At 37.1% G+C, this 461,373-nt stretch carries 414 protein-coding genes, 6 tRNA genes and 1 pseudogene (2 of these 421 running past the window's edge); 214 read left to right on the plus strand and 207 right to left on the minus strand.

Features of this window, described 5'->3' with window-relative positions; all coding sequences use genetic code 11:
* The 4 genes from CH354_RS01535 to fliE all read left to right on the plus strand — a co-directional run.
* A protein-coding gene (locus CH354_RS01535; protein ID WP_100726235.1) for a sterol desaturase family protein crosses the window boundary here: on the plus strand, positions 1-684 show its 3' portion. It extends 186 nt beyond the left edge of the window; only the last 684 of its 870 coding nucleotides appear in the window; the start codon falls outside the window, past its left edge; the stop codon is at positions 682-684.
* Between the two features lie 257 nt (positions 685-941).
* Positions 942-1,373, plus strand: coding sequence for a flagellar basal body rod protein FlgB (gene flgB, locus CH354_RS01540; protein WP_100718381.1), 432 nt, complete (start codon positions 942-944; stop codon positions 1,371-1,373).
* A gap of 10 nt (positions 1,374-1,383) precedes the next feature.
* Entirely contained in the window at positions 1,384-1,845 is a 462-nt protein-coding gene (flgC, locus tag CH354_RS01545) for a flagellar basal body rod protein FlgC (protein ID WP_012387770.1), read from the plus strand.
* A gap of 77 nt (positions 1,846-1,922) precedes the next feature.
* Positions 1,923-2,306, plus strand: a complete 384-nt coding sequence (gene fliE / locus CH354_RS01550) for a flagellar hook-basal body complex protein FliE (protein WP_265396692.1) — start codon at positions 1,923-1,925, stop codon at positions 2,304-2,306.
* 38 nt (positions 2,307-2,344) lie between these two features.
* On the opposite strand, the gene CH354_RS18405 is transcribed toward fliE, so the two are convergent.
* The 5 genes from CH354_RS18405 to CH354_RS01575 are packed head-to-tail and all read right to left on the minus strand — an operon-like array spanning position 2,345 to position 7,855.
* The gene (locus tag CH354_RS18405; protein ID WP_243395916.1) at positions 2,345-2,803 is read right to left on the minus strand and encodes a DUF4430 domain-containing protein; all 459 of its coding nucleotides are present in this window, start codon (positions 2,801-2,803) and stop codon (positions 2,345-2,347) included.
* Complete coding sequence (locus CH354_RS01560; protein ID WP_100726233.1) at positions 2,800-3,729, minus strand: MBL fold metallo-hydrolase; 930 nt, start codon at positions 3,727-3,729, stop codon at positions 2,800-2,802. Before CH354_RS01560 ends, CH354_RS18405 begins: the two co-directional genes overlap by 4 nt.
* A gap of 59 nt (positions 3,730-3,788) precedes the next feature.
* The gene (locus CH354_RS01565) at positions 3,789-5,393 is read right to left on the minus strand and encodes a glycerol-3-phosphate dehydrogenase/oxidase (RefSeq protein ID WP_100726232.1); all 1,605 of its coding nucleotides are present in this window, start codon (positions 5,391-5,393) and stop codon (positions 3,789-3,791) included.
* The gene (locus CH354_RS01570; RefSeq protein WP_100726231.1) at positions 5,390-6,238 is read right to left on the minus strand and encodes an aminoglycoside phosphotransferase family protein; all 849 of its coding nucleotides are present in this window, start codon (positions 6,236-6,238) and stop codon (positions 5,390-5,392) included. The genes CH354_RS01565 and CH354_RS01570 overlap by 4 nt, the downstream gene beginning before the upstream one ends.
* An 18-nt stretch (positions 6,239-6,256) precedes the next feature.
* The gene (locus CH354_RS01575; protein ID WP_100726445.1) at positions 6,257-7,855 is read right to left on the minus strand and encodes a xylulokinase; all 1,599 of its coding nucleotides are present in this window, start codon (positions 7,853-7,855) and stop codon (positions 6,257-6,259) included.
* A gap of 249 nt (positions 7,856-8,104) precedes the next feature.
* Between CH354_RS01575 and CH354_RS01580 the strand changes: the two genes are divergently transcribed.
* On the plus strand, positions 8,105-9,310 hold the full coding sequence (locus CH354_RS01580; RefSeq protein ID WP_100726230.1) for an MFS transporter: 1,206 nt from the start codon (positions 8,105-8,107) through the stop codon (positions 9,308-9,310).
* Here the strand turns inward: CH354_RS01580 and CH354_RS01585 are convergent.
* Complete coding sequence (locus CH354_RS01585; RefSeq protein WP_100718418.1) at positions 9,307-9,960, minus strand: TetR/AcrR family transcriptional regulator; 654 nt, start codon at positions 9,958-9,960, stop codon at positions 9,307-9,309. The genes CH354_RS01580 and CH354_RS01585 overlap by 4 nt on opposite strands.
* Positions 9,961-10,124: 164 nt before the next feature.
* Between CH354_RS01585 and CH354_RS01590 the strand changes: the two genes are divergently transcribed.
* Positions 10,125-11,591, plus strand: coding sequence for an aspartate aminotransferase family protein (locus CH354_RS01590; protein WP_100718369.1), 1,467 nt, complete (start codon positions 10,125-10,127; stop codon positions 11,589-11,591).
* Between the two features lie 43 nt (positions 11,592-11,634).
* Here CH354_RS01590 and CH354_RS01595 read toward each other — a convergent pair whose 3' ends face one another.
* Complete coding sequence (locus CH354_RS01595; protein ID WP_100718368.1) at positions 11,635-11,958, minus strand: type II toxin-antitoxin system PemK/MazF family toxin; 324 nt, start codon at positions 11,956-11,958, stop codon at positions 11,635-11,637.
* Positions 11,952-12,200, minus strand: coding sequence for an AbrB/MazE/SpoVT family DNA-binding domain-containing protein (locus tag CH354_RS01600; RefSeq protein ID WP_100718367.1), 249 nt, complete (start codon positions 12,198-12,200; stop codon positions 11,952-11,954). Before CH354_RS01600 ends, CH354_RS01595 begins: the two co-directional genes overlap by 7 nt.
* A gap of 147 nt (positions 12,201-12,347) precedes the next feature.
* On the opposite strand from CH354_RS01600, the gene fliF reads away from it, so the two are divergent.
* On the plus strand, positions 12,348-14,048 hold the full coding sequence (gene fliF, locus CH354_RS01605) for a flagellar basal-body MS-ring/collar protein FliF (protein WP_100726229.1): 1,701 nt from the start codon (positions 12,348-12,350) through the stop codon (positions 14,046-14,048).
* Between the two features lie 26 nt (positions 14,049-14,074).
* Here the strand turns inward: fliF and CH354_RS01610 are convergent, their stop codons facing one another.
* Entirely contained in the window at positions 14,075-16,636 is a 2,562-nt protein-coding gene (locus CH354_RS01610) for an adenylate/guanylate cyclase domain-containing protein (RefSeq protein WP_100728466.1), read from the minus strand.
* A 77-nt stretch (positions 16,637-16,713) separates the two neighbouring features.
* Between CH354_RS01610 and CH354_RS01615 the strand changes: the two genes are divergently transcribed.
* Positions 16,714-17,610 (plus strand): alpha/beta fold hydrolase, encoded by an 897-nt coding sequence (locus CH354_RS01615; protein ID WP_100726227.1) that lies wholly within the window; start codon positions 16,714-16,716, stop codon positions 17,608-17,610.
* 78 nt (positions 17,611-17,688) lie between these two features.
* Here CH354_RS01615 and CH354_RS01620 read toward each other — a convergent pair whose 3' ends face one another.
* The 4 genes from CH354_RS01620 to dapA are packed head-to-tail and all read right to left on the minus strand — an operon-like array spanning position 17,689 to position 21,244.
* The gene (locus tag CH354_RS01620; RefSeq protein WP_100715580.1) at positions 17,689-18,735 is read right to left on the minus strand and encodes a CdaR family protein; all 1,047 of its coding nucleotides are present in this window, start codon (positions 18,733-18,735) and stop codon (positions 17,689-17,691) included.
* Positions 18,732-19,562: a diadenylate cyclase CdaA gene (gene cdaA, locus CH354_RS01625; RefSeq protein ID WP_100726226.1), complete on the minus strand. Its 831-nt coding sequence runs from the start codon at positions 19,560-19,562 to the stop codon at positions 18,732-18,734. Before cdaA ends, CH354_RS01620 begins: the two co-directional genes overlap by 4 nt.
* 1 nt (position 19,563) lies before the next feature.
* Entirely contained in the window at positions 19,564-20,367 is an 804-nt protein-coding gene (dapB, locus tag CH354_RS01630) for a 4-hydroxy-tetrahydrodipicolinate reductase (protein ID WP_100715582.1), read from the minus strand.
* On the minus strand, positions 20,360-21,244 hold the full coding sequence (dapA, locus tag CH354_RS01635; RefSeq protein WP_100715583.1) for a 4-hydroxy-tetrahydrodipicolinate synthase: 885 nt from the start codon (positions 21,242-21,244) through the stop codon (positions 20,360-20,362). The genes dapB and dapA overlap by 8 nt, the downstream gene beginning before the upstream one ends.
* 131 nt (positions 21,245-21,375) lie before the next feature.
* Between dapA and CH354_RS01640 the strand changes: the two genes are divergently transcribed.
* Together CH354_RS01640 and CH354_RS01645 are read left to right on the plus strand one after the other, a co-directional pair.
* Complete coding sequence (locus tag CH354_RS01640) at positions 21,376-22,383, plus strand: MraY family glycosyltransferase (protein WP_338092373.1); 1,008 nt, start codon at positions 21,376-21,378, stop codon at positions 22,381-22,383.
* 27 nt (positions 22,384-22,410) lie between these two features.
* Entirely contained in the window at positions 22,411-23,394 is a 984-nt protein-coding gene (locus CH354_RS01645; protein ID WP_100726224.1) for a DUF368 domain-containing protein, read from the plus strand.
* On the opposite strand, the gene CH354_RS01650 is transcribed toward CH354_RS01645, so the two are convergent.
* Genes CH354_RS01650 through CH354_RS01660 form a run of 3 tightly spaced genes read right to left on the minus strand, consistent with a single transcriptional unit; the run spans position 23,360 to position 27,446 of the window.
* Positions 23,360-24,883 carry an aromatic amino acid ammonia-lyase gene (locus CH354_RS01650; RefSeq protein WP_100726223.1) on the minus strand — a complete coding sequence of 508 codons (1,524 nt, stop codon included), beginning with the start codon at positions 24,881-24,883 and terminating at the stop codon, positions 23,360-23,362. The two genes, CH354_RS01645 and CH354_RS01650, sit on opposite strands and share 35 nt — an antisense overlap.
* Before the next feature lie 45 nt (positions 24,884-24,928).
* Positions 24,929-26,392 (minus strand): sodium:proton antiporter, encoded by a 1,464-nt coding sequence (locus CH354_RS01655; protein ID WP_420843810.1) that lies wholly within the window; start codon positions 26,390-26,392, stop codon positions 24,929-24,931.
* A 58-nt stretch (positions 26,393-26,450) separates the two neighbouring features.
* A complete protein-coding gene (locus CH354_RS01660) occupies positions 26,451-27,446 on the minus strand; it encodes an MBL fold metallo-hydrolase (protein ID WP_239671062.1) in 996 nt (331 codons plus the stop codon).
* Between CH354_RS01660 and CH354_RS01665 the strand changes: the two genes are divergently transcribed.
* From CH354_RS01665 to CH354_RS01685, 5 genes are all read left to right on the plus strand, one after another.
* A complete protein-coding gene (locus tag CH354_RS01665; protein ID WP_243395917.1) occupies positions 27,437-27,976 on the plus strand; it encodes a hypothetical protein in 540 nt (179 codons plus the stop codon). The genes CH354_RS01660 and CH354_RS01665 overlap by 10 nt on opposite strands.
* Before the next feature lie 28 nt (positions 27,977-28,004).
* Positions 28,005-28,781 carry a YdcF family protein gene (locus tag CH354_RS01670; RefSeq protein WP_100728753.1) on the plus strand — a complete coding sequence of 259 codons (777 nt, stop codon included), beginning with the start codon at positions 28,005-28,007 and terminating at the stop codon, positions 28,779-28,781.
* A gap of 100 nt (positions 28,782-28,881) precedes the next feature.
* A complete protein-coding gene (locus CH354_RS01675; RefSeq protein WP_100728754.1) occupies positions 28,882-29,274 on the plus strand; it encodes a cytochrome c maturation protein CcmE domain-containing protein in 393 nt (130 codons plus the stop codon).
* Positions 29,271-31,478, plus strand: a complete 2,208-nt coding sequence (locus CH354_RS01680; RefSeq protein WP_100728755.1) for a heme lyase CcmF/NrfE family subunit — start codon at positions 29,271-29,273, stop codon at positions 31,476-31,478. Before CH354_RS01675 ends, CH354_RS01680 begins: the two co-directional genes overlap by 4 nt.
* A 77-nt stretch (positions 31,479-31,555) precedes the next feature.
* Positions 31,556-32,122, plus strand: coding sequence for a cytochrome c-type biogenesis protein CcmH (locus CH354_RS01685; RefSeq protein ID WP_100715801.1), 567 nt, complete (start codon positions 31,556-31,558; stop codon positions 32,120-32,122).
* Between the two features lie 65 nt (positions 32,123-32,187).
* On the opposite strand, the gene CH354_RS01690 is transcribed toward CH354_RS01685, so the two are convergent.
* Positions 32,188-33,360: an aminotransferase class I/II-fold pyridoxal phosphate-dependent enzyme gene (locus CH354_RS01690; RefSeq protein WP_100728757.1), complete on the minus strand. Its 1,173-nt coding sequence runs from the start codon at positions 33,358-33,360 to the stop codon at positions 32,188-32,190.
* 74 nt (positions 33,361-33,434) lie between these two features.
* Here CH354_RS01690 and CH354_RS01695 point away from each other — a divergent pair, with 74 nt between their 5' ends.
* Entirely contained in the window at positions 33,435-34,190 is a 756-nt protein-coding gene (locus CH354_RS01695; protein WP_100726218.1) for an SIR2 family NAD-dependent protein deacylase, read from the plus strand.
* A gap of 13 nt (positions 34,191-34,203) precedes the next feature.
* Positions 34,204-34,560 (plus strand): DMT family protein, encoded by a 357-nt coding sequence (locus CH354_RS01700; RefSeq protein WP_100715592.1) that lies wholly within the window; start codon positions 34,204-34,206, stop codon positions 34,558-34,560.
* Here the strand turns inward: CH354_RS01700 and CH354_RS01705 are convergent.
* From CH354_RS01705 to CH354_RS01720, 4 genes are all read right to left on the minus strand, one after another.
* On the minus strand, positions 34,546-35,223 hold the full coding sequence (locus CH354_RS01705; protein WP_100715593.1) for a phosphopantothenoylcysteine decarboxylase domain-containing protein: 678 nt from the start codon (positions 35,221-35,223) through the stop codon (positions 34,546-34,548). The genes CH354_RS01700 and CH354_RS01705 overlap by 15 nt on opposite strands.
* On the minus strand, positions 35,220-35,750 hold the full coding sequence (locus CH354_RS01710) for a phosphopantothenoylcysteine decarboxylase (RefSeq protein WP_100726217.1): 531 nt from the start codon (positions 35,748-35,750) through the stop codon (positions 35,220-35,222). Before CH354_RS01710 ends, CH354_RS01705 begins: the two co-directional genes overlap by 4 nt.
* Positions 35,751-37,121, minus strand: a complete 1,371-nt coding sequence (locus CH354_RS01715; RefSeq protein WP_100726216.1) for a hemolysin family protein — start codon at positions 37,119-37,121, stop codon at positions 35,751-35,753.
* A gap of 205 nt (positions 37,122-37,326) precedes the next feature.
* Positions 37,327-39,939, minus strand: a complete 2,613-nt coding sequence (locus tag CH354_RS01720; protein WP_100726215.1) for a tol-pal system YbgF family protein — start codon at positions 39,937-39,939, stop codon at positions 37,327-37,329.
* 53 nt (positions 39,940-39,992) lie between these two features.
* Between CH354_RS01720 and CH354_RS01725 the strand changes: the two genes are divergently transcribed.
* The 3 genes from CH354_RS01725 to CH354_RS01735 are packed head-to-tail and all read left to right on the plus strand — an operon-like array spanning position 39,993 to position 47,165.
* Positions 39,993-43,487 carry a PAS domain-containing hybrid sensor histidine kinase/response regulator gene (locus CH354_RS01725; protein WP_100766263.1) on the plus strand — a complete coding sequence of 1,165 codons (3,495 nt, stop codon included), beginning with the start codon at positions 39,993-39,995 and terminating at the stop codon, positions 43,485-43,487.
* Positions 43,488-43,527: 40 nt separating this feature from the next.
* Complete coding sequence (locus CH354_RS01730) at positions 43,528-45,408, plus strand: ABC-F family ATP-binding cassette domain-containing protein (protein WP_100726442.1); 1,881 nt, start codon at positions 43,528-43,530, stop codon at positions 45,406-45,408.
* Positions 45,405-47,165: a PP2C family protein-serine/threonine phosphatase gene (locus CH354_RS01735; RefSeq protein WP_100726213.1), complete on the plus strand. Its 1,761-nt coding sequence runs from the start codon at positions 45,405-45,407 to the stop codon at positions 47,163-47,165. The genes CH354_RS01730 and CH354_RS01735 overlap by 4 nt, the downstream gene beginning before the upstream one ends.
* Before the next feature lie 18 nt (positions 47,166-47,183).
* Here CH354_RS01735 and CH354_RS18410 read toward each other — a convergent pair whose 3' ends face one another.
* From CH354_RS18410 to CH354_RS01755, 4 genes are all read right to left on the minus strand, one after another.
* Positions 47,184-47,753: a hypothetical protein gene (locus tag CH354_RS18410; RefSeq protein WP_243395918.1), complete on the minus strand. Its 570-nt coding sequence runs from the start codon at positions 47,751-47,753 to the stop codon at positions 47,184-47,186.
* Positions 47,754-48,443: a hypothetical protein gene (locus tag CH354_RS01745; protein WP_100726212.1), complete on the minus strand. Its 690-nt coding sequence runs from the start codon at positions 48,441-48,443 to the stop codon at positions 47,754-47,756.
* Positions 48,444-48,450: 7 nt separating this feature from the next.
* On the minus strand, positions 48,451-48,903 hold the full coding sequence (locus CH354_RS18305; RefSeq protein ID WP_243395919.1) for a hypothetical protein: 453 nt from the start codon (positions 48,901-48,903) through the stop codon (positions 48,451-48,453).
* A 110-nt stretch (positions 48,904-49,013) separates the two neighbouring features.
* Positions 49,014-49,367 (minus strand): hypothetical protein, encoded by a 354-nt coding sequence (locus CH354_RS01755; RefSeq protein WP_100766264.1) that lies wholly within the window; start codon positions 49,365-49,367, stop codon positions 49,014-49,016.
* Between the two features lie 412 nt (positions 49,368-49,779).
* Between CH354_RS01755 and ilvC the strand changes: the two genes are divergently transcribed.
* The 3 genes from ilvC to CH354_RS01775 all read left to right on the plus strand — a co-directional run bounded on the left by ilvC (position 49,780) and on the right by CH354_RS01775 (position 52,692).
* Entirely contained in the window at positions 49,780-50,781 is a 1,002-nt protein-coding gene (gene ilvC / locus CH354_RS01760) for a ketol-acid reductoisomerase (RefSeq protein ID WP_100715601.1), read from the plus strand.
* Between the two features lie 48 nt (positions 50,782-50,829).
* On the plus strand, positions 50,830-52,149 hold the full coding sequence (locus tag CH354_RS01765) for a thiolase family protein (RefSeq protein WP_100715602.1): 1,320 nt from the start codon (positions 50,830-50,832) through the stop codon (positions 52,147-52,149).
* A 348-nt stretch (positions 52,150-52,497) separates the two neighbouring features.
* On the plus strand, positions 52,498-52,692 hold the full coding sequence (locus CH354_RS01775) for a DUF2283 domain-containing protein (protein ID WP_100715604.1): 195 nt from the start codon (positions 52,498-52,500) through the stop codon (positions 52,690-52,692).
* Between the two features lie 478 nt (positions 52,693-53,170).
* Here CH354_RS01775 and CH354_RS01780 read toward each other — a convergent pair whose 3' ends face one another.
* On the minus strand, positions 53,171-54,019 hold the full coding sequence (locus tag CH354_RS01780; protein WP_100766265.1) for a hypothetical protein: 849 nt from the start codon (positions 54,017-54,019) through the stop codon (positions 53,171-53,173).
* A 109-nt stretch (positions 54,020-54,128) separates the two neighbouring features.
* Between CH354_RS01780 and CH354_RS01785 the strand changes: the two genes are divergently transcribed.
* Positions 54,129-54,992 carry an SH3 domain-containing protein gene (locus CH354_RS01785; RefSeq protein WP_243395920.1) on the plus strand — a complete coding sequence of 288 codons (864 nt, stop codon included), beginning with the start codon at positions 54,129-54,131 and terminating at the stop codon, positions 54,990-54,992.
* 6 nt (positions 54,993-54,998) lie between these two features.
* Positions 54,999-56,255 (plus strand): phospholipase C/P1 nuclease family protein, encoded by a 1,257-nt coding sequence (locus CH354_RS01790; protein WP_100766266.1) that lies wholly within the window; start codon positions 54,999-55,001, stop codon positions 56,253-56,255.
* Here the strand turns inward: CH354_RS01790 and CH354_RS01795 are convergent.
* From CH354_RS01795 to CH354_RS01805, 3 genes are all read right to left on the minus strand, one after another.
* On the minus strand, positions 56,252-56,632 hold the full coding sequence (locus CH354_RS01795) for a DUF2237 family protein (RefSeq protein ID WP_100726207.1): 381 nt from the start codon (positions 56,630-56,632) through the stop codon (positions 56,252-56,254). The two genes, CH354_RS01790 and CH354_RS01795, sit on opposite strands and share 4 nt — an antisense overlap.
* Positions 56,633-56,788: 156 nt before the next feature.
* Complete coding sequence (locus CH354_RS01800) at positions 56,789-57,991, minus strand: M23 family metallopeptidase (protein ID WP_100766267.1); 1,203 nt, start codon at positions 57,989-57,991, stop codon at positions 56,789-56,791.
* The gene (locus CH354_RS01805; RefSeq protein ID WP_100726205.1) at positions 57,988-59,193 is read right to left on the minus strand and encodes a M23 family metallopeptidase; all 1,206 of its coding nucleotides are present in this window, start codon (positions 59,191-59,193) and stop codon (positions 57,988-57,990) included. Before CH354_RS01805 ends, CH354_RS01800 begins: the two co-directional genes overlap by 4 nt.
* 100 nt (positions 59,194-59,293) lie before the next feature.
* Here CH354_RS01805 and CH354_RS01810 point away from each other — a divergent pair, with 100 nt between their 5' ends.
* Complete coding sequence (locus CH354_RS01810; RefSeq protein ID WP_100726204.1) at positions 59,294-60,031, plus strand: glutathione S-transferase N-terminal domain-containing protein; 738 nt, start codon at positions 59,294-59,296, stop codon at positions 60,029-60,031.
* Here CH354_RS01810 and cutA read toward each other — a convergent pair.
* Complete coding sequence (gene cutA / locus CH354_RS01815; RefSeq protein ID WP_100726203.1) at positions 60,001-60,324, minus strand: divalent-cation tolerance protein CutA; 324 nt, start codon at positions 60,322-60,324, stop codon at positions 60,001-60,003. The genes CH354_RS01810 and cutA overlap by 31 nt on opposite strands.
* Before the next feature lie 51 nt (positions 60,325-60,375).
* Between cutA and CH354_RS01820 the strand changes: the two genes are divergently transcribed.
* Entirely contained in the window at positions 60,376-61,164 is a 789-nt protein-coding gene (locus tag CH354_RS01820) for an NADase-type glycan-binding domain-containing protein (RefSeq protein ID WP_100715611.1), read from the plus strand.
* Here the strand turns inward: CH354_RS01820 and CH354_RS01825 are convergent.
* A complete protein-coding gene (locus CH354_RS01825; RefSeq protein ID WP_165780318.1) occupies positions 61,161-62,234 on the minus strand; it encodes a hypothetical protein in 1,074 nt (357 codons plus the stop codon). The genes CH354_RS01820 and CH354_RS01825 overlap by 4 nt on opposite strands.
* Before the next feature lie 99 nt (positions 62,235-62,333).
* Positions 62,334-63,428: a DegT/DnrJ/EryC1/StrS family aminotransferase gene (locus CH354_RS01830; protein ID WP_100715612.1), complete on the minus strand. Its 1,095-nt coding sequence runs from the start codon at positions 63,426-63,428 to the stop codon at positions 62,334-62,336.
* A gap of 133 nt (positions 63,429-63,561) precedes the next feature.
* On the opposite strand from CH354_RS01830, the gene CH354_RS01835 reads away from it, so the two are divergent.
* From CH354_RS01835 to CH354_RS01845, 3 genes are read left to right on the plus strand one after another with little or no spacing between them, the layout of a single operon-like run.
* Complete coding sequence (locus CH354_RS01835) at positions 63,562-64,836, plus strand: valine--pyruvate transaminase (protein WP_100726202.1); 1,275 nt, start codon at positions 63,562-63,564, stop codon at positions 64,834-64,836.
* On the plus strand, positions 64,833-67,151 hold the full coding sequence (locus tag CH354_RS01840; protein ID WP_100726201.1) for a hypothetical protein: 2,319 nt from the start codon (positions 64,833-64,835) through the stop codon (positions 67,149-67,151). The genes CH354_RS01835 and CH354_RS01840 overlap by 4 nt, the downstream gene beginning before the upstream one ends.
* Positions 67,152-67,199: 48 nt before the next feature.
* Positions 67,200-69,467 (plus strand): arginine/lysine/ornithine decarboxylase, encoded by a 2,268-nt coding sequence (locus CH354_RS01845; RefSeq protein ID WP_100715807.1) that lies wholly within the window; start codon positions 67,200-67,202, stop codon positions 69,465-69,467.
* Between the two features lie 138 nt (positions 69,468-69,605).
* On the opposite strand, the gene CH354_RS01850 is transcribed toward CH354_RS01845, so the two are convergent.
* Positions 69,606-70,247 carry a hypothetical protein gene (locus tag CH354_RS01850; RefSeq protein ID WP_100715615.1) on the minus strand — a complete coding sequence of 214 codons (642 nt, stop codon included), beginning with the start codon at positions 70,245-70,247 and terminating at the stop codon, positions 69,606-69,608.
* On the opposite strand from CH354_RS01850, the gene CH354_RS01855 reads away from it, so the two are divergent.
* Positions 70,246-71,280 carry a calcium/sodium antiporter gene (locus CH354_RS01855; RefSeq protein ID WP_100715616.1) on the plus strand — a complete coding sequence of 345 codons (1,035 nt, stop codon included), beginning with the start codon at positions 70,246-70,248 and terminating at the stop codon, positions 71,278-71,280. The genes CH354_RS01850 and CH354_RS01855 overlap by 2 nt on opposite strands.
* Here the strand turns inward: CH354_RS01855 and dprA are convergent.
* Both dprA and CH354_RS01865 read right to left on the minus strand, forming a co-directional pair.
* Positions 71,270-72,154 carry a DNA-processing protein DprA gene (dprA, locus tag CH354_RS01860; protein ID WP_243395922.1) on the minus strand — a complete coding sequence of 295 codons (885 nt, stop codon included), beginning with the start codon at positions 72,152-72,154 and terminating at the stop codon, positions 71,270-71,272. The two genes, CH354_RS01855 and dprA, sit on opposite strands and share 11 nt — an antisense overlap.
* Before the next feature lie 53 nt (positions 72,155-72,207).
* Positions 72,208-73,122, minus strand: coding sequence for a tetratricopeptide repeat protein (locus CH354_RS01865; RefSeq protein ID WP_100726199.1), 915 nt, complete (start codon positions 73,120-73,122; stop codon positions 72,208-72,210).
* A 50-nt stretch (positions 73,123-73,172) separates the two neighbouring features.
* On the opposite strand from CH354_RS01865, the gene CH354_RS01870 reads away from it, so the two are divergent.
* Genes CH354_RS01870 through CH354_RS01880 form a run of 3 tightly spaced genes read left to right on the plus strand, consistent with a single transcriptional unit; the run spans position 73,173 to position 75,713 of the window.
* Positions 73,173-73,601, plus strand: a complete 429-nt coding sequence (locus tag CH354_RS01870) for a GNAT family N-acetyltransferase (protein WP_100715619.1) — start codon at positions 73,173-73,175, stop codon at positions 73,599-73,601.
* Positions 73,598-74,371, plus strand: a complete 774-nt coding sequence (locus tag CH354_RS01875; RefSeq protein ID WP_100715620.1) for an SDR family NAD(P)-dependent oxidoreductase — start codon at positions 73,598-73,600, stop codon at positions 74,369-74,371. The genes CH354_RS01870 and CH354_RS01875 overlap by 4 nt, the downstream gene beginning before the upstream one ends.
* Position 74,372: 1 nt before the next feature.
* Positions 74,373-75,713: a DUF445 family protein gene (locus tag CH354_RS01880; RefSeq protein ID WP_100715621.1), complete on the plus strand. Its 1,341-nt coding sequence runs from the start codon at positions 74,373-74,375 to the stop codon at positions 75,711-75,713.
* Here the strand turns inward: CH354_RS01880 and CH354_RS01885 are convergent.
* A complete protein-coding gene (locus CH354_RS01885; RefSeq protein WP_100726198.1) occupies positions 75,701-77,752 on the minus strand; it encodes an Lnb N-terminal periplasmic domain-containing protein in 2,052 nt (683 codons plus the stop codon). The genes CH354_RS01880 and CH354_RS01885 overlap by 13 nt on opposite strands.
* A 540-nt stretch (positions 77,753-78,292) precedes the next feature.
* Here CH354_RS01885 and CH354_RS01895 point away from each other — a divergent pair.
* On the plus strand, positions 78,293-79,231 hold the full coding sequence (locus CH354_RS01895) for an outer membrane protein assembly factor BamD (RefSeq protein WP_100726196.1): 939 nt from the start codon (positions 78,293-78,295) through the stop codon (positions 79,229-79,231).
* A gap of 44 nt (positions 79,232-79,275) precedes the next feature.
* Here the strand turns inward: CH354_RS01895 and CH354_RS01900 are convergent, their stop codons facing one another.
* The 4 genes from CH354_RS01900 to CH354_RS01920 form a co-directional block, all read right to left on the minus strand.
* Positions 79,276-80,085: an Lp29 family lipoprotein gene (locus CH354_RS01900; protein ID WP_100726195.1), complete on the minus strand. Its 810-nt coding sequence runs from the start codon at positions 80,083-80,085 to the stop codon at positions 79,276-79,278.
* A gap of 426 nt (positions 80,086-80,511) precedes the next feature.
* Positions 80,512-82,389, minus strand: coding sequence for a serine hydrolase domain-containing protein (locus CH354_RS01910; protein WP_100726193.1), 1,878 nt, complete (start codon positions 82,387-82,389; stop codon positions 80,512-80,514).
* Between the two features lie 167 nt (positions 82,390-82,556).
* Positions 82,557-84,683: a toprim domain-containing protein gene (locus CH354_RS01915; RefSeq protein WP_100715628.1), complete on the minus strand. Its 2,127-nt coding sequence runs from the start codon at positions 84,681-84,683 to the stop codon at positions 82,557-82,559.
* Between the two features lie 6 nt (positions 84,684-84,689).
* Positions 84,690-86,060: a DNA gyrase subunit A gene (locus tag CH354_RS01920; RefSeq protein ID WP_100715629.1), complete on the minus strand. Its 1,371-nt coding sequence runs from the start codon at positions 86,058-86,060 to the stop codon at positions 84,690-84,692.
* Positions 86,061-86,140: 80 nt separating this feature from the next.
* Between CH354_RS01920 and CH354_RS01925 the strand changes: the two genes are divergently transcribed.
* The 11 genes from CH354_RS01925 to CH354_RS01975 all read left to right on the plus strand — a co-directional run bounded on the left by CH354_RS01925 (position 86,141) and on the right by CH354_RS01975 (position 99,419).
* Positions 86,141-87,013 carry a hypothetical protein gene (locus tag CH354_RS01925; RefSeq protein WP_100726192.1) on the plus strand — a complete coding sequence of 291 codons (873 nt, stop codon included), beginning with the start codon at positions 86,141-86,143 and terminating at the stop codon, positions 87,011-87,013.
* A complete protein-coding gene (gene gltX, locus CH354_RS01930) occupies positions 87,010-88,563 on the plus strand; it encodes a glutamate--tRNA ligase (protein ID WP_100715631.1) in 1,554 nt (517 codons plus the stop codon). The genes CH354_RS01925 and gltX overlap by 4 nt, the downstream gene beginning before the upstream one ends.
* Positions 88,564-88,656: 93 nt before the next feature.
* A complete protein-coding gene (locus tag CH354_RS01935) occupies positions 88,657-89,259 on the plus strand; it encodes an ATP-binding protein (protein WP_238760516.1) in 603 nt (200 codons plus the stop codon).
* A gap of 1 nt (position 89,260) precedes the next feature.
* Complete coding sequence (locus CH354_RS01940; RefSeq protein WP_100726191.1) at positions 89,261-90,367, plus strand: glycosyltransferase; 1,107 nt, start codon at positions 89,261-89,263, stop codon at positions 90,365-90,367.
* Complete coding sequence (gene polA, locus CH354_RS01945; protein ID WP_100726190.1) at positions 90,364-93,195, plus strand: DNA polymerase I; 2,832 nt, start codon at positions 90,364-90,366, stop codon at positions 93,193-93,195. The genes CH354_RS01940 and polA overlap by 4 nt, the downstream gene beginning before the upstream one ends.
* Positions 93,182-94,912: a glycosyltransferase family protein gene (locus CH354_RS01950; protein ID WP_100726189.1), complete on the plus strand. Its 1,731-nt coding sequence runs from the start codon at positions 93,182-93,184 to the stop codon at positions 94,910-94,912. Before polA ends, CH354_RS01950 begins: the two co-directional genes overlap by 14 nt.
* Before the next feature lie 191 nt (positions 94,913-95,103).
* Positions 95,104-95,880, plus strand: coding sequence for a GNAT family N-acetyltransferase (locus tag CH354_RS01955; RefSeq protein WP_100715635.1), 777 nt, complete (start codon positions 95,104-95,106; stop codon positions 95,878-95,880).
* On the plus strand, positions 95,877-97,007 hold the full coding sequence (locus CH354_RS01960; RefSeq protein ID WP_100726188.1) for a hypothetical protein: 1,131 nt from the start codon (positions 95,877-95,879) through the stop codon (positions 97,005-97,007). The genes CH354_RS01955 and CH354_RS01960 overlap by 4 nt, the downstream gene beginning before the upstream one ends.
* Before the next feature lie 80 nt (positions 97,008-97,087).
* On the plus strand, positions 97,088-97,768 hold the full coding sequence (locus tag CH354_RS01965; RefSeq protein ID WP_100726187.1) for a biliverdin-producing heme oxygenase: 681 nt from the start codon (positions 97,088-97,090) through the stop codon (positions 97,766-97,768).
* 3 nt (positions 97,769-97,771) lie between these two features.
* Positions 97,772-99,025 (plus strand): MFS transporter, encoded by a 1,254-nt coding sequence (locus CH354_RS01970; protein ID WP_100715638.1) that lies wholly within the window; start codon positions 97,772-97,774, stop codon positions 99,023-99,025.
* A gap of 31 nt (positions 99,026-99,056) precedes the next feature.
* On the plus strand, positions 99,057-99,419 hold the full coding sequence (locus CH354_RS01975) for an LIC13410 family lipoprotein (protein ID WP_100726186.1): 363 nt from the start codon (positions 99,057-99,059) through the stop codon (positions 99,417-99,419).
* 5 nt (positions 99,420-99,424) lie between these two features.
* On the opposite strand, the gene CH354_RS01980 is transcribed toward CH354_RS01975, so the two are convergent.
* The gene (locus CH354_RS01980; protein ID WP_100726185.1) at positions 99,425-100,192 is read right to left on the minus strand and encodes an LIC13411 family adhesin; all 768 of its coding nucleotides are present in this window, start codon (positions 100,190-100,192) and stop codon (positions 99,425-99,427) included.
* A 195-nt stretch (positions 100,193-100,387) separates the two neighbouring features.
* On the opposite strand from CH354_RS01980, the gene CH354_RS01985 reads away from it, so the two are divergent.
* The 4 genes from CH354_RS01985 (at position 100,388) to CH354_RS02000 (ending at position 104,670) form a co-directional block, all read left to right on the plus strand.
* Complete coding sequence (locus CH354_RS01985) at positions 100,388-101,248, plus strand: helix-turn-helix transcriptional regulator (protein WP_243395923.1); 861 nt, start codon at positions 100,388-100,390, stop codon at positions 101,246-101,248.
* The gene (locus tag CH354_RS01990; RefSeq protein WP_165780932.1) at positions 101,217-102,746 is read left to right on the plus strand and encodes a DUF2779 domain-containing protein; all 1,530 of its coding nucleotides are present in this window, start codon (positions 101,217-101,219) and stop codon (positions 102,744-102,746) included. The genes CH354_RS01985 and CH354_RS01990 overlap by 32 nt, the downstream gene beginning before the upstream one ends.
* Positions 102,746-103,792, plus strand: a complete 1,047-nt coding sequence (locus CH354_RS01995) for an alpha/beta hydrolase (RefSeq protein ID WP_100715642.1) — start codon at positions 102,746-102,748, stop codon at positions 103,790-103,792. Before CH354_RS01990 ends, CH354_RS01995 begins: the two co-directional genes overlap by 1 nt.
* Positions 103,793-103,860: 68 nt before the next feature.
* Positions 103,861-104,670 (plus strand): LIC13212 family protein, encoded by an 810-nt coding sequence (locus tag CH354_RS02000; RefSeq protein ID WP_100715643.1) that lies wholly within the window; start codon positions 103,861-103,863, stop codon positions 104,668-104,670.
* Positions 104,671-104,692: 22 nt separating this feature from the next.
* Here the strand turns inward: CH354_RS02000 and CH354_RS02005 are convergent, their stop codons facing one another.
* Positions 104,693-104,920 (minus strand): hypothetical protein, encoded by a 228-nt coding sequence (locus tag CH354_RS02005; protein WP_015677408.1) that lies wholly within the window; start codon positions 104,918-104,920, stop codon positions 104,693-104,695.
* Positions 104,917-106,272 (minus strand): MFS transporter, encoded by a 1,356-nt coding sequence (locus CH354_RS02010; RefSeq protein ID WP_100726437.1) that lies wholly within the window; start codon positions 106,270-106,272, stop codon positions 104,917-104,919. Before CH354_RS02010 ends, CH354_RS02005 begins: the two co-directional genes overlap by 4 nt.
* 111 nt (positions 106,273-106,383) lie before the next feature.
* On the opposite strand from CH354_RS02010, the gene CH354_RS02015 reads away from it, so the two are divergent.
* The 4 genes from CH354_RS02015 to lpxD all read left to right on the plus strand — a co-directional run bounded on the left by CH354_RS02015 (position 106,384) and on the right by lpxD (position 108,890).
* The gene (locus CH354_RS02015) at positions 106,384-106,581 is read left to right on the plus strand and encodes a (2Fe-2S)-binding protein (RefSeq protein ID WP_265355909.1); all 198 of its coding nucleotides are present in this window, start codon (positions 106,384-106,386) and stop codon (positions 106,579-106,581) included.
* Entirely contained in the window at positions 106,578-107,219 is a 642-nt protein-coding gene (locus tag CH354_RS02020) for a RibD family protein (protein WP_100715644.1), read from the plus strand. The genes CH354_RS02015 and CH354_RS02020 overlap by 4 nt, the downstream gene beginning before the upstream one ends.
* Before the next feature lie 81 nt (positions 107,220-107,300).
* Positions 107,301-107,738 (plus strand): DoxX family protein, encoded by a 438-nt coding sequence (locus CH354_RS02025; RefSeq protein WP_100715645.1) that lies wholly within the window; start codon positions 107,301-107,303, stop codon positions 107,736-107,738.
* Between the two features lie 93 nt (positions 107,739-107,831).
* Positions 107,832-108,890: a UDP-3-O-(3-hydroxymyristoyl)glucosamine N-acyltransferase gene (gene lpxD / locus CH354_RS02030; RefSeq protein ID WP_100726181.1), complete on the plus strand. Its 1,059-nt coding sequence runs from the start codon at positions 107,832-107,834 to the stop codon at positions 108,888-108,890.
* Positions 108,891-108,966: 76 nt separating this feature from the next.
* Here lpxD and CH354_RS02035 read toward each other — a convergent pair whose 3' ends face one another.
* The 3 genes from CH354_RS02035 to mazG all read right to left on the minus strand — a co-directional run bounded on the left by CH354_RS02035 (position 108,967) and on the right by mazG (position 110,668).
* Positions 108,967-109,362, minus strand: a complete 396-nt coding sequence (locus CH354_RS02035) for a hypothetical protein (protein WP_100726180.1) — start codon at positions 109,360-109,362, stop codon at positions 108,967-108,969.
* 74 nt (positions 109,363-109,436) lie between these two features.
* Entirely contained in the window at positions 109,437-109,829 is a 393-nt protein-coding gene (locus tag CH354_RS02040; RefSeq protein WP_100726179.1) for an LIC_13241 domain-containing protein, read from the minus strand.
* On the minus strand, positions 109,826-110,668 hold the full coding sequence (gene mazG / locus CH354_RS02045; RefSeq protein WP_100726436.1) for a nucleoside triphosphate pyrophosphohydrolase: 843 nt from the start codon (positions 110,666-110,668) through the stop codon (positions 109,826-109,828). The genes CH354_RS02040 and mazG overlap by 4 nt, the downstream gene beginning before the upstream one ends.
* An 84-nt stretch (positions 110,669-110,752) precedes the next feature.
* Here mazG and CH354_RS02050 point away from each other — a divergent pair, with 84 nt between their 5' ends.
* Positions 110,753-111,265 carry a DUF6580 family putative transport protein gene (locus tag CH354_RS02050; protein WP_100726435.1) on the plus strand — a complete coding sequence of 171 codons (513 nt, stop codon included), beginning with the start codon at positions 110,753-110,755 and terminating at the stop codon, positions 111,263-111,265.
* Between the two features lies 1 nt (position 111,266).
* Here the strand turns inward: CH354_RS02050 and CH354_RS02055 are convergent, their stop codons facing one another.
* Genes CH354_RS02055 through CH354_RS02070 form a run of 4 tightly spaced genes read right to left on the minus strand, consistent with a single transcriptional unit; the run spans position 111,267 to position 116,200 of the window.
* The gene (locus CH354_RS02055; protein WP_100726178.1) at positions 111,267-112,220 is read right to left on the minus strand and encodes an alpha-L-glutamate ligase-like protein; all 954 of its coding nucleotides are present in this window, start codon (positions 112,218-112,220) and stop codon (positions 111,267-111,269) included.
* Complete coding sequence (locus tag CH354_RS02060) at positions 112,217-113,803, minus strand: 7TM domain-containing protein (protein ID WP_100728996.1); 1,587 nt, start codon at positions 113,801-113,803, stop codon at positions 112,217-112,219. Before CH354_RS02060 ends, CH354_RS02055 begins: the two co-directional genes overlap by 4 nt.
* 1 nt (position 113,804) lies before the next feature.
* Positions 113,805-114,389, minus strand: coding sequence for an ATP-dependent zinc protease family protein (locus CH354_RS02065; RefSeq protein WP_100726176.1), 585 nt, complete (start codon positions 114,387-114,389; stop codon positions 113,805-113,807).
* Complete coding sequence (locus CH354_RS02070; protein WP_100726175.1) at positions 114,386-116,200, minus strand: chloride channel protein; 1,815 nt, start codon at positions 116,198-116,200, stop codon at positions 114,386-114,388. The genes CH354_RS02065 and CH354_RS02070 overlap by 4 nt, the downstream gene beginning before the upstream one ends.
* Before the next feature lie 88 nt (positions 116,201-116,288).
* On the opposite strand from CH354_RS02070, the gene CH354_RS02075 reads away from it, so the two are divergent.
* Together CH354_RS02075 and CH354_RS02080 are read left to right on the plus strand one after the other, a co-directional pair.
* On the plus strand, positions 116,289-117,002 hold the full coding sequence (locus tag CH354_RS02075) for an LIC10920 family plasminogen-binding lipoprotein (RefSeq protein WP_100715653.1): 714 nt from the start codon (positions 116,289-116,291) through the stop codon (positions 117,000-117,002).
* A gap of 17 nt (positions 117,003-117,019) precedes the next feature.
* Positions 117,020-119,206, plus strand: coding sequence for an ATP-binding protein (locus CH354_RS02080; RefSeq protein WP_100726174.1), 2,187 nt, complete (start codon positions 117,020-117,022; stop codon positions 119,204-119,206).
* 8 nt (positions 119,207-119,214) lie between these two features.
* Here CH354_RS02080 and CH354_RS02085 read toward each other — a convergent pair whose 3' ends face one another.
* The 4 genes from CH354_RS02085 to CH354_RS02100 are packed head-to-tail and all read right to left on the minus strand — an operon-like array spanning position 119,215 to position 122,325.
* A complete protein-coding gene (locus CH354_RS02085; RefSeq protein WP_100726173.1) occupies positions 119,215-120,168 on the minus strand; it encodes a polyprenyl synthetase family protein in 954 nt (317 codons plus the stop codon).
* A 3-nt stretch (positions 120,169-120,171) separates the two neighbouring features.
* A complete protein-coding gene (locus CH354_RS02090; protein WP_100715656.1) occupies positions 120,172-121,065 on the minus strand; it encodes a transglutaminase-like domain-containing protein in 894 nt (297 codons plus the stop codon).
* Positions 121,066-121,113: 48 nt separating this feature from the next.
* Entirely contained in the window at positions 121,114-121,926 is an 813-nt protein-coding gene (locus CH354_RS02095; protein ID WP_100715657.1) for a transketolase, read from the minus strand.
* A 9-nt stretch (positions 121,927-121,935) separates the two neighbouring features.
* Complete coding sequence (locus tag CH354_RS02100) at positions 121,936-122,325, minus strand: hypothetical protein (RefSeq protein WP_100726172.1); 390 nt, start codon at positions 122,323-122,325, stop codon at positions 121,936-121,938.
* An 84-nt stretch (positions 122,326-122,409) separates the two neighbouring features.
* On the opposite strand from CH354_RS02100, the gene CH354_RS02105 reads away from it, so the two are divergent.
* A tRNA-Thr gene (locus tag CH354_RS02105) sits at positions 122,410-122,484 on the plus strand.
* Positions 122,485-122,496: 12 nt separating this feature from the next.
* A tRNA-Tyr gene (locus CH354_RS02110) sits at positions 122,497-122,578 on the plus strand.
* 208 nt (positions 122,579-122,786) lie between these two features.
* Here the strand turns inward: CH354_RS02110 and CH354_RS02115 are convergent.
* Genes CH354_RS02115 through CH354_RS02135 form a run of 5 tightly spaced genes read right to left on the minus strand, consistent with a single transcriptional unit; the run spans position 122,787 to position 128,264 of the window.
* Entirely contained in the window at positions 122,787-123,257 is a 471-nt protein-coding gene (locus CH354_RS02115) for a hypothetical protein (RefSeq protein ID WP_338092374.1), read from the minus strand.
* Complete coding sequence (locus tag CH354_RS02120; RefSeq protein ID WP_243395924.1) at positions 123,254-124,243, minus strand: hypothetical protein; 990 nt, start codon at positions 124,241-124,243, stop codon at positions 123,254-123,256. The genes CH354_RS02115 and CH354_RS02120 overlap by 4 nt, the downstream gene beginning before the upstream one ends.
* Positions 124,244-126,847 carry a transglycosylase domain-containing protein gene (locus CH354_RS02125; RefSeq protein ID WP_100726171.1) on the minus strand — a complete coding sequence of 868 codons (2,604 nt, stop codon included), beginning with the start codon at positions 126,845-126,847 and terminating at the stop codon, positions 124,244-124,246.
* Between the two features lie 15 nt (positions 126,848-126,862).
* The gene (locus tag CH354_RS02130; protein ID WP_243395925.1) at positions 126,863-127,738 is read right to left on the minus strand and encodes a ChaN family lipoprotein; all 876 of its coding nucleotides are present in this window, start codon (positions 127,736-127,738) and stop codon (positions 126,863-126,865) included.
* Complete coding sequence (locus CH354_RS02135; protein ID WP_100726170.1) at positions 127,722-128,264, minus strand: glutathione peroxidase; 543 nt, start codon at positions 128,262-128,264, stop codon at positions 127,722-127,724. Before CH354_RS02135 ends, CH354_RS02130 begins: the two co-directional genes overlap by 17 nt.
* A gap of 27 nt (positions 128,265-128,291) precedes the next feature.
* On the opposite strand from CH354_RS02135, the gene CH354_RS02140 reads away from it, so the two are divergent.
* The 9 genes from CH354_RS02140 (at position 128,292) to CH354_RS02180 (ending at position 141,166) form a co-directional block, all read left to right on the plus strand.
* A complete protein-coding gene (locus CH354_RS02140) occupies positions 128,292-129,158 on the plus strand; it encodes a nucleoside phosphorylase-I family protein (protein WP_100726169.1) in 867 nt (288 codons plus the stop codon).
* Positions 129,151-130,149 carry an SPL family radical SAM protein gene (locus tag CH354_RS02145; protein ID WP_100726168.1) on the plus strand — a complete coding sequence of 333 codons (999 nt, stop codon included), beginning with the start codon at positions 129,151-129,153 and terminating at the stop codon, positions 130,147-130,149. Before CH354_RS02140 ends, CH354_RS02145 begins: the two co-directional genes overlap by 8 nt.
* A gap of 49 nt (positions 130,150-130,198) precedes the next feature.
* Complete coding sequence (locus CH354_RS02150) at positions 130,199-133,936, plus strand: adenylate/guanylate cyclase domain-containing protein (protein WP_100726167.1); 3,738 nt, start codon at positions 130,199-130,201, stop codon at positions 133,934-133,936.
* The gene (locus CH354_RS02155; protein ID WP_100728338.1) at positions 133,933-136,020 is read left to right on the plus strand and encodes an adenylate/guanylate cyclase domain-containing protein; all 2,088 of its coding nucleotides are present in this window, start codon (positions 133,933-133,935) and stop codon (positions 136,018-136,020) included. Before CH354_RS02150 ends, CH354_RS02155 begins: the two co-directional genes overlap by 4 nt.
* Positions 136,021-136,157: 137 nt before the next feature.
* The gene (locus CH354_RS02160) at positions 136,158-136,676 is read left to right on the plus strand and encodes a helix-turn-helix transcriptional regulator (RefSeq protein ID WP_100726165.1); all 519 of its coding nucleotides are present in this window, start codon (positions 136,158-136,160) and stop codon (positions 136,674-136,676) included.
* A gap of 51 nt (positions 136,677-136,727) precedes the next feature.
* Positions 136,728-138,293, plus strand: a complete 1,566-nt coding sequence (locus tag CH354_RS02165) for a peptidoglycan DD-metalloendopeptidase family protein (RefSeq protein WP_100726164.1) — start codon at positions 136,728-136,730, stop codon at positions 138,291-138,293.
* A complete protein-coding gene (locus tag CH354_RS02170; RefSeq protein ID WP_100728339.1) occupies positions 138,290-140,224 on the plus strand; it encodes an ankyrin repeat domain-containing protein in 1,935 nt (644 codons plus the stop codon). Before CH354_RS02165 ends, CH354_RS02170 begins: the two co-directional genes overlap by 4 nt.
* Entirely contained in the window at positions 140,224-140,658 is a 435-nt protein-coding gene (locus tag CH354_RS02175) for a Crp/Fnr family transcriptional regulator (RefSeq protein WP_100715671.1), read from the plus strand. The genes CH354_RS02170 and CH354_RS02175 overlap by 1 nt, the downstream gene beginning before the upstream one ends.
* Positions 140,648-141,166: a Crp/Fnr family transcriptional regulator gene (locus CH354_RS02180; RefSeq protein WP_100726162.1), complete on the plus strand. Its 519-nt coding sequence runs from the start codon at positions 140,648-140,650 to the stop codon at positions 141,164-141,166. The genes CH354_RS02175 and CH354_RS02180 overlap by 11 nt, the downstream gene beginning before the upstream one ends.
* 1 nt (position 141,167) lies before the next feature.
* Here CH354_RS02180 and CH354_RS02185 read toward each other — a convergent pair whose 3' ends face one another.
* From CH354_RS02185 to CH354_RS02245, 13 genes are all read right to left on the minus strand, one after another.
* On the minus strand, positions 141,168-141,875 hold the full coding sequence (locus tag CH354_RS02185) for an SDR family oxidoreductase (RefSeq protein ID WP_100728340.1): 708 nt from the start codon (positions 141,873-141,875) through the stop codon (positions 141,168-141,170).
* Positions 141,872-142,792, minus strand: coding sequence for a CE1 family esterase (locus tag CH354_RS02190; RefSeq protein ID WP_100728341.1), 921 nt, complete (start codon positions 142,790-142,792; stop codon positions 141,872-141,874). The genes CH354_RS02185 and CH354_RS02190 overlap by 4 nt, the downstream gene beginning before the upstream one ends.
* The gene (locus tag CH354_RS02195; RefSeq protein WP_100715818.1) at positions 142,789-143,313 is read right to left on the minus strand and encodes a hypothetical protein; all 525 of its coding nucleotides are present in this window, start codon (positions 143,311-143,313) and stop codon (positions 142,789-142,791) included. Before CH354_RS02195 ends, CH354_RS02190 begins: the two co-directional genes overlap by 4 nt.
* Entirely contained in the window at positions 143,303-143,914 is a 612-nt protein-coding gene (locus tag CH354_RS02200; RefSeq protein ID WP_100728342.1) for a hypothetical protein, read from the minus strand. The genes CH354_RS02195 and CH354_RS02200 overlap by 11 nt, the downstream gene beginning before the upstream one ends.
* Positions 143,915-143,916: 2 nt before the next feature.
* On the minus strand, positions 143,917-145,026 hold the full coding sequence (locus CH354_RS02205; RefSeq protein WP_100728343.1) for a DNA alkylation repair protein: 1,110 nt from the start codon (positions 145,024-145,026) through the stop codon (positions 143,917-143,919).
* A gap of 63 nt (positions 145,027-145,089) precedes the next feature.
* Positions 145,090-147,213, minus strand: coding sequence for an ABC transporter substrate-binding protein (locus CH354_RS02210; RefSeq protein ID WP_243395926.1), 2,124 nt, complete (start codon positions 147,211-147,213; stop codon positions 145,090-145,092).
* A 91-nt stretch (positions 147,214-147,304) separates the two neighbouring features.
* Positions 147,305-147,853, minus strand: coding sequence for a PadR family transcriptional regulator (locus CH354_RS02215; RefSeq protein ID WP_100726157.1), 549 nt, complete (start codon positions 147,851-147,853; stop codon positions 147,305-147,307).
* A complete protein-coding gene (locus tag CH354_RS02220; protein ID WP_100726156.1) occupies positions 147,850-148,758 on the minus strand; it encodes an alpha/beta fold hydrolase in 909 nt (302 codons plus the stop codon). The genes CH354_RS02215 and CH354_RS02220 overlap by 4 nt, the downstream gene beginning before the upstream one ends.
* Before the next feature lies 1 nt (position 148,759).
* A complete protein-coding gene (locus tag CH354_RS02225) occupies positions 148,760-149,350 on the minus strand; it encodes an NAD(P)H-dependent oxidoreductase (RefSeq protein ID WP_100726155.1) in 591 nt (196 codons plus the stop codon).
* 245 nt (positions 149,351-149,595) lie between these two features.
* The gene (locus CH354_RS02230; protein ID WP_100726154.1) at positions 149,596-150,639 is read right to left on the minus strand and encodes a DUF1554 domain-containing protein; all 1,044 of its coding nucleotides are present in this window, start codon (positions 150,637-150,639) and stop codon (positions 149,596-149,598) included.
* A gap of 176 nt (positions 150,640-150,815) precedes the next feature.
* The gene (locus CH354_RS02235) at positions 150,816-151,352 is read right to left on the minus strand and encodes an NADPH-dependent FMN reductase (protein ID WP_100726153.1); all 537 of its coding nucleotides are present in this window, start codon (positions 151,350-151,352) and stop codon (positions 150,816-150,818) included.
* A 3-nt stretch (positions 151,353-151,355) separates the two neighbouring features.
* On the minus strand, positions 151,356-153,785 hold the full coding sequence (locus CH354_RS02240; protein ID WP_100726152.1) for an LA_1737 family protein: 2,430 nt from the start codon (positions 153,783-153,785) through the stop codon (positions 151,356-151,358).
* Positions 153,786-153,787: 2 nt separating this feature from the next.
* On the minus strand, positions 153,788-154,636 hold the full coding sequence (locus CH354_RS02245) for a hypothetical protein (protein ID WP_165780316.1): 849 nt from the start codon (positions 154,634-154,636) through the stop codon (positions 153,788-153,790).
* A gap of 229 nt (positions 154,637-154,865) precedes the next feature.
* Here CH354_RS02245 and CH354_RS02250 point away from each other — a divergent pair, with 229 nt between their 5' ends.
* Both CH354_RS02250 and CH354_RS02255 read left to right on the plus strand, forming a co-directional pair.
* A complete protein-coding gene (locus tag CH354_RS02250) occupies positions 154,866-155,816 on the plus strand; it encodes a tRNA dihydrouridine synthase (RefSeq protein WP_100726151.1) in 951 nt (316 codons plus the stop codon).
* Between the two features lie 38 nt (positions 155,817-155,854).
* The gene (locus CH354_RS02255; protein ID WP_100726430.1) at positions 155,855-156,349 is read left to right on the plus strand and encodes a DUF2721 domain-containing protein; all 495 of its coding nucleotides are present in this window, start codon (positions 155,855-155,857) and stop codon (positions 156,347-156,349) included.
* Positions 156,350-156,552: 203 nt separating this feature from the next.
* On the opposite strand, the gene CH354_RS02260 is transcribed toward CH354_RS02255, so the two are convergent.
* Both CH354_RS02260 and CH354_RS02265 read right to left on the minus strand, forming a co-directional pair.
* Positions 156,553-157,053, minus strand: a complete 501-nt coding sequence (locus CH354_RS02260; RefSeq protein WP_100726150.1) for a hypothetical protein — start codon at positions 157,051-157,053, stop codon at positions 156,553-156,555.
* Positions 157,050-157,661 (minus strand): hypothetical protein, encoded by a 612-nt coding sequence (locus tag CH354_RS02265; RefSeq protein ID WP_100728346.1) that lies wholly within the window; start codon positions 157,659-157,661, stop codon positions 157,050-157,052. Before CH354_RS02265 ends, CH354_RS02260 begins: the two co-directional genes overlap by 4 nt.
* Positions 157,662-158,203: 542 nt before the next feature.
* Between CH354_RS02265 and CH354_RS02275 the strand changes: the two genes are divergently transcribed.
* The 3 genes from CH354_RS02275 to CH354_RS02285 are packed head-to-tail and all read left to right on the plus strand — an operon-like array spanning position 158,204 to position 161,235.
* Positions 158,204-159,514: a 3-hydroxyacyl-CoA dehydrogenase NAD-binding domain-containing protein gene (locus tag CH354_RS02275; protein ID WP_100715693.1), complete on the plus strand. Its 1,311-nt coding sequence runs from the start codon at positions 158,204-158,206 to the stop codon at positions 159,512-159,514.
* Positions 159,515-159,527: 13 nt separating this feature from the next.
* Entirely contained in the window at positions 159,528-160,793 is a 1,266-nt protein-coding gene (locus CH354_RS02280) for an acetyl-CoA acetyltransferase (RefSeq protein ID WP_100726147.1), read from the plus strand.
* 40 nt (positions 160,794-160,833) lie between these two features.
* Positions 160,834-161,235, plus strand: coding sequence for a hypothetical protein (locus tag CH354_RS02285; RefSeq protein ID WP_243395927.1), 402 nt, complete (start codon positions 160,834-160,836; stop codon positions 161,233-161,235).
* A 41-nt stretch (positions 161,236-161,276) separates the two neighbouring features.
* Here CH354_RS02285 and CH354_RS02290 read toward each other — a convergent pair whose 3' ends face one another.
* Positions 161,277-162,968: a methyl-accepting chemotaxis protein gene (locus CH354_RS02290; protein WP_100726145.1), complete on the minus strand. Its 1,692-nt coding sequence runs from the start codon at positions 162,966-162,968 to the stop codon at positions 161,277-161,279.
* A gap of 154 nt (positions 162,969-163,122) precedes the next feature.
* Here CH354_RS02290 and CH354_RS02295 point away from each other — a divergent pair, with 154 nt between their 5' ends.
* From CH354_RS02295 to CH354_RS02315, 5 genes are all read left to right on the plus strand, one after another.
* Positions 163,123-165,414, plus strand: a complete 2,292-nt coding sequence (locus tag CH354_RS02295; RefSeq protein WP_100726144.1) for a SpoIIE family protein phosphatase — start codon at positions 163,123-163,125, stop codon at positions 165,412-165,414.
* 43 nt (positions 165,415-165,457) lie between these two features.
* Entirely contained in the window at positions 165,458-167,257 is a 1,800-nt protein-coding gene (locus tag CH354_RS02300) for a SpoIIE family protein phosphatase (protein WP_100726143.1), read from the plus strand.
* Between the two features lie 102 nt (positions 167,258-167,359).
* The gene (locus CH354_RS02305; RefSeq protein WP_100726142.1) at positions 167,360-168,745 is read left to right on the plus strand and encodes an MFS transporter; all 1,386 of its coding nucleotides are present in this window, start codon (positions 167,360-167,362) and stop codon (positions 168,743-168,745) included.
* A 16-nt stretch (positions 168,746-168,761) separates the two neighbouring features.
* Positions 168,762-170,327, plus strand: coding sequence for an adenylate/guanylate cyclase domain-containing protein (locus CH354_RS02310; RefSeq protein WP_100726141.1), 1,566 nt, complete (start codon positions 168,762-168,764; stop codon positions 170,325-170,327).
* A gap of 25 nt (positions 170,328-170,352) precedes the next feature.
* Positions 170,353-170,664 (plus strand): hypothetical protein, encoded by a 312-nt coding sequence (locus CH354_RS02315; protein ID WP_243395928.1) that lies wholly within the window; start codon positions 170,353-170,355, stop codon positions 170,662-170,664.
* Positions 170,665-170,674: 10 nt separating this feature from the next.
* On the opposite strand, the gene CH354_RS02320 is transcribed toward CH354_RS02315, so the two are convergent.
* A complete protein-coding gene (locus tag CH354_RS02320; RefSeq protein ID WP_100715701.1) occupies positions 170,675-171,160 on the minus strand; it encodes a DUF4468 domain-containing protein in 486 nt (161 codons plus the stop codon).
* Between the two features lie 261 nt (positions 171,161-171,421).
* Here CH354_RS02320 and CH354_RS02325 point away from each other — a divergent pair, with 261 nt between their 5' ends.
* Together CH354_RS02325 and CH354_RS02330 are read left to right on the plus strand one after the other, a co-directional pair.
* A complete protein-coding gene (locus CH354_RS02325) occupies positions 171,422-171,712 on the plus strand; it encodes a hypothetical protein (protein WP_100726429.1) in 291 nt (96 codons plus the stop codon).
* 1 nt (position 171,713) lies between these two features.
* The gene (locus tag CH354_RS02330; protein WP_100726140.1) at positions 171,714-172,436 is read left to right on the plus strand and encodes a lysophospholipid acyltransferase family protein; all 723 of its coding nucleotides are present in this window, start codon (positions 171,714-171,716) and stop codon (positions 172,434-172,436) included.
* 10 nt (positions 172,437-172,446) lie between these two features.
* Here the strand turns inward: CH354_RS02330 and dapF are convergent, their stop codons facing one another.
* Positions 172,447-173,289, minus strand: coding sequence for a diaminopimelate epimerase (gene dapF, locus CH354_RS02335; protein ID WP_100726139.1), 843 nt, complete (start codon positions 173,287-173,289; stop codon positions 172,447-172,449).
* Between the two features lie 110 nt (positions 173,290-173,399).
* Between dapF and CH354_RS02340 the strand changes: the two genes are divergently transcribed.
* The gene (locus CH354_RS02340; protein ID WP_100726138.1) at positions 173,400-174,251 is read left to right on the plus strand and encodes a class I SAM-dependent methyltransferase; all 852 of its coding nucleotides are present in this window, start codon (positions 173,400-173,402) and stop codon (positions 174,249-174,251) included.
* Here CH354_RS02340 and CH354_RS02345 read toward each other — a convergent pair.
* Positions 174,225-175,061, minus strand: coding sequence for an HAD family hydrolase (locus CH354_RS02345; protein WP_100715707.1), 837 nt, complete (start codon positions 175,059-175,061; stop codon positions 174,225-174,227). The two genes, CH354_RS02340 and CH354_RS02345, sit on opposite strands and share 27 nt — an antisense overlap.
* A gap of 94 nt (positions 175,062-175,155) precedes the next feature.
* On the opposite strand from CH354_RS02345, the gene CH354_RS02350 reads away from it, so the two are divergent.
* Positions 175,156-175,371 carry a hypothetical protein gene (locus tag CH354_RS02350; protein WP_100726137.1) on the plus strand — a complete coding sequence of 72 codons (216 nt, stop codon included), beginning with the start codon at positions 175,156-175,158 and terminating at the stop codon, positions 175,369-175,371.
* On the opposite strand, the gene CH354_RS02355 is transcribed toward CH354_RS02350, so the two are convergent.
* Both CH354_RS02355 and fliD read right to left on the minus strand, forming a co-directional pair.
* On the minus strand, positions 175,368-176,330 hold the full coding sequence (locus CH354_RS02355) for a hypothetical protein (RefSeq protein WP_100726136.1): 963 nt from the start codon (positions 176,328-176,330) through the stop codon (positions 175,368-175,370). The two genes, CH354_RS02350 and CH354_RS02355, sit on opposite strands and share 4 nt — an antisense overlap.
* Positions 176,327-178,249, minus strand: a complete 1,923-nt coding sequence (gene fliD / locus CH354_RS02360; RefSeq protein ID WP_100726135.1) for a flagellar filament capping protein FliD — start codon at positions 178,247-178,249, stop codon at positions 176,327-176,329. The genes CH354_RS02355 and fliD overlap by 4 nt, the downstream gene beginning before the upstream one ends.
* Before the next feature lie 91 nt (positions 178,250-178,340).
* Between fliD and ppk1 the strand changes: the two genes are divergently transcribed.
* The 8 genes from ppk1 (at position 178,341) to CH354_RS02400 (ending at position 189,508) form a co-directional block, all read left to right on the plus strand.
* On the plus strand, positions 178,341-180,419 hold the full coding sequence (ppk1, locus tag CH354_RS02365) for a polyphosphate kinase 1 (RefSeq protein WP_238760475.1): 2,079 nt from the start codon (positions 178,341-178,343) through the stop codon (positions 180,417-180,419).
* Between the two features lie 10 nt (positions 180,420-180,429).
* A complete protein-coding gene (locus CH354_RS02370) occupies positions 180,430-181,842 on the plus strand; it encodes an FAD-binding oxidoreductase (protein WP_100726133.1) in 1,413 nt (470 codons plus the stop codon).
* Between the two features lie 110 nt (positions 181,843-181,952).
* A complete protein-coding gene (locus CH354_RS02375) occupies positions 181,953-182,294 on the plus strand; it encodes a hypothetical protein (protein ID WP_100715713.1) in 342 nt (113 codons plus the stop codon).
* Positions 182,295-182,550: 256 nt separating this feature from the next.
* Positions 182,551-182,928 (plus strand): hypothetical protein, encoded by a 378-nt coding sequence (locus CH354_RS02380; RefSeq protein ID WP_100715714.1) that lies wholly within the window; start codon positions 182,551-182,553, stop codon positions 182,926-182,928.
* Positions 182,929-183,025: 97 nt separating this feature from the next.
* A complete protein-coding gene (locus CH354_RS02385; protein WP_100715715.1) occupies positions 183,026-184,444 on the plus strand; it encodes a TolC family protein in 1,419 nt (472 codons plus the stop codon).
* 1 nt (position 184,445) lies between these two features.
* The gene (locus CH354_RS02390; protein ID WP_100726132.1) at positions 184,446-185,453 is read left to right on the plus strand and encodes an efflux RND transporter periplasmic adaptor subunit; all 1,008 of its coding nucleotides are present in this window, start codon (positions 184,446-184,448) and stop codon (positions 185,451-185,453) included.
* Between the two features lies 1 nt (position 185,454).
* Positions 185,455-186,204 (plus strand): hypothetical protein, encoded by a 750-nt coding sequence (locus CH354_RS02395; protein ID WP_100726131.1) that lies wholly within the window; start codon positions 185,455-185,457, stop codon positions 186,202-186,204.
* Positions 186,197-189,508 carry an efflux RND transporter permease subunit gene (locus tag CH354_RS02400; protein ID WP_100726130.1) on the plus strand — a complete coding sequence of 1,104 codons (3,312 nt, stop codon included), beginning with the start codon at positions 186,197-186,199 and terminating at the stop codon, positions 189,506-189,508. Before CH354_RS02395 ends, CH354_RS02400 begins: the two co-directional genes overlap by 8 nt.
* A gap of 71 nt (positions 189,509-189,579) precedes the next feature.
* Here CH354_RS02400 and CH354_RS02405 read toward each other — a convergent pair whose 3' ends face one another.
* The 3 genes from CH354_RS02405 to CH354_RS02415 are packed head-to-tail and all read right to left on the minus strand — an operon-like array spanning position 189,580 to position 192,176.
* Positions 189,580-190,842, minus strand: a complete 1,263-nt coding sequence (locus tag CH354_RS02405; protein WP_100766269.1) for a porin — start codon at positions 190,840-190,842, stop codon at positions 189,580-189,582.
* Positions 190,843-190,875: 33 nt separating this feature from the next.
* Positions 190,876-191,277 (minus strand): hypothetical protein, encoded by a 402-nt coding sequence (locus CH354_RS02410; RefSeq protein ID WP_100715719.1) that lies wholly within the window; start codon positions 191,275-191,277, stop codon positions 190,876-190,878.
* 20 nt (positions 191,278-191,297) lie between these two features.
* Positions 191,298-192,176, minus strand: coding sequence for a ferritin-like domain-containing protein (locus CH354_RS02415; protein ID WP_100715720.1), 879 nt, complete (start codon positions 192,174-192,176; stop codon positions 191,298-191,300).
* Between the two features lie 64 nt (positions 192,177-192,240).
* Here CH354_RS02415 and CH354_RS02420 point away from each other — a divergent pair, with 64 nt between their 5' ends.
* The gene (locus tag CH354_RS02420) at positions 192,241-192,579 is read left to right on the plus strand and encodes an MGMT family protein (RefSeq protein ID WP_100715721.1); all 339 of its coding nucleotides are present in this window, start codon (positions 192,241-192,243) and stop codon (positions 192,577-192,579) included.
* Between the two features lies 1 nt (position 192,580).
* The gene (thiD, locus tag CH354_RS02425) at positions 192,581-193,381 is read left to right on the plus strand and encodes a bifunctional hydroxymethylpyrimidine kinase/phosphomethylpyrimidine kinase (protein WP_100766270.1); all 801 of its coding nucleotides are present in this window, start codon (positions 192,581-192,583) and stop codon (positions 193,379-193,381) included.
* Between the two features lie 16 nt (positions 193,382-193,397).
* On the opposite strand, the gene CH354_RS02430 is transcribed toward thiD, so the two are convergent.
* A complete protein-coding gene (locus CH354_RS02430) occupies positions 193,398-195,461 on the minus strand; it encodes a sigma-54-dependent Fis family transcriptional regulator (RefSeq protein ID WP_165780327.1) in 2,064 nt (687 codons plus the stop codon).
* Between the two features lie 302 nt (positions 195,462-195,763).
* On the opposite strand from CH354_RS02430, the gene CH354_RS02435 reads away from it, so the two are divergent.
* The 4 genes from CH354_RS02435 to yihA are packed head-to-tail and all read left to right on the plus strand — an operon-like array spanning position 195,764 to position 199,636.
* On the plus strand, positions 195,764-197,692 hold the full coding sequence (locus CH354_RS02435; protein WP_100766271.1) for a SpoIIE family protein phosphatase: 1,929 nt from the start codon (positions 195,764-195,766) through the stop codon (positions 197,690-197,692).
* The gene (locus tag CH354_RS18495) at positions 197,689-198,006 is read left to right on the plus strand and encodes a tRNA lysidine(34) synthetase (protein WP_100766272.1); all 318 of its coding nucleotides are present in this window, start codon (positions 197,689-197,691) and stop codon (positions 198,004-198,006) included. The genes CH354_RS02435 and CH354_RS18495 overlap by 4 nt, the downstream gene beginning before the upstream one ends.
* A 50-nt stretch (positions 198,007-198,056) precedes the next feature.
* Positions 198,057-198,989 carry a tRNA lysidine(34) synthetase gene (locus CH354_RS02445; RefSeq protein WP_276328277.1) on the plus strand — a complete coding sequence of 311 codons (933 nt, stop codon included), beginning with the start codon at positions 198,057-198,059 and terminating at the stop codon, positions 198,987-198,989.
* Positions 198,990-198,994: 5 nt separating this feature from the next.
* Complete coding sequence (yihA, locus tag CH354_RS02450; protein WP_100766274.1) at positions 198,995-199,636, plus strand: ribosome biogenesis GTP-binding protein YihA/YsxC; 642 nt, start codon at positions 198,995-198,997, stop codon at positions 199,634-199,636.
* Here the strand turns inward: yihA and CH354_RS02455 are convergent.
* From CH354_RS02455 to CH354_RS02475, 5 genes are all read right to left on the minus strand, one after another.
* Positions 199,606-200,325, minus strand: a complete 720-nt coding sequence (locus tag CH354_RS02455; protein ID WP_100726124.1) for a hypothetical protein — start codon at positions 200,323-200,325, stop codon at positions 199,606-199,608. The genes yihA and CH354_RS02455 overlap by 31 nt on opposite strands.
* Positions 200,326-200,445: 120 nt before the next feature.
* On the minus strand, positions 200,446-201,129 hold the full coding sequence (lsa25, locus tag CH354_RS02460) for a surface adhesin Lsa25 (protein ID WP_100715729.1): 684 nt from the start codon (positions 201,127-201,129) through the stop codon (positions 200,446-200,448).
* Between the two features lie 16 nt (positions 201,130-201,145).
* A complete protein-coding gene (gene omp85 / locus CH354_RS02465) occupies positions 201,146-202,633 on the minus strand; it encodes an Omp85 family outer membrane protein (RefSeq protein WP_100726123.1) in 1,488 nt (495 codons plus the stop codon).
* A gap of 72 nt (positions 202,634-202,705) precedes the next feature.
* On the minus strand, positions 202,706-203,215 hold the full coding sequence (locus CH354_RS02470) for an acyl-CoA carboxylase biotin carboxyl carrier protein subunit (protein WP_100715731.1): 510 nt from the start codon (positions 203,213-203,215) through the stop codon (positions 202,706-202,708).
* A 9-nt stretch (positions 203,216-203,224) separates the two neighbouring features.
* Positions 203,225-204,661, minus strand: a complete 1,437-nt coding sequence (locus CH354_RS02475; RefSeq protein WP_100726427.1) for an acetyl-CoA carboxylase biotin carboxylase subunit — start codon at positions 204,659-204,661, stop codon at positions 203,225-203,227.
* Positions 204,662-204,755: 94 nt separating this feature from the next.
* On the opposite strand from CH354_RS02475, the gene CH354_RS02480 reads away from it, so the two are divergent.
* Positions 204,756-206,753: an LTA synthase family protein gene (locus CH354_RS02480; protein ID WP_100726122.1), complete on the plus strand. Its 1,998-nt coding sequence runs from the start codon at positions 204,756-204,758 to the stop codon at positions 206,751-206,753.
* Here CH354_RS02480 and CH354_RS02485 read toward each other — a convergent pair.
* Entirely contained in the window at positions 206,733-207,047 is a 315-nt protein-coding gene (locus CH354_RS02485; protein ID WP_100726428.1) for a 7(1) septoil knot domain-containing protein, read from the minus strand. The genes CH354_RS02480 and CH354_RS02485 overlap by 21 nt on opposite strands.
* Before the next feature lie 64 nt (positions 207,048-207,111).
* Here CH354_RS02485 and CH354_RS18265 point away from each other — a divergent pair, with 64 nt between their 5' ends.
* The gene (locus tag CH354_RS18265) at positions 207,112-209,466 is read left to right on the plus strand and encodes a phosphatase domain-containing putative toxin (protein ID WP_125172384.1); all 2,355 of its coding nucleotides are present in this window, start codon (positions 207,112-207,114) and stop codon (positions 209,464-209,466) included.
* Here the strand turns inward: CH354_RS18265 and CH354_RS02500 are convergent.
* Entirely contained in the window at positions 209,463-210,266 is an 804-nt protein-coding gene (locus tag CH354_RS02500; protein ID WP_100726121.1) for a lysophospholipid acyltransferase family protein, read from the minus strand. The genes CH354_RS18265 and CH354_RS02500 overlap by 4 nt on opposite strands.
* Positions 210,267-210,363: 97 nt before the next feature.
* Complete coding sequence (locus tag CH354_RS02505) at positions 210,364-211,467, minus strand: LIC11274 family protein (protein ID WP_243395931.1); 1,104 nt, start codon at positions 211,465-211,467, stop codon at positions 210,364-210,366.
* A gap of 151 nt (positions 211,468-211,618) precedes the next feature.
* Here CH354_RS02505 and CH354_RS02510 point away from each other — a divergent pair, with 151 nt between their 5' ends.
* The 8 genes from CH354_RS02510 to CH354_RS02545 all read left to right on the plus strand — a co-directional run bounded on the left by CH354_RS02510 (position 211,619) and on the right by CH354_RS02545 (position 220,796).
* Positions 211,619-212,497 carry a DUF2225 domain-containing protein gene (locus CH354_RS02510; RefSeq protein WP_100726119.1) on the plus strand — a complete coding sequence of 293 codons (879 nt, stop codon included), beginning with the start codon at positions 211,619-211,621 and terminating at the stop codon, positions 212,495-212,497.
* 4 nt (positions 212,498-212,501) lie between these two features.
* Positions 212,502-213,296, plus strand: coding sequence for a tRNA pseudouridine(38-40) synthase TruA (gene truA / locus CH354_RS02515; protein WP_100715736.1), 795 nt, complete (start codon positions 212,502-212,504; stop codon positions 213,294-213,296).
* Entirely contained in the window at positions 213,268-213,906 is a 639-nt protein-coding gene (locus tag CH354_RS02520; RefSeq protein ID WP_100715737.1) for a hypothetical protein, read from the plus strand. The genes truA and CH354_RS02520 overlap by 29 nt, the downstream gene beginning before the upstream one ends.
* Positions 213,906-215,213 (plus strand): LIC11270 family surface protein, encoded by a 1,308-nt coding sequence (locus CH354_RS02525; protein ID WP_100726118.1) that lies wholly within the window; start codon positions 213,906-213,908, stop codon positions 215,211-215,213. Before CH354_RS02520 ends, CH354_RS02525 begins: the two co-directional genes overlap by 1 nt.
* 77 nt (positions 215,214-215,290) lie before the next feature.
* Entirely contained in the window at positions 215,291-217,144 is a 1,854-nt protein-coding gene (locus CH354_RS02530) for an adenylate/guanylate cyclase domain-containing protein (RefSeq protein WP_100726117.1), read from the plus strand.
* The gene (locus tag CH354_RS02535; protein ID WP_100726116.1) at positions 217,141-219,042 is read left to right on the plus strand and encodes a FecR domain-containing protein; all 1,902 of its coding nucleotides are present in this window, start codon (positions 217,141-217,143) and stop codon (positions 219,040-219,042) included. The genes CH354_RS02530 and CH354_RS02535 overlap by 4 nt, the downstream gene beginning before the upstream one ends.
* A complete protein-coding gene (locus CH354_RS02540) occupies positions 219,039-220,148 on the plus strand; it encodes a hypothetical protein (RefSeq protein ID WP_100726115.1) in 1,110 nt (369 codons plus the stop codon). The genes CH354_RS02535 and CH354_RS02540 overlap by 4 nt, the downstream gene beginning before the upstream one ends.
* Positions 220,149-220,199: 51 nt before the next feature.
* Positions 220,200-220,796, plus strand: a complete 597-nt coding sequence (locus CH354_RS02545) for a hypothetical protein (protein ID WP_100726425.1) — start codon at positions 220,200-220,202, stop codon at positions 220,794-220,796.
* Here the strand turns inward: CH354_RS02545 and CH354_RS02550 are convergent.
* The 3 genes from CH354_RS02550 to CH354_RS02560 are packed head-to-tail and all read right to left on the minus strand — an operon-like array spanning position 220,769 to position 223,856.
* Positions 220,769-221,866 carry a DUF1574 domain-containing protein gene (locus CH354_RS02550; protein WP_100726114.1) on the minus strand — a complete coding sequence of 366 codons (1,098 nt, stop codon included), beginning with the start codon at positions 221,864-221,866 and terminating at the stop codon, positions 220,769-220,771. The genes CH354_RS02545 and CH354_RS02550 overlap by 28 nt on opposite strands.
* A gap of 9 nt (positions 221,867-221,875) precedes the next feature.
* A complete protein-coding gene (locus CH354_RS02555) occupies positions 221,876-223,354 on the minus strand; it encodes an MBOAT family O-acyltransferase (protein WP_100715743.1) in 1,479 nt (492 codons plus the stop codon).
* A gap of 1 nt (position 223,355) precedes the next feature.
* Positions 223,356-223,856 (minus strand): NYN domain-containing protein, encoded by a 501-nt coding sequence (locus CH354_RS02560; protein ID WP_265373234.1) that lies wholly within the window; start codon positions 223,854-223,856, stop codon positions 223,356-223,358.
* 51 nt (positions 223,857-223,907) lie between these two features.
* Between CH354_RS02560 and CH354_RS02565 the strand changes: the two genes are divergently transcribed.
* Both CH354_RS02565 and CH354_RS02570 read left to right on the plus strand, forming a co-directional pair.
* On the plus strand, positions 223,908-224,660 hold the full coding sequence (locus tag CH354_RS02565; protein WP_100715745.1) for an SDR family NAD(P)-dependent oxidoreductase: 753 nt from the start codon (positions 223,908-223,910) through the stop codon (positions 224,658-224,660).
* A gap of 1 nt (position 224,661) precedes the next feature.
* Positions 224,662-226,101, plus strand: coding sequence for an FAD-binding oxidoreductase (locus tag CH354_RS02570; protein WP_100715746.1), 1,440 nt, complete (start codon positions 224,662-224,664; stop codon positions 226,099-226,101).
* 48 nt (positions 226,102-226,149) lie between these two features.
* On the opposite strand, the gene CH354_RS02575 is transcribed toward CH354_RS02570, so the two are convergent.
* From CH354_RS02575 to CH354_RS02605, 7 genes are all read right to left on the minus strand, one after another.
* Entirely contained in the window at positions 226,150-227,286 is a 1,137-nt protein-coding gene (locus CH354_RS02575; RefSeq protein WP_100715747.1) for an LptF/LptG family permease, read from the minus strand.
* On the minus strand, positions 227,283-228,566 hold the full coding sequence (locus tag CH354_RS02580) for a PP2C family protein-serine/threonine phosphatase (RefSeq protein ID WP_100726112.1): 1,284 nt from the start codon (positions 228,564-228,566) through the stop codon (positions 227,283-227,285). The genes CH354_RS02575 and CH354_RS02580 overlap by 4 nt, the downstream gene beginning before the upstream one ends.
* Positions 228,563-228,988: an acyl-CoA thioesterase gene (locus CH354_RS02585; RefSeq protein ID WP_100715749.1), complete on the minus strand. Its 426-nt coding sequence runs from the start codon at positions 228,986-228,988 to the stop codon at positions 228,563-228,565. The genes CH354_RS02580 and CH354_RS02585 overlap by 4 nt, the downstream gene beginning before the upstream one ends.
* Before the next feature lie 5 nt (positions 228,989-228,993).
* Positions 228,994-231,066 carry a penicillin-binding protein 1C gene (gene pbpC, locus CH354_RS02590; protein ID WP_322113206.1) on the minus strand — a complete coding sequence of 691 codons (2,073 nt, stop codon included), beginning with the start codon at positions 231,064-231,066 and terminating at the stop codon, positions 228,994-228,996.
* A 141-nt stretch (positions 231,067-231,207) separates the two neighbouring features.
* The gene (locus CH354_RS02595; protein ID WP_100726111.1) at positions 231,208-231,822 is read right to left on the minus strand and encodes an RsmD family RNA methyltransferase; all 615 of its coding nucleotides are present in this window, start codon (positions 231,820-231,822) and stop codon (positions 231,208-231,210) included.
* Positions 231,823-232,302, minus strand: a complete 480-nt coding sequence (locus CH354_RS02600; protein WP_238760442.1) for a tol-pal system YbgF family protein — start codon at positions 232,300-232,302, stop codon at positions 231,823-231,825.
* Positions 232,303-232,351: 49 nt separating this feature from the next.
* Positions 232,352-232,531, minus strand: coding sequence for a hypothetical protein (locus tag CH354_RS02605; protein WP_100715752.1), 180 nt, complete (start codon positions 232,529-232,531; stop codon positions 232,352-232,354).
* A 70-nt stretch (positions 232,532-232,601) separates the two neighbouring features.
* Between CH354_RS02605 and CH354_RS02610 the strand changes: the two genes are divergently transcribed.
* From CH354_RS02610 to CH354_RS02630, 5 genes are all read left to right on the plus strand, one after another.
* Positions 232,602-233,618 (plus strand): hypothetical protein, encoded by a 1,017-nt coding sequence (locus CH354_RS02610; RefSeq protein ID WP_243395934.1) that lies wholly within the window; start codon positions 232,602-232,604, stop codon positions 233,616-233,618.
* Positions 233,615-233,998, plus strand: coding sequence for a hypothetical protein (locus CH354_RS02615; protein WP_100726108.1), 384 nt, complete (start codon positions 233,615-233,617; stop codon positions 233,996-233,998). Before CH354_RS02610 ends, CH354_RS02615 begins: the two co-directional genes overlap by 4 nt.
* Positions 233,982-234,395: a SufE family protein gene (locus CH354_RS02620; RefSeq protein WP_100715754.1), complete on the plus strand. Its 414-nt coding sequence runs from the start codon at positions 233,982-233,984 to the stop codon at positions 234,393-234,395. The genes CH354_RS02615 and CH354_RS02620 overlap by 17 nt, the downstream gene beginning before the upstream one ends.
* Before the next feature lie 73 nt (positions 234,396-234,468).
* Positions 234,469-235,650, plus strand: a complete 1,182-nt coding sequence (locus tag CH354_RS02625) for a serine hydrolase domain-containing protein (RefSeq protein WP_100726107.1) — start codon at positions 234,469-234,471, stop codon at positions 235,648-235,650.
* A gap of 4 nt (positions 235,651-235,654) precedes the next feature.
* Positions 235,655-235,966, plus strand: a complete 312-nt coding sequence (locus CH354_RS02630; RefSeq protein ID WP_100726106.1) for a hypothetical protein — start codon at positions 235,655-235,657, stop codon at positions 235,964-235,966.
* A gap of 3 nt (positions 235,967-235,969) precedes the next feature.
* On the opposite strand, the gene CH354_RS02635 is transcribed toward CH354_RS02630, so the two are convergent.
* From CH354_RS02635 to CH354_RS02645, 3 genes are read right to left on the minus strand one after another with little or no spacing between them, the layout of a single operon-like run.
* Complete coding sequence (locus tag CH354_RS02635; protein ID WP_100726105.1) at positions 235,970-236,887, minus strand: energy transducer TonB; 918 nt, start codon at positions 236,885-236,887, stop codon at positions 235,970-235,972.
* On the minus strand, positions 236,868-237,872 hold the full coding sequence (gene ruvB, locus CH354_RS02640; protein WP_207762655.1) for a Holliday junction branch migration DNA helicase RuvB: 1,005 nt from the start codon (positions 237,870-237,872) through the stop codon (positions 236,868-236,870). The genes CH354_RS02635 and ruvB overlap by 20 nt, the downstream gene beginning before the upstream one ends.
* Positions 237,873-237,894: 22 nt before the next feature.
* Positions 237,895-239,043, minus strand: a complete 1,149-nt coding sequence (locus tag CH354_RS02645; RefSeq protein WP_207762650.1) for a trypsin-like peptidase domain-containing protein — start codon at positions 239,041-239,043, stop codon at positions 237,895-237,897.
* Positions 239,044-239,166: 123 nt separating this feature from the next.
* On the opposite strand from CH354_RS02645, the gene CH354_RS02650 reads away from it, so the two are divergent.
* Complete coding sequence (locus tag CH354_RS02650) at positions 239,167-239,724, plus strand: DJ-1 family glyoxalase III (protein WP_100715760.1); 558 nt, start codon at positions 239,167-239,169, stop codon at positions 239,722-239,724.
* Here CH354_RS02650 and CH354_RS02655 read toward each other — a convergent pair.
* The 8 genes from CH354_RS02655 to rpsT form a co-directional block, all read right to left on the minus strand.
* Entirely contained in the window at positions 239,721-240,080 is a 360-nt protein-coding gene (locus tag CH354_RS02655) for an STAS domain-containing protein (RefSeq protein WP_100715761.1), read from the minus strand. The genes CH354_RS02650 and CH354_RS02655 overlap by 4 nt on opposite strands.
* Positions 240,081-240,124: 44 nt before the next feature.
* The gene (locus tag CH354_RS02660; RefSeq protein ID WP_100726104.1) at positions 240,125-241,726 is read right to left on the minus strand and encodes a carboxyl transferase domain-containing protein; all 1,602 of its coding nucleotides are present in this window, start codon (positions 241,724-241,726) and stop codon (positions 240,125-240,127) included.
* A 1-nt stretch (position 241,727) separates the two neighbouring features.
* Positions 241,728-242,633, minus strand: a complete 906-nt coding sequence (locus tag CH354_RS02665; RefSeq protein ID WP_100726103.1) for an alpha/beta fold hydrolase — start codon at positions 242,631-242,633, stop codon at positions 241,728-241,730.
* A gap of 3 nt (positions 242,634-242,636) precedes the next feature.
* A complete protein-coding gene (locus CH354_RS02670; protein ID WP_100715764.1) occupies positions 242,637-243,668 on the minus strand; it encodes a GlmU family protein in 1,032 nt (343 codons plus the stop codon).
* A 3-nt stretch (positions 243,669-243,671) separates the two neighbouring features.
* Positions 243,672-245,507, minus strand: coding sequence for a glutamine--fructose-6-phosphate transaminase (isomerizing) (gene glmS, locus CH354_RS02675; protein WP_100726102.1), 1,836 nt, complete (start codon positions 245,505-245,507; stop codon positions 243,672-243,674).
* Positions 245,492-246,868, minus strand: a complete 1,377-nt coding sequence (glmM, locus tag CH354_RS02680) for a phosphoglucosamine mutase (RefSeq protein WP_100726101.1) — start codon at positions 246,866-246,868, stop codon at positions 245,492-245,494. Before glmM ends, glmS begins: the two co-directional genes overlap by 16 nt.
* A 105-nt stretch (positions 246,869-246,973) precedes the next feature.
* A tRNA-Val gene (locus CH354_RS02685) sits at positions 246,974-247,046 on the minus strand.
* Between the two features lie 104 nt (positions 247,047-247,150).
* On the minus strand, positions 247,151-247,426 hold the full coding sequence (gene rpsT, locus CH354_RS02690; protein WP_100715767.1) for a 30S ribosomal protein S20: 276 nt from the start codon (positions 247,424-247,426) through the stop codon (positions 247,151-247,153).
* Positions 247,427-247,546: 120 nt separating this feature from the next.
* On the opposite strand from rpsT, the gene CH354_RS02695 reads away from it, so the two are divergent.
* The 6 genes from CH354_RS02695 (at position 247,547) to CH354_RS02720 (ending at position 256,727) form a co-directional block, all read left to right on the plus strand.
* Positions 247,547-247,831, plus strand: a complete 285-nt coding sequence (locus CH354_RS02695; RefSeq protein WP_100715768.1) for a hypothetical protein — start codon at positions 247,547-247,549, stop codon at positions 247,829-247,831.
* Positions 247,828-248,967 carry an LIC_10450 family protein gene (locus CH354_RS02700; protein ID WP_100726100.1) on the plus strand — a complete coding sequence of 380 codons (1,140 nt, stop codon included), beginning with the start codon at positions 247,828-247,830 and terminating at the stop codon, positions 248,965-248,967. Before CH354_RS02695 ends, CH354_RS02700 begins: the two co-directional genes overlap by 4 nt.
* Positions 248,964-249,758, plus strand: a complete 795-nt coding sequence (locus CH354_RS02705; RefSeq protein WP_100715770.1) for a hypothetical protein — start codon at positions 248,964-248,966, stop codon at positions 249,756-249,758. The genes CH354_RS02700 and CH354_RS02705 overlap by 4 nt, the downstream gene beginning before the upstream one ends.
* A gap of 15 nt (positions 249,759-249,773) precedes the next feature.
* Positions 249,774-251,300, plus strand: a complete 1,527-nt coding sequence (locus CH354_RS02710; protein WP_100726099.1) for a thiolase family protein — start codon at positions 249,774-249,776, stop codon at positions 251,298-251,300.
* Between the two features lie 308 nt (positions 251,301-251,608).
* Positions 251,609-254,656, plus strand: coding sequence for a PAS domain-containing sensor histidine kinase (locus tag CH354_RS02715; RefSeq protein WP_100726098.1), 3,048 nt, complete (start codon positions 251,609-251,611; stop codon positions 254,654-254,656).
* Between the two features lie 76 nt (positions 254,657-254,732).
* Complete coding sequence (locus CH354_RS02720; protein WP_100726097.1) at positions 254,733-256,727, plus strand: methyl-accepting chemotaxis protein; 1,995 nt, start codon at positions 254,733-254,735, stop codon at positions 256,725-256,727.
* Between the two features lie 35 nt (positions 256,728-256,762).
* Here CH354_RS02720 and pheS read toward each other — a convergent pair whose 3' ends face one another.
* The 7 genes from pheS to CH354_RS02755 are packed head-to-tail and all read right to left on the minus strand — an operon-like array spanning position 256,763 to position 264,394.
* A complete protein-coding gene (pheS, locus tag CH354_RS02725) occupies positions 256,763-257,788 on the minus strand; it encodes a phenylalanine--tRNA ligase subunit alpha (RefSeq protein WP_100715772.1) in 1,026 nt (341 codons plus the stop codon).
* Positions 257,785-259,179, minus strand: a complete 1,395-nt coding sequence (locus CH354_RS02730; RefSeq protein ID WP_100726096.1) for a UDP-N-acetylmuramate--L-alanine ligase — start codon at positions 259,177-259,179, stop codon at positions 257,785-257,787. Before CH354_RS02730 ends, pheS begins: the two co-directional genes overlap by 4 nt.
* On the minus strand, positions 259,176-259,790 hold the full coding sequence (locus tag CH354_RS02735) for a hypothetical protein (RefSeq protein ID WP_100726095.1): 615 nt from the start codon (positions 259,788-259,790) through the stop codon (positions 259,176-259,178). The genes CH354_RS02730 and CH354_RS02735 overlap by 4 nt, the downstream gene beginning before the upstream one ends.
* A 1-nt stretch (position 259,791) precedes the next feature.
* A complete protein-coding gene (locus CH354_RS02740; protein ID WP_100726094.1) occupies positions 259,792-260,865 on the minus strand; it encodes a hypothetical protein in 1,074 nt (357 codons plus the stop codon).
* A complete protein-coding gene (locus tag CH354_RS02745) occupies positions 260,862-262,733 on the minus strand; it encodes a motility-associated ABC transporter substrate-binding family protein (protein ID WP_100726093.1) in 1,872 nt (623 codons plus the stop codon). The genes CH354_RS02740 and CH354_RS02745 overlap by 4 nt, the downstream gene beginning before the upstream one ends.
* 3 nt (positions 262,734-262,736) lie before the next feature.
* Positions 262,737-263,468 (minus strand): ABC transporter permease, encoded by a 732-nt coding sequence (locus CH354_RS02750; protein ID WP_100715777.1) that lies wholly within the window; start codon positions 263,466-263,468, stop codon positions 262,737-262,739.
* On the minus strand, positions 263,465-264,394 hold the full coding sequence (locus CH354_RS02755) for an ABC transporter ATP-binding protein (protein ID WP_100726092.1): 930 nt from the start codon (positions 264,392-264,394) through the stop codon (positions 263,465-263,467). The genes CH354_RS02750 and CH354_RS02755 overlap by 4 nt, the downstream gene beginning before the upstream one ends.
* A gap of 32 nt (positions 264,395-264,426) precedes the next feature.
* On the opposite strand from CH354_RS02755, the gene CH354_RS02760 reads away from it, so the two are divergent.
* Both CH354_RS02760 and CH354_RS02765 read left to right on the plus strand, forming a co-directional pair.
* Complete coding sequence (locus tag CH354_RS02760) at positions 264,427-265,941, plus strand: PAS domain-containing sensor histidine kinase (protein ID WP_100726091.1); 1,515 nt, start codon at positions 264,427-264,429, stop codon at positions 265,939-265,941.
* Complete coding sequence (locus CH354_RS02765; RefSeq protein WP_100726090.1) at positions 265,938-266,333, plus strand: response regulator; 396 nt, start codon at positions 265,938-265,940, stop codon at positions 266,331-266,333. Before CH354_RS02760 ends, CH354_RS02765 begins: the two co-directional genes overlap by 4 nt.
* Before the next feature lie 9 nt (positions 266,334-266,342).
* Here CH354_RS02765 and CH354_RS02770 read toward each other — a convergent pair whose 3' ends face one another.
* Positions 266,343-267,344, minus strand: a complete 1,002-nt coding sequence (locus CH354_RS02770) for an adenosine kinase (RefSeq protein ID WP_165780315.1) — start codon at positions 267,342-267,344, stop codon at positions 266,343-266,345.
* A gap of 83 nt (positions 267,345-267,427) precedes the next feature.
* Here CH354_RS02770 and CH354_RS02775 point away from each other — a divergent pair, with 83 nt between their 5' ends.
* Genes CH354_RS02775 through CH354_RS02795 form a run of 5 tightly spaced genes read left to right on the plus strand, consistent with a single transcriptional unit; the run spans position 267,428 to position 274,840 of the window.
* A complete protein-coding gene (locus CH354_RS02775) occupies positions 267,428-269,506 on the plus strand; it encodes a TonB-dependent receptor plug domain-containing protein (protein ID WP_100726089.1) in 2,079 nt (692 codons plus the stop codon).
* Positions 269,506-270,705: a hypothetical protein gene (locus CH354_RS02780; RefSeq protein WP_243395937.1), complete on the plus strand. Its 1,200-nt coding sequence runs from the start codon at positions 269,506-269,508 to the stop codon at positions 270,703-270,705. Before CH354_RS02775 ends, CH354_RS02780 begins: the two co-directional genes overlap by 1 nt.
* 35 nt (positions 270,706-270,740) lie before the next feature.
* The gene (gene gpmI, locus CH354_RS02785) at positions 270,741-272,393 is read left to right on the plus strand and encodes a 2,3-bisphosphoglycerate-independent phosphoglycerate mutase (protein ID WP_100726088.1); all 1,653 of its coding nucleotides are present in this window, start codon (positions 270,741-270,743) and stop codon (positions 272,391-272,393) included.
* A 15-nt stretch (positions 272,394-272,408) separates the two neighbouring features.
* On the plus strand, positions 272,409-274,457 hold the full coding sequence (locus tag CH354_RS02790) for a serine hydrolase domain-containing protein (protein WP_100726087.1): 2,049 nt from the start codon (positions 272,409-272,411) through the stop codon (positions 274,455-274,457).
* A 44-nt stretch (positions 274,458-274,501) separates the two neighbouring features.
* A complete protein-coding gene (locus tag CH354_RS02795; RefSeq protein WP_100715784.1) occupies positions 274,502-274,840 on the plus strand; it encodes an STAS domain-containing protein in 339 nt (112 codons plus the stop codon).
* A 38-nt stretch (positions 274,841-274,878) separates the two neighbouring features.
* On the opposite strand, the gene CH354_RS02800 is transcribed toward CH354_RS02795, so the two are convergent.
* Entirely contained in the window at positions 274,879-277,275 is a 2,397-nt protein-coding gene (locus CH354_RS02800; protein ID WP_100726086.1) for a SpoIIE family protein phosphatase, read from the minus strand.
* Positions 277,276-277,359: 84 nt separating this feature from the next.
* On the opposite strand from CH354_RS02800, the gene pgsB reads away from it, so the two are divergent.
* The 5 genes from pgsB to CH354_RS02825 are packed head-to-tail and all read left to right on the plus strand — an operon-like array spanning position 277,360 to position 280,941.
* A complete protein-coding gene (pgsB, locus tag CH354_RS02805; protein ID WP_100726085.1) occupies positions 277,360-278,556 on the plus strand; it encodes a poly-gamma-glutamate synthase PgsB in 1,197 nt (398 codons plus the stop codon).
* Positions 278,549-279,013 (plus strand): poly-gamma-glutamate biosynthesis protein PgsC, encoded by a 465-nt coding sequence (pgsC, locus tag CH354_RS02810; RefSeq protein WP_100715787.1) that lies wholly within the window; start codon positions 278,549-278,551, stop codon positions 279,011-279,013. Before pgsB ends, pgsC begins: the two co-directional genes overlap by 8 nt.
* A complete protein-coding gene (gene pgsW / locus CH354_RS02815; RefSeq protein ID WP_100726421.1) occupies positions 279,013-280,143 on the plus strand; it encodes a poly-gamma-glutamate system protein in 1,131 nt (376 codons plus the stop codon). The genes pgsC and pgsW overlap by 1 nt, the downstream gene beginning before the upstream one ends.
* Before the next feature lie 6 nt (positions 280,144-280,149).
* Positions 280,150-280,338 carry a hypothetical protein gene (locus CH354_RS02820; protein ID WP_100726084.1) on the plus strand — a complete coding sequence of 63 codons (189 nt, stop codon included), beginning with the start codon at positions 280,150-280,152 and terminating at the stop codon, positions 280,336-280,338.
* A gap of 51 nt (positions 280,339-280,389) precedes the next feature.
* Positions 280,390-280,941, plus strand: a complete 552-nt coding sequence (locus CH354_RS02825; protein ID WP_420843815.1) for an LIC_12238 family plasminogen-binding lipoprotein — start codon at positions 280,390-280,392, stop codon at positions 280,939-280,941.
* Here the strand turns inward: CH354_RS02825 and CH354_RS02830 are convergent.
* Positions 280,925-282,916, minus strand: coding sequence for a tetratricopeptide repeat protein (locus CH354_RS02830; protein WP_100726082.1), 1,992 nt, complete (start codon positions 282,914-282,916; stop codon positions 280,925-280,927). The two genes, CH354_RS02825 and CH354_RS02830, sit on opposite strands and share 17 nt — an antisense overlap.
* A 167-nt stretch (positions 282,917-283,083) precedes the next feature.
* Between CH354_RS02830 and CH354_RS02835 the strand changes: the two genes are divergently transcribed.
* Positions 283,084-283,752: a hypothetical protein gene (locus tag CH354_RS02835; RefSeq protein ID WP_100715791.1), complete on the plus strand. Its 669-nt coding sequence runs from the start codon at positions 283,084-283,086 to the stop codon at positions 283,750-283,752.
* 169 nt (positions 283,753-283,921) lie between these two features.
* A complete protein-coding gene (locus tag CH354_RS02840; RefSeq protein ID WP_243395939.1) occupies positions 283,922-285,952 on the plus strand; it encodes an ATP-binding protein in 2,031 nt (676 codons plus the stop codon).
* A gap of 43 nt (positions 285,953-285,995) precedes the next feature.
* On the opposite strand, the gene CH354_RS02845 is transcribed toward CH354_RS02840, so the two are convergent.
* The 9 genes from CH354_RS02845 to CH354_RS02885 form a co-directional block, all read right to left on the minus strand.
* Positions 285,996-286,316 carry a hypothetical protein gene (locus CH354_RS02845; RefSeq protein ID WP_100715793.1) on the minus strand — a complete coding sequence of 107 codons (321 nt, stop codon included), beginning with the start codon at positions 286,314-286,316 and terminating at the stop codon, positions 285,996-285,998.
* Positions 286,313-288,088 carry a methyl-accepting chemotaxis protein gene (locus CH354_RS02850; RefSeq protein WP_100726080.1) on the minus strand — a complete coding sequence of 592 codons (1,776 nt, stop codon included), beginning with the start codon at positions 288,086-288,088 and terminating at the stop codon, positions 286,313-286,315. The genes CH354_RS02845 and CH354_RS02850 overlap by 4 nt, the downstream gene beginning before the upstream one ends.
* Positions 288,089-288,259: 171 nt before the next feature.
* Entirely contained in the window at positions 288,260-288,976 is a 717-nt protein-coding gene (locus tag CH354_RS02855) for a phosphate signaling complex PhoU family protein (RefSeq protein WP_207762649.1), read from the minus strand.
* Positions 288,977-289,001: 25 nt separating this feature from the next.
* Positions 289,002-289,478, minus strand: a complete 477-nt coding sequence (locus CH354_RS02860) for a chemotaxis protein CheW (RefSeq protein ID WP_100726079.1) — start codon at positions 289,476-289,478, stop codon at positions 289,002-289,004.
* A gap of 20 nt (positions 289,479-289,498) precedes the next feature.
* Positions 289,499-290,236 carry a hypothetical protein gene (locus CH354_RS02865; protein WP_100715796.1) on the minus strand — a complete coding sequence of 246 codons (738 nt, stop codon included), beginning with the start codon at positions 290,234-290,236 and terminating at the stop codon, positions 289,499-289,501.
* A gap of 171 nt (positions 290,237-290,407) precedes the next feature.
* Positions 290,408-291,478: a mannose-1-phosphate guanylyltransferase gene (locus tag CH354_RS02870; RefSeq protein WP_100715797.1), complete on the minus strand. Its 1,071-nt coding sequence runs from the start codon at positions 291,476-291,478 to the stop codon at positions 290,408-290,410.
* A gap of 52 nt (positions 291,479-291,530) precedes the next feature.
* Complete coding sequence (gene hfq, locus CH354_RS02875) at positions 291,531-291,782, minus strand: RNA chaperone Hfq (RefSeq protein ID WP_015676555.1); 252 nt, start codon at positions 291,780-291,782, stop codon at positions 291,531-291,533.
* A gap of 21 nt (positions 291,783-291,803) precedes the next feature.
* Complete coding sequence (gene miaA / locus CH354_RS02880) at positions 291,804-292,694, minus strand: tRNA (adenosine(37)-N6)-dimethylallyltransferase MiaA (RefSeq protein ID WP_100726078.1); 891 nt, start codon at positions 292,692-292,694, stop codon at positions 291,804-291,806.
* The gene (locus CH354_RS02885; RefSeq protein ID WP_100715834.1) at positions 292,691-293,197 is read right to left on the minus strand and encodes an FYDLN acid domain-containing protein; all 507 of its coding nucleotides are present in this window, start codon (positions 293,195-293,197) and stop codon (positions 292,691-292,693) included. The genes miaA and CH354_RS02885 overlap by 4 nt, the downstream gene beginning before the upstream one ends.
* Positions 293,198-293,301: 104 nt before the next feature.
* Between CH354_RS02885 and CH354_RS02890 the strand changes: the two genes are divergently transcribed.
* Positions 293,302-294,081, plus strand: coding sequence for a pyridoxine 5'-phosphate synthase (locus CH354_RS02890; protein WP_100726077.1), 780 nt, complete (start codon positions 293,302-293,304; stop codon positions 294,079-294,081).
* On the opposite strand, the gene CH354_RS02895 is transcribed toward CH354_RS02890, so the two are convergent.
* Positions 294,050-295,075: a tetratricopeptide repeat protein gene (locus CH354_RS02895; RefSeq protein WP_100718508.1), complete on the minus strand. Its 1,026-nt coding sequence runs from the start codon at positions 295,073-295,075 to the stop codon at positions 294,050-294,052. The genes CH354_RS02890 and CH354_RS02895 overlap by 32 nt on opposite strands.
* Before the next feature lie 91 nt (positions 295,076-295,166).
* On the opposite strand from CH354_RS02895, the gene CH354_RS02900 reads away from it, so the two are divergent.
* The gene (locus tag CH354_RS02900; protein ID WP_100726076.1) at positions 295,167-297,008 is read left to right on the plus strand and encodes a S41 family peptidase; all 1,842 of its coding nucleotides are present in this window, start codon (positions 295,167-295,169) and stop codon (positions 297,006-297,008) included.
* 57 nt (positions 297,009-297,065) lie between these two features.
* A complete protein-coding gene (gene nadB, locus CH354_RS02905) occupies positions 297,066-298,667 on the plus strand; it encodes an L-aspartate oxidase (RefSeq protein WP_100718506.1) in 1,602 nt (533 codons plus the stop codon).
* Between the two features lie 136 nt (positions 298,668-298,803).
* Here nadB and CH354_RS02910 read toward each other — a convergent pair whose 3' ends face one another.
* Positions 298,804-299,019 carry a hypothetical protein gene (locus CH354_RS02910; protein ID WP_100718513.1) on the minus strand — a complete coding sequence of 72 codons (216 nt, stop codon included), beginning with the start codon at positions 299,017-299,019 and terminating at the stop codon, positions 298,804-298,806.
* 294 nt (positions 299,020-299,313) lie between these two features.
* On the opposite strand from CH354_RS02910, the gene CH354_RS02915 reads away from it, so the two are divergent.
* The 3 genes from CH354_RS02915 to CH354_RS02925 all read left to right on the plus strand — a co-directional run bounded on the left by CH354_RS02915 (position 299,314) and on the right by CH354_RS02925 (position 301,870).
* Positions 299,314-300,408: a tyrosine-type recombinase/integrase gene (locus CH354_RS02915; protein WP_100718505.1), complete on the plus strand. Its 1,095-nt coding sequence runs from the start codon at positions 299,314-299,316 to the stop codon at positions 300,406-300,408.
* A gap of 162 nt (positions 300,409-300,570) precedes the next feature.
* The gene (locus CH354_RS02920) at positions 300,571-301,464 is read left to right on the plus strand and encodes a hypothetical protein (protein WP_100726075.1); all 894 of its coding nucleotides are present in this window, start codon (positions 300,571-300,573) and stop codon (positions 301,462-301,464) included.
* Positions 301,454-301,870: a DUF1801 domain-containing protein gene (locus CH354_RS02925; protein WP_100726074.1), complete on the plus strand. Its 417-nt coding sequence runs from the start codon at positions 301,454-301,456 to the stop codon at positions 301,868-301,870. The genes CH354_RS02920 and CH354_RS02925 overlap by 11 nt, the downstream gene beginning before the upstream one ends.
* A 163-nt stretch (positions 301,871-302,033) precedes the next feature.
* Here the strand turns inward: CH354_RS02925 and CH354_RS02930 are convergent, their stop codons facing one another.
* The 12 genes and pseudogenes from CH354_RS02930 to sppA all read right to left on the minus strand — a co-directional run.
* On the minus strand, positions 302,034-302,330 hold the full coding sequence (locus CH354_RS02930; RefSeq protein ID WP_100718502.1) for a DUF805 domain-containing protein: 297 nt from the start codon (positions 302,328-302,330) through the stop codon (positions 302,034-302,036).
* Positions 302,331-302,433: 103 nt separating this feature from the next.
* On the minus strand, positions 302,434-304,590 hold the full coding sequence (locus CH354_RS02935) for an ABC transporter substrate-binding protein (RefSeq protein WP_100726073.1): 2,157 nt from the start codon (positions 304,588-304,590) through the stop codon (positions 302,434-302,436).
* An 82-nt stretch (positions 304,591-304,672) separates the two neighbouring features.
* Positions 304,673-305,317, minus strand: coding sequence for a DUF2306 domain-containing protein (locus CH354_RS02940; protein WP_100726072.1), 645 nt, complete (start codon positions 305,315-305,317; stop codon positions 304,673-304,675).
* 185 nt (positions 305,318-305,502) lie between these two features.
* On the minus strand, positions 305,503-307,554 hold the full coding sequence (locus CH354_RS02945; protein WP_100726071.1) for a methyl-accepting chemotaxis protein: 2,052 nt from the start codon (positions 307,552-307,554) through the stop codon (positions 305,503-305,505).
* A gap of 292 nt (positions 307,555-307,846) precedes the next feature.
* Complete coding sequence (locus CH354_RS02950; RefSeq protein ID WP_125172382.1) at positions 307,847-308,848, minus strand: DUF5018 domain-containing protein; 1,002 nt, start codon at positions 308,846-308,848, stop codon at positions 307,847-307,849.
* Positions 308,849-309,715: 867 nt separating this feature from the next.
* Positions 309,716-309,787: transfer RNA gene (locus CH354_RS02960), tRNA-His, on the minus strand.
* Positions 309,788-309,805: 18 nt separating this feature from the next.
* Positions 309,806-309,879 (minus strand) — tRNA-Arg (locus CH354_RS02965).
* Between the two features lie 17 nt (positions 309,880-309,896).
* Positions 309,897-309,968, minus strand: a tRNA-Pro gene (locus CH354_RS02970).
* Between the two features lie 59 nt (positions 309,969-310,027).
* Entirely contained in the window at positions 310,028-310,699 is a 672-nt protein-coding gene (locus CH354_RS02975) for a tetratricopeptide repeat protein (protein WP_100726068.1), read from the minus strand.
* Positions 310,700-310,704: 5 nt separating this feature from the next.
* Positions 310,705-311,445, minus strand: coding sequence for a 5'/3'-nucleotidase SurE (gene surE, locus CH354_RS02980; RefSeq protein WP_100726067.1), 741 nt, complete (start codon positions 311,443-311,445; stop codon positions 310,705-310,707).
* A complete protein-coding gene (locus tag CH354_RS02985; RefSeq protein ID WP_100718495.1) occupies positions 311,446-312,054 on the minus strand; it encodes a hypothetical protein in 609 nt (202 codons plus the stop codon). It abuts the gene before it with no gap.
* Positions 312,055-312,172: 118 nt separating this feature from the next.
* A pseudogene (sppA, locus tag CH354_RS02990) lies at positions 312,173-312,968 on the minus strand (signal peptide peptidase SppA); the annotation flags it as partial.
* 222 nt (positions 312,969-313,190) lie between these two features.
* On the opposite strand from sppA, the gene CH354_RS02995 reads away from it, so the two are divergent.
* Both CH354_RS02995 and CH354_RS03000 read left to right on the plus strand, forming a co-directional pair.
* Positions 313,191-313,706, plus strand: coding sequence for an LIC10415 family protein (locus CH354_RS02995; RefSeq protein ID WP_100726065.1), 516 nt, complete (start codon positions 313,191-313,193; stop codon positions 313,704-313,706).
* Positions 313,707-315,077, plus strand: a complete 1,371-nt coding sequence (locus tag CH354_RS03000; RefSeq protein WP_100726064.1) for an APC family permease — start codon at positions 313,707-313,709, stop codon at positions 315,075-315,077.
* Between the two features lie 25 nt (positions 315,078-315,102).
* Here CH354_RS03000 and CH354_RS03005 read toward each other — a convergent pair whose 3' ends face one another.
* Together CH354_RS03005 and CH354_RS03010 are read right to left on the minus strand one after the other, a co-directional pair.
* Entirely contained in the window at positions 315,103-316,575 is a 1,473-nt protein-coding gene (locus tag CH354_RS03005) for a potassium/proton antiporter (RefSeq protein ID WP_100726063.1), read from the minus strand.
* 28 nt (positions 316,576-316,603) lie between these two features.
* On the minus strand, positions 316,604-316,999 hold the full coding sequence (locus tag CH354_RS03010; RefSeq protein WP_100726062.1) for a hypothetical protein: 396 nt from the start codon (positions 316,997-316,999) through the stop codon (positions 316,604-316,606).
* Between the two features lie 78 nt (positions 317,000-317,077).
* Between CH354_RS03010 and bcp the strand changes: the two genes are divergently transcribed.
* From bcp to CH354_RS03050, 8 genes are all read left to right on the plus strand, one after another.
* Positions 317,078-317,551 carry a thioredoxin-dependent thiol peroxidase gene (gene bcp / locus CH354_RS03015; RefSeq protein WP_100726419.1) on the plus strand — a complete coding sequence of 158 codons (474 nt, stop codon included), beginning with the start codon at positions 317,078-317,080 and terminating at the stop codon, positions 317,549-317,551.
* Positions 317,548-319,032, plus strand: a complete 1,485-nt coding sequence (locus CH354_RS03020; RefSeq protein WP_100726061.1) for a leucyl aminopeptidase — start codon at positions 317,548-317,550, stop codon at positions 319,030-319,032. Before bcp ends, CH354_RS03020 begins: the two co-directional genes overlap by 4 nt.
* A 419-nt stretch (positions 319,033-319,451) precedes the next feature.
* Positions 319,452-320,708 carry a sensor histidine kinase gene (locus tag CH354_RS03025; RefSeq protein ID WP_243395940.1) on the plus strand — a complete coding sequence of 419 codons (1,257 nt, stop codon included), beginning with the start codon at positions 319,452-319,454 and terminating at the stop codon, positions 320,706-320,708.
* A gap of 51 nt (positions 320,709-320,759) precedes the next feature.
* Positions 320,760-321,290: a chemotaxis protein CheW gene (locus tag CH354_RS03030; protein ID WP_100726059.1), complete on the plus strand. Its 531-nt coding sequence runs from the start codon at positions 320,760-320,762 to the stop codon at positions 321,288-321,290.
* Positions 321,291-321,302: 12 nt separating this feature from the next.
* Positions 321,303-322,835: a methyl-accepting chemotaxis protein gene (locus tag CH354_RS18520; protein WP_100726058.1), complete on the plus strand. Its 1,533-nt coding sequence runs from the start codon at positions 321,303-321,305 to the stop codon at positions 322,833-322,835.
* Between the two features lie 8 nt (positions 322,836-322,843).
* A complete protein-coding gene (locus CH354_RS03040; RefSeq protein WP_100726057.1) occupies positions 322,844-324,700 on the plus strand; it encodes a chemotaxis protein CheA in 1,857 nt (618 codons plus the stop codon).
* Positions 324,697-325,728 carry a protein-glutamate methylesterase/protein-glutamine glutaminase gene (locus tag CH354_RS03045; protein WP_100726056.1) on the plus strand — a complete coding sequence of 344 codons (1,032 nt, stop codon included), beginning with the start codon at positions 324,697-324,699 and terminating at the stop codon, positions 325,726-325,728. The genes CH354_RS03040 and CH354_RS03045 overlap by 4 nt, the downstream gene beginning before the upstream one ends.
* A 13-nt stretch (positions 325,729-325,741) precedes the next feature.
* Positions 325,742-326,110, plus strand: coding sequence for a response regulator (locus CH354_RS03050; protein ID WP_100726055.1), 369 nt, complete (start codon positions 325,742-325,744; stop codon positions 326,108-326,110).
* Here the strand turns inward: CH354_RS03050 and CH354_RS03055 are convergent.
* The 4 genes from CH354_RS03055 to CH354_RS03070 all read right to left on the minus strand — a co-directional run bounded on the left by CH354_RS03055 (position 326,100) and on the right by CH354_RS03070 (position 332,293).
* Positions 326,100-326,684, minus strand: a complete 585-nt coding sequence (locus tag CH354_RS03055) for a chemotaxis protein CheD (RefSeq protein WP_100726054.1) — start codon at positions 326,682-326,684, stop codon at positions 326,100-326,102. The genes CH354_RS03050 and CH354_RS03055 overlap by 11 nt on opposite strands.
* 158 nt (positions 326,685-326,842) lie before the next feature.
* Positions 326,843-328,054 carry an MFS transporter gene (locus CH354_RS03060; RefSeq protein WP_100726053.1) on the minus strand — a complete coding sequence of 404 codons (1,212 nt, stop codon included), beginning with the start codon at positions 328,052-328,054 and terminating at the stop codon, positions 326,843-326,845.
* Positions 328,055-328,124: 70 nt separating this feature from the next.
* On the minus strand, positions 328,125-330,695 hold the full coding sequence (locus CH354_RS03065; protein WP_100726052.1) for a SpoIIE family protein phosphatase: 2,571 nt from the start codon (positions 330,693-330,695) through the stop codon (positions 328,125-328,127).
* Positions 330,692-332,293: a Ppx/GppA phosphatase family protein gene (locus CH354_RS03070; RefSeq protein ID WP_100726051.1), complete on the minus strand. Its 1,602-nt coding sequence runs from the start codon at positions 332,291-332,293 to the stop codon at positions 330,692-330,694. The genes CH354_RS03065 and CH354_RS03070 overlap by 4 nt, the downstream gene beginning before the upstream one ends.
* 143 nt (positions 332,294-332,436) lie before the next feature.
* Between CH354_RS03070 and CH354_RS03075 the strand changes: the two genes are divergently transcribed.
* Positions 332,437-333,459, plus strand: a complete 1,023-nt coding sequence (locus CH354_RS03075) for a rod shape-determining protein (RefSeq protein WP_002972591.1) — start codon at positions 332,437-332,439, stop codon at positions 333,457-333,459.
* Between the two features lie 201 nt (positions 333,460-333,660).
* On the opposite strand, the gene CH354_RS03080 is transcribed toward CH354_RS03075, so the two are convergent.
* Positions 333,661-334,446: a hypothetical protein gene (locus tag CH354_RS03080; RefSeq protein ID WP_100766275.1), complete on the minus strand. Its 786-nt coding sequence runs from the start codon at positions 334,444-334,446 to the stop codon at positions 333,661-333,663.
* 706 nt (positions 334,447-335,152) lie between these two features.
* On the opposite strand from CH354_RS03080, the gene CH354_RS03085 reads away from it, so the two are divergent.
* The 4 genes from CH354_RS03085 to CH354_RS03105 all read left to right on the plus strand — a co-directional run bounded on the left by CH354_RS03085 (position 335,153) and on the right by CH354_RS03105 (position 342,399).
* A complete protein-coding gene (locus tag CH354_RS03085; RefSeq protein WP_100726049.1) occupies positions 335,153-337,432 on the plus strand; it encodes a cyclic nucleotide-binding domain-containing protein in 2,280 nt (759 codons plus the stop codon).
* A gap of 682 nt (positions 337,433-338,114) precedes the next feature.
* Positions 338,115-339,140: a lactonase family protein gene (locus tag CH354_RS03095; RefSeq protein ID WP_125172380.1), complete on the plus strand. Its 1,026-nt coding sequence runs from the start codon at positions 338,115-338,117 to the stop codon at positions 339,138-339,140.
* Positions 339,141-339,430: 290 nt separating this feature from the next.
* Complete coding sequence (locus CH354_RS03100; protein WP_100728591.1) at positions 339,431-341,587, plus strand: ATP-binding protein; 2,157 nt, start codon at positions 339,431-339,433, stop codon at positions 341,585-341,587.
* A 134-nt stretch (positions 341,588-341,721) separates the two neighbouring features.
* Positions 341,722-342,399: a hypothetical protein gene (locus CH354_RS03105; RefSeq protein WP_125172378.1), complete on the plus strand. Its 678-nt coding sequence runs from the start codon at positions 341,722-341,724 to the stop codon at positions 342,397-342,399.
* A 26-nt stretch (positions 342,400-342,425) separates the two neighbouring features.
* On the opposite strand, the gene CH354_RS03110 is transcribed toward CH354_RS03105, so the two are convergent.
* From CH354_RS03110 to CH354_RS03120, 3 genes are all read right to left on the minus strand, one after another.
* Positions 342,426-342,902, minus strand: a complete 477-nt coding sequence (locus CH354_RS03110) for a MarR family winged helix-turn-helix transcriptional regulator (RefSeq protein WP_100726044.1) — start codon at positions 342,900-342,902, stop codon at positions 342,426-342,428.
* Positions 342,880-343,302 (minus strand): SRPBCC family protein, encoded by a 423-nt coding sequence (locus CH354_RS03115; RefSeq protein ID WP_100726043.1) that lies wholly within the window; start codon positions 343,300-343,302, stop codon positions 342,880-342,882. The genes CH354_RS03110 and CH354_RS03115 overlap by 23 nt, the downstream gene beginning before the upstream one ends.
* Before the next feature lie 389 nt (positions 343,303-343,691).
* Positions 343,692-345,008 (minus strand): ATP-binding protein, encoded by a 1,317-nt coding sequence (locus CH354_RS03120; RefSeq protein ID WP_100726042.1) that lies wholly within the window; start codon positions 345,006-345,008, stop codon positions 343,692-343,694.
* Positions 345,009-345,375: 367 nt separating this feature from the next.
* Here CH354_RS03120 and CH354_RS03130 point away from each other — a divergent pair, with 367 nt between their 5' ends.
* The 7 genes from CH354_RS03130 to CH354_RS03160 all read left to right on the plus strand — a co-directional run bounded on the left by CH354_RS03130 (position 345,376) and on the right by CH354_RS03160 (position 353,816).
* Positions 345,376-346,143, plus strand: a complete 768-nt coding sequence (locus CH354_RS03130) for a hypothetical protein (protein ID WP_100726040.1) — start codon at positions 345,376-345,378, stop codon at positions 346,141-346,143.
* A gap of 289 nt (positions 346,144-346,432) precedes the next feature.
* Positions 346,433-347,224, plus strand: coding sequence for a response regulator (locus tag CH354_RS18310; protein ID WP_100726039.1), 792 nt, complete (start codon positions 346,433-346,435; stop codon positions 347,222-347,224).
* Between the two features lie 114 nt (positions 347,225-347,338).
* Positions 347,339-348,154 carry an arylamine N-acetyltransferase family protein gene (locus CH354_RS03140; RefSeq protein ID WP_100726038.1) on the plus strand — a complete coding sequence of 272 codons (816 nt, stop codon included), beginning with the start codon at positions 347,339-347,341 and terminating at the stop codon, positions 348,152-348,154.
* Between the two features lie 94 nt (positions 348,155-348,248).
* Positions 348,249-350,855, plus strand: coding sequence for an FAD-binding protein (locus CH354_RS03145; protein ID WP_100726418.1), 2,607 nt, complete (start codon positions 348,249-348,251; stop codon positions 350,853-350,855).
* The gene (locus CH354_RS03150; protein WP_100726037.1) at positions 350,852-351,934 is read left to right on the plus strand and encodes a hypothetical protein; all 1,083 of its coding nucleotides are present in this window, start codon (positions 350,852-350,854) and stop codon (positions 351,932-351,934) included. The genes CH354_RS03145 and CH354_RS03150 overlap by 4 nt, the downstream gene beginning before the upstream one ends.
* A gap of 23 nt (positions 351,935-351,957) precedes the next feature.
* Positions 351,958-352,950: an alpha/beta fold hydrolase gene (locus tag CH354_RS03155; RefSeq protein WP_100766276.1), complete on the plus strand. Its 993-nt coding sequence runs from the start codon at positions 351,958-351,960 to the stop codon at positions 352,948-352,950.
* A 62-nt stretch (positions 352,951-353,012) separates the two neighbouring features.
* Positions 353,013-353,816: an SH3 domain-containing protein gene (locus tag CH354_RS03160; protein WP_100718473.1), complete on the plus strand. Its 804-nt coding sequence runs from the start codon at positions 353,013-353,015 to the stop codon at positions 353,814-353,816.
* A 5-nt stretch (positions 353,817-353,821) separates the two neighbouring features.
* On the opposite strand, the gene CH354_RS03165 is transcribed toward CH354_RS03160, so the two are convergent.
* The 4 genes from CH354_RS03165 to CH354_RS03180 all read right to left on the minus strand — a co-directional run bounded on the left by CH354_RS03165 (position 353,822) and on the right by CH354_RS03180 (position 356,622).
* Entirely contained in the window at positions 353,822-354,217 is a 396-nt protein-coding gene (locus tag CH354_RS03165; protein WP_100726035.1) for a hypothetical protein, read from the minus strand.
* Positions 354,214-354,678: an ankyrin repeat domain-containing protein gene (locus CH354_RS03170; RefSeq protein WP_100726034.1), complete on the minus strand. Its 465-nt coding sequence runs from the start codon at positions 354,676-354,678 to the stop codon at positions 354,214-354,216. The genes CH354_RS03165 and CH354_RS03170 overlap by 4 nt, the downstream gene beginning before the upstream one ends.
* 125 nt (positions 354,679-354,803) lie before the next feature.
* A complete protein-coding gene (locus CH354_RS03175) occupies positions 354,804-355,310 on the minus strand; it encodes an HXXEE domain-containing protein (protein WP_100726033.1) in 507 nt (168 codons plus the stop codon).
* Between the two features lie 28 nt (positions 355,311-355,338).
* Positions 355,339-356,622: a lactonase family protein gene (locus CH354_RS03180; RefSeq protein WP_100726032.1), complete on the minus strand. Its 1,284-nt coding sequence runs from the start codon at positions 356,620-356,622 to the stop codon at positions 355,339-355,341.
* Between the two features lie 359 nt (positions 356,623-356,981).
* Here CH354_RS03180 and CH354_RS03185 point away from each other — a divergent pair, with 359 nt between their 5' ends.
* From CH354_RS03185 to CH354_RS03225, 9 genes are all read left to right on the plus strand, one after another.
* Entirely contained in the window at positions 356,982-358,079 is a 1,098-nt protein-coding gene (locus tag CH354_RS03185) for an alpha/beta hydrolase (RefSeq protein ID WP_243395941.1), read from the plus strand.
* A gap of 215 nt (positions 358,080-358,294) precedes the next feature.
* On the plus strand, positions 358,295-359,155 hold the full coding sequence (locus tag CH354_RS03190; protein ID WP_207762648.1) for a WD40/YVTN/BNR-like repeat-containing protein: 861 nt from the start codon (positions 358,295-358,297) through the stop codon (positions 359,153-359,155).
* A gap of 165 nt (positions 359,156-359,320) precedes the next feature.
* A complete protein-coding gene (locus CH354_RS03195) occupies positions 359,321-360,445 on the plus strand; it encodes a WG repeat-containing protein (protein ID WP_100726031.1) in 1,125 nt (374 codons plus the stop codon).
* Positions 360,446-360,540: 95 nt separating this feature from the next.
* Complete coding sequence (locus tag CH354_RS03200) at positions 360,541-361,056, plus strand: hypothetical protein (RefSeq protein WP_238760372.1); 516 nt, start codon at positions 360,541-360,543, stop codon at positions 361,054-361,056.
* 60 nt (positions 361,057-361,116) lie between these two features.
* On the plus strand, positions 361,117-361,551 hold the full coding sequence (locus CH354_RS03205) for a DUF3995 domain-containing protein (protein ID WP_100726029.1): 435 nt from the start codon (positions 361,117-361,119) through the stop codon (positions 361,549-361,551).
* A 180-nt stretch (positions 361,552-361,731) separates the two neighbouring features.
* Positions 361,732-362,295, plus strand: a complete 564-nt coding sequence (locus CH354_RS03210; protein WP_100726028.1) for a dihydrofolate reductase family protein — start codon at positions 361,732-361,734, stop codon at positions 362,293-362,295.
* 3 nt (positions 362,296-362,298) lie between these two features.
* The gene (locus CH354_RS03215) at positions 362,299-362,661 is read left to right on the plus strand and encodes a DUF2200 domain-containing protein (RefSeq protein WP_100718462.1); all 363 of its coding nucleotides are present in this window, start codon (positions 362,299-362,301) and stop codon (positions 362,659-362,661) included.
* A gap of 21 nt (positions 362,662-362,682) precedes the next feature.
* Positions 362,683-363,570, plus strand: coding sequence for a hypothetical protein (locus CH354_RS03220; RefSeq protein ID WP_100726027.1), 888 nt, complete (start codon positions 362,683-362,685; stop codon positions 363,568-363,570).
* A 26-nt stretch (positions 363,571-363,596) separates the two neighbouring features.
* Positions 363,597-364,601: a hypothetical protein gene (locus CH354_RS03225; protein ID WP_243395942.1), complete on the plus strand. Its 1,005-nt coding sequence runs from the start codon at positions 363,597-363,599 to the stop codon at positions 364,599-364,601.
* Between the two features lie 104 nt (positions 364,602-364,705).
* Here the strand turns inward: CH354_RS03225 and CH354_RS03230 are convergent, their stop codons facing one another.
* Positions 364,706-366,061, minus strand: coding sequence for a beta-propeller fold lactonase family protein (locus CH354_RS03230; protein WP_243395943.1), 1,356 nt, complete (start codon positions 366,059-366,061; stop codon positions 364,706-364,708).
* 242 nt (positions 366,062-366,303) lie between these two features.
* On the opposite strand from CH354_RS03230, the gene CH354_RS03235 reads away from it, so the two are divergent.
* Positions 366,304-366,840, plus strand: a complete 537-nt coding sequence (locus CH354_RS03235) for a DUF4256 domain-containing protein (protein WP_100726025.1) — start codon at positions 366,304-366,306, stop codon at positions 366,838-366,840.
* Here the strand turns inward: CH354_RS03235 and CH354_RS03240 are convergent.
* The 4 genes from CH354_RS03240 to CH354_RS03260 form a co-directional block, all read right to left on the minus strand.
* Positions 366,830-369,568 (minus strand): CHASE domain-containing protein, encoded by a 2,739-nt coding sequence (locus CH354_RS03240; protein WP_100766364.1) that lies wholly within the window; start codon positions 369,566-369,568, stop codon positions 366,830-366,832. The two genes, CH354_RS03235 and CH354_RS03240, sit on opposite strands and share 11 nt — an antisense overlap.
* 513 nt (positions 369,569-370,081) lie before the next feature.
* Positions 370,082-371,413, minus strand: a complete 1,332-nt coding sequence (gene creD / locus CH354_RS03250; protein WP_100726022.1) for a cell envelope integrity protein CreD — start codon at positions 371,411-371,413, stop codon at positions 370,082-370,084.
* Positions 371,414-371,491: 78 nt separating this feature from the next.
* Positions 371,492-372,928 carry a two-component system sensor histidine kinase CreC gene (gene creC, locus CH354_RS03255; protein ID WP_100726021.1) on the minus strand — a complete coding sequence of 479 codons (1,437 nt, stop codon included), beginning with the start codon at positions 372,926-372,928 and terminating at the stop codon, positions 371,492-371,494.
* A gap of 4 nt (positions 372,929-372,932) precedes the next feature.
* The gene (locus CH354_RS03260; protein WP_100766278.1) at positions 372,933-373,610 is read right to left on the minus strand and encodes a response regulator; all 678 of its coding nucleotides are present in this window, start codon (positions 373,608-373,610) and stop codon (positions 372,933-372,935) included.
* A 265-nt stretch (positions 373,611-373,875) separates the two neighbouring features.
* Between CH354_RS03260 and CH354_RS03265 the strand changes: the two genes are divergently transcribed.
* Complete coding sequence (locus CH354_RS03265; RefSeq protein WP_100726019.1) at positions 373,876-374,307, plus strand: hypothetical protein; 432 nt, start codon at positions 373,876-373,878, stop codon at positions 374,305-374,307.
* 9 nt (positions 374,308-374,316) lie between these two features.
* Here CH354_RS03265 and CH354_RS03270 read toward each other — a convergent pair whose 3' ends face one another.
* Positions 374,317-375,192 carry a DUF4349 domain-containing protein gene (locus tag CH354_RS03270; RefSeq protein ID WP_207762646.1) on the minus strand — a complete coding sequence of 292 codons (876 nt, stop codon included), beginning with the start codon at positions 375,190-375,192 and terminating at the stop codon, positions 374,317-374,319.
* 118 nt (positions 375,193-375,310) lie between these two features.
* Complete coding sequence (locus CH354_RS03275) at positions 375,311-376,567, minus strand: U32 family peptidase C-terminal domain-containing protein (protein ID WP_100726018.1); 1,257 nt, start codon at positions 376,565-376,567, stop codon at positions 375,311-375,313.
* A 200-nt stretch (positions 376,568-376,767) separates the two neighbouring features.
* Here CH354_RS03275 and CH354_RS03280 point away from each other — a divergent pair, with 200 nt between their 5' ends.
* From CH354_RS03280 to CH354_RS03300, 5 genes are read left to right on the plus strand one after another with little or no spacing between them, the layout of a single operon-like run.
* Positions 376,768-377,193 carry a hypothetical protein gene (locus tag CH354_RS03280; RefSeq protein WP_243395944.1) on the plus strand — a complete coding sequence of 142 codons (426 nt, stop codon included), beginning with the start codon at positions 376,768-376,770 and terminating at the stop codon, positions 377,191-377,193.
* A gap of 47 nt (positions 377,194-377,240) precedes the next feature.
* Positions 377,241-378,638: an OmpP1/FadL family transporter gene (locus tag CH354_RS03285; RefSeq protein ID WP_100726016.1), complete on the plus strand. Its 1,398-nt coding sequence runs from the start codon at positions 377,241-377,243 to the stop codon at positions 378,636-378,638.
* Between the two features lie 10 nt (positions 378,639-378,648).
* On the plus strand, positions 378,649-379,131 hold the full coding sequence (locus CH354_RS03290; RefSeq protein ID WP_100726015.1) for a hypothetical protein: 483 nt from the start codon (positions 378,649-378,651) through the stop codon (positions 379,129-379,131).
* Positions 379,132-379,147: 16 nt separating this feature from the next.
* Entirely contained in the window at positions 379,148-379,567 is a 420-nt protein-coding gene (locus CH354_RS03295; RefSeq protein WP_100726014.1) for a hypothetical protein, read from the plus strand.
* Positions 379,568-379,570: 3 nt separating this feature from the next.
* Entirely contained in the window at positions 379,571-379,981 is a 411-nt protein-coding gene (locus CH354_RS03300; protein ID WP_100726013.1) for a heme-copper oxidase family protein, read from the plus strand.
* Between the two features lie 6 nt (positions 379,982-379,987).
* On the opposite strand, the gene CH354_RS03305 is transcribed toward CH354_RS03300, so the two are convergent.
* The gene (locus tag CH354_RS03305; protein WP_100726012.1) at positions 379,988-380,425 is read right to left on the minus strand and encodes a bacteriohemerythrin; all 438 of its coding nucleotides are present in this window, start codon (positions 380,423-380,425) and stop codon (positions 379,988-379,990) included.
* Between the two features lie 194 nt (positions 380,426-380,619).
* On the opposite strand from CH354_RS03305, the gene CH354_RS03310 reads away from it, so the two are divergent.
* The 11 genes from CH354_RS03310 to CH354_RS03360 all read left to right on the plus strand — a co-directional run bounded on the left by CH354_RS03310 (position 380,620) and on the right by CH354_RS03360 (position 390,442).
* Positions 380,620-381,183, plus strand: a complete 564-nt coding sequence (locus CH354_RS03310; RefSeq protein WP_243395945.1) for a fasciclin domain-containing protein — start codon at positions 380,620-380,622, stop codon at positions 381,181-381,183.
* 82 nt (positions 381,184-381,265) lie between these two features.
* Entirely contained in the window at positions 381,266-381,673 is a 408-nt protein-coding gene (locus tag CH354_RS03315) for a c-type cytochrome (protein WP_100726415.1), read from the plus strand.
* 8 nt (positions 381,674-381,681) lie between these two features.
* A complete protein-coding gene (gene nosZ / locus CH354_RS03320) occupies positions 381,682-383,601 on the plus strand; it encodes a Sec-dependent nitrous-oxide reductase (protein ID WP_100726010.1) in 1,920 nt (639 codons plus the stop codon).
* Between the two features lie 5 nt (positions 383,602-383,606).
* Entirely contained in the window at positions 383,607-384,218 is a 612-nt protein-coding gene (locus tag CH354_RS03325) for a hypothetical protein (RefSeq protein WP_100726009.1), read from the plus strand.
* Entirely contained in the window at positions 384,208-384,594 is a 387-nt protein-coding gene (locus CH354_RS03330) for a nitrous oxide reductase accessory protein NosL (RefSeq protein ID WP_100726008.1), read from the plus strand. The genes CH354_RS03325 and CH354_RS03330 overlap by 11 nt, the downstream gene beginning before the upstream one ends.
* The gene (locus CH354_RS03335; protein ID WP_100726007.1) at positions 384,572-385,873 is read left to right on the plus strand and encodes a nitrous oxide reductase family maturation protein NosD; all 1,302 of its coding nucleotides are present in this window, start codon (positions 384,572-384,574) and stop codon (positions 385,871-385,873) included. The genes CH354_RS03330 and CH354_RS03335 overlap by 23 nt, the downstream gene beginning before the upstream one ends.
* Entirely contained in the window at positions 385,870-386,577 is a 708-nt protein-coding gene (locus CH354_RS03340) for an ABC transporter ATP-binding protein (protein ID WP_100726006.1), read from the plus strand. The genes CH354_RS03335 and CH354_RS03340 overlap by 4 nt, the downstream gene beginning before the upstream one ends.
* The gene (locus tag CH354_RS03345) at positions 386,574-387,359 is read left to right on the plus strand and encodes an ABC transporter permease subunit (protein WP_100726005.1); all 786 of its coding nucleotides are present in this window, start codon (positions 386,574-386,576) and stop codon (positions 387,357-387,359) included. Before CH354_RS03340 ends, CH354_RS03345 begins: the two co-directional genes overlap by 4 nt.
* A 90-nt stretch (positions 387,360-387,449) precedes the next feature.
* Positions 387,450-387,863, plus strand: a complete 414-nt coding sequence (locus CH354_RS18525) for an LIC_11090 family protein (RefSeq protein WP_100726004.1) — start codon at positions 387,450-387,452, stop codon at positions 387,861-387,863.
* 104 nt (positions 387,864-387,967) lie between these two features.
* On the plus strand, positions 387,968-388,753 hold the full coding sequence (locus CH354_RS03355; RefSeq protein ID WP_100726003.1) for a hypothetical protein: 786 nt from the start codon (positions 387,968-387,970) through the stop codon (positions 388,751-388,753).
* A 78-nt stretch (positions 388,754-388,831) separates the two neighbouring features.
* The gene (locus CH354_RS03360) at positions 388,832-390,442 is read left to right on the plus strand and encodes a copper chaperone PCu(A)C domain-containing protein (RefSeq protein ID WP_100726002.1); all 1,611 of its coding nucleotides are present in this window, start codon (positions 388,832-388,834) and stop codon (positions 390,440-390,442) included.
* 147 nt (positions 390,443-390,589) lie between these two features.
* Here the strand turns inward: CH354_RS03360 and CH354_RS03365 are convergent, their stop codons facing one another.
* Entirely contained in the window at positions 390,590-391,516 is a 927-nt protein-coding gene (locus CH354_RS03365) for an ankyrin repeat domain-containing protein (RefSeq protein ID WP_100726001.1), read from the minus strand.
* A gap of 233 nt (positions 391,517-391,749) precedes the next feature.
* Here CH354_RS03365 and CH354_RS03370 point away from each other — a divergent pair, with 233 nt between their 5' ends.
* From CH354_RS03370 to CH354_RS03415, 10 genes are all read left to right on the plus strand, one after another.
* Positions 391,750-392,400, plus strand: coding sequence for a GNAT family N-acetyltransferase (locus CH354_RS03370; RefSeq protein ID WP_243395946.1), 651 nt, complete (start codon positions 391,750-391,752; stop codon positions 392,398-392,400).
* A 256-nt stretch (positions 392,401-392,656) separates the two neighbouring features.
* Positions 392,657-392,956, plus strand: coding sequence for a PadR family transcriptional regulator (locus tag CH354_RS03375; protein ID WP_100726000.1), 300 nt, complete (start codon positions 392,657-392,659; stop codon positions 392,954-392,956).
* Between the two features lie 27 nt (positions 392,957-392,983).
* Positions 392,984-394,156 carry a chromate efflux transporter gene (chrA, locus tag CH354_RS03380; RefSeq protein WP_100725999.1) on the plus strand — a complete coding sequence of 391 codons (1,173 nt, stop codon included), beginning with the start codon at positions 392,984-392,986 and terminating at the stop codon, positions 394,154-394,156.
* Positions 394,157-394,239: 83 nt separating this feature from the next.
* The gene (locus tag CH354_RS03385; protein ID WP_100725998.1) at positions 394,240-394,737 is read left to right on the plus strand and encodes a DinB family protein; all 498 of its coding nucleotides are present in this window, start codon (positions 394,240-394,242) and stop codon (positions 394,735-394,737) included.
* A gap of 1 nt (position 394,738) precedes the next feature.
* Positions 394,739-395,155, plus strand: coding sequence for a hypothetical protein (locus CH354_RS03390; RefSeq protein WP_100725997.1), 417 nt, complete (start codon positions 394,739-394,741; stop codon positions 395,153-395,155).
* On the plus strand, positions 395,136-395,585 hold the full coding sequence (locus CH354_RS03395) for a GNAT family N-acetyltransferase (RefSeq protein ID WP_100725996.1): 450 nt from the start codon (positions 395,136-395,138) through the stop codon (positions 395,583-395,585). The genes CH354_RS03390 and CH354_RS03395 overlap by 20 nt, the downstream gene beginning before the upstream one ends.
* Positions 395,586-395,613: 28 nt before the next feature.
* On the plus strand, positions 395,614-396,225 hold the full coding sequence (locus CH354_RS03400; RefSeq protein WP_100725995.1) for an FMN-binding negative transcriptional regulator: 612 nt from the start codon (positions 395,614-395,616) through the stop codon (positions 396,223-396,225).
* Positions 396,226-396,296: 71 nt separating this feature from the next.
* On the plus strand, positions 396,297-397,859 hold the full coding sequence (locus CH354_RS03405; RefSeq protein WP_100725994.1) for an NAD(P)/FAD-dependent oxidoreductase: 1,563 nt from the start codon (positions 396,297-396,299) through the stop codon (positions 397,857-397,859).
* Between the two features lie 49 nt (positions 397,860-397,908).
* Entirely contained in the window at positions 397,909-398,484 is a 576-nt protein-coding gene (locus CH354_RS03410) for an LBF_2127 family putative lipoprotein (RefSeq protein WP_100726413.1), read from the plus strand.
* Between the two features lie 29 nt (positions 398,485-398,513).
* Positions 398,514-398,816, plus strand: coding sequence for a hypothetical protein (locus tag CH354_RS03415; RefSeq protein ID WP_420843817.1), 303 nt, complete (start codon positions 398,514-398,516; stop codon positions 398,814-398,816).
* Here the strand turns inward: CH354_RS03415 and CH354_RS03420 are convergent.
* The 6 genes from CH354_RS03420 to CH354_RS03445 are packed head-to-tail and all read right to left on the minus strand — an operon-like array spanning position 398,813 to position 410,184.
* Positions 398,813-400,126, minus strand: coding sequence for a TolC family protein (locus CH354_RS03420; RefSeq protein ID WP_100725992.1), 1,314 nt, complete (start codon positions 400,124-400,126; stop codon positions 398,813-398,815). The genes CH354_RS03415 and CH354_RS03420 overlap by 4 nt on opposite strands.
* A gap of 53 nt (positions 400,127-400,179) precedes the next feature.
* Positions 400,180-403,245, minus strand: a complete 3,066-nt coding sequence (locus CH354_RS03425) for an ATP-binding cassette domain-containing protein (protein ID WP_100728668.1) — start codon at positions 403,243-403,245, stop codon at positions 400,180-400,182.
* 2 nt (positions 403,246-403,247) lie between these two features.
* The gene (locus tag CH354_RS03430; RefSeq protein WP_100725405.1) at positions 403,248-404,351 is read right to left on the minus strand and encodes a beta-barrel domain-containing protein; all 1,104 of its coding nucleotides are present in this window, start codon (positions 404,349-404,351) and stop codon (positions 403,248-403,250) included.
* The gene (locus CH354_RS03435; protein WP_100725406.1) at positions 404,344-407,409 is read right to left on the minus strand and encodes a peptidase domain-containing ABC transporter; all 3,066 of its coding nucleotides are present in this window, start codon (positions 407,407-407,409) and stop codon (positions 404,344-404,346) included. The genes CH354_RS03430 and CH354_RS03435 overlap by 8 nt, the downstream gene beginning before the upstream one ends.
* The gene (locus CH354_RS03440; RefSeq protein WP_100725407.1) at positions 407,410-408,996 is read right to left on the minus strand and encodes a nucleotidyl transferase family protein; all 1,587 of its coding nucleotides are present in this window, start codon (positions 408,994-408,996) and stop codon (positions 407,410-407,412) included.
* A 6-nt stretch (positions 408,997-409,002) separates the two neighbouring features.
* On the minus strand, positions 409,003-410,184 hold the full coding sequence (locus CH354_RS03445) for an acetyl-CoA C-acetyltransferase (protein WP_100725408.1): 1,182 nt from the start codon (positions 410,182-410,184) through the stop codon (positions 409,003-409,005).
* 89 nt (positions 410,185-410,273) lie between these two features.
* Here CH354_RS03445 and CH354_RS03450 point away from each other — a divergent pair, with 89 nt between their 5' ends.
* The gene (locus tag CH354_RS03450; protein WP_100725409.1) at positions 410,274-411,671 is read left to right on the plus strand and encodes a DUF6938 domain-containing protein; all 1,398 of its coding nucleotides are present in this window, start codon (positions 410,274-410,276) and stop codon (positions 411,669-411,671) included.
* 4 nt (positions 411,672-411,675) lie between these two features.
* Here CH354_RS03450 and CH354_RS03455 read toward each other — a convergent pair whose 3' ends face one another.
* Complete coding sequence (locus CH354_RS03455; protein WP_238760340.1) at positions 411,676-412,029, minus strand: Hpt domain-containing protein; 354 nt, start codon at positions 412,027-412,029, stop codon at positions 411,676-411,678.
* 99 nt (positions 412,030-412,128) lie between these two features.
* Between CH354_RS03455 and lpxA the strand changes: the two genes are divergently transcribed.
* Positions 412,129-412,935: an acyl-ACP--UDP-N-acetylglucosamine O-acyltransferase gene (gene lpxA, locus CH354_RS03460; RefSeq protein WP_100725411.1), complete on the plus strand. Its 807-nt coding sequence runs from the start codon at positions 412,129-412,131 to the stop codon at positions 412,933-412,935.
* On the plus strand, positions 412,932-413,900 hold the full coding sequence (gene galE, locus CH354_RS03465; protein WP_100725412.1) for a UDP-glucose 4-epimerase GalE: 969 nt from the start codon (positions 412,932-412,934) through the stop codon (positions 413,898-413,900). Before lpxA ends, galE begins: the two co-directional genes overlap by 4 nt.
* On the opposite strand, the gene CH354_RS03470 is transcribed toward galE, so the two are convergent.
* Genes CH354_RS03470 through CH354_RS03490 form a run of 5 tightly spaced genes read right to left on the minus strand, consistent with a single transcriptional unit; the run spans position 413,895 to position 418,863 of the window.
* Positions 413,895-414,683, minus strand: a complete 789-nt coding sequence (locus tag CH354_RS03470; protein WP_207762621.1) for a M15 family metallopeptidase — start codon at positions 414,681-414,683, stop codon at positions 413,895-413,897. The genes galE and CH354_RS03470 overlap by 6 nt on opposite strands.
* A 26-nt stretch (positions 414,684-414,709) precedes the next feature.
* Complete coding sequence (gene recG / locus CH354_RS03475) at positions 414,710-416,770, minus strand: ATP-dependent DNA helicase RecG (protein WP_100725414.1); 2,061 nt, start codon at positions 416,768-416,770, stop codon at positions 414,710-414,712.
* 5 nt (positions 416,771-416,775) lie between these two features.
* Positions 416,776-417,177: a hypothetical protein gene (locus CH354_RS03480; protein ID WP_100725415.1), complete on the minus strand. Its 402-nt coding sequence runs from the start codon at positions 417,175-417,177 to the stop codon at positions 416,776-416,778.
* Positions 417,178-418,182 (minus strand): metallophosphoesterase family protein, encoded by a 1,005-nt coding sequence (locus tag CH354_RS03485; RefSeq protein ID WP_100725416.1) that lies wholly within the window; start codon positions 418,180-418,182, stop codon positions 417,178-417,180.
* The gene (locus CH354_RS03490; RefSeq protein WP_100725417.1) at positions 418,183-418,863 is read right to left on the minus strand and encodes a hypothetical protein; all 681 of its coding nucleotides are present in this window, start codon (positions 418,861-418,863) and stop codon (positions 418,183-418,185) included. It lies immediately after the preceding gene.
* A 56-nt stretch (positions 418,864-418,919) separates the two neighbouring features.
* Here CH354_RS03490 and CH354_RS03495 point away from each other — a divergent pair, with 56 nt between their 5' ends.
* Positions 418,920-419,921, plus strand: coding sequence for an NAD(P)H-dependent glycerol-3-phosphate dehydrogenase (locus CH354_RS03495; RefSeq protein WP_100725418.1), 1,002 nt, complete (start codon positions 418,920-418,922; stop codon positions 419,919-419,921).
* Here CH354_RS03495 and CH354_RS03500 read toward each other — a convergent pair.
* The 9 genes from CH354_RS03500 to CH354_RS03540 form a co-directional block, all read right to left on the minus strand.
* Complete coding sequence (locus tag CH354_RS03500; protein ID WP_100725928.1) at positions 419,918-420,322, minus strand: MAPEG family protein; 405 nt, start codon at positions 420,320-420,322, stop codon at positions 419,918-419,920. The genes CH354_RS03495 and CH354_RS03500 overlap by 4 nt on opposite strands.
* A 100-nt stretch (positions 420,323-420,422) precedes the next feature.
* Entirely contained in the window at positions 420,423-421,241 is an 819-nt protein-coding gene (locus tag CH354_RS03505) for an alpha/beta fold hydrolase (RefSeq protein ID WP_100725419.1), read from the minus strand.
* Between the two features lie 32 nt (positions 421,242-421,273).
* Positions 421,274-422,029, minus strand: a complete 756-nt coding sequence (gene map, locus CH354_RS03510) for a type I methionyl aminopeptidase (protein ID WP_100725420.1) — start codon at positions 422,027-422,029, stop codon at positions 421,274-421,276.
* Positions 422,030-423,004, minus strand: a complete 975-nt coding sequence (gene arsS, locus CH354_RS03515; RefSeq protein ID WP_100725421.1) for an arsenosugar biosynthesis radical SAM (seleno)protein ArsS — start codon at positions 423,002-423,004, stop codon at positions 422,030-422,032. It lies immediately after the preceding gene.
* Between the two features lie 3 nt (positions 423,005-423,007).
* Positions 423,008-423,346, minus strand: a complete 339-nt coding sequence (locus CH354_RS03520; protein ID WP_100725422.1) for an arsenosugar biosynthesis-associated peroxidase-like protein — start codon at positions 423,344-423,346, stop codon at positions 423,008-423,010.
* Positions 423,347-423,492: 146 nt separating this feature from the next.
* The gene (locus tag CH354_RS03525; RefSeq protein ID WP_100725423.1) at positions 423,493-424,344 is read right to left on the minus strand and encodes a hypothetical protein; all 852 of its coding nucleotides are present in this window, start codon (positions 424,342-424,344) and stop codon (positions 423,493-423,495) included.
* Positions 424,341-425,117 carry an enoyl-CoA hydratase/isomerase family protein gene (locus CH354_RS03530; protein WP_100725424.1) on the minus strand — a complete coding sequence of 259 codons (777 nt, stop codon included), beginning with the start codon at positions 425,115-425,117 and terminating at the stop codon, positions 424,341-424,343. Before CH354_RS03530 ends, CH354_RS03525 begins: the two co-directional genes overlap by 4 nt.
* 1 nt (position 425,118) lies before the next feature.
* A complete protein-coding gene (locus tag CH354_RS03535) occupies positions 425,119-427,167 on the minus strand; it encodes an AMP-dependent synthetase/ligase (RefSeq protein WP_100766279.1) in 2,049 nt (682 codons plus the stop codon).
* Positions 427,168-427,235: 68 nt separating this feature from the next.
* A complete protein-coding gene (locus tag CH354_RS03540; RefSeq protein ID WP_238760335.1) occupies positions 427,236-427,448 on the minus strand; it encodes a hypothetical protein in 213 nt (70 codons plus the stop codon).
* Positions 427,449-427,614: 166 nt separating this feature from the next.
* On the opposite strand from CH354_RS03540, the gene CH354_RS03545 reads away from it, so the two are divergent.
* Entirely contained in the window at positions 427,615-427,845 is a 231-nt protein-coding gene (locus tag CH354_RS03545; protein ID WP_100725929.1) for a hypothetical protein, read from the plus strand.
* A gap of 181 nt (positions 427,846-428,026) precedes the next feature.
* Positions 428,027-429,598, plus strand: coding sequence for a MutS-related protein (locus tag CH354_RS03550; RefSeq protein ID WP_243395948.1), 1,572 nt, complete (start codon positions 428,027-428,029; stop codon positions 429,596-429,598).
* 56 nt (positions 429,599-429,654) lie between these two features.
* Here CH354_RS03550 and CH354_RS03555 read toward each other — a convergent pair whose 3' ends face one another.
* Genes CH354_RS03555 through CH354_RS03585 form a run of 7 tightly spaced genes read right to left on the minus strand, consistent with a single transcriptional unit; the run spans position 429,655 to position 438,793 of the window.
* Positions 429,655-431,772 (minus strand): AsmA family protein, encoded by a 2,118-nt coding sequence (locus CH354_RS03555; protein ID WP_100766281.1) that lies wholly within the window; start codon positions 431,770-431,772, stop codon positions 429,655-429,657.
* Positions 431,773-431,779: 7 nt separating this feature from the next.
* Positions 431,780-432,736 carry an ABC transporter ATP-binding protein gene (locus CH354_RS03560; protein WP_100719689.1) on the minus strand — a complete coding sequence of 319 codons (957 nt, stop codon included), beginning with the start codon at positions 432,734-432,736 and terminating at the stop codon, positions 431,780-431,782.
* Positions 432,729-433,718, minus strand: a complete 990-nt coding sequence (locus CH354_RS03565; RefSeq protein WP_100766282.1) for an ABC transporter ATP-binding protein — start codon at positions 433,716-433,718, stop codon at positions 432,729-432,731. The genes CH354_RS03560 and CH354_RS03565 overlap by 8 nt, the downstream gene beginning before the upstream one ends.
* Positions 433,715-434,764: an ABC transporter permease gene (locus tag CH354_RS03570; protein WP_100719684.1), complete on the minus strand. Its 1,050-nt coding sequence runs from the start codon at positions 434,762-434,764 to the stop codon at positions 433,715-433,717. The genes CH354_RS03565 and CH354_RS03570 overlap by 4 nt, the downstream gene beginning before the upstream one ends.
* A complete protein-coding gene (locus CH354_RS03575; RefSeq protein WP_100719683.1) occupies positions 434,761-435,771 on the minus strand; it encodes an ABC transporter permease subunit in 1,011 nt (336 codons plus the stop codon). The genes CH354_RS03570 and CH354_RS03575 overlap by 4 nt, the downstream gene beginning before the upstream one ends.
* Positions 435,772-435,774: 3 nt before the next feature.
* On the minus strand, positions 435,775-436,821 hold the full coding sequence (locus CH354_RS03580; protein WP_100725429.1) for a lipocalin-like domain-containing protein: 1,047 nt from the start codon (positions 436,819-436,821) through the stop codon (positions 435,775-435,777).
* On the minus strand, positions 436,808-438,793 hold the full coding sequence (locus CH354_RS03585; RefSeq protein ID WP_100725430.1) for a SpoIIE family protein phosphatase: 1,986 nt from the start codon (positions 438,791-438,793) through the stop codon (positions 436,808-436,810). Before CH354_RS03585 ends, CH354_RS03580 begins: the two co-directional genes overlap by 14 nt.
* 137 nt (positions 438,794-438,930) lie before the next feature.
* Here CH354_RS03585 and CH354_RS03590 point away from each other — a divergent pair, with 137 nt between their 5' ends.
* A complete protein-coding gene (locus CH354_RS03590) occupies positions 438,931-439,386 on the plus strand; it encodes a hypothetical protein (RefSeq protein ID WP_100725431.1) in 456 nt (151 codons plus the stop codon).
* On the opposite strand, the gene ispF is transcribed toward CH354_RS03590, so the two are convergent.
* Genes ispF through CH354_RS03605 form a run of 3 tightly spaced genes read right to left on the minus strand, consistent with a single transcriptional unit; the run spans position 439,383 to position 441,385 of the window.
* Positions 439,383-439,877, minus strand: a complete 495-nt coding sequence (gene ispF / locus CH354_RS03595; protein WP_100725432.1) for a 2-C-methyl-D-erythritol 2,4-cyclodiphosphate synthase — start codon at positions 439,875-439,877, stop codon at positions 439,383-439,385. The genes CH354_RS03590 and ispF overlap by 4 nt on opposite strands.
* Position 439,878: 1 nt before the next feature.
* Positions 439,879-440,865 carry a quinolinate synthase NadA gene (gene nadA, locus CH354_RS03600; RefSeq protein WP_100725433.1) on the minus strand — a complete coding sequence of 329 codons (987 nt, stop codon included), beginning with the start codon at positions 440,863-440,865 and terminating at the stop codon, positions 439,879-439,881.
* 19 nt (positions 440,866-440,884) lie between these two features.
* The gene (locus CH354_RS03605; RefSeq protein ID WP_372487255.1) at positions 440,885-441,385 is read right to left on the minus strand and encodes a hypothetical protein; all 501 of its coding nucleotides are present in this window, start codon (positions 441,383-441,385) and stop codon (positions 440,885-440,887) included.
* Here CH354_RS03605 and CH354_RS03610 point away from each other — a divergent pair.
* The 3 genes from CH354_RS03610 to CH354_RS03620 are packed head-to-tail and all read left to right on the plus strand — an operon-like array spanning position 441,360 to position 444,155.
* Positions 441,360-442,118: a hypothetical protein gene (locus CH354_RS03610; protein WP_100725434.1), complete on the plus strand. Its 759-nt coding sequence runs from the start codon at positions 441,360-441,362 to the stop codon at positions 442,116-442,118. The genes CH354_RS03605 and CH354_RS03610 overlap by 26 nt on opposite strands.
* A gap of 35 nt (positions 442,119-442,153) precedes the next feature.
* Positions 442,154-442,732, plus strand: coding sequence for a penicillin-binding protein activator LpoB (locus CH354_RS03615; RefSeq protein ID WP_100719688.1), 579 nt, complete (start codon positions 442,154-442,156; stop codon positions 442,730-442,732).
* Positions 442,733-442,748: 16 nt separating this feature from the next.
* Positions 442,749-444,155 (plus strand): COG3014 family protein, encoded by a 1,407-nt coding sequence (locus tag CH354_RS03620; protein ID WP_100725435.1) that lies wholly within the window; start codon positions 442,749-442,751, stop codon positions 444,153-444,155.
* 16 nt (positions 444,156-444,171) lie between these two features.
* Here the strand turns inward: CH354_RS03620 and ftsZ are convergent, their stop codons facing one another.
* The 7 genes from ftsZ to CH354_RS03655 all read right to left on the minus strand — a co-directional run bounded on the left by ftsZ (position 444,172) and on the right by CH354_RS03655 (position 452,790).
* On the minus strand, positions 444,172-445,362 hold the full coding sequence (gene ftsZ, locus CH354_RS03625; RefSeq protein ID WP_100725436.1) for a cell division protein FtsZ: 1,191 nt from the start codon (positions 445,360-445,362) through the stop codon (positions 444,172-444,174).
* Positions 445,363-445,372: 10 nt separating this feature from the next.
* A complete protein-coding gene (ftsA, locus tag CH354_RS03630; RefSeq protein ID WP_100725437.1) occupies positions 445,373-446,611 on the minus strand; it encodes a cell division protein FtsA in 1,239 nt (412 codons plus the stop codon).
* A 1-nt stretch (position 446,612) separates the two neighbouring features.
* Complete coding sequence (locus tag CH354_RS03635; protein ID WP_100725438.1) at positions 446,613-447,344, minus strand: cell division protein FtsQ/DivIB; 732 nt, start codon at positions 447,342-447,344, stop codon at positions 446,613-446,615.
* A 113-nt stretch (positions 447,345-447,457) separates the two neighbouring features.
* Positions 447,458-447,823: an LIC_10421 family protein gene (locus CH354_RS03640; RefSeq protein WP_100725439.1), complete on the minus strand. Its 366-nt coding sequence runs from the start codon at positions 447,821-447,823 to the stop codon at positions 447,458-447,460.
* Between the two features lie 377 nt (positions 447,824-448,200).
* A complete protein-coding gene (locus tag CH354_RS03645; protein WP_100719670.1) occupies positions 448,201-449,907 on the minus strand; it encodes a caspase family protein in 1,707 nt (568 codons plus the stop codon).
* Between the two features lie 71 nt (positions 449,908-449,978).
* Positions 449,979-451,244, minus strand: a complete 1,266-nt coding sequence (locus CH354_RS03650; protein WP_100725440.1) for a DUF1574 family protein — start codon at positions 451,242-451,244, stop codon at positions 449,979-449,981.
* Complete coding sequence (locus CH354_RS03655; RefSeq protein ID WP_100725441.1) at positions 451,234-452,790, minus strand: MBOAT family O-acyltransferase; 1,557 nt, start codon at positions 452,788-452,790, stop codon at positions 451,234-451,236. Before CH354_RS03655 ends, CH354_RS03650 begins: the two co-directional genes overlap by 11 nt.
* Positions 452,791-452,903: 113 nt before the next feature.
* Between CH354_RS03655 and CH354_RS03660 the strand changes: the two genes are divergently transcribed.
* The 5 genes from CH354_RS03660 to CH354_RS03680 form a co-directional block, all read left to right on the plus strand.
* A complete protein-coding gene (locus CH354_RS03660; RefSeq protein ID WP_100725442.1) occupies positions 452,904-454,757 on the plus strand; it encodes a RecQ family ATP-dependent DNA helicase in 1,854 nt (617 codons plus the stop codon).
* A 150-nt stretch (positions 454,758-454,907) separates the two neighbouring features.
* On the plus strand, positions 454,908-456,155 hold the full coding sequence (locus CH354_RS03665) for an amidohydrolase family protein (protein WP_207762633.1): 1,248 nt from the start codon (positions 454,908-454,910) through the stop codon (positions 456,153-456,155).
* Positions 456,145-458,229 carry a sensor domain-containing protein gene (locus CH354_RS03670; RefSeq protein ID WP_100725444.1) on the plus strand — a complete coding sequence of 695 codons (2,085 nt, stop codon included), beginning with the start codon at positions 456,145-456,147 and terminating at the stop codon, positions 458,227-458,229. The genes CH354_RS03665 and CH354_RS03670 overlap by 11 nt, the downstream gene beginning before the upstream one ends.
* A gap of 42 nt (positions 458,230-458,271) precedes the next feature.
* Complete coding sequence (gene pheT / locus CH354_RS03675; protein WP_100725445.1) at positions 458,272-460,671, plus strand: phenylalanine--tRNA ligase subunit beta; 2,400 nt, start codon at positions 458,272-458,274, stop codon at positions 460,669-460,671.
* A gap of 47 nt (positions 460,672-460,718) precedes the next feature.
* On the plus strand, positions 460,719-461,373 hold the 5' portion of the coding sequence (locus CH354_RS03680) for a 7TM diverse intracellular signaling domain-containing protein (protein ID WP_100725446.1). Its footprint extends 1,307 nt past the window's final position; 655 of the gene's 1,962 nt are visible here — the first part of the coding sequence; it begins with the start codon at positions 460,719-460,721; the stop codon falls past the right edge of the window.

The raw sequence follows: 461,373 nt of genomic DNA on the forward strand, positions 1-461,373 counted from the left end.
AAAGTTTGGAAAGAGTTTCGCCAATCTGCTGTCACTCTCATTGTTTTCACAATGGTGGCTGTGACAAACATCACAATGATGAAAGCAAAAATAGTTCCTAGTGGTGTTTACTTTGGTTCTGTTTCAGGGGTTTGGGAAATCAGTTATCTTTTTATCAGTTTTTTCTTCATCACAGTTTGGCATGAAACTTGGTTCTATTGGATGCATAGATTTGCCCATTTGAAAAAAGTGTACCCACATGTTCACTCCGAACACCACCAATCGGTGAATCCGTCACCGCTTGCCGCGTATCGTTTCCAAGCAACGGAAGCATTTTTAGAAGCAATTTATATTGTCCCTTTTGTGATGTTTGTGCCTGTTCATTTTTATGTTGTACTGTTCCACACTTTTTATGCGATGATCCTCAATATTTGGTGGCATCTAGGGTATGAATTTTTTCCCAAAGGTTGGGCTTCACACCCCATCACAAAATGGATCAATAGTTCTACTCATCACAACCTCCACCACCAAAAGTTCCATGGAAATTACTCATTGTATTTTAATGTTTGGGACCGAGTGATGGGAACTAACTTTCCTTACTACGAAGAGTATTACGAACAAGTGGTAGGTGAGAGGGAAAAGAAAAAGCGTGAAATCAAACAACAAGGGAAAATCAAAACGGAATCAGGGCTAGTAACCTCCTAACTTCGATTCCTGTAACATGTCCTTCCCAATTCTGCGGCAGGGATCGAGCGAAAATCCCTCCCCAAAACGATTGTAAGAATCAATTCTTTGGAATTAAACCTTGGGGAGGATTGCAGGGAGAGCCCGACCCATCCAACTTCTGATTTTGGTTTTAGAATTCCATTGGGGCCGCCCCAAAAAAATCATCGAAACGTGACATAAAAGTCTTTAGGAGGAAGGAAAACCGTCCGAAAGGGAAAGTAGAGAGGAAGAGAAATATGTTTGAAGCAACACATTTCATGAAAACTCAAGACCTTTTGGAACGAGGGCTTGGCGCGGCGACACAAAGACGAAAGGTGATCTCCGATAACATTGCCAATGCGGATGTTCCTAATTTCAAACGATCTGAAGTAGTGTTTGAATCCATGTTAAAACGTGCGATTGAATCGGAAAAAATTGAAAAAGACAAAGCAGTTCCAACGAAAATCACAAACGACCGTCATATAGAATTTTTTAAACCCCTCGACTACCGTGATGCCAAACCAAAAACCAATTTGGATTACCTCACGACAATGAGACCAGATGGAAACAATGTGGACATCGAAAAGGAAGTGGTTGAGTCCAACCAAAACCAAATGAGCTATAATATCATGATTGATCGGTTAAACCAAAACAACCGTTTGCTTAACATTGTGATGAGAACCAATTAAGGAGTAAACGATGGGTATGTTTGATTCGATTAATATTTCTGCCACGGGTCTTTCCGCACAAAGACTCCGAATGGATGTGATTTCCAATAACATTGCTAACTCAACAACAACGAGAAATACCAATGGAGATGGACCTTTCCGACGTGACCGTGTCATCCTAACACCGATTAACCTCCGCACCCAATGGAAAAGCCCAGTGTATCCATTTGGGGTTGCACCTGGCGAAGGGAAAGGGGTCAAGGTGATGAAAATCGAGAAGGACATGAGCCCTCTTCGTTTGACCTACGACCCCACTCACCCTGATGCCATCCAAACAGGACCGAAAAAAGGGTATGTGGAACTTCCCAACATCAACATCGTCACAGAGATGACGGATATGATCTCTGCTTCCCGTTCTTACGAGGCCAATGTCCAACTCATCAATGGTTCCAAAGCCATGATGAACAAAGCGATGGAAATCGGCCGGGCGTAAGTTTCGGTCGGTTTTTGAACTCTTTTTTATATGAGACATAATTTTTTACTTTAGGTTTCCTGACGTTTACCGATGATTTGAAAGAGGAATCACCCATGTCCATTGACCGCATTACTTCATTCTCCTCTCAATCTTACAAACCACATTCCCTTCTCCCCCAAGGAGACAAGGTGGGAATCCTTCGTTCGGATGAACGCCATTACGGTAAAACCAATGAAGCTAAATCTCCTGATGAAGTGGCTGGCACATTTGCAGATGCTTTGAAAAAAGCGTTTGAACAAGTGAATGACCAACAAGTGGAAGCAGACGAACTCACTCAAAAAATTGTGTTTGATCCAAACTCAGTAGAACTCCATGACGTGATGATCGCAGCAGAAAAAGCAAGGATCTCTCTTACCTTTGCTAAAACCATGTCAGATGGATTTGTAAGAGCTTACAGAGAACTCACAACATTAAGATAATGTAAACAATTGATAACCAGTGTTTGTTGTCCTATCCGTCAATTGATAGGACGACCAAACACTCGTTCGACGGTTTCAAATCGGATTTGGATTTGGTCGTTTGGTCCTACTTTAACCCCTTTTTTCATCTGAACGGAATCAATTCGTTCTCCATTCACATACACCACCCAACCTGCATCCCAAGAATTTCGGATTCCATTCACTTCCATAATTTCTTCCGTTCGATTGGTAGAGATAAACCTCATTGCAGGATCTTCGTTTTTGGACAATTCGGCAAGAAGGAATAGTAAATCCTTTCGATCAAATAAAGACGATGGTATGGACTTGGTTTCTTCAAAGTCTTTTGACAAAAACTGAATTTGGATTTCTGGTTCTTTTGGTTTATGAGAGGAACGAGTGAGTTTACAATTTACAATTGTGAAAAAAAACAATCCCAGAAATACACTGAGATGAATCGTATATAAAAATTGTTTTGTCATTTTTTTAAAATGGTTCACTTCTTTTCATTTCTCTCAAAAACATACACCAAGCCTTGTGCATTTAAGTTCACATCCAAACGCAAAAGGGACCAATCTTTCTCAGTGAGAATCACTGCATTCCGATTGGCCAAATTCTTTATCATTAACTCCACTTGTTTTTCCATAAAGGAAAGCCGATTCTCTTTTGGCACCTGTTTGAGTTCGAGGATGGCATTCTGGCAGAGATGTAATCCAATTTTTAAATCTTCTGCACATTGTTTTAGATTTTGGATAACTCCAAAATGAGTCAAATAACAAACGCTAGCCCCTGTTCCTAAAATTAAATCAATGGAATGGATGGCTTCTTTGGCATCAAAGTCTGTTGGAGTTGTAGTAGGAAAAATAAATGATTTTCCATTTTCCAAGTGGGGGTATGAAATTCCAAACGAATCTCCCGTAAAAACACCATTTAGTTTTTTGTCATAAATACAGAAGTGGTGGTTTGCATGACCCTTGGTGTAAATGAATTCAAAACTATGGCCCTTCCAATCCAAAAACTCTCCATCTTCCATCACACGCACTCTTTCTTTGGGAATGGGTTTGATCTCTCCATAGAGTTTTTGAAAATTCTCTTTTCCATACACCGCGGTTGCACTTTTGATGAGAAGACTTGGGTCGATCAAATGTTTGGCAGTTTTTGGATGCGCAAGTAACACTGCATTGGGACAAGATTCGAGTAAGGCCCAAGCCCCACCTGCATGGTCTAAATGGACATGTGTGACAATAATATAATCTAAGTTTGATGGACTTACATTTTGATTGTCCATCACAGAAAGAATTTTTGGAATCGCATGGGTTGTATTGGTTTCAACAACGATCCCATGCCCTTCTTCTTCGATGAGATAAGCAGAAGCAACTTGTTTTAAATCAGCGTATTCCGTATCAATGGTGATAAAAGTGCCCATAGTCATACAGTATGGTCAATAGAACCACTTTGTCAGCTTAAATTCTATGTTCTAACCACTCAAACGGGCAATCGTAACCTGTCTTGGATCCATTTTGTTTCTTCTTCGATTTGTGACTTTGACCAACTCCATTCCTTTGCGACAACTTGTAAAATTTTCTCTATTGATTCCTTGGGAAGGAGACCAAGTGTACCAAGGCCTGTACGTCGTAAAAAAATGTCAGATACTGTTTTTGCCATTTCATATCGAACTGCATACACAACTTCTGCGAGGATCTCACCATCTTCGTTTAATACTGTGCCTAAATTTGGATCCACTTTCCCAATGGATAAAATTGTTTCGTATTCTAAACCATAGTGACGAATGAGGTAATCGATCGTTTGAGGCAAATATCCTTTGTGTTTTTCTTTTGCTTCTGCAATAAAAGCTTCTATATCGAGGATATGACTCCCATATAAATGTTGTTTGGCGGATATACTTTTACCTGATTGTTTTTTTATTTTTTTCTGGATGGATCGAAAGATCGTTTCGGCAAACTGACGGCTTGTTGTGTATTTACCTCCCGCTGCTGTGATGAGTCCATCAATTCCATCTCTAACATGGTCATATAATTCTGATTTCCGTGAGGCAGAATAGGTATCATCACCTGACTCGGCAAGTGGTCGTAACCCACCATAAGCAAATAAAACATCTTCTAGTTTCAGTTTATCCTTTAGGTGAGATGTTTGGTTGATATAGTCGATAAATTCCAATATACTTTCTTTTGTGAGTTTCCAATCTTCCACCTTACCAAAGTAAGACTTTTCAGTTGGCCCAATCATAGAATGGCCTCGCCATGGAGCAAAACTAAAATGACCTTTGTCACCCACAAACAAGGTCATGATAGGTGTAACTTGTTTTGTGATGAGGTAAATTCCTTCCGATCGTTGTTTCGGAAAACTTGTTTCAGTTTTTTTTGATTTTGCCAAAACATCTTGTGTCCATGGCCCTGAAGCATTGACAGTGACTTGGGAACGAATCGTAACTTCCTTTTTAGAAAATAAGTCTACAGCAGTCACACCCACAACTCGATTCCCATCCCATAATAACTCTTTCACTTCTGAATAATTGGATATTTTTCCGCCATACAAAACGGCAGATTTCAAAAAACTAAGAGTCAGTCGTTCTGGGCTTAGACAAATGGCATCGTAGAAATAAGCGGCGTCTTCATACTCACCTAAATTATGTTTGCGTAGATCGTTTCGTTTGAGGTATTTATGATTTGGTATTTTTTTAGATTTATCCCAAGTCCAAGTTTTATCAAACGACAAAAGGTCATACACAAACAAACCAAGCCTTGCAATGATCCCAGGTTTTGGAAGGATCATCGGATACGGATATACTAAGTTAGGTGCTATGTTTGATAAGTTCCTTCGTTCCTTTAATGCTTCTCTGACGAGTCCTATTTCAAATTGTTTTAAATACCGAAGGCCACCATGGATGAGTTTTCCAGTTGCAGCGGAAGTGGCACCGCCAAAATCTTTTTTTTCTAACAAACAAACACTATACCCACGACTTGCCACTTCATAAGCGAGTGTCGCCCCCGTAATGCCACCACCGATAATGGTAACATCAAAGGACTCTCCATCATAGGTTTCGATGAATCGATTTAAGTTCAGAGTCAAAGTTTTCCTCCTCTTTCGAGCCAAGTTTTAATTTGTCGTTTTAGATTTTCCCTTTCACTTTCAATGTCCCAAAGTCCAAGTCGCAACAAAAGGGAAGATAACCTCCAACGATTGAGATCCGAATCAGTAATGCCACTTAGGTGTTTGTATGCCTTAAGATACCCACTTAAGATAAACTTTCGGATGAGAGTGTAAAAAAGTATTTTGAGTTTGGGAGTTCCAGGCCATAACTCTGCATCTGTGAAGAGAAGTTGTGTGAAGGAAACGTCAGCACAAGGATTCCCTTTTGCCGCCGTCATCCAATCAATGACAATACGATCCTTATCCTTTACGATGACATTTTCAGGATGGAAATCCAAATGGAGGACGGAATTCCCTTCAGGCAAGTTTTTGATGTATTCACGAATGGTTTTCTTTTCCTCTTCACTCAGAAACTCCAACGGTTTTCCCACCAAACATTCGTTTAAGATCTCTTTGATATCTTTTAGTTTTTGAGTTTTGGTTTGGTGCATTTGAAAGTGTATGTTTGCAAGAGTGTTTGCAATGTGAAAGAGTTCGATTGGATTTTTGTCAGGCAATTTTGTGAGAGAAATCCCTTCCAAACGGTCAAAGATGATTCCCAAACGTTCTCCTACTTTTACCTTTCCATAACATTGCATCTTTGTCGCATGCAAACGATACACTTCTAGAGTGTTTTCATATTCAGCTTCTATTTCTTTTGGGTTTGCCGATGGGAAAAAAAGTTTTAATACTTGGTTGTTTGGTAATGCGTATAAATCCGCTGACCTACCAATCGCAAAAGGAACACCTAATTTGTTTATGTTTTGTTCTATAGAAGAGTTCACTTGAAAACCTGCTTTGAATTAAGAATTGAGAATCGCAAAATGTTTTTGATTTGTTTTGTACAAATTTTTAAAAACAGAAAAGTTTTTATCATACACTGGTTTCACCTTTGGATTGGGAACCCAAGTTTTGTCGACTGGGATCATTTTTTTGATGTCTTCGTATGTTTGGATTTTCCCTAGGCCCAAAGCGACAATGGCAGCCGCACCAATGGCCCCTACGTTTTCCGGATGTACAACACGTTCAATGGTTTTTCCTGTAATGTCAGCTAACATTTGACAGATGAAATTAGAACGAGCCACTCCTCCCACAAATCGAATGGTTTTTGAAGTTGGCACTTTTTGATTGGAAAGTTCCAAAATCCATCGTTTGTGGAACAAAATCCCTTCTATGACTGCACGGATTAAAATCCGTTTTCCTGTATGCAAACTGATATTAAAAAAGATCCCACGTGCTTTTGGATCTTCAAAAGGACATCGGTTTCCATGTAACCAAGGCGTAAAAATCACACCTTGTGATCCAGGTTCTGTATCCTTAATCGAATCAAACATAAACTCAAATAAACTCTCATACACAGCATCAGGGCCATCTGTGATTTTCTTTTTTTCTAAGTACAAATCAATTTCATCCAATGCCAAATGGTCTTTTACCCATTGTAAACACTTGCCCGATGTTTCTTGTTCCCCAAAATAATTATAATACCCTTCCCGACTGCCCACAATGGATGCAATCCTCGCGTTGATATCCACAGTCCTCTTTTTGGTAACAGTGCCAATCCAACCAGATGTCCCCGCATAAATATGAGTGTCTCCTTCAGAAACGGCCCCTGCTCCTACTCCAATGAGAGACGCATCCCCTCCACCACCAAACACGGGTGTACCGGTCTTTAGTCCTAAAAACTTTGCCGCTTCTTCTGTGAGTCCTCCTACTTTTTCTTCGGCATTGATGAGTTTAGGTAAATGTTCTCTTCTAACACCAAATAACTTACATAGGAGAGGACTCCAGTTTCCTTTTCCTTTTCTCGAATTGTATAAAAAGGTAGCAAAGGCAGAATCCTTTGTCATGACTGCTTGGTTTGTGCACTTAGCGATCAAATATTCTTTGACATCGAACCACCATCTCACCTTACTAAAGTTATCTGGTTCGTTTTTTTCCACCCATTTGTATTTCCAAATGGGATCTTTTACACTCGCGGCCACAGCTCCTGTAATCCAAAGGGAGACCAACAGTTTGAAGGCATTAATACCTTCAATTTTAAATCCATAGTCAATACCGGCCTTCATTTCTTTTGTGGCCCTTTGGTCCATATAACTCATTGCATTTCGGACAGGGCGAAACACTTCATCCACAAGCACAAGGCCTTGCATCTGAGAACAAAAGGAAATCCCTTGGATCGTTTCATTGGATACATTCGCTTCGCTTAATACAAGTTCTGTGGTGGAACGCATGGCCTGCCAAAAGTCCTCTGGATTTTGTTCGGCACCCCCATTTGGCAAGAGTTGGATCGGGTATTCCTTTGTGGCAGACGCAATCAGGGTGAGTGTGGAAGTCATCTGGAAGAGACAGGTTTTCACACCTGTGGTGCCAATGTCATAGGCTAAAATACAGTCTGAATCCATGGAATCTCCTTCGCTTCGGGTGCCACTGCCCCAGTTTTCACCAATTTTGGGTTCACTTACCCTTTTTTCGGTGTTTTTCTGCCCAAAGGACAAAAAAGTGAGTGATCACTCACAAGGATTTAGTAGGATCAGCTCCGTTGGCAATCGATTTTTCATCCCCCCTGTTCTTTTCTGAATGGTGAAACCAGATCGGGGGCGCTTTGAGGTTTGGATCTTCGTATTACCATCGGGATAAAGGGAGTGAGTCGTATGAGCCAAATGCCAGTAAAAGTGTATGGATACCGTTGGGTGGTTTTATTTGCCTACATCGTGATCACAGCGACCATTTGTTTGCAATGGTTGTCATTCGCTCCCATTGCCAGAGAAGCCAAAGAATTTTATATGGTTTCCCCTCTCCAAATTGATCTTTTGTCTTTGGTGTTTTTAGCTGTTTTTGTCTTCATTGCGATCCCGGCTTCCTATGTGATTGATACCTATGGAATCAAAATGGGAGTTGGGTTTGGAGCCATCCTAACGGGTGTTTGCGGGTTACTCAAAGGGATGTATGCAGAGGATTATACAATCGTCCTCATTTGCCAATTGGGTCTTGCCATTGCCCAACCATTCCTACTGAATGCCGTCACCAAAATCAGTGTGTTGTGGTTTCCCATCCACGAACGTGCTACCTCTGTTGCCTTAGGAACACTCGCACAGTTTCTCGGAATCATCCTTGTGATGATCCTCACCCCCATCCTCTTACACAGTGGAAAGACAATCCCACAAGTGATGGTGTTGTATGGTTTTGTTTCCATGGGAAGTGCCATTCTTTTTTTACTCCTTGTAAGAGAAAAACCACCCACTTCACCAAGTACCCACGGCGAAGACCATGAACTCTCCTTTTTTGATGGGATTCGTTTTTTATGGAAACAAGCGGACATGAAAAAAATCCTATTTTTGTTTCTGATTGGTCTTGGTGTGTTTAATGCCGTGAGTACTTGCATTGATCAGATTTGTGAAATCAAAGGATTGAATACAGAAGAGTCGGGACTTGTGGGTGGTGTGATGCTCATCGCAGGGATTATTGGTGGGATTTTCATCCCTCCCCTCTCCGACAAATTCCAAAAACGAAAACTATTTTTAGTCATCGCAATGGTTGGATTTTTACTTGGACTTACTGTTTTTGTTTTGTTCCAAGGTTTTATCCCCTTACTCATTGGGTCGGTAGTGATTGGATTTTTTTTACTGGGGATTGGGGCACCCATTGGATTCCAATACTGTGCTGAAATTACATCCCCTGCCCCAGAGTCCACCTCACAAGGGTTACTTCTCCTTGTGGGCCAAGTCTCAGGAATTGTATTTATCTTAGGGCTAAATTTTTTTGGAATGGTATCGTTTTTATATGTATTACTTGCGTTAACAGTAGTAACACTTGCACTTGTCTTCCAATTGAAAGAAAGTCCGTTTATGGAACCCTAACCGCCTAAGGCACGTCTGATGAATTTCATGACAGCTTTGACAACTGCTTCATCATCCTCAAATACACCGTCTCCCAAATAAATTTTCATCCGTTCTTTGTAATACACAGTGGCATAGGAAAACTGTAAGGTCATAAAAAGGTTATCGAGTAAAAAGGCAGAGAGGTTACTATCCACATCACTGGCAATGGTTCCTTCTTTTTTAGCGGAACTGATCATATCGATATAACATTTTGCGGATAAGGATTCAAGCTCACCTGACAGGCGTGTGATGAGTTCATAATTACTTTCCGTTGTCATTTCATTGTAGAGACGAATGATATCTTGGTTCATCCGAGAATGGTTTTGGATGATCCTTACAATCTTTTCGACCTTGCCAAAAAAATCCAAATCCAATGACAAAACAGTTTCTAAGGTTTTTTCCAATTGGTTGATCCCATAGTCGACGACAGTTAGGAAAAAATCCTCTTTGGTTTCGAAGTATTTGTATAGGGAACCTACACTGATCCCCGCTTTTTGGGCGATGGTATTGGTATTGGCGCTTGTGAAACCACGGTTGGCAAATTCAGAAATGGCGATTGATAAAATTCGATTCCGTTTTTCTTCCGAAATCCGTTCGAAACTTTCATTGAAGTGTTTTGTATCAGCCATATGCATCTTCCTTCCTATTACTGAAAAAAGGCTGGATTTCTCAAGGAAATTGATCGCAATTCCAAAAGAATCCGAGAAACTTTCTAAATTTTCGATTTCCTTCTTGACAATGAGTGATGACTCACTCATTGTCAAGTAAAAGAACGCGGACGAGGAAACATCGTATGGCCACAGGCTTTTCCATCAATGAATACCCCAATGTAGACCAAGTTTACAAAGATTTGCGGAAATTAATTTCCCTACCGATCCGTTCCATTCGCAAAAACGAAATGGAAAACATCATCCAAAACTACTTTGAAAAAAAATGTAACAAGTCCAAAGCCATGATCACAAAGGCTTCGGAATACATTCCAGGTGGTGTCCAACACAACTTATCATTCAATTTCCCGTTTCCTCTTGTGTTTACGAAAGCGGCAGGTGCTTACCTCTATGATTTGGATGGAAACAAATACATCGACTTTTTACAAGCAGGTGGACCCACAGTTCTCGGTAGTAACCCCACAAGTGTTCGTAAAAAAGTAATCGAACTATTGGATTCCACGGGGCCTGTCACAGGGCTTTTCCATGAATACGAATACAAACTCGCTGAAAAAATTGTCGAACTTGTTCCTTCTGTGGAAATGTTTCGTATGTTAGGTTCTGGGACAGAAGCGTGTATGGCTTCGATCCGTGTGGCAAGGCTTGCGACTAAAAAGAAAAACATTGTAAAGATGGGTGGAGCTTACCATGGATGGAGTGACCAACTTGCTTATGGCCTTCGGATCCCTGGCACAAGGCATTTTGAAGCGAATGGTGTACCAAGGTCCATCTTCAAATACACTCAAGAATTTTATCCGAACGATTTGAACTCACTCGAATCAGTCCTCAAACGAAATCGATTTTTTGGTGGAACCGCAGCTGTTCTCATTGAACCCGTTGGTCCAGAAAGTGGCACAAGACCTCTTGATCTCAATTTTAACAAAGGTGTGCGAGAACTTTGTAACAAATACGGAGCCCTGCTTATCTTTGATGAAGTGGTAACTGCATTTCGAATTGGTCTTAGCGGTGCACAAGGGTATTTTGGCGTGGACCCAGATCTCACTGTGTTTGGGAAAGTGGTTGCTGGTGGTTATCCTTCTGCTGGTGGACTTGGTGGGAAAAAAGAATACATGAAATATGTATCTGCTGGATTACAAACGGGCACCAAAAAGGCGTTAATCGGTGGAACGATGGCGGCAAACCCACTCAGTTCTCTTGCCGGTTACTTCACGTTATGTGAAATGGAAAAAACCAACGCGTGTGAAAAATCAGGGAGAGCTGGTGATCGCCTCACAAAGGGATTACAAAAACTCATTCAAAAATACAACCTTCCCTTTGTTGCCTTCAACCAAGGTTCGATTTGCCATCTGGAAACCGTTGGTACGATGTTACTCGATATTGATATCAAGAAATTTTGGACCATTAAAAAAACAATCGCGGAAGCCCACAAACGAAAACACGCCATGGAAGAAATGGGAGCTGCGTATATGTCAGAAGGCCTTGTGACTCTTGCGGGGAGTCGGTTGTATACAAGTGCTGCTGATACAGACGCGGTGATAGATGATGCACTCAAACGGTTTGACCGAGTGTTCCAAAAAGTGGAAGGGGTATAGGGGAAATCTTTCGATTGGAATTTAATTTTATCCAGAAGGTTTATCAATCGACTAACATTTCTTTAATGACTTTTTTAATTTTCTGATTTGTTTTTGGATCGGACGCACCTAGTTTTTGTATCAATCTAGATCGATCTACTGTTCGTATCTGATCCAAAACAATCGAACCTTTTTTGCCTTGGAAGGTGATGGGAACTCTCGTTGGGTAATTTCGAATCAAGGTAGTCATTGGTGCAATCATCACAGTACGGATGAATTGGTTCATCTCATTGGGAGAAATGACAATACAGGGTCTTGATTTTTGGATCTCGTGCCCTATGGTTGGATCTAAATTGACTAAATAAATATCATACTGTGTGATCACCATTCCCAGTCCTCAGCCTCTAAGTCGAGGTCATCAGGCAGGACCAATGAATCATCATTTTGTTTTGCCATCTCTTGGAATTGGGTCGCCCAAGTTTTCCTTGGTCTCTCTTTACCAGGAGAGATGATGATTTTTTCCCCATCGATTTTCAAATCCACTGTATCATCAATATGACATTCCTCTAAAACTGCCTTCGGAATCCGAATCCCCCTGGAATTTCCAATCTGAATCACAGCTACTCTCATATGTAATTACATTGTAATCACAAACAAAACCAACCGTCAAACAAAACTACGACTCACCCCCTCAATTCCCACCTTCCCCCCGAAAAGTACTTGTACATTTTGGGGAATTCATGGCATTATGTCTCAAATCTCTACGAGGCCCGAACTATGCCTGAACCACTGCAAAAGATCATTGATAATCTAAAAGAGTTATTCAACAAACTCGACAAAACCAAAAAAATGATTTTGGCTGGGGTACTTGCAGTTGTGGTGGTGGCCATCATCATCCTCTCCAATGTTTCCTCTCAAAGGAACCGAGTGGTTCTCTTCAAAGACTTGGATTCCAAAGACTTCTCAGAAGTTACAAAAAAATTAGATGCCCTTGGGTATTCGTATGGTTCGAGTGAGACCAGTGTCATCACAGTGGATCCGGAACAAAGGCAAGAAATTGTAACCAAACTTGCACAAGAGAATTTGATCCCAGCGGGAGTTACCGGTTGGGAACTCTTTGATATTGAAAAATTCACTGAAACACAATTTGACAAAGACATCAAAAAGTACAGAGCGTTAAAGGGTGCGATTGAGAAGTCGCTTAACACCTTACGCCCCATCGAAAAAGCAGATGTCAACATTGCCATCCCAGAAGGGGATTTGTTTGAATCAAACTCTTACCCCGTCAAAGCGAGTGTGATTTTACACTTCCGACCAGGAGTAGAAGGAATTAGCAAAAAAGAAATCAAAGGGATTGTGAACTTAGTGGCAAGAGCTGTTCCTAAACTCAAACCAGAAAACGTAAGTGTTGCCGATCCCGATGGAAAAATCATTTCTGATTTTGAAGAAGACTTAGAAAAAGAAAGATTAGAATTAAGAATTGTCCAAGAAAAACTCAGAATCGAAGAAGAAGAACGTGTCAAACGTCTCATCGACATCCGAAATACCTTACGTTGGTACTTAGGTGGAGAAGACAGAGTGGACATCACTCGTTTTGAATATTCTTTCAACTGGGACCAAGAATCCTTAACGGAAAACGAAGTATTACCAGTTGTTGCGGAAGAAGATAACCCTGACACACCATATAACGAACGTAAGCTTGTTGATGGTTATTCCTTAAAAGTATCATCCAAGGAAACAAAAGAATCCTTTAAAGGAAGAGGATTTACTCCAGATGGACCTGCTGGTACAGAACCAAACCTTCCTCCTGGATACAAAGATACCGACTACCAAAAGGCTGAGTATTCCAAAGACGAAAACATCAATAACTACGAATTTAACAAACGGGTCAAAGACATCAAACGCCAACCTTGGAAAATTGAAAAGATTGGTTTGTCTGTGGTTGTGGATGGAGTTTGGGAACGTAAAGAACGTGAAGATGGAATGGGTTATGATCGTAAGTACATTCCAGTTGCGGAACAAGACTTAAAACTCATTCGTAAAAACTTGGAAGCCGCCATTGGGTACACAAGGTCACGTGGTGATCAAATCAGTGTCATCACCATTCCAAAAGATCGAACAGAACAATTCCGCGCTGAAGATGAAGAATTCCAAAGACAACGTGCCATCCGAAATATGGTGATTGCATCCCTTGTCATTCTCATCTTACTCATCCTTGCCATCTTAGTATACCGTGCGATCAAAAAAGAAATCGCAAGAAGAAGAAGACTCAGAGAAGAAGAACTTGCTGCACAACAACAAATGATGAGAGAAGCAGCTCTCCGTGTGATGGACGAAGGGGGAGCGGAAGTCGAACTCTCTCTCGACGAAAAACTCAGACGAGAACTTCTCGAAAACGCAATCAACTTGGCAAAAGAAAAACCAGAAGATGTTGCGCAGTTGTTACGCACTTGGCTTGCAGAAGAGGAACAAACGTAAGTTAACTGATACTTACTATTTATCAGTTAAGATTCTTTTTTCCAACGGATGTTGGCACCACGAGAAATCCGAGAATACACTTCTCGGAAGTATTGGTTAGGTGCCTTTCCATCTGGGTCTTGCGAATAACGAGGCCTTAGGCGGTGGACAAAATACATATCCAAATCCCCTTTATTTTTCCCATGGACTTTGCCACGATACTCAGTGACAAAAAAATATTTCACTAATTCATATGTTTCCTTAGACACATTGATTTTCCCTGTCTCACCACCTGATTCCATTCGAGAGGCAGTGTTCACAGTATCACCCCAGATATCATACGCAAACTTAAACCGACCCACTACCCCCGCAACAACAGGGCCAGTGTGAATCCCCAATCGTAACTCCCAAAAGGGAAGGTTTAGTGCCGTTTTGATTTCCTTTAATTGGTTCATAAAACTTTGGATCTCGAGTGCCGCCAAACAAGCGTCAATGGCACTTGTTCGATTTTCCACAGGTAAACCACCAGCACACATATAACTGTCCCCAATGGTTTTTAATTTTTCCAAATTATTACGAAGGATAATCTCATCAAACTGAGTGAAACAAGCATCCAGTTCTTCGATGAGACTTTGTTCATCCATTCCTTCTGCTACTTTGGTAAATCCTTTGAAGTCTGTGAATAAGACAGTAGCGTTCTCAAAACGAACTGGATTCACACTCCCCTTTGTTTTGAGTTCTTGAGCCACTTTGTATGGTAAGATATTGAGTAAAAGTTTTTCGGATTCTTCTCGTGCTTCCTCTGCTTTGTCTTGTGCAATGAGGGCCTTTTCTCTTTCTTCATCTGCTTTTTGTTTTTCTAAATCTAACAAAAAATAACTGATATCAAGTTCTTCAGCAAGAGGTCTTGACATGATGTATACCACAAGATAATTGAATAGAACCAGTGGCAAAACAATCATTGTGAGATGGAAAGCAGATTCCCCCACTCCGTATTGTTCTCGTATCAAAGGGAAATACAAAATAGCAGCAATGGCCATTGTGATGAGTCCAAGGTTTGCCAAACGTTGGCTTAATTGGATGGTTCTTCCTTCTAATGACAATGCACCATGCCGAAGCACTGCATAACCGAGTAAAAATGCTGGAATGAATTGAAAATCGGCAATGGGATAAATAGGAATTCCGTGACTTGGAAGTAAAGCTGCTAACAGTAACAAAGCCGACAACAAAAAAGATCCAATGATCCACTTGGAGGCAAAGTTGATATACCCTTTGTTCCGAAGGAAGGTAATCAAAACCAATACTAACGCAATGGCTCCATTAGCACCAACAAGAAGTTCTGCGGGACCTCCATGATGCACTCTTGACCAAGGGTAATCATAATACCCTACAAACAAATAAGGAGAAGGAGCTAAGATCGCCGCGATTATACATAGTAAATCGATCCATTTTAACCAACCAGGTGACTTTTGGCCAATCGCTTCAAAAACGAGTCGCACCATAATACTCGGTGCAAACGCAAATGCCACAAAGGTCATCTGCGAAATTCGAAGTTGTACAACATAGGATATGTTTAATTTTAATGGTACTGACTGGATTACATAAAAACCGGTGAGAATGAGAGCAAAGGCACAAAGTTGGTTGATCCTAGCTGATGGATTTGCCCCCGCAACGATGATTGATAAAAAAACAGCACCAAACACAGAAATGACGGGAGGAATCCCCCAAGGGTACCATTTTGCTGATTCATACGCATTTGGTGAAAGCCCAAAGGAAACTCCAAAGGAAATAAAAATCAAAACAAAAGAAAGTAAGGCAAATAGAAAATAGAACATCCCATTCTTTTGGAATAAAAGTTCATTCACATCAAAAAAATCGGAACGGAACACTCCATAGGCGACGAGTAACATTGGAATGAATAAAAAGAACCCACCAGGATACACTTTGAAACCCAAGATACTCGGAGCATTTAAAGTTGTGAGTAAAAATAATAAATTAACGCCGTGAAATAATGTTAAATGGTAATGTTTTCGAATGTAATGGTAATGTTTGATAAACGATGGAAGGATGAGTAAAAAGTATCCCAAAGGTGCAAGGATCCCCCAAGGTCTTACAAATGCACTTCCACGAGGATACTTTCCGAATGGAAATTCAAAGACGGTAGTTTCAAAACCTTTTCCTAAAATGACTCCTACGTACAATACAAAACTTGCAAACCAACAAACATAAGAATAGTATAACAAGAGTTTACTTTGTTTCCCCGTCATGTGAAAGGCTAGGTAAAAGGCGGTGGGAGCTAGAGGGGCAACAAAAAAATACAATAAATCATTCCACAAAACTAGTGTTTCTACATCTTGGATCCAAGCTCTTGTGGTTAATACAAGGCCGACACATCCAAAACTGATAAACGATATAGTCAGATTGAGATGAAAATAACGATTGTCTTCTTTTGATTTACGAAACTTTTGAAACGCAAAATAACTAAGAAATAAACCGACAACAAATGTCAAAATTCCAGGAGCACCATATGGAATTTGGTACCAAAAATATTCCCAATTGGAGATGACTCCCTCCGGTTTTACAAAATAAATTAGAGAATATGAATCCATCCTATATAAGATCGGCTATGAATTATTGAGAAAAGAGTCATTTCTTCTATTTGACTCACTTCTCGAATTGTTGTGCTATGTCGGATATGTTAGATCTTAATTTCCCAAAAAAGAACGCTACAGAATGGCTGGCCTCAGGTAAATTTTTTGAATATAAAAAATTCCAAATCTTCTATATCCAAGAAGGAAGAGGTCAAAACTTAATCTTGTTACATGGTTTCCCAACTTCTTCATGGGATTATTCCAAAATTTACAATGGATTAACAAGATACTTTAATACCATTGCAATCGATTTTTTAGGTTTCGGTTATTCTTCAAAACCAATCAAACACGAATATACGTTAGTCGAACAAACGGATATCATCGAATCCTTTATTGAGAAAAATGCACTCAAACGTGTTAAATTTGTTTTCCATGACTATGCAGTGAGTGTAGGCCAAGAAATCCTTGCTCGTCACTTAGAATCAAAAGAACGTAAGTATGAAATAGATGGTGCAGTGTTTTTTAACGGTGGTTTATTCCCACATTTGCATAGACCTACTTTCAAACAAAAGCTACTCGCCACTCCAATCTTAGGTGCAATTCTTGCGAAGTTTTATGATGAAAAAAAATTCGGTGTAGCTTTCAGTGATGTTTTTGGCAAAAACACAAAACCAACAGAGAAAGAAATCTCCGTCCTATGGAAACTCATCACCTATCCAAATAAAGTGCTTATCCCTCATAAACTATTAAAGTACATCAAAGAAAGACGATACCATGGCGAACGTTGGAAAAATGCTCTATTACAAACAGAAGTTCCACTTTTATTTATCAATGGAGGAGAAGACCCTGTCAGCGGTAGTCATTTAGCAGACGAAATTGACAAACTTCCCATAAAACATAAAAAACTGATTCGTTGGCCAAATATTGGGCACTACCCAATGTGGGAAAACCCAGACGAAAGTTTTAAAGAAATTTATGAATTTCTAAAATAACGAATACAACCTAATAGTTGTTAGTTTAAATTCCCTTCGATATCTAAAAATCGCTTCTTATAATCAAATGAGTGGTCTTTAGGATCGATCGGAAGGATGTGGGGTGATCCCTTCCATTCCCGTTCCATCATCAATATTATCAGGTTCGAGATTTTGTTCTTTGACTTTGTATCGAATTTCGATTTTTTCAGGACTGATCTGTAATATTTCGATCCCTTTTAAATCCTTGTTTTTGATGATCCTAACCTTTGCTACCTGTGGTTGTAACTCAGGGACAATTTTATTTTTAATCGGATCAAAGATATAATTACAAGGAACTTGAGCCGTAATGCCCGTTAGGATTTGGGCTGAACGAATTGGTTTTAAGGAAAAATAACGAATTGCAACTTGTTCTTCTGAAAGTTCTGCATCTAGTTTTGGATCTAACCCAGAACAAACGATGGGAATTCCTGCGGCAGTTTGTTCTCCTGTTTTATACGAAAGGGGAATGATATTTACATTCACCGTTACATCACGAGAACCAAGGACATTCACACCCTTTGGTAATTCTGGGATTTTTACCGTTTTTGCAAATGGTTCCTTTCGATCTACAAGTGAAATTTCTGGCAGAACTACTTTATTAATTTTTTCAAGGTCTTGAGGTTTACCACTGAGTGTGATTTTTTGAGGACTTAATATTTGAGTCAACTTTTCAAAGTTAGCAGGTGGATTCCCTTCAAATACAACTTCAATTGGAACCACCTTAAGTCCTCTGGATTCTATCTCTACAGGAACCGTTTTTTTGAGCTTTGTTACCTTGACACCACTCGGTACACCAACAATTTTTTTGATTGGAACTTCTGTGACACCTAATTGGACATCTTCAGGATCAATCACAGCCTTCATAAATTGAGAATAATAGTTCACTACATCTTTTAATCCTTCCACTCGAACTGGAATGGTTTTTTCTGGGTTTTTTGAATAACTCAAATTACCAGATAACTTTGGATAGTCGATGGGAACATTCACTGTTTTGATCAAAACTTTGGAGTTTTGTAAATTTACATAAAAGATACTAGCAATGATAAGTGAAATGAGTTTTGCTTTCCAATTGCGAACCATTTTCCCAAATAATTTCAAAATCATATGATGACACCGGAATCTTTATCTTTCGATTTTCTTTGTGATTCGTCTTTTGATTTTTTATTTCCTGACATCAGACCACTGACAAGAGCCTTTAACTCCAAGGGTTTCACTGGATGGATCATTTCCCCTTCATAACAAATAGTGATATCTCCTGTTTCTTCAGAAGTCACGATGATGATCGAATCCGTTTCTTCCGAAAGTCCAAGAGCAGATCTATGCCTTGCACCCAATGTGGAAATTTCGACAGAACTACTCATAGGCAAATAAGAGGCAGCACAAACAATTCGGTTTTGTTCAATGATGACAGCACCATCATGGAGTGGTGAATTCTTAAAGAAGATGGTTTGTAAAATTTCAGAGGTTACAATGGAATCCATTGGGACCGCATTTTCTGATATATCTTTAAGACTAATGTCTTTTACAAGTACAATGATAGAGCCAATTTTTTCTTGAGACATGGCCCTAACGGCTTCGACAATTGGATCCAAATCAAATGTAGGTTTTAAAAAGAATAAACGAAGGAGTCGAATCCTTGCTAAGTCACCTGTTAAACGTCGTAACTCAGGTTGTAAAAGAACAATGATGGCAAAAACAAGTGCTGGCCGAATATTGGTTAAGATCCATTCAAGTAACTCAAAACCCAAATATTCAGCTAAACTTCCTGAGATCCAAATGATCCCCACTCCAAATAAAAGTTGAATCCCTCTTGTTCTACGTAAAGTTGTGTAGGTTTTGTAAATTAAAAATGCGACGATGAGTACATCTAAACTAATGGAGATATAATTTTTACTCCATGGAATGATGTATAATCCTCGAAAAAAATCCAATTTATATTCCTAAAACATCAAACATATTGTACAAACCTTTCGATTTGCCATACAAAAATTCAGCAGCTTTCACAGCCCCACTAGCAAATGTTTTACGATCTTGGGCACGGTGGGTAATCTCAATCCGTTCTTCTGGACTAAAAAAATAAACAGTGTGTTCCCCAACGACTTCGCCAGCACGCATCGTATGCATTGCGATTTCTTTTTGGTCACGTTCTGGGTACATACCATGACGACCATAAATCACATTTTCTTCATTTCGTTTACTTGCTTCTAATAAAACTTCTTTTAAATACATCGCTGTACCAGACGGAGCATCTTTTTTATGCCTATGGTGGATGTCTAAAACTTCGATATCAAAATCTTCGTGTAAAACTTTTGCTGCAATTTCAGTCAGTTTAAAGAGTAAATTCACACCAACAGACATATTGGGAGAAAATACAATTGGGATGGTTTCAGAAGCCGATTTGATTAGAGTTTTATCAGAATCAGTAAGACCAGTCGTTCCGATCACCAATGGTTTATGGTTCTTTAATGCTGTATTGAGAATGGATTCAAAACCAGTGTGGGTACTAAAATCAATTAACACATCAGAATCTTCGTTTGCTTTTTGTAAGTCGGAAGATAATAGAATTCCAGTTTCTTTGATCCCTGCATGGTTTCCAGAATCAAAACCAGCATAAATTGCACCCTCTCTCACAACAGCAGCGCTTAATACTGATTTTTTGGAAATAGATAAGACTTGGATGATGGCTTTCCCCATCCTACCACCAGCACCAATCACACCAACTTTGATTTTAGACAATGCCTTCCTCTTTTAATTGGAATACGATTTTTTTAAATGACTCGGCTGCATGCCCTTCTGACAACGAAGTCATTGGCAATCTGAGTTCATTACTGCAATAACCAAACCAACTCATAGCGGCTTTGATTGGAATTGGATTTGTTTCGATAAAAGCATTCACAAATACGGGGAGTAGTTTGTAGTAAATTTTTTTGGAAGCTTCCAGATCACCACGAAGGTATAAGGATACCATATCCACACATGCACGTGGGAATAAATTAGAAACTACAGATACAACTCCTCTTCCACCGATGGACAGAACTGGAAGAGTTAAGTTGTCATCACCAGATAACAAATCAAAGTCGGGTGGACAAAGCGAAATCACCTTTGCCATTTGTCCAAGGTCCCCTGTTGCTTCTTTGATAGCTGCAATTTTAGGGTGAGCTGCCAAACGACTGACAGTTTCTGGTAAAAGATTTACATTGGTTCTGCCTGGAATGTTGTACAACATCACAGGTTTGGATGATACATTTGCAATAGCGGTAAAGTGTTGGAACATCCCTTCTTGCGTTGGTTTGTTGTAGTATGGATTCACAGAAAGGATTCCGTCCACTCCATCGGCACAGGCAGACTCTGTGAGCTCAATTGCCTCTTTTGTAGAGTTGGAACCAGTACCCGCGATCACTTGGATTTTGCCAGCTACGATCTGCACCGTTTTTTGGATGAGTTCCTTATGTTCTTCGTAGGATAACGTTGGAGATTCTCCCGTTGTCCCACAAGGAACCACACCAGCGACTCCGGATCGGATCTGGTTTTCTAGGATTTTAAAGTATTGATCGTAATCGATTTTCCCCTGGCGGAAAGGGGTGATGACCGCAGTATAAACGCCCTGAAACATAAATTAAACATCGAAGAGGGACTGATTTTTGCAATAAAAAACTGCCAAAAGACCCCGATCTGAGAAACTTTGCGAAAATGGTTCCTTTTTTTCCCATTTCCTTCCTCATTCTGGGCATATTGAGCCTGATTTTGCACACATTTTATGTGGTTTCCCGTTTTGGAGTGAAAGATGTGCCAAATGAACGGAGTTTGCATGACACGGTCACAAAAAAATCGGGTGGAATGTTTTTTATCCCTGTTTTTCTCCTTTCAACGTTCCTCTTTTTACTGACCCCATCAGAATCGATAGGAATTGATCCTTTTTTCATTCTAAACGAACCTTTGGATCTTTATCTTTTGTTAGCTGGTGTTTTTGTATTTTCAATTCTAGGATTTGTAGACGATTTATACCATTTAACACCGAAACTCCGACTCTTTGTCGAATTAGGAATTGTTTTTTTCTGTTTATGGGGTATACAACCTAATGTAAGTTTTTTGGGATTTGAATTGATTCCGAGTTTTATACAAATAGTTTTTCTCACAATCTTCTTGGTATTTGGAATCAACTTAGTTAATTTTATGGATGGAATGGATTGGTATTTGGTGACCACATTCGCCATTTGTTTTATTTCACTAGGTTTTATCTTACCAAATTTTTACACCAAACCAAACTTAGGATACAGTCTGTACGCAGTACTCTTTGTCTCCATGTTTGGGTTTATCTTTTACAATTTCCCAAAAGCTAAATTATTCATGGGGGATAGTGGGTCCCTGGCACTGGGATTTTTTGGATTGGTTCTCCCCTTACTTTACCAAAACAATTCAGATGGTATCCTTTGGGATGTTAGCGACTATTTTTATCTTTTTCCTTTTTTTTGGATTGATGGTGTCACAATCCTCATCAAACGATTCTTTCAGAAAAAACACCTATTCCAAGCACATCGAGAACATTTGTACCAAAAACTCACCGAAACTAAATTAGGTAAAATTGGTTCTCTCGTCGTATTTTCCCTTTTGAATGTAATGGTGGTTTGTTTCCAATTTTTACTAAGAGAATTTGGTTTTGGGAAAATTACCATTTTCCTTATTTTATTTGTGATTTCGATTTTATGTTATGGTATTGTCTGGTTTTCAGTGACTAGAAAAAACCTTGCCTAAAGTTTGTAAAAATTCATCCTTTCCGATATGCCTCTTACAAAAAAAGAAATTCTCTTTTGCATTCTCAATGGGTTTCTCATTGGAATTGCCAATTTAATCCCTGGTGTATCTGGTGGAACCTTTGCTCTTATCCTGGGTTTGTATGATAGACTCATCACTGCTATCACTTCCTTAAATTTGGAAACCATCAAAGTTTCCCTTTCCTTACTTGTAGGCTTTTGGAAAGAAGATGTGCGAAACCGTTTTGCATTAGAAATGAAACGAATCGATTTTTGGTTTTTGGTATTCCTTGGTTTTGGTCTTTTACTTTCCGTGATCTCTGGAGCAAAAGTCATCCAATACTTATTACAAAACCACCCACAAGCAACTCTTGCCCTTTTTATTGGCCTCATCATTCCGTCACTAGTTGTCCCTTACAATCTCATTGAAAAACATAGTGTTGTTGTTTGGTTATGTTTAGTCCCCGGAATTTTACTCACTATCGTTCCTAGCTTTTTTATGGGAGAAAACTCTGGATCTGAAAATCCAATCTTTGCATTTGTTACTGGTGTGATTGCTATCTCTGCGATGATCCTTCCCGGAATTTCCGGATCATACATCATGCTCGTATTAGGTGAATACCAAATCGTCATCGGTAAACTTTCTACCATATTAGATCCAGGTTCGATTTTGTTTTTAGCTGCTTTTGGGATTGGATGTTTACTTGGACTTTTGATTTTCACTCATATCGTAAAATGGTTATTTGTGAAATACAAATCACATACGATGACATTTTTACTTGGCCTCATCCTCGGTTCCTTTTTTATCCTTTGGCCATTTAAGGATTATGCAAATGGACAGACAATTGTAGGTAGATCAGGTGAAGTGAAACGTGATATCCAGATTGCCACTGCCAAAAATATACTCCCAAAAGATTTTGAAGAAGCACAAATCCCACTCGCCTCTCTCGTGTTTGGTTTGGTATTAGGTTTAGGACTCAATCGATTGGAGTCGCTACAAGAGAAGAAGTAGTATTTCGGATTCGTTCCACCAAAGTCTGGATTTCAAACTCCAGACTTCTGTCTTTTTCCATCGTATTCATACCAGAAAACAATTGAAAATCTTTTACTAATTCTTTCCGTTTTGCAAATAAAGATGTTTGGTATACCGCATAACCAAAGATAGCAAGAAGTTTGGTTGCACTCAAAACTGTCCTACGATTCCGTAAAACAGAAATCGCTCCCATGGGAACAATATCTTGGTTATTACCATTGGTTGGGATTGATTGGATCGAACCTGGCATACTATCTCTTCGTACTTCTGCTGTTAGATGAGCTGACATGAGTCCTAGTCCAGACAATCCAGCATAGGTCCCAGGTTTCGCAGACAACATCAAAGGGAATTCATCGTTTTCTTTTGGTTCCATCAAATAGTTTAAAAATCGATCAACCCATGTAAACCAAACTGCCATTGCATTTTGAAGCCGGTCAGCTGCAAAACTCACCTGGGAGGCATAAAAACCTCCTCCTTCGGCAAATCGATACTTTGTTTGATCCTCAAGAGAAGTAGGTATCAAAACAGGATTATCAGACAATGAATTTAATTCTTGTTCTACGATGATTTTTATCGATTCCAATTCATCCCAAATGGAACCTAAAATTTGTGGGATACATCGAACAGAATAAATGTCTTGGATTCGTTTTCCTTCCACTTTCAATTTTGGATTTTTGGACACAATGGGATGGAGTAAACTTGCTATGAACTTCGGGCCAACAAATTGTTTGTGTTTGTGGTATTCTGGATGGAAGGCATCAGGGAAAACAGAATGGTAATGAAATAGGTTTTGTAAAAGTTCAATGGTAAGCAAAAACAAATTCCGAAATTCCATCACTTGGTAACCAAGTAGGGCTGTTGTAAAACTTGTTCCATTGGTCAGTGAGATAGCTTCTTTGGGATGAGGGGTCCAAGGAAGGCCCTTGATGTTTGATTGTTTCCCATTGGATTTTGTGGGTCCTAACTCGTTTCCTTTACCAGTGAATCCAGATTCACCGAGGAGAGCCAAAGGAATATAACTGAGAGGAATTAAATCTCCCGAAGCAGATAAAGAACCCCTTTCCGGAATGATGGGAATACAATCCAATTCGAGAAGTTCGTTTAAAATTTCTAAGGTTTCATACCGAATCCCTGAACCACCGAGTGACAAACTAAAGAGCCTTGCGGCAACCACAACCCTTGCCTCTTTGTGGCTTAAATGAGAATGAGGAGTTCCATGACTAGTTAACACTGGTTCTACTGTTAAATGATAGATCAGTGATTTTTGAATGATATCTAATTCATCATTGGAAGTGAATGCATGGGGACCAAAGCCTGTGTGAATTCCATAAATGAGTTTCTCTTTGGAAGAGGATAAGATTGATTCGAGTGTTTTACGTTCTGTTTCTAATCTTACTTTCCTTTCCGAAAGATGTGAAAACGAACCAGAGTGAGATAAAGAATATAAATCAGATAAATGGAGAAACATGAAATGATGGAACACCAGGGAAATTTTCCCTGGTGTTGTTACAACTTAGACGAAGAAAATAAAAGTGAGGAGGATAAAAACAGGAACTAAAATTCCCATTGAATATGCTAAATACCCACCAAAGGAAGGCATCTTCACTTTGTTTTCTTCTGCAACTGATTTCACCATAAAGTTTGGAGCGTTACCAATGTACGTATTCGCACCCATAAACACAGCACCGACAGAGATTGCTTTTAAAATCTCTTCTGCTTGGACATTTCCTATGAATTGGCCAAGGGTGAGAGGAGCAGATCCTGCTGGTGTGAGAAGACCCGATGCAAGCGATCCAAACGTTAAATAAGTAGGAGCATTGTCTAACACCGAAGAAAAGGCACCTGTTGCCCAGAAAAATTGCCAATTTTCAGTGATTCCAAGTTCTTTTCCATGTGCTTCCAGTAATACAAGAGCTGGGATCATGGTGATGAAAATTCCAATGAAGAGATAGGCAACTTCTTGGATCGGGTGAAGCGTAAAGTTATTAAACTTTCGATTCTCTTCTTTTGAAGTGAACATAGAAAGACCAATGAGTGCAATGAGCACCGCTTCACGAATGAATCCAAGTGTTGGAGTTTCGTTGATTTGAGGAATGTAGTTACTGTTTAAAAAAGCAACTGCTAAGATCACTCCGAGTAACCAAATGAAGTTAACTTGCCCACCGATGGAAAATGGAGTTGCGAGTTTATCATCACGTTTGAGATCTTTTTTGGTTTCTTTTTTATAAGCCATTGTATCCCAAACAAAGTAAACAGTGAGTAGAATCGCAACAGCTACTAACATCTCGGGCAACAACTTAAATGTCCAAGTGAATGGAACTCCTTTGAGGTATCCCAAAAACAGTGGAGGATCGCCCAGTGGAGTTAAGGAACCACCAATATTGGAAACAAGGAAAATAAAAAATACTACCGTATGGACAACATGTTTTCTTTCGCTATTTGTTTTTAACAAAGGGCGGATGAGTAACATCGATGCTCCCGTTGTTCCAATAAAAGACGCAAGAGCCGCACCAATTAAGAGATACAAAGTGTTGTTCAGCGGAGTTGCATGGATATCACCTTTAATCACAATTCCACCGGAGATATAAAACAAGGAACCGAGTAAAATGATAAAGGGGATATAATCAAAGAATACAGTGTGTACGATGTTATGGCTATATCCATAAACAAGTAATACAACAAAAGAAATTGCTCCTAGCCCAACTGCTAAAATGAGTTTGTTGTTATTATCTTCCCACCAATGCGCTGTTTTGTGAGAGGCAACCGGCAAAATCGCAATGGAAAGGAGAATTGCCACGAAAGGTAAGACTGTCCAATACGGGAGTTCTTCGTGAACGGATTCACCATGAGAGGAATGCCCAGTTTCCTCTTGTGTTGTTGTCTCGGTTGGAACCGGAGTTGGTTCTTCGGCAAATATCCCGGAAGTTGTCACAGACAAACATACCAGGAAAACCATCAATGTGAGAAGCTTCTTCAACGTGCTCACCATCCTATTTTTTTTAGGACAGCATACCCGAAAGAGAAATCGCTTGGAACTAAAAAAAGCGAGATTCTCCAATTTTTAAAGGAACAAATGCCGATTCGGAGATCCCCGATTGTTTCATTGCCTCTTTTGTGCGGGGCACAGGAGAATCAAGAGGTTCGTCCGATAAAACAAAGGTCATATAATGCATGGGAACTAGGTATTTAGCCTTTAGGTCTAAAAAACTGAGGACTGCTTGGTTCGGATCGATATGGACTGGTTCCATAAGCCATCTCGGCTCTGTGGCACCAATGGGTAAAATCGCAATGTCAATGGGTCCAAAATGGTTGGCGATTTCTTTAAAATGAGTGTAATACCCAGTATCACCTGCAAAATAAACTTTTTCTTTGGCACCAACGACCATAAAACTACCCCATAAAGTTTCATCACGGTCAAATAAACTTCTGCCACTAAAGTGTTGTGTCGGAGTGAAGGTGAGTTTTAGCGAACGAAATGTGACTTCTTCCCACCAATCCATTTCTTTTACATGTTTCAATCCTGCACCTAACAATAGTTTTCGATTCCCAAGTCCAGTGAGAACCAAAGGATGGAATGTTTCTTCTAAGGTTTTTAAAGTGGGGATGTCAGTATGATCATAATGATTGTGAGATAAAATGATGATATCGATTTTAGGTAAATTTGTAATCGAGATTCCAGGTGGAGTGTATCGTTTTGGTCCGGCAAAACTGAGTGGAGAACATCTTTCACTCCAGATAGGATCTGTGAGGATATTCACTCCATCAATTTGGACAAGAGTGGTTGCATGTCCTACCCAAGTCACAGAAAGTTTGGATTGATTCTTTTGTAAGAGACTTCCATCATTTTTTACGATGGGAAATTCTGGATAGGATTTTGCGTCCAAACTGTACGGTAAAAAAAATCGATCCCATTGCCAGGCAAAAACATCCCAAAAACCTTTCCGTTTGAAATTTGGATTTGGGTTCTGGTATCCAGATTCGGCATGGTGTGTTTTTAGGATTTTGGAATCAGCAAGGATGTTTGCCGACAATCCAATTGACAGAAGAAGGGAGATTATGGTTTTCCATTTCACGAATTTTAGACGGTTCGGAAGCAAAAATGGAAAGTCTGATTTTTCGATTGCCTTTTTCTGAATCCAAAGCAGAATCTCATGGTACAATGTATCGATTTGACGAAACAAAAAATTTGTTCATCGCCTATGCAAAATGGAGAGATGCGGTCGATCGTACGGAAGGAAACGAAACTGTTTTTGGTTCCAATGCCGAAATTTCAGAAATTGCTAGGGATCTCAGGGAAGATGCTGAGTTCGAATTACGAATCCTTATTCAAGATTTAAAAAAACAAAACCCAGCAGCAATCAAAGAATGGGTAGAGCTCACCAAACAGTTCTTAAATGAACCTGAAATGGGAGTTTCAGAAGAACAGATGCAATTGCGAAAACAAATCGCAAGGGATTGGAAATATTCTCGTTCCCCACTTGGTGTTTCTGTTCGTTACCCACACCCTTCTCAGTATTGGGGCAGTGGGATAGGAGTTCTTGGGCCAGATTTGGACTGGTAAAACTGCTCGTGTTTTGAATCCTTAGATTATGGATTCCTTATTCTTCATTTTCTCAAAAGTCCTCACTGTATTTCTTTACCCCTTACCTGTTTTTTTCCTCTTTTGTTTGTATCTTTTATTTCGCATCAAACCCAAAAAAACGAAGTTTCTTTTTTTTCTAGTCTGTTTGTTTTTATACCTCACTTCCAGTTCTTATATTGCCAATTCACTTGTGTCTAGTTTGGAAAAAGATTACCTTCCCATTTCAATCCAGGATACTCCCAATGCGGATGTAGCTATTGTTCTCGGTGGAATGATCCAAACCATTTCTTCCGTAAAAGCAAGGCCAGAACTCACAGATTCTGCTGACCGAATTACAGATGCCGTTCGTCTTTACAAAGCTGGCAAAGTCAAAAAAATCCTTTTTACTGGCGGGTCTGGTTTATTATTGTCTGACGAATTCAGAGAAGCCACTTTAGCCAAATCGTTGTTAATTGATTTAGGTGTAAAAGAATCTGACATCATCTTAGAAAGCAATTCGAGAAATACATATGAAAATGCAGTCGAAACGAAAAAAATCGTAGAGAAATTAAATTTTAAAACCTATATCCTTGTCACATCAGCCTTTCATATGAAACGTGCATCCGGTTGTTTTCAAAAACAAAATTTACATGTGTTCCTCTTCCCTACCGATTATAGATCATTTCAAATGGATTCGGGTGCATTCGAATTATTTTTACCATCAGCTGGTTATCTTGATACTACCACATTTGCGATCAAGGAATGGGTTGGGTATTATGTTTACCGTGCCAAATCCTACCTGTAAATTAGGTTTTCTGAATGATTCGTTGTAACCTTTTTGTTTGACCGAAACTACCAATCAGAGAGCTTAGAGGAAAGACGTGATTTCGTCTAAAGAATGGACTATGAATCGTAAGTTTTTAACCCTTTTATTCCTCATTGCAATCTCTCTTGGAGGCATTGCTTATTTTTCCTCACAAGAAACATCGTATCTTCTCCTCGATGCTTCTGAACTTGCTGCCAATCCAACCAAATACTCGGAACAAAACTTACGAGTCAGGGGATTTGTTCGCGCAGGGAGTTTGGTCCGCGAAGGAAAAAAAGCGAAATTTGATTTGGAACTCAACGACCAAATCATTCCTGTTTTTTTTACAGGCGAAACTCTTTTGCCAGATGCGTTTAAAGAAGGAGCAAGGGCACGTGTGGATGGGAAATTAGAAAAGGGAGTCCTAGTTGCAAGTCATGTCGAAGCAAAATGTGCTTCCAAATATGAAGCAGGGTATGCAGAGGAAAAATGAATAATTTAGGAACCATCTTACTTTCTGCCTCTCTTGCCATATTAATTTTTTCAGCCATCCAAACCATTTACGGAATCATTTCAAAAGAACGAAAAGCTGTGGAACTTGGCCGTTTGGCACTCATGACAAATCCATTTGTCATTGTTTTGACCTTTGTAGTTTTACTCACACAACTTGTACGATCAGACTATAGCAACTATTATGTGGTGATGCATTCCAGCGAACACCTTCCTTTATTTTATAAAATGACTTCGATTTGGTCTGGGTCATCAGGAAGTTTACTGTTTTGGAATTTGATTTTAAATGTTTTCACCTTCATCGTGTTATGGCAAACAAGGAAGTCTATCGAAGACCGAATCCCCATGATGAATCTCATCCTTGCGGTTTTATCTGGTTTTTTTAGTTTCCTTGCGGTGTTTTATGGAGATGCCCAACCTTTCCGCGAATTTGTTCCCGAAGCGGCTGCAGGAAGAGGACTGAATCCACTACTCCAACACTGGGCCATGATCATCCACCCGCCGATTCTTTACATTGGTTATGTGAGTATCTCCATTCCATTTGCGATTGCGATGTCAGCTCTTGTCTCAGGTCAACTTTCAGAAGATTGGATGAAGTTCATTCGCAAATGGACTTTGTTCTCTTGGTTTTTTCTCGGAACAGGGATTTTACTCGGATCCAAATGGGCCTACGAAGAGTTAGGTTGGGGTGGGTATTGGGCCTGGGATCCTGTCGAAAACGCATCGTTAATGCCATGGTTACTCACAAGTGCCTTTGTCCATTCTGTAGTCATCCAAGAACGTCGTGGAATGTTAAAGTTTTGGAATATGTTACTTGTCATCCTTGCCTTCCACTTTAGTTTACTTGGCACTTGGATCACACGTTCAGGTGTTCTCGAAGGACCTCATAGTTTTTCCAAATCGACAATCGGGACTCCTTTCATTGTTTATATCATAGCGAGTTTTTTATTTTTTACTGGGTTTGTGATTTACCGAAGGAAAAATCTCACACCGGAACGAAACTTAGAAGCCATCACATCCAAAGAAGGAAGTTTTTTATTAAACAACTTTCTTTTGGTGCTTTCGACCGCAGCTATTTTGTTAGGTGTTTTTTCCCCACTTCTTTATGGAAAAGAATTTAAGGCTCCATGGTTTAATTCTTGGGGTGTTCCTGCAGGAATCTTTTTATTATTACTCATGGGTTCGGCACCACTGCTTGCTTGGCGAAAAGGTGCTGGAGCCGTATTTTTTTCTACCTTACTCAAACCTTTTCTTTTTGGAATTTTGGGTGGTGGTCTCTACATCCTATTTTATTCACAAAACTTTACAAAACCAGATTCCAAATATGGAGATGTTTTAGCAGAAGTGTATTCTGTTCTCACAGTGGGAATAGGTGTTTTTACCATTGCAGGAATTATCCAAGAATACTACCGAGGAATCAAAGCGAGACGTGAGGAACACAAAGATGAATCTTTGTTACGAGCTGGGGTAAACTTACTTCTGAAAAACAAAAGAAGGTATGGTGGGTATTTAGTGCACTTTTCTCTTGTTCTTATTTTTATTGGTTATGCTGGGAATGCCTTTAAAATCAATACATCTGTTCGATTCTTTTATGAACTCCAACCACCTACTTCAGAAGAAATCATCTACCAATCCATAGACAAAGCAATGATAGGTGGATACCAAATTGAAGCAAACACACTCAAAATCAAACCAGTCCTCATCTCTGGACTTGGCGGGGAACCTAACATTCAAAATGTGATCGTTTCCCAAGAAGCTAGTTACGGAATTTATCGTGGATTGGAAAAAATTGCGACACTTGATACAGAACGCAGGTTTTATCCACAGATTTCTCACCTAACGGGTGATTTCGAAACTCATATTCCAACAAGTGAACCAGCCATTCATTCTATGGCAAAAGAAGATTTTTACATCCAACTAGGTGCCATCGAAACTTCAGATCTAAAATCAGAAAACCCTGACTTACCACTCATGTTCATGCAATATTACTTCACACCAGGAAGTGAAACAGACAAACTCAAACTTTTCCTCAATTTCCCGAGGCAAATTGTAGCAAACTTAGAAGTTTGGATTAACCCACTGGTAAAATTGATTTGGATTGGATCCTTACTCTATTTTATGTCTGGAATCTTTTTGTTACTCCCCATTGGCGAAAGGAAAAAACAAAACAAAGGAAATCTAACATGAAACGGCTCGAATCTCAAAAATCATTTCGATTGCCTATGTTCAAAAAAAACATTCGTTCCTTTTCGCTAGGTGAACTAATGCGTGGATTTGTATATATACTGTTATTTTTGGGAATCACAAGTAATGTATTCTCTCAAAAAACAACCACAAACTTAAAGGAAGAAACGCAAATCCAAACCTTCCTTAAGGTCACAGAAAAAATCCGATGTATCTGTTTGCCAAGCCTTCCCATCCAATCATGTTCCTTTAACATGTGTGCTGCGTCCAGTTATCTCAAAAGTTTTATTGAAAATCGAATCAAAGAAGGAATGGCAGAAGGAGAAATCATATCCAAAATGGAAAACGGATTTGGTACTTCTGTATTAAATGACCCCATTGTCATCATGTTCCAAGAAAATGGAAACCAAGGTATGGTAGATTCAATCGTCTATGGTTTTGGACCTAAAATCTTAGCTAAACCTGATGATACATGGATCAATGCCACTTTACTTGGATTAGGTGTTCTTGGATTATTTGGGATCTATCGTTATGGAACTAAAAAATCACGAGAAAAAACGAATTCTTCCCAAGTAAATTCCCAAACACCGTCAACTTCCACTACAGAAGCCATCAAAGAAAAAATTCGCAAATTTGAAGAGTCTTAGGGGATTCTGAAAGTGGCTAGTATAGATTCGGACAAGGAAAACTTTCGAAGGCATACCCATCTCAATTAGGCAAAGGATACAGATCCAGATCCATACTCCTTCCGAATTTGGACCAAAGCAGAAACCAAGGAATTTATATCCTCCCTTGTTAACTTTGCATTCAAACTGATCCGTAATCTAGGAGTGGGAACTGTCGGTGGGCGGATGGCACGAACGTCGAGACCCATCTCTTGTAACCGTTTCCCATATGCCATTGCTTCGGCTTCAGAATGAAGGAGTAAAGGGATAATATGGGATTCTGTACTTGTAATCGCAAAACCATTGGTTACTAAAGATTGTTTTAATTCCCTAGTTAACTCAAGTAAATGAAACCTCTCAGATTCCATAGATCGTAATAAGTGTAAGGCATACATTGCTAATTTAGAAATAATAGGAAGTGGTGCCGTTGAAAATATAAAAGGTCGCATGACATTGACTAAATGGTCTCTTCCCAATTGTTTTGTTACAATGATCCCACCTTCTAGTCCAAACGATTTACCTAATGTATACACTCGGTAATCAATCAATTGAATGTCTTCGTGAGACAAATCCCGAAACAAAATACCCTTTCCTTCATTGCCATACACTCCGAGTGCATGTGCCTCATCTACAACGAGGACAAAACCATATTGTTTTTTTAATGTGAGTAGTTTGGGGAAATTGGGACTATCTCCATCCATACTAAAGAGGGATTCCGTGACAACGATGCGTTTGTATTTTTGGTTCGGGTCTTCGGCATTTGCTTTGTCTAGTAACGTTTGCAAATGTTGTAAATCCAAGTGGTTGTAGTATTTTTTTTTGGCACCAGAAATCCGTATCCCATCCAAAATGGATGCATGGTTCAAACGGTCTGTGAACACATAACAATTTGACGCAGCAATGGAATCGATGAGACCAAAATTAGCAACAAAACCATTGGCCACTAGTAAGGCGGCTTCTCCGTTCACAAAGTTTGCAAATTCCGTTTCGAACATATTCATGGAATCATAATTTCCACGCACAAGCCGTGAAGCGGTCGAACCAAAGGGATACAAATCTGTTAATGAGCGATAGTATTCCAACATACGAGAGTTAGTTGCTAAACCCATATAATCATTGGAACAAAAATCAATTCCCTGGTAAGTTTTGGTCTCGCGGAATAATTGTTTTTCCTTGATGGAATCAATTTTTTCTTTAATTTCTTCCCAATGATGGCTCACATTCACCAGATTTTCTGGGCTAAAATTTTTTCCGATTTAATTTTTATAAGAATTTGTTAGAATGAACCAAAGAAATGGATTTATTACCACAAGAATCTTTGGAAACAATTCTGAGAGCGAAGAGTATCATCTTTCTGACAGGGGCTGGAATCTCAAATGAAAGTGGAATCCCAACGTTTCGTGGGGAAGGAGGACTTTGGAAAAACTTTCGAGCTGAGGATTTAGCCACTCCTGGTGCTTTCGAAAATAATCCAGAACTCGTTTGGGAATGGTACGATTGGCGGAGGAATATTTGTAAAAATGCAAATCCAAATCCTGGCCACATAACAATTGCCAAATGGCAAAAAAAATCAAGTTCTGTTTCCCTCATCACTCAAAACGTAGACGGACTTCACCCTCGTTCAGGAAGTGAATCCATCATAGAACTTCATGGAAACATTTTTCGCGCCAGGTGTACAAATTGTTCGGCAAAATTCGACCTGGAAGAAGATGGGTTGGACCATCCTGGACTTAAATATTGCAAACATTGTGAATCTTTACTTCGGCCCGACATTGTTTGGTTTGGAGAAGAGTATGACCAAACACTTCTTACAAAAAGTTGGGAACTTTGTAAACAAGCACAGGTTGTTTTTGTGATTGGAACAAGTGCCAATGTATCTGTCCCCGCCCAATTGGCACTCACAGCCATTCGGAATGGAGCAATCGGGATTGAAATCAATCCGGCTGAAACAAATCTTACACCTTCCATGAAACACCACTTTGGTGGAAAATCGGGAGAAGTATTACCTAAAATTTGGAATGAAGTATTTCCTAACGAACCACTAAACTAAAGGATCCTTAACTATGCTAACAGTTGTTTTACTTGTTTTATCCAATATCTTCATGACTTTTGCCTGGTATGGCCATTTAAAATATGCAAAATCTAACCAAATGTTTTATGTGATTTTGTTTTCATGGGGCATTGCATTTTTTGAATATGTGCTAATGGTGCCTGCCAATCGAATCGGGTATACGGTTTATAAATATGAAGGTTTCCAATTAAAAATCATCCAAGAGATCATCACAATCTTTGTGTTTATCCTTTTTGCCACTTTGTTTTTAGGTGAAAAAATCAAGTGGAACTATATTGTTAGTTTTGGATTGATCTTACTTGCTGGATTTTTTGCGTTTGGATTTGGTAACAATTCAAACAGTCACTAAAAATTGAACGAGAGACTTTGCCAATTCCTCTTTTGGCAAAGGTCCAATCTCTTTCACAAGTCCACTGGGACCAAAGATACGTAAAATCGATTCTACTTCCCCAAATCCTTTTCCATGTCCAACTACATTTCCAACGATGTAATGTAGTCCTTTGCGGGTAAGTTTTTCTCTAGCATGTTTTTCCAAATCATTTGTTTCCGCAGCAAATCCAACACGGATCGAATTTTTGATATGGTTTTCTTTGGTGTACTCATCCACTTGTTTTAGAACATCTGGATTTTCTTCTAATTCGAGTAACAATCCCTTACTCCCTTCAGAACTTCTTTCTTTTTTGATTTTATGTTCTGCTGTCATGATGGGACGAAAATCTGCGGGAGCCGCTGCCATCACAAGTAAAGTATCATCCAACATTTGAGATAAAACAGTATCTCTCAGTTGCATCGTTGTTTCGACTTCTAAGTTTTGTTTCGCCCCTGGAACATTGGCATACCGTTCCAAGGTATTCCCATGGATATAAATCACATCCACCGGGTATAACAAAAAACACTTTGCAATTTCGTATCCCATTTTCCCAGATGAAGCGTTGGAAATATAACGAACTGGATCAATCCACTCTCGTGTGGGACCGGATGTAATGACAACACGTTTGAATTTTAAATTCATGAATTTTTTTTATGAAGCGCGATGATCTCTTCCATAATGGATTCGACAGTTGCTAATTTGCCATACCCTTCATCACCACAAACCACAATGCCTTTGTCTGGAGATACAATGTGTACACCATCAGCTTCTAATATTTTTAAATTCCTTTGGACTGCAGGATGAAGGTACATCCCAGGATTCATGGAAGGTGCAACGAGCACAGGTGAAGTACAAGCAAGGTAAGTGGATGTTACTAAATCATCAGCAATTCCATTCGCCATTTTTCCAATGATGTTTGCGGAAGCTGGTACAACTGCAAAAACTGATGCAATGTTTTTGATTTCAATATGCGCCATCCCTGTATCAAATTCATCAACTCGAACAGGTTTGCTAGTAAGTGCTTCAAATGTAATTTTACCCACAAACTTTGTGGCATTAGCCGTCATAATCACACGCACAGGGTATCCGTTTTTAGTTAGTCCTCTTACCAAATCACAAGCTTTATAAGATGCGATGGAACCCGAAACTGCGATGATGATTTCTTTCATTTACCGATCCTCGTAGGACAATTCCCGTTCCATTTCGGAATCGTGGTCTTCTTCTAATTTCGGTGTGAAGAGGATGGAAATGATTTTGTTTCCTTCCATTTTTTTCACTTTGAGGCTACCTTTTTTAATTTGAACGATACTACCTTCTTTGGGCATATCTTCATTTTTTTCCATAAAGTAACCAGCGATGGTTCGAACCTCTTCCATATCAGATGGTTCTTCCCCTTCTAGGATATCAGTTAAACTAGAAAGTTCGGTTTCTCCATCAAGAGTAATGGTTTTGGTTTTTTTATTTTTGGAGGTTACGTCCACTTCATCGGTGTCAGTTTCATCCCGAATTTCACCAAAAAATTCTTCAATAATATCTTCTAACGTGAGTAAACCGGAGACTCCACCATATTCATCAATCACGATCGCCATATGTTGTTTTTTCTCACGGAGTTTTGTCATCACTCGTTCGATCGACATCGATTCAGGAACTTTGACAAAATCCTTTTCCATGATGACTGTGATTTTTTCTTTTTTGCCTTTGGCCGAAAGATGGGCCGCTTGCCATTTTAGAAATTTTTGGACGTGGACAATCCCAACAATTTTATCGAGTGTTTGGTTGTAAACGGGGTATCTCGAAAAACTATGTTCAGCTATGAGGGGAAGTAGTTTGTCAATCGTTGATTCTTGTGGAATTCCAATGATAGAAAGACGATGTGTCATTACATCCTTCGCTGTATGCTCGGAAAAATCAAAGGTCTTTTGGATGAGTTGCATTTCTGCATTGTCAATACGACCTTGTTTTCTTTGTTCCTCGATGATGATCATGAGTTCTTCAGCAGAATGGACATATTTATCACCTGTTCGTTGTAAACGGAACAAAGTGAGAATCCCACCAGCCAATCGGTTCATGACAAACGTTACAGGAAAAAACAAATAATAAAAAAGCCACATGGGAGCAGAAACACCGAGGGCAATTGCTTCGGTATTCTGGATTGCCAATGTTTTAGGAACTAACTCTCCTAAGATGACATGAAGGAGAGTGATGAGTGTGAAGGATACACCAATGGAGATACTGTGGATGGTAACCAGATCCAATTCAATATGAAACATGTGTAGGAATCCAGAGACAACACTCGCAAATAAGGCCTCACCGATCCAACCAAGGAGTAAACTGGCGATGGTAATCCCGACTTGGCAAACCGATAACATATCATCGATTTTGGAGACCGCTTTTTTGGTGATATGGGACATGGCCCGGTTTTCTTTGACAAGCTCCTCTAGACGAGAGGGGCGGATTGATACCATCGCAAACTCTGCGGCGACGAAGAAACCATTGACAAAGACAAGGAGGAAGATGAGAAAGATGCCGATTATTTCCATAGAAACTCGAACACCACTAAAGTTTTAAGATCAGGGTCCATTGTATAATGAGGAACAGAATTAAGTATTTTGGACCGATCTTCTAGTGTCGCCTACAATTTGCGGAGATTTTCCAGGAAATCACATGGGAAACCCAAATCAATTGCTACCTTCGCCCATAACCCATTTCAGAGTTTTGCAATCTGTAAGTACTTTTATGTCACATTCATTGAGCCGTAGAATAGACCCAAACCCCATCCTCTTTATAAGCGGTTTGTTCCGTTAGGCTTTGTAATGAGATTTGGTCGAGGACAGGTAGTGTTGGCAGGTAACCGATTTTTTTTGTGCCAGAACGAAACCAAAAATGTAACCACTCTTGGTGGAGACCAGGGTCGTTCCAAGATTTCCCTAATACTCGTTCGGTGTAGACGATCATTTTCGGAACCGTTCGGTAATCGATCCGCCGGTACAATTTGAGTAACGAAATCTCCTCTGTGGAACCATTTTCCGATCGGCATGACCAACTGAGGACTGGACCTAAATTGGCAACATTGGAATTTGTTGGAAAATCCCATATGTGCAAACGTTCTTTGTCTTTTAAAATCCTCGAACCTTCAAAATAAGCTGTGTCTACAAGTGTGATTCCTTTTCCATCCAGAGAACGCATGTTTGTCGGGCATTTCCAAGAATATAAATTGAGAGGTTTTTGAGTGTCTGTATTGGGGTATAAACTAAAGAAAAAGACAAATGACTGCTCTTTCATTTCTTTTTTAAGAGAACGAAACAATCCCATCCCAGAATCATTCAGGTAAATTTGGATTTTATCATGGTCTTTATTTGCAGAAACAAGTTCTCTCACAACATCTAAAATATCAGAAGCATCGGGCCTTTGTGTTCGTACCATTTTCCAATTCAATTGGTTTCGTTTGGAATCTTTTGGATTGAATGTGAAAACATAAAACTCATCTTTATAGGGGAGGAGGAAAACTGTAGGAAGTTTTACTGATTCAAGTGAACGTGTATTTTCTTCTTCATTTTTCCTCTGGATCAAATTTTCAGTTTCCCTACTCTCAGCATAAGTGGAATCAAAAAACTTAGATTCTCTTGCTGTGGAAAATCCAGATAAAAATTTAAACTGTTGGTTCACATATGGAATTTGGAATAAAGAATGAGGGCTCCCCTTTGTATTCCGTTGTGTTTTGACAGAATTGTATTTAAACAATGTATCAAAAAGTCCCCATACATCATTATCATCACGTAAATGGCTGAGAGCATATTCAAAAAACAAATCAGTCGAAAAAGCAAGTGGCCTATAATTACGTATGTAATATAGATCTTCGTATGGATGGTTTAACAAATAATCACTGAGTCCATCTCTGATGTTTCCGTTCACAGGACCTTTTTTTCCAGAAGCGGTATGAGCAAAAATAAATCCAAAATTACGTAAAAACTCAGCAGCATAAAATGCATTTTCTTCATCTAGAATCCCACGGCTTTTTGTGAGTTCAATGGTTGATTTACGATATTCCTTGCGATAGATCTGATTATAACCTTGCAAAATGGTAGCCGCATATTCTAATCGTCTCCATTTTTTTTCCTGAGCCATATAAATGATCTCATCTGTCATTCGAGATGACAACTCAGGGTTTTGGTCCATCAACATTTGTGAAATACGCAGTTTGGGCCAAATGTCGGCTTCTGTTAACTTTTCTGGATCTTTGATTTTTTGTAATGCTTTTAGAGCCGATTCTGCACCGTTCACTTTGTACAACGAAACGGAAATCAAATCTTTTACTTCAGCCAAACTCATTGGTTCGTTTAAAAAAGGATGATGAATGTCCGAAGACCAATTGTTAAGATCTAATTTTATATAATAATCCAAGGATTTTTTATAATCTTTTTGGAAATAGGCAAGTGCACCTAACTTCACATAAATACGGTTGAGGATGGATGTTTTTTTACCACGAGCTGATTTCAAAAAATTCTGATATGATTCTTCAGCTCCGTTATAATCCCCCGATAAAATTTGGAAAAAAGCCAACCTTTCCATGGAGTTTTCGTTATAAGCACCATCAGTGATTCGCTCCAAGTCCATGATCATTCTCTGAAAATGAATCCCTTCTCTCACAAATCCTAAAAAAGACAATTTGGCAGGTAGGTCTTCATCAATCCGATCAAGGAGTGGAATCCACTCTAAATTGGTATCCTCAAAAAATGGTGAACTCACTCGCATGATGTTCACAAAATGTTTATGCATATCCTTATCTTTTCCCGTAGGAAGATCGATATAGTATTGCAAACGGAAAACTCTGCAAAGAGAATAGTATGGCTTTGTTTTTTGACAATCCATTCGAACCATAGTTTTTTTCTCATCTTCTCCTGTTTGGAAAAGATTCGTTCGCATATTCTTTGCTAAATTACGGAAATAGGTATTTGGTTCTTTTTGGATGTATGAATCTAATGTTTTGATGGCTTGGACTTCGTCACCTTGTGAATGTTTCCACAATGAAGTGAGTAAAAAATCAGCAAACGAATACTCTCCTTTTTTTGTCCTTAAGTCATATAAAATATTCGCAATTCCAACCTTGTCTTTTTTCCTCAGGTAGTATTCACCGAGCATAAGATAAAAATCAATCTCCTGATTGGTTGTGAGAGATTCAGGGGATTTGAATCGAAAATCATCGCGAATGGTAAGTTGTTCTTTTCCTTGGATGAATAATTTTCCTTGGGCACCAGACACAATCCAGCCATGATTTCTCTGATTTTGTGCGTATATAGTAGTATGAGAAATCAGGATGATGAAACTGAAAAAAATAGAAAGTGACAGTCGACTCTTCATCGTATCTTTGATTCTCTAGGACCAAGGGATTTGGTCAAGTGACATAAAGGGAAATGGCAGAAAGTTTCGATTACCAAACGATTGTAGAAAGTTTTGACGAATTCATCCTCATCATGGATGGAAATTTAGAAATCCAATTCTCCCAAACATCTCCCAATCTTTACCTCCCCCAAGATTCCATTGGTGTTGGAAAACACCTAAAAGAACTCCCGATAATCCCAAGGGATGGGCTAATTTTATCCAATTTATGCCAAGAAACTTTGAGCCGAAGGATTCCCTTTCAGTTTTTTACCTCACTTCTTGGGAACCAATATCGAATCTTAGGAAGGTTTCTAGAAACCAAATCGGGGCCTTGTGTGATTTTACGTGGAGAACCAAATTTTAATATCGAAGGTGTGATTTTAGATAGCGGACCCTATGTCATTTTTCGATATAAATTTGATTCTGAATTTTTGATCACCTATGTATCACCCAATGTTTCACTTAACTTAGGTTATCAAACCGGAGATTTTAAAAAAGGAAATTTAAAAATCCAAGATTTGGTTCATCCGGAAGACAAAAAACAAATTGATATCGAAGAAAAAGAATACATCAAAAGTAAACAAAGAACCTACCAAAGAGAATTTCGTTTCAAAAAACCGGATGGAAACTACATCTATTTATCTGAATATAGTGTTGTCAGTTATTACGACTCTTACCCTACTGAAAAAATTTCTTACCTAACGGACATTAGCGAACAAAAGGAAAAAGAATTAGAAATCAAAAACCAAAGAGATGAATTAAAACGAATCCGAGTTTTGTTTGAAGAAACAAATGCAGCCGCCAATGTGGGCTCTTGGGAAGTAGACTTAATTCACAATACCATTTTCTGGGCCAAAGAAACCAAACGGATCCATGAAGTAGATGAAAATTATTCACCCAGTTTAGAAAATGCATTTCACTTTTACCCGATTGAATCGGAACAAATCGCTTTACGAAAAGCATTTGAAGATACCATTCAAAATGGATCTTCTTATGAACTGACATTACAGATTAAAACCAATAAGGGAAAACTCAAATGGGTAAGAACCATCGGCCATGGAGTTTTTGAAAATGGGAAATGTATTCGTGTGTATGGAAGTTTCCAAGACATCACAAATAGTGTTAACTTAGACAAACAAAAAGAAGAAGCATTGTCTAAATTAGAAACAATTTTAGATGCTACCACACATGTGACAATTATTGGTACCGATGTGAATGGAACGATTACCCATTTCAACAAAGGTGCTGAATACCATTTGCAATATTCCGCCGAAGAAATGATCGGGAAAAATACACCTTCCCTATTACACAAAGAGGAGGAGGTTTTATTTCGTGCAGAATCCCTCTCACAAGAGTTTGGTGTTCCCATCTCAGGATTTGAAACCTTTGTCCACAAAGCACGATTAGGTGCTTTTGATTCACATGAATGGACCTATATACGAAAAGATGGCACCGAATTCCCTGTCCAATTGGTGATCACAGCAAGTAAAAACCCAAAAGGAGAGATCACGGGATTTTTAGGAATTGGAATCGATATCTCAGCCCAAAAAGCCACCGAAGAAGCGTTACGTGAAAGTGAAAGGAGATGGCAGTTTGCACTGGAAGGTTCTGGTGATGGAATTTGGGATTGGAACGCAGAAACTGATCAAGTTTATTTTTCTAACCAATGGAAAGCGATGTTAGGTTTTTCAGAATCAGAAATTGGAACTGATATATCGGAATGGGAAAAACGAGTTCACCCAGAAGATTTAAACCAATGTTTAGAAGCATTGGAGAAACACTATCGAGGTGATACCAATGTGTATATGAGTGAACATCGGATGTTATGCAAAGATGGAACTTATAAATGGATCCTTGACAGAGGGAAAGTCATCGAACGCACTGAAGATGGCAAACCTTTACGTGTGATTGGAACACATACAGACATCACTCATAGAAAGATATTAGAACAAGATTTGATCATTGCACGGGAAAAAGCAGAAAAAGCTTCCATTGCCAAATCCAATTTTTTGGCAAATATGAGCCATGAAATTCGTACTCCACTCAATGGAGTCATTGGTTTTGCAGACTTACTAATGCGAACCGACTTAAACCAAGTCCAAAGAAAGTATATGGAAACTGTGCATTTGTCTGCACTTTCACTACTTGATTTGATCAACGACATCCTTGATTTTTCTAAAATAGAATCAGGTAAAATGGAACTCTATAAAGAAAGAGTCAATATTTTTGATCTATTACACCAAATTGCTGAAATCGTTAAACACAAAGCATACGAAAAAGGTTTAGAACTCATTTTAAATATTTCTCCAAAAGTTCCGAGGAATGTGTTTGTTGATTCACTTCGACTACGGCAAATCCTTTTGAATTTGATTGGCAATGCTCTTAAGTTCACACTCAAAGGTGAAATCCAAATTAAATTAACAGCAAATCCAGTGAATCAAAATGAATTCGAATTTTTATTTGAAGTGATTGATACTGGGATTGGGATCAGCAAGGAAAACCAAAACAAAATATTTGAAGTATTTGCTCAGGCTGATAGTTCCACTACACGGCAGTTTGGTGGGACTGGGTTAGGTCTTTCTATTTCCTCAAAATTACTACAATTATTCGGAAGTAAAATCGAATTAGAATCCGAAGTGAACAAAGGTTCCCGATTTTATTTTAAATTCATAACAATTGCTGATAACGAAAGAAACATTGAACCTAACTTGGAATCAATCAGAAGAGTTATGGTTGTAGATGATAATGAAACCAATCTTTCTGTAATTAGAGAAATGTTGGCTTATAAAAATATTGAAACGATCACATTCAATTCACCCAAATTAGCACTCAAACATTTCCAAGAGGGGAATGAATATGATATTGTCATATCGGATTACAATATGCCAGAGATGAATGGGTTGGATTTTATATCTTCACTCAAATCACACGCGCTCAAATCAAAGTCAAAATTACCAAGTTTTACAATTCATTCCTCCTCCAATGAAGAATCCTTATATGAAAAAGGGAAAGAAATTGGAGTTGGTGTCATTTTATTAAAACCAATCCAAACCAATATTTTATATGAGAGTTTATACGACTTAGTTTCAGGAAGGCATTCGAAAAAAAGTACGAATCAAAAGGAAACGTTCAAACCAATTGTTACCAATGAAAAAACAAAGGTGATGATCGTAGAAGACAATCCTGTGAATATGATGTTAACCAAAACAATTGTATTAAAAATTTTACAATCTGCCATTATCATTGAAGCAACCAACGGTTTGGAAGCAGTGGAACATTTTAAAAAAACAGAACCCGATCTAATCCTTATGGATATCCAAATGCCAGAGATGAATGGTTATGATGCCACCAGAGAAATTAGGAAACTACAGATTGGTCAAAATGTTCCCATCATTGCACTGACTGCCGGTACTCTGTCAGATGAAGAAAACCGATGTTTGGAAAGCGGAATGAATGATTATATATCCAAACCTGTTGTTCTGACAACGATTGCCGATAAATTGAAACACTGGCTTTTGAAAAATTAGAGCTTGAATACGATTGTCCGATTGGCCCTTGTTCCATCTCATGGACATTGTGCTAGTTTCTGTATCTAAACTTTCCAAAACCATCGGCGAAAAAAAACTTTTTTCAAACCTTGACTTCTCCATTAGCGAAGGCGAAAAACTTGCCATTGTCGGAATCAATGGATCTGGTAAGTCCACCCTTCTCCGTGCCATCTTAGGAAAGGAAGAAACTGATTCTGGTCAGATCATCAAAAATAATAATCTTAAAATTTCGATTTTAGACCAAAACCCCGTTTTTGATTCCAATGAAACCATCCTCGACCATATCTATAAAGGGGAAAACAAACTAGTCAAAACCATTCGTAAGTATGAAGACATTTGTGAACGAATGGGTGAAGGGGAAGAAGGACTAGACGATGAATTTACAAACGTTTCTCAAGAAATGGACAGATTATCAGCTTGGGATTATGAAGGGCAAATCAAATCCATATTACGTGAATTAGGTGTTGAAAAGTTAGAAAGAAAAATGTCTGAGTTATCCGGTGGAATGCTCAAAAAAGTTGAACTTGCTAAGTCACTCATTGATGAAAGTAATTTACTCATCTTAGATGAACCAACAAACCATTTAGATGTAAAATCCATTTTATGGTTAGAAGATTACCTTGCGAATTTAGACAAAGCCATCTTACTGATCACCCACGACCGTTATTTTTTAGATCGTATTGTAAACAAAATTTTGGAACTCGATCGAGGTAATTATTTTCTGTATGAAGGAAACTATTCCATTTATTTAGAACGAAAAGTGGAAAGAGAAGAAACACTTCAAAAACAAGAAGATAAAATCAAACAGTTTCTAAAACAAGAAGTAAAGTGGCTCAAACGCCAACCAAAAGCACGCACTACCAAACAAAAGGCAAGGATTGACCGAGCAAACGAATTACAAGGCAGAGAAAAACGAGAAATCCAAAAGGACTTGGAACTGAGTGTCGCTGCAAAACGCCAAGGGAAAACGATTTTAGAGATCCATAATCTAAAAAAATCAATTGGCGAAAGAGTGTTAATCAATGATTTTACTTATACTTTTAAAGCCAAAGAAAGGCTTGGAATCATTGGTCCCAATGGAATCGGGAAATCTACCCTTCTAAATCTGATGGCAGGCCGACTGACACCCGATAGTGGATACCTAAAACCAGGCCTCAACACAAAAGTTGGTTATTTTGACCAAACGAGTTCAGAACTTCCATTGGAACGAAATGTATTGGAATACATCAAAGATGTTGCAGGTGAGATGATCGAAACAGAGTCCGGGGAAAAAATTTCAGCATCAAAGATGTTAGAACGATTTCTCTTTGATGGTAAGTTACAATACACTCCCATCGCCAAACTCTCTGGAGGTGAAAGACGTCGACTTTTTCTTGTTCAAATTTTGATGACGGGTCCAAACTTTTTAATCTTAGATGAACCAACCAATGATCTCGACATCCAAACACTTTCTGTTTTGGAATCATTTTTAGATGAATTTCCTGGAACCGTTGTGATCGTTTCCCATGATCGATACTTTCTCGATCGGACAGCCGAAAGTTTGCTAATCTTTCGCAAAGAAGGAAAACTAGACCATTACATTGGAACCTTCTCTTCCTTTTTAGAAGTAGATTCATTAGAGATCGAAAACGAACCAAGTTCTTCTAAAGAAAGTACGATACCAAAAACCATAGTTACCAATGAAGAAAAACCAAAAAAATCAAAACAAGACCAAAAGAAAATTCAATCCTTAGAGAAAGAAATTGCTTCCTTAGAAGAGAAAAAAACCAAATTGGAAACAAATTTGAGTACATTCGCAAATGATCATATGGAATTGAGTAAAATAACCCAAGAAATCCAAACGATTGAAGCGGAAATTCTTTACAAAATGGAGGAATGGGAAAAATTTCATAACGAATGAAAACGGTCCATACGACAAGAATTCTGCTTTGGACACCCATCATCCTGATTGGATATTTCATTTCAGCACAAATTGGATTTAATATTGCCTTTCTCAATAGCCAAGTTTCTCCTGTGTGGCCACCAGAAGGTGTTGCACTTTCATCCCTTCTACTCCTTGGCCCTGCTGCTTTACCTGGAATTTACTTAGGTGCTACCCTTGCTAACTTCTATAATAACCCTCATTTTCAAACAGCGTTTATTATAGGAATTGGAAACACACTCAGTAGTTATGTCAATTACCGTATCATCAAACGAGTGACTGAAAAAACAGATCCACTTTATTCCACAAAAGACTTAATTTATTTCCTAAGCATAGGAACATTTCCTGGATCTTTTCTTAGTGCTGTGATGGGTGTTACCAGTTTATGGTATTGGGATTTTTTATCTTCTGAATTGTACTTCAATGTATTTTTCACTTGGTTTTCTGGTGAGATGTTGGGTTTTCTCATTGTTGCCCCATTACTCTATGTTTGGTTTTATCCCAAAACAAAATTAAACTTGGAACTTTCCAAACAATTAGAACTTTTTTTATGGCTCATCATTGTCTACATTTCTGGTTCGATTGCTTTCAGTGATGAATGGCCACTTTTGTTTGTGCCGATACCTTTTGTCATTGTAACAAGCATCCGATTTCGCCAATTCGGTGCGACCCTTTCAACAGTTGTGCTTTCTTATATAGCCGTCACACTCACCATAGAAGGGAAAGGAGTATTTGCAAGAAGAGACGCCAGTGGACTATCCATCAATGATTCACTCATTTTTCTTGATGCTTTTTTGTTTTGTATCAGTGGGATTGCCTACTTTCTTGTGACAGCTACAAGAGAACGAGAACGAGCCCAAGAAACTTCCTTAAAGTCCTTACAAGTATTAAATGAACTGAAAGAAAAAGCCAATGAAGAATTGGAACTTAAGGTATTGGAACGGACTGCTGTTATTGAAGAACAAAGAATCGAAATTGAAAAACAATTGGATATGGCAAAAAGGATCCAAGAATCTCTGTTCCCTCAGAAAGAAATTATACCAAATGGAGTCGAAATCGAATTCAAAAACATCCCAATGATGAAAGTGGGAGGTGATTTGTATGATATCGTATGGAGACCCGAAAAACAAGAACTAGGTGTTTTTATCTGTGATGTATCTGGTCATGGGATCCCTGCTGCACTGCTCAGTGCACTAGTCAAAACCTCCCTAGAAAAATGGAAGGAAGATCCAAGCGACTTAAAAGAAAATCTAGAATCCATCCGTAACCAAATCATGCCAAACTTACGGGAACATTTTGTCACAGCAAGTTTACTTCATTTGCAAACAGACACTGGTGTTTTGACTTTTGCACGTGCTGGGCATTTCCCTCTTTTTATCATTCGGAAATCGGGAGCCCTTGTGAGTTTAAAACCGATGGGAAGAATTATCACACCAATATTTGACATCCTTGCTGAAGAAGAAAAATTTCAGTTAGAAAAGGGTGATTTGATTGTGATGTTAACAGATGGACTCACTGAAGCAAGAGAGCCATCCACATTGCAAATGTTTGGTGAGGATAAACTCCTCAGGTTAGTGACAGACCTGAGAAACAAACCATTACTTACGATTCGTGATGAAGTTTTCCAATCCGTCATCCATCTCTCAGGTGGGATTCGTGCCATCCAAGATGATTTAACCCTTGGACTCATTCGTTATACTGGGATTAACGAAGAAAAGGTTATGGTTGGATTATAAATTGATTCTTTTGGCAAATCATTGCTGATTCCCTGGTGGTTCCAAAAATTCTTCGATACAGGGAAGTAGAATCTCCGTTCTTTCATTTTCACTCATAGGACCCAATTCTCCCCCTTTATTGTATCTGCCAACGGATTTGGTATAATCGGAGTAGTTGATAATAGATGCAATTTCGATTAGTTCAATGAACTTACCGTCAATTTGTCTGATATAGGCACTACAAGAGATGTAGGATCCGAGAAAGGTTTTCTGTTTTCGAAAGAACATCATTTTATAAACAACTCCATACGGGGTGTGGACTAGTAATTGATTCGGAAATTGTTTCTTTTTTGTATACATCCAATCATGGATGTCCATACCCTTCGGAAGGGAAACGGGATTTTTGGGATACACCCTTCGTTCTGGAGGAAGTAAACTCGCACAACTGACCAAAAAAAATGTGGAGATACAAATCAAAAGACCAAGAGGACCAATTCTAAATCGGCCCAATCTCTGTCTCATTTGTTTTCTTATTTTCAATTGAGCCATTTTAGAATCCATTTCTCTTAATATTCCCCTTACAAATTCGTATTTATGGTTTACTTTCATTTAAGGCACACTCTTCGTCTCTTTTGCCAGTTCGTCCGGCAGATTTAAATAAATCTCATCAATGGCTTCCTGGAAACCTTGTAAGTACAAAGCAGAAACAAGACTGGGCTCATTTGTTAAATTCCCATTATCCCGCATTTGAAAAAGAAAGGGAAATGGAATATACCAAGGGCTTAAATAACTAGTTCCAGAAACTGAGCTTACTTTTTCCGACAATAAGCTGTTCTTATAAAATAACTTTACCTTAACTTCCTGGATGAATTTTTGTTTGCAAGGGATAATACAATGAGTTATCAATTGAAGTACTTGGCTAAACCGTCCTTCCTCCCAATCACTGCGGGGATGACTTGCGGTGACAAAAAAAACATAGTCCGTTTTTACGTCTGTTAGTTGAAAATTATCATCGTCAATGTTATGAATGTAAATTTCCTTCCAATGATAACGAGACTGGCCAATTTCTTTTTGTTTTTTGGGAAAGTATTCACTCCAAGGCATTCCAAACATTGGATTGATTTCAACAAAACGTTTATGACCTTTCTGAAAAAATACTCGGTTCTGGTTTAAGATAGTAATGGACTCACCTACTTTGTTTCTTTCCAATTCTTTTGGAAATGGTTTTATTTGGTGGTCTAAATTTGCAAAGGCACATTGAGTTAAACATAAGATACTACAGATTAAGAAATATTTCACAGACAGATCATTCCTTGGACTGGGGAGGGATTAAAAATTCTTCGATGCAAGGCAAAAGGATATCAGTCCTTTCTTTTTCATTCATAGGACCCAAATCTCCACTTTTCCGCATATACGCTTTTGAATAATCCGCATAGTTTACGATAGAGATCATATTATATATTTCTAATTTTCTTGGCTCGATCGATTTCACCAATGCCGAACAAGCAACATAAGAACCCAAAGAAGTATGTTCTTTTCGATAGTAAGTGATTTTATATTCTGAATCACTGATAACCAGAGTCTTTAGTCGATTCGGATACTGTTTAGTTTTTACATCTATCCAATCATGAATGTCCATATCCTTTGGCAAAGTGACTGGATTATTCGCATACAGCCGCCTCTCAGTTGGGAGTAAACTCGCACAACTGATCGTTATAAATACCAATATGGGAAGTATATAGATGTGGCGAATTCCCATTCTGGAAAAAATTGTGATTCGGTGAAGAGTCCTTGGTCTCTTAGGACAAATTGTACGGTAATTCAAATTGAAATCCGAAACTGGTCTCGAAGAGATTGATTTGACCAAGTTTATCCCCTTCCATTGTGAGGACGGCCACCGTGATGGTAACGATCAGAGGGACCATGTGGTGCATTATGACCGCCACTTTGGTGAGGAGGGTGAAAACTAGGACCTCCTCCTGGGTGTGAAAAACCATTTCTTGGGTGGTGGTGATTACCAGCTCCGTTGTGATTTGGAGAGTGGTGAAGGTCTCGACCTCGTCCTTCATGACCACCCCGTGCTAAAAACTCACCGGAATCACTAGTCTCAAGACAACCACCTGCAAAAATGGTGAGTCCACTCACCAAAAACAAAGAATAGATAAACCTAACTAGTCTTTGCTGGTAAAGTCTTTCAATTGATACAAAATTGATTTGATTCATCATGGATCAATTATAAGAGCGAGGTACTCATTTACCAATGGAGGGTTTCCGCATTTGCGGGTTTCACCTACGTAAACTCTATGGGATTGGGATCGAAATGGAAATGACTGATACGAATGAAGACTAGTCGTTTCCGACTGTTCTGGAACTGACGAATAAAAGCTTTGGAAGTTTGGAGTACAGTTCGAAAGACACTAGAAGGTTACTATCCAAGTGTAAAACAAGGCACAAAGATATTATGTCACCTTGCGCCCTTGATGCGGAGGAGGCGTTAGCCGTCCGAAGGACCGAAGCGAACGCGGAAGTCCGTAGCGAGCAAGGAAAGGCGCCCTAATTCGTTCTTGTTTCCCTCGTTATAGTTCAAAATGATGGAAAAATCAGTTAAATTTTCCGCAGGAAGTGTGCCCCATCCATGGCAAATATCTATTACGACGACAGTTGCGATCTCAATCTCCTTAAAGGTAAAACCATTGCAGTGATTGGCTACGGAAGCCAAGGTCACGCCCAAGCTCAAAACATGAAAGATTCTGGTTTGAAAGTCATTATTGGACTTCGCGATGGATCTAAATCAGTGAAAGAAGCAAAAGAAGCTGGTTTTGAAGTTTATAATGTTGCGGAAGCTGCAAAAAAAGCAGACATCATCCAAATCCTTGCTCCGGATACCATCCAAGCTGACATGTATAAAGCGGACATTGAGCCAAACCTGAGTGAAGGAAAGGCTCTTGTTTTTTCTCACGGCTTTAACATTCACTACGATCTCATCACTCCTCCTAAAAACGTAGACGTGTATATGGTAGCTCCGAAAGGACCAGGACACCTCGTTCGCCGTGTTTACACAGAAGGTGGTGGAGTTCCTTGTCTCATTGCAATTCACCAAGATGCAACAGGACAAGCAAAAGCTCGTGCACTCGCTCACGCAAGTGGAGTCGGTGGAGGAAGAGCTGGAATTTTAGAAACATCTTTCCGTGAAGAAACAGAAACAGACCTTTTTGGTGAACAAGCTGTTCTTTGTGGTGGTGTAGCAAACCTCATTATGAGTGGTTTCGAAACACTTACTGAAGCAGGATACGATCCAGAAATCGCTTACTTCGAATGTTTACATGAAGTGAAACTCATCACTGACCTTATCTATGAAGGTGGACTTGCACGTATGCGTTTTTCCATCTCTGATACAGCAGAGTATGGTGATTACATCAGCGGACCACGTGTGATTGATGCGGGTGTCAAAGCTCGTATGAAAGATGTTCTAACAGACATCCAAAAAGACAAGGGAGCAGCGTTTGCAAAACGTTGGATGGCTGATACAAAAGCTGGATACCCTGAATACAAAAAACTCAAAGAAAAAAATGCGGCTCACCCAATTGAAGCTGTAGGATCAAAACTACGCTCCATGATGAAGTGGCTTGCAAAGTAATTGTTTAGGTAACGAAAGTTAGAAGAAAGAAAGGAAGAAGGATTTTATATGAAAGTAACACAAAAGATTGTACTCGCAGCACCTGCACGAACTCCTTTTGCACAAATTGGTAAGGCGCTCGCACAGTATCCAGGCCACCACTTAGGTAAAATAGTGGGTGAAGAAGTAATGAAACGCAGTGGCCTTAAGCCAACTGACATTGACGGTGTGATCGTGGGAGAGGGTTTTGCAAATGCACCAAACTCTGCTCGTGTGATTGCCAACCTAATGAACCTACCTTTGGAAATCCCTTGTTTAACAGTGGCAAACAACTGTGTATCTGGACTCGAAGCAGTTGCAGAAGCATCTCGCCGAATTATGTTAGGTGAAGGGGAAGTTTTCCTCGTGATTGGGGAAGAATCTCAAACTTCTATGCCATTCGTAGTGAAAAATGCTCGCCTTAACAAAAAAACAAACAGCTTAGATTCACTTGTAAAACTCCTTCCAAACGACCTTCCTGAAGGTGTAGAACTTCGTGATACATTAGAAGATGGTCTTGGTGATGGCGAAACATCATACGGAATGCAAGTAACTGCAGAAATCCTTGCACAAAACTATGCACTTCCACGGGAAACACAAGACAAAGTAGCTTACGAATCTTTCAAAAGAGCTTTCGAAGCAACACAAGAAGGTCGTTACAAACCATATATCATGGAAGTAAAAGACGATGAAGGAAACCCACTCCAAGCAGATGAAGCGGTTCTCCTTCGTGAAGGTCTTGTGAAAAACCCAACTCGTATGGGTCGTGCCATGTTAATGTTTGATAACCCAGCAATGAAATTTGATGCATGGAAAGAAAAATACGGTAAAGATTTGAAAAAATCTCATGGCCCTACTGTTTCCATCTTCAATGCAAGCCCACGTTCCGATGGAGCTGCGGGAATCATCGTCGCTTCTGAAGCAGCTGCAAAAAGACTCGGTCTTAAAGCAGAAGCACTTGTAACAGGTTTCAAAATGAAAGGTGTTGCACCTAACCTTATGGGTCTTGGACAAGCGGAAGCAACTCTTGGCTTACTCGAAGAAGTTGGTGAAAAAGTGGAGAACATCGATGTGATCGAAATCCATGAAGCATTCGCGGCAACAGCAGTAGCAGCCCTTGAAGAAATCAAAATCAGAACTGGCTTTGATTGGGAAAAGAACTTTGATGCAAAGAAAATCAATCCTAATGGTGGATCGATTGCCATCGGACACCCGTTTGGTGCGACAGGTGTGAGATTACTTCACAACGCCATCATGGACTTCCATGAAAACAAAGATGCAAAAAAGGTTCTTGTGACTGCTTGTGCACACGGTGGAATCGCAGGATCAATGATCGTTGAAAGACCATAATTCGAATCTAAGATTCGATTACGTTCGTTCGAAAGATCGAAGGAAAAAGCCAAGGGAAACCTTGGCTTTTTTTTTGTACATTCCAGAACCAAAACATATGGTTCAATACCTTCGAAAGTAGGTGGAATTTACGACTTACTTTCTGAATGAAGTTTTAAGAAAGCGCCCTGAAATTCAAATCATTTGGGTAATTGAGACATTTCATTTTCCAGATTTTATAGAAATCCAATTAGATGGACGAATCAGGTTATGGAAATGGATTGACCGAACAAAAAAATACCTTAGAGTCATAGTCCTAGAGGATGGACTCACAATCCACAATGCTTTTTTCGATAGAGGTTTTAAACCATGAAGGTCACGCATTACCAGGAAACAGATTCAATCTATATCGACTTAGCAAAAAAAACTGCTTTTGAAACGAAAGAAATCACAAAAGATATCAATATTGATTTGGATGAAGAGGGCAATCTAGTAGGAATTGATATCCATGGTAATGCATCTAAATTTGTTGATCTATCCGGTATTGCATTAGAAAAATGCTAGGGATTTAGATTCTATTGATCCAGCACTTAAAAACGCTTCATTATGAACATTGCCGATGAATGCAAAAATGGTTTGTTCCCGAAGTATCAAACGATCCAATTATCAATCAATCCGTTCTAGAAGCCTTGTGGAACGAAATTCATACCATATATTCAGAACCTAATCGATTATATCACAACTCGGACCTTCTTTATCAATTGCTAAGTGAACTAACCGAGGTATCCCATTTACTTCAAAATCTTAAAATAGTTTTTTATTAATCTATAACCATGTTTAGTATATGATCCAAAATCAAAAACAAATGAAAAGCCGACAGAATTGCCTCTGCGAGATTCATGTAATGCAAAAGAATGAACTTTTTGTAAAAGAATTTTCGAATTTGGAGATGGGGTTTGTGAAAGGGGAAGAGCTGTGATAGAGAGGACGTATTGGGTGGCGGGTGGTTAACCCCACCCAATTCAGGGCGGGGATACTAAATTCACACCTTCCCCCCAAACCTCTCAAGCATCGGCACAACCCCATCTCGCGACTGTCTCGCCGTATCGTAACCCGGAAATATCTTATATAATTTTAAATAAAATTGTTTTTCGATGCGTTTGGTACCACCGCTCGTACGTTCCAAAATATCTTTTGTGTAAAAATGAAATTCAAAAAACCCAATTTTAAATTTTCCCTCTACGCTAAGTCTGCCACCTAACCTCAAACGGAACGGTGTTTCCGTGTTGATACTTGGAAATATAGGAAATCCATCTTCAAAATCTGATTTTGTGATCTGAATGGTCTCTTTCATTTCCATTTCCAAAAAATCTTTCTGATTTGGCAATTGGCACAGAACTTTTCCTTCACGACGAAATTCTATCTGGTAGGACAAATATTCTTTATTCTCAACATCTATAGGAAAAATATCAATTCGAAGGTGGTGATCTAATATTTCAGTCGAATGGGTAACGATATTTCCTTCTCTCTGCCCAATCACAATGATTCGTTTTCCTTCATTTGGGATAGAATACTTGTAGATCATTCCCGGTTCCGGTAAATCTTTTCCAGTTACGATTCGTTCATGATGAACTGGAGTTTGTGTGATCGTATGGACATCGATGATATTTGGATCTTCCAGCTGACTCTCAATGGAATCTTTATCAGCGGATTTTAAATTTTGTTTCAATTTAAAAAGTTCAGAGGATTTAAATTTCGCCAATGCAAGTTTCTGCATGACAACAATTAGTAGAAGTACGGCAACAAACAAAACCAAAGCAAATACCCATATCTCATAAGTGATCATTTTCTCTTCTATGATTCGAATTTGTTCTAATGAATATGGTTTCATATAAGTTCTTTTTATGTTTTATTTTTTCTAAAAAACAATCTTACTTTGAATATCGACTTCTTTGTTTCAGAAAAATACCCTTTGTTAGGAAAAGAGATCGACTCTAGTTATGGACTTCCCTATTTTTTACACTATGTCGGGTATTGTATTTTTCTTATCTCTTCTTTTAACTAGTCTTATTTCACCAATTCTCTCACAAAATCATTGGGATGACTATATCGCTGAAAAAAACATTAAATCCACCTACTACATATTTGGTGACAATGTAAACTTGAGAGAATCAGATCATCTCAATGGTAAAGTAATCCGAAAACTGTCCCTAGGAAGTGAGATTAAGATTCTGACAAAAACGAACCAAATCCTAGAACAGAATTCATTGAAAGAATACTGGTATAAAGTGCAAGTTGGTGACGACACAGGTTATATTTGGGGAGGTCTCATCTCAGATTATTCATTTCCTTTGAACGAAATGATTGTCCTATGTAAAAATCTTGGAACAAAAACAAAAAAATTGGAATTAAAGATCATCCAAGGATCGAAAATCCTAAGCCAAGGAAGTTTTGAAGTTGGACCTTTGAGTAATGAATCATGGGACCATACGATATACAATCCAAGTCTTTTTTCACCTAGCCCGCATACAATATTTGCTATCAAATTTTTAATCTTTTCAGAAATTGAGTATGGTTATTCAAATGAACAAGTATTCACTTTGAATCGAGAAGTGAAAATTATACCGCAGTTTTCGTGGAATCCAGGTTCTTGTGATCCACCAGCATGTGCGGAAACATGGTTAGTTTTCCCAAAAGAAATCTTACCAGAAGATAAAAAAATGAATCGGAAACTCATTAAGGGAAAAGAAAATACAATCATTGAACTTATGCATAGTTTCGATTTAGATGAGACAAACCAACATGATTTTTACCAATCTGAATATGTATGGAATGGATCTCAGTTTCAGAAAAAGGAAAAATAAACACCAATGAAAAAACAAATCATCTACAGCATTCTTATCTTATTTTCCATTCCATGTTTTGCTTGGAATAATCATGCAGGTATTACCTATCTTATATTAAAAGATCATTGGAAAAATCAAAATGTTCCCAATGTCAAAGTAGAATCCTTAAAAACATTTTTAACAAAAGAAAAAGATTCAATCCAAGAAACATTATCCCTTTCAGAAGACTGGGCCCTCAATCGTTTACCTCATTTATCGAAAACAAAGGATGAATTGAAGTTTTCGCCTAACACAAAGGAAATGGATATTGTTACCAAATTTTACCATGCACTTCGCGTGAATCCCAAACATAAAGCTAGTTTATACATCCAATCAGTTCCGAAAAAAAACGGGAAAAACCTACCTTTGGACGAACTCACAACACTGAATGAAAAGGGTAAACTCGTAAACGAAACGTTTCTCTCTCTCAATGAAGGACAGATGGTTGGTGCAGATGAAGTGATTGTTTCTGCAACTGATGAACCTGATTATGATTTGGACTTGTATCTATTCGAAGATAATGCAAGTGATGTGGGTAAGATATATGGTTTCGGTTACCAACCATTTGGAAATCCTGCTGTTGAGTTTTCATCCCAAGCACCTTTCCATATGGGTTTCTTTTATGAACCAAAAATCATTTTTACTTTAGCTGGATTCTTAAAACGTACATATCCTGAACTTAGAATCCATCAATTTACAGAATTATCAAAATTAGCGTTTAGAAAAGGACATCCCTATTGGGGTTATCGATTTGCAGGTTGGGCATTACATTACATTCAAGATCTAACACAACCATATCACTCGTCTGTATTGCCAAGAGTGAGTGCTTCCAAACAAATTGGAGTACAATTAGTTTCAATCGTTGGTTACCAAACTCCAAAAGACAACATGATTCAATTTGTATCTGGTCGACACACTTTGATTGAAGAATACCAATATTATCTCATTAAGAATGTAATCGCTGCCAAAAATTGGAAACATCCAGTTGTAACGTCGATTATGAATTTTGGAGCGAATGACTTAACAGAATGGAAAAGTTTGGATGATCTCCGGGTGAATGTTTGTAAGGAGGCTTATGATGCAGGGGAACCAACTGACGAACAATTGGAAAACCTAAACATTCCTAAGTACGAAACTTTGTATGATGAAAACCATCCGATTCATACAATCTTAGCAACTCTTCTTAGAAATACTTCCAAACACACGAGAGCCTATTTGGATTCACTGAATGTGAAACGTTAATCAATCGGTTCTACAGCAAATCTTTCCAGAAGTTCCAGTGGAATGATTTCTAATGCTCGTTTGTGAGTTGACTCTAAAAAAACTTTAGGAGCTACTCCGTTTCGATACGCCTCGAGCCACCTTGAGGCACATAAACACCACCGTTCCCCTGGTTTCACACCAGGAAATGCATATTCAGGCCAGGGAGTGATGAGATCATTTCCTGATTCTTTTTGCGATTGTAAAAAGTCTTCAGTTGCTAATACACATACCGTATGAGAACCAAAGTCCTCATCGGAAGTATTACAACACCCGTCCCTAAAAAATCCAGTCAAAGGATCTGTAGAACAAGGTAAAAGAGGTCCGCCGAGTACATTGAGAGATTCATCCATTTTGATACCAAATGTATAGGAATCTATAGAAGACAGTTGAGGAAAGTTGTTTCTCTACCCAAGATCTGAAAAAAGAAGGGGGTTTGCACCCCCACAGTACGACCAAAAGGTCTTGGAAAGCCCAAAGCCATACTACTATACATACATTTACTTGTCAAACGATTATGCACTTACTTGAAAGAAAAATACTTTTTTTTCGACACCATTCACTTTCACAACCATCTTCCATTTTCCAATAAAATTAGGGTGTTTTGGGATTTCGAAATAACGAAATTCAACCCCTCCTTCATTTTGTGAGAACCATTTCAAATAATATGGTTCGACTTTATCACTTTCGATTGTCAGTAAAAATTCTATTTGATTTCGAGTTGGTTTTAAAAATTCCAATTGTAATGCATAACGGTCACCCAACCGGAAATTTGTATCATTACATTGAGTTAACAATTCCTTTCCATTGGACTTACATAACAAAATATCTTCTTCGAATAGATCCGTTTTTGGTGGGTCAATCCCTTGTCTAGGTTTCCAATATAGATAAAAAGGAGATAACATCTCGTGATCGTTATATTGGGTTCGAAAATATGTGGGAAGTGTTGTAATTTGAGAATCTTTAGTTGGTTTATGCACTTCAAAATGTAAATGGGGACCTTGCGAATAACCTGTGTTACCCGAGTAACCAATTAATTGTCCTTCTTCCACTTGGTCTCCAACATTTACAATCACTCCGTCCTTCTTTAAATGAGCATAGTTACCGATTGTCCCATCCTCATGTTGGATCATTACATAATTTGCTTTAGATAATAAATCTCTTCTAACTCCTCCTTCTGAATACTTTTTCACAAGAGAGACAACAATTCCTTTTCTTGCTGCATGAATTGGAGTGCCAATAGGCAAAGAAAAATCTAACGAATACTTTAAATATCCCGAATGAGTGAATCCTCCGTTGTATCCTTGTCCAATTCTGGCACGAATCCCACTTGGGAATGGTAAGGAATAAGAATACGCATCATCATGTTTAGCATCCCAATCTCCCATATTTACGGTGATAGAATAGGAATAAAAGAATGATTTTGTCACATCTTCAATCCTTAGGTTTGTCACAAAAACTGGATCTCCACCTCGAAGGACAAAAAATTTAGGGAACACTTGATCTGAACTCATATTTTTGAGAGATATATTGATTGTTACTGACTTTATAGCGGCAAGGTTCGGATCTTTATTTTTTAAATACAGTTCGTATCCATTTTCGATAGGAACAAGGATTGTACATGTATTCTCAACAATACAAGATTCCTCACCAACAATTTCTGGCACAGCAAAGATCGGTAAGGTGATCAAACAGAAGAATAATATAAAATTTTTCACTTTAAACTCGTTACTTGGAATTCAATTTTCTTTTGGGTAATATGGTTCACTGATACAGTGAGGTTCCATTCACCATCCAAAGGTTCCTGGAAATCTTGGATGGGAATCATAAAAGAAGTCCACCAATCTTCTTTTTTAGAATCCCAAGTATATTCGTAAAGTATGTTACTATCTTTTTTACGCAAATACAATTGAAATGTATAAAGATCGGGTCTTAAAATTGGAAGTGTTATTAGTATCGGTTTCAGTTTCGAAAATACGTTTTGGTTACAAAGACTAACTTCGTTTACCTCAGAATTTTCACATAAATAAATCCCTTCGGGGTCAACTAACTTCTTTTCAAGAGGGAATCCGGATTCTCGTCGCCAAACAAGATCTCCCTCCGAAAGGATTTCTCCTTCCGATATCTGGGTTCTAAATTTTGTAGGAATTGTTTTTTTTCTCAATGTTTTTGTTGGTTGGTATACTTCAAAATGTAGATGTGGACCCTCACTATAACCTGTACTCCCCGCATAACCAAGGAAGGTTCCTGTATCTACATTTTGTCCACGTTTTACTACCACACCCATATATCGTAAATGAGCATATTCTGCTATTGTTCCATCATCGTGAAGAATCTTTACAAAATTTGCAGATTGTTTGTATTTTGGATCAAATCCACCTTCACTATTTTTTTCTTCGGTATCAATTACAATTCCAGGTCTTGCTGCCAAAATCATATCATCTTCTTTGAGTCCAAAATCAATAGAATACCGATTATCTCCCGAATGGCTTTTTTTCCCATGATATGCTTGGAAAACCCTAACCTTTAGTTTCGAGTCAAAGGGAAGTTCATAAATATAACTCGAATTATGTGCTACATGGTAATTTCCCAATATCCACTTATAATGTATTTTATATGAAAACTTTTTTCGCCGATGAATCGTTTTTAAATGGAATAATTTAATTCTCTTTTTCCCTTTCAAAATTGTGACAAGTGGCAAAGGGACCGAACTTTTCATGTTTTTGTATAAAGCATTCACAGAAATTGATGTTTCCGTAACATTGGTTGCAATCTTATTTTGGAAAAAAACATCAACACCATTTCGATTCGGTTCAAATTCTACGCATACACGATTCATAGAACAATAGGAAAGTGGTTCATTGGCAAATAACAATCCTAAGGGTAACAAAACCGCTATTGAAAATAAACCGAATCTCATAAGGATGGAATCAAATTATAGAAAAGAACAGTTTCGACAATCTATTTTCCGAGATAAAAACATAGTTGCATAAAGAATTATTTTTTATGAAAGTCGACAGATGAGTGCAAAGCTTTATACATTTCCAATCTCTCACTTCTCCGAAAAAGCAAGATGGGGCCTCGACTTAGCTAACTATCCTTATTTGTTAAACCCTTTAATTCCTGGCCAACATATCCAAACCTTAAAACCAATAGTGAGTGATTTGTATGTTCCCGTTTTAGAAACTGATTCTGAAATTGTCCAAGGTTCGGGACAAATTTTAGATTTAATAGAAGAAAAAGCCTTCGGTTCTAAATCTTCCGAAGAAGAAAAACAAATGGAAGAATCAATCGATACAAAAATCGGAAAAAGCCTTCAAACTCTCTTATACCATTTTATTTTAGATTATCCAGAAATTGTTGGGAAACTTTTTTTACTCAAACCAGCACAACTTTCAGATACTGTTCCACCACCCGAACATTTTGAATTGATAGCCTTGTCGCTAAAACGAAGGTATAAAATTACTCCTAAAAACATCGATGCCGTAAAACTTGCCTTAGATGAATGTGCAAAAGAACTGATCGAAGTTTATAAAACAAAAAAGTTTTTTAATGGAAAATCATTTGGCAGGGTTGACTTAACCATTGCTAGTTTGATGGGAATGCTCGTAGAACCGAAAGAGTCCCCTGCTTATCCATGGTTTACTTCAGTCACAATGCCAGATTCATACCTCCAATGGAAAAAAGACCTTGGATACGATTTTTTGTTTGATAAAATTAAGGAATTTTACAAAGAATTTCGGATCCAGTCCAAATAATCTGGATTCCCTTTCAGAATAGGCCAACAAACAATGCAGGGTGTTTCATAAGAATGTAAATCTCTTATCCTCTGCATGAGTGGTATTGATTTTTCCATGGTGGTTTTCAATAAACAAACTACTTCGGTTGATTCCTCTAATTGTTCATTCCAGACATAAATCGATTCCATTTGATCAATTAGATTTGCACAAGCTGCGAGTTTTTCTGTTACGAGAATCTTTGCCGTCTCTTTTGCTTCCACTTTAGAGGGAAAAGTGGTATAAACTGTTACATATTCAATTTCAATTTCCATAAATAATATTTCCTACTTGCCCATTCTATCCAATACTTATGATTTTGCTTTATGAATCTCCGTAATTTCAAATCCACATTACTCATCCTGAGCATTTGTCTCCCACTATTTTCCGAATCATTAAATCCACCTGTTATCACATCCACAAGCCAACTCCAACCCAAAACCAAAAAGTACATCCCGGTATTTGCCATGGATGGAAAACTAAAAACTAGCTGGGTAGAAGGAGCGGAGGGAGAAGGATTAGGCGAATCTCTCCAATTCAAATACAAAACTCCAATCAATTTTAGATCACTTTCCATTTACAATGGGTTTGGTGATCCCAAACTATGGGCAGCCAACAATAGAATCAAAAAATTAAAAGTTACGACGGAAAGTGGAATTGAAGAAGTGGTTACCCTAAAAGATTCACTTTCAAGACAAGTGGTAGAATTCAAAAACGAAATCCGAGCCAAAGAAATTTCCTTAACAATCCAAGAAGTATACAAGGGAACCAACGCAGAAAACACAGCCATTGCAGAAGTGATGTTTGATTCGGAACAAGCTGGCTCTGCATTAGTTCCACCGAAAAATACTTGGGCAATTGGAAAATGGAAAACTAAATCCAACATTGCAAGGATCCAACTTCATAATGACGGAACTTGTGAAATGGGATATGAAACTGCAAAGATGTTATGTACTTGGACCGAAAAAGGGGACAAAGTCATTGTTAGTTTAGAAGCAACTTTACCTCTAACAAATACAGATATTTTGGAAATCAAACGTAGAGGAAATGCAACTGACCCAGTGATTGAAATCAATGGTAAACATGAATTTGTCCTCAACAGGGATGAAGTTTAAATAGTCTCGCTAAAACTTCCTTCAGTCCATGTAGACCAAATGGATTCAACCACAGTAGATTCTTTATCTGCTGTGGTTTCAAAATACAATACAGCATTTTGGTAGGCTTTCCCGGTTAAATCCCGAACTGGTGTGAGTAGAACCAAATCACAATTTAAATCAGTTTCTAATTTCTTTAGCAATTCCCATTCCTTAAGTTTTCCTTGTTTTGGATATGGTAACACTAGTAGTCCACTGATTGTTTCGGATTTCACATTTCTTTTTTTGCGAACTTCCCATAAAATGCGACCTATCGAATAACGAAAATTAAACTCTGAGACAGGTTGCACAACGGTATTACTAGAGTCTCTATACAAAAAACCATCAATTGCACAAGGCCCTGCATATTCACTAGGGATAAGATTTTTTAAGTCTTTGACAAGATCATATACCTTTGGAAGGAACAAGGCTTCATATCCACTATGACTGCCACCAATACGAATCCCTCTAAATCCACCATCATGATCAATCCACATGTTTGTTGCTGTGAGATAAAAAAACTCACTCTCTTTCACATCCCAAAGTGTAGAAAAATCAAAAAAACGTGACTCTCCCACCCAATCTTCACATACAATCGGAAAACCAAACAATCGTTTGTTTATTTGGGAAAGTTTCCATGAATCAGAAGGTGTTTTGAAGATGATATGATTTCGGCCTGCAAGTCCAAACTCACTCTTTAAAACCACAGGTAATTTTGCCTCTTCCAAATCAGCAAACAGATGTTCTTCGGATGATATCAATTTGGCAGGAAGTGGCGAGTGGTTTTTGCGAAAGTCAAGTTGAGTCACTTTAGAATTGAGATACCTAACCATTTCCAATTGAATCGGATCGACTACAAGTTCTCCATCTTCCCAAACATGACGCCTACCCCATTCAACAAGTGTTACCTCTTGTAACAAAGAGCCAACTAACGATGGGATGCCTGGAGTGAAACCTTTTTCCTTCCAATGCGAATACAATTCATCAGAGGGAAGTTCTTCAACAAGGACATAATCCTCTTCGTTTGTGATGGGGAAAAACAATTTCTCCAAACAACGATTCCTCCTCTTAAGCGAGGAATCTAAATTGAGTGGAGGTGAATGGAGTTTATACTCAAATAATGAGTCTAAGTAGTATAACTTTGGCACCAATCAATAGATACGTCGGATGGCAGTCGCAATCCTCTGTACATTATCTTTTGTTAAGTTAGGATAAATCGGGATACAATGACCTCTTTGGAATAACCTTTCTGCATTTGGGTATTCTAAGTGGTTTTCTTCCAAAACACGATGAAGTGGTTCTTCTACTGTCCTTTGAGTTCCAATATGAATTGATTTGAAGTATCTTTGGATTTCTTCATAATTTTGTCCAGAAACAACAATCGGAAACCTTTGGAATGTATCTTCATTTGGATTTTGGAAAAAAGTTTCGAGCCTTGAGTTTTGAACTGCTTGCAAATACGCAGATGCAATTTTTTTCTTACGTTCTAAAATCACACCAAGTTTTGACAACTGTTCAATTCCAAGAGCTGCTTGGTAATCCACCAAATTATAATCATATTTTGGTTCACCAAAGTTACGTTTTGCGGATGTTCCAGACTTATAAGATTTCACAACATTCGCCAATTGACTTTCAGCAGTGATGATCATGGCACCATTACCTGTTGTGATGATGTTCTCAGCACTGAGTCCACAGATAGCGATTTTAGTTTGTTTTCCAACTGTGATGGTTTCGGAAGTGGCACCAATTGCTTCGGTAAAGTCTTCAATCACTTCCAAGCCTTCGATGGAATAATCAGTGATTCGTATGAGGGAACCAAAACTGTGATCAAACAAAGCAAACTTTGCACCCGATTCATTTTTTTTACGTAAAAATTCTTCAGGGCATGGGTGAAAAGAATTTCGTTTTAAATCCACAATCACTGGTTTTGCTTGGATTAAAAAAATCGCATCCAAAGCAGAGATTGGTGAATAACTCGATAACAAAACTGAATCACCCGCTTTTACACCTAATGCAAGTAAAGCGAGATGATAAGCAGAAGTTAAGGAATTTGAGGAAATGGCGTATTTGATTTTGAACGTATGGCAAAATGTTTTTTCAAATCGTTCTACAATTTCACCTGTGGAAAGATGTTCTTCCACGAGACATTCTAAAACACCTTTCAGATCTTCTCTCGAAAGGGTAGGTTTGAAGAATTCGATGTTTTTTTCTTTTCGAATCGGTCTTTGTATTGTTTCGGTGCTCATCCAACAGCACTCCTCTTTATTATGTCACTTAAATACTCGATTTACGAATTATGTCACTTCATTTTTCGAAATGCGAACATAATTTTAGAAAATCATAGGAAAATTGGTTCTGAGTAGACAAAGTTCCCAAAATATGACCGAAACCATGGACCAAATTTACTCTTTATGGGCCGATCGATTGCGAAAGAACCAAGGGATCCGATCCCTGATGGAAGACTTAGGCCAGGCCACTGGTGACCCAAATGAAATCCTCCTGGGTGGAGGTAACCCCGCTCCTATCCCAGAAGCCGAGGCGATTTTCGAAGAAACATTTGGTAAATTGGCAAAAGACCCCATCCTTCGTTCCCTTCTCGGTGATTACCAAGCACCCATTGGAAATGACTCCTTTCGTGAATTGGCTGCAGAGTATTTGTCACCACTCCTCCAATCGAAATTGAAAAAAGAGAACATTGCATTTTTTAACGGTAGCCAAAATGCCTATTCCTTCCTTCTAAACCTCCATTCAGGTCCTATGGCAGATGGGAGTTTTAAAAAAATACTATTACCAGTGGTTCCAGAATACATTGGTTATGCGGACCAGTCCATTGCCGAGAATGTGTTTTTGGCAAAACCACCAAATGTAGTTTCCACTGGGAAAAACCGTTTCCGTTATGAGTTAAACCAATCCACTTTTGATCTAACGGGTGTCGGTGTATTGGCAATTTCAAGGCCAACCAATCCTACAGGAAATGTGTTACCTCTGGAACACTTGGAATGGATGGAAAAAAGTACCACAAAACATAACATTCCCATTCTCATTGACCTTGCGTATGGAAATCCATTTCCAAATTTAATCGGCAAGGAATCACCTATCCAATACAAAGAAGGACGAACTTTATCCCTAAGTTTTTCCAAAATCGGATTACCTGGGGTCAGGTTTGGAATTGTTGTTTCAGATGAAGAGACGATTAATACCCTCTCCTCCTTCGCTGCTGTGTCAAACCTTGCTGTTGGAAATTTGGGAGTGTATATGATGCAGATCCTTTTCCAAGAAAATGTATTACCCAAGTTATCAGAAAACATCTTACGTCCGTTTTATGAAGCAAAAGCAAAACTCGCACTCAATCTGTTCACAGAGGCATTTGAAAAAATGGGAGTTGCGTATGAAATCCATGATCCAATGGGAGGTTTTTTCCTCTGGATTCGATTTCCATCACTCTCCATTTCCAATCATGAATTGTATCACCTTTGTAAAGATAAACGGCTCTTCATTGTTTCAGGACATTATTTCTTTCCAGGATTAAACACTGATTTTTCGCATACGAAAGAATGCATACGTTTGACATATTGCCGTAAGGAAGAAGAATTAGCCAGGGGAGCCCAAATCCTTGCAGAAATTGTGGCCTCTCACCAGGCGAAATCCAAATGAGTGAAGATAGTATCGATTTATCAGACACAGTCTTAGAGAATCCCTCATCCAAAGAGGAAAGTTCTTCTGAGAGACCTTCTGCTCAATCTTATATATTTTTGTCTGATTCTGTTGGTAGCCTAACACCCACAGCACGTTGTATCCTAGATGAATTGAAAGACTGGCACAAACGTGTAGAAAAACATGGGAGTAAAGAAAAACACGCATCTTACCTCATGACAGTGGACAAACTTCCAGAGGCTCTTGGGAAATATACAAACCTAGGAGCACAAGGAAGATCGGAAAACGCCATCCACCATGCACTCCGCCAAATTTTAGATATCGACCACCGTGGCCAAAACAGGGCTGCTTATGCATACCCATATCTCATTCGTACGGGAAGTAAAATCTCTTCCAAAATTGCCCTCATTGCACCACAAAACGAAAACAAGACGGACACCCAACCTTACAGACAAGCTTGTTTTCGATTTTCACAAGAACTCATCAAAGTACTATTAGAAAACCGAGCTAAAAAAGGAAGGAATTGGGACGAAGAGAATCCTGGTTCTCTTCTTTTACAAAAAAACAAAGATGGGAATACTTGGCTTTATCCAAAGTTAGGTTCTCTCGAAGCAGAGATATCCTCACTGGTTCGCAAAGGATTTGGAAACTTACCCTATATCCCGATGCCAGATTTTTTACAAGACTTCACACTCTTTGCAAGAGAACAAAACTTGGCACTTCCTATCTTAACGGATTATCATATTGTCATCGATGAACTGAATATTTTACCAGATGGAAGTTTCAAACGATTACCAGAAGTAGTAAACCAAATCCTAGCACACTTAAATGGATTGGAACATTTTGCTAAAGAACAACTTACAAAACTGGCAAAAGATGCAAAATACGAATCGTTTTTAGCACAATTTAATGAATACATTTCTGTTCCAAAATTTTCTTCTTTAGAAGCAAAGATGAACCCGGAAGAAGAAGTGAAAAAGTTTTTATCAATCATCGAAAACTTTCCTGTACCTGCAGAAAAAAACAACCGTGCACTTTCCATCAAAGAAACGATCGATCTCAGCATTAAAATCTTAAAACGTCTCGCTGAAGAAAAAGGATCTGTTTTAACCAGAAAAGATGATAGTATATATGGAACTGTCAAAAATGCAGTCATCAGTAAAATTCCGGAACATACAAAAAATCATAATACACTACTTCGTATCAACTTCGAAGAAGAAGTAGCAAATGCTGGGATCACGGATCCAGCTAAAGTGTCCGAATACATCAAACGATTAAAAGACGATGTATTTTCCGAACATTCCTACTACGAAGAAAAAACTCCGGATGGTCGTTCGGTTTATTATGTTGTTGACCATGGGTATATGGCAGCAGTCATCCACAAACTTGCGTTTGAAGGGAGAACTAACCCGGAATACAAAAAACAATTGGGTTATGCTAAAATCATCAATCATAAACTTTCTAATCCCAAACATCCAGGACTCAATAGCAAACTCAAACCCGAGTTAATTGCAAAACTCAATGCAGATGTCAAAAATATGGAAGTGGAAGAATTGGAAAAAGAAAGGTCCAATGAAATCCGATCACGTTTTAATGTAATCCCAGGGATTTTAACCTTCGTTGTGAGTACGATGATTTTTATCACAGGAGCGTATTACTTACGTTCAGCAATGCCAATCTTTTTTGGTGTTCCTTTTTCTGTGGTTCTTGGATTTTTAGCAGCGATTTATTTTAGAGAAAAAACGACAGAAGAAATCCGAGAAGACATTAAAAATTCAGGGAAGTTTTCAGGTGTGGGTGACTGGGGTAAACCAAGTTATTCTTCCGGTTCCTCAACAAGTTATGAAGAAGAACAGGAGACGAGCAAAAAAGAAGAAAAACTTTCTCACATTTACAAAGCTGCCGACAATTTTGTTTTTCCAAAACGATTTAATAAAATCACTGACAAAGTGTTAGATCCAAAATCGTTACGATCCCGCATCTACGAAAATTTGGACAATATCAAACGGAACAATATGACTCTCGCCAAAGAAAAAGATGAGGATAAAGTTGCTTCCACTGTTGAATATGCAGTATTACAATCCGTTTCCACGATCCTAATTCCCGATGAAGTGGCGGTGAGAGACCTTCCAAACACAATTCTCATCAACCGAAATGATATGAAATCTGCGCTTTTCCGAAGCCAATTGGCAGATTTTTACCGCGAAGAGATGAACAAAAAGAAGTTCGATAAAAAATTAGTCAAATACTACACCTATCTCATCAATACAGTTGAGATGGAGTATTACAAATACCTTCCGAAAAAACGAGTTTAGAACCTAAAATCATTTGATTCTCTGTGGGACATACCTCCTATGGAGTTGATGTATCAAAACGGTATCGTACAATTTCCTATCATCATCATTGATGAAGATTTTCGTTCCGAAAATGCCAGTGGTCTTGGCATTCGAGCTATTGCAAAGGCCTTAGAAGGCGAAGGAATCGAAGTTTTGGGTGTGACCAGTTATGGAGACCTCACGAGTTTTGTACAACAACAAAGCCGGGCTTGTGGATTCATTCTCTCCATTGATGATGAAGAGTTCACGCCTGAAACAGAAGGGGAAGTGCCAGATGCACTACGCCAACTCAAAGACTTTGTGACCCAAGTGCGTCATAGAAACGCAGACATCCCTCTTTTTTTATATGGCGAAACGAGAACAAGTCGCCACATTCCCAATAGCATATTAAAAGAACTCCATGGTTTCATCCATATGTTTGAAGACACACCGGAGTTTATGGCACGCGCCATCCACAGAGAAGTAAAATCGTATTTAGATAGCCTTCCTCCTCCTTTTTTCCGAGCACTCACTCAATATGCACATGATGGAAGTTATAGTTGGCACTGCCCTGGTCACTCTGGTGGTGTTGCGTTTTTAAAAAGTCCAGTAGGTCAAATGTTCCATCAGTTTTTTGGTGAGAACATGTTACGAGCTGACGTATGTAATGCGGTAGATGAACTCGGACAACTTTTGGATCACACTGGTCCCATTTCCGCCAGTGAAAGGAATGCTGCACGGATTTTCCAATGTGATAGTTTGTACTTTGTGACAAACGGAACATCCACTTCAAACAAAATCGTTTGGCATAGTACTGTGGCACCTGGAGACGTTGTGATTGTTGACCGTAACTGCCACAAAAGTATCTTACATGCGATCACCATGACGGGAGCCATTCCTGTTTTCCTGATGCCTACACGAAACCATTTTGGAATCATCGGCCCTATTCCCAAATCTGAATTCACATGGGAAAACATCAAAAAGAAGATCGCCGAACACCCGTTTGCTAAACATGTCAAAGGGAATCCAAGAATTCTAACCATTACTCAAAGTACTTACGATGGAATTTTGTATAATGTGGAAGACATCAAGTCCGAGTTAGATGGAAAAATTTCTACTCTTCATTTTGATGAAGCTTGGTTACCTCATGCTGCGTTCCATCGATTTTATACAGGTATGCATGCGATAGGATCTGACAGACCACGTCCAAAAGAAAGTATGATCTTTGCAACACAGTCCACTCACAAACTTCTCGCGGGACTCTCACAAGCAAGCCAGATCCTTGTCCAAAATAGTGAAAAGGAAACCTTAGATCGAAACTTATTCAATGAAGCATTTTTGATGCATACAAGTACAAGTCCACAATATGCCATCATTGCCTCTTGTGATGTTGCCGCGGCGATGATGGAATCACCTGGTGGAAATGCCCTTGTGGAAGAATCCATCGAAGAGGCGTTAGACTTCAGACGTGCGATGCGCAAAGTGGATTTGGAACTAGAAGAAGACTGGTGGTTTAGTGTTTGGGGTCCAGAAGCCCTTGCCGAAGAAGGTGCAGGCGAACGAGATGAATGGATCCTCAAAGCAAATGATCGTTGGCATGGGTTTGGCGACATTGCTGAAGGATTTAATATGCTCGATCCGATCAAAGCAACTGTCATCACACCTGGTATGAGTGTGGAAGGTGAATTTGCTGATTGGGGAATCCCTGCTCTCATTCTTACCAAGTACCTCGCTGAACACGGGATCATCGTAGAAAAAACAGGGCTTTATAGTTTTTTCATCATGTTTACTATCGGTATTACAAAAGGCCGTTGGAATACAATGGTCACTGAATTACAACAGTTCAAAGATGATTATGATTCCAATCAACCTTTGTGGAGAGTGATGCCAAAGTTTACAGCAGCACATCCCAAATACGATCGTATTGGTTTACGTGACCTTTGCCAATCCATGCACGAAGTCTACAGAGCCAATAACATCTCTCACCTAACAACAGAGATGTATTTGAGTCCGATGATCCCAGCGATGAAACCATCAGAAGCGTTTGCGAAAATGGCACACCGCGACATCGAACGAGTTCCCATCGATGAATTGGAAGGAAGGATCACTTCCGTGTTACTCACTCCATATCCACCAGGGATTCCACTCCTCATCCCAGGAGAAAAATTTAACTCTACGATCATTCGTTACTTACAGTTTGCTCGAGAGTTTAACACAAAATTCCCTGGGTTCGAAACGGACATCCATGGTCTTGTAGAAGAAAAATCAGAATCAGGAATTTTGACATACTTCGTTGACTGTGTGATTGAGTCTTAAGTCGATAAAACCAAAGAAACAAAATCTCTTAAAAAATCTCTCGTGCAGTGTATGCTGCACGAAAGATTTATCTTTGAACGTTGTACCTTCGATTCAGAATATTTCATTCAAAATGATATGATTGTTTTTTTTGATGGGTTATTCCCATTCAATCATTCGTACAACATCTTTCAAACAATCTTCCCTAGTGGACTGGTCCCCTTTTGCAGACGGGAGACCTGAATACCATTTGCCATCAGGGAATTTTAAATCGACCCAATAAGTAAAGAGAGTTGTTTCTCCATTATTGTTTTTGATTTCGATGTTCAAAAGTTTTAAATCCGAAACTCCTGTTTCTTTATAAAAGGTTTCTCCATTTTTGGTTCGGATGCGGATCTTTTTGGGCAGGACTTCGTAAGTGGTTCCTTTTTTTTCTTCGCGTTTTGATTTGAGTTCCCAAGAATCAATTTTAATCGAATCAAGTTCTGCTATTGTTAATTTCTTTTTGTATAAAATCCCATCTTTTGTATGTTCGAAAAAAATCGACTGACTACCGCTAGTTGATTCTCCTCGAACCGTTCGCCCATCACAAAGGGTTAGGTTTAAAACCTTTGGTTCACCAGAATCTTTTTCACCACGGGCATTTCTTGGTTCTTTCGTTTCTTCATTTGGTATAGAAGGCAGACTAGGTTCTTTTGGCATTCGTGGTTCTCCGAAGGTCGGTGAAAAAAAACCGAGGGTTCCGAGCCAAAGAAAGAGTCGCAGTCGAAGTAAGTAGTCCATATTCTGACCTTTATCCATGGATGCATTTCTGACTGCAACTTTTCAAACCCTTCCCTTACCATTCCTTATCCTTGTCATCATTGGCTCTATCCTTGTCCTTGGAAAAGCTGCTGATGTTTTGGTTGATGAAGCCGTTTCCCTCTCCACAAGATGGGGAGTACCGAAGATGATCATTGGTGCAACGATTGTCAGCTTAGGAACCACTCTTCCCGAAGTATCTGTTTCTGTACTCGCAGCTCTCGAAGGGAATCCAGGCATTGCTCTGGGAAATGCGGTGGGATCAATTATCTGCGATACAGGACTCATCCTCGGGATTGCGATTCTCATCTCCCCACCTGACATCGACAAGCGCCTTGTCAACCGCCAAGGTTGGATCCAAGTTCTCAGTGGATTTTTACTTGTGTTTGCGGCCTTACCATGGTCAAACCTGACATCCATTTTCACAACTGGTGGACGAATTGACCAAGGAACAGGGATTGTCTTTTTAATTTTGCTCGGTGTTTATGTTTACCTAAGCATTCGTTGGTCAAGGTCCAAACCAGGGGAACTCGAAGCAGGTCTCGATGACACAACTGAATATGATGAGTCTCCCTTTTGGATTGTTTTTTTAAAACTCGTGGTAGCGATCACACTTGTGATTTTATCCTCGAAAGTGCTCATCCCTTCTGTACAAGAAACAGCGATTCGTTTGTCAATTCCTGAATCCATCATTGGGGCAACTCTTGTAGCCTTTGGAACCAGTTTGCCTGAACTTGTCACTGCCATCCAAGCCTCAAGGCGTGGACACTCTGAACTTGCTGTGGGTAATATCATTGGCGCCGATATCTTAAACGTTCTCTTTGTATCCGGTGCAGCAGCTGCTGTTACAAAAAATGGTCTCGAAGCACCCGTAAGTTTTTTCAGTTTTTATTTTCCGTCGATGCTCATTGTTCTCGTTTTATTCCGTTTGGGAATTGTATTCTCAAAAGATAAAATCAAACGTCCGTTTGGTGTATTTTTACTAGTGATCTATGTAATCGCAACAATCGCTGGGTTTATCTTTAAAGGTTAAATTGAAAATCCAACACCTCCTCTTCCTTTTTCTGAAGGAAGGAGGTGTTTTTTAGTTTTTGCCACTCTTCGTAAGAATAAATGTTTCGTTCGAGTGTTTCCGTTTTTATCATTTGACTTTCCCTACACAAGGTACTTGCACCTTGTCGTAACAACATTTTACCCCCTTCGTTATCAAATTGTTTTGGGTGATCAAAGACAAAAATTTCCCTGTTTTGTTCCATGGCACTCATCGCTGTGGAAATAGTGCCCGATTTTTTCCCTGACTCCATGATGAAAACCTTTTTGCAAAGTCCAGAAATCACACGATTTCGTTTCGGAAATGTCCACTTTGCGGGTTCTGTATGTAGGAGAAATTCTGAAATTAACAGTTGTTTGGGGTCATTTTTAATTCGTTTGTACAAATCACGGTTCCCTGGTGGGTATTCGATTCCCAGTGTGGTGCCAAGGATTCCAATAACAGGAATTCCAAATTCAAGTGCAGAAACAAAAGCCTGTCTGTCAATCCCGAGGGCCATTCCAGAGACAATGGCAATGTTTTCTTTTTCTGAAAAAGAACTTACAAGTGCTTTTGTTGCTGATAACGAAACGGGAGAAGATTTACGAGTGCCCACAATGGCAACAAGGTCTTTCTGCAAAAGAGTTAGGTCACCCATACCCACAATCACAAGTGGGGGATCATAAATTTCTTTTAGAAGTTTTGGATAATAGGGATCATAATAGGAAATTAATTTCCAACGAGGGTCTTTGTTTTGTTCCCATACTTTACATTCGGATAACCAAAATTTCCAGTCTTCTTCTTTAAAAAAAATGGGTAAGGCTTGGAATAAAGGTAAAAATTCATTATAATTACGCCAAACCTTTGTTTTACGCAAAAAAGAAAGAACTTTCGGATGCCCCAAAATGGAAAGTACCACATGGGATTAGGTCAGTTAGATTTGTTTTGGGCCCCAAGAACACTTAAATTCTTTAAAACATTTTGATAGGAAGAGTTTTCTTCCAAAGGTTCACGGATACTACCGTTCCCCTTCATTTCTTCTAAAATGGATTTGATGCGAACATATTCATCATAAGCGAGAGAAGACTTTCCAATTTGGTATAAAAAATTAGCCTTCGCAAATCGTGTGGGAACATTATAAGGTTCTTTTCGTAATATTTGGTCTAACAAAGAAAAAGCGGAATCCAATTCATCATAACCGCTTGCCAGTTTTCCATTCCAACTTTCGTCCTTTAAAGAAGAATCAAAATAGATCAGAGCTAATTGGAATGGGAAACGAGTATCGTCTTTGTCTAATTTTGCCAATTGTTTGAATAAACTTATGGCACGACTCCTTCGTGTAGGTTCCCACCCCATATCTTTTGATGCATTTGCATAAGCAACAGCCGTCTCATATAACAACTGTTTATCTAATTTTCCTGACTGGATGGCCTTTTCAAAAAAAGGTAATGCTGATTCGTAGGAATGGATTTCAAATCCACCTTGTTTTGCATTGGGAATGGATTCTGTAACGGCTTCCTCATAATATCGCACTCCTACATCTGCGGAACCTGCACGCATATAGGCGCGGGCAATTTTCCAAGAGAGTGCAGCCGACTGGTTGGACTTTTGGACCAATTTCCGGATCCGTTTGTCCATTTCTTCAATTTCGGCTTCTTCCAAAGCCAATTTTTCTTTCCAATTGACGATGTCTTTTTCGGTGGTTTCACCGCCAATTCGTTTGCGGTACCGGGATTCTGTTAGGGATTTTAAGTAATCACAATGGGTAAAAAAGAGAAGCAAACCCAAAACAACACCCAACTTGAGTGTGAAAACCATTGAAAACCGGTTGTTTTTTATGCCCATCGGTTCGATTTTAGTTTCTTTCTTTTGGATGAAAAGAAAAAAATGTGATTATGTCTCTTAGTTTTCAAAGGTTGGGTGAAGTCCATTTGCCAGAGATCCTTACTTGGGAAACTCTATGTTTTCCAGGTGAAGAATGGACAGATAAAATGATCCAAACCCATCTGGAATTCCATGCCGCATTTGGCATAGGGGACCAAAATATACAATGTTATGCGTTAGTTTGTGAGACACCTTGGGAAATAGAAATTTTCCGAATCGCAACACTACCCAACTTTAGAAAGTTAGGCCTAGCAAAACAATTGTTAGAAAAACTATTTAAGGAATTTCCAAAAAAGGAATTTTTCTTAGAAGTGAAAGAATCAAACGAACCAGCAATCAAACTTTATTTGTCTGTTGGTTTTGTTGAACTTGAGAGACGTAAAAAATACTACCCGGACGGATCAACTGCCGTTCTAATGAAGAGGAATCCCATCGAATGAAAAATGCATATGTAACAGGCGCATCGCAAGGTATCGGAAAAGAATTTGTTAGAGCTCTCGGCAAAGATTATAATGTTTTTTTAATCTCTAGGACGGAAGCGGACTTAAAAAAAGTTATCTTAGAATTAGAACCAAAGTCTAGAGGAATGTTGAAGTATATTGCCTTAGACCTTACTAAAAAGAAAGATGTGGAAGAACTATCAAGTATCATAGAAAAAGATAAAGATGCAGAATTATTAGTGAACAATGCAGGATTTGGAACTGTTGGTGAGTTTGCAACCCTTCCTCTTGATAAAGAATTAGATGAAGTGAGTTTAAATGTAAAAACTCTTGTTCACCTTTCACACACCGCACTGAACCGTTTCAAAAAAAACAAAAAAGGTTATTTAATCAACGTTGCATCTATCGCGGGTTATCTGCCAGCACCTGGCAGTGCTATTTATGCGGCAACAAAAGCCTTTGTTAAATCTTTTACTGAATCTATTCACGAAGAAGCCAAAAACTACGGCATTCATGTACAAGCACTTTGCCCGGGACTCACTCATTCTGACTTCCACCAACGTGCAGGGATCAGTAAGTCCAAATACCCATCGTTTATGTGGCAAAATGCAGATGAAGTCGTCGAAGAGTCGTTAAGTGCACTCAAATATAACCAAGCAGTTTGTATCACAGGAAGTTTTAACCAAGGTGCGATCACCGTATCAGAACTCATTCCTCGAGGTTTTTTAAGAAAACTCAGTGGTAGATATTTAAAATTAGAAGAGGAATAAGATGGATGTTGCTAAGTTAGATACTTGGTATCGAAGACTCCTCGTACTATTTTCTATTATTTGTGGTGGGTTTCAAATATACTACGAAGGGAATATTTGGATCAATGCAATCTTTGTTGTGCTTATGGCGGGAATGGTTGGTTATTACACCAACTTCCTTGCGATCAAAATGTTATTCCAACCAAAACATGGTAAGGTGCTTGGTTGGTCTGGGCTTGTCCCCAAAAACAAATCAAAAATTGCAAAGTCTTTAGGGGAGAGTATCCAAAGTAATTTACTCCATCCCGACATCATCATTGCATATATCTATGAAAGGAATTTAGTCGAAACGGGAATCCAAAAAATTGTCAAAGAAATTGACGAAGCCATCCACAACGACGAAATCCGTACTCTACTTGTAACCAAAATCATTTCCATGTTAAAGGAACGTGGGCCTGAAATTTTAGAAGTGATCTTCGATTTTTCAGAAGAAACCATGAAAAAAATGGCAGAACGTCCTGAAGAAGTACAAAAACTTTGGGAATACACAAGAAACCGCCTAACATATTACCTAACAGAAGAAACCAACCGTGAAGAGTTAGGAAAACAACTCCGAGTCATTTTATTAGAAGAGATGCCGAAACTCGCGAACCTTTTAAACGAAGGACTCGAAGAATATTTAAAAACACGAAGCACCCTAGGAAAAATTGGAATTGGTGTGAAAAAAATATTTTCGTTTAACGAAGATGCGATCCGCGAACTTTTGGAACGATTTGTCAAAGACCCCGAAACATCCGATCAATTTATGAAGATGATGGATGATATGATGGCTGGTTTACAAGAAAGACTTAATTCCAAGGAAACACAAGAATTCATCACAGGCAAAATATCCAATTGGTTAGAGGCTAGTGGTGATTACGCCAGACAAAACCTATTGCCGTCGGGTATTGAACGTTTACAATCATATCTGGATGATCCTAACAACTGGGAAGAGATCGAAAAAAACTTTTTCCGTGCAGTAGATTGGGTAAAAAAACGCCTTCTCGAGTTTATGAATAGTGAAGAAGGAAAAGCGTATCTCAAAACCAATATTGAAAAATTTGTTCATAATATCAATGTTACAGCACTTGTGGAAGAAAGAGTGATGGCACTTGATACAGATGATTTGGAAAAAATGATTCTGGACAATACCGGCGGGAATTTGGTCGTAATACAATTCTTAGGCGGAATTTTGGGAATGATTGCGGGACTCATCCAAGTTCACATTTATTTTGCAGTACCTGTGGGGGCTCTAGTTCTCATCACGTATTTGGCACATTACAGAAACCAAAAAAAATTCGAAGAACCAGCTCAAAATAAATAATGGAAGGAACCAGATACTTCTTGGTAGTTTGGTTCCTTTTTCATTTCCACTCGAAATTCTGATTCTTGTGACCATAAATACCGTAAGGTTACACTTGATCCAATTTGGTTTTTGTTGGTTTGGTTTCCATAATGTTGGAAAAAAAATCCACCTAACAATTTCCAGTTCCCCCACTCTTTTTGGTAAATGGTTTGGGCATTGGGACCATACCTTCCCCCTTGTTCAAAGCCAGGGTGGAATTGTGACTTAAAACCTAGTAAAAAAGAAATAGCCCCTAACCGATCTTTGGTTTTCGAAAATTCATCGGCAAATGTCCAACCTGTGGCAAGATCCAAATTGGCGACTTGTTTACGTTCCCATTCTGTTTCCGCTCTTCCATTCCTAATTTCCCACCATTGATTTTGTTTGCCTTTGAAAAGAGTGGTTTGGATTCCAAAGTCAAATAAATAAGACCAATGTTTGGATATGGAATTGTAAGGGCTCAATGAAACCAATCGAACCAATGTTAAGGAAGTAAGTTCTATTTTTTTTCCTTCAAACTGACGAATGTTTCCATCCAAAAACACCAACTCACCGTTTGGTGGAGAACCCTTACTCACATTGAGTAAATCATGGTATGCAAATCGGTATTTCCATTCCAAAAATGGTCCAAAATTAGAGGACCCACCACCAAGAACAATCCTTGATTTTGGGTGTGCCAATTCAGGTGGAGACGGAATCACTCTATCGTTCCATGGTTCTGTTAGGTTTGGAAATTTTGAACGAAACTCTAATGTTTTTTGTTCATTGGATTTTTGGATCTCATTTGGCTTTGGAGATTGGAAACTTTGGTAACGGGAGGCCAACAAAAAAGCATCGAGTACAAGTGATTGGCGGATTCCTTTCTCTTTATTCTCTAAGAAGAGTAAATCAAAGGTTTCTTTCCCATTTGTGTCTAACAAATGATAGAAAGCTTTTTTTTCTTCCGGTTCCATTTGTCCAACAAGGAATGTGATCTCCGAATACAACGATGGTCGGTATTTTGTTTCTACCACCAATCCTTCTCTTTGGGAATACAGTTTAATGGTATCAACGGGACTCACAACACCACCTAATTTTGATTTTAGATGGAGTTCTGGTCTTATGACATCCAACCATTCTACAAGGAATGTCCCACAGTTGGCATTCAAAAAATAATAATCAAATTCTGCACGTGACAATTCCCATAGATGAGAAACAAGGAGTTCCAACTCATCTTTGTTTAACGACAATCGGTATTCCCATAAATCGCGACTTTCGAGGTCATTGTATTCATTCACTTTTAAATAATAGGGGAACAAAGAAAACTTCGCTTTGAATCCACCAAACAATCCATGATAGGCATACCGAATCGGATCTAAATTTGGTGTTTCGGCGGAAACATTCACCGCATAATCCAAAATTTCGGATCCATTCTCTTCATTTGACTTTTGGTTGAACTTGAGCATTGTATGCCCAAAAACAGAAGCAGGTGACATGAGATAATAGGAAGCAAACACTATGGATACCGAATCAGCACCGATTGATTCTTTCCAAACTTCATACCTCTCACAACGAATTCCACTTCGTTTCAAAAAATCAACACCAAACGTTTGTTTAATGAAATGATGCCTTGTTGGGTACGAACAGACGGGATGGATAAGTCCTTCTGGAATGGGCCCTTCTACAAAAAAACTCCGAAGGGTTGCTTCCAATTCTTTTTTGGGATTGGTTCTCCCTTCGGAAGATAAAAAAAAGCGAGAATTTACGATTTTACTTTGGTAGTTATCTTTTCCCTTCGTTTCGTAATGGACAAGCCGTAGCCACTTAGGATCCAAATCAGTTCGCCTAACACTCGCTTCATCCAACATGGATTGTAGTAAAATTTGTTCAGATTCTCGTTTCGGAAGAAAACCACCCCATTCTTTGGTTTTATCTACATCCAGGAGAAGGAGAGAACTGGGTTCCCCGAGAAGGGAAAATGGTGCAAAACAAAAATGCAATGCCAAAAGAAAGGCCCACCCAATTTTTGTTTTTTGCATTCGCACAAGCCAGAATTCTCCTTCCTCTCAAAATGAAAAAATGCTTTTTCCTTCCGTCACCTCCCATAGAAAATTGGAAACCCTAATGACGAAGTCCACATTCAAAATGACGGAGAGCTCAAAAATAGAAATTACTTTCCCAAAGAAACTCAAGATTTTGTCCCATTTATTACGACAAAATTCCAGCCTAGCAAACGTTTATTTTGGTGAATTCAATTTGAAACTGGCAGAGAGGTCTTTCCATCGAATGCAAACTTGCGTCTTGGATAAACTTTGATTGGAATGATTCTCAATTGGCAATTCTTGTCACATACGATCTTAAATATATGCGATAAAACAAATTTGTAATCAATGGGCGTAAGGCGACAAAATGAGCCAAACTTTTGCTAGTCTAGGAAGCTAATCTCTTGTTAATGCAAGTAAAATAATTTCATTTTCAATTTTTATAAAACGATTCATGTTTAAAATCTTTTGCAATCTTTAAAATTTTATTTGATTCATTTTGATAGATAAGCTGAAATCGACGTCCAGGAGATATTTATGAGAAGAAAAATCGCTCTACTTGCCTTCGTTTTTTCTTTTTTGATTGTGAATTGTGCATCACCAACAATCAAAGAAATTAACGATTCAGCAGTAGCCATCGCAAAAGAAGCAAAAGAATTAAAAGCAAATGGTAAAACTGAAGAAGCTATCCGCGTAATCAGTGTGATTGATGTTTTACATCCTGATGATCCGATCATCGCTGAAATTAAAAGTGGAGCATCTGCTGAACAAATTGAATCAGTGACTCCTACAGTTTTGTTAGGTTATAACAAAGCTCTCCGTGCAAAAGTGCAACCAACAACAACTGAAAAAGTACTTTGGTACATCCCAGATAGAATTTTCGATTTTATTGACCAATTTGAAGTATGGATTCACGTAGGTCCACAAATTGGAGTTGGTGGTCACTTAACAAGAGCAATTCAAGCAGAAGCATATACTGGAGCTACAATTGCTTTAGGTGGTGGTCAAAAGAAAATGTTAGGTTTCAAATCAGAAGCTAATACAGAAATTGGTGTTGGACCAATCGTTGCAGCAGGAGTTTTCGGTGCGAAAGTAGGAACTGGTGGACTCGCTTACAATGCGGACGCTCTTTGGTTCCATAAACCATCAGAAGCAATTTACCAAACTTATCGCGATTATTGGGGTTTGGGTGCTCACTTTGGATTAATCTATTTTGGAGCAGAAGCTGAATACCATCCTCTTGAAATCTATGATTTCTTAGCAGGTATCATCCTTTATGACCCAATGAATGACGATTTTGCAACTTCAAGAAGATTACAATACACTTCCAGACAAACAGGACTGATTCGAAATTTCTCGAAGAGTGTAGGTAGTTTAGAAGAAGAGGATATTGCAATGTATAAAAAAGAATATCCGAAACTGAATGTTGGAAGCACAGGAACTCAAGAAACGACTCCTGCTCCAAAAAAGAAGTAATTAAGATTACGAATTTACAGTTAGCTGATTAACTCAGCTAACTGTCACTTTCTCAAAGTTAGCTGATAAAGTAACTCCCTCTCAAATTCTTCCACGTGAATTTTGTAAGCATTTTCAGGAGGAACTCCTGCCTGACTAAAAAAAGTTTGGAATCCTTCGTTTGGAATCATCCACAAAGCAGATATAATTGTGTAAGGACGATTATAATAAAAACTGTTTTGGTATTTTAGGTTTTTATCAAATACAACATAGAATGTTTCCGCTTTAGAAACTTCATAAATGGGAATCAAACCCATTGTAATAATTCCAAAAAAACCAGTGACTGCATTAATGCCAGCCTTTGTTCTTTCGTGGTAGTAAGGTAAGTGAATGGCCATAATGATATAATCAGCATCAAATTTTTTAATTACGAATTTATCTTTTTTACTTTTTGCTGGTACCAAAATTTTTTCTAATTCTACTTTCCCTGTGGCTTCCGTTTTTGATAAGTATTCAATCACAAATCTTTTTAGATCTAAGTCATTTACAGGTATGGTTTTATCAGCCTTTTGTGTATCAATGTATTGCCCATGTTTAAAAAATTTGTAAGTAGCTGTAGTATAGTCAACTTCTGCAAACTGAGCATCTTTAAGTAGAGTCGATTCTGATTTGGATATTTTATAAGTATGAAATCCAAAGAGTAAAATTTTAGGATTCTTTTTTTTGGCAACTAATTCGTTCCAATGATCATCTGCTGTTTTCAGATTGTCTGTACGAATCGTATAACTGGATTCGTACACATAACGACTACAATTGAAAAAAAGAAGGAAAACGGAGGTAATGGAGAGGAGATTGATTCTAACAGTTGAAATCATAAAATTCTAATTGACAAACAATCTTAAATTGAAATGAAAAATCAACAAACTTCTCAATATTTTGAAGTCTTCTAAAAAATTTCTTTCAAAAAATGCGTTCTTTATCAATTCTAATCAAAATGTACCAGATCATATGACAACTGTTCAATGTAATTGCAAAAATTTAAAATCTAAAAAGTTGCACAATACGTTTCTCAAGATAATTTCAATTGTTTACCTTTGTTTTTTTCTTCAAATATGCAAATTGCCTGATATTGCAAAAGAAGATCAAAAAGAAAAGGATTTAAAAAGTCTTTGTACCATTACCCAATTGGATTATTATACATCATGCCAGTCTACAGGAGTTGGCAAACCATCCAGATGTTCTGATCTCTACATGCAATGCACTTATCTTTGTGGCTTTGCAAACAAGTTCGGTTGTGGATTCTAATCCTTTTCATATTCCCCACCAGAGTATTGGAGAATGGGTTTTCCTCCTTTACTCCCAATGGTGAGTTTCTCACCCAAATTACGCCCGTACCCTAAGATTCGAAGTGTGTTGTCACCTTCCCATTGGCAAGGGACCTGGACAGTGTTTTCCATTCCACCTAATGCATAATAAATTGTCAAGAGAGGGAATCCTCGTTTGTCCTTTTCCAGTTTGAGTTTGGGAATGATGGCATAAGGTTCTTTTGTAATGAAAGTCCCAAAATATTGTGAATCTGGATAACGGTTGTCAGGTGTAAATTTGACACCAATTCCTGCGACACCCTTGGGAAGGTCTTTGGAATATAAGGTGAAAATTGGATTTCCTTCCCATGTTTCAAATTCAACACGCAATTCGGTAATACTTGGATCGTTAATTTTGATGAGACCAAATAATACTCGTAAGTCGATTCCGTAACGATTTTCCTTTTCAATGAGACCTACATCAAATCCCATCAAACTGAGAGTTGGCGGATTTCCTTTTTTGTATTCATGGATTCCCATAGGAGAAATATAAAACCCTTCTTCCCCCAGAAAAGCTCCATTTTTGCCTAACAGAGGTGGGAGACTTGGTTCTGGTTGTATTCCCATTTTTTCTTCCCACAATACTTTCATCACTTCCGTATTGGTACTTTTGAGTTTTCCCGTTTGTATACCAAGAGTATTCCCAGCGACAAAGGAAACAATTTCCGTATTAGGATCATATACTAAGTCAGCAAAAAAAGGTGGAAGAGAACCCGAATGCCCATAAAACCAAACTGTTTTTCCATCTGCTTGGTAACTTGATTTCATCACAGGTAATCCCAGTTTCATTTCAAAATTGGAAACAGGGCCAATTTGAGTTTTGTGAAACTCATCAAAGCTAACAGAAGTTAAGAGTCCTTTGTTTTCCTTACTTTGGAAAAATGCTTTCATAAAAAGACCCATATCGTTTGCGGTTGTGGAGATGGATCCTGCAGTCAAATCTCGTATGACAGGCCGAATGGTTCTCGTTTTCCAAAAAATCCCAGAATAACCCGTAATGAGTTCTGATCCCTCTAAATTTTCCATTAGGGTTGTATGTTTCATTCCCGCTTTTTCGAATAAATGGACACGAAAGTAGGATTCTATTGATTCACCTGACGCCCGTTCAATGATATTTCCAAGTAAACCAAAACTTAAATTGGAATAGGAATGGATTTTTCCAGGTTCATTTCGTTCCAGGCCTGCGAGTGCTTTTGGTAAAGAACGAAAGGATTTGTAAATCTCATCTTCTTTTGTATCAGGAGAAAGGAAAAAACCTTTCGCCAAATCAGAAGGTAATCCAGATTGGTGGGTGAGTAAATCACGAATGGTGATCTCTCGATACCCTTCCTGTTTCGGTTTTACCAAATTCAATTCAGGTAAAAACTTAGATGCAGGATCATCTAACTTCAGTTTACCGGATTCTTGCAATTGTAAGATGGCAATGCCTGTAAATAGTTTTGTGATACTTCCAATTTTAAATCGTTCGATTTTGGCTTCGGAACTCACCCCAATCTGAGATTGGTAAACCTCTCCATCTCCCATCATTACCATATAGGTGAGTGATTTGATTCCGGAAGGTGCTTGTGTTTCCCATTTTGTTTGGATATCGGTCTTTGTTTTTTCTTTGTTTTGGAAATACGAATTATCTTTCGATTCCCCATTCGATTGGCATTGGAATAGAAGGAAAAAAAGAAACACAAAAAGGATACGGAAGGGAAAGTATAAATCATGTATTGGAATTTGGATTTGAGAGGGATAAGAAGGAGTTATTTCTTGAATTTGGTTTTCTCTCATTTGTACGGAATGAATCTTTTTTTCTTTCTTCGATTTCATACCTCAAGGAAAAAATGAAAGGAAAATGGAACAAGCTTATAAAAAACAAAACTCCCCAAACCTATGGAATGGGGAGTGATCGCTATGCCAAATGGAAAGAACTACAATTTGTCCTTCACACATGGTCCGTGTTTGTTGGTATGATTCTAACGAATCGAACCCTTCTCTTAGTCTTGGATCACACTCATGGAGTATTCAGAAATTGCTTCACGGCGTTTTTCTGCATAATCTTTGTGGAACCATAAGTCTTGTGTTGTCTTAGCAGATTTTTTATTACCAATTGTAATTGTTGTCATACAATGATCTACAGCATACTTCATGGCTTCTTTTCCTGTTTCCCCAAGACCCTTGTTTCGTTTTTTACGAGTGATCTCAGCACCTTGTTTATTGACTCTTGCAACTAACTTATCATAGTCGGAGTCATCAATACAGAAAACAGTTTCTTTTTTACCATCTTTCCACTTTACATCCACCTCATAGAGTGGTGCTGCAGAAATATTGATAAAACCTAAATCAAACAGTTCAGGCCAATATTCATAAAAGAAAGACAACATCAAAGAACGAATCGCATACCCATCAAAATCGGCATCAGTGATGATACTGATTTTATCGTAATTCAATTCATCGATGGATTTTACTTTTTGGTCGAGAGGAAGTCCCACGATTGCGACGATGTTTTTCATCTCTTCGTTTTGTAATGCTTTGGCAAGTGACATCCCTTTACAGTTCAGTGGTTTTCCCCTAAGTGGGAATAAACCATGTAATTTTGGATTCCTAGCTGGGCGTAACCCCGCAATCGCAGAGTCCCCTTCTGCCACAAACAAAATTCGGCCTGGATCGTTTGGTTTGCCTGTTGGAGGCATAAGCTTAGGGATGTTGTTCCGAGACGCCTTACGGAGGCCTTTCTGCGCATCCTCGAGCTGTTTCATCTGGGTTCTACGTTCCATCACCATCTTAATTTCTTCGATGAGGCCAGTTTTTTTCAAAAGTTTGTCCAAATGTTTGTCTACGGACTTTCGAATGTCTTCATTCAAATCGTTAATGAGGTAAGATTTATCTTGGGATTTAAAACGAGGGTTGAGAATCCGAAGGTTCACATACATATGAAAACAACTTCGCACATCATTGCGTGTACACTGTGTATTGAGTTTTTTCTCTAAACTGACAATTTGCGATTTTTTACGAATCTCATCACAAAGTCTGTTTTCTAAGTATTCAATCGCAGATCCACCTTGTGGGCAAAAAATAGAGTTCACCCAAGTGAGAGTTTTGTTTTGTCCCACAACAACATAGGTATCCATGTGGATTTGTGAAGCAGAAGTTTTGTCTGCATAATCCAATTTGTAGTACACCATTTCGGAGTTACTAAAGATCTCATCAAAACCTTTTTTGAACTTGTATTTCTCTTTCCCAGTTTTGTGAATAAAAACAACTTCAAGTCCAGGATTTGACATCGCAATGTCTTGGAGGTATTGTTTCACCAAATTGATGTTAAAAGAAGTATCAAGGTTGTTGAAGTAAGCTGGATTGAGTTCAAACTCAACAGTTGTTCCGTGGTCTTCTTTTTTTGCTGTTTCCACAACCGCAGTCATCCCTGTTTTGTCACAAGGTGCTTTTAGTTGTTTGATTTGGTCAGCTGATAATAATGGGCAATCAACAAATGTTCCGTGTTCATCATAGTATAAATGAACACGTTCTGTATCTTCTTTGGAAAGTTTAAAACTGCGGATGACTTTTTTTACATCATCGTGGATGCTAAACATTTTTTTGTAAGCTTTTCCACCATTGATTGTTTTCACTCGAAAGAAAGAGGAAACCATCCTTACAAGTGAAATCCCCACACCATTTTGTCCGGCAACATGATCTTCTTTCACTTTATCGTCAAAGTTTTCCCCATACATCAAATGGAGGTAAACTCCTTCGGCATTGTCTGCAGGGATTCCTCGACCATTGTCTTGGATCGTAACACGTTTACGATCGGTTGACAATTGGATGATGAGTTTGTTCATCTTGTCTTTTTCTGGAATCGTTTTGTCGTTTAAGTTCTTTCTGTATTCATCCACACAGTTCATACATGCTTCATCCAAACATTTCAGTTTGGCTGGGATGTCGGAAAGTTCTTCGTGGACAATATCATACTTACCAGCGTTATCTTTGGTAAAAAAATGTTGTTCAAATGTGGAAAGGGAGTTTTGCCCAAGCCACATTCCCGTACGCATACGAACGTGTTCTACGTTCGATAATTTCTTAAAATTTCGCGAATTTCCTGAGGTTTTTTCAGTTTTTTGAGCCATAATTATCTATTTCGGATCCCATTTTTTCTTCAGTTCATCCAACTCATCAGTCATAAAACCTGTGAGTTTTTTATCATCTTTTTGCAAAGCCGTATACTCAGTGTATTTGGTTTTTGCTTCTACAATGGCTTCTTCACATTTACGAACTTCTTCCAAAGTCATACGGTAAACGGGAATCGAAGACAACCATTCAAAGTAAACGAATTTGGCAGCTTTTAACTTTTCTTCGAATTCTTTTTTCGATTTAATGCCTGTTACTTTTTCGTTCCATTTTTCTTTGATGAAACGAATGAGTTCAGAGTTACGATCAATTTTTTCTTTTTCTAACCCAGCAAGGCGTTTGAATCTGCGGATCAGATGGGTTTTTCGGAAATCACAGAAACGTTTGATGATTTCTTCAGGAACAAAATTACGAAGTTTACCTTCATGTGTGATGACATTAATTGTTAGAACTTCATTGTTTTCTTTGGAGAAAAGTTCTTTGATTTCTTTCTCGGAAGGTTCTTCCCCTTTTTTAGCAACAAGTTCGATTTTAAATGTTTGGCTGGAATGATCAATGTAGTCCTTTAACCAATTGTCTTTCTTTTCGATCAAATCATCTAAGTAGTTCACAACCTTTTCTCGGTTCCAATTCATGGGAGAATCTACCAAAAACAATTTCCCATCTTCTTTTTTGAAACCAAATGTCGTAGACATGACAGTGCTACCATTGTCATTTTTGGACATTTTTACTTCTCCACCGTACCCTTTGTACCATGGAGTGATCTTTTTAGGTTTTCCTGTTTTTAAATAGGTTACTTGAGAATCAATAACGTCACTGAGTTTGTGTGCAGGTATAAAACAACGAAATCCCGTTGCAATCCCTTGGATGTTATTTAAGAGAACAACAGGAACCTTTCCCACAAAATGAATCGGTTCATCTTCTGTTTCATCGTAATTTTTGACATAATCAATGTCAGGTAAACTTTCAAAAAATCCTAAGTCTTTGGCAAAGTCAGAAAGTTTGACTTCTGTATAACGAGGAGATGCAATTGCATTGGGATCAAGAACGTCACCAAAGGTTCCTTCTCCGTGCACTAATGGATAGTTGTTTGCAAACGCAAAGTCTTGTGCCATTTGGGAGAGAGCATCTTGGATCGATCTGTCACCATGAGGGTGGTATCCCATCGCAAGACCAGCTACTTTTACTGTTTTGGTATGACGGTTTCTCGCATCGGAGTTCCACATCGCCCAAAGAATTCGTCGTTGAACAGGCTTTAGGCCATCAATTTCTTGTGGAATGGCTCTCGAATCGCATACATAGCGGGAGTATTTCCTTTGGTCATCGTTAACTTGGTCTTCAAAGGGGCGTTTCGGATACTGTTCTTCGTTCTTCATGGTTCCAAATGACACAGGGGTGCGATGAATTGACTTGTCAAGCGGTTTTCCCTTTTTAGACTGGCGATACGCACCTATCTATGTCCCCACAAACTCAAGAATACTCCCGTTTTCATTGGCTAATCTGGTTCTTGATTTTTTTTTCTGGGTGGAGTTGCCAAAGCATCAATTCTCTGCTTTCGAGAGATCCTAAATCCGAAATTCCTGCTTCCGTTTTATTCCTCAAATCACCTCGGAAAATGAGTTCTACTTTCTTCAAAGATGGGTCTTCTCATTACCGTTGTATCCAGTGGGAACCAGGCAAATCCAGTGGATATGCTGAGAAAATTGAGTTCAGTTTCATTGCTTACGACACAAATTTTTCAAATCAAATCAATGCTGAATTTGGGAATGATATTGTTGAATCATACAAACTCATTTGGAATCGCAAAGTAGGAAAATTCCAACGAGATAAACTTGAGAAAAAAATTGTCTTTGTTTATAAGGAATCTTTTTTTAAAGAAGTGAAGGCAAATACAATCGAAGTACTTCTCGAAAACCAAATCGCCTATAAAGAAAATAAGTTTGTCATCGATGAGATGGAAGTGTTTGAACTCAGTGGTGACACAGGAATCCTTTTAGAAGAAGGAAATCGTTCTGAAATTGGGGGAGAAAATCGTTGGTCTCACAATCTCGGTTCCAATCAATTTTTTACATCTTCCAGTACATACACTAAAATCAACAACCAAACGATTGTTACCGAACATACATCTACAAATTACGACTACCACCAACTCAGTTATGAATGGAATGAAACAGAACCAGACAAACTTTTTTTCAAACCCATTTATAAAGAAAACAATCTGCAATTATTTTTTGTTCCTCCCTATACCAATGGTCTCACTACCAAAACCAAGGAACCATTTGGATACAAACGAATGGGAGATTTTTTACTCAAAGAGGAAATGAAATGACAGAAGTTCGTACCCGTTTTGCCCCATCCCCTTCCGGCTTTCTCCACGTTGGAGGAGCAAGGACTGCTCTATTTAATTATTTATATGCAAAGGCAAAAAAAGGAAAATTTTTACTTAGGATCGAAGACACAGACCAAGACAGATCCACAGAAGCATCCTTCAAAATCATCTTAGAATCTCTCAAATGGCTAGGTATGGAATGGGACGAAGGTCCAGGAGTTGGTGGACCTAACGGGCCTTATACCCAATCAGAACGAATTCATATCTACAAAGAATACACAGACAAACTCATCAAAGAAAAAAAAGCTTACCGATGTTTTTGTACAGCAGATGAACTTGAGGGCAAAAAAAAACAAGCAGATGCCATGGGAATTCCTTACATCTACGATGGAAAATGTTCTGATTTAAGTGACGAAGAAATACATTCACAACTAGAGAAAAAAACTCCCTTCACAGTTCGTTTCAAAACCCCTCACAAAATTGTGATCGTAGATGATATGATCCAAGGCAAAGTAAAGTTTGAATCCAAACTGATTGGTGATTTTATCATCGTAAAATCAGATGGATTCCCTTCGTATAACTATGCTGTGGTGATTGATGATGCGCTTATGAAAATCACACATGTGATCCGAGGTGTGGGCCATCTTTCCAATACACCAAGACAAATTTTAATTTTTGAAGCCTTTGGTTTCCCTCTCCCACGGTTTGCACATGCCAGTGAAATTGTTGGAACTGATGGTAAAAAACTTTCCAAACGAGCTGGTGCTACATCTGTCCTTGCGTTCCGTGACTTAGGTTACTCAAGTGAAACCATGCGAAATTACATGGCTCTCCTGGGATGGACTTCTCCCGATGGAAAAGAATACATGAGTGATGAAGAATTGTGTTCTGTCTTTGATGTGGAACGATGTTCGAAATCTCCTGCCACCTTTGATGTATTTAAAAAACTGAAAGAAGAAGAAAAAGAAACCGTCGACTTCAATAAACTTTCCTTACTTGGTCTTGCTGAATACCTAAACCCAAAATCAAAACTCAATTGGATGTCGAATAAATACATCCGCGATGCCAAAATTGAAACTCTTGGTAAAGCACTCGAACCATTTTTAAAAGACTGCCAAATCCCTGATGCGTATAAGTCAGGTGAGAACCCACAACTCCTTTCCATCTTGGATTCCGTTCGTGTGTATTTGGACAGACTCATCCAAGCTCCGCCTTACATCGAAGAATTCTTTTTAGAGAATGTGAGTTTCGAAAATGACGAAGCCAAACAATTGGTGACAGAAGGCAAAGGAACAGAAGTCGTCACTCACTTTTACCAAATGGTCAAAGGAAGTTCCCTCACCACTCCTGATGCGTACAAAGAAATCATGGCAAAAGTTGGTGAAGTGACAGGTGAAAAAGGAAGGACTCTTTTTATGCCAATTCGTGCCATCACTACTGGTAAATCACATGGATTGGAACTTCCCATCCTCTTTAGCCTACTGGGACAAGAGAAGATGGTCAAACGAATGGAACAATTGGCAGGTTCCTTAGGTATTTCACTTAGGTAAATTTTTTACTCAGACGTTCCGTTTTCGGGTATTTTTGACTTTTTTTCTCACTTCGTATCGTGTAATATGAAAAGAGAGAGGAAAAGGCGGCCATTGACAGCACCATCTGAAGTGATTCCCTATCTGTTAAGCCCTTCGCCAGGTTCATACGCCATGTTCCTGCCTCCCGATATGTCTTCTGTCAAACAATTCCGCTGTGAATTAAGACGAACGTTAGAAGACAATGGGTTCAGCTCTGACAACATCATGCAAATTGAACTCGCTGCAGACGAAGCATTGACCAATGCTGTTGCTGCCAATGTCTCTTGTGATTGTGATGAGACCATCATCTGCCGTTGGCGGATTGATTCTGCAAAGTTCACTTTGTACATATTGGATTATGGATCAGGTTTATCAGGTGAGTCACCTGTTCCAGACAATGACAAGGAACTTTTACGTTCCAACCAATCACAATGTTTTTCAACCTTCCTCGATCACATCAAAAACCACCAAAGCAAAAAACCAGAAACCCTTCCTTATAATGGTTCCGGCCAAAAACATAAGAACATGGGAAAAGGATTGAAAATAATCAATGCCATGATGGACTCCGTTAAAGTAATGTTTCACGGAGAAGGAATGGTAGACGAAGCACCTGCTGGATTCAAAGTTATGGGATCCATCGTCGCTCTCGAATACGACCGTTCCAAACACTTATAATTTGATCCTACATATCAACACTTCTCGCGAATGGCGCGGTGGAGAACAACAGCTTTATTATCTCGTTCAAGGTTTGGCAAATTACAAAATCCCACAAATGGTAGTGGGCCAACCAGGTTCACCACTCGAAACTAAATGCAAAGACAACGGATACGAGTTTGTTCCCATTGAGATGCGCGGAGAATGGGATAGAAAAGCATATAAGAATATTCGATCTCTCTGTTTATCTAAAAATATCAAACTAATTCATACTCATACTGCACACGCACATACTTTAGCATTACTTGCTAAACGAAATCATCTCAATATCCCTCTCATCGTATCAAGGAGAGTGGACTTCAAACCAAAAACCAGCTTTTTCTCTAAATGGAAATACCAACACCCAGCTAACGATTACTATCTTCCAGTTTCTCAAAAAATTAAAGAAGTAATGATCAGTAGCAAAATTGCGCCTGAACGGATCATCACTGTATATTCGGGAATTGACCTCAAACGATTTTCAAAACCCACAGCACATGAATATTTACGCGAAGAGTTTCATATTCCCAAAAAAGCGGTGATCATTGGAAATGTGGCAGCCCTTGTTGACCACAAAGACCAAGAAACCTTAATTCATGCCATCTCCAAGATGAAATCAAATCTTGATTTTCGACTTTTGATTGTCGGTGAAGGTAAGTTAGAAAAAAAACTAAAAACACTTACCGATAGTTTAAACTTAAATGACAAAATCATTTTCACTGGATACAGAAAAGATATTCCCGCCTTACTTTCCTTATTCGATATATTTACATTGACATCTAAAGAAGAAGGACTTGGGACTGCAGTACTCGATGCAATGGCATGTAGTTTACCAATTGTCGCAACCAATGGTGGTGGAATTGGAGAAATGTTAGATCATAACGAAGGTGCCTTTGTTTGCCCTGTGGGAGATTCTGATGTAATTGCCCAAGGCCTCGACAAACTTGTTTCTTCAGAAGACCTAAGGGAACAATTCGGAAACTTTAACAAAACCTCTGTTAAACGTTTTTCCGTCACAAAAACGATCGATAAAACTAAATTAATTTATTATTCCTTTTTAGGTGATTCCTTATACGGAGAAGGCAAATGAGTGGGAGATTATTAATCATTGATGGGCATGCACTTGCCTTTCGGGCTTATTTTGCATTTGCCGCTTCAAATCTTACCAATTCCAAAACTGGATTACCCAGTGGTGCCATTTTTGGTTTTTGGAGGATGCTTTTTAAACTGCTTCAAGATGAACATGTTACCCATATTGCCTTTACCTTTGATCCAGGCACAAGGTTAGAAAGAAACGACCTTTATGAAGATTACAAAGCGCATAGAAAACCTATGCCTGAAGATCTAAAACCTCAAATCCAAAAAATATATGAAATGTTACAAGCATTGGAATTCCCAATGTATAAAATCAATGGCATTGAAGCAGATGATATTATAGGATCTCTTTGCAAAAAGTTTGGAAAGGAATTTGAAGAAATAGTCATCCTTTCAAGTGATAAAGATTTATACCAAGTATTAGACAAAAACATACACATGTTACGTGGGAAACGAGGTGTATCTGAGTTTGAAAAAATTGATCCCAAGTGGGTGAAGGCAAATATCGGAATCACAAAAGAACAAGTTCCTGATTATATGGGACTTCTTGGTGATGCTTCGGACAATATTCCTGGCGTAAAAGGGATTGGAGAAAAGGGTGCCGCAAAACTCATCCAAGAATTTGGAGATTTAGAAACCATTTACAAAAAAATTGATAAGGTCAAAAATAAATCTCTGATCGATAAACTCATTGCTGAAAAAGAAAATGCATTTTTGTCCAGGAAACTGGCAACCATTGTAACCAATCTCAAACTAGACATTAAAAAGTCGGATCTAAAATTACCAAACTACCATGATCCCAAAAAAGTTCAGTATTTTAAGGATGAAGGTTACAATGTCCTACATCGTGATTTAGCAAAACAAGCAGGGATTCCCATTGCCAGTGATGGTGACACAAAAGAAGAATCTCCTGCTGCCAAAAAATCATCGAAAGGAAAAAAAGAATCGATCACAGAAGTGTCTACAGATGGATCTAAAAAAGGAAAAACTTCTGTTGCCTCTACTACAGTTGTCGCCAAAAAATCTTATAAACGAATCCAAACCATTGATGAATTAAAAAAAATCATCTCAAAACTGAATTCGAAAAAACCTTTATCCATCGATACAGAGACAACCTCACAGGATCCGATGATGGCAGAAATACTTGGTATTTCTTTTTCGGAAGAACCAGGTGTTGCCTATTACATTGCCTTCTCTCATTCCGAATCGATTTACAGCCACCTTCTCCCTTCAGCAGAAGAAACACTTAAGATCCTTAAACCAATGTTAGAGGATGAAAAGTGGAAAAAAGTGGGCCAAAACATTAAATACGATCTCCTCGTATTTAAGAATTATGGAATTGAATTAAAGGGCATTTATTTTGATACAATGCTTGCTTCCTATCTCTTAAATCCGGGAGAAAGACGCCATAATATGGATGATATGGCTGTTGATTACCTCAACTACAAAACCATCACTTACGAAGAGTTAGTTGGGACAGGAAAGAAAAAACAAAATCTCTACGATATTGATCCAGACAAAGTTTCTGAATATGCATGTGAAGATGCAGACATCACATTACAACTTCATAATGCCCTTTCACCAAAAATGGAAGAAAACATACATAAAAAACTGTTTTATGAAATGGAGATGCCAGTACTACTCACATTAGCCGATATGGAATTTGAAGGAATTGCCGTAGACAAAAAATACTTCGAATCATTGTCTGTGACCTTTGATACCAAAATCAAAGAACACGAAAAAAACATTCATTTTTATGCAGGTAGACAATTCAATGTTAACTCTACCAAAGAACTGCAAACAGTTTTGTTTGAAGATCTACGACTCCCTGCTGAGAAAAAAACGCAAACTGGTTATTCTACTGACCATTCAGTTTTGGAATCATTACAAGGCACCCATCCCATCATCGATGATCTATTAGCGATTCGAAAATTTTCCAAATTAAAATCCACTTATACAGATACATTACCAACACTTGTGAATCCCAAAACCAATCGGATCCACACAAGTTATAACCAAACCATTGCAGCAACAGGACGACTCTCATCTACCAATCCAAACTTACAAAACATCCCCATTAAAGACGAAGAAGGAAGATTGTTACGAAAAGGGTTTATTGCGAAAAAAGGTTTTGAAATCCTTTCCCTTGACTATAGTCAAATTGAACTTAGGATCATGGCTCATTTCTCAAATGATCCCAATATGATTGATGCTTACAAATCTGGAGCTGACATTCACAAACGCACGGCTGCAGGTATTTTTGGTGTCTCGGAAGACCAAGTAACTCCCGATATGCGAAACAAAGCAAAAGTGGTGAACTTTTCTGTGATTTATGGTGTTACCTCTTTTGGTTTGTCCAATAATTTAAGAATCAGCAGAAAAGAAGCAAAAGAGTTTATTGAGAAATATTTTGCCGCATACAAAGGTGTCGCCACTTATATGGAAGAGATCGTTGAGTTCTGCAAAGAAAATGGATATGTAGAAACCCTACTTGGACGAAGGCGTTACCTTCCCGATATCCATTCTTCACATAAAATGGTAAGTGAAGGTGCTAAACGAGTTGCCATCAACTCTCCTATTCAAGGTACATCTGCCGATATGATCAAATTGGCAATGATTCGGATCCATGAAAAAATAAAAAAGGAATCGTTTCGATCCAAACTATTGTTACAAGTACATGATGAACTCGTGTTTGAAGTCGATCCGAAAGAAAAAAAAGAATTTTACCAAATGGCAAAAGAAGAAATGGAATCCGCAATGAAACTCAAAGTTCCCATTGTTGCGCAAGGCAAGTTTGGTGGAAATTGGGATGAAGCACATTAGGCCGATCCTTGGCCTAGTTTTCTTTTTTGTCTTATATCTTTGGAACTTTCCAATTGTATTCGAATCCAATGAACTTCTCGGAAGATTTGATTGGGACTTATATACTTTCCATGTTGAGTTTTTACGAAAATCTTTTTTAGACTTTGGTAGTTTTCCACTCTGGAATCCTTATTACGGAGCAGGGTTTCCCGTTTGGGAAAATCCTTCTAGCAAATTGGGGAGTTTCACCCATCTTCTTACCATTCTATTTCCAAGCCTAATTGCTTTAAAATTCAGTTTCGTATTGTATTTTGTACTCGCAGCGGGATTCAATTACCATTCCTTCCAACTATATAACAAATCTTCGAAACTCATCACTATTCTCTTTGTTTGTTTCTTTCAATTCTCAGGTTATTTTTTTCAAAAATTCTATGCTGGCCATATGAACCAAATCCAAGGTTTGTTTTTGCCTGCATTTATTTTTTATTTTTTATACACCATTCAAAACAAAAGTAAATGGATTGTTTTCCTTGTTATCTTAATCGCCTACATTTTGTTATCTGAAGGTGCAATTTATACAATCACACAAATTACATTTTTATTATTTTTTTTAAGTGGTTGGGAGATTTACCATTCAACCAATCCAAAAGAAACATTCATCCGATTTTTGAAAATTGTAATCTTGGTTCTTATTGTTCTTTCCTTCAAATGGATACCAATGTTTTTATTTGTCCACCATGTCGGAAGGTATTTTGTCCCTGATTTATTCCCACTATCCATATCTGATTTATATCCCATCTTCTTTGGGACTTCCCAACACCCTCTTCTTTCCCAATCCTTATCACAAATGCAATACCGTTATTGGGAATACGGAAACTATCTTGGCCAAATTCCATTCTACTTAATACCACTTCTATTTTTCACCAAACGAAGGTATTACTTTGTATTAGGGTTACTTGGTATTACAATTTGGATTATGTTAGGTAAAACTTCGGTCTTTTCCCCTGCAGGCCTTCTAGAACAGTTACCTATCTACTCCCAGGAACGAGTGTATCCCAGATGGAGTCTCAGTGTTGTTTTTTTGTATGGTTGGAGTTTGGTAATGTGTTTCGATACAATTTTGGAGATGATTCGTCCAAAATTCAAATCCTATGTTTCCATTTCACTACTACTCTTATTATTCCTTCACACACTCGATGTGCGAAAAATGAATACCAAATATTTAAATGAAATTTTTATCTTACAACCTCCTTCCGAATCCATTCATAACGAGGAAAGTTATCCCATCACAATCAGTTCTATTCCTGATTATGGTTCTGACTCTCGGATGTTACAAGCATTGAGAGCTAATGTATCCATAAATGACATTTACGAAAACCTTACCTTTTATTTTTCCAATGAAACCATTGACTCGAGGAACTACCATGGAGAGTTTTTTTTAAGTCCATCACTACAATCCGTCAAACCGACAAATTGGAAACCAGACAGTTTTACCTTTGGCCCACTCCCGAAAGGACAAATCCTTGTGATCAACCAGAAATTCCATCCTGGTTTTACAGTTACCAATACAGAGATCAAAACATGTTCATGGAACGGGTATTTGGCGGTTCCAATCCAAACCCATTCTGAATCCTTAAAAATAGAGTATTCATTACTAAATTCCTTCAGACTTTACAATGCAAATAAAGAATCACAAAACTGTTCAGTCTTGTTTCCCCGTTTTTTCGAATCCATTTAGAATTAAATTTCTTTACTTTATTTAGAAAGAGATCCATTCTCTTAGATTGTCTACTTTTAGTATAAAGTATGTCACCGATTTGTAATGAATTCATTTCCTCATTCTTTCCTGGAATTTCATTGGAATGTCACAAATTCGTAACGGAGAACCTTTAGTGTAATATGAAGATAAACAAGAGGAAAACAAATCCTATGAAACCAAATACTATCAGTAAAACAGAACGAATTTTAGAAGTTCGTTTAGCAGAAAACCAACTCGAAATTGAAAGAGCACTTGCGTTACGTTATGAAGTGTTTAACCTAGAAATGGGAGAAGGTCTGCCACAATCTTCTGCTACCAGAAAAGATCGTGATGAGTATGACTTATACTGCCACCACTTAATCGTAATCGATAAATCAACAGAAGATAAAAAAATTGTTGGAACCTATCGTATCCTCACGCGTCAAAATGCTAAAAACGGAATCGGTTTTTATAGCGAAAACGAATTTGATATCACATCCATTTACAACCTTCCAGATGAAATTGCAGAAGTAGGACGTTCATGTGTTCACCCTGAATACAGAGATGGTTCCGTAATTTCTTTATTATGGCAAGGCCTTGCAGAATTCATGAACAAACATAATGTTCGTTATCTCATGGGTTGTGGATCCATCCACTCCACTGATGCATCGGTTGCTTCACAATCGTATGGATTTTTAAAAGCCAAAGATGCAATTGCACCAGAAGAATTTCGTGTGTATCCAAACCCTGATTACGTTCTTCCAGGTTTTGATGCAAATTTTCATGTGGAAGATCCTAAATCAATCTCCAAAAATATCCCTCCACTTTTGAAAGGATACCTCCGAGTGGGTGCTAAAATCTGTGGAATTCCTGCACTGGATTCTGTTTTTGGTACTACAGACGTGTTCATTCTTTTCGACCGCAAGGAAATTACGGAGAGATATGCGAAACACTATATGAATGCATGAGCCAAAACCAGGAAATTGATTACCAGCACCCAACAAAACAAGACCAAATTCGATTTTTCGTTTTTACCTTCGTTTTAGTGATTGGGATCACAGCTGGTTATTTCCTGGGCATTCCTCGGTATTATCTCGGATGGTTTTCCTTTGCGATTGCATCGTTCTCTGTGGCAGGTAATGATGCAGTCCAAACCATCGGGACCTTTATCGAAAGTAAAAAGTCAGTCCATTGGCTCCATAAGATCCTCGTATTCGGTGGTCTTTTATTTTTTGTGCACTTACTTGCATGGTTTTTCCATGGCGGAGAAATCCATTTTCACAGATTGGATTCCATCCCCGAAACAAAAGAATTCAATTTACTCCAACTCCTAGCACCTGTTTTACTCGTTGTCATCACAAGGCTTAGAGCACCCGTATCCACAACATTTCTCGTCTTAGGTTTGTTTGGTGGCAAAAGCATCGACCAAATGTTAACCAAATCTTTCTTTGGCTATGGTCTTGCCTTCCTCGTTGCCATAGTGGTTTGGGCCATTCTTGTCAAAGTTGACCCACATGAATACCATGAGGTTCACACTCCTGACCCCGTTTCCGAAAGGCGATGGTCACGTTTGCAATGGTTGTCCACGATGTACCTTTGGGTGGCATGGCTGTTCCAAGACACAGCCAATATCGCAGTTTTCCTTCCTAGACAATTGGGACTCTTTGAATTCCTTGTTGCTGTTTTCATTTTGATCTTTGCCCTTCTTGTCATCATCCGAACCAATGGTGGCACCATCCAACAAGTGGTTTCCGAAAAATCCGACATCCAATGGGCAAAGGCCGCGACAATTGTAGATTTGGTGTATGGAAGTTTGTTATTTTTTTTCCAAGCGATTAGTAATATCCCAATGTCCACCACTTGGGCCTTCCTAGGACTCCTTGCTGGGCGTGAGATCATTTTAAATGTTATCACCTACAAGGACCTGCCATACCTGGATACCTTCCGTAAAGTGGGAAAAGACGTAGTCCTTGCCACCATCGGGATTGTTGTTTCGATCCTGATTTTTTTCCTCTCCTATTTCCTCTACCCCGAACAAAGAAAGTCCACCCCACTCGAATTCTGGAATTCGACAAATCAGGAAGACTCCCTATAATTCTCTTTGACAGTTCCCTCAATTGTCAGGGAAGTGTCATATATGAGATTGATTCTCACACACAGAGATAAGGAGTCATTATGTCAGTTGCAATGATGTTACGAGAGGGGACGGCACAAAAACACGAGGAAACGGAAAAAGTACCTTACATCCGTGCGATTTTCCGAGGGGGATTGGACGCACAAACCTACACCTACCAATTGGAAAGTTTACACGCAGTGTACCAAGTCATGGAAGACCTCTACCGCCAAAACAAAGACAATCCCATCCTTTCTAAACTGTATTTCCCTAGTTTGTTTCGCGAAAAAACATTGGCAGAAGATATTGCCACATTCCAAAAGAAATTTGGAACAAAACTCAGAGGGGAAGTTTCCAAAGCGACTCAAAACTACATCGATCATATTCGCAAAATTGCAAATTCCAAACCTGAACTTTTAGTAGCACAAGCTTACGTGCGTTATTTGGGAGATTTATCTGGTGGTCAGGCTATTAAAAAAGTAGTGGCAAAAACCTTTGGTCTAGAAGGTAATGAAGGAACTGCTTTTTATGAATTTCCAGAGATCGAAGATCTAATGGCATTTAAAGGAATTTATCGCCAAAATTTGGATACTTTGCCTTTGAATGATTCGCAAAAAACAGAACTACTAGAAGAAGCAAAAACTACGTTTGATTTGAATAAATTTTTGTTTTTGGAACTTGATTCCGATCTGAAACAAAATATTGGAATGGAACGTTACCAAACTCTTCTACCAGCAGGTTAATTTTTGGGATTCCCGTATACACTCGTAACTTTAGTTTTTTTATCGATGTTGCCGGTCACAATGATTGTGCCCGTTGTCAAAGATATCGTAAAAGATCGTTTGCTCGGATCCAACTGGGAAGTTGCCTATTTTACAAGTATACCCATGTTAGGATCTTTTTTGTTTGCTCCAGTTGCGGGAATCATTTCTGATCGTTTCAAAAACAGAAAATACTTCATCAGTTTATTCTGTTTTTTGGACGCTGGATTGTTTTATCTTTTAACAGTCGTTACAGATATGGGATTATTTTTGTTCCTTCGTTTTTTGGAAGGAGCATCCCACATTTTTATCATTGGATTACTTTTAAGTTCTGCTGCTGACCAGGAGAATGATCCCAAAAACAAACGTTATTATGGCAAAGGAATTCTTATGGGGATCACAGGTATGTTTTTATCCCTTGGTGGAGCCTTTGGTATGCCTCTTGGAATTTTAGGTAGGAGTAATCCTCTATTACCTTTTTATGTTGGATCTGGTATTTTAGTTTTTGTTGGAATCATGAGTTTATTCATGTTAAAAGACAAAGGAATTCATAAAGTAAAAGATTTTAAGTTAAATGATTTAAAATTGGCTATTTTAGAAAACCCATTCTTATTTGTTCCTTTTTTATTTAATTTTATCGATCGTTTTACTGTTGGATTTATTATATCATCATTTAACATCCATTTGAGGGAAACATTAGCATTCCACCCAGGTATGTTGGGAGTGTTTTTGGGACTTGTCCTTTTCCCAATGAGTTTATTGTCCTATCCGTCAGCATTATTGTCTCGCAAAACGGGCGTTTTACCACTCGTTTTAGTTGGTTCTACTATCTACGGTGTGTTTTTAGGATTATCGGGAACAACCAATGATTATTGGTTTTTGTTTATTTTTTTGCTCATCTGTGGGGTTGGAGCAGGTGTGATGTTTGTTCCCTCTATGATGCTTGCAAGTAAGATGTCAAAACCTGGACTCACGGCCACCACTATGTCGGCATTTACTGGTGTGGGTTCTCTTGGATTTATGTTAGGTCCCATAGTTTCTGTGCAAATGCAGTCCGTTTTTAATTCCCTCTTACCCCAAGAATACAGTTTTTCTGCCCTTTCCTTCTTTTTTGGATTTTTAGAGATTGGACTTGTTTTTATGACAATTCCATTTTTTAAAAAGATTTTGAGTAAAATCAACCGAATCGATGAAGAAAGAGAAAAGATTACACTTGCCAATCCTGATCCAATCTTGTAGAATTTTTCCGAATCCATTTTAGGAAAGGTTTATGTTCAAACGATTATTGATCCTTAGTACACTTACATCCGTGTTATTCCTTGTTGCTTGTTCCTCAGGAAACAAAGTACAAGCAGGAAGCACAAAAGTTCACCCACACACTGCACTTCGCAAACTTGAAATTGATATGATCAAAGTAGGTGATGGATTGGTGAAAACAGAAGCAGTCCTTGGTAAACCAACTGAAAAATCAATTGATCCAAGTGGAACTGTCATGACTTGGTACTTTGCTGAAGATCGAGATGTTCCAGACCAGTACTACACTCTCAAAGAAAAACCAGAAACTGTAGAGAAGTTTTTAAAGTTAACATTTGATCCTAAAAACAAAATCACTGCCAAAGACTTCAAACTATAATTGAATTAAGGTCCTTCCGATTCTTCTTCGTTTTCTTGGTCGGTAGGGGCTGGGAATGGAAAACCAGGGAAACTTGGTTTTTCCTTTCCTTCCACATCATCATCTAACAAATCAACGGTGGTAAATCCTAACAAAAAATCAAACGCTTCGGCAATATTAAATCCAACCCTTGCTCCTCCATACACACCACCTACTACTTCGACGTTCCATGAATAACCGGGAGGGTAACCAAATGGTTTTAAATCTTCTTTGGGAAGGTAAATTAAAAATTCTTTCTGGCCAGTGCTTGCAACTATGTCTTTTGTAAGTTCTCGTCTGAAGTGTTCTTTTTTTCTGGCCTTTCTATCTTTGACTGGATCGTAAAAATAAGAATAATATCTCATTTTATAACTTTTTAAATTGGACCTTTCATCATTCGTGAGAGGAATACCTTTTTTATCCACAAGCCAATTGCCTTTTGCATCAAGGACGGGTGAACCAGAATGGAAACTTTCTCCACCTAAGATACCAAAGACGAGTTGTTGGGAATGATACCCCCCTATTTCTCCACCTCTGATTCCAACACCACGACCTAAATCACGTTTTCCCATTTCTGATTCACCACCCTGGAAAACAAATCCAATCGGAAGAGGCCCTACTTTAACAGCTGCTCCATACATCGGAGTCTCAGCTCCTACTGTGACTATATCTTTTAGATCATTTTTACGATTTTTCCAATAGGTAGCACAGTTGACTGTTAATACGAGGCAAATGATTGGGCCGATGAAACGCATTCTTTTCCAATTTTTTTCATTTTCTACTTTTCGGAATCAAAAAAACAAACTTTTTGGGAAGATATGGCTTCTTTTGAAGATTTTCCCATGATTGAAGTAAAAAAAATGAACGAAACAGAGGTTCGCCTTTTCAGTTTGTTGTTCAACCTTTTACGCGAACCCAAAGGAATTAGTTTCCAGAAATTTCGCAACATCATGCCACGTTTTTATAAAAACGAAGACATCGAATCGGATCGTAAAAAATTATACCGTGACCTAAACCAATTAAAGAGCCTTGGATTTAATATCAAAGTGGCTCAATATGGATACCAATCTGAAGACTTTTTTCCTTATTACATTGAAAAAGAATCGATTGATCGTTCCTTAAAATTTTCCAAAGAAGAATTAGAATATTTATCCAAAGTTTTATTTAGTTCCGAGTTATCAAAAGAACTCATTAGTTTGTCTCAAAAACTATTTTCTCATCATTTGGATTTAATTCCCAATCTAACAAAACAAATTGTTCCTATTGATTCTGAAGAAAATTCTGTTGATACAACCAATACAGAAAAAATCCTACAAGCGATCAAAGACAAACGAGCAATCACCATTGTATATGGCTATGACGAAAAAGAAAGAACCATTGAACCATATAGATTGATTCGAAAAAACACAACAGACTTTTATGTGTTAGCCTATGACCGAGGTAAAAAATCCCTACGTCGTTTTATACTTCCCAGAATCACAGTGAAAAAAGAAACCAAAGAAGAGTTTTTTTCGAATTTGAAAATCTCGAAGGAAGATTTAAATTTTCATCCTCTTTCTCTAAAAGTTCATCCAGAGACAGAAATCAATTTTACGATCCAAGAAAATTATGAAGATAGATGGATGTCTTTTTTGGAAGGAACAGAATACGAAAAAATTGAAAACAAATACAAAGTGATAACAACAAATCAAAATGCTTTGTTCCAATTTTTTGTCATTTTACCTGAAGCATTGGTTGAATGTAGTGCCGAATGGAAAACTTCATTTGCCAAGTATGTAAATGAATGGGAAAATTTATACCAACTCGTTTGATAACCCTTTGACTCCCATTACAAAATCCTTATACTTACAAGCTCTTAAATGTCAAAATGCATTCCATTTGATCCGTGAAGGAGTCATACAAAAACCAAATACGGCATCCTTTGGTGGATATTTGGAATGGGGAGATTTTCTTTCCTTGTGCAAAGGATTATTCCCAGACACACCAACTGTAGAAAAGTCGACTAACAGAGAAGAGTCGATTGAGATATCGGCAAATTATTTAAAACAAAATATTTCACATTTTGGATCACAACTCCGATTCCAAAACTTTGTTGGCAGTGTCGAATTGATGGAATACGATAAGGAAAGGGATGGTTGGATCCTTTGGGATTTTCGTCCGATTGGTTCCATCAAACAAGACATCCTTCGGTCTTTTTTCTTTTACCAAAAATTGGTGGAAGGATTAGGATACCGTGTCCTTGGATTTAAACTCATTCGTATCCAAACTAAATTTGTGTACAAAGGGGGAGAAATACCGTCTGAAGATTATTTACTCATTGATGATGTAACTCCCCGAATGGAATCAGGGTTTGGTGTGAGAGAAGAAGAATGGAATCTATTTTTACAAACCATTCAAACGGGAAACGAAGGAAATTTTCCTTATTCATTTCTAGAGAACAAACCAAGTTGCCGTTCCTTAAAGACATGTTTGTCACCATCCCACTGCGCCAAAGGAAAAGAGGCCGCGAAGGAAATTTTTGATTACCGTGATAGTTCTGAGTTGGCAAAACAATGGTTTCAATCAGGGTACAGTTCGTACGAATCCGTCCCTGATTCAGAACTTTCTCCCATCCAAAAAATCCAAAAAGAGTCACATCGTTCAGGAACGGTTCATTTTGATACTGTGGCACTTTCACAATACCTATCTAATGTGACAAAATCTGTTGCCTTCCTTGATTTTGAATCCATCAATCCCTATCTACCAATTTACCCAGAGACAAAACCCTTCCAACACATCCCGTACTTATATTCCCTTCACATTTGGGACCAGGAAACGGATACTTTAACGCACAAAACGTACTTACATGATGATTTGGGAAGTGATCCTAGAAAGAATGTGATGGAACATCTACAAAATGACCTTCCAAAAGGCATTACCATCTTCTCGTTTAATGATTTTTTTGAAAAATTGATCATCCAAGAATCCGCATCCGTCTTTCCAGAATACTTAGAATTTTGGGATTCAATCAAATCGATGTTTATCGACCTAGCTTTGCCTTTTAAAAAACTTTGGATTTACCATCCTGGGCAAAATGGGAAGGCATCTCTCAAGGAAATCCTACCTTGTTTTAGTGACGAGAGCCATTTTGGACTTACAATCCGTGAAGGACAAGATGCCAATTACCAATATTTGAGATTGATAAAAAAGCAGGTGACAGCCGAAGAAAAAAAACGTGTTTTGGAGGATTTGATAGCTTACTGCAAATTAGATAGTTATGGTTTGTTTTTAATCTATAGAATGTTACAAGAAAGATTATCGGTTATTTAATGTTAGGTATCAAAAAATCAGTCGCACAGTTTGTCTTTTCCCTACCAGAGAATTGGATATCCACTCTCACACGAAAAAACAACACAAACGAAACCAATGTTTTGGACCCACGTTGTGCACTGGCATGTAACATTGCAAAGTACCTTCCTAAAATGGAACAAATGAGTCCCGAAAAAGCGAGAAAACACTACAGGGACCAAATGAAATTGTTTGAAGAAGCGGAATTCCCTATCGCTCATATCGAAGACAAACTCATCCCAACACCAAGTGCTTCTTTTATTCCCATCCGTGTGTACAATGCAAATCCACAAAAGAGAAACTTACCAACTGTTCTTTTTTTCCATGGTGGTGGACTCACAATCGGCAATTTGGAGACACATGATTCGTTTTGTCGCAAATTGTCCCATTACACAAAAAGTATTGTCATTGCTGTGGACTACAGGTTAGCACCCGAACACCCATATCCCGCTGCCCATGAAGATGCATGGCTTGCGTACCAATATGTCCGAAATTCTGCCTATATTTTCGGAGGCTCTCCTAAGGCCATTGCGGTCTGTGGTGACAGTGCAGGAGCCCTTCTTGCCACTACCCTTTGTTTACGTGCCAAAAAAAACAATGTGCAAGCACCCATTTACCAAGCATTACTCTACCCCATGCTTGATACTTCCAAAGAATCTGATACCTATGAACTCTTTGGTGAAAATTATGTCTTAACAAGATCTCTCATGCGATGGTTCATCCAAAATTATCTCCCCCAAACCAAGGACAGACTTCTCGTTCAGAATTCACCTGTTTTGGCGGAAACGAAAGAGTTAAAAGGTCTCCCTCCTACCTACATTGGCATTGCCGGTTTTGATCCTTTGCGAGAAGAGGCCGAAACCTATGCCAAACACCTCCAAACAGCAGGTGTCAAAGTGGAAGAAAGGCATTTTCCTTCCCTAGTGCATGGTTACATCCAGTTATCAGGCCTTATCCCCAAGGCAAAAGAAGCAGAAGATGACCTATTCCAGGCCTTATTGCGATTTTTTTCCCAAATAAAAATCTAACTCACTTCCATTCAAGAATCGACACAGAAAGATTCGATACTATAAAGGACAACATCTAGAGGTATGTCATGATGCTACGATTTTCCATTCTTCTCTGTTACTTTTTAGGAATGACTGCAGTTTTTGCAGAAAAACCAGCTTCCGCCACATTAAAGGAAAGGGAGTCCCAAAAACAAATCGACCTACAAAGGAAAAATGGTTTTGGGGACAACGAAATTGATACGTTACATGCAAGTATCATCGAAAACCTTCGTAAGATGAAAAAATTACAGGAGTTAGGTGTCGATAAAACAGCAGCCCAATACTTAGCACAAACTCCACAAGAACACAAAGAGTTATATAAAAAAGACAAAGATGGAAAACCGTATTTGGAAATCAAACTTCCACAAGGGCAATCCTACATCGATTGGCCTACTGTATTTTTATATGATGGCATTGCTTATATTTATCCCAAAGAGGATTTTAGTGACTTAGACAAAATCATTTTAGCATTCCGAAGAGTGAATGCAGATGGAACCATCCATGTCAAAGAAATGCGACGCCTCATAAACCCATCTCCAAGATCAGAAAGCCCAGAAAAAGATGAAAAAGGAGAAGCAAAATTAGATACCAACTCTGATATTCGATTGGAGTACTTTCGTTCTTTGACTTCTGATACCATTTGGCCAAATGATCCTGTACAAACTTCAGAAGCTGACATCGCGATGGTGTTAAACGACGAAAAAGATCCTCTTCCTTATGAGAAACAAAAACATATCATGATGTCTTATAAAAAGATGTTACGTAAAATTGCGAAACAAACTGCTTTTAAATTACGTAGTATTGAGTTGGATCAAAAACAAATGATCACAAAAATTTTGGATTATAATACTAACTAAATAAAGATCTAAGAACAAAACCTCAAGATTGTTGTTTTTCCCTTCGACTCATGAGGAGCTGCGAAATCGTTTGCTCCTCAGTCACATACTTCCTTTTTAAATAAGACAAAGCATTATTGATAAAACGAGGGACTTTTTTCTCGGCATCTAACAAATCCATTTTCGTTAACATCAATTCGTCGATGGTAGCGAGAGCCAAATTTCTTTGGCTCTGGTGTAATTCAAAATCGTCCTCGTCTTCTACAATCATGTTTCTTCTTGGAAACGGTTGGCCGCTTCAACTCCCCTCTCTTCATTTACAAATAAGTTAATGAGTAGTGATAAAAAGTAAAAGAAAGCAACAACCAGGAAGGCATTTCGTAAACTTACCAAGGTTTGGATGTAACCGAATAAAAAGAGCCCGAGTGCTGCTGCAATTTTTCCCGAAAGTCCCCACATCCCAAAAAACTCTCCTGATTTTGATTCTGGACTAAAAATACCAACAAGTGCCCTGGATGCCGATTGTGTGGACCCAAGCCCCATTCCCGCAAGAGAGGAAATAAAAACAAACACCCACTGAACAGTCCAATTTTTACCAAGGATACCATTTGCAAATGTTGTGAGATCATGAACGTAATAAATTAATCCGCAAGTCACGAGCCACAAAACAAGAGTAAGGTTAAAGGTTTTTTTAGCACCTATACTATCTTGGATCACACCAAATGCAAGTGCTCCAATTGCAGCAGAAATTTGAATGAAGATAAACATTGCTTGTTTGTGTTCTGCTTGGATATGAATTTCTTGGGATCCATAAATGAAGGCAAAAGAAATGACAATCGCAAGTGCAGCCATTGTAAAAAATAAGGAAACAAGATAGATCATCAAATCTTTGAAGTGAGTTGCATCCTTTAAGGTTTGGATCACTCGGTCTTTTCCAATTTTAAAATAATTTACCTTATGTGATACTCCAAGTGGGAGATGTGGTTCTTTTAAGAATAAAAATGTAGGAATCGCTGCGATTAAGAAAAAAATTGCAGTGTAAGGACCCACTAACTTTAGGTTATCGAAATTATCTAAGGTATAATCACCAAGAGTGGTGGCTAGGGCAACGGATCCAATTCCACCGAAGTAACCGATCCCCCATGCGTATCCCGAAATTTTTCCCAGATCCTCTTTGGATCCAAGGAAGGGTAAAAAACTGGATGCAAAATTTTCACCTGAAGCAAAGAAAAAATTGGAGAAAGCCACAAGCACCATTCCTAGCCAAATCATTCCTGGTTCTACATAATAGAGTAAAAAAGTGGCGACTACACAACCAATGTAACTAAAGAATAAGAATAATTTTTTCTTTGAACTATAGTCTGTGATGGCACCAAAGATGGGTCCTGTTGCAACTACAAATAAATAAGATGCTGCCAGAGCCCATGCCCAGAGAGTATTCCCGAGACGGAACGGATTGTCCGATCCAACTTCTGCTGGTACAACGAGTCTTGTGAAAATTTCACAATAAACGACACTGATAATGACTGTGGTATAAGATGAGTTCGCAAAATCAAACATACACCATCCGAAAATTTCACGGTTTTTTTTCTTTTTGGCTTCCGGGTTTTTGTCTAGGGACATAGAGGGTTTCAGAATTTTCCTTGGTTGAAAGTAATTAAAGAGTTTCCCTCCCTTTCGTAAATCTGTCAAATGATTAGTTCAGGTATGGATCCTTTCGATTTAAATTCCCTAATGAGACCAAAACGGGTCTGTTTATGTCGAATGGTAACGGAGGAAGATTTAGTCCGTGCCATCCATGCGGGTGCCGTAACCATGGAACAAATTAGAGAAACAACAAGAGCCTCTACCGGCTGCGGGACCTGTTCAATGCAGGTCTACCACATCCTCCAGCGCGAATTGCAGAATCTCTCTCGGAGGAAAATTTCATGAAATTATCGATTAATATGGCAATGACCTTGGATGGAAAGGTTGTTCGCCCCGATGGCCGATGGTATGGCCTCACTTCCAGTGAAGACAAAACCCAAATGGACGTTTACCGCTCCCAATCCGATGCAGTCCTCATTGGAAAAAACTCCATCATTAATGACAACCCGATCGTAAAAATCCGCGCAGTTCCCAATGCCTTAAACCCACGGCCTGTCATCCTTGTCCGAAAAGGAACCCTTCCACCAGACAAACATGTCTTCGAGGAATCTGACCACATCCCACTCATCATCTGCACAAAATCCAATTTAAAAGAAATCAAAACAAGTTTAGAGAACAAAGCAGAGATCTTTGCTTTGGATTCTGATGACATTGACCCGAAAAAAGTGACCGGGATCCTGAAACGAAAAGGATACAAAAACGTCCTCCTCGAAGGAGGCCCTAAACTCAATTTTTCCTTTTTGGAAGCTGATCTTGTGGACCGCATTTATATCACAGTAGTGCCTTATATCATTGGAAAAACAGGCCTTGCTGGAATTGCCGATAGGACCTCCGAACTTCCAGGTTTTGACAAACAGAATTGGACCCTAAAACAACATTTTGCCAAAGGAAACGAGATCTTTCTCGTGTACGAAAAAACTTGAGAAAAATTCTAAATTTTAGATTGACCCATTTCCCTATCATTAAGTAGTTTGATATTAAACTATTTAGCAATAAGAGGTTCTATGTTTTACAAATTGCTCGCAACCAACAAAGACATCACTCTCACGATCCTTCGTGTGACACTCGGTCTCGTCATTTTCCCACACGGAGCTCAAAAAGTTCTCGGATCATTCGGTGGATACGGATTCGAAGGAACCATGGGATTTTTCGGAAGTTTAGGAATCCCTTACATTTTTGGAGTACTTGCCATCGTTGCAGAATTTTTTGGCGCAATTGGACTCATCCTTGGACTTTTCACTCGCCTTGCAGCGTTTGGAATTGCATCCACTATGGTTGTAGCAGCAGTGCTTGTACACTTACCAAATGGTTTTTTTGTGAACAATAATGGTTACGGTTATGAGTACCATATCCTTGCAGTGGGTCTTGCGATTCCATTAATCATCAAAGGTGCTGGATCGTTCTCTTTAGATGACGTAATTGCACACAAAATTGAAGGATAATCTCATCCTTGTTGGTTAAAACTACTTAATAGTGTTAGCCAAACTTTAACCTCTCTGATTCCTTGTCTTAAATCCAATGATAAGGAATCGGAGATGACTCAAATCAATCTAACTACACTCCAAACACTTCTTCCAGAAGCAAAATTTTTAAATTCCGAAACCCTCTCTGCTGTTAACTTCACTGGTCTCACATCGTTGACACTTGCAGGTACAACTGATATTTCTTTTGTAGCTTCCAAAACATTTGTCAATGAAGCAAAAACTTCAAAAGCCTCCTTACTTATCGTATCATCTGAAACCGCAGACTCTCTAAGTGATAAAGCCTTGGTCGTTGTCCCAAAGGTAGAACTCGCAACTGCAAAGATCATTCGCTTATTTTTTCCAGAAAAACAACCTTCAGGAAAACGAAGTACAAACATAGCCATTGATCCTAGTGCGAAAGTGGGATCCAATACCGACATTGGACATTTTGTAACCATTGGAAAAGACAGTGTGATTGGGAACGACTGTATCATCGAAGACGGTGTCAAAATTGGAGATCGAGTTCACATTGGTGATGGTGCAAGGATTGGTAAAAATTGTGTTTTCTTTGATGATACCATCGTTGGAAAACGATTCATTGTATTTGGAAATTCCACTTTTGGTGGGGATGGATTTGGTTTTGTTTTTGCCGAAGGAAAACACAATAAAATTCCACAAGTGGGACGTGTTGTCATTGGTGATGATGTAGAAGTTGGAAGTAATTGTACAATCGATAGAGGTGCCCTAACAGATACAACCATCGGGAATGGATGTAAGTTTGATAATATGGTTCACGTTGCTCACAATTGTAAGGTGGGGGATCACGTGATCATCGCTGGCCAATCTGGCCTTGCAGGGAGTGTCACTTTAGGAAACAATGTGATCATTGGTGGAGCATGTGCCATTAGTGACCATTTAACACTGGTAGATGGTACTATCATCGCAGGTGGATCAAGTTTACGAACTTCACCAAAAACAAAAGATGTGTATGTGGGTTGGGATTTAGGACTTACTTACCCAGAATTCCAAAAATACCGAGTGAATATCAAAAACATTGTGAACCTAAACAAATGGCTCAAACGAATTGAGAATATTGAAAAAAAAGTGGGGATGGACGTTAAAGAATCTTAAAACTTTGTCCAATTCTTTCCAATAAAAACATCACAGCTTACGTGGTAGGCTGTGAATTAAAACTCTTAAAAGGATTTCATTGAGTACCAAGAGGTTTCTTGTAATATTTTGCCTTCCCATAATAAACTTCTGGAAACTTGCTGTCAGTTAATTTATAAGAATAACCATCAGCGAAAATTTCTGTAATGTGTAAGTAACTTCTTGAACTATATATCTTTTTCACAAAATCTGCATTTAAAAGTTCGTCTTTAACTTCCAATACTTTATACTCGGCAACACAAGGAGAAATCCACTTAACAGAAGACTTGATGAATTTATCTGGATACACTCGATAACTCACCTCTTCCCATTCATTTCTCACAACAATCAATTCACCTAAATCGACACTATAGGAGAAAATACCTTTGTGAAAAATATCACATTTTTTTTTACCAATTGATGCGTATACATCATCTGAAAAGTTCAATTGCATTGTTATCAAAAAGAAAATTATCAATCGTTTCATTGAGTATATGAGCATAACTTACTACACCATATCTTCTAGATTTAAGATACCGAATCCAAATACAATTGCACTCGGGATTTGACATCATCAATGATGGAAGGATGAGGGAACGATACAGAATTCCCTTCGGGATCGGCCCATTGGAACTCTGCTCCTTCTTTTTTGAGAAGGCTTAGGTAAAAAATGGGTGCTGGGTTACGACGGTTCCCCTCGATTCCACCTAACCTGAGTGTAATGGATCCCATATCAGAGACAACCCATTCAAAGATCTCACCTTCAATTTTGGTTTTCCACCGAATGGGGAATAAAAGTTCAGAATTTGGATCAAAATTTGTTTGGTGGTCTGAAATTGGAAAGTTTTCAGATAACCACTTATAGGCGATGATTGATAGTTCTTTTAATATCGGTAAATCGTTTAGACCAATGGAATTCATATATTTCTCAATTGCAATTTTGCTTGGTCCCAAAATCGATCAAGTTCCTCCAGAGAATAATCCTTTAAATTTTTGCCTGATTGTTCCACTAGACCTTCTAAGGTGCGAAACCTAGACTCAAATTTTTCATTGGCACGGCGAAGGCAAGTTTCTGGATCGATGGAGAGTTTTCGAGATAAATTGACGAGTAAAAAGAAAAGGTCACCTAACTCGTCTTCAATGTTTGGATCATATTTTAATTTTTTAGATTGGAGTGAACCTTGTTTTTGGAGTTCTACATCTAACTCACCAATTTCTTCTTGGAATTTTTGAAACACACCTGAAACAGTTGGCCAATCAAATCCATGTTTGGTGACTTTTGATTGGATTTTTTCTGATCGTTGGATGGCAGGGAGTGCTTTCGGAATTCCTGCAAGGATACTTCTGTCGGAACTATCGATTCCTTTATTCTCTTTTTCTTTTTGTTTTAATAGGTCCCATTGGGTAAGAACTTCTTCACCCGAACCAATTCTTTCTTTGTTTCCATAGACGTGAGGGTGGCGGTATACCAATTTTTGAAAGACATCATTTGCCACATCATCAAATGAAAACGCCCCTCGTTCCATTGCAAGTTGGCTATGGAAGGTGATTTGGAATAGTAAGTCTCCTAACTCCTCTCGTAAATGGGCATCATCACCACGTTCAATGGTATCAACCACTTCATACGTTTCTTCGAGTAAATGGGGGATGACTGAAGTATGGGTTTGTTCTTTGTCCCAAGGACAACCTTCTGGGCTACGAAGGTCACTGGTAAGTTTGAGTAGATTTTGGATCGGTGAATCAGAATTGGGAGGGTTCACTCTTTGTATTTTTTCCCGATCAACCAAGGAAGCAAACGCAAATTTTATCTTGCGAAAGCCCCCCCCCTTTACGAGTCTATCCCTATGTTCCAATCTCGAGTTTCTGTTGCCATCCTGATGGTGATTGCCACTGTCCTAAGTCGTATTTTACCGCACCCTCCCAATTTTACGCCTGTTTTGGCTGTTTCTCTTTTTTCTGGTGCCTATTTGACTGACAGAAAGTTAGCCCTAGTGGTTCCCATCCTTGCGATGTTTGTATCTGATTTATACCTCGGATTCCATGACCTAATGCCAGTTGTTTACGGATTTATGGTTCTTTCTGTTCTGTTTGGTAAACAAATCAAAACTTCAGTTTCAAAAGCATTTGGGTATACTTTGATTGGTTCCGTTGTTTTCTTTGTTGTGACAAACTTGGCTGTTTGGGCAACAAGTGGGATGTACAGTTTGAATGTTTCTGGTCTCAGAGAATGTTTTGTAATGGCGATTCCATTTTTCCAAAACTCAATTATGGGTGATTTCGTGTATTCAGGAATTCTGTTTGGAGCAATGGCTCTTCTCAATCGCACAGTTTTCCAAACAGCAAAACAAACAGCTTAGTTCATTTAAACTCATCCAAGATTCGGTGGACACGGTCCTTTGGTCCATCCGCCGAATTTCGAATCCTTTCCACTAATTTTAATCTCCCAACAAGTCCCTCTCGGTTTGCAATTTGTATCCCAAGCCCAGGTCGTGCATTCATTTCTAATAATAATGGACCCCTTGTTTCATCGAGAACAATGTCCACACCCAAATAACCAAGTCCAGACATATCATAACACCTAGAAGACATCTCTAATATAGAAATCCAATGAGGGATGACTCGTCCACTTAATGTCTGTTTTGTGTCTGGATGGATTTCAATGAGTTTGTCATTACATACTGAATGTGTTAGAGTTCCATTAACTAAGTTTACTCCAACACCTAATGCACCCTGGTGTAAATTTGCTCTACCGCCAGACTCCTTTGTTGGCAAACGTAACATTGCCATCACTGGGTAACCCAAATATACAATGACACGGATATCAGGTATCCCTCGAAACGAAATCTCTTGGAAGAATGGATGGCATTCCAAACGTTCCTGTAAAATACATGTATCTGAATTTCCATCAAGTGAATACAATCCAGATAAAATTCCAGAGATATGATGGTTTAATTCCTTTTCTTGTAAAAACTTTCCATCCGATTTCTGGTATATAATTTTCCCTCGTTCCGATGTTTCAGAAGAAGTGATGACTAAAATTCCATTGCCCATTCCACCATTTGCTGGTTTTACCACAAATCCAGGATGGTCTTTGACTAAGTCTTTCGTTTTTTGAATTCCACCAAAAGTATCAATGACTCCATAATGTTTGGGCATGGGAACATGAAACTGTCTCGTGAGTTCAGCTGTTTTCCATTTATCGTCCACCAGTGGATAAAACTCACGCGGATTGTTTGGTAAAATGAATTCACCGATCCTTCGATTAATTCCAAGAATTCCTGCAGATTCAAATTTTTGGAAAATGGAAATCATGATTTAAAAATTTCCCTAAACCGAAAGAGTTCGGAAATACGATACCCTTTGTATAAACCAAGTAAAATTTGAATCGCAATGACAATAAGAAGTAACTCTGGATGGGTAAAAAACAAAATCTGCAAAGACCCAAAGAAAAAAATCATATAACTGATAAGTGCGATGACCAAAGTCCCAAGTAAAGTTACCATTGTATGCATCACTCCTTCTTCTATGATCATAATTGAAAACCTTTCAACAAATATCGTAGTGATCACAATCGGGAATAAGGTAACACTCATTTGGTTAAAAATTGAAATTTCCTCATTGATAATGGAAAAAAGTATCAATGTAAGAACAGTAACTGTGAGTAATATAGACAATCTAGGCACTGCAAGTAAGTAAAACTTGTCGAGTGCAAACCTTTCAAAGAAACCAAGGGCAATCATCAATAGAAAAAACCCAATCCCAAACCATAGATTTGTTTCATAAAAGAACATAGCAAGTAAGATAGGAGTAAAAATTCCAAATGTGGGAATTCCAATCATATTCCTTGCGATTGACAAGACAAGTGCTCCAATTGGAATTAAAATCACCAACCGAAACAAGTTTTGTAAAGGTGTTGGTAAACTATATAGAGAGTAATATCTTAAAAAACTATTACTAGAAGCTATCTCTTCACTATATTCTTTAAAATTATATCGATTTACATTTGATTTGGTAATATACGCCGTATAACGAAATGTAACTGGATCTTCGCCTAAATTTCTTTTTTCTTCCACTGATTTCCAAAGAGGAAGGTAACCTGTTACTGAACTTGCAAAGATACTTTTATATGTGGATACAAAATACCATTTCCCATGGAACCTTACTTCATTCCAAAATGTGATTTTGTTTTTGTTGTCTTTTTCGGTTTGTTTGCTCAGGTCAAAACCTGCAACCGTTCTAGCTTGTATGCCTCTCATTCTGCAAAGTAATGAAAACAGTAATGCTTGTGTATACGCATTCCCACTATTCAATCGAATGGTGTCAGACAACGAGATATCTTTATAGGAATTGATAATTTCTTCTGAGATAAAATAATAGATTTGTTTTGCGGAAGCGACGTTATCTTTATCATACGGATGAATTTGTTCATATAATTTTTTTGCTAAAGAAAGTTCATCTGTGGAAAATTGTTTTAACGAAAGATAATAAGGTTCTTTTGTTACTGTTTTTTTAGGAGGAGTTGGGATTTCAGGTTCAGGATCTTTATTCTCATAGGGCAACATTTTGATTTTCGCATAATAACCTATAGGAGAATTCCAATCTTCCCCTTCCCAGATTCCCAAATGTCCATACTGTTTTTTTTGTACTCTGAAATCCAAATCATCGGTTTTGGTATTCGATTTTAAAACCTTTGCTTGTACAAATTGTTTTGGGATAGGAAATACAACTTCAGAGATGGCAACATTTTCCTTGGGAGAAATAACAACTTGTAAATTGACTGTATCATCAACTGCTACTGGCAAAAGAGATAAATCAGCAACATTTAACTTATACAAAATAGAAATTATGGGTAAGATAATTAGAATAAAAATTGTGATGTAGGTTTTACGATCCAAGTTAATCCCCTAATTGGTGTGATAAAGACACATCCACTAAAAATTTACCACGTAAAAAATTCCTACCAATCAATATCGGATAATTAAGATTTGTGCGATCATTTAAGTTGATCATGGTTTCTTCTTTGTATTTTCCAATTTTAATGACTTCACTAATCATAATCCGTTTTTCAGAAACTCCAGATGTACTAGTCACTTTTGCTTCCTTTACAAACTTACTTTTTAAACGAATTGGTTTTTCATTTACAAAAGTATCAAATAAGATGTAGGTTTCACCATTCTCAACCACTCTTTCAATATTCACAGCATTGATGGAACAAGAGAGAGCACCAGTATCAATTCTTGCCCTAAGTTTCAATTTCCAGTTTGGGAACTCAACCCATTCCACTCTTCCCACAATTGGTTTTAAATATTGAGGAGGAATCACAATTGGTTTCACATGTTGGTCTGGTTTTTTTTCAACCACCTGCCCAGAACCAAAACAATTCAAAAACAAGCTTATCAAAACAAAATTAATACAAATCAAACAAAAATTAGATGTGAATTTTAGAATTTTATGATGAAAGGAATTTTTAGAAATACTCATACAGCTTTTGATTTTTTATTTTTATTTTTCACTTCATTTTGATAGGCATTGAATAAATCAATATAACGTAAATAACCCAGACATCTATTTTCTTCAACTATAGCAAGTTTGTCGACATCATATTCTAATAAGATACGAAGTGCTTTCCCTAACGTATCTTTTTGACACACTGGAGGCACATCTTGTACAATTTCTCCGCAAGTGATTAAATTTTTAAGCTCTGCTTCATATTCTGGAAGGATTCTATTTTTTCGAAGGGAGACAATTCCCTTATATTCTTCGTTGGATCCTAATAGTATAAAATCACTTGCTTGGATACCAGGAGCATTGGATTGCAATTGTGTTAAGGATAAATGTTCCGAAACCATCGCATACTTTCTGAATTCTGTAAAATGATCCTGGATGCGTATCCGATCCATGATATCTTGGTTCATATCCCAATGGTGGGAAGGAGATAAAAACCTGTTTTTAATTTGATTCCGATAGATAGAAATTTTATGAGATAAAACCACTGCAATCATAGCAACGATCATCAGTGCAGGGAGCAAAGCATAACTGCCAATCATATCACATACCATGATCATTCCTGCAATTGGAGCTCTTGCAACACCTGCAAAAAATGAACCCATACCTACGAGTAAAAATGGGAACACGATGATATTCAGCTCAGGAAATAAAACACTCGCCATTGTTCCCACAAAGGCACCTAACATACCACCTATGGCAAATGAAGGCCCAAGTAACCCTCCTGAACTCCCTGATCCTACAGTTAAGGAGGTGGAAAAAACTTTAAAGATGGCAACAGCGAGTAAAAAAAACGGTCCTGAAAAACCAAAACTTGTTGAGGTTAACACTTCTCCATTGATCATCCTTTGGATGAGTCCAAATCCAGATCCTAACACTTCCGGGAATAATAAGGCAATACATCCCACAATGAGTCCACCAAACGCAGGTTTTAAGAAAATTGGTAAAGGGAGTTTGGAAAAAATATCCTGTACCCAATGGTATACCTTAACAAAAAAATAACCTACCACATAACACAAAAGTCCAAGAACTATGTATAAGGGAATATGACGGTAATCATTTAAACTATATTCTTTAACAGAAAAGATTGAACCACTTCCCGCAATACTCGTGTATGTAAGATAAGCAGTTACGGATGACAAAATGCAAGGGACAAGTGAATCACTTTCGATATCTTCCTGGTAAACCATCTCAACAGCTGTGATGGCACCACCTAACGGAGCACGAAAGATGGCTCCCAGTCCACCAGCAGTTCCAGCTAACATCAATGTTCGCCTTGCTCTGGCACCTGCACCCAAAAGATTAGCTAAACTCGATCCAAAACCAGCCCCAATCTGAGCAGTTGGTCCTTCTTTCCCCCCTGAACCACCTGAGCCTAACGTGAGTATGGTGGCTAGTGCTTTATAAAAAGGAACTTTGGTGCTAATTTTTCCCTCATTAAAATGAAAAGCATGGATGAGTGAATCTGTCCCTCCTCCTTGTGCCTCTTGGCAGAAAAAACTAGTAATGATTCCAACAAGGAGGCCACCAATGGCAGGCAAAAAAAGGATCCAAAGAGGGGAAAGTTCCCCTACTTTGTCGACGGAGTGGAAATGCAAATCTCCTGCAGGTGTCCCTGGGTCATACCCAATCAAATTCCCAAAGGTAAAGGATTCTGTCCAGGTGAGTGCCGAATTGAATCCGTAAGCTCCAAAACCTGAAAGTAAGCCAATGAAGAGGGAATAGACATAAATCGAACGTGGTCCCTGGATCGAAAACACAGAACTTAGACCGATGGGAATCCTCATATGCCAACCTTAGAATTTCCACCAATTTTCCCAAGGAAATTCTGAATCCTCTTGACCCAATTCGGAATTCCTGGGACGATTGGATGGTATGCTCCGACTGATCTCAATTCTATTGGTTCTTGTTCCTTTTTTTTGGGGATGCCTCAAAAATGATAATAATGCAGCTCTCAGCATCTTAGATGATAGTACCCCTGCTTTATACCCATTCAATGGAGAAGTTGACACGAGTGTAACAACAAGTTGTGGACAAGCCTCTCCAGCCACTGCAACAACAGGAACGACAACTGGGACAACCACGGGAACCACTGGTTCAACAGGAACAAGCACGAATAACACTCGTTTCTCTGTGATTTCTCAGTTAATTTTTAAAACCAAAGAAACTTTGAACATCAGATTTCAATACGACAGTACTCAAATCCAAGGGAACATCGACCCCCAACAAGGATTTATCCTTGCCGGTGGATTATTTGGAAAAACAGTCCAAGGAACACAAGGGACAGTGAAGTGGTTTAACCAAGGGATCAACATTGATACTTCCATCCAAAACGTTCAGCAAATATCTTTTTTTAATATTGAAATTCGTCTCAATGGAACTTATTCGACATCCTCAACAAACACTGCTACCATTTTACTCCAATGTTATACAACTGATGGTGTAAACTGTACTTCTGTCACAACTACTTCTAGATGTTTTACTTCTGATAACAAAACTTGTATTGTTCAAAACACAAGTGGAGACGCAAAATCAGTGATCATATCTGGAACCATTAAATGTAACGCTCCTAATATCGTTCCACAATAAATAAACTACACGCTGGTTTGTTTCGTTTTGTACTAAGTTTTTTATGTTTTCCTTTTCTGCTTTTTGCAGAAGGGGAATATCATTTGATCCATCTTGGAACTAGTCCCAATACCCCTTCCATCAATCAATGTTTATCACAATCCATTTACTACTTTGGATTCACCAAAGAAAGCCATTATTACGAAATCCAATTAGAAGCAGATCCAACACGTTACATTCATTTTGAGAATGGGATGTTATCAGAGATTGATTGTGAGATTTATCAAAATAACAAAAAAATAAAAGAATTCCAAACTGGTTTGTTTCGAAAAAAACTACCAGAGGTATCCTATACGGGAGGATTTTTATTCCCAGCGAAAGAAAAGGGATTATATCGATTTCGAATCCAATCAGATGATACCCATCGAATCAATTTTCATATTCGAAAAGAATCAGAGTTATTTCAATATACAAAGTCTTTATCCTTATGGCAAGGACTGTATCTTGGACTTTGTATCCTATTGTGTTTGTTTACTGCAGCACAATATGTTTTACTCAGAGAAAAAATCTCACTACTATTAACATTTGCGATATCAACAATCCTATTCACGAATGTATTGCGATCTGGATTATTTTATGAATATGGATTCAGCAATCAAGAATGGTTTTTTCGTTATGTTCCGGGACTATTGTCATTAAGTCCAATTGGTTTTGTTTTATTCCTAAGAGAATTCTTACACATAAAAAAGGAACATCCTAATTTTGATAAATATGTAAAACTTTACCTATATTTAATGTTGGCTTCTATCTTCTTGTCAATCATAGACCTTCAACTCTACTTTCGCTTTATTTATACCAACAGTTTTATGTTATCAACTACAACTTTTGGATATTCGATCTACTGCTTGTTTAAAAAAAAGGAACATGCCAATGTTCTATTTTTTGCCTTCCTTGTTAGGCAGATTAGCACGATACTCCTAATTTTCACAAACACTGGTTATCTTCCTTCTTTCCCTTTTTTAAGTTCAGCAAATGAAATTGGTGCGGCAATTCAAATGACTATCTTTACGATAGTTGTATCAAAGTTTCAAATTCAAACCAGGATCATCAAAGAACAGACAGTAACAAAAGTAAACGAAGAACTAGAGTTTATGGTTTCGGAAAGAACAAAAGAACTTCAATTACAAAAAGAAAAATTAGAATCTACAATCTTACAATTAAGCCAAACCGAAAACCAGTTAGCATTATCAGAAAAAATGACCGAACTTGGGAAACTTGTAGCGGGTGTTGCTCACGAAATCAATAACCCACTGAGTGCCATCAAAGCTTCAATCGAAACCCTAATGGAATCCAAACAGAACGAAACAAGCCAACTCGGATCCAAGGAAAACATTTATGACAGTTTATCAACAACAGAAATCAATACATTAAAACAACTTTTCCGATACCAATCCGACTTTGGTTTATTGGCTAGTTATACAGAACGTAAGGAAAAAAAATCTGATCTTAAAAAAATACTAAAAGAGAATGATTTGGATTACGACGAAGCAACATTAGAAAAGTTTTTAGATGTCGGAATCACAAAACTTGAAGAAAACCAAATTTTATTATTAAAAAAAGGAAAAGAAAAACTTACCGATCTAATTTTAGATGAAAAAAACTTTAGGCTCCATTTATCTATTATTCAAATTGCAGTCGACCGTTCCTCAAAAATCATCTTAGCTCTCAAAAACTTTTCAAGAATCACACATTCAGAACATCGGAAAATTTTCACTCTACTCGAAAACATTGAAACAGTGATAACCATTTACCAATACCGGATGAGGAGTAAAGTTTCTTTAAAAAAAATATTTTTAACAGATGCAACTCTACTTGGATGGCCTGAGGATCTAATGCGTGTTTGGACAAACTTGATATTAAATGCATTAGAAGCCATGAAACAGAAAGGCAATCTTACGATTAGTTCTGAAAAAAATGGGAAACATGTTGAAGTGAAAGTTATCGATAACGGACCAGGGATACCAATCGAAATTCAAAAAAAGATATTTGAACCTTTTTTTACCACCAAACAACAAGGGGAAGGAACGGGAATGGGTCTTGGTATCACTAAATCCATCATTGAAAAACACAATGGATCTATTTCCTTAGAATCAGAACCTGGCAGGACATGTTTTTCTATTTTACTTCCTGCGATCGAACTGATAGATCCGAATGAAACAGAATGAAATTTTGATTAAGTAAGTCGATTCAATTGTTCGATGAAAAGTTCCCTTTCTTCTGTTTTAGGGAATTGATTTAAAAAGAGTAATAAGTCATTTTTTTCTAATTCTAATTCTTTATGAAGAATGTTTGGAATATTTTTTGAATTCATTAAGTTTAGGATGGTTTTCTCATCATTTTCATCTCGAAACTCTTTTTGAAACATTCGATTCAATTTAGATTTTTCTATGATGTTAAGTTTTGATCGTAACAATAAAACTGGATACGTAAAAAGTCCGTTTTTAAAGTCTTTTAAATACTCTTTTCCACTTGTTTTTGAATCTTCAAAATAATCGAGACAATCATCTTTTTTTTGGAATAACTTTCCTAGCCTAACACCAAATTGGCGATACTGTTTTCGCTCTGATTTTGTTTTGTGAGCTAAGATAGCAGCAGACTCAGTGCAAACACCAAACAAAGAAGCTGTTTTTCCATAAATGATTTGGTCATAAATCTTAAGAGTGATTTTAGGATTTTTTTCCCATTCCATTTGCAAAAGTTCGCTCACAGATAAATCGCGAAGCACTTGGGAAAAAATTTCCATGAGTTCTGGATTTCCGAGAGAATTGAGTCGGCTAATTCCACATGCTAATAAATAATCACCTGCAAGGATGGCAGTTTTGTTTCCAAAATTTGCACCAATCGTAGGTTTCCCCCGCCGGATTGGGGCATTATCCACAACATCATCATGAAGTAAACTGGCAGCATGGATGAGTTCGGCAACACTTCCCACATCCAACCAACTAACATCCTTTACTTCTAAAAATTGGCAAAAGAGATAATGAGCAAAAGGTCGAATCCTTTTCCCACCAGAAGTAATTACCTGTTTTTTTATTTTTTTGAGGATAGGAATGTCTTCGTGAATGATATTATCTATATTTTTATCAAATTTAGATAATATAGACTGGATATTGACTTTAGACTTCATCCGTTATTCAACATGTGTGGATCGACTTTCAAGAATTTGAAGATAATCCTTAATCATATTTTCCATTTCTTTGGTCTGATTGTCTCTATAAATATGGAGTAAATTTCGACACATTCGTTTGATCATAGAAAGTGTAGATGCCTTTGTGAAATATTTTGGAGAATTGGAATAACCATTCGCTTCCAAAAATTTCTCACAGGTAAATTTATCTAATAAGACCCCGCCATGGAATGGATCGATGTAAGTGAAATAACCATCTGATTCATATTGTAATAGAAAATGTAATGGTAAATTGGTGCCGTATAAAGGTAAACCAAGTCGTTGTGCGACAAGAAGGTATACAACAGACAATGAAATTGGAATTCCCAATCGACTTTTGATTACCTGGAATAAATAGGAATTTCCAGGATCATTATAATTTTGGATATTTCCAACAAAACCTTCTTCTTGGAACATCACCTGACAAAGGATTTGTACTTTGAGTTCATCCGTTAGATAACCTGAATGATCATCATATAACTCAGATATACGAAGAGCGATTCGATCTAATTCATGTTTGATTTCTGCATAATTTTGATCAGGAAAACCAATACTTGAAAGTTGAACAACCATCTCCTCTAAATCTTTATAATGATTTGTATTCCCACGTAACGTGAGTTTGAAGAAAGAATGCCTTAATCGATGGCGCAAAATTTCTGATTTTAGATTCCTCGCTTGGACACGAAGATAAGGATCTTTCACTTCGTCCAAGGCAGATTCTAATTGGATTTGCCAAGGAATACGTGAAGCGATCAGTTTTAAGATAAAACGTTTTTTTTCTGCAGGAGCTACTTCCCAATCATACAATAAACGAGTGATATCATCCGGGTAAAAATCAGGAAAGGAGTTTTGTCCCATGCAAAAACTATCTTGATGTAAATGAAAAAGTCAATCGAAACAAAAAGATTAAGCTAATTCTGCAAGAGCTTGTGCTTCTTGTTCTTTATTTGGTGGGGTACCATGCCACTTAGGATTGTTTTCCATATAAGAAACACCTTTGCCTAAAATGGTTCTAAACACGATGAGTGTTGGTCCACCAGTATGTTGTTTTGCTTTCGCAAATGCAGAGAAAATTTCTTCCATATTATGTCCGTCTGCATTGATCACATTCCAACCAAACATTTCAAATTTTTTATCCAATGGTTCTAACTTCATTACTTCTTCTGTGTTACCATCAATTTGAATATAGTTACGATCCATAAAGGCAATGAGGTTATCTGTTTTAAAATGAACTGCAGATTGAGCTGCTTCCCAAGTCATTCCTTCACCACATTCACCATCAGAAATACATGTATAAATTTTATATGTCTCTTTCTTTAACTTTGCACCAAGTGCAAGCCCAACAGAAACGGAAAGACCTTGTCCAAGGGAACCAGAACTAGATTCAATACCCTTCATATAACGAGTGGAAGGGTGTCCTTGTAAATAAGAGTTGATATTTCGGAATGTCAAAAGGTCTTCCACTGGGAAGTATCCTGAAAGTCCCATTGCTGCATAACGAACTGCACATACGTGCCCATTGGATAATATCAATCGATCTCGTTCGGACCATTCTGGATTTTTAGGGTCGTGGTTGAGTATTGAAGTGTAAAGGGCCGCGTAGATATCAGCAAGTCCGAGTGGTCCACCTGGGTGACCAGAATTAGCTGCCGTAACCATTTTGATTACTTGGATTCGGATATCATTTGCAAATTTCTTTGCGACTTCAATTTTTTCCATGAACATTCCTTAAAGCGGTTTTGATTGAAATAAAAACAGACCGGAGATATAAACAATCGTGTACAAAGGCAAAAAGATGTAATGCAATTTTACATGTAAATTTCGATTTCTTTTCCATCCTGTGAAACCCATGATTAACATCAAAACAAGGCTGATGGCCGCAAAAAAACGATGGGTATGAATGATAAAATCAGGTGCAGTTGGATAAATCTGAAACTCGGATATACCACCTAACAGATATTTGATACACAATAAATAAACCGCAGCAATTAAATTGGAACCAATCCCAACCAAATTTGCGATTCGATGTTTTGTAATGTCTACTTTCCTGAAAAAATAACCAGTATAAAATCCTAAAATGGATAGGGTCATGAAAGAATTCACAAAAAACAGTGCCATCTAGGGTCATTCTGTGAGAATCCACCGCCACTCAAAGAATTTTTATTTGACCTTAACAGCTTTTCACAAAAATTGGATATGCATGCCGCCTTAGCTCAGTGGTAGAGCAGCTGTTTTGTAAACAGCCGGTCGGAGGTTCAAATCCCTCAGGCGGCTCCATGCAACTTCTTCGGGTAGGTACTCAAGTGGCCAACGAGGGCAGACTGTAAATCTGCTGGTTTTACCTTCGAAGGTTCGAATCCTTCCCTGCCCAAACTAAGTTCTGTACCACAGAAAGAAAACCCCCAACTAACAACTAATTGAAGGATTCGAATAGAACCCGAGCGACTTCGACCCCGCGAAGCTTTCATAAAAAGCTGAGGCGAAGTTGTTTGTCGTTAGACAAACAAGGGGGGATGGAGAAGTTTCCGCATGGATGCGGAAAAGCGAGTGGTGACGGGCCCGAATGGAAAAATATTCCCTTAAGGAATCACCCAACTCGAAATTTTCGTTCGGTAAAAATAATAAGCCCCATCTTTTTTCTTTTGCACTTGAACCCCGAATTGACCTCGTTTGGAACGAACCAGTGATATAAAAACAAAAGGCTCACTTCCTTCCCAAACAACTGTAGGAAAAACTTGTTTGCCAATTGGATCATAAAAAGCCCATTGTGTTTCAGTTGGATCGGATATCTCTTCCGTAAAAAAAGATTCCAATAACACCTCTCCTTCCTGAACAGAAACACAATTCAATTGGTTTCCTATTGGATTTCTTCCATACACTTGGATGGGATTTTGTTTACAAAAACGTATCTGGCTCCTAACACCTGTTTGAAATTCTAACTTTAGAATTTCGTCAGGAGTGACAAGGAAATTAGAAAATACAGGTAGGCATACAAAAAGCAAAATAGATACAGTGCTGATACGAAAAATTTTCTCTTTCAATTGGTTCACAAACTATCCTTTGGATACAATACATTTAGAAATTCATTCCCTTCACGTTCAGCGAGGATACGAATGCTTGCGTAAATTGGTCTAGTTGATTGTGAACCATTGGGAGAACAATGATAATGAAGTAGAGTTTCTATCTCATCAAATGGAGATACAAAAAATTTAAATGTAGAACACATTTCTTTGGTCTTCCCTTGCATCACGAGTGATTTACTCGCTTCTAAATCAGCTCTGGGTTTTGCAAAAAAACTCCCACTCATCCGAAAATAACGAGCAGATAACTCGTGTTCATTGGAATGTCGGTAATGGACTCCCATTAAATATAAAATATCAGATTTTTCTTGGTCAGATCGTTCTTTATCTGAATCGGTTAAAACTTTTTTTAAAAATTCTTTTCCCTGTTCTGTATCTAATTTTAATTCCGATATTCCGATGAATAATGGAGTTAGGAACATACTAGGATTTTCTTCGTATAGAGATAGAATCACTTTGTATTGTTTGCGTTTTAACAAGAGTATGGAGGAAAATTCATATAATTTAGGCAAACTTAGTTGTTTCAAATGCTCTCGCAATTCGTTAGAATTCTCTCCATTTGCCTTTGAAGCCAATACATAAGTGGAAGATAATTCTGAAACACTGATTGGTTTATAAATTTCTGCGAGTTGGTTCCAAATCCATGACCTATCTTTTGAAGGAATATGAGAGGGGAAACGACTTCCTAAAAATAAAGCATCTAATAACTTTGAATGTTTTTTATAGAGAAAGAATAAACGAGAAACAACTGCTTTTTGTAATTTTCCACTAGGTTTTTGACTGAGTGCTTTCTCATATAAAGGAATCGCAAACAAAGTATTTGTTTGTTCCATTTCATAAGCTTGTTCGTATGCACTATTTGCTAAAAGGGGAAATAATATCCCAGATACTGAATAACTACCAACATACAATACAAAGGCGAATACTAAACTTTGAAATTTCAACAATTGGTACAATTAATACAATCCTTTCATTAAATCCTTATGATCCGAGGAAGTAGATTTGTGATCTTCCGTACAAGGACCTTCCGGTGGATAATCAGACAAATACAATTCTTGAGTATTCGGACAAGTGGGTGATGCCTGTTTTCCCGATAATGTACAAATTTTATAAGGTTTTGCATAAACTGGCAAACTAAATTGTGTTTTAGGTAAAATACTTTTTTTATCAATTGTGGCAAGGATCTCACCCCAAAGTGGAGCCGCCACTGCTCCACCTAGACCACTTGGACCCATTCCAAATTTTGGATTATCATAACCAACCCAAACAGCAAGAGATAAATCAGGTCTTGCTCCTACAAACCAAGCATCCTTATAATCGTTTGTGGTACCAGTTTTACCGATTAGATCTCCCGTATAACCGCCGTTTCTTACACCACTTGCTCTACCACTATCCCGCAACAATGAGATCATCACTTCAGCAGTATCAGGTCGTATCACTTGTCTCTCTTCAGGTAATTTTAATTTAAACTCATCACTTCCTCCTACTTCGTAGAGGACATTCCCTTTGGAATTTTTGATCCTTTGGATTAAATAAGGTCGTTTGATGGTACCTTGGTTCACAAAACTTGTAAACGCAGAAGCCATCTCCAATGGTGAAATCTCAAGAGTACCGAGAGCCAAGGAAAGATCTCCGCGAAACCTATTTTTTTTCTCTGTTTCATTTGGAAAAAAGAATTTGGTAAAATACTTTTCAATCCCAGAACTACCAAGTCTTTCCGCCACTTGTACTGCAGCTGTATTTTTGGATTTAACAAGTGCAGTGCGAAGTGAAATTTCTCCATCAAAACTTCCCCCTAAATTTTCGGGAGCCCATTCTTTTCCTCCACCCCCGCGGTAATACAAAGGTGCATCTAAGATTCGCATTCCTGCATGAATGGAACCTGAATCAATTGCAGAAGCATATAACACTGCTTTAATGGAACTACCAGTTTGCCTTCGCATCTGGGTAACTCGATTGAACTGGTTCGAAGAATTAAACTCATCACCACCATGTAAGAATAAAACCTGTCCAGTGTTAGGTTGAATTCCAACAATTGCCGCTTGGATAACAGTTTGGTCCTTATCCCCCTCTAAATGGTCAGGATTCCATACCATCTCATTCAAAATTGATATTTCTTCCATCTTTTGGCGAAATGCAAGGTCGAGTGGTGATTCAGGTTTTAAACGAACTCGTCTTTTCTGAATTTTTCCTGAACGTTTATTTTTGGCTAAGTATTCCCTTACGATAGGACCAATCAATTCTTGGGCATTCCGATCGAGTGTTGTTTCAACTGTATATCCGCCACTTTCATAAATATTTTTTTCACCTTCAATTGAAGACAAAATGGCACGCACATGTTCCGTCACATAAGGAGCAATGTCATGACGAGAGCCAAATACAGTTTCATTTGGAGACCTCGTGGATAAATTATGATAAAAACTAACAAATTTATCTCGATCCAAATTGGGATAAATGCCACGATTCCTAAACATATTCAGAATGGCTCGAACACGCGTATAGGAATCTTCAGGATTTTTTAATGGTGAATACTTATTAGGTGCTGAAGGAAGTGAAGCAAGTAATACCATCTCCTCTTTGGATAATTCCATTGGATTTTTTTGGAAATAAAATTTAATTCCTTCTCCAAATCCAAAGGCACCATGCCCTAAATATACATGGTTCATATAGGTTTCGAGAATTTGTTCTTTTGTTAATACAGATTCTAATGCAAACGCAAGTTGTGCTTCTCTCCACTTACGGTTCAAACTTTTGCGTCTGTCATCTAAAATGATCCTTGCTAACTGTTGCGTGATAGTGGATGCACCTTGTTTATAACTTAGATTGATAATGTTTTTAAAAAAAGCTCGTAAGATAGCTGAATAATCAATCCCTCCATGGAAAAAAAACTTTTGATCTTCTATATTTAATAAGATAGAAATCATATCTTCGGGATAATCTTGCAAACTTAGAGTAGAAGTACGTTTTTGGAAAATTTCACTGACAACTTGTCCATTTCGATCCAAGATTTTAGTTGGAATATTTTTTGACAAAGTTTCCAAATACATAGGAACTTCTTTTTTAGTTACAAGGACACCTGCCACAAAATAAGAAAAACTAACAATGAATAAAAACAAAAGGATCGATGTGACTGTAAAGGCGACACGTAAATAAGAAAACGAAGATGGATTTTTACGTGTGTTAGTACTTTTTCGATTCAAACGTAATGGATTGTTACTAAATTTTACATTTTCTTTTTTTGGTTCTTTTTCCCAAACAACTCTCTTTTCGAAAAAAGGTTTTGGTTTTCCACTGGGAGTTTTTCTGGGTGAAGAATCTTGAATTGAATCAGAGATACTGGGAACTGGAATTTTAAAACTTTGGTAGTCTTGTTTGAGATCCTCTTTTGGACTTGGAAGGATTTGAACAATTTCAAATCGATAATCGACAAAATTTAATACAACTTTTTCTGCACAATGAGCGCACGTTAGTTGGAACTTACCTTCTTTTGGAATGGGTTCTGGCAAACGAGATGCTTTTTGGCAATGAGGACAAAGGTATTTGGGAGAAAGTGCCGACATAGGTTCTCCCTATTCTTATCGGTCATTTGTTAAAATTACAAAATCAGCGATTTTCACAAAATCTGAATCCTCTTCTTTTCCCTTGGGAAACCCGGATAAAACCAACACAGAATGGCCCATTTCTCGTAACCTAAACACAACTCCACCATTCCGATCGGAATGAAAACGACCGTTCAAATGGACTACTTTTTTGCCAGATTTATGGATTTCAGCGGAAATTGCCTCCGCCATACCCTGGTCCCAGGTGGCTTGGCCAAGTATCATGAATTGGGGATTGGTTTTGTGTTGGTTTGTATGTTCGATCCCGCCAAAAAGATCAGTTAACCTTTGTTTGTAATCTTTGGTGAGATATTTTTCTAAGGTGTAGGCTTGGGGTAGAAAAGTCATCGCAGTAGGTGAAAAATCTCGGTATGCCAAAAGGCCTTTTTTGGAAATCAAATTTACATACCTTCTTGGGGGATTTGCTGCGATCACCTTACATTGATTTTCTTTTGTTATATTGACAAGAGGCAAATAATCCGTTTTGAAATTTTTCCAATGAACGATGGATGTTAAAAATTGAGATTCCGAGATGGTTCCGTTGAGGTATTCATCCACAATGAATTGTTGGTCTTTCTCTAACATTTCTAGTGATAAGCTGAACACATCTGAAGCATATAATTTACGTAAGAACCCTTCGTAAAACCGATGTAATTCGTGATTATCGTGTTCTTCGCCGAGTACAATCACATCATATTGTTTTGTTTCCTTGATGATGTCATCCATGGAAACTAATTCAGAAGTTTTGGTTCGAATGATGTTTAGGTTGTTAGGAATTGTTTGCCCAAACAACCCAAACACAAAAACCGAAAATAAAAAGAAACAGGATGTTTTCTTATAAAATACTTTCAATGGCTGCTTTCAATTCAACACTTTCAGGTTTTGTGGAAGATGGAAATCGATTCACAACATTTCCATTTTTATCGATGAGAAACTTTTCGAAGTTCCATTTTACGTCACCTTTTTCCTTCGCATTCTCAGTTAAAAATTGGTACACTGGATCTTTGTCAGTTCCTAAAACTTTTGTTTTTTTCATTAGATCAAAACTGACTCCGAAATTAAGCTTACAAAATTCTGCAATTTGAGCTTCCGTTCCTGGTTCTTGTCCACCAAAGTCATTGGATGGAAAACCGATCACTTTTAAACCTTTATCTTTGTAGGCGAGATGGAGTTTTTCCAATCCTTCATATTGTGGCGTATAACCACATTTAGATGCAACATTGACAACTAAAACAGGATGGCCTTTATACTCTCCGAGAGAAATTTCCTTTCCTTGGATGGTAACAGATTTTAAATTATGAAATGACATTTTTTTTCCTCCAGCAAACAGATTCAATCCAACAAATAGAAAAATAGCAAACAAAACTTTTCTTTGCATTAAGACCCCCTCCTCCAATTTTAGACTATGCCATCATTGTTTTTTGCAGTTCTTTCGGAAGCAAAACCTTGGATCCAAAAAACAAAAGCAAAACCAGTCCACCACTCTGGTAAATTCCGAATCTACAAAAATGATTCCATGTACATCATCATTTCAGGCGTTGGAAAAATTGCAATGGCACTTGCCGTTTCTGAGTTTGCACACCTTTTGCCAAAAGAAGAAAGAGACCATATGAAAGTATGGAATTTGGGAATTGTTGGTTCCAATCAATTAAATTGGAAGGTTGGTGACTTCTTTTGGATTCATAAAGTCACTGACTATGCTACCGGGAAGGACTATTATCCAGAAAGGATGACAAAATCTGTATTTGGAATGGAAACAAATCTCACAACATTTGATCGTCCCATTGCCAAAATCAAAACAGATAATCAGTTCCAAGTCTTAAACGAAAAGGATTTAGAATCGGTATCACTTGTTGATATGGAAGGTGTTGGGTTTTTTGAAGCGGCATCCCTTTATTTTCCACTGGAAAACATATCGATTGGGAAAGTGATCTCAGACCACTTAGAAGGGAATTTTTGCAAACCAGAAACTGTGGAATCCATATTGGCAAATCTGCTGGAACCATTATTCCTTGAATGGACTAACCCTCTCCCTTGGGTAACGGAAGATCCATTTGAAACAAGAATTTGGCCAGAAATATGGAAAGAAGTGAAAGAGCTTCGCCTTACAGAAACGATGAAACATGATCTTAAAAAATCTTTACGATTTTATTTTTTACGTTATCCAAATACAAAGATACCCATGCCCAACTTAGAAATTGTTCCCAAAATCAAATCGAAAACAGAAGTGAAATCATTTGTAGAGGAATGGAAAAAACAACTTCATGTTTAAATCATTTTCACATATTTATATTGAGGAAACAGTCGCCGATCACTTTCGGACCAAGGAAATCCTATCCAAATTTCCCAATGCGATCCAAATTCCAATTCGCCACTACAAAGACAGTTTTAATCGAAATTCACAAAACTTTCGAATCCAAAAACAATCTCCAAAACTGGTGTTAGCTGAAAAAAAAGAACATTTTTTATATCCAGGAAGTGATTTTTCACCTAATTTTTCCCATAAATATTTTTATTACAATACATTAGCACTCAATTGTATTTACGATTGTGAGTATTGTTACTTACAAGGAATGTTTCCTTCCGCAAATCTTGTGTTATTCGTAAATTGGGAAGATTTTTTTACGGAAACAAAAAAGTTCTTAGACAATCATGGTTCTTTGTATTTGGCACTTTCGTATGACACTGATTTGTTGGCTTTGGAATCATTTTTCCCCGCAACAAAAAGTTGGATCCAATTTGCCTCAACGGAACCAAATTTGACCTTGGAAATCCGAACAAAATCTACCAATTTCCAATCCATTGCCCATCTAACACCAAACCCTAACATCATCCTTGCATGGACAATCAGCCCACAAATTGTCATCGATACGATAGAACATGGAACTCCCTCTTTACAAGCTAGGATCAAAACAATACAAAAAACAATCGAGGCCGGATGGAAAGTAAGAGTTTGTATTGATCCCGTCCTTCGTATCCCTGATTGGAAAATCCATTACCAATCGTTAGCCGAATTATTAGGGAAAGAACTAAATCCAAAAGGCATCACGGAACTCAGTGTGGGAGGTTTTCGTATGAATCTCGATTTTTTAAAACAGATCACAGACAAACGAAAGGACTCTTCCATTTTATTTCATCCATTTGAAAAAAAAGACAAAATTGTTTCGTATTCAAAAGAAGAGACGGAAGAGATCTTACATGTAATAATTCCTTCGTTTGAGAAACATTTTGATCCATCCCAAATAAATCTGAGTTATCCTTAAATTTTTCCTTTCCATTTCCTTTCGTTCTCATAGGCTGTGTAGCCTAACTATGAAGAAAACGTTTCATTTGGTTGTATCATTCTGCCTTCTCTTTTCCATTTTTTCCTGTGCAGAAGTCAATCGGAACAAACCAATTGCTGAGAAAGGGAAAATCGACTTATCTTCATGGGATTTCCTCCGTGATGGAAACATCAACTTGGACGGAGAATGGGAATTTTATTGGAAAGAGACGTTAAGTGGCATTCAAATTGAAAAAGAACTAGGTAAAGAACCAAAGTTCATCTACCAAGTGGTTCCATCGAATTGGAAAGGTGTGGATTGGTTTGGAGAAACACTTGGTGGGTATGGATATGCGACATATAAACTAAAAGTAATTTTCCCAGAAAACACACCTACTTTAGCCTTTCATAATTTGGATCTCTCCTCTGCGTACCGAATGTACATCAATGGGAAATTGGTGGTCGAACAAGGTAGTTTTGGAATCAATCCAAACTATTTTGAACCTTCCTACAAATCCATCTTGGTGGATCTCGAACCAGTTTCTGGCGAAACAGAAATTGTTTATGAAATATCCAATTTCCATTATTCGAAGGGTGGATTTTGGGAAAGTATGGAAATTGGCGAAAGACGTAAGTTATATGACAAAGTCAATCGCAGTTACCAAATCACTTCCTTCTTAGCGGGAAGTATTTTCCTCTGGGCATTGTATCACCTAGGTTTGTTTCTCATGCGCAGGCAAGATAAAGCTAGTTTGTTTATTGCACTATTTAGTTTACTCATTGTTATGCGCCTTCTCACAATTGGTGAGAGAAATATTTTGGACATCATACCATCTCTCCCGATGTCTGCTCTCATTCGATTGGAATTTGCAACAATTTACATATCAACCATAGTTTTTGCATACTTCTATCGATTGGTATTCCCGAATACCGTGGGGCAAAGGACAATGTATGTTCTCTACACCCTCATCACTCCTTTTTTAGTTTCTTTGTTTTTACCTGTCTCTGTATTTACTTCACAAATCCATTATTTCCAAATTTTCCTCATACTTGTTTGTGTTCGTATCACCATTGCTATTATCATGGCCTATCGTTCTGATACGGTTGGAGCAGGATTATCACTCATTGGTTTTAGTTTTGTTTTTGGGACTGTTGTCCACGACATCTTATACCAAAACAATATCATCAATACAATGAATATCACTCCTTTTGGGTTTTTAGGTTTTATTTTGTTCCAAGGATATATTCTATCTTATGGATTCACAAGAGCTTATTTATCGATCGAAAAATTAAAAGAAAGTTTAGAAATTTCAAACAAAGAACTCAATATCCTAAAAGAGGGATTGGAAGATATCGTTGTCGAAAGGACAAAAGAATTAGAAGTTTCAAAAGCAAATATCGAAAGGCTCAATGAATTTGCAAAAACTCTCAACACATCTCTGGAGTTAGATAGTATCCTAAACAAAGCTTTCGATTATTTGAAAGAAGAAGTATTTTGCGATTCGATGATTCTATTACTTGTTGATTCTGAAAACAGTAAACTCCAATACCACAAAGCTTTAGTTTCTTCCACATCCGAATTACAACTTGAATCAAAATTTCGCGGAGTCAGTTTCCCTTTAGACCCAAGTGCTGGATTGTTTTACCATGTTTATAAACGGAATCGTCCCTTTCGATTTGCAAAAGTATGGGAATCTCGTTTAAATGAATCCAATCAAAAATTCATCCAATTGATTGGGAAAAATCCAGGAATGATCATTCCATTAAGTTCACAAGGGAAAGTCATCGCGATGTTAGCGATTTTCAGTGAACACAAGGGATCAAGTTTTTCTAAAGCCCAATTACAATTGGTCGAAAATACTGCTGAAAACATCGCAACTGCAGTAACAAATTCCATTCTTGTGGAAGAAATGAACCGAGAGAAGTTCATTGCGGATAACGCTCGTTTGCAAATGGAAGATGCCAAAAACGAAGTTGTCAAACTCAATGAATTCACCAAAAAAATAAACTCTGAATCTAGTTTGTCTCAAATTATAGATGAGATGTTTGACTATATACTAAAGAGTTTCGAAATTGAAGCTACACTCATACAACTAATTGATCCTAAAAAAAAGGAATTGTATACATACAAAACTACCATTCCTACATATGCAACTGAAGAACAGTTACATTTCGCAAAATCCTTTCGCGTTCCATTAAATGAAAGAGGAGGGATCATTTATAAAACGTATTTACGAAAAAAAACATTATTTGTTCCTAAACCTCCCAAAACATACGAATCAGAGTTAGATGAACAAATTTTTTCAAAGTTAAGCTTATCTTCCTTTATTGCAGTACCACTGGTTGTGCAAAACGAAGTGATTGGAATTGCCTATTTTACTTCGTACCAAAAACCAATGGAAGTCACTCGCGAAGTGCTCAGACGAATCTCTGGTTTTTGTGATCAAATCGCTGGTGCAATTCAAAATTCATTATTACTCCAATTAACCGAAGAAGAACGAAAAAAATCGGAAAGAGCAAAAGCAGAAATTCAAAAAATGAATGAGTTTGCAAAAACGATAAACTCTCAAAACAATTTAGAAAATATTCTCGCCGAAATTTTTGGGTTCATTCGCAAAAACTATAAAATTGAAAACTGTGTCTTGTATTTTCTCGACAAAGAATTCAATGAGTTTCGTTATTTAAACCATTCCGGCTTTGACTTGTTAAATGATGAAAACGTGAATTTTTTTAAGACCCTAAGATTCCCACTCAAAGAGGAAAGTGGATTCGTTTATAAATGTTACCTACGAAAAAGACATTTTTACATGAAACATGTTCCTAAATCAATGCCTTATCAAATTGATAAACAGATTACTGAAAAATCAGGAATGAAAGGTTTTTTAATTTCTCCTTTAGTGAATAACGATGAAGTTGTGGCTATGGCTATGTATGGAATCAATGATGAAACTATACATTTTACCAGTGAAGAAGTAAATTCCATCGTAGGTGTTTCGGAACACATTGCAAGTGCCATCAACAATCACTTTTTACTCAAAAAAATTGAAGAAGAAAAACAAAGATCCGATTCTCTTTTACTCAACATTCTCCCCAAAAACGTAGCAGAAGAACTGCAAAAGAAAGGGCGAGTGAATCCCGTTGAATTTGAAAATGTAACATTACTCATGACCAGTTTTCCTGGTTTCTCTCAAATTACAGGACAACTCACACCAGAAGAATTAATTGAAGGCCTTGATTTGTATTTCTCTCGATTTGATGAGATCATCAAAACAAAGGGAATGGAAAAATTAAGGATGACTGGTGATATGTATTTAGCTGCTGGAGGTTTGCCTGTTGGAAACTTCACTCATGCAGTTGATGCCTGCCTTGCTGCCTTACAAATTAAAAATGAAGTGATTCGTATGATGGAAGATTTTAAAGACATTCCATTCAAACCGAATGGAATTACCATTGCAATTCACTCAGGGCCTGTTGTTGCGGGAGTGATTGGAAAATCAAAATTCAATTATGATGTTTGGGGGAAAACGGTCACACAAACACAAGCCATCAGACGTGGTGGAGTTGGTGTTTCAATTAACATCTCCCAAGAAACAATGGATAAAGTGAAACGATTGTTCCACATCGACAACCAAAGAATGATCAATACTTACGAAGGGGAACAATTCCCTATTTACGAATTGTTAGCATTAAAATCGGATTTAGCAGACGATTCAGGAATCCTTCCCAATGATAAATTTGAAAGGTTATATACCCAACAAAAACGGGGAGCAAAAATCCTAATCAAATGATCAATGTTATCTATCTGATTGGTTTTTTATTTTTAGGAATTCTTTATGGAATCACTAAATTATACAAAAAAAATGAAGAAAACCAAAATACCGTTACCGTCTTAAAATCTAAAATTCAATTACTGAATGAAGAATTAGAACAAAAAGAAAAAGAACTACTCTCAACAAAAACGCAGTCAGAAGAATTTTCGAACAAACTTGTTGATTCATATGGTCAATTATCTGACCTCGATGGTCTCTTAAGAGAAATCAACTCAGCAACTGATTTAAAAGATGTACTGAGAATCCTTGGTTTTTATATCAGAGAAAAATTCAAAGTACCACATTATCTTTTATACGTTTATAAAAAAGAATTAGATGCCTTAGAGTTTTTTCACAGTAACTTTCCAGAAGAACTTTCAGAGTCAGTAAAATTAGAGATCATGGGAAGGACAATCCCTGTTTCCGATTCCTATGTGACTAAGTATGCACACGCGTATGTTCGAAAAAGAAAACGAAGTTTTTATATAGAAGACTTTGAAACTTATAAAACAGAAGGTGTGGAACTTGAGAACAAAAAATCAGCAAATTTAAAATCCCTTCTCATTGTCCCACTTTACTTACGCAATAAATTCATCGGAACATTGGATTTATTAGATTACTCAGGCATATTTTTATTAAATGAACAACAACTCAACCAAATCAAAATCATAGCAGATTACATTGCAGGTACAATTGAAACTGGTTATCTTCTTGATGAGTTAAAAACAGTTAACAGCAAAATCCAAGAAGAAAAAGAGAATATAGAATCCAATCGTTTGAAACTGGAAAACCTTCACAAATTCAATCGGAAAATCAATTCCTATTCTGAAATTGAAGATATCACAAGAGAAGTTTTTAGTTATTTAAAAGCGAATCACCGTGTTGAATTAGGTTTTATCTTATTAGTAGATCCAAAATCCAATTCATTAGTCCCTCTTATGGAAGGTGCTGAAGTATTTAACAAAGGATTACTGGTTACAAATTTTTTAAGAACATTCCGTCCGAAATTGATTCCATCTATCGGTTCCCTCTATCGTTCTTTTCAAAAACAAAAACCAATTTATCTCAAAAAATCATCACGATGGAAAGAATTAACCCCAATTGATACTTCAATTGTTGAAAGTTTTAAATTAGAAATTTTTGGACACGTGCCTCTTGTTGTCCAAGGCCAAACCATTGGGATTGTTTGTGTCACTCGCCTAACAAAAGAAAATCCTTGGACACAAATTGAATTCCAAGAAATCATTTCATTTTGTGAACAAGTTGCGGGTGCAATTCATAATGCAAATTTACGCCGAGATTTGGAAAAAGAGAGAGAAAAAACAATCCACTTCATTCGTAACATTCTTCCTGGTGATTTAGCGGATGAACTCATTGAACGCGGAGAGGTTGTTCCTATGGAATACGAATCCGTTAGTATATTATTCACTGATTTCAAAAACTTCACAAAAGCAGCTGAATCATTGTCACCAGAAGATCTGATTGAACAATTAGATGGATGTTTTTCGCAATTTGATGATATAGCTGTAAGGCACAATTTTGAAAAATTAAAAACAATTGGGGATTCGTATATGGCTGCTGGTGGTATTCCTCAAGGGAATTTCACCCACCCCGTAGATGCCTGTTTGTTTGCCATGGAAATCAAATCATTTATGACACAAATTCGATCCTTCAAACAAATGTTAGGACAAGATTTCTGGGAAATTCGAATTGGTATCCACACTGGTCCTGTGGTTGCAGGTGTTGTGGGAAAATCAAAATTTGCATATGATGTTTGGGGAGATGCAGTGAACACTGCAAGCAGGATGGAAAGCTCAGGTGATGCTGGTGAAATCAATTTGTCAGAAACTACTTATGATAAAGTAAAACGATTTTTTGAATGTGAATACCGAGGTAAAGTCAAAGCCAAAAACAAAGGGGAAATGGGGATGTATTTCTTAAAACGTTTACGTCCTGAATTTTCAAGAGATCAGGAAGGGATGGTTCCCAACCAAATCTTTTTAGATTTATATAAAAATTTGCAAATCGGTGCAAAAATCATCTACCGCCAAACTGGTTCTTGATTAGATTTTTCTCCATTTCATATCAATAGCATCGCATACATTTTTAAGATTTCCAATAGAGGAAAACCGCAAATGTGGAAATTACCTATGAAACATACTTGATTCTACATTAGAGAAGTTTGAAATTGAATCATTAGATGGAAACTCGCACCATACGTATCCTTTTTTTGGTTTTTTATGTGATTTCATTAATTGTGTGGATCATTGAAGAAATATACACACTGACAAAACCACCTGAATACTTCGACCGATTTCGAGTCATCATCGCAACCATAGAATCATTCATTGCCATCTCTTCCTTCCTTGTTGTTTTTATTTTATACAAAGAACTCAAGAAAGAAGCTGTCGAAAACAAACAGGCAAAAACACAAATCCATGACTTAAAAAGGACCAATCGAATTTTAAAAAATCCTGAAATTGGATTTTGGGCAGAAGCAAAAGCCCAAATGTTGGAATGGAATTTAACAGATGCAGAAACTGAGATTGCTATTCTTTTGTTAAGAGGTTTTTCCCAAAAACAAATTGCTGCTGTCAGAAAAAAAAGTCTGAGGACCATCGAAAACCAAACTGCGTCTATCTACGAAAAATCTTCTATGAGGGGGAAACTGGAATTTATTTCTTTTTTCCTGACTCCTCTTTTACCTGAAGAAGACTGAACAAAAAACCTTGACCAAAGTGATTCTTTTTGGTTATTTTAAGTTTGTTTTATGAAAAATCGAAACGTAATTTTATTCACATTCGTATTTGTATTATGTAACATTTCACTTTGGTCCCAATCACAATTAGAAGACCGTGACAAACAAAGACAGTCTGGGTTAATCAAAACCAATCAAAAAAAACAGGAGGAAATTCTGCAAAAGTATAACGACTTTGTTTCAAAAGTACAAAGCAGATTCCCTGGCCTTAAAATTTCCTCTTCTCCCATCGACTTAAAATTAGCAGAAGGAATATCTGATCATAATAATGCACCGGGAGCCACTGATAAAAAATCCAAATCGATTAGTGCCATTGCATCTGATCATTTTTATTTACAACTAGAACCAAATAAACAACCTAATGCACGTTCGCAAATAAAGGTAAAAAAAGGGGATCCCCTCGAAGTTGTTTTGGTTTTAAAACAAGATGTAACAGAAAAAAAAGAAGGTTCTCATTGGGTTTTGGTGCGAACAAAATCAAAACAAGAAGGATATACCACCCAAGACTTTCTACAACCAATAAAACCAGCTGTAAAATCCAGAAATACGGAAGGACTTTCTTTAGATGTATCTGCTATACCTTCCAGAATCACTCCCGAACCAGCTAGCCTAGGTTATACGGACTCGAAAAAAGGAAAAGAGATGTGGGTAAACGCTAGCTCCTTAAATATGAGAGGAGAACCCGATGTGAACGGTTATGTAATCGCAAGGTTACCAAAAGGAATCAAAGTCACCGTTCAAAGTTCCACTTCAAATGAAGAAACGATCGACGGAATTTCTTCAAACTGGCACCAAGTCTCTTCTGCTTATGGCAATGGCTGGGTGTTTGGTGGATACTTAAGTAACTCAGAAGTTGTCTCTTACGAAGTACAACCAGGCGAAATATCTTTTCCGCAGGAGAATCCAGACGATTTAAAAATTGGAGATAAACGTTTTGTTAGATCCACAAATTTACGAATGAGAGATGAACCAAACGAATACGGCTCTGTAGTTACTTCGATCCCTGGAGATGAAAAACTAAAAATTTTAGATGCCAAAAAGGAAATCGAAACCATAGGTGGAGTTCGATCAAAATGGATTTATGTCAATTGGAATGATGAGTGGGAAGGTTGGGTATTTGGGGGATTTGTTTCAAAAGAACGTGGTCCTCTCGTTGATACTGATGATATCTCAAAATACTTTCAGATTCCAGTAGATAACGACCGCTATGTGTCATCTAGTTTCGGAACACGTGTAGATCCAGTAACTGGCAAAATTGGAGCCTTCCACTCAGGAATCGATTTACCCGCTCCAGTGGGAACACCTATCAAGGCGGTGAGTGATGGAAAAGTATGGCGAACAATTACAACTAGCGGTGGTTATGGGGTATTAACGATTATTAGCCATAAAAATAACATCTACACCTATTATGCTCACCAGAGTGACCGACAAGTAAAAGAAGGTGACACAGTCCGCTCTGGCGACATCATTGGTCTCGTAGGAAACACTGGCAAATCTACAGGTCCTCATCTCCATTTTGAAGTTAGGAAAGGCCCAGACCAACAAGCATTGGATCCAGGAGCATATTTACCCAAATGAAATCTAAATTAAATCTTATTTTCTTTATTCTGATCCTATCGTTTCAACCTTACCTTTTTGCGGAAGAACCTTTATCAACTCCGACAGAAGTTTCACCTAGTTTCGATATGGTGCAAATTCTACTAAAGGGAAATCAAAAGGAATTTGAAAACGCAGTGACAAATGGTGGAGACATCAACGCTTCAGACGATTCTGGAAAATCACTTCTCATCTTAGCAGTTGAAAAAAATCGAACAAAACAATTTGAGTTTTTATTAAACCAGGGTGCTGATTTAAACAAACGTGATCTTTCCGGCAAAACATTATTACATTATGTTGTCACATCCAAATTCACCAACCAAATCAAAACATTAGTTGAGAAAGGTGCAGATTTAAATGCTTATGATGCTGATGGAAACACAGCGTTACACGTTGCTATCTTAAAATCAAACTTAGCTGTACAGAAGTTACTTGTAGAAAGTAAAGCAGATGTGAATCTCAGAAACAATCCAAGAAAATCACCCATTTATTTAGCCTTTGAAAAAGGCAAAATAGATTCTATTAACTTTCTTTTACAAAATGGTGCTGATATCAATCTACCGGATCTAACTGGTCGTACACCCATCTTTGTTGCAATTGAACAAAGAAACATCAAACTACTAACGCTCGCATTAGATGCAAATGCAAACCCTAACTCAGAAGATACAAAGTCTATTCGGCCCATCGTATTTGCGATTGAAAAAGGTTTCACTGCGGGAGTAGAAACTTTATTAAACCGAGGAGCAGATGTCCAATCCAAAACACCTGAAGGTGAATCTTTATTATTCTATTCTGTTGAAAAAAGAAACCTAGTTGTTACAAATCTATTAATCAAAAAAGGACTCAATGTTGATTCCAAAAACACCAATGGAAAAACATTGTTTGAAATCGCATTAACTAAAAACGATTCAAATTTATTAAAACTGGTGTTAGACGCGGGCGCAAACCCAAACCAAACATTATCAACTAATAAAAACCCGCTGGAAGAGGCCATTGAAAGTTCAAAATGGGCTATTGCAGAGTTATTGATCGAAAAAAATGCAGAGATTCAATCACCCAATCTTTCCGGTTACTTACCTATCCATTTAGCCTCAAGAAAACCTGGAATTAAAATCGTAGACCTTCTCTTAAAAAAGGGAGTTCCCGTTGATATCATAAATGCAAAAACAAATGAAACTGCATTGTCACTCGCACTAGACAACAAACAATTAAACATTGCAAAACTCCTATTATCAAAGAAGGCAAACCCAAATCATCAATTGAAAGATGGAGCTGGGTTAATCTTTTCAACTATAGAAAGAAAAGATGCTGAATCATTTAAACTATTGGTATCCAATGGTGCAAATTTATTAACACTAAATGATGAAGACGAAAATCTAATCACAACAGTTTGTAAATTAGAGATAGATAAAAAAGAACAAAAGTTTGTTGATGAAACTCTTAAGTTATTGATTAGCAAGGGTGTGAACCCAAATGCAAAAAACAAACGAGGGTTAAGTGCTCTTCATATAGCACTCAATCGAAATCGAATCGAAACCATGTCAACATTGTTGACCATGGGTGCAGATCCTAACCTAACAGACAATAATGGATATTCTATATTACACAAGGCGATTCAAAAGTTTTTAAATGCAAAAGATACGAATCAAATTGAATTATATAAAAAATTAGTACTATTCCTAGTAGAAAGACGTGCGAACCTCAACCAACAGGATAAATTAGGGAAAACTATACTTTCCGAACTGGCAATTCAATTTGATCCTGGTAAAAGTGATCCTATTTTGGAATTGGCAAAAGTGTTGGTTCTAAATGGCGGTGATCCGAAGCTAAATGATAAAAATGGTAAGTCTGCATTAGATTATGCTGATGAGAAAAAAATTCCAGAACTCTTAGAAATTTATCGCGGTCTTTAATGTCCATTCCTAAAAAAGATAATCGTATCAACATATTCGACTTCGTTAATACAGTCCCAACAAAGACATTCAAACGAGGTGAGATCATCGTAAGAGAAGGTGATCCATCAAATGAGAAAATGTATTTTATTTTAAGTGGCACTTTATCAGTAGGAATGGGTGCACCTGACCAAGGAAATTTTCATGAAGTGAGAAAACTTTCTACAGGAGAGTTTTTTGGAGAGATTGCACTTATCTCTGCTCACCCAAGAGCGATGACAGTATTTATAGAATCGGATCGTGCACAACTAGGTATCTTAGATAAACAAAATTTGATTCGAATTGCAAATTCAAATCCAATGTTTGTATACGCACTATTGCAGACTTATGTAGAACGACTCATTGAAGCCGAACAAAAGTTAAAAGATCTTACCGAGGCGAGTGATGGGACTTAAAGAATCTCTAGCAAAACTTAGTATGATCAATATCAAAAGAGGAGAAGTCCTTTTTAAGGAAGGAGTTCCTTCGAATGGAGCTATGTTCTTTTTGTTTGAAGGTCAGTTAGACATTTATAAACAAATTGAAGGTAAACACACCAAACTAAGAAGTATATTACCTGGTGAATTTTTCGGTGAAATGGCTATCATCAACAATAGCCCAAGAGCGGCATCAATTGTAGTGGTCTCTGAATCGGCAAAACTTGGTATCATCAATCGAACTACTTTTGTGCAAATGAGTCAGGAAAGCCCTGAGTTTTTATTTTTGTTACTGAAAAAAGTAATCGAAAGATTATATGAAACTGATGGAAAAATTAGAGCAATCAAAAGGAAACAAGATGAAGACTCAATGATTTCCAAAGTTGTACCCACTGTCTCCAATTCTGATTCAGATTCGAATGGAGAGAACCAAGGGGTAGTACCTTTAGAAACATTCACAGATGATGTACAATCAATTGGTGAATGATTTATAAATTGAATTTTTTTCTTTTGATTTTAAATATTTCTGGCCTAACAACAATTTCAGGAACTACAAATCCAGATTGATCCAAGATTAAATGTTTAACCACATTAGCAATTTGGTCTGGTAACAAATATGACTTTGGATCTTGATCTGGTTCTATATTCAAATGATTATAAAAATCTGTTTTAGTGATATCAGGTATCACTAAGTGTACCTTAACTGAGTATTTTCGAAGTTCATCAAATAATAACCGAGCATATTGGTGAATTCCAGCCTTTAGTGAACCATAAACATTTCCCCATGGAGATATTTCATTTCCCGAAATCGAACCAATAAAGATAATTCTACCCTCATTTTTTTTCAAAATACGCGTGAGAGAACTTGTTAAAATCATAGAGGAAGTCAGATGAACTTGCACCATTTCTGATATTTTTTCAGGAGATAATTCTTCCATGGGTGCAAAGTATGCAATTCCAGCATTATTGATTAACAATGAAATACGATCTTTATCAGGAATCAAATTTAGGATCTTGGGAATCGAATTTGGATCACTTAAATCTCCTTTCAGTAAATGAAAATCTTCGTATAACTCTTGGCTTTTTTCTGGATTCCTACAAATTCCATACACGATAAAATCCATTCCAAGCAAGACTTTTGAGATAGCGAATCCAATGCCTCGTGATGCTCCTGTTACGACTGCAACCTTTTTCATTTTAAACTATCCATGAATTCCCATACCAACAAAGAGGCATCAATTACCTTTGTCGTTTTTCCTTGATTGATAAATGGAATCATTGTTGTTTCTCCTGGCCAACTATGGCCAAGACCATTCAATTGAATCAATTCAACAATTTTGTTATTTGAACATTTTGAAAACCTTTCAAAATGAATCTGAATATTGTTTCCATCTTCCACAAAATCCTTAGTCGTTTTGGTAACTGTATCTTCGCAACGATTCCATTCCCTCCATCTAAAGATGCTATCTGTAACCGAAAGAATTTCTTTACCATCTTTTACATAACCTCCATTAAAAGGAACCAATGGATCTTCAGTGCCAGCCATAATGGCAACAGAGACAGGCACTGTGTTATGTTTTTGTTTTGATTTTAATAATGCCACGGAAATTTGAGCAGCCACACTCATCACCCCTCTCCATAGTTCCGATTTTTCAATCGCTAATCTTTGGGCCATAAAGCCACCATTGGAATGACCAACCAAATACACATAACGTTCGTCAACTGAACCCTCTGCAATCATACGTTTTACAATCGATTCGATAAATAAAACATCGTTGATTGAAGCCTCATCGGCAGGTGAGTTACCTCTTCCATCAGCCCAACTCCTCTTATATCCATCAGGAAATACGACAATAAATCCTTTTAAATCCGCAACCTCGTTTAACTTAGTTTGTTTCATCATCGTAACCCCAGTTCCGAATCTACCATGAAGTGCAACTAACATCGGTATGGGCAACCCATTCCAATTTTTTGGATAATGTACTGTGTATGTGCGTTTTACTCCATTCAATTGGAAATAATCATTTTTTTCATTGGGTTTTAATTTATAAAAGTAACCCATACAAGAAAATAATGTAATCAGACAAAAAATCCCTACTTTAAATTTTTTCATTGAGTCATCTCCAATTTGGTTACCTCAAGAAGTTGTTCTTTGTAAATTCTGTTTGGCCAATTGGTAATCATCAAAATTACCACAGGAATCCCTCTCCACTGGTCCATACCAACGGAATATTCATTTTCAAAAAGTATTTCATCTGATCGCGAATAACGGAATGTTAGTGATTGTTCTGTCCGAATATGGGATGGAAAAATACCACCTGAAAAAAATGTAAGAAGAAACTGCACTTTATGCAAAAATGGATATTGATACTTCGGGTCTTTTTTTTGTAATATCACTTCCAACGAGGATGAAGCAGACTGATCCTCGATTAACCCTTGTTTCTTGATATAATCAAAAATAATTTCTTTTTCCGATTCATATCGATAGAATCCTGTAAAAGTGAGTCTGATTCTCTTTTCTTCTATTTTAAGTTTGTTACGATTTTTGGAAGTGACAGGATCGGGAAAAGCAGCACAGTTTAAAAAGAACAAAACAGGCATTAAAACTAGAATTTTTTTCAGATCAAAGGTCATGTTTTGCATCTCCTAAAAACTCCAAAACTTTCTCCGTTAAAATAGATTTCCACTGATCTCTGTCATCTACCCACATGAATAAAATCGATACCCAACCAAATACACGATAGGACTCCATTGGGTATCGATATTCTCTCTCTATTTTCCCATTTTTTTTGAGTCGAAATAAAAGATAATCATCATCGCGATCAATATCAGGAACAACAAAGAATGTGCTAACTGCTAAAAAACGGTTCACTAAATACAATAAAAATCGATCCTGTTTCCGTTCCGCTAAATACGAAACTGGCTCAGTTGATTCTCCCAAAAAAAATTTAAACTTAGGACTTGACTCTAATATGATTTGTAGATGTAAATCTGCTTTCGTTTGATCATAATACCGAACAGAAGAAAATTTGCCTGATTTTTCTAAAGCTGATAAAATGTAAGTTACACGCCTTCTATCAAGCTCTTCATCCCATCCGATTAATTCATAACTCAAAGATCGACTGTGTATTTCTTCGTTTAGTTCAATTTTTCGTCGTTCGCTTGAATAAAAAACCGAACACGAAATACATAAATTGAAAATTAAAAAAAATACTTTTAGCTTTATATTTTTCATTTTTATTTACCATTTAACAATTCAAATTGAGCAGTTTTACATTCACTCCCATTCATAACAATTGTGATGCTATGTTTTCCTGGATAATACACTCTTGTTGTGATAGGTTTAAAAGAATGTTTTTTATTAATTTCAATTTTTTCTTTTGATTTTAATAATTTTTCACCTAACTGGAAAACTTTGTTTCCAAGTCTGCCATTTGCCAACAAAAAACCAATTTTATATTCTATCCTAATCTTTATGTTTTTAGTGGAGGGATTCAAAAAACTTAGATGAAACTCTAACGAATCTCCAATTTTAATTTTATTTTTCGTTAAAGTTAATTTAAAATCTTCGGGTTTCCACTTGGTATCATATTGAAAATATGATAATGCTCTGACATCCGCTTTTTTGAGTAATCCGCGTAATGCATGTTTCAAATTCTTATCTAAAATTTCTGAAACACCAAACTTATTTTTACAAAATTCTAGCACAAGATCAGGTTGAAGTTTTGAAATATCATTCAGATGATTGGATACACTTCTTCGGACAATTTCATTTTCATCATTCCATAAGTTTTCTAAAATACTCAGATGAATTTCCGGTTGCCTTTTGATTGCAGGAACTCCAATGCCCCAAGGTAAAATAGGCCTACTTCCTTCACTTGCCAATCTTCTAACAAATGGTTCTTTGTGGTTTGACCATTCCTCCATTTGTCTTACTGTTTTTTCAAAAAAATTGATATAATAAAATCGAATGGCAAACTCTGCACTTGAAAATACAGTCGTCTTTTCTAATATTCGCATAGAAGTTTCAAAATCCTGAATTCCAGATTTAACTACAATATCATTCAGAAAAATATATGGGAAATTAAAATCACTAACACCTTGTTTTCTTAATAATTTAATTAATGCCATAAGTTTTGGCTCAATTTTAACCAAGGGATCGTTCCAAAAGAACAAAAATGTATCCGCGATACGATTGATCCTTTCCTTTAGTTCATAATTTTTCCAAGGAGATTCCATGAGTTTTTTTTGAAAATCGGAAGCTTTAATCTTTGGATCGATTTGGGAAACGACAAAACTTAAATTTTGAATCCAATGAGATGAATAAATTTCTTTTAATGGTTCCATTGTTAATGCATTACTATCAATTGAATTTTATTTTTGTAAGAACCAAACAAATACTTACGATACTTAAGGATTAACTTTTGGTAACCATACGGAAAAACATGCACCTTGACTACTGGGTTCCAGTTCAATTTTTCCACCCATTTGTATGATCATTTTTTTACAAATGTCAAGTCCTAGTCCCATTCCTTCGCCATTTGGTTTGGTCGTAAAAAATGGATCAAAAATCTTATCTTTAATATTCTCTGGAACTCCAACACCAGAATCAATGATAGAGACTTTGATCCAATTTTGATCAGTATTTATCTTAATTTCTAATGTGCCGTTAAAAGACATGGCATGTAAAGCGTTATTAATTAGATTAATCCAAACTTGATTAAGTTTATCACGATTTCCCTTACATTTAAGTTCAGATCCATAACTTTTAACTACCGTTATCTTACTTAAGTTGTAATGATAAAGTGACAATATAGTTTCAATCTCAGTTTCTAAATCGATCACCGATTCGTTGCTAGTTGTTTCTTTTTCTGATACTAGGTAATTTTTCAAAGCACGGATAACGTGAGTTGCCTTTTCGGAAGCTACTGAAATAATTTGATTACATCGATATGCTGAATTGATACTCGCCACTGAACGAAGAATGTCCATTGATCGTTCACTTTCTAATATATATTCAATCTGATCCAACTTTCGGAACAGACCCGTTTCAATCACTAGTTGTATAAGATCGCCATACAACTCCATTTTTTCCAACTGAGAAAACTTTGAATGTAACTCTTTCCTTAATGACCTTTCCGATTTACCTTCCAAATATACTTGATTATCTAAACTTTCTTTTAGAACGATTTGGTAACGCTTAGTATCTTCTTCATTAAAATTGATAATCGTTGAGATTACAATTTGCAACTTATTCTTTAGAAAATCATAAAGTGATAAGTTAGATGAAACAATGGCTCCCAAAGGAGTATTTAATTCATGAGCCATTCCTGCTGCTAACTGGCCCAAAACAGCCAATTTTTCAGATGCAAGTAATCGATCTTGTGCATCGGTAAGTTCTTTTAATGTATTTACCAAACTTTGATTTAAAATTTGTAAACTTTCATTCGATTTTCTTAATTCTTCTGTTCTTTGTATAACTTGATTTTTTAAATTTTCTGAGTATTGTTTATTTAGCCTTCTCCATTGAATTAACCAAATAACTCCTACTCCTACTAAAACGATAAAAAAAGTATAATAAAGCCAATCATAATTTGTAGGAGGATTCGGATCATACAAAAACCCTTTTAAACTTATGTTCCTGGGCAACATTCCAAGTTCGTAATATATATCATTGATATGTTTCCATCTACCTGGATTCATATAGCCCATTTCAACAAGCACAGGTTGTATCAATGGAGTCATTTGCTGAGCTTCAAATAATAGGCGTTCTTTCGGATTTTTTTTGGAATATTTATTATAAATGAGATCAGCAATTTCTTCTTGGTGACTCATCGCATATTGCCAACCACGTAGTGTTGCTTCGCGAAAAGCTTTCACTCTATTTGGAAATTTTTCTACTTCATCTTCGCTTGTAAAAAAGTTATCTCCATAAAAATCAATCCCTGCCAATCTTGGAGAATAAGCAATGACTTGGAATCCAGCTTTTTTAAAATCAAAAGCCTGTGTAGTTGCATATCCCGAATAAGCATCAACTCGACCTTCAATTAAATCTCTTGGGTTAAAACGATGTTCCAATAATTGAAGATCTGATGTATTAATTCCTTCTTTCTTCAGGTAGGCAACAATTTCCTCCATCCAAGGAGTTAACATAACTCGTTTTCCAACTAAATCATGAATGCTCTGAACATTTGATGACTTTTTAAAAAACAAAACAGATGGAGAATGTTGGAAAATAACTCCTAATACAACAATAGGTTTTCCCATATGTCGGTGTAATAATAATTCATTACTTCCGACACCATATTGTCCTGTTGTTCGTACAACTTTTTCGTGAATACCACGTATCCCAACTGTACTTTCTATAAGTTCTACATCTAAACCAACGTCTTTGTAAAAACCTTTTTCATAGGCAGCATAATAACCAGCAAACTGAAACTGATGAAACCATTTGAGATGCAGGGTTACCTTATCTAAGGCAAATAGTGTTTGGAAAGGTAATATAAAAAATAAAATGAATAAGACATAGTTCATTCTGCGACAAATCGAAGTCGTTTCCATTCTATTAATGTTTTATTGATTTAGCAGTGCAAATCAATGAAATAACATATTAATTCGATTATTTTTAAACTTTTTCTTGGATTTTTCCCTTTACCTTTTGTATCCAATCTAAATTTAACAAAGCCTGTTTCTCCGCATATTCCAAAGTTAAATTCCAATACTCAGTATCAGGGTGTTTTTCCCATTCTGTTTTTAGTTCTTTTTGAAATACTTTTAATGATTTTAAATCTTCCTTTTGTTTTCTGATTTCACCTTCCAGTTGTTCCATAAGTAACTTGGGATTCATATGCCTACCAAAGAATACTTTAAATAACAATTCATTCCTTTTGTTTGTTTGAATCGGAGATTGGTCCATCCACTTTCGAAATTCCTCTAAACCAGGACGTGTAACCTTAAATACTTTTTTTTTCTTTCCATTTGAATCCGTTTTTTCCCACTCTTTAATGAATCCATCTTTTTCTAATTTGGATAATGTAGGATATATTTGTCCGAAACTTTCACTCCAAAAGAAACTAATCGTAGATTCGATATACTTTCGAATCTCATACCCATTCATTTCACATTGGGATAATATTCCTAAAAGTGCATATTGTGTTTTACTTTCTCTTTTCATTTTTCCCGTAGTTTGTTACGTATATTGATTTCTTTATGAAATAACATCAATGCAGAGATTACTTCTTTTGGTGTTTCCACCTGAGGCCAATGGCCAATTTTACTAGATAAAAAGTATACAGAAGCAAATGGATATTCTTTTTTAAATCGTTTCGCCATATGGATTCCAGAATTAGGATCTATTGGTCCGCATATATAACAAAATGGAATTTTGGTATTTTTAAGTGTTTTGATCCATTTGTCTTGGTATTTAACTTTATCAAAGACCAAACGACCTATTAAATATGCTATATCTTTTCCTTGTTTGTAATTTAAAATATTCCAATATTCATTTAATAATTCTGTATTTGGACCAGTTTCGGGTCCAAACATTTTTTTCAAAGAATTCTCAATCGAATTTCTTTTTATTTTTTTACTTAAATACTTACCGATAAAATTCGGCGTTTGAGATAATAACCTTTGGATCATTCTTGGTTGATACACATCAGTAAACAAACCACCATTCATAAACGCAACAGATAGAATTTCAAAATCCAAACTATCTATATTTCCCAACATTTCTTCAACGACACTTACGGCCAAATCATGTGCTAATATTCTTATCTTTTTAATTTTTAATTTATTTAATAGAGTTTTGATCGTTTCAACATAATCTTCAAAGGAATAGGTATGATTTTTTGGTTTATCGGAGAATCCCATACCTAAGAAATCGATAAATACCAATCGGTATTGTTTAGATAAATCTTCTATAACCCAATTCCAATCATAACTGTTAAATGGATATCCATGTAACAAAAGTAATGGTTCACCATCTCCTAATGTTCCATAGAATATGGAGTTACCGTTGTAATCATAAAAATTTCCAAATTCTTTCAGAGCAGAAGCATTAATAAACTTTCCTTTCATCCTACGCTCCCATCGCACCTAACTTTTCTGTTTTTATTATAAACTGATTTAACTTTTCCAAATTTCTAAATCTAATTTGATCAAAATAAGTAACTTTCACTTGCTTAAATCCACAAAACTTTAAAGTTCCTTGTTTTAGTAACTGAACTCCAGGACTTCGATTGAACCATTTGTAATACCAAGTTGGTGCATCCATTGTAATTATGATTCTAGCAGTTTTTCCTTTCAGTAATTGTTTGGGGAGTGGAGAACGTTTTTGATAAGAAAAGGCAAAACCTGGTAAAAACACTCTATCTATCCACGCTTTTAATATTGCTGGCATACTTGCCCACCAACTTGGGTAAACAAATACAAGATGATCTGCATTCTGTATCAATGATTGGCTCATCAAAATGTCGGGTTCTAACTCCTGTTTGAACGTTTTATCATACCCAAATTTTAGATTATAATCGAAATTTAGTTCATTTAACTTTAAGAATTGAATTTCAAATCCAGCACTTTTGGCAGATCGGAAATAGGAATCAGCGAGTTTTGCACAATATGAATTAGGATTCGGATGCCCCAATATGATCAAAATCTTTTTGTTTTGCATAATTATATCTACCAGATATAATTATCAGCTATATCTATTAGATATAAAAAGTCAATTTATTTTTCTAGTTTCGTTTGGATTCTTTTGGAAAATTTCGAAATAACTGGATTCGAAAAAATCCATATGATTTCGCGGTCTCTTCCGAATATGTATGATGGTTTAGTTAATCATTAAAAAATCAATCATACTCAATGATGGTGATGGAGTCCTATTACAACATACTAGGAAGTGATGATAATTTATAACTATTGTTCCACGCAATAATGTACAAGTGCACTTCCACAACTAAATGAATTAAAACCTAGTGCTGAGGACGTATTGCTCCCAGTATCTCCGCCGTATCCAGATACCCCAGAGACTGTCCAACCCGTGCAGGAGTTTGCGTTATTTGTCCAGTCAGGATTTAATCCAGTCCAAGCAGTTGAGCTAGTTCCTGATATAGCAAATGTTAAATTAAAAGTAAATAAAGATGCAGCTGTCGTAGTACCTATTAAATCAGTTCGATTCAATCGATAATAGGAAGCATATGGCTTTAAAACCCAATCAATTTGACTATCTCCGATATTTGCGCTTATGGATGCCCTTCTCAACAAAAAACTACTGTCACCCATCATTGCTTTACATATTTTACCAACAGGACAATTGACATTCGCCTGACATAAACTATCTGCTCCAGAGATTCCACCTAAAGCTCCTATTTGACCAACTGTCGTCGGAAAAATAATTTTATCATTATCAGAAACCTCAATTTGGATCATTCTTTCTTCAAGACGAAATGACGAATCATTAGAACTTGGTACTAATCTTACAGATACTGCTCGTGTGCCATTAATGATTGTATCATTCATAGCAGTGAGTGTTAGATTTTGGGAAAGGCTCCAATTTGATTTTGTGAATGTAAAAAATGTTTGGGAAGGTGTTACATAGGAACCATTGCTAACAATAACTTGAACATTTACATTTTCCTTAGGTTCACTACCTAAATACAATTGAACTGTAGAGGAAGTTCCAATGGAGACGTTACCACCTGCTTCGGTTAAGGCTAAAATTTGGCTTGTTACATTTAATCCAGGTTGGTTTACGATTGTAAAATCCGGATAACATGGGTGACGTTTTTCGCCAATAGAAGCAGCTAAGATAGAAGTTTCAAAATAAGATTTTGATTTTGTATCACATGCATTATTAAAGGTTTCATTTTCACAAGATAACAATGAAAGCAGTAAGAGTGTTGAGAAGAAGATTTGATTTTTTTTTTGAAAAATGAACAAATTCCATTTTGATTCAATCATAATAAGCAACCAGTATCAGGTCAACTTTTAGCTTCAGTATTTGATTGTAATTCAAAATCTGAATCTAAGTATTAATCATGTGATAGCCGACTAACTTCTAACATATGAAATTATTTATTTTTTCAATCATGTCAGTATAATAATTACATAATATAGATATTTTGTAGGTGAGAACACTATTGAAGTGATTCTAAAAATCTTTCCATTAAGTTTTTAATTGTAATTTCAGTTTGTTCATCCTGAATTTGTCCCTCTATTGATACTTTACCTTTTACTCCTGAAATGAGCAAATTTGTATCATCCATTAATTTGGCACCGATCGTTTTTAATACCAAAAGTAATGATTCATGCGCCTTTTGACCAACTGACGCAGCAGTAATGACAGCGACTGGTTTATCAGTAAACACAACAGAAGCTACTGCCCATTCTAATGCATTTTTCAGGACACCAGGTATACTAAAAACATATTCAGGCGAACAGATTAGAATTCCATCTGCACGTTTGACTTCACCCAAAAAATCTTTTATGATGTCAGGAGTGCCCTCTTCCGATATTCCAGAATCGAAAAATGGAAAATTGACAATTTTATCGTAAATGATCATATCACAAACTGGTTCATAAATAGCTTTTAGAGTATTTAGTATTTTTCTGTTATACGATGTTGCACTGATTCCACCTGATATCGCTAAAAGGATTGGTTTTTTGTTATTCATAATTTAAATACTGATCCCCAGAATTTTTTTTGATCCATCAGGTTCTTTGGAATAAGAAAATAACTTTAGAATAGAGAATTTTTCATACCCATTCTCTTCCGTTTGGTATTCCCAAAGCCAACCCCAAAGGCTTCCCCTTTTCACAAACCCTCTCTCCAATTCTGTTTTTTCCTGGTATACTACACCTAACAATATATATGTTGCATATTGTTTATCTGATTTTGTTTCATTATGATAATAGCCAATTCCAAGAAACCCTAATTCTGTCATTTCTTCATTTGATTTGGAAACATAATATAAAAAAGGACCATACATTTTTGATGTTTCCTCTTCCGAGTCTACTGTTCTGATGAGAGGGAAAAAATTAATTATCTTTTTTGAATCTGTTTGATCGTAGCCTAACCAAAGCAATGTAAGACGATCGATTTTCTTATTTCTTCTTTGGAAACTAAATAAATAATCCCAGAGACCCCGCAATCGGTAAACAGAAGTAATGTTTTCCGATTCCAATAGATACAAGAGATTATAATAATGTCCTTCCTTTTTGTGCTGATAATAATTGAGTAAGGTAAAGGTAGTAAATTCTCCATCACCCCAATGATTAAAAGACAATGGAATGATCGAAAAACTTGAATCCGAATAATAAAATGGAAAAAACAAAAGATGTGATAATTTTTCCTTTTTTTCAGAGGGATCCACTTCAATTTTATCTTTAGTTGGAATGGGAGAGTTATATTCATATTCCCAATCAATCAACCATAATAAATTTGTTCTAGTACTAGAAGTTTCCTGATTTCGATAGAAAAATGGTGTGATCCATAATGTCGTGTTAGATTCTTTATTTGTATATTGATAAGAATGATAGGAAATCCATACGGGCCATATCAAAAATTCCTTAGAATCATAGTTCTTATTACTAATTTTTTTATAATTTGAAAAGAGAGTATAAGTATTACTTTTGGAACTTACATCTGTCATTGTCTGGTTGTGCAAATAAAAAGGTAAAACACGATGCCCAGAATCAATATCAGAATTGTATATGTTTACAATTGGCCAAAAAAATGATTTTTCAATCCGATGATTTTGTTGGTATTCCTCTTGGATATAACCATTCAAAAGATAGGATTGGATTTCCGATGACTTATCCTTTTGTTTTCCATACAATGGAAATACAATTTTGTATTCTAAATCATCTGAAACATAACTTAGCCAAATTGGAAAAAATGGAGGGAGTAAAACGACTCTGTCTTCAGAAGCTTCATCCCAAGTAAACCAAGCAAAAGGTAATAAACGAATGTGTTTTCGCGTGTCTGCTACTTCATAAGAAAAGATACCAAATAAAAGTTGGTAACCAGTAAACTGATCACTATTCTCTCGGTTAAATTCCCTTTTTTTTCTTATCTCTGGATTTGAAGAAATGACCTCATTTCGTTTAAGAGAATTTCCTTTGATCATTCGAGTTCGTTTCGAAATTCCAATTAAATTATAGAATAATCCAAAATCATAATCCAAATATAAATTCCCTTCATTTGTTACCAAGTTAACACTTGTATCGTGAACCTTTGTATACCAGAATAAATTGATATGATAATCGTCTTCCTTGTCTTTTAGATTTAAGTAAATAGGAAAAATGAAATCGAACTCTTTTTTAGGCGAAACATAACTTCCCAAAAATGGGAACAAAACAAATAATCTTTCTTCTTTCGATTGATCTTTAGAATAATACAAAGGACCCAACCAATACTCATGATAACTCGCATGATAATTTTGATAATAGAGTAAGAGTGGGAAAAACAAATAATTCTCTTTTGAATAATAAACCAAAGGAGTAAATGAAACTTCACTTAATCCTCGTTTATTACTTGTTTCAAAATGAAACAAAGTGAAGAGCCTGTAATAATGCAAATCATCTTCACCTAACTCTTCCTTATTTTTGTAAAAAATGAATGGCAATACTGGAAAACCAAAAGTATTCTGATTTTCCATTCTTTTCTGATAAAAAAAAGGAATGGCGATTAAATGTGAGTTATTGGCATTATTTCCCCAAAAAACAAAAGGATAGATGGATTTGTGAAGAGAATCATTTTCTCTTGTTACATTATAGTTTAAGACACGTTTATATTCACGATTATCGATTTTGCTTTGGAGGTGATCATAAAATGGAAAAAATGTTTTTGATTTCGAAAGTGGATAATCGTAATAACGATAGATTCCCATTGCTTTTACCGAGTAATGATCCTTCCAATCCTCGATGTCATATATAATATTACTTGCCTTGTATTTTTTACTCCTTTCACTCCCATAAATTTGAACCTCTCTTTCACTTTCTAAATCTGGCCATGATTTCGCAGTGATTGGAAAAACCAGAAAGAAAATGAGACATGGAAGGAGATGGTTCAATTGTAATGTATATACATCAAGTTTTTGATTCATTTTTATTTAATTCTATTTCGGACGGGTAAAGAAATTGTTTTTTTCAATTTTTTGGGTAAGTATTCAATCATCGTAACAGAACTTGGATTCAAACTCATTTGCTTATAATTGTAATCTAATTGAGAAATTAAAATTGGTTTGGATGTAGGATACATTTGCCCTATTTGTTTTTTTCCTTCTCGGTCATACAATGGGATCACAGATTTTGATATAGACCTGTATGGTAAATAGGTTAAAATTGATTTGAGTCTATTGTTTTCATCATAAAGATAGTCATTGTATGCTAAAACGATTTCTTGGTTCGAAATGACAACTCCTTCCAAAATATCTTCTGTAAACTCATAAGTTCCTTTCCCTAAACCAACGATAAAGGCAGTCCCAGTGGAAGCCACATAGGCAATACCAAAAGCTGCCAATGAGGCAACACCTGCTGAAGCATACACTGGCATATATACCGGTGAATTGTCGGATGCTCTTCTGATATCATAGGTTGATCTATAATAAGGCCAAAAACGAAAATTTCTTGAGACACTACTTGCATAATAAATCGGATAATGGATGTATTCTTCAGGCTTCAAATTGATCGATCTGTCATCAATGAGAATAGCAATGGTTCGCAGGATCTTACCTGTTTCTTTCCCTTTTAAAATCGCATGGTATTGTTTTCCATCTTTTACTGGACGTTTGATTTCCGTAAATACTGGAATCAAATATTCATCAAGCTCTAACAAATCTGTATACACAGGCACATCTAAAGATTGGGCTAAATTTTCTTTAGGAATCGTTACTTCTTTCGTAAAACAACCATTCAGTGATAAGAATAATACGGGTATCAAAATCCAATTTTTCATAAGGCGAAACAAAATATACTCAGTTCCCTTGAACGAATACAATCAAAATTTGTTAGTTGCATAAAGTTTTCTCGAAAAGAACTAAAGGGTTTCATGCGTGATTAAACTTCTTTTACAAATCCCGACAGTTTTGACATTACTAACTAAAATTAACTTCCATTTTCTACGAAATTAAGAATGATTAGCCGTGCCCTAGTGAGAAAAGTGGCAGGATAGGAACTTTTTTCTTTTGCGTATTCTACTTGCTCCAATGGAAGGACTTCTTGATTTTCGTTTACGCGATAATTTAACACGCGTAGGTGGATATGACGAATGTGTCAGCGAATTCATCCGAGTAAATGATACACTCCTCCCTTCTCATCGGTTTTACCGCTATGTTCCAGAACTATACCAAAATTCACGTACAAAATCAGGTATCCCCGTTAAGGTCCAATTATTAGGATCAGATATCAATTGTATGGCAGAAAACGCCAGTAAGGTGGCATCACTTGGAGCTTATGGAATCGATATCAATTTTGGTTGCCCTGCTCCAACGGTAAATCGAAACCGAGGTGGAGCAGCTCTACTCAAAGAACCAAACTTAATGTATTCGATCGTAAAAGCAGTTAGAAATGTTGTACCAAAAGAAATTCCTGTCACTGCAAAAATGAGATTGGGTTATGACACCACCGAACATGCGCTTGTTTGCGCAAAAGCATTGGAAGAAGGTGGGGCAAAAGAAATAGTTGTGCATGCCAGGACAAAAGTTGACGGATACAAACCACCTGCGTATTGGGAATGGATTTCTAAAATAACTGAACATATAAAAATTCCAGTTGTTGCCAATGGAGAAATTTGGAGCGTAACAGACGCTATCAGATGCCAAAGAATTTCAGGATGTAAGGATATTATGATTGGAAGAGGTGCTGTTGCAAATCCTGCTCTTGCTTTGATGATTAAAGGAATCCAAAAGAATCGTTTTGAATGGTTCGAAATTAAAAATTTATTACTGAACTATTGGAATTCAATGGAAATGGGTATCGATGGAATTAGCAAAACTGGTAGAATCAAACAATGGTTAAAATACCTTTCCAGAGAGTATGAGGAAGCAAGTTTTGATTTCCAAAAAGTGAAACAACTTTCGAAACCCAACGAATTGGAATCTATTTACTTTTCTGACTTATTTTCAATCAGAAAATGATAGCAATATCCATCTCAATTTTGTATGAAGTTATCTATATGTTTGAATCTTTTTCCAATTCCGAAATCCTATCAGGTATGATCACACCAGCTGTCCTTGTGTCTGCTTGTGCGAGTTTGATTTTTTCTACAGCGAATCGGCTTGGTAGAATTTTTGATCGTGTGAATCTTTTGAAATCAGAAGTAGAACTTTTACTCGAGGGAAAACGAAGTTTTCATGAACAAAGAATGGTGTATATGAGACACCAACTGTCTGTACAAAAAAAACGCGCAGTTCTCATCCAACGATCGATGGCATTTTTATACTTAGCAACATCTTTATTTATCATTTCCAGTTTGGCTCTTGCGTTTACACTTGCTTTTGCAAAAGAGCTCAATTGGATTCCCACTGTGGTTGCTCTTTCTGGTGGGATCTGTTTGTTTTTTGCCAGTGCACTTCTTTTTTACGAAAGCCGATACAACCTAACCTTCATTAACAGGCAAATTGAATTTACTGAGTTTTTGGAAAGAGGAATCCAAGAAAAATTGAAATAACGAGTTTAAAAACAAAGCCCAAAAAGAGTTTTTGATTTTCCTTTTGGGCGCCTCGAAATCTTTCGAACATGTAGAATCAATCGATGAACGACCGCGTTATCCGCTCCAATCTTTCGCAAAAGCGAAAGGATTTCCGCTACTACCGCTGGCGCATGGATTGGATATTTAATTTAGATTCAAAAATTTGATACATCAATATGGGTTCAAAATTTTTGTTTGGAAATGTCCTCTAAAAATTGTTCTAAGCAGCGAGCAGTAGCTTTAATGGTAGCATACCCCACTCGCTGATTTCCACTAAACTTTTCGATTGTAGTCGCAGTTTCATCAGCTGAATAGGTATTTGAAAAAATTTCCTTTTTATCCTTCAGGAGAATAAAAGTCAAACTTAGCTTATGTTTAGCGTTGAAACCATTAAACTCTTGCACTTCTTCTTTTTCATTATTCAAAACACGAAGCTGAAGATCGCCATTAAAATTTACAATCGATTTGAATAAGTCTGATTCAATCAGTCCCTTTCTCAAGACGGCTCGCGTTGAAATTTGAGAACTACCCTTACTAAAACTATCGGTCGTGATCCCAGGCTCAATGACTTCCAATGTCATATTGAACCTTCCATTTTTTGAATTTTTATATTGTATTCGTGGAAGTTCTGCACAATAGACAAAATGCAATAGAAGCGAAATAGATATTAATTTTTTTTTCATTTGATGAATCCTTTTGATTTCCAATCATTCAATGCATTGTTTAGAATATTTTCAAGGGCCTTATTTTCTGGATCTTGAATAAAATATAGTGGTGAAATTGGTATTAGTAACCAACCTGCATACCCATTAGCATTGATTTTCTCTTGTTTCGATGTTAGGCGTACGTTTTTAGAATCGTATAGTGAAATTTTGATATCGTAATCTAAATTTACATTAAAAGGAATAATCATGAAAGTTAAAGCAGACAATACAAATAAAACTGAGGAGCTTTGATCGTTTATATCGGACTCATAATACATCACATAGTCATATGCTTCTTTTTCATCAGTTATGACTTTTTTAAACAAATTTGATTCGTTTAGTTTTTCAACTAAATCTTTTTGAAGCCAATTCAATTGTCTGTAATCTGTACTATATTTCCCATTTTTCAGTTGGTCACCATAATACTTAACAAGAATGATTTTTTTGTCTTTGAATTCGGGCTTAGGTGTTTTTTCAATTAGCGGATTTTCATATTTCACAAAGGCGATACAATTATGAAAGGTTCCAAAGCTAATAGCTGAAATCAGTATGACTAGTTTATACGATAGTTTTTCTTTCCAATTCATTGAACAATAGGGCAGTAAAACATAAGTTAGGTCAAATAATTTATTTGGTTAACAAAGATTATTCCTGATTCAAATCGTTTGAAATAGGCAAGATGGTAAGAATTTTGGATCTTTCCCTACCAAGAAGTCACTCGTTTCAAAACCTGCGTCATATCTCGTTCCGATCCTTTCGGCATCCAAGCACTCCCCCGCACCAGGGATCCGTAGGGCTTGGTCATCGGAAGGCAAGCTTTCCGAAGACGGGAGCGAATGCGGACCCCGAAGTGAGCCCGCACGGGTGCCCAACTGTCCCAACTATGAACTTTTGGAAATTAAAATTGGGGGTTTTTAGAATGAGCGTGTAAGGATTGGCAAGCCGTGGTAAAGAGGACACATTGGGTGGCGGGTCTAGTTCCCCACCCTCAAATCGGGCGGGGAAAGTGTACCCCGCGCCCAACTCCCCACCGCCCCCATTTTGTAACAAATCTGACAAAAAAAAACGATTTTCCTGTCACCTCTGCTTTCTAGAACGGTAAGTAAAAATTAGATTCGGAAATTCCTTCATGAGAGAAATCAAAACTGTCACGATTTTAGGTGCCAACGGAGCCATGGGTTCTGGAAGTGCAGGCGTTATTGCTGCCTTCGGTGGCGCTAAAGTCCATATGCTCGCTAGAGATGTAGAAAAAGCAAAACAGGGTATCGAAGCCGCTGTCGCATCCGTCAAAACGGATACCATTCGCGCACGAATGATCCCTGGTTCCTACGATGCGGATCTGGAAAAAGCAGTCGCAGAGTCAGATTGGGTATTCGAACTCGTGGCGGAAAGTTACGAAGTCAAAGAACCGATCAACACTCGTATCGCAAAAGCGCGCCGTCCGGGAACCATCGTTTCCACTGTGTCTTCTGGACTTTCCATTGGTCGTTTGGCAAAAGCTTACGATGAAGATGGTCAAAAACACTACTACGGAACGCATTTTTTTAACCCTCCTTATAAAATGATCCTTTGTGAACTCGTAACTCACTCTGGAAATGACAAAAAAGTTACACAAGCGTTAGGTGAATACTTAGAAAAAGTACTCGGCCGTGCTGTGGTTTATACAAACGACACACCTGCATTTGCTGGAAACCGAATTGGATTTCAGTTGATGAACGAAGTAGCTCACTTTGCAGAAAAGTATGCTGACAAAGGTGGAATCGCCCTTATGGACGAAATCATGTCTGGTTACACTGGACGTGCAATGGGCCCACTGGCAACTGCTGACTTCGTTGGACTTGATGTTCACAAAGCCATCGTTGACAACATCTACGACAATACAAAAGACGAAGCTCACGAAACATTTAAACTTCCTGGTTACTTCCAAAAGTTAATCGATGCTGGCAAACTCGGTATGAAATCTGGCGGTGGTCTCACTAAAGTTGTGAAACACGCTGACGGAAAACGTGAGAAGTTTGTTTACAATATCAAAACTGGTGAGTACGATCCGTACCCAAAATTTGATATTCCTTTTATCAAAGAAGCTCGCCAAAAAATCAAAGACTCCGATTACAAAGGTGCTATGGACATCGTGAAAAATGCATCTGGTTTCGAAGCAGAAATCGCACGTTACTTCATTTCACGTTACATCAGTTATTCGCTCTCTCTCGTAGGAGAAGTAGTGGATACAAAAGAAAACACTGATGGAGCAATGGGTTTTGGTTTTAACTGGGTTCCTGCGTCTGCATTTGTTGATTTCCTTGGTGGACCAAAAGAAACAATTAAGATGATGGAGCAGTCTAAAATACCAGTTCCAAAACTTTTAAAAGACGCAAAAGAAGGCAAAAAGTTCTACGAACTTGGCGAGAAACTAGACGCAAGGTCTCTTTTCAAAGGTTAATTAGGAGTATCATATGAGTGAAAAAGTATTTGTACTAGGCGGGGAACAAACCGACTTCCAAAGAAATTGGACAAAAGAAGGAAAAACCTTCATGTCCATGATGCGTGAAGTATTAGATGATGCTCTTGAAAAAGTTGGCATTAGTTATGATGAAATCAAACGATTGAACAAAGAAAACCGTGTGGCTGTTTTTGTTGGAAACTTTGATGCAGAACAGTATGCAAACCAAGGACATTTGGGTGCTTTCCTTACAGAAGTAAACCCTGCTCTTTATGGTGTTCCTGGTGCTCGTTACGAAGCAGCTTGTGCTTCTGGATCGGTTGCACTTGATGCAGCGATCACACATATCCGTGCTGAAGACTACGATCTAGCGATTGTTCTTGGTGTGGAAGTGATGAAAACTGTTTCTTCTTCTGTGGGTGGTGACTTCCTTGGAACTGCTGCTTATTACGAAAAAGAAGCGAAGGGAGTTCAATTTCCTTTCCCTAAACTTTTCGGAAAATTAGCTGACGTAATCCTTGAGCGTTACGAACTGAAAGAAGAACGTTTTATGGATGCTCTTGCTGAAATTTCTCGTATCAACTACGCAAACGCAAAACGTAACCCCAAAGCACAAACTCGCACATGGTTCATGAACAAGGAACATGCGATGGCTCGTGGTGGTGATAACAATATGGCTGTCGGTGGAAGACTTTGTATCACTGACTGTTCACAAGTAACAGATGGTGCTGCTGTAACCATCCTTGCTTCAAAAGATTACACGAAAGAATACGCTAAAAAAACTGGCCGTAAAATTGATGACATCCCTCGAGTCAAAGGATGGGGTCACCGAGTGGCACCAATTACATTTGAAGCAAAAAAACAGGAATCTGTTGGGGACAAATACATCCTTCCATGGACTCGCCAAACAGTAAAAGATGCTTACAAACGTGCTGACCTAGATGTAAAAAACATCGATGTGTTTGAAACACATGACTGTTTTACTTCTTCTGAGTATGCTGCGATTTCTGCTTTTGGAATCTCAGAACCAGGAAAAGAACACATCGCGATCGAAGAAGGAACCATTGACTTTGGTGGTAAAAAACCAATCAATCCATCTGGTGGACTGATCGGTGTGGGTCACCCAGTTGGCGCATCTGGTGTTCGTATGATGCTCGACCTCTACAAACAAGTCACAAACACAGCTGGTGACTACCAAGTAAAAGGGGCTAAGAATGGTCTGATGCTCAATATTGGTGGATCAGCAACAACGAACTTCGTGTTCATCTTAGGGAAGTAAACTTGTGAATTCGCTGAATACAGAAAAATGGAATCGGATTTTGGTCCGGTTCCTCCTTGCCTTTTCGTTTTGGGAAGCAGTGTCGATCCCCGTTCGTATGTTGTTTTTTGCAAAGTTTTACTTTGATCCAACATTAAAATCGATATTTATCCCTATCACGGATGTTTTCTGGCTTGGACCTGTTTTCAGCGATTTGTTATTCACACTATCCTTTGGATTCCTTTATGCACTGATGAAAGAATCTTTACCACAAGGACTTGTCGGTGGATTTTTAGTAGGAATCTTAGTAGCCATCATTGGATTTGTATCGCCAATGTTATGGACATTATCTCTTACAAACTTTGTGCCAACGCAACTCGTATGGGTTTGGGTGGCTTACTACTCAATCTTTACGATATCGACTGCTGTCATTTATTCAGTGGGTTGGAACACAGAAGACTAATGCATCGATGAACCCAAAGGAAACTTTGGGTTTTTTATTTTCTAAAATTTAAATCGAAAGGCAACCGAATCCAATCTGTCCGCCACTTTATCTAAATTGTAAATGGATTCTTCAATTGCTGCAACTGTCTGTTTCTGTTCATGAGCAGCTGCTGATAATTCTTCCACGATAGAAGATGTATGAGTCAATTGGTTTTGGATCTTCTCTATATTAAAAAGAACACTTGTGGATTTTTCTTGTGTCCCTTCTGTGGATCCATTGATTTTTTCGGAACTAAGTTTTGTGCCCTCAGAGTTGGATAGAATTTTTCCCATCTCAGCTTGCACTGTTTCAAATTCATTGGATCCTAATTCCACTTCACTTAAACCTTCTTCAATATCTGTTACAGTTTGCAAAATTTTAGAAGTGAGCTCACTGATAAATAATGAGATTTCTTTTGCCGATTTTTTTGATTGTTCCGCAAGAAGTCCTACTTCACCGGCAACCACTGCAAAACCTTTTCCTGCATCACCTGCTCTTGCAGATTCGATTGATGCATTTAAGGAAAGTAAGTTGGTTTTTTCTGAAATGGCAGCAATAGTTTCTGTGATCTTTCGGATGACTTTTGTTTTCTCACCAAGGTCTTTGATTGATTCAGAAGTTTTAAAAATCTGATGTTTTGCTTTTAAAAATTGGGACATAGCCTTGTCGGAACGATTTTTTCCTTCCATAGCAATGTGATGTGCATTGGTTGATTCAAATTTAACTGCCATTGCTTCCGATCGAATGCTTTGGATCAAATGGTTGAGAGCATCCATTTGGTGGAAGATACTTTCAGAACTCTCTTTTGTCACATTACTGGATTCAGATAATGATTGCATGGCAAAAGATAACTCTTGGAAAGCAACATGGATATGTTCTACTGCTTTTGTGAGTCCTTTGATTTGGGTTTTTACAATTTCAGCATTTCCAATGAGTTGCGAAATCATCCCACGGAATTCAAACTGTGTTTTTTTAATTAGATTCAATACTTCAGAGTAACTACCACCGTTATCTGTATAAACATCAAACTTCAAATTACCTTTGTACAAGTTTTTTAAATATTCGATTACTCTTAAAAAAGAATTTTTGTTTTTTTGTATTTTAAAATATCCTAATATAAAACTCAAAGAAAAAACAAGAACCCCAACTCCAAAACACCATGGGTTATGAATGGATGGAATGTTTATAAAATAGGAAGAACCAAAGAATAGTAATAAAACCAAACTAATGAAGGATTGAATGAAATAAACTAATTCACTAGAAATGGCAGACAATTTCCCAAACCGTAGTGACTCGTTCGTTTGTCCATGATTCAACTTTGCATACAAGACTTCAGCTTTTTGGATTTGTTCTTTCGTCGCTTTTGTACGAACCGACATATATCCGATGTGTTTTCCGTCTTCGTAAACAGGAGAAACATTGGCATCGACCCAGTAATAATCACCATTTTTACAGCGATTTTTAACGAGTCCTACCCATGAATTCTGGGATTTAACCGTCTCCCATAAATCACGAAAGGCTTCCCCAGGCATATCGGGATGTCGAATGAGATTATGAGGTTGGCCGATGAGTTCTTCTTGCGTATATCCACTAATCTTAAAGAAGTCTTCGTTCACATATGTGATGATTCCTTTTAAATCTGTCTTGGAAGTAATCTTTGTTCCTTCTTGGAATTCTACTTCATGTTGAGTGACTGGTAAATTTTTGCGCACGGATGATGGATCCAGTTTTAGGGAGATGGAGAAAGGATTTAGGTAAAGACCTTATTTAGCAAGCAAAATAGAATCAAACTAAGAATGATTCTTCTGCAATGACTTGACAATTCCCATTTTTTATTAAAATCTCCTACGATATTCTAAATCCTTCATGTTTAAAACTATATTTTTACCTCTTACTATCCGTTTAGAAGCGTTCACACATTTGGTCCCTGTTCCATTTGCGATCTATATGGCTTCCATCACACAAGAATATAGCATAAACGAATGGCTGTTATTTTTAGTTTTATGCATTACCAGTGGAACCTTAATGGTATTAGGAGGGTGCTTATGGAGATACCTCACACTTAAAAAATTATCCAACCAATTTGAATCTCTCCAATTCGAAAAAAACAAAGAAACTTATACAATTGGATCTAATTCAAAAGCAAAAGAACTTAAACTGTTTTTATACCGATATCCTTTTTATGAAGGATTTATCATCATCATTCGCTGGTTTGTTGGTGTAGGGCTTATTTTCTTTTCTACACCCTTTTTTGATTTATACCGACCTACTTTATGGACAACGTTTATCCTTTATATGGTGATGATTCCACCCATTTCCTTCGTTGCCTATTACTTCATCACAGAAAATGCTTTCCGAAATTTATTTAAACTTCCACTCATCCGTCCCATTGCGATCGAACCTAATGAAATCCCAAAATTTGATTATTTCAAAAGGATTCTAATTTCATTTTTTGCCCTTGCTGCGTTACCTGTTACAGTTCTTGGATACATGTTAATCTCAAGTGCAAACGGAAATTTAAATGTCCAAAACCCATCACTACAAGTTTTGATTATTGGTATCATATTTATATTTCCTTTAGTTTTTGTTGCCTATTTGGTAGCAAAAGCCGTCAGACAGGGATTAGGTGAAACTAGCCACATCCTAGATGAACTTTCCAAAGGAAATTTTTCAGTTGTTTCTATGCCTTCTTCTGGAGATGATTTTGGACAACAGTCATTCCACTTAAACCGTGTCATACAACAACTGAACACAATGTATACTGAAATTTTTACTTTAAATGTTGGATTAGAAAGTAAAGTCAAAGAAAGAACAATGGAATTAGAAAACTCTTTGGAGGAAGTGAAAAAACTGAAGTTCCAACAGGACGGAGATTATTTTTTGACACATTTGCTTCTAAAACCACTTGGGAAAAATCAAGTGAGTAGTGAACTTGTGAGCATTGATTTTCTCTTAAAACAAAAAAAGAAATTCGAATTCAAAGGTAAAGAATATGAGATTGGTGGTGATCTAAACATTGCCCATAATGTCATTCTACAAGGAAAAAAATTCTCTGTCTTTGTAAACTCTGATGCAATGGGAAAATCGATGCAAGGTGCAGGAGGTGCCCTTGTACTCGGAGCTGTTTTCCAATCAATCATTGAAAGAACCTATTTATCTTCCGCCACATTCAACCAATCACCAGAACGATGGTTAAAAAATGCCTTCATTGAAATGCACAAAATCTTTGAAGGATTTGATGGAAGTATGTTGGTATCTCTTGTAATTGGGCTGATTGAAGAAGAAACAGGATTTTTATATTTTATCAATGCAGAACACCCATGGCTCATCTTATACCGAGATGAAAAAGCAAGTTTTTTGGAAAATGAACTGAGTTACCGAAAATTAGGAACCAAAGGTCTCAATTCTGGAATTTTTATCAAAACCTTTCGGTTATTACCTGGAGATAAAATCATCAGTGGATCCGATGGAAGGGATGATTTATTACTCTTTAATGAACAAAACGAATCCAACCAAAGACAAATCAACCAAGACGAAAATTTAATTTTATCCTACGTTGAACAGGGTAAAGGTGAATTAGAACCAATTTTTAAAGTATTAACCAAAAATGGTGAGATCACTGACGATTTATCGCTCATTAGAGTTTATTATAAGGGAAATTTAGATACAGTTTCGAATACAGATGTATCAAAATCATATCAGACAGCAAAAAAACTAGTGGAAGTTGGGAATATTGATGCGGCTATTGATTCCCTTCAAAAACAGATTCTATCACAACCAATCACCAACAAACGATTTCACAAATTACTCGCAAAACTTCACTTCAAACGAAAAGATTATATTGAAGCCACCGAACATGCGCAGGTGTATTTAGAAAGTCACCCGTATGATCTTAGTTTTATGGAATTAAGTTCAATTTTACTTCGGAAAGCGGGAAGGTTAGACCAAGCAATCGAAATCGCCGAGCGGATCCGACTCAGAGAACCAAAAGCTGCCAAAAATACATTTCATCTGATTCGATTGTATTTGGAAAAAGAAAACCAAATTCGGGCGAAAGAAATCTTAACGGAATGGGAAACCCAGTTCCCAACCGAACAGGAACGAACAAAAAAATGGAAACAAATCTTACGATTAAAATTTCCGAATATCTTGATTTAATTTTTATGATATAGTATCGTCCTTGGTGACAGTTTCCACTAAAATGAATAGAAACAGGAAAACATTATTCTGGGATCTCACCATAAAACTGGAGGCATTCACACATACGGTTCCTGTACCATTTGCCGTTTATTATGCGATCATCACACAAAAGATGGAGCCAAACCATTGGAAAATCTTCATTGCGTTATGTCTCGTGTTTGCCACTGGGATTGGCCTCTTAGGAACTTTTGTTCGACACTTACTCTTAAAATACCTATTTGCCAAAATCGAAAAAATGAAACCAATTTCCGATTCTTCCATTCCACTCACTTTGGAGGAGAAGGAATATGCCAAATCGGTTAAAATCCTCCTTTTTCGTTACCCTCTGATTGAAGCTATCATCATCGTAATACGCTGGTTATCTGGTGTGATTCCAATCAGTTTATTGTTTTTTTATTTAGTAGAATATACACCATCGGTAGCTAGATCAGCGATCTTTACGTTTGTCATGATTGCTCCAATTTCCTTTGTTACTTATTATTTTATCAGTGAAAGTGCAATTCGAAACCTGTTCGACTTACCTCAGTTTAAAAATGTAGAACTCCAAGAGAGAGACATTCCTAAATTTAATTATTTCACAAGAATCCTTGTGGCATTTTTTAGTTTGGCCGCCCTTCCCTTTGTGATTTTTTCTTATATTTTATATTCCTTGGCAACTGGTGAAATTGCAGTCAAAGATCCAATGATTCCCATAGTGACTGTTTCCTTTATATTCATCATCCCTCTAATCGTTTGTTCCTATGTAGTCGCAAAATCAGTGAATGAGGGTTTGAATGAAACAAGTCGTTCGCTCGGGGAACTTGCCAAAGGAAATTTTGATGTCATTGTTACTCCAAAATCCAGTGATGATTTCGCAAAACAAGCGTTCTATTTAAATTCTGTCATTGGCACCCTTAAAAATATGTATGCTGAGATTCGAAATCTAAACGAAGGATTAGAAGAAAAAGTTACACTTCGTACTGATGAATTAAACCAATCCTTAATTGATATTAGCAAATTAAAGGTGCAACAAGATGGTGATTATTACTTAATTTACCAATTATTAAATCCATTTACCATCCAGGATACGAAAAGCAAACAGTTTTTGGTGAATCATTTCCTTCGCCAAAAAAAGTCTTTTGAATTTAAAAATCAGAAATATGAAATTGGTGGGGATATTAATATCTCTCACACAATTTATCTAAACGAACAAAAATACCTTTTGTTTGTAAATGCTGATGCAATGGGAAAATCCATGCAAGGTGCTGGCGGAGCACTGGTATTTGGATCTGTATTCCAATCCATCGTTCAACGAACAAAAACAGATCCTGGTTTTAAAAACCAAAGTCCTGAAGACTGGCTAAGGTCCAATTTACAAGAACTGCAATTGATTTTTGAGACCTTTGATGGAACGATGTTAGTTTCCTTAAGTATGGGTCTCATCGAAGAAAAAACAGGAAAATTGTTTTTTCTGAATGCAGAACACCCCATGATCGTACTACTGCGAAATGGTAAAGCCAACTTTTTATATCCCATTGTATCCTATCGCAAACTAGGCACACTAGGAGCCCTCCCCATAAAAGAGGTCAATGAATTCCAACTCCAACCCAATGACGTACTATTCATTGGATCAGATGGAAAAGATGACCTTCTCACCAAAAATGATGAAGGAGAGTGGGAAGTTCTCTCAGAAGATGAAATTTTTTTAGAAATTGTGGAAAACACAAAAGGAAAATTAGAATCCATTATTAGTGAAATTGATTCGATTGGCCAAGTCATTGATGACATTTCTATCATTCGAATCTCTTATGAAACAGAATGAACAAGTTTGAAAAAGATTAAAAAAGCATTCTCCTTTTGTTTCTAAAAGCCAATTTATTTCCCAAAAAACGTGGTTTCGACCGTCAAATACTTGGAAACATGAATGAACCATTCTAAACTAAAACTTCCCATTAAAATGGGATATGGGTTTGCAGAGACTGGCATAACAGCCGTTCAACTTTTTACTCAAATTTATCTTCTCAAATACTATACAGAGATTGTAGGACTCAATTCCAGTTTAGCAGGAATTGCATTGTCAATTTCAGTGATTTGGGATGCAATTAGTGACCCACTCATGGGCCGGATTTCTGACCATACCATCACTCGTTTTGGAAGACGAAGACCTTATATCTTCATTGGTGGAATTTTATTATCCATATCAGTTCTTTTACTTTTTTCGCCCCCATCCATTTCTTCCCAACTGGGTAAATTTTCATATTTACTCAGTGTTTATCTTTTAGTAAATACAGCGATGACAATTATCTCAGTTCCTCATATTGCACTTGGTGGAGAACTAAGTTTTGAACGAAACGAACGAACTTCTGTGTTTGGTTGGAGGTTATTCTTTAGTAACATTGGAATGTTAATTGGAATGATTGTACCAGCTGCCATCTTACAATCTCTAGGTGATGAAAGTGCCAAGGAAAACATCATCACCTCACGGACTGTAGCTGGGGAAATAGTTTCTCTCGTAATCCTTGTATCTTCAGTCATCACCTTTTTAGTGACAAAGGGAAAAGATACAATCCAATCTGACAAAACGAAACAACTCCCATTCTTTATGTCATTTGGTTCTGTCTTAAAAAACAAAATGTTTCTCATATTATTATTTGCTTTTGTGATAGCAACGATTGGAAGAACGTTTAACTCCGCAATTGCCTTGTACTATTATGAATACCGATTGGGCCTAAAGGAATCCCAGGTAGTCATCAATATCTTATTGCCTTTTTTTCTTGTACTCATGTTATCCATTGGTTTTTGGGTTTGGATCTCCAAAAGGATAGGGAAAAAAATCCCTGCATTTTTCGGTGTATTTGGACTAGGCCTTCTAACGGTAATTGTGTATCCCTTATTCCCTTATGGAGAACTAAGGCCCCCTCTCATCGCAGCTTTTTTTGGAGGGATCTTTGCTGGATCCATTCTCATTATGGATTCCATCCTAACAGATGTTGTCGACTATGATGAATACAAAACGGGTGAAAAACGGGAAGGCCTCTATTTTGGACTTTGGAAGATGGGTGTAAAATTTTCCCAAGCCTTTGGAATCGCACTCACGGGTTTTTTACTCGATTTCATTGGTTTTCAAAATGGACTTACCGAACAATCAAGTGAAGTAGGATTTCGCCTTGCTATGATTTTTGGTCCAGGAGTTGGTTTTTTCTTTATCTTGGGTTCGATTGTTTTTTTATTTTTTCCCCTTACAGATGCAAAACACATCCAAGTACAAAGAATCCTAACAAAAAGAACATTGAAAAAGATCCATCGGTAAGTTATATTAGAAACTCATGGAAACAAAACAGAGACTTCAATTCCTTGCCTTTCTTTTGATTTATTTTATAGTTCCTTTTTCAGCCTGTTTATTTACATTACTTTTTGCAAATTACACTAGTAATGTTTTTTTACCAGAAAGGTTTTTAGTCTTGTTTGAAGCGACACAAACAACACAAGACTTCACCTTACTTGCGTTAACATGGGCTCCATTTCCTATCATCACTGTCATTTTGTTTTTTTATAGCCTTCCCGTTTCAAACTACCTATTCAAACGAAATAAATGTAATTATTTATCGGAAGAAAGAGCACGCCATCGAATTGTACACTCTCCTCTCATCATCAGTTTGTTTGGATTTACTGGATGGGAATTGTCCACATTTTTATCGGTATATCGAATCGATACTTTGTTTCCATCCTCACCCCCTCAAAGTATCATTACTGTTACTATTTTGTTTGCATTTTGGGGACTCTTTGCATTTGCATTTTCTTATGCAACAACCAACTATTTAAATCGAAAATTAATCATCCCTTGTGTGTTTCCAGAAGGTGGTCTTGGAAAATATGCCAAAGGAAAACAGTTTTCGATTGTCACAAAACAAATTATCTTTTGGACCGCTTCTACTTTATTCCCAATCATTTTGTTGGTCTTTGGATTGTTACAACGAACAAACCATAATATATTCCAATTACATGAGTTAGTTCATACAGATGTTTTGTTTGAAGTGATCGCAATCATGTTATTTTTTTCTTTTGTTTTCTCTGTCACATTTGCCATCAGCCTACAACACCCACTCAACCAAATAGAAGAGGCAACGGAACTCATCAAAGAACAAAAATTTGATACAAGAGTTACGATTTTTAGTTCTGACGAACTTGGACTTTTAGGAGACGCTGTCAATGAAATGGCAGAAGGACTAGCGGAAAGAGAAAGGATCAAAGATACATTTGGTAGAATTGTTGACCCTCGTGTAAGGGATTATCTGCTTTCCAACGAACATAGTCTTGGTGGTAAAGTTGTTGATGCCACAATATTATTTTCCGATTTAAGAGACTTTACAAAACTTTCCGAAAAAAGAACTCCTGAAGAAGTATTATATATCTTAAATCGATATTTCCAAGAAATGAGTAATGCGATCGAAGTCCACGGGGGATTTATCAATAAATTCATAGGAGATGCGATCCTTGCCGTATTTGGAACACCTATGCCCATGGTAGACCACGCGGATCGTGCCTTTCAAACCGCATTGGAGATGCAAAGGAATTTGGATATACTCAACCAACAATTTTTGAAGGAAGGTTTAACAGAACTCAAAATGGGAATCGGTATTCATACTGGAAGTTTGCTTGTGGGAAACATAGGTTCTACCAATCGAATGGAATTTACAGTGATCGGAGATACAGTGAATACCGCATCTCGAGTGGAAGGACTTTGTAAAGGGTTACAAAAAAACCTTCTCATCACAGAGAATACTGCAAACCTCATTTCACCATCCATTCGTTCCCAACTGCAACTTGAGGGGGAATATGAACTCAAAGGAAGAGAATCAAAGGAAAAAATTTATTCTTATCCCATCACATAAGTTAGTGTAAAATCGGAATTTAGAGTTGAATCGTTTTGGAAATGAAGTCAGAATGGTGAATATGAAATTTGCGTTTGGGATCGTTTTGATGGGTTTTGTGTTCTCTTCCTGTAACGAGATCAAATTGGTAAATTCTCAAGATGTGCTTGATTTGCTAAAAGATGATGGAAGATCCAATGCCAATTCTGCATCGAACTCTTCTTCCTCCTCAACCAATTCTTCCCTTCCCAATGGAAACTCTCAAAACTTAAACTACTATGGTCTAACAGACTCACCCACGGGAACCAATACCTATGGTTCCACGGGTTCCACTGTAGGAAATCCTCTCGGTTACTAATCCCTATTTTTTATTTGATAAACTCAAAGAAGTCATCAAGCAGTGGTCGGAAACAGGACCGAATGGTTACCTTCGCCACCTTCTCATTTTTTGGACCATAATTGAGTATGATATCATTCGGATCGCGGATGAAGGAAAAGATTTTATTGATCTGCATCTCTGCATGACCGTCTTTTACCTTCACAATGTATTCAAATTCATGTTCATTGGCATCTACTTCCCCGATCCCATAAGGAACGTAACACTTGATGAGACCAATCCCACGAAGTTCCCCCAAGTCTTGGTTTTCAAACTCGATTTTGGAAAGTTCTGGGTCTAATTTGTATTCCAACCACTGTTTTGCTTTCAGAAAACTTCTCGTTTTTTGGTAGGACTTGTTGTCCCTTGCATCTTCAGTTGTACGCAATTTGGCAGAAACAATCCAAAGTTTCAAACACATAGAGTTTTGGAACAATAGGAAAAAAGAGAATAATAACAAGACTCGTTTTGGCATCATCTCTAAGCTTCTTTCCCCTCACTCGGTTCGCAAAACAAATCTTCACATAAATTGAAAATTTTCTCCTTATTCGGTTGGACCGGAAATGGAATTACGTTTCTCGGCAATGGGGATGTGTTCTGGTTTGTTTTTTTGATCTTATGTCTCTTCGACTCGATTCTATCTCTCACCTTATTATTTTCGGAATTGGCCTCCCTCATTCTAGAGTGCCCAAATAAAAATTGGATTGAATTTGTTAGGGCATCACTTTCAATCTTGAACATGCCCGATTTTGATCGTATTGATCTAATGAATTATGCCATGTATGGAAATGATTTTGATCCCCAATGGGATGAAATCCGCGCCTTTATTAAGTCCAATGCTTCTGCCCAAAAAGAATTGGAGGAAATCAAACGTACCGTGCCAAGCCCCCATCTTGGGAAAAGACGGATGCCAAATGCTCCTACCAGTGACCCAAGAGAGATGAGTGGCGAAAATCCAAATGCCGAGCCGAGAAAACCAAGCAGTGGGAATGCCTCAAAATCTTGGTGGCAAAAAATTTTAGGAGATTGAAATGGAAAATACCGTAGACCAAGTCAAAAAAAACGTCGAGAACATCAAAAAGTTTGTCACTCCGTTTTTTAATTTGGCTGTGAACACAACGGTTTACGGATACCATAATATTGTCCCAACAGGCAAACTCATCCTCACATGCAATCATAGAAGTGATATGGATCCGTTTGTGATTGGTTCTGTGTTCCCAAGGTTTATCTCTTGGATCGCGGCCGAGTATACCACAAGGATTCCTCTCTTCAAAGACTTCGTTGAAAAAACAGGAACCATTCCCATGGCCATTGATGGAAACATTTCCATGGCAAGTATCAAAAAGGTACAACAGGTCTTCAAAAATGGAGATGTGCTTGGGATTTTTCCAGAAGGTCATGATTACATGGTGCAGAATGATTTTTCTGCTCCCCTTGCCAAATTCCACTCTGGGTTTGCTGCGTTTAGTTTGCGGAACAAAGTGGACATCCTTCCTTCCGTCATCATCCCCGAAGAGGAGACCATTACTGATTACCCAATCCCACCACTTGTGCGTGCCTTTATGGGAATGCCCAAAGAAGTTTGTGACATCAAACGCAGGGTTGTGTATAAAAAGATCAATGTGGTGTTTGGTGAAGTGATCAAGTATGAAAACTATGCCCACCTCCCGCTTGACAAAGGTATGTTGGCCGTTTCTGAAGAAACGAAACGGCGTATGGGTGAATTACAAAAAGTAGACTATTTGAAGAAATAAAATCTAGTTCTTAGATTTCAACTTCTCCCGAAAATACTTCTTTGGCAGGACCTGTCATCATCACAGATCCGTTTTCTTTCCATTCCACATGGAGAGTTCCACCTCTTAGGTCAATGCGTACAGATCGTCCTGTCTTGCCATTGAGAATGGAAGCAACTGTCACAGCACACGCCCCTGTTCCGCAGGCCAGAGTTTCTCCCGTTCCCCTTTCCCAAGTCCTTTGGTAAAGATGGTCTTTTCCTCGGACTGATACAAATTCCACATTCACACGTCTTGGAAAGAGTGGATGGTTTTCAATGATGGGACCAATTTCTCTCACAGGGAAGGAATCCGCATCATCCACATAAATCACACAATGTGGGTTACCCATACTAACAGCAGTAAAACGATATTTTTTCCCTTGGACTTCGATCTCTTGGTTGATCACAGGTTCTTCCCCTGACCAGACAATTGGCACAAGAGAAGGTTTGAGAATGGGTTCGCCCATATCCACAGTCACCATTTCCACTTTTCCATTGGATCCGGTTTTTAAATCTAAAGTGAGAACCCCTTTTCCTGTTTCAATGGTAGGTTTTTGGTTTTTAGTAAGACCATGGTCATATACAAATTTACCAACACAACGGACTCCGTTCCCACACATTTCAGAAGAACTTCCATCGGAATTGTACATGTCCATTTGAAATTCGCCAGAGTTAGAATTGCGGATGAAAATCACTCCATCTCCACCGATCCCAAAATTGCGGTCGGATAGTTTTTGGATTTGTTCTGGTGTGAGTCGGATGTCGTTTTTCGTAGCATCAATGTATACGTAGTCGTTTCCGATCCCTTCCATTTTGGTGAAGTTGATTTTCATCTGTTCCTCTCTTATCACCCAATGATTTTTTGGTCAGTGTCCTTGGCAAGTTCTATCAAGGATTTTTAGTTTGACCCTTGTTCCAGAGGATTAGACTGACAGAATCGAACATGAAATCTTGTATCCTTTGCCAATCAACCGAGTCCAAAGCTGTTTTTAATGAAAATGGAACTCCCATTTTGGAATGCCAAAATTGTGGCCATGTCTATTCTTCTTATGAACAAGAAGAACACTACGAAGGGTATTGGGACGGCGCAGAACAAACGTATGATTTGGAATGGTGGGACAATGCCCACAGAGCCGTATATGCTGACTTTATCAAAACGTATCTAAAAGAATCCAAAGGAAATCTTTTGGATGTGGGTTGTGGGTTGGGATTTTTTGTGAGAGCAGTCCTGACAGAAAAACCAGGTTGGACTGCCGTTGGGTATGAGATTTCCAAACAAGCTGTCAAGTTTGCGAACGAACAAAATGGCATGAAGACTGTGTATGCAGGACTTGTACAAGATTCGAAACTTCCAAAAGAAAGTTTTGATATCATCACATTATGGGATGTGATAGAACACATTCCAAAACCACACTCACTTCTCACTTATTTACATGGACTCCTCAAACCAGGTGGAGTTTTATTTTTACAAACACCAAACTTCCCAATCCAATTAACAAAAGCCAATCTGAAGGTGAAGTTAAAAGGAATGAAAGAAGGTGTCCATTACTTAGAAGCAAAGGACCATGTGAACAATTATAAAATGTCGACGCTCGCTGAACTTGGCAAACAATGTGGATTCACAAAACCTGAATACAAAGTTCTTATGCCAATCCTTTCTGTATCAGGTAGTAAAAGTAAAATCGCTGTGTATGTAAAGTTAGCGTATTATTATTTCACCAAACTCGTGTTTACACTCAGTTTCAAAACCATCAACTGGAACAATACTTTATTTTTGACTTTGAAGAAGCCATGATCTAGCAAACGTTAACCCAGTTACGATATTGGATGCCCGCCAAATTGAAATTGGATGGGCATTCGTATCTAGATCTGCCTGATTTGTTTTGGGCTTGGCGTTCCGATCCTTCTGAATGGCAGAGATTTCGTCTACACTCAAACCATTCACCTCATCTCCCTCTCCCCACATCTCTGGAATATGGATGCCTGCGATTCCGTGAGAGTTTGCCCCCAAGATATCATCTTCCCAACTATCTCCCAAAATGATACAGTCCTTTGGATTATCGCCCGCTTTCCTGATTACATATTGAAAGAACTCTTTCGTGGGTTTTTCAAAACCCACCTCTTCGGACGTGATGAGTGTGAAACGAAACTCGTCTGGCAAAAACCCTTGGATCTTAAGTAACTGCGTACGAAGGGTTTCATTCGTTGTAAGAAAAACTGGAAACTCTTTCGAAAGAGAAACCAACAAGGGAAATAAGGATTTTAGATAGCTCTCTTTCTTTTTTTCTTCTGCATAGTAGGATAGAAAATGGTAATAATACCGTTCTTCCATCCAAAGCACATCCTGGATGTCTTGGGTTTGAAAACCATTCTTATGAGTAGATCGCTGTGTCTCCCATAACATCTTAAAACATAACAATCGCAAACGATTCGAACTATGGTGTTTGAGTTGAGACTTAACCTGATTCCTAGCAACTTCGTACAACTCCAAGAAATTGTCACCTAATCCTCGTTTTCCCCAGTCCTTTGCACAGTTTTCAATTGCATATGCATACGCTTCTTTGGATGGAAGGATTGTATTATCTAAATCTAAAAATAATGCCATATCTGAATGTTAAAACGAAAATATTCGATTCTGTCAACGGTTTGAGAAGGATTTATGGCTTGTCATGTTGTGAAAGATTGCAGAAGATCGTTGGATGATTTCGTTGTCTTCCATCCTCGCCACTTTGTTCCTTTTACTTGGTTCTATTTTATTTGGATATGGACTCATCACCAATGGTGATCCCATGTATACAAAATCCTTAGGTTGGAATCTCAATTTGATTTGGGGGACTGTTGTATTTTGTGTCGGGATCTTATTTGGATTGGGGAATTGGCTTTCCAACCAAATCCCCCAAAAAGAAAAAAACTAAACGGTTACTTTCTCTAACACTAAGGATAGAAATGGTACTAACGATTCTAAAATTTCAGGAAGTTCGTATTCCAGAATATCACCCGCATATACGATATCATTTTTTTCCATCGCAGAAGCAATGTTCGAAAGAGTAGTATTCAATTGGCCGACTAAATCAGAAAGTTTTTTATCCTCAAACGACAATTCTTGCCAATTTAACTCTGTATGACGAGTTTGGATGGAAACAAGTGCCGACATAAGACCCGTTAAACGACCAACCGCATCATTTAAGATTTCTGATGCTAAATGATCTTTTCCCGATTGAAAGTTTTCATTCACTAACATAAAGTCTTTGATCACTTTGTCTTTTTGGTCTACAAATTTAGAAATGATTTCGATCAGTTCGGATTCATCCAATCGCATCACGGCAAGTCTTGTGCTTAAGTCCATCAAAAACAATTTTACATCACGAAGGTCTTCTAAAAATGATTCGATCGCCTTTGTGGAATCTAGAGCAAGTGAACCGCTGTGTAAGGATTCAAGGATTTCTTCTACGTTTTTTCCTTTTCCCATCGGTTGGATGAGGTTTAGATTGAGGTTGAGCAGTTTTGTTGTTGTGCGAATCATAGAAATGATCCATGGGATACCTTCTTTCAAATCCTCAGCTTCTTTTTCAGTTAAGGAATCACGACCCACAAGAGTAGAACCCACTTTGTCTACGTAATTATCTACTTCGACTAAGCTATCCTCAATAACATCCAATTCTTCACCAACATATAAATCCAATCGTTCTGTATCTTCAATACCAACAGAGTCAAGGTCTGACCTATTTAATTCTTTTCCATTCACTGTAAAATGGCGTAAGTATTTACCATTTGATTCGATCCATTTTTGAATTTGATCGAACACTTGGCCGAGGTTGGTTTCTCCATCCAATTTAGTATCTAATTGTTGTTCATTGATATAAATATTCATCATTCTCCACCGTTCCCTCTAAACATATTATTCTGTAAATAGTTCCCAACTGATTTGTTTTTTCCTACACCTTGTTCCATGTAGAGAAATCTTTGTTTTAATTTGGCTTCAAAACTGATTAGATGGGATTCATGTTCTTTGATTTTTTTATTATTTCCAGCAACACTTTCTTCTAAGAGTTTTACCTTACTTGTCACAATACCAGAAGCATATTGGTTATAAGGTTTTAGAATTTCGAGTAGTCGAATCCCAACTCCCTCTTCCATCTTCGCATCATTATTCGGATCAGATGCAAACAAATCTCTAACTCCATCTGGATTTTCAGATAATACAGCTATGAGTTTTTCTTGGTCAATTTGTAACAAACCATCTTGGATTTTTTCCCAGTTGGATCCAACAGCACCTGTCGAAATCCCAATGTCAGTCAATACACGAAATCCATTTTCTTTCGTAGCAGGATAATACGAGTTAGCTGTTGTTTTCAAAGAAGCAATTAATCGTAAAATTGAGTTTTCACCAGCAAGAAGCCCAGATTTGGATTTATTATCCCAAAAATCCCTGGAAATATCAGCTGCTTTAGAATCATCACTTTCTTTTTTATCAGAAATTTTTCCATTTTTTTCAACCGAAGTCACTTCTTTGGAGAACTTCATGAGATCATTATAAGCATCTACCCATTCTTTGATCAGAGCAGAACCTTTGGCATGATCTACATGGATTTTTAAAGTCACAGGTTCTTCTGTCACCTTATGCACATTAAACGAGATCCCTTCTAATACATCTGCGATTCCATCGTTGGTTTCACGAGTGATCTCAACACCATCAATTTTGATTTTGAGATCTTTTGCTTCTTGTAATACTTTTAAAGGTTCGGCAGTTCCAGGCGCTTGCGGAGTCACAAGTGTAACCGATTTGATTTGGATCGGAGTTGTCGCCGCATTCGAAACAATGATCCCTGTGAGGTTTTTATCACTCGCAAAATCACCTGCTTGGAAAATATACTTGAATTCAGTTTTGTTAATCGGAAGGAATTTGTTACGCACACTTCCTTCTTTCTCAAAACTCATCCCCATCTCCATCACAGCAGGCGCTTCTCCGATCACTTCCACTTCCAAGTAAGCACGTTCCTTGATTTCGGTAACCGCAATGGGAATTGTATAGGCAGTGTCTGGTTTTAGAAAAATTCCTTCTTCTGTTTGTGCGATTTTTTCAGTTTCTAATTCTGATTTTTTAAATTTTGATAGGTCCCAAACCTTGGCCTTCGTTCCATCCAGAGAAAGCAATTGTTTTGTATCTTCGGAAGCAGCTTTGTTTTCGCCAACAAGTCCAGCGAGTTTCAATATTCCATTGGGATCAGAAAACTGAAGTTCGTTTTTTTTGCCTGTTTTAACGGATGTTAAAGTAATAATAGATGAGTCTTTATCAATTTTGATAACGGATGTTTCGACAAGGCTACCAGCCATATTCTTAATGGCACTCGTTAGATCAGATAGACCTCCACCCGGGAATGTCACTGTCTCTTTCGATTTACCAGAATACACGGTAAAACTTCCTTCGGGAAGTCGAATGTCTGTATCAATTTCAACACCAGATAACTGGTGTTTACTTGCCATTTCAATGATTTCAAGTGCGCGATTTCCCGACTTGGCAGCACGGGATGCTTCCCCTGTGATCACTCCTTCCACAGAAGAGGACACGGATTTGGTAGCAAATGGAGCTGTAAACGAAACAAGGGCTCTGGTTTTGGTTTGTAAGTTGGTCGTTAGATTTTTGACCTCTCCCCAAATCTGAATCTGCATTTTGGCATATTCATTTTCGGTCTCCCATCGTTTGATGGGCCGGCGTTCCAATTCGACCAATTTTTTAACGATATCGTTTGTGTTTTGCCCGGTCATCAGACCCGGCATGGTGTATGCTGGCATATCGTCCCAAATCCCTCTGAATCTAGTGTCGTCGAATTCTACAAAAGGATTAGGAATTTACAGAATTTTTTCCTTCCCAAATCCTAGAATTATGACTGCTAACCCTACAGAAAAAATAGAAATGGGGAACCAAAATATCTTTTTCGACCGCGAACTTTCCTGGATCGACTTCAATTACCGTGTACTCGAAGAATCCTTTGATAAAGAAAATCCACTCCTCGAACGCCTTAAATTTTTATGCATCACTGAATCCAATTTGGATGAGTTTTTTATGGTGCGTGTGGCGGGCCTTCTCAATTTGAAAAATGCGGGAATCGAAGAAAAAAGCCTCAATGGAAAAAGAACTTCAGAAACCATCGCAGAACTTTATTCGAAAGTTGGTCAATTCGTTAAAAAACAATACGAATCTCTTGATGACATCTTAGTAGAATTAAAACAAAACAAAATTGTGGTCGTACAAGATCCAAGTGAACTTGCAGGTGATGACATTCAGTTTGTGAAAAATTATTACAAACGCGAAGTATCATCCATTCTCACTCCACTTGCGATTGATCCTTCTCACCCTTTTCCCCATATTCTCAATCGAACTTTGAATCTTGGGATCACATTGTATTCAGACGATGACAAAAACAAAATAAAGGAATTGTTTGCAATTGTTCAGGTGCCAAGTGTTTTACCTCGCTTTTTGCAATTGCCTCCAAATAATGAGTCCGATACCAGAAGGTATTTCCCTCTCGAAGAGATCATTAAACTCCATTTAGGTGACTTGTTTTATGGGATGAATGTAAAACAAATTCATACCTTTAAAATTGTAAGAGATGCAGATATCTCAATCAATGAAGAACAAAACATTGGTGACCTTCTCACCACTATGAAAAACGAATTAAAAAACAGAATGTGGGGTGATGCTGTTCGTTTGGATGTCCACTCTGGTGCAGGTCATATCAAAGAGTTACTCCGTGGTTTGTTGGAACTCGAAGAGTACCAAGTAATGGAGATCCCCACCTTACTCAGTTTAAACGATATGATGTTTTTCCAAAGTTTGGAAAAAACAAGCCATTTAAAGTATTCCTATCCAGTTCCAAAATCCGGTTTTGCAGCCAAAAAAAGTGAATCGATTTTTTCAGAAATTCGAAAAAACGATCACTTACTCCATCACCCGTATGAAAGTTTTAAATCGATAGAAGACATGTTAAAGATTGCAAGCCAAGACCCAAAAGTTCTTGCGATCAAAATGACATTGTACCGAACTTCAGGAGATTCTCCCATTATACAATACTTAGGTGAAGCAGCCGAGAATGGAAAACAGGTAACCGTACTTGTGGAACTAAAAGCTCGATTTGATGAAGAAAGGAACATCCGTTGGGCAAAAAAATTAGAAGACAGTGGTGTTCATGTTGTTTATGGAGTCGTGGGTCTTAAAATCCATTGTAAGATGTTACTCATTGTTCGTAGAGAAGAAGACAAACTAAACCGTTATGTCCATCTGGGAACAGGGAATTATAACTCAACAACTGCAAGGTATTATACTGATATTAGTTTGTTCACAGCAAATCCTGAGATCACAGAAGATGTGGCCATTCTCTTTAACACAATCACAAGTTCAGGCAAAATGCCTAGGCTCTCTAAAATTTATGCGGCACCGACATTTCTCAAGGAAGAGTTTTTACGACTCATCCAAAGAGAAACTGACAACGCAAAATCAGGAAAACAAGCTCGTGTCATTTTCAAAATGAACTCACTTGTTGACCCAGATGTGATTTTGAAACTTTATGAAGCATCCCAAGCAGGTGTCAAAATCGATTTGATTATCAGAGGAATTTGTTGTTTACGACCAGGAATTCCAGGTGTTTCCGATCGTATAAATGTTCGTTCGATTGTTGGTAGGTATTTGGAACATTCCAGAATTTATAGTTTTGAAAATGGTGGGAAACCAGAAGTGTACTTAGCTTCTGCAGATTGTATGCCAAGAAACTTCCTTCGCCGGATTGAAGTGATGTTTCCAATCTTACAAGATAAACATAAAAAACGAATCGCAAAAATACTAGAATTACTCCTCAGGGACAATACACAAGCGCGAGTATTGGAATCAGACGGAAGTTATACGAGACTCACACCAGGAGATGATGATCCTGCTGTGAATTCACAAATTGATATGGTAGATATCTAAAGGAACCAAAATGGATTTTACAAAAACAAAAACAGAACTAGGAAAACTCATTGGAGAAAAAAAAGTCATCCAAAAAAACGATGGAACCATGGATGATGCTTTATTCGATTCTTATGGAACCGATCGCACAAAAGTATACCCTCCAAATTACCAAGTTTTAGTCTTTCCTGAATCTACAGAAGATGTGGCATCTATTGTTTCGTATGCTTACCAAAATGGAATCTCCATTGTCCCATCTGGTGGAAGGACTGGTTATGCTGGTGGTGCAGTTGCAAAAGACGGAGAAATTGTCATATCAATGTCCAAAATGAACCAGGTGATGGACTTTGATCCATTTCTTGGCACCTTACACATCCAAGCTGGGATGATCACAAAAAATCTTCACAAAGAAGCTGAAGAAAGAGGCTTTTATTTCCCAGTTGATTTTGCAGCGACTGGATCAAGCCATATCGGCGGAAACATTGCAACAAACGCTGGTGGTGTTCGAGTTGTACGGTATGGACTCATCCGAGATTGGATCTTAGGACTAACTGTTGTTACTGGCAAAGGGGAAGTATTTCGTTTTAACGGAGAAATATTAAAAAACAATACTGGATATGATCTAAAACATTTATTCATTGGTTCGGAAGGAACTCTTGGTATCATCACAGAAGCAGTTGTCAAACTCACCAAACCTCCTAAAGACATTCGTGTGATTTTTTTGGCAGTCCCAGAATACAAAAACATCTTAGAGATTTTCAAAGAAACTCATAACTTCGATTTACCTTTGTTAGCGTTTGAATTTTTAACTGATTACTGTTTGGATAAAGTAAAAGAACACTTAGGTGTTCCAGACCCATTCCAGGCACCTAGCAAGTATTATGTGCTAATGGAATTCGAAGTCAATAATGAAACCGATGAAGAAAAACTCTATTCCATTTTAGAATCCATCACGGAAAAAGAACTCATCACTGATGGTTCCATTGCCCAAAACTCAAGGCAAAACGAAACCTTTTGGAAGTATAGAGAAGGGATTTCGGAATCACTTTCTCTTGCGTATACGGTTCACAAAAATGATATCTCCCTCCCACTCCGAAATATGGAGGCATTTTTAGGAGAAATGACTGCCCTTCTTTCCCAAAAATACCAGGGATTTTCCATTGCCCTTTTTGGTCATATTGGAGATGGGAACCTTCACCTAAACATAGTGAAACCAAAAGACCTCTCGGATGAAGAATTCTTCAAACAATGCAAACAAGTGGACCCTGAGATGTTCCAACTCATCCAAAAATTCAAAGGATCCATCTCTGCTGAACATGGTATTGGTCTCCTCAAAAAAGATTATTTGGGATTTTCACGTTCCCAAGGGGAATTGGACACCATGAAGGCAATCAAATTGGCTTTTGACCCCAAAGGGATTTTGAACCCTGGGAAAGTGCTCTAAACAGAGACAAACCACTTCGAATGGATATTTTTTTTGGTCGTTCTGCTTATTTGGTAAGCAATGGCCAAAAAAATGCTAGATTTTAATCAGAGATGGTCTAAACTGTAACTATGTTCAGAAAGATTACAAAAATCGTGGGAGTCACTCTCCTAACAATCTCTCTGGGCAGTGCATTCCTTTCGGAAGAAAATGTTTTGGTACGCACTCGCGGGGCAAAATCCAGCCGAGTGACAGGGAAATCCCAACTTTCGGGATCTCACTTCCTTGTGAGCCAAAATACAACTTCAGAAGAAGGGACTGGCACAAAAGATTTAGAAGACATCCTCACTTGGAATGGAAAGGGAATCACTGGATTTTGGGCCTTCGCAGTCACCCAAGATGCATCTGAATCCACTCAATGGAATTCAAAGCTCCTTTCCTACCAATATCTAAATTTACCTCCACCCGTATAACTCCTCTCTACCGCTTTAACCTGTGTCCCGTTAGGGGCACAGGATGTTTTTATTATTCCATTAGAATTGTTTCTCATTTGCCAAAACTCAACCGACTGTACCAGAGTGGTTTCGCGCTCTGGGCAGTCTTTTTTTTGCATTCTTTTTCGTCCCATCCACTAACGATTGCGCAGAATGTGAAATCCATTGCACATTCATTAGAATCACCTCCCATTTTAAGATTGAGTACAGAGTTCGATAGGAATACGTGGACATTATGACGGGGAACTGGTCAAACAAACTGATTGCATTGCTACTTGTGGCAACCGTAGGTTTCCCATTTGATAGCACATCAGACGCTGTTTCCCAATATTTTGAAGCAAACCTCCAACACATCAAAAAATCCTATGCCAATGCCTTGGAAACGCCTGAGGACACAGCGATTGACTTACCTCAGATCACTTCGATTGATGATAATGCAACACTCAGTCGCACAAGAGCTGACTTTTTAGATTTTATCAATGATTATAAGAATTATGATCTCTCAGATGATTTAATCATTTCTTACTTTGACTTACTTTCTATCGGGAAATTGATTCCCAACTTACTTTCTTCTCTACTTCTCAACATTCCTCCCCCTATTTCTCTCGCTTAAACCTTATTCGGCACTTACGAATCCGGAAGTAGACCACCTAACAAGTAAGGTATACCTGTATTCGTTGCACTCAAGAATTTTAAAAATTTGGTAACTTATGAACGTTTATTACAAAATCGGCATCTACCTTTCGCTTCTCTTTGTGACATCCATTCTTTCAGAAGAAATGAAAGTCGCACAAGCAAGTGAGGCTCTCAGGAGACAACTAACGGATGAAAACCCAAGGACTTCCCTTGGATCTAGTTTGTACCCAGATGACCAAAAATATACCAGAGACATTGATTTAGAAACCGCTGAATCCTTGTTATGGAAAAACAACTTACTCCTCATCGCATCACGTTTCCAAATCGATGTTAAAAAAGCTGGAATTTTACAAGCAGGGTTATATGCAAACCCTAACATTGCTATTGACCAAAGTATTTATGCGGAACCTACTCAAAGGTATTTTGATACAACTCGTTCGGGTCAATCTGTTGTCCAAGTACAACAAGTATTTTTGCTAGGTGGAAAAATTGATAAACGAGTAAAAGTCGCAGAACTCAATGCGAAAATTTCTGAACAAGAATTTTATGACTTAACAAGAGCACTCATTACAAAACTCAGAAGGACTTTTTATACAATTTATTTCTATAAGAAGGCTGTGGTTTTTTATGACCAAAGTATTGCTTCCATCGAAAAAACAGTAGAGTCTTCCGAACTTGCTTACAAACGAAGGGCTCTGTTACAAGCAGAACACTTACGCCTTAAAGCATTATTATTCTTTCTGAAAAAAGAGAGAGAAGACTTAGCAATTAAAGTCTACGAAAGAGAAGCTGAATTAAAAGTACTACTCAATGATGATATGTATCGAGATGCTAGGGTTGAATTTTCTCCTAAAATCAATGAAAAACAATTAGATTCCATTGTACCAAATAATGTAAAACTCGAAGATTTAGTTGAGATTGCTCGTGAGAATCGACCTGACCTTAAAAAAGCATTACAAACATTACGTTATGAAGAAGCAAATCTAGAACTCCAATACGCAAATGCAATTCCTGATTTATCCTTTGGTCCTGTATATAACAGAGGTGGAACAGCATTTCAAAATTATTGGGGGGTAACTGCACAGTTAACAGTTCCATTATTTGATCGTAACCAAGGGAATATCCAAGCAGCAGAAAAAGCAATTTTAGTCCGTAAACAAGAACTAAAGAACAATATCTTAGAAGTGGAAAACGAAGTAGCGGTTGCTTACCAATCGGCTCGTATCAAAGACGCTTTATACAAACGATTCATCGATGCTTATATCAAGGATTACGGGAGTTTATCTTTGGATATGATTATGAGTTATGAAAAGAAATACATCACGATCCTAGAGTTCGCAGACTTCTTTGAAACATACCGATCAAGTGTTGTTGAGATGTTAAAACTCCAAACTGATCGTATGGAAGCCATTGAAAATGTAAATTATGCAGTGGGAAAAGGAATCTTCATCCCCAAGTCCGAAAACCAAACTTATCCAAAATCTGAGGAATAAAATGTTAGTTACCTTAAAATCGTTAAATCAAAAAGCAAAAATCCTCCTGATTTCTGGAGTTGTATTAATTGTTATCGCTGTTTTGTTTTTGGTGTTTTCCAAAAGTGCAAAACCTGCTCACAAACATCCTGAAAAAGCTGAAGTATTTGATGATGGATTGCGAATTGAATTTAAACCCAATAGCCCAGGCCTTGAGATCGTTAGATCAACAGTCATTGGTGGTGGTGGAGAGTTTGTAAGTTTAGAAGCACCTGCAAGGCTAATTGCTTCCACTTCTCCTTCAGTGAGTAATGGAGCAAGAATCATTCTCTTCGAATCAGCAGAGTTAAACGATTTGTATGTTGGTTATGTCCATGCAAAAAACAAACTCCACAGGTCCAATAAAAACCTAAATCGTATTAAGGATATGTTTGTTCACCGAGTTGCTACAGAAAAAGACTTGGTAGAATCTGAAACTGATGCTGGAAACGATGCAGCGGAACTTGCAGAATTCGAAGGAAAACTTCGTGCGCAAGGATTAAATCCAAGTGAGTTAAGTACTGCAGGAAGTTTAAAGGCATGGATCATTACGGATGTTCCTGAATCTCAAATTTCTACCTTAAAAAAAGGAAGAAAGGTAAAAGTGGTTTTTGCCTCCTTCCCTGACGAAGAGTTTATTGGAACAGCAGAAGCCATTGGGGATAACGTAGACCCATTAACTAGAACTGCAAAAATGCGTATCATCGTAGTGAACGAAAAATACAGATTAAAACCAGGTATGTTTGGTGTTGTAAAATTCCCTGAACAAACTGGTGGAGATAGTGTTGTATTACCTTATACAGCAATCGTAACTGTTGAAGGTAAAAACTACGTGTTTGTCGAAGAAAAACCATTAACATTCAAAAGACGTGAAGTTGTTTTGGGAATCTCAACAAAAGAACGAGTGAATATTATCGAAGGACTTTCTCCTGGTGAAAAAGTAGCGATTCAAGGTTCCATATTGTTAAAAGGTCTCAGTTTTGGTTTCTAAGATGAAGCATATAATCCTCAGTCTTTTATTTCTTTCTGTACTAGGAACTAATTTATATTCTCAATCTTCTCCTTATCCAAAAGATAAAAATGGGAATGAAATCAAACCGGAATGGACTCCTTCTAAACCCAATGAATCTGCATTTGGTGACGATGAAAAATTGGATCAAAATAGTTTAGATGAAAAACGATTACCTAAATCGACTAATTTTTGGGTTTATGGTGCCTCGATTGGTTCTCCTGCGAGTATAAATTTTAATTTAGGTTATTACTGGAAAGACATCGTATTACGAGGGTCTGGTGGTGTATGGGGACCACAATGGAAAGGTGGCCAAATCGATTTAGGTTATACCTTCTGGAAAACACCTGTAATCACTCACAGTATCTCAATTGTAGGTGGTTATTTTGAAGTAAATCCATTTGCTCCCGAAGTGGGCCGTGGTGGTCAATCCTCATACCCAACAGGAGTCAATATTCCTGGATACAATAGAAGAGATCCAACACAGGAAGATTTGCTCATTCGTTCCTATATTAACTCCATCGATTCCAATGTGGCTACGTATCTCGAATACGAAAGTAGAGAGAGACAAAGAGTTCATTTAACTCAAAGATATATTGGAGTTACCTACGACTTTTTACTTGGAAACTTCTTCCTACAGTTAGGTGGAGGAGTTGGACAAGGCGATTATAGAAACCCTCAGCTTTTGCTACAAATGGGTTACCTCTTCAATACGAGGGAGTATCATGATTAAAGATTTTATTGAAACAGCACTTAAAAATCGAATTACCACAATTATTGCAGCAATTGTTGCTGTATTATTTGGAATTTGGGCATGGATAGACATTCGTAAAGAAGCATATTCCGACATCGCTGACACACAAGTTCGATTGATTGCTAAATTTCCTGGGAAAGCAGCAGTAGAAGTTGAAGAAAGGGTAACTCTTCCCATAGAACGCGTATTAAACGCTATCCCGAAGGTTGCGGTGCGACGTTCAAGAACGATCAATGGTCTCGTTGTATTCCAATTTGTTTTTGAAGATGGAACTGATGATTATTTTGCACGTATGAGACTTATGGAACGTGTCGCGGATGCTGACATTCCAGAAGATGTACACCCTGCATTAGGACCCATGAGTTCACCTGTGGGTGAAATTTATCGATATGTTTTAGAATCTTCCGAGAATCACACCCCAATGGAATTACGAACCATCCAAGATTGGATTGTGATGCCAAAAATGTTACAAATTCCTGGGATTGCGGATGTTGTTACGTTCGGTGGATTACCCAAACAATATCATGTTGTAACGTCACCTGACAAACTGATTCGTTTTAAATTAACAATCGGTGATGTGATCAAAGCTATTCAAGAGAATAACTTAAATACTGGAGGGAATTTACTCCTCCAAGGGGAACAAGGTTTTCCTATCCGTTCTCTTGGAGCCATTCGGGATCCTAAACACATTGAAAACATCGTAGTAAAAACTGTGAATGGAGTTCCTGTTTTTATCCGTGATTTGGGTTCGGTCGAAATTTCTCATCCGATTCCAAGTGGGGTTTTGGGTTATACAGTCCAAAACGAAGAAGAAGGTTTAATTGATGTTGACTCATCTGTCCAAGGTTTGGTGGCGATGAGACGATGGGGTGATCCCAATGAGATGGGTGAACGTATCCGTGAAAAAGTCAAAGAAATCAATGAAAACTACCTTCCGAAAGGAGTTCAACTTCGTAACACTTATGACAGAACAGATCTAGTAAATTATACTCTTCGAACAATTGGAAAAACATTGGTTGAAGGTGTTGTTGTCGTAAGTTTAGTTTTAATTTTCTTTATCGGAAGTGTTAGGGCAAGTCTTGTCGTTGTTGCAACAATTCCATTTGCGATGTTGTTTGCATTTTTACTCATGAACATGTCTGGAATTCCGGCAAGTTTACTTTCGTTAGGTGCAATTGACTTTGGTATTATCGTTGATGGTGCCGTCATCATGGTGGAAAATATCATGCGACGTTATCGTGATGCCACACCTGAAGAAAAATCACATGGAATCCTCGCATTTACAAGAGATGCTGCATCTGAAGTTGGAACAGAAATTCTATTTTCTATCTTAATCATCATCTTAGCATATCTTCCAATATTCTCGTTTGAACGAATCGAAGGTCGATTATTCAAACCAATGGCGTTTACGATTTCCTTTGCGATATTAGGAGCACTCATCTTCGCAATGGCAGTGATCCCTGTGATCATGTCGATCATCTATAAACATTATTTTGAATCGGCAAATCCAGGACCAATCGAATGGCACAATCCATTTTATGATTGGATCGAAGGAAAATACAAAAACCTCATTGAATTCATTGTCAATCGTTCGAAAAAAGCAGTTCGTTATACTTTCAGTGTTGTGACCATCTTCTTAGCCATTGGTATGTTTACCTTGGGAACGGAATTTTTACCAGAAATGGACGAAGGTGGATTTAACATTCGTATCTTTTTTCCAGTAGGGATTTCACTTCCAGAAGCTCGCAAGTTTATGCCAAAGATCAGACAAACGATCTATAAAAATGAACAAGTCAGCGTAGTCATTTCCCAGTTAGGTAGGAATGATGATGGAACAGATCCACTTCCACCAAACCGACTGGAAGTATTGATTGGTTTAAAAGACTATAATAAGTGGAAAGAAAAGATCACCAAACAAGAATTATTACTCAGAATGAAAAATGATCTGGAAGCCACTTTACCAGGTGCAAGGATCAGTTTTTCGCAACCGATTATGGACAACTTGTCCGAAGCAATCATGGGTACAATTGCCGACCTTGCAGTGTTTGTTTCAGGAAATGATTTAAAAATCATGCGTGGGATCGGTAATGAAGTTTTAAAAGAAATCAAAGAAATGAAAGGTGCCAGTGAATATGGTATCGAACAAGAAGCGGAAAGTCCTCAGTTAACAATCAATATCAATCGCGAAGCTGCTGCACGTTTTGGTATCAATGTAATCGATATCCAACAAATGATTGAAGCTGCGATTGGGATGCAAAGAATCAGCACTTTGTATGAAGGTCCTTCCGACATTCCGCCAAAAACTCCTGCACGTTTTGGTATTGTTGTTCGATTTTCAAAAGATTACCGTGCATCAAAACAAGCGATTGAGAATATGCCAATCATCTCTCCCAAAGGAGAAAGGATCCCATTATCACAGTTAGCAGATATTGAAGTGATTGATGGACCAACAATGATCTTCAGACAAGAAGGCCGCCGGGTTGTTACGGTTAGAACAAACATTCGAGGTCGAGACCAAGGTGGATTTGTTTCTGAACTCCAAAAACGTGTTAAGAAAAAAATCAAACTACCAGACGGTTACGAAATCCGATTTGGGGGACAATACGAAAACCTTTCAAGGGTAGGGAAAAAATTAGCAATTGTCATCCCCATTACAATCCTCATCATATTCGGAGTATTGTATTTGTTGTATCGTAACTTAAAGTATGTTTATGTTGCACTTGCATGTATTCCTCTTTCCTTACTTGGAGGAATTTATGCATTATTACTTCGAGGGTATTACTTCAACGTATCAGGTGGAGTTGGTTTTATTTCACTCTTTGGAATTGCAACCATGGCAGGGGTATTATTCGTTTCAAGAACCAACCATCTACTCATAGAAGAACCAGATATCTCAACGAAGGCAGCAGTTAAAAAAGCTGCAGTCATTCAGTTACGTCCAATGCTTATGACCATGTTACTTGCGTTACTCGGATTAATTCCTGCAACTTTGGGAACAGGAGTAGGATCAGACGTACAAAGACCATTGGCAACGGTGATTGTAGGTGGATTATTTTCCGCTATGTGCCTCGTTTTAACCATCCTACCTTCGCTTTACTTAGTTGTAGTTGGGGAAAGAAAACCAGATGCAAAAGAATTAGAAGAAATGAGTCACAAAAAACACATTCCATTTCTAGATTTTGTGAACGAACTGAGTGAAGAACCTTTAGAAGAAGATGATGACGATAATGATTCTCCTTCCAAGAAGAAGAAAAAACCCTCTAAAAAACGGAAAAAGACTTAAATAGAACTTATCATAAAAAAGTAAGTAGAGTGTAGAACTAACCTCTGGAAACAATTTCCAGAGGTTTTTTTTTATATCCTAACTGTTGCCGCGACCACAAACAATCGCTCTACTCTAGTCCTTTTGTTATTATCTGTTTCAAAAACAGGATCCATCGATTCTCTTTGGATGGCTTCGAAACGTAAAAGTCCAGGTAACCAATTTAATAAATCAAAAGTGATCGTATATCCATTAGTTAAAAAACCATTTCTGGTATATGTTGGTGCTAACACTTGTTTTGGATCATAAAATCGTTCTAAACGTAAACTAAGCCTAAAAATATCTTCATACCGAAAACTTGTCCAAAAAGTGCCGTGATACCATTGGTTATAAACTCTAGACTCCCTGCTGATATACATTGGCAAAACAGGATTGATTTCTTTCCACCATGGTTCATAGGATAAAGATTCTTTTGTCTTTTGTGCTCCAATGTCCCCAGACATAGCAAATGACAACCAATCTAAAACTTTCCATTCTACAATTGTATTATTGTATAACCTGGTTTGTTTTCGTTCATAGTCTGGTGCTTCATTTCCTACAAATTGATTCGCTGTTAGAATCAAATTGGGAGTAAATTGGTATTTAAATTGAGTTCCTACAGATTTATCTTTGTTTTGATCGGTAATGTTTTGCCATCCATTCATCACATGAAATTGGAATTGGAATTTTTCACTAAACTTAGTTGTTACTCTGACTCCTGAAGAGTAATAAGGAACATAGTCGAGTGCCATTGCTCTCGTATAATTCCAGTTATCTGAAGAAATCCAAGATTCATGCCCTATGTGACCGAAGTAAATTCCAGCATCTAACCAAGTGTTTTTAGTTAACTTAAAACCAACGTATGCTTCTTGGATGTGTTTAACTGCATTTTGATTCGAACTTAATTCTCGGTTACTTTCTGCAGCGTAATTTGTATTCACTGAGGTCCCAAATTGTAATGCAATTCTACCTCGGATTTTTTCTTCCTGCCACTTTGCATCGACAAAACCTAAATTGATATTAAACTCATCATTCCTTACCGCTTGTGTTGTATAAGCTCGTTCTTTAGACCGAGGATGATTCGCGTTATGCGAATAATAAGTATCAACAAAGGCACCAAATTTTAAACTTTTGGGTAATACAATATGATTGTCTTGATTTTGATTGGCTGAATCGTTTTGATTCTTTTGAACAATTTGATTTGTATCTTTGTTTGGATTTGTTTCATTCGTGTCCTCAGCAAATAAATTTCCTGAAAAGAGGAAAATAAAGGCAAGAATGGAAAGTAATGAAAGAAATTGATTCCGTGTTGGCATGTAAATCCGCCCATCACGAGCGGAGTTTAAAACTTATTTCTTAAGAAGTTCTTTGATCTCTTTTGGAAATGGTAGTAACTCTTCAGGAACTTGGATTAACTTTTTACGATAATTCTTTTTGTACTCTTTCTTAAACTTTGTATGGCAAGATTTACAAGTTTCATCTGGTTTTCCAACAGCAAGTTTAGAATCGATGATTTCTTTCCATTCTGCTTTTTGGTCTTCTGGAGCCATGTCTGGAACTTTTGCGAGAATTTTGTTGAGATAATCAGCATTATCCTTTTTGTCATACAACTTCGTCGCTGGTTTTGTATACTCTTCCATAAAATCATGGAGATTCATCTCTGTGACTGACTTTGCTTTTTTTTCAGCATTTAGTACAAACCCGAAAGAAACAAAACCCATCAAGATACTCAAAAGTAATTTTAATTTCATATCTACCTTCTTGCGAAATTCTAAAGTCGATTGGAAAGAGAATCAAGTCTGTTTTTACGCATCAGTTCTGATCCAAGACCAAATTTTTTGACTGATTCGAAATTGACCCGGCCAGTGTATTCATCCTCATAATGGGACAAATGGTTCACAAAATTTTGGTCCAAACCTGCCAGGTATCGTGTTTCTGGAAAAAACAAATATCCTTTTGCTCGTCTTGGAGTGAATGGAAATTGAATGAGAGTCAGGTAATGTTCCCAAGAGTTTTTTTCGGGAGGAATTGATTTTTCAAAAGCACGCACTCCTCTTTTGACGTGTTTCACTTCATCTTCGAAAATGATGAGCATAATTTCGGCAGTTTTTACATCTCCAAAATAGGAGAATACTTTTGCATATATTTGCGAATAATCTAAGTTAGCTCCTTCAAAAGACAAAGACATAACTGCTGAAAATGACTCTATTGTTTGAAACTGTTCCAACTGTTTCCAAAAAATATAATTTAAAGGGATATCTCCAAATTGAACACCAAAATCATTCATCCTGTTGATGTACAATTTTAAATGCGTTTGTTCCTCTTCGATTGTTTTGACCCAACCATTTCGGATCGATTTGGGAGCATTTGGAAATGCTAAGATTGCCCAAGCAAACAGTTCAATTGCCATAAGTTCATGGTTTGCGAAATGATGGAGAGTAAGTCCTTTATTGGATTCTAAATTCAAATGTTCAAGTCTTGGAATTTTCACTTTTTTATCAGAAAACTGAATCAGCTGATTCCTTCCAGGTTTTTGAATGCGAAGAGGTATTTCTTCAAACTCCTCTTCCCAATGTTTTGAAGGAGGAAGTAATTTATCTTCCAAATTTGGAGCAAGTAACAGATGTTTTGCGTATTCGGAAAGTTTCATACATTGATACCAAGAAAATGGATTTACAAAAATCCAAATTCAATGATAGATAAATCCAAATTCAATGACCACTTCCAATTCGAAAAGTCCTAATTTTTACGAATCCGTTTACAATATCGTAAAAAAAATCCCAAAAGGAAAAGTGACTACGTATGGACACATCGCGTTATTACTAGGTAACCCAAGAGCCGCCAGAGCCGTTGGCTACGCATTAAATTCACTCAAAAAAGATAGGGAGTCCAAAATCCCATGGCAAAGAGTGATCAATCGCCAAGGGAGGATTTCGTTTAAAGGAGATAGTTTTCGAGCCGATTTACAAAAAAAAATCTTACAAACAGAAGGTGTTTTCTTTGATTTAGGTGGTGATCAATTGGATTTTGGCAAGTACGGATGGTTTCCATAAAATGAAAAAAGATTTCCCAATCACACTCACAATTGCTGGTTCGGATTCGGGTGGTGGCGCAGGAGTCCAAGCCGATCTCAAAACCTTTTCATCCTTAGCGACATTTGGAACCACCGTATTTACTTGTTTAACAGCTCAAAATCCTGATGGTGTTACAGGGATTTATGAAATCTCTCCTGATTTTGTTTCTTCACAACTACAAGCTGTTTCCAATTATTTCCCAATCAAATCAGCCAAAACAGGAATGTTATATTCTAAAGACATCATTAAAGTCGTTGCGACATTCTTTTATGAGAATCCAGACATACAATTGGTTTTGGATCCTGTCATGGTGGCAACGAGTGGTGCCAAACTATTAAAGGATGATGCAATCCAATCTCTCATCGAGGATTTAATTCCATTATCGAAGGTAATCACACCCAACCTCGACGAAGCTTCTCTTTTGTTAGGTGAGACAATCAACCAATATGATCAATTAGTGCCAATGGCTAAAAAATTATACCAAAAATTCAATGTGCCTATTTTGTTAAAAGGTGGTCATTTGCCAAAGGCTAGTGAAGCAACTGATGTTTTATTTGATGGAAACTCTGTTTACGAATTTTCAAAAACTTATCTTAAAGACAAACATACTCATGGAACTGGTTGCACTTATTCGGCAGCGATCACTGCCTTCCTGGCTCATGGTAAAAATTTAGCAGAGGCTGTTGGTTCTGCGAAAGAATACTTACACTTAACACTGGAAGATGATATTGTGACAGGTCCCATCCATCATTTAAATCATTTCCCAGAACCAACAAATTAATCGACTCAATATCATTTTAATACTCGATATTGAGTTCTTTAATTTTTTTATCCAATGTGTTACGATTAATGCCTAAAAATTTTGCTACTCTCGTTTTGGTGTAACGAAACTTTTTCATTGCATATTGGATCAAACGAGATTCAACTTCACTCACTACAATTTCCATTGCTCGTCCATCCAATCCATCAAGTTGTCCTGAAGTCAATCGACCAGATCCTAAATCCAGTGGTTCCATTCCAGAAACTGATTCAACGTGATTTGTATTGGATACTTCTACTGTACTTTCAGGCAACTCTTCCATATTCGATAGAATGTCAGAAAAATCTTCTTCATTCAATATCTCGTCTTGCGCAAGTACGACAGCACGTTCGATTACGTTTTCTAATTCTCTCACATTACCAGGCCATCTGTATTTAAGTAATAATCTGGATGCTTCTCTTGAGATTCCTTTGATCGCTTTATTATTATCTTTTGTGTATTTTTCTAAAAAGTGATTCATTAGAAGTGGAATGTCTTCTACTCGATCACGAAGTGGTGGAGTATTAATTTTAACAACATTCAATCGGTAAAACAAATCCGCTCTGAATTTTTTTTCAGCAACTAACTGTTCTAATTCGGCATTTGTTGCCGCAATGATCCTTACATCTACTTTTTTTGCTTTTGTAGACCCAATCGCTTCAATCTCACGTTCCTGTAAAACACGCAGTAACTTCGATTGTAAATTTAAATCCATTTCACCTATTTCGTCTAAGAAAATTGTACCTGTATCGGCGAGTTCAAACTTTCCTTTTTTATCAGTCACAGCTCCTGTAAAGGATCCCTTTTTGTGACCAAACAATTCACTTTCTAGTAGATTTTCAGGTATTGCTGCACAATTGATTTTGATAAATGGATTTTCTGAACGAGAACTATTGTAATGAATCGCATTTGCTATCATTTCTTTTCCAGTTCCAGATTCTCCAGTAATGAGAACAGAAGCCCTTGAATCAGCAACTAGTTGGATTTTTTCAAACATCTTTTCCATACTCGCAGCTTTTCCAATGAGTGATCCAAATTTATATTTATTTTTGAGTTCTCTCTTTAATTGGATATTCTCTCGAGAGATTTCCTTTTTAGCTTCTTCCACAAGATTTTGAATTTTAATCGATTGCGAAATGATTGATGCAACAACTTGTAAAAAATCTAAAAAAGATTTTAAATCAGTATGTTTATTTTGTACAATAAAAGCATTCACTACCCCAAGCGTGGTTTGTTCACTTAATATAGGTGCGCACAATAAACTTACGTTATGTGGATCATGTTTAAAATGAGACAAATAACCAACTCGATTTAAAAAATCAGGATGTGATGCAACCGATTCAATGATGATTGGTTCTCCTGACTCATATACTTTTCCCGTGATTCCTTCACCAGGTTGGTAGGTGCCTTTTTCAATTTCTTCGGGAGATAATCCAGATGCAGCAACAATGCGTAGTAATGCTTCTTCTTTATTGAATAGGACAATACTACCCTTCTCCAAACGAAGTGATTTTTCCATAGTCACCATAATGGAATCAAACACTTCATTTTGGTCGAGTGTGGAACTGACAACTTTAGAAATTTCGATGAGGGTTGCTTGGATTTTGGTTCGTTGTTCTAAGGAACGAATGGTTTGTAAGTTTTTAAAGATCTGACCCGCTTGGTTTGCAAGGACACTCACAATCTCCAACATATCTGGTGTAAACGCATTCAATCGATTGGAATCGAGTGAGATCACTCCAATGATATCGTCTTCAACAATCATAGGAGCCACAAGTTCTGATTTAATTTCCTCTTTGACCTGAATGTAATCTGGATCTTTGGAAACATCGTTTACCAATTTTGCCTTTCCAGTGGAAGCAGCCATCCCCGTAATCCCTTGGCCAATCTTCAATTTGGTCTCCCTGAGTAATTGTTGGTTCATACCACGAGAGGTAACAGCATCAAGGACACTCTGCTTTTCATCGATGAGCATCAGTGACCCCGATTCTACCCCACAAATTTGAATGCAACGGTCCAAAATGAGTTCCAGTAGACCGTCAGGGTCCTGGGTGGAATTCATTGCCGTGGCTACTTCGTGGATGGATTGGATCGGATTGAATTTTTTCGCGCTCATAGGTTTTGCTCTTTGTTATTACGGATTGCTGGAAAGGAACACAGATTCAATTTGCTTATTTTCTCATCACAATGTACGGTAAGCAAACAATTAATCGATTTTTTCAACATTTCACTTGCCTTCCTTTCGATTTCAGCAGAAAAAACAACATTTGCTTATAGATTAAGCACAAATCGTACCAGGTTTCTTGGAACGACACGAAATTCTTGTAGCAGACGAAAAAAGAAATCGGATACCCTGGCACTGTGATGAACGAGGAATCGGATTTTGAAAGGATCTGTCTGTTATGCGCCGAACCTCGTGTTCCCAGTGGACTCACCCAAAAAGGCCGTTTTTTTTGCCAAACATGCCAAAGGGAATGGATCTTAGAGAAAAGGAAAATCCCTCGTGTTGGTAAAAATGTTCTCAATTCAGAAGAAAAAACAGAATTCCTTTTAGAAAACCTATCCCTCTTTAATTCTTCACTGGGTTTAGAAGACCTAATGTTTCGATTCAGTGAGCTGATTGCAGATCGTTTAAAAAAAGATAAAATTGCAATATTTATCACAAACCTAGAGTTAGGTGAGATTAAATTAGCTCATTATTACTCTAAACAAAAATACTTACAAAGAGCAATTAAACGTTTTACCCTTGATTATGATTTAAGTTACGGAATCCTTGTGGAAGCTATGGCGAATCGTGAGCCATGTTTTTATAAGTTTAGTGACCAGACTCATCCTTTTTATTCCTTTTATTCAAAACTTACAGGAACAAAGTCCCAATTAGTATTACCAATCTTATATGCAAATATTGCTGTGGGGATGATTACAATTGATTACGAAGAAGAGGACCCTACCGAATACATCGAAGACGAAGAAATCCTTAAAATTGTAGTCGGACAATTTGCGGTATCTCTAAGAAATTCTCTTTTATTCTCCAAATCAAAAAATCAGTCAAATCATTTCAGAAGTTTGCACACAGCGGCTCTTACACTTAGCCAACTCTATTTAAACAATCATAATGAAATGATACGAATGATCCTACTCACTTTGTCTGGGATTGTAGACTCCTCTATTTCCTGTTTAATTGAATACCCAATTGATAGCGCTAAAGCTAAGGTATTTAAAGTGTATCGAGATTTGGATAATTATGAATTAAAAACTCATACAGAATCTATTGAATCAAAAGAATTAACTTCAATTTTACAAACAAAAGAGATTATGACAACTGATCCCTCTAAAATTCCAATCTTAAAAACATTAGGAATCATTGGGAAAGAATCAATGATTGTTCCAGTCAAATTAGAAAATGGAACCATCTGTATTTTCATATTAGCAAAACAAGATAGTAGATTTCCAAATGAAGAGATCGAAGCTTTAAATGCATTTGTTTCCCTTGCTCGAATCACAATGGAAAATTCCAACTTGTACCAAAACCTTTCAAACAAAGAAAGATTGGAAAAAGAAATTGAAATTGCAAAAGAAATCCAAAGTAATCTTTTACCCAGAAATACTCCTGAAGCGGAAGGTTTTTCCTTTGGTGGATTCATGGTTCCTGCTCGTGGAATTGGTGGTGATTATTACGATTTTATCCTTTCACCGAATCGAAATGAATTATTTGTCTGTATCGGAGATGTGAGTGGTAAAGGTGTAGCTGCCGGACTTGTGATGGCTACTGTCAGAACCATATTACATTCGCTTGTGAGAGTCAAAGATTCACCTTGGGAAATTCTAAACGACATTAACAATTATCTGTATTCTAGTTATAAGGAAGCCATTACACCTCGATTTATGAGTATGATTTTGATTCGTTGGAATTTAGTGACCGATGAAGTTGATGTGTCTGGTGCAGGTCATGGAAATTTTTACCATTACCAAGTGAACCAAAAGTCTTTACAATCTATTGAAACAGGTGGAGTCATTTTGGGAATTAGTCCCGATATATCAAAATTCAAAAATGAATCTAAATTACAATTCCATGCAGGAGATACAATTTTACTTTTTACAGATGGGGTAACGGAAGCTCTCAATGCCTCGGAAAAACAATACGGTGAACCAAGTCTAGAAAAAAGTTTCCTTTCGAATATAGAATTAGAACCAAAAAAGATTCTAGAGAATATCTATTTGGATCTAAAAGAATTTGTCAAAGAACAGGAACAACACGATGATATCACTATGGTGGCTGTGAGAAAAATATGAACTTTGCAATTCCAGTCTCCATCTCTGCCCATTTTGAATCAATGCTCAAACGAATGGGCAACAATCTACCAAATCATTGGGTTTCAAACAAAACTAAATTTTTACTTTCCTATTCCGGAGGAAAAGACTCCAGTATCCTTCTTTTATTTCTTAAATACCTAAAAGACAAATACAAAATCGAAACTCCACATTTGTTTTATCTCTCACATGGAATCAGAGAAATCGAAAAAGAAGAGTCTGAAATGCAAATTTATCTAGAAAACTTTGGTTTCCCCGTTTCGTTTGTAAAAAAAAAATTCCAAAACTCGCTTTAAAACTAAAAAAAGGGCTCGAAGAAACTGGTAGATTAGTCCGTTACCATGAACTGAAAAAAATTACGAGAACAAATCCATCTGTGATTCTAACAGGTCACCACTGCAAAGATTATACGGAATCTATATTCTTACACCTAACAAGAGGAGGTGGAAAAAAATCGTTTTATACACTTCCTCCCTTTGATGGCGAACGTTTTTTACCTTTAGTATTCTTAGAAGACCATGAATTAAAGGATCTATATGAATATATAAAAACTCAATTGCGAATTTTTGAAGATGAATCAAATTCAGATCCCGTTTACAAACGAAATCGAATCCGAATGGAATTATTACCCATTTTAGAACGAGAGAAATGGAATTTTTATAAAACATATTGGAATTTCCATGATCGAACCCAACTCAATATCCAATTTGATGGTTTCACGAGTCCAAACCAAACGATATCACCCAAAATGTTTCGGATTCCTCATGAAACATGGATGAGTTTAAATTTATCAGCTAAAAAAGAATTAATCGACTTTCATTTAAAACTGATGGGAATGTACCCACTTTATAAATCTGGATTTGAGAATTTCCACCTTCAATCTGAAGGAGAAAGAGCATTTTTAGAAAACAAAAATTGTTATTTATACAAATCAAAGTTTGGTGATCTTTTTATCATTGATAAAAAGTCTTCCGCATTTAAAAAAGCAATCTCTTATCGTGAAGGGAACCAACTTACAATTGAATGGAATCAAAACCAATTTAGAATCAAAGACCCTGAAGAAAGGTATTCACTTGGATCATGGCATCATGGTCAAAAAATTCAAATTCGTTCAGGAAACAAGGAAATTTCAGAATGTATGCGGGAGAATGGTATTCCATTTTTCCTTAGAACTTTTATTCCCATCCTTTATTTTGAGAATGAACCGATTCAAATTTTATTTTCGCTCTTCTCCAAAAACGAAAAGAATTATCCCAAACGAATCTATTTGGAAAGGTGATCTAGATGCACAAATATTCCAAAGAAATTCCTTTTCCTGAAACCAAATTTTTCACTTCAATTGCCAAATTGGAAGAAAAGGAAGATTTAGATTCGGTTCAATCCATTGCGTTTATGGGAAGATCCAACTCTGGGAAATCTAGTTTGCTCAATGCATTATCGAATCATAGAGGTCTTGCAAAAGTATCAAAAACTCCTGGAAAAACAAAACTAATCAACATTTTCAGAACCAAAGTTGGCTTTAATTTAATCGACTTACCAGGATTTGGTTATTCAAAAGCATCTCACAAAGAACATAAAGATATGATGAATCTTTTAGAAGGATTTCTCAATTCATGGAAACTACTTAAAGTTTTATTTATACTATGTGATTCTCAAAGGGAGTTTCCAGAAGAAGAGTTGTCTACAATCGAAGTAGCAATGGAAAAAAAAATTAAACCCGTTGTGATCAGAACTAAGATTGATAAATTAAACCAAAGTGGACAACACAAAGTACGTACAGAAATGGAAGATGCAATGAATGAGATAGGAGTTCCGTTTCGCGTATTTTATATTTCTGCAACTACGGGAAGAGGAATAGGAGAATTACGAGAATTTATATTAGAAACTCTTGGAATTCAAACAAAGGTATCCAAAGTGGAACCGTAATTTGAATCCATTTTATAATTAAGCATTCCAAATACATTGGAGGCCATCATCTTACGAAAATCAGTAAGTAATGCAAAGGTTTCTTTTAATTGTTCTTTGATTCGAAGCAAGCGGACCTCTTCTTCCAATCGTTTTTTTTCAGATTCCAATTCTTTTTGACGTTCTGTCGAAGTGATATCAGAAGTTTTTTTACTCTTTTCAGATTCTAATCGAGTTTCCAAATCTTTGATTTTTGATTCTAAGTTTTTTTCATAACTTCGTTTTTGGATTTCTTTAGGATTATTTCGATCAACTTGTTCAGAAGATTTTTCTTTTGCCTTTTTCTCTTCTTCAGCTTTTTGTTGGAACAAATCTTGTATCGATTTCCCATCTGAATAGGGTTGTAAACTTGGATCGTCTTCTTGTTTGGAATTTGGTTTTGTCACTGCATGTGTTTCACCACTGACTGCAACCATTCGACCATCTCGAAGTTCATAATTGATTTTGACTTGAACGGATTGAATTTCTCTTCCTTCTCGGAAGGCTTCATTCTTAAATTCTTGGGCGTGGCCTAATTCATGCGAAATGACATGTAAGGCAGACATTGTTTCAGGGGCACTTTCTAATTGTCCATGACCGACATAGTTCACCCTTCGATCTCTTTGGAGATCTACATTCATACGGCTGAATGTGGATTCTTCTATTCTCATGAAAACCTAACCACCTAATGGGTACTTCGGTCTGAATGGATAAAAGTTTAGTATGAAATTGATTTTTTGAAAAGTAAAAACTCTCCTAAAATTAGGAGAGTTTTTGATTGGTTTGAGAAATTAAGGACCTTGTCTCACACAACGGACATAATTCCTTTGTGTTTTTACGACAGACCGTTGGACTCCATAGGATTGACGGTCAAACGAAATTGCAAACGCCGTTTCACCTGGTAAATCGTCTTGGTTAGACCAAGCAGTCCAATAATCTTCCTCTTGGGTAGATGGAAAAAACTGCAATGTTGCCGCACGTCCAGGAATCACCAATCTTTGGTATTCAATGGGTGTTGGAACTCGCCAAGTTTGCCCTAAAAAGTGATTATTTTGGCATGCAGCATACAACTCACTTGTTCCCTGGATACTGATGGATGAAAATCCTTGGATGACTTGTGGGAAGTTGATGGAATTACAAGCATGAGTTTTGGAATCACAAAACGCAACTTGGATTGCACCAGCACGACTGGAATCATAAGGATTGTAAATGGATCCTTGAGGAGCCCCCAAACAATCGTTAAATCCCGATCGGTAAACTTGTCCGTGTGAACATTTTTGCCAAACTAAATTGGAAATTGCATCGGTCACGGTTCCATTACCATTATCACGCAAACTCTGATTTGCCAAGAGGCCTGCGAAAAGTTGGTTGGTTTCTTCTGGACTTAATCCAAAGACATCGTCTACAGGTTTCATTTCGCAGTTGATGAATAAAGAAATTGCCAAAAGAGCAAAACAGTAATGAAGTTTTTTCATAATCTTAATGTGCTCCCTAAAATATGTGATTAAAGTTAATAAAGGTCTGTCTATCTTCATTTGAAATCGCATGATCAAAGTAGATAACTGTTGCTTGGTTCCAAGGAATTCTTAAACCAATACCTCTTGAGTGTTTGTAGTTCTTTAAGTTGGCATCTTGAGTTCGATCCCAAACTCGCCCTACGTCATAAAACGGAACCAACTGGAAATCAAAGTGTTGCCCACCAAATTCAGCTTCAGCAAATTTCCATCTGATCTCAAAGTTTGCATATGCCATTGTTTGGCCAACAAAACGATCTTGTTTGTAACCACGGATAGTTGTTCTACCACCAAGACCTGATTGGTTGACTTCCGTTCCCCACATGTTACGGTATTCGTAAAATGGTGCGTCTCCGTTTGTTTGGATCATTGCACCACGTGCAGCTAATACAAATTTCTCTAGAAGTTCAGGAGGTTTATTCGTAAACCAAGTAACTGGGCTTAAGAAAACACGACCGGAAACTAAGTTTTTGTTAAACTCGTAATTCGAGCCAATTGCTTTTGTGGAACGTTCGTGAGTGTATTCTAAAAACAAACCTCTGTTTGGATCTGGTTCAAAATCTCGTGTGTCATAAACAATACCGGCACGAATGGTATTAGTATAACCACCGTTTATACCCAATACTTTTCCATCTTTAGCATCGCGTGTTAGTTTTGTTTCCCCTTGCGGAGTTGTGATGGTACGATCGATGTCTAATAGTCCGAGGATTCCATCAGCAGGTCCGAGGTATGCATTGTTATTTGTACCATCAAATCTTCGGATGATTTGTTTTGATAAACGAACGCCTGTTACTGTTCTAAGTGTTCCACCAAAGAACGAGTATTCTCCTGATGTACTAAAGTTAGGATTCTCAATGTCATATCGGTTGTATTTATTATCGCTGACAATTGGAGATTCACCAACTCCAGCATCCCCTGGTCTTCTATAACTTAGATTATCCTCGTAATCAGCAAAAGGCGCATTCCTACGGATCCTTCCATTTGGATCGTTTCTTTCTAAGTACGAAAGAGGTTGGAGTGTACCTTCCCCAATGCCAAAATATAAGGAGTTTGGATTTCTTTCATATACTGCATCCGCACGTAACCGCCATTTGGTGTCAAATATATAGGGTGCATCTAAACTTAACTGGTGGTAAGGAGCACTTTTTGTCGTATTAAAATACTGAGCAAAAATCCTCACACGGTAAGGTGTGTATTCAAACATGGGAGAAGTTCGATTCCCATTGTAAAAATACAAAACACGAGCACCGTACCCAATCCCTACGTTCGGATCGGAGTTGATGAGAGGGAGTCCAGTGAAGTAACCCCCTTCTTTTTTATTCTTAAAATCACGCTCACTCAATCTCTTCTTTTCAGAGATTTCGAACGGAAGGTCGGTTCGCGGTGCTCTCTCCTGTGCAAAAACACTCGATACCATGGAAAAAAATAACAGAAGTATAAAACTTCTCAAAATAGAATTGTACATTCTCTACCTATTCGCCAAAGAAACTGCCTTATGGTGGGAAATTTGCAAAATATGTCAAATAGATTCGGAAATTTATGTTTTTTCCACTTCGATTCTGTGTAAAATTAGTAGTACCTCATCTTGTTGGACAAGTTCCCCTTGTTGTTTCCGGATTTCTTCCACTCGACAAGGGTAAGGAGCTTTGATGGCATTTTCCATTTTCATGGCTTCCAAAATTAACAGCGTTTCCCCTAAACCGTGTTCGCTTCCCACTGCAGTAGAGATTTGCACTACTTTTCCTGGCATCGGGCTTTTGATCTCAGGGGAAGTTTGGCCAGAAACTTCATAAGAACGTTCTGCTAATTTTGCATTCCAAGATTCCCCTTTCCAATGGAAAAAAATTTCATTTCGAATCTTGAGAAATTTAAGTAAGGAACCGTCTTTCATCTGTACAGTGACTAAATTTTGGTCCTGGGGTTTGATACCTTCTATCAGAGAATCGGATTCAATGGTATAGGTTTGGTTTTCCAAACGTACACGAATGCGATTGCCACTCACATGTACCGATGTTGGTTTCGATTTAGTTTCAAATAAAAAATCCATTCTGCTACCTTATGCGTTCCAAGGATCTACGTTCTGTTTTGATGAGAAAAAAAGACCCGCTAACGCAAATTTGAGTTCTTCTTTTGTATTCTCTTTTAAGAGTTCCACTTCATGGTCTGCGATGTAATGAGTGGAAACCTTTCCTTGGAAAAATTCTTTTGTTGATACTAATTTTTGCAAAAACTGCAAATTCGTTTTGGGGCCAAATACAATCGTCTCAGATAAACATTCAATTAATCGCTGAATGGCTGTTTCACGATCTTCTCCCCAGACAATTAGTTTTGCGATCATGGGGTCATAATACATTGTGATTTCTGATCCCGTTACCACTCCTGAATCGATCCTTAAGTCTTCTCTTGTAGGAAAGGACAAATGATGGATTTTTCCGATTGAAGGTAAAAAACCTTCTTTGGGGTCTTCTGCGTAAATTCGCACTTCGACCGCATGTCCTTTTTGGGGAGGTGTTTGGAGAATCGGAAGTGGTTCTCCTTGGCATACTCGAATTTGCCATTCTACTAAATCAAGTCCCGTTGTCATTTCTGTGACAGGGTGTTCCACTTGTAAACGAGTGTTCATTTCTAAAAAATAAAACTCACCACTCTCACCTAATATGAATTCTACGGTGCCTGCACCTTCATATTGAACAGCTTTGCCTGCCATGACAGCTGCCTCTGCCATTTTAGATTTTAAAGAGGATGGAAAATTGGGAGCTGGTGTTTCTTCGACAACCTTTTGGTGCCTTCTTTGTAAGGAACAATCCCTTTCGTGAAGGTGGATGATGTTGCCTTGGGTATCACCAAAAATTTGGAACTCAACATGCCTTGGATTCACAATGTATTTTTCTAATAAGATACGATCATCACCAAAAGCTGACATCGCTTCTCGTTTCGCAGATAAAATGCCTGATTCTAACTCTTCTGGTGAATTGATACGTCGCATACCCTTTCCACCACCACCAGCACTCGCCTTTGCCATGACAGGGTATCCAATTTTATCAGCTTCCTTTTTGAAAACAGACATCTCTTGGGATTGACCTTCATAACCTGGCACAACTGGAACTCCACTTTTAGCAACTAATATGCGTGAGCCGATCTTGTCACCCATGGCTTCAATCGAGTGGGGTTTAGGTCCGATGAATCGAATTCCGTGTTGTTCTAATTTTTTAGCAAAGTCTGTATTTTCGGATAAAAATCCATAACCAGGATGGACTGCATCGGCACCAGTTGCCAAACAAGCTTCGATCACTTTGTCCACATTTAAGTAAGAAGAACGCGCATCTGTTCCGCCTAAAGGGTAGGCTTCGTCGGCGCTTAAAACGAACAAACTTTGAGAATCGGGATCAGAATAAACAGCAACTGTTTTGATCCCAATTTTTTTTGCAGTGCGTATGACTCGTACAGCAATTTCACCACGATTGGCGATGAGTATTTTTTGGATCGGCTTCATGTGAGTAGGATCAAAACTAAAGAATAGCGAAAATAAATCAACAGAAAGATCGTAAGTGAATTGACCATCCCAATCATTCACAAATTCTTTTTTTATGCTGAAGTTGTTTTTGAAACCTAGATTTTCAGACCGTATTTTTTTAACATATGTAGGCTTTGGATTTTTAACTCTTTTCTTTCATCGAATTCTATTTTTTTATGTATATTCCTACCGTTTAGAAAAATTCGATTATCTCTTAATTTTCAAAGCATTTCTCATCGGGTTTCGATTCGATCTTGTGACAGTCTCTATCTTGTTAGTTGGATTTTACATTTTATCGATTTGGGATTTTGCATCAAAATTTAAATTTTACAAAAATCTGTGGCTCGTAACACCACTCATCCTTTACCCATTTGGAGTATTACATCTTTTTGCTGATTTATTATATTTTGAAAATGCAAACAAACACATTGGTTATGAAGCCATCGTATTTTTGGGAGATTTAGATGTATTAGTTTCCTCTGCCTTTTCAGAGGCTCCTTTCAAAATTTTCTCATTTTTATTTTTCATAGGTGCTTATGTATATGGAATACGTTTTTGGTTTCTAAAAAAGAAGATAGGTACCCTAGGAAATGAATCTGAACCTAAGGGTTACTCAATTGCAAAGGTAGTTTTCTGGCTTTTATTCTTCTTTCTTGGTTTACGTGGTGGACCACAAGAATCACCTCTCCGGGCAAGTGAAGCAATCATTTCTGACGATGCCCTCATCAATCAGATTGCATTAAATGGAATTTATACCACCATCAATGATTTTAAAAGCCAATCCATTCCTAAACATCTCAAAATGAGTGATGCAGAAATGCTTTCGATCGTAAAAGAGGAAGTTCAGTTTGAAGGTTCTGAGTTTGTGAATGATCCAAACTTTCCCTTATTAAGAAAACTAAATGAAATTCCTGGGAAAAAACCAACCAATGTAGTGCTTGTGATCCAAGAATCATGGACAGGAAAATTTGTTTGGCCAATGTCGGATGGTATTTTTTTAGGAAAGGAAGTCACACCGTATTACAATCAATTGGCGAAAAAAGGTCACAGTTTTAAACGTTTTTATGCCAATGGGGGAAGGACAAGTAATGCATTATTATCTGTATTAACAAGTATCCCAGACAGACCAGGACTGACAGCAATTCGAACACCACAAATCCTAAGTAACTTTTCTGCCTTAGGGAATATTTTCTCAGAGTTAGGATACGAAACTAGTTTTATCACAGGTGATGATTTGAAGTTTGATAGTTTGGTAACCATTTTACCCCATTTTGGTTTTAAAACTTTAATCGGCAAAGAAGACTTTCGTAAAGAAGGATATAAAATTGGTGCATGGGGGTATGATGATGAACATCTTTATACCAAAGCACTGGAAACAATGGATGAATATGAAAAAAGGAATCAACCTTTTGTGATGACGATCCTTACCATGACAACCCATTATCCTTATAAAGTACCAGACAAAAAATATGAAATTTTTGATACGAATGTTACAGACTATGATTATCTAAATACCTATCATTATTCTGATGCTGCCTTAGCAATTTTTATGAAGGAAATGCAGAAACGAAAATACTTTGAGGATACCTTATTCGTATTTGTTGGCGACCATACCCACCATCGGTATTTATCTTATTTTGAGGATCGGATGGTTCCATTTTTAATATATGCACCAAAATACATTAAACCAAAGTTAGATGAAAGGATTTCTTCCCAATTAGATGTATTACCTACAATTTTAGGTGCCATTGGTAAAAAAACGTATTTTGCAGGATTTGGTAAAAATTTACTCGCACCTAATGTAAAATCAGGTAGTACATACTTTGCTTATGGAAGCGCTTGTGGTTGGATCGATGAAGAAAAGATCCTTTACCAAAGTGTTGATGGAGACACACAATTTATATTTCAAATGGTGCCTCCATATGCAGAGGATCCAATCTGTAACCCAAACCGAACAAATTGTACGGCACAAACATTAAAAGCAAAAGCCTTCTTTAATTTGTCATTGGAGTTAATGAATCGGAATTCAATTTATCCATTGGAAGGCAGTCTACGGTACTCCAGGAAATGAATCCACATACTTCACTTTAAAGTCAGGAAAACTTGTTACAATTTGGACTTTAAAATCAGGAAAGGATGTAACTTCTTGCCACTGCCCGCAGTCTGAAGGAAAACTAGTTACTTTTTTTACTTTGAGGTCAGGGAAGGAATCAACCACTTGCACCTTAAAGTCTGGGAAACTTGTCACAAACTGCACTTTGCCCGCTAATTTTTTTCCTTTGAATGTACAATCGGATCCAACTTCACCTGCAGTCATTCCAAAAGTCATGACAACACCTAGTAAAAATACCAAAACAAGTTTCATAGTCCCTCCAAAATTTGAGAAATAAATTCTCGATTTATTTTTAAAGATGTCAATTCTTTTGTTCATGAATTCAGAATCGGCAATATTATTTACCCAATGTTTACAAAATGATTTTACTTCTCTTTTGGATAAATATGATCCACTTCCCAATTCATTACACGTTGGGTATGCTGAAGCCAATCGTTTATTAGGTGAAATGGTGGAAGACGGTCCTGTTTTTTCCCTTATGGACTGGGCATATGAATCAAATCCAAAACAACTAAAGATAATCCATATACGTGATTGGCATGATCCAAATGCAAAATCACAAGAAGACCATTTAGTCCAGTTTGGTTACCATTGTCTAAAGGATACAAAAGGAGCCGAATTTGTATTTCAAAATTGGATCGAATCTGATCCCAATCGTGCAGAAATTATCAATGCTTCTGGCTTAAATGACTTTGTAGATACGAATTTAGAATCTGTTTTACAACCATACAAAGGGAAACCTTTAAAAGTGGGTATCACAGGTGTTTGGACAGAAGCAAAAGTAACCTTTTTATGTTATGACTTAAAAACAAGATACCCAGAATTTGATATTGCTGTTTGTTCTGCACTTACTGCTAGTTCCTCTTTATCAATGCATTTTATCGCGTTAGACCAACTCAAACAAATCTTAGGTGTGAAAGTGTATTCTTCCATTGGTGCGTTTACTGAATTTTTAACAGGAGAACAACCAAATTTACAAAAACGTATTTCAACCAATGCAAGAATCTCAAGTGATAAACTAAAATTGGATCCTAAATATCCAATTTCGGATTTAGACAAACAAATCCTTCTCTACCTATTCCGTGATTGTAAAGATGTTGAATTCAAAACTTTGGATGGAGGATTTTCAGGCAATGTAGTTTTAAAATCCAAATCCATAGACCACTTAGGACATGCTCAAGTACCTTGTGTAGTCAAAATTGGAAACCGTGATTTGATTGCAAAAGAAAGAACTTCCTTTGAAAGGATCCAAGAAGTTTTAGGAAACAATGCTCCTTCAATAGTTGATTTTTGTGAATTAAATGATCGTGGAGCAATCAAATACCGATATGCTGCCATGTTAGATGGGAATGTAAGGACATTCCAAAAACTTTATGGATTAATGCCTGATGGCACTGGTCTGGATCGAATCATTGATATTGTCTTTGGTGAACAACTTGGCCGATTGTTTGAAGCAACTTCCGCAGAAAAACTAAATTTGCTCGAATATTATGATTTCCAATCTAAGTATGCAAAATCTGTACGAACTAGAGTTGAATCTTTATTAGGTGGTCCACAGACAGCAGATACAATATCCATATTCCCAGGGTATGAGGTTTTAAATCCTTGTTCCTTTTATGAAAAAGACCTTTCTTCTCTTAAAGAATACAATGCGATCACACACAATACTTCCTATGTCCATGGTGACCTAAATGGAGCAAACATCATCATCGATGCCCAAGACAATGTTTGGATGATTGATTTTTTTCACACCCACAGAGGGCATATTCTCAGAGATTTGCTAAAATTAGAAAACGATGTATTGTATATTTTTTGTAAAATCGAATCTGAATCTGAATGGAAGGAAGCGATTGTTCTCACAAATATTTTACATAACCAAGAAGATTTAGGAATCCCACTTTCCTTTGATCCTCCCAAAGAACTTTCCAATGAAAAACTTCGAAAAGCTTATCGAGTGATCGCCAAACTCAGATCTTATTATCCAAAACTTGTCAAACTAGACAGAGATCCATACCAAATGCATGTAGGTGCATTACGATATGCGATGCACACTCTCTCCTTCGATGAATGTAATGATTGGCAAAAAAAATGGGCTTTGTATGTGGGCGGACAACTCATTCATAAAATAAAATCGTACATCCAAAAATCAAAGGTATTACGCATTGATTATTTATCACCAATCAAGAATCAAAATGAAACCATTACTAAAATTGGTCTTACCATTTTACCAGGAAGAAAAGACCGCGGAAGAGTGTTGTTAGATGATTTACAAACCATAAAAGAAGAAGGTATCACACAAGTTCTCAGTCTCATTACAGAACAAGAATACAATCAATACGGAGTGAATGAACTAAAAACTGAAATTCCCAAATTCGGAATCGAACAAAAACAAATTTCAATCTTAGACCAAAAGGTTCCTAGTATGGAACAGATGAAAGATATTGTGAATTGGATGGATAGGATCCTTTCCCAAGATCAAAAAGTGTTAATCCATTGTGTTGGTGGTCTTGGGCGTTCTGGAACCGTTGCAAGTGCTTATTTAATCTGGAAATATAAAATGGATTCTGAATCTGCGATTCAAAAGGTGAGAGAATCGAGAAGTGAACGTGCAGTAGAATCACACGAACAAATCCGATTCCTAAAAGAGTGGGAAAAATTTTACAAGGATTAAGTAGATCGGAGTTTGTTTCGTTCTGCTTCTAACATTCCATCTAACTCAAGTTTTTTGGAATGCATCAATTGATAAAGGTGATCTTGGAATGATTCCCAACTAGAAAAATCACTTGGATGATGGATGCCAAGTCCCAAATAACCGACAACATTTCCTTTTTGGTATTCTTGGTATGTGGTAACACCCGATTTGATTGCCACAAAGACTGGAATTTTTTGGTCAAAAGCAATTTTCACCATCCCCTTTTTTAAGGGTTGGATTTCTTCACTATATGTGTTTTTCCCTTCTGGATAAACGATATAAGAAGTTGTTTTTAATCCTTCGATTAGATTTTTCACAGAAACGGCTATGGACATTGCCTTTGAGTTATCAAATACTTGGGAACCCATGGCAGTCATCCACCAATAAGCAAACCATGCTTTTTTAATCACTTGGTTAGCTAAAAATGGTTTTCTGATCACATAACAATCGTAAGGAAAATCCATCTCGTTTACGTGATTCAAAAAAATCATATGTCCTTTTTCAGGAACTGTAAATTGATTGAAGACTATTACATTTGTTTTTGTAATTTTTTTGACATCTTCGGCCCAAATTTTAGTGCCTTCTAAAAATTCCTTTATTCTCTTTTCTTTGTTCCCTGAAATTGCATGATACAAACCACGAATTAAGTATGGACTCGCTTTTCCGAATACTAACAGAGTGATCCGTAAGTATACCTTCATCACCAAACGCCCGTAGTGAACGCTTAGTCCGTGTAAGTTTTTTTCAATTAAGTTATCTACAACTGGAATTTTCGCCATAGCAACAATTAGACAAAAGAGTGGTTTCTATGGATATAAAAAAGCCCAAGAAATTTCTTGGGCTCATGCATTCGGAAACAGTGTTAGATATTGTTTCTTATTGTTGCGGAGAGGTAGTGCTTCCTTGGGCTGGTTTCGCAGGCACATTCAGAGCTTTTTTACGTTCTTGGTCGTATTTCATGAACACCATATTATTGGAATCCAACTCATAGACACGACCTCTTACATCTGCATGGTCCACACGGTATTCTTCCGGCACTCTTACATCAAACATCGCTTGGAGTCGATTGTCATATTTGATATAAGGGTTTTTTGTGAAATCATAAGTTACTCCATCAATTTTAACTGGTTGGCCTTCTACAGTTGCACCCGTTTCATCTTTGGATGCTTCTGTTTTTGCTTGTGAGTTATTGAGGTAATAGTTATCATAAGGGTATTTTAATTTATAGATATTGATCGCATTGGCTTTCGAATCACGAGCCAAGTTGATCGCACCAAAATACATATCAATTCGATACTTTCTATGTGTTGGTTGCAGTTTTTGGTGTTTCTCAAGATTTTTTTCCACCTTTAACGCATTGGCTCTTGCTTCTTTTGCAAGTCCTAAGTGTTTGTAACCAAGTTCCATATTTTTTTCAATATCGTATTTATTGTAACTATAATGTGCTTCTTTTGGATCGTACATCCTTCTTTGGTAAGGTGCTTCACGTGGAAGATCCATCACATCTTGGCGGAAGTAAGATCCTTTTCCATACTCAATGGAAATATCAAGCAGTGCTTTGTCCATTGGGTTGTTTGGATTTTTGCGTTCCATTGCCGTTTTCATCATTTCTTCAGCACGGAGGATGTACAACTGGGAAAGTTCTTCTGTCATTTTTTCAATTCCCAATTGGCATTCTAGGAACCTTTGGTAGGCAGAGGAAAAATTACCTTCAAAATGGTATTGTAACCCTTCTTGGTAAATGCGTTTGGCTTCTAAGTATTTTTTCATACGGAAGCCTTCTTTTCCTTCTGGAGCATTGAGCTCTGTTGGTTTTCCTTCCGCATCTTCACCACGAAAGTTTTTGACGATTGGCTCAAGCTCACGGAGGTAAGTCAAAAGCTCGATACGTTTTTGATAGGATTTACTAGAGACTGATTCTGCAAACATAGGTGCTTGCATCACGAGGCTCATCATGAGAATAAGAAGGGATTGTTTCATTGCTCTGCCATTCATTCCGTTTCCGTACTTTCCTTCGTTAGAAGAATCTTACAAGTAATTTCAGGGTGTCCCCTGTGAGTATTATCGGAGATTTATGATATTGGATTGACAGATTGTATTTTAAAATTGAGCCTTTTCCTAGATTTTTCCTATGTCCCAAGCCGCCGCCCAGTCAAAAAAAGTATCTTTTCGTGCCAAAGAGTCTACAGCTTGTCCGATTTGTGATGAAAATCACCAAAAGGAGCAGATGTTCCAGGGGGGAGGAAGGCTCATCGCTGGGAAATTAGCCCAAGATTTACGCCGTTTGTATGAAAAAAATAAAAAATTTGGTCGTGTGAGTCCTCTGGATTATGTCATGACTGTCTGTCCTCGTTGCCTCTATTCTTCCTTTCCCAAAGATTGGAACGCACTAAACCCAGCAGACAACGAAGCCATTCGAATGGCAACTGACGCTCGCCGTAGTTTTATCGAAAAAATCCTTGGATCTCTTGATTTCACACAGGACCGCCAAATTGTGTTAGGTGCCGCATCCTATTTACTTGGTATGGATTGTTACCAATTACGAGGTGTGAGTGTTGCCCCTACTCCTAAAAAAGCAGTTTGTGCGATACGGGCCGCTTGGTATTTTTCTGACTTACATGATGAATTTCCAAATTTAGGGTATGACAAAATCAGAGACTTACTCTACCAAAAAGCTGCTGTGATTTATGGTTACACATTAGAACTCATGCAGAATGGAAATGAACCTGTTGACCAAGCGGCAGGTATGCTTGGACCTGATACAGATAACAACTGGGGATTTGACGGTGTTATTTATCTAAATGCTTTCCTTACAAAAAAATTCAAGGACCAAATGGCTCCCAAACCAGAAGACCAGGTTTTACTTCTATCCCGTGCTAAAAGAACACTTGCTAGGTTGTACGGTTCAGGAAAAGCAAGTAAAGGAAAACCAGGCCCAATTGTCGAAATGACACGCGAATTGTACGACGAATACAATGCGATTCTAGAAGAAATGGGAGGCGAGAAGTAAGGGTTTGCCCAATTACGCACTTCTTGTCGAATATGATGGCACCTATTTTTATGGGTGGCAAAAACAAAAAGACCTACCTACCGTCCAGTTTTCGATCGAATCTGCACTTGAGATCATCTTAAGAAGGAATCCCGCTTCACGTCTGTCAGTTGCTGGAAGAACAGATACTGGTGTACACGCGCTTGGTATGGTTTGTAATTTTAAAACAGAATTTCCAATTCCCAATTTTCACAAATTATTAGTTTCACTCAATGCTTTAACTCCAAAAGCTGTTTCGATTAAAAATGTTGTCGAAGTACCACCCGAATTCCATGCAAGGTTCAGTTGTACGGGCCGAGAGTATATATATAAATTATACTATAGTAAATATGAAAGTAGTTTCATAGAAGGCCGTGCGTATTGGGTGAAACACCATATTGATTGGGATTTGGTCCAAAAACAATTAGATGTCTTAGTAGGCGAAAAAGATTTCCGATCCCTGGCAAAAGCAAAATCGATGTCCGGGAAACGATCCATCCGGGAGATTTTGGCCATCAATTTGGAACAATTGACTCCCGATTGGTACCAAATCCGGATCCGGGCCAACGGATTTATGCACAATATGGTGCGAATTACGGTTGGAACTTTACTGGACATCGGAAAGGGACGTTGGGAATCTAGATCCATAGACTCCATATTGGAAGAAAAGAACCGTTCGCGAGCAGGGATGACTCTCCCGCCGGATGGACTCTATTTTGTCCGTGCGTATTACGAAGATCATCCGGAAATTCATGAATTGTACAAAATCTCTCTTCCTTAGTATCCTTTTATCACTCACTCTTTTTTCTGGACTGCTCTCCGCTCAAACCCTAGAAGAGTACAACAAACGCCGGTATGAGATCGGTGGTTGGGTGGGAGCGGCAAACCCAATGCCTGGAACACCAACTGTCCGTGTCCTTGAAACGACACTTGGTGGTGGATTTTATGCAAGAATGCCATGGCCATGGATCTTTTACACCGAAGTGGGTGGTTCTTATGCGGTATTTTTATCCCGCTCGGAAAGAGCACTTACAGCAATGCCTTTATATGCTGCCCTTGCCTATAAAATCCCACTTGAACTTCCCATTCAATTTTTTCTAAAAGGTGGTGGTGGTTCGTCTTACGTTGTGGCACGTCCTGCCGATACGGCTCGTTGGAACCCAACCGCCTTTGCTGGGTTAGAAGCTAGTTTTATTGCTGGTCGTAGAATTCGAATTGGGGTACGATTGGATTATTATAAGATTTTTGAAACCCAAATGGACATTCCCAACCAATACCGTTATCCTTTAGCAAGCCCATATGATGATCCACGTTTACAAAATCCTTCGAATTATACCCTACAAAACGTTGATTTTTTCTATTTTGGTCTAACAGTAGGAGTATTGTTCTAATGAAATCTAAATTCCTACATGCTTGTTTTTTGATTCTTGCAGTATCCATACTAATTGACTGCAAAACCAAACTTGATTTAGGTGATGAGACCAAACTTCCTGTTATTTCAACACTCTTCAATAATAGAATGTTACTCCTCCTAAAAGGTACGTATGCCACAGACAATCCACTCGATTGGACTGAGTTGAATAACGGAACTGGAGATTTGTATGTTGATTCCCAAGGAGAAGGTCTCGATCCAACGATGACTTTAACCAGTGTTCCCAAAGCTGGTAATTTACCCATCTTCTTGGACATAGGGGAAGTTAGAATTTCCAGTAAGTACTTAAAAGGTTTAAATGAATTAACACAAATTAGAGATACGGTAGACTCAAATAAATTTTGGGATTACATTGCCCCCAACCGACAAGTATTTTGTACCATCACTTACTCATTTGATAACAACACTTGTACAGAAAGTAACGGTATTCTGAAGGCAAATGATTTTTTCAATGGGATTGGTGCCCAATTTCCTTCAAATGATCCTTCATCCGAAACTCTGAGTTGGGAACAAGCATATTCATCTGGCCAACCTTGGTTAGGAAGAGAATACTATTATGCTGCTATCTATTTTAGATCACTTGTGACTGGTTTTGCATTAGATGCGGGAATTCCAGTGAGAGGAAGATTCGATAATAGAACAATTGTGAATGGATTAAATATTGTTCCAAGAAATAATTACGTAGCTGGTACAACCACTGCCGAAAAAAGTAATATCGTTCCAAAATTATTCCCTGCATTGTTCACTCAATTGCCAACACAATCGGTTCAGTCAGATATGAGGATTCGTGATGGATTTGATCCATATATTTTAGAAGTCAGAGTTAACTTAAAAGAAAACTTGATGTTACATTCTTACACATCAAGTAGATCAACGACTGTTACATATGTTGGAGTGAGTGATATTTTTTCCGATCACAAAGGTGAAGGTGATGCTGGTGGAAATATATTAACTAGAGCAAGAGTCATTTACCCAGAAGTTGCTTCTAGTTTAACGATCAGTGGTGGAGGGAATTCTCTTTTACATTATTATGGGATTTTCCGTTTCCAAGAAACAGAATACCTCAATGTATTACCTCTTGCTGCAACTCCCGCAAAACAAAATGCAAAGATCAAATACTTAAATCCAGGAACCTATAAGGTTGTCTGTTTGGGAGATTTGTCAAAAAGAGACGGATATCCTGATACGGTTGTAAGAGAAACCGCTTTTACGATTCCTGATTATCCATTCCGACAGACATATGATGTTGCTTTGTCCTGCCCTTAGGAAAAAAATAGTTTCTTACTTCAATTTTACTTTTTCTCCCTAGAGTTTTCGAATGAATTGGTAAAAGTACCAATGTCATGAAAACGATTTTGATCAAACTAAGAGACTTTTTCGGGAATGAATCAAATACACCTGGCGAATTCCAATTCCCGATTCGTTACAAACTGCTGTTAATCACTTCGATTGTACTTTTGATTTCGATGTCTGGAGTGATTTTTCTTGCTTCTTATTTTTTTCGCAAAGATAGTGAAGTAAGAGTAAAAGAAAACAATATCAAAATCAATGAAATCCTTTCCTTAAAAGTAAAATCTGACTTACACTCTATCAAACAAGATGTACACATTACAGCTTCAGCTGTATTAAGAAGTACACAATCAGCAAATAGCATTGCAAAAGAACTTTTTGAAGAAGATCAAAACTTTGTATTTATTGGTGCATTTGATTCTAGTTTTAATCCAAAATTTGAAGTCGTAAATGATCAATTTTTAGAAAAGTATGATTATCAAAAGACGGAAGTCAAAAGTATCATCAAAAACATCCAACCTAAACTGAGAAAATCATTTAGCGGAACAACTCTTATATGGAACATCAGTCCATTTTTTCGCAATCCCATCTTATGTATTAGTTTTCCTTTATCAGAAACCAAAGACACACATACCATTCTCGTTACATTAGTGAAGTTGGATAGTTTATTGGATGCATTTCAAACTTCTGGTCCTGTTGAAACTTTTTTAGTCAGTGAAGATGGAAGTGTTCTTGCTCACCCTGATGCAAAAGTAGTTCTTTCTGGTATCAATCTAAATGATTTGCCGATTGTAGATCGAATGAAAAAGTCAACGGTAGATAATGGACAATTTCGTTATGAAAACAAAGATGGAGAGTCTTACCTTGCAGCCTTTAAAAAATTAGGATTTGGTGGGGTTGGTGTAATCTCACAAGTTCGTGAATCAAAAATATTCGAAGAAGTAAATAATATCCAAAAACGTAACGTATACTTACTCATTGTTTCATTATCTCTCTCTTTTATTGTTGTTTATATCTTTGCAAAATCACTCTCCACTCCCATTCTAAAATTGGTAGATGCCTCCGAAGAAATTAGAAATGGCAATTACCATATCACTCTACATGCGACAACTCATGACGAAATTGGAACTCTCACAAAATCATTCGTTAGCATGGGTCGTGGATTAGAAGAAAGAGAAAAATTAAAAGATTCATTCGGGCGATTCGTTAACCAAGATATTGCCGAACTTGCCGCCAAAGGGAAGTTATCGATTGGTGGTAAAAAAAAGTATTGCACCATCTTTTTTTCCGATATCCGCAGTTTTACTGCTATCTCCGAAAAACTACAACCAGAAGAAGTGGTTGAGTTCTTAAACCAATACATGACAGAAATGGTTAAATGTGTTCAGGAAACGGGTGGCACAGTAGATAAATTTATTGGTGATGCAATCATGGCAACTTGGGGAGCCCTTCGTGATCACAAGGATCATGCAATTGCTTCTGTCGAAGCAGCTTTACGAATGCGTGACAAATTAATTGAGTTTAATCAAAATAGAGGTTCCGCGAAAAAACCGATCATTAAAATTGGATGTGGCATTAACACAGGATATGTGATCGCTGGTCAAATCGGAAGTTCCGACAAAATGGAATACACTGTCATTGGAGATTCAGTGAACCTTGCTTCCAGAGTTGAGTCATTTAACAAAGAAACTCATACCGATATTCTAATTACAGAATCCACCTACCATGAAGTAAAATCAGAGTTTAATGTGGTCAGTATGGGAGAAATTGAATTTAAAGGGAAATCCAAAGCCCAAAAAGTGTATGCAGTTTTGGGTAAAAAATCAGATGTGAATGCTCCTAAAAATTTGGTTGAGTTACAAAAATTAGTAGGAATTGAAGTCACTTCCAAAAAGGGAAAAAAATGAATTTAGACAAACGAGATTCATTTGTTCTACTGAGCCTAACAAGTATCGCATTATTTTTTAGCGTATTATTTTACTTAGATCTGAATCGGAAAATTGATATTGGTGATCGTGAAGTTGTAGGTACTATTTTTTTTAAAAACAATATAGTCCAACGTAAATTTGAAGATGAAGTCATTTGGGAAAAACTGGAAAACAATAGTCCACTCATCAATAAAGATACCATCCGTTCGGAAGCATTTTCTGATGCCATCATACGTTTAAAAGATGGAACGGAGATCAACATTGATGAAAATTCAATGTTTAACTTAGATTTAACGGGTGAAGACCCAAACTTAGAATTTTCAGAAGGCTCTTTACAAGTAAAAAAGAATGATTCCAACGCGAATCAAATTAAAATCACTAGTTCAGGTAACGAAATCAATGTCGATTCTGGAAATGTCAAAATTGAAAGAGCAAAAGACCAAGAGTTAAGCCTTTTTGTGGAAAAAGGCAAAACGACTGTCAAACAAAACGGTAAAGCCTTAGAAGTAGAACAAGGCAAAAAAGCAGAATTTAAAAAAAGTGGAATTGAGATCAAAAAAATTCCAGTCGTACTCATCTCACCTCCTTCCCAAAAATTATTTTACGCAGAACCTGATGAAGTGAATGTATCTTTCACTTGGAAAATGGAATCAGGTTATGATTCGCCGATTTTAGAAATCTCAAGATCTCCCAATTTTAAACTTAGGTTTTTTTCGGAACCAGTTCCTGACGACAAATCTGTTGTTAGCTTAAAGGAAGGAACATTTTATTGGCGAATCAAAGTCAAAAATCAAAAATCAAACAGTATAGAAGCAAGTGAAACAAATAAACTTTTTGTTTCAAAATTAGAATCGTTTGTGGGAGAATCACCGAATCATGGAATGGTAATTCCCTTTGTACAATTATATCCTTTGGTAACTGTCTCTTGGACAAAATTGACAACCGCAAATTCTTATCTCTTTTTTCTATCTGATAACAATAGTTTTCAAAATCCAATCAAACGTATGGAAACTTCTGCGAATCAAATTTCATTCGATGATTTAAAGGAAGGAACATATTATTGGAAGGTAATTGCAAAATCTTCGTTTCCTGATACCAAAGACCGAGAAACAAAAGTTTATTCCTTCTCCATTAAAAAACAAAACACAATCCCAGCACCCAAATGGCAAAGACCAAATCCAGGTGCTGAAATTAGTTTAGAAGAAATTAAATTAAACCAAGCCATCTTAATTTGGGAAGGGAATGCAGAAATTCAATCTTATCATGTTAAAATTGCAAAGGATTCCAAACTTTCGAATGTAGTGATTGATACCGAAACAAAATCGAATTTTTTAGTTCCCAATTGGAATCAACTTGGGTTGGGGCAATTATTTGTTACCATCACTGGTAAAACAAAGGAAGGAAAGGAAACAGAACCATCCGCTATCCTTAGTTTTACGATCATAGACAAAAAGAAAAAACAAGAAGTGATTGTAAATAGTGAAGAAAATAAAAATCAATCTTCGCAAGAAACAAAATTAGAAATTCTTTCACCAAATGGATCTGTTGTCCAAATGAAAGGAAAATCGAGTTTAGATTTCCATTGGAAGTTGAGTGGTATCACTGCTGACAAATTTGATTTGGTATTGTACCAACATTTCCCTGATAAAAAAATTGCAATTTATAAAACTAGCACAAAAGAACCCCATTACCAACTAAAAGATTTAAGCGTATTGGATGAAGGGAGTTTTTCATGGGATTTAAGTGTTTATAAAAATGGAAACTTTGTTTTGTCTCGCAAAGGAAATTTCATTTTGGCATTGGACCAATTAAAATCACTAAAGCCAACTGATATTGAATTTATCTCTCCGAAAAGACTCTATAAAGAAAAAAAATGATTCGATATAACTTCAAAATATTTGTTATACTTTTTTTGTTTGTTTCCTCTTTGTTATCACAAGAAGGAACGAAACTCATTGCTTGGAAACCCATCGCCGATGCAAATGGATACCAAATTCAAATTAAAGACAAATCAGGAAAGTTGATCCTGGATAAAAAAATCGATACCGCTTATCATTCGATAGAAGAGTTACCTTCTGGAATTTACATGGTACGCACTGCTCCTCTCAATTTGTTCAAAAAACCTGCTGTTTGGTCAGTATGGAAAGATCTTGAGATCATCATTTCGGAACCTCCTCAAATTGTGAAAGAAGTTGAAAAACCAATCATACTTCCAAAAACCGAATCCAAAAAAGAAAAAACAATCTCTCCGATTACAATTGAAGGAGAACATTTCTTAGAAGCCACAAAGGTGGATTTAAGTAAAAAAGACGACCAACTACCAATAGTTAGTAAAGAAGTTAAGTCATCCGAACGAATTGAATTAAAAGTTGATACAACAGAAGCAAAAACTGGTCCTTATGATTTAACTGTCACTAATCCTTACCAAAAACCCAAAGTAGTGAAAAATTTTGTGCAAGTGGAAGTTCCTAAATCGGAAACAAAACAAGAAAACCTTGAAGAAATCAAAAAGAACGAAAGAGTGAAAACTGTTCCAGAATCTACAATTCAAGTTTCAAATATCCAAACAAACAATGGTAACAATTCAAACACTCAGAAACAAAAAGTAATTCTTCCAAAGGGAAAACCATTTCGAGATTTTTCGTATGAAGAAATGATGTTGTTTTTAGAATCAGATGTTGCAGTGAATTGTAAAAACACAAAAATACCAGCATTCACTTTAAGCGAATGTCACAAAACATACGTTATATTAAATTTTTCAAGTGAAGACAATCAATCTGTTTTTGAATTTTACAAATTAGTTAGCGAAAACGAAACCAATCGAATCAGCGCCTACCGATACTTTTCAAGTCATTGTAATCCAAAATTCAGACCTGCCATCGAAAGGATGGAACTCCAATGGAAAAATAGAACCAATTTGGATCCAGAAGAACGCCAATCACTGGCGGAAGAATTGCCAAAATTTCGTTCTTGTTCGAGATAAAATAGATATCTTTTGCTTGTAATGAATTTATTTTTTAGTCCAATGAAGGTAATGAGATATTCGTTTTATCTACTCCTCGGAATTTGTTTTTTAAGTTTGCAAACTTTACATTCCGAACCTTCAGTCCTAAGCCAAAATGTGAAGGAAATAACCACTCGCATCCAAGACCTAGCACTCTACCCCACCCTTTCGAAAAAAAGGCTTTATGGTGCGGTTGCAAAAGGTGGCGCAATTCGATTTGATCTGAAAGCCGGAGAATCTTCCCCTCAATCCATTGGAATCGGTGTAGCAACTGATGGTAAATTGAAAGAATGGGTATTAACAGTTTATTCTGGAAATGGACAAAATGAAAATTCGACAATCTTACGTAAGGAGAGAATCGAAGGAGAGTCCCAGTGGGTATTTGAATTACTCGCTCCACCGGATGAAATCACCATCGAAATCCAAAATGCCAATTCAGAAACACCAGTGGCAGTCGTAGAGATCATTCATGGTTATTATTATGGTTATTCTGTTGATAAGGAAAATCACAACAAACCACAATCCCAAAATCCTACAAAACCCAACCCAACAGAACCGGAAAAACTCTCTCCGAATGACATTCAGAATCGTACTGAATTTTACCGAGCTCCCATCACCAAAGATTGATTTAGGTTTCTAAAAATATAGTCAGTGTAATCATTATAACACGATGGTGACATGTGACCTGCATCGCTAAACTCGTTGCAGGTGTATGTAGGATCATCATTCATATTCCAAAATGGTATACCATTTTGTTTGTGATACTCCACGATACGCGGATACCAATCTTCATAAACAGTTCCCACTTTATTTTCTGCTACTGATACTTTTAAATGCCTTATATGATCCATATAGGGCAAAGATAACCTAACCCAAATGACTGCAGATGGAACATTCAATTGTTTTGCTAATTGTAAGGATTGGTCTGTGAAACTAAGTATATTCTCAGAAAATCGAAATGGAACTAGATAAGAATGAAAATCACCAATTGCTGATTTTTTTAATAATTCTGGTGGAAGGACTGCCTGGTGTGTCCCTGGAGTCATTGCGGATCCCTTCCCCTTTTTCAAATTTGCCATAAGGTTATTACGCAAACTTCTATAAGGATATAATAAGGTGTCTTTATTTTTGGCTCTTGTGATGATAACTTCCAATTTAGGACGGTATTGATATGCACGGAACATACGTTTTGCGATTAGAGTTGATATATCATCTGTTGAAAATCTGGAAAAATGTTTTAATACAAATGAAACATTTAGGCCATTGGTTAAGGTTTCATCTACCTTTAAAGTGGCAGTAGAGTTAAACATTTCTACAGAATGATCGAATAAAAAGAAGTCCGGTTTTACTTCATCTTTTGCAAACTGCTCCATCCATTGTAAAACATAATCTGGTTTCCCACCAGGAACAGAAAAATTAAACATTACCCAACCAGGGTACTTTTTATGAATGTATTCGTTATCAAAAAGTAGAGCTCTTGAATTTCCAAAATAAACAATTACTTTGTCTCTATCTTTAAGTTTAAGGTATTCTTTTAAGTCTTCGTATAATTCGTTTTTTTGGATGTAATTGATATCTGATAAAGATTTTGAAAAATAAGTATGAACATTTTCTAAAACCAGTAATTTATCTAAACAAAACGTTAAAAAAACAACTAAAAATGGGACTAACAAATATCGATTTCGTATTAAATCCACAGTTTCCCCCTAAAAGCGATAATAGATAAACTCGCCACCATCTTGTGATAATGTGGCTAACAAAAAGATTGTAATGATACCAAGTGTTGGAACCAACCAAACATCATGTTTACGAATTTTTTCCCAAAATTCAGGAAAGTATTGTAGATGATGAAAAAACAATACAGCAAACGAAGTATAGAATATACGTTCCAAGTTTTCAATATGTAAGTATTTAAAAGAAGAACCTTCACCTAATAAAGAAGTAGCAGAAACTAACCAATGATTGGAACTGCCATCTAACAATCGCTCTAGACTATGAGAAAAATGTGTGAAAATTCCATAAAAATGATCCAGCATATTTGTTGCATTGTTGGAACGAAACATAAGCCCTGAAATGGAAAATAAAACAAAAACAATCATTGCTTTCAGAACGATTAAAACTTTGTTTTTTTCAGGAGTTAATTTGAGACCTAATTTCCCTTCTAAAAATCGTTCACCGGCTAAAATTACACCCCAATAGAATCCCCAACAGATAAAGGTATAATCAGCACCATGCCAAAACCCACCCAATGTCATAATGATAATTAAATTGAGATATGTTCTGAGTTCACCTTTCTTTGATCCACCTAACGGGAAATAAATATAATCACGTAACCAAAAAGAAAGTGTGATATGCCATCTTTTCCATAACTCCCGCCCTGATGTTGAGAAAAAAGGTGCTTTAAAGTTTTCAGGAGTTTCGAATCCTAAGTACAATGCAACTGACCTCGCCATATCGGTAAGACCTGAAAAGTCACTGAATACCTGGATGGAATAACAAATTCCTGCAATGAACAATGAAAAAGAATCATAATCTGACGGAGAATTAAATACAGGTGAAATTGTAAGAGACATTGGATCAGCAACTAACACTTTTTTAACGAGACCGGACATCATCAAATACGATGCTCGATACATCTTTTCTTTGCTAGGTGTGAGTTTGTCTAAATTTGGAAAAAAATCTGACATACGCATGATTGGTCCTGCAATTAACACAGGAAAAAATGCGACAAACAAGAAGTAGTCTTCCACTTTCACAGTGGGAAGATTGGGATTTCGATATGTGTCAACTGCTGCTGCAATGACTTGGAAGGTATAAAAACTGATCGCAAGTGGAAGAGCAATGTGGATTAGGTTTGGAACTTGTTGGAAAAAAGGATAACTTGTTAGGTCAGCTAGAACCTTACTAAAGAAGTAAACGTATTTAAAAAAACCTAAATTGATCAAGTTGAGAGAAACTGTGAGACCCACCCAAAACCGAGTCGGAGTCGATTGGATCTTACGATACAGAAGGTAATTGATCGTTATGACAACGAGGAAGTGAACCGTGAGTGCCAAAGAAAAATATGCATAAAAGCAAATCCCGGCAAAAAGAAGAAAACCCTTACGATATTCTTTGGGGATGGCCCAATAAAAAAGGTAAACGAAAGAAAAGAAGATTAAAAATGGTATTGAATTGAACAACATATCAAGGAAGGAATTGTCTCTCCCAGTAATCGCTTTCCGAACTAGGTGTCAATCCTTCTTTCAGGTGGTTAAATTCAGTTTCATCCACCTCTGTTTCCCGTTTGACCCATTCCGCATAAAACTCTTCAGAAGTTTTACGTTTTGCCCGTAACCTTCTTGCATAACTCAAAATCTCTTTGTCTGATGTTACCACCAAACATTGAGAAGGTACTTGACAATAGTTTAAATACCCAATGATGAGTTCGTCCGCTTTTTTTTCATGACTATAATGAATGGAAAAACCTTCCCACTCCTCAGAATAACATTCTGAAAGTAACTCCTTCTTTCCGTCAAAGAAGACAAGAACTTTGCGTAGGCCCAGGTCTGGAAAATGGCGTTTTAAATGAACGAGTAAACCAATCCTTGCATCTTGGAGGCGGTATTCCCCCAAACAAAATGCCAGGTCGGGAAATTTATACATCAAATTCATCCCGTCGATCAGGATTCTCTCATTTACGGGCACAACCCTATTGAAACCACTTGCCAGATTCGATTAAACCAAAAAAACGTAAACATGGGGAAAAAAATAATCGTCGTCGGTGCCTCGAGTGGGATCGGAAAAGCCATTGCTGAACAAGAATTGAACGCTGGGTCCTCCGTGGTCCTTTTAGCGAGAAGGGAAAAATCCCTAGAGTCCATTGCCAAAAAAGCCAATTCTTCCAAAGAGAAACGAGCCTTCCCTTTGGTCTTTGATGTGACTAAATTTCAAACTGCAGAAAAAACCTTCCAAAAAGCAGTCTCGCTCCTTGGTGGTGTGGACGAAGTGTATTTTGCCTCTGGTGTGATGCCGGAGATTGGTAAGGAAGAATACAACGTGGCAAAAGACTTGGAAATGTTAAATGTGAACCTTCTAGGAGCTGTTGCCTTTTTAAATCCTGTTGCTACTTTTTTTACCAAACAAAAATCGGGAAAGATTATTGGAATCTCTTCCATTGCAGGGGAAAGAGGAAGAAAGGGAAATCCTGTTTATAACACTTCCAAAGCAGGCCTCAATACTTATTTAGAAGCACTTCGAAATCGTCTATCAGAAGTAAATGTCCAAGTAACAACGATTAAACCAGGGTTTGTCAAAACAGAAATGACAGATGGTTTAGTTTTACCTGAAAAAGGTTTACTCAAGGCAATTACTGCGGATGAAGCAGCAGAAAAAATTCGTGCCATCGTTGCGAGTGGCAAAGACGAAGCTTTTGTTCCTGGTATTTGGGCTCTTGTTGCTCTTATCATTCGAAACATTCCCAACTTTATTTTCAAAAAACTGAGTATCTAATATGGTTACAAAAAAAACAAAATCCATCCCTAATATAAAAGTCCCAATGAAAGAAAAGGTGGAAGCATGGGGAATGAGTTCATTTTCCATGTCACCTGTCTTTCGACCAGAAACCGAAGAAGAGATCAAAGAACTTTTTATTTGGGCAAATCAAACAGGCACCAAAGTAGCGTTACGTGGTGGTGGATGTAGTTACGGTGATGCTTCAACCAATACGGATGGAATTGTTTTAGATTTAACTCGTTTTAATAAAGTATTAGATTTTAACTTAAAATCGGGTGTCATGACCGTTCAATCTGGAGCTCGTATCAAAGACCTTTGGGAAACAGGGATCGAAAATGGATTTTGGCCACCTGTTGTTTCTGGAACAATGATGCCAACACTCGGTGGTGCCCTTTCCATGAACATTCATGGAAAAAATAATTTTAAAGTGGGAACCATTGGCGAACACATCAAAGAATTTACCTTTTTAACAGCAAAAGGTGATATCCTAGAATGTTCTCCTAAAAAAAATTCGGATCTATTTTATTCTGCAATTTCCGGCTTTGGAATGTTAGGTTGTTTTTTGACAGTTCAAATCAAAATGAAACCGATTTATTCAGGTAAGATGAAAATTGATCCAGTGTATGTGCGAAACTTCGATGAACTATTTGCCTATTTTGAAGAACACTACAAAACCGCAGATTATTTGGTAGGTTGGATTGATGCATTTGCTTCTGGAAAATCTTTAGGCCGTGGCCAAATCCATAAAGCAACCAATTTAAAAGCGGGAGAAGACCCAGATTTTCCTGGGAATTGTTTGTTAGAAAGACAACACCTTCCTTCCCGTTTGTTCTATGTGATTCCTAAAAAATGGATGTGGATCCTTATGCGCCCATTCAGTTTTAATTTTGGAATGCGCATGATTAATTTAGCAAAATGTATCGCAAGTATTTTGGTAAACAACAAAGCGTATTACCAAGGTCATGCGGAGTACGCTTTTTTACTAGACTATGTTCCGAATTGGAAATTTGTCTATAAACCTGGATCGATGATCCAATACCAAGTGTTCATTCCCAAAGAAAACGCAAAACAAGCGTTCAGTGAAATATTCACAAAATGCCAAGAACGTGGTATTGTGAATTACCTATCCGTTTTCAAAAAACACAAACCAGATCCATTCCTTCTCACACATGCTGTAGATGGATTTTCAATGGCGATGGATTTCCCTGTCACAAAAGGGAATCGTGAAAAACTTTGGTCTCTCTGTTATGAACTCGATGAGATTGTCTTAAAACACAAAGGGAGATTCTATTTTGCAAAAGATTCAACTCTCCGCAAACGTGTGATGGAGTCATATTTTCCAAAAGACAATTTAAAAAAGTTTTATTCTTTAAAGAAAAAGTATGACCCAAAAGGAATTTTACAAACTGATTTGTACAAACGAGTGTTTTTAAGTTAAACTACGAATGGAAGTAGTGTTTGTTTCCAAACTCACACTACTTCTAATTTAAATGTTCATCCTTCGGTAAAGAAAATAAGCTGCGTAAGTGAAAATAACAGGTGTGATCCACATCCCAATCCAAATCGGCAATGCCCCATTTTCTGCTAACGTTTTAGCAGTTGAATTTAGAATATAATATAACAACACTACTGCAATTGTAAGTCCAAGGCTTGCAACACCTGCCGAACGTTTGGTGATCGCACCAGCAAGTGCACCAAGTGTTACAACCACAAAGGACATAAGCGGCATCGCAAATGCCATATGTTGTTGTACAATCACATTCCGAAAAGGAATCCCTTTTGTAATTCGAGATTCAATTTCGTCTGCAAGTTCAAAAAAATTCATTTCCTCTGGATTTCGAACTGGTTTAGAAAAGTAAGCTAAGTCTTCTGGAAAATCATATGTTTTTTCTGCATATTTGGTTCTTGATACCAATTCTAAATTTTCATTGAATCTAACTTCTTCTGCGTCATACAAAACCCAACTATGTGGATTTGGAATGAATTTTGCTTTTTGGGATGAGACTGTATAGGTTGGAAATCCATCAGGAGTGATTTCAATATAATTAAATCCTCCCTTCACTGTACTTTCCTTTTCATCAATCCAATATACGTAATAAAATCCTTTTTTACCTTTGATATGCAATTGGTAGACAAAATCGATCAATCGATTGGAACCTTTTGCCATAATGCTAAATTCAATTTGAGCTTTTTTATTTGCGGGAATCACAACCGTTTGCCCAAACAATGTCATAATAAGCCACATGGCGATTCCAAAAAATAAAATTGGTGTGATGATTCGAATGAAGGATACACCTGCTACCATCATTGCCACAAGTTCTTTGTTTACGCTAAATTGGCCTATGACAAAACAAACGGAAAACATGAGTGCAGGTGCAACTACTTGATCCACCATTGATGGTAAAGAATACAAAACATGTAAGTATACATGGGACTGATTCACTTTTGAAGAAACTAAATACTTCATCACATCTGTGAATTTATAAATGACAATCATCGACGTTAACATGATCAGTGTGCCAATGAAAGTTTTGAAAAAATCAAAAAATAAATATCTGTCGAGAGTTCGAAAAGGAATAAACTCTCGTTTGAACCAGAGAAACGGTGTTAAAATAAGGTTCATTGTATTTCCAATAATAACATACTCATATCATCCGAAATTCGTTTTGCAGAAAATGACATTGAGTCTTCATAAATAGCATTTAAAAATTCATCACCTTTTTTGTCAGAATGATTTTTGATGGAATCAAACAAATGTTCTTCACCATAAATCTCACCTGATTCGTCAAATACCTCCAAAATTCCATCGGAATACAACAAAATCCTGTCTCCGGATCCAAGTGTGATTTGGTAGTTTTTTAAGCTTGGTTTGAGAAAGGAAACAATCAGTGTTCCTAGTCCTTCTAAAAACTTTGGTCCATTTTCTTTTTGGATATGAATGATCGGTGGATGACCTGCAATCGAATATTTGATTTCTTTTGTTTCTAAATCGACAAACAGTACACAGGCACTAATATGATTGTTTGGTACTAAACTTTGTAGATCATCATGAATGGCTTTCAAACATTCTGATGGTTGGATTTGGTTCCCATGAATTTTAAATGCCAAAACAGCCATCGCTGACACCATCGCAGATGCAATTCCATGCCCCGATACATCAGCAAAAAATAATGCCATTTTACCATCTTCTCTTTCAAAGTAACTGATCGCATCACCACCCACTTGGTCAAAGGAACGAAAAAAAGAATAAAATTTAATCCCCTTTTTTTTGGGCCACTCGGTTGTAACTAAGTTTGATTGGGTTTCATTTGCTAATTCCAATTCACTTAACATTCTGTCCTGGAATTTTTTAAGTTGGGATTCTGAGCTTCTTAATTTTTCAACTGAACTAAGTCGTATATTGAGTGTTAGGTATGAAACTAAGGCAGGTGTTATGATTGCAGATAAATATAAAGATAGGTCTACTTGGTGATCCTTTGTATAAATTCCAACCAATATCCCAAAGGAAGTAACAGTCCCCAAATAGGATACAAGGGAACGTCTATCCACAAAACTCACACCAATACAAGAGAGAACCAAAATCATTCCGATCAAATAACCGATGTATAAAGAATTCCAATACAATAAGATTAAGGAATGAGCACTCATTGTATAAAAAAATACTAACATAATGGATTGGATATTTTTTCGTACCCAACTTACAAAATAGGTAGCAACAAAAAATGATATCGTAATGGAGGCATGGATCACACGAATCCACTTAGGGTCATATAATCCTAATTCCTCTACGGGAGCAAAGATACCAAAACCGATAAAACTAGAAAATACAATTAGACAGATCCTAGAGATTTTTAGAACCTCATCATCTAATTTGAATCGATCTTGTATTGATTGTAACATCATACCAAATTAGAATTTCCAAATTTTGTTTTGAAATGTTCCGGTAATGCGGAAGGTTTTTGTATTGTGAAATCAAACCATACAAAGGATGCGTTCCCAGTTAAAACACATTCATTTTCTTCATTCCACATGGAACAAATCACTGAGAATGCTCGGGATGAAATAGCACTTACTTCAAGAGTGATTTCCAAAGTGGCAGGGAATACAACTTGTTTTCGATAATCCATATCCAAATGGGTGAGTACTGGACCTGCTTTTACAGGTTTTAATGGAGAATCCCATAATCCTTCTTTTGTAAAGTAGTCAGCCCTAGCAGACTCAAAGTAACGAACGTAGGTGACATTGTTGACATGGCCAAAAGCATCCATCTCTCCCCAGACCACTTGTTGCGTGAATTTATGTTTGTACTTAGATGGTTTTGACATGAATGTTACCGAACTTCAAATAAAGATAAGGATACAACCTTTTGATCTTTGTCTTTGATTTCCAATCGATACTCTCCTTTTTTTGGCTCCCAGAGATATGGTTCTTTTGCATACGCAAGAAAGACATCGTTTAAATGATAAGAATACGAAACATCGTAGGAACTGATTGTAAAGAGGATTTTTTGCCGACCATTCGGAATATCAGGATCCAATGCAAAAATACTCCCACTCACAGGTGTCAAAATTCGAAATGATTTTGTTTTCTCAATTTGATGTTCATTAGACGAAAAAATTTCAAGATTCAGCTCCATCTCTGACGCATTGGTTTCTTCGATAGGATGTAATTTTGAACTGAGTGATTCATGTAGTAAATCCATCGTTTCTCGCCAAACAGGTGCTGCACCAGTGATACCAGAAACATCTAACATTGGACTTCCAGTGGGATTTCCAACCCATACTCCTACAGTATAATGTTCTGAATATCCAATACACCAATTATCTCGCATATCTTGGCTTGTACCGGTTTTTACCGCCGTAAAATAAGAGGTGGATAAAAAATTATCCCACCCAAATCCGAGAGACCTTGCCTCTCTGTCTGATAAAATTTCAGAAATCATATAACTTACCCTTTCAGAAAAAATTCTTTTTTGGATTCGGTTAGTTGCATCTTTTTTCCATTGGATTTGAGAATAAATACCTGCATTTGCAAACATTCGATATGCATTGGTAAGTTCTAATAAACTAATGTCTGCTGCACCCAATGCAAGAGATGGACCATAAAACTCAGGGTATTGTAATCCTTGGATTCCAAGATTTTCTAAAAGGGATACAAATTCATTTACATCTAAAAAAGACAAAGCTCGAATCGCAGGAATATTTAATGATGATGCCAAACTTTCCCTGACGGTCACGTTTCCTTTATATGATTTGTCATAATTCAGAGGTCTATAAATACCTTGGTAAACAGGAATTCCTATGGGAGAATCAGATAAAATAGAATTGGGGGTGAGTTTTTTTTGTTCGAAATTAAGTGCATACACAAACGGCTTTAAGGTGGATCCTACTTGCCGTTTAGTACGTATTAAATCCAATTGAGAAACGGAACTTTCTTTCCCAATGTTTGGCACATAAACAATTACATTTCCCGTTTTGTTTTCTAAAACAATTACAGCACCATCTTTTACATTTCTATTTTCTAATGTTTTAATATTCCTTCTCAGGATTTCTTCAATTTTCTTTTGGTAAACAAAGGATAAAGAGGTTTCAATTTTTTGAATTTGCAATTGATTGTATTCACCTAGTTCGAACACAGATTTTGCATAAAGAGGGACATGGGAAGGTTGTTGTGGGTAATCTAAATTACGAAACAAACTCTCCCTAACAAAACGGGAAAGTTCCTCACAATCAGAAGTTTTCCCATCTCGTTCCCACTTAAGAGCACAAACTCGCTTAGATACTTTTTCAATGGGACTTTGTGGAGAACGAATTAATGCTGCAAGTAAATAGGCTTCATTCGGAGTGATCGATGAAACCGATTTTCGAAACAATCCTTTAGAAGCGGAAGCAATTCCTTTTAGTTCCCCACGAAAATAAATCAAATTTAGGTAAGCAGTTACGATTTCTTTTTTGTTCCAAATTGATTCTAATTCTATCACACGATTGATTTGTTTGAGTTTTTGGAAAATTGATTTCCTTTGGTTTTTCCTTGGTTGTAACTCTGGATCAAGAAGAGTAACAAGTTGCATTGATATGGTGGATGCCCCACGTATGGTAGAACCTCTTAACCCAGCAAAAAGGGAAGATAGGATTGCATTTCCGTCAACTCCACCATGTTCAAAAAATCGTTTATCTTCCGCATGGATGACCGAATCGATTAAAAATTTCGGGAATTCTTCATACTCTACCCACTCTTCTGATCGAAAATCTTTTCTAATGCGAAGGCGTTGGATGAGTTCATTTTTTCGATCATACAAACTGATGTCAGATGGTACGTAACTAGCTTTTACTTCCTGATACGTTGGAAGTGCCGATACAATCGTAGGGAATAAGAAAAATAGGATAACAAAGTATAGTCGTATCTGATTCTTTTGTTGGGAAAAAAAACTGAAAAATAACTTTATACGTAAGAATAGACCAACACAATCAAAATTTGCCGAGGCCACTTGGTGAAAATATGAGATCAATGTTTCCAATTCCACCCAACCATTTTCAACAAAAGATTACTCTTCCAAATTTTCCATGGATTCATAACCTGTTTCGATGATGAAATGACTTCCATACTCTCTGATTTTGTAAGGAACATTGACCCAAATGTTTTTTGTGGATTGGTGTTCAGGAATTTGACAAAGAATCAAAAATGGTTTATTTGTCGAAAGACAAAATTGGTATAAGTCTTCCAACATTTCTTTCATTCGCTTTGGTGTTTCCGACCAATAGGTGTAAGGTGGATCTAAGTAAAAAATATATGCTGATTCTTCTCCCAATTCCCACTTTAATGCATGTTTAGTGGCGTCCTTTCGAAACAATTGGACATTCGCTAGTCCACGAAATAAAGTATGTAAATTTCGAAATCTTGTTTGGTCTAATTCATATGTAAGAAGTCGTTTGACAGAAAGGCTATATGCCTCCGCCGAGATTTGCCCACTACCAGCAAAATAATCACAAAATAAAACTGATTCAAAACTAAGTCCCCAGGATAATAACCGTGAATCCATAAGGGAAAAAATTGCTTTTTTAACGAGGCTATTGGTAAAGTTAAGATGACCTGATACATCAGGTGGTGATGGTATTTCTTTTCCTTTCCACTTACCTTGTGAAACACGTAGACCTTTCATTTATTTTCCAACTGTTTTGATCTCTTCCAATTGGAGCAAAATATGTTTGGAAGGAGAGTTTGATTCAATTTCTGAAAAGACCTTCTTGGCTTCGGATTCGTTTTTTAAATCCATCAAACCAAGTCCATATAACAAAAGTGCATCATTGTATTTGGGACTTTGTTTTCCATTTTTTTGAAAATCCTTTCCCCATTCTATGAGTAAATCAGACTCTCCAAATACCAATGCTCTTTCCATAAACAAATAAACTGCATTCCAGTAATGTGGCGACAATCTAAAGTTAGGTGAATTTTCCTTACTTAAATTGGATTTGAGTTTTGACCAGTTTTCTTCTGTCGAAACATAGAGAAAAAAGATCCGCGGATCTTTTTCCGATTCTCGTCCATTTAAGTACTGGAGCGATTGTTTAGATACGAGAGAATAATTTCCTTTTTTGAATTCTGAATACAGAGTCGAAAATGAAGAAGAGTCGCTCCACAAAATGGACGGAACGACCAAAATACAAAAAAGAGAATGCGTAAAAGTCAATTTAAAGTTCGGTGATATTGGCTGATCCACACATTGGGCAGATCAATTCCCATGAATCGAGGTATTCATCCTCACCTTCGGCTTCCCAACGATGGTCACAGTCCTCACAAGCATACGTTACAACGTCTTCGTTTAGGCTTTCTGCATCGAATTCGTCATCATCTAAAAAATCATCTTCCATACCCTTCTCACTAAATCACAAAGAAAAAGCCGTGTCAAGTGGGGAGGGCAAAAAAAAATGGGAACAAACGATGGCGATTTACTCCCGGTACGAACCACATAGAAAGAAGAAATCAAAGGCACCGCTATTTTTATTGGTTTTAGCGCTTGGCCTCTCCGCTTTAGGGTTTGCCTATAGAAAAGAAATTTATTTTCTTTTTGCCAAAGACCAAAGTGTCAGAGCAGAAAAAACCAAAGAAAAAACAATCGAACTCTGGAAATCAGGGAATCTCAAAGAAAAAGAGATAGAAGACTTCCAGACCATTGCGACCAACTACTCTGAAAAAGACCCAACCGATCCTGTTGCATTTCATTTGATCGCAAGGAGTTTGTTTTGGAATTTAAATCGATTGGGAATCCAATTTGACCACGACAGTTTGATCTTACATTTAGGATCTCCATTTCGTGAATTCATAGGAAGTTCCGTTCTCGCCGAATCCACATTAGACTCTATCTTTTGGAACGCAAGGACTGCAGAATCTTATTCCTCCTCTCCCTTTACTGATTGGGAAAATAACCGCGTATTATTGTTCCTCGGAGAAACTCATCGTGGTGTAAAACGACCTCAAGTTTTAGTAGGAGAATATGGAAACATCGATCGTTCTAAATTATCTCCCGAACTACAAACTGTTTACATTTGGTTACTAACCTTTAATACGATGTTGGCTGGCGATGCAAATGGTCTCGATCATCTAATCACCATCACAAAAGATCCGAATTTTAAATTAGGAATTCAATTTTCTCCTAGAGAAGAAAACTTCTTACGAGGTCTTGGAAAGTATTATAAAAAGGATTATGTGGGAGCTTTATCTTTACTCAGACAGGCAAAAACCAATAATCCAGATACGATCACCGAAACTTCCATCATCACAGAAGCAACCATCTTCCACTTGCAAAATTTATCGCAGAAAGGAATTGATTTGTTGGAAGAGTTTTACCTTGCCACGGGCAAAAAAAATACAGAAATCCCAATCTTAATTTCCCAATTCATCAAAGAAAAACCAGGCCTGAAAACAAAACTTGATCTAAGTTTGGATAAAAAAGAATGAGATACAATGCATCCAGCTTACACTTGCTTGTTGTGATTTTAAGTTTCATCACAAGTATTGGTTGTGGACTTTTTTACAAAGGAGTCCCAAAACCTGGTGAATTTTGTTATGTACTTTCAAAACCACCTGAATGTTTGTTTGTCAATTTTGAAGAGAAAAAACTCATCTGGGAAAATGTTGAATATTCTTTGGAAGAAAAACTTCGAATGGATTATTTCTTTCATAAAAACGAAGATTTATTTGAACTAACTGTTGCTACAGTCAATAGAGTCGAAATTAAAAATTTATCTCGTTCTGGTTTTAATCAGTTCTACATGAGAAAAAAAGAAAAATTCACTGATATCCCAAAAGGAAGTTCTAATGATGAAACAAAACATTGAAGAAATCCAAAAAGAAATCATCTCTGAGTTTTCGGAACTGACTGATTGGGAAGAAAAATTCCAATACCTAATCGAGTTAGGTGAGGAATTACCAAAGTTTCCTGATGAAAAAAGAACAGAAGAATATTTAGTACCGGGATGCCAATCTCGGGTTTGGGTCGCACCAAGACTTACTGACGGGAAATTGGAGTTTGATGCAGATAGTGATACAGCACTTACGAAAGGACTCATTGCCATTCTCATACGAGTATTTTCAGGACAAAGTCCAGAAGATATAGCGAAAGCGTCACTTGGATTTATAGAAGAAGTTGGTCTTGCAAAGTTTTTATCGATCTCAAGACGGAATGGCCTTTTTTCTATGGTACAAAAACTAAAGGGGTATGCAGAAAAAGCATAACACTTCACTTTTTTCCTTTGCAAACTAGTTTTATCTGCTTAGAATTCTCTTTCGAATGAACGTTAGGACTTCTATGAAACAAATTCTGATTCTATTCTTTGTTCTTTTTACAATCCAATGTAGTAAAGACCTTTCTCCCTTCGGTGGAGAAGTAAATGTATCTCCACTCCCCAAACGTATCAAACCTGAATGGCCAAATCCAAACTGGAAAATTGTCACTCCAGAATCAGTCGGTGTTTCTTCCGCAAAACTCAAATTAGTTGAAGAGTATGCATTTGCACGAACTGGTGATGAAAAAGATAGAAAAGGTAGAAGAACTGATGCAGTTGTCATTCTTCGTAATGGAAAACTCATTTATGAAAAATATGCACGTAATTTTAAGGAAGACAAACTTCACCTAACTTGGTCAGTTTCTAAAAGTATTTTACAAACAATGTATGGAATTGCAGTCAAAGATGGACTGATCAAATTAGATGACCCTGGTTATTATCATTATGAACCACTGAGTAGAGATGAAGCACACAAAAAGATCACCATTCGTCATCTATTGAATATGTCCTCAGGTCTCGCTGCTGAAGAAGGTTATGAAAGTGGTCCACTCAAATCTTCTGTGATTGCTATGTTGTATACAAGGGGCCGACAAGATATGGGGAATTTTTGTGCCAACCTGCCTCTTCGCGCAGAACCGGGAACACAAGTATATTACTCAAGTTGTGATACCAATATCCTTTCTGCGATTTTAAAGAAAGTCTATGGCAAAGAAGAATATGATAAACTTCCTTTTGAAAAAATATTCAAACCACTTGGTATTTCAAATGTAACGTTTGAGAGAGATGCTTCCGGAACATATGTAGGTTCTTCGTATCTTTATATGACAGCACGGGATCTCGCGAAAATTGGATATCTGTATTTAAACGATGGTGTTTGGAATGGAGAAAGATTTTTACCCGAAGGTTGGTTAACATTCACTAGGACACCGTCACCAGGTTATAAAACAACTCCCTATTCTGATGATTTATCGCAGGATAATTACACAGCACATTGGTATGCAAATACAGGAGTTCCTGATCGAGGTATCCATGAACCATGGCCAGATGCTCCTAAAGATACCTTCGCCGCTCTTGGTCATTGGGGACAAATGATGTATGTGATTCCGAGTTTAGACCTCGTTGTTGTTCGGTTTGGTGATGACCGCGAAAAAGCGTTTATCAAAAATGAATTTTTAAAATTGATCAAGGAATCAGTGATTCGGTAATCTTATGAAACGTAAAATTTCAATTTTCTTAGCTTTATTCTTTTTAATCGTTTTGTTTTGGTCACAATGGAATTGGAAACATCTATCGAGTTTTCCTTCTATCATTTCCAGTTTTTACTCAAAAGAATACTGTAGTTGTTACTTTGTGATGGAGTTATCAGAAGAACAGTGCCATGATTTCGCAAGGCAGTGGGTTCCCATCAGTGAATTCAAATTAGATAAAGAAAATCAATCTGTAACTGTAAAAGGTCTGGGTAGAACCAATACGGCAAAATTCCAATCCAAAGAATATGGTTGTACCTTACTGAATGAATAACCCTTATCGGTAATAACGCATTCCAGGGAAAATAAAATTGATGCCAAAGATTAAACCTTTGGCCTTCACTTCTTCTGGGACAGGGCCAAAGTTTTGACCTCGTATCGAATCCATACAGGCTTGGTCGACAACAACTTGTCCTTGAGAAGAAACCAGACGAACATCCAAAACTTGTCCTTGTTCACTTAACATAAACAATACTTTGGTTTCTCCTTCCTTAATTCCTTCTCTGGCAACAATTCCCGCCATATCGCGATATGCAAAATTCCCACCACCGGGAGGGGCAAAGGATTCTTCTATCCGCTTTAACATATTTTTGAAATAATAATAACCTGCTAATTGTTTGGTGGGAATTGTAAGAGCTTTTGCTCCATCCCAACGAAACAAGAAGTCTTGTTGGAAACGATAATTAAATGGAATTTTTGTCATTTGACCAGCGTTTGCAACTTGGTTTGGTCGTTCCTCTGAATTGGAATTGGTTTTTGGGTCTGCTTTAAAAATACCAAATTCAAACAGTTCATCTTCTTTGGATTCTTCTGATTTGGGTTGGGTTTTACTTGGAGTGGAAGTGGCACTTCCCATAATGAATTCTCGGAATTGTGTTAATGTATGGAACCCTTGTTTCTCAGTGATCCCTCCACCACCCGCCGAATCCTTGTTAGACAATGCTTTGTATTCATCTTTTTTATCTGGATTGATGAACTGTTGCTCCACTAATACTTCGTATATTTTTTCTTGTTCTTTTGGGCTTAGGTTTTCGGCAGTTTGTTCTTCTGCCCACATTTTCCACAACATATTCCTTGTGATGAGGTGAGCCAAAAAAAAGGAAGCAAGTAAGATCACAAACGTGAATGCAAAAAAGAGACGTTTTTCCCCTTCTTCTTTTTCGGGTAATCGGAAATCAAAAGAGAGTGGGGCCATTTTCACGATTTTCTCCCGTATTTCCAATATAAGGAAGTCCTAAATGTTCGTAAGCTTTTTTCGTAGCCACTCGACCTTGCGGAGTGCGGTCGATGAGACCCACTCGCACGAGAAAGGGTTCATAAGTATCTTCGATGGTTCTTTCTTCTTCCCCTAAGACAACAGCAATTGGTTTGATTCCGACAGGTCCACCTCCATAACGAGAAATGAGAATGTCGAGGATTTGCCTGTCCACGGCATCAAGTCCCAAATGGTCCACACCCATACGATCAAATGCATAACGACAAGTCTTCAAGCTAACGGATGTTTCATTGTTGACTTCTGCAAAATCTCGCACTCGTTTTAAGAGATGGTTCGCAATCCTTGGAGTTTTTCGACTGCGTTTTCCCACTTCCATCGCCACACCTTCTCCGAGGTTCACTCCGAGTAATTTTGCAGAACGATCGACGATGATTTGCATTTCTTCATCGGTATAAAAATCAAGTTTGAGGTGGATACCAAACCTTGATTTTAAAGGATCACTGACAAGCCCAGACCTTGTTGTGGCACCCACTAAGGTAAATGGTTGGAGTTGGATTTGTAAGGCATTGGCAGTGACACCTTCGCCCACAACCAAATCCACAAAAAAGTTCTCCATGGCAGGGTATAAAAGTTCTTCCTGTTTTTTGATAAAACCATGGATTTCATCGATGAAAAGGACTTCGTTTGTTTTGAGTAAGGTAAGAAACCGAACCAAATCAGCACCCTTTGAAATGGCAGGAGCCGAGGTGGGTGTGAAGGCAACAGCCAGTTCATTTGCGATGATATTGGCGAGGGTTGTTTTCCCAAGGCCCGGAGGACCCGAAATGAGAACATGGTCGAGTGGGCTCTTTCGTTTGCGAGCTGCCTCAACATAAACCGATAGATTGGCCAGAACCTCTTTTTGTCCAATGAACTCAGACAGTTTTGTGGGGCGAAGGTTTGGTTCCTCTTCGCCCGCTTGCATCCAATCTTCTCGTAAACTCACCTCAATTGGGTTTCTTCTCTGGAGTGATGGAAGTCAAGATTTCATTTTTATTTCGAATGATTTTTAATTCAATTCGTTTGCCGATCGGCGACGCCAAAACGAAACTCACCAACTCTTCTGGGGAGCGGACTGGTTTTCCATCAAAACTGATGATGACATCATGTAATGTGAGTCCTGCTTTATCCGCTGGGGATCCCTTTACAATTTGGCGGATGATGGCACCTTTATTGTCTTTTAATTGGAATTGGCGGATGTCTTCATCTCCAATATTGTCAACACCTGCTCCAATCCAAGCTCTGGTGACCTTTCCATTGGTTTTGATTTCCTCTGCCACACGTCGCGCTTCATTGATGGGAATCGCAAATCCAATTCCTTCTGATCCGCCAGATTGGCTCACAATCATACGATTGATCCCCACAACTTCTCCACGGATATTGAGGAGTGGACCTCCACTATTCCCTTGGTTGATCGCAGCATCCGTTTGGATGTAGGAAAGTCCAGAAGTATCAAGTCCTCCGCGTTGGATGGCAGATACCACACCCACAGTAAAGGATTGTTCGAGTCCAAGTGGCGCACCTATGGCTATCGCCCAGTTCCCCACTTTCACTTTGCTGGAATCGCCAATTAGACTGGGAGTGAGACTTCCTTTTGGTGCACTGATTTTTAAAATCGCAATGTCAGCTGTAGAATCGGAACCAATCAATTTTGCTTCGAATTCTTTTTTGTTTTTTAACCTAACAGTGAATTTATCCATGTTTTGGATCACATGGTGGTTTGTCATAATGTATCCGTCTTCGTTTAACACAATGCCAGAACCAAGGCCTGAAAGTTTTTGTTGGCGTGAACTCCTTCTTGGATCTTGTCTGCCAAAAAAATATTCAAACGGATGGAGTGGAACATTCACAGTTCCTTCCGTTGCAATGGAAACAACACTCGGAGAAACTCGATCAAACACTTCTTGGAATGCATCTTCTAATGCAACTGCTTGGGTTTGAGCTGGTGATAATTTTTCTCCACCATCTGCTTTGAGTTGTAACGGGTTCTCGTTTGAATTGCCACACGTTAAGATGGGAGACAAAAATGTCCCCAGTAATAAAAAGCTAAACGCGATGGCGATATATCGTAAAGGATTCGTTTTTTTCTCAGTCATAGACAATGAACACTCTCTCCTATTCTATCAGACCCCAGAAATGGGGGGAAAGTTCCCATTTCTTGGAATCGTTTTTTCATAAAAAAACTTGAACATTTTGTAACAAGCCAAACTAGTCATTGTATGGCAACTCAGGTTTTAATTCCTCTCTGTTCTGGTTTTGAAGAAATGGAAGCAATCATTTTGATTGATGTCCTACGTCGAGGAAATGTAAACGTTGTCTCCATTAGTAAATCAAAAGAGCCAGTGGTTGCATCACGACATACGATTCACTTGGCAGACAAAACATTTTCAGAAATCAATCCAAAAGATTTTGATGCCATCGTTCTACCGGGAGGTCTTAACGGCACAAAGAACCTTATGGCCGAACCTGAAATCGAATCTCTATTACAATCCTTCCACCAATCGAAAAAAACAATTGGTGCCATCTGTGCAGCACCTGCCGTTTTAAGAAAATTTCAAATTCTGTCGGGAGAAAATCCATACACATCTTTTCCCTCAACTGAGGATTTGGTGGTGGGAGCAGGTGGAAAGTATACGGGCAAACGAATTGAATCCTATCACCACATCCATACGAGTGTAGGGCCAGGTTCTGCTTTTGAATTTGCTTTGTATCTTTTAGAATTATTCGAAGGGAAAGAGGTGATGGAAAAGGTAAAACAAGGTTTGTTATTACCCTAGTCCGTATGCGTGTTACGTTCCTTGATCATGGAAGTGACTGCCATTTCTTCTGTTTCAAATACTTCCAAGTGACTTTCCATTCCAGTCATCTTAAAAACTTTTGCAACGGATCCATGAACACTACAAACTTTTAAATTGCCATGGTATTTTTTTAATTTGTACATAGCGGTTACGAGTGTTCCAATTCCAGAACTATCCATAAAGGGGACCTTTTCCAAATTCACAACAATCTCGTATTGGTGTTTGCGCATTTTGTCATCTAGAATGTCTTTTAATTCTTTTGCATTGTACAAATCGACTTCACCTTCAATGGTGATGACAACTACCTGATTGGAAGACGTTTCGTGAATGACCATTTGATGTACGTTGGCTCCTTAAAAAGAAATGAAAAGGAAAAAAATTACATTCTAAAGACACCGAATGGTTTTCTTTCTTCTTTTCTTCTACTGAGGACGGACAATGCCCTTCCCAAAATTTTGCGAGTGTCTGCAGGGTCGATGATTCCATCATCCCATAACCTTGCTGAACTGTATACCGCAGAGGATTTTTTTTCATAATCATCTAAAATTGGTTTTTTGAAGGTGGATTCTTCTTCTGGAAGGATGGTTTCACCCGCTGCTTCTTTTTGGTCTTTTTTAACAGTCCATAAAACGTTGGCCGCTTGTTCACCACCCATCACAGAAATACGTGCATTGGGCCACATCCATAAAAATTCAGGAGCAAAGGCACGACCACACATTCCGTAATTCCCTGCACCATACGAACCACCTGTAACAATCGTTAACTTGGGAACTGTTGTTGTTGAAACAGCATTGACCATCTTTGCACCATCACGCGCAATCCCATTGTTTTCATATTTTTTTCCTACCATAAAACCAGTAATGTTTTGGAGGAATAATAATGGGATCCTTCGTTGGTCACAAAGTTCAATGAAATGAGATGCTTTCAGTGCAGATTCAGAAAATAATACTCCATGATTGGCAATGATTCCAACTGGGTATCCATAAATTTCAGCAAACCCTGTTACGATAGTGGTTGCATATAGTTTTTTAAATTCATGAAACCGTGAACCATCCACCAAACGAGCAATGATTTCTCTTGGATCATATGATTTCCTAGAATCACGTTCTATGATCCCATAAATTTCTTCAGAAGGGTATAGTGGCTCTTCTGTTTCTTTCGATTCGGTTAGAGTTTTTGCATTTAAATTTTTAATGATGGATCGAGTAATTTCTAATGCATGATAATCATCCTCTGCATAATGATCGGTCACACCCGATATACGGCAATGAACATCAGCACCACCTAATTCTTCTCCCGTCACTACTTCACCAGTTGCTGCTTTCACAAGTGGAGGACCACCCAAAAAAATAGTCCCATTCCCTTTTACAATGACAGACTCGTCTGACATTGCAGGAATATAAGCACCACCAGCCGTACATGAACCCATAACAACTGCTATCTGGGATATACCTTTCGCACTCATTCTCGCTTGGTTAAAAAATATTTTTCCAAAATGATCTTTGTCGGGGAACACTTCATCCTGCATTGGCAAAAATGCACCACCAGAATCTACTAAGTAAATACATGGCAAGGAATTGTTTTCTGCGATCTCTTGTGCTCTTACATGTTTTTTGACTGTTAAGGGATAATATGTTCCCCCTTTGACGGTTGCATCATTGGCAACAATCATACAATCTACACCTTCTACTTTTCCAATTCCTGTGATAATTCCAGCAGATGGAACTGGATCGGGGTAAACACCTTCTGCGGCAAGGCCACAAATTTCCATAAACTCAGTATCTGCATCGATCAATTCATTAATTCGTTCACGAGCAGTGAGTTTACCTCTTGATTTATGTTTCTCAAGGGCTTTTTTACCACCACCTAACTTCACTTGTTCGATAATTTTTCGTATTGGTACGAGGGATTCTAAATAAGTAGTTCGATTTGATATAAAATCAGACGAAAGGGGATTAATTTTTGAGATCAGTCTTTCCATATTAGTCCTTATTGTTTTTGTTAAAATGGAATGTTTTGGTTTTTTTATGAGAAAAACTATCTACAAAGTAATGAAGTTTTTCAAAAACTACTGTCGGGCATTCTTCCATAGCTAGATGTTTACAAGGCAAAAACACTAAACTACTGGTTCTTAGAGTTTCTTTCATGTATTCTGTTTGGTTTGGAGAAATACGAAAATCTTCTTCCCCAATGTAAATTTGCCGTAATCCAACAAATTGTTTAGCACCTTCTTCAATCTCACGAAGAGCGTGAGTGGACCTGTCTACATTCCGAATGAATTCTAGTGTGTTTTTGCGGTTTTTTCCTTCGAATAACAAGTGATACATGGTTTTCTCCCATTCACTTGTGAAATGATGGCTTTTTTTTACGAGAAACCATTTATAAAAAAATCGAAGTAGAGGTGGGCGAAACAAAAAAGAAAAAATTTCACCAATGATTGGTAATCGTAGAAAATGTAAGGGAAAATAAAATTTAAATTTAGGTAAGTTCATAAACCCACCCAAAATGGATAATGACTTATACTGGTTTGTCTGATCTTTAAATGCAAAACACATAATTGGCAATGCATAATCAAAAGCAACAACATGGACCTTTTTATCACCCACAACTTTTTCTAAAAAAGGAGATAAATAATGAGCTTGTAATCGATGTGACAATGGACCATCAGGGCGACTACTAAATCCAGTTCCTAAAAAATCCAAAGCTAAAACTCGGTAATGAGTTGATAACAATTCGATCAGTTTACGATAGTTATAGGAAGTGGTCAAAAAACCAGGCAATAGAAGAATGATTTCATCCCCTTTTCCTTCATCTAAATAAAAAAAACTTAAACCATCAATCTCAACAGATTTTCCGGAATTGATATGTGACTGTAAACTAGGTGTCATGTTTCACTCCGTACATTTTCCATATAGTTTTCTCAGATAAAAATCTTCGAAATCAAATAAATTGATACTTCTTCGAGCCATTATTTTTTTTGTATCGAATAAAAACTCTTCAAGACGATAACGACCACCTGGTTTGATCCAAGTAAACGGAGGAACATACCCCTGGATCCTTGATTCAACGATATTACTAGCAACATCGAAAACTGTTCCTGTGTTAGACATCACCCCAATCGCTAACTTCGTAAATGGACCAATGATAGAACCAAATTTGATAGTTCCAGTGTTAACAACCGAATCACCTATCTTTAGTTTTACGATCCCATAATTATTCTTTAAGTCACTTGTTGTTGATAAGGCTCCTAAGTTGACCCAGTTCGAAACAAAACTATGACCCAAAAAACCTTCATGGTGTTTGTTGGTATAATCCAAAATAATAGAATTTTCCACTTCCCCACCAATACGACATTGGTTCCCGACGAGAGTTCCTCCAGTGATTCGTGCATTGTCAATCTGGCTATTTTTGCCAACATACAATGGTCCTTCTAAAAAACTAAAAGAGGAAATTTTGACTCCATCTTCGATGAGAATTGGCCCATGCGTTGTATCAAAAACAACTCCAGGATAAACGGTGGCACCTGCATGGATGTATAAATGTTTGTCTTTTCCTACAATATGAAATCCAGATTGTTTTGCTTTGTATTTTTGCCTGAATCGTTTCCATTCCTTTTCGATTGTAAGTGTATCTTCGATGATAGATGTGACTGTTCCAAGTAGTTCCCAAGGCAAAAAAGAATCTGCGCTGTAAATAGAATCATACGAATCTAAGTTAGCTGGTATAACATGAGGATAACGATTAAAAATTAAAGTTTCAAAATCTTCGTTGGGCCCTTTATAATAAATTTTGGCACCAGGGTATTTTCTTTCTAACTTTTCAAGAAGTGTCATACCTCCCAAATTCCATTCAAAAAAGGAATGGAACCTGGAAAGTGGTTCTAGTGAAGGATTGCGTTTGGAATCATCTAACAGGAGATTCACAGTTTACTCCACAGTTACAGATTTTGCTAAATTCCTAGGTTGGTCCACATTACATCCCCTAAGGATTGCTATGTGGTAAGATAATAGTTGTAATGGAATTACTGCAAGCAATGGAACTAATGCATCCGCAGTTTTCGGAATTTCGAAAGTAAAATCTGCCATTCCTTTGATTTCTGTATCACCTTCCGTAACAACTGCAATGACTTTTCCTTTTCTTGCTTTTACTTCTTGGATATTGGAGATCACTTTTTCATAAGAGCTATCTTTAGTGGCAATGAAAACGACAGGCATATCCTCATCAATCAGTGCAATTGGGCCATGTTTCATTTCTGCTGCAGGATACCCTTCCGCATGGATATAAGAAATTTCTTTCAACTTTAAAGCACCTTCCAAAGCAACTGGGAAGTTAAATCCACGTCCCAAATAAAGAAAGTTAGATGCTCTGTAAAAATGTTCAGAAATACTTCGTATCTCTTCGTCTTTGGTTAAAATTTTGGCTACTTTATCAGGGATGGAATCAAGCTCTAATAAAAGGGTTTGGTAATCAGACAAAGAAATTGAACCTTTTTTTAATCCTAAATACAAAGCCATCATTGTTAGGATCGAAACTTGAGATGTAAATGCTTTGGTGGAAGCAACACCGATTTCAGGACCTGCATGTAAATAAGCACCTGCGTGTGATGCCCTTGCAATCGATGAACCAACAACATTACAAACACCGAAGATCAGAGCACCTCTTGATTTGGCTAGTTCAATCGCTGCAAGTGTATCTGCTGTTTCTCCAGACTGAGATACAGCAATCACTACATCTCTTTCTGTTACAATTGGATTTCTATAACGAAACTCTGATGCATATTCTACTTCTGTTGGAATCCGTGCTAGGTCTTCAAATAGATATTCTCCAATGAGCCCTGCATGCCAAGATGTTCCACAACCAACCAATATCAATCGATCCGCATTTAAAAATCGATTTAAGTATTGGTCAATTCCACTTAAGAACAAATGGTGTTCGCGAGAAACCAATCGCCCGCGCATTGCATCTTTGATTGATTTTGGTTGTTCAAAAATTTCTTTGAGCATGAAGTGAGGGTATCCACCCTTTTCAATGTCTTCTAAATCTAATTCTAATTTTTGAATGAAAGGAGTTTTAGTTACGTTTTCTAAGTTTTTAACAACTAAACTTCCATCTTTAATGATGGCCATTTCTTGGTCGTTGAGATAAGTAACATTGTTTGTGTATTCAATGATGGGAGTTGCATCGGAAGCTACAAAGTATTCATCTTCTCCGATACCAATGACCAAGGGTGATCCTTTTCTTGCCGCAATCATACTCCTTTCATTGTCTTTGGAAAGTACAACAATTGCATAGGCACCAACAACTTCATTTAAAGCCAGACGAACTGCTTCCTCGATGCTACATTGGTTTTGTTTTTTGATTTCTTCGATTAGATGGATGAGGACTTCAGAATCAGTATCGGATTTAAAAATGTGACCGTTACTTTCGAGTTCCTTTTTGATTGATCCATAATTTTCAATTATCCCATTATGAATGATGGCCAACTTACCATCTGAACTCGTATGTGGATGCGCATTACGATCATTAGGTTCCCCATGTGTCGCCCAACGAGTGTGTCCAATTCCGAGGCTTGCTTCTAATTTTCGATTCCCGATTTCAGTTTCTAAGTCGGCAACCTTTCCTTTTTTTTTGACGATTTCTAATCCGCCATTTAAAAGAGCAACTCCGGCACTATCATAACCTCTGTACTCTAATCGTTTAAGACCTTTGATGATGACAGGTAATGCCTGTCTTTTTCCTAAATAACCTACGATTCCACACATTGTTTTACCCTCTTTAAGGTATATTCCAAATCGGACTTGGATTTTGTTTCTGTTATCACTCGAAAGATTGGTTCCGTATTGGAAGGTCGGATATGGATCCAAGAATCGGAAACATACATCCACAATCCATCTTTATCGGAAATGAGTTTGGGAGAAAACTCAGATTGAAATTTTTCATATAAAGTTTCTAAAGACATTCCCTTTGCCAATGGGAAGGACTGTTTGTCCATATATAAATTCGGCAACTCGTCCATAAGTGCATCAATGGACTTCCCAGTTTCTGCCATAATGTTTAGGATATGAGCAATTCCAGATAATGTATCTCGACCAAATGATGGAATATTCGGATCAATGATTCCACCATTCCCTTCTCCACCAAACACTGCTTTGGTTTTAATCATTTCTTCTACAACATTGGCTTCGCCTACTTTACTTCGGATCACTTCCGCGCCGAACCGAGAGCTTACTTCTTCATTTAAAAAAGAAGTCGAAAGATTTACCACTACCTTTGATTTCTTTTTGTTTGATGAGAGAACATTCATAAGGGCAAGAGGTAGAGTGTATTCTTCGGAAATAGCTCCTCGTTTTGGAGTGAATAAAACCAATCTGTCAGCATCTGGATCGAGAGCAAAACCAATATCTGCTTTGGATTTTTTGAAACTTGGTTCGACTGTTTTTAATGCTGCCGCTGTAGGCTCTGGAGGGCGAGGAAAAGTTCCATCTGGTTTACAATTATGTGAGATGACTTTACAACCTAACATTTGTAAAAATTTGGGAACTACATAAGACCCTGCCCCTCCCACTGCATCCACAAATACTGTGAACTTTTTCTTTTTGATTTTGTTTACATTCACTCGCTTTAGTACAGAGGATAAATGTAAGTCGATATAATCTTCACCAGAATCAATAGTACCTTTTGGAGAAATTTGTTCTTTGGTATAACTTCCTGATTGCAGGATCGAAAGTAATTTTTGATTTTCTTCTGCTGAAAAGAAAAACCCTTTTTTGGAAATAAATTTAAAGGCATTCCATTCCATTGGATTGTGAGAAGCAGAAATCATGATCCCACCATTTGCTTTTGCTAAATTGACAACAGCTTTGGTTGTGGGTGTAGGAACAAGACCTAAGGTTAATACAGAACTTCCAGAAGCTAACAAAGCAGAGGTGAGAAGAGATTCTAAATAAGGGCCACTTGGTCGTGAGTCCCTTCCAATCACTACAGTTCCACCATTCATGATGGTTGCAAAGGATTTTGAAAAAGCGAGTGCTTCCTCCAATCCAAAACCTTGTCCAATTTTTCCCCGAACACCGGAGATCGAAATCATAAGGGAGGACAGATCATACTCTTTTGTAAAACGCATACAATACTATCAAGGCTCGTGGATTCGCACTGTAAGTCTATCTTTTTGCTTTGTCAGATGTGTCTGTGGTGTGGAAATAAAAAGTAGAGTGTGAGGTAAACGGTTTGGGCGATGACAGGATTGAACTGCCGACCCGCTGCTTGTAAGGCAGCTGCTCTCCCAGCTGAGCTAATCGCCCGTTGTTATGACCAGTAAACTAGGTATTCGAATTCTGTAAATGAGAAATAGAAATAAAAAAGGCCACACGGTGGTGGCCTCATTCCAAGGTGCTAAGAGCGAATGTTAGGCGGCTTTTGCCTCAATTGAATTGATGCGAAGTGCCATACGAGATTTTTTACGATCTGCATTTTTCTTATGGATGAGTTTTGTTTTCGCTGCACGGTCCAATTTGGAAGAAAGTTTTGAAAAAACAGACAATGCTTCCGTTTTGTCGCCAGATTTAATGGCTTTGATGAGAAGGCGTGCGTAAGTGCGTAATTCACTACGGTCTTCCCCATTTCGCTCTTTTCTACGAGCGGTTCTACGGATGTCTTTTTTAGATGATTTTAAATTAGCCAAGGAATGTCCCCTATGAGGAATTTTTACTTATCTTTTGAGTACCACTCTGACGGTCAAGGCGAAAGAGAAAAAAATGAGAACCAAATCCCCAGATTCGAACCTCCCTCCTAAGAGGGTTGTATGTTTTCTGCACTGATCTGGATTGATTCCGAACTCTACAAGATATTGAAAGAACGCCACTTAGACCTTGGCCTTGTCATAAAAATGGCTATCTTATCCTTAAAGTTAGAGGGTTTGGAACCTGGGGTCTTTCCGAGAGGTGAGATGGGGCATTATGAGAGGTTGGAATTATCTCGGTATGATTTTTTTACATTAAGTATGATTTCTAGGGAGAAGGAAGTTGACCCGAACGTGTTACTCTCATATGCTTTCACAGAAGCTTTGTTGGAAATTTTACGATTGTGACTCCTGAAAAATCAAAATATCATTATATAAAAATTGATTCGATTTCAGATATCGATCCACTTAAATTATCCATTTCACAAATCCAACAACGTTATATTGACAAAGATAACAATCGTTATGCTCTGAGATTCAACAAAGAAATCCGTAGGATTGAGATCTTAAAATTAGTTGGGAATCATTTTGAACTTGTCCCTCACCACCAATCAACAAATCCCAAAGGAGAAGGTACTCCAAACGAGACAAAATCTGGTAACCAAACTCCACCTCCCCCACCCATCATATCAGAGGACCTAAGGGCAAATCCAATTTTAGGGAAATTAATTTCCACACCAGACCCAAAACCAACCACACCTGAAAAAACATCCAAACCAATTGAGATTTCCAAAGAAAAACTTTCTCCGGTCGTTGAAGAAAACCTGATGCGTGAGGATGTGGATTTGGATATCTTTGATGGGGAAGAACCTCCTAAACCAGAAGAAACTCTCTCTCACGAAGGCCTCTTAAATACACCCGAACCTCCTAAACCTGAGGAAGAGATTGACCACACTCAAATCAATGCAAACACCAGACTCGAAGAAGGGTCAGGGGAAAAAACAGCGCAACAACGTATTGATGATTTTTTAAAAATCATCGCAACTTACAGAGAAAGAATCACTGCCATCATTCGTAACTTACAATCCTCTCGTATTTTTGAGCTCACCGGGGATCCTTCCGAAAATAAAAATATTGTAGGGAATTTTTCCAGAGAAATGGAAGCAACGGTTTTTGAAGCCATCGATAAAATGATCGATTTGCATAAAGAAATGACCTCTTATCCTCGTCCAATTACCTATTACATTTCCAAAGCACCTGTGGAAAAACGGGAAGAGATGAAGTTAATCGAATCGGATAAAGAAAAATTAAACAACCTTCACTTGTTTGAAATGCAAAGGCATACAGATGCGATCATCAAAGATCTTAAAAAATTGAGTTTGCAGTTATTGAATATATTGAATCTCAAAAATGAAATTCAAGTCAAACAATTACAATATGCAAACCAATTGATGTTTGTGGATGCAAAGAACGCGTCTCTTTATTTTGCACAGGATTTGGACAAAACCATTTTGGAAATTGAACACTGGAAACAATCGAAATGAAAGAACTGTCAGAAGCAGAAACAAAAGCCATATTAGAAAAAATACGATCAGAATATAGAGAACATGGAAAACTCAATCCCAAAGCATTTGACCAAACTGGGTTTGAACAACGATACTTACAAGTATTGAAACTTCGTGGAAACATTTCAAAATTTCTCACAGAAGAAGTTACCTTTTTAGAACAACTTAAATCAAAATTCCAAGAACTTGCTGCTAAAAAAGAAGCTGCAAAAGCCCAGACACTTAACCGCATTATGGATGAGTCGATTGAGAAATTGGCCAATTATAAAAAGGTAGACTTCCATCCTTTGGCAAAAGTAGAAACTCGTTATTTTTACGGTGCTATGTTGGATTTTACAGAAATCGAACTACCTGTCCTTGTTTATATCTTTAAGGGAACTCCAGAATATACACATTTACAAGATGCTGTTTTACAAGTGGAACGAATTGGACTTACACGCCGAGGACTTCCATCCATGAAAATGCAAGAGTTCATGAAGACCTTGTTAGATGCGAATGGAAATGCGATCGTTATCGAAAAAGCATCCCAAAATCTATTAAAAGACGGATGTATCGCACTTAAGAATATCATTGTGGCTGTGCAAGATCTGACTGCCAAAAACAGAATCAATCCAGATATGATCGTCCAAGTGAATGAAAAAGAATACCCAAATTCTTTTAATGCATACAACGGCAAAAAGTTTGGAGAAAGTTTGAACCGTATCACTGAACGATGCAAACAAATCATACAAGATTTTCGAATGAATGCGTTGATGAATATTGAAGGATGATTCAAATGTGGCTTCATGGACCCTATTTTACTTGGTGTCAGCGACACAATTGAATCAGAATTTGATGCGGAAGTTTATAAAAACCTAACCCCCCTCGAGAAATACCATTCTTTACTTTTTAACTCAGTAGACAAACTGTTTGGATTCTTAGGAACCGACAGAGAAAAACTCAAACCCTATCTGACTGATTTTGTTTCTGTTGAAGCGCAGTCTCTCGGCAGGGAAGGGTATGGGTTTACCATCAAAGATGCCAATGATATGGGATTTGGTGGCCTTGCTTGCCATACGGTTGACCTTGGTGGTGCCAGTGTGGGAGGTGCGCTCCAACAGGCCCATACCATTGTGAAAGCCAATCCTTATGCTGTGGTTCTAGTCGCAGCTGCTGATATTCCAAAGTCCGTTTTCAAACAAGTATCCGACCTCAAACGTCTGACAGCAACCGTTTGTCATAAGGATTGGGAAATGCCGTATGGTGCCACACTCATTGGTCTCTATTCACTGTTATGTGAACGAATGATGTTTGATACTGGTGTGACAAGTGAAGACTTGGAAGAAATTACCAAACACTTTCGCACGTTAGCAGAAACCAATCCTCGTGCCTTCCAATACCAAAAACCATTGGTGGAAAAACAACTAAAGAAACCACTTTCGGGTGTTTATAGCACACCTATGATCGCCATCGTCACTGACCATGGATTCGCAACCCTCATTACTTCCGAGGCCATGAAACAGAAGTTAATCGACAATAAAGTGATAAAGGCCGATGCCAAACACATCTTTGTGATTGGATCGGGTCACAGTGCCCATGCGGAATACCTCATCCAAAAAAAGGATTTAAAAAGCCCAGCGGGCCTTGCTTGTGAGAGAGCTGTTGCTTCGGGTGGCATAAGTCGCTCTGAAATTGAATATGCGTGGATATATGATTGTTTTACAGGGATGATCATCCATGAGGCCTCTTTGTATTTTGGAGTTTCACCCAAAGAAACAGCCACAGCACTCCGCAAAGGAAAGATCTTCAATGGATCAAAAGAGATCCCTATCAATTTAAGTGGCGGGATATTGAATTACCAAGCGGCGATGGCGATCTCAGGCGCAACAGGACTTGTAGACATTGCCAGTCAATATGGACTTGCCGTAGATCCCATTCCTTATGTATTGAGCGAACCACCTAAGGTAAGTTTACTGGGAGGAAACGGTGGAATCGATAGCATCAACTCAGTGATCCTTTTTTCCAAAGACAAAATGGAGAAAACACCAAAAGAACCAATGCATTTAAAACCATTGGAAGTCAATGTTCCAAGTCCCAAGGAAAAGGAACAAGCGACGATTCTTTCTGCGACGACGATTTACTTCAATCCTGGAGGAGAAAAAAAACCACCGTATCTCATTGTTTGTTCTACCAAAGAGAATGGAGAAATGGTTCTCACCAATCTTTTTGACAAAGAAGGAAAAGAGATCGTATCCAAAGAGGGATTAGAACTTGGCAAAACCAAAGTAGAATTCCAAAGGATCGATGGAAAAATCCAGGCGGTAGTGGTGTAAATTTAAGAAAACATTCTAGTTAGGTTTTCTGATTGTAATTTAAAACTTTTACATTTAGGCGCCTAACAAATTCATTTGAAAATCTTTTTTATATTGTGACTAATTTTATAGGTTCAATGATTAATTCACAAAGCCATTACACAGACCTGGTACATCCCCTAAGCCAATCGAATTTGTAATCATCAATAATTTACTTTTATGGGACAAGACAAGCCCCTTATTCAGCTGGAATTAAATTAAATTTAGAATTGTTATAATTTCTTCTTGTATTAAATGCAAAATATTTAACATACATAGTCGAGATTTTTATGAATGTTGATGAAATTACAAGTCTCGAAGAAGCTAAACTTCTTATTAAAGAACTAAAGAATAAAACAATCTCAGAAGATTTTAATGCGTATAAAACTTTTTTTGAGCAAGATAAAGATGCCATAGCATTATTTAATATCGACACTGGCGAATTCTTGGACTGTAATATGAGCGCTGTATTTTTGCTCGGCTACCCAAGAGATGAATTCAGAAATGTAACGATAAAACAGATAAGCCCGCTTTACCAACCTAATGGTATCTTATCAGAAGAATTGGCGAAGTATTATATCAATGAAGGATTCAAACATGGATATACCGAATTTGATTGGGTTCATCTAACAAAAAACGGAGATGAAATTCATTGCGAAATTCAACTATCCAATTACAAAGCGCAAAATGGATTAAGATTTGCAAAGGCTGTACTGTTAAAAAAAAGTGACACAGAAATTCTACGTGCAAAATTAAAAGAAAAGGAAAAACTTTTAGAAAAAATAACGAATACTCTTCCAAGTATCATTTTTATCCATTCACTTATTTCAAACGAAATTTTCGTTATAAACGAAAAATTAGATCAGCTACTTGAAATCAATACTGAAAATAAACTTACAATCGAATTTCTTCGCAACAATGTCATACACCCAGATGATTTGAATAAAATTAGAAACCATAGAAAAAAGTTGGTAAATGCAAAATTTAACCAAGTTTTTGAATTAGACATTCGTGTATTGAATAGAAGCAAAGAGGTCATCTGGCTTCGAATTTGGGAAACTGTTTTTTCATTTACGAATGAAAATTTACCAATGGAGATTTTAGGAGTAGCACAGGACATAACAAACATTAAATCAGCAAAGTTAGAATTAAAAAAAAGAAATGACCTAGCTGATGAAATCCGAAGAATCACAAAATCTGGAATTTGGGAATGGGACGTCTTAAATGATTCCATGTACTGGACACAAGACTTATATACTTTAGTAGATAAAAATCAATTTTCTTACCCTGCGACAAAATCAAACTTTCTAAACCTCTTCTCAGTAGATGATCAGATTGTTTTGGAAGCTCACCTAAGAAGCACTATCTTAACATCTAAACCATTTGAAATTGAAGTTGAAGTTAAAACATCAAATAACTTTTGGGCAAAAATAACAGGCAAAGCAATTTCAAAAGGAAAAAAGACTCTCAAAATCATTGGGAGCGTTGAAAATATTGAAGATGAACGAAAACAAAGAATTAGATTATTAGAAGATGAAGCAAGGTTTCAAAAAGTAGCAGATCAAACTGGCTTGATAATCTATGATTATGAAGTAGATTCAGGTAAAATTATTTGGAATGGAGCGATTCAAAAAGTACTTGGCTTTACAAAAGAAGAATTCAATCAGCTTAATATAGACGGTTGGGCAAATCTGATTCACGAAGATGATCGTCAAAGTATATTGCATGATTTAGACATTGCAATTCAGAATAGATCCAGCTTTAGAGCAAAATATAGAATTCAAAAAAAAGACTTATCCTATATTTCAGTCGAAGAAAGAGGAGCATTTTTAAAAAATGAATTAGACGATCCAGCAAGATTGGTTGGAGTTTTGGAAGATGTTTCTTTTAAAATTGAATTTCAGAATATATTAAAGGCCAACGAAGAACGATTTAGAAATTTTTACAATTTTTCAAGCGAAGCAATCATAGTCTTAGAGAAGGAAAAAATTATAGATGTAAACCTTGCGTTCCATAAACTACTAGGCTACAAAAAAATTGAATATTTGAATTTAATGACATTATTCGAAGATCCTTTATGGGAAGGTCTAGGATTAAAACCTGATACTTTTTCAACAGGCGCATTTCGATCAGATGGCAAGTTAATTCCAGTGCAAATCAGATTTAAGGAATTAGACGGAAATCGATCCATCCTTTCAATTCTAGATTTAACTTCGATAAAGGAGGCTGAAGTCTTAAGACAAGCACTTAACGAAATCCATTTAAAAAACGAATTTATAATAAAACAGAAAATGGAATTGGAGCATGCCTTTGAAGCGCTAAAAGAAACACAAGCTCAGTTAATTTTAAAAGAAAAACTTGCATCATTAGGCCAACTGATTGCAGGCATTGCACACGAAATCAACAACCCACTTGGAGCCATTAAATCTTCTAGCGATTTAATTCTTTCCCATATCAACATTCAATTAGAGAATCAAGAAGCAATTTTAGAATTCTTGAAAATGAAAAATCCAATTGTATTACAAAATTATTATCATTGGATAAGATCTACTATCAATAACAACAAAGACTTACACGGTAAGGAATCAAGAGCATTAAAGAGAAAAATTGCTAGCGAGTTAAATGAATTAGGTTGTACTGATTCAATTGAAATTGCCGAAGAAGTAGTTGATATGGGAATTCAAGATACCATACATAATTTAAAAGCTCTAATTCACGAAAAAGATTTTATAAAATTATTTAGGTATGGAATTGACTATATCAAAGTATCTAGATATATCAATTTGATTTCAGAATCTATACAAAGAGTGACGAAAATTCTTTATGCATTAAAAAGCTTTACCCACTCAGATTTATCTGGTAACAAATCAAAAATAGACATCATTCAAAATATTGAAACCGTATTAACATTATACAATAATCAATTAAGAAATGCAATCTCAGTCGTAAGAAATTACGAGACACCACTTCCATTATTTTCATGTTATCCGGATGACTTAATTCAAATATGGACGAACTTGATATTTAATTCGATCCAAGCAATGGACTATAGAGGAATTCTAACCGTTTCTGTTAAACAGATCAAGAATGAAAAAAATAACAACTTAATCAAGATATGTATTGAAGACACAGGAAAAGGAATTCCAGAAGAATTACTTGATAAAATCTTTGAGCCATTCTTTACAACGAAGGACCAAGGGGAAGGAAGTGGACTCGGACTTGATATTGTAAAAAAAGTCTTAAAAAAGCATAACGGACAATACGAAATTGAATCCAAACCAGGAAACACTCGATTCCATATTCTATTGCCAATTGATCCTGATGTTGATATGATTTGATTTGTATTTAGCAGAATGAGAAGTAGAAATTGAAAGTTTATGAAAGAGATGAGTAACGAAAATCCAGTGGAAAAATATGAAACTAACAAGCCTTAAAACAGTAATTCTTTCAACGAGTATAACAATTATTCTCATCCTAGTGATTGGTATTTCATCCTTTTCCTACTTTTTAGGGAAATCTTACATTATAAATGCAAATATCGGAGAAATGCAAAATATTGGAAAATTATCTGGCTTACATGTGGAGACATTTTTTAAAAATCAATTTACTCTTGCAGAGTTTACTGCGACGAATCCAGAATTTGGATTGAGACTTGTAAAGAGAGATACCGTTTATTTAAATTCTATTTTGTCAAATCTCTTCAATAAGTATAGGGTTTATGAGAATGTCTTCGTATCCACACCGGAAGAAAACCCTTTGATTATATCAGATGCAACTGGTCAGGCAAAAAATTTCCGTTGGGGGAAAGTAGGATTTGATGAAAATATAATTCAAACATTAAAAGGGAATCCGCACCTAAGCAAAGTAGGAAGATCTCCAGTAACTCAGGAACCAGTTGCACTTTTGACTTATCCGATTCGCTTAGAGAAAGAAATTGTCGGGATTCTCTCTTTTTCGATTTCTTTAAATCATCTAACGGATCAAGTAGTAAAGAGTATAAAAATAGGGAATGAAGGATTTATAGTTATTATTGATCGAGAAGGACAAGTGATCGGCCATCCAAACAAATCATTTATTCTAAATTTTGAATTAAATAAATTAGATTGGGGACAAACGTTACTTAAATTAGAGTCAGGTGATTCATTCGAATACTTTTTTGAAACGGAAAAAATCGCAAGTATCTATAATGTACAAGGATTTGATTTTCGAATCGCAACAATTGCTTCAAAAAATGAAATCTTAAAAGTAGTAAATTCGATGTTATTTAATATTATAATATTTTCTACTCTCATATTGGCCGTCTCAGTATTCCTTCTTTCTTGGCTTATGAACAAAAGACTTCATCCAATTATAGAATTGAGAGATTTATTTAATAAACTTTCGAAAGGCGATCTCACTAACTCTGTTGTTATAAAATATAAAGATGAAATTGGTGAATTAAGTCAAGATACTAACTCATTTTTACTTAGTCTTAGAAAAATTGTTTCAGAAATTCAGAATATGGCTCAAGAACTTGCCTCAAGTTCAGGTCAATTGGCTGCAAGTTCGGATAACTTTTCAGAAGGAGCGCAATCAACAGCAGCATCTACGGAAGAATTATCTGCAACCGTTGAAGAAATGTCAGCTAATATGGAAAATATTGGAAGTTCAATTGGTATACAGAATCAGAATATCTATCAGTTTCAACTTAAAATAGAGGAGTTATCCACAAGCGTTGATCGCGTTGCGAAAGACATTGATACTGCAATCTCACAAATGAGCTCAATTACTACTCAAGCCAGAGAAGGCGAAAAATCATTGGATGGAATGAATCTGATGATCCAAAATATTCTAAAGTCATCTGATGAAATGAATTCTATTATCGCTTTAATCAATGAAATATCAGAACAAACACAATTACTTGCGTTAAATGCAGCAATTGAAGCTGCTAGAGCTGGTGAAGCAGGAAGGGGTTTCGCTGTAGTAGCTGATGAGATTTCAAAACTTTCAACGAAAACTGCATCTTCAATCAAATCAATTTATGAAATGGTAAGTAAAAATTCAAATGAACTCAAAGGTGGTGCCTTAAGTATAAAGTCTTCAACTACTATTATTCAAGATATCATAAGGAGTATTGGTGGTGTCTCTCAATCCATGGACAAACTTCAAACAACATTGAGTTCCCAAAATGAGATCAATCGCTCTGTTTCTGAAAATACGATTATTGTAAAAAAAGAATCGGATCAAATCAAACTAGCGGCCGATGAACAAAGAAGTGCAGTCAGAGAGATAACAAACGTTATCTCCCAAATTAGCAATCATTCGGTCAATACGGCAGCTGGTTCGGAAGAAATATCTTCCTCTGCAAAAAATCTTATGAATACAGCAGAAAAACTAAAAGTAATCAGCGATCAATTTAAACTCGAATAATCACCATTTGCTTTGTTCGTTTCGAAACTTCCTATCTAAAACTGTTTTAAAAATCGTAAATTCCCGGATTGGAAATAACGGATGTCATGGATGCCATACCGCATCATCACCAATCGGTCAAGTCCCAGTCCAAAGGCAAACCCAGTCCATTTTTTGGAATCAAGGCCAGCGGCTTCTAACACATTTGGATGCACAAGCCCACAAGGAAGTAACTCAAGCCATCCCGATTGTTTGCAAACACTACAACCGTCTCCATTACAAACAAGACAATTGATATCGAGTTCAAATCCTGGTTCCACAAACGGAAAGTATCCTGGGCGGAGTCTTGTTTTGATTTCCTTTCGGAACACACGAGAGAGAAGTGTCTCCATCGTATAAATCAAATGAGCAACCGAAATGTTTTCCCCTACCACCATTCCTTCCACTTGGTAGAAGGTATTTTCATGAGAAGCGTCCACTTCTTCATACCGAAACACACGGCCAGGAGCGATGATGCGAAAAGGGGGTTTTAGTTTTCGTAAGGCTCGCACTTGGATGGCGGACGTATGAGTTCGAAGTAAATTGCCATCTACCGTATAGAATGTATCTTGCATATCACGTGCAGGGTGGTCGTCAGTAAAGTTTAAGGCAGCAAAATTGTTTTCATCTGTCTCGACTTCTGGTCCATCCATTACAGAAAAACCCATGGAAGTGAAGATGTCTTCAATTTCATATTGGATTTGGGAAATGGGATGTAAACTCCCTCTTTCCTTTTTCGGAAGTGGGCGGAGTGTATCAAAAAATTCCTTTCCCAATTGGTTTTCATAAAAACTTTCTTTGAGGGAAATTCGTTTGCTTTCGACAAAGGATTCGAGACGTGTTTGTGCTTCGTTTGCTTCTTTTCCAACTGTCTTTTTTTCTTCTACAGAAAGAGAGGCAAGGCCCTTGAGGACAGAGGTAAGTTTTCCTTTTTTGCCGAGAAACTGATTCTTAAATGCATCTAACTCTTGTTCATTGGTAGCCGAACTTAATACAGTTTCGGCCTCTTTGACGAGTGATGCGATTTCTTGGGATAGGCTCATATTGATTCTCGTGATTCTATAATGGATTTTAGTTCAGAATATATTCCGCCAAACGCACCATTGGACATGGCAAGGATGATGAGTTTGTCTTTTTTGTATTTGGGTAAGATCTTTTTTAAAAGTGAAGGAATGTCTTTCGGTGCCTGTGCGTAGATGGAATCTTTTTTGGTATTGGTTTTGATGTCCTTTACCAACTTTTTCACATTGAGGCGGAGAGACTTACTCACTTTGTCCACTTGGTAAACTTCGGTGACAATACTCACATCACTTCCTTTAAAACATTTGGCAAAATCCTCTTGGAACACATTTCTGTGTGAGGTAGCACTTCTTGGTTCAAATAGAGAGATGATTTTGTAACCAGGATAGGCTTCTTTGTGGGCTTTGATGGTTTCTTGGATGGCAACAGGGTGGTGGGCAAAGTCTTCCACAAGTAAACTGGTATCAGAAACATATAAGTTTTCTTGTCTACGTTTGACACCTGGAAAGGACTCCACTGCTTCTAAAATTTCTTTTCGTTTTTGCGGAGCAATTTCCAAACAAACACGTACTGCCACTTCCACATTGCGATAGTTATGTGATCCAATTAAAGATGGTTTTAATTTGGATTTGGTTCGGATCTCTGTTAAAATTCCTTTTTCATATTTAAAAATGGAATTTTTGTCACCTAACTCAAAAGTTTCGACAGGTGCATGTTGGTAATCTTTTGTAATTTCATTTAAATTTTTAGATCCTTTCCAATAAAAAACCTTTCCACGACTAGGCACTAAGTTTAACAACCGTTTGAACATCACTTTAATCGCATCCAAATTGGCAAAAATATCAGCATGATCAAAGTCAAGTGCGTTCATTACAAGGTAATAAGGCCGATAGTGCAAAAACTTGGAACTCTTATCGAAGAAAGCAGAATCATATTCATCCCCTTCAATGACAAAATAATCTCCATCTCCCAGAGCAAATCCAGGGAATCCATCTTTACGAATTCCACCTACAAAGAGGCCAGGTTTCAGACCAATGGATTCTAAAATCCAATGGGTAAGAAAGGTGGTAGTGGTTTTGCCATGAGTCCCAGAAATCACGATTGGTTTTTTCCCTTTCAGAAAAAAATGCCCGATGGCTTCTGCCATACTCATGTATTCGATCCCTGTGTTTAAAACTTCTTCTACTTCAGGATTCCCACGTGAGATAGCATTTCCGATGATGACTAGGTCTGCCCCTTTCACATTCTCTTTACGATAACCAGACTTAGGCGAAAGACCCCACTCCTCTAATTTGTCTGACATTGGTGGGTATAGGTTTTGGTCTGAACCAGAAACATCATGACCTTGTTGTTTGAGCATATATGCTAAATTGCCCATGGCAATTCCGCCGATTCCGACCAAAAATATCTTCAAAAGAGTACCGTCCTAATGAGGTTATAAAGGAATAAAGGAACCGAAAGTAGAACCAAAAAGAATAAAACTACTTTCATTAAAAAAAACAAAAAATCAAAAGAACTCCAAGTCCTTCGAATGGATAAATAATAATAAGACAAATGTAAAGAATATAGGAAACCAACAGCTAACATAAACAAGGGGATAGGTGCGGGAAAAATCCAAAAGATTGATGTCGCAGTAAAAGCCAAAAAAGAAATGATAAAGACATGTGGTTCAGGTCCATCCCAATCTTTTGTACGATCTCGCATTTGGTGGTACATCCGAAAACTATCCACAAGCCTAATCACAAAATAGAATCCGAGGTAAAAAAAGAAAACCGTTCCTACCCCTTGGGTATAAGTGAGTTTTGTTTCCTCTTCCACAAACGAAACTTTAAAAATCAAAATTTGGATGCAGTTGCCTAGAAACTTTGCAAACGGTGCCAGTAACATCAATTGCAAATGAGCAAACCAAAGGTCACGTCCGCCCAGATCTGCTTTGTGGTAATACGATTCAAAAGCAGACATTGGGGAATAAAACAAATCACGGATGAGTTGCATCCGTTGTGTGATGGTTGAAACTTTTTGCACCTTATTGGATTTTCTGGTTGGGACGCTCGTATCGGGAAGCACTTTTCACTTTCATGACTGCATTCACTAAATTTTGGAAGGATTCTTCTTTCATCCAAGTGACTGACTCATCGAAATAGGGAGGAAACTGCCTTTGGACTGGCCGCCACTTTCCTTGTTCGGATTCCCAAACAGGGAAAAGCGACAATCGGATTTTGTTCCCGCCAGAAATGGTTATCTCTAGAACAGCTTCTGGGTTTGTTGTTTCCGTCAAACTCGGAAATTTCGGAGCCCCTACTTCGTCAGGATAAAATTCTACCTTTAAACCTTTGACTACAGACTCCCATTGGTTACCCACATCTGGAGGTAATACAATCCTTTCCCCAGTGGTGCGACTCCATTCATTTACAAATACATTGTATTGGTTTTTTTTGGCTCTGTTTTCGACTTGGACCGTGATCCCTTGCCCAATGAATTTGAGTTCTTGGATATAACCTTCACTCATGGTAACATACATTTTTTCTCTAAAATTCGAAACGGGAGTTCTGAATTTTTCGATGATGTACTGATAAGGTGCAATGATCTCATCGTTAACTAAAACTGCAATCCGTCCTTCTTCAGCACCGATCTTTTTTCCGAATAACAACTGTTTACTAGGATGAAATTTAATCTCTGCTCCATTTTCTTCGGACAATGACAAAGAAGGAGAAAACTCTCCCAAACAGTAAGTCTTTTTGACTTCTTCTGTTGAGGATTCAATTAGTTTTGTTTTGAGAACACTGAGTTCGGAAAAACTATTTTTCACATTGTAATTCCCTTCATATGCAACATTGTTTCCATTCACAAGAGTTGTGACTGTATACAAAGCTGGTTCATTCCACCCACGTGAAATCTTTCGAAACACCATTGGGAATTCGGCAAAACTAGGAACTAAGTTTCCACACCAATCGGACTTGGGAGGATTGTATTGGATTGATTTCCAATCTTCTTTCCAATAATTGGTTTCAGAAATATTTTCTGGACGATCCTCCATCAAATAAAATAGGAGGAACAATCCAATAAATGCAACTAGAACTAAACTAATTTTTTGTTTCATACTTCTATTAAAGAATGTTTACGCCTTGTGTAGACAAAGTAAGACCCAACTGCCAATATAAATCCGGGGAAAAGGAATACTCCAATGACCCAAGCAACTAACTTTTGATTGTCGGACAATGTAATGGTATCCACTTCTTCCTTTTTTAATGGAATTTCAGCGACAATATTATCTTGGAATAAACCAGTGATGGAAACTGTTGAAAATTGAGAGTTCATTACATACGGAATGAATTGATCCGTAAGCCAACTCGTTCCTGTGTGTAAAATGATCTTTCCTGACTTTTCCCCAGTCAGTGACATGGGTGACAATACTACCGAAAGGATTTTACTTTCTTTCTTTTCGTTTGCATCCATTTTACCATTTTTGTTTAGGTCTTGGTAGGCATCATATCCAGATTCAAGTAAGGTAGCCGATTTCCAAACAAAAGGAGTTGGTGCATTTGGTTCAGATTCCAAATAACCACTGTAAGGAAACAAGATCCCCATATCTTTTTTTTGTAAAAGTTCTGTGATTGGATTTTCAGGGAAACGTTTTGCAACGATAAATCCAGGTTTTTCTTCCCTTTCAATTATTGGAGAAACGTTAAACTTTAAACCAGCAGATTGTAATAACCAACCAAAATCTTCACTGCCTTTTGGTTCCATGGTGATCAGAATTTTTCCATTTTTTTCTAAAACATATTTGGTGATTTCATCTCTTGCCTCTTTCGAAAAGGGAACCGTTGGTCCAAGGATCACAAGCATATCTGCATCTTCTGGAAGTTTGGAAGGCCAACCTTGTGCAAATCCCAGTTCCGCTACTTTAAAATTTAAGAACTGTAAAGCAGATACAAATCGATTTACCTGTTCATTTGGAAGTGCTCGAAAAGCCATTCCATATCGTTCCCCATTGGCAACAGTGAAATAAACTTTTTTTTGTTCGGTAGTAACATTTAGAAGAGCACCAACTAACTTACGTTCTAAGTCTTCCAAATCTTTTGGTTCTTTAGCAATCACCCTTTCTTCTGCAAAAGGAATGGCAGAAGTTAATACTGATTGTTTTTTAGAACGAACAAAAATGGTTCCATTGGAAACTTGCCCAAATTCTTTGAGTAAATCAATTTCCACATCCGCATTGATGAATTGGACTGTAATGTGAGAATTTTCGGACTTTATCTGATCGAGTAAGATCTCAATGTCTGGTCTTACGCGTGTTAAGGCAAATGCTGCTAGTTTATCCCCATTGGCTGGCCCATCGGCTTCAAGAGGCCTTGGGTAAAAGGCAGTGATTGTGACATCTTGAGTGATTGGTTTGATAAGGTTTCTTGAAATTTGGGAAAGAGAAAACTTCCCTTGGCTACTCAAATCAAAGTTATAATTCCGTTTGATCGCAAAATAATTCACTGCTACAAGAATTGGTAATACAAACAAAAATCCTAATACCGCATTTTGTAATAAGGAACTTTTGGATTTTGCTAAATTACTTTGTGCTTCCAGTGATGATTTGCCAATCTCCAGAAGGATGATTTGTAAGAGGAAAACCAAAGAAAAAAGAACCACACATAACAGAAGGAATTCTCTTACTTTTGGAATGGCGCTTACTTCTTCATTAAAACCTACAACAGGTTTTAAATCCAAAAAATCACGTAATACAGATAACAAAAAGGCAGCGATTCCAAATACAGCAGCGATGTATCTGTTTTGATCTTCTTTTCTGATCCCTTTCGAAAAAGCACGAACGATGGTGTCTGATGCCAAAAATAAAAATACCACACCTAAAAAGATGATTTTTCGTTTTGGATCCACTACCATCCCATCAAACAAGAAATAGGCGAAAAGAGAAACTAAGCTTACAAACGGTAAAACTCTATCAGCTGATAATAACATGATCTAACCTCTCCATCTCCTGGATTCCAGGACCTTTACGGTTAAGTATAAAAATAAGAATGTTCCACTTAAGAAAAATACAATCCCCGTCAAAGGCAAAACACCTTTGGCAAATGCAGCGAAGTGGGAAAATATATGCAAATGGAATAAAACCTTTCTTGTAGTTGCTTGGAACAAATGTGAAAAATAACCCACTACCCAAAGTGTCAAAATGATGAGCACTGAGATGAGAAGTGAGATCATTTGGTTTTTGCCAAGGCTGGAACCAAACATTCCAATCGCGAAAGTAAAAACTCCAAGTAAAAATACTCCCACACTTCCGGATGCCACCATATAAAACGGTGCCTTCCAAAACGCATAAAGTAAAAGAGGAAAAAGTCCATTGATGAAAACTGTAATGATACCACAAACAGTCACACCAAACATAAATTTACCGAAGACAATTTCTAGATCCGTAATGGGAGAGGTAAACAGTAACTCAAGAGTTCCTTTGTTTTTTTCTTCCACGATGGATCCCATAGAAATGATCACCATGGCAATCAGGATAGTTGTCATAAATGAAATAAACGTGATATAAGTCGCAATTTCATAATTGGCAGTTCCATTAAAATTGAGAATCATCACAAATAATGCATTCAAAAAAGCAGTTCCACCTAACACAAGTGGAGCCATGTATGTTCCAAAAAATAATCTTAATTCTTTTTTATAGATCCAAACAGCCGTTTGCCAGTTCATATTTTCTCCATAAAAATCTGTTCGAGTGATACTTCTTGTTTTTTTAAGGATTCAATTTGAATCCCAAGAGACAATGCTTTGGAAAACAAAGATTCTTTGAATTGTTTTGGATTTGTTGTGCGTACCATAAACAATTCTTCCTCTTTACCTGTTCCCATTTCGGAAACAGTGTCTGCATCGGATAATACTGATTTCATAAATGAAATTAACTCATCTTTTGGTTTGCCAGAAAGTCCCACTTCCCAACCCGCAAGTCGGTTCATCTCTTCCTCTAATCTTGTCAGAGAAAGTTCTTGTTTTAAGGTCCCTTTGTGGAGGAACAAAAACTTATCACAAGTTTTATATATCTCAGTGAGAATATGACTCGAAATGAGAACTGTGTGATTGCCAGCTAAACTTCGGATGAGACTTCTAATTTCCACAATTTGTTTGGGATCAAGACCAGAGATAGGTTCATCCATGATGACAATTTCAGGATCCCCAAGGATCGCTTGTGCAATCCCCACACGTTTGCGGTAACCAAGAGATAAGGTTCCAATCAGTTTATCTTTCACATGACCTAGGTTTGTTTTTTCAATCACCTTCTCGATTTCTAAAGGTAATTTCGATTCTTCAATTTTTTTGATCCTACCTACAAATTGGAGGTATTCGGATATTGTCATATCCTCATAAAGAGGTGGAGTTTCTGGTAAATAACCAATCTTTTGTTTTGCTTCCAATGGATAGTCAAAGATAGACTTACCATCAATGGAGGCATCCCCCGCACTTGGGATCAAATACCCAGTGAGGATACGAATTGTTGTGGTTTTCCCCGCGCCATTCAAACCGAGGAGACCCACAATCTCACCTTTCTCTAATTTAAAATTAAGCCCTGAGATGGCTCGTTTTTCGCCGTAAAATTTGGATAAATTGCTGACTTGTATCATAACTTTGGTTTAGTTTTCGTATACCTGCACCTATGAATGAATTTCTAGAAAAAATCAAAAGCTTTTTCAAGGATGAAGAGAGCTTTTTTGATGCAAAGCAACTTCTAGGCCAAAATTGGCACAATTTTGTCCCACAATACTTTGACAAAATCCTAGAAACACGTACGAATTCGGTGTTTGTCTTAGACAGAGAAGGAAATTATACCTATGTCAATGCCAAAGGGGAAGAAATGGCAGGCAAATCCGCTGAAGAAATGTTAGGGCAGAATATTTGGAATTTATTTCCAGTGTTAAAAACCCTCGAATTCGGAACTCATCTCCAGGAAGCGATTGAAGAAAAAAAAACCTTTCGCTCAGAAGAAACATACTTTGATGGAATGGGTTGGTATGATATGCAAGTTTTCCCACAAGAAAATTTCACAATCATCATCGCCACAGAAGTCACACACGCCAAAAATGCAAAAGATGAATTTAGCCAAATCATCACAAAAAACAAAACCATTTTAAATGCCCTACCAGACTCCTTGTATGGGATCCATCGGAATGGAAAAACGATTAATCATAAAGAATTCCCACATTTTACAGGTTGGGATTGTAAGGACAAAGAAACAAACCTTCGTTATTCGGACATAAGCGAAATTTTCCCTGAAAATATATTAGAGGAAATTCGTTCCATATTGGAACAAGTTATTGATTTAGGAGAAACCAAAACAGTTGAATATTCCCTTCCCGATTCTGATGGACAAAAATGTTTTGAAGCGCGATTTACCAAAACCGGAGATGTTGACGCACTTGCCATCATTCGTAATATCACGGAACGAAAAAAAGCAGAAGCATTAAAAAATGAATTTATCAGTTTGGTAAGTCATGAACTGAGAACTCCACTTACTTCCATCAAAGGATCAATTGATTTGTTACTTGCGGGAGTTGCTGGAGAAGTTTCCAACCAAACCAAGTCCTTACTCAATATCTGTAGGAAAAACACACAAAGACTCGTTCGTTTTGTAACGGATTTACTAGATATAGAAGCCTTAGACTCAGGGAATATCAATTTTAAATTCAGAACATATTCATTAAAAGAAATCTTACAAACTTCTGTTGATGGTATGCGCACATTTGCCGAACAATACCATGTTTTATTAAACTTCGATTCTAATTTCCCACAAACAACTGTTTATGTAGACGAAGATCGGTTAAATCACTGCATCACCAATTTGATTTCCAATGCCGTTAAATACACACCTAAGTTTTCGGAAGTGACTATCTCAGTTCAATCAGATGACACAAAGGCAAAAATTCTCATCAAAGACAATGGACCCGGAATCGATCCCAATTTTGCACCCAGATTATTTCATAGGTTTGCACAAGGTGCACCTCCAAAAGACAAACTCGTTGGTGGATCTGGACTTGGATTATCGATTACAAAAGGTTTTGTTGAAGCCATGAAAGGAAACATTTATTTTTTATCAGATGATACTGGGACAGTTTTCACGATTGAATTACCCATTGTAAAACCAGGACAAATTCCTGCAGGATTTGGGCAATGAATCTTCCTAATTTAAAACATGTACTAATCGTAGAAGATGAAGAAGATATAGTTGAAATTCTTAGAATTGCATTGGCATTTAACTCAAGTTATGAAGTGAGTTTTGCAAAAACTGGTCCAGAAGGTTTACAAAAAGCCATTATCCTACAACCAGATTTAATTTTACTTGATGTACTTATGCCTGGAATGAATGGAATGGAACTGATTGAAGAATTAAAAATTTTTCCAGAAACAAAAGAGATTCCCGTTGCGTTTATCACATCACGTGTGTTAAAGAATGAGATTTTAGAATACCAAAAAAGAGGGGGCATTGGTGTGATTGAAAAACCCTTCGCCCCTCTTGAAATTGCAGATAAAATCCATACCTTATGGATGGACTTTCACAAAAAATAAATCGAATCCTTATTTGTCTTGGAACCCTGTTAAAATTTCATCTTGTCGGCCCATGAGCCTTACAGATAACCTTGGTCCTACTTCACATACAATTCGCGAAGCAACATAATTGCCCCATCTTGCTGATTTTTGTGCTGAATAACCTTGTGTGAGTCCATACAAAACTCCCGCAGCAAAAGCATCCCCTGCGCCCGTTGTATCAATCGGTTTGACAGGAAATCCTGGAACCAATGTGATTTTCCCATTTTCTGCTACGTAAGCTCCCTCTTTTCCTGCGGTCATAAACACCAAAGGACAAAGTGTGGAGATAAATTTGACGGCTTCTTCTGGAGTTTTTGCTCCACTCAAAGCGAGCCCTTCTTCAGAATTACAAAAAACTACATCAACATATTCTTTTGTTAGGTGGATAAATTCATCACGAGAACGATTTACACAAAATGGATCACTATAAGTGAAGGAAACTTTGATATTGTTTTCTTTTGCAAGTTTCATCGTGAGTTCACTTGCTTTTTTTGTAGAATCCCCATCCCACAAATAACCTTCTACATAAACATACTTACTTTTTTTTAAGTTTTCTACATCGATGTCATTCGGTCCAAGAGAAGTCGAAATGGCTAGGTTTGTAAGCATTGTTCTTTCTGCATCTGGAGTGGTGAGGACAACACAAGTGCCAGTGTGACCGTTTTTGTCAGGAGTAGTTTCAAATAAAACTCCAGCATCTTCCATATCTTTTTTATAAAACTCACCGTAAGTATCGTGAGTGACTTTGCCAGTGTAACAACAAGTCCCACCTGAATTGGCGATCGCAATCATCGTGTTGGCAGCACTTCCACCAGAGCGAAGTTCCTTTTTCTCATTATGGAGGTCGGCAAGAATTTGACCTTGTCTAGTTTCGTCAACTAAGGTCATCACTCCTTTTGTGATATTTTGTTTTTCTAAAAAGTTTGGGTCGATGAATGCAATGATATCTACCAGGGCGTTTCCTACGCCGAATACGTCGTAATGTCTCATGGGTACAATGCTTTTTTCCTTTAGGGAATTGACACTCAATTTTCCTATTCCAGTTTGGCTAAGTACCGAGAAAAAACGGCTTCATGATTTCCAAATTCAATTTATTTTTGCTCGTTTGTTTGTTCCTCGGACCAAATTTTCTATTTTCTCAATCTTCTCCTTCTAAAGAACCAGAAACAGTAGAAATCAAAGCGAATGTAGAATCCTCCTCTAAAAATACAAATTTTAGCAAAAACCCAACTGGCTTTCAAAAAGAAATCAATCTCGAATCATCAAACACTCGCTACATGAGTCTTCCTGATATTCTGAATCGAGAAGCGGGAGTTAGAGTTCGTCAATATGGTGGTCTTGGTTCCTACTCTACACTTTCCTTACGAGGTACAAACCCCAATCAATCAAAAGTGTATTGGAATGGAGTTCCTATCAACAACTCGTTAGGTGGTGAAATCAACCTTGCAGATTTACCTTTTGATAATTTGGAAAAAATTGAAATCTACAAATCAGGAACACCAGCTGGGTTTTCTGGATCAGCCATTGGTGGTAGCATCAATTTAGTTTCCAAAACTAAAATTGATAAACCTATCACTCGTGTGAATTTGATGGGAGGTAGTTTTAAAACTGCCAAGGCAACTGTAACCCATATGGACCAATTCTCAAGTGGTTCTTATTTTATCCAGGCACTACAGGAAACTTCGGACCAAAACTTTGCTTACCTAAACAACAAAGGAACTGTTTTATTCAATACCTATGATGATACCATCGATGAAAGGAGAAATGCACAGTTTCGGAAAACTGGCTTCACTGGTAATGTATCATTTGAAGTTGGTAAAACAAAAATTAATTTTTTAAATGATTATATCCACAGAAAACAAGGGTTACCTGGTCCTGGCAATCGGCAAACCACTTCTGTTGGTAGAGTTTTTAGTAAATTATCTTCAGCAGTTACAACAGAAACCAATGAATTTTTATTAACAAATTTGACATTGGAAACCAAAACTTATGGGAATTTTGCAAAAGATGATTTGTTTGATCCAAAATCAGAATTTAGTTTTGGAACACCTGATGCGTTCACAAAAACCAACCAATATGGATTTCAAATCTCTCCCACTTTGTACTTGTTAGATTATTATCAAGTTTTACGAACATCGATCCAAACAGAACAAGAGTTTTTTACACGATACGAAAAACGAGCAAATCACGAAACAGAACGTAAGGAACCGAAAAAAAGAAGGGATACCCAAAGTTTCACCTTCCAAGATGAAATCCGACTTTTTTCGAACCGATTGTTTTTAGTCCCACAAGTACGTTTTGAACGATACACCGATCGTTTTGGAAAAGATGAAACAAGTATACGAAACCAACTTCTTGATCCTACTTCTGATGTTTTTTATGTCAGACAAAACTTCACTAATCCAAGTTTCGGAATCAAATTGATTTTGATTAAAAAAGAGAATTTAGAATTTGGATCACTTGCAAATATCAGCAAGGACTTCAGGATTCCCAGCTTTTTAGAGTTATTCGGTGAAAGAGGAAGTATTGTAGGAAATACAAAACTGAGACCTGAACAAAGTCGAAATGGTGATTTTGGATTTTACCTAAATTCAAAAATTGATTCCAATTGGAAAATTCAGTCCGATATCTCCTATTTTCAAAAACGAATTTACGATATGATTTTATTTTTACCAAACTCTCAATTTACGTTACGCCCAGAAAACGTCGACCAAGCTTTCATACGAGGTGTTGAAACAAACCAAAACATCATCTGGAAAAAAGGAATAAAGTTTAACTTAAATTATACTTACCAAGATGCAAAAAATTACTCCGAATCACCTGCGTTAAATGGTAAATACCTTCCACTTCGTTCCAAAAGCCAAGGGAGTGCCTTACTCGCTTTTTTTAATGAAAAATCGGAATTGGGAATTGAATACCAATACATTGGGGCAAATTTCCGAGACAGAACCAATGAATATTTGGGTTATTTACCAGCACGTCAATTTTGGAATCTCTATATCCAGTATTCACCTTACAAAAACAAGGAGACTGGAAATGAATTGATTTTAAGTTTTGAAGTTAGAAACCTTACAGACAAACGTGTAGAAGATTTGGTTGGTTATCCTTTACCAGGTCGCAGTTATTATGTGACAGGGAGTTATCGATTCTAATGAAAATGCAAAGTTCATCCGGATATTGGAAACATTTACTTAACATACCTTTTACACTCCTCCTATTTTCCCATTGTAGCCAGTTAGAAATTGAAAAACCAAGTTTATTTCAATTTTTATTTTTATCTGCATCCCCTACTTCTGTTGGAGTTGTCACTTCCGATTTTGCCAGTGGAGGAAGGTTCAAAACTTTTGAGCCAAATTCGTTTACCACGTTTCCAACTTCGATCCCTATTCATTCTGATGCAGTTGGCAGATACACAAATGACCGAGTTTTTATTGTCAATCGATTGAATCGCGACTCCATCCAAGTTTTAAATCCTCAATTTGGATTTCTCACCGAACAAGAGTTTAGTGCTGGTCAAGGGAAAAATCCTCAAGATATATCAGTTTGGAATGATAAATATTTTATCAGTTTGTACAATGCTGATGAACTTGTGATTTATAACCGCTCCTCTGGAATCAAAATCGGAAGTGTATCATTTACATCTCTTCGTGAAACTTTTTCCACATCAGGAATTCCAGATAGTTCCGTAGAAGCTTCCTATATGATCCAAGATGGTTCGAGTTTGTTTGTTTTACTACAACGACTTGATCGAAATGATGTCTCTGGATACCTTCCTCCTAACTCCGATTCTTATTTAGTAGAAGTGGATATGGATTTAAATCAAATCAAAGCAGTGTATACACTTCCCTATCGAAATCCAAGTTCCAAAATCCAAAAAGTTTTTTTATTTGGGGAACCCCATTTGGTATTTTCATGCGTAGGAAGAGTTGGTTTCATTTCACAAATTGATGCTGGTATCATTGCATTCCGATTGAGTACACGCCAGTTCCATCCCAATCGTTTGTTTTCGGAACAAACAGCTGGTGGTGATATCCTTTCGTTTCAGATTAAAAATGATGAGTATGGTTATGCCTCGGTTTTAGATGCAGGATTTAACAAAACCATCCAAGTCTTTCGTCCACGCACTGGTGAAAAAATTGGAACACTATTACAAATCCCAGGAAATATTGGGATTAGTTTATCAGGTTTGTTACTCACAAACGAAGGGAAACTACTTGTGGGTTCCACGGATTTTACAAAACCAGGGATTTATGTTTATGACACAAACATTGGAAATGTTTTGTTAAACCCGATTCCTAGTTCCGTGGAGTTAACTCCTTTCGACATCTTCCAGTTGCAAAATCTTCCCTAATTTTCAAAATGGAAAAAGACAGGGGAATCTAATTTATGTTAACTCTAAAGAAACATCCACAAGGTGCATTGACCAAACAAGTTTTACTCATCGTACTCGATGGAGTGGGTTACACAGAAAAAGGATTTGAAAATGGAAATGCCGTTGCAAAGGCAAATATGCCAGTTTTAAAAGGACTTTGGAAAAACCATCCAACTGTATTACTAAAAGCACACGGGACAGCCGTTGGTATGCCAAGTGACGAAGATATGGGAAACTCAGAAGTCGGTCATAATGTGCTTGGTTCAGGACGTATATTTGACCAAGGGGCAAAACTTGTTTCTTTATCCATTGAGAATGGAAGTTTGTTCAATGGACCTGTTTGGAATAAAATTGTTTCCAATTGTTTGGATCATCAATCCACATTTCACTTGATCGGACTTTTTTCTGATGGCAACGTTCATAGCCATATAGATCACTTAAAAGCACTCATCGACAATGCGATCAAACAAAATATAAAGAAAATAAGATTACATATTTTATTAGATGGAAGAGACGTTCCCGAAAAATCAGCGTTAGACTACCTTATCCCATTCGAAACATATTTGGATTCCCATAGAAAATCTGGCATTGACATATTAATTGCATCTGGTGGTGGTCGGATGGAGTTAACTATGGACAGATATGATGCAGACTGGTCCATGATTGAAAGAGGATGGAAACACCATGTGGAAGGTGAAGGTAGGATTTTCTCTTCTGCAAAAGAAGCGATCGAAACTTTCCGCAGTGAAAATCCTTCTGTGATCGACCAATACCTTCCTGGATTTGTGATTGGTGATGGAAGTGGTAACCCTGTTGGAAAAATTTTAGACAATGACTCTGTTGTATTTTTTAACTTCAGAGGTGATAGAGCCATAGAAATTTCAAGGGCATTTACAGAAGAAAATTTACCACTTCTCAACCGCAAACGATATCCAAAAGTAGAATTTGCAGGTATGATGCAATATGATGGTGATCTATTTATCCCCAAACAATACTTAGTTGCTCCACCGACAATCGACCGCACGATGGGTGAATACTTTGCCAATGAAGGGATAGCACAATACGCATTATCCGAAACACAAAAGTTTGGCCACGTAACTTTTTTTTGGAATGGGAACCGTTCTGGTTACTTCAATCAAAACTTAGAAACATATGAAGAAGTAAAATCAGATATCATCCCTTTTGACCAAAAACCTGAAATGAAAGCAAAAGAGATCACTGACAATTTGGTTCTTGCTCTAACATCACATAAATTTCCATTCCTAAGAGTGAATTATGCCAATGGAGATATGGTGGGGCATACTGGAAATATGGATGCAACAATCAAAGGATTGGAATACTTAGATGTTTGTTTGGATCGAATCAAAAAAATTTGTGATGAAACAAATACGGTTTTGTGTATCACTGCCGATCATGGTAACGCTGACGAAATGTACCAATTAGACAAAAAAGGAAATGCTCAAACTGCAAAAGATGGTAAACCTGTTCCCAAAACAAGTCACACCCTCAATCCAGTACAGTTTGTACTGTATGATCCGAAAGGTAAAATCCAACTCGAATCAAATTTAAAGGAAGCAGGTCTTGCAAACGTAGCCGCCACCATGATGGATTTATTAGGTTTTGAGGCTCCAGAAGGTTACCACCCAAGTCTAATTCATAGAAATTAATTTTCCCTAATTCCTATGATGTTTCGAGTCTTTACCTATCTTTTGTTCAGTGTATTTGTATGGAACTGTTCAGAAGATGGGATTGGATCTTTCTCCGAAGAAACCAAAGAAAAAATCCGTAAAAAAATCAAACAAGAAGGGTTCCAAGGTGTAGTCCTTATCTCTCAGGATGATACAGTATTATTCCGTGAAACCATATATTCTGGAAAACGCAGGAAACGTTCACAACTCTTCCAAAAACATGCTTTTCCGTTAGGTGAATCTTCCAAATTATTCACTGCATATTTAATCCATCGATTGGCAGAAGAAAAAAAAATATCCATTGTTGATCCCATACAAAAACACCTTAAATGGTTTCCAAATCCTAAAATCACAATTGAACATTTGTTACGTCATACATCTGGCCTTCCAAAAATTATTGAGTTTATGCCTAATTTTGACTCTGAAAGATCAAACTTAAAACGAGATGATATCAAAAGATCATTTTTAGAATCAAACTTCAAACCAAACTTTGCACCAGGTGAATATTGGAAGTACAGTCGATTGGATTATTTATTTTTGGCCTATCTCATCGAGTTTGTAACCAATCAACCTTATGCAAGTGTTGTGAAAAAAGAAATTTTTGAACCTTTGGAAATGAAACATTCTCAAGTGGATCCAAACGATCTACTCCTTGGCAACAGTGGTATCTTAAGTACCCCAGAAGATTTAAAAATTTTTTCAGAAGCGATACGTACAACCAAAGGAATTTCCAAAGAAGCAAAAGAATCAATCATCAAAAGAACTGTTCTTACAGATGCCATATCAGAAGATCCAATCGCTTTTGGAGAAGGAGTTTATGTTGGAGACTATTTTTACTGGGCATATGGGAAAAAAAATGGAGTTTCCAATTTCATTTACCACGATTTAAAGAGTAGAATTTTTATCACCATCGTAAGTCCTTACGGAGTTAGTAAAGGTGATTTATCTTCTATTAAGTCCACCTTAACAGAAATTATATTCAGTGCAAAAAAATTAAATCTCAGAAAAAAGACAAACTCTCCAAACGAATTGTACATTGAAGATTTTATGAAAGAAGAGAAAGTTCCATCTCTAGGCATTGCTGTATTTAAAAATTATAACTTACAGTGGAAAAAGATGTATGGAACAAAAACACAACAAACACTATTTCGCGCTGGTTCTTTGTCCAAAACGATGACAGCAACTGCAACATTACGATTAGTAGAATCGGGACAGTTAGATTTATATTCCAATTGGATTAACAAACTAAAACAGTACAAAGTGTCCGTTCCGAAGGGTAAAAAAAGGAGTGTCGTTAACTTAGATTTACTCTTATCGCATACGAGTGGTTTAACTGAAAAAGGGAATTGGGATCATCCAGTTAATTCAGGTAAAAAACACCTTAAAGATTTAAAGGATACCAATGTTTCCAAAGGAAACGGACTCAAACTATATTATAAACCTGGAACAAAGTCTCGTTATTCGGGTGGTGGGTATAGTATTGTCCAAGAAATTTTAACAGAGCGAACTGGAGAACCATTTCCCACTTTGATGGAGGAATATGTATTCAATCCATTACATATGAAACGAAGTACGTTCCGTCAAAATCTAACGGAAAAAGATGATAGATGTGATGGTTACGATGAACTCGGAAAGATTTTACCTGAAAAAAAATTCGTAACCCCAGAACTTTCATCTGGTGGATTATGGACAACCCCAGAGGACATTGGAACTCTTTTTAACGAAGTGGCAAAAGCCAAACAAGGGCGTTCTGAATTTTTAACTAAAGAATCTGCTGAATACCTACTTTCACCTAAAATGAGTGCGGCAAGTTTAACCGTACATGCACTTGTCGCTCATGGATTTTTTCTCAATCGGACTGGAAAAACAGAGTATTTTTTCCATGGAGGCCATACAAAGGGACATAAGTCTTTGGCCATTTTTAACGCTGAAAAGGGGTATGGAGTGGTCATCATGACCAATTCAGAAAATGGTTCCAAACTGATCTGGCGGATTTTACGGACCATTTCTGTGGATGAAAAATGGGATAAGTTTGTGAATTAAACTATTGACCAAATTTTTAAATTGGCTATTCTCTAAGCGATTCGATGGAATATACAGAATCTAAATCTAACGGAATTGTAGTCCTTAAATTGTTTGGCAACTTAGATATGTTAAATGCCGGCATTCTCAAAGAAAGGATCAAAGAATCTGCGTCCCAATCCGAACATCGATTTATCTTTGATTTGGAAGGAGTCAGTTTTATCGATTCCTCTGGATTTGGACTCATCATGTCTCTCAATGACAAACTCACCGAATTAGGGGGTGGATTAAGAATCGTAAACGTTTCCAAAACCATCCGTCAAATTTTTAGAATCTCAAAAATTTCATCCGTGATCCAAATCTTCGAATCCACAGAAGAAGCAATCGAGTCCTTTCACTCTTAATTGTTTCTCAAATTTTCTTCGTTTAACAAACTCTAACCTCACGTGACAGAAGTTGTTACCATTTTTTTCCAAAAGTTTTTTAGTTTTAAAACTTTGGGATTTTCTGGTGCCATTTCCTGTAATGCAAGTAAAACTTCTTTAGATCGTTCGATGTCTCTTCTATGCATCAATATTTCAGCTAACAAAAGCAAGTTGTTAAAATTCTTCGGATCTCGATACCTGAGTCGCTCAGCATAGTCTGTCGCAAGTACAAAATCTCTTTTTTGTTTATGTGCATAAGCAATATAAAATAAAAAGTCTGTATCACCTGGATTTAGTTGTAGATATCGATTTGCTAGAACAATCGCTTTTTCATAATCCTTAGATTTCATATAGAGTTTGGACAATTCTCTCAAACAATATAAATCATCTGGTTCTGATTCCAAGGCAAGTTCTAAAGCAAAAATAGCATTATTCCATTCACCATCTCTGTAGGATTGTATTCCTTCACCTAACATTTTGTAGTATGTATTGTTCTTTGTAGATTCTTTTGCAGCATATGCAACTTCTTCTAAAAAGGATATTCTCATCAGACTCAAGTCATCAGTTAATTCACCGAATAACATCATCACACGGCAAATCTCTTTTAAGTCTCCTGCACCTTCTGTGACATGACGAAGGAAAACTGTTTCATCATCGTTAATCATACGGTTTCCACCAGAATGACCCACAAACAAATCATCACGGCCATCGGATCCCAAAATCAATACGTCACCTGGACGTAATGGATAAATTTGAATGACTACTTCATCACCACTCATTTCGGTAAAACCAATCTTACGCAACGAATGTTCGTTTTCCAAGAAACTTGCTACACCATCACGGTATAAAACAATCCAAGGGTGTTCTGCATTGATGTAGTACAATGTACCTGTTTCTTCGTCCACCAAACCTAAAATAGCGGAAAGTAACATATGCCCATCAAAACTAATGAACACATTATGTACTTCTTGGAAACATTCCTTTAACCAACGTTCGGGGTGTCTGTCCTGCATGTACCTTAGTTTCTGAGTACGAGTGATAATGGATTTGAATACTGTTCCCATAACCAAAGCACCACCAGCACCTTGTATGGATTTCCCCATAGCATCTGCATTTAAGAATACAGTGTATTTTTTCCCCATGAGATAAATAGAATCAGAAACAGATAAGTCTCCACCAATCTCGGATTGTTTATTACGAAATTGGAACTGTTTCATTTGCCTTTCAAAAATTTGAATCGAAACAGTTTCTGATTTTGCAAATGATCCCTTTAGTGGTTTGATGAGTAGTGATGTTAAAAAATAATCTCCATCTTGTTTTTCCTGCATCTTTTGCATTTCAGATAAAGTATCATTCAGTTCTCTAGTGCGCTGGTTTACCATCTCTTCTAAATGATTTTGGTGTTCTGCTAACTCCTCTTTCATTTCAACAAAAACTCGCCCCATCTGCCCTATTTCATCACTTCTATGGGTTGGCAAAGTTTCAGGTTTCCATTGGTCTAAATCAACCATCGCAGAAGTCAAGAGTTTGATTGCTTCCACCATATCTCGAGAAAATAAAAAGGAAATCAAAAAGATTACGCCACATAACACTAGAGAAGCGACAACGAAAAAGGACCAAATTTTCCAAGTTTTAGATTCTACCTCGTTCTCATCAATCATCACATGAAAAACGAGTTGTTTGATTTTTTGTGAACTTCCTACGTATGGAATTTTTACTAAGTAATAAGGTTTATTTTGGAAATGAAATCTTTGTTCTTCTAAAAGTAAGTCTGGATTTTCATTCATCACCATTCGGATCATATCTGATCCTACTGTTTTCACCTTTCCTTCCTGAAAAATTGCTAGATGAATTCGATTGTCTTTTGAAATTGTTTTTGTAAAATTATCATCAACCACTTGGCCAATGAGAATTGTACCTCGACCAAAAAGTGGTGCCGCCAAACGAAATCCAAGTCCACTATGACCATCTTCCAAGGCTGCTGTCGCTTGGCCATTCAGAGCATTTTGTATAATGGGTTGGTTTTTTTTATCATCTCCAAAATCTTTTGGCCTATGAACACGAAATACTACTTTTCCTTGGCTATCACCTAGCTCAAAAATGGAAAGACCATACCGTTTTAAAATTTGTTGTAAATAAGGAAGTTCTCTTTGTAAAACTTGACGATCATTAAGTCCTCGTTCCAAAATCTCCCTTGTTCTTGCATTAAAGGTAATTTCTTCCAATAATAACCTGAGTTTTTCTTCTTTAAACTCTAACTCTCGCTGAAAGTTTCGTGATAAATCTTCCGCTCTTTGTGTTTGTGGGATATTTTTGACTGATTGTAAAAGGTAGGCGAAACTCGTTGTGAGAGCAATTACAAGAAGAATTTGACTCACACTCAATATTAATAAGAATTTGTAACGTATGCTCATAGAAAACTACGTGCATCTTCGCAAATTTACGTTACAATCAAATGACATTCCTTTGAAGGAAATGTATCATCTGGAATTTTTAATATGAAACCAAATGCCACCTTATTTTTTCTCATTATTTTGGTTTTAGTAATTTATTATACTATTGAGGTTATCTTACATAATCTGACTTTAAAAAAATTCAAACATAGAATCCATGTCAACGGAACAAGGGGAAAATCAAGCGTAACAAGACTTATACGAGCTGGTCTCTCATCCTCAGGACATTCTGTTTTTGCAAAAACGACAGGAACACTTGCTCGTATGATATTCCCGGATGGTTCCGAAAAATCCATTACAAGATTTGGGAAACCATCCATATTGGAACAAATCAAAATTCTAAAAAAAGCAAAATCATCTGGAGCCGATATAGTTGTTTTGGAATGTATGGCTTTGGAACCTCGATACCAGTGGGCAAGTGAAGGTCAAATATTACATTCTGACATAGGAGTGATCACAAACATTCGAGAAGATCACTTGGAAATTATGGGACCTAATTTAATTGATGTCGCAAAAACATTGTTGTCTGCAAGCCCAATCAATGGGACACTATTTGTGGGTCCAAACGATTTTGAAAAAGAAGTCCTAGACGTTTGTTTGGACCGAAACACAAAAGCAATCATCCTATCGAAAGAAGAAATTGAAACTGTTACTGATGAAGAAATCTTAAAGTTTCCATATTGGGAACACAAAGAGAATGTATATCTCGCTCTTAAAGTTTGTGAATTATTAGGAGTGGAACGAAATGATGCCTTAAATGCAATGTGGAAAGTAAATCCAGATCCAGGAGCTCTTTCCGTATTACCAATTCACTTTTTTGGAAAAGAGTTTATCTACGCAAATGCAATGGCAGCCAATGATCCTAGTAGCACAAAACTCATCTGGAATTCAATTTTGCAAAGGTATCCAAATATTAAAAAACGATTCATATTATTCCATACAAGAGAAGATCGTCCAGAAAGAACCATACAACTCACAAAAGAGTTTGCCAATTGGGAAGGTTATGATGCCATTATTTTAATAGGTTCATCTACGACATTTGCGTTTCAATGTTTAAAATCATATTCGAATACGGAAGTTCCTATTTATGTATGGGAACACTTAAGTTTAGATGGAATATTTGAATCATTACTTTCAATACTTCCAAAACAATCATTGGTATTTGGAATGGGGAATATAGTGGGACTTGGAATGAATTTGTCTTTATACTTTAAGAATAGGTCAGAACAAACATATGAATGAAATTCTCCCTTTGTCGATTGGACTTAGTTTGGTGATTAGTCTGGTTTTTTCAGAATTGTTTGGTATTTTAGGTACGGGACTCGTTGTGCCAGGATACCTTGCATTATCTCTCACACATCCCAAAAATATCGCGCTCACTTTCCTCATCGCATTTTTATCATTTATCTGCGTTGAACTTCTCTCAAAATTTTTAATGATCTTTGGCAAAAGAAAGATAGTCTTCATCTTGTTATTTGGATACTTTTTTGGTTATTTATTAAATTATCAAATTTTACCAGACATTGATTTATTATATTTATCAGAAGTAAGGGGAATCGGATTCATCATTCCTGGACTCATTGCTGTTTGGTACGAAAGACAAGGAGTATTGGAAACGACTTCCGTATTGATTTTAGCGGCTATCTTTGTGAAAATTCTTTTAATTTTTCTTTTAGGAAATGAATTAGAAAATTTATGATTACAAAAGTTTATTGGTCACCTTGGCAACATTCACGTGTCGCTTTATTTTTACTGGCCGTCCTTGGTGTAATGGGATTACTATTAATCGAAACTTGTAAGGTAAAAAAAGAGCAACCATACTTCAAAAAAAAATTACATGCTGCTAAATTAGCTGAACGTGGATTCCAGATCCTAAAACCCGAACTTTTAAAACATAAAAAACCTGATTATAGAGAGTTTGATCCAACTAACTCTGGTTTAATAGGCGAATTTTTAACTCCAGTGACAAGTAACAGTGGTTCTTTACAGGCAAAACAAACTTCAGTAAACCCAAACTTTGCCGCAGTAATGGTTCAATTCCTTAAAAAAGCTAAAGTAGAGGAAGGTGACACAGTAGCTGTTGCTATCTCTGGATCATTCCCTGCACTGAACATTTGTTTGTTTGCTGCATTAGATACATTAAAACTAAAACCAATCATTGTATCTAGTGCTTCAGCATCTCAATTTGGAGCGAACCATCCTCAGATGTTATGGCTTGATATGGAAAATGAATTAGAATCTTCTGGTATATTTTCGTTTCGTTCTAGTTATGCATCATTAGGTGGAATCCAAGACAAAGCAGCAGGCACTTCAAAAGAAGGGAAAGAAATGCTTTTACGCGCACTCAAACGAAATAAAGTTAAATTATTAGATCCAATCCACTTTGAAGACTCAATTGAAAAAAGAATGAAATACTATGATGAGTTATCACAAGGAAAACCCATCAAACTTTTTATCAATGTAGGTGGAGGTACAACGATTTTAGGAACAAGTTTGGGCAAACAAGTTTTTAAAAATGGATTGATCACTGATTTACCAGAAGAAGTACATATTCCCAATTCTGTGATTAAGTCGTTTTTAGAACGGGAGATCCCTGTTATCAATTTCATTCAAATTGAATCTTTAGCGCGAAAATTCGGACTTCCTTTAACTCCAAAAAAAGTTCCAAAACCAGGAGAAGGAAAAGTATTTTATTCAGAAGAATACAATCCAATATTGTATGTTTCTGTTTTCCTTTTTTTGCTCGTTGGATTGTATGGAGTAACAAGACTCGGTTGGGGTGAAAATGAAGAAGATCGTTACCTTCCGATCACACTCCGTTCTAGGTGATTCCATATGGCAAAAATCATTGTACTATCGATTTTACTTTTTTTCATTTTACGTTGGGTGAGTCGCATTTTGATCTTACCTGCAAAAATTGCGGAAGAACTTGGGAAAAACCAAAGGGAAACATTCCAAAATAGGCCCAAAGCCCCCCAATCCAATGAAAAAGACATCTCAGACCGTGGAAAAATAATCGAATAACTTCCAATTTCAGACGAGAAAATTTCCAATTTGGACGAAATTCTAAATAAGATGAGACAGAATTCGTCGGCAAAATTTGCCCATTTTTTCCAAACGAATCTCCTAAAAAACACCACTCGATTTCTAACCACATTATCTTTGTTAGTTTTTATCCAATGTGGTGTTCCCAAAGGTGAATTTGGTTGGACAACTACCAAAATGGAAGAAATGGACATTCTGGAACAACACATCCAAACCATCACTGACTATAAAATGATGAGGGATGATCTTATTTTTTCTCCAACTGATACCATTCATTATGTTTACCAATTTTCAAGGAATCCTGGACTCGAGACAGATTTCCATATTTCACTCAATCGTTATGAATTGGATTTTGTGGAAATTGATATTAAAAAGAAACGAGTAGAACCAGATAGTCTAGCGATACGGGATGAATTTTCTTTACTAAGAACTGGCGAATACCTAATTAAAATCGTTCATGAAGGTGACACCGTTGACGAAGTAAAATTTAGAGTTTTGCCTGATGAAGGATATACACAGGAAAATCTAGAACAAGAATTAGCTGGCGATCAAACCGATGAAATCATTAAATACTCTCGTTAATTGGTGGCTCTATATTTCCCGTTTCTAATATTTTTTTAATTCTTTCCAATTCTTTTAATGCAACACGGATATCTGTTTCCCCACCTTCTTTGATTACGAATTCGTAATACTCTTGGGCTTTTTTATAATCACGGTTTTCCTCTGCAAGAACTCCTAATCGAAATAAGATTTTAATAAGAGGAATTTTATTCCGTTTCGTTTCTAAAACACGAATCACAGCTTCTTGGTCTTCGATTTTTAAATCCATTAATCTATATTGGGATAAAGCATCATCAAGAGTTGTGACCATTAAATCTTTTTTCAAAGTTTGTTTTTTCTCAATTAATTCTAAGCGTTCTTTTTCTGCTACGATGAGTTTCTCATCGATTTTTTTCCACTGCATGAGTGCAATGTTCAGTTTGTTTTGTTCTAATTCGAATCTTTTGAGTTTTTTATCTTTTTTACTGAGATAAAAATATGCAATGGATTCCATTTCTGGAAGACCTGTATCCTGGGCCAAGGATGGATTCCAATCTTTACTATTTTTCTCTAACCAATAGGTTAAAAAACTGGCACCTCTTTCAGGATCTCCAATCTTATGATTGAAAAATACACCAATTTCATAGGAAACTCTTGTTTTTTCAGGTGTATCTGGACTTAATTTAAAAAATGTTTCATAATAATTTCCGGCTAAAATATTTCTTTTTAAATCAGCATTAATCGTTGCTAAACGCAAATTGGCTTTTATTATTTTTTCTTTTTCTTCATCACTTGGATTAGGATTTTTCAAATACTCGGTTAAAGCCTTTTCATAAAAATCAGCAGCTTTTTCTTTTTTCCCATCTTGCCTATATTGTTCGGCGATGTCATTTAATACATTGGGGTTTTCATTCCATATGCGATAAGCTCTTTCTAAAATTAACTCATAAGCAAAAAAATCAGTATTTCTTTTATAATCAAATAGAACGTATATTCCTTTTCCTGCTGTTCCTAATTTATTTACAATTTTGAGTCTTTCTTTGTTATCATCTTCAAGTTTTTTAACAACATTGGCAAAGGCATAAAGATCATTAGACTCGATTTGTTTTCGTTTGTTTAGATAAGCCAAATACCTTTTATTATAAGAATCTTCATAATTTGATTTTGCTTTTTTTCTGGATTCTTCAATCAAACGAACTTCATCATTCCAAAGTTTTCTTTGAGATACCAATTCAGATAACTGTTTTCCTTCTCGAATCCAATTGCTTTCTTTTAGATGAATGTCATCCTTTGCTTTTTTTAATTTTTGTTCTGCTTGGATCCACTCCGTGTACAATCTTTCGTGTTCTTTGGCAGAACTTTCATCATATCCAAGCACATCTTCTTTTTGCCATTCGCCCATACGGAAACCTTCTTCGGTCATCTCTAGTGGATGGTAACGAAAGGCCGCGATGTAATGTCTTAGAGCAGGTGCAAACTTTTCAGATTCTACATAAAGTTTTGCAAGTTTGGTATGCAAATAATACAAAAGTGGTGAGTCACGAACAATAAAGGTTTCAGAATGTTTGTGTGTACTTTGCCAAAGTAATAACCGAATGTCATTCATCTCTGTGCGAGAATTATAAACATTACCTTTTTCACGATCTTCCCAAATTCGTTTTTCTTCAATGAATTGGCTATAATATCGTTTTAAGAGACCTTCCGCCTCACGGATCTTAGTTTCCAAATTTTTGGGACCTGTTTCCTGTCCTGGATCCACAGGTAAATCAGCACCAGGTATGACAGGAACATCAGGTGCATTCGGATCCACAGGTTTTGGCTCATCTCGAAGGGCGATCCCAGAATCTTCATCGATGTTGATTCTTTTTTCAGTGTCGAGAGATTTGACTTCCTCCATGGAAATCACCTGGAGTGGGGAAAGATACAAACCTGAGAGTGGATTCCTGCGGTCTTCCTCCCCTGCCCAAATTGAAAATTGTAAAATGAAAAAAAGGAACCAAATGCACAACTTGGACATATTTCTTTTTGAAACCTGATTGTCCGAGAGAGAAAACTCCAATTGTGATTCCTACCTGTAGTCAATTATCGGCGAAATTTCAATTTTCCCAATACAAAAGGTGTTGTATTCTTTTGCCAGATGGCGTTCACTAAAAAACAAATCCAAACCCAATCAACAAAAATCACATGTCAAAAAATATAGTCGAAAGGTATCTCGTTCTCAAAAATAAATATCGGAATTATGATACAAAATATGCCTTAAAACGGATGCAAGCTTTTCGACTTGCGACTCAAGAACTTTCCAGAAAAGGTTATGAAGTTGCTCTTGAACTACTCGGTTCCATCAATTTTGGGATTGTTGATCCAACTTCCGATGTGGACTGCATACTATTACTCGAATGTGACTTGCACAAAGACCAAGGTTCATGTCCCCACCATTGCAACAACCTAACTTTCGTTAAAGCTGAAATTTCAAAATTTGTTACAAAACGACTAGCACCTGAATCGTTTAATATTGATTATTTAGATTCTATCAATTTAAAATATGTAGAAGAAAAAATTAGAACAGAAACTGTTCTGGGTGATGAGACACTTTATTGTCTGTTATTCTATCGTAATATTGGAAGACCTGTCAATCGCCCGCTTTTTATTCCTTTTTGTGATCAGTTAGAAGAAAATCATGATTTTGTCAAAGAAATCATTCCTTGGGCTTCAGAAGCTTTGGAAGGGTATCTAAATACCAACCAACATCGTATGTCTTTTAATAAGTACAATGAGAGAATCCGCGCAAGAGGCCTAAGCCTTCCAGAAGGATTACAACAAGAATTACAAGCCTATATGGAAGGTGAGTCTTAGAACTGACATATTTAGTAGAAACAACAATTACTATGTCCGAACATGATACAAAGATTCAGAACTCCAGTTATCCATTTTGTCTCATCACAAAATTTAGTTTTGATTTGAATATTATTCTTTACTACTTTTGTTTTTTGACTAGAGTATCGCCATGTTGGATGCAAGTTGGATGCCGAAAAGGAGACTGTTTCCTTACCTACTTACCAATTTTAGTTTATTTATTTTTGTCTCTATAGCCTTCGCATTTTATACAGCAAGCGAACGAAACATAGATGCTGCAGAAGAAAATCGATATAAATCCTTACAAATTGCCAACGAACTGAGGCAATCTTCCGACCAACTAACAAACCTAGTTCGTTTGTATGCAATCCAGAAAAAACCTAAATACAAAGACTACTTCCAACGAATTTTAGAAATTCGAAATGGTGAAAAACCTAGACCAAAGGGTTACGATTATGCCTATTGGGATTTAGTCATTGCAGATGAATTACCTCCTCCACCGGAAGAAGGGGAACAGATCAGTATCTATGATGCAATGAAACAAGCCGATTTTAAGGAATCAGATTATTCATTACTCTCCTTATCAAAAGAAAAATCGGACCAACTTACCAAAATCGAATTTGAATCTATGTCTTTGATTGAAGAAGAATTAAAAACAGGAAGGTCCAACCCAAAAGCAATCAGGATCTTATTTGATGATCATTATTTGAAGTGCAAAGCAGAAATTATGAAACCAATTAATGATTTATATATCCAACTCGACGAGAGGACTTCACAAGCAATCTTAGATGCAAAAGAAAAAGTTTTTTTCTTACGTACTGTCTTAATCCTCTCTGGTATAATTTTTGGGATTACTTTATATTTAACCCATAGATCATTAGTGTCTATTATGGGGGGAAGTGTAGATGAAGTTTTTCGCCGAATTTCATTACTTGGTGAAGGGAAATTTACAGGAGAAATTCAGACTACAAATAACAAAAATTCAATCTTAAACAGCTTAAATATCACACAAAAAAGATTACAAGAGTTATATGAAGAAAAAGAAATGGCAAGTCATGCAAAATCAGAATTTTTAGCATCTATGAGTCATGAAATCAGGACTCCTCTGAATGGAGTCATTGGTATCACTCAAATTTTATTTAATACCAATTTAGATTCGGAACAAAAAAACTATCTAAAAACCATTGTCGACGCAGGAAAAGCTCTCTTAAATATTTTAAACGATATTTTAGATTTCTCTAAGATTGATGCTGGGAAATTAAAAATCGAAAATATACCTTTCCATTTACCAAATTTAATCAAAGAAATTTTCGATTTATTTGTGATCGAATCCCAAGCAAAACAGTTAGAATTTTCTTATCAAATTGATCCCAAAGTTCCCGAAATGATCATATCAGATCCAAGCAGGATTCGTCAGATTTTGTTCAATCTCATTGGAAATGCGATCAAATTTACTGAAACTGGATACGTCATCCTTCATGTCGAAATCAAAGACCAAATGATTCTATTTGAAATTAAGGATTCTGGAATTGGAATTTCTTCAGAGAAACTCTCCTCTTTGTTTCAAAAATTTTCACAACTGGATGCTTCCACCTCACGAAAGTATGGTGGGACAGGACTTGGTTTGGCTATTTCAGAAAGATTGGTAAAGTTATTGGATGGAAAAATTGGTGTCAAGAGTGTTGAGGGTGTCGGTAGCACGTTTTGGTGTATGATTCCTCTCTCCACACCGAGGGAAACAGTTACCAATCCAATTCTAAATCGTGAGGATACGGAAGATAAATTCACAGTTCAAAATATTTCTGAAAATTTTTCCAACCAATCATTTTTGGTAGTGGAAGACAATGTACTCAACCAAAAAGTCATTGGTGGCCTGTTAAAAAAACAAAACATCAATTATGATTTAGCTGAGAATGGGAAAATAGCCGTTGAAATGTGCCAAAAGAAACACTATGACTTAATTCTAATGGACTGTGAAATGCCAATCATGGACGGCTTTGAAGCCACTACCAAAATTAGGGAAATGGAAAAAAATAAAGAACAAAAATCAGTCATCATTGCTGTCACTGCACACGTGTTAAATGAACATAAACAAAGGTGTTCAGAAGTAGGGATGGATGGTTTTATCAGCAAACCATTTTATATCGATGATTTATTGCAGACATATAAGAAAGTGTTAAATAACAAACGAGTCAAATAAAAATGATTTGAATGAACTTATATATTTAATTATTTCAAATTTATTATTTTTGCTTAGTCACGTGATCCAAATTACCATCCCCATACGTATGTAAAACTTGTGAAACAATCACTTGGTATCCCTCATACCATTTGTGATACTGTGACTTAGCTGATTTGTGATCAGAAAAATCTTTTAATGCTTTTAATCCATTTTCAGTTTGGAAATAATACACGACTGCTAACGTACCTTTTTCCTCATTTGACCACTGGTCTCTTCCTAAATACTCAGGGTGTTTTATGACAAAACTTTCTATAGATTGGTCTAAGGAGTCAAACTCATGGTCGGAAGATTTTTGTTTGAAAATAAAGGTAGCAGAAATCATAATTTAAACATAGATAATTCCTGATTCAATTCGACAATGAGAGAATTTAATTCTGCTGAAGATTTTGCTGTTTTTTCTGACATCATCGATAACTTTGCTGTGTCATTTGCCAAGTGATGGACAGAGGTTCCCATTTCTTCATTTACTTTCTTTTGTTCTTCGGTAGCAAAGGAAACAGAAGTGGATCTGTTGACTATATTTTCAGATTGTTTTCTAATTTCCTCAACTTCGGTTATTTGTTCTAAATTTGCTTGGTTCACTCTATCGATATTGTTGATAATCTCGATGACACTCTCTGATAAATATTGAAATGTTTCACTTGCTGATTTAACTGATGAAACTGACATATGTGTGGAAATAGAAACTCTTTTGATGAGTTCTGAAATTGTTTTTGTGGAGGAAGCAGTTCTCTCTGCCAATTTACCTACTTCCGATGCAACAACAGCAAATCCTCTTCCTGCGTCACCTGCCCGAGCTGCTTCAATGGAAGCATTTAATGCAAGTAAGTTGACTTGTTCCGAAATATCTTTAATGATTTCTAATATTTTTCCAATTTCCAAAGCATTTTTATCTACTTCTTCGATAGATTGGATCGCACTAGAAATTGATTTTCCACTTTTAATCACTTCTGCTTCGACTGAATCTGCTTTTGATTTAGCATGGAGTGATATTTCTTTCACACTTGATGAAATGGTAAATAGATGTTCGATGGATTCATTTGTGGCAGCAGTTAATTTTTTTTGTTCTAGTGCATCAGAATAAATACCATTGATAGAAGAACCATTCTCTTCTAATGCTGCTGCTACCTCTTCCAAAGATGCTGCTTGTACTTGTGAATGTTCTGCTGAATCACTGGATAATCCTTCAAGTGTTTTTGCTTCTTTCTGAATTTTGGTAGAATGTTTGGTAATGGATGTTAATAATCGATTGAGTTTGATTTTTGCTTCTTCCAAATAAAGAGAGATCACACCAATTTCATTTCTAGTTTGGTTGATGAGAAGATCTGATCGCAAATCTCCTTCCGCAAACAATTTTAAAATATTGGATACATCCCTAATGGTTGCAGAAGTATTCCCTGTCAGTTTCCATAAAACAAAAAACAAGACAGAAATCATTAAAAGAATGAAAGCACTTAATCCCAAACAGATCAATTCCAACTGCTGATCACTTACGAAGTTCCGAAACTGAGAGTAAATATAAAACGAAAACAGAAAGTATTCGATTACAAATGTTGAAAAAATTGGAAAAAGCAAATTCGCAAACAAACTAAGTGGTTTTAATCGTAATTCATTATATACATCGTACATCTTTTTCTCAACATAAATGTAGAAGAAGGATGAAATCGCCATTGCCAGTAATACACCAAGCAGGGAAAAAAACAGAACTTCCCCGTACGTTTTGACCAAACCAAAATGAAACGATAATACCATCGTGAGAATAGGTCCACCAACATTGGTGGATAGGATATTAAGAGCTCCATTTTTAGAATGGCTCCGAATGAGTGTGAGTTCTTTATCTGTATAGATGATTCCTTCCGGACGATTCATTTGTTTTTTGAAACTTCTATCTTTGAAAAAGAAAATGATGGCGTGCGCACCAATAATGGGTGGGGCCAAGTAGAGTAAAATTTTCAAAATGGATTCAAAATTTCCCAAACCAAAGATAAGTAACATTCCAGCAAAAAAAAGAAAAGGATCTAGATTGGTAATGAGTAAGTAAGGCAGGAAAAAACTTTTTGGTTTTGGTTGGGGAACATACTCTTTTGGTTTCATTGGCAGTGAATTCTATATCAAAACGATTTTCCTTTGTCAAATGAAATTAAAGTTTCATTCACATTCCATAATGATTCTATATTCGGAAATATTCTAAATAAGAAACATTCCAATCGTACAGTTTGTGCGTAAACATGGACAATTGTTTGGAATTGATAGGAAGGAAAAGGTTTAAGGGTAAGAGGAGGACTTTGATTTGACGTTTTCTAAATGGCGGATGTCTTTTCCTGTATTCAACCTGACAAGTTCTTCTGCCACATTCACTGCATAGTCACCTAATCTTTCTAAGGCGAGAATAATCCTATACACGTCAGCAAATTCTTGTTTTTCCATATCAGGTACGGCTCGGTACTTTTGAAAGGCTTGGTCACAAAGGTCGTTGAGTTCATCTTCCAGGGAATTTACACTTCCCATAAACCTTTCTTTTTCTTCTACTAAAGATTCGATCGCCATTCCCGCAAGAGTTGTGACCCTCGATAGAATCAAAGTCATTGGTTCTTCATTTTTAAAGAGACCTTTACGGATGGTTTTATGACGAAACACATCCGCACAGTTGACCACTTGGTCTCCCATACGTTCCATGTTCCGAGTGATCCGTATGGCCGAAAGAGCAAATCGCAAAGGATCTTTTTTTAATACGATGTCATTGTCCACATCCCCCATCCCAAGAATGTTACGGTTACTCACTGCTTCCAATATGGCATTTTGGGAAAGGTTATCGTTTTCCTTTTCTAAATCATCAATGAGGTCATCACGTTCTACAATTTTCTCAGCTTGAGCATAGTCATCTGATTCGAGAGCTTCACTGAGTAGGATCACTTGCTCCAAAACAAGTTCCGCCATGGAATATAAGTTTTTACGTAAGTAATAAAATTTAGAGATGATCATGTGAATTTCATACTGCTTACTTCCGTTAGACGGTAGCTAGTTCTGTTATCTCTTCTACTGTGAGAATTTTTTCGATATCGATTAGGATGATGAACCGGTTGTCTTTTTTTCCAACACCTGTGATGTAACGAGACGAGATCCCTTTTACAGAAGGAGGTGGTGGATCCACTTGGTTGGCTGGAAAATGTACTACATGGGACACTTTGTCCACAATCACACCTATTGATTTGCCAGACACATTGATGACAATGGCACGGTCAGCGGACTCTGTTACATTTTTGATGTTCAATCGTTTGGCAAGGTCAATCATCCTTACCACTTTGCCTCGGATGTCCATGATCCCTGCAAAGTAACTTTTGGATTGTGGAACGCGGATTAAATTTGTGATCTTAACAATTTCTTCAACAATTGTGATGGGGATGGCATACTCTTCATCTCCCAAATTGAAAATGATGTATTGCTCATGGATGAATTGGTTTGCTTGGGATGTTTCTTTGGCCATATCAATTTCTACTACTACGTCTAAAAATAGACGTAGCCGTTGTAGAAAAAATATGAACCGAAACTGAGAAATGACAACACTTTTGTCATTAGGACAGAACGTTTTCTCACAAGAAAATCGAGTAGGCCCGCGATCATCCCTAAGACTGCTAAACTGAGTCCTAATACGACATAATCATAATAAACATAATAGACCAAACATCCAAATCCAATGCCAAGACAGACATCCTGTAAATCTCCCCAGACCCTGCGTTTGAAACGTGTCCAGAGCGATCCTCGTGCTTCTCTTGCCTCTCTCCGTTCCCTTCTCCAACGTTGGAACCGGGTCTCACGGACAATGCCAAATATGGAATCATACCGAGTGGAGGGGAATAATGCCGATTCCAATGGCCCACGAGAGGTCCTGGTTTTTTCCGAAACCTCTGGTTGGAAAGGAGGGTAAATTTCATACGCTCCGCCAATGCTTACAAGCATATCCTTATCAGGAAGTGCACTGAAGTATTCACGGAATGGCCATATCTTTCGAAAGACGGGGTAAGCACGCCCAGAAGTAATATCCTTCTCTGTTTGTACGGTACCGTTTTTCACAGTGGCTCCGTACATACGTCCCTTCTCTTCTTTGATTTCGACAGTTAACCGAACGAGTCGTTCGTGAAAGTTGAACTCAGCCTCCAGGACATCCCCGAGAGGTGTTTCCATGGTAAATGCTCGGATGAAACCGGGGGTGCGGGGTTTCTGTTTCCTCCAGACTTGTTTCATAACAAATCTATCGGAGGAAAAAGAAAGTCACTGAAGAAAGATTATTTCTTCTTTTTGTGTCTGTTGGCTCTGCGTTTTTTCTTACGTTTGTGGGTTGCGATTTTTCTACGCTTTCTCTTTTTTCCGGAAGGCATTCCTTCCTCCTTATATCAAGCCTGTTCTGTCAAATTTCTAGTCGAGGTACTTTTGTAAAACTTTATTTTTCCTCATATTGGATAACATCGCTTTGATATCACCCACACCTTCACGTGAAGTTATGAGGAGTACATCTGGTTCTTCCACAACAATCAGATCTTTCACACCAAGAAATGTGATGAGCTCTTTTTGAACGGAGGAAATATTCCCTGATGCTTTGTGGTAATGTACTTCTTTACCTTGGTGGTGGTTTTTCTCTTTGTCCCCTGGCAAAATCCGTTCAAGAGACATCCAAGATCCTACATCGTCCCAATTGAAAGTAGCTTCCACCATTCGGATACGATTGGATTTTTCCATGATCGCAGTGTCGATGGCTTCGGAAGGTAACATTTGGAATGCGGTTTTTAAATCCCCAAAATTCTTAAATGGAAACCCATTTTTTAAAGGACCAAGGATATGGGGAGCATGGCGTTCCAGTTCCGACAATATGGTTTCCGTGCGGAAAAGAAAGATCCCTGGGTTCCAATAAAAATTCTTCTTTTTGATGTATTTGAGTGCAGTTTTGAAATCAGGTTTTTCAAAGAAGGCTTTTACCGTATAACCTACATCAGTTGGTTTTCCAGTGCTAATGTATCCATATCCAACTTCAGGTCGGTTTGGTTTAACCCCAAGTAAAACCATACCATTTTCAGTTTCGAACAAGGCTTGTTCGATGGTTTTTGTGAACTCTTTGACAGGATCAATAAACGCATCCGCAGAGAGAACGATGAGATTGGGATTTCCGTATTTTTTTTGGAAGTACAATGCAGAAAGAGCGATGATGGGAGCTGTGTTTTTTCCTTCTGGTTCGATGATAAAATTTCCAGATGGGAATTTTGGATCTTTTTTAAGAATTTCTGCCTTCAGAGTTGCATTGGTCCCAATGTAAATGCGATCCAATGATGTGATGGTAAGGGCTCTGTCGATTGTCTCTTTGAGAAGGGTTTTGTTCGAATAAACTTTCTGGAGCTGTTTGGGGGAATTGGTGCGGGAACGAGGCCAAAACCTCTCCCCTTTCCCTCCTGCCATAATCAAAACAACAGGGGTTTCTTTTGGTAATTTTGCCATAGGGTTTGGAACCAGAATTTAGAAAGGGAAAGAGAGGAAAACTAGAAAAGAGTTATGCCCCACCTGCTTCTTTCGGAGTTTCCTCGCTGTGAAGTTTGATCGGTTTTGCAGGGATGATGGTCGAAATGGCATGTTTGTAGACCAAATTCTGTTTGTTTTCATTTTCTAAAATGATGGTGAAATTGTCAAAACTGACAACTTTTCCTTTTAAAGGAACTCCATTTAACAAGTAGATGGTGAGATCAATTTTCTCTTTTCTTGCTGTGTTTAAAAGTTGGTCTTGGATGTTATTTTTTGCCGACATTGGAAATCCCGAGTGTTCTCTCTATCTTTGTTCTATATTTGTATACAATTGGACAGCGGCATCAAAAGAAATGGGCGAAAGGAATGATTCTTTTTTGAACCAAGTAATTTGCCTTTTTGCATAATTTCTGTGACTTTGCGCCAACTGTTCAATGAATGTATTAATGTCTATCGTTCCATTTAGGAATGCAAGCGCAAAATTGTAACCCAAGGTTCGTAACCCCGGACAGTTTGGTCCATACTTCGAAATGACTTCTTTCGTTTCCTCTAACATACCACTAACGATCTGATTCACTCGTGTATTGATGCGGTTGTAGAGAATGTCTCTTGGCCAATCCAACCAATGCCCAATCAATTTCACTTCTGGATGGTCTTGTAAATACCCACCTACAGTTTGTTTTGATACCTCTGACCACAAAACTCCTGTGAGTACAACTTCCAGAGCACGTTTGATACGGTATCCATCTTGTGAAGAAAGACTTTCCAAGGCTCTCGGGTCTTTTGTTTGGAGCATAGTCCTTGCCTCTTCCAAAGGTAGGTCCAAAACATAATCCTTGGTATCTTTCGGTACATTTGGTACGGGAAACATCCCTAAGAGAAAAGCGCGGAGATAAAATCCTGTCCCACCAATGAGGATGGGAATTTTCCCTCTGCTTTGGATATCGGAAATGGCTTCTCTTGCAAGCAGGGAAAACTGATTGGCATTGATGGATTCGTTTGCATTCAAAAAACCAACAAGCCAGTGGCGGATATGGGAAAATTCTTCGGGAGTGGGTGCCGTTGTGCCTACCGGTAAATCCCGGTAGACTTGGCGAGAGTCAAAAGAAACAATTTCGAAACGTTTTGGGTCAAGGGCTTGGGTAAGAGAGGTTTTTCCGGAACCGGTAGGTCCACCAAGGATGGGAAGGATCACTCCTCTTCCTCGGCAACGACCTCCTCTTCTTCGGTCTCTTCCAATTCCTCAGTTTCTTCTAAGAGTTCATCATCTTCAATGACTGGTTCTTCCTCTTCTTCCACTTCGTATTCCGAACTGCGAATGGCAGCCATACGGGATTTGATCGCTGGTTTTGCCAACTGGTCAGCTCCACATTTCGGACATTTTTTTTCAGGTTTATTCAAATCATAAAACTTCGTTCCACAGGAGTAACAGTTAAACTTCTTTCCGAGAGGGTTGTTCGGATCAATTTTCACAGCAGGAGCTTTGGCTTGTGGTGCCGGTTTGTCCTTGGTTGCTGTGGCTGTTTTAGGCGCAGGTACGACCTTTGCCTTCGTAGCAGGGGCTTTGGACCCGACTACGGCCTTTTTTTTATCTTCCTTCGGGGAAGAGGACTTGGCGTCCTTATTCGGTTTTTCTTTGGCAACCGCTTTCTTTTTGGGCGGCGGTGCTTGTTTCTTTGCTGCTTTTTTTGCGACCATAAACGTACTTTTGACAGTTTTGGAAATCCCTTCTCTGGGACAACCTTTTTGAAATTGGACGGTTTTCTCCTGGATGAAAATTAAAGGAAAGTTTTTTTTTTCCTATGACCCAATTAAGTGTCAATGTCAACAAGATCGCCACTCTCCGCAATTCTAGGGGAGGATCCATTCCAAATGTTCTGAAATTGTCAGAAATCATATTAGATTCTGGTGCCCATGGGATTACAGTTCACCCTCGATCTGATGAAAGGCATATCACCAAACAAGATGTATTCGAATTAAAGGAATTTTTGGAATCCTACAATCAAAAAATAACTAAATTAGGAATTTCTAAAAAAGAATACAATATTGAAGGAGAACCAAGTGAACGCTTTTTGGAGCTTGTCCTTAAGGCAAAACCAGACCAAGCCACTCTTGTTCCCGTAAAACCAGGCGAAATCACATCGGATCATGGTTTTGATTTTAGAGATCCCAATACCTTTTCGACTCTAAAACCGATCGTAGAGGCATTCAGAAAAGAAGGGATCCGAGTCTCTCTTTTTATGGAAACTGATTTTACTTTTTATGACCAGGTCACTCTTCTCGGTGCCGAACGGATTGAACTGTATACAGGTCCATATGCCCACGCATTTGATACAGATGTAGAGAAAGGCATTCAAATTTTTGAATCCTATCAAAAGGCCGCAATTGAAGCAAACAAACGAGGATTAGGTGTAAATGCTGGACATGACCTCGATACAAAAAATTTACAAGTATTTGCAAAACTACCGTTTCTTGCTGAGGTTTCGATTGGGCATCGACTCATGGCCCAAAGTTTGGTAGATGGTTTAGGGTTTACAGTAAAAGAATATCTTAAAGTTCTTTCGCAAGGAAACGAATCTTAACGTAACTCGGGTCTTGTTCGAGCAATAATTTTGCAGCTCGTTCTAAGGCGGTTGCCATCATCGCTTCCGATTTACCCTTTGTTTTGGAGACTCTGACTTCGGTCAGAAACTGTTTAAAAGCTTCTTTTGCCTGAGCTTCGTTCCCGGAAAGAGAAGTTAGTTTTACCTTACGCCAGGCTTCCGTCATCGGAGAGGGGCGAATGGAACCAGTAACAAGAGAAGGATTCCCATCAGCATTGGATGAGACAGTTGCAGAAACTGCCCCTTGTGTTCCACCCACCATTTCCTTTCCCAATTCCCCTCGGTGGTAAGAAGATGTATCCCAAATTTTGGTAAATGGATCCGACTTCATTTGGTCCGCATACAATCTTTCTTTATAGGATACATTGGGATTACGGATTTGTTTTTGGAGAGAAATTTGTTCGTTTGGTTCTAATTTTTGGAAACAAGTCGAAAAACTACCACGTTTTAATGACTCTTTGGTGAATACACCCCGTTCGATCAAAAATTGAAAGGTGGAAATGTTCGGGGATTTTTCCTCTTTGCATTGTTTCTCCAATTCAGAAAGAGAAGCGAGGACTTCCCCATCATACGAATGGGCTTTTAAATCCGCTAAGTTTCCCGATTTTTCAGCGGATAATCGTAACATGTTTTTATAAAGAGTGTCGTTTGGATTTTTTTCTAAAGCCTTTCGAAAACCGGCATAACTTTCATTGTAATTGCCACGTTGGTATTCCAAAAGTCCCCACATGTAACATAAATATCCATCGTCAGTATCTTTCGTTCGGCAAACATATCTTAGTCGAGACATTGCATCTTCTTTTGCGGAAGGGTTTTCCCAAACATCAAGTAATACCTCTTCCAAAAAAAGTAGGGTTTCCAAACTATAAGGATCACGATTTGGGTTCTTTTCTGGCTCGGAGGAACAAAACCAGAGAGAAAGGGCAAAAATCAGGACAACGAATGAGCGCATGTCACCGTCTATGTTATGCATGTGTCCTGGATTTGTCCCAATTTTTTTTGTCTTGCCTAGGCTGGAAATTCGGAAATTCTTAGGATAATCTATCCACGAAACGAGAGATCCCTTGAAACGATTTGTTTATCTACTATCCTTTTTCACCCTTCTAAGTTTTGCTTTACCAGTTGGTTTTATTTCCTGCGAACCAGAAGCGAAAAAAGCACAAAACCGCGAGACCAATTTCACGTATGTCGACTTTGAAACTGTCATTCGGACAGTAGACAAACTGTACATAGACAAACATATCAATGTAAATCGTGCTTATACCGATGCCGCAAGTTTTGCTTTTTTAAGTTTACCTCACCCTCTTTACATTTACCCAGAAAGTTATTTCAAAGAAAGAGAGAAATATGATGATAAGGAAGACCTCTGGCCAGGGACTACTTTCAAAATCTCTCCATCTGACAAGTTTGTCGTATTTGATCCTGATTACACCCAAGTGGAAAAAATCCAAAAAGAGAAACGGAAAAAAAATGAAAACCGTAAGTTATCTGATGCAGAACTCAAAAAACTGATCGAAAAAGAAAAACTGAAAAAATCAGTGATCTCTGCTCGTTGGGAAGAAATTAATTTTTCAAGAAAGGATTTTGATCGGGTTGTCACTTACATCCAAGACAATTTGGATAAATACAAAACGCCTGTACTAAAAGGACTCGTGGAACTTGACGGTGAACTTCCTGATGAAGAGGAAGAAGACAAAAAAGAATTCCGCATGGAACAAGTGTTTGTTGCCGCTGCGAATGGTTATTTAAACTCTCTTGATCCACATTCCAATGTCTTTTTGGAAGAAGTTTGGGAAGAATCCATGTCCAAAATCAGTGATGGATCTTTTGAAGGGATTGGTGCCATCCTCTCTGGTGGTGGAAGTCGTGAGGTGATTGTTGAAAATCCATTGGAAGGAAGTCCTGCACTCAAAGCTGGGATCCGCAGTGGAGACAATATTGTTGCCGTTGATGGTAAACTCATCAAAAACTTGTCTCTTGATAAAGTAGTTAAAAAAATCAAAGGACCAAAAGCAACAAAAGTTGTACTTACCATCTCTCGGAAAGGGAATACAGGAAAAATAGATATCGAAGTGATTCGTGATAAAATCACAATCAAAAACGTAACGTATCACTTAGTAAAAGAAAATCCACAAGTTGCTTATATCAAACTTACTGGATTTGTAAAACCTGGAAACGGGGAACCACCAATTGATACACAAATTGCAGAAGCTTTAGCAGAAATGGAAAAAACTGCCAAAGAGAATGGCAAACCGTTAAAAGCTGTGATTTTAGACCTAAGAGGAAACTCAGGTGGATTTTTGGATTTAGCTGTGGATATCGCTGATATGTTCATCGAAAAAGGACTGATTGTTTCTACAAAAACTCCTGGAAGAAGTGATGATGAAAAATATGCAAAAATCAAAGACATCACAAAACTTCCGCTAGCTGTTCTTATGAATTCAAAATCAGCATCTGCTTCTGAAATTGTGGCAAGTGCGATTCAACACCATGGACGTGGTATTTTACTTGGTGAAAGGACATTCGGAAAGGCAACTGTTCAAACATTAAAAAAATTGGACAACAATCCAAATTACCTTTTGAAAATCACAAATGCTAGGTATTATTCTCCTTCCGGAAAAACCATCCAAGTAGTTGGAGTTTCACCTGACATTGAAGTTTCAGAAGAACCAGATGGAACCTTCCCTTTCCGGTACAGAGAAGAGGATATGTGGAACCACTTACCTCTCATTCCACATGAAGGCGTTGTGAAATCAAAATTCAATTTGAATGCGATTAAGGATTATGCCAAAAAAAATGGCAAAGCTGATACGTATTTGAAAGAACACGCAAACGATGCGATCAAACCTGATTATATGTTAATTAGAAGTTTGGACTTTATCGAAGGGATGTTGAATACGAAATAAATGATTCTAGATTTTAGGATCATTTATTTTTGAAACTTATCATGAATTGGATGCAATGTGACTCGAATTAAATCAGATTTTCTGATCATAGGAAGCGGAGTGAGTGGTCTCTTTACCGCGTTAAAATTAGCTCCGCTTGGTTCGGTTGTTGTTGTTACAAAAAAAGCAGACTACGAATCAAATACCAACTATGCGCAAGGTGGGATTGCATCTGTTTTTGATGATAAGGACAAATTCGAAGAACACATCAAAGACACTTTAGAATCGGGAGCAGGATTATGTGATCTTGAAGCGGTTCGTGTTTTGGTAGAAGAAGGTCCAACCCGAGTCAAAGAACTATTGGACTTGGGTGTTCCTTTCACAAGAAACCAAACGGGTGAATTGGATTTAGCGCGAGAAGGTGGACATAGCAAAAATAGGATCATCCACTCTCTTGACAGAACAGGTAGTGCCGTTGAACAATCGTTACTTGATCATGTTCATGCAAACCAAAACATTCGAATTCTAGAAAACCATGCATGTGTAGACTTAATCACCAAACACCATTTAAAAAATAAAGAAAATTTACCATTACGATGTTATGGAGCCTACATTGTAGATACAGAAACTGGTGAAGTATTTCCAGTGCTTGCGAAAAAAACAATTTTAGCAACTGGTGGTGCTGGCCAAGTGTATTTGCACACAACTAATCCAAACATTGCCACTGGTGATGGTGTAGCCAGTGCTTACAGAGCTGGTGCCATTGTCAAAAATATGGAATTTTACCAATTCCATCCTACTTCGCTTTTCCATGAACAGGGAAATAGTTTTTTAATTTCAGAAGCAGTCAGAGGCCATGGTGGTATCTTACGCGAGATAGGTGGCAGGCCATTCATGAAAGACTATCATGAAATGGGAGAATTAGCACCTAGAGATATAGTGGCACGGGCAATTGATGATACGATGAAAAAAAGAGGGGAACCACATGTACTCCTTGATATCACTCATAGACCTGCCAATGACATCATAAGCCATTTTCCCTCTATTTATGAACGATGTAAAAAACTAGGGATTGATATCACAACCGATCCAATTCCAGTTGTTCCCGCTGCACATTATATGTGTGGTGGTGTCGCAACAGATCTCTTAGGACGAACTAACATTGCAGACTTATATGCTTGTGGTGAAACAACGTGTACGGGTGTCCATGGTGGTAACCGTTTAGCTTCCAATAGTTTATTGGAATGTTTGGTATTTTCCCATCGGATTGCAAATGATATCAAATTAGAAGGGAAACTAGAGTATTCTGCGGAAACCGATTTGATTCCTGATTGGAACAAAGAAGGAACAACGAACACGGAAGAATGGGTATTAATTTCCCATGACTTAATCGAAATTAAAACCATCATGAGTAATTATGTTGGAATTGTTAGATCTGATATGAGATTAGAACGTGCCCTTCGTCGATTAAAACTGATCTCACAAGAAGTAAAAGATTATTACAATCGAACGACTGTTTCTTTGGGTCTACTAGAACTTCGAAATTTAGTAAAAGTTGCCGAACTCATTGTGAGATCCGCGTTATTACGTAAGGAAAGCCGGGGTCTTCATTATAGTACGGATTACCCGGAAGACCGAACTCCTTCTAGGCAAGACACAATCCTTTCCCATCAATTATAAAATCCCTGCGCCAGGGACCGAAGCGGAAATCCTTTCTCAATTTGAGAAAGATTGCAGCGTAGGGCCCGGTCCATATTGTATTTTGTTTTTTTCTGGAATTGATTGGAGGCGCCCAAATAACAAGAGTTATCCGGAATTAACCTCTTAATCCTAAAATTGTATACACAATTCCTAAAACGACGGGTAAGATAGAGTAACTAAAAACATGAATGAAGTATCCTCTTTTTTCGCCCCATTTTTGTTTCATCGGTTCTAGTTTCCAAAAAAATCCTGGTTTATAAAGACGTAAAATATAGGTAGTGATACCATAAATGATAAAAAAGATGCCTAATCCGACTGTGACTAAATTCATATAACTCCCAAAGATTTCAGTTTGTGCTATAGCATGAACTTTCCAAGAAAAAAAAAATCCTTAATTTAATTTTCATTTGTCTGTTGCCCGTGGACGTGATAGAGGGAAGTTATTGGGTGGCGGGTCTAGAACCCCACCCTAGTAAGGGCGGGGATACTAGATTCGCAAACGCCCCTCAAGAACCATCCCCAATCACCAAAATTTTCTCACTGAACAACAAAAATCGAAAGGATCTCAGGACCAAAATAGTAAGCCCTCACCTATTCCATTGAAACAAACTAAGTTAGGTGTTCTATGATCAAACTCAAATACAAATCAAATGATAAACGATTCCATCTATATTTTCCGTATTCGGAATTGTACATCAAAATCGCAAAATCGATTCCAAAGGCAATGTACCACCCGGAAGATAAGAGTTGGTCCTATCCTAATGAAGTTTCATCCATTAAACGCGTGTTATTTGAATTTTCTGAATATGATATTCGATATCTAGCGAATGAGATCCCCAAACAATGTGGGATTTTGGAAGATTTTTTTCGTTCGGCCAGGGAAAGGAATTTTTCATTCTTCACAACCAAAACATATTATTCACATCTATACAGACTGTTGCTTTTTACAGAGAAATTACCAATGAATATTGTATCGAAGGATATAGAAAATTATTTGGACTTTCAAGTAAAAGAAAAATCATTACGTTCTGCTTCCATCCGAAGTGCAAGACAAGCATTCATTTTCTATTTTCGGGAAGTCCGTAAGCAGATGAAAAATCTTAAATTTCCAAAAATGAAAATCGATAACAAATTACCTGAAGTTTTATCAGCGGAAGAAACTAGAGCTATATTCAATGCACTTCCGAACTTAAAACATAAAATACTACTCCTCATTAGTTACTCAGCTGGATTACGAGTAGGTGAAGTGATCCATTTACAATTAAAAGATATCGATTTAGAAAGGAACATGATCCGTATCACCCAGGGAAAAGGCAAAAAAGATAGATACACAATTCTTGCCAATTCCCTCATTCTCGAGCTTAAAGAATACTTACAGGTAAGAGAATACAATTTGCTTTTAAAATATAGTTTTAATGAGGTAAAAAATATAACTTGGTTATTTCCGGGTGCTGGGAAAAGACCCCTTCACATCAGAACGGCTGAATCCATTTTTAACCAAGCAGCCGCTAAAGCAAAGATCACCAAAAAAGTCACCTTTCATAGTTTGCGGCATGCATTTGCGACACATCTGTTGGAACTCGGAACGGATCTAAGAATGATCCAAACTCTACTCGGACACTCAAGTGTCCGAACCACACAAATATACACCAAAGTTGCAAGGAGTCGATTGGAAAATATCAAAAGCCCTCTTGACCAAATGCCAAAACCAAAAACTTAAAAAAAACTCACCTTTCCTGCTTTTAACATCACTTCACTTCACCATTCATTTCCTTCCTACAATTGAACTTTAAATCCAAATTGGATCTCGGATTTCGTTGACGGATCCCAAATCTTCCTTTAAAATCAAATCCTTAGTCAGTTACTAAAAAGGGAACTCACAATGAAACGTCTTTCTTATCTAGTTTTATTCACAATATTTTTATCCCATGTTTTTTTACAGGCACAAGTAAAACCTCAATTGGAAAACGAATGGGCAGTCGCAAAAAATTTAGGACCGATCATTGATGGAACATCTGTTCGCTGGAGCTTTTTAGCAATAGTAAAAACTGATGTCATTGATTCTGTACGTGGTTTTGAAAGGAATGGAGAGGATAAAAAAGATTACTTTATCCAACAAAAAAAAATAGAAAAAGGAAAATTATACCTAGAGAGTCAAGCGTTAAACGAAACTGAATACCAATGGATTTTTGAATCTGGAAATACTAGCAAATTTTTTACGATTGAATTGAAAAACAAAGATGGTGAAATCAAATCCTTACACATACCAATCAATTTTTCCGAACAAAACAAAGAGAATTTACGATTGGTTATCGATAAGAATTTTGGAATCAAAAAAGAATTAACGAAAGTTCCATTCCATCGAAATTTTGACGGAAGAAAATGGGTGATCGGACACTCAGAGAATGACGAAAATATCTCAATGATAGAATTGTTCCCCGGAGGTGTCACAAACCAAAATTGGTCGGAACTCTATCGGTTCACTCTATTAAAAAAAATCGGCACTTCAAGACGTTATGTATTTGTGGATGCTGTAAAAGCAGAGTTAGCAAAAGATTGTAGTGATCTATATTTTAATATTCTCAAAGAAACAGATTCAGAGATTATTTTTGAATGGTCTCATGATGGTTGTGGTGGTTATCCAACAGGTTCCGAAATTAGTCGTATGGTATCAAATGAAGAACAATCATTAATCTTTACGTTTGCCTCAAACCAAACAAAACATTCCAAAAATCAAAAAGAAATTTATTTAAGTATTTTGGAAAATGAAAAGTAAAATCAAACAATCAGATTCTCTAAAACATAATCAATTGGAATATTTTTATGCAAGTCTGACAAAATCTGAATTGGAGATCGTTACAAAACTAACGGATATCATTAAGTTATTCAGCAATTTAGAAGAGAAAATATCCTATTCGGTTCTTTATTATTTCCAAAATAGTAGAGTTTGTTTTATTTGGCCCGCTTCTATAAAACCAGGACCAAAATCAGGAGTGCAATTTGGATTTTGCAATGGTTATCTGTTAGATGATCCTAAGAATATCTTAGAACGAGAAAAGAGAAAACAAGTTTATTGTCTTACTTTTCACTCAACCGATGAAATCGATAAAAATACCCTTATAGCGTTTATAGAAAATGCAATTCGAATAGATGAAACCATTTATCAAAAAAAGAAGAGATAGGGCGTTCCTAATCTTTCGATGCAGTTGACCTTTCGAAACAAGGGCGGGTCAATCCGGGGTTCGCTTACGCTTCCGTCACCTACCCAATGGTAGGTGACCAAGCCCTACTTGTCCCTAACGCAAACCGAAATTCTATAGGAATGCGTTAAGAAAAAAATTTGGTCTATTTACCTTTTTGTGCCCAAAAGTAAATCAATACAAGTAATCCAATCCCTGTAAGACCAATTAATTGCCACCAACCACTCATTCCTACATCATGCAACCTTCTTGCACCAACACTAATGCTTGGTAAAAAAACTGCCAAAGAAAATACCATTCCTAAAATGGGAAGGAACATCTGTAAGATAAAACTAACAACAAATGTAAATGCTACCCAATACCAAAATTCTGGACGTTTTGCATTTCCATTAAAATCGACATATTTTTGAAAGCAAACCTTGATTGCATCTTGGAATGACATAAAATGAACCTACCTACTTTGATTTGTGTATGGTAAAACCAAACTGGCAAAATAAGATTCTTTTTCCAAAAAAAGTAAAGTAAAAAAGTGAATCAAAAGTATTTTATTCTTCAGCTAACAAATAAACGGTGAACTTTGTTTTTCCAACTTCACTTTCGAATTCAATTTTACCGTTCATTTTGTTGATCACTTTTCGACAAATGTCCAATCCTAATCCAACTCCTTCACCTTTTGATTTCGTTGTAAAAAAAGGTTCAAAAATTCGGTCTTGGATATTTTTTGGAATTCCACTCCCGTAATCGATAAAGCTGACCTTGATCCATGGGCCATCATCTTCTATAGTAAGTTCAATGATTCCTTCAAATGAAATTGCATATAAAGCATTGTTTAATAAGTTAACCCAAACTAAATTTAAATTATCCCGATTGCCTTTGCATTTCCGATGTGATAAAAAATGTTTTTGAACTTTTACTCTATGATTGATATTATAATAATAAAGAGTGAGGATCGTTTCGATTTCGCTAGTGATATCAATTTTACTTTGATCTGAATGGGTAAGATCATCAGAAATTAAGTAATTTTTTAAAGATTTTACAACATGAGATGATTTTTCAGAAGCAGTCGAAATGATAGAACAAGAACGGAAGACACTCGCTACCTTTGAACCCATAGTTAATATTTCTTTTTTGTGATCACTTTCTAAGATAAATTTTAGATGATCCCCGAGCAAAAAAGCGGAAGAATCAACAATTAAGTTTAAGTATTCTTCTCTATCATCTTTTAAGTATTTTTGGAAAATTTCTGCATACTCAATTTCTAACTCTTTTTTAAATTCCCTCTCTTTTTTACCTGTATAAAAAACATTTTGAATGTTTTGATACTCTCTTATTAAGAAATAAAATCGTTCTTTATCTTCATTCGAAAAAGTAAAAAGGTAATTTATGATTGTTTGAAATTGATTCTGAAAAAAATTGCTGATAGTACCATTAGAGGAAACAATCGCACCCAATGGTGTATTCAATTCATGTGCCATCCCTGCTGTTAAATTACCTATGGTCGCTAATTTTTCCCGATTTAATAACTTTTCTTGTGCTTCCGTCAGTTCTTTTAATTTTGATTCTAAAACAAGATTAGTTGAATTCAAAGCATTGTTGGAGATTTTTAATTCTTCTGTTCTGAGTAAAACTTCTGTTTTTAAGGTTTCTGAATACCGTTTGTTCCATCTATACCTTTGGATCACCCAAGCAACTAACACAATAAATAAGAGTAAAATCAAAATCGAAAAAATAGATTCGTAATTTGGTTTTGGATTGGCGTTATAGAGGAATCCACTCAGATCCAAATTTTTAGGTAACATACCGAAATCTGCATAGACTTCATTGATATGTTTCCAACGCCCTTCATACATATATCCAATCTCGACAAGCGAAGGTTGGATCAATGGTTCCATCTGTTCTGCTTCAAATAATAATTGTTCTTTCGGAATGGAACTGGCATATTTTTCTGAGATTAGATTTACAATCTCTTGTTTGTGTTTCATTGCATAGTCCCATCCACGAAGACTTGCTTCACGGAATTTTTTGACTCTTGTTGGGTTATTTTCTATTTCGAGTTTGCTTGTGAATAAATTGTCTCCATAAAAATCAATACCAGAGGTTCTTGGTGAAAACACCATCAAAGGGAATCCCATTTTCTCGAGTTCATAGGTTTGAGTGGTAGAATAACCATCCAAAGCATCTACCTTACCTTCCACTATATCCAAAAATCGAAAGCTATGTGGTAATTGACGAAATCGACTTGGGTCTAATTTTTCCTTTTTTAGCAAAGCTAAAATTTCATAAACATGAGGAGATAACATGATCTTTTTCCCAACTAAATCATGTACAGATTGGTCAGGATGAGTTTTTTTTGTGAATAAAACAATAGGAGAATGTTGGAAAATAACAGCTATGACGACGATGGGTGCACCAGCATGCCATTGTAAAAGAACTTCGTTTGCACCTACTCCATAACGTGCTTCTTTTTCTGAAATAAGTTGGTGTAATCCTTCTATTCCATTTTTACTTTCGTGAATGGAAACATCCAATCCAAGTTCTCTGTAGTATCCTTTTTCTAACGCAGTATAATAACCTGCAAATTGGAATTGGTGGTACCATTTTAAATATAAATCAATATGATCCGTAGCAAAGAGGGGATTTGAAAAAGGGATCAAACCAAAACAGAGGAAGGAAGATAGAAGTTGTTTGAAAATTGGAAACATTCTTACTTATCACCACTGTGTCACTTTGTTAGCCGAAAGTGACTCATGGTGTTCTCTGAGAGAAAAATTAGCAACTTGTAAATTAATTTCGGAACAATTTCTCCTTCCAAATGATCCATTCTGCAAATACAAAATTAATAAGCCAACCTGCTGCCATCATTAAATCTCTTGGAATCCCCGATGGTTCGCCTCCCACAATGATAAACCAAGGTAGATGAGTGAATACTTGTGTGCCTGCGCCTAATCCAATCGCATAACCTCGGATCATCCAATGGCTATGGGTTCGGAATTGTTTCCCCAAAGCAAATGAAAAACCGAGTAGGATACAGGCAAACATCCAGACTCCGACAACCATTCGAATTCCAAATAACCAATCCCCATCAGTAGGTACCCTTGGGTATTCCCAAGTTAACCATAAACCACTGCCCGCACTAAGAAGTCCAAAAACAACGAGGAACCTACCAGAAATCCGATGCCAACGAAGGTGACGGCTTCGAAAACCAGGTGCAAATTGGAATGATCCTAAAATACTATACAATAAAACAGCAATGATATGGAGGATTACGGGTATTGGGTCATTAAAAAATCGCTGATTCTCAACCGTATAACCAGAACCAGTTGTTAGTTGGAAAATTCGAAATAGTCCAGCTATACTTGGAACCAAACTGAGAAATAATAAAAAACCAATGATCCAATAGTCTTTTTTTGTAGTGGAATTCGTGGGCATATGGATTCATTACTGAAATTAATTTCTGAAACGGCAAGAAGGAAATAAAATCCAAAAAACAAATAATTTTTCTCCCAGCTAACCTCCCGAAGTTAAAACGAGAGTATGTTACCGATGCCAGTCAATTCTCTTGAATCGTTTGGAACAAATGGAAACCATCACACGACAAACAAACATTTCTAATATTATGAATCAACACTTGTTTCAAACGAATTGGCAATCGTAGAAATTGTTTTTGCCACACTACTGATCGTCACACTCACTCGGTTTAAATCTTCGGAACTTTGAGCAAGTTCCTGAGCACTACCTGAAAGTGAATTCACACTGACCACCATATCGTCAGAAGTTCGTTTTTGTTCTTGGCATGAAGTTTCAATTGATTCAGCCAATGACTGCAGTTCCTTGAGTTCGTGAGATACATTGGTTAAACTATTGGATTGTGATGAAATTTCACCTTTTAGCTTTTCAACACCTGTCTGAATCCGATTGGATTGGCCAACAATTTCATTCAGAACTTTTACTGTATCATTCACATGATTCACTCCAATGTTGACTGCTGAATCACTCTTCGCAATTAATGTCATAATATTTTTCACTGAAATTCTTGTTTTATCTGCCAGTTTTGAAATCTCTTCCGCAACTACTGCAAATCCTCTTCCTGCATCACCAGCCCTTGCAGCTTCGATACTTGCATTGAGTGCAAGTAAATTTGTTTGTTCAGAGATATCAGTGATCAAATCAACAATTCCAGAAATTTCTTTTGTAACCAATCGGATTTCTTCCATTGAATTATCCGTACTTCGTATCGACATATTTCCGTTATCTGCTAATTTAGTTGATGCAACAGACTCAATTGATAACTGATTGAGTTCCTTTTCAATATTAACGATGGAATATTCGATATTTCGAATTTCTTCTGCAATTTTTGCAATGTTTTTGGTTTCATCAGAAATAGATCCAAACATAACTTCAAAGGAAGATGATAATTCTTCTAAAGAAGCGGCAGCCTCTTCCGAAGTGGAAGCAAGTCCAGATGCATTGTCAGATACCGAGAGAGCATCATGTTTTAATTGGTCAGAACTTTTTTCAACTTGGTTAACTGAATGTTTCAGTTGGACAATGATATCATGCAATTGGCTCACAAATCGATTGATGGAGCCAGAAATTTCACCAATTTCATTCTCACCAAACGATGGTAATTTTTTTGTTAGATCGGCATCACCACTCGACAATTCCTCAACTTTCGTCAAAACAGTTTTTAAAGGTATGTTGATACTTTTAAAGATGAAAAAAATCAGAAGTATGGAAACACTCAGTGCCAATACAAGAATGAGGATATTGACCAACCTGTGGAATTTTTGTTCTGATAAACGATCTTTAATTAAGTTTTCAAAAATCAAAATGGAAAAATTTTGAATTTCCGATCCTAAAAATGTTCCCTTATGGATGATGTTGAATAATTCATCTGATGAATCAGGTTTGTTTGCATTTGTTATCAATACTTTTTTCAATTCATCAACATAAGCATTACAGGCTTGGTTTGTTTGGTCTATGTTTTTTTGAATCTCACCTTGATAGGTTGGAGCATTCTCCATTGTTTTTTTATAAGAGTTCGTTATGTTGATACAAATGTTCTCAATTGCATTGATGGATATGATTGATTTTGTATAACTGATATTCGAAAAGGTTTTCCGTTTTTGGTTTTCTCCTAGATATTCATCTCTAATTAATTCTTTGAGTTGTCCTACATGTTTCCATAACATGGGAACTTGGAATAGTATGATATCCATTTGGTAATAGGATTCCAATTTTGGATCCAGTATTAAATTCGAATTGTCTCCAATCTTAACTGCTAAGTCTTGTGTATCTTCCAAAAAATTGCGAGTTGTTTCTTGGTCAAAACGTTCGCGAGTTAAATAGGTAATCCATTTTTGGATTTGTTTTGAATCTTCAGAAAGGATTCCTGATTTAAGGATTGTAGCCTTGCCTTCTTCCATCACAGGTTTCAAATCATCTACATTCTCGTTACCAATTTTAAATTTTGGTAATGCAACCTTAAAGGCGAAATAAACAGGTTTGATGATCTCAATACCTTGCTGTTCTTTCGCTGAGAAATCAATTTCCTTGTTTTGTGATTGAATGTACAAAGCGAGCACAATCAATAAAAACAAAAGGATTGGAAGAGGCAAAAGGATCAGTCTAGACCGAATGGTGATATTGGAAAAATAAGAATGCATACAAGTAATTTCCCTCTTTCAGTAGTAGGCAGTTTAATACCTGTAGAGAATTAGAAAATAAAATAATATCGAATTTGAAAATTCTAAAATTAAATTAATGCCTATCCTTCTCCCTAGTTTTTAATATTCGGTGTTAGTACTAATCTAAAACAATTATGTCATTTGCTGACAAACTCGTACGAAAGAAAAACTAGTTCGAAACTGTAAGGAAAACGTCAGAATGGATTTCTGAGTGGGAGAAAAATTAGACTTTGGAATTTTACAGTTTGATTTTATGAGATTTTAGATTGGTCTATATTCCACAACTTCTAGTCGTAGCAATCAGTTTGTATTTCGCTCTTAAGTAACAAAATACTTTATCGATTTCATTTTGTGAGAGGGCTGAATCAAAATAGAAAAATTCAGCTATATCACCATCTAAATTTCCGTTGGAAAGGGATCCAGTGGTACCTGTCACATAACTTTCAATATTGGAAGTTGCATTGCCTTTTAGATCTCCATTCCAATACTCTTGCCAACTAACGGTAGTATTCTGAATGCTGGCGATGGCTATAAATGAAGTCACCGGTATGGAGTTAACAGATGCTGGAGTCATTCCAGAACCATTTCTCCAAAGAAACAATTCATTTCCAGGTGATGCACCAATATTGATCTCTCTACCGTTTGCAGGACCAACTAACAATAAATTCGTCGCAGGATGAACTTCTGGCATTCTAAATACTAAAAAAAATGATCCGCTATTAATAGATGAAAATCCAGTTCCACCACTATAACTCATCGAAGTCAATGATGTTTGTGCAAAATTGAGCGCAGGTAGTCCGTTTACGCGATTTGTTTTATAAACTGGTTGTCTTGTTGGAAATGTTACTTGTGTTAGATGATTGCCTTTCCCACTAAAATCATTCCAGGTTTGAACATTTTCTCCATCCAATAAAATAAGACTGTCTGCTTTAAACCAAAGTGCCAAAGAGGAACCTCCATAGGTTCTAGGAGCAGTCAGTGTGACAGTATAATCCTTAGTCGTACCATCCGTTGCAGTCACGGTATAGACTAGATTTGCCGAAAACGAATTTGATGTTACTTCACTCGTTTGCGTTACGTCACCTATCGAAACATTTTTCCCAGTCGTGGTAAATTTGGCAATTAACGGAGTAAAAGTTGTGAGAGTGTCCGACAAAAGGCTAATATTGGAATCTGATATAATTCCATTGATTCCCAATGAAGGAATCGAGAAGGATGTGATTTCTTTTCCGGGTATAGGACCAATTCCACAAGCGACACTTTTATCATTCAATGCAATCTTTAAAAAAATAGTCTGATAAAATGCTTTGCTCTGTGGGTCACAAACATTGGAAAAATTTTCCCCTTTGCAATGATTGAAAAAAAATAGAGATAGGATAACAAAAAAAAAGTAGCGGATCGATCGATGCCAAACAATTGGGAACACTATCATTTAACACCACCTACAATCTCCCTCTCAATGTTCGATCATTCATCGCAGACGAATTGAGAAGGTTTTCATGGAATTCTTTATGAAGTTCCCATTATTGAAAGTGGACTGGATTCAAGGCGAATCTATTTTTGCAAAAAATTTCCAAAATATAGAAAAATCAGCTGAACCTACAAGATAACCCGATGGCATTTCGTTTAACTCTGATTAGACAAGATCTATAACCAAATTTCCCACTCGAACTCTATTGCAAAATCGTTCGAATCCCAATTCAATTGATTCTTAAGTAACTTAAATGCTTATCCCAATTTCCCAAATGAAGTTCGATTTCTTTTTGAAAAAATGGTTCGGGCGCCGCAAAGCATCCACGGATGGATGCGAGCGAGAGCTTTGGCCATGGAGGGCCAAGCGAACGCAAGGCGACCAAACCATTTTTTCAAAAAGTATATTCGTTGAAGTGGGAAATTAATTAGTGGGTGGATGACGGGATTCGCCTTACACGGTTCTCCCATCCAGGTCGAACTCGCTCCAGGCCGTCTTTTCCGAGCCCTCGCGCGTCCTTGCGCTCGGTCGTTCTCGCTTAACGCCAATTAGGCAAGGTATCTTGCCAAATTGGCTACTCGAACTCTATCGAAAAATCGTTCGAATCCCTATCTTTTGGTTATCTATGTAAGTTGTTTGGAGTTTGAATCGCCGAAGGCGATTTTAGTGGGTGGATGACGGGATTCGAACCCGCGACGACCGGTACCACAAACCGGGGCTCTACCGCTGAACTACATCCACCGTTTCTAGAACAATCATCGACCCGAGAGGGATTCGAACCCCCGACCAACTGCTTAGAAGGCAGTTGCTCTATCCAGCTGAGCTACCGGGTCAGATAGAACCAACTGATTCGGGATGACAGGATTTGAACCTGCGACCCTCTGTACCCAAAACAGATGCGCTACCACTGCGCTACATCCCGAGAAAGTCCTTGAAACACCAGTGTTTTTGGAAGAAGGACTGTGTCAACAAAAGGGAGATTTATTTCTTTAGGTTCTTGAGTCTTTCGAGGAGGACTGGGTGGTTTGGGTTCTTTTGTAAGGCCTTACGATATGCCTTCCATGCTTCTTCTGGTTTCCCATTGGTTTGTAAAAAATACCCAAAGCTATCCAAATAAGCAGGATTATTGGGATCCAGTTCTAAGGCTTTTTTTAAGGAACGAATGGCTTCTGCTCTTTCCTCTGCGTTTAGTTTCTTTTTTAAAGCGAGTAAATAACCAAGAGAATTCAAACTATTCTTATAATCAGGATTGGCTTTTAAAATCCGTCTGTGGATGTTGATCGCATCATCCAAACGGTGAGTATACTCATATACATGGGCTAAAAAGGAGAGGAGTTTGGCATCATCTACCGCAATCTGCAATCGTTCTTTGATGATCCCTTCTGCAGATTCCCATTCTTTCAGTTCAACAAGAGAAAACACTTTGAGTCGGTAGACATTGTCTAGTTCGATAAAACCTGGGTATTCACTTAAGATCCGATCTAAAACCTGAATTGTTTTTTTAAAGTTTTTGGTTTGGAAACAACAAAGAGCAAAATTGTATAAGAGGATAGGATCTTCTGGATTTTGCAATAGTGCTTGGTCAAGAAGGTTTAAGGCCATGGCATAATTGCCTTTGTTCATATAAGAAAGGTAATCGTTGTCTACAGCCATAGGTTTTATTTGGATTGTAATTCCTTCAGTCGATTTTTTTCCGTTAGGTCCAATTGGATAGGTGTCACAGGGATTTTTCCTTGGTAATAGGCTTCAAAGTCTGTGCCTGTTTCTTCATCGTGCCCAAGTAAACTTCCGTTTAACTGAAATTCGCTGACACCCTCAATGATTTGTTTTTTCTCATATTTTTCTGAATATCGCCTACGACCAAGTCTGGTAAAAACGAGTTCACTGATGGTTCCCGTTCCGCTAATTTCTGGCGGAAAATTTAAATTCCAAATTTCACCTGACTGGATTTGGGATTTGTATGTTTCCAAAAAGGTTAACACGAGTTCGGCTTCTTTTACATACCCATCCTCAGGATCAATACGACCAGAACTCACAGCAAGCGACGGGATCCCATGTAAAGCACCATGTTTGGCAGCACCAACTGTCCCTGAATAATGTACATCATATCCCATGTTCACACCTCTGTTGATCCCAGAGATCACAAAGTCAATTTTTGGAAAAATCTCTGCATACAAACCAATGTTCACACAATCCACAGGGAATCCGTCAGCGATGTAATGGTTGTCATTGATCCGCTCCACCCGCATGCCTTGGAAAACAGTCAGAGCCATGGATGTCACAGATCGTTCTTTGAGAGGAGCAATGAGGTATGTTTTGTAAGACTTGCCAAGGACTCGTTCCAAAGCTTTGATACCGGCGGAAGAGATTCCGTCGTCATTCGTGATGAGTAAATTCAATTAAAAACCGCCTGATACCGATTGCAGGAAACTTGTTGCTGTGTACAAATTCATTAAAAATGGAAACAAAATGGTTAATCCCAATGCATAAAAGGAAAAACGAATCGAATCCCGATTTTTTAGTTCATAAATGGATTTGAGTCCACGTGCAATGACCAAACCATACAATACGATAAATGTAAGTAATAAAAAAAATCCTGAACCCACACCTGATAATCCTATGGCATGGATCACAATACAAATAGGAGCAAATAACAAAAAGAGTACGGTCGCGTGCCTTGCAAACATCACAAGGAACAAAAGTTTTTGTGATCTTCCTTTTTTTTGTACATAATAGTCAGCAACCAGTGAATAAAAAAATGGGAAAAAACGAAACAAAATCAAATTGGCAATAAAACCAAAAAACAGAAATGACAAAGTGGATACCGTATAAGGAGCAGATAAAATACTCATACCCACTGAGAGTGACAAAGCTGACAAAATGGAAAACAACCAACTGGAACTTGGGCTTAGGGCAAAAGGAATTTCTTTTACTTCTTCTGAATAACGGAGTGGGTCAAGAAAGACCAACTCCAAAGTATCTACCAAATCAAAGAAAAAATCTCTCATAACATCAATTTTCCAAGGGAAGTAGGAAGGATCACTAAAACTTGTGATTGCAAAAGAGATCTTATTTTTGCAGTTTGAGATCCTTCACCCAAAAACTTAACACCGAGTGAACGGATCATTCGTTCAAAGGGTGAATATTCCTGTTCAAAAAGTGGGATTTCACCTTCGTATTGGCAAAGTTCTGAGAGTTTTTTATGGGCTTCTCGTCTTCCACCAATATCATCTACTAGTTTGTTGCGGAAAGCATCTTCCCCAGAATAAATTTTTCCTTCTGCTAATTCTTCAATCGATTTTACCGTTTTGTTGCGACCTTTGGCAACATCTTCGACAAACTTACGATAGGTGTCTTGGAGCTGTTTTCCAATCATATCATCTTCTTCGTTTGTGGAATCACGAAACGGAGAATACATATCTTTATATTTTCCTGCTTTGTATGTACGAACTCCCACACCATAACGATCGAGTAGTCCTTTCACATTCGGTGCAAACGAAATGACACCTATGGATCCCGTGATGGTTCCGTTTTCAGCAAAGATATAATCGGAAGCAGAGGCGATATAATACCCACCAGAAGCAGCGACATCTTTCATACTCACCACAATCTTTTTGGTTTTGCGTAAATGTAAAAGTTCGTTAAAAATCTCTTGGGAAGCAGCAACGGTTCCGCCTGGAGAATTGATTTCGAGAAGAATCCCTTTGATGTTACCATCCTCTTCCAGATCGCGTAATTGGCGTAAAATGGTATCGGCTCCAGTGGAATCAAATGTGGATTCCCCAGAATGGATTTCGCCTACGATTGGAATGACGACAGCACCGATTTCACTGGCTTGGAAAAGACTTCCACCCGTCCCACTCGAATAACGAGCAAGGCTAGATCCAGAGAAAAGGATCGCAATTCCTAGAATTGTGGCAATGGTGGAGAACAAAAAGGAGAGAAAGAGAAGAAATTGGTTTCTTTCCATAAACTCTCACTAGCAAAACTGTGTAAAAACCCGAGTCAACTTTAATAATTCTTTACTTTTTTTTAGAAAAAGTTTATTTTCCTTGTACGGGTCAGCCGAAAATTAGACAGGTAGTCATAGGATTTATGTCCAGGCACCGCCGAGACATAAGGCCTTTACCAAGGAAGGTAGGACATGGATGTTCGTCTCAATCGTCTCCTCAACTCAGCCGAAAAATTAATCCAGGACAAAAAAGACACCAAAGATGTCTCTGGAAAGGCAGGAAACCAAACCCAGAAGGCAGATGAAAAATCTGATTTTGTGGTAAGCCTTCCTGTTCAGTACCACAATATCCAATCACGGCTCACAGAATTACAAAAACAACTTTCGAAAGAACAATCTCGGATTGGACTTTTAGAAGACAATACCCAAGAAGAAAACAAACTCAAAGAACTTTTGTTTGAGGGAGAGCCACTCTTTCCAGAGTTAGCAGAAGGAAACAAATCCAAACCTGAAATTTTGGAAACAAGTAAGGCAACGGTTTCTGGCCTTCTTGCTGAACTTAAGAAAAAAGAAGTAGAAAGTGAAAATATCTTTTCTCTAGGTATGATGTTAAACCCAGAAGAGTTTAAAGGAAAAATTGGATCGGTTTCCACTGCTTCCATGAAACCTATTTCAGAAACAATGGTCAAACGTCTCCTTGGCGGTTAATTGGAATTAAAACGTAGTCTTAATACTTTTGATTCCATCTCCGTTTTATTCTCATCGATGGTGGGATCGGGGATTTTTTTCACTTCTGGGTATTTAATCAAAGAAACAGGAAACCTTTGGATAGTCCTCCTCTGTTGGATCATTGGTGGTCTGCTTGCTTTATCAGGTTCCATCACTTACGCTTATGCCGCAAGACTCCTCCCCTTTGCAGGTGGAGATTATGTATACTTAAAAGTTGCCTATTCGCCAGCCATCGCCTTTATGAGTGGTTGGTCATCTTTACTCACTAATTTTTCTGCCTGTGTTTCTGTACTTGCCTTAGCCTTTGGTAAGTATGTACAAATTTTATTTCCCGAACTCCCCTACTTTGAATCGCCCACCTATACACTATTAGGTCTTGATTTACAAGTGAGTTCCCTTACCCTCATTGGAATTTTACCCATTCTCTTTTTTAGTGGATTGAATTATTTTGGAATTAAGTCTGCGGTTCGCGTACAAAATGTATTTGCTGTTCTAAAAATTACAGGACTTCTGTTATTTTTGGCACTTGGGTTCACAATAGGTTCTACACATTGGAATTACCTTCTTAACTCTCCCTTTCCAAACATTTTGGAACTTTCCTTTTATTCCAAAGTTCTCATCGGAATTGTACCCGTATCTTTTTCTTACCTCGGGTGGAATATGATCACATACATTGCCGAAGAAGTGAAAAACCCTGAAAAAACCATTGTTCGATCAGCCATCACAGCTTGTTTTCTTGTCGCAGGACTTTACTTTGCAATCAATTTACTTTTTGTCATTTCAGCCCCTATCGATGAATTGGCGGGACAAGACGGGATTGGAGCTATCGCCTTTCAAAAGTTATTCGGAGTTAATTACTCAATCTTAACAACAAGTTTTATTGCATGGGTGATTTTAGGATCTATGTCCGCTATTCTGATTGGAGGAAGCCGGGTATACTTTGCCATGGCAAGGGATGGAGTGTTTTTACCTTCGTTTTCCAAAGTCCATCCAAAATGGCATAGTCCATATGTATCCATTTTCTTTCAGGGTTTTGTTGCGATTCTCTTTTTGTTTGTAAAAGAAATTGAGGCCTTACTGTATATGATCACTTGTTCGATTCTTATCCTGTCTTGTCTCACAGCAGCGACTCCATTTCGATTTGAAAAGATGGGAATGAAATCCGATTATAAAATTCCTTTTTATCCCCTACCAATCTTTTTGTATATCTTTGCGAACATTGCTGTGATGGTAATTTTATTTGTCGAAAAACCAATCACTGCCTCCTGGGGGCTCATGATCACACTCATCGCATTGCCTGTGTATTATTTACTTCGATTGGACAAAAAACTGAAACCTTCTAAAAAATAATGTTTGTAACCTAACAAAAACTTTGTTAGGCGATTGACATAAAGGTTTTGCCAATGATAGGCATTACATCATCTTTTGCTAATACCCAAACGACATCCCCACCTTTCACTTGTGTGTTGCCGGAAGGAATTAAAAATTGTTCTCCCCGCGCAATGAGTAGGATGTGCGACTGGTCCGGTAGTTTGATTTCAAACAAAGCTTTATCAACAACACTTGAATTGTATGGAACGATTAACTCTTGTAAGGTCATTCCAGGGAACTCGATGTTATCAAAGTCTGTAGGACGATAAATTTTACGATCTGGATCTACTTTTAAAATTCCTAACCACTGTGCCACCCTTGGAATGAGAGACCCTTGGATGAGTAGAGATACCAAAACGACAAAAAATACAATGTGAAAGAGTAAATCCCCCCAAACAAGACCTTGGGCAATCGGAAAGGTAGCAAGGATAATGGGTGATGCACCTCTGAGTCCTACCCATGAGATAAATAATTTTTCTTTGATGGGTAAATTAACTCTAAATAAGGAAATGAAAACAGCGAGTGGTCTTGCCAATAATATGAGTAATACCCCAATGAGAAGTCCAGGAACCCAAATATTTGCCATTCTTGTAGGATACACAAGTAATCCAAAACAAAGAAACATACCAATTTGTAAGATCCAAACATAACCATTCAAAAACCGAAAAATGGATTTTTTGTGAATGAACTTATTGCGACCAACGATAATCCCCGCGATGTAGACTGCTAAAAACCCATTCCCTTGGAATACGGTTGTCACCGCATATATGAAGGGAACCGATGCAGTGATGAATACCAAATAAAGACCGTCATACCCTAGTTTGACGGAATTCATTAAATACAATATGAGGATTCCCATACTATATCCCATCATCATGCCAACAAGAACTTGCATTACAAAAAAACGAAAGAATTGGAATCCACTAAAACTTGCATCTGCGGTGATGAGATTCATAAATATTGTGGTGAGAAGTACACCCACTGCATCATTGGATCCTGATTCAAATTCGATGATTTTTTTTAAATGAACAGGAAGGTCAGAAGAACCTGTCTTAAAAATATTAAATACAGATGCAGCATCAGTAGCACTGACAATGGATCCAAGTAAAAAGGATTCCATAAACCCAAGGACAGGAAACAAAAGATGGATGAGAACTCCTAAAATGAGTGCCGTTAAAATGGTTCCAAAAATAGAAAGTCGAATCCCAACTGCGAGAAAATCTTTTAAACTATCCCACTCACTCTCAAGCCCTCCCAAAAACAGGATGTAAATGAGTGCAAAAATACCAATGGATTGTGCTAAACTATAGTCGTTGAAGTCAATTCTACCTGGACCATCAGCACCAGCTAACATACCGAAGGTTAGAAAGATAAGCAAAATCGGAAATCCAAAACGGAAAAAAAGTTTACTCGATAGAATGGAGAAAATGACAAGAGTAGAAATAACGAGTGCTTGTAAGGTAAAACTATCGATCATGTTTAGTCCTTAGACGAATCCAAACCGATTAATGTTTGGAAGAAAGTATTTCGAGAGCTTTTGCTTTTAAGATGGGATGAACTTTAAAATCATCAGGATTTAAAGTTGATTTGGAATCTTGTTGTGCTTCGTTTGATTGATTGGCAGATGCCGGAACTTTCCACTTATCGCGGCCTAACCAAACAGAAAGAGCATAGACCATTCGTTGGTAAATTTCATCCACTTTGTCTTGTCGACCTGCTTTTTTGTAGTACCCAAAGGCCAACATAGGAAGTTTTCGGTCGTACATAAAATGGTCACCCAAACGAATGAGCCCATCTTTGTAGTCTGTTTTCAGAAAGATTTCACGAGCTTTCCGGATATCACCTGCATTAAAGGCAGTGTTTCCTTCCCGGATGAGTTGTACCCTTTCTTTCGAATCCATACAAAGAGTATCGAACCATTTTCAGAAATTGACAACTGAAAATTGTCTAAAAGAATGAATTTACCAGGAGTGAAAATTATGTTGGAAGTAGGGAAAAAAGCCCCCAATTTTACATGTGTCAACCAAAACGGCGAAAAAGTGAAACTCGCCGATCTAACAGGGAAAAATGGAGTCGTTGTTTATTTTTATCCAAGAGATATGACTCCTGGATGTACAACAGAAGCCTGTGACTTCCGAGACAACTTTGCCCGTCTCAAAAAATTTGGATATAATGTCGTAGGTATTTCCAAAGACAACCCAAAATCCCATACCAAATTCATTGAAAAACAAGAACTCAATTTTGATCTCATCTCCGATGAATCAGGGGAAATCTGTGAAGCTTATGGTGTTTGGCGCGAAAAAGTATTTATGGGACGCAAAGGAATGGGAATTGTTCGTTCGACCTTCCTTCTAGACAGTTCTCTCAAAATTAAAAAAATCTATGACAGCGTGAAGGTAAAAGGACACGTTGAAGAAATCATTAAAGACATTCAGGAAATCCAAGGGAAATGAAAATCGAAATCTCTCCACTCCAAATCCAAATCGGAAACTTCAAATCTGGTTCCTTTTATAAATTAATTCCTATTTTCCAAGAAGATGTGAAAGAGGAACTCGGAAAAAAATTCCCAACACAAATTGAAACCAAAGTGTTTTCTGGAGAACTGGGAAAAGAATTTCGAGATGAGGCAGATCAAACCATTTATCTTGGATTAGGCGAAAAGGATAAATTAAACTTCCGAAAATTCATTTCTCATTTTTTTAAGTATGGAGAAAAAATCCTAAACTACGATGGAATGGGATTGGAAATTCATATTTCGAAAGCACTTTCCAAAAAGTTTTCTGCAGACCGAATTGCCTATCAAATTGCCAATACACTCTATATTGGAAGTTATCCAGTTTCAGTATTGCAAACAAAAAAGAAAGACAAAGAAAAAAAGAAAGTGGGAGCCGTCTTTTTAAAATTCGAAGACAAATCTGTTAGTAGTTTAGCAGAAAGTGGTCTTTCTAAAAGTAAAGTTGTCGCAAAACATGTGAATGGTGCTCGCCACATCGCTCACTTACCGGCAAATTACTTCACTCCAAATGACTTTGTTTCTAGAGCAAAAGAGATAGCAAAGGAATACAAACTCTCTGTAAAAGTTTGGGATGAAGCTCAACTCAAAAAAGAGGGGTTAGGCGGAATCCTTGCTGTCTCTCGTGGTTCTGAGTTAGAAGGCAAAATGGTGATTCTGGAATACAAACCGGCAAAAGCCAAAAAGAAATTCGCCATTGTTGGAAAAGGATTAACATTTGATACAGGTGGAATTTCTTTAAAACCTCCTGGTGAAATGCATGAAATGAAATATGATATGTGTGGAGCCGCTGCAACGATCCATGCAATCGGTGCCATTGCCGCACTTGAAATTCCTATCCATATCATTGCAGCCATTGGTGTTGCGGAAAATATGCCAGATGGAAAAGCAATCAAACCTGGTGACGTTTATACTGCCTATAATGGAACGACTGTGGAAGTACAAAACACAGATGCAGAAGGAAGACTCGTGTTAGGTGACGTTCTTTCCTATGTTTCCAAAAACTACAAACCCGATTATATGGTGGATTTGGCAACTCTCACTGGAGCCGTCATCATTGCGCTTGGACATGAAGCTGCTGCCATCCTGACAAATTCTGATCCATTACGAGAAGCACTCTTTAAAGCATCAGAAGCATCCGATGATCGGGTATGGGAACTACCTCTATGGGAAGAATATGGGGAAGACTTAAAGTCTGACATCGCAGATCTCAAAAACATCACAGGTGGTGGGAAAGGTGCAGGGACGATTTCCGCAGGTGTATTCCTTTCCAAGTTTGTAGATGAATCCATCAATTGGGCTCATATCGACATTGCGGGGGCTGCATGGCGAAAGAAAAAATCGGGAACCCAATTCCATGGACCTACTGGTTACGGCGTACGTTTGTTAGTGGATCTAGCAAAGGAATTAGCAAGTAAGTAAAAAAGAACCTTCAAATGTAAGATTTGGATAGAGAACAAGTCAAATTCGGTTCTCTATCCAAATCCCTGTCACTCACTTCCCTTCTCAATCCGATCCATCCACCAACTAACAGTTTCTATCTGTTTACTAGAATACTACCTTTACCAATTGGATTTTTCCTTATGTCACCTGACCTACGTTCTCATAAAGACAAAGACCAACTAACAAAGATAAAAGAATTTACACAAATGAACTATCCATTTTGGTTTATCATTTAAGGAATGCTAACGCAAAAAACAACAAGAATGATTCTAAATCTTAATTTGTCACTTCGGACAACTCCTAATGAAATGAGAGTGTATCTTTTGTCCTTTTTTTCGCTATTTTATCAAAATGATTGCCTTAATGTTTAGCATTTCATTACTGTAATATTCCGTTCTATGCCAAGTAACCTTATGGACAATCACCAATTAACAAACGATAACCTAGGAGAGATTGTCACACCCAAAGCATCCTTTTTTGTATTCGATGATTCCTTATGTTTGAAGAATTATTTAGGACCCTACTTTCTGAATGAAGGAATCAATTTTGAATCAGAAGTTGGCAAAACGATTCACGACATGAATCCGGAGTTTGCCAATCGATGGGGATTATCCCTAGCAAAAGTCCGAGATGAACAACACCCCGATGACGCGGAGATTCTGTTTAACCGTCAAAAAATCCGTTCGCAAATTGCCCCCATTCCCATTGATTCCAAAAATTATTTGATCTTAAGTTTGATCCTTTCAGATGAATGCATCGTTTCTTCGTCAGATTTGGATGTGGAAGAACAAAATGTAATCCATTACGAAGAATCACTGCACCGAGAGATCATCCGTATTTTCGATTGGAGGCAGGAAATTGAGGGAAAAACCATCTCACGTGAATGGATGGAAACTGCTTTACCCAACCTCAATACATCACTCATGCAAGGTTCTGGCCTTGGTGCCCTTGTGACTACCGTTGGTGCCATGGTAAGGAAAGCAAAACGGGAAGGAGATCAGGTAACAATACCCACTGCGATCTTCGAAATGTTGGAAGAAAACTTCAAAAGTACAAAAAAACTAGTACAAACGTTAGCTGAAGCGCAATTGATTTTTGAAAATAAAAAAAGAACTTCAGAACTTGTGAATTTACAAGAATTACATACATTGATATTGGAAGAAGTAAGTGGTCTCATTGATATGTTAGGGATCAAAGCCCAACAAGTTCAAATTTCAAATTCAAAAAATGGACACAACCTTCATGTCAACATTCACAAAAACAATTTTAAAAGAGTGATCCGTGAGTTACTCATCAATGCGATGAAATATGGGAATGATCATTGTGTGATTTATGTTTTGTTATTAAGTGCTGGTGATCATATCATCGTAAAAGTATTAAACCCTCCTTTTGATACTTCCATTCACAAACTGGATTTTACCAAATCACAAGAAACCATTTTGTTCCAACCTTTCTACCGCCATAACAAATATGTAGATGAGAGGTATTCGAAAGAAGAATTTGGACTTGGATTAGGACTCCCGATCATCAAAAAAATGGTTGAGGACATGGAAGGAAAGGTATACTTTAACCTCCTTAAGTCGAACCTGTATTCCAACTCTAGCGAAGAAGTTTCTGTCTCTCTAGAATTCCCAATGAGTACAGTTCGTACTTAATTTCAATAAGCTAAATACGATTTAAAACAATCAAACCTACGAGGCATTTCAATGAATACGAGTGAATTTGATTCACTGACAGATGATAATGATGATTTCGAAAACGAGGAAGATACCCTTGAAAATCGATTTTTAATCTTTTCACTTGCGGACAGAAGTTACGGTATTGAAATCAAATACATTACCGAAATTGTTGGAATGCAAAACATCACTGAAGTTCCCGATATGCCTACTTTTATCAAGGGTGTGATCAACCTTCGTGGGAAAGTGATTGCACTCATTGATGTACGAGACAGGTTTCGAATGGAAAATGTAGGTTATGATGATAAAACTTGTATCATCATTCTCAATTTTAAAAACCAACTTGTTGGCCTCATCGTTGATACGGTAAAAGAAGTCATTCGAATCAATGCTCAAAACATCGAAGAAGCACCAAAATTTGGTGAATCGGAGAACAATCGTTTTGTCCAATCCATCGCAAAAATCAATGAAGATGTAAAGGTATTACTCAACATTGAAAATCTTTTGAAAGACGAAGACAAACTCGCGTTAGACTACGCACTCGCTATTAAAAATCAATAAAGGAACAAAAATATGAATTATTTAAATAATATGAAAGTAAAGTCAAAACTGATTTTAGGATTTAGTGCTCTCGTTTTGATTATCCTGATCAATACAATCATTGGACTTAATTCACTGAATCAATTAAATTCAACTTTAGGTGAGATTGTAAATACACATTCCAAAAAAGTGCAATTATCCGAACAGTTAAGAGCAAAGTTTATTTGGATGATCCGCGAGGAAAAAAACCTTATACTCGCGACGAGCGTAGAAGAACAAAACAAACGTTTGAGTATCAGAGATGGTCTCGAAGTTGATTTTGCTAAAATCAAAAAAGAATTTTATGACTTACTAGACCAAGATGAAAAAGCGAAAGTACCTGGATTAGAAAAACAATTAGAAGAGTGGTTTGCGGCTTACGCTGTCACCAAAAGTATCGCTTTACAATTTAAAGCAAAGGAAGCACAAGCCAACTCTTCTACTAGAGGAAGAGCTGCTGCTATGGCTCTCGACAAAACCATGGAAGATTTTGCGACATTATCAGAAACAAAAATGAAAACTGCGTATGATAATGCTTCGAAAGCATACAATTTTATGGTTCGATCTTTTATCATCCAATTAATAATTTCATTTGCAATCGCATTTATCGTTGCCTTTTGGATCATTAGAAGCATCACCAAATCACTGAATGCAGCAATGGAAATTGTAGGAATGGTCACTGTGGCATCCGAACAAGTATCCTCTACTGCGTTTTCCTTAAGCCAAGGAGCAAGTGAACAAGCAGCTTCCGTCGAAGAAACAACAGCATCCATTGAGGAGATGTCTGCCTCTGTCTCTCAAAATGCAGAGTCTGCCTTAGAGACAAATAATATTGCAGGCAAATCAGCAAGTGAAGCTGCAGTTGGCCAAGAATCGGTTTTAAAAACCTTAGAAGCGATGAAAAACATCTCTTCTAGAATTAAAATCATTGAAGAAATTGCTTATCAAACAAACTTACTTGCGTTAAATGCTGCTATTGAAGCTGCTCGTGCGGGAAAACATGGAAAAGGATTTGCGGTTGTCGCTGACGAAGTTCGTAAACTAGCAGAACGAAGCCAAGTAGCAGCACAAGAGATCAATCATTTGTCGACCAATAGTGTTTCACTTGCTGAAGAAGCAGGTAGAATCATCGAACAAATTGTCCCAAGCATCAACCGAACAGCCGAACTAGTTTCTGGAATTGCGGTCTCTTCCAGAGAACAATCCGCAGGAATTTCACAAATTTCAATGGCAATGACACAAATGGACCAAACCACTCAAGTGTCAGCATCTGCATCAGAAGAACTGGCTGCAACTTCCAACGAATTAAAAGAACAAGCAACTCATTTGATGGAAATCATGGAATCTCTTGTGAAACTGAATGTGAATCAATCAGTAAGTTCTAAAAAAATTAACTCCTCTGAATTAAAATCGATAGCAAGTGAATTTGGTAAAAATTCAAAAGTTGGATTTGGCAATTCCAACGGAGGGAAATCAAAATCTACACACGATTTGAAACATGAAACAAATTTAACTGAAAAATTTTAACCATCAATATGAATAGAGAAGATCTCTTACTCGGATTCATCCAAGAAGGTTTCGAATTGATTGAGGATTGCGAAAATGCAATCCTTGCCATTGAAGAAATCCAAAATTCGCATGGAAACTTTGATGAAGAACTGATGAACAATTTGTTTCGTTCTGTTCATACATTTAAAGGTTCCTCTGGACTTCTCAAATTAGAAACTCTTGTCAAGTTAACGCATGAAGCGGAAACATTGATGGATTTACTCCGAAACCAAAAACTTTTGCCATCCAATGAGTTAACACAAGTTCTCATCGATACTTTCGATCGGATGCGTGTTTTATTGTCAAAAGTGGAAACATTAAAAGCAAATCCTGAAATGGATCCACCAACTGAATTGCAGATCCAAGCCTTACAAGGTGAGATCCATAAACTACAACAACACTCGGTTGTGGAAACAGTTTCGGAAAAACCTAAAAAAGAGAAAAAGATATACGAGATTTTTGACGAAGAAGAACCACCGAAAGAAACTAACAAAAAATCGAACGTGTATGAAATCTTCGATGAAGAAACAAACCAAACTGTTGCAAAAAACAAAAAATTTGAAATTTTTGAAGAAGAACCAAAACAAACCCAAACAGAAGTTACATCAAATAACTCCAAGGTAGAACGTTTAGGCGACCAAAACAAACCTGTTATCTCCAATATTCGAAAAGAAATCAAAGTCGCAAATGATAAGTTAGATTCCCTTTTAGATTTAGTGGGAGAACTTGTCATCGCAGAATCAAATGTAACCCAACACCCTACGATTAAATCAATTCGTAACGAGAGTTTAAATTCAGCACTCACTCGATTTCATAAAATACTTTTAGATTTACAAGAAGTTGCATTTTCCACTCGGATGATTCCTATCTCAGGTGTATTCCAAAAGATGTCACGTTTGGTTAGGGACCTGCAAAAACAATCAGGTAAAAAAGTACTCTTACATATCAAAGGAGAAGATACCGAAATTGATAAGTCCATTGTTGATTTAATTGCAGATCCAATTGTTCATATCCTTCGAAACTCGATTGACCATGGTTTAGAAACTCCTGAAGAAAGAATGAACCGAGGAAAAGTTGATACAGGGAATATTTATCTCAGTGCCAGACAATCTGTGAATGAAGTTTGGGTGATGATTAAAGATGATGGCCGTGGTTTAGATAGAAATAAAATATTAGAGAAAGCAAAACAAAATGGTCTCATCTCTGGAGATACTTCTGCACTCAGTGACCAAGAGGTTTTTAATTTAATATTTTTACCTGGTTTATCAACTGCAAAAGTTGTTTCTGATATCTCAGGTCGTGGTGTTGGTATGGATATTGTCCGCCAAAATATAGTGAAACTAGGTGGAAAAATTGAAATCCATAGTCAGTTCGGAGTAGGGACAACATTTGTTTTACGAATCCCTTTATCATTAGGAATCATGGAAGGAACTGTTGTCAGAGTTGGTCAGAAATTTTTTACAATCCAAACCATTGAACTACGCGAATTCGTAAGCCTTCGAGACAAAAAGGAAATAGAGTTAGATGAAGGGCAAAAGGTCTTAGACATACGAGGAACTTTTATTCCTATTTTTAATATCAATCAAATCCTTAATCACAAGGAACAGATCATATATGATAATGAAGATCCATTGATGATCATACTTGAATATGAAAGGAAACTCATTGGAATCAGAGTCGATGAAATCATTGGAAATCAAAATGTAGTGATCAAACCACTCATGGGAATTATGGAAAATGCCCAAGGTGTAAATGGATTTACCATATTAGGAAACGGGAATGTCAGTTTAATTTTAGATGTTAAATCGATATTTAGCAAACTAGAATTCGTTGGAGTATCATGATCAAACTATTGATTGTGGATGATCAAAATATCGTGAGAAATGTTCTCTCTGATACGTTTAAAGATGATCCAACAATCAAAGTGGTTGGTACAGCCGCAAATGCAAATGAAGCACAAAAACTAGTCGAGTCATTACGCCCTGATGTCATTAGTTTGGATGTTGTGATGCCAGGTATGAGTGGAATAGAATTTTTAAATTGGCTTATGCCTAAATACCCTACTCCTGTGATCATGCTTAGCACATTTACACAATCTGGAGCAGATGCAACTCTTGCTGCACTTTCCAATGGGGCTGTTGATTTTGTCCAAAAGCCAGACGGAAGTGAATCTGATTTTTTACGTATGTTAAAAGAACTTACCACAAAAATCAAAAAATATGGAACTGAAGTCAAACTTCAAAAACAATCCTTATTTGCAAAAACAACAAAACTCAAATTCAACGAAGAAAAAAATAATCGTATCAAAATCATTGCTATCGGTGCATCGACTGGTGGTACACAGGCCATCGATTATCTTTTGAGTCGATTACCTTCCAATTTACCTCCCATTGTCATTGTCCAACATATGCCAGAGTATTTTACAAGTTTGTTTGCAATGCGCCTTAAAACAACAAGTGGTCTAAACGTAATTGAAGCATCAAATGGAGACATTTTGGAAACTGGTGGTGTTTATTTAGCTCCTGGAGATAAACATCTTTTAGTTAGGCGGTTGGCAGGAAAGATGTATTTAGAACTCGAAACTTTCGAAAAAGTATCTGGACATCGGCCAAGTGTTGATGTCATGTTTGACTCCATTGCAAAAGGGAAAATGGGGAATCATAGTCTAGCAATCATTTTAACGGGAATGGGAAGAGATGGTGCGTCGGGCATTAAAAACATTCGGACAGCTGGAGGAACCACAATTGGACAAGATGAAAAATCTTCAGTTGTATACGGGATGCCAAAAGAAGCATTCCTGTTAGGTGGCATAAACCACCAAACTGCATTAGTTGATATTCCACAAAAAATCATTCAAATTTTAGAAACGTAAGAAGGAGTCAGATATGGCTAAAAAAATATTATTATGTGACGATGCACCAACAGCACTCAAACTAATGGAATTAATCCTTTCAGGTGAAGGTTATGAAATTTACAAAGCTGAAAATGCAGAACAAGCAATTGTTTCATTAGAAGCAAATGGACCTTTCGATGGTTGTGTATTTGATATCAACATGCCTGGTAAAAATGGAATTGAATTATCAAAAGAATACTTAGCTCACCCAAAAGGACAAGGTGGAAAAATATTAATTGTTTCTACTGAATCAAGTGACTATTTAAGGCAAGCAGGCAAAGACGCAGGTGTAAAAGCTTGGATTGTCAAACCATTTGAGGACGAAGACTTGATTGAAGTTCTAACTAAAATTATTGGTTAAACGTAAAAATCGTAGTTTTCTTTAACATTCGTTCTTTGACTTTCGTTTCAAAATGTTTTTCTTGGACCGAAACATCTCCAATTGATTGTGGGTTTAACTTGGTGATATAAACATCAAAGGAATCTGTGTGAAAGGAAAGTTTACGATAGAGCTCACCACCAATGTCTTGGCTTGCGATTGGAATTTTTTCATAGTTTAAATATTCAGTCACAAATTGAATATTTTTTGGTCCCGCTGTAAAATTGGGAAACAATGGTGATTGGGTTCCACCAAATATCTTTGCCTTTAATTCAAAACGTGGGATCTGTCGTTTCACAAAAAAAGAAATTAGATTTTCCATCGAGTTTTCACCATATCGTAAACTCTTTTGTTCTTCTTTTACATTGGATACTTTTGGCAAAAGGATATGATTAATAGCCGAGAAATTTGTATGTTCATGGAATAGACAAACAGATACGCAGGATCCCAGGATGGTTCGAATCTCATGGAATCCATTGGAAAAAAAAGTCTCTCCTATATTCAGGTAAACAATTGGTTTCACTAGTGTAGCGTCAGTGTTAGTAGATGTACTCATCAAAAAATCAGACCGAAACGGATATCAGTTTGAATCCTTTGACTCAAAATTGATTCTTAAACCAACATGAAAAGTATTTCTTTCCCAATAGAAAAAGGAAAACAAAGAACTTTTCATGCATTGTAAAAGATTGGATGGATTTGAGTTTGGTGAAACCTCTATTTCTTTGTCGAAATCATTTCATTCACTTTGTACATTAACAAAATGGTACAAACAATCGCTGTCGCCACCACATAACCTAAAACTTCATATCTCTCTAGATAACCACTCGGAGTTTGGATGACAATGAGTCCAGCAACCGAAGCAGCAATGCCACCTGATATCTGTTGGATGGAGGAACTAATCGCCATAAAAGCCCCACGGTCATGAAGTTCGGGAACCGCTGAATTCATTGCATTTGCAGAAATCATTCTGGCTGCAATAAAAACAAATAGAAGAGAATTGATAATGATAACCGTCGGGAGTGGAGTCACTTTTAATCTAGTAAAATAGAGGATAATGATCGCTGCAATTGTTGATGCACCAAAGAACATATTGTACTTACCGATCGAATCACTTAACCTTCCCATAAGTGGGCCACCCAACATCGAAACTATACCCGTTACCATATAGATGAAAGGTAAGTCTTCTAGCCTAACACCTAAATTGTGAACGGAAAATGCGGAACCAAATGGCATCAGCATAAATCCACCTGTCGCAAGTAAGGTAGTTGCAATAAAGGCAGGCAAATATCTTGGTTGTGTTAATGTAGTTATCAAATGGTGGAAAGCATGCGTATCTGTTTTGTTATCTAAATGTTTTGTTACTGGTTTTAGAAAAAAGAATATAAAAAAACCAACCACTCCACTCACACCTGCGATCATTAAAAATGGAGATTGCCATCCCCAAATATTAGAAATATAAATTCCAATGGGTAGTCCAAACACTTGGCTTGCTGCAAAGGCAGTCATGATAAAACCCATGACCCTTCCTCTCACTTGTAAGGGGAACAAATCTGCAACGATCGCAAATGAAATTGAAGACAATACACCAGCAAACATCCCCGTTAATATTCTTACAAAAAGTAAAAATTCATAATGTACGGCTATTCCGCAAAGAAAAGTAGCCACCACAAATCCAATATAAAAAAACAAGAGCAACTTTTTACGATCAAAACGATCGGCAAAACCAGCAGAAAGTAATCCTGAGATTCCCGCACTGAATGCATAAGCAGAAACTACATATCCAAATTTTTCAGTTGGAATTTGTAGTTCGCTCATGACCAAAACACCGAGAGGTGATAAGATCATAAAATCTAGTACAACTGTGAATTGTAAAAAAGCGAGTAAGCCAACGACAAAGATGTGGTAAGGTGTAAATTTGAAATCCATCTTACTCAATATCTAATTTAGGCTTAGATAGGATGGCAAATCAATTTTAATGATTCTAAAAAAAGTATTTTTAGGACTTAATTGACTCTTCCAATAATTCCTTTAATTTGATTACCTGAGGGTGATCAGGTGTAATCATTGCTAGCCGATGAAAAATCTTTTTGGCTCGGTCACCATTCCCTAACAATCGGTAACATTCTACTAAATTGATCAGGTTCCTTACGTGTTTTGGATCCCTTGCACGCAATCTTTCCCCAAGGTCGATTGCTTTTTTAATGTTCTTTGATTTACGGTATGCGAAACTGAGTTGCAATAAAATTTCATTGTCTGTCACGAAGAAGGGAAAAATCGATTCTAAGGATTCCACGGCAACATCGAATTTTTTCAACAGTAAGGAAATACGGGATTTTTCTCGTATTAAATTAATCCTGATATCATCATTTAACGACTCATTTGATAATAAGGATTCGATGTTTTGGTATGCTTCTTCACCATTTCCAAGATCTAACAATAGTTTCACTTTTGCATATAAATAATCATCTGTTGATAAATTGGAGAGAGTATCTTTTGAAACTCGTTTGAAAGAACCTAACCATTCAATCCGAAGTAATGTAAGATCATCCGAAAATGTTCCTACATCTAATAAGTTTTCGACAAGTAAATTTAAATCACCATTTGATTTCTCAACAACTTGCAAAAATTTAGTTTCATCTTCATTGATTAGGCGATTGCCATCTCCGCTTTCCTCTAAAACTAAATCATCTCTACCGTCCGATCCAATGAATAATATATCTCCTTTTTCTAAAGGAAAGATTCGGATTCGAACATCACCATCCATTCCTTTTGTTCCAATCTTTCGAAGTTCCAATTCCTCTTCTATAAAAGAAGCCACTCCATCGCGATACAATACTGTCCATGGATGTTCTGCATTCAGATAGTACAAAACACCTGTGTCTTCTTCTATAAGACCTAAAACTACAGAAACCAACATCGAACCATCGAATGACTCAAAGATGGTTTGTAATTCGTAAAAACATTCTTTGATCCAACGTTCAGGTGATTTGTTTTGGTTATCCAAAATCATTTGAGTACGTTTGATAAAAGATAAAAACACAACTCCTAAAACGAGTGCACCACCAGCACCTTGAATGGACTTACCCATCGCATCACCATTGATGAATACTAAGTAAGATTTTCCATTTAAAGTAATGTTATCGCTGATGATGATATCACCACCAATTTCTCTTTTTTTCCCGCGAAACTCAAATTCCTTTTTTTGTTTCACATAGGATTGAAGCAAAACTTTTGTAGATTCAACTTTTGTTTGGCTAAGGGGATCCAATAGTAGAGATGTTAAAAAATAATCACCATCCTGTTGGACTTTCAGTTCCTGGACTTTTGTGAGTGTATTTTGTAATTCGTTTGTCCGCTCTTCTACTTTTTTCTCTAAACTCAAATTGAGTTCTTCCACTTGCCTATGCACTCGTAAAAAACGATTGGCCAAGACAACAGCAATGCCCAAAACAAAAACCAAAAAACCAAATCGTAACAAATTTAGATTTTGAATGGGAAGAAGTCCAGATGCACCCAAAATATCCCAAGTTCCTGTCCCAAGCAAAAACAAAACTCCTATTAACAAACGTTTTGCGTCTTTGTTTTTTGCACGCACAGCGGAGATCATTAGGTAAAGTAAAATCACCCCAAAAACTAAAACTGATATTTGCCAGATACGAAGTAAGGTAACGGAAGTAGCTCGACTAACAAAAATTTGAGTGATCGCCAAAACCAAACTAAATAGAAAGTAAACCTTTGATACGATGCTAATTTTTGAGCGGAAAAATACATCAGTGAATAAAAGTAACCAAACTGGCGTTAGGAATACAACAAAATACTCTATTTTAGTTTGTGTGAATGGTTCCAAACCAAATGAATACACTCCTTGAGAGCGAAAGATCATATAAACAGCTAAGAAGATAGAAAATAAAGCATAATATAAATTATAGGTTTCTTGCCTCCGTTTCCAATAAAACAACCCATGATAAATTCCAACAAAAATATACAAAAACAACAACATGTATGTTTCGTATTCATCTTCAATTTTAAGATGATTAGATGCTAAGTCGATAGTGGTTGGATAATCGTTAAAGAGTTTGTATAAATTTAATTCCTCACCTTCTTCAGCTGCGATCAAAATCCGAATTTGGTTTTGTCCAATATTCAATTGATTTCTTTTCATTCTGATGAGTATGTGTCTTCTATACCCACTTTTTTCTATTGTTTCATTTTTGATTTTGCCATTAGAGGAAACAAGAGTTTGGTTAATGTAAATTACATAATAATTTGAGATGTAAGGTATGTGAAGGCTGAAGGCATCATCCTCCGTTTTTTGAAAATCAGATTGTGATAACAAAAAGGACTTTGCCATCGTTACCTTTCGGAGTTTTCCTTTTTCCCATTCAAATTCTGAAAGTATTGATGCTAAAGGCAATGATTCTAACGTTTTCCATTTTTTACCATCAGGGTTTTCTGTGGTTTCAAATCCTTTAGTGACATACCAATTTTTTGTTAAATCAATGGGAAGTGCGAAAATCGTTTGGGAAAAACAAATAAAACAACAAATAAGGTATAAGGTTTTTTTCATAATGGATGTAAGTGAAATTCTAAATTTGTACTAAATGTATCTTCGAATAAATCCTTTTTTTCTGACACAGACCAAATTTCTAAATTGGGATCTTCTCCTTTTTTGAAATACAAACGGCAATTCACTTTTCCTTTTTCAATGACTGCATCCAATCTTTCAATCATGGATTTTTCGGAACGATCCAATCCATCTCCGATTCGTAAAAAGGAAGCTAACTTACGAACCAAAAGTTGGTCTTCTGGCCTAAGGGTTTTAAACTCTTCGTGTTTGCCTTTTGGACCACCTTTCCTATGGTAACGAGCAAGAAGAGCAATGATTTCAATTTCAGAATTGGAAAATCCAACCATTGCTTCTGAGTTACGAATAATATAATAACTATGTTTATGATAATTATGATGGGAAATACAAAGTCCAACTTGGTGGAGGTAACAAGCTGTTTCCAAATAATCTCTTTCTAAGTTTCCAAGACCATGTAATTCCTTTAAATCATCAAACAACTGCAATGTGAGTTTTGCAACTGTTTCAGCATGATGTTTCCCTTGCGGGTAAAGGTTTGCAACAGTTTTGATCGCTTTTTCACGGATGTTATCAAGTCTCGGAAGTGAAGTGTCAGTATGTCTGTACCAGGACTCAATTGTATCATACACAATTCCTTCCCGAAGCGCAAAATCACTCACCGTAAAGGAAGGTGCTTTAATCCTTTGTAACACTTCATCCAACACCAAAATCCCACCCACAATGATATCCCCACGTTTAGCATCTAAACCAGGGATTTTGAGTCTTTTTTTGATACTTTCAGCATCTAATACCTGTTTGCGTATCTCTTTGAAAGAATCGATTGGAATCTCGGTCCCATTTAACCGTTCTCGTTTTTCTCCCTTCTTTTCTAAAACCATTGAGGTCACCGATGTGATGGTTCCCGAACTTCCTACAACCATAAAGGGTTTCCAGGTTTCAATTTGGGGTAAAAAAGCAGATAACACGGATTCAATATGGATCCTACATTTTTGCAAATCAGTGGCTGAAATCGGATCTTTTTTTAAATATTTCTCTGTTAAACGAATGGCACCTAACTTCATACTGGTGGAAAAAAGGATTTCACCTTTTTCCCCTATCAGTAGTTCCGTGCTCCCTCCCCCAATATCAATGAGAAGGATCCGTTTTTCATACACGGGGAGCCCTTGTAAAATCCCAAGGTAAATGAGCCTTGCTTCTTCGTTCCCAGAAATCACTTGGATTTGGATGCCCGTTTCCTTCTCCGCTCGGTCAAGAAATATCTGCCTATTTTCTGCTTCCCGAAGTGCACTCGTGGCTACAGCTCTGATTTCCGCTTTGTAACTGTCGGCAAGTGTTTTGAATCGTTTCAAACAAGCAAGACCCCTATCCATAGCCTCGTTTGTAATGACCGCATAATCGCTGCTACCGCTTCCTAAACGAACGGATTCCTTTTCTTTGGTCAGGTATTCGAGTGTACCATCCGGTCTTAGTTTTACGACAACGATGTGGAAGGAATTAGTGCCCAAATCAATGGCAGCAAGGATCTTTTCCGTGCGAAATGCCTGGTTTGGTTTGCGTAAGATTTGTGAGAAAGGAAGCATTTTGTATCTAACTAGCCTATCGAAAATTTTTACGGTTGAAAGCAAAAACCAGCCGAAAATTATGGGGAACGGGAAGAATTGTAAAGTTTTGGTGTTAACCCACCGTAAATTCCCCCCTTCGTACTTCTTTCACAGGATCTGATATGATATTTGATAATCTTTATGGACTTTTCTCGAACGATATGGGAATCGATTTGGGAACCGCGAACACCCTCGTGCATGTGAAAGGACAAGGGATCGTCCTATCAGAACCGTCGGTCGTGGCAGTCCAAGCCTCTACTGGTCGAGTCCTCGCAGTGGGACAAGAAGCAAAACGAATGCTAGGAAGGACTCCTGGTGATATCGTTGCCATCCGCCCCATGAAAGACGGGGTGATCGCCGACTTCGAAACTGTGGAAAAGATGATTCGTTACTTCATCGCAAAAGTCCACAACCGCACTACATTTGTAAAACCGCGCATTGTCATCGGAGTTCCTTCTGGGATTACCGAAGTAGAAAGACGTGCCGTTCGTGAGTCCGCAGAACAAGCGGGAGCCCGCGAAATTTTCCTTATCGAAGAAGCACTTGCAGCAGCCATCGGTGCCAACATCCCCATCCATGAACCAGCAGGGAACATGATTGTGGATATCGGAGGGGGAACCACAGAAATCGCCGTGATCTCACTTGGTGGTATGGTAATCGCAGAATCCATCCGAACTGGTGGTGACGAATTTGATGAAGCCATTGTGAAATACCTCCGTAACCAATACAACCTAGTGGTGGGAGAAAGAACGGCTGAGGACATCAAACTCACAATCGGTAACGCGTTTGCTGACAAACGTGTCGACACAATGGAAGTGAAAGGCCGTGACGCGATCTCAGGTCTCCCACGCACCCTCGAACTCGATTCCAACGAAATCCGCAAAGCCCTCAAAGAACCAACAGACGAAATCCTAGACGGTATCAAATCGGTACTCGAGCGCACTCCTCCAGAACTTGCCGCCGACATCGTAGAACGAGGGATCGTTCTCACAGGTGGTGGATGCCTCCTTCGTGGTCTCGAACACTACCTCACCAAAGAAACAGGTGTTCCTGTGTTCCGTGCCGAAAACCCACTCACTTGTGTGGTTCTCGGAACCGGACGTTACTTGGATGAATTGAAATACATCAAACCAGGGATCAGATAATTATCGGTTACATGGTTAGGTGAAAAAAGGGGGACTGGTGTTCCCTTTTTTTTTGGGCGCACAGTTCCGGCTTTTCGCTGCAATCTTTGCATTCGCAAAGGATTTCCGCTGCAATCCGGGGCGCGGGGGTTGTTACTTGGCTGATTTAAAATAAATCACCATTCACTCGAGTAACTCAAGCTATACGCTACTTTACTTCTATCATGGACAGTTGAAGGTTCCGTAACGTTTTCCCAAATAACAGTCAATGCCTGTTGCATTTTCATCCGAAACTCGATTGTCAAAATATAGAAGCTCAGCCAAATCCATTTCTGCTCCACCAATTCCAAGACCCAAATTGCCCGCAGCATATCCCGTCGCTGCTGGAACCGTTGAGACAACTTGCACTCCATCAAATTTGATGACAACGTTTGTCCCCCCATTTTGCAAAATCGAAACCTGGTGCACAGCATTTGCCACCCAACCTGAGTTATACGATGCTACAGTAAATGATCCAGATTTATTGAGTGCAACGATTCCTCCTGCTGTGATTTGAACTTCTCTTCCTGCACCACCTGAAGTTCCGATAGTGAGCACATTACTATTGACAGTTAAAGGCAACCTCACCACAAAAAATACACTTCCTGAATCCGAAGCACTCACACCGACTGGAGAGGTTTTTAATAAGTTGTTACCAGATCCATACAAAAAACGGACAATTGGTTTTCCATTGATTGTATTCGTAGCCGAATAAAAAGTCGGTGCTACTCCAGGAATCAGGTCATTTCCGGTCCCACTGAGATCTGTCCAGCTTGTCACTGTAGTGCCGTTAGCAAGAGGTAACCCTTCCGCGCGGATCCAAAACTTTCGTCCAGGAACCTGGTTCAAATCAAAAGGTCCATTCGACACATTCTGATTACAAACGCTAGAACGATTGATGATACAGGAGATTAACTGATTTTTGTAGTATTCATTGGTTCCGAATTCATAAGGACTATTTAAGTCCAATTGACAACTGATAAAAAAGAAAATTAGGGATCCCTTGTAAACATGAGAGAACCTGAAAAGAATCGATAAATATTCTTTCACTATTTTTTGATTAGATTAAATCTGCTCCGAAAGACGTGAGTAACTCCGAGTTATTTAAATTTCAAGGTTTTTTCAATCGATTCAGAATGACTAGTTTTTATCCTAATGTAGTTTGTTTCTACATTAAGATACGCCAAAAATTGAACTTTAAAATTCGATCCAAGATCCAGATTCTTTTTTTGAAAGGAATATATTTCTGTAGTTCTTCAAACTAATTTGATACAGGAAACGAAATATATCCAATATGGGATAAGAGAAAATAGGCTCTATCTATTCGTTCAATTTATTTGGATGATCAAATACTTTGGTGGATCAAATTCCTCACTAGTTAGTTACAAATGTTTCCAACTTACAAAAATGACTCACTGGAAATGATGGACTAACTTCCCTATAGAGAATTCATCATTCCAAGTGTTTGATAGTTCAAACGATATGGACCAAAGAATTCGACTTGTATGTGTTTGGTTACCTTGTATTATTCGTGCTAAAATTTTTCCATCTCCTCTAAAAAATAGAGTCGCTTTCAGACTCATTCGATTCCCATGATCGACATTGTGTCGCGATTTTTTGTACACCTACTGATGTATGGGGAACGAAGTCGCAAAAAGGCTTATATTCATTTTCTATGCGTTCAAAAACAATTACTCCAACCCTAAAACAAATCATTTCCAGTACTGATTTATTCCTAAACCTCTCCAAAGAAACAAAAGAACACTTGGAGCGATCGTTCCATAAAGTTAATTTTGTTAAGAACAAAGTTGTGATCAAACAAGGAGAACATGGCAATGCACTCTATCTAGTGGCGACAGGTAGTTTCAGTGTTTATGTGACCAATGACGGAAAAAAGCAGAAATTAGGTGAGGTGAAACCTGGCAGTTGTTTCGGAGAAGGAGCACTTGTGACAGATGAACCCCGAAACGCCACAGTTGTCTGTGACCAATCTGGCATCGTTTACCGCATCGATCGAAACGAATTCAAAAGAGCCTTTAAGGATCGATCGGAAGAGCTAAAAGCCTTTGTCAGACTCATCAGCCGAAGATCCCGTGCCCTCCATCGAAGTGTGTTTCGTCCAGAACCTCGGCGCATTAAAGAACTCATTTCTTCGGTATCACTTTTCCAAGGTGTTGGAACCAAACTCATCTCAGAGTTGGAACAACAGATGGAATGGATTTTTCTGCCAGGTGGCGAAACTCTGATGCGGCAAGGTGACAAAGCCGACGGAATGTACGTCGTCGTTAACGGTAGTTTGGTGTATGAAGTGAGAAACGACCAAGGTCTAGTCGTATCAACAGGAAATTTTTCAAAAGGTGATATCATTGGTGAGATGGCACTCTTAACTGGGGAACCGAGAACGGCAACAGTTGTCGCCACTCTCTCCTGTGAGATCGTAAAAATTAGCACAGTCGCATTCGAAGCGGTCTTTTCCAAACATCCTCCGAGTATGCTTGCGATCACCAAACTCATTGCTGATCGTTTTACCAAAGACCGAATGGGAAAACGAACCGTTAAAAAAACAAGAAGTATCATCACTCTTTTTCCCCTCCAAAAGGATCTTTCCGTTCGCGACTTTGCTCATAACCTAGCAAACGCTCTTAAAAAAATCGGCCGTACAATCATCGTCGAAAGCAAAGACTTCAAAAAAAAGAAGGGAGACCGCGAACATGCAGTCTCGGACATCCTCGAATCATTATACCATTTGCAGGACACACATGATTTCCTAATCCTCTGTCCCGACTTTGAAGACAAACTCTGGACGGAGACAATTCTCCATCATACAAACCGTATTTTACTGTTAAGTGATGCAAAAAAAGCGGATGTACTTTCTCCAGAAGAAATCCGTTTTCTTGGAGATTCGGAAGAAACCCATGGTCCCATCCGAGAACTTGTCTTACTCTACTCTGACCCAAATGAGAAACCAAAAAATATTTCTAACCTAACTCGCATTAGAAAAACAGATGTCATCAGACATATTCGTACGTATAGTCACCACGGATTTGAAAGTTTAACTCGATTCATCACTGGTCGTTCCATCGGACTTGCTCTCGGAGGTGGAGGTGCAAAAGGTTTCGCACATATTGGGCTTATCAAAGCCATGCAGGAAGAGAACATTCCGATCGACATGATCGGTGGAACAAGTGCAGGGGCCCTTATGGCAAGTATTTATGCTTTGGGCAACGATGCTCCCAGTTTGGAACGGATCGCCAAGGCTCTCATGAGCGACAAAAAGACATTAAACGACTATACCATTCCCGTTGTTTCTCTCATTCGTGGCAAAAAATTCAATACTGTGATTAAAAGTTTTGTCGGTGAAACAATGATCGAAGATCTCTGGCTTCCTTATTTTGCGGTCGCAACAAGCCTTTCCAAAGCGCAAAAAGTGATCATCGACCGAGGTCCATTATGGAAAGCTCTCCGAGCTTCCGCTTCGATACCAGGAATCTTACCACCCTTCTTCGAGAACAATGAACTGTTAGTCGATGGAGCAATGTTAGACAATATTCCCGGTGCTGTGATGCGAGAAAAGGGAGCTGATTTTGTGATTTCTGTGGCGCTTGCATCCGAAGGGGATTCAGCAGCCGATGAACTCTTTGGTCGCATTTATCCTAAAAATAATTCGGGAGCATTACCATCGGCTCTTCGATTGTTATTCAAACGACTCTTCCGTAAAGCGCAGAATTTTAAAGAAGCACCAAACCTTCTTAGCCTTTTGATGCGTGCGACTTTTGTTGCTTCCGATGCGGCAATGGCACAAGCAAAAGCTGAGTCTGATATATTTGCCGAGTTACCTGTTGAACAGTATGGACTCTTTGATTGGAAAAAGTTCTATGAACTGGTTGAGATCGGATACCGTTATGGGAAAACCAATGCGAAGACTTGGAAAAAACAACTTGGGATTCAAAGTTAACTAATAAGAAAAATAACTATGGAGTTTGCGAGATTTTGATTTATTTTTTTATCATCAATCGATTTCAAATCAAATCATTTGATAAAACGAATTTATATTCGCTGGCATTTTTCTTGTGCGGACTTATCCTAAATATCATTCACTGTTTGGAACAAATTGATTCACTAGCTTGGAAGATGTAGAATTGGTTCAGATTCGCTCGTATCAAAAAACGACAATGAATCATTTGTATATTCTTCGCTCAATCGACTCTAACGATTCAAGCAAATCTTGGTAATGTATAACTAAAATAAATTATTGACTAAATGGATTTGATACTAAATAACTTGAGATTCCTTCTTGAGTATTTTTGACTCGAAGTTGTTCTTTTGGTGAACATTGCCAATTTTTAAATTTAGGGATAAGTACGAGTTTGATTCATTTACAAAAAGACTTCAGCTTTACTGTATTTAGAATATTATCTGAATATCGAAATGTTCTACGCTGCTTTTGTTCCTTTGTTTTGCTATGTATCTTATTAAATTGTAAACCGGCGGATCTCAATACTGCCTGTGACCCCCAATCAAAAAATTTTTTTCTCTCAAAATTGATATCCCCGAATCAATCTTGCTCTGGACAAATAGACCCTTCAAAGTCGCAACCGGTACATTCCTTATATTTATCAGATGTTTCAAATGGTATTTTGTATATTTATAATACAGGCAACGATGGAGTTCTTACCTTAAAAGGAAACATTGCGACTACTTTAACAAATCCATTTTCAATTTTATGGAATGGAAAACATCTCGTGATCAATGGAGGAAATCAATTTCAATCATATCTCAGAAATTCCGATGGTACTTTATCTTTGAAAAATACATATCTTGCTAGTGTAACACCTGTTCTTATACAAGGTACCACAGCATTTCATCCAAATGGAAAATTCTTTTATTACACTGTAAATACATCTACAGCCATTACATCTTTTTCCAAATTACAACTAGATTCTGACGGAATATTTTCTGGTGAAACAAATACCGTGACGGGGCAAAATTGGTCGGTGATGGGCCCAATCCATCCAACGGGAAATTATTTTATGACCTTTCATAAACTAAGTGCAGCAACAAGAATGTTTTATCCGATTGCAGATGTAAATACTGGAGCCGTAGGAACTCCAACAAGTAATGGAACAGTGACTGATACTACCTTATATCCCGAAAACGGACATTGTATCTATTCTTCTAATGCAAACTTTTTGTATTGTGCGAACAATTCGAATGTTGGGAATAATGGAACGATAGTTCAAATGTCGGTTACTTCTACATCGAATGCTGTCCTTGCTCCATCATCGGTTTTGGTTCAAAGTCCTACAGCATACCTTTCTCCTAAATCCATTATTCTTCATCCTTCTGGTCAATATATCTATGCTTATGGGGAAACCAATATCTATGCGTATGCGGTTGATCAGATAACGGGCGTTATTAATGCGACAGTTCTCAGCTCGGCCCCGACTCCCGGTGGTGCTTCCTGTACATCAAACTCAAATGTTACCAGATTTGCAATTCATCCACAAGGCAATATGTTATATGCAGCTTGTGTTTCTACAAACGGTTCAAATCGTTTAGGCTCCTATCCAATCAATAACTCTGGACAGTTGAGTCTTCCGACATTAACTACAATTCCAAATACTACAAATAGTATGAATCTTCATTTTGTTTCTGGAATTTAATTTACTTGTTTAAATCAAACAAATGAACATTTTCTTGCGTTTAGCATATGATAAAGAATATTTATACATATAAATATTGTTTCATTTTTCGGACTAAATGAACGATTGATGATTCGGAAGTGAACTGGATTTTTTAAACGCCGACTCCGGACCAAAAAACTGGGGACAATCCTAAGTATTTCATTTAATTTGCACTTCTTTCAAAGCACAAATATTTATTGGTTGATCTTACCTCACGTTTATGTTCTTTTACTTTAGTCTGTTTTTTCAACTCTGATCTGGAAAAATCCATGAATCAAAAAAAACGAGAGTCGGTATCGACTTCCCAAAAGAATCATTCTTCTATTTTGGATTTTCAAACTATATTTCGATCCCTTCCAGAACTATACATGTTGTTGGATTTAGATTTTTGTATCATTGATATCAGCGATGCCTATGCAAAAGCGACATTGATCAAAAGAGAAAACGTCGTAGGACATAATCTTTTTGAAGTTTTCCCTGACAATCCAGATGATCACTCAGCTGATGGTGTCAAACAACTTCGTTCCTCACTGACACAAGTGCTTAACTATAAACGCACAAGTACAATGGCCTTACAAAAATATGATATAACGAAACCAGATGGAAGTGGCTTCGAAGTTAGATATTGGAGTCCTAGGAATTCACCAGTATTCGATTTGAATGGTGATTTAGTATGTATTGTGCATAAAGTAGAAGATGTTACTGATTTTGTATTTTTAAAAGAACAAAAAATACAACAATCCGAACTCACAGATGAAATGACAGAACGCATTTCAAAAATGGAATCAGAAGTGATTACCCGTGCAAAAGAAGTGATTGAAAAGAATGAAGCATTACTCAATAGCGAACAAAATCTTTCCATCACTCTGAGTTCGATTGGCGATGCCGTTCTCGCTACCGATGAACATGGAGTCATCAATCGTTTGAATCCTGTTGCAGAATCTCTTACCGGTTGGACAGAAAGAGAAGTTATCGGTAAAAATGTAAGTGAAGTTTTACAGTTAGTGTATGCATCATCAGGATTACCCAAAAGTATACCTATCTTCGAAGTCATCTCAAAAGGATCTGCCAAAGAAAGTAGCCAAGATGGAATTTTAATCCATCGTTATGGTCGAAAAATCAATATTGCGGATACATGTTCACCCATTCGAAATAAAAACGGTGAAATAATTGGATCAATTCTCGTTTTTCGTGATATATCGGAAGAATTTGCTGCAAAAACATTTCTGGAAAAAGCAAAAGAAAATGCAGAGATGGCAAACAAAGCAAAAGATTCTTTTCTCGCCACAATGAGCCATGAAATCCGTACACCTCTCAGTGGGCTTATAGGTATGTTAGAGTTACTGTACCAAACAAATCTCAATGAAGACCAAAAGAGTTTAGTGAATAATGCTTTGGTATCAGGTAATAGTTTACTTCGTATCCTTAGCGATATACTTGATCTTTCAAAAATAGAAGAGGGAAAATTAGAATTATCCCTTCAACCAACATCGATTAGACGACTACTATCTGAAGTAGTGACAACATATTTACAAATCGCAAGTTCAAAAGGATTGACTTTGAGTTATGAAGTGGATGAAAACATTGCAGATGCGCATATAGTGGATCCCTTACGTTTGTCTCAGATTATCAATAATTTTGTTAGCAATGGAATTAAATTTACTGTGAAAGGAAGTATAAAAGTTTCAGCAAATTTAATTAAAAATATTGATACATTACAACAAATCCAGTTTTCCGTAACCGATACGGGGATAGGTCTCAGTGAGAGTGATCAATCCAAATTATTCCAGTCTTATACACAAGCCACAGCTGACACAGCAAGATTGTACGGTGGCACTGGACTTGGACTTTCTATCTGTATGAGATTATCCGAACTCATGGATGGGAACATAACGATTGATAGTTCTCTGGGTAATGGTTCTACATTTAGTATTATTTTGTCGCTTCCCACATCGAAAATAGATACCGAAAATCAGAATTCGAAGGAAAAAATCCTAGTAACAATTGAACCATTACATTTCAGCGAATCTTATATTCCTCGTATTTTAGCTGTTGATGACAATTCAGTGAATTTAGAAATCATCAAACGCCAATTGAAAGTTTTTGGATTACAGGTGGATGGTGCGGATGATGGGGAAAAAGCATTGCAGTTGTGGTTAAACCACACATACGACCTCATCATCACCGACTGCCATATGCCCGTTAAAGATGGTTATCTGTTAACACAAGAGATCCGAAACATCGAAAAATCTAACTTTGCGAAACGAATTCCAATCATCGGTTACACTGCGAATGCATTGGCGGAAGAAAGGGATTATTGTTTGTCGATTGGGATGGATGAGCTTTTGATCAAACCGGCAAGGTTGGCAAACTTAAGAGAAACTCTTGTGAAGTGGTTACCTAAACAAGTGAAATCCATTGGTTGATAAGTTTTGGGATTGATTTAATTTTTTTGGTTGCGCTTTTGTTCTGAAAAAACCATCAATTTGAATGGATCGTCATCACTCTTAAGCGCTACAGCCAACAGTTTGTATCTGAGGAAGTTTTTATGTCATTTCGATTGTTCATCATTTATTTCTTTTGCATGATAGCTATTTTCTCTCAAACAACAGAAAACTGGAACAAAAAGGGTATCAATGCCCTGAGTCAAAAAGACTTTCTTACTGCTGTTGATTCATTTAAAAAAACTTTAAAAGACAAACCAAATGATGCATTTGCAAATTATAATTTAGCATGCACATATTCACTTTTGCTCGCACAATGTGAAGATATAGAAAGCGAAGTCCATATCTATCATCTAATTCAGGAAGCGATCAAATCGAAACCATCTTATCAAAAAAAACTGCTTACGGATTCAGACTTCTTCATTCTTAGAGGGAAATACCATTTTCAGAAATTATCTGGTAAATCAAAAAGAGAAATTCTAACAAGTATTACCTGGTTTGGACCGAGTCCAGGAGCGTATGGCCCGATGGATCAATTTCAGTTTAAGGAAGATGGCAGTTTTTTCTATCAAAAGCTAGATATGACAGAATCAAATCCGATAGGAAAACTAGAATTTACAGGAAGATATAAATGGATAAACGACTCCAAATTGGAAATACAATTTTATGATCCAAGTCCAATGAAGGAAGGCGGAAAAAACAAAAATTTACGGGTAAATTATTCCGATGGTAAATTAGAAATTCAAGGTTTTGATCATAGTTTTACCGATGATAATGACCGTTGTTCTGCTTAGACATTGACTAGATGAAACCGATACGATCAATATTTAGATAGTATTTTCAATAAACTTTCGTTAAATTCATGTTTGGTGACACCTAATGCAGAAAAAAATTCATGATCAAAGGTTTCTACTTTTTTCACAGCACTCTTTGTAATCGTTTCTCCGCTTTTAGTTAAACTCACAATTTTTGCTCTGGTGTCCGAACTGTGTTCCCTACGATCTACATATCCTTTTTGGATTAATGTACGAATGACAGTAGAAGTAGTCATTGGATCTATTTTTGTATGTTCTGACAATAAAACCTGAGTCACTTCCATATTTTGATGGGTTAACCAAAGGATACTTGCTAACAATACAAATTGTGAATGTGTCAATTTCAATGGTTCTAGTGCATAACGAATCTCTCTTTGCCAAAGACTCGTTACTTGCCATAATAGAAACCCAGAGCTATCTTCTGCCTTATTTACGCTAAAGTCACTCTTAACGATTGTACTATTTGATTTTTTTTGCTTCATTGATTTGCATTTTCACATCTTCCGCTAAATGACTTACAATATTTTTCATGACAATCATATTCCATAGAAACGCAAGTGGGCCTGACATCGACATGGTGATTGTAATCTTTAGACCTTCAGATGTTTTCTCATAAAAATGTTCCCCAACCATTTTTGCCAAAGGAAATTTTGTAAAGTCCTTGAAATAAGAATTGGGTCTCACCTCTATCAATTGGATTTTTACATCTGGTCCACCTGTTGGGCGAATCATAAAAAAATTCCCAGTTTCAAATGTTCCAAACAATTCTGATTTTTCAAGAGTAGAATCCCAATCTTTCCACCGATTCACATCTGACATCAGTTTCCAAATTTGTTCCTGATTGATTTCGTTTGTGGTGTATGTATATGTATTCACTATCATATTAGCTCCCATAGTATGTATACATACTATATTTACACATAGAATGGCAATCAATTATTTTCCACCTGATTCTCAGAAACTTGTCCCCCAAAAATCTCAGTGATTCGTCGAATATGGAAAGGTCCGAATGCTTTTATTTTGAGAAGATTTAAAGAGTTCAAATTGAATCCCTCCATAGCTACGTGTGATGGAGGTGTCAACCGATGGAATTTGATACGATTAGAAGTAGAAGAAAGAGATTTTTTTTAATGCCAACTTACTTCCGACACACCTTCAAGGCTCAAGTGTGAAGAAGGGCAAGCCATCGCGTGTATTTGAACTTTCTTTCTTTAACTATAGACTTGGTCTTTACAAAAATCTTAGAAATTACCTATTTCGTTATGGTGATTTCATTCAGAGGATTCAATGGGTAATTGGATTAAAACTTCCGTGCCCACTCCATAAGTCGATTCGATGTTAATGTTACCTCGACATTCTTTGATAATTTGATACGTTATGGACAGTCCAAGTCCAGTACCTTTTCCAGGGGACTTTGTTGTAAAAAAAGGATCAAAGATTTTTGATAGGATTTCTTTAGGAATGCCAGTCCCTGTATCTTTAATTTTGATTTCAATTGTATTGCTGATCTTTTGGGTAATGATCGAAATCGTACCTTCGTTGACTATCGACTGAATTGCATTCGATAATAAATTTAAAAATGCTTGGTGAACTCGGCCGTCATTGAGTAATATTTTGGGAATATTCTGATCAAATTCTTTTACGATTTGAATTCGGAATTGAGTTTGATTATTTAAAATCACTAAGCAATTTTCTAATATTTGATGTATATCACAGTTCTCTAATTTTGCTTCATTGGACCTAGAATAATGGTTTAAACTTGTGACGATTTGTCCTGCACGTCTAACACCTTCTAATATTCCATTAAAGATTGTTTCAAAGTCAGAAGCAGGAATGTTTTCTTTTGAATTTAAAAATCCTTTGAGTACATTCACTCCACTCGAAATGAAAGTGAGAGGATTATTGATTTCGTGGGCAATGCCAGCGGCCAGTACTCCGAGGGATGCCATTTTTTCAGATTGAATTAGTTTTGCTTGGGTTTCTCTTAATTTTTGTTTCTCATCTTCCAATGCAAAAATGGTATTTTCCAGTTTACGATTCGATTTCTCTAATTCCTGATTGGCTCTTTTGAGTTCAAAAGTCCGTTTTTCAACCAATGATTCGAGTAAATCGATATTGTTTTGTGTTTTTAGATTTAACTCCTCAAGGAGTTTTTTTCTCTCTGTGATATCAGTATTGGTTCCACTCAATAATAGGGGACTTCCATCCTTATCATATTCAACAATTCTCCCCCGACCCAATATCCAGATGTACTCCCCTGATTTTGTTCTCATTCGAAATTCTGCCACATAACCTTGCTTATTTGCAATTTTCTCCTGGACTGTATCCATTGTTTTTTGAAAGTCATCGGGATGACAGAGCGATTTAAAACCGGCTAAATCCATAGTGATACTTTCATTTTCATAACCGATCAATTCATACCATCTTGGAGAATAGTAAGTTTGGTTTGTTTTCAGATTCCATTCCCAAACGGCATCATGAGTGGCAACAATGGCATTGAGATAACGCCTATTGTTTTCCTTATGTCTTTCCAAATCCGATCTCAGGATTTCAATTTCCTGTTCTAGTTCGTGCACTCTATCTGGCATGGTCGAAATTTTAAAGACGTTTTGTTTGGATTCAAGTAATTTAAGATACCATTGTTAGAGAGAAGATGTCTATGGATGTGGATCTAATCTCTTTCAACTGGAACAAAAAACGTTTTTCGTTTTTCATTAAAACTGCGAAAAGAATAAACGTTGGTCTCCTTTTTGATTTGTTTTTTCCCTTCGTAATTCCGACCCCAACTTCGTTTTACTACCTAAATTTCCTGACAAGTGTTGAGTATTACTCCGAATTGTTAGCTTTTTATGTGTCATTTAGCGATATTTTAGAAATATTTATGACATTTGAATAATTATTTGACATACTTTCACCAAATTTATAAGTCTGGGTTACTTGAAAAAGGAGAGAAAGATGAAAAATACAATCAACCTAATACTGGCATTGCTGTTTGCGACGAGCATCAGTGCCGAAACTTACACCGTGTTCATTCACGGTAAATCCAGCAAAAATCACGACGGTGTGGGAACTACCGATGTAAACAGTTATTGGGGCACAAACGCAAATGCGGTTTCTGGTGCCAAAATATTCATTGGTTACGACGGAAGCACTGACCCAAGAACCTACGGATCTGCTAGAGCCCAAACAAATATCACAACTGGTCTCATGAGCTATTGCAAGGGAACAAACACTTGTAAGGTTGTATGCCATTCCGCTGGATGTTATGCAATTGAATATTGGTTAGCTAGTTTAGCTGATACAACAACTTCCAAAGGTTTTAATATCACAAAGGTAACTGCACTAGCAGCTGCTTCTGGTGGTTCTGAACTTGCAAATGTAATTGGTGGTGGCGGAAACGCAATGGATCAGTCACTTCAGGTAACGACTGCACGTGGAGCTTACAATCACAACCTAACTGCTTCTGTTACGATCAACCATGTTCCAGGATACAAAAGTAAATTTGGTGCCAATTTCATCCTGCCTGGTGCTGATGATTATGCAGTTGCGTTTCACTCTTCATGCGGATACAACCGTGCAGGTGCTCTCGACAAATGCCAAAGTTCATTTGTAAGTGGGAACACAACGTACACTCAGTATTCTGGTCACGTCCGAGCACCGTCTTTGACAGCAGCTGGACTCAATAAAAATCACAGTGAAATCATGAACGAAGGCGCAAGATAATTTCAGCTCCATTGTTTTGAAATTTAGTCTGGCAACAGAAATTGTCAGACTAAAAGAATGCGGGGCGCACATTTCCGGCTCTCCGCTGCAATCTTTGTTTCCACAAAGGATTTCCGCTTCGATCCGGGGCGCGTTAGCTTGTTTTTTTTCCCACCAAAATGGTATTCAATCGGATGTTACTCATAGGGGAAACACGTAGGTGTTTCAGATGAAAAAAGTATTGCATCTGGCTTAGATACTTTCAGTTTGTTCTACACGTTTCAATCGATTCTTATATGCCAAACATTGAATGAATCAAACTCATAAACCAATGAACAATAACAATATTCAATTAAATGTTTTATTAGTGGAAGATGAAGCAATTCTTGCTTTAGCAGAAAAACGAAACCTTGAATCATATGGATATTCTGTACTTTGGGCTTCTAGTGGTGAAGATGCCATCGAACTTTTTAGGAACGATCCATCTATCAATATCATCCTGATGGATATCAATTTAGGCAACGGAATCTTAGGCACCGAAGCAGCTAAAATCATTTTAAATCACAAAGACATCCCTCTTATCTTTGTTTCTTCCCATACTGACAAAGAAGTAGTCACAAAAACGGAAGGAATTACCTCTTATGGTTATGTAGTTAAAAGTTCAACGATGACAGTCTTAGATGCCTCCATCAAAATGGCATTAAAACTTTTTTCTGCGAATCAAAAACTAAAAGAGTCAGAAGAGATGTTTATGAAGGCATTCCAATTTTGCCCCACTCCGATGGCCATCCATGACATTTCAAACCGAAATGTATTTATGGATTGTAATCCAGCTTTTATCGCAATCACCGGATACAAAAAAGAGGAAATCCTTGGCAAAACGGCACTTGAATTAGGACTTTATTCTCACCCAGAAGAGAGAGCCAAATTGTTAAACCAATTCCAAGAGCAAGGGTTTGTAAAAAATTTCAAAAACACTTTTAGAACGAAAACCGGGAAGGAACTAATTCGATTTCTATCTCTCAGTAAAATCTTAATTTCCAATAAAGAACATATTTTTTCAGTCCAAACCGAATCACCCATCGAATATTTTGATATTTAATTTTTTCAATCAATCATAACTTTCCCTTACAGAATGTTATGTGCAAATCTCCGAAATTTCATTTACTTTCTTTCCTAATCCACTTACAATTAGAATCGTATTAGGAATTCATTTTTGAACGATCAACAATTGATAGACGCATACTTTCATCGTATTGGTTACAAGGGTCCACACAATCCTTCCTTGGATGTTCTAAATCAAATCACATTGGCTCATGTTCGCAGTATCCCTTTTGAAAACTTAGATATTCTTTTGGGTAAAAGTATCAACATTAGTTTGGATGCTGTGATTGAGAAATTAATCAATCAAAAACGTGGTGGGTATTGTTTTGAACAAAATGGACTTCTATTGTGTGTTTTGCAAAAACTTGGTTTTGATGTGACTCCCATCAGTGCGAGGGTTCGTTTGGATAGGCCAAGGGATTTTACCCCTCCACGAACACATGTTTTTCTAAAGGTAGAACTTTCTGGAACCACATGGTTTACTGATGTTGGTGTAGGTGGGGTATCACTCACATCTGCGATACAATTCATTCAAGATACAGAACAAATCACAAATCACGAAACAAGAAGAATTGTTTATGAAGGCAATCGTTATTTCCATCAGGTTCTGTTTCCAACTGGATGGGTCGATGTCTGCGAATTTACACTAGAAGAAATGCCTGAAATCGATCGTGAGTTAGCCAATTGGTATACGAGTAACCATCCCAAATCACATTTTAAAGATCGCTTAATCGTTGCTAGAGCAGGAGATAAAGGAAAAAGACTTACACTGGTCAACAGAGAATTTTCAGAACGAGACAAAAACGGATCTGCTAACAAAACAATCATCAACTCACCTAAAGAATTAATCAAAGTTTTAAAAGAAAATTTTAATCTTACCTTTCCAATCGATACAGAATTTCAATCACCTGGTTTACGATGGGATTAATCCTCTGTTAGACTAAAAGAAGTTTAGGGAATCAGAGTTTTTGATTGCAATTTATTTCCATCCATTTAGAGATGAACCCTCCAGGAGAGATTTTTTGAAAATCAAACAACTTCTACCAGTCACATACCTACTCTTAAATTATAAGGGCCGAATTGATAGAAAAGTGTATTGGATTGCCTCATTGTTTATGTGGTCCAATTTTTACGTATTTTACCAAACTTTGGATTATTGTTTGGGAGAAACAAGTACCTGGATCATTTACCCACTGATGCTTTGGGGGATTCTTGCTGTTTCCGCAAAACGATTTCATGATATTGGAAAGTCTGGAAACACAATTTTACTCACACTGATACCCATACTTGGTCCTTTGGTTGTGATTTACTTTTTGGCATTCAAAAAAGGAGACCCACAAAATAACAAGTATGGTTCCGTTCCAGGCTCAGAAATTGATTATTATAAAAACGATGATGGAACAAGTATCCCCCACTTGAAATCAACGGAAGTCATCATCAATGATGTGACTCGTTTAAATCCTGTGATTGTATCCTCTGTTTTTCGTCCAGAATCATTGGATGAATTGATCCAATTTGTAAAATCATCCACTGCTCCCATTTCTGTTGGAGGTGGGCGTTTTAGTATGGGAGGCCAAACTGCAAGTCCAGGCTCGTTGCATATTGATATGAGAAAACTCAATCAGGTCATCGATTACAATCCATCTGAAAAGTGGATCAAAGTACAAGCGGGTATTCGCTGGTGTGACATCCAACATTATATCGATAAAGATGATTTATCCGTTAAGATCATGCAAACCTATGCAAACTTCACTGTGGGTGGTGCATTGAGTGTCAATTGCCATGGACGTTATATGGGACTCGGACCCGTTGTATTATCGGTTCGATCCATTGAAGTCATCCTTGCCGATGGCAGTTTGATCAAAGCAAACAGAAACGAAAATGCAGATGTCTTTTTTGGAATGATTGGTGGTTACAATTCCGTTGGTATCATTGTTACTGTAGAATTTGATTTGGATGACAATGTCAAAGTCAAACAAGTCAGTAAAAAAATGAAAAGAAACCAATACTTCCAGTTTTTTAAATATAACATTCGGGAAGACAAAAAGGTAATTTTTCACAATGCCGATATTTACCCTCCACAATACCAAAACATTAGAGCCGTTAGTTGGGAATTTACATTAGACAAACCTACTGTGAAATCTAGATTTATGCCTCTGCAATCATCTTATCCGATCCATCGATATTTTTTCTGGGATTTTACAGAATCTCCATTTGGGAAATGGAGAAGAGAGTATATTGTTGATCCACTTCTATTTTTTTCCAAAAAAGTGCACTGGAGAAATTATGAAGCTGGTTATGATGTTTTAGAATTAGAACCATCTGCACGCGAAAAATCAACTTACGTATTACAAGAATACTTTGTTCCTATTGAAAAATTCAATGGGTTCTCAGATCGTTTGTGTGATATTTTAAAACGACACAAAGTCAATATGGTGAATATTTCTGTTCGTCATGCAAAAGCTGATGAGGAAACCTATTTGTCTTGGGCACCTAAAGAGAGTTTTGCCTTTGTATTGTATTACAAACAAAAAGTAAACGAAACTGATAAACTTAAAGTAGCAGTTTGGACTCGAGAACTAATGAACGCAAGTATTGAATTTGGAGGTTCATATTATTTACCGTACCAAACGCATGCATCCAGAGAAATGTTTCAGAAAGCCTACCCAAAGTACAAAGAAATTTTTGCCTTAAAAGACAAGTTAGATCCTAAGTTTCGATTTAAAAATATTTTCTGGGATACCTACTATAAAGAAAATCCAAAACCAGATTTGCCAGATTCTGCATTTCACCGAATTTTTGCGAATGTTCATTGGAGTGATGCACTTTATCGTTTTTTGCAAGTGATCTTTAATCTTTATCCAGAAGAAAAATTCTTCCAATTGATTTACGATACCACCAAACAATACAAAACTGATCAGGAAATTTATTCAAAAATTGTAGAAAGATTAAATTCAGTAAAACCTTTCCATGCTGATCTCACCTATGCATTACCTGCACTGTTTAAACAAAAAAGAGAATTATCTCTTCAGATAATGGAACTTCTTGGATCCAAAACAACCATTAATGGGTATTTGGAAATTGGAACCACAGGTAGATACATTTCCAGCTTACAACATAAACTAAAATTGAATCAAAAAATCTATTTAGTAAATTCGGTTCCACCAAAAAACAATCCTGTCGATATTCTCGAAAGAGGTGGGATTAAAAAAATTGGAACCTTTTTCCCACTCAATGATTATGATCCAATCACGGATGAAATACCTTCAGAGAGCCTAGACCTTGTTACATGTTTGATTGGTTTACACCATATACATTTACATAAATTGGATGCGTTCATCCAATCAATTAATCGTGTTCTCCGTGTGGGAGGTAAATTCATATTAAGAGATCACGATGTAAAAGATCCAGAAATGTTTGAATTTGTTTCCATTATCCATACAGTTTTTAACGCAGGTTTAAAAGAAACATGGGAATATGAATCTGCTGAATTTAAAAAATTCCGTTCCATCGAGGAATGGATAGAGATTCTAAAAAAGTACAATCTCCAAGCAGGACCAGAAAGACTCCTTCAAAAGGATGACCCTTCTGATAATATTTTAATGATTTTTACAAAGGTATCAAAATGAGTCGATTGATCTTCACAACTCTAATTTCCTTTTCCCTTAGCATTTGCATTTGGACAACAAAACAATCTAGTACGGAATACATTGAAAAAGTTCCAAATGAATGGATGGTAAATGATACCAAAACTTACACTCCGAAAGAACACATTCGTCCCGGTGACCAAACATTCTTAACCTTTCCAGAATGGTATTTGGTTCATAGTCCCAAGGAACAGGCAATGTATTTTCGATCCAATACATCTAGCACCTTTCCTTACTGGGAACATGTTTTACAATTATGGAAATCATATATGATTGTTTCTGAGCAAATTTTAGAATCATATGAATTTAACTATGGATACCATCTAATGATTGTTGTATTGACTGTCAGTACAACAGTTGAGTATGGAGCAAAGCAAGTATATGAAAAGATGATTGGTCGCATTACTTCAAATAGCGAGGACCAGGCACTTACCGAAGAGGATCAATTTAACGCAAAATTCACCCAATCTTATGTAGATTTTATCTTACAAACACCTTGGTATGAATATAATTTTTTCCAAGAACTCAAAACACTTTGGATCGATGTTCCTTTGTTTGGCGATCATATGATCCGAAAATGGGAAAGACGTTATTATCTGACCTCTGATATTTTTGTAAAAGCAGTTTATGGTTTTTTGATTAAAAAAGCGACAAAAGCCACTTATGAAGATCCCATCTTAGGAACTGCCATTGTATTGGATGAAAGTATCCCAACGAATGATAAAGTACAATTACTCAATGGAAATGATCCATTTCATTCTGTGTATTTGATCCCTAGGTATGCAGATTTCCATCCCACATTGGAATCAATCCTGATCGGAAAAACTGTCGAATTACAGGAGATAGCTGGGAATTCTTCTGCAACTTTGGTGACTATCTTATTGAAAAAAAATGAAAGTTTACCTAAGATTCCCGATTCAAAAACGGTATTCAGACAAGACATCATGACAAGGCCCGGTGAAAACCGCTATGCACTCGTCTCAAAAGTTCAAAACTTAAAATCCATGTTGGAAATTTTAAGAGAACAAAACATAGAAATTGAACATATTTACGATTTTTAAGAAACCAGTAACGTTAGGATTATATGAAATTCATTCGATATTTTGTTTTGTTTGTTAGTTTGGTTATTTTCTCCATTTTTGCCTTTTATGCCAGTTTACGATTTTATCGTGAATCTTTTACTCCTGAAGAAATCGCACCTAAAACAGGAAGATGGATCCAAAGTTATGATGTAAACATCTACATCCAAGAGATGGGAGATCCAAAAAATCCAGCAGTTGTTTTGATTCATGGAATGGGTTCCTGGAGTGAACTCTGGAGAGAAACTATGGTTGCTTTATCACAAAATGGATATTATGCGATCGCAATTGATTTACCTCCTTTTGGTTTTTCAGAGAGGCCAAAACCTACTGAACTAAAATCAATCCAACAGGGCAAACGAATTGTCTCGGTAATTGATGCATTAGGTTTACAAAACGTACATTTACTGGGACACTCATTTGGTGGTGGTGCAACTCTACATACCGCACTCCTAATCCCCAATCGTATTCTTTCTTTACAATTAGTAGATATTGCGGTTAACCTAGAAGAAAAAAAAGAATCAATTCCTTCTGAACCAAATCGATTCGAAACATTCTGGAATTTTCCACTCTTACGAGATAGACTCCTCGAAGTAACGGCAACAAACCCACATTTAACCAAGGTATTGTTTAGCCAATTTGTTCATTCCTCTGATTGTATCACCGAAGAAAAAGTAAAGGTAATCCAAATGCCAATGCGAATCAAGGGAACCACTTCTTTTTTAGGTGATTGGTTGGGTGAATTTATTTTCCACTCTGATGATTTATTAGCCAAAGATACCAGATTGTATGGAAAAAATCTAACTATGCCCATTGATTTAATTTGGGGAGATTTGGACACTGTGACACCTATCGCAGATGCTGAAAAAATCAAATCCATTCTCACCAATTCTCGATTGCATTTCATCCAAGGAGTTGGGCACATTCCACAATTAGAATCACCAGAAAACTTCAACAAATTGTTGTTAAAGAATCTAAAAGAAGTAGAATCTAGATGAAATATTACGCACTCATTCCATAAAAGGAATATCACTCGATTTAAATCAGTTTGGATTTTGGTATGCAGATAAAAAACATCGTTCTCAGACTCTTTTTACTCTCCCTTCTAACAACAATACAATCCTATCACCTTCTCTCCCAAACAAAGGAGAATGAGAGTATCAAAAGACTTCCAATGCCAGGTGAAATTTGGTATGTAACAAGCCCTCGCGGATTAAACTTACGATCAAACCCTTCAGAAAAATCACAAGTGGTATCAAAACTTCCAAACAAAAGTAGCGTCAAAATTTTAAAACAAAATCCGGAGTTAGTCCAAGCGAAAATAAAATTCTTAGATGCGATCACGCAAGAAACCAATAAACCTAGCCAAATCATTCTGGAAGGAACATGGGTTAAAGTAGAAAACAATGGTATTGAAGGATTTGCATTCAGTCCACTCCTTAGCCCTTACCAACCAATTCGAAATAATGAATTTAGAACAGGATATGATATCACTCCATATCTTGTTAGAATCTTTATGCTCAAAAAAGTATCTTCTGATAAAAAACTCATCTCAGAAGACCAAACCAAATATTCACAGATTTTTGAATCTTACAAATCGGAATTAGGTGTCACTCTAAATGTTGAACAAAGTGAAAATGAATATGGTTGGGGAAAAGCTGTTTTATTTTTACCGAATTGGAAACTCGATACGACAATCGTATTTTTTTACTCTATCTTTTCATCACCTGATTTTAAAATAAATGATCTTACTTATGTAAAAGAAACATCAGCCGAATATTCTTTAGATCAAATTCCAAACACAATCTCATTCCGAAAAAACAAAATGGGTGTTACGGTTGAATGGGCTTGGGGTGCAGATTAAAGTTCTCAATGTCCTCCTCCTCCGTGACCTCCTCCGCTGGATCCACCACTACTCCCTCCGCCACCACCAGATGAAGAATGCCCTCCTCCGGAAGAGGAATGACCTCCACCTCCAGAGCGACTGCCTGAACGAGAGGAAGTACTACGAGATGAGGAGGAATGGTATTTTGAATCACAACTGGAGTAACATCCCAAATACAAAACGGGACAGGTAAGATTCATTTGGTTTGTGTTTGTGGTAGAACTTTGCATCGTAATCAGATAACAAAGTGATTGGTCTGCGACACATTTTTTCCGACAACTATCGATTGAATGATTGGAAAATGTATTGGAACATTGAACGGTTAACAATAAGAACATTAGAGAAATGTACAATTTAGGTGAGATTATGAAGAGTTTCATTTCGCACCTTTCTCCCTAAGTAACTTAACTATCTCTTCCCTTTCGGAAAGGAGAATTTCCGACAAAGCGGTGTGACCTTCATTTGTGACTACATTTGGATTTGCTCCAGCATCGAGTAATATTTTAACAATTTTCGGATAACGATTATAAGCTGCCATCATTAAGGCAGTATGTCCGTTTCTTGTTTTTGCATCTAAATCTACTCTCATAGAAACTAAGAGTGATACAATTTCTGTATGACCTTCTTTAGAAGCGATCATAAGAGGAGTCAGTCTTTCAAACGTATCTTCAGGTGTGTTTAAATCGTACCCTTGTACAATTAATTGTCTGACTCTTTCTGTATTTCCAATTGCAACTTGGTAATACAAATTATAAAAACGATCTTCTGATCTCGTTTGTACATTGGCACATTGGATTGTCAAAAGCAGGATACTGATAACAAGGTAATTGGTTCGCTTCATGCCTACATTTTTACATGACCGAACCAATTTCGAAATAGTGGTTTTCCGCAAATGTGGAAAACTACTACAAATTCATTGCAAGGTATATTCTAAAAACTAAATTCAATACTCATTGAATGATTTCATTAAATCCATTTACTCCAAGGAACAGAACCAAAATGATATAAACCTGACCAAATGGTAAAGACCATCCCTAACGAACCGAACACAAAACATAGTATCCACTGTTTCCATTCAATATGATGGTCTCTGAGTGCAAGGTATGTTAAGTACATGTAGATTGGAAAATATAAGAAGATAGCAGTGAAATAACCAGGAGAATACGCATTAAACTGAAACTGAGTGTAAATATGGAAAACAAAATTCCAAAACTGTTGCCCCGATACCCATAAAAATAATAAAAAGGTAGAAATTGAATTCTGCTTTTTGAATGCAAAAAAAGTAAGTAGGAGTAGGACAACCATAAACATCAAATTGTTTATATAAAATACACTAACATCCATTTGTCCTTCTAAGATATATGTGACCCAAAAAGGAAATCCGTTTGATTCTTCGATCACATGAAAAAAAAATGCAATCGGAAAAAGCCAAATTAACTTCTGATAAAAGGAGTGTTTTTCAAATTCAATCATATTTTAGTCTCCAATGTTTTCAATTTCCCTAATAAGATACTATCTCAACGGAAAAAGTATTTGTTCCTGCTGAAACAGGAAATCCAACTATCGGAGATAATGCTCCTGTTTCTGAAATCGTATACCCTGATACATTCCCATCTTGAGTATTAGAAGTATACAAATACTTTCCACTTTGGTCTATACTGATTCCAATAGGGCTAAATCCAGAACTAAATGGAGATCCACTAATAGGCGTTAATGTTCCATTTACTTGGTCAATTTTGTATGCAGAAATGGTACCTTGCCCAATTCCACTATTCGCAACATATAAAAATCGATTGAATGGATCGACAAGAGTATAAGCAGGAGCTGATCCTGCCATGATTGTTGATTGAGCTGTCAAAGTTCCTGTTGTTTGATTTCTAACAAATGGAAAAACATCTTGCGAAAAATAATTGGCTCCATAGACAAATTGTCCATTCGGTGAGATTGCAACGGAAATGTTGTTCTCACTTGTATTATTTACACTAATGGATGTTAATAATCCACTCAATGAATCCAAACTAAATGTTTGGATTCCAGATACACTTGCTGCTGCCCCTGTAAGTCCAACATACAAATGTTTTCCAGTGGAATCAAATGCCAGTCTACCGACGGCACCTGCGGTTGGATTGGAAGTTGGTGTAGCAGGTGATACGATTGATAGATTTCCAGAGGGATCAATTGCCATTCTATGGATTTGTTGGGTGGTTTCAGAACTGGCAAATAAGTATTTTTCGGATGGATCCATTACCAATGAATAGGGAGTCGATGGTAAAACCAAATCCGTCGATTTGGTCGATAAGATACCATTCTCTGGATTCAGACTGAGTGTAGACACCGAAGTATTACCAACATTGGCAACATAAACGATTGTTCCAGCTGAATTGGTGAGGGTGAACCGTGGACGGTTTGTGAGTTGAAAAGGAGATCCCGGAACCTGGGTAATCTCACCAGTGGTTGCATTGATTCGAAATACATTGATGTTACTTGTTGCGAAATTTGTTCCAACATTCGAAACAAGTAAAAAACGAGGACTTTTCATCCGTTTTTGGAAAACTGTTCCACCACAAAATTGAAACCTATCACTCGTTGCAAGAAGTAGTATGATCGAATCTTTATATGAAGTTGAACTCGAATCACATACTGAATTAAGCTCAGTCGGTTTGCAATGAAAGGTAACTTCGACACATGCTAAAATGAAAAAGAGAATGTGTAGGCGGTGAATGAATTTCCCTAGTATGAATCCTAGTGTATTGAGTTTCCAAGTATTTGGCTCTTTCAGTTCCATCAAGAATACAAACTAATCAGTTAGAACCGATCAAAATAAAGTCAATTAATTGTTGAATCTAGAAAAATCTGTTTTCTGCATTGCCAATCAATCCAGATTTCTAACTCAATTGATCTCCTAATCCTACTGTTCGAGACAAAGAAGATTGTTAAGTGTCCCTCCATTTCATATTAGTTTCTATGACACTCTCATCATTCTCTAGTTTAACATTTAGGAAATAATTTTTTCTCAACAATTGACGGTAATTCTTTTGTCACATGGAAAAAAGAATTCGTTTTCCCAAGCATACTCCTGATAAAAAAATTACTGAACACCATTTAAATTGATTCGAATTGACCATACCAACTGTCGTAATAGGTATGAAACAGAAGAATCAATTTTTACATCATTCGGATTGTTTTCGATTTCAAATTACATTCGCATTTGTATTGAGTGTTCTTGGTTTTACCATATCTTGTTCTGCCCTCCCAAATGAAATCACAGGAAAATCGGATGCAAACAATAATATGTTACTCTCCACTCTCCTCCTCGTTCAACTTAGCCAAACAAACATCCCACCAACTGTGAAACAAAATGTTACCTATACTGTTTCTAAATCGACATTTGTATATGCACAAGCCCTAAGCCATTCGAATTGGGGGACAAGCACAACCAGTGTAGTCAATTTAAGTTTAGATTTATATCTACCAGACAACGCGCCAACAAATAGACCTGCTATGGTTCTCATCCATGGTGGAGGGTTCACAACAGGATCAAAAGAGGATACAAACATCGTTGAGATGGCAAATTATTTTGCAAGTCGGGGCTGGGTATGTATTTCCATCAACTATCGATTGGTATCTGCTTACGGAACACTTTCTACTGCATGGGGAACATATGTGTTGAACTCATCCCTTACACCGACTGAAAAACAACAAAGTTATGCAATGTATCCTGCTGCTCGTGATGCAAAGGCTGCCGTTCGTTGGCTTTACGCAAATGCTTCAGCATATGGTATTAACACTAATTATGTGACTGCCTTGGGTGGATCTGCTGGTTCTTTTTTAGCCAATATGTTAGGGATTACCAATGCAAGTGATTTTCGAGATGAAACATTAACTTTAAACGATACCACTCTTTCGACGACAAACTTGTTAGCAGGTTCCAAAATCCATACCATCATTGACCATTGGGGTGGGATCAACCATATGACATACCTCCAAGCTATTACCGGTCAATCTAGGTTTGATATTAATGATCCTCCAGTGAGCATTGTACATGGCACAGCTGATGCAGATGTTCCTTTTACTCAAGCGGAAGCATTACGAGATGCATACATTGCTTCTGGGGCATCTTATGAGTTTAATCCATTGGTTGGCGCTGGACATGGTGCTTGGACTGCTACCATCAACGGTAAGTCATTATCTGAAAACGCATTCCAGTTTATTACTACAAAACAAAAGCTAACCGTAAACTAAACAATTCTTTCTAAACAGAAAAGCCGATGAACTTTATGAAATTCTAATCTATTGGTTCTATGAGCAAATAAGTTCTAATTTTTTTAAATTCATTCGGCATTTACCTAAAATTGACGACTAACAATTAAATATTTAATTAAAATAGATACTTTATAATTTATTGACTGTATTTTTATCGAATAAATAGAACAATAGTATGGATTGAGGAAACAAGTTTGAAAGCCTTACATTTAATTCCATCTTTTCCTTTATTAGTGAGAAATCGAAACAATTTCATCTTAATATTTCCACTCTTAATCAATATAGCACTATCGTTATCCTGCCAAAATATCCAGATAGAAAATGCATGTGATCCAAATGGAAAAGTTTACACTATTACACTGATCACAAAATTAATTTCGCAAGACCAGTCTTCACATTGTGGAGCCAATATATTCTCTCGATCCAAATCTCGTATTGCTTCCGACGGAAGTTTATGGACATCACGTACCATCCCTTCTGGAAATTGGGTATCTATAGCTTACGGTAATGGTGTATTTGTTGCAATTGCTGATGGAGTTGGAAACTCAATGGCAGCTACTTCTAGCGATGGTATTAATTGGACTCAACGAACAATGCCAGTAGGCGCATGGTGGATTTCTGTTACATTTGGTAACGGAATATTTGTGGCTGTTGCAAGTAGCAATAGTACAATTGCAGCTACATCTACTGATGGAATCAACTGGACACAACGAACGTTACCTGCTCCCACAACTGGTTGGCAATCAGTTACATTTGGAAATGGTATGTTTGTAATTGTTGCTGATAACAGCAATACCTCGGCAACATCCACTGACGGAATTACTTGGACGCAACGAACTCTTCCGCTAAACAGGTATTGGTATTCCGTAACATTTGGAAATGGTGTTTTTGTTGCAATCGCTTATAATTCTTCTATTGCGATAACATCAAACGATGGAATCAATTGGACAGAACGTAATTTACCAAACGTAGCAGACTGGTATACTGTTGCCTATGGTGATGGTGTATTTGTTGCTGTATCATATGGTTCTTCCTCTGCTGCTTCATCACCATAAAATTGATATTCTGGGCGCACATTTCCGGCTCTCCTTCGGCGAGGGCGCTCAGTCGATCCGGGGCGCAGAAAAAAATTCCACTTCCAACATTCTATTCATTTTGCATATTAAACCATAGAAATATACTGTTCAAATCCAAACCATAATTTTACAATCGTTATCTGAATGAAAGATATATACCTTTTCTTATGTTTTTCGAGTCTAACAGCGATTTTAAGTTGTTCGAGTTTACCTGTAAAACCAAATCCAATTTACAAAGGTTGTAACCTAAGCTTCCGATTAATAGAATTGTATTCAGGTAGCCAAAAAAATAATTATTTGTATGCTCCTGATCCCAAAATCAAAGTTAATCATAGTAGATACGAAGATTTATCGGATGTTTCTGAAGAGTGGATTCGAGCAAAACAAAATGGAAAATATGGTTTTATCAATACAGAGGATAAACTTGTATTTGCCTACGATCTTGAATTCGTAGGTGATTATTCAAATGGATTTGCCGTATACCGTGATGGTGCCAGTTTTAGAGATCCAAAGGCATATTTAGATAAAAAAGGAAATCTGTTAGGTAATCTATCATTTGATGAGGCATATTCATTTTACAATGGTTATGCATTAGTTCAAAATGACGACAATTACGGAATTATAGATACAAAAGGAAAATTCATTTTACCTACAAAATATGATTTTCTAACTAATTTTCACAACGGATGGGCAGTATTCAAACGAGAAGAACACCAGGGACTTGTGAATACAAATGGGATCGAAAAAAAATTTGTTCATGATCTTTATGATATTAAATCTTATTTTTATGAAGGGCATCTCACATTTACTCACTACAAAAAAATGGGTTTGATGGATTCCAATTTTAAGATTCTAATACCACCTAAATATGATTATTTGGGACAAGTAAAGGAAGGTTTAATTCGATTTCAATTGAATCACAAATGGGGATTTTTGGATGAAACTGGGAAAATTGTTATCGAGCCAAAATTTGATGATGTGTATGATTTTTCAGAAGGTTACGCAACAATTAAGATCAAAGAAAAATATGGAAAGATCAATAAACGAGGAGATTATTTCATAGAACCAAACTTCGATTATATTGGCTCATTTAAAAATGGGATCGCAATAGCAGAAGAAAATAAAAAGAGGGGCTTCATCACATTAGAAGCGGAATGGTTAGTTCCACCTATATTTGAAAGTGTAAGTGAAATCAAAGATGGCATTTTCAGTTATAAACTAAACAATTTATGGGGATTTGTTAATTTAAGAGGATGCATTCATAAATGAAAAAATTTACCTGGTTTTTAGTCTTTACAATCGTTACCTCACTATTAATTGCGAATCCGCCCCCAGTTAAACAGCTAAAATCATTGGGGTTTTCTATGGAAGTTCCAGTTCATTGGGATGAAGTATCAACAGAAGAGTTTCAGGACAATCTGCAACGTGTCAATTTGGGTTCGCCAAAGTTTAATAAACTGTTACAAGAAAATTCAGAGATTCCAATCATTTCACTTCGAAAAGGAGACCTAGAGAATGATGAGTATTTGACGACAGTCAATGTCAAAATACAAAAAAACAATTTAGAGTTTCGAAACATACCTAAGACATTACGAAAATTGTTATTTTATGTTTCTCTCGAGTTGAAAAATTTTGACTATTTAATTGAACCAAAGACAGTTCGGATCAATGGAAATTTAGCAGGTTATAGTCTTTTTTCCTATTCTATCTATAATGAAAAGGAAGAAGAAAAAAAAATTATATCAGCAGTTTGGATTTTCCCCCAAAAGGATTATTTTTATTTTATTGGTACAGGAATTCCATTTGAAGACTTCGAACCTAAATTAAATGAAATCAAAACAATAATTACATCAGTCAAAATTGAATCCAAGTCCCATTAGATATGTAATGGGACTGTATACAAGATTCGTATTTTCATTACTAAATAAAATCAAACCAATATGAATCTCAATTTAATGATTGTTATCTCTACTTCTTTACTCCTCATCCTGCTTGCTTCTATCCATATATACTGGGCATTTGGTGGATTATGGCCAGGAAAAAACAAACAAGATTTAAATAACAAAGTATTTGGAAGAGGAAACTATTTTCCATCACCATTCAGCTGTTTTGTGGTAGCAATTGGATTGTTTTTGTTTTCATGTTTACCAATTTTATGGTTGGTTCGAAGCAATTTTGGTTTAAATCCGCAAAGTATCAATATGATTCGGTATGGTAAAATTTTTGTAGCAATCGTCTTTCTTTTAAGAGGATTATTGGGATATCTCCCTTGGGTCACAAAATATTGGGTACCAATATTTGTATTCTATACAAAACGAATTTACAACCCAATCTCTCTTTTGATTGGCATTTCATTTTTAATAATGAGTGTGTGATTGTGTGGTGTGTTTAAAAATCTTGAACTGAATTCAAAATGGAATCTTCCCAATTGAGATTCAAAATAGCTCTTACAAACAAACGTTTTATGTAACATTTGCTTAGAAAATTTCTAAATTGACCTTGTAGAAGTCCAAAATGTACTTCCAAGCCAAAACGAAGCTTATATAAAAAGGCGAATGAGAAAAGTTGTCTTTGGAATCAATGTTTCATCGGATGGGTTTTATGGCCATACAGGCATGGTTGTCGATGAGGACCTACACCAATACTTCACCGAATTTTTGAAACAATCAGACCAAATCTTGTATGGACGTATCACTTATGACTTGATGGTCCCATTTTGGCCTGATGTTGCAAAAAATAAATCAATGTCTCCCGTTAGTAATGAATTCGCTGACGTTTTTACTTCCCTTGAAAAAATTCTCTTTTCTCATACGGTCACAAAAGTTTCAGATTCCAATACAACCATTGCTACTCGGTCACTCGAAGAAGAGGTAAAAGTTCTTAAAAAACAAGTTGGTAGGGATATTAGTATTGGAAGTTTAAGTATCGCATCTCAACTTTCTAGTTTGGGACTCATTGATGAATACCGATTTGTCATCCATCCGGTCATTGTTGGACAAGGACCCAGGTTATTTAGTGATCACCCTTTAAAAACACCAGTTAGATTAGATTTGATAGATACCAAAATGTTTTCCTCTGGAAATATAGCACACCATTACAAAACTAGAAGAGAGAATTAAAGTATGGAACCTACGCCAGAACACCATCAAAAAATTGCAAAAATGTCCTTTGCCTCCGTATATCCTATGTATGTCGCAAAAGTTGAAAAAAAAGGAAGAACTGTAAAAGAATTAAACCAAGTGATTGAATGGCTCACTTCTTTTGATGAAAAAAAAATTAAAGAACTGATCAAAGAAAATGTAACCTTTGATACATTTTTTTCAAGAGCATCATTGAATGAGAATGTATCTTTAATCAAAGGAATGATTTGTGGATATCGAGTCGAAGAAATCCAAAACCCGTTGACCAAAAATGTGAGGTACTTAGATAAACTTGTTGATGAGTTGGCCAAAGGGAAATCAATCGATAAAATCCTAAGAAAATAGACAGAACCTAACCAATATCTAATGAAATCAAAAATAACAGCTCCTCTTCTTATCATAATTGTCCTTTTCCCATTCACTATTTTTGGAGAATCAAAGCTCTTTATGATGTATGGAATTAAACTCGGTCAAAAACGAAACTTAGTTTCCGAACTTTATGGCAAACCATTCAAATCACATACATTTGAAGATGGGTATAGTTATGATGCCTACAAATTAGACGAACATATATTAGTTGTGGAATCCGAGAACAAAAGGCCAGACTTAGTGTGGGCGATTCAAATCCAAGGAAATAAAAATCCAAAATACTATGGACTCAATGAGATCAATCTAGGTGATCCAATTGAGAAAGTTGTTTCTTCATTTGGTAAACCAGACGAAATCAGAAATGCCTTTGATGAAGAAACGAAAGAAGAATTGTCTACAATCCAATATTACTCATACGATCGTAGTAGAAATTTTAGCATTGAAGTTCAAAACCAAAAGGTTTCAAGTATCAAACTCTCTTTTAAAGGATCGGCAAGTGTCAGCGAAACACTCGATATCAATGAAACATTTAAAATCTTAAAAAACAAAAACATATACAACATTGCGCAATTATTGGATCAAAATTTTGTATTAAAAGAAAAAGACAAAAAAGAATATAAAATCTCTGGAAATCCAATTCAGATCATCAATTCTAAAAATGAAATCTCCAATCGAATTTTTTATCTCCCAAATTCCCTTATCAATTTAAATCCAAATGAAATTTCAGAAAACGTAGACCTAACAAACAAGCAAAATTACATTTTTGGGAAGTATTTAAAAATAAAATCAGGTGAAGAAATTTTCCATATATTCTTTTTAAAAACATACGAAGGATGGACTTTAAAAGAAGTCAATATCGAAACTACTTTAAAAGCTTCCGAATGAGATCTCCAAAGGAAACTAACGAAACAATGAAACTGTATTCAAACAATGTACATAAAATGAAACAATATTCCTTACTATTACTCTTATTCATTTTCCCAACGATACTTTTGGGAGATGAAACTAATACAAAGACACTAACTGATTACGAACCTATATTAAGAAATGCAATTACACAATTTGAAACTGTATTTAAAACTTCTCCGAAAAAACATGATCTCGTTGAACAAAAAGTAAATTTTATGATTAACCAAGCCATGAAAGGCGAAATTACTTTTTTAATCGATGTAAATGGAAATCAAGATTTATCAGCAATGGGATTTGTTGATTTTTACAATGAAAACAAAAAACCAGCAATTGTCATAGGAACTTACTTTTTAGATCAATTTGATAAACATCCAAGTATATTTTATTCTGCATTAGTGCATGAATTCACTCATGCTTATGATTTTTTTAATAGCCAACGTTATTTCATATTTTATAAAAATAATCGAATCGTAAAGGCGCTTTTTGAAGCTGATGCTTACGCAATTGAATCATTATTCATACAAAATTATCTGGTTTCTCAAAAAATCAAATTAACAAAATTCGAACAATTTTTATTGGATGATTTTGAAAAAACACAATTAACAAAAATCATATTGATCAATCAAATTGCCAGTTTGCCTTTATTACATGCCTTCCTTGAAATCAGAGATTCAAAAGATTCTATCGAAAAGAAAGTCATTTCATTGAACGACATTGGAAAAAACTTAATTGAGAAATTTGATACAATTAAAGGCTTAAAAGATTATGACAATAAGATGGAGATAATTGCATTTTATTTCACATATCATTTACTATTAGACCAATTAGTTTACGATATAGAACAAAAAGAAAGTGAAGTGATGATAGAACCAGAAACATTTTCACTAGAAAAATACCCAACACTCTATCAAACAAAAAAACAAATCTCTGAAAAAGTAAAATCTTATGAAAATGAATTTGAAAAATATATCGTAAAAGAAAACCAGCGGATTCGAACCGAAATATAGACATTTTACGTAAGGACAAAATAGAAAGTTTCCATTCAGAATCTTCTCATAAAAAAATTCTGAAGTGAGTAAGTTTTAGAATTTCTACGAAAAAATTTTCGTTTCTATAAAAAAGTCAAATTCCATTGAGCACTACCTGGATTTACAGTCCCAACTAGTGTGAGCTCACCAGTGGATTCATTGATATTTAAATGTTTAATATTTCCGCTGTTGTCAGCAACATACGCATACCGACCTGCTGGTTCAATGATGATAAACCGTAAACTACTTCCAACAAATCCAGTTAAAGTTTGGAATAATGATATTCTACCATTATTTGGATCAACAGAATAACCTGAGATTGAAAAATTATTGATATCTACAGTATAATAAAATCGACCATTCGGATGAAAGGCAGAACCATTGATTGTCTTTGAGTGTAAGACAGAATCCACAAAACTCAAGTTACCTGATATGCTATCAAACCTTAAAATTGTGATTGAAGGAAAGGAACCTACATACAAATAAATTCCATTGGGATGAGTGGCAATGCTCCCTGACCCATCATTGGCAAATGTTGGACTGGTTCCAACCAAAGTTAAATTTCCATCGTTATAGTTAATTCGATAGGATACAACTTCCGTTAGGTTTTGACTGAGATAAAAAATAAAATTTCCATTCCGCGAGATTTGGATTTGCGAATGCCCAATAGAAGTAGAAAAGGAATTAATAAATGTTAGAGTACCATCCCCATTTATAGAAAAGGCTCTAATTGATTGTGTACCTTCTGATGCAAGATACACATACTTACCATTAGGAGTCACTACTAAATTGCGAGGATTGGCACCAGCGATTGTATTACCATTTGCTGTTAATGCCCCTGTGCTTTGGTTGATGAGAAAATGCGATATGTTCCCACTCCCAAAATCTCCAGTGAACAAATACTTTCCACCTGGATCTGTCACAATTCCATTTGGGTCACTTCCTGGAAGGACGGAAGCTGTACCATTCGATGTTAAAACACCGCTGACCTCATCCATCGTTAAGTGACCAACACTATCGATAAAATTAAGAGTCGTATAGACATATCCAGAATAGACGGAAACGGCACTCACGGCACTCGCCCTTCCATCAAGAGTCGAGGCAATGATTGAAACTTTACCATTCGAAATCCCTTGCACAAGACCAGTTTGATCAACTGTTGCTACTGAAACATCACTACTAGACCATTGAAAACTTGTACTAGTATTTTGACCGAAAACAAAGTATTGAGCCGATAACTGTAAGGTTTGGCCTTTTTTGATACCGGCCCAATTTCGATTGAGTTCGACATAATAATTTTGATTCGCAAGGAATAACCAAAAGAGGAGAGAATCTCGAGAATCATTGTTTTTCTCGGAACATAACACCTGTTGTACAATGGGATTGAGAAGACAGGCATTCAAACTCAACATAGTTAAAAATAGTAAAATAAATTTCAAAACTAATCCCTATTTATTGTACAAAAAATATTATATTCAACACTTTCAACAAACATACATAAAACGGATTTTTTTTTGTCATTCCAAATTCGAATGGGTGGCTAAAAATTGGAGATGCCCTAACAGACAGATGGTGTTTTATGGTTGCATAAATGTTAAAAAAGAATCAAACTACTATCAAGTTTCAATGATCTTATCTATTGTTGGTAATGTATCATACAAAAGCTTTTGAATTGACCTATATGAACCAAGATGAACTCCTCCACATTTTAAAAGAAAGATTTGAAAGTTTCCCAAACCGTCACAAGGGAATTCAATGGAATTGGATTGAAGAAAAATTAAAAAATCATCCAGACAAAGTAACTGTGCTTAAGCGAATGGAAGAATCTGGTGGCGAACCAGACATTGTCTTTTACGATAAAAAAAATAAACTCATTACCTTCTTTGATTGTTCACAAGAATCACCAGAAGGCAGAAGGAGTTGTTGTTATGACAACGATGCTCTCCAATCTAGAAAAATGAACAAACCTAAAAACAATGCCATTGATTTTGCAAACAAAATTGGTGCAAAATTGTTAAATGAAGAACAATATCGATACTTACAATCTCTTGGAGAATTTGACAAAAAAACATCCAGTTGGATCGAAACTCCGAACCAGATCAGAAAGTTAGGTGGTGCACTCTTTTGTGATTATCGATATGGAACAGTTTTTGTTTATCATAATGGAGCAGATTCCTATTATGCTGTCAGAGGTTTTAGATGTTCAATTACATTTTAGAATCAATTGATTTTGAAAATATTTTATAAATCGAATTAAGTAACTCAGATAGAATAATTGGTTTTTTGACACAATCATCCATTCCATTTTCTAAGTACTCTTGTATCTGAGAATCCATGTTATTGGCAGTTAATGCAATAATTGGTATACGTTGGTATTCATCTTTACGATTTCTGATACGTTTGGTAGTTTCCAATCCATCCAGTTCTGGCATTTGAACATCCATAAGTATTAAATCATATTTTTTACTCTCATCAACAAGAGACGCATCTAAAAGTTGAATCGTTTCTATGCCATTTGAAGCAATCGTTACGTGAACTTTTTCCTTCTCTAAAACCTTTCTAACAAATTTCTGATTCAGGAGATTATCTTCTGCAACAAGCACGTTTATATTTTTTAAATTAAAGGTCTCAGGTGATTCAATTCGCGGGATGAATTGTTTAGGAACAGATACCTGGTGGAATGGAATCGTAAACTTAAAGGTAGATCCAATATTCAAAATACTATCAACTTTGATTTCTCCACCCATCAAATTCACTAATTGTTTTGAAATGTATAAACCTAAACCAGCTCCCTCAAATCGTTTTGTTCTAGCATCTTCCAATTGGACAAATCGATCAAATAATCTTTTAATATTCTCATCTGAAATTCCTATCCCCGTATCGTGAACACAAAATTCAATAAACTTTCGACTTGGATCTAATTTTACTGCTAATGTGATAATTCCACTCGGCGTAAATTTCAATGAATTACTAATCAAATTGTTTAATACTTGCCTCAATCGATTTTCATCGACCAATATATGTAAGTTAGTATCTTCAATTGTAAAATCCAAATTAAATTTTAGATTTTTTTCAATCACATCAGATTGAAACAACAACTGTATGTCTCGACAAAGTTTATATACATTTGTTTCAGTTGGGATAATTTCTAATTTATGGTTTTCTAATTTGGATACATCCAAGATATCATTGATGATCGTTAGAAGCGATAAAACAGACTTTTTAGCATTGTCCAAATAATCCTTTTGCTCAAGATCCACATTGGTTTCTTCTAACAATGTTAACATCCCCAAAACCCCATTCATAGGGGTGCGAATCTCATGACTCATGTTTGCAAGAAACTCTGACTTTACTCGGTTTGCTTTTTGCAATTCGAAAGTTCTTTTTTCAACAATTTCTTGGATGCTCTTTTCTTTTCCAAGAATGATGAGCATTAGTATTCCAAGAAGTCCCGTTAACAAGGAAGAAATAATGAGTATAAATCGAGAAGCGTTTGTTAAGTTTTTTTCAAAATATTCTTTTGTAGCAACAATTCTAAATGTCAGAAGATGGCTTCCAATCTTCATTCTATGACTATGAGAAAAATCAGAGAATATTTTTTCCTGTGAAGCAATACAATTACGATTATATACTTCATTAGTATTTTCATCATCACTTTCCAATATTTGCACACAAAGATTATTTTGATCACTTCCAATTAATGATTTTTTAATAATTGTAATGATTTTAATAACGGCAGTTGCAAATCCATATTCACCATCATTTCTATTCAAAGGATAAAATACTAACAAACCAGTATTATCTGATCCCTTTTGGATTAAATTTACTTTTCCAGTCATTTCCAATCGATTTGTTTCCATTGCGTTTAGTAAGGCTTTTTTTCGAATTGGATTTGAGAAAACATCATACCCTACTGCAGATTCGTTGCCAAGAATAGGATAAATATATCGTATAAAAATATATTTCTCTTTGGTTTGTGAAATTTTGGATTCATTTCCTTCCTTATAATTAATTCCTATTGAACTAGGATAATCGATCTTTAACCTCGATTCGTATTCAATACGTTTTGCATTCGGTATTAAAACATTCCAAGATAAAGCAGAAACACTTTCTGTTTCATCCAATATAGATTTTGCATAAGTATCAAAATCTTTTTTAGTCATGTTTTTTTGTAGGCTAATAAAAGAACCTAATGACTTTACAACACGTAAATTTTCCAAAATACGGTTTTCGATTTCTGAAGATATGATTTGTCCATCAGACTTAATTCTGTACTGGATAAATTCTTTTTCCCAATCTCTTGTTACAAAAAAAATTGTAAGTGTAAGAAGAAATGTTCCCATCGTTGCGGAAGTAAAAAGAACTAAACGCATTCCGGTTTCTTCTTTTAATAACCATTTGTATGTCAAAATGAGAATGGGAGTAAATATGATGATTCCAATTGAATCACCTAACCACCACGTAAACCATGTTTGAAATAAAAAATCTTTGTAAATGATACCGAAAGACAATAATGAAATGCTACCAATCAGGGAAGACACAATCGCTGCGGATGGACCAGCTAAAACAAAAAAAGATAATAGATCCCTTACCGAAAAAATATTCAATTTTGAATCTGAATATTTCTTAAGTAAATATCCACCAAACAATGCTGAGATGGAATTACCAATCGAGATAAAAATATTTTGAGGATTGTTTGTGATCGTTTTGAACCAGTTGAAATCTGGATCAAAAAAATGTGTGTTAGTAAAATAAGCTGCTAAAAAAAGCGCAAACCAAATTCGATTACCAAAGATTAATATAAAACCAAGAGCAAATCCTGCAGGTGGCCAAACGGGAGTGCTGTAACCATCAATCGAAGATAGGTATAAACTTAGTTTTCCAGAAGCGAAATAAACTACAAAAACAAATAAAAATGCACCTATTTTCCGAAAAAAATAACTCATCCTATCATCTAAAGAGTGCATACTCTTATAGAGACGAGTAAAAAATTAAGAATCTATACCAATTCAAAACGTGAAGGCGAAATTTTAATCAATTTTGAGTTTTTAGCGACATATAGAATTGAAATCACAAAAAATGTTCAAGAATCAGACAGATCCATCTTCTGCGAGTATTCTTATTTTTTCTAATATTTGCCTCCAGTTTTACTCTGAATGTTTTTGTTGTTCTTCTGAAAAAAATCCTGTTTGGCAAAGAGATAAAATGACACCTTCTTTTTTTTCCACCAAATTCATTGTAATGACGGAATAGCTTTCTGGTATGTTTGGCATTCCCGAGAAACTTGAAAAATAGGAATACTTAAATTCTTTTTGAAACTCTAAATTTAAAATTGTTCCATGGAGTTTTGGATTGTAAAAACACCTCAATAAATGATAGGACAAAGTCCAGAAAAGTACCTAGAATCATTAAAATGAACTCTGTAGCAAATTTGAAATTCACTACAGAGTATATTTGATCTATTTGTTTTCTATATTCATTCCGAATTCATACCAATTTACCTTTCTGGTAAAATGCATTACAAGTGCCAATATCATAAAGAGTGTGATTGATCCGAGTAACAACGCTTGGTCTTCTGATGCTAATATGATATACAAAAATGAATATAAAAAGAGATAATAAATTCCTGTCATAATCCCTTTTTTCTTATTCTTTAACGCATGGATTGCATAATAACTAATTAAAAAAGTCACTGAGAGAGACGAAATCATGTAGGAAACTAAATATCCAATATGTTCAGATAAGGATAAGTTGAGAACATAAAAGATAACCATAGCACATCCAATTAACACATATTGAATTGGATGTAATAAAATTCCACCAAACACTTCCATGAGAAAAAATAGTGTAAAACTCGTAACTATAAAAAGTAATCCATACTTTACTGAACGTTCTAATTTTAGATAGTGATCAACCGGAATCAATAAACTCACTCCAAATGCAGAATTATGAATTGAGTTAAGAATCGAATCGTCCAATGAATGAATCACTTGTGGAAATGAACGTGAAAAATAAGATGTTTCCCAAAGAGAACGAAAACCACCATCAAAAATCTCTCTATCAACTGGTAAAATATTTCCATTGAAAGAAGGATCTCTCCAATTAGATTCCATCATCATTTTTGTTTTTTTTCCAATCGGAATGATTGAAAAAGTATCTGATCCTTTTAAGGAAACATCCATAGTAAAAACAGAATTTCCTTCATTCTCCTCTAATTGAATGGGAAGGCTCATTCCCGAAGGAAAAAAATTTGATTTTGTACCTGGTGTAAATGTTTTTTCTTTGCCATTCCAAGTTAATTTTAGATCACCACCTAAACCTTTTAAGTCGGTTACTGAAACAATAACTCTGATATCATCCCAATAAATGTATGTTGTATCTAATGGAAAATCTGTTATTTTTACGGGTGCAAACTTTCCCTTTGCATTAATTTTACTTGTGTAGAGTGGAATATGATAAATTCCTCTTTTTCTTTCTTCTGTTACCATCCCTACTTGGTATGAAAGATCTTCTGGAAGAAAATATGCATACTCTGTGATATAATCCCATTTTTCTTTGGATTGTGCATTCCCTGACTTTGGAATTCTTATGTTATACGGAATAACTAAAATTGGTCCAAGGAATGTTTGGTTTTGACTCCACTTTTCTCCTACTTCAGAAACTGCATCTAGTCTAGATTGATTTCTCTCTTCAATTAAGGAACCAACCATAGAAAGGGGAATGATAAATAATATGATCATCACACCGAGGATCATAAGACGTAAATTGATAGACGAAATTAGTTTGCTCATACAAAACTCCTACAGATTTACTGTAACTGAAACTAGTGAGCAAATTATGATGGCAATGTGAGGATTGTGTGAGCATTACTATTTTTGGAACAAAATGCTCACTTCCACTCCCTTCGGAGACCTATTTTGTATCTTCAATTCTGCTTTGTGAAAATCTAAAATTTCTTTTACGATACTTAATCCAAGACCAGAACTTTTTCTCTGGCCAATTGGTCTAGGTAAGGAAAAAAATTTATCTGTAACTTTTGTTAATGCAAATTCAGGTATCAATTGCCCCTGGTCAGAAATGATTAATTTTGTTTGAAGATTGGAAGTAGATTCTAAATGTATGGTAATCAAATCATTTTGATTTGCAAAATCGATAGAATTTCGAATTATATTTTCTATGGCCATCCGTAGGTAGTTTTGATTTCCTTTGATCATAACTGAAACTTCTGGAAATATTTTTTTAAGTGATAAAGATTTTCTTTCTAATTCAATTTCAAAACGAAACAATATTTCATTTAAAAAAGAAACCAAATCAATCGTATCATTTAATTCGATTGAATTTTTACCTTCCAATGAAGATAATTCCAATAACTGATCGATAAGATTTTGGATCCGTTTCGCCTCCGAATCAATTGTTTTTGTTAGGCGATCCATCTCATTTGGATGAGACTGTATTAGTTCTACTGCCGCAAGTATCGAAGACAAAGGACTTTTCACTTCATGAGTTAAAGTTTGCACATATGACTCTACATATTTTTTTCCTTCCAACTCAACTACCAATTGATCTACTTCTTTTCCCAACTCGTTTAGTTCCTTCATCCCTAATTTTGGGAACGGATTTTTCTCCTTATTACGTAAGGCCGTAATATATTGAGACAAACGTAAAATCGGGCGAAAACTAATATAAGCAAGTAAACTAAATACAATGGCAATGGACGAGGCGACGAGTAATGAGATTCGCCAAAATTTATGTTTTGCTTCTTCGATGAATGGAATGACACCTATTTTCGGTTTGATGACTGTTAATACACCAATAATCTGATTCTGAAAACGAATGGGAGAGGCAATGAACAATGCTCCTTCTTTTTCTGTTTCGATCATTTTACTGGATCTAACTCCATATTTTCCTTTTAAAGTTAAATAAACATCATTGTATTTGGAATAGTCAAGGCCCTCACGATAACTCTCAGAATCAAAAATCACGATTCCATATGCATCAGTAATGTATATTTGAAGATCTGCATTTGTTTTTAATAATGAATAAATTTTTGCTTCAAAACTGCGATTACGCACATTTTGAAATGGTTTTCTAAATAATGATTCAACTAAAGATTTAAGATGGAACCTTTCATTTGGATTTGAATTGATTCGTTCTTCAACAATTGCAGAAAGAACATGAGTTGTGTCGTTTAATGATTCCTCGATAGTTTCCATATATCGAGGACGAATTGATTCTTCGGTTTTATCGATTAAGTAATAAAAACCGATTGATAAGATAAAAAAAAACTGATGATAATTCGTAACCAAAGATTCATATGGTTTCCTTTAATTCGTATCCTTGACCTCTTCTCGTTTCGATTGGATCAAAATTGGGATCTAATTCTTTAAATCTAGCTCTAATATTTTTAATCACAGTATCCACTGCACGATCAAAACTATCTTCAGGTTCTGTCCAAACAATGTCCATAATTTCTTCTCTAGTAAAAATCCTTCCAGGCCACTTAAAAAATAATTCCATCGTTTTGTATTCGTAAGGTGATAAATTCAACGAATTTCCATTGTAATAAACTAGTTTTTTATCTAAAGAGATCCTAATTTTTTGATTGGATATTTGTTCACTAGACACGGGATTTTGTGTTCGTCTAAGGATAGCTCTAATCCTTGCCAATAGTTCTCTCGGACTAAATGGTTTTACAATATAATCATCAGCTCCAATTTCCAATCCAAGTACCTTATCAATTTCGGAGTTTCGTGCTGTTAAAAATATCACTGGGATTTGGTATTTTTGACGTATCAATTTTAGAACTTCAAATCCATTTAAGTCAGGCAAACCAATGTCTAAGATCACAATTGAGATATCAGCTGTCACCATTTTGAGTCCTTCTGATCCTGTGGACGCAATTGTTAGTTTAAATCCTTCAGACTCTAAAGTAATTTGAATGGTTTCTTGTATACCTGGTTCATCTTCGATGAGTAAAATTTTGACCATAAAAAAGTAAATGAGTTCCCTTTCGAATGAATAGAAACACGCAAACCATAGTGGAACACGATTCTGGGGAAATGCAATCAGTATTCACAGACGAAAAACTATGTGATGATTAAAACCAAATCACCTCCTTTCTTAAAGGAAACATAAAACAATCAAACTTGATTTTCTGAATCGGGAAGATTGGTTATTTATTTGAATTACGTTCTCTAATTGAATCCATAAAATCTAGATTGACATACCAAATAATCAGGCTACAAACCAAGTTATGAAAAAATCTACGATCCTATTCTTATTTCTTCTGATCCCAACCATTGTTTTTGCCAATGCTGAGAAAAAGGCAAAAGAGATGTGTGAATGTCTGAAAAATGCAAAAACTTCGCAAAATGAAGCGGATAAAAAATCTTGTTTAGAATTAAGAGAAAAACATGTCAAAGCCTTAAAAAAAGGCTCAAAACAACATAAAGGTTATTTAAATTCCCTAAATTCCTGCGAACAAGAATTAGCTGGTCTTCCGCAGGCAAATCCAAATTTGACTACAGAAGAAAAAACTAAAATCGTTTGTGATTGTATGAAAAATGCCACCAAACAAAATCGCATGGGATGTTTTAAATTACAGAGTGATTATGCAAAAACCATCTCTGATTTAGATGAAAAAAAAGCATTTAACATCAATTCACAATCCTGTGGAACTGAATGAAATGTTTGGTTAATCCTTTTTTCTGATCCAATTCAGTACTTTCCTTGCCGGAAGGTACAATAAACCAATCAATAAAAAAGCTGGGATCATCCAAACAAGAACATATGTGAGTTCTAAAAACAAATTCAAAATCCCTACGAATGCATTTTGGTATTGGGGTACGATAATTTTGTCAGCAGGTGTGGGGATGCTAAAGCTGACATTTAAGGTAGCCCATTTTACCTTATCATTAATTTTCCAGATTTGAAGTTCTGTTTGGTCGATCTCATTTTCACTCTCCGTAATTGTTTCTTCAATTGCAGACCAATTCCTTGAATTACCGGTTGTTTGGTGATTGGCAGATACCCTTCTTTGGTAACGAATTTTTTCTCGGTTGGTTTTAATTTTCTCCCAAACCATTCCCTCGGTGTGATCAACCGTGCTTATATTTTCACTTAGTAATGTGCCATATGTATCTAATTCCAATAATGCATCGTATAGTTTGTCAGAACGAATGTGCATTTTCACATTCATATAAGGTGATTCCGAATTCATTGCAGAACTATTTTCAATGAACCCATACTTACTCACGAATAACAAAAAATCTTTCCTGGTTTTGATTAAATCTTTTGTTTGATACGTTAAATCCACTTGGAATTCCAATAAACGATCTTGGTTATTTTGAATCGGAAGGAAAACAGGCCCTATCGTAGTTTCCTTCATCTGCGGAGTGGAATCGGAACTTTCTTCCAAAGAAGGAGAACTCGGAGCAACTTTTTTTTCAGCAGACGCACTCGCAATTTTTCTATCTTCCGATGTTACGGACACACTTTCCTCTTGTGCATTTCCACAGCTCCAGAAGAGGAATAAAATAAGAAGGTAAATTGGTAATTTTATTTTTTTCACAACAAATCCTAATCAAAACAATCTAATTATCATTAACAACCAATAGGCAATTCATTCTCAACAAGAATGGAATGATCCTGTTAGAAGACGATTGGTGCTCCTATTGATACTGATGATCTTAAGAGATTCGTTTGGTTAAAAAAGATTGTTTTGCGATTGAAAAAGGTACTGTAATTTCAGCAAATCCAATTCCTCCACTCACTACATTTACTAAGTTGTTTTTGTAATAAATTTCATTGACAACAAATGAATCAACATCCAGAGAACGTGGATTAATCACTTCTAAAACATCTCCCATTTCAATTTTATTTTTCACTTCAATGATGACTCTTTGGTTTTTCTGTTGGTATTCCTTGACAAGTCCTACGTAATGATGAGTTTTTTGTAGACTTGTTCCGAACTCATTGTTTTGAAAATTTTGTTCTTCGACAGGTATTTGGTCTTCCATACCTCTTGTTAAAAAACCTGAAAAATACTTTCTGGAAGAAAGTTTATCCAATTCTTCCAACCATTTCCGATCAAAACTCTCTCCACGTTTGATTCCATCTAATGTTTTTCGATAACTTCTGGCAACCATACCAACATAAAAATCATTTTTGGTTCTTCCTTCTACTTTAAGTGAATCGACTCCTGCATCACATAACTCTTGTAAAAACTCAATGGCACGAAGATCCTTGGAATTCATTAAAAATGTTCCATCCTCATCAGTTATCAGTTCCATTGGTTCATCATTTTGTTTTGGATTTGTAACATACACTTTATATAAATCACGACATGCATTATTACAAGATCCTTGGTTTGCATCTCGATTTTTAAAATAATTGCTCATAAAACACCTTCCGCTATGAGCAATACAGATTGAACCATGAACAAAAACTTCGATCTCCATATCAGGTACTTTATCTTTTATCTCTTTAATTTCAGGAATTGATACCTCTCTAGACAATATGACTCTTTTGGCACCATATGATTTCCAAAATTCGACTGCAGCATAGTTCATAGTATTTGTTTGTACTGAGATATGAATCTCTAATTCAGGGTATGCATTTTTGGTAATATGAATCAATCCAGGATCCGCCATGATCAAAGCATCTGGTTTTAAACTTGCCATTTGTTCTAAATACTTATGATAAGAACCAAGTTTGGAGTTACGAGGTATGTTATTAACTGTAAAATAAATTTTTTTCTTTAGGTTTCTTGCGATTGTGACTGCTGTATGTAAATCCTCCATTGAGAATTCATTCTCTCTGGCACGTAATGAATAACGTGGTACTCCACAATAAACTGCGTCTGCTCCATACAAATAAGCAATGTTTAACTTATCTAAGTTTCCAGCAGGTAATAAAAGTTCTGGAATGTTTCTAAATGATTTCATATACATTTTCCATTCGAAAAAGTAATTCCATCTATAAAAGGAAAATATGATTCCACCTACTTAGAGTGTTTCTAAAATAAAAAATAGAAAGACAAAAGATTCTCGTACATAAACTTGAAACTACGATGTGGACTTATTTGTTTTGTTTAATTTTACATATCCTTTCGGCAATGGTCTGGGTTGGAGGAATGATCTTCTATGTGATAGTAGTAATGCCTGTCATTCGAAACCAAAAATTAAAAGATCAGAAGTTAACCTTACTCCAATTAACTGCCATTCAATTTCGAAAAATTTCCTACACCCTATTTTTTATTTTGATCACCTCTGGTTTCGGAATATTATTTAGCAAAGTTTTATTAAGAGAGGACAATCTCTTTACTTTTTTTACATCTTCGATTGGTTTTATGTTTAGCCTTAAGATTGGATTGTTTGGAATCTTATTCATCTCATCTTTGTACCATGATTTTGTTTCTGGCCCAAAAACATTTTCCTATTTAGAATCTGATCCCGTTCAGTATGAACGATACCGAAGGATGTCTGGTTTTTTTGGCCGTTTCAATTTATTACTCTCCTTATTCATTGCAATTTTAGGAATCCTTGCTTCAAGAGGGGTCTCCTTCTTTTAGAAGAAATTCCTCTTGACACTTATGGTCTGGAAAATCGACTCAAATCAATGATTCCGAGTCGCAATTTTAAGTTTATATTGATTCTAATCTGGATTGGGACAATTCCAGATATGTCCTCCCCAATAGAAGCTTTCCAAGGGATCATGCAACCAGCGTTTGGTGCAAGGCAAGCGGGAATGGGTGGGGCATTCCAAGCTGTAGGTGGATCCGTAATGGATTTAGAGTCAAATCCGTCTCACCTTGCAAGAGTACAACGAACAAAATGGGAATTGGGTTCCTCTTTCCATTTTCCAACAATTGAATATAACGATAGTTATATCGATCAAAATCCTTTAAAATCATACCAAAACAGAATTGTAGAAAGCCCAAGAGCCGTTTTACCTTATCTAGGGATCATCAAACCAATCACTGAAAACATAAGTATCGGTTTTGCATTGTATGCACAAGGAGGTGGAGGTGGTCATTTTAAAGATATCAAACGATTCACTCCAGATGGTCGTACACTCAATGATACATTTAATACGGTAATTCCAGTCATTGGAGAAAAAAATTCAGCAGTAGAAGACTTAACCTTTCGCTTCATGACCGTCAAATCAACATTTGGTGTTGGAATTAAAAAGGGTAATTTTGCATTCGGTCTTGGACTCGATTTTGTTTATGGATTTATGCAATTAAAACGAACCTATCAAGATGAAACAAGAAGTCTTACAATTCCTGGTGGTATCAGATACCAAAGTGATTCAGCTTTTACCCTTGGAGGTAAAATTGGATTTTCTTATGATATAGCTGAAAACATAAGAATCGCCTACTCATATACTTCACGAAATGTATTACCATTAGATGGAACCATGCATGTAGATTCTTATATGCCAGAACGATCCTTTGGCACAAGAGTATCTCGTTATATGATTTGGCCAGATAAACATGTAGCGGGAATCTCTTATCATAATGACCGATGGATTATCGACATGGACATTAAATATATCCCATGGTCTGAAAGTTTTAATTCTAGCAAATTTCGATTAGAAGATGTTTGGGTGAGAACTCCGATCGGGGTAGAAACAAATGCATTTCAATTTAATTTAAATTGGAGAAATCAAACGATTCTCGCATTGGGAACAGAATACAAATGGAATGAAAAATACAAAACACGAATGGGCTATAGTTACGGAAATAATATTATCCCAGCAAGTGGTGTGAGCCCAATGTTAGGCGCGAGTATAGAACATCATTTGTCGATAGGTGGAAGTATCACATGGAATGAAACTTCATTTCATATTGCTTGCGAATATGGATTCCCTAAAAAAACGGTTGGAGGTAAAACTTCTGACTGGACGTTATCACACTCTATATTTTCTACTTCTGAAATACATCCCATACAATATTCGTATCAAAAATCGATGAGTGTCTTTAGCATTTATTTAGGACTAGAACAATACATTTAAAGGAAAGTTTATGAAACATCTACATTTAGCAAAAGTTGCAATTTTATTATGGTTATTCACTATGATAACCATAGGTTATTTTTTTTACTTTGGTAATACTACAAAGTCTCTTGATACAAGGACTGCAATTCGTTTAACGCCTGCTGAACGACAGCTTGTTCTGACTGAAATGAGAGCCTTATTGGAAGCACTCAATGGTATGTTGGCTGGTCTTGGAGAGAAAGATTATGAAAAAGCAGCAAAGTCTGCAGACGCAGTTGGTATGGGACTTGTGACAAGTTTAGAACACCAAGAAAAAACGATTTTGTTAAAACTTCCTGTTTCCTTCAAAAAATTAGGTTTTGGCACTCATGAAAAATTTGATGAAATCGCTTCAAAGATTCGCAAAAAAGAAGAGATTCATACTCTCTTGAAAGAAATGGATGAACTAACAAAAAACTGTGTCGCTTGTCACGCTGGTTATAAAATCGAATTAGAAACAGAAGCTAAATAATTCCCAATATAGACACATGCCAAAAATATCTAGGTACTTTATCAAATCAGGGATGTTATTTTTGTTGTTTGGTGTTGTGATCTATACCTTGAGCGAATTTCCTGAATTACAAATCAATGTATCACTTCTAGCAGTTTATTGGCATATGATTGCCATTGGGTGGATCACTCAAATCATCATGGGAGTCTCACTTTGGATGTTTCCAAAAGGAAAAAACTCCATCTCTAAAAATGGATCCATTTTATCTTGGATTTCATTTGTTTCCTTAAATCTCGGACTTTTGTTTCGATTTTGTTCGGAACCATTTATCAATGGGAATTCAGAAATTGTCAAGATACCATTTTTACTTTCGATCATTTTACAAGTTTTGGGTATCTTATGTTTTATCTTAGAGATATGGCCAAGAATTACACCTATGAATAGGAAACCTTCTTAAGTTATGTTCCCAATTCAATCGGTTTGGCTATTGAGAAGTTCATTAGTTTATTTTCTATTTGGTACCTTACTAGGTGCACTTCTCATGACTCAGAAAATTTTTTTATGGGATCATTCTCTTTGGTTTTTATTGCCTATACATTATTCCCTAATGGTTTGGGGATTTTTCATTCAATTCATTATGGGAACTGCCTATTGGATGTTTCCCAAACATTTATCAGATTCACCAAGAGGTTCTCAATTTCAAGCGTGGTTTCTGTTTTATTCTTATAATATTGGTTTCGTTTTTTTTCTTGTGATTAAGATAACTCAATTGCCAAACAATTTTGAACGAGTCGCCAAAATACTCATTTGTTTAGCAATTGTAATGTTTATCAAATTAATGTGGGCAAGATCTATTTCTTACAATTCTTAATAAAAATTATAAAACTAATTTGATAAAAGGTTTATAATTCATATCCTCTTTTAAAATATGATTAGTTAACCAGAGTCTCAAAAATTGAATCAAATCGCTAAAGAATTGGTTCAATTCGACATCATTTGTTACTAAATTACCAGTTGTTAATCTTTTTTTGAGTTCCAATATTTTATCAGTAAAACGATCATGTTGTTTTTTGTGAGCTTCCAATTCTGGGTATTGGTTCAACTCCATCACTCGTTCTTCAATCAAAAAATGACTAATGGTATAGTCTTCTAATTCTGAAACTGCATCAATCAGTAACTTTGAATGATTCGATAAATGAGTTTTGTTTTCCTCATATATGGTTTCAATTTGATTGATGAGTCGAAACAGTTTTTTATGTTGAGAGTCAATCTCTGAAATATTGGTCTCATATTTAACATCCCAATTTGCGATCATAACTACCTCTTACTTTCCATTTTTTCCTCACACCCTTAGAAACAAGGTTTAAATCCTTAAAACCTCCCAATTCAACTAGACCATCGATTGATAAATATCAACCAATTCTTCCCTCTTCCGCTTGATCCAGATCAATGTATTTCATCTGAGACTGGTATTGAATGATACTAGATTTAAAAATTGGGCGGAAACAAATGAAAAACAGATTCTCACATATAACAATGATTACGATCCTCCTCAGTTTTGCTCTTGTTGGCACAAACTGTGGAAAGGGTGACGATGCAGATACCGGAAAAGGAATCTCTGCTGTATCTGATGATAAGTCACAACAGGATGTTCTGAAAATTGCGATTGGATCAAAAGACCATACCACACTCGTTGCAGCCGTCCAAGCGGCAGGTCTTGTTGATTCACTAGCAAACCAAGGACCTTTTACAGTCTTTGCACCAACAAATGATGCTTTTGCAAAATTACCAGCTGGAACAGTCGATGATCTTCTGAAACCAAGCCAAAAGGATACGTTAAAAAATATTTTAGAGTATCATGTGGTAGTTGGAAACCTAACAGATGCTATCCTAAAGTCTGAATTCACTGGAAAAGATGATGAACTTGGAATGGCAAATGGCGCACACACCAAAGTAACCGTTAAAAATGGAAAAACACTAATCAATGGCGCAACCATCATTGCTTCCATACCTGCAGCAAATGGAATCATCCATGTTGTGGATACAGTGTTACTTCCACCAGAAAAAAAATAAGTCACTATCAATGAAAGGAGCAGTAACAATGAATCGATACAAATCAAAAGAAGGATCCATTCGATTAAAAATCGGAATCACAATGGGTCTTTTATCGTTTTTAACAATTTTCGCTTGTGGAGGTGAGAAAACAGAAGAAACACCTGCATCTAACGCTGGTTCAAAGGGTATTGGGCCCGTGTCTTCAGTCACAATTGGTGCATTAGATCAATCAATGGCTGATAGAGGGAAAAAACAATTTGAAGCAAAGTGTTCAGCATGTCATAAATTTGAAGAAAAGGTAGTTGGTCCGGCTCTTCAAGATGTTACACTACGCAGAACTCCTGAATGGATCATGAATATGATTCTCAACCCAATGGAGATGACCCAAAAAGATCCAATTGGACAAGAGTTACTTGCTGAACACCTCGTACAAATGACATTCCAAAATGTGAAAGAGGAAGAAGCGAGAGAGATACTCGAATACTTCCGTAAAATGGATTTAAAATAGGTAACCATATGTTAAAAAAATCAAACATAATCGTTGTTACACTAGGAATTGCCCTTTTTATTTTTTTACCAAATTGTAAAAAGGGTGCTGCAACAGCCACATTGGCATCTGACGCGGCATCTAGAGTGTACGTAGCTCCAGGAGAAAAGGATGAAGTATATGCCTTTTTATCTGGTGGATTTAGTGGCCAGATGTCTGTGTATGGAATTCCATCCGCTAGACTTTTCAAAATCATTCCCGTGTTCTCTGTATTTCCAGAAAATGGTTACGGTTTTGACGAAGAAACTAAAGACATGTTAAAAACAACTCATGGATATGTTCCTTGGGATGATAGCCATCACGTTGAAGCTTCGATGACAGATGGAAAACAAGATGGACGTTGGATGTTCTTAAACGCAAACAACACTCCAAGGCTTGCAAGGATTGATCTAAAGTCTTTTGAAACAAAAGAAATTTTGGAAATTCCAAACACTGCTGGTAACCACGCGTCTCCTTTTGCGACTGAAAACACCGAATACTTGATGGCAGCAACACGGTTTTCTGTTCCAGTTCCACAAAGTAATGTTTCTATAGATAGTTTTTCCAAAGGTGGGTTCAAAGGAACTGTCACTATGGTAAAAGTTGACAAAAACTCAGGAAGACTATCTATCGAATTACAAGTATTAGTTCCTGGTTTCAACTATGATCTATCCCATTGTGGGAAAAAGAAATCTCATGACTGGTGTTTTTTCAGTAGTTATAACTCTGAACAAGCACACAAAATGTTAGAAGTTGGTGCTTCGAAAAAAGATAAAGATTTTATCTTAGCATTCAACTGGGTTCGCGCAAAAGAATGTAAAGACCAAGGTAAAGCCTATAATTTTGGTGGAGAATACGTTAACAACTTTAAAGATGAAAACAAACCTGCCGTCTCAACAAAGTTAAGTGGCGTCAAAATGTTAAATCCAAAGGATTGTCCAGGTATGATGTACTACATGCCTACTCCAAAAAGTCCACATGGAACCGATGTTGACTCAACTGGAGAATACATTGTTGGTGGAGGTAAATTGGCTTCTGTAATCCCAGTTCACTCATTCAGTAAAATGATGGAAGTGAAGGATAAAAAAGAACATCACTCCACTGAAATTGAAGGTATTCCAGTTCTTAAGTATGAATCAACACTTGCTGGAGAAGTACAAAAACCTTGTCTTGGACCACTTCATACAGAATTTGATGGCCAAGGTTATGCATATACTTCTTGTTTTGTGAGCTCAGAAGTTGTGAAATGGAAACTCGGAACATGGGAAGTAGTCCAACACTTACCAGCTTATTATAGCGTTGGTCACTTATCAATTGTTGGAGGAAGTTCTACTGAACCTTACGGTAAATATCTAATTGCGATGAACAAAATCACAAAAGATCGTTATTTGCCAGTAGGTATGGAGTTACCACAGAGTGCACAACTTTATGATATCTCTTCTGGAAAAGCAGAGTTACTCTCCGATTTTCCAACTGTGGGAGAACCACATTATTCACAAATGATTCCAGCAAAACTCATCATGGATAAAACTGCGAAGTTATTTCCATTGGAAGAGAATAAACACCCTTATGCGACAAAAAGTGAAAATGATGCAAAGATTGTAAAACTAGGTAACACTACACACATTTACATGACTGCCATCAGATCTCACTTCAAACCAGATATCATTGAAGCAAGAACTGGAGAAACATTGTATTTCCATGTTACTAACCTAGAACAAGACTATGATATCCCTCATGGTTTCGCAATTGGTGGTGCACCTAACATGACTAACTTACTAATCATGCCAGGTGAAACAAGAACCTTCAAATGGGTAGCTCCTAAACCAGGAATTTATCCTTTCTATTGCACTGATTTTTGTTCTGCTCTACACCAAGAGATGCAACAATACATCCGTGTAAGTCCGTGATCAATATGAAAGCTTTACTTTTCCAAACGTTAAGTAAAAAAAACCGACTCCTAATCTTAGGGGTCGGTTTATTCCTCGTATTGGTCTATTTTATTCCAATTTGGGCTATCTCTATTTCTGCACCTCAATACCCTGAGGGACTTGGAATGCAAATATGGATCAATCAAATCACTGGCGCAACTCCGTATGATTTAAAAAATATCAATTTGTTAAATCACTACATCGGTATGAAAGAAATCATTTCAGAATCAATCCCTGAACTCCTTTTTATGCCTTATGTATTAGCATATTTGATTATTGGTGCTTTTATCACAGAATTAATTCCAAAAGTGGGAATGGCAATTCTTGGTATCATCAATCTAATCATCGTTGGGCTCGTTGGTTTGTTTGATTTTTGGAGATGGGAGTACAATTATGGACACAACTTAAATCCAGATGCTCCTATCATCATTGAAGGAATGGCTTACCAACCTCCACTTCTAGGTTGTAAAGTGATGTTAAATATCACTGCTTGTAGTTATCCTTCTTATGGTGGTATGATTTTAGCTTTAAGTCTCGTCTTACTTGTCTATATCGTATGGGATGAAAAAAGAAGGAAAAAGTCAAATGTGGTTTAAACTACAGAAACTTGTTTTTTTCACACTCACAGTTGTTCTCTGCAATTGTGGGGAAGTGAAACCAGAGGCTCTCACAGTAGGAGAAAAAAAATGTGACCATTGTTCCATGTCAATCGTTGATATGAGATTTCATACACAAATCATTACATATAAAGGCAAACGTTTTCATTTTGATGCAATAGAATGTGCAAATAAGTTTATAAACCAAAAACAAATTAAACCAAAACAAATCTGGGTTTCAAATTATTTACAATCAAACGAATCGATACCGAAAGAAAACGCAATCATCATCCAAACCAATAAAATTCGATCACCTATGGGCGGAGGATTAGCCGCTTTCAAATCTCATGAAGATGCAATACCCTTTCAAAATTGATGGAGATGGCTTATTCTCAAGTGAGATACGAGACCAATTGAATTACATTTTTTTTATATTAATACTCTTCTCCATTCATGTATTTCCATCATCAATCATTGGTAAAAATATCACAGTTTGCAAAACATGCCAAATATCCTCTCTCAAACAAGCGATACAAGTTGCGAGTGAAAGAGATACCATCCAAATCAAAAAAGGACTTTACCAGGAAGGATTCATTCCCATCACAAAATCAATTACCATAAGTGGAGAACCAGGAGTCACCATTGATGGATTAAAAGAAAAACATGTGTTTGGAATCTACCATGATTTTGTGAAAATTCAAAACTTAAAAATCATTGGAAGTGGGATCTCTGATTTGGCTGAATATGCAGGAGTGTATGCAGAAAAAGTGAACCATTGTTATTTCGAAAATTTGGAATTGGAAGACAATGTGTATGGTTTTTATCTTTCTGAATCATCGGAATGTATGATCAAAAATAGTTCTTCCATTGGAAATGCGGAAAACGAAGTTTTGGGAGGAAATGGAATTCATTTGTGGTCATCCCATAACAATCAAATTATCGGAAATCACTTAACAAAACATCGCGATGGAATTTACCTAGAATTTTCCGAACATTTAAAAATTGAGAACAATGAATCAAAAGAAAATATCAGATATGGAATGCATTTTATGTTCTCCAGTGAAAATCAATTTACAAAAAATATTTTCAAAAATAATTCCGCTGGTGTTGCGGTGATGTATAGCAAAAGAATTCTTATGGAAAAAAACCAATTTATCGAAAATTGGGGTGAAAGTTCGAATGGAATCTTGTTAAAAGATATAACAGAAAGTGTATTATCTGAAAATTTATTCCAAGGTAATACAATTGCAGTATTTGCAGATGGTATTACAAAAATAGAATTCCTAAAAAACAATTTCATAGATAACGGATGGGGAATCAAAATTTTAGGCAATACTGATCATAACAATATTCAAGATAATAATTTCATTCAAAACGTTTTTGATATTAGTACGAATACAAAATCAACAACCAATCTATTTCTAAATAACTATTGGGATCATTATGAAGGTTATGATTTAAATTTAGACCAATTTGGAGATGTTCCTCACAAAACAATTCACTTCTTTGGTTATTGGATTGCTGTTTATCCTTTTCTCATGATTTTGTATGAATCTCCTGTTGTATTATTCCTACAAGGTATCGAAAAGGCATTTCCCATCGTCACACCAATTGAGTTTGAAGACAAACAACCTAGAATGAAGGTTAGAATATGATAACAGTGAATGATTTATCTATCAGTTACGGATCCAATACATATGCAGTGAAAAATGTAAACTTTACCGTAACATCTGGAAACATTGTATCCATCATTGGTCCAAATGGTTCTGGGAAAAGTTCTCTGATCAAAGGTATCCTTGGCCTCGTCCGACCAAATAAAGGTTCCATACAATTTAATGGGAAAGAAGAAAATTCGTATACAATCGGTTATATGCCACAAACTCCTCGATTCCCTACCAATATCAAAGTGAAGGAACTCATTTCATTTTTTAAAAAATTAGAAACCGTTGATGAATCGAGATTTGAAAAATTATTCAATTTACTTGATTTAAAACACCATGAAGAGAAAAAAATTGGCAACCTCTCCGGTGGGACAAAACAAAAAATCAGTATCTTACAATGTTTTTCAAAGCAAAAAGACTTATATGTGATAGATGAACCAACTGCAAGTTTGGATCCTTATATTTCACATTTATTAAAAAATCTACTGGTCGAACAAAAAAACCAAGGATCACTTGTATTATTTTCCACCCATATTCTATCCGAATTACAAGAATTAGCAGATCGATTTCTATTATTATCTGAGGGATCGATATTGATAGATGATACACCTAAAAATTTCCTAGAAAAAAACAACAAAGTGACAATGGACGAAGCTTTGATGCATTTCTGGAATGAGGAATACAAAACAAAAGTATGAAAGAAATATTACTTTTCGAAATCAAAGAGAACATCCGAAGCAGATGGATCTTTATTTATTCAGGACTCTTAGCCTTTGTAATGTTAGTATTGAGTTTTTTTGGAGACCAAAATGGCATCAGATTACTTGTGAGCACAATGAACTTAACTCTAATTGTGATTCCACTGTATTCCATTACCTTCTCTGGAATGACATTCTTAGAATCAATGCCTTTTTCCGAAGTGTTATTGTCAAAATCTGTTACACGTAAGTCATTATTCTTTGGAAAATTTTTTGGAATTACAACTTCTTTATCCATCGGACTTTTACTTGGACTCGGAATCCCTGGTTTCTTTTTATTTATGAGTGATGCTAAATTTCTTTTTTTATTTTTGGAACTATTGATTTTTGGAATCTTTTTAACTAATATTTTTGTAGCATTAGCTTTTTTAACCTCGTCTTTTATCAGAAGAGGTGAAATCGTACTCACCATTTCTTTGTTAGTATGGTTGTATTTCTTTATCTTCTTTGATGCAATCGTGTTTATGTTCAGTTTGTATCTTGGTGACTATCCAATTGAAATTCCATCACTCATCATCATCTTGCTAAACCCAATTGATTTGGTAAGAATTTTCATTTTATTACAAACCAGTGCAGCAGCTCTACTTGGTTTTTCTGGGGCTATTTTGCTCAAAACTTTAGGGATGACAGGTGTATTTCTAATCACCATTTTGTTCCTTTCCTTATGGGTGAGTATCCCTCTATTGATCTCTTATTTACGGTTTCAGAAGCGAAATTTTTAAAAAGGATCTAATACTAACTTCTTCAATTTTTTAGAATCTTGATTTAGATCATGGAAGGATTTCCTTTTTTAATGCAAACTAAGTCCAACCATGAGGAAATGTTGGAACACAATCATCACGATATTAGTCTTGGTTCCATTTTTAGGAAAAATCCTTTTTTTGGAATCAGGGCTCTTCGCACAATCATTGTACCAATTATCTATTGTTTGCCATTGTAACCATAACTCAGAATCCGAAGTTCATCATGATTCAGAATCCACACCTAAAAAAAGAATGACCTGTCATTTGAAAAAATCATCAGGAACACATACTTGTACCTGCTCCAAGAAAAAAATGGCTACAAAAATCATTCAATCCCAATCAATGAATCCGAGTTATGTGAATTCTATTAAAATCCAAAATAGAATTCTCTTCGATTTATTTTCCATAACATCTTCAATCTCTCTAATTTTGACTCTTGGTTATGACCATCTTCCTGATAAACCACCAAGACTTTTGACTTAATTCAACCTAAGTCATTCATTCACTCTATTGATAGCTGAATGTAAAACAAGTCACTTGGAATCTATTTACAATGGAACCTTGGATCAATCTAGTAAGGTATTTTTATGTTCTCAAAAACAATTCGAATTTGTATCATCAGTTTATTTTTCACACAATGTAGTTTAACATCAGACAAATCTGGCATTGAAACAACGAACCTATTGTCTCTTCTTGCTGCATCAAACTTAAATCCCAATTGTGGAATCACACAATCACAAGCAATTCCTAGTAACCTAACCCAAGTTGAAAGTAAATCAAGGGTTAAGTACAATGTTTCCGATTGTAATGAAGTTGGTTTTGCAAATTTGGGCCTAACCCAATCAGGAATCACAAAAGGAGCAACTGGTTCTTCTTCAAGCTCTGTTCTATCTACAACTACAGATGTGATGTTGGCGACTAACAAAGGAGGAACCAATATTGAAGTAACATTCACTTTAAATTCGGCATCAAGTTCAATTGATGTCATAGCCTATGGAAGTGGAACACCAACATCAGGCCCCACATATCGTTTGCTTGCTGGTGCACAAACACAATATAAAAATGCTTCAGGTGTTTATGGGAATACAGGGAAAGGAGGTTCTGTTTCTGCTCCTATTCCAAGTGTTGGAACAACCTACACATATTGTTTAGATTTCCAATACACTTCTGGTGGTTCCCGATTTCTCAATGGATTTAATAAACCATGTGCTGAATTGACATCCACAGAAAGAGGATCCATGTCTTATTACCCCATCATGCAAATGATGAATGTTCCTGCCTACACTGGCGGAAACTCATTGGGATTTGTTTTAAATGGAGCAACTATCACTTCATTTACAATTGGATCCATCGTTTCTAATACAGAAATGTAAACCGCTCTACAAACACTCGTCATACTAACGGATGATGTTCGTTAGTATGACTTTTTTGGAAAAGGAAAACTTAATTTTATGAAACTTAAAAAAATAATCATCAGTATATTCATACTGCTTTTTTCCCCACTTATTGCAAGAGATATAAACATCACCAATGCTTATTTAAAGTATACAAATGGATCAAATTCTGCCATTTATCTTACAATATCCAATGTTTCAAATAAAGATATAAAACTGATCCAATCAATTTCAGATGTCGCAAATCGAGTTGAATTGTATGACATGCAAAAAAGTGAATATGGGAAAAAGATGGTCCCTGTCGCTGAGATCCCCATTCCTAAAAAAAAATCGGTTACGTTATCACCACAAGGATTTCATATCATGGTGTTTGGAATCAAATCTCAACTAAAACTAAAAGACATGATACCATTACGATTGGTTTTTAGTGATGGATCTGAAATTGAAATAAAAATTCCAGTAGAATCTTCTTCACCTAACGCGATACATAACAATAATCCGCCATTCACAAATGATTCAAATTCAAAACCGACAACTTCTACAGAAGATGAAATGAAAGATCATCAATTCACAAACGGAGATGGAAACGAAGAAGAAGACCACTCCAATCACGACGAACATGGAAATGGTGATCATCATTCACACCATCGAGCTGATATGATTGGACCTGCAGGCATCATGAACCCACACATTCATGAAAAAGGTAAATGGATGATTGATTATCGGTATATGGGTATGAAGATGTGGGGATTACAATCTGGAACAAAAGGTTTATCTGATTTAGGTACATTGTACTTTCCTTATACAGATCCAACAGTGGCAATGCCAACAGGTAGTTTGATCACAAGTTCGCCGATTGGAACTACGATTCCTACACTATCTCAGAACAAATACAATTATATGTCTGTGCCAACAGATATGGTGATGGAAATGAATATGGCAAGTGTTATGACATCAATCTCAGACAGATGGATGATTATGTTCATGGTGCCAGTTGTCAAAAATCGTATGACAATGTTATCTAGTAATTTTGATCGCGCTCCTATGAGTTCAGCTGGGATTGGTGACGTTAGTGTGAGTGCTGCCTACAGGCTTATCAAAACAGACCATCAAAACTTTTTTACTGGAATGGGAATTTCCATGCCAACTGGATCAATTGATGAACGAGATAATATGCCGATGATGGGAAAACAAAAAGTTCCTTACAATATGTTACCGGGAACTGGAACTTATAATTTACTCCCACAACTTTCCTACAACGGACAATATGACCGATTTTCTTGGGGAGTATTATCACAGGCAAATTTACGTATGGGAAAAAATGATAACAATTATAAGTTTGGGAATCGTTATGAAATCTCAAGTTGGATATCGTATCTATTATTTGATTCGATGTCTTTTTCCTTCAGAGTAGCAAAACAAAGATGGCTCAATTTACAAGGGTTAGATGCAACACTTGACCCCAAAATGGACCCTCAAAACGATCCCTATCGGCAAGGTGGTATGAGGAGTGATTGGTTTGTAGGACTCAATTTTCTTGTCACCAAAGGAATGTTATCTGGCATAAGATTTGGTTTCGAATATGGAAGACCATTCCATCAAAACTTAAATGGTCCACAATTGGCAACACGTGAACTATTCAATGTGTTTGCCTCCTACAGTTTTTAAAATTGTTTTCCAAAGATTGGGGCGCACATCTCCGGCTTTACGCTCCAATCTTTGTTCACACAAAGGATTTCCGCTACAATCCGGGGCGCGAAAAAAAATATCTATTTTACAACTATCTTATATACTTTTAGAGAAGATAATTTAAACTCATTCCTGAATATCATTTTTTTCTGGATATTGCCAAGTATCCTTCTTCCCATATACGATATCCATAACATCACCTTCAGGAATATTACGCTTTTTTACTTCTCTTGCAATACGACCGTTAGGAATTGGAAATTTGATCCCCTTAGATTCTAAAATTTTAATTAATCGCTCCTTGTCTGGTTGGTATTGTTTATTTACTGCTATGATTTCAACAATGGCTGCCAATTCCTCTAATTTAAAATTATAACCGTGTTCGAGTAACCATATTGCAATATCATATCGAGGATAGCTTGTGATAGCTAAAATTGGAGCTGAGTAATAAGTATATTTCTCATTATGGATATTTATATCAGCACCTGCCTCAATTAGTATTTTAATATTTTCAAATTGTCCAAATTTCGTCGCAACTAACAAGGGAAACCCTATTCCAGAATTGCCTTTTTGAGCATTCAAGTCTCCACCATACTTTATTGCCAATTTTAAAAAGGCGGGATTTGAAAGTGCGGAAGCGTAAACCATACTAGACCATCCATTTTCTGGTATCCCATTTCTTTTACTATCTTTTTGAAAATTCCCTCCCAGATTTGGATCTGCACCAGCTTTGAGGAGAGCCTCATATCCTTCTAAACTGTTGGCGCAAATGGCCCACATAAGAATAGGTTGTTTCTCATCCTCTAAATAATTCGGATTCGCTCCATCAGCGATTAACTTTTCTATTCTTTCTTTATCGCCTTTGATTACAACGCGCAAAAGTTCAGAAGATTTTTGGTCTATAAAAGCAACGCTAAGTTTACAATCTGCACATTTCAACTCAAATGCTATACATGAGTTTTGCAGCAAGAGAACAACAATAGCTGCAAATATAAAAAATAAAAACTTTTGCATATTTTGCCAGTTTGTTTTTCTTACGCACTTATCTAAGTTCATTCTAATTTTTCGCTATTCTTATAACTTAAGAGAGAATCTGGAATCTGTCGAATATAAAATATTTCTAATCTAACGAATATTGTCTTTGAGAATTTCATATATCACTCACCAACTCACCTCAAGCAAGGATTCAGGATCAGCCATTGATATACCCGTTTGCGTGTTAGCTGAAGTATCCCATTTGAAAAACAGAGTTACCTTCTTTCTTTTTTACAAATTTTTATTGTATACCTATGTCCAAAAACAATACAATCGATACTATGCCATCCCAAGAGAAACCAAACCCCGTTACCATCCGCAATGCAAAACCCGAGGATATCAAACATATTGTTCCTCTCATCCATTCCTCTGGACCACTCGCATGGAATTTTGTTTTCCAAGAAGGTAACCTAACTGCATTTGATTTTTTAAATTCCACTTACCCAAAAAGAGGAAACACTATCTCGTATACAAATCACTATGTTGCTGAAAAAGAGGGACAAGTGGTTGGATCTATCTTACAATATTCGCAACCAAGTTTTTTAGCTCTGACAGCGGGAACTGCCTTACAAATCCTTACTTTATACAAATGGAAGGCACCAAAGGTAATGGCACGTGGTTTAAAAACAGAAACAGTCATACAACCACCTAAATCAAAATGTTTGTATTTAGGTCATATCGCTGTATTAGAATCACATCGAAACCAAGGGATCGCAAAACAACTCATCAAGTTTATGATCCAAAATCATCAAGCATACAAAACCATCGTTTTAGATGTTTCTGTAGAAAATCCCTCTGCGATTGGCCTCTATCAAAAATTAGGATTTATCATCAAAGAAACAAGGCATCCAAAAGGTTGGGAGGGAAAAATCCCATCTCACCACTATATGGAAAAATCGATTTAATAGAGATCCATATTACAAAAATTCATGATAAAAAAACAGAGATAAATTGTAGCGCCAGCGACTGCAGTGGAAATCCTTTCCGGAACGGAAAGATTGGAACGCAAGGCGCGGTCGGTTTAGAATCGATTTCGAATACAAATTCCTTTCGAGGCGCCCCATTCCTGATTATTGGAATGTCAAATTCGTTTCATATCTCATTAGAACATTCATTTTTTCCATTTGACTATCAAATTACGATATCGTAATCTGATTTTGAATGCGTATCAATGAATTTTTTTCCAGTTTTATCAAAATTCACATTTTACACCATTGCCTAAAAGAAGAAATCTACGGTGTTTGGATGATGGAAGAATTGCGAGAACATGGTTATAATATTAGTCCTGGTTCCTTATATCCACTTTTAAAACACTTAGAACAAAAAGGACTCATTCGTTCTCGCATTGAACAATTGGGTAAGGTAAAACGAAAATTTTATCGCATCACACCTAAAGGAAAAAAAGAACTTATTTCTGCAAAAATCAAACTAAAGGAATTGATCGGTGAAATTCTAAGTTAACGGGAAACAAATCAAAATAGGATAATTATGAAACATTTACAAATTTTTTTCACTGCTCTCAAACTCGGATGTACTTCGTTTGGTGGTCCTATCGCTCATCTGAGTTATTTCCATGATGAATATGTTACCAAAAAAAAATGGATCAGTGCTCATGCCTATGCAGACTTAGTTGCGCTTTGTCAATTTTTACCAGGACCTGCCAGTAGCCAGGTTGGTATGGCAATCGGACTTTCTCGTGGTGGATTATTGGGAGCCATCCTTTCTTGGATTGGATTTACTTTACCTTCTTTTTTGATTCTCGTATTGTTTGGTTTAGGTTTAGGGACAATTGATGTTGCAAACCATAAACATTGGTTACATGGATTAAAGGTAGTAGCTGTTGCTGTCGTTGCCCAAGCAATCCTTGGTATGGGAAAAAAACTTTGTCCTGACAAAGAAAGGTTAACAATCGCTATCATAACAAGTGTTATTCTTCTATTCTCTAGTTCAGCAGTTTTACAAATATCACTTCTTACTTTCTCCGGATTATTTGGAGTTTATTTTCTAAGATCAAATGAAATATTACCTCATGAATCAATGCACACTGGCAAAAAATTTTTTGGCTTCCTGTATTTAGCATTATTTTTTATTCTTTTATTCCTTTTACCTCTTTTACGAAACATTTCGAATACAACAGAAATTCAGTACCTAGATAGCTTTTATCGTGCTGGTGCCCTTGTGTTTGGGGGTGGGCATGTCGTACTACCTTTATTACAAGCGGAAGTTGTACCAACTGGATGGGTGAGTAATGATTTATTTATGGCAGGATATGGTCTGTCAAATGCGATCCCTGGACCTTTATTTGCGTTTAGTAGTTATTTAGGGGCCGTGTCATCAGCATCACCAAACGGATGGTTTGGGGCTATCATTTGTTTGGTGGCAGCTTTCCTTCCTTCATTTTTACTCATAGTTGGAGCTTTACCTTTTTGGGAACAATTGAGAAAAAATCAATGGATCAGAAAGGTTATGTTAGGCATCAATGCATCCGTTGTGGGAATTTTACTGGCAGCATTTTATAATCCAGTTTGGACAAGCGCCGTGTATTCTCCTAAAGACTTTGCCCTTGTGATCGTGGGATTTTTACTTTTGGAGTTTTGGAAACTACCTTCTTGGTTAGTGGTCATCGCTACAGTTGCAGTCAGTTTTATCGTTTACCAATAGGATTGATATAGAAACCGCCAACGAAGGAAACAAAAAATAAATTTCTCATTGTCTCCTTAAATAATAGGGAAAAATCTTTCTTAATGAAAGATTTTTTCCTTCGGAACAATGCTTACCACCTTTGGGCAACAAATCTTCTTTACCAATCCATCGAGAACTTATCCGATGATGATTACAAAAAAGATGTTGGGCTGTTTTTTAAGTCAATCCATGGAACACTCAATCACTTGTTAGTTGTTGAAAAAGTATGGTTCTCAAGACTCTCTGGGGAAGTATTTATTCCAACATCGCTCGCAGAAGAAATAGAATCAAAGAAAGACAAACTAAAAGAACAACTTCAAATTCACATTGAAAAATGGAACAGTTGGATACAAAATTTCGATGAATCAAAATGGGAAAATATCTTTCGTTACAAAACCATGCGAGGATTCGAAGCTGAACTATTATATTGTGATGTTGTACAACACAATATGAATCATAGAACCCACCATCGTGGACAAATCACAGCTGCTATAACTCATTTAGGTGGCGATGCACCTGAAATTGATTATGTTTATTATTTACAATCATTAGGAAAATGAAATGTGGAATCCATCTAAAAAAACAAGAACCATCACAAGTAAAATCTTATTTGTTATTTTCTCCTTGGCATCAGTCTTTCACGTATTTGCTTTATTGCAAATCATTCCTTACCAATACCTTTGGGGTGGTAGACTCCAATCGATAGAAGAGATGTATTTGATGGAGAGTATATCCTTAATTGCTAATGTTTTTTTTGTGTATTGTAGTTATTTATATTTACAATACATGAACAATGGTTTGGTTCCGATATGGATCCGTATTTTATTCGGATTTATTTCCGCTGTATTTTTTCTAAACACAATTGGGAATTTAGTTGCCGTTACAAATTTAGAAACTTTACTGGCTACACCAATCACTGCCATTTTATCAGTGATTAGTTTCACTTTGGTACTAAAATATGAAAATCAGACAAGCTAACTATTCAGACATTTCAAAACTCGCAGAACTTTTCGATTTATATCGTCAGTTTTATGGCCAAAAAAGTAACTTAGCAGGTGCTTCACGGTATTTACAAGACCGAATGGAACATGGCCAATCAGTTCTATTCCTAGCGGAAGACCCGAATACTGGAAATTTTTTAGGATTCACTCAATTGTATCCAGTTTTTTCCTCTATCTCTATGCAACGTTCTTACATACTAAATGATTTATATGTTAAATCGGAAAATAGAAAACAAGGGATCGCCAAACTATTGATCCATGAGGCAAAATCTTTTACAAAATTTTTCCAAGGAAAAGGTTTAGAATTATCTACCTCTATGCACAATAAAGAAGCTAGATCCTTATATGAAAGAGAAGGATTTGTTCAGGAAACAGAATTTTTATCTTATTTCTGGAAATCAAATTAATCAAAATATTCTGCAGAGGTAAACTGCGATGTACATTCCCGAACATTTCCGAATGGAGTCTTCGTCTATACTTCATTTTGTAAAAGATAATCCATTTGGAATTCTTGTTTCAAATGTCGATGGGAAAATGGAAGCTACCCACTTACCTCTATTAGTTTCTTCAGATCAAAAGTTCTTGATTGGACATTTTGCAAAACCAAACCCACAAAAAAATTCTTTAAACCAAGAGGTCCTTTGTATCTTTCCTGGCCCTCATTCTTATATCTCACCTTCTTGGTATGAAACCAATCGTTCTGTTCCAACATGGAATTTTACGGCAGTTCATATCAAAGGGATTTTAACTTATATGGAAGATCCACAGGAAATCCAAAATAGTTTAAAAACTCTCGTACAAACATTTGAGTCCCACGACTCGAGTTACAAGCTAAGTGAAGTTGATAAGGATTATTTGATAGGTTTAGAAAAAGGAATTGTTCCCTTTCGGATTCAAATCACAGAATTAGATGGGAAAGAAAAGTTAAGCCAAAACCATACAAGGGAAAGAAGATTACGAGTCATAGAGAATCTAGAGAGAATGCCAGGTGAAAATGAAAAAGCGATTGCCAAATTAATGAAACAATCCTTAGATCAAAATTCATAAGAATTGTTCTCTTCAATTTCTGAATTGGATTTCTTTATCTTGAATCGATCAACTGAGTTTAGTGAAATACATTGAAACTAGAATTAAATGTCCGAGTTACACCTGAGATAGCTTCCAATCCGGATCACCTTTTACAGTTTGTATCCAAACAGAATAAAATCCCAAAACAAGACATCAAACATATTGAATGTACCTCAAGATCCATTGATGCAAGACAAAAACATGTTGTGTACCAATTAAGATTAGATGTTTACATCAATGAAGAATTTATCCCATTTCAATATTCCATTCCAGATTTTCAGAATGTAAAGCTGGAAGAACCAATTCTCATCATTGGAGCAGGACCTGCGGGTTTATTTGCCGCTTTACGCGCTTTAGAACTCGGTAAAAAACCAATCATTCTGGAAAGAGGAAAGAATGTAAAAGACAGAGTATCTGATCTACGTGGCATCAATGTACACCACATTGTGAACGAAGATTCTAATTATTGTTTTGGAGAAGGAGGTGCTGGGACCTATTCTGATGGAAAACTTTATACCCGATCCAAAAAAAGAGGTAATATCCGAAAAGTTCTCGAGTATTTGGTTTCATTTGGTGCCACAAAACAAATACTAGTCGATGCTCATCCTCATATTGGAACAAATAAACTTCCAAAAATCATCCAGAGTATACGAGAATGTATTCTCTCAGCAGGCGGAGAAATTCATTTTCACACAAGAGTCACCGATCTTATCATGAATGGAAATTCGATCACTGGAGTTAAATCTGCAGATGGAAATAAATGGATGGCAAATAAAGTCATCATTGCAACTGGTCATTCTGGACGAGAAATATTTCAGTTATTACATGAGAAAGGTATCGAAATTCATACAAAACCACTTGCAATTGGTGTTCGAGTGGAACATCCCCAAAGTTTAATCGATTCCATTCAATACCATTGTCAAACAAAGAATCCCCTATTACCTGCATCTGAATATTCGTTGGTAAAACAAATCAATGGTCGTGGTGTTTATAGTTTTTGTATGTGCCCAGGTGGAGTGATTGCACCATGTGCCACAAAACCAGGAGAAGTTGTCACCAATGGCTGGTCTAGCGCAGAACGTTCTAGACCAACAGCAAATTCAGGAATTGTCGTAGAACTTCGTTTAGATGATTTTAAATCATTTGAATCCTTTGGAGTTTTTTCTGCCTTACAATACCAATCTTCAATAGAACAAAAAGCATTTTTAATCAATGGTGGAACACAAAAAGCACCTGCCCAACGTATGGTCGACTTTACAAAGAACATAGTTTCAACAGATCTACCTAAAACTTCTTATACTCCCGGGCTTGTTTCCGTTTCTTTGTCGGAAGTTCTACCCCCGCTCATTGTAGATGCTCTCCAAAAAGGTTTCAAAGAATTTGATTCTTCAATGAAAGGATACTTTACAAATGAAGCGATCCTTCACGCTCCTGAAACACGGACATCTTCTCCGATTCAGATTCCAAGAAATCCAGAGACTTTAGAACACATTACGACTCACGGATTGTATCCTTGTGGCGAAGGTGCTGGGTATGCAGGTGGCATCGTGTCAGCAGCCATTGATGGAATGAAATGTGCAGAAGCTGCACTCACTGGCCAATTCACCAAATAAGAAAATGGATTGATTCCTGATTCAATTTGATTATTCTATGATTCCGAAAATGAAACATTACTACGCCCTTATCATAGTATCCCTCTTATTCCAATGTTCCACTGACCTTCGCCAAGTCCCCCCTCCAACCAAAAATGGCAATCTCACTAGGAATAAAGTAAACTTGCCGATTGTCATTGGTAAGTTTGAGATCCTTTCTGCGGATCGAGGTGTTTACACAGATGCATGGCGCATGGCTTGGAAAGGCCATTTACAATCATCAGGTATTTTCACAAATGTTTACAATGAATTGGATCCCAAAGAAGTTAAAGATTTTTATACAATTGATGTAGAAATGAAAACCAACTATTCAGACAGGTATAATTGGTGGTATACTTGGCCTGCTTTATATCCCTTCACTGCAATCTGGCCCATACAATATCGATTAGGTGAATATTCTGTCGAATTTCATTACAAACTCTATCTAAACAAAGAATTACAAAAAGAAGAGACCATCACCAAAAAAGGAAATGCCGAAGAATTCCTGTATGGATTTTTTAAGGTTAGAAACTTTCAAAGGATGATTGAAGAGACAAATTTAGATGCGGTGAATGTATGTTTAAAAAACTTAGAATCTTCACTATAACTCTAACAATCTTTTCTTTTACTGGATGTGTGAGCATTCCCTTCCAACCGGCAAATCACACAGAAGAATGTAAGGCATATTATTTTCAAACGAAAAGGCAAGTGACTGAAGTTTTTGATGAAAATACATTAACCATTGGACTCGTGGTAACTCTTTCGTTACTCAATTCTGCATTTTCTCCGATATTTTTAGCACCAATCCTAACAACGCCATACATTCATTACAAAAACAAAGTCAAATCAGATGAAATTTTGAACCAATGGAAATCGGAAAAATGTGGTATGACTGGAAAAAAAGAAACAAATTCTGATACACCAACAATTGTGCTTTAATTGTTTAAAAACTTCATCGTATCGCCTAACAAAAGACCGATCTGAAGTCGTAATTGGATTAAATCATAACGGTTTTGGATTTCATTGCGCATCACATCTCTAAGTCGTCTATCGACTGTTTGTAATTCAATAATCGATGCCGATCCCGTTTTATAAGCTTTTTCCATAATTTGATAATTTTCTTCTGCGATTCTTTTACTTTCACGAGAAATATCATACAACTCAACTAGGTTATTATGTTGTTGGATTAATTCAAATAAATACAATCCGGTGTTTTCTCGTAAAAACTGAGATTGGGATTTTGCAAGTTTCACTTCAATTTTGGATTTATCAAATTCATTTTTATCTAACCAACGATTGAATAGAGGAAATCGAAATCCAAAATTTCCTCCCACATTCAAATCTGAATTTGATGATCTTGCATAAATACTATAATCATTTCGACTATAATCATATACTTGCATAGGATTTGTCCAAGTTCCACTTAGTCCAGAAAAAGATTCACGTGAATTTTGATTGTATATGTTTACAAAAAAATCAGGAACCCATAATTCATTGAAACGAACCTGTTTTTGAATTTCTAAGATTTTGATTTGATTGACTGTTAAGATTAAATCAAAATTTACATCAGATAAATTTCTTTCATATTCAGCCAATGTTGATTCAAGAGGAAGGATTTTGTATTCTCTTTCTGGAATCTGTTTTAAGGTAACATCTTTTAATAAAAACTTTCTTCTAAAAATTGATTGGCTTTTCTGTTGGTCAAGTCTAGATTTAATCGCATTGTACTTATAAAAGAAATAGTCTACTTTTGAGTTTTGAGTTACCAAATAAGACTCTATTCCCTGTTTATAAAGTTTTTGTACAGTTTGAAATTGTTTGTCTGCATCTGATTCATTGGAAAAATCATAATTGTAAAAAGCCAAAAGTTTCAAAGTTTCTGCATACTGATATGCTTGCTCAAAAAGTTCTTTTTGGTAAAGAGCACGATATTCAAGGAGTAATCGTTCATATTCCAATTCTAGAATCATGTTGGTAAGGATTGTATTACCTTGTTCCATAAAATTCCAGTTTAGATTTAATGTTGTACTCCAACCTTTTCGGTTGTATCCATCTCCTCGAAGTGATTCAAAAAAAGGAGAATGTTCCAAATTCACAGATGGTAAATAACGTAAGTTTCGTGAATCGATATCCACTTTTTTACGTTGGATTTCCATTTCCTTAAGTTTTAATTCATAGGATTTCTCTCCAACTAACTTTGGTAAGTCATAAAAATCCACCACCTCTGCCAAAAGGTGTGAATTTGACATAATTAGTAAGATGATACAACTAAGAATTTTCCGAAAATTTGTCACTAATTGAATTATCGGATCGCTTCTTGTTTGGAATGAAGCAATTGGTAAATTCCGCCTTTGGAAAGTAACTCTTTATGATTTCCTTTTGAATCCAATTTTCCACGTTCTAATACAAAAATTTGGTCATAATTTCGAATTGTGTCCAATCGATGAGCGACAGTAATGATAGTGGAATTCGCAAAAACGGAATTGATATGTGACAGAATACGCGATTCCGTCTCCTTATCAAGTGAGGATGTTGGTTCATCTAATAATAATAAGTTAGGCCTCTGTAAAAATAATCTAGCTAAAGATATTCTTTGTTTTTGACCACCTGAGAACAAAAATCCCCGATCTGAAAATTCGGTATCATATCCCAAAGGTAACTTCACAATATCATCATGAATACAGGCAAGTTTTGCTGCTTCTACTACTTCGCTTAGTGTTGCCTCTGGTTTTGTGATGGATATGTTTTCTCGAACCGTTCCTGAAATAAATGGATTTTCCTGGAAACATACACCAATTTTTGTGCGTAAACTTGGTAACCAAATTTCATTGAGCGGAATATCATCTATGAAAATTTCCCCTTGGCTAGGATTGTACAAACCTAACAATAATTTTATGATTGTTGATTTACCACTACCACTCCGTCCTACAAAGGCAATTTTTTTTCCAGCTTGAACTTTGAGAGATAAGTTACGAATTCCTGATTCTGGTTTCTGGCTGTCATACGCGAAAAAAAGATTTTTAAATTCAATATTGCCTTTCACCTCAGGCAAATCAACTTTGAATAAATTGTCCTTATCGGAGATTTCACTATCCAAAGATTCAAAACTTCTGAGACGATTCCAAGCTACATTTGCTTTTTGAAATTTCAAAAAATCTTCATATAAAGAAATCAATGGAGTTCGGATATAGGTGATCAAACCAACAATAGCATACAAAGTTCCCAAAGTCATTTGATCATGTAAAATCAACAAACTACCTACCAACATAACGATAACTATTGTTATTTGTTTAAAAAACTCAGTATTCGCCGAAAGTAAATTGGAATAAAAAAGTTTTTTTCCTTCTGAATTCAATTGAGCAGTTAATCTTTTCTCAAAATCCCATCTATGTGAATAGGTTGCCCCTAAATTTTTGATCGTTTCAAATCCATTGATTGATTCGATAAAATAACTTAATGTTTCGGCACGTTTTAAAGATTCCTTTTTTGTTTCTTCAATGATTTTGGGTGATAAAAAACGTAAAACCAAAATCTCAGGTATGATAAACAACATAATGATGACTAATAAAACTGGAGATAAAAATAGAAATATAACAAAAACCAATGAACTAAAAATCAAATCGAAGATTTTCATCGCTCCTTGGTCTGAAAAAAACAAAATTACTGATTCAATTTCTTCCCACCGATTCAGAATTTCACCTTTTCTATTCCTTTCAAAAAAAGAAATTGGAAGTGAAATTAATTTAACTAAAAATCGTATAGCAATTGTTTGATTAACTCGATTACTTGTAAAAAAGATTACATTCGATCGAAAGTATCCTAAAAATGATTGTGCCAAACTTAATACGATTACTGACACAATGACAGGTAAGAAAAAATCACGACTTTCCTGTAATAATACAGCATCGATTAAGTACAAGTTGACTAAAGGAATAAATACCTCAAGTCCCTTCAATATAAAACTAGCAAGTATACCTGCTTTTAAATATTGTATCGCAGGTAAAAAGTACTCACTGATTCCACTAAAAAAACGATTTTTCCATTCCCAAGATGAACTTGGAATGACTTTGGGCACAAAATAAATCACAATCTCCGATGATTTTTTCTCCCATTCCTTTCGATTGATAACAACTTCACCAATTTCTGGATCAAGAATGGTTACACTCTTTTCTCCAATGTGTTTTACGATGACATACTTTGAATTTTCTAAATAAGAAATGGTTGGAATTGAATTCAATTCCGATTCATGTTCACGCCAATTAACAAAATAACAATTTCCCTTTTCTTCACCAAAACATTGTTTCCAATGGTATGGCAAAATATCTGGATCAAAATCTGGAAACATAGGATCTGAGTCGTATTCAGCAAATGAATAACCCCAATATTTTAAGATCATCTTACGGCAAACATCACCAGATTGGAATTTCCCTTCTTGGAATAAAAATGGAAAAGAAATCTGATTCCGAATAGGTGGTGAAAATTTTAATTTTGGTAAAAAATGAAACTTATCTTCTTCATAAACATTCGTTTGTTCAAAATCATCATCATTTGATTTTTCACCTAAATTAAGTTTCCTTTCACTCATAATGGAGCGAATTGTAATTAACAAGCTCTCAGATTTTTTGAAGAATTGTTCAGCACTCTTCGAAGAAAGTTCATAAACGAAACTATCTTCCACTGCTGTTACAGTAGCATTCCTTACTTTTTTTTCCAGAACACCCATTTCACCGAGGACGGATCCCGCTTCTACAAATGAAAAATAATCTTTTTGCCAAGTTGTTTTTGTAACTTTAAACTTTCCTGACTTTATAAAAAATAATGATGAACTTTTTGAACCTTCCTTAATCAAAACTTGCCCAGCATTTATTTTTCTTTTGATTAATAATTTTGATAGTTCTTGGATTTCAGAATTAGATAATTTTCGAAAATAAGGATGAACTCTAAGTTCATCTCTTAATTGTACATTTTCTTTATATTCATCCCAAATTCGTTTGCGATCTTTATCTGAATTGATAAATTTCAAAAAAGATGAAGTTGATAATGTTAATACTTTGGAATTTTCTTCAATGTAATATAATTGTTTTCCAAGAGAATCGGAAGTGAATTCGGAAATTCCATAAAGTGATTCTTCTTTTAATGTTTTAATCAATAACTCATTTTGATTGATTTTAAGTTTGATTTGAATTCGTCCTGTTTCTAGTAATAAAATAGGAGTGGGATCATTTTCATTTCCTCCAATTTTATCTCCAGCGACTAAAGATCTAAACTCAAATAGTGAAATTATTTTTTTCTGATCTGAATTTGAAAGAAGAGATAAAAAACTATCTTCTTTTACTAAGTCTGAAATATCTTTGAAATTTCGTTTCAAATTTAATTCCTTGGATCAGCGTAACGAAATAAAATTTGATAAATGTTTTTTCTATCAATTACAATGTCTGCTACAACTTTTAAACCTGGAAACAATTGAAACTTTTTTCCATCTTGGTTTAAATCCTGTGTTCCCAAAACCAAAATCACACTAAACGAATCCTTATCTTTTGTATTGGGAATGATTTGAGAAACAATTCCTTCTACAACACCAAAATCATTTTGGTGAAAAGCCTTTACCTTAATCACTGCAGTCAGTCCAAGTTTGACTGCACCAATATCCTTACTACTCACTTCTACAATGGCTTCTAAAGGCTGTCCTTCTTCCATAAGTGAAGCGACTGTTTGGCCTCGAATGATGTTTTGACCTACGTTATTAACTGCTAATTCACCAATCACTCCAGAAAAAGGCATACGAATCACTGCATTGGCAACTCTTTCCTTTTTTAATTTTGTATCTCCGCGAAGACTTGCGATTATATTTTCTTCTCGTTGAATTTCATCTTTTAAATTTCCAAATTCTTCATTAAACTCTAATAAACTTTGGTCATAAATGAACTTTGCACCAACTCCATTTTGAAAATCCATATAAGCTTTTTTTAAACTTACAAACTTACTTAGTACACCTCCCGATAAGGATGATCCAGAATTGTTTTCTAAATTATAAGCAAGACTCTTTAAAATTTTTTCAGCCTCACGTTTATTACGAATTAATCTTTGTAATTTTTTTTCTTCGTAATCTAAATTGTTCGCATCTTTTGAAAGTTCAATTTGTTGTTCGGAGAATTCTAATTCCATAATGGGATCTCCTTTTTTAAGAAAATCACCTGATTTTACATACAAATTGGTAAGTGTACCTGTTTCTAATGCTTCTACTACATGATAATTACCTTTTGGGCGAATGTTACCGTTTGCTTGTACGACAACATCGACTCGTCCAAAAACTAAAAACAAAACAAAACAGAAAAAGAATACTGCGATAAGATAAATACCTTTCTTTTCCCAGTTAGGTGCTGGATGTTTCAGTAATTCATCATAATACGAAGCAGAATGCCTAGATTCCCAATTAGAATCTGTTTCTTTTAGGTTCTTAAATTTTTTAAACATGGCTTTCCTCTTCGGTTAACGTAGGGAACAAATGATAGTAGTAACCTTTTGTTTGAATCAGTTCAGCATGAGTTCCCATTTCAACGATTCGACCTTCATCAAGGACAATAATTTTATCTGCACTAACTGTAGTATGTAGTCGATGAGAAATCTGAATCACAGTACGATCCAAAAAAACAGTTTCCCATTGTGATTGAATGTGAGCTTCCGTTTCGGAATCCAATGCAGAAGTAGGTTCATCTAAAAATAGAATACTTGGATTTGTGACTAAAGCGCGTGCTATCGCAAGTCTTTGTTTCTGACCTCCCGATAACCCAACTCCAGACTCACCAATTTTGGTCTCATATTTCATTGTGAATCTTTCCACAAACTGATCAACAGAGGCTAACTTAGCACCAGCTAATAATGATTCCATATGGAGTGAGGGATTTTTTTTAGATAAATTTTCTGTGATCGTTCCAGAGAATAAAATTGGATTTTGTTCGACTGCACCGAATTGGATTCTAACTTCTTCAGGATCAAGTGTAGATAAATCAAATGAATCGACAAAAACTTTGCCTTTCGTTGGGGAAAGTGTTCCCATCATAATTCGCATGAGTGTAGATTTGCCACACCCACTTCTGCCTACGATTGCAATTTTTTCTCCTGCTTCGATATCTAGGTTGATCTCTTTTAGAATTTCAGAAGACCCTTCTGAGTATCGAAAACTTACATTGTCCAATTTAATTCTACCCGATAATCTAGGAAGTTCACCAAACGGCCGTAAACTGACAATTTCACCTGGAAGCGAATAAATTTCAGTGAGTCTCATACGAGATTCTCTTAATTCATGTAAATCCTCATACAAGTGGCATAATCTTACGATTGGCTCCATAAGTAAGGAATAAAGTATTAAAAAACCCAAAAAACTTCCAAGTGATAATTGTTCATCTAAAACAAGATTCACTCCATAGGCAATGACTGAAATCAATCCTATTTGCTCAAAGAATTTGCTAATCAATTCGAGGATATGTACTCTTTTTCCCACTCTAAGGTTTGTTAAGATTGTCCTCGCAATTTCATTTAATCCTTTTGCTAAATAACGACTTTCGATTGAAGAAGCTTTGATCAATTGAATGCCTGAAAACAAAGATAGAAAAAAGGAAGTTGTTTTTTTCTTAGATTCGAAACTATGTTTTTGTAACTTTTTGATTTTTGAGCTAGAACGAACGACAACGATTGCATATACGATTAAAAAAAATAATCCGACAAAGGATAATCCACCATCCAATCGAAATAAAATGAATAAATAAATTGGAAGTGTAATGAGGTCCAAAATTAAAAACAAACCCGATCTTTGTGTGATTTCCAAAATTCTTTGGTTCTCTTTTAGTCTTTGTGTAAAATCTCCAGTCTCAAATTTACGAAACTCTGGAAGTGTTAGATTTAAAATATGTTGAAAAAATCTAACAAAGTAATTATATTCCAAATTTTGCATGAGACCAATCGAGATCAAATTGCGGAAAAGGGAAAACAATGATTGGAAAAAAACAGAAAGAGTTACACCAAATACAACGGTAAACAAAAAGTTTCGATCGGAAAAAACTAGAACTTGGTCAACAATCTGGCGAATTAAATAAGGTAACGAAAGTGATAAGATTGCTGAAAAAAAAGTAGCCACCATTACCCAACGAATCTCTTTCTTTTTAGGGCTAAATAACATCCTTAGTTCTTTAAAAAAACTAATCAAACTTACTTCTGCTGACAAACTGCTTGGAGCAAGAGAAAATTGTAAGATCACTCCATCCCACAGTTTTAGAAATTGTTCAGTTGATAATTCATATACTCCTTTAATGGGATGTGAGATTAAAATTGCATCTAATTCAGGATCAACTAAATATAATAAACATGGAATATTTTCATCGTCTGTGATGAAAACTGGATTCTCTAAACTTGTTAATTCTGAAAATGGAATATGAAGTTGTTTTGTTAAGAAACCAAGTTTTTCTAATTCGATTGCTAATTCAAAAATACCAGGAACAATATTTCGACTCAGTTCATTTTTAATTCTTATTTTCCAATTTGATGGAAGTGCTTTGTCAAAGGTCCTTAATGCCAACTCAGAACAAACCAATCCAACAAGACTCATTTGGTCAGTTGTCACTTGTTCAATTAAAATAGTTCGAGTTGTTTTCCTGATTTCAAATCGTTTCGATACAAAAGGACGAATTGAATTTTCTTCTTTTTCCTTTGATTTGTAAGTGGAATACCTTAAGAGTCTTGATTGGACTATCTCTTCAAGTTTGTTTCCTTTTTCGGCACCGATGACCTTACGAAAAACATTTCCAGGAATTTGATAGAGTTCGGAGTCTTCCGCTGTGATGGCACTTGCTAATCTTTTTTGTTGTTTAAAGATCGCAATTTCACCAAGGATATCACCTGATTTCATAATCGAGATGATTTTCCTTGGATTTTCAGTTCTGATTTGTACTTTTCCAGAACGGACTATGTAAGCTGATTCTCCAGACTCACCTTCAACAAAAATGAATTCACCTTGTGGAACTTTAATGAGTTGTATCGATTTTAGAATGGATTTGATTTCTTCAGGGGATAATTCATCAAAAAAACTTAGTTTGCGAACGTAATGAAATTTTTCTTGTTCTTCTTCTCTATGTTTTGCTTTTTCAGCTATTTCAGGATGAGATTCAACTAACTTTAAAAAACGGGAAGTTGGTAATAATAAAACAATAGAAGGTTCAAGTGCGTAATAATCATGTTTTGATGGAGTTTTTGTTAAAGTGATCCTTTCCCCTATCGACTCACCTTCTTCAACGAATGCATACCTTCCTAAATGAAGGTCCTCTTTGTTTTGTTTCATTCCAAATTTGCCTGTGAGAACAAAATGAATGTACTCAGGCATTTGGTTTGCTTTGATTAGTATTTGTCCAATCCGAACAAATTTAACTTCAATAAATGGGATTAATGATTCTCGTTCCGAATCGTCTAATTCTGCTAATAAATAATTAGACCGAAATACATTACGAATTTTTTCAAGATTACGCCTAACTTCTGATTGCATCTATTTTTCCGCTAACATGAGCATATGAGTCACAGGGAAATCAAAAGGGATTAGGTCTGCGGTCAGTTTTGGATTTGGGATCCTTGGTAAAAAAAGTTTTATTTTACCTTCATATCGATTTTTTACGAGCCATTCATTTCGATAGGCACGCGAATTCGGGGAAATTTTAAAACCAATTGATTCTAATTGTTCTTTCCACTCATTAAAACTCCAAAAACAAAAGGACTCGTGCATTTCACTTTTCCAATTGTCAGTATAATCTTTTTTTGAGATGTATTCGCAGATATCCTTGAGTTTCATACAATGGTATTCTATACCATCGACTAAAATGGAAGTCGTCCTAAGCACATAACCTTGCTCTTTGCGAAAGTCTTGTTGGAATTGGAAAAATCTTTCTTTGGTCGATTGGGATTCCAGGTAATCTTTAAAACTTGGAAATTTCTCAGGACCAAACCCTTGGTTTGTACTCGAATCCTCTTCCATCCAGACATAAACTTCTTTTTCTTTGTCTTCTGGACCGACAACATCCCGATTGATCCAAACCCCTCCATAAACAAGTTCCTCAAAACGGTTTTTGATAAATGCCAGGAGTTGTGACCTGTCACCGTATGATTCGATTTCATGAGTTAGCGATGAGGTATGTATGGCATTCATACTGAGACGTGGATAAACAAGTCCACTCACAGCATTTTTACGCAGAAAAAAGACATTGGGATTTTGGAACTCACCATTTTCTTTTCTTTGTTCACAGAGTTGGTAAAGATGGCGTGCGATTTCCACTCCATAAAAATCAGATTCTGTATACTTAGGATCCTGACAGACAAGTTTGATCCAAGAACCAACAGCACATCCGATATCCCCAATCCGACCTGGTCTCAAAAAGGGAACTGTTTCTTGGAATTTTAGTTCGGCGATTTCATCCATCTCACGGACATAGGTATTATAATCCCGAGATTCGGTTAGGTCTCCATCATCTCCGATCAGAGAATCAGAAAACAACATATCTACTTTTTCAAATAAACCATAATCCTTCCACAAACGTATACAGGCAGGATCAAGATTTTGTTTTGATTCTTTTTGTTTTAAAACAATACTTTCTAATTCTTCCCAAGGAAGTTTTGCCAAAAACGAATCCGCTGAACCAGGGTCTTTTTCAACCGGTAAAACTTTGAAGCCAAGTTCCAGATACAAGTTCGCCACTGGAGTGGAACAAAGGACTATTGTATTCTCGGGAGTTAACTTTAACATTAACTCAGTTTCTACTTCAATTTTTTTAATTGTATACGAAGCAAAGTTAGGTGACTGACCAATGTCATCGATTGGAATGACAAAACTTGGAATGTTGAGTTCTTTAGAGAAATCCTGAATCATCATCGCCCTTTGGTAAAGGGGAAGTGGGTTACGCCTTGTGTTGTTATGATTGGCCGATGTAACGGCAAAGATGATGGCACTTGGGTGTTTAGAAATTTGTAATGGATTTCCAAACACATCCAATTCTTCCGAGAGTCCCATGTTTACCAAACGAAGTAAGTATTCCTTTTGGTACCTGGTGAGGAGATGGTGACGCCCCGGAAGGAGTAGGTACATTTTGTACTATGCTTTAGGGTTTTCTAAAACAATCGCGATTCCTTGTCCTCCACCGATACAAAGAGAAGCAACACCATACTTCACTCCACGTCTTTGCATCTCAAGAGCCAAGGTCAAAGTCACACGATTACCCGATGCTCCGAGTGGATGTCCAATTGCAACAGCTCCACCGTTCACATTGGTGATCTTAGGATCAAGACCAAGTTCCTTTTGCACCGCTAAGTACTGTGCTGCAAATGCTTCATTCACTTCGACTAGTCCAATGTCTTTTAAACTGAGTCCTGCTTTTTGTAAAGCAGCTGGAATTGCCAGTGCAGGCCCAATTCCCATCTTTGCAGGATCACAACCAGCGTGGCCCCATGATTTTACAATTGCGAGTGGTTCTTTGCCGAGTTTTTTTGCTTGGGATGCGGATGCAACAATCATTGCGGAAGCTCCATCATTGATCCCAGAGGCATTACCTGCAGTCACTGATCCATCTTTTTTGAAGGCAGGTTTTAATGTGGCAAGTTTTGCTCCACCAGCCTTACCTTTGATGAATTCATCTTTATCAAACACAATTGGATTTTTTCCACTGATCGTGATAGGATGGATTTCATCTTTTAGAATTCCTTTGTTAGTAGCTTCTTCTGCACGTTCTTGTGAAGTTGCTGCCCAAGCATCTTGTTCTTCTCTGGAAATTTTGTATTGGTCAGATAAGTTTTCTGCCGTCATCCCCATAGGAAGTTCTACATAAATGTCTGTTAAACCTTGTGCAAGTGAATCTTCGAATTCTGCATTTCCATAACGAACTCCAAATCTTGCATTGCGTACAACATAAGGTGCATTACTCATGGATTCCACTCCACCAGCTAGAACCGTGTGAGCTTCACCTAACATGATCTTTTTGGCAGCTTGGATCACTGCTTCCATTCCCGAACCACAAAGTCTATTGAGTGTTAAGGCTGGACTTGTGATTGGAACTCCTGATTTTAACCCAATGTGACGAGCTAAATAAATTCCATCTTTACCAGTAGGGATAACATTTCCAAAAATACTTTCTTCAATTAAGGAAGGATCAACACCCGTTTTTTGGAGTGCTGCTTTTGATACTTCGACCCCTAGGTCTACGGCACTCATGTCTTTGAGAGTTCCGCCAAAACTACCGAATGCGGATCTCAGTCCGCCCAAAATGTAAACTTGTTCCATAGATACCAGGAATGGGCAAAATTGGTCACCTGTCAGCTAAGAATTGAAATTTCACTTGAAAGAGAATGCCAGTTCAATAGACTTCCTGCATGAATCGAGAACCAATGTTCGGCCTAGACACAGGTTTTATTTCCAAACAAACCGCAGGCCTCATTCGAGGGATCCTCCAAAAACGTTATTCCATTGGAGAAAGCTCCATTCCCTTATTTTCTTCCCCTTCCCCTTTGTACCCAGGTCTAGAACTCATTTCCGACAAAGGAGAAAACCCAATTGAATCACGATTGCTCGTTGGAAGCATTCGGATGGGATACGGTCACCACCGGATGGCACTTTCTGTGTATTCCCATTCTTTGAAAAAAAACATCCCCACTTACTTACACGATTTACTTGCCATCACCTCTCCTGAATCAAAAGCCATTGCCGACATCGATTCTGGTTATAGTTTTTTCTCTCGGATGAGTGCTGAGATAGGTGGACCCGTGGAATGGATTTGGGGACAACTTATGTCACAGGGAAATTTAACCTCACTTGAACTTTCATGTCAACTTGCTGCCCTTTACAAAGGACTCATGAATGGAATTCCAAAAGATTCACCTGTCATCACCACATACCCGTTAAATGGTCAAATTGCTGTTGCTTCTGGTTTTAACAAAATCATTCATTTGATTTGTGATAACTACCCTCAATACTACTTACTTGTTCCAGGAGCATTAAACTTAGTACAATCTCCTTCCTCTTATACCAAGTTTATCGAAATGGGTGTTCCTAAAGACAACCTCGCTGTTGCTGGGCATTGGGTATCAGAAGACATTGTATCAAATGCTGTGACTGATTCTGAAAATAGAGTGAGAAGGATTGATTCCAAAAAAATCCGAAGGTTCTTAATCCCAATTGGTGGAGCAGGTGCACAAAAAGGTTATATTTTAGATCTCATTCGTTTGACCAAGTCATATCTCACCAATAGAAAAGCTGTGTATTGGATTAACACTGGTGACCATGTGAAAGTGCTCAAAGCGATTGAAGAGTATTTGATTTTTCAGAAAATACCTTATTTATCGATTGATTCCTGGGAAGACCTCCTAACATTCATTACACGTCACCCTCTCAGGTCAGAAGACAATGAAAACAATCCACCTGTTGTGTTGTTTCATTTTCCAACCCACACAGAAGCATTTTCAGCAACTGATAGGCTCATTCGAATCGCAGATGTCCTTGTCACCAAACCATCTGAGTTGGCATTTTTCCCTATTCCCAAACTGTTTATCCGCAGGGTTGGAGACCATGAAGCGGCGTCAGTCATAAGGTCTTTGGAACTAGGAGAAGGAACTGTGGAATGTAGGGAAGTGATGCATGCAAAGGAGCTGGTTCAAATTTTCACTGAGTCCGATGATTTGTTACTCAGAATGAACGAATCCATTATCAAAAATACAATCGAAGGGATCTATAACGGAAGTAAAACGGCCGTCGAAATGGCGACCGCAACATGAAGATTTAAGAGGAGAACTTTTTCTCTAACTCTAGTTTCGTGGATTCCCAAATCCCTGGAATTTTTTTTCCTTCGGTAATGGATGAGTCCACGTCTCCTGACTTCACAAGAGCCTCTGCTTTGACCACCACTTCCGAAAGACCTGCCAGTCCAAAATTGGCAGCAACTCCTTTGATTTGGTGGAGTTCGGATTGAAGTTCTTTTGGATCTTTGGATAACATCAATCGGTCCAAATTTTCAACCCGAGTCGCCATATTTTCCAATAGCGAAGTAATCATTTCCTTAAGCCATGCTTGGTCTTCAGGATCATTCATATCCACAAGAGATTCGATTCGCGACCAGTCTATTAACAAGTTCACACCACCCATTCAAAAGATAACAGACTCATAAAAGCGTGTAAATTACATTTTAAAAAATCATTTGCAGGTCTTTCCAATTGGTTTTTTTTGTAATTCAATATGAAAATACACCCCACTGCCATCATCGATCCAAAGGCGGAATTACATGAATCCGTTGAAGTAGGTCCATTTTGTATCATCGAAAAAGATGTGAGAATTGGAGAAGGAACCGTCATCGAATCCCACGTAAAAATCTTATCTGGGACGCGGATTGGTAAATTTAACAAAATTTCCTCAGGTGGTAGTTTCGGTGGTTTGCCTCAAGATTTAGCCTTCAAACCCGAAACCAAAACGTATTTGGAAATTGGGGATCACAATCATTTTAGAGAAAACGTTATTTTTCATAGGGGTACTGTTGAAGGAAAAGCCACTACCATTGGAAACCATAATTATATGATGGGGAATGTCCATATTGCTCATGACGTACTGGTCGGAGACCATAACATCATGGTACAAAATACTATGCTCGCAGGTCACGTAGTCATTGGAAACAAAGTCTTCATTTCTGGTTCTGTTGGAGTTCACCAATTTGTAAGGGTTTCCGATTATGCAATGTTAGCAGGCCTCACAAAGGTAGTAAAAGACGTTCCTCCATATGCAACAGTGGATGGCCATCCAGGACTGATAGTAAGTTTGAATGTTGTGGGAATGAAACGTGCAGGAATTTCTGCCGATGTTCGCCTTGCCATCAAAAGAGTTTATAAAACGATCTATCATAGTGGCCTCAACACAAAACAAGCATTAGCTGAACTTAAAAAAGACCCAAATCCTGCTCCTGAAGTACAAAAAGTAATCGAATTCTTTGAAACAAGTAAACGAGGAGTTGTTGACCATCGTTTTGTTTCTGGCGGATCCGACGAAGAATGAGAGTCCTCGTTACCGGGGGAGCCGGTTATATTGGGAGTCACATTGTCCTAGAACTGATGGAACTGGGACATGAAATCATTATTGTAGATGATATGGAAAAAGGGAACGAAGCCAATTTGTTTCCTGGAAATGAATTTATTAAAGGCGAAATCCAAGATCCAAATATTCTAAAAAGAGCATTTTCCAAAAAGGTTGATGCTGTCTTTCATTTTGCTGCTTGGAAAGCAGCCGGTGAATCCATGACAGATCCATTAAAATATACAATGAATAATTTAAATGGAACCTTCACTTTGTTAAATGCCATGATCCAATATGGTTGTCAGTACTTTGTATTTTCTTCATCCGCCGCGGTATATGGTGCTCCAAAATACTTGCCAATAGACGAAAATCATCCATTACAACCTGAAAACTATTATGGTTATACCAAACTCTGTATTGAAGAGAATTTGGAATGGTTTGATAAACTTAAAAATTTAAAGTCAGCTCGACTACGTTACTTTAATGCTGCAGGTTACGACCCTAAAGGTAGAATCAAAGGAATCGAAAAAACTCCAGCTAACTTACTGCCCATCATCATGGAAGCAGCTTCAGGCATTCGGAAAGGTTTTGAGATTTATGGAAATGATTATGATACAGAAGATGGAACTTGTGTTCGTGATTACATTCATGTAAGTGATTTAGCAAAAGCACATGTTTTGGCTTTGAACTATATCATGGATAAAAATGAAAGTCTAACGATAAACTTAGGTTCGGAAGCTGGTTATTCAGTCAAAGAAATGGCTGATTTATCTGAGAAGGTTGTGGGAAAAGAAATTCCCCACAAAACAGGGCCTAGGCGATTAGGTGACCCTGCGAAATTATTAGCTTCTTCCAAAAAAGCTAGGGAAATTCTGAACTGGACACCAATCTATAGTGATGCAGAAACATTACTATCGAGTATGTGGAATTTGTATAAAAATCTATAAATTCTGCGAACTGATCTTTTCACAATCCGGGTTGATGGACCTTACATAATCCAAAGCCCGGTCACCCAACACTTCAGCACCCATAAAACTTCCAATTAATTTGATCTCACCAGATTGAAATGATTTTACCCATTCTTTCGTGAGTTGGTTTGAGATAGGTGCATAAGACCAATGCCATTTTTCTTCTTGGTAACCTTTATGATTCCGTGTAGAAAGTGGACTGTATGGTTGGCAAAATCCATAACGGGAAGCATTTTCTTTTAGCCAATCGTATAGAATTTTTCCCTTTCCGTTCGATTCAAAATAAGCATTATCCAGTGCATTTAAATCAAAGTCGGTTCCCCAATGGTGACGTGATGTTCCAGGAGCACTCGAAAATTCTAAAATTAAATTAATGATTTCTTCAGGTAATTTACCAGTGATCGGAACTCGCATCGCTTTTTTACCAGAGTATTTGGATTCCCAAATTCCTTTTTGGTGTGAAAAATTACGGAAACTCGATACTAAAAAAATATGTTGTTTATAAGAACTTGGCTTTGAGTCTTCAAAATCATTGATCATTTTGTGAAGCGCTTTTTTAACATCTGGTCTAAGGAAATGTTCTTTTGCATTTTCTTCTAATATAACAGGCGCTAATGGTCCAGGAGAATTGAATTTGCCTGTTAAATAGGAAACTTTATCAATACCCAAATACAAATCAGATTGAGTTTGTTTGACAGGTTTCTCTCCACATACACATAGTATTGAGAGAAAAAACAATAATAGATATTTCGTTCTGAACATGGTAAGGTTCATTTAAAAATTACCGATTAATTCGCAAATAAAAATTTACCTTCACTGAATCGGATCCTCAGTTCAGATACCTCGTTTGGATCATCTAAAGGAAAGGATGTTGCATCCTCTTTTGCATATTCTAAAAGTTCACGATCCACAACCAAATCAGCAATTTTAAACTCAGGCAGTCCACTTTGTTTGACACCTAAAAGTTCACCTGGACCACGGATGGCGAGATCCTTTTCGGCCAAAAAATAACCATCATTGGAGGTTACTAGTGCTTCTAATCGATCTCTCCCTTCATCACTGATAAAATCACCTGTCATCAAAATACAAAAACTTTCCAAATCACTTCGTCCCACTCGACCACGTAACTGGTGTAATTGGGAAATTCCAAATCTTTCTGCATGTTCCACTACTAAAATTGTAGCATTGGGTACATCCACTCCGACTTCCACAACAGTTGTAGTAACTAAAATTTGGATCTCACCTGATTTGAATTTCTCCATTACAAATTCTTTCTCGACACTTTTCATTTTTCCATGTAATAATCCAATTTTAAGATCAGGAAAAATATTTGTTCGTAAGTTTTCATAAGCAACCGTACAAGATTCTAAATCAACCTTCTCCGATTCTTCAACGAGAGGATAAACTATATAACACTGTCTACCAGAACTTACATACTTTCGAATTGAATTGTATACGCCTGTTCGTCGGTCTTCTTTGTACCAACGTGTATCAATAGGTTTACGACCTTTTGGTTTTGTTTTGATATTTACGAGGGTTAGGTCTCCATATAAAGTGAGACAAAGTGTTCTGGGAATTGGAGTTGCAGTCATCGCCAAAATATCAGGATTTTTTCCTTTCGCACGAATGGTCTCCCTTTGGTCGACACCAAACTTATGTTGTTCATCAATGACAACCAGTCCCAGGTCAGAAAAAATCACATCTTCTTGTAATAAAGAATGGGTTCCAATGATAATATTAGATTCGCCAGTTTTGATACGATTTAATTTTTCAGCTCTGGATTTTTTGTTCTCACCACCTAATAACAATTCTATACCAAGGAATGGCATATTGCCCATAAATTTATAAATTGTTTGGTAGTGTTGTCTGGCTAAAATTTCTGTAGGTGCTAAAAAAGCCACTTGGATGTGGTTATCAATATAATGTAAACCGATCAGAAGTGCTGTAATTGTTTTTCCAGAACCTACATCACCCTGTAACAAAAACGCTGATGGTGTATCTGTATTTGTTTTGGAGAGTATTGTCGTAACAGCAATTTTTTGATCTTCTGTTAATTCAAAAGGAAGATTTTTCTCTAATTTAACACGAGACGGTGAATTTGGAAGAGGCCACAACAATCGTTTTACTTTTTGGCGTTCTCTTTGTTTATACAATAAGAGCCTTTGGAAATAAAAAAACTCTTCATAGGCAAATCGTTTTCTGGAAACTTGGACAGTTTCCATCGAATCGGGAAAATGAATTTTACGGAATGCTTCGTCACGACCGAGTAACTGACGTTTTTTGATCAATTTTGACGGAAGGTTTTCTCCAATCTCACCACTTACTAATACTTGGTGGATGAGTTTGCGTAAACCCTTAGAATCCAATCCTTCTTCTTTGAGTGCCTCAGTGGATGGATACAAGGGTATAATTCTTCCAGCATGTATTGAATCTTCCGGATCATCCGTGTCTGATAAAAATTCATATTCAGGATGAACGATTTGATATCCTTTGAAATATTCCAATTTACCAGAGATCACAACTTTTTTCTCAATTGTGAATAGTTTGTGAAAAAAATTAACTCCACGAAAAAAAACTAAGTTGATCCTTTCATTATTTAAAGTGCGAAAACCAACGAGTAATCTGCTCTTTTTACCGTGCACAATGTAACTATCAACAATACTTCCCAGTAAAGTAACATGATCACCTTGTTTTAAAATGATATCCTTTGTAAAATTTCGATCTAAATAACGCCTCGGAAAGTAAGTTAATAACTCGTAGTACGTGGAGACTCCATGTTCTAGCAAAACGGTTTTACGTTTCGGGCCAATTCCTTTTAAATTCGATAAATTTTGTGTGAGATCAAACATAGAATTTATATTTCATCCGTAGGTTTTGGTGGTCCAAATGGATTCTCTTTACCAATATTTGAATCATGATTATTCTTTTCAGAATCTAAAATCAGATAACAATATTTACATCCGTATATTTGTGCCTGTTTTTTCCCTTCACTATTTGTATAAGTAGAAATAGCAGCATATAAATATTCATCTTTTCTAAGAACTGTTCCACAAACAGGGCATAGGCGGAGTCTTGGCAGATTTGGGTCTTTCTCTTTCCCGTAAACCTTTCGTGGATCCCCCACCCGAAGATTTTCTTCTTTTTTAAGGCGTTCTTTTTCTTTTTGGTTTAGAGATTGGTTGTCAACTGCAGAAAGAGCATATAGAAAAAAGGCTACAGTGAATAATACGCCACAAATCGTTAGAAAGGTGACCATTTAATTTCCTCGAATGTAATCTTCGGAACTCACAGTTGAAATTGGATTTTGGGAAATGAGTTTTAATTGTTTTTCCGAACAATCCACTTCAATTAAAGTATGGCATACATCTTCCTTTAATTGGCACAGATTGGATTGTACTACATCTTTTCCTTCCATAAATATTTCAGCATAATACCCACCTTCTTGGAAACCATGTAAAGAGTCCACAGCACCGAAGTTAGATGGATTGATAAAAACAGTATTTTTTGTTTTTTTGATCCCTTGGTCTTCGTGAACATGTCCAGAAACAACAAGAGAAGGAGATTCATCATCTAAATAACGACGTATCCCTTGGCTACCACACTTACCTACTCCAGGGATGGTATCAAAGTATCCATAAGCAGGATTGTGAATCCAACAAATGTCAGGTAATTCCTCTCGGAAAAAGTCCTCAGGTTCACTATAATTTTTTCCATTTTTGGTATATTCGTGAAAAACAACCGTTAGTTTCTCAGGTATCCCCGAAGTCCAAATAGGAGCACCACCATACCCAGATACTTTAATGTTTCTAAAATCAAAACTTTTACGATGCACTTCTCTTTGGTACAATTCCGTGTATTGTAAATCCAAATCATAATTTCCCGGCAAACAATAAACAGGTGATTTTGCGTATTTTAATATCAATTTTTCGATGATTTCATATTTTTCTTTCATCGTTTTGGCAGCTAACTTATATAAGTCTCTATATTTTTGTGACTTTTCAACGATGGCCGTTGAATACTTTTCAGGAAAACGAATGGCATGAGTTGTGAAATCAAAGGGAGTTGAGTCGTCTTTTCTTTCCGTTAACAAATAATACAATTCTTCTTGTACACCACAAAAATCGATGATTCGATCAAAGGAAAAAAATGCTTTGTAGATAATATCTCCGGAAAAAAGGTACAAATCTGCTTCTGTAGATTGTAGAATTTTTTTAAGACCATGAAGACCATCATGGATATCCGTAAGATAAATGATTTTCATTTATTCGTTTTCCCAAAGTAACATCTGAATATCTCTATCCTCTTCTATATAATCGATCTTTAGATATTCAGGTCCAAAAAAATCAACTAGAGGTTTTAATATGGTAGAGGATCTCACAAAGATATACAATTCATTATGATCAGCGACTAGGTATTGGATTTCGATTTTTCCTGCTATTGTCGGAACCAAATTTAGAAAATAATTGAGATCAAATAATAATTCCCATTGTAGACCTGTGATTGATAATATATGGGGAGCGGCATGGATGATGGATTCAAATACCTTTTTTTTATGAAAAGGATCAATTTTAACAAACCACCTAACAAAGTCAAATCGCCTCGGTTTTGTGTCCCATACACGGTATCCAACAATTTTTAACCTTGCTTTGTTATCTTTTACTAACACTGGTTTGAGTCGCACACGGTAACGAATCGAATTTACTTTTAGGATTCTTGCAATCCAAAGCCATTCCATCCTGTAAGTCCCTGTTAAGATGACTTCCCCTTTTGCAGAACCAACTTCCATACTCTCTAAATCAGGGTCTTCTGCGATGATTTCTGTTTGTATGACTTTTTTTAAGCTACCAAGCAGTAAGGTAACTTTGTAATTACTCTTTGGGACCACTTTCGGTGGCAAAAAGAGGTTGAGTGGGTTGAAACGGAAGAGATCCGTTAAAAGCATATTTTAATTTTATTTTCTATTGCCTTTTTGGAAAGCAGATTTAGAATACTGAACTCATGAAGATTGGAATCATAGGTGCTGGAAGTTTTGGCACTGCACTAGGTAGTATTTTGGCAGATAAGGGTTATGACGTCACCCTTTGGACACGGAGTGAGGAACAAGCTCGTTCCATCAATGAAAACCATATGAATTCCAAACATATGCCTGATTTGGTCCTTCCTGAAAAATTGAGGGCGAGTACGGACCTCATCCAGGTGGTAAAAGACAAGGAAATGATTGTTTCCGCACCACCAAGCCATGCGCTATCAGGCATCTTAAAGGAAATCAAAGACCACATTCCCCATAAGGTTCCCATTGTTTCCGCATCAAAAGGGATTGAAAATGAATCCTTACGACTTGTCTCGGAGATTTTTGAATCGGAACTTCCAGGCCAGTACCATTCTCAACTTTCCTATCTTTCTGGTCCTAGTTTTGCGAAAGAAATGGTAAAAAGAGTACCTACCATTGTTTCCATCGCTTCCAAAAACGAAGCAACCGCCAAACGAGTGCAAGAGATCTTTAGTTTCACTTACTTTCGAACCTATTGGACTCCCGATGTAGTTGGTGTGGAAGTGGGTGGTGCTTTGAAAAACGTGATCGCCATTGCCGCAGGTGTCGCCGACGGTCTTGGGTTTGGACAAAATACAAGGGCTGCTCTCATCACACGTGGGTTAAACGAGATCACTCGAATGGGAATCAAAATGGGAGCAGACCCAATGACCTTTCTTGGGCCATCTGGTATGGGAGATTTAGTGCTAACCTGTTGTGGGGAAGCATCTCGGAATCGAACTGTAGGTTTTCGATTGGGCAAAGGAGAGAAGTTAAAAGAAATTTTGGCATCGATGAATGAAGTGGCAGAAGGTGTCAAAACCACACTCTCCACCAAAAATCTCTCGGATAAATTGGGAGTAGAGATGGCAATCACTCAAGAAGTTTATCGTATGTTATACGAAGACAAAGACCCAAAAGAAGTTGTAAAAGCTCTAATGGGTCGTGACCTCAAACGGGAAGGTGTTTAAAACAATTGGATGAGTAAAACAATATAAGTTATAATTTGGATCATATAAAATGTAAAACGGATGTTCACTGCAAGGACATTCGTTCCAATTAAATGAGTGAGGGATTGTAAAACTCTTGCTCCTAAAATCACAAAACCTGCCTGGTTCACAAATTCATTTACCTTTCCTAAACTCACAGTTAAGAATACAACTGCCACAAATAAAGGTAGGTTTTCCAAACTATTAAGATGAGCACGATTTAGCCTCCAATTAAAATCACTTCCATGTTGTATCCCTGCTGGAAATTCATTGGATTTTTTTTTACCAAGTAACACTTGTACACTGCGATAGGTAATCAATGTAACTCCGAGGCCCAAAGTCCAAAGAGTAAATAAAATCAATGCTAAATAGATGGGTTCCACAATTTCTCCTTTGTAACCTTTCACCTATTTAAAGTGAAATGATACAGGCGAGAATTCTAACTGACTCTGGTTCATCTGTAAACCAATTATTGAAAAAAATTTATGTGGGAGAGGATTCTTTAGTTTTCCATCCAATCGATTTGATCTCTTTCCAAACAGAAAGCCAACTCTGAGAAAAAAAATGATCGGGTGCTTCTAGGATTTCTACCAAACGAATATGGTTCCGTTTTGCGAATTGGGAAGTGAATTCCTTTGGAAACCATTTGTCCATTGCTGGTAAAAAAATGGTTATATCGGTTCTTTTTTCAAAATCATAGTTTTCCACCTGAAACCCTGGTAAAAATAAATTCTGTAAGAACTCTGCGAGAGAACCCACTTGTATCCTGGTATTTTTAACCGGAAAAGAAAGATGATTTACTTTACCCGTTTCCAACCAATGAGAAGTGGATAAAGTCTCTAATATCTGTTTGTTGGGAGAATCATCATCTGAAATGTTTGGTAAAAGTAACAAACGACTAAATTCTTCAATGGATTTTGATTCATACAAAAATTCTAAACTTTTGACACTATTTAGTATGGGAGATAATAAAAACAATTTTTGGAACTGGACTTGTTTTGCGTATAAGAGAAGAGCTGCGCCTCCCCCACTGTGTCCAATTCCATACAATGGTTTCCCTATATAATTTTGTTTCTTTAAATATTCATCTAACAGAGTAATGGCGGTTTTTGGATCATAAGTTCCAGTGGAATCACCGTGTGATGGTGGATTGAATCGGATTAACCTGAGTCTGTAATCGATAAGTTCTGAATCGCGGATACGAAAGGAACGTGCATTTCCACCTGTGCTTGGCCAAAGGATGAGAATCCCTTGTGCTCCTTCAGGTGGAACTCCTTGTTCAATGATTTCTAAAGAAGTCAAAGAATCCTCGGTATCGAATATCCAACCAAAAATTACAAAGTGGCAATGATGGGTTTACCATTTTGCACAATGACAGTATGTTCACATTGTGCTACATAACTTAAATTTCCTAACCTGTTCCCTGCCACAAGGGTCCATCCATCTGCTTCTTCAAAGGCAGTTTGGCTACCAGTGGAGATAAAGGATTCAATCGCCAGGACAAGGCCATGGTTCAGTTTGCGATGGTCACGTTTGTCTTCGTAAACCAACACTTGTGGTTCTTCATGGAGTTTTTTTCCAGTTCCATGACCTGCTAAGTTTTTTATGACAGTGAATCCATTTTCTTTGGCTGCAGAATGTATTTCTTTTCCAATATTTCTTAAATAATTTCCAGTATACGCTTGTTTTGTGGCACGCATGGTTCCTTCAATTGCCGTATCACATAGTTTTGCCAAATTTGGATTTGTGTTTCCAACAACAAAGGAAATCCCCGTGTCAGCATAATAACCGTCGAGTTTTGCTGAAACATCTATGTTCACCAAATCCCCGTCTTTCAAAATGGTTTCCTTTTTTGGAATCCCATGAGCGATTTCAAAATTAGTGCTGATACAAGTGTAACCAGGGAATTTGTAATCAAATTTGGGAGCAGAAAATGCACCAGCCTTCTCAAACTCTTGTTTGGCGGACAGATCAAGATCCAATGTGGATACACCTGGTTTTGCCAATAATTTTAAAAGTTCACGTACTTTTGCAACAAACTTGCCAGCTTTTAAAATGCCTTGTAGGTCTTTTTCATTTTGAATTGACATTTATACAATTTCTCCACCACAACTAGAACCAGCTCCAGCTGTACAACCATAACAATGGTTTGCTACAACGATTTCACGTCCAAGAAAGGAGTGCAAATCGAAATCTTTGATGTGTTTTACAACCTTTGATTTTAATTCCAACATTTGATTGAAATCACAATCGTAAACTGACCCATCATACCCAACTGAGATTTGATCGAGACACATCAGTCCATTCACTGTTGCTGGATTGTAAGCATTTACCAATGTTTCCATATACATTTCAAACTTACCACTTCGGACAAGGGATCCTAAAAACCGATTGATGGGAAGGTTATTGATACAAAAGAGTTGGTTGAATACGATTCCATATTTTTTATACAAACTATCTTTGTATTCTTTCTCTAATTGAGCCTGGCCTGAACTTAAAAAAAGTCCATTGGGGTTATAAACCAAATGAATCGGGAGGGTTGTCCCATACCCAAAAGCATTTAACTTCTTTAAGGCGGTAATCGATTTCTGATACACACCCTTTCCTCTTTGGTTATCCGTCACGTTTTCCAAAACAGAAGGTAAGGAAGAAACAATTTCAACCTCATTATCTTTTAGAAATTCATACAACCATTCATAACCTGGTTCCTCTAATATGGTGAGGTTACAACGATCCATCACTCGTTTACCAAGCCGTTTTGCTTCTGTTACTAGAAATTTAAAATGTGGATTCCCTTCTGGAGCACCACCCGTGATATCAACTGTTTCAATCTCTGGAATTTTCGAAATGAGTTCGATACAAAGTTCCGCAGTACTTTGATCCATCATCTCCGTACGAATGGGAGACGCATCCACATGGCAATGCCGACAAGCTTGGTTACACCATTTGCCAACATTGATTTGAAATACCTTAATCGATCGAGCTTGGATTGGTTTTCCAACCGTTTTTAAAAATGGATTCCCGCTATAATTTTGTAAGGTGGAATGTTGTTCGGCTAAGTCCATAAATCAAAACGAAAGTTCGTCAATTTTGTTTTGCATTTGTACACTGTGAACCAAGTTGATTCCCGCAGCCATAGCCGCAGCCACGTGCACAGCTTCATTCATTTGGGCTTCATCAGCACCTTTTTGGAGTGAGGTGGTAGTGTATGCGTCGATACAATAAGGGCATTTTAAAGCATGAGCCACAGCCAATGCAATGAGAGCCTTTTCTCTTTCTGTGAGTGCTCCTTCTGCCATCACAGCATTGTAATACCCAAAAAATTTATCTGCAAGAGCAGGATTTGTACGCCCAATCTCTCCAAATTTTCCTAAGTCTTTTGCATTGTAATAATGATTCTCTGACATGATTTTCCTCTCGATAGAATGAAGTTTTTTGACCTTAGGATTTCGTCAAGGGCAAGCCCGAACTAGGGTATCCAAAAAGACTTTCTATTGGGTCAATATCTTAGACAAAGTTTCTAATTCTTAAGGATTGGTTTTCCATTCTTTTCTTAGCTAAAAGAACGACTAAAGGCAATGACTGTCAGAATCTCCCAAATGATTTGGAAGGGAATGGTGATGGTATCCCAAAGGACGGCAAAAAGCAAAACAGGATACCATTTAACATTCGTTCCATATTTTTCTATAGAATCAATTTCCATATATTGGTTGAGGAGGTATCCATATCCTTTTATGTCTATTTGGTACATCTTACCTACGATTCCCTTTTCATCCACAAGGGCAACGACAAGGGAGTCTTCTGTAGGTTCTTTGGGAATGCGAATGGTCTTGCGAATTCTCGTTTGGCAAAAATCACAAAGAGACAAAGCAAAGGAATTTTTTTCCTTAGCATCTTCGATCGGAATCGCTTCGTAACATGTTTTTTCAGACTTTAATGCAAAACAAATACCGAAGGAATTTTCATATTCAACATATTCAATTTCCTTTGGAATACCTGTGTAATCAACTGTCGATAATTTGTATACAACAGGGAACTCCTTTGATAAATAAAGCGACCAAGAATGAATGTATGAATTTGGACGGAAATAGATACCACCCTTCTGTGTTGTTTCCCCCTGGTTTACAATTTCTCTGATCTTTAATGTGATTAAGTCACTTTGTGGGTGTGGTGTAAACCATTTGCCGGAACTTCGATCCCAAGCATTGAGAGAAGGATTGTATGTTGTCCCATCTTCGGTTTTCAATTCAGGAGATTCAAAGAGAAAATGATAATTAGGTTGGATGAGCTTAACGGAATCCAAATGATTGATTTTTGTAGCAACAATCTTGGATCTCTTTATGACTGCTTTTGTGGCACAATTTATAAAAATTAGTACCACAAATACAATCAAGATTCGCATCATGTGCTAAACTTGGGTCTACGTTTTTCGATGAGTGATAAAAATCCTTCCTGACCATCGGGAGATAAAATCACTTTTGTGAATAAATCTGCATCCAATTGGAATAAGGATTCCATTTGTTTTCGGTAAGGTTCTCGTAAGGCAGTTTTCATCCCACGGCTTGAATTGTAAGTGAGTTTGGAAAGGGATTCCGCAAATTTCATTGCCTCTGGAACTAAAGCCTCAGCACTAAACAATTCATCCACAAGACCAATTTCTTTTGCCTCTGGACCTTTGATTTGTTTCCCTGTGAACAATAAATCTCGAGTGGCTTTCACGCCAACTAAGTCTTGCAATACGATTGTAGGTATCGAAGGAAAATTAAGACCAACAATTGCTTCTGAAAAACCGATCCTTCCCCCTTTGTCCACCATGTAACGGTAATCCGAAAACAATGCAAAAACAGCACCTGCCGCCATACAATGACCATTAATCACTGCAATGGTAGGAACTGGAAAATGGAAATAGGTTTGTGCCGTTCGTAACAACTGTTCTACGGAACGTCTGACATCAGATTCTGATTTCCCATACATGAGAGTTGGTTCGATCCCATTGGAAAAAAATTGTGTTTGAGCGGATGTGAATAATAAAACACGCAAGTTTGGATTGTTTGCGTGTTTGTTTAAGATTTCTTGAAATGAAACAAAGGCTTCAAAATCAAATGTGTTTTTTTCATTGGACTGCATCTTGATTTCCAAGATGCGGTCTCCATGAAAGATCTCTGCAAAAGGAGTCATATTAACTGTTTTTGTAGAGCTCCAAAATTCTGTCTTTGTATTTTTCTGTGATCACATGTCGTTTCATCTTCATGAGGTTTGTGAGTTCGTCCCCAACTTCAAATGGTTTTGTGATGAGAGTTACGTATTGTACTTGTTCGAAGTTTTTGAATCCAGTTTTAACACTGTTAAAATTGCGAACTTCTTTTTTGTAGAAGTCCACTACCTTTGGATGAACAATGAGTTTCTCAGGACTTTTTTCAGTGATTCCATTTTCTTCAGCCCAAGGGATGAGAGCATCAAAGTCAGGAACAATGATTGCTCCGAGAACTTTTTGGTCTTGTCCCACAACCATCGATTGTTTGATGTAAGGTGACTCATCAATTTTGTTTTCGATAGGTACTGGTTCTACGTTTTCCCCACCGAGTAAGACAATGGTATCTTTTGCACGGCCAGTGAGTGTCAGGGTTTTTTTGAAATTGATCATCCCAATATCACCCGTGTTCATCCAATTGTCTACGATGGTCTTTTTAGTGGTTTCTGGGTTTTTGTAATACCCTTTCATCACTTGAGGCCCTTTGATATGGACTACACCTTTGACACCTAACTTTCCAAAAATGATATTCTTTTTGTCGTCGATGTGGCAAAGGACATTCCCAGCATCATCTCGGATTTGTACTTGGCTGAGAGGAACAATATCCCCAACAGAACCCATAATGGGTCGGTCAAATGTCCGAGCCGAAATCACAGGTCCCGTTTCCGTCATACCGTACCCTTCGAGGACTGTGATCCCGATATCCATAAAAAAAGCATCTACGTGTTTCTGAAGAGCCCCACCACCAGAAAGTGTAGCACGTAAGTGGCCACCTGTCGCTTGTCTGATTTTAGAAAGCACAATGCGATCCAAAGTTAAAGAGTTAAAAAGCACACCAAGACCAGCCAAAACATACAGTGGAGTTTTGAGGGCACTTTCTTCTGGCACCAAAAACTGAGACGCAATTAGGGAAAGGATTGTTACTGTAAACGGTCCAGTTAACAACAATTTAACGACTGATACAATGGAAAGAAATAATGATTGAAGGATGTTTCTTCCTTCGTAATCCACTTCCCAATCTTTGAGAAATCGAACCGCTGCATGGTAATGTTTCGAGAAAAAGTATGCAACCTTAAACAAAAACCTTCTGACAGGAGGTGTTTGTTTTGGATCATTGATACGAGTGTAAATCCCGTTATAAATACTTTCCCAAACCCTTGGAGCAGATGCCATAAAGGTAGGTCTTGCTTTTTGGATGTCATTACGAAGTTCAGTTACTTTTGTATAATACGTAGAACCACCATTGATGATCGCAAAGTATTCCACAACTCGCTCAAAGATATGCCAAACTGGTAGAATGGACAACATACGATCGTCTGGAGTCACTTTTGCAACACGAGGTACCACATAATGCATCTGGTGGATCATGTTGGAATGCATAAGCATTACACCTTTTGGCATCCCAGTCGTTCCCGATGTATAAATGAGAGTGTACAAATCATCTGGTTTGATTCCAGACATCCGTTTTTCTGCTTCTCGTTTCCCTTTGGAGCGAAGTTCCTTTCCCTTTTCTAATAGGTCATAGAAGTGTAAAATCCCAGCACCTGACTTGAGTTTGGTGTCTTTGTCCATGATGATCACGGTTTTTACCGATTTCACCTGGGACTTGTTGTTTTTGTATTTTTCGTAAACCTTATCGTTTTCTAAAAAAACAACTTTGGCTTCCGAGTGGTTTAAAATGTAAACGATTTCCGAATCAGTGATATCAGATCCGCGTGGAACATTTGCCGCTCCAGCAGTTAACACAGCACAATCGGCTATGATCCATTCGACTCGGTTGTCAGCTAATACGCCAACATGTTCTCTCGCTTTTACACCCAAATCAATTAGGGCTTCTGCAAGTGCGATACCATCTTCGTAAAGTTGTTTATAGGTAAGTGCTTGGTAATCCTTCTGTGCATTTTTATACCAAAATGCTGGTCTTGGACCAAATTTTTCTGCGGATTCCTTATAAACTTCTGCTAGGTTATTTGCCATATCTCTCCATCTAAAAGCGGTCTTTATGATAGACTCTACTTTCAGATGGTCAAGAGAAATTTAGATGATTAGTCCCAGTGGAACCCTTCGCGTTGGTGTCCTTTTTTCAAATGGCGTTTGCGTATTTCGTGGAGTTTGGTCATCTGCGAAAGGTTCAGTAGGTTACGTGCCGCAAGACCTTTTTGTGGGAGAAGGGATTCGTCTTCTGTGTTAGCAAAAAACTGGTTGGTTTTAACGAAAGAGCTTTTAAACTCCAAATTCATATCAGGATAGAAATCCATACAAGCCTCCGTGCTTTCCGGTTTCCGGGGTTTCTGTATTTTGAAGGTTCCCACCATCCGTGGTAGGTAGCCTCCCCCCGATATATGTATCGCCGAAAAATGAATATCCTGAAGTAAAAAATTTTGCTTGTACTATTTTTTTTTCTCTGATTTTTGGTATTCGTTCATGACGATTCGATTGGAAAATTCTACAGGGAGACGAAGCGGGCGCTTTGTCGCTTATGAGTATGGAGAAGACCTATTTGGTACTCTGTATTTGGATAAGTTTTCTGGTCGCGAGAAAGGACGTCTCATCGACAAATGGAGATTAAATGACTTAGGAAGTCTCATCCGTGTCCTCGATACAGAGATTTCTCGTAGGGAAGAAGAAAATTACGAACGACCACTTTTCCACTAATCCAACCTATGTTTTCCTTTCCTTAAGGAAAAATAAATACAAATCCAAAATTCAGTTTTTATCCAACCGCCTTAGAATCGTTTCGGTTTTTCGATTATCCACTTTTATAACCTTTTTATTTGCGATTTCTTTTTGTTATCTAACCAAACTCACCTGGAAAGAATATGGATTCTCCCTTCTCGTGTTAGTTCCCTTTGTATACCTTGTTCGATTGTACTCAAATCGAAAGTCACAATTGGATTTTGCGAAAAGAACCCTTCAATTTTTAGAAGGAGAATTACTCCGTCTTTCTGGAGATTTTAAAAAATTAAAAACAAGAGAACTTTGGGAATATCCAATTGAAGTCAGAAACCATCCATTATCCATTGATTTGGATCTTTGCACCAAACAAGGGTTTTTGGGAGTTTTTGACATTACCATCACAAAAGAAGGATTCCATTCCTACTTGTTCCGATTTTTGCAAGAACCAATCGAAGATCGGTATACCATTTCAGACAAATCCTTAGTCAAAACAATCCTAACTCAAAAAAACAAAACATTCCAGTTGATGAGGAAGTTTTTAGTTTTGGAGGGGGAACCAAATGAAAAATTTGAAATCCCTTCGACTAAGAACGAAATCAATTTTTGGAACAAACGAAATTGGCTACGTTGGTTGTTTCCTATATGGGGAATCTTCTCACCAATTTACATCATCTTAGGTTTGTTATTTGATCTACCATTCATTCCTCTTTTATTACTCACCAATGGAATCTTATTCCTAAGTTATCGAAAAGAATCCACTTTGATTTGGAAGGAAATTAAAACCTTAAGCCAATCATCCGTTCGGTTTCAAAAAACATTTTTATTTCTTTCGAAGGAAAGAAATTTCACAAAAAAAATGTTATCAAAAATTGCAAACCTAGGAGATTCTTCAGAACTTTTGGTTTCTCCGCTTCCCCATTTGGTGCTAAATGTTCTTTGTTTATGGGACCTGTGGAAAATCAAATCCTTACAAAAATGGAAACAACAATATTCCTTCCATTGGAATGAATTACAAAATGAAATCATTAAAATTGATTCCCTTCTTCCTATGGTCAATTTTGGATTCTTAAACCCTGAAGCAAACTTTGCAACGATTAGCAATGATGGAACTCTTACATCGGATTCACTGGTCCATCCCATGATTCCTAAAACAAATCGTGTCTTCAATCCATTACCAAAAATGAATCCAGGGGATTTGATGATCGTCACAGGTTCGAATATGAGTGGAAAAACAACTTATATGCGATCGATCGCCATGTCATTGTTACTTGCTGGATCAGGAGCACCTGTATTAGGAAATGGTTTTGAATACCCAGAGTTTCAAATTCATACCTTAATACGTTCACAAGACTCAATGGAAGATGGAGTTTCCTTTTTTTATTCAGAAGTTAGAAGACTCGCTTCCATCATTCACAGTGCAGACAACGCAAAGAAAATCCCCATATTATTTTTAGATGAAATTTTAAAAGGGACAAATTCAAAAGAAAGGTATATTGCCACCCGTGAAATTTTAGCTGTCTTACGCGAAAAAAACTGCATCGTGTTTTTGACAACACATGATCTGAAACTTGCTGAGATGAACTCGGCAAAACGATACCATTTCACGGAACTAGAAACCAATGGTAAGATGGATTTTGATTATCAGATTAGAGATGGAGTTTCTGGCTCCACAAATGCGCTAAGGATTTTACAAAATGAAGGCATTCCCATTCGAAACGATAAGGAAAATTGAAGTATTTAGAGTAATTTAAGAAATGATCAGCTAACAAACTTTATAAAAGGAAAATACTAAGGAAATTTCTCTTTGGTGTTTTCTTCTTTTTTCTCTTCTTCTTCCTTGCCACCAAATATAGATTTTATTCCTTTCCAACTTTTTTGTACACCACCTGTTACATTTTCCACCGCTCGGTTTACATAGTCAGACATAGCAGATCCAGCAATACCTCCAACGGCTGCACCTGCAGGGCTAGCTAAAAAAATTGTACCTGCATATACTGAACCTAACCAAATGGGATCAATGAATGGCGAAGAAACTCCGTATGTTCCACGGTAAATAATGGGAAGTTTTAATGCCTTACCTGCAACTCCTGGAAAACCAATCGTAAACTTCATATCAATGGCTTTGTTAAATCCTATTTTTCCACCACCTGAACCTGCGATGCCATCAGCTTTTAAAGCAAAGTTTTTAATTTCAATGTTTTCATTTGCATACTGAAAATCAAATTTGAGTTCATTATAAGGTGTAGCTCTGCTAAAATCGATTTTCTTTAAATTGATAACACTACCAATGGAACTGATGGGTTTTAATATATTTGTATAACTTAATAATTCTCCATTTTTTGCATTAATATTCCCAACAATTTGTAAATTATCAACCAATCCATCTTCGGTATCAGATGGTGAAAGGATTACAAATTCCGAATCTATACTCCCTGTGATTGGGGATATTTTAAAAATGTCTGATAAAACTGGCGCAATCGAAACATGTTTAATTTCACCTTTTAATGTAAGACCAACAGGTTGTAACCAACGATATTCACCTGTACCAATGACTTCTCCATCATAAACTTTTAATTCGTATCGATTGATGTTTAACTTTCGTTTTGCATAATGCACATTTAATTTTAATGAATCTGCTTTAAAATCGACGATGGTTAAATTTCGAAAATGAAAGTTCAAATAAACATTCATTCTGTTTGCATATCCAGTACTTGGCAAACCACGAGTCAGGATTGATTTTTCAAAATCAGGATCGATCCAAATTTTCGAAACCTTGATGATAGTTGGAACATCTAAATAGTCGGAAGTTCCTTCAAAGGAAACAGTTGGTGAAAGTGGAGGTTTTAAAAAGTTTACAAAACCTGATCCATATAGTTTTGATTTTCCTTTCCATTCAACAATGATATTGGCAAATGACAATTTGTCTTCGTTACTATCATAATTGATAAGAGTCGAAACGTGACCATCGGCAAACGTTTTACCATCTTTTAATGCCAAGTCTTGTACATGTAATTGGTCAACTACAGCATAAATTTTTGATTCATCTCTTTTATAAAATGGGATAGCACCTGATGTTTTTACAAAACGTAAATCACCTCTTGTAAAAATGATTAAAATATCATGTAAATCGATGCCTCTTACGTTTTGAAATTGGAACTCACCTTCTAATCTTAACGTTTCATATGTTAATTTATCTTCGGCAAAAAGAAAATCGACACTTAAAGTAATGGGTTCATTATTTAATTTTCCATACAAATAAAAATCAATATTCCGTAAATCATGGTCTATATGAAGCGTTGTTCCCCAAAGGTATAAATTGATTTTTCGAGAATACAGTTGATCATCGAATAAAATTGTAATGTTTTTAATTTCAATTTGATTAACTAAATTAACAAACACCTTGGAAAAATAGAGTTCCTCAGGTGATTCTTCCTGATTATCAATTTGAACTTTGGATTTGTTTTTAGATGATAAATTTGGTTCATCTAAGGATTGTTCTGAAAGTTTTTCAAATAATGGAAATGATTCATCTTTTTCTCTGGTGATTTCAATTGTGCCAGTATTTAAATAAATTTTTCTTAATTCTAATGGTTTACCAACAAACACTCCATAATATATTTCAATACGAAGTTTTTGGACGTGGATAATTTCATCATCAGCCTTAGAAACTGTAACTTCATTTAACTCAATACCAGGGAAGGGGAAAAATACTGGTTCTGAATTTTTGTAATTCACATTCAGTTGAGTCATTTTATAGGTAGACTCAAGAATTAAATTTTTGTAATAATCGGGATCAGCTAACAGCGGATACAATATAAAAAACATTGTCATTGATATGACAAATATAAATGTTAAAAGTGTTTTCCCGATTACACCTTTGATTGTATCTCGTAAGGATAATTTCACAACAAATTCATAACATCGGAAAGTGGCATTTCACACGATGTAGTTCCGAAGGATAAATTTCCTTTGGCTCCTCTGATTTGCAAATCTCTTTTGCAATCGGACACCTTGTATGAAACCGGCAACCTTTTGGTTGGTTCATAATACTTGGGATTTCCCCAACAAGAGGTTTTGAAATTTTGTTTCGTTGTTTTAAATCAAAACTAGCGGAAAATAAAGCTTTGGTATAAGGGTGGAGTGGATGATTGCTGATTTCATCCCGACTCCCTTCTTCTACGATTTGGCCTAAGTACATCACGGCAATTCGATCAGAAACATGTTTTACGATATTTAAGTCATGTGATATGAACAAATATGATAATCCATATTTCTCTCTTAAAAAAAGAAGGTTATTGATCACTTGGGCTTGTGTGGAGATATCCAAAGCAGATACAGCTTCATCACAAACAACTAAATTTGGTTCTAAGATTAATGCTCTTGCAATCGCAATCCTTTGCCTTTGCCCACCACTAAATTCATGTGGGTACCGATGTAAAATGTCAGCTGGCAAATTGACTTCTGATAAAGCTTTGATTGCTTTTTCTTTTTTCTCAGCCAAACTCATTTTTGGAAAATGAATTTGTAAACCTTCTGTGATGATCTCTTCTATCGTAAAACGAGGGTTTAATGAAGAATAAGGATCTTGAAAAACAACTTGGATTTTTCGCCTTAAATTTTTTTGTTCTTCTTTTGAAATGTTTGTGATGTCTTTGTCTTCAAAATGAATGGAACCTTGGTCAATTGGCAATAAAGAAAGAATGGCACGGCCTATAGTTGATTTTCCACAACCTGACTCACCAACAAGTCCCAAAATTTTTCCTTTTGGAATGGAAAAGTGTACGGAATCAACTGCTACGAGGCGTTTTGTCGAAAAGGAAAGAGATTGGGATTGTTTGTAAGAAACAACTAAGTCTGTTACATTAAGCACTTTCTTTTCCTCCATATAAAAAACATTCCACTATTTGAGAGTCGGATATTTGGGTTGGTTTCGGGATTACTGTATCACAAATTCCTAATTTTTCTTTACAACGAGTGTGAAAGCGACAACCACTTGGATACGATTTTGGTGAAGGAACAATACCTTCAATTGTTACTAATTTTTTTCCAATATTTTCATGAGATGGATAAGCAGAGATCAAAGCTTTGGTATAAGGGTGTTTAGGTGAATCTATCACCATATCCACACTTCCTTGTTCCACGATTTTACCAGCATACATTACTGCAATTCGATCTGCAATATGGCTCACTAGACCAATATCATGTGATATGAATAATACTGACATTCCATGTTCTTTTCTTAGTTCTTTCAGCAATTCAATTAACTGAAGTTGGATGGTGACATCTATGGCACTTGTAGGTTCATCTGCGATCAAAATTTTTGGATCACACATAAGTGCCATTGCGATACAAACTCTTTGTAACATCCCACCAGAAAATTGGTTAGGATACTGTTCCAATCGATGTTTGGCATCTGTGATTCCAACTCGTTCTAATAGATAAATTGCCTTTTTTTCAGCTTCTTCTTTGGAACCAAGTCCATGTAGTAAAAAACTTTCTATTAATTGGTTTCCAATTTTGTGTAATGGATTGAGAGAAGAAAAAGGTTCTTGGAATACATAGGCAATTTCCCTTCCACGAATAGACCTTAGTTTTTCACTGGATGACTCTAATAAATTGGTTCCTTCAAATATGATGGATCCCGTAGGATATAAGGTAGTGTTAGTAGGTAATAACTTGGTTAACGCCAAACATGTAATGGATTTTCCACAACCAGATTCGCCAACTAACGCTAATGTTTCCCCTTTTTTTAAGTGAAAACTAATCCCACTGACAATTGGTAACGTCCCCTCATCTGTTTTGATATGGACACTTAGATCCTCAACTTCAATCGCTATCTGATTGGGGTTCATTCGTAAACCACCTTATCTTTTGGATCAAATGCATCTCTTAATCCTTCTCCCACAAATGCAGAGAACAAGATCGTTAAAAATAAGGCAACCGATGGAAAGGTAATGAGCCACCAAGCTGTTAATCGTTCTCTCCCTTGGCCAATGAGTTCCCCCCAAGACGGATTGGGAGCAGGGATTCCATATCCCAAAAAGTCCAAAGCGGATAAAACAGAAATCGCAGAGATGAGTATGAATGGCAAAAAGGTAACAAGAGGTGTCAGTGAATTTGGTAACAAATGACGCATGATGATGGAATAAGATGAGGCACCTAAAGTTTTTGCTGCATCAACAAACTGTTGTTTGCGGAGCTTTAAAAACTCACCACGCATATAATAACTAAGTCCAATCCAACTGAGTGATCCATAAGTGACAATTAGAACCATAAATCCCCTGCCAAAAAAAGAACCCATGATGAGAATTAAATAGAGGAATGGTATTGCTGATAGGATTTCAATCAACCTCTGCAAAAATAAATCCAATCGTCCAACAAAATAACCTTGTACCCCTCCAATAAAGGAAGCTAGCAGAATTTCAACTACGATAAGAATCAAACTAAATGTCATCGCCAATCGATACCCATAAACAATACGAGTAAACACATCTCGACCACGATCATCTGTCCCCATCCAATGCCGAAATGTTGGTTTGGAAGGTGGATTGGTTCCTTCCTCTAAACTATCCAAATTATCTTCATTCACACCAAATGGGATCGGTGGGAACACCATTCGATTGGAAGAATCTTGGAACCTGGGTTCTCGATTTAATTTTTTATAATTTGGTTCCGTTAAATTATTCCCACCAAATTTAGTTTCTGGATAAAACTGAAAAATGGGAAACGAAACTGAACCTTCATACAATACAAACAATGGTTTGTTGTTAATGAGAAGTGGAGAGAACAAAGAAATTAGATATGTGTAAAAGAGCACAAGTAATGAATAATAGGCTCTTTTATTCTTTTTGAATTTTTCCCACTTACGAATGTTTGCCGGGTTGGAGATAAATTTCATTCGAAATCAATCCTTGGATCTATTAGAATGTAACAAAAATCTGAGACAATTTTACCAATAAGACCTAAAAAACTTTGTGCGAGGAGAAGGCCCATCATCAAATCAGTATCCCTTTCTCGCACGGCTTCAAAGCTAAGTAAACCCATTCCATCAATATTAAAAACAAGTTCAATGAATAAGGATCCAGAAAATATTAAAGTTAGATTACTTCCAAATCCTGTTGCAATGGGTATGAGTGAGTTTCGGAATGCATGTTTAAAAATGGAATCTGAAAAACTAAGACCTTTAGAAAGTGCAGTGCGTACGTATTCTTTTGCAATTTGATCTAACAAACTATTTTTCATGAGTAATGTCAGCACAGCAAAACTACCAACCACATAACAAATCACAGGTAAAAACATATGTGCCAATCTATCTTTTACTTTGCCCCATACACTTAAATCCTCATAAAAATCCGATACTTCATGTCCCAATGGAAAAAAAGAAAAAACTTCTCCTGAAGCAAACAAATACAAAAGTAACATTGCGAAGGCGAAAACTGGCAATGAATAGGTAAAAAAGATGATAAAACTTGAAATGAAATCAAAATGACTGCCTTCTTTCAGTGCTTTTTGGATTCCAAGTGGGATACAAATAAAGTAGGTAAGAAAAAAACCAGAGAGTCCAAAAAACAAAGATACGGGAAGTTTTTCAACGATGAGATCAGAAACCTTTCTTGAATGAAGTCTAGACTCTCCAAGGTCAAATTGAACAATTTGTTTTAACCAATAAAAATAGGCAACAGGTGCAGGTTTATCCAAATGAAGTCTTTTTTTGATGAGTTCAATTTCTTCTTGGGAAATTTGTTTGGTTGATGCTCCCGCTAAGTTACCCGCACCTTTGAGTTTTGCAATTTCACTATTCAGTGGGCCACCGGGCGCAAAATGAGAAATGAGAAAAACTAAAAAAGTGATTCCTAATAGAGTAGGAAAAATTAATAAAAATCGTTTTAAAAAATATTTCCACATGGTTTAGAACTCCCACCAGTCTTTCGATTTTTGATAACCTTTCAATTCTAAATATCCTTTGGCAGACTTTTTTTCCATTGGATCTTTGGCCAAAACCGCCCCTTCCCAATAGATAGTTTTTGTGGAAACACTTCCATCAAACTCTTGTTCATTGAAAATTGGTGAAACAATCCACTCACCACCAGGGTATTTGATCTTCCAATGTAAAGGGTATGTGATTTTTGTTTGATTACTTTTCCAGGAAGTTCCAATGGGAACCATTTGGATATCTTTTGGATCATTCCAATAAGTTACTTTACCTTTTGCATCACGATAAGTCCCAAATATTTCAGGTGTTTGTTCCGGTGCTTCTCTAAACCGAAAAAATACATAGTCACCTCCCCTTTCATCCATGAGACAAATCCAATCCCAACCTGATTGGCCTTTTGCTAAGGTAGGAATGTTTTGAGATGATTTTTCACTCCACTCATGGTCCATCCATGAGTTTCCTGAAACAATGGTTTCTTTTTTCCCCAAAAAAACCAATTGGCCTTTAGTTTTTAATCTCGGATAACTATAGTAATACGAAAATATATTTGGATTTCGTTTAGATTTAATGGAAATTCCATTTTTTCCTTGGGACAAAATGTTTCCATCCCCTTCTAAAGTGAATTCAATTGCGATTTCATTTGATTTAGGTTTTGCTTTGATTAAAAACTTATCTTTTGAAAGAATTTGAAATTCGTATTCACCACTATAAATTCTACTTTGATCATAACCAGCTAGACCACTTAAGTTCCGTTTGATGGTTTGTGCAGTTTTATGTTTACGTCCCGAAAGATCTGAAATTGCAAAATGAACAGGAAACAATTCGGGATTCCAATTCTCATCATCAGAAAACTTCAATCGAAAAAACGAAAGTTCGTAACCGTATGAATTTCCTGATTCGGTCTGGAGTTGGCCGACAAAATAACACCATTCCAAACTAAAATCAGAATGGAAACTATGGTCTTTTGGAAAACTAAAATGAAAAAAACAAAGAGAAAGTAAAATAACCTTAATTTGATTCATCAGGCAACGACTCCCACTTTTTTTCCAGTGGAAGGATATGTAAATACGTGGATTCTATGTATTTCATTTTATCGATCACATCTTTCATTTTTTGTTTTTGATTCAATTTACGATAAAGTTGTGCTAAATTATATAAATTAGATAGGTTCGAATCATTAATGGAATAAGCTTTTTTCCATTCCAATTCGGCTTTTTCGTATTGTTCCACTTGGTAATAACAATAACCTAAAATTGCATGTGATTTAAAATGGTTGGTTTTAAATTTATTATAAGATTCCAACATACCAATGGCTTCATCAAACTTACCGTAGTATGCCAAAGCCTTTCCATACGCGAGCTGAGTATTCAGTTCTCTTGGTAAAATTTGGTGTGCCTTTTCATAACAATTGACTGCAACCTGGTATTCTTTTTGGTGATAGGCTCTATCACCTTGTAATTTAATCTGATGAAACTCTTCTAGTCGTGGTGACAACTGTAATCCGAGTAAAGTGATGTCATCCATTGCGTCTGTTCCCATCGTAAATTCTCTATGATGGTTCATGATGGATTCAACTGTTTCTTGGATTGTGGCATTTGCATTTTCTTCGATCATTTGTAAAAGTTTACTTTCTCCAAATGCATGACCGTGATCATTTTCAGCTTCTGTTAAACCATCTGTGTATAAGAATAATTTATCTCCAGGTTCTAATTGCAGGTGTAAGTCACGGTATGTATCTCCAGCGTCAGGAAACATTCCTAAAAATGTTCCTTCTCCTTCACAGACCTCTGCTTTACCAGTTCGGTTGCGGAATAAAATGGGTCTTGGATGGCCTGCAATTGAATAAACAACTTTATAATCAGAGTGGATGAGCAGATAAACACAAGTGGTGTAACCTTGTTGTTTGACAAGGTCTAGTAACTCTCGATTGATTAGTTTAAATGTTTCAGAGGGTTTTGGTTTTTTAAAATTCGAAAATAACATTTTCGAAAGTGCAGTGATAAAGGCAGCTGGGACTCCATGACCCGATACATCACAAACAGCAACACCTAACTTATCAGTATGGTATGGAAAATAATCGTAATAATCTCCACTCACTTCTTGCATGGGACTAAATCCCGTCCAAAATTGAATCCCATTCCAATCTGGGATAATTTCAGGTATCAATCCTTTTTGGATGTTTTTGGCAAGGCGAAGATCCTTTGCCATCGAGAGTTGTTTTTTTTCTAACTCTTGTTTGAAAGACTTCAATACTTCAACGGCTGCTTCCAAATCACGATTTTCAATTGCAAGCTCACGTGATTTACCAACAACATCTCTTACATCAACTATAGACATCTCTTCCAATGTTGTTTCTGAGCGAGAGGTAACCATCACACGATGGCGAGAAGAGACGTTTTCTTTTGTTAGATGTGATCTAGATAAATACAAAACTTCATCTTTCCATTCCAATTCATATTCGTTTGCATCGGAACCAAATTGTATTTCTTCACCCAGTTCTTTATGAGAAATGTGAATGCCAAAAAGTTTTGTTTTTGTCATTCGGATATTAAATTCTTTGAGTTCAAAAAGGACAGCTAGGCCATTTAACATTCCTTGGAAAAATACTGCATCATACCATTTTTCTTGGAACTCAGGAAGGTAGGTAAAAACAAATTTCACATGTTTGTCTGAAATCGGTTTTACATTTAAATAAACTACTCTTGTTAGGCGACCAATCAAAATTGGTAACCTATAAATCATTTCCACTAAATCAATCCTAGAATCATCTAGTGGTAACAAATCATAGGCATTGGTAATCAATGCTTCAGTTCCTACATGGTATAAAATTCCTGAAATATCGAGTGAGGTGGAAATTTGTTGGATGATTTTATCTTCTAAAGACTGAGAAATCCAATAATTGGGATCCTTAAGAATACGATTGTAGGTGGTATCATCTAAAATCTCTGGAAAAGGGTTCGTGTGAATCGATAGATTTTGTTCACGCTCATACACTTGGATGAGGCCTGATACGCGTTTTGATGATATTTCTCTAGCAGAATGCAGTGGCTAAACCCTCCCGAAGTTTCCCCTCCGGTAGGAGAAAAATAAATTTCAATCGATCCCTAGGCAATAGATTTTTCAATGGAGATATGATTTGGTATCTAAGGGTTTTTGGAATCTTTCTCTTTGTTTTTGTTTTTGCCGTCGTAAGCCAAAAGGAAACTCGTTTGGAACGTACTTGGGAGGTAAAATTAAAACCTGACCAAACCTTAAAGAATTTGTATGAATCCTTCCAACCAAAATCCTTTCGAGCACCTGTCGTGGGTGAAGAATGGGAATCAAAATCCTTGGGCGAAACGGTGAAATGCAAAACAATTTCTGTCACAAATACACCGACAATTTCTTTCCAAATCGAAAGCCAAGGATTCAAACATTACGGAGTTCTAAAAGAAACCTACCAATTGGATCCCACTGAGAACGGTGTTCGTATCCACGGAATTTTAGAAATCCAAACAGCTCCCAATTTCCTTTCGAAACTTTTATTTTTATTCTTTAGCGATGCTGATTTAAACCACATCGCCACTGGGAAAGAAAAAAAATTTTAATCGTGTTTTTTTGTGCTCTCGATGAGCACAGTTGCCATCACCATCACACCTTCACTTCTACCTAAAGCTCCCATCCCTTCCGAGGTAGTCGCCTTAATGGAAACACAGTCTAACGGAAGTTTTGTGATTTTTGCCAAAGATTCATTGAGTTCAGCACGAATTGGATTTATTTTGGGATGATCACCAACATAGGTGCAATCCACATTGATGAGTTTGAATTTTTTTTCCTTTAGAAGATCTAAACATTTATCAATGATCATTGAGGATTTCATATTTTTATACTGTGGGTCAGTGTCAGGGAAATGAACTCCAATATCACCAAGGGCCAATGCACCTAAAATAGCATCTGCTACTGCATGTAAAATTACATCCGCATCACTATGCCCCAAAAAAGCAAATTCCGATTTCACTTCCACACCCGCAAGCATTAGGGGGCGAAATGGTTCATGGATTAATTTATGAAAATCGATTCCGTTTCCAACTCTAAACATACTATTTTTTATAACTCAACTCTAACATACGATTTACAGATTTTTGGGCAAGTGAAATCACTTCCTCATCCAAAAAGATTTCAAATTGTTCTTTTAACAATGCATCTCTAACTTTTTCCAGAGTAATTTTTTTCATATGAGGACATGTTTGGCATGTTGATACAAATTCTTTTTCAGGGAATTCAGCACGTAAATTATCACCCATCGAACATTCTGTCACTAACATGATTTTATCAGTTTTACTCTTACGAATGAAATCAACCATCTGTGATGTAGATCCAGAAAAATCTGCTTCTTTTACAACATCTTCGTGGCACTCAGGGTGAGTGATGACAGTAACACCACCAGGAAACAAACGTTTCGCGGATCGGATATCTTCTGGAGTGTACATTTCATGAACCATACAACGGCCGGGATGAGAGATAATGGTTTTGGTAGTTTGGTTCCTAACATTTCCTGCCAAGTATTCATCCGGTAAAAAGATAACCGTGTCCCCTTCCACTGCATTTACAATTTGTACGGCATTTGCTGAAGTACAACAAACATCAGTTTCTGCTTTCACTTCCGCCGAACAGTTCACATACGTAACAACAGGGACACCTGGGTATTTTGCTTTTAATGCTTTGACATCATCGCGTGTGATGGATTCAGCAAGTGAACAACCAGCTTTGGGATCGGCAATGAGTACCTTTTTTTCAGGAGATAAAATTTTGGCAGTCTCCGCCATAAAATGTACTCCATTAAACAAAATCATGGAGGCAGTTGTTTCTTTTGCCATCTTAGAAAGATACAATGAATCACCAATGATATCAGACACTCCCCAAAACACATCGGGTGTCATATAATTATGACCGAGGATCACAGCATTTTTTTCTTTTTTCAAACGGTTGATTTCTTCAGCAAGTGGGAGGATACGTTCTTCAATTTCATGAGGAAGGTAAATGGGATTTAATTTTTGAACCAATTGGTCTTTGGTGACTAGTGACATTTTATACTCCTATTAACAATCATTGGAAAGGGTCAGACCCAAGTACGGTGTCTGTTTCACGAAGCCCCGAATCGACGGGTGGAACGGAATTCTCAAGAGAACCACATTGGTTCATTGCTTCTTGCCATGAAGTTTCCGCAGAGGATGTACCTGTACGTTGGACTCTTCTATATTCGGAATTGGAGGCAAATGAACTTTGGTTACATGCTTTTGCAATATTATAAGTTAAGTTAATTTTCGAAAAACAATCAAAATACAAAACAGCGACTGAATCCGTACTCAATTCCCTTGGTTGGATTTGTGCTTTTAATTTGGAGATAAGACCTGGGCATACGTTTGTGCTGAGATCCGCAACTGCCACACAATTTGATTCTGTCAGAATAAATCTTTGACAAGCAGATTGTACAGGGCTCCCTTGAGTGAGTAACGTACTCAATAGTTCTGAATTTGAATCTTCACTGGATTTTTTCGTACAGGCAAAGTACAAACACACAATGCCAATGAACAAAAAGAAAACCATCTTCATCCTATTCATCACAATTCTACTCTCCTTCTTACTTGGTGGTCTTGTCTATATCCTTTTTCTCAAAAAATCCAAAGAGAATCCCAAAGAATCCTCTTTTGATTCACGATCCGAGATCTATTGGCAGAGGTTACAAAATCGCCCAGAGGTCCTAAAAGGGTCAGGGTATCCAAGTGATCTCAGGGATTTTTTAGAAACAATTCGAGGGAAGGAATCTTTTCTTTGGAAAGGGGACAGAGAAGAAACATACCGTTATTTACTCCAAGAATTTCCAGATGAAAGAGGGCATGTTTTATATGCTGTCTATGTCGCTTTTATGAATTGGAAGGACAAAAGTTTGGAAATTGAATCTTCTCCTTCCCTCTCCCAATATGAAAAACTAACGGCCGTAAACCGCCTTAAGGAAGAAATTTTTCCCAAATTTTTAAATGAACTTATTTTTCCAAAACACCCCACATCGCCTCCCGTGATTTTATTGTCTTTTTTGGAAGATTACATTCAGAGAAATCCCTATAGTTATGCAAGGGAACGAAAACGCATTTTCCTTCGTAAAAAAGCGGCACTTTACCAAGAGGAAAAATGGGACATCCAATCCTGGGAAAGCCCTTCCTTCTACCGACAGGTAGTCGAGTTAATCTACGAGAGGGAAATGAAGGAAATGTCCGAAGAGGAAAAAACTTTTTATCGTAGTTCTAAAATCGAGGAATTGAAATCGGATTTTTGGAATTGACAAGACATGTTTCCATCCCCCATATAAGTGGGGTTATGAAACAAATTCTATTCTCCTTTCTCTTAGTAGGATTCTTATTCCAATGCAGTTCTAGTCCCAAAAGACTCGACAATGCTGATGATTATATCTCCGACTCAGGTGGACTGACTAGCCAAGAATTGGTGAAAGCGGCCGAAAAATTAGCAGGCCAAATTGGGGAGTATTTCAAAGAAAACCCACATGAAGAAGGTGTTTTTGTGGCACACTTCCCTACACGTAACGATACATCGGAACAAATCCAAACGGAACTCTTTGACAATGCGTTTGTATCCAAACTCATCAAAAACAAAATTTACACAGTTCGTACCAAAACAAGAGAACAATCTCTCAATGAAATTCAGTTCAGTTTGTCCGGACTCACTTCCAATCGTTTATCCATTGGAAAATTGAAGTCTCCTAACTTTTTTGTACGTTGTGATATCAACGAAAACATGTTCACATCGAATGGAGAAAAAATCGTTGAGCAGTCGATTAACATCGAACTCGTAGAAGTGGAAACCACCATTGCGGTTTGGTCAGAAAAGGTATCGTATAGAAAATTAGCAGTTCGAGGAAACAAAGGGGTTAGTTGGTAATCCCTTCCACTATTGCATGAAAAAATCATTTCTCTTTCTTTTTCTTCTCATTCTCGGTTGTGCCAGTGATTACAACAAAGTCATCCAAGCAACCGAATCAGCATACTACGGACAGGATTATGATTCTGCCATTCCTAAAATTAGAGAACTGTTTGAAGGTTCATCGAATAAGGACAAACTTCTATTTTTGATGGAAGCTGGTATGATCTTTCATACCAAAGGTGACTACGTTACTTCCAATAAAGTTTTCAAAGAAGCAGAAGACATTGCAGACAATATCAAAGTCAGTATGACACGGTCTGGGCTTTCGTTCATCCTTTCGGATAACGAATCCAATTATACCGGGGAAGATTTTGAAAGGGTGATGATTAAGTTTTATATTGCGAACAATTACCTGTTACAAGGTGACACCAATAACGCAAAAATTTATTTCAGACGTTTGGATTTTGAACTGAAAGAAATGCGTTTTTTGGCAGCAGAATACCGCCAAAACAATGCAGCTCGCCTCATCGATGCCTATGTATCGGAAAAACTTGGTCGTTATAATGATGCAAGAGTTCAATACAAAAATATGGAACAACTCATTGGCAAAAGCCAAAACCTAATTGCCGACAGATATATGTTAGCTTATAGGGAAGGAGATTCCTCAGACCAATCAAAATACTCTGCTGGCCGATCAAGCTTACAAGCTTACAATCGTTCTATGCAAAGAACTTCACCCGAAAATGAAAAACTTTCAGAAGTTATCATCATTCACGAGGCTGGAAAATCTGCGATCAAAATGTCTAGGGGAAAACTCATTGAAGATGAATACTTTGCTGCTGCCCTTCGTGGTGCAGTAGAAGTTGGATTACGTGCCAAAGGAGCTGGTGCTTCCCTTGCTGGAGCCATTGCTGCTCTTTCTGTAGCTGAGAATCCAATCCCCATTTATAAAGAAAGAGATCCAAAAGGTTCCCTTCCGAAACGTTATTACATCAATGGAGTGGATGTTGGGTATTCCGATATTATGAACAATTACTCCGAAACGGCAATGAACAATTTTAATGAGAACTACAAAGCTCTCATCACCAAAAACTTAACTTCTTTATCGCTGAAGGTAGTCGCAGCCGTGATTGCATCGGAAGCAATGGCACGAGCAATTGAGTCTGGTGGAAAAGGGAAAAATAATGACCTAGTTTCCAGTCTCATTCGTGTGGCAGCTGGTGCTGCAGCAGGCCTTGCGGTTTCACAAACCATCGCACCAGACCTTCGTTGTTGGCGGACCATTCCTTCCAATTTTCAAGTAAAACGAATCTTTTTAGCACCAGGTGAATATGATTTTAAAGTAGAATCACCAGGTTCTGTTGTGACAAGTGCGCCGAGAAAATTGTTAGTGGAAGAAGGAAAACCTTTATTCGTATCGGTGAGATCCTACTCCAACTAACAGTTCTTATTTTAGATCAATCGTTTTTCCTACGTAAAAAAGCAGGAATATCATAATCCTCTCCATAATTCTGAAATGGGGAGGATTGTTTTTGCGCTCCAAAACTTCGATTACTTTGACGAATCCCTCTTGGAACTTCTGATTCTTTTGAAAAACCAGATTCTTTTTCATCCGATTTTTTGAGATACACCATTGGTGAAATTGACTCTTCGGATCCAACAACCTTTTGTTCTCTCTGGTATTGTTTTCCTTTTTTAGAAAAACCTGTGGCAATCACTGTCACTCGGATTTGGTCGGCTAGGCTCTCGTCTTCATTGAGACCAATGATGATATTGGCATCTGGATCTGCTTGGGCCGTGATGATTTGGGAAACTTCATTCCATTCATGGATGGTGAGGTCATTACCACCTGTCACATTGATGAGAAGGGATTTAGCACCTTGGATACTCGAATCCTCGAGTAAGGTATTGTTGATTGCTTGTTCCACTGATTCACTCACGCGGGTTTCCCCACGTCCTTCCCCTACTCCCAATATCGCATCACCCGTATCTTTCATGATGGTTTTCACATCAGCAAAATCAACATTGATGATTCCAGGATGGTTGATGATATCACTGATTCCACGAACACCATTTAACAAGATATCGTCGATCACTCGAAAGGCCATGTCCACTGGTGTATTTTTATCAACAACTTGGAAAATAGAATCATTACGAATGGTGATGAGGGTATCTACATTCGCACGGAGTTGGTCAATTCCTTGTTTGGCAAGTTCTGCTCTTCGTTTCCCTTCAAATGAAAAAGGGACAGTCACAACACCAACAACTAAACATTTTAATTCTTTTGCAATGGCTGCAATGATTGGAGCAGCTCCTGTTCCCGTTCCACCACCCATACCGGCAGTGACAAACACCATGTCTGCTCCTTTTAAAGCAGATACAATTCGTTCCTTATCTTCTAAGGCAGCTTTTTCTCCGAGTTCTGGATCACCACCAGCACCCATACCTCGAGTCACTTTATTACCAAGTTGAATCTTAACTTCAACAGGAGATTTGAGTAATACTTGTTCGTCGGTGTTCATTACAATGAAGTCAACACCTGTCATTTTGGAATGGACCATTCTTGTGACGGCATTCATTCCACCACCACCAACACCAATGACTTTGATAATAGCTGGGCTAGTTTTTTCTTCTTCTAGGTATAACATTCATTTTTCCTTAGAGATTATTCTCCATCCAACGACGAACCTTCTTCATCCATCCCTCTCCTTCGGAAACGGAATGCATGTTTTTTTGTTCCAAGTTTTGTATTTTTGAACTGTATTTGATAAGGCCAACTGCTGTTGCATATTCAGGGCTTGCAATTCTTTCCACAAGACCACTCATTCCAGCAGGTTTTGCACGTCCGACTGATAATCGAAATACTTCTTCTGCAGTGGATTCAATGCCTTGTAATAAAGAAGTGCCTCCTGTTAGGATCACTCCTCCCGCCAAACTCGACTTATAGCCTGATCGTACGAGTTCATGATCGATCATTTCTAAAATTTCGCGAACCCTCGGTTCTAAAATTTCAACAAGTTCTTGGCGGAACACAGATCGTGAAGGTCGACCTGATATAGATGGAATTTCAAATTTTTCAGTTGGGTCCACCAGTTCAATTCTTGTATGGCCGTATCGTTTTTTGATGATTTCTGCTGTTTCTACAGTGGTTTTAAGACCAATGGAGATATCACTTGTGATATGAAACCCACCAAATGGCACAACAGAAGAAAATGCGATTCCCCCATCCACATAAATGATGATATCACAAATACCTGCACCAATATCGACAACTGCTGTTCCTAAATCTTTTTCACCTGCTGTCAAAATGGCTTCGGAAGAGGCAAGGCTCGATAAAACTTTATCCATTTGCAAAAGCCCTGCTTGTTCCACACAACGATCTATATTATTGAGAGCAGTGTTTCCACAAGATACAATATGAACCTCGGCTTCTAGACGAACACCAGTCATCCCAATTGGATCTTTGATATTCACTTGGTCATCTACTTTGAATTCTTTTGTGAGGACATGAATTACTTGTTGGTCATTAGGAACATGTACTGCTTGTGCTGCTTCCACAACACGCATGATATCCATCTCACTTACAATACGTTCTCTATTAGTAACTGCTATAATTCCTTTTTCATTAAAACCATGTACAGATTTTCCAGAAACATTCACAACAACAGAAGTGATCTCTTGGCCAGCCATGAGTTCTGCATCACCAAACGCCTCTATGATGGACTTGGTTGTTGTTTCAATATTAACAATTGATCCGTTTTTGATCCCTGTAGAAGGATAAACTCCAGTTCCAATGATTTCAATTTCATGATCTCCTAATAGTCGTCCAATGACAACCTTGATAAGAGAAGATCCAAGATCTAAAGCAGTTATAATAGGTGAATCATCTTCAATCATATTAATGGTATACTGCGTCTTCTCCTCTCAAATCAATAGAGACTGCTTTGATGGATTCTGCTTCCATATAAGCAAGAAATGCATATAACTTACGAATTACGTTTATTTCTAATTTATCACCTATAAAAACTTTCATTGATTTTGGTGATTTTAAGTACATTGTATAATTACCGTCACGTTCAGCGACAAGTTCGGAAATTCGGGTGGAAAGAGCAGGGTAAAGAGATAGGGCATATCGCATTTCTTTGGTAATATCAAAAATCTGTCTGCCTTCTAGTTTTTGTTCTCCAACAACGAATGACCCGCTAATGACAATTAAATGGGCATTCAAAACTTGGTCTTTGGATAAGATTTCCAAATTTTCATCCACTTCGTATAAAGAACTTCCTACATGTATGACAAATTCTGCGACTTTCTCCTCTATATGAACCAATAGAAATCCATCAGGATCTCTTGTGATTCGAACTTTTTTGATCCGAGGATGACGGGAGAGTTTGGTTTCCCAATCCTTCCAATCACTCATATTGGGTGACTCTGCATCCGTTCCTAAGTAAACCAAAAGGTCCGTTGGAGTTAGGTACTTTTGACCTTCCCATTCCACACGAACAACTGGTTTGACTGGCCTACCCCATTTAAACACCAATCCGAGAGCCAAAAGCCCTGAGAAAACAAGGAGGATCGGAATCACACGCCCAAATCGTTTTTCTTTGATTTCTTGGGGGGTGTCAACCATATATTGATTATGTCACATAGTTAGATAGTTTGGAAAGCATTTATCAGCGGGGCATAAAAAAAGGCCAGGCGAACCTGACCTTTCTCGCGAGACTCAACTTAAAAATTGAGTGCTTAGTTGTGAGCTACCTGCATGGACTCTGCACGCATGTCCATAGAGACAGTTTGGTATTTTTTAGCTTCTTTTTCAAGAGCCTCAGCACGGCGAAGAAGTTCTTTCTTCTCGTTCATTTGGCTAAGAGCTTTACCACCTCGAGTTGATCCAGCTCTATCACGAAGAGCTTGAGCCAATTCTGTTTTTTCTTTTGCAACATTCGCAAGGTATTCTGAAACTGCAGATTTTTGCGCTGGAGTTGTTGCTTGTTCAATCATAGCAGACTCCAAAAGCTCTAATCTTTCGTTTGTGTCTAAAGCATGTAGATTTGCTGTTGCAAGTCCCATTGCTAAGATCCCTGTTGCGATTATTTTTGTTGTTTTCATGTGATCCTCTCTAGATCGGGAACCTCTTTTTCCGATTCCCTTTTTCTTTATGACTATACGATTCCAAAAATAAGGATTAATTTCAATCGTAAAAACTTGAAAAAAACCTCCATTTCAATCAAATCAGGGAAAAATCTTTCATTTTGGATTAATATTAATCATTTTTAGATTAATATTAATCATTTTGGGGGTTTTCGACCGCTATCAGGGTGGGGAATGGTGGAATGGGTGCTTTTTTTTGGTAAAGGCAGTTCAAAAAAACAACCTCAGATGGCTGGAAAACCAAGGCTCTTAAAAAAAAGACCCTCAATTGAGGGCCTTTTCCCAAAGCAAATGGCGAGAAGGGAGAGATCCCTTCCGCTTCGCAGTGGTTTGTTTTAGTATTTGGTTTTGGTATAACTCAATTTTTTATTGAGGATGATCTCAACCGTTGTGACTTCGCCAGGTTTGACCACAATCTCAGAGTTTTCGAGTTTCATTTCTTCCATAAAACTGGCTCTGATTTCGTATTTCCCTGGTTTTAGATTGGTAAACCAAAAGTATCCATCCTTGTCTGTTGTGACCTTAAAGATTTGGTTCGTAGACACAACTGTTGGCATGTAAATCGGGTGTTTTTCGATGGGGTTGTCCAATGTTTTGAAGAAAACTCTCCCTCGAATGGCACCAAATCCATCCATGGAACTCATTGCATCCACAGTCACCGTTTGTTTTGGAATCACTGCAGTTGCTGTTTTGTAGATGGGATAATTATCAGCACGGATTTCAATTTGGTGAACACCAGCGGGAAGGTTATCGATCTTCACATTGTAAATATCACCAGGGATGAGGGTTCCGTTCTTTGTGATGGAACCCCAAATCTTTGATTTTTCCGTAGTCACTTGTGCATTGTATTCTTGGTCATCTACTAACACTTTAATGGCACGCACTTTGCCTTCCGGAGTGGAAGATCTCAGTTTGCCTTGTTTGTTCAGTAGGTCATAAGGAGACTTCGTTGCGGCTCCACCATAAGACTTATCTTTGATGATGGATGTCCGAATGAGAATGTTTCCAGTGGAGACAGATGGAGGAGCTGGTGGTTCCACTTCCGTGATCGGTGGGATGACCACAGTGGTTTCGTTCGCAGGTGTTGGTTCTGGCTCCGGTGTGACGGGAGTTGTGGTTTGGTTGTTGTTAGGTGTGGTTGTTTCCACAGGAGTGATCGGAACGTTGACCACTACATTGGGTGGTTTTGGTGGAGGGGTTTGTGGTTGTGGTGCCCCAGAAAGAAAAATCCCTGCAGCATTCCCAGAAACTTGTGGGGTTTGTTCATGGTTGAATTGACGAGCCATCCTCACGGTTTCTTCTTTTGCGACAAAAAATGCCTCTAACGCCGTGACCACACTGTCTTTGTTGAGGTCGGCCTTTTCGAGTGCATTTCCAAAATTATAGGTGAAGATTCCATGGTTGATGGTTCCCCCTACTTCGATGGAAGTTTGGTCATCATCAGAAGAAGAAATGACAGCTTTGTCTTGGAAAAAATAATCTTCTGCATTCTGGCGGACAACCCCGTCATTGCCTTGGGCAATGGGAATCTCTGCGGCACCACGAGTGTTTTTTCCCTTTTTGGCAATCCCACCCGAATAACAACAATCCATCACAAGGACTGTTTTTGGGGATTTGATATCTGTTAAAAATTCGTTGAGTTCTTCATCGGAAATATGCGGTCGATCGTAACAGATTAAGTAGTTACGCATTCCATTTTTGGCCTTCGCATCTTTCATGTACATCCCATGACCAGAAAAATACAAAAATACAGAATCTTCTTTCCCAGCTACTTTTCCAATTTGGCTGATTGCATTTTTGACATTATCCCGAGTTACCATGGAACCTAACAGGACTTTGATATCCTTGAAGTTACCTTTTTTTTGAATTTTCTCTTTTAAAAAATTCGCATCGGCTTCACAGAGATTCAACTCAGGGATTTTGGCAGTGTTCCCTTTGTAGTTCGTTCCTATGAACAACGCATAACGGTTCTGCGCTAGTATCGGGGATCCGATGAGATAGGCAGATAGAATACAAACAAATATGTTTCGAAACGAAAACATGATTGGGTTTCCTCTTATCCGAATGGAGTGCCTCATTCTCCAATACTCGAAATCGGAAATCAATTGGATTTTTATTTAGAAGATAAAAAACGAAAGACCTGAGGGAGAACAAATTGGCGGAATTCTTCGTTTACCCGTTTTTCTCCCCGGCAATCGTAATGGATATTATCTACAAAACGCTCTGCGGGGTAGGAAGATTCAGGAAAGAAAAAGAGTTTTGTAGCCGGATGGTTTTGGAAAAAAATGATTAACTTGGAAAGTAAGACCTTTGATTCAGGAGATTCTTGGCGTTCTTTGATCCACGGCAAATACACCATTCCAAATTGAATGCCTTTTTCTTCTGTGTAACGGATCAAATCTTCCAATACGACAAAATCTGGATTGGGATTAAAATGATCGTTTGGATTTTTTAATTCCGCATCTAATTCCTTTCGAATCATTTCTTTGGAAAAGTAGACTAACTCTGGTTTCAACCGATTGGAAATATTATATTTCCCAAAATGACGATTGATTTGGTCTTCGATGGTCAAATTGTCTTCGAGTTGCGAAGGTGATGGTTTGCATAAACCAGCTTCTATGTTTTCACAGGATTCACAAAAGATGGATTTTTCTTTGTACTGTTTGTCTACTTTCCAATTGGAATAACTTAGTGAATTTCGAATGGCACCATGGAATCTGTAGGATTCGTACAAAAGAGGTGTGGCTTTTGATAAAATAAACAATCGTTCTACACCAGAATATTGATCTGCTAATTCAAAAAAGGTAAACTGGTGGAGGTATCTATGTCCAAAAAACTCCCAAAGGATTTGGTTGGCATCTTCTTGTTTCCCACTATAACTAATTACATTGGATTTTGTTTGTGGTCTAAAAAAGTTTTTTTCAATTCCTTCGTTCCATCTCCGTTTCATAAAGTTTGAGATGGATTCATTTTCCTTCACAACCTTTGCATCCGGATCATACAATGGAGGACCATAACCAGTTGCATATAACTTTGGCGAGGCGGCAAACAGAACCATTTTTGGTTTTTTGTTTCCCTTCTTTAAGTATTTGTCCAAAAAGAATCGGTAATACTTCGGTCCCATCGCAGGCAAACTATGGTTGTAAACCGAATATTCTGTTTTATCGTCTTTTGCATATCCGGCGAGTGCCATAGACCTAGAGTCACCTAACACGATGATGTCGGCGTCACCTTTGCCAGATTCGACAAAGTTTTTTTTCAAGTTTACAAAAAAGATTTCTGGTTGTTCTAAATAATGAATTCCCGTCACTCGTACAGTGATTTCTAAAATTAAAAAAAATAAAAGAGTAAGACCGATGCCTAAAAATTTAGAACGCAAAGTAAATTACCTCTTTTCCGAATACTCCCCTTGTGAGGATGAGAAATGCCATAAACGATAAGACAAATGTTTGGATGAGCGGGTGAGTCATAAAAATCCAATACCTTTCTTTTTTGAAATACGTGATTCCATCTAAGATAAGCAGCGGAAGGAAAATTTTGAAGTACTCTTCCCAAAGTCCAAACATGTTTTTCACGTTATTATTGGGAGAAAGGTCCCAAGTCCAAACACTTAAAAATTTTTGAAGGTAAACAAACATCATATTGGCATCATACGAACGAAATGCAACTGCACTAAACGCTACAAGTGAGAATACCAACACACGGCTAAATGTTCCCGTAAGAATTTGTGAGAGTTTAGAGGAAAAGGAAATTGTAGTTTCGTTTGTTTGGTCTCCCAAATCTTCTTTCTTTTTGGAAAAGGTTACAAGGTAAATCATGGTATAGACACCCTGTAAACAACCCCAAGTGATGAATGTCCAATTGGCTCCATGCCAAAGTCCTGACAAAAAGAAGATGATACATAAATTTCGGTATTGGGCAAACTTTCCATACTTACTGCCACCAAGTGAAATATATATATAATCGCGAAACCACCTGTTTAGTGTTACATGCCAGCGATTCCAAAACTCCGTAGGTGTTTTTGAAAATTCAGGAGTTTCGAAATTCACAGTGAGGGTCACACCGAGTAACCTCGAGATTCCAAGAGCAATAAAGGAATACCCAGCAAAGTCACAATAAATTTGAGTTAAAAATAAAAACCCACCGGCAAACACTTGTGAGCCGTCCATAGACTGGATGATTGTTGGATTTTGGGTATAAAACGATTTGCCTGCAAAAAATACCTGATCCACATATGTAGCCAAATTATCGGCTACATACACTTTCATAAAGTAACCAAGTAAAATATCATACAAACCTTTTTGGACACCATCCATGGTAGGAAACTTAGGTGCTTTGAGTTGGGGCAGTAAGTCTTGTGCCCTTTCGATGGGACCTGCTACGAGTTGTGGGAAAAAATTCACAAAGAGTGCAAAATCAAAAAAATCACGTTCGGCTTTGATTTGTTGTCTAAACACATCAATGGTGTACGACATCGTTTGGAAGGTGTAAAAACTAATCCCTACAGGAAGCACAATGTTTTTGAGTAAGTATGTACTTGAATCGGTAGCGACACTGCCACCGAGCCAAATGGCAATTTGGTTCCAGGAATCAACAAGATTCACTGCAAAAAAATCATAGTACTTCATGGTAAAAAGTAGGCCCAAATTTGCAAATATCGAAACTGCTAAGTAGATCCTTCGGAACATTTGGTTTTGAGAGGATTCAATGGACCTCGCTGCTACATAATCAATGATGGTGCTGAGTAAAATGAGGGTGAGAAAAAACCATTCCCACCATCCGTAAAAAAAATAAGAAGCAAAGAGTAACCAAAGGTTTTGTGCTCGGTATGCCCATTTCTGTTTTTTGGCAAACCAACCAAAACATAAAAAGACCGAATACACGATGAGAAAGAATAATAAAAAGACAAAAGTGTTAAAAAGCATCGGTCTTCGTTACAATTTCTAGGTTAGCCGTTTCTGTAAAATTCAAAAATGAGCCAAAAAGGGAGAATCTTATCGTTGACCCGTTCCTATTTCCCAAAAATCTAAGAGTTACTTTGGATCTATTTTCGGAACTCAAAACCAAATTCGGTTTTTCAGAATTTCGCCCAGGCCAAAGGGAAGCCATTCAATCGGTTTTAGACGGCCAGGACACACTTGCCATTTTACCCACTGGTGCTGGAAAGTCCCTCATTTACCAATTACCAGCTGCGATCCAAAAAGACAAACTAACACTTGTCATATCCCCACTCATCGCCCTGATGAAAGACCAAATGGAAAGTTTACTTGCAAAAGGAATTCCTGCTGCCTTCTGTAATTCCACCCAAGATGAAGTGGAACAGATGACCATTCTATCGAAAGCGGTCAGAGGGGAAATTCGTGTTTTACTCGTATCTCCCGAACGAGCTTTGTCCAACGGGTTTTTACGAATTTTTCGTGAGATGAAGTTATTTTCTTTGGTGGTGGATGAAGCCCATTGTGTTTCTCAGTGGGGACACGACTTTCGACCAGAATACCGCCAAATTCATGTTTTACGAGAAAGGCATCCAAATCCAAATTTTCCCATTTTAGCTCTTACTGCGACCGCAACAGAAAAAGTACAAACAGATGTACAATCATCTCTCGGAATGCGTTCACCTAACGTTGTTTTATCTACCTTTTTTCGCCCCAATCTAAAATTCAGTGTAGAATACCCAAACCAAGAACGAGACAAAGCAGACCGACTGATGGAACTTCTCGAACCTTGGAAAGATGGAAGGAAATTCCCTGGTCGTGCCATTGTTTACTGTGCAACTCGGAAAAAAACAGACGAAGTGTATGATTTATTAAAAGACTTTGGGTTCTCGGTTGGAAAGTATCATGCAGGTCGAACTGACGGGATCCGAGAAAGAACACAAAATGCTTATTCCTCTGGAAAAGTTCCTATCTTAGTTGCCACCAATGCATTTGGAATGGGTATGGACCAACCTGATGTACGTTTGGTGATCCATTATCAAGTTCCTGCCTCACTTGAAGCTTATTACCAAGAAGCAGGTCGTGCAGGCCGAGACAACTTACCATCTGAATGTGTTTTGTTTTACAAAGCAGGTGATGTAGCCACGCAACTGTTTATGTTGTCAAAGGAGACAAACTTTAAAGGCGGAGACACCTTACTCAAATACATCAAAGAATATGCAAACAATGAAATTTGTAGGCAAGTCCAACTTTGTTCTTATTTTGGAGAAACAATTTCTCCTTGTGGAAAATGTGATATCTGTACGGAAACAGGTGTTAGCATCAATCGAAGTAAATTTTTAGAATCTGAAAAAGTTAAAATTCAGAAAAAAAATGAAAAAAGAGAACATCCACTTTCAGAATGGGAAGAAGAAACCATTCAAAATTTTTTGAAAGAACACCCAGCAGTTTTTGGAAAAAACATCATTGCAAAAACTTTGGTGGGAAAACGAACCAAGGATGTATTACGTTACAGAATGGAACGAAATCCATTCCACGGTAAATTGGAAGGGATTCCTGAAGAAGCAGTTGTCGCAAAATTAGAAACTTGGGTCGAAGAAAAAAAAGTATTAGTGGCAGGTGCTAAATACCCAAAATTATACCTTCCGAATTTTTCCAAAACAAAAGTCAAACAATCATCATCTAACTCTGATGAGACGAACACGAAACAATCAAAACTAAAAAAAGTTCCGACATTACATTCTCAAATCTTAAGAGAACTGATGAATTACCGAGATCGTAAAGCAAGACAACTCAAATGGAAAAAGTTTATGGTCTTTCAAAATCCCGTACTCAAACGGATTGCGGAACGAAAACCAAAAAACCTATCAGAACTAGAAGCCACAAAAGGTGTTGGGCCTGCCAAGGTAGAACGTTTTGGGAATGATATCATCGAAATATTATCCAAATGGGACTAGTCCCTTTCATTTCGATACTAGCAATCAACTCTTGTCGATTTGAGATTTTCTTCCTTACTTTTTACTGAGTCATATGATATCTGATGAGAATTCTTTGTAAATTCCCTTGAAACTTTCCTTCCCTCTAAGAATCTGCTGAATCAAAGGGTCATTATGGAAAAAATCGCAGGAAAAATCGTCACTCACGAAAGGGAATTTTTGGGTACGATCGAATTTGATGTCACAACTGGACTCATCACAAACGTAAATGAAGGCATCGATCCGAATGCCCGACAGTTTTCTGATGAATGTGTGATATTTCCTGGATTTGGTGACATTCACATTCACGCAAGAGAAGATGTGAGTGGAAAACATACTTACAAAGAAGATTTTTTATCAGCAAGTGCTGCTGCCATTAATGGTGGAGTGATCCATGTGGCTGATATGCCAAACAATCCAGTTCCACCTATCGATGATGAATCCTATTCCGCCAAACAAGCGCTCACCAAAAAAGCGCCCATCCACATTACATTGTACGCAGGTATTGGTCCGCATACAAAACCACTCACAAACAAAGTCCCTTATAAAGTGTTTATGGGTCCTTCCATAGGAGAACTTTTTTTCCATGACAACCCATCACTTGAAGAAGTGATCAAACATTACCATGGACAAGATGTGAGTTTCCATTGTGAAGACCCAGAAATCCTCATCGCAAATCAGGACAAACCCACTCACGAAACAAGAAGGCCCAAAGAGGCTGAAACAATCGCAACTGATTTTGCATTGTATTTGATCGAGAAATACAACTTAAAAGGAAAACTTTGCCACTATTCGACAAAAGACGGTCTTTCTAAGATCGTTGCTGCCAAAAACCGAGGTGTGAATGTTACCTGTGAAGTGACTCCAACCCATTTGATGTTTGATACGGAGATGTTAACAGAAACCAATCACAAATGGTTCCAAATGAACCCCCCACTGCGAGGCCGTGAAGATAGAGAAGCGATGGTGAAAGGGATACTTGATGGGCATATTGATTATTTAGCGACCGATCATGCACCACACTCCATCGAAGAAAAACAAAAAGGAACCAGTGGAATCTCTCAACTTGATACATATGGACTTTTTGTCACATACATGATATTAAAATTAAACATTCCGATGACTTTAATAGCAAAAATCTGTTCCAAAAATCCTGGGGACTTTGTTGCCCCTTATTTACCAAAACAATTTGGAAAGGGTGTTGGAGTCATTAACGAAGGTTATGCGGCGAATTTTTCTATCTTAAATTTAAAAAAACCAGTTGAATTTAAAAAATCAATGATTAAAAGTAAGTCCGGATGGTCACCATTTGAAGGATTCCAATTTCCTGGATCCATTGAAGCGGTTTATTATTTAGGCAAAGAAATAAATGCGAAATGAGCCTTTAGGCAGTAAAATTCTCTCTGGTCTCACTGTTAAATCCCTACTGACCGAATATCCCAATAGTTTCCAAGTATTGGATTGGGAAGGCAATTTTGTCTCAGTTACAGATCGGTTTGCTCGATTTTTAGAATTTGAACCGAAGGATATTGTTGGAAAATCAATCCTTCACTTCACACAAGAAGACGACAAAGAAAATACCGAGAATACTTTCGAAAGTTTGGGCGAAAATCCGAATATAGTGAATTTTGAAAATCGCCTTGTGACCAAATCGAAAGAAGAAGTTTGGATCATTTGGTTACTCATCCCTTTACGCGAGTCCAAAATTATTTTGGGCTTTGATCGTGATGTCACGATCCAAAAAGATATCTCGTTTGAATTTTTACTCCAACAACAAAAGTATAAGTCTATCTTTGACAACTTACCTATGGGCATCGCCATCACAGATGAAAAAGGTAAAATTGTTGAAACCAATAAGACAGCAAGGACCTATTTTGACATCCAAGATGGGGAACTTCTCAATCGTACACTCAACATTCGAAAGTACACTCTCATCCAACCAAACGGTACAAAAATTTACCCAAGAAAATCAAGTTTGATGCGAGCGTTACGACACAAAGAAGTGATTCGTAATTTGGAAATTGGGATGATCAAAGAAGATAAAATCACTTGGTTTGATATTTTGGCGACACCAATCCCCATTGAAAACTTTGGCCTTGCGGTTGCATTTCTTGACATCACACAACGTCGGCATGCGGAAGAAAAAATTGCTTATATGGCTTTTTTTGACCAACTCACAAATCTTCCCAACCGTAACTCACTCATTGATAAACTATTTCCAATTTTTGAAGAAGCAAGACGGCACGGGAATTTGGTTGGAATCCTTGCGATTGATTTGGACAATTTTAAAATCATCAATGATTCTAGAGGCCACGACTTTGGGGACAAAATCATCAAACTTGTTGCTTATCGTATTCGTGAAAGTATACGTGTGTATGATCTCATCAGTAGACAAGGTGGTGATGAGTTTACTGTTGTATTACCTGATTTATCAAACGAACGTGATGCGGCAGTTATTTCGGAAGCAATTTTAGATGCAATGACACATCCTTTTGTAATTGATGGGGAAAGGATTTTTGTGAATACCTCGATTGGGATCGCCTTATACCCAACAGACGGAAAGGACTCAAATACACTCCTTAAAAATGCCGACAGTGCTCTCAACTTGGCAAAATCACAAGGGAAAAACTGTTACGTGTTTTTTACAGAAGAACTGCAGACAGTTGTGGCTGAACGTTTGGAAATCGAAAACCGGATGCGGATTGCCATCATCGAAAATCAATTTACTTTGATGTACCAACCCAAAATTGATTTGTACACAAAAAAACCTGTTGGTGTAGAAGCACTCATTCGTTGGCGTCATCCGGAACGTGGACTCATCTCACCGAATGTTTTCATTCCCATTTCTGAAGAAACAGGGATGATCCTTGCGATTGGTGAATGGGTGATTAAGTCTGCCATCCAAACTATGCGAGTTTGGAAAGATGCAGGGATCAAAGACATTTCTATGGCTGTGAATATTTCCACCAAACAATTCAAACACGAAAGACTGATTTCCACAATCGCCGAAAATCTAAAATTATTCAAAGTGGACCCACATGATTTAGAAGTCGAACTCACAGAAAGTTCGGTCATGGAAAATGCGGATGCCGCCGTTCGTACGATGCAGGAAATCCGAAAACTTGGAGCTAAAATTGCAATTGATGATTTTGGAACAGGTTATAGTAGTTTGGGTTACCTAAAAAAACTTCCCATTTCCTCCTTAAAAATCGATCGTTCTTTTGTATCCGAAATCACAACGGACAAAGACAGCAAAACCATCATCCATGCCGTCTCCAACTTAGCACATAACCTTGGTTTGAGTGTCGTAGCAGAAGGTGCTGAAACGGAAGAACAGGTGCGATTACTTGCCGAAAGTGGAGTCGACCAAATCCAAGGTTTTTATTTTGCGAGGCCGATGACTTCGGAAGATTGCCTGCATTTTCTGAAAACAGAACTTGGAATTTCGGATTGACCCGTTCGCTTTCCCACTGTTTTTAACAAATAAGGATTTCTCTTGAAACTTTCAGTTGATTGGTTAAACGAATTTACCCCGCTCTCCCAGATTCCATTCGAATCGGTTCTGGAAAAAATTAATACATCGATTTGTGAAATTGATGATGTGGAAGATTACAAATCCCACCTAACATCGGTGATCACGGTCAAAATCAAATCACTGGAAAAACATCCCAATGCCGAGAAATTACAAACGACCATCGCTACAGATGGATCAAAAGACTACCAAATTGTCACTGCTGCCACAAATGTAAACGTGGGTGATATTGTACCTTTAGCTCTCCCCGGGACCAAATTGGATGGGAAAGAAATTTTGGATTCGGAACTGCGCGGAGTTCGTTCCCAAGGAATGTATTGTTCCGAAAAAGAATTGGGAATGGCATTAGAATCTTCAGGTGTTCTTATTTTTCCAAAAGACACAACACTTGGTATCTCGGTTCGTAAATATTTTTTATGGGAAGATACGATTCTCACAATCGATAATAAATCCATCACACATAGACCTGATTTATGGAGTCATTTTGGTTTTGCAAGAGAACTTGCAAGCCAACTCCAAATCCCACTCCACCATTTTCCTCTCCAAGCAGATACAAAGTGGGAATCTGGAAACGAAGGTTTGACAGTAGAAACATCTGAACATGCACATGCATATTACGTGACTTCTATCCAAAATGTAAACATCACAACATCGATTCCCAAAATCAAATCTCGTCTTGAGAAATGTGGAATTCGTTCCATCAATAATGTGGTAGATGTTTCCAACTATCTTTTGTTAGAACTAGGGCAACCCACTCATTTTTTTGATCGATCCAAACTGCAATCAACTTCCTTTACTGTTTCCAAATCAAAGGATGGGGAAAGTTTTGCTCTCCTGGATGATACTTCTCCTTCTTTACCAGGGAATATCCTTCTCATTCAAAATGGTTCCACACCTGTAGCATTAGCGGGAGTGATGGGAGGAAAAGATTCTGCAGTCACAGATGGAACAAAAAACATCGTGATGGAATCTGCCGTCTTCAAAAGGGAAGATGTTCGTTTTACGATCCGTAAAACCAATATCCGTACAGAATCAGCTGTTCGGTATGAAAAAGGTCTGGATTCTTACACCTGTTTGCCGGTGATGAAAAGAGCTGTTCAATTACTCAAAGAAAACGGCAACCCGAATGTGAAGGTTTTCACTCCTCAAGGTTTTAATCATACCGAAACCAAAGCGGTAACCATTGAAACAAATTTACAATTTCTCCGCCATAAATTAGGAAAAAAGATCAGTTTACCAGAAGTCACAGACATCTTGCAACGATTAGGTTTTGGAGTAACAACAAAAGAGGAATCCCTCTCAGTTGTTGTTCCAAGATACAGACAAAACTATGATGTAACGATTCCAGAAGACCTTGTTGAGGAAATTGGAAGGACAATTGGTTATGCTTCCATCCGAACAGAAGCTCTATCCATGGCAGTGGAAACTCCGATTCGAAATCCACTCCGCGAGTTAGAACGTAGGGTCAAAAATTTCTTAGCATTGGAAATTGGATTTAATGAAGTGTATAATTATTCCTTCGCTTCTCCATCAGATGCAAAACTAGAATCAAGTTTAGAAGCCACTTCTCTCAAAATTGCAAATGAGATGCCAGAGGAACATTCAATTCTCCGAAACAGTTTGTATCCAGGTCTCATCAAACAAGCAAAGTTAAACCAAGATCGATTTGAATCAGTGAATTTGTTTGAATTGGGTAGAACTTATCACAAACAAGGAAATGGTCCTGAGTTAGCAGATGAAAAACGATGGATATCCATTCTTTCCTTATCCAAACACAAACCAACTGACCTTGTTTCCATTGAACAAGAATTCTTAAAAATTAGAGAAACGATTACCGAACTCTTTTTATTCCTAAATTTGCCAAATTTAGAATGGAAAAAAGAATCACGAAACCATTTCCACCCTAATGCAAGTTTAGTGGTAAAATATGATGGAAAAGAAGTTGTCGAACTTGGAATCCTTCATACTCGATTTGCTGATGTGTATGATGTAAAACGTAGGGTCATTTTGTCCAAAATCAACATGGAAGTGTTAGCTGAAATTTGGGAAACCCATGGAAGGAATTCTCATTTCAATCCGCCATCCCATTTTCCACAAGGCCAATTGGATCTTTCACTTCTCATGAATGAATCGGATCCAACTGAATCTTTTGCAAATTTGGTAAAAACATTACAAATTCCAGAATTAGAGTCTGTGTATGTCCAAACGATTTTCCAGGGTGATTCGGTGGGAGAGGGCAAAAAATCGGTTACATATCGTTTCCGGCTTATGTCCTATGATAAAACCTTTACCCAAGAACGTTTTAAGGAACTTTCAGACAGTTTGGTGACAACGGCAAAAGACAACGGTTATACCTTACGATAAATTTGCTTTGACAAATCCCAATTTTTATTGGGAAATCGTTCGAGTTTATGCGATTCATCTTTTTGATCATTCTTTCGGGAACTTTGTTTTCCTGTTCCCGATGGGAGATCCAAAAGTCCATCAGTGACGAAAGTTTTACACCCCAAAAGATTGATTATGCGATCCAATCAGGAAACGAAACTAATCAACAAAAACTCCGGTGGACACCGATTTTCAAAAACACCTTAAGTTTAGGTTTCCAATCAGAACATATTTATCTCAAAATCAAAGCCACAAACTTAACATCTGTTAACAAACTAATATTAGATTTAGGAAACCCACATTTAGACTTTATCCGAGTGTATGAAGAAGGAAATCCAGAGCCCATTAAAGAAGGTGGTGATTTTATCGCTCATTCGCATTGGGATGCATTTTCTAAATCCATTGCTTTTGAACTGAATTGGCCTGCTGGCGAAACAAAAACTCTCATTTTAGAAACCAAATCATCATCAAATATCAGTTATCTCATCCGCTTTTATTCCAAAGAAACATTTTATCTAAAGGAAAATTTAGAAAATACAATCTTAGGTTTTTTTTACGGCACCATTTTTATCATGGTGATTTATAATTTATTCATCTATTTCATCTTAAAAGAAAAAGCATACATCACCTATTCGGTTTCTATTTTTTGTAATCTATTGTTACAAATGTATCTGAATGGAA

Origin of the sequence: Leptospira levettii, assembly GCF_002812085.1 — a bacterium.
GTDB lineage: Bacteria > Spirochaetota > Leptospiria > Leptospirales > Leptospiraceae > Leptospira_A > Leptospira_A levettii.

Coding starts and splice junctions, on each gene's coding strand:
- flgB (WP_100718381.1), top strand. CDS start 942: ATGTTTGAAGCAACACATTTCATGAAAACTCAAGACCTTTTGGAACGA.
- flgC (WP_012387770.1), top strand. CDS start 1,384: ATGGGTATGTTTGATTCGATTAATATTTCTGCCACGGGTCTTTCCGCA.
- CH354_RS01560 (WP_100726233.1), bottom strand. CDS start 3,729: ATGGGCACTTTTATCACCATTGATACGGAATACGCTGATTTAAAACAA.
- CH354_RS01575 (WP_100726445.1), bottom strand. CDS start 7,855: ATGGATTCAGACTGTATTTTAGCCTATGACATTGGCACCACAGGTGTG.
- CH354_RS01580 (WP_100726230.1), top strand. CDS start 8,105: ATGAGCCAAATGCCAGTAAAAGTGTATGGATACCGTTGGGTGGTTTTA.
- CH354_RS01585 (WP_100718418.1), bottom strand. CDS start 9,960: ATGGCTGATACAAAACACTTCAATGAAAGTTTCGAACGGATTTCGGAA.
- CH354_RS01590 (WP_100718369.1), top strand. CDS start 10,125: ATGGCCACAGGCTTTTCCATCAATGAATACCCCAATGTAGACCAAGTT.
- CH354_RS01595 (WP_100718368.1), bottom strand. CDS start 11,958: ATGGTGATCACACAGTATGATATTTATTTAGTCAATTTAGATCCAACC.
- CH354_RS01600 (WP_100718367.1), bottom strand. CDS start 12,200: ATGAGAGTAGCTGTGATTCAGATTGGAAATTCCAGGGGGATTCGGATT.
- fliF (WP_100726229.1), top strand. CDS start 12,348: ATGCCTGAACCACTGCAAAAGATCATTGATAATCTAAAAGAGTTATTC.
- CH354_RS01610 (WP_100728466.1), bottom strand. CDS start 16,636: ATGGATTCATATTCTCTAATTTATTTTGTAAAACCGGAGGGAGTCATC.
- CH354_RS01615 (WP_100726227.1), top strand. CDS start 16,714: ATGTCGGATATGTTAGATCTTAATTTCCCAAAAAAGAACGCTACAGAA.
- CH354_RS01620 (WP_100715580.1), bottom strand. CDS start 18,735: ATGATTTTGAAATTATTTGGGAAAATGGTTCGCAATTGGAAAGCAAAA.
- dapA (WP_100715583.1), bottom strand. CDS start 21,244: ATGTTTCAGGGCGTTTATACTGCGGTCATCACCCCTTTCCGCCAGGGG.
- CH354_RS01645 (WP_100726224.1), top strand. CDS start 22,411: ATGCCTCTTACAAAAAAAGAAATTCTCTTTTGCATTCTCAATGGGTTT.
- CH354_RS01650 (WP_100726223.1), bottom strand. CDS start 24,883: ATGTTTCTCCATTTATCTGATTTATATTCTTTATCTCACTCTGGTTCG.
- CH354_RS01670 (WP_100728753.1), top strand. CDS start 28,005: ATGGATTCCTTATTCTTCATTTTCTCAAAAGTCCTCACTGTATTTCTT.
- CH354_RS01675 (WP_100728754.1), top strand. CDS start 28,882: ATGAATCGTAAGTTTTTAACCCTTTTATTCCTCATTGCAATCTCTCTT.
- CH354_RS01680 (WP_100728755.1), top strand. CDS start 29,271: ATGAATAATTTAGGAACCATCTTACTTTCTGCCTCTCTTGCCATATTA.
- CH354_RS01685 (WP_100715801.1), top strand. CDS start 31,556: ATGCGTGGATTTGTATATATACTGTTATTTTTGGGAATCACAAGTAAT.
- CH354_RS01695 (WP_100726218.1), top strand. CDS start 33,435: ATGGATTTATTACCACAAGAATCTTTGGAAACAATTCTGAGAGCGAAG.
- CH354_RS01700 (WP_100715592.1), top strand. CDS start 34,204: ATGCTAACAGTTGTTTTACTTGTTTTATCCAATATCTTCATGACTTTT.
- CH354_RS01705 (WP_100715593.1), bottom strand. CDS start 35,223: ATGAATTTAAAATTCAAACGTGTTGTCATTACATCCGGTCCCACACGA.
- CH354_RS01710 (WP_100726217.1), bottom strand. CDS start 35,750: ATGAAAGAAATCATCATCGCAGTTTCGGGTTCCATCGCATCTTATAAA.
- CH354_RS01715 (WP_100726216.1), bottom strand. CDS start 37,121: ATGGAAATAATCGGCATCTTTCTCATCTTCCTCCTTGTCTTTGTCAAT.
- CH354_RS01720 (WP_100726215.1), bottom strand. CDS start 39,939: ATGAAGAGTCGACTGTCACTTTCTATTTTTTTCAGTTTCATCATCCTG.
- CH354_RS01725 (WP_100766263.1), top strand. CDS start 39,993: ATGGCAGAAAGTTTCGATTACCAAACGATTGTAGAAAGTTTTGACGAA.
- CH354_RS01730 (WP_100726442.1), top strand. CDS start 43,528: ATGGACATTGTGCTAGTTTCTGTATCTAAACTTTCCAAAACCATCGGC.
- CH354_RS01735 (WP_100726213.1), top strand. CDS start 45,405: ATGAAAACGGTCCATACGACAAGAATTCTGCTTTGGACACCCATCATC.
- CH354_RS18410 (WP_243395918.1), bottom strand. CDS start 47,753: ATGAAAGTAAACCATAAATACGAATTTGTAAGGGGAATATTAAGAGAA.
- CH354_RS18305 (WP_243395919.1), bottom strand. CDS start 48,903: ATGGGAATTCGCCACATCTATATACTTCCCATATTGGTATTTATAACG.
- CH354_RS01755 (WP_100766264.1), bottom strand. CDS start 49,367: ATGAATCAAATCAATTTTGTATCAATTGAAAGACTTTACCAGCAAAGA.
- ilvC (WP_100715601.1), top strand. CDS start 49,780: ATGGCAAATATCTATTACGACGACAGTTGCGATCTCAATCTCCTTAAA.
- CH354_RS01765 (WP_100715602.1), top strand. CDS start 50,830: ATGAAAGTAACACAAAAGATTGTACTCGCAGCACCTGCACGAACTCCT.
- CH354_RS01775 (WP_100715604.1), top strand. CDS start 52,498: ATGAAGGTCACGCATTACCAGGAAACAGATTCAATCTATATCGACTTA.
- CH354_RS01780 (WP_100766265.1), bottom strand. CDS start 54,019: ATGAAACCATATTCATTAGAACAAATTCGAATCATAGAAGAGAAAATG.
- CH354_RS01785 (WP_243395920.1), top strand. CDS start 54,129: ATGGACTTCCCTATTTTTTACACTATGTCGGGTATTGTATTTTTCTTA.
- CH354_RS01790 (WP_100766266.1), top strand. CDS start 54,999: ATGAAAAAACAAATCATCTACAGCATTCTTATCTTATTTTCCATTCCA.
- CH354_RS01805 (WP_100726205.1), bottom strand. CDS start 59,193: ATGAGATTCGGTTTATTTTCAATAGCGGTTTTGTTACCCTTAGGATTG.
- CH354_RS01810 (WP_100726204.1), top strand. CDS start 59,294: ATGAGTGCAAAGCTTTATACATTTCCAATCTCTCACTTCTCCGAAAAA.
- cutA (WP_100726203.1), bottom strand. CDS start 60,324: ATGGAAATTGAAATTGAATATGTAACAGTTTATACCACTTTTCCCTCT.
- CH354_RS01820 (WP_100715611.1), top strand. CDS start 60,376: ATGAATCTCCGTAATTTCAAATCCACATTACTCATCCTGAGCATTTGT.
- CH354_RS01830 (WP_100715612.1), bottom strand. CDS start 63,428: ATGAGCACCGAAACAATACAAAGACCGATTCGAAAAGAAAAAAACATC.
- CH354_RS01835 (WP_100726202.1), top strand. CDS start 63,562: ATGACCGAAACCATGGACCAAATTTACTCTTTATGGGCCGATCGATTG.
- CH354_RS01840 (WP_100726201.1), top strand. CDS start 64,833: ATGAGTGAAGATAGTATCGATTTATCAGACACAGTCTTAGAGAATCCC.
- CH354_RS01845 (WP_100715807.1), top strand. CDS start 67,200: ATGTATCAAAACGGTATCGTACAATTTCCTATCATCATCATTGATGAA.
- CH354_RS01855 (WP_100715616.1), top strand. CDS start 70,246: ATGGATGCATTTCTGACTGCAACTTTTCAAACCCTTCCCTTACCATTC.
- CH354_RS01850 (WP_100715615.1), bottom strand. CDS start 70,247: ATGGATAAAGGTCAGAATATGGACTACTTACTTCGACTGCGACTCTTT.
- CH354_RS01865 (WP_100726199.1), bottom strand. CDS start 73,122: ATGGGCATAAAAAACAACCGGTTTTCAATGGTTTTCACACTCAAGTTG.
- CH354_RS01870 (WP_100715619.1), top strand. CDS start 73,173: ATGTCTCTTAGTTTTCAAAGGTTGGGTGAAGTCCATTTGCCAGAGATC.
- CH354_RS01875 (WP_100715620.1), top strand. CDS start 73,598: ATGAAAAATGCATATGTAACAGGCGCATCGCAAGGTATCGGAAAAGAA.
- CH354_RS01880 (WP_100715621.1), top strand. CDS start 74,373: ATGGATGTTGCTAAGTTAGATACTTGGTATCGAAGACTCCTCGTACTA.
- CH354_RS01885 (WP_100726198.1), bottom strand. CDS start 77,752: ATGCAAAAAACAAAAATTGGGTGGGCCTTTCTTTTGGCATTGCATTTT.
- CH354_RS01895 (WP_100726196.1), top strand. CDS start 78,293: ATGAGAAGAAAAATCGCTCTACTTGCCTTCGTTTTTTCTTTTTTGATT.
- CH354_RS01900 (WP_100726195.1), bottom strand. CDS start 80,085: ATGATTTCAACTGTTAGAATCAATCTCCTCTCCATTACCTCCGTTTTC.
- CH354_RS01910 (WP_100726193.1), bottom strand. CDS start 82,389: ATGAAATCGAAGAAAGAAAAAAAGATTCATTCCGTACAAATGAGAGAA.
- CH354_RS01915 (WP_100715628.1), bottom strand. CDS start 84,683: ATGGCTCAAAAAACTGAAAAAACCTCAGGAAATTCGCGAAATTTTAAG.
- CH354_RS01920 (WP_100715629.1), bottom strand. CDS start 86,060: ATGAAGAACGAAGAACAGTATCCGAAACGCCCCTTTGAAGACCAAGTT.
- CH354_RS01925 (WP_100726192.1), top strand. CDS start 86,141: ATGTCCCCACAAACTCAAGAATACTCCCGTTTTCATTGGCTAATCTGG.
- gltX (WP_100715631.1), top strand. CDS start 87,010: ATGACAGAAGTTCGTACCCGTTTTGCCCCATCCCCTTCCGGCTTTCTC.
- polA (WP_100726190.1), top strand. CDS start 90,364: ATGAGTGGGAGATTATTAATCATTGATGGGCATGCACTTGCCTTTCGG.
- CH354_RS01950 (WP_100726189.1), top strand. CDS start 93,182: ATGAAGCACATTAGGCCGATCCTTGGCCTAGTTTTCTTTTTTGTCTTA.
- CH354_RS01955 (WP_100715635.1), top strand. CDS start 95,104: ATGAAACCAAATACTATCAGTAAAACAGAACGAATTTTAGAAGTTCGT.
- CH354_RS01960 (WP_100726188.1), top strand. CDS start 95,877: ATGAGCCAAAACCAGGAAATTGATTACCAGCACCCAACAAAACAAGAC.
- CH354_RS01965 (WP_100726187.1), top strand. CDS start 97,088: ATGTCAGTTGCAATGATGTTACGAGAGGGGACGGCACAAAAACACGAG.
- CH354_RS01975 (WP_100726186.1), top strand. CDS start 99,057: ATGTTCAAACGATTATTGATCCTTAGTACACTTACATCCGTGTTATTC.
- CH354_RS01980 (WP_100726185.1), bottom strand. CDS start 100,192: ATGCGTTTCATCGGCCCAATCATTTGCCTCGTATTAACAGTCAACTGT.
- CH354_RS01985 (WP_243395923.1), top strand. CDS start 100,388: ATGCCACGTTTTTATAAAAACGAAGACATCGAATCGGATCGTAAAAAA.
- CH354_RS01990 (WP_165780932.1), top strand. CDS start 101,217: ATGAATGGGAAAATTTATACCAACTCGTTTGATAACCCTTTGACTCCC.
- CH354_RS01995 (WP_100715642.1), top strand. CDS start 102,746: ATGTTAGGTATCAAAAAATCAGTCGCACAGTTTGTCTTTTCCCTACCA.
- CH354_RS02000 (WP_100715643.1), top strand. CDS start 103,861: ATGATGCTACGATTTTCCATTCTTCTCTGTTACTTTTTAGGAATGACT.
- CH354_RS02005 (WP_015677408.1), bottom strand. CDS start 104,920: ATGATTGTAGAAGACGAGGACGATTTTGAATTACACCAGAGCCAAAGA.
- CH354_RS02010 (WP_100726437.1), bottom strand. CDS start 106,272: ATGTCCCTAGACAAAAACCCGGAAGCCAAAAAGAAAAAAAACCGTGAA.
- CH354_RS02015 (WP_265355909.1), top strand. CDS start 106,384: ATGAGACCAAAACGGGTCTGTTTATGTCGAATGGTAACGGAGGAAGAT.
- CH354_RS02020 (WP_100715644.1), top strand. CDS start 106,578: ATGAAATTATCGATTAATATGGCAATGACCTTGGATGGAAAGGTTGTT.
- CH354_RS02025 (WP_100715645.1), top strand. CDS start 107,301: ATGTTTTACAAATTGCTCGCAACCAACAAAGACATCACTCTCACGATC.
- lpxD (WP_100726181.1), top strand. CDS start 107,832: ATGACTCAAATCAATCTAACTACACTCCAAACACTTCTTCCAGAAGCA.
- CH354_RS02035 (WP_100726180.1), bottom strand. CDS start 109,362: ATGCAATTGAACTTTTCAGATGATGTATACGCATCAATTGGTAAAAAA.
- CH354_RS02040 (WP_100726179.1), bottom strand. CDS start 109,829: ATGAATTCCATTGGTCTAAACGATTTACCGATATTAAAAGAACTATCA.
- CH354_RS02050 (WP_100726435.1), top strand. CDS start 110,753: ATGTTCCAATCTCGAGTTTCTGTTGCCATCCTGATGGTGATTGCCACT.
- CH354_RS02055 (WP_100726178.1), bottom strand. CDS start 112,220: ATGATTTCCATTTTCCAAAAATTTGAATCTGCAGGAATTCTTGGAATT.
- CH354_RS02065 (WP_100726176.1), bottom strand. CDS start 114,389: ATGAGTATTTCTAAAAATTCCTTTCATCATAAAATTCTAAAATTCACA.
- CH354_RS02070 (WP_100726175.1), bottom strand. CDS start 116,200: ATGAGGATTCCCATCGGTCTAAGTTCTGTGTTTTCGATCCAGGGACCA.
- CH354_RS02075 (WP_100715653.1), top strand. CDS start 116,289: ATGCTCCGACTGATCTCAATTCTATTGGTTCTTGTTCCTTTTTTTTGG.
- CH354_RS02085 (WP_100726173.1), bottom strand. CDS start 120,168: ATGAAGTCTAAAGTCAATATCCAGTCTATATTATCTAAATTTGATAAA.
- CH354_RS02090 (WP_100715656.1), bottom strand. CDS start 121,065: ATGGGACAAAACTCCTTTCCTGATTTTTACCCGGATGATATCACTCGT.
- CH354_RS02095 (WP_100715657.1), bottom strand. CDS start 121,926: ATGGAAAAAATTGAAGTCGCAAAGAAATTTGCAAATGATATCCGAATC.
- CH354_RS02100 (WP_100726172.1), bottom strand. CDS start 122,325: ATGGCACTGTTTTTTGTGAATTCTTTCATGACCCTATCCATTTTAGGA.
- CH354_RS02125 (WP_100726171.1), bottom strand. CDS start 126,847: ATGTCGGCACTTTCTCCCAAATACCTTTGTCCTCATTGCCAAAAAGCA.
- CH354_RS02135 (WP_100726170.1), bottom strand. CDS start 128,264: ATGCAAAGAAAAGTTTTGTTTGCTATTTTTCTATTTGTTGGATTGAAT.
- CH354_RS02140 (WP_100726169.1), top strand. CDS start 128,292: ATGCCATCATTGTTTTTTGCAGTTCTTTCGGAAGCAAAACCTTGGATC.
- CH354_RS02145 (WP_100726168.1), top strand. CDS start 129,151: ATGTTTAAATCATTTTCACATATTTATATTGAGGAAACAGTCGCCGAT.
- CH354_RS02150 (WP_100726167.1), top strand. CDS start 130,199: ATGAAGAAAACGTTTCATTTGGTTGTATCATTCTGCCTTCTCTTTTCC.
- CH354_RS02155 (WP_100728338.1), top strand. CDS start 133,933: ATGATCAATGTTATCTATCTGATTGGTTTTTTATTTTTAGGAATTCTT.
- CH354_RS02160 (WP_100726165.1), top strand. CDS start 136,158: ATGGAAACTCGCACCATACGTATCCTTTTTTTGGTTTTTTATGTGATT.
- CH354_RS02165 (WP_100726164.1), top strand. CDS start 136,728: ATGAAAAATCGAAACGTAATTTTATTCACATTCGTATTTGTATTATGT.
- CH354_RS02170 (WP_100728339.1), top strand. CDS start 138,290: ATGAAATCTAAATTAAATCTTATTTTCTTTATTCTGATCCTATCGTTT.
- CH354_RS02175 (WP_100715671.1), top strand. CDS start 140,224: ATGTCCATTCCTAAAAAAGATAATCGTATCAACATATTCGACTTCGTT.
- CH354_RS02180 (WP_100726162.1), top strand. CDS start 140,648: ATGGGACTTAAAGAATCTCTAGCAAAACTTAGTATGATCAATATCAAA.
- CH354_RS02185 (WP_100728340.1), bottom strand. CDS start 141,875: ATGAAAAAGGTTGCAGTCGTAACAGGAGCATCACGAGGCATTGGATTC.
- CH354_RS02190 (WP_100728341.1), bottom strand. CDS start 142,792: ATGAAAAAATTTAAAGTAGGGATTTTTTGTCTGATTACATTATTTTCT.
- CH354_RS02195 (WP_100715818.1), bottom strand. CDS start 143,313: ATGACCTTTGATCTGAAAAAAATTCTAGTTTTAATGCCTGTTTTGTTC.
- CH354_RS02200 (WP_100728342.1), bottom strand. CDS start 143,914: ATGAAAAATATAAAGCTAAAAGTATTTTTTTTAATTTTCAATTTATGT.
- CH354_RS02205 (WP_100728343.1), bottom strand. CDS start 145,026: ATGGAACCATTAAAAGAAATTTATTCATCTCATTGGATTCAAAATTTA.
- CH354_RS02210 (WP_243395926.1), bottom strand. CDS start 147,213: ATGAACTATGTCTTATTCATTTTATTTTTTATATTACCTTTCCAAACA.
- CH354_RS02215 (WP_100726157.1), bottom strand. CDS start 147,853: ATGAAAAGAGAAAGTAAAACACAATATGCACTTTTAGGAATATTATCC.
- CH354_RS02220 (WP_100726156.1), bottom strand. CDS start 148,758: ATGAAAGGAAAGTTTATTAATGCTTCTGCTCTGAAAGAATTTGGAAAT.
- CH354_RS02225 (WP_100726155.1), bottom strand. CDS start 149,350: ATGCAAAACAAAAAGATTTTGATCATATTGGGGCATCCGAATCCTAAT.
- CH354_RS02230 (WP_100726154.1), bottom strand. CDS start 150,639: ATGATTGAATCAAAATGGAATTTGTTCATTTTTCAAAAAAAAAATCAA.
- CH354_RS02235 (WP_100726153.1), bottom strand. CDS start 151,352: ATGAATAACAAAAAACCAATCCTTTTAGCGATATCAGGTGGAATCAGT.
- CH354_RS02240 (WP_100726152.1), bottom strand. CDS start 153,785: ATGAATCAAAAACTTGATGTATATACATTACAATTGAACCATCTCCTT.
- CH354_RS02245 (WP_165780316.1), bottom strand. CDS start 154,636: ATGAAAAATTGGATTTTGATACCCGTATTATTCTTATCACTGAATGGT.
- CH354_RS02255 (WP_100726430.1), top strand. CDS start 155,855: ATGTTTGAATCTTTTTCCAATTCCGAAATCCTATCAGGTATGATCACA.
- CH354_RS02260 (WP_100726150.1), bottom strand. CDS start 157,053: ATGAAAAAAAAATTAATATCTATTTCGCTTCTATTGCATTTTGTCTAT.
- CH354_RS02265 (WP_100728346.1), bottom strand. CDS start 157,661: ATGAATTGGAAAGAAAAACTATCGTATAAACTAGTCATACTGATTTCA.
- CH354_RS02275 (WP_100715693.1), top strand. CDS start 158,204: ATGAGAGAAATCAAAACTGTCACGATTTTAGGTGCCAACGGAGCCATG.
- CH354_RS02280 (WP_100726147.1), top strand. CDS start 159,528: ATGAGTGAAAAAGTATTTGTACTAGGCGGGGAACAAACCGACTTCCAA.
- CH354_RS02295 (WP_100726144.1), top strand. CDS start 163,123: ATGTTTAAAACTATATTTTTACCTCTTACTATCCGTTTAGAAGCGTTC.
- CH354_RS02300 (WP_100726143.1), top strand. CDS start 165,458: ATGAATAGAAACAGGAAAACATTATTCTGGGATCTCACCATAAAACTG.
- CH354_RS02305 (WP_100726142.1), top strand. CDS start 167,360: ATGAACCATTCTAAACTAAAACTTCCCATTAAAATGGGATATGGGTTT.
- CH354_RS02310 (WP_100726141.1), top strand. CDS start 168,762: ATGGAAACAAAACAGAGACTTCAATTCCTTGCCTTTCTTTTGATTTAT.
- CH354_RS02320 (WP_100715701.1), bottom strand. CDS start 171,160: ATGATGCCAAAACGAGTCTTGTTATTATTCTCTTTTTTCCTATTGTTC.
- CH354_RS02325 (WP_100726429.1), top strand. CDS start 171,422: ATGCCCGATTTTGATCGTATTGATCTAATGAATTATGCCATGTATGGA.
- CH354_RS02330 (WP_100726140.1), top strand. CDS start 171,714: ATGGAAAATACCGTAGACCAAGTCAAAAAAAACGTCGAGAACATCAAA.
- dapF (WP_100726139.1), bottom strand. CDS start 173,289: ATGAAAATCAACTTCACCAAAATGGAAGGGATCGGAAACGACTACGTA.
- CH354_RS02340 (WP_100726138.1), top strand. CDS start 173,400: ATGAAATCTTGTATCCTTTGCCAATCAACCGAGTCCAAAGCTGTTTTT.
- CH354_RS02345 (WP_100715707.1), bottom strand. CDS start 175,061: ATGGCATTATTTTTAGATTTAGATAATACAATCCTTCCATCCAAAGAA.
- CH354_RS02350 (WP_100726137.1), top strand. CDS start 175,156: ATGATTTCGTTGTCTTCCATCCTCGCCACTTTGTTCCTTTTACTTGGT.
- CH354_RS02355 (WP_100726136.1), bottom strand. CDS start 176,330: ATGATGAATATTTATATCAATGAACAACAATTAGATACTAAATTGGAT.
- fliD (WP_100726135.1), bottom strand. CDS start 178,249: ATGCCAGCATACACCATGCCGGGTCTGATGACCGGGCAAAACACAAAC.
- ppk1 (WP_238760475.1), top strand. CDS start 178,341: ATGACTGCTAACCCTACAGAAAAAATAGAAATGGGGAACCAAAATATC.
- CH354_RS02370 (WP_100726133.1), top strand. CDS start 180,430: ATGGATTTTACAAAAACAAAAACAGAACTAGGAAAACTCATTGGAGAA.
- CH354_RS02375 (WP_100715713.1), top strand. CDS start 181,953: ATGTTCAGAAAGATTACAAAAATCGTGGGAGTCACTCTCCTAACAATC.
- CH354_RS02380 (WP_100715714.1), top strand. CDS start 182,551: ATGACGGGGAACTGGTCAAACAAACTGATTGCATTGCTACTTGTGGCA.
- CH354_RS02385 (WP_100715715.1), top strand. CDS start 183,026: ATGAACGTTTATTACAAAATCGGCATCTACCTTTCGCTTCTCTTTGTG.
- CH354_RS02390 (WP_100726132.1), top strand. CDS start 184,446: ATGTTAGTTACCTTAAAATCGTTAAATCAAAAAGCAAAAATCCTCCTG.
- CH354_RS02395 (WP_100726131.1), top strand. CDS start 185,455: ATGAAGCATATAATCCTCAGTCTTTTATTTCTTTCTGTACTAGGAACT.
- CH354_RS02400 (WP_100726130.1), top strand. CDS start 186,197: ATGATTAAAGATTTTATTGAAACAGCACTTAAAAATCGAATTACCACA.
- CH354_RS02405 (WP_100766269.1), bottom strand. CDS start 190,842: ATGCCAACACGGAATCAATTTCTTTCATTACTTTCCATTCTTGCCTTT.
- CH354_RS02410 (WP_100715719.1), bottom strand. CDS start 191,277: ATGAAATTAAAATTACTTTTGAGTATCTTGATGGGTTTTGTTTCTTTC.
- CH354_RS02415 (WP_100715720.1), bottom strand. CDS start 192,176: ATGAAACTTTCCGAATACGCAAAACATCTGTTACTTGCTCCAAATTTG.
- CH354_RS02420 (WP_100715721.1), top strand. CDS start 192,241: ATGACCACTTCCAATTCGAAAAGTCCTAATTTTTACGAATCCGTTTAC.
- thiD (WP_100766270.1), top strand. CDS start 192,581: ATGAAAAAAGATTTCCCAATCACACTCACAATTGCTGGTTCGGATTCG.
- CH354_RS02430 (WP_165780327.1), bottom strand. CDS start 195,461: ATGAATTCCACCCAGGACCCTGACGGTCTACTGGAACTCATTTTGGAC.
- CH354_RS02435 (WP_100766271.1), top strand. CDS start 195,764: ATGAACGAGGAATCGGATTTTGAAAGGATCTGTCTGTTATGCGCCGAA.
- CH354_RS18495 (WP_100766272.1), top strand. CDS start 197,689: ATGAACTTTGCAATTCCAGTCTCCATCTCTGCCCATTTTGAATCAATG.
- yihA (WP_100766274.1), top strand. CDS start 198,995: ATGCACAAATATTCCAAAGAAATTCCTTTTCCTGAAACCAAATTTTTC.
- CH354_RS02455 (WP_100726124.1), bottom strand. CDS start 200,325: ATGAGAATAGAAGAATCCACATTCAGCCGTATGAATGTAGATCTCCAA.
- lsa25 (WP_100715729.1), bottom strand. CDS start 201,129: ATGAAAAAACTTCATTACTGTTTTGCTCTTTTGGCAATTTCTTTATTC.
- omp85 (WP_100726123.1), bottom strand. CDS start 202,633: ATGTACAATTCTATTTTGAGAAGTTTTATACTTCTGTTATTTTTTTCC.
- CH354_RS02470 (WP_100715731.1), bottom strand. CDS start 203,215: ATGGATTTTTTATTTGAAACTAAATCGAAACCAACATCGGTACATGTG.
- CH354_RS02475 (WP_100726427.1), bottom strand. CDS start 204,661: ATGAAGCCGATCCAAAAAATACTCATCGCCAATCGTGGTGAAATTGCT.
- CH354_RS02480 (WP_100726122.1), top strand. CDS start 204,756: ATGCTGAAGTTGTTTTTGAAACCTAGATTTTCAGACCGTATTTTTTTA.
- CH354_RS02485 (WP_100726428.1), bottom strand. CDS start 207,047: ATGAAACTTGTTTTGGTATTTTTACTAGGTGTTGTCATGACTTTTGGA.
- CH354_RS18265 (WP_125172384.1), top strand. CDS start 207,112: ATGAATTCAGAATCGGCAATATTATTTACCCAATGTTTACAAAATGAT.
- CH354_RS02500 (WP_100726121.1), bottom strand. CDS start 210,266: ATGGCGAAAATTCCAGTTGTAGATAACTTAATTGAAAAAAACTTACAC.
- CH354_RS02505 (WP_243395931.1), bottom strand. CDS start 211,467: ATGAAACAATCCCTTCTTATTCTCATGATGAGCCTCGTGATGCAAGCA.
- CH354_RS02510 (WP_100726119.1), top strand. CDS start 211,619: ATGTCCCAAGCCGCCGCCCAGTCAAAAAAAGTATCTTTTCGTGCCAAA.
- CH354_RS02520 (WP_100715737.1), top strand. CDS start 213,268: ATGAATTGTACAAAATCTCTCTTCCTTAGTATCCTTTTATCACTCACT.
- CH354_RS02525 (WP_100726118.1), top strand. CDS start 213,906: ATGAAATCTAAATTCCTACATGCTTGTTTTTTGATTCTTGCAGTATCC.
- CH354_RS02530 (WP_100726117.1), top strand. CDS start 215,291: ATGAAAACGATTTTGATCAAACTAAGAGACTTTTTCGGGAATGAATCA.
- CH354_RS02535 (WP_100726116.1), top strand. CDS start 217,141: ATGAATTTAGACAAACGAGATTCATTTGTTCTACTGAGCCTAACAAGT.
- CH354_RS02540 (WP_100726115.1), top strand. CDS start 219,039: ATGATTCGATATAACTTCAAAATATTTGTTATACTTTTTTTGTTTGTT.
- CH354_RS02545 (WP_100726425.1), top strand. CDS start 220,200: ATGAGATATTCGTTTTATCTACTCCTCGGAATTTGTTTTTTAAGTTTG.
- CH354_RS02555 (WP_100715743.1), bottom strand. CDS start 223,354: ATGTTGTTCAATTCAATACCATTTTTAATCTTCTTTTCTTTCGTTTAC.
- CH354_RS02565 (WP_100715745.1), top strand. CDS start 223,908: ATGGGGAAAAAAATAATCGTCGTCGGTGCCTCGAGTGGGATCGGAAAA.
- CH354_RS02570 (WP_100715746.1), top strand. CDS start 224,662: ATGGTTACAAAAAAAACAAAATCCATCCCTAATATAAAAGTCCCAATG.
- CH354_RS02575 (WP_100715747.1), bottom strand. CDS start 227,286: ATGAACCTTATTTTAACACCGTTTCTCTGGTTCAAACGAGAGTTTATT.
- CH354_RS02580 (WP_100726112.1), bottom strand. CDS start 228,566: ATGATGTTACAATCAATACAAGATCGATTCAAATTAGATGATGAGGTT.
- CH354_RS02585 (WP_100715749.1), bottom strand. CDS start 228,988: ATGTCAAAACCATCTAAGTACAAACATAAATTCACGCAACAAGTGGTC.
- CH354_RS02595 (WP_100726111.1), bottom strand. CDS start 231,822: ATGAAAGGTCTACGTGTTTCACAAGGTAAGTGGAAAGGAAAAGAAATA.
- CH354_RS02605 (WP_100715752.1), bottom strand. CDS start 232,531: ATGGAAGATGATTTTTTAGATGATGACGAATTCGATGCAGAAAGCCTA.
- CH354_RS02610 (WP_243395934.1), top strand. CDS start 232,602: ATGGCGATTTACTCCCGGTACGAACCACATAGAAAGAAGAAATCAAAG.
- CH354_RS02615 (WP_100726108.1), top strand. CDS start 233,615: ATGAGATACAATGCATCCAGCTTACACTTGCTTGTTGTGATTTTAAGT.
- CH354_RS02620 (WP_100715754.1), top strand. CDS start 233,982: ATGAAACAAAACATTGAAGAAATCCAAAAAGAAATCATCTCTGAGTTT.
- CH354_RS02625 (WP_100726107.1), top strand. CDS start 234,469: ATGAAACAAATTCTGATTCTATTCTTTGTTCTTTTTACAATCCAATGT.
- CH354_RS02630 (WP_100726106.1), top strand. CDS start 235,655: ATGAAACGTAAAATTTCAATTTTCTTAGCTTTATTCTTTTTAATCGTT.
- CH354_RS02635 (WP_100726105.1), bottom strand. CDS start 236,887: ATGGCCCCACTCTCTTTTGATTTCCGATTACCCGAAAAAGAAGAAGGG.
- ruvB (WP_207762655.1), bottom strand. CDS start 237,872: ATGCAAGCGGGCGAAGAGGAACCAAACCTTCGCCCCACAAAACTGTCT.
- CH354_RS02645 (WP_207762650.1), bottom strand. CDS start 239,043: ATGACTGAGAAAAAAACGAATCCTTTACGATATATCGCCATCGCGTTT.
- CH354_RS02650 (WP_100715760.1), top strand. CDS start 239,167: ATGGCAACTCAGGTTTTAATTCCTCTCTGTTCTGGTTTTGAAGAAATG.
- CH354_RS02655 (WP_100715761.1), bottom strand. CDS start 240,080: ATGGTCATTCACGAAACGTCTTCCAATCAGGTAGTTGTCATCACCATT.
- CH354_RS02660 (WP_100726104.1), bottom strand. CDS start 241,726: ATGGAAAGACTGATCTCAAAAATTAATCCCCTTTCGTCTGATTTTATA.
- CH354_RS02665 (WP_100726103.1), bottom strand. CDS start 242,633: ATGACACCTAGTTTACAGTCACATATCAATTCCGGAAAATCTGTTGAG.
- glmS (WP_100726102.1), bottom strand. CDS start 245,507: ATGTGTGGAATCGTAGGTTATTTAGGAAAAAGACAGGCATTACCTGTC.
- glmM (WP_100726101.1), bottom strand. CDS start 246,868: ATGCGTTTTACAAAAGAGTATGATCTGTCCTCCCTTATGATTTCGATC.
- CH354_RS02695 (WP_100715768.1), top strand. CDS start 247,547: ATGTTTTCTGCACTGATCTGGATTGATTCCGAACTCTACAAGATATTG.
- CH354_RS02705 (WP_100715770.1), top strand. CDS start 248,964: ATGAAAGAACTGTCAGAAGCAGAAACAAAAGCCATATTAGAAAAAATA.
- CH354_RS02710 (WP_100726099.1), top strand. CDS start 249,774: ATGGACCCTATTTTACTTGGTGTCAGCGACACAATTGAATCAGAATTT.
- CH354_RS02715 (WP_100726098.1), top strand. CDS start 251,609: ATGAATGTTGATGAAATTACAAGTCTCGAAGAAGCTAAACTTCTTATT.
- CH354_RS02720 (WP_100726097.1), top strand. CDS start 254,733: ATGAAACTAACAAGCCTTAAAACAGTAATTCTTTCAACGAGTATAACA.
- pheS (WP_100715772.1), bottom strand. CDS start 257,788: ATGAGCCTATCCCAAGAAATCGCATCACTCGTCAAAGAGGCCGAAACT.
- CH354_RS02740 (WP_100726094.1), bottom strand. CDS start 260,865: ATGAAACAAAAAATTAGTTTAGTTCTAGTTGCATTTATTGGATTGTTC.
- CH354_RS02745 (WP_100726093.1), bottom strand. CDS start 262,733: ATGTTATTATCAGCTGATAGAGTTTTACCGTTTGTAAGCTTAGTTTCT.
- CH354_RS02750 (WP_100715777.1), bottom strand. CDS start 263,468: ATGAACTGGCAAACGGCTGTTTGGATCTATAAAAAAGAATTAAGATTA.
- CH354_RS02755 (WP_100726092.1), bottom strand. CDS start 264,394: ATGATACAAGTCAGCAATTTATCCAAATTTTACGGCGAAAAACGAGCC.
- CH354_RS02760 (WP_100726091.1), top strand. CDS start 264,427: ATGAATGAATTTCTAGAAAAAATCAAAAGCTTTTTCAAGGATGAAGAG.
- CH354_RS02765 (WP_100726090.1), top strand. CDS start 265,938: ATGAATCTTCCTAATTTAAAACATGTACTAATCGTAGAAGATGAAGAA.
- CH354_RS02770 (WP_165780315.1), bottom strand. CDS start 267,344: ATGAGACATTACGACGTATTCGGCGTAGGAAACGCCCTGGTAGATATC.
- CH354_RS02775 (WP_100726089.1), top strand. CDS start 267,428: ATGATTTCCAAATTCAATTTATTTTTGCTCGTTTGTTTGTTCCTCGGA.
- CH354_RS02780 (WP_243395937.1), top strand. CDS start 269,506: ATGAAAATGCAAAGTTCATCCGGATATTGGAAACATTTACTTAACATA.
- gpmI (WP_100726088.1), top strand. CDS start 270,741: ATGTTAACTCTAAAGAAACATCCACAAGGTGCATTGACCAAACAAGTT.
- CH354_RS02790 (WP_100726087.1), top strand. CDS start 272,409: ATGATGTTTCGAGTCTTTACCTATCTTTTGTTCAGTGTATTTGTATGG.
- CH354_RS02795 (WP_100715784.1), top strand. CDS start 274,502: ATGGAATATACAGAATCTAAATCTAACGGAATTGTAGTCCTTAAATTG.
- CH354_RS02800 (WP_100726086.1), bottom strand. CDS start 277,275: ATGAGCATACGTTACAAATTCTTATTAATATTGAGTGTGAGTCAAATT.
- pgsB (WP_100726085.1), top strand. CDS start 277,360: ATGAAACCAAATGCCACCTTATTTTTTCTCATTATTTTGGTTTTAGTA.
- pgsC (WP_100715787.1), top strand. CDS start 278,549: ATGAATGAAATTCTCCCTTTGTCGATTGGACTTAGTTTGGTGATTAGT.
- CH354_RS02820 (WP_100726084.1), top strand. CDS start 280,150: ATGGCAAAAATCATTGTACTATCGATTTTACTTTTTTTCATTTTACGT.
- CH354_RS02825 (WP_420843815.1), top strand. CDS start 280,390: ATGAGACAGAATTCGTCGGCAAAATTTGCCCATTTTTTCCAAACGAAT.
- CH354_RS02830 (WP_100726082.1), bottom strand. CDS start 282,916: ATGTCCAAGTTGTGCATTTGGTTCCTTTTTTTCATTTTACAATTTTCA.
- CH354_RS02835 (WP_100715791.1), top strand. CDS start 283,084: ATGTCAAAAAATATAGTCGAAAGGTATCTCGTTCTCAAAAATAAATAT.
- CH354_RS02840 (WP_243395939.1), top strand. CDS start 283,922: ATGCCGAAAAGGAGACTGTTTCCTTACCTACTTACCAATTTTAGTTTA.
- CH354_RS02845 (WP_100715793.1), bottom strand. CDS start 286,316: ATGATTTCTGCTACCTTTATTTTCAAACAAAAATCTTCCGACCATGAG.
- CH354_RS02850 (WP_100726080.1), bottom strand. CDS start 288,088: ATGAAACCAAAAGAGTATGTTCCCCAACCAAAACCAAAAAGTTTTTTC.
- CH354_RS02855 (WP_207762649.1), bottom strand. CDS start 288,976: ATGATCATCTCTAAATTTTATTACTTACGTAAAAACTTATATTCCATG.
- CH354_RS02860 (WP_100726079.1), bottom strand. CDS start 289,478: ATGGCCAAAGAAACATCCCAAGCAAACCAATTCATCCATGAGCAATAC.
- CH354_RS02865 (WP_100715796.1), bottom strand. CDS start 290,236: ATGAAACAAGTCTGGAGGAAACAGAAACCCCGCACCCCCGGTTTCATC.
- CH354_RS02870 (WP_100715797.1), bottom strand. CDS start 291,478: ATGGCAAAATTACCAAAAGAAACCCCTGTTGTTTTGATTATGGCAGGA.
- hfq (WP_015676555.1), bottom strand. CDS start 291,782: ATGTCGGCAAAAAATAACATCCAAGACCAACTTTTAAACACAGCAAGA.
- CH354_RS02885 (WP_100715834.1), bottom strand. CDS start 293,197: ATGGTCGCAAAAAAAGCAGCAAAGAAACAAGCACCGCCGCCCAAAAAG.
- CH354_RS02890 (WP_100726077.1), top strand. CDS start 293,302: ATGACCCAATTAAGTGTCAATGTCAACAAGATCGCCACTCTCCGCAAT.
- CH354_RS02895 (WP_100718508.1), bottom strand. CDS start 295,075: ATGCATAACATAGACGGTGACATGCGCTCATTCGTTGTCCTGATTTTT.
- CH354_RS02910 (WP_100718513.1), bottom strand. CDS start 299,019: ATGAATTTAGTCACAGTCGGATTAGGCATCTTTTTTATCATTTATGGT.
- CH354_RS02915 (WP_100718505.1), top strand. CDS start 299,314: ATGATCAAACTCAAATACAAATCAAATGATAAACGATTCCATCTATAT.
- CH354_RS02920 (WP_100726075.1), top strand. CDS start 300,571: ATGAAACGTCTTTCTTATCTAGTTTTATTCACAATATTTTTATCCCAT.
- CH354_RS02925 (WP_100726074.1), top strand. CDS start 301,454: ATGAAAAGTAAAATCAAACAATCAGATTCTCTAAAACATAATCAATTG.
- CH354_RS02930 (WP_100718502.1), bottom strand. CDS start 302,330: ATGTCATTCCAAGATGCAATCAAGGTTTGCTTTCAAAAATATGTCGAT.
- CH354_RS02935 (WP_100726073.1), bottom strand. CDS start 304,590: ATGTTTCCAATTTTCAAACAACTTCTATCTTCCTTCCTCTGTTTTGGT.
- CH354_RS02940 (WP_100726072.1), bottom strand. CDS start 305,317: ATGCCCACGAATTCCACTACAAAAAAAGACTATTGGATCATTGGTTTT.
- CH354_RS02945 (WP_100726071.1), bottom strand. CDS start 307,554: ATGCATTCTTATTTTTCCAATATCACCATTCGGTCTAGACTGATCCTT.
- CH354_RS02975 (WP_100726068.1), bottom strand. CDS start 310,699: ATGGCTGTAGACAACGATTACCTTTCTTATATGAACAAAGGCAATTAT.
- CH354_RS02985 (WP_100718495.1), bottom strand. CDS start 312,054: ATGAGAGATTTTTTCTTTGATTTGGTAGATACTTTGGAGTTGGTCTTT.
- CH354_RS02995 (WP_100726065.1), top strand. CDS start 313,191: ATGGATGTTCGTCTCAATCGTCTCCTCAACTCAGCCGAAAAATTAATC.
- CH354_RS03005 (WP_100726063.1), bottom strand. CDS start 316,575: ATGATCGATAGTTTTACCTTACAAGCACTCGTTATTTCTACTCTTGTC.
- CH354_RS03010 (WP_100726062.1), bottom strand. CDS start 316,999: ATGGATTCGAAAGAAAGGGTACAACTCATCCGGGAAGGAAACACTGCC.
- bcp (WP_100726419.1), top strand. CDS start 317,078: ATGTTGGAAGTAGGGAAAAAAGCCCCCAATTTTACATGTGTCAACCAA.
- CH354_RS03020 (WP_100726061.1), top strand. CDS start 317,548: ATGAAAATCGAAATCTCTCCACTCCAAATCCAAATCGGAAACTTCAAA.
- CH354_RS03025 (WP_243395940.1), top strand. CDS start 319,452: ATGCCAAGTAACCTTATGGACAATCACCAATTAACAAACGATAACCTA.
- CH354_RS03030 (WP_100726059.1), top strand. CDS start 320,760: ATGAATACGAGTGAATTTGATTCACTGACAGATGATAATGATGATTTC.
- CH354_RS18520 (WP_100726058.1), top strand. CDS start 321,303: ATGAATTATTTAAATAATATGAAAGTAAAGTCAAAACTGATTTTAGGA.
- CH354_RS03040 (WP_100726057.1), top strand. CDS start 322,844: ATGAATAGAGAAGATCTCTTACTCGGATTCATCCAAGAAGGTTTCGAA.
- CH354_RS03045 (WP_100726056.1), top strand. CDS start 324,697: ATGATCAAACTATTGATTGTGGATGATCAAAATATCGTGAGAAATGTT.
- CH354_RS03050 (WP_100726055.1), top strand. CDS start 325,742: ATGGCTAAAAAAATATTATTATGTGACGATGCACCAACAGCACTCAAA.
- CH354_RS03055 (WP_100726054.1), bottom strand. CDS start 326,684: ATGAGTACATCTACTAACACTGACGCTACACTAGTGAAACCAATTGTT.
- CH354_RS03060 (WP_100726053.1), bottom strand. CDS start 328,054: ATGGATTTCAAATTTACACCTTACCACATCTTTGTCGTTGGCTTACTC.
- CH354_RS03065 (WP_100726052.1), bottom strand. CDS start 330,695: ATGAAAAAAACCTTATACCTTATTTGTTGTTTTATTTGTTTTTCCCAA.
- CH354_RS03070 (WP_100726051.1), bottom strand. CDS start 332,293: ATGCTTCCTTTCTCACAAATCTTACGCAAACCAAACCAGGCATTTCGC.
- CH354_RS03075 (WP_002972591.1), top strand. CDS start 332,437: ATGATATTTGATAATCTTTATGGACTTTTCTCGAACGATATGGGAATC.
- CH354_RS03085 (WP_100726049.1), top strand. CDS start 335,153: ATGCGTTCAAAAACAATTACTCCAACCCTAAAACAAATCATTTCCAGT.
- CH354_RS03100 (WP_100728591.1), top strand. CDS start 339,431: ATGAATCAAAAAAAACGAGAGTCGGTATCGACTTCCCAAAAGAATCAT.
- CH354_RS03110 (WP_100726044.1), bottom strand. CDS start 342,902: ATGAAGCAAAAAAAATCAAATAGTACAATCGTTAAGAGTGACTTTAGC.
- CH354_RS03115 (WP_100726043.1), bottom strand. CDS start 343,302: ATGATAGTGAATACATATACATACACCACAAACGAAATCAATCAGGAA.
- CH354_RS03120 (WP_100726042.1), bottom strand. CDS start 345,008: ATGCCAGATAGAGTGCACGAACTAGAACAGGAAATTGAAATCCTGAGA.
- CH354_RS03130 (WP_100726040.1), top strand. CDS start 345,376: ATGAAAAATACAATCAACCTAATACTGGCATTGCTGTTTGCGACGAGC.
- CH354_RS18310 (WP_100726039.1), top strand. CDS start 346,433: ATGAATCAAACTCATAAACCAATGAACAATAACAATATTCAATTAAAT.
- CH354_RS03150 (WP_100726037.1), top strand. CDS start 350,852: ATGAGTCGATTGATCTTCACAACTCTAATTTCCTTTTCCCTTAGCATT.
- CH354_RS03155 (WP_100766276.1), top strand. CDS start 351,958: ATGAAATTCATTCGATATTTTGTTTTGTTTGTTAGTTTGGTTATTTTC.
- CH354_RS03160 (WP_100718473.1), top strand. CDS start 353,013: ATGCAGATAAAAAACATCGTTCTCAGACTCTTTTTACTCTCCCTTCTA.
- CH354_RS03165 (WP_100726035.1), bottom strand. CDS start 354,217: ATGAAACTCTTCATAATCTCACCTAAATTGTACATTTCTCTAATGTTC.
- CH354_RS03170 (WP_100726034.1), bottom strand. CDS start 354,678: ATGAAGCGAACCAATTACCTTGTTATCAGTATCCTGCTTTTGACAATC.
- CH354_RS03175 (WP_100726033.1), bottom strand. CDS start 355,310: ATGATTGAATTTGAAAAACACTCCTTTTATCAGAAGTTAATTTGGCTT.
- CH354_RS03180 (WP_100726032.1), bottom strand. CDS start 356,622: ATGGAACTGAAAGAGCCAAATACTTGGAAACTCAATACACTAGGATTC.
- CH354_RS03185 (WP_243395941.1), top strand. CDS start 356,982: ATGAAACAGAAGAATCAATTTTTACATCATTCGGATTGTTTTCGATTT.
- CH354_RS03195 (WP_100726031.1), top strand. CDS start 359,321: ATGAAAGATATATACCTTTTCTTATGTTTTTCGAGTCTAACAGCGATT.
- CH354_RS03200 (WP_238760372.1), top strand. CDS start 360,541: ATGGAAGTTCCAGTTCATTGGGATGAAGTATCAACAGAAGAGTTTCAG.
- CH354_RS03205 (WP_100726029.1), top strand. CDS start 361,117: ATGAATCTCAATTTAATGATTGTTATCTCTACTTCTTTACTCCTCATC.
- CH354_RS03210 (WP_100726028.1), top strand. CDS start 361,732: ATGAGAAAAGTTGTCTTTGGAATCAATGTTTCATCGGATGGGTTTTAT.
- CH354_RS03215 (WP_100718462.1), top strand. CDS start 362,299: ATGGAACCTACGCCAGAACACCATCAAAAAATTGCAAAAATGTCCTTT.
- CH354_RS03220 (WP_100726027.1), top strand. CDS start 362,683: ATGAAATCAAAAATAACAGCTCCTCTTCTTATCATAATTGTCCTTTTC.
- CH354_RS03225 (WP_243395942.1), top strand. CDS start 363,597: ATGAAACTGTATTCAAACAATGTACATAAAATGAAACAATATTCCTTA.
- CH354_RS03235 (WP_100726025.1), top strand. CDS start 366,304: ATGAACCAAGATGAACTCCTCCACATTTTAAAAGAAAGATTTGAAAGT.
- CH354_RS03240 (WP_100766364.1), bottom strand. CDS start 369,568: ATGAGTTATTTTTTTCGGAAAATAGGTGCATTTTTATTTGTTTTTGTA.
- creD (WP_100726022.1), bottom strand. CDS start 371,413: ATGAGCAAACTAATTTCGTCTATCAATTTACGTCTTATGATCCTCGGT.
- CH354_RS03260 (WP_100766278.1), bottom strand. CDS start 373,610: ATGGTCAAAATTTTACTCATCGAAGATGAACCAGGTATACAAGAAACC.
- CH354_RS03265 (WP_100726019.1), top strand. CDS start 373,876: ATGAAAAAATCTACGATCCTATTCTTATTTCTTCTGATCCCAACCATT.
- CH354_RS03275 (WP_100726018.1), bottom strand. CDS start 376,567: ATGAAATCATTTAGAAACATTCCAGAACTTTTATTACCTGCTGGAAAC.
- CH354_RS03285 (WP_100726016.1), top strand. CDS start 377,241: ATGATTCCGAGTCGCAATTTTAAGTTTATATTGATTCTAATCTGGATT.
- CH354_RS03290 (WP_100726015.1), top strand. CDS start 378,649: ATGAAACATCTACATTTAGCAAAAGTTGCAATTTTATTATGGTTATTC.
- CH354_RS03295 (WP_100726014.1), top strand. CDS start 379,148: ATGCCAAAAATATCTAGGTACTTTATCAAATCAGGGATGTTATTTTTG.
- CH354_RS03300 (WP_100726013.1), top strand. CDS start 379,571: ATGTTCCCAATTCAATCGGTTTGGCTATTGAGAAGTTCATTAGTTTAT.
- CH354_RS03305 (WP_100726012.1), bottom strand. CDS start 380,425: ATGATCGCAAATTGGGATGTTAAATATGAGACCAATATTTCAGAGATT.
- CH354_RS03310 (WP_243395945.1), top strand. CDS start 380,620: ATGAAAAACAGATTCTCACATATAACAATGATTACGATCCTCCTCAGT.
- CH354_RS03315 (WP_100726415.1), top strand. CDS start 381,266: ATGGGTCTTTTATCGTTTTTAACAATTTTCGCTTGTGGAGGTGAGAAA.
- nosZ (WP_100726010.1), top strand. CDS start 381,682: ATGTTAAAAAAATCAAACATAATCGTTGTTACACTAGGAATTGCCCTT.
- CH354_RS03325 (WP_100726009.1), top strand. CDS start 383,607: ATGAAAGCTTTACTTTTCCAAACGTTAAGTAAAAAAAACCGACTCCTA.
- CH354_RS03330 (WP_100726008.1), top strand. CDS start 384,208: ATGTGGTTTAAACTACAGAAACTTGTTTTTTTCACACTCACAGTTGTT.
- CH354_RS03335 (WP_100726007.1), top strand. CDS start 384,572: ATGCAATACCCTTTCAAAATTGATGGAGATGGCTTATTCTCAAGTGAG.
- CH354_RS03340 (WP_100726006.1), top strand. CDS start 385,870: ATGATAACAGTGAATGATTTATCTATCAGTTACGGATCCAATACATAT.
- CH354_RS03345 (WP_100726005.1), top strand. CDS start 386,574: ATGAAAGAAATATTACTTTTCGAAATCAAAGAGAACATCCGAAGCAGA.
- CH354_RS18525 (WP_100726004.1), top strand. CDS start 387,450: ATGAGGAAATGTTGGAACACAATCATCACGATATTAGTCTTGGTTCCA.
- CH354_RS03355 (WP_100726003.1), top strand. CDS start 387,968: ATGTTCTCAAAAACAATTCGAATTTGTATCATCAGTTTATTTTTCACA.
- CH354_RS03360 (WP_100726002.1), top strand. CDS start 388,832: ATGAAACTTAAAAAAATAATCATCAGTATATTCATACTGCTTTTTTCC.
- CH354_RS03365 (WP_100726001.1), bottom strand. CDS start 391,516: ATGAACTTAGATAAGTGCGTAAGAAAAACAAACTGGCAAAATATGCAA.
- CH354_RS03370 (WP_243395946.1), top strand. CDS start 391,750: ATGTCCAAAAACAATACAATCGATACTATGCCATCCCAAGAGAAACCA.
- CH354_RS03375 (WP_100726000.1), top strand. CDS start 392,657: ATGCGTATCAATGAATTTTTTTCCAGTTTTATCAAAATTCACATTTTA.
- chrA (WP_100725999.1), top strand. CDS start 392,984: ATGAAACATTTACAAATTTTTTTCACTGCTCTCAAACTCGGATGTACT.
- CH354_RS03385 (WP_100725998.1), top strand. CDS start 394,240: ATGAAAGATTTTTTCCTTCGGAACAATGCTTACCACCTTTGGGCAACA.
- CH354_RS03390 (WP_100725997.1), top strand. CDS start 394,739: ATGTGGAATCCATCTAAAAAAACAAGAACCATCACAAGTAAAATCTTA.
- CH354_RS03395 (WP_100725996.1), top strand. CDS start 395,136: ATGAAAATCAGACAAGCTAACTATTCAGACATTTCAAAACTCGCAGAA.
- CH354_RS03400 (WP_100725995.1), top strand. CDS start 395,614: ATGTACATTCCCGAACATTTCCGAATGGAGTCTTCGTCTATACTTCAT.
- CH354_RS03410 (WP_100726413.1), top strand. CDS start 397,909: ATGAAACATTACTACGCCCTTATCATAGTATCCCTCTTATTCCAATGT.
- CH354_RS03420 (WP_100725992.1), bottom strand. CDS start 400,126: ATGTCAAATTCACACCTTTTGGCAGAGGTGGTGGATTTTTATGACTTA.
- CH354_RS03430 (WP_100725405.1), bottom strand. CDS start 404,351: ATGTTTAAAAAATTTAAGAACCTAAAAGAAACAGATTCTAATTGGGAA.
- CH354_RS03435 (WP_100725406.1), bottom strand. CDS start 407,409: ATGCAATCAGAAGTTAGGCGTAATCTTGAAAAAATTCGTAATGTATTT.
- CH354_RS03440 (WP_100725407.1), bottom strand. CDS start 408,996: ATGTACCTACTCCTTCCGGGGCGTCACCATCTCCTCACCAGGTACCAA.
- CH354_RS03445 (WP_100725408.1), bottom strand. CDS start 410,184: ATGGAACAAGTTTACATTTTGGGCGGACTGAGATCCGCATTCGGTAGT.
- CH354_RS03450 (WP_100725409.1), top strand. CDS start 410,274: ATGAATCGAGAACCAATGTTCGGCCTAGACACAGGTTTTATTTCCAAA.
- lpxA (WP_100725411.1), top strand. CDS start 412,129: ATGAAAATACACCCCACTGCCATCATCGATCCAAAGGCGGAATTACAT.
- galE (WP_100725412.1), top strand. CDS start 412,932: ATGAGAGTCCTCGTTACCGGGGGAGCCGGTTATATTGGGAGTCACATT.
- CH354_RS03470 (WP_207762621.1), bottom strand. CDS start 414,683: ATGTTCAGAACGAAATATCTATTATTGTTTTTTCTCTCAATACTATGT.
- recG (WP_100725414.1), bottom strand. CDS start 416,770: ATGTTTGATCTCACACAAAATTTATCGAATTTAAAAGGAATTGGCCCG.
- CH354_RS03480 (WP_100725415.1), bottom strand. CDS start 417,177: ATGGTCACCTTTCTAACGATTTGTGGCGTATTATTCACTGTAGCCTTT.
- CH354_RS03485 (WP_100725416.1), bottom strand. CDS start 418,182: ATGAAAATCATTTATCTTACGGATATCCATGATGGTCTTCATGGTCTT.
- CH354_RS03490 (WP_100725417.1), bottom strand. CDS start 418,863: ATGCTTTTAACGGATCTCTTCCGTTTCAACCCACTCAACCTCTTTTTG.
- CH354_RS03495 (WP_100725418.1), top strand. CDS start 418,920: ATGAAGATTGGAATCATAGGTGCTGGAAGTTTTGGCACTGCACTAGGT.
- map (WP_100725420.1), bottom strand. CDS start 422,029: ATGTCAATTCAAAATGAAAAAGACCTACAAGGCATTTTAAAAGCTGGC.
- arsS (WP_100725421.1), bottom strand. CDS start 423,004: ATGGACTTAGCCGAACAACATTCCACCTTACAAAATTATAGCGGGAAT.
- CH354_RS03520 (WP_100725422.1), bottom strand. CDS start 423,346: ATGTCAGAGAATCATTATTACAATGCAAAAGACTTAGGAAAATTTGGA.
- CH354_RS03525 (WP_100725423.1), bottom strand. CDS start 424,344: ATGATGCGAATCTTGATTGTATTTGTGGTACTAATTTTTATAAATTGT.
- CH354_RS03530 (WP_100725424.1), bottom strand. CDS start 425,117: ATGACTCCTTTTGCAGAGATCTTTCATGGAGACCGCATCTTGGAAATC.
- CH354_RS03535 (WP_100766279.1), bottom strand. CDS start 427,167: ATGGCAAATAACCTAGCAGAAGTTTATAAGGAATCCGCAGAAAAATTT.
- CH354_RS03540 (WP_238760335.1), bottom strand. CDS start 427,448: ATGGATTTCTATCCTGATATGAATTTGGAGTTTAAAAGCTCTTTCGTT.
- CH354_RS03545 (WP_100725929.1), top strand. CDS start 427,615: ATGACGATTCGATTGGAAAATTCTACAGGGAGACGAAGCGGGCGCTTT.
- CH354_RS03565 (WP_100766282.1), bottom strand. CDS start 433,718: ATGAACCCCAATCAGATAGCGATTGAAGTTGAGGATCTAAGTGTCCAT.
- CH354_RS03570 (WP_100719684.1), bottom strand. CDS start 434,764: ATGAAATTTATCTCCAACCCGGCAAACATTCGTAAGTGGGAAAAATTC.
- CH354_RS03575 (WP_100719683.1), bottom strand. CDS start 435,771: ATGTGGAAATATTTTTTAAAACGATTTTTATTAATTTTTCCTACTCTA.
- CH354_RS03580 (WP_100725429.1), bottom strand. CDS start 436,821: ATGAATCAAATTAAGGTTATTTTACTTTCTCTTTGTTTTTTTCATTTT.
- CH354_RS03590 (WP_100725431.1), top strand. CDS start 438,931: ATGATTTGGTATCTAAGGGTTTTTGGAATCTTTCTCTTTGTTTTTGTT.
- ispF (WP_100725432.1), bottom strand. CDS start 439,877: ATGTTTAGAGTTGGAAACGGAATCGATTTTCATAAATTAATCCATGAA.
- nadA (WP_100725433.1), bottom strand. CDS start 440,865: ATGTCACTAGTCACCAAAGACCAATTGGTTCAAAAATTAAATCCCATT.
- CH354_RS03610 (WP_100725434.1), top strand. CDS start 441,360: ATGCCAATGAACAAAAAGAAAACCATCTTCATCCTATTCATCACAATT.
- CH354_RS03605 (WP_372487255.1), bottom strand. CDS start 441,385: ATGGTTTTCTTTTTGTTCATTGGCATTGTGTGTTTGTACTTTGCCTGT.
- CH354_RS03615 (WP_100719688.1), top strand. CDS start 442,154: ATGAAACAAATTCTATTCTCCTTTCTCTTAGTAGGATTCTTATTCCAA.
- CH354_RS03620 (WP_100725435.1), top strand. CDS start 442,749: ATGAAAAAATCATTTCTCTTTCTTTTTCTTCTCATTCTCGGTTGTGCC.
- ftsZ (WP_100725436.1), bottom strand. CDS start 445,362: ATGTTATACCTAGAAGAAGAAAAAACTAGCCCAGCTATTATCAAAGTC.
- ftsA (WP_100725437.1), bottom strand. CDS start 446,611: ATGATTGAAGATGATTCACCTATTATAACTGCTTTAGATCTTGGATCT.
- CH354_RS03635 (WP_100725438.1), bottom strand. CDS start 447,344: ATGGTTGACACCCCCCAAGAAATCAAAGAAAAACGATTTGGGCGTGTG.
- CH354_RS03640 (WP_100725439.1), bottom strand. CDS start 447,823: ATGAAAACAACAAAAATAATCGCAACAGGGATCTTAGCAATGGGACTT.
- CH354_RS03645 (WP_100719670.1), bottom strand. CDS start 449,907: ATGTTTTCGTTTCGAAACATATTTGTTTGTATTCTATCTGCCTATCTC.
- CH354_RS03655 (WP_100725441.1), bottom strand. CDS start 452,790: ATGCTTTTTAACACTTTTGTCTTTTTATTATTCTTTCTCATCGTGTAT.
- CH354_RS03670 (WP_100725444.1), top strand. CDS start 456,145: ATGCGAAATGAGCCTTTAGGCAGTAAAATTCTCTCTGGTCTCACTGTT.